The organism is Leclercia sp. W17, from assembly GCF_003336325.1.
Classification (GTDB): domain Bacteria; phylum Pseudomonadota; class Gammaproteobacteria; order Enterobacterales; family Enterobacteriaceae; genus Enterobacter.
Genome location: NZ_CP031101.1, coordinates 743,873 through 1,205,245 on the forward strand (window position 1 = coordinate 743,873; position 461,373 = coordinate 1,205,245).

A 461,373-nucleotide genomic window follows, 5' to 3' on the forward strand; every position below is an offset into this window, starting at 1 on the left:
AATAATTATCTCAATCTGGTTAGCTACGGTGACGTGGCGATTACTGCTAATAGTGTCAATAACAATAACTCGGTGATCGATGCTAAGGGTGCCTTGAGTATTAACTCAACAGGCAAGATTGGCAACTCCAGAGGGACGTTACGTTCTCAGACTGGAGATATGTCTCTTGTTTCTAATAATAATAACATTGATAACTATTATGGCTATCTTATCTCTGGTGGTAAGATTGCGATCAAAGGGAACAATCTGAACAATGATAACGGCCTGATTGGAAGCAACGGGGATATCAACCTTTCCCTTAAAGGATCCTTTGACAATGGTAAGGGATCTGTCAGCAGTAATTGGGGTGATGTCGTTCTGAATGCGAACAGCATTGATAATAACAACGGTTTCATCTCAGGTAAGAATGTTTCCGTCGATTCTAAATCAACGATTTATAACAATGATGCATTAATTTCTGCTTATAAAGTTCTTACTGTTAATGCTAACGGTAACGTTGAAAACAAAAATGGCAACAACTTTAATCGCGATCATGGTGCATATTTCGACCTGGTTGATAGCATTGGCGGTATGAGCGGTAAAGAAGGACTTAATATTACTGCTCAGAACATTTACAACAACAATAGCAACTTGATCGCTGAGAAAGGTGCTCTGACGTTAAACTCCAGAGGTGTCTTCGATAATACGTCTGCGAAAGTAATTAGCGGGGCTGACAACAGCATCAATGTCGCTGGTGTTTTCTACAATAATTATGCAACCGTATACAGCGAGGGGAATCTTGATATTAAGGCTTCCAAGCTGGAAAATTTAAGTAATGGAAGCATGGAGAAGAATAACGCAACAGGTGTTATTGCTTCAGATAAAAATTTGAACCTTACTATTGATAACAGCTTTACTAACTACGGCTGGATTAGCGGTAAAGGTGATGTCAATCTTAACGTTCTGAAAGGAGCATTTTATAACCGCAATACACTTTCTGCTGACAAAGCTATGACAATCAATACTCTGAGTGGTGTTGAGAACTATAAAGACATTGTTGCAGGAACGACGCTGACCGTGAACACCGAGAAGCATATTACAAATAGTAATAATAGTAATATGCTTGGTAAAGATATCGTGATGAATGCAGTGAATAATATCGTTAACCACGGGAACATCGTAAGCGATTATTCTTTAATCGCAAAAACAGCAGGGGATATCTATAACTATCTCAATATGCTGAGCTACGGTGTCGCTAAAGTCACTGCGAAAAATGTCGTTAACAGCGATAAAAATGCGGTTTTAGGCGGTTTTTATGGTTTAGAACTGGAGTCAGAAAAGACAACTAACACTGGTACCCTTGTAGGGATGTAAACCATAAACAAGGCAGCAGCATTGTTTGATGCTGCTGCCTTCTATTTTTACCGAGTGAATCAATGGAATTGAGATTTAAAATCTTTTGTGCAATCGCCTTGCTGTTCTTTCAAGTGCCAGTAAAGGCTAGTGTTGATGCATTGATAATCCAACAAAAAAATGCAGACAACAATACCTATCATGAGCAAAAGATCGATAAGAAGGATGTTTACTCTAACGCGAAACTAAAAGCATTTGAGCTGGATGATCTGCCAGTCGAAAAGAACTGTTTTGTTATAAAAGAACTGATTCTGGATAATAATTTTCTGAGAAAAAAATTAGAAAACAATATCAAGAAGAGTGTTGTCGGGCGTTGTGTAGGCCCTACTGGAATTAATAAAATAGCCACGGCTTTGCAGGATTATTATATTGATGCTGGTTATATTACTACCCGTGTAGATATTCCATCGCAAAATATTTCTTCTGGTGAGCTGAAGCTTGCTGTCGATGCAGGCCGGATCGACAAAATTATTATTGAGGGGAATGATATTTTACCCTGGATACTGCCCTTTAAGAAAGGCGATATCCTGAATATTCGCAATATAGAGCAGGGGCTGGAAAATCTTCAGCAGGTGCCTGGCGTTAACGTTAAAATCGATATCGAACCGGGGTCGAGGAATGGCTATAGTAATGTTTTGATTAACACTCATCGCTTTAAAAAATGGAGCGTAAAAGCAATTTACGATAACTGGGGTGATGAAGCAACAGGGCGCTATCGTGCCTCGGTTATTGGTTATCTTTTCAATGCATTAAAATCCAGCGATCTTTTTTATCTGGCGGGTACCAAAAGCACCACCGGCCAGTATGAAAATATAAGCACGTACTATTCATTACCAGTAAATTACTGGAATTATTATTTTTACTACAGCAAGAGTAAATCTAAACAAAATATCCCGCTCGCATGGACAGCGATGGACTATGTGGGCGACAGCGAGTACTGGAGTGCAAAAGCAGCACGAACACTTTATCGCGACAGTAGTCGAAAGCTGACGGGCAGCGCAGAATTTATACGCAGAAACTATAATTATACGATTGCGGGAGAAGAGCTGGCGTTACAGAAACGTAATATGGGTAACGTGAAGTTCGGCATCAACTATAAACAGCAGCTTGCAGATGGGAATTTGAGCGCAACGTTGTCATGGCAGCGTTTTCTGACATGGTTCGGCGGTGAAAAAACACCCGATATGGTTTATGGCAACGTGAGTTCAGCTAGCCAGCTGTTTAACCTTGAAGGGAACTACACGAAGCAATTTAGCAATAGCATTTATAGTATAAATTTTTTCTCTCAGTATACGCCGGATGAGCTGACGTTGCAGGATCAGCTAACGATTGGCGATCGCTGGAGCGTGCGTGGTTTTGAAAATAGTGTGGGGCTAACCGGAAACAACGGTTTCTTCGTACAAAATACGTTGTATCGCCCCTTAGGGTTTCTGCCTGCGAACTATTACATTGGCGTGGATTTGGGACAAATTAAAGAGGATATCTATTACGGTGATGAATTCATCGTCGGTGGTGCGATAGGTCTTCAGGGGAACTTTAAAAGCCTTGAGTATGACGTTTCCGTTTCGGCACCCTTCAAATACCCGGGCGATCTGAATGTCGATAAAGCAAATATTAATTTCAATTTTTCTTACCAGATATAGTTAAGGATTAGCGGTATCATGCGTATCGGTACGGATATAGTAGAAGTTACGCGTATTAGCCGGGCGATTGGTCACGGTGACAGTGGCTTTCTTGCGCGCGTTTATACGGAACAAGAAATAATTAAAATTAATATGGCTGACCCCGATTATGAGCGGGCTTCTGGATTTTGGGCGGCGAAAGAGGCTGCAGTAAAGGCGCTCGGATATGGTTTTCGCGATGGCATTAAATTTCATGATATTGAAATTATTCATGATGAATATGGCTGTCCGCATTTTAAATTTACGGGAAGAATGAAAGAGATGCTCGATGAGAAAGGTCTCACTCAATCGTCCCTCAGCATCTCACATTGTCGGACCCATGCCATAGCGGCAGTGGTTCTTTATTAACTTAATGGTTCTCCCTGACTATGTACAAGTTTAATGATCTTAATGAAAAAGCGGTTCTTGTAACTGGAGCCAGTGGCGATATCGGTCTTGCGATCTGTGCCAAATTCCTTGACCAGAACTGCTGTGTCTATGCGTTATATAATTCAAATCCGGTACAGTTGATGGAGTTGAAAGAGACGCATCCGGCAGGACATAACATGCATGTTTTACAATGCGATTTGGCCGACCCGCAAAGCGTTACTGCGTTATGCCATCACCTCTCTGAAGTTGCCGGTAAGATCGATGTACTGGTCAATAACGCCGGTATTGTCAAAGATGCCCTCTTTGCTTCGATGAGTTTTGAAGACTTTAGCCAGGTTGTGGAAACGAATCTGTTCAGTATTTTCCGCCTGACCAAAGAGGCGATGAGTCTGCTCCGCTCCTCTGAAAGCCCGGCGATTGTAAATGTGTCGTCGATTGCGGCCATTGTCCCAAGCGTCGGCCAGATTAATTACAGCGCCTCAAAAGCGGCCATCCTTGGTTTCACCCGAACGCTGGCTGCGGAAGTGGCTCATTTCGGTGTGCGCGTAAATGCTGTAGCTCCAGGGATGATTGAATCCAAAATGGTTAAAAAAGTTTCGCGCACCGTAGTGCGTGGCGTCACCCAATCCATTCCATTACGCCGTCTGGGCAAATGCGAAGAGGTTGCCAATACCATTGTCTGGTTAAGCTCATCTGCTTCAAGTTATATCGTTGGCCAGACCATCGTCATCGATGGCGGCTTGGTTATGCGGTGATTTATGTCTAAATACAGTATTCCTTCAAAGATATTTCTTGAAATGGGGGGCTGGCGCCAGCCCCTGATGATGGTCGACAGAATTGATGACTTCAAATATGGCGAAAATGGTTATGTAAAGGTAGTTAAACACGTAACGTATAACGACCCATATTTGTTAGGGCATTTTCCGGACGATCCGATTATGCCTGGTGTGATTATTTCTGAAATTTTTGGGCAGGCTAGTGAGTATCTCTCGTTCTTTACGGATATCTGCGATATCTACGCCGAGCGTTATAACGAAGAGCTGAGATCGCTGCGGGATATCCATGCGCGTATTACCAGTAATGAAATGCTGGAAATTATCCGCACCCGCCGTGCTCAGGTTCGGGGTGTTCTCGCAGCACAAAATCTGAAGTTTAAAGAGATCGCTTATCCTGGCGACTCGATTGAAGTTACCAGTAAATTGGCTTTTTCTGACAGTAACGGCTTTAAGCACTACGCCGTTACGGCCAACGTCGGCAAAAAGCTGATAAGCCACGGAACCATTATTAATTTCCGTGAAATATATTAATCCTATAAGGGGCTTGGGTAATGCTGCCAACTTACTGATTTAGTGTATGATGGTGATTTTAAGGTGCTTGCGTGGCTTCCATTTCCATCAGATGTCCTTCCTGCTCCGCTACTGAAGGCGTGGTGCGTAACGGCAAAAGCACTGCCGGACATCAGCGCTATCTCTGCTCTCATTGCCGTAAAACATGGCAACTACAGTTCACTTACACCGCCTCTCAGCCCGGTACGCACCAGAAAATCATTGATATGGCCATGAATGGCGTCGGATGTCGCGCCAGTGCACGCATTATGGGCATTGGCCTCAACACGGTTTTACGTCACTTAAAAAACTCAGGCCGCAGTCGGTAACCTCGCGCATACAACCGGGCAGTGATGTGATTGTCTGCGCTGAAATGGACGAACAGTGGGGCTACGTCGGTGCTAAATCACGTCAGCGCTGGCTGTTTTACGCGTATGACAGGATACGGAGGACGGTTGTGGCGCACGTCTTCGGTGAACGCACTCTGGCCACACTGGAGCGTCTTCTGAGCCTGCTGTCGGCTTTTGAGGTCGTGGTATGGATGACGGATGGCTGGCCGCTGTACGAATCACGCCTGAAGGGAAAGCTGCACGTTATCAGCAAGCGTTACACTCAGCGCATTGAGCGACATAACCTGAATCTGAGACAACATCTGGCAAGGCTGGGACGGAAGTCACTGTCGTTCTCAAAATCGGTGGAGCTGCATGACAAGGTCATCGGGCATTATCTGAACATAAAACACTATCAGTAAGTTGGAGTCATTACCTGAAAAAACATCAATATGGGAAGAGCAGGCCCTCTTCATTTCAGAATGATGCCAGGGGGATATACTGATAATTCGCCGACTTATTGCGAGCATCTTAAACTTCAGCGTTAACAACTTTAATTACAAATACCGGCCCGCTCATTAGCAATCGCCTCATTGGTAATGCTGCCAACTTACTGATTTAGTGTATGATGGTGATTTTAAGGTGCTTGCGTGGCTTCCATTTCCATCAGATGTCCTTCCTGCTCCGCTACTGAAGGCGTGGTGCGTAACGGCAAAAGCACTGCCGGACATCAGCGCTATCTCTGCTCTCATTGCCGTAAAACATGGCAACTACAGTTCACTTACACCGCCTCTCAGCCCGGTACGCACCAGAAAATCATTGATATGGCCATGAATGGCGTCGGATGTCGCGCCAGTGCACGCATTATGGGCGTTGGCCTCAACACGGTTTTACGTCACTTAAAAAACTCAGGCCGCAGTCGGTAACCTCGCGCATACAACCGGGCAGTGATGTGATTGTCTGCGCTGAAATGGACGAACAGTGGGGCTACGTCGGTGCTAAATCAATTCGGCTCAGCGTCCGGCTGCTGACGCGCAGTTGTCTCTACGCATCACAGCGCTGGCACTTGAGCGCCGCCGCTTTGGTTACCGGCGCATCTGGCAGCTACTGCGTCGGGAGGGCCTTCACGTCAACCACAAGCGGGTATACCGCATCTATCATCTCAACGGCCTGAGTGTAAAACGCAGGCGACGCCGCAAGGGGCTGGCGACTGAGCGGCTTCCGCTTCTTCGCCCGGATGCGCCGAACCTGACATGGTCAATGGATTTTGTCATGGATGCACTTGCCAGCGGCCGCAGGATTAAGTGCCTGACCTGCGTGGATGATTTCACGAAGGAGTGTCTGACGATCACCACGGCATTCGGGATTACAGGCGTTCAGGTGACACGCATTCTGGACAGTATTGCGCTGTTTCGTGGCTATCCTGCAACGATAAGAACCGATCAGGGCCCGGAATTTACCTGCCGCGCGCTCGATCAATGGGCCTTTGAACATGGTGTTGAGTTGCGCTTAATCCAGCCGGGCAAGCCAACGCAAAACGGATTTATTGAGAGTTTCAACGGTCGCTTTCGGGATGAATGCCTGAATGAGCACTGGTTCAGCGATATTCTACATGCCCGGGAAATCATTAATAACTGGCGGCAGGATTATAACGAGTGTCGACCACATTCATCGCTGAATTATCTGACGCCGGCTGAATTTGCAGCGGGCTGGCGAAACGGGAAATATGAAGAAAAACCAACCGACATTACTAACTGAAGGTTGTATCTAATCCTGGGGGCAGGTCAATCTCAATCGACACACTCTGGTTATCTAGCGTGCTTAGCAATAAGCAACGTGTTGATGGCAACTACGCATGGCAACAGCGCATTATCAAACTGGCTCGGCGCATTATTGATATCGAAATTCGAGCACGAAAATCAGCTAAAGCAAAGGGTAAAGAAGCAGAAGTTGAACAAGCGGTGCCTTCAACCGATGACGAAATCACTGAAGAGGAAACAGATACCCCCGCCAACTAGCCAACTGGGCTCCCCTCAACTAGCCCCTCTCTAAGGGGCTCTTCAAAATTTGGTGTTGTGGATTTTGTAACACAGTTTTGGGACAAAAACGTGTCAGCGCCTTTACTAAATTAGAAAGTCCTGAATAACTACAGGTATTGCAAAGTCACGTAATTAAAAGTCCAGTATTGCTTAAGGTTTAGTCTATGAATAAACATTAAATAATGTCTACTTCCACCAGAACCCCAAAGTGATCCGATACAACCGGATAAAAATCGTTATTAAAAATCACCTGATGCTGCTTTACCACCATCGGTTGATTACTAAGAACCAAATCAATGCGTAGCGCTTGGCTATTTTGTTCCCAACCGTCAATATTTTTAATTACAGTAGTTCCGGAGTCTTTTATTTCTGCTATTTCATAACAATCTATCAAACCGCACTGTAATACATAATCATAACCTTCATTGCGTATATGGCTTGGGTTGTTGAAATCGCCTAATAGAAAGCTCAACTCTGTTGATAATGTTGCCTTTATTCTGTTGAACTGGTCCTCAAATGAGCTCTCTGAGTCACTCCACCAGCCGCAATGACAATTATAAAGATTGAAATCACCTCGTTGAGAAGTGACCTTAATACGCACTGCTCGCCTATGTTTCCAAAAGTTCACATCATAGTTATCACTTAGGTCAATGACCTCATGCTCGACAATCGGCAGTCGCGTCAAGAATGCCAGTCCCTCTTGATATACGTCATAACTTTGATGAACGAAATCCCATGTAAGTTGGTAGTGATAGCCGTATTCCATGAGTTTTTTCTGTAATAAATATCCATAGTTATCAGCGAGCACGGTGTGATTAGTTAATATATTGGCATCAACAGCCGGGCTATTTTGATGTTGATTCACTTCCTGTAATGCAACGACATCGCACCCTTGCTCGATAATGGCTTGCGCTACCACATCCAACTTTTCTAGTTGTTTCTCTTCTTGCCAACTATGGGTATTTAGCGTCATTAACTTCATTTATTATTCACTTATTCATTGTAGCGAGTTAAACGCAGCTCAAGGCTGCGTTTCTCGAGGTTATTTTATCTAGGGTAGAGAATGAATTACTCAGGTTGTGCTGAAAACTTCTCAACTAATCTAGATTTAATGACATCCACTCCTGGACCATAAATAACTTGTACTCCCTGTTCTTTAATTACAGCACCAAGTGCTCCTGTCGGCTTCCATAATGCATATTCAGCAACCAACTGCGGGTCATTAACTGTAATGCGCAAGCGAGTCATACAAGCATCAATCTCAGCAATATTGGCACGGCCACCTAAATTCTGAATAATAATGTCCATCTTCTCATCTTCTGACATGGATTCTGAACTTTCATCGAGGTAGTTACCCATACGGCCCGGTGTTGGCAATTTAAATTTGACAATGAGCACACGGAATAATCCATAGTTAACACCAAAGAAAACAATAGAAACCAATGCGAAGCGAACCAAATCACCACCGATTCCCGCTGAAACCATCATAGGTATACGAGTGAGTAACTCAATCAAACCAAAGGCATGTATACGTAGGTCCATCACATCGACCAACGCAAATGCAATCCCTGTTAATACCGCATGCGCAACATACAAAACAGGAGCAATAAACATAAACATGAATTCAATAGGCTCTGTCACACCGGTTAATAACACAGCAAGACACGCAGATAAAAACATTGGCTTGTATTGTGCGCGCTTATCACTATCAACACAGTGATACATCGCAAGTCCAATACCAATCAATGAAGACGCTGCGATAATAACTTGGCCCGCTTTAAAACGTGCTGGATGCACCGTATCTAATAGATGTTGGTAAGTTGTCGGATCGCTTAATTTAAGATTATTTAAATCGCTAACCCAAGCTAGCCATAGTGGATCTTGACCATAAACACTTGCCCCCGCATTCACCCCTGTTAAAAGCTCATAAGTACCACCCAACTCGGTGTAATTCATTGGAATAGTTAAAGTGTGGTGTAAACCAAATGGCAGTAATAAGCGCTCTAACGTACCATACAAGAAAGGAGCAGTGATCGGCGCAGTGTCTTTAGAGGTTGCAATCCATTGACCAAAATCATTAAGCGCACCTTGAATTAAAGGCCATACGATTGATAAAGCAAACGCAATAATCATCGAATAGAAAATAACAACAAAAGGTACAAAACGCTTACCGTTGAAAAATGCTAATGCCTGAGGTAAGCGAGCGAAGTCATGATAACGGTTAAATAAGTTGGCACCTAAATAGCCAGACATAATACCGATAAACACACCCATATTTAGAGCAGGAGCACCCAAAATATTAGTGAAGAATTGAGAGACAGGTAGCTCAGAACCAAATAGGCTCATCACAACCGCCTCGGGATCACTGAGCATAGCGTTATCCACGCCTAATATAACCCCAGTGATACGGTTAATTAAGATGAAGGCGATCAGCGCGGCAAATGCTCCTCCTGCACGTTCTTTAGCCCATGATCCACCAATAGCGACAGCAAATAATAGGTGAAGATTAACTATGATCCCCCAGCCTATGTTTTCCATAATAGCGCCTAGTGTTTCAATGGCACCAATACCACCGGCATACATTGCGACAACTTTACCGAGTGATATCATGATACCAGCGGCTGGCATCACCGCGATAACAACGATAAGGGATTTCCCAAATCGTTGCCAAAAATCAAAAGATAGTAACTGACTCATAAATGATTCCTTGGTTTAAATGCAGGGTAGCCTTATCAAGGCCCTGCGATAAATATAATTTAGTGCTTTCTTGCAAATATATACGCAGCATAAGGTGGGGCAATTTGCGTCGCTATAAAATCTGAGCGAACGTGTTCATTGTTGATATTCTGATTATCAAGCATTAACTCGCCTAATTGCATGCGGTCGATATCAACGATGCTCTCTTGTGGACTTAAATTGGTAATAATGGTCCATGTCATATCTTGTGCAACACGTTGATAAGCATAGATATTAGGGTCGTTAGGTAGCAGCAATTGATAGCGGCCAACCACTAAACTTACATTTGACTTACGCAGAGCAATCAGCTGCTTATAGAAACTCAAAATCGAATTTGGATCATTCTGTTGTTGCTCAACATTGATATCTGCGTACTGTTGATTGACGGAGAACCAAGGTTGCACCTCAGAAAAACCGGCAAAATCCTGCGCATTCCATTGCATTGGCAAGCGACTGTGGTCGCGAGATACTTGATTTAACAAGGCTAAGATGTCTGCATCGCTTTGACCTTGTTGAGATAGCTTTTGAATTAAATTTCTAGCAGACACATCATTAAATTCATCAAGAGAAGTAAACTGATGATTTACCATACCAATCTCTTGGCCCTGATAAATAAACGGAGTTCCTTTCATCAAGAAATAACAACTCGCTAACGCGGTAGCACTGGCATACCTAGAGGTAGGGTCGGCAAAAGTATCAATGCTACGAGCTTGATCGTGGTTTTCTAAATAAAGCGCATTCCAGCCTTTACCTTCTAATGCATCTTGCCAACGCGATAAAATGCGTTTGAACTCCACTAGATCTAAAGGCACGTTGCTTTGTTCTTCCGACCATAGCTTCATGTGTTCAAACTGAAAAATCATGTTGAAAACACCGCCTTGATCGTGTTCGGTCGCTTCGGCAACCCAAAGTAATGCATTGTCGGCAGTCACCCCATTAGCCTCACCAACTGTCACTATGTTAAAGGGATCAAACGCCTGCTCTTTTAACTCATGCAGATGTTTTTCAATCCCTGCCACATTCATATGATAATCAAACGAAGAGACATACTTTTCACCCTTTGGATTGGGTAAAGAAGGTAAACCTGGTTGTTTCTGAATATGGCTAATTGCATCCACACGGAAGCCATCAATACCACGCTCCAACCACCAATAAATCATTTTAAATAGTGTTTGTTTAACTTCAGGATTTTCCCAATTCAGATCAGGTTGTTTTTTTGAAAATAGGTGCAAGTAGTACTGTGCAGTTTTTTTATCATATTCCCATGCACTGCCATGAAAAATACTTTCCCAGTTGTTTGGGTCGCAAGTCGGTTTTTCAGCGGTAGGCTCACAACCATCACGCCAAATATACCAATCGCGCTTAGGGCTATTTTTGTTATCTCGAGATTCAATGAACCATGGGTGCTCGTCGCTAGTGTGGTTGATCACTAAATCCATAATAATGCGAATGCCACGTTTATGAGCAGCACTGATTAGTTCATCCACATCCTCAAGGGTTCCAAAGTCAGGATGAATCGCTTGATAGTCACTAATATCGTACCCGTTATCATCATTAGGTGATGCATAGAATGGGCAAATCCATATTAAATCAATGCCCAAATCAGCAAGATAATCGAGCTTAGCAATGATGCCATTGATGTCACCAATACCGTCCTGGTTTGTATCATAAAAACTACGGGGATAAATTTGGTAGGCGGTTGCTTTCTTCCACCACGCGAGTGGTTTTGAGTGCATATTAGGAGCGAGTGTCATCGGTTATACTATATGCGTTATCGTTAACACATATAGTTAAGTAGAACCGATTTGGACTCAACACAATTTCAGAGGAATTGTGAGCTTTCTCTCATCTTTATGTCGAATGTGCCTTCAACAGAACTGAAATCGCGCTTGAGCAATTTTTTGACAGCTTGGTAGCCCACTTGATAGTAGTTAAAAGCGACAGTCGTCAGGCTCGGGACTAACAAATCGCTGTAGTCATAGTCACCCATGCCTACAATCCATACGTTATGACCGATCTTGAGTTGCTGTTCTTTGGCGCGACGATATAAACGAATGGCAATATTATCGGTGGCACAAAAGTAGACATGATTAGGCTGTAATTGAACGGCCTGATAGCCAGCTTTGTCCTCCGAGTTGGCTAGGGCTTGTAGTGATAAATTCAACTCAGGGACGGTGTCGGTAATAGTGGCTTGCATCAACTTAGTGCGGCTAGAAAGCATACGCTCATCATAAATATAATGTACGGCAGCCAGCGGTGCCTGCTGCTGTTTTAACTGAGTGATGGTGTGGGAGACGAGGGCTTTAATCGCTGCATGATCGGGGTAATATAAACAGCAATGGTGGGGGGTATTTTTGCCAATAAATACCACATTGTCTAAGGTTCGATAAAAAGTCTCTTCGACACTGTGCTTTGACGCAATAATAATCGTGCCCAATGCATTTAAGCCGTTAAACTCTCTCACAGCTTGGCATTCTGACTCATGGTTAAACCCTGTGGCATGAAACAGCATTCGTACTTGTGATTCATTGGCAGCAGCCAGCGCCCCTTTAATCACTAAACTGGTCGTATATGACTCAATACGAGGCGCGATGAAACCAATAATATTGGATTGGCTACGAATGGAGCGAGCAAATATATTAGGCGTGTAATGACTCTCTTTGACGATGGCATCAATTTTAAGGCGGTTCTCTTCCGAGACATAACCGCCATTAAAGTAACGCGACACAGTCATTGTTGAAATTCCAAGCTGCCTTGAAATCTCAGCCATGGTCATTTTTTTACTCATTACCTATTTCCTTCAATAATGCACTATTGCCATATCTCCAAGTGACTTCAAGATACAGAATTCAGAGTTGAGTCACTTGGGCATAGTATCCAATATATTGGCTAACAACACAGTAAATAAAACTGGGTGGACGTATGAGTGTTTAATTTTCACTCACAAGATTTAGACCTGAACTCAAGACCAGGGAGCGAGCATACCTTGGGAAGGTGCGAACAAGTTCCTGATATGAGATCATCATATTCATCCGGAGCGCATCCCAGAGGGACATCATGAGCCATCAACTCACCTTCGCCGATAGTGAATTCAGCACTAAGCGCCGTCAGACCCGAAAAGAGATTTTCCTCTCCCGCATGGAGCAGATTCTGCCATGGCAGAATATGACCGCTGTCATCGAGCCGTTTTATCCCAAGGCGGGCAATGGCCGACGGCCCTATCCGCTGGAGACCATGCTGCGTATTCACTGCATGCAGCATTGGTACAACCTGAGCGACGGTGCCATGGAAGATGCCCTGTACGAAATCGCCTCCATGCGCCTGTTTGCCCGATTATCCCTGGATAGCGCCCTGCCGGATCGCACCACCATCATGAATTTCCGCCACCTGCTCGAGCAGCATCAACTGGCCCGTCAATTGTTCAAGACCATCAATCGCTGGCTGGCCGAAGCAGGCGTCATGATGACCCAAGGCACTTTGGTGGATGCCACCATCATTGAGGCACCCAGCTCTACCAAGAACAAAGAGCAGCAACGCGATCCGGAGATGCATCAGACCAAGAAAGGCAATCAGTGGCACTTTGGCATGAAGGCCCACATTGGTGTCGATGCCAAGAGTGGCCTGACCCACAGCCTAGTCACCACCGCGGCCAACGAGCATGACCTCAATCAGCTGGGTAATCTGCTTCATGGAGAGGAGCAATTTGTCTCAGCCGATGCCGGCTACCAAGGAGCGCCACAGCGCGAGGAGCTGGCCGAGGTGGATGTGGACTGGCTGATCGCCGAGCGTCCCGGCAGGGTAAAAACCTTGAAGCAGCATCCGCGCAAGAACAAAACGGCCATCAACATCGAATACATGAAAGCCAGCATCCGTGCCAGGGTGGAGCACCCGTTTCGCATCATCAAGCGGCAGTTCGGCTTCGTGAAAGCCAGATACAAGGGGCTGCTGAAAAACGATAACCAACTGGCGATGTTATTCACCCTGGCCAACCTGTTTCGGGTGGACCAAATGATACGTCAGTGGGAGAGATCTCAGTAAAAACCGGAAATAACGCCAGAAATGGTGGAAAAAATAGCCTAAATAGGCTGATTCGATGTGTTTGCGGGAAAAAAATCGGCCCAGATCCGCGAAATTTTAATCAGCGAGTCAGCTTGGGAAGAAATGACCTGCTTATTCGCACCTTCCCTAGTGGTGTGGTTGCATATGGTAGATGTGACATTTGCATACATCCCGTTACATTTAATCAATGTGTTTTAATAGCATAGACAAAAAAAGCCCTTTGTAGTGGTATAGTGAACTTAGCTACTTCGTCTATTCTGACAACAGAATGGCTGGCGGGATCCCAACTTGATGTTTTTTAACGGTAACAAAAGTAACAGCGTCACACGCCGTCATATCAACGATTTCTCTGTTACCGCCCATGCTGAGCAATCGTAACAAAGTAACAAAGGGGGCAGAGCCCCCAGTGTATTACACGGTGTATTGTGGTTCGTCACTCTGTGCTGGCTCTGTCGTCTCTGGTCCATCCCCCAGAAGCCTCCCCGAAATGACATAGACCTTACGAGTACCCCCGCCGGGTATTCGTCTTGTTATCGCTGCTGTACCAGGAAGAAAATCATTTTCATGCAGCACCTTAGCAACATTTCGGTGGTCTAGTCCTCGGCACAACTCATCCCTGAAAGCGGCAGGGTAAACCCAGAAATCACGCTCGGTTTTTACTCCCATACAGGACAATTTGTTACCTGTCCAAAACGCGAGTCACCCCATGTCAGCAATTGGGCCTTAACGGACTCAATGGCCTGGTTTGATTCATGGGAGCCTTCCCCACGTCCGGCCAGCCAACTATCGAAGCAAGCCTTAACGCCACGGGAAGATTCACCCTCCGGCCATCCGGTGATCTCCCGGGCCAACTCACCAGCAGCAGCCACGAGAGCAAAGCGGTTAGCGGCACGTTTGATCTGACCATCTGCCCCCTCTGGCACATGAGCAAGAAATTCAGCCATCAGACACTTGAGCCTGGCGGTGAATCCAGCCTTATCCGCCGTAAGCAGCCCCAGAAATGCACGGGCAGCCGTACCATAGAAGCTCTTACTGTCACGGTTCAGAGCCTCGGCGAAGCTGGCACCGTCATTGTAACCATGGAGTTCCTCAAACAGCCCCAACCCCTTACCAGCATCTGCCGGAATATCGATAAAACGCACTTCCTGCCCGGCTTTAACCTTCTTACCATGCTGTTCCATCAGGTTCGACAGAGATACCTCACCCGCTGACATGAAGATTAAACGCCACGTTTTAATCGCTGCTGCACCTCCCGTCCGGTTTGCCCGCGCCTTACTCGACCCATTAGCAACCATGTAGACCGTCATAGCCGCCTCAGCCGGGTTTTCATCCGCCATCTGCCCTAACTCATCAATCACCAGCGTCGCATCGTTATGAGCAAAGCAAACACCTTCCAGCCCGTTCGAAGTGGCACGCCACGTTACGAGCTTATCCGGGGCCCCCCAGACAGACTTACAAACCCGAAGACCTGTTGACTTCCCCCGGCTGCTCTCACTACGGATATGAAACCCACCCGATTCAAGTGAACTGTCCAGTTCCAGCAGCGGCCCGGCAAGCCCTGCAGCAACCATCAGAACTAACCGACTGTTGCCGACACACTTAGCTGCAACGCCTTGCTGCCAGTCCTCCAGGCTACCTGACTGCTGATAGCCTGGGGGGGTCCCAGCAAGCGATTGATAAATTACCGTCTCGCTGGATGCACCTATCGCCTCATCAGGAAGCACGTAAACATCACCGAACCAGCCCGTTTGCGATACGCTCCTGGCCCGGTCTACTGGCTGGACAGTATTGATGTAACTCAAAAGGGACCTGGTCTCTGCGGGGTCATATTGCAGCCCACGCGAGATCAACGGCTCAAGTACGACTGAAAGATCTTTAACTAACGCAGCCCTCGGTAATGCAAACTGGTGCGTATGGTTATCCATATCTGCAAACTGAAGGACTAATCCCCAGTCTTCACTCGCCTTATCACGTGACAACGCGACAGGGTAAATAGCAGTACTAACCTTTGTGCTACCGGACTCCCGCTTCTGACACAGCCAGCCATTCAAGAAGAAGAAGCTGGATGGAATTCCCATTCTGGCATGAGCGATAACGGGCCCCAGTTGCCTCTTCAGCTCGTCCATACCCTCCAGTAGCATCAGATCGTTGGCATCAGTGGGTTTACTCGCCTCGTCCTGAAATTCAGGAATGAAAACGGATACCCCCTCAAATGCTTTTGCGACCTTTTCAGCAGCCTCTACCCCTGCGTTTTTCTCCTTATATTTATCGTTATCGGCAACAATGACGATTGGAGCCTTTGTATGTAAGCGAACAGACTCGACAACCGGGTAAATATTCCCGCAGTCGATCGCCATGACGGATGTATATCCCGTGGCATCAAAGCAGGACGCCGTTGTTGCATATCCCTCAGCAATTAAAATGGTGCTGTCATCACCCTGAATAACATGGCAGGCACCTTTCTTTCCGCAATCCTTAAAGAAATATTTGGTTCCATCAGGAAAAATACGCTGAGCATTAACAAACGCTCCTCCGTAATAATGAATAGGAATGATTAACTCATTGCCATCCATTAAAAGGCCATTACCCGACACTTGCTTCTTTAACAAATAAGGATGCTGTGGTGATGCTTGCGGTAGTAATTTAAGATGATTAGCTAGTTCAATACGGTTTTCAATAAATAGACTATCTTTTTCCTGTATCCGTTTTTCCTTTAGCATTTTCAGCTCATTAATCTTTCCCTGCTGTTCTTCTGGTATTAATGAATGCAGGCTATGACTATTCCATATTGCCTCACCCAACCCCTCATGAAAGCTATTAATGTATATCCTGTGAATCTTACCTTCTTCATCACCATATATATTGAAATAACCGCTGGTCTCGTTTGGTTTATCAGATGCATCCTTAAATCTGGGGTGGTCGGTATCGACTGCCTTTAATTCAGCATCCTCTGCGGCAATACCATGATCTATTCCTAACTGTAATGCTCCGATTAGTGCATTTTCGTTATGCTCTTCAATATTCATATTGACTCCCCGCATGACTTTCGCAAGGGGGATTTGACGTTCCCCCTTGCGGGTGAAGTCAATGCGATATTGTATAGTTAATTGCAGGTCAGTTCGAAATGCTCAAAGCTTCCGTAAGGGCTCATCACAAGGCGCATGGTACAGTACCCACTTCTAGAGAAAAACTGATAGTTGTCATGTTCTTCACTGTAAATCACATGCCCGTCCTCAACATGGATGATATCCTTGAGTAATACATAAACGTATTCGCACTTTTCCTCGATGGAAGTGATCTTATTAAATGCACCAACTTTCTCTAAGAAATTCATTTTGTTACTTAGCATATTGATCCCCTCATTGTGGCAGCAGGAAGGCCCCGCAACTCGAACGAAATCTTATTGAAGTTTTCTATGTGATGTCTATCGAAGAGAGGTGGCATATAGCCGTAACGGTAAAATGCCATCAGAAAAAACTTGACATACATAATTTCATTTAGAGTGCTTCAATACATCCTTAATCCATTGAATACTCTGTATTCTAAGATCTCGCCCAGATTTGTTTTTATTTGTTGTTTCCTTCAACTCCCATTGTGAATACTTCCAGTACTTTTTAAGTAGTTCATTGTTGTGACTTAAAAAATCACAATGCCTTTCATAACCAAAGAGTCCACCTTCCATCAGTGCCACTTCGATATATCTATCGATTTTCTTTTTATCTGCATTTTTAAATTCAAAAATATTTTCCAACTCGTCAGAAAGCATTCCATTAAAGACTTTGTCTGGATGAGTTATTTGAAGACTACTGTACATCCGTTCGGAAAACCTCATTCTGAATAATATATACCGTCCTATCTCTGCATCTTTTTTATGTTTTATCTCATCACCATCGCTCTTTCTTAAATGAAATGCTTTTTGTATGTTACTCCCTTTCTTATTAACAGTCTCTTTGAGTCGCGAAGATAAATACTTTTTCATGTCCTTATTTAACTCCCACTCATCATTATCTAAAAACATGGCGATTATAGAGAGGACCTCAAGAGCAGACTCTAAGGGTACGTACTTACCAGTCCTAGATTCACATTTTTTCAGCAAAGGTGATATATAACTGAAGAAAATTGGCTCTGCATCGAATGGAGGTTCAACCGGTACTGAACTAAATTCTTCATCCATCACCGCAAATTTTTTATAATTAATCTGTTTTAAGGCGGTCTCGAATCTCTCTTCAAAATATTTCCGTTTATCTTCATCAGCATCGGGCGGTAGATAAACATCGTTTTCATCACTCATAGAACCCCCTTAAAAAATAGAGATAATAGCCTGCCATAATATTTATTCAGCGGTAGGAAGGAACCTTAGCATCGAACCTACAAAAAGTCTCTGATTTGCTCATAGTAATATCGCTCGATATACCATCAGCCATTTCGAAAAAAGATACAGAATTTCTGGTACTGATACAAGGAAGGACTTCCCCTGAGGGGCTGGTGCTGAATATTCAGCCTTCCAGCTAAACTATTAAAGTAAGATCTCTATGAGGACTTTAGGAAAATAGGCTAAGAATTGGCACTAACAGGAAAAGCTATGAATTTACTCAATCTGATCATTGATCGTCCGAAACACTTCGGCAAAGACCATAGCTGTGCGGTTGACATTGAACTGGACAGCCTTCCTGCTATGGTTACCCGTGCTATGACCCGGCACATCCCTGATTTAATCTACCGGAACCAGCTATCCCATTACCAGGCAGATTTCATCATGCGTGAACTGATCCGTATCCTCGACGGGCAACCCGTTAAGGCTACCGTCACCGACCACTCCCAGCGTAAAACGCAGGTTTATCACTTCTGATTCTCCGGGCAGGGATGCCCGGATTGTCACGAACGGTTAAGTGCTCCGCTGAAGGTTCAGCCTCGGGATTTGCTCGATGGCGCGACGTTGGGCTACCACACTCTTCTCCCCGTAGCCGTGACTGGCTTTCGCTCTGTCGGGTGAGTTTTCGTTATGCCCGAGGATGCTGTCCTGAATTTCCTCACGTACATCCAGATCGCGGAACAGGGTAACGAGAGAGTGGCGGAAGCTGTGGGTAGGCTTGATGCCTTCCCGCGTCAGGCCGTTCTCACGAATGTAATTGCCCCACCAGCGGCCATAGTTGTAGGAGTATTTCCGGTTCACTTCCGACTTATCGACAAAGAGCTGATAGGGACTGGACCGCACGAAATCAAGGAAGCCCAGCTCAATCAGGTGGCTGTGTATCGGGAACTGCCGTGTGTTGCCCATCTTGATCGACTGACCTTCACCCATCGCCAGCCTGAAGCAGGGAGTACCGTCTACTTCCACTATGTCACCTTTACGGAGCTGAGCGATTTCTTCAACGCGAGCACCTGAGTAGTACAGGATTATTGGTATCCAGTAAGCCATAGCACCGTGTGGTGTTTCCTCACCGTGGAAGACGGGCAGGGAGAAGATTCGGCGGATTTCATCGCGGCTGAAAGACCGCACGATTGCAGGGCCAGCGACGGTCTTACGTTTCTTCAGTTTGCCGAGCGGGTTATCGGTGAGCTTGCCGTCCTCTACCGCGACCCGAAAGACTGACGACAGTTCTTTAAGGATATTCTCGACGCGGGTAGGGCTGATTTTTTCCCCTTCGGCGTCTACCTGTTTGTGCAGCGGCAGTACTCGTACCGCTTTCGACGGCCGGGATGGCAACTTTTCGATCAGATTGCGGAAGTCGGCGATGTCGGCAACGGTGATGTCCTCAGCGGCCTTCTTACCGATAAATTCGATGAAGCGATTTGCCGATGTCGTATAGGCGATAATCCGGCTTTCTGCCCGTAGTGGCTCATGGCGTTGAACGTGTTCTTTATAGCGTTCGAAAAGGTCTGCGAAGGTGAGGCTTTTGTGGCTCTCAACAGGTAGTGCATCCAGCCCTTTGCTTTTGGCGTAGAGCCGAGGGCGAATATTCAGGAGATAAGCATTCGTCAGGTCACTGCGTCGTTCAGCCAGTCTCCATGCCAGACGGATTTGCCAGACTGGGGTGAGAACGATGGGTGTATATTCGAGGGCTTCATCCAGCTCTACAACCATCAGTTTACAGATTGATACGTCACGCTCTTCCTGCCATGTCGGTGACTTGTAGCGGGGCTTACGTACGCGGTCTTCCAGCCAATCGTGGATTATCTGGTTTTCCGGCGAGTGGAACAGGCCCGTTTTACCATCTAGCTGATCTTCAACGATGTAACGCTCACGGATAAGTTCATCGTTTTGCATGGTCTTTGAAACCCATACACTGGCAATCAGCTCGATATTCGCGTCAGTCAGCGACTGGTCGGCTTCAAGTTGTTTTTCAGCCAGTTTGAGCGTCATATCTATCTGGATGATTTTTGCGGGCGCACGCTCTCTGGCCTCCTTCACGTCTTTTGTCTCAAGGGTTAGCTTGATTTCACGTTTATTGAGGATGCCTTGCAGATGTTTGGGGACGGCCTTACGGACAAGGTAAACGCCGAAACGGTTCTTTGTTGGCTGTATCATAATGCCCATTTTGTACCACCTTTCTGTACCACCGGGAAGCGGGGCCGGAGGAAATTAAAGAGAGGTAACTACTGGTAAACCAACAAGTTGTTGACTCATAATGCAAAAACCCCCGCCGAAGCGAGGGTTCTAAATGAGTGGTGCCCGGACTCGGAATCGAACCAAGGACACGGGGATTTTCAATCCCCTGCTCTACCGACTGAGCTATCCGGGCAACGGGGCGCATTAAACCCGATCTGCCTTCTGCCGTCAACGAAATTTGTTGATTTCGCTACTGACCGCACACTCTGTCGCCACTTTGCTGCAATATCAGGCAAAAAAAGCTGTCCACAGGGCAGAGAGCGGCATAGCGAGCACCAGCGCAGGCAGCATATTCACTACTGCAAACATTTTGATACCGCAGATCCGCAGCCCTGTCGCCAGCAGCAGCAGGCCGCCGACGGCCGTAAAGTCAGCCATCATCGCCGGGGTGGTCAGTGGGAGTATCAGCGTGGCGCAGGTTGCAAGTGCAAGCTGGATAAGCAGCATCGGCAAGCAAATCGCGGAAACCGCGATACCCAGGGTGGTTGCAAAAATCGTTGCAGTAAAGAAATCCAGGAAGGATTTAGCGATAAGAATGCTGGGGTCGCCGGTCATCCCTTCGTGCATTGCGCCAAAAATCCCCGTGCCGCTGGCGCAAAACAGAATAATGATGGCGACATAGTTCTGGATATAGGCATCGTGACCACCGCCTTTCTGTTTACCCCGTGCGAGCAGATTTTTCGCTTTGCCGACGGCGTCGTTAATTCCTTTTTCCAGATAACAAAACTCGCCGATCAGCGCCCCAAGCAGCGTTGCCAGCACCATTACCGGCAGGTTGGCGCACTTGATGACCAGCAGAATGCCAATCCCCATAGAGGCAAGGCCGAAGATTGAGGGCATGGAGGAGCGAATACGCTCCGGTAATCGCTGGCTAAGCACGGCGCCAAGTACGCCGCCCAACAGCACGGCTCCGGCATTAATGAACGGTCCTGTAACCACTATGAACTCCTGTTATTTAATCATTGATATTGCATTATTATTACTCTTTTCAGTGAGTAATCGCCAAGTTTAATCCCGTTTTCTGCATAATGATTCCTCCTTGCGCCCCCTGGCGAAAGGTGACATTATTGCGCGAATTTTCTCCTCTCAGATACGGGGCCGCCCATGAACAGACTCTCTCTCGCTGCGCGAATGGCTGGCCGTATCGACACAATCTATTCTACGCTCACCATGCGGTGAGGGTAACGCAGGCTCACTGCAGGACAACAGTAAAACCAGACGCGTTCTGTTTTTACTGATGTCTGGCGGTCGGAGCTGAACTCCGGTCAGACACATTCGTTGGGCAGGGGGACTCCCTGTCCGGGGCTTTTTCTCGCCTTGCACGGGTATTTGCGCTTATGAAATCAATGAAAATTGCCGTCAGCCGTGAGCTGGCCTCCGCCTTATCCACGCACCGGGAAGTGGTGACGCTGGATAACACCGATTTTACGGATGTGGCGGCAGTCGTCATTACCGTCGCTGAAAGCCGCAGCGGCATTCTCGCATTGCTGAAACGCACCGGTTTTCATTTACCTGTTTATCTCTTCTCACCAGAGCCGGTAGAAGCGCCTGCGGGTGTCGATGCGGTAATCGACGGCAAGGCACAGGAGTGGTTAGAGCTGGAAGCGGCGGCCTGTCGTTACGAAGAGAACCTGCTGCCGCCGTTTTTCGACACCCTCAGACAGTATGTGGCGATGGACAACAGCACCTTTGCCTGTCCTGGACACCAGCACGGCGCATTCTTTAAGAAGCATCCCGCTGGCCGTCAGTTTTTCGATTTCTTTGGCGAGAACGTCTTTCGTGCCGATATGTGCAACGCCGACGTGAAGCTCGGCGATCTGCTGATCCACGAAGGGTCTGCCAAACATGCGCAAAAGTTCGCGGCGAAAGTCTTCAACGCTGACAAGACTTATTTCGTTCTTAATGGTACTTCTGCCGCCAACAAGGTTGTAACCAACGCGCTGCTGACTCGTGGCGATCTGGTGCTGTTTGACCGCAACAACCATAAGTCCAACCATCATGGTGCGCTGATCCAGGCGGGCGCCACGCCGGTTTACCTTGAAGCGGCGCGTAACCCGTTTGGTTTTATTGGCGGCATTGATGACCGTTGTTTTGACGAGACGTACCTGCGGGAGCTGATCCGCGAAGTAGCGCCGGAAAAAGCCCATGAGGCGCGCCCGTTCCGCCTGGCGGTGATCCAGCTCGGCACCTATGACGGCACTATCTATAATGCCCGTCAGGTGATCGACAAGATTGGCCAACTGTGCGACTACATCCTCTTCGACTCGGCGTGGGTAGGCTACGAACAGTTTATCCCAATGATGGCGGACAGCTCCCCGCTGCTGCTGGATCTCAACGAGAACGATCCGGGGATCTTTGTCACTCAGTCGGTACATAAACAGCAGGCCGGGTTCTCCCAGACCTCTCAGATCCACAAAAAGGATAACCATATCCGCGGTCAGGCGCGTTTCTGCCCGCATAAGCGCCTGAATAATGCCTTTATGCTGCACGCCTCCACCAGCCCGTTCTATCCGCTGTTTGCGGCCCTTGACGTTAACGCCAAAATCCACGAAGGGGAGAGCGGACGGCGGCTGTGGGCCGAATGCGTTGAGATGGGCATCGAAGCGCGCAAGGCGATTATCGCCAACTGCAAGATGATTAAGCCGTTTATCCCGCCGGTGGTGGCCGGGCGTCCGTGGCAGGATCATCCTACCCATGCGATTGCCAGCGAGCTGCGTTTCTTCAGCTTTGAACCGGGGGCGAAATGGCACGGCTTTGAGGGGTATGCCGAAGAGCAGTACTTTGTCGACCCGTGCAAGCTGCTGCTGACCACGCCGGGCATCGATGCGGAAAGTGGGGAGTACACCGACTTTGGCATCCCGGCGACCATTCTGGCGCACTACCTGCGCGAGAAAGGCATTGTTCCGGAGAAGTGCGATCTCAACTCCATTCTCTTCCTGCTCACCCCGGCGGAGAGCGCCGAGAAGATGGCGCAACTGGTGGCGATGCTGGGCCAGTTTGAACAGCATATTGAAGATGACACCCCACTGGCAGATGTCCTGCCAACCATCTGGAACAAATATCCGGTGCGCTACCGCGACTACACGTTGCGTCAGCTTTGCCAGGAGATGCACGATCTGTATGTCAGCTTTGACGTGAAGGATCTGCAAAAGGCGATGTTCCGCAAAGAGAGCCTGCCTACCGTGGCGATGAACCCGCAGGATGCTAACCAGGCCTTTATTCGCGGTGACGTCGAGCTGGTGCGCATCAGCGAAGCCGAAGGGCGTATCGCGGCGGAAGGGGCATTGCCATACCCGCCAGGGGTGCTGTGCGTGGTGCCGGGCGAACTGTGGGGCGGGGCGGTGCAACGTTACTTCCTGGCGCTGGAAGAGGGCGTCAATCTGTTACCCGGTTTTTCTCCGGAACTGCAGGGTGTATACAGCGAAAAGGATGCGGACGGGATTAAGCGTTTGTACGGATATGTTCTGAAGTAAAAAAAATCCCCCTCCGCAGGGAGGGGGAGTTCACAGATTAATGTGCGACGGTCTGTACGCCTGTTGGGGTACGAACATGTTTGTACTTGAACAGCACCATGAATGCGAAGGCCAGTACCAGCGAGTAGCCTGCAAAGATCAGCCACACCGGCTGCCAGTCGGTAATACCGTTGGTGGTATACATTTCTACAACCTTACCGCTCACCACGCCGCCGAGAATACAGCCGAAGCCGTTGGTCATCATCAGGAACATACCCTGGGCGCTGGCGCGGATTTCCGGACGTACCTCTTTCTCGACAAACACGGAGCCGGAGATGTTGAAGAAGTCGAACGCACAGCCGTAGACAATCATCGACAGCACCAGCAGAACGGTACCGAAGGCTGACGGGTCGCCGTAGGCGAACAGACCGAAGCGCAGCATCCACGCGAAGATACTGATCATCATGACGTTCTTGATACCGTAGCGGCTCAGGAAGAACGGGATGGTCAGAATGAACAGCGTTTCGGAGATCTGCGAAATGGACATCATCACCGACGCGTGTTCAACGATAAAGCTCCCGGAGAACATCGGATCGTTATCGAAGCTGTGCAGGAAGGTGTTGCCGAACATGTTGGTGATCTGCAGCTCCGCACCCAGCAGCATGGAGAAGATGAAGAAGATCGCCATGCGTTTGTTTTTAAACAGCGCGAACGCATCCAGGCCAAGCATGGAGCTCCAGCTCTGGTTTTTCTGCTGGTTAGAGACCGGAATGTGCGGCAGGGTCAGGGTGAACAGCACCAGCACGATGGAGAGCGCCGCGCCGATATAGAGCTGCATATGGCTCAGCTCAAAGCCGGAGAAGCTCACCGCCCACATCGCCATAATAAAGCCGATGGTGCCCCAGATACGGATCGGCGGGAAGTCGGTCACGATGTCCAGGCCCGCCGTTTTCAGGCGATAGTAGGAGATGGTGTTCACAAGCCCAAGCGTTGGCATATAGGCCAGCGAGTTAAGCAGGATCACCACAAACATCGCCCCCGGCGTGGTTACGCCCGCGGCCATAAACAGCGTGGCCGCGCCCACCAGGTGGCAGAGGGCGTAAAGCCATTTCGCACTGATCCATTTGTCCGCCACGATCCCGAGCAGGGTCGGCATAAATACCGCGGCAATGCCCAGCGAGCTATAGACCGCGCCGATGGAAGCACCATCGAATTTCAGGGTGACAAACATGTAGGAGCCGAGCGTGGTTAGCCAGCTCCCCCACAGACAGAACTGCAGAAACGACAAGATTTTAAGCTGCAGCTTAAGGTTCATGTTACTTTCCTCACAAGAGAGCGGGCTGTATGTTGGTTTAGAAACATTTGGGTTTTGGATTTGATGCAATTCTATCAGCGAGTGGCGTGATGTTTTGTTACCTCCCGCAAAAAAATGCAATCAACATTAATTTGCAGTTTGGATTGTGATGCAAATAACAATTTCTTATGGGGAAGGCGGGCGGGGAGCGACGGAATCTTTACCCTCCCCACGACGGAGAGGGTAAAAAAGTCACACTACTTTCTACGATAGCTCTTCTGAGCCGTATTGACCTTGTAGAGGTAGCGGCGGGACTCTGCGGAAGGGTGACGGCTGGTGAGGGTCTGGTAAACATCCCCCGGTGACATATTGTTGATGATGTTTGCCGCCTGGATTTTATCGTTGGAGAAGACCCGCAGCACGCTGCCTGCGCCGCCGTTGTAGGCGGTGATCACCGCATAGCGGCGTGAGGTCGGGTTATCAATGCCGCTCAGGTAAACGTTATTCAGCATCGCCAGATAGGCGGTGCCGGTGTCGATATTGCTGGCAGGATCAAACAGGTAACTGCGGCTTGGCATACCCGATCTTCCCTGCGAGCGGAACACATCTTTCCCGGCGCTGTGCTGCACAACCTGCATCAGGCCCAGGGCGTCGGAACGGCTCACCGCGTACGGGTTAAACGACGATTCAGTCTGCATAATTGCCAGGATCAGCGACTCATCGACACCATATTTACGCGATGCCTGACGGACCATCCCGACATATTTGTGCGCACGTTTATCGAGGTGGTTCGGCACCAGGTTAATGGTCACGCTGTAGATAACACGCAGGCCATTGCTGCGGCTTTTCAGGCGCGTCTGCAACAGGTAGTTAGCAAAATTATTAGCACGGCCTTCCCAGCGAATGGACTGGCCGGTTTGATCCACCACCTGGCCATAGAGGAACGGCTCTTTGGAGATGGTGATGTCGTCGGCATCGGAGTAAAGGTCGATAGAGCCCGGATCGTCACCCATCAGCAGGGTTTTCACGATCGCCTCGCGCAAACGCGCCGCAGGATCGGTTCCGGCGATGGTCTCAACGGTAATAGTACCTTCGTCAAAGTTGATGTGGCTGCGGGTCTGGTAAGCGTCGGTATACTTAACGTAGTCCTTTGGTCCTGCGATCAGAACCTCGTTAAATCCCCAGATATTTTCGATGTTATGGGCGAATTGCCCCATCAGAATGTCAAAACCGTTGGTGTCCTTTACCCAGGCTTCGTTATAGCTATCGCCTTTCTTACTGGAGGAACACGAAACAAGTAACGGTGCAACAAGAGCAAGCGCTAAAAATTTTTTCATCATTCCAGGAGTGCGTGTTGTGTTTGTTCTGGGGCTCTTTTCGCCGGGGGCGCTACGCTTACCCGGCCTACAAACCGTAGACCAGGTAAGGCTGCACGATATTATTTTTCTGGTGGCGTATAGCCTTCGATGTGAACGTCTTTGCCTTCAAACAGGAAATTGACCATCTCCTCTTCAAGCTGCTTGCGGTGTTCAACGTTCATCATGTTGAGCTTGCGCTCGTTAATCAGCATGGTTTGCTTGTGTTGCCACTGCGCCCACGCCTCTTTTGAAATTTCGTTATAGATGCGCTTACCCAGATCGCCCGGATAGAGCTGGAAGTCCTGGCCTTCTGCTTCACGCTGCAGGAAGGTGCAAAAAATTGTTCTGGCCATACTGATTCCTCTTTGTCGCCCGGAGCTAAACCGTTGCTCCGACACGTAATTGCTGTAACAGGCGCTCTACGGGAGCCGCGAGCCCCACTGACGGCGGTTGCGCTAAGTTATACCAGAGAGCGGTGCCTTCATCCATGCACGCCGTGAATGAGGACACGGGAAGCCACATTGGAACAATATCCAGATGGAAGTGGCTGAAGGTATGGCGAAACGCGTTGAGCTGCACAAGAGTATCGGCAGGGATGCCGCGTTGCGCCAGCCAGTCGCGAAGACGCTCCTCATCCTCAAACTGCGGGAAGCAGAACAGACCGCCCCATAAACCGCTTGGCGGACGCTGGGCGAGCCAGACGGTCTCCTCGTGCTGCATCAGCAGGAAATAGCCGGTACGCTCTGGTAAGGTCTGCTTCGGCTTTTTACCGGGATATTGCGCCCACGACTGGTTAGCATAGGCGACGCACAGATTATTCAGCGGGCAGAGCTCGCATTTGGGCTTCGAGCGGGTACAGACCATCGCGCCCAGATCCATCATCGCCTGGTTAAAGCGTTCAACGCCGTGAGCGGGAGTGACCGCTTCACTGATCTCCCACAGGCGCTTCTCCACCTCTTTTTTGCCCGGCCAGCCACCGACGGCGTAGCAGCGCGCCAGCACGCGCTTCACGTTGCCGTCGAGAATCGGGAAGTGTTTACCCAGCGAGAGAGAAAGGATGGCCCCGGCGGTGGAGCGCCCCACGCCCGGCAGGGCGGCCACTTCATCGAAGGTTTCCGGGAAGGTGCCGCCGTGCAGCGACACCACCTGCTGGGCGGCTTTATGCAGATTGCGGGCGCGGGCGTAGTAGCCGAGCCCGGTCCACAGATGCAGCACTTCATCCAGCGGGGCGTTAGCCAGATCGGTCACCGTCGGAAAACGCGCCATAAAGCGTTCAAAGTAAGGGATAACCGTCGCGACCTGCGTTTGTTGCAACATCACCTCTGAGAGCCATACTTTGTACGGTGTTTTTTCAATTTGCCAGGGGAGGGTTTTACGCCCGTATTTGTCGTACCAGTCCAGCACCTGGGCTGAAAATTGAGAGGCTTGCATGGTCTTCGCTTTGCGGTATCAGGGAGGCAGATTGCAGCACAGAGGCATGCGGCTGTAAACCGGATCTTTCCCAAGCTTGCATCCGGTCATTAACTTTGGATAATGCCCGTTTCCCGAACATTCTCACAAGCAGACTACTCTTTTATGAAAAACGACGTCATATCACCGGAATTTGATGAAAACGGCCGCCCGCTGCGCCGTATTCGCAGCTTTGTCCGCCGCCAGGGGCGCCTGACCAAAGGGCAGCAGCACGCGCTGGATAACTACTGGCCGGTGATGGGCGTTGAGTTCACCGAACAGCCGCTCGACTTTGTGGCGCTGTTTGGCCGCGACGCACCGGTCACACTGGAGATCGGTTTCGGCATGGGCGCTTCGCTGGTGACTATGGCAAAAGCGCGCCCGGAGCAGAACTTCCTCGGCATTGAAGTCCACTCCCCAGGTGTCGGTGCCTGTCTGGCGACCGCCCACGAAGAGGGTGTCGAGAACCTGCGCGTGATGTGTCACGACGCGGTAGAAGTGCTGCACAAGATGATTCCTGACAATTCTCTGAGCATGGTTCAGCTCTTTTTCCCTGACCCGTGGCACAAAGCACGTCATAATAAACGCCGTATCGTTCAGGCGCCGTTTGCTGAACTTCTCAGAAGCAAACTGAAGCTGGGTGGTGTTTTCCATATGGCAACCGACTGGGAACAGTATGCGGAACATATGCTGGAAGTGATGTCGGCGCTGGACGGGTATAAAAACCAGTCTGCGAGCAATGACTATGTACCGCGTCCTGAATCGCGTCCGGTAACCAAATTTGAACAGCGTGGCCATCGTCTTGGTCACGGCGTATGGGACTTAATGTTCGAGAGGGTGAAATAATGGCAAAGAACCGTAGCCGTCGTCTGCGTAAGAAAATGCACATCGAAGAGTTCCAGGAGGTGGGTTTTTCGGTTGCATGGCGTTTCCCGGAAGGCACCAGCGTAGAAAAAATTGATGAAGATGTCGATGCTTTCATCAATGAAGTCATCGAGCCGAACAAGCTGGCGTTTGACGGCAGCGGCTACCTGGCCTGGGAAGGTTTGATCTGCAAACAAGAGATCGGCAAGTGTACCGAAGAAGATCAGGCCATTGTGCGTAAGTGGCTGGAAGACCACAAATTCGAAGAGGTGCGCATCAGCGAACTTTTCGACATTTGGTGGGACTAATAGAGCATCAGGGGCCAGCAATTGCTGGCCCATTTTGTATGAGGGAGAATATATGATGCGCAAAACGCTGCTCGCCGCGGCCTTAATGACCACGGCACTCACCGCTCACGCAGAGTACAAATGTGAAGTCACGCCACGTGACGACGTGATCCTGAGCCCGCAAACCGTGCAGGTAAAAGGTGAGAACGGCAATCTGGTGATCACCCCGGATGGCAACGTCATGTTTAACGGCAAGCAGTACACGCTGAGCGCAGCCCAACGTGAACAGGCAAAAGACTATCAGGCCGATCTGCGCAGCGCGCTGCCGTGGATTGATGAAGGCGCTCTGACCCGCGTCGAAAAAGGCCGTGTCGCGCTGGATAGGATCATCGCTAAAGAGGCAGGGGAGAGCAGCAATATGCGCTCGCGCCTGACAAAGCTGGACGCGCAGTTAAAAGAGCAGATGAACCGCATTATTGAGCATCGCACCGATGGCCTGACGTTCCACTATAAAGCGATCGATCAGGTGCGCGCCGACGGCCAGCAGCTGGTGAACCAGGCGATGGGCGGCATCCTGCAGGACAGCATTAACGAGATGGGCGCCAAAGCGGTACTGAAAGGCGGCGGTAACCCGCTGCAGGGCGTGCTGGGTAGCCTGGGCGGTCTGCAAACCGCCATCCAGAACGAGTGGAAAAACCAGGAAGCGGATTTCAAGGCATTCGGCAAAGACGTGTGTCAGCGCGTTGTCTCGCTGGAAGAGAGCCGCAAGGCGCTGGTGGGCGGGCTGAAGTAACGCTATTGAACCAGCAAAGGGGGACGCCCTTTGCTGGTCTGCATCACATTAAGCCCAGCAGTTCAGGAAGAAACAACGAAATTGCGGGGATGTAGGTAATCAGCATCAGCGCGGTTATCAGGGCTAAGTAGAACGGCAGTAGAGGTTTAATCAACTGCTGGATCTTAACCCCGGAAATAGAGCAGCCGACAAATAATGCGCTGCCCACCGGCGGCGTCAGCAGGCCGATACAGAGATTGGCCACCATCATAATGCCGAAATGCACCGGATCCATCCCCAGCTCCTGAGCAATAGGCAGGAAAATAGGGGTAAAGATCAACACCGCGGGGGTCATATCCATAAAGATCCCGACGATCAGCAGCACGATATTAATCAGCAGCAGAATAACCAACGGATTATCAGAGATCCCCATCAGCGTATCGCTGATCAAATAGGGAATGTCTGCGTTGGTCATTGCCCAGGACATCCCCACGGAAAAGCCGATCAGCAGCAAGACGATGGAGGTCATGACCACCGACTCCAGAATCAGCCTGGGTAACTCCCGCCACTTCACCTCCCGGTAAATCAGCACCGACAGAATAAAGGTGTAAACCACGGCGATGGCCGATGCCTCCGTGGCAGTAAAGATACCGCCCAGAATGCCGCCCATAACGATGATGACCAGCAGCAGGCTTGGCATCGCGTCAAAAAAGGCCTTGATCGCCTGGGCGCGGGTGGGGAGCTCAGTGAGTGGATAAGCGCGGCGTTTAGCAATGACGGCGCAGACGATCATAATCGCCAGCCCCATCAGAAGACCCGGCAGGTAGCCCGCCATAAACAGTGAGGCTATCGAGACGCCGCCCGCGGTAAGGGAGAAGACGATCAGCACGTTGGAAGGGGGAATGAGCAGGCCCGTGATGCAGGATGTAACGTTTACCGCCGTGGTGAAGGTGGGGTCGTAACCCTGCTTTGTCTGGATGGGGTGAAGCGTTCCGCCAACGGCGGCCGCGGCGGCTACTGCGGAACCAGATATGGAGCCAAACATCATATTCGCCATCACGTTCACGTGACCGAGCGAGCCGGGAACCCGGCCAACCATCACCTGGGCCAGATTAATCAACCGTATGGCGATCCCGCCGCTGTTCATTAGCGTGCCCGCAAAGATAAAAAACGGGATCGCCAGCAGCGAAAAATTATCCAGGCCGTTCGCCAGACGTTGGGACACCGTGACGACGGCGATCTCCCAAGGGAACATCAGCAGCATGGAAGCCACCGTAGCGATACCAATCGAAAAAGAGATCGGGACGCCAATGAAAACCAACACAAAAAAGCTGCCAAACAGCGTGAGCGCTACTGCGTTTTCCATTATAACGCCTCCACGTTTGCGGTTTTCAGCGCCAGCAGGCTCTGGCACATAAAATTCAGGGCATAAAACATGATCACCAGGCCGCTCAGCGGAAGGATAAGGTAGACGTAACCCATGGGGATCTGCATGACCGCAGAAACCTGGGCCGTCTCAAGGGTTTTACCGATAAGCCGGATGCCTCCCGTCACGATGACCAGCCCGGCAAAAACAAAGATCATCAGGTTGACCAGCAGGCTCAACAGCGCCTGCTTAGGCCGACTCAGGGAGAGGGCGAGAAGGTCGATAGAGAGGTGTCGCTGAGCTCCCACGCTGTAAGCCGCACCGAGCAACCCCACACAGATCATTAAGAAGCGTGCCAGCTCATCGGTCAGGGTGCTGGGTTGGTTAAGGACGTAGCGACTCACAACCTGCCACACCACACAGATAACCAGCGCGATCATCACCAGCACGCAAAAAGCGGCAATGACGCGGTCTACCGCAGCCTTAAGGCGGTTAAATATCATGGTGAATATCCCGTTGAAAAAGGGCCTGATCCGGCCCTTAGAAAAATTATTGCGGTACCGCGTTTTCAAACTTTGCTAACAGGGCAGCTTGTTTGGGATCTTTTTTGAAATCATCAAACAGCGGCTGAACCGCGGCGCGGAAGGGGGCTTTATCAACTTTGATAATCTCACCACCCATCGCTTTCGCCTGGGCGCGGGTTTGCGCATCAATCTCATCCCACAGTTTTTGCTGATAAACCTGCGAGTTGCTGGCGGCGGTTGCCAGGATCTGCTGCTGCGCCGGGGTCAGAGCGTCCCAGGTTTTGGTGGCGATAACCAGAAAGTCCGGTATTGAGGCGTGTTCATCCTCAGAAAAGACCTTCGCGATTTCAATGTGGCGAGTTTGCACCCATGACGGCACATTATTTTCTGCCCCATCAACCACCCCTTGCTGCATGGCGGTATAGACTTCGCCGAAGGAGACGGGCGTTGGCGAGCCACCCATAAGTTCAATCATTTTTATCGTGGTGGGGCTTGGCTGAACGCGAATTTTAAGCCCTTTCAGATCGTCTGGTTTAGTAATGGGCTTTTTAGCATAAAAGCTACGGGTGCCAGCAACGTAAGCAGATAACGCAAAAAAGCCTCTCTCTTTGGTCGACGCCATAATTTCTTTGCCGATGTCGCCAAATACGACGGTATTAAAGTGGGCCTGATCGCGAAATAAGAAAGGTAAATTATAGATGGCATAAATATTATCAAAGGATTCCAAATCACTGGCTGAGCCTTTTGTCATATCCAGCGCGCCATTTTGTAAAAGCTCCATGGTTTCGCGGGCATTGCCCATTTGGCTGCTGGGATAGATCCGTATGGTCATGGTGCCATCAGAGAGCGTTTTAACATCTTTCGCCATGGCTTCGAACGCCCGGTGGACAACGTGGCTACGTTCGAGGTTATGCGCCAGTTTCAGGGGGACTTTGTCCGCTGCGCTGGCAGCAGTAGCGAATAACGTAATTGAAAGTGCCGATAATAATAAACGTAAATACGAACGAGTTTTCATTATTAAGCTCCATGCTAAAAGGTCGTTATCACTAATTCCATTACGCGTTACTTTTATTTGTATGACAGATTAACAAAGTTGTCGTACATGTGTCGCAATAGTAATCGTAATTTCCGCGTGGAGTAGGGGTTTATTATTAAAATGTGCGCTGGATTAGATAAATAGATGGAGGGGGATTTATGGTTCAGACAATAATATATGGTTTACTTTAATTGTTATTAAAAAGCCGTAATGTTTATTCGGTTTTAACGATATAAAAATGCGCCCGGAGGCGCATCAGGCATTATTCTGCGAGGAACAGCTCAAGAAGGGAGTTCAGGAACAATTTCCCCTGCTGGGTGATTTGCCAGTACTGATCGCATTCGGTCAGGTAACCTTTGGCGATGGCTTCATTCAGTTGAGGGCGAATTACCGCTTCAGGCAACCCGGTATACAACGTAAACTCCGCGCGCGGTGCGGCTTCCAGCAGGCGGAAGCGGTTCATAAAGAACTCAAACGGCTTATCGTCAGCTTCAACATCATGGCTGCGCTCAAGATAGCGTCCTTCCATATAGCCACGCGGATGGCGCGTTTTAGCCGTGCGCAGAATCCGTCCGTCCGGGAAGGTCACTTTGCCGTGGGCGCCACAGCCAATGCCCAGGTAGTCGCCAAAACGCCAGTAGTTCAGGTTGTGCTGACACTGGTAGCCAGGCTTCGCGTAGGCCGAGGTTTCGTACTGCTGATACCCGGCGGCGGTCAAAAGCCTGTGGCCCTGCTCGAAAATATCCCACAGCGCGTCATCATCAGGCAGCACCGGCGGGCGTGAACCAAACAGCGTGTTTGGCTCAATGGTCAGCTGATACCAGGAGAGGTGCGGCGGGTTCAGCTCAATGGCCTGGCGCAGATCGTCCAGCGCTTCCTCCAGGGACTGATCCGGCAGGCCGTGCATCAGGTCGAGGTTAAAGCTGCGCAACCCCAGCCCGGTTGCCAGGTGAGCGGCGCGCTTTGCCTCTTCCGGGCCATGAATGCGTCCCAGAAGCTTTAATTTCGGCTCGCTGAAGCTCTGTACCCCAATGGAGATACGGTTCACCCCGGCGCGCTGATACTCCACAAAACGGTCGGCCTCGACGGTTCCCGGGTTGGCCTCCATGGTAATCTCTGCATCCGCTGCCAGATTAAGAAGCGCACGCACGCCATCCAGCAGCGTCTGCATCGCCGGGCCTGAGAGCAGGCTCGGCGTACCGCCACCGATAAAAATGGTCTTTACTTCACGTCCCTGCGCGTAAGGTACGTCGGCGTCCAGATCGGCAAGCAGATGCTGAACGTAATCGTCATGGGGCACTTCGCCTTTTAGCGCATGCGAGTTGAAATCGCAGTACGGGCATTTCTGCACGCACCACGGGATGTGAATATAAAGACTCAATGGTGGCAAATTAGCCATTACGTAATGCTTCCAGTAACAGTTTCAGGGCGCGTCCACGATGGGAAATCGCGCTTTTTTCTTCGCGGGTCAGTTCCGCAGCGGTTTTGCCCTCGCTCGGGACAAAGAAAATCGGATCGTAGCCAAAGCCGCCATTGCCTGCCGCCTCGCGGGCGATCACGCCCGGCCAGCTGCCGTGGCAGACCAGCGGCGTTGGGTCTTCAGCGTGACGCATATAGACCAGCACGCAGTGGAACTGCGCTTTGCGCTGCTCATCCGGTACATCCTTGAGCGTTTCCAGCAGCTTTTCGAGGTTCTGCTGGTCGCTGGCGTCGACGCCGGAGTAGCGGGCGGAGTAAATTCCTGGCGCGCCGCCAAGGGCATCTACCGCCAGGCCAGAGTCATCGGCAATGGCCGGTAAGCCGGTGACCTGTGCAGCATGGCGCGCCTTCAGAATGGCGTTTTCAATAAAGGTCAGGCCGGTCTCTTCCGCAGAGTCCACCCCCAGCTCGGTCTGAGCGACCACATCCAGACCGAAATCATTTAACAGCGAGGCCAGCTCGCGCACTTTACCGGCGTTACCGGTAGCGAGAACAACTTTTTGCATCTGTTAATCCTGTTGTATCAGTGCCGCGACTTCCGTCGGGATTTGTTGCGGATTAAGAATTTTGACCTGCTTGTGACGGCCCAGTTCACCTTTCTCGATCAGCACCTGGCTTTTCGCAACGCGAAACTGCTTCGCCAGATACTTCACCAGATGGGCATTGGCCTGGCCATCCACAGGAGGGGCGGTGATGGCGACTTTTACTTCGTCGCCATGCAGCCCGATAATCGTGTCGCGGCTGGCTTTCGGCTGAATATACAGCCGTAAAACCAGCCCATCGGCGCAGGTGCTGACAGCACTCATAACGCCATCCACAGCCCCGGCAGCAACATATTGCCTGTGGACTGCAGCAGTTCAGCGATACCCATGTTGATTACGTACAGCAGCAGCACGAGGATCATTGGGGAGAAGTCGATTCCACCCATGGCTGGCAGCAGATTACGAATCGGGCGCAGCAGCGGGTCGGCAAGCTGAATCAGGGCATACTCTACCGGGCTACGGCCCTGGCTTACCCAGCTCATGATCGCCATCAGCAGCAGAACCCAGAAAATCAGCAGGCCGATCGTTTTTATCAGGATCAACACCGCCGCGATCCAGATGATCGGCTGGAAGGTGATGACCATAAACAGCACGATCGCTTTCACCACGCACAGGATCAGCGCAATCAGCAGGGAGGCGCTGTCAATCGGGCCCATCGGCGGGATCACCCGGCGCAGCGGTCCGACAATCGGTTGGGTCACTTTCACGACAAACTGTGAGAAGGGGTTGTAAAAATCACAACGGGCCCACTGCATCCAGACGCGTAACAAAAGCACCATCGTATACAGTTCAATGACCGTTGAGAGCAGGAAGGTCAACGTCTTCATGGCGTTCCTCAGGTTTCCTTATTATTGGGTGTAATCGCGCGCGCCGAAAATTGCTGTCCCGATGCGCACCATGGTGCTGCCAGCCGCAATCGCGGCGGCCATATCGTCCGTCATGCCCAGTGAAAGCGTGTCGACCGTTGGGTAGCGCGTTTTAAGCGCCTCAAATGCTACAGCCATTTGCCGGGCTACGGCAAACTGCCTGTCGTAATCTGTTTCAGGGGCCGGAATCGCCATTAACCCGCGCAGGCGAAGGCCGGGCAGAGCGGCAACCTGTTCCGCCAGATGCTCCAGTTCCTCAAGAGCAATACCTGACTTACTGTTTTCATCGCTAATATTGATTTGAATCAGCACGTTAAGCGGCGGCATCTCGGCCGGGCGCTGCTCGCTCAGACGGGTGGCGATGCGCAGACGATCGACGGTATGACACCAGTCGAAATGCTCCGCCACCAGCCGGCTTTTGTTCGACTGTAGCGGTCCGATAAAGTGCCACTGCAGATCCGCGGTGCCCTTTTCCCGGAAATGGCGGATTTTTTCCACCCCTTCCTGCACGTAGTTTTCACCGAACATGCGCTGGCCTGCATCAATCGCTTCTGCGATGGCGCTCGCAGGCTTGGTTTTACTGACTGCAAGCAACGTAACTTCTTCTGAAGCACGGCCGCAACCTGTTGCCGCGGCTGAGATTTTGTCCCTGACCTGTGCCAGGTTATGCGCAATGTCGTTCATTTTCCGGGGATCATTAAATGGATATGGAAGAAATTGTGGCCCTTAGTGTAAAGCATAACGTCTCGGATCTACACCTGTGCAGTAACGCGCCACCTCGCTGGCGGCGGCGTGGGAAAATGGAATTTGCCCCCTTTCCGGGGCCGGAGGTCGCGATGCTGCTAAAAAGCTGGCTTAGCGACGAGCAGCAGGGGGCATGGTGCGCCCAAGGTCAGGTGGATTTTGCCGTTACGCTTGCGAGCAAGCAGCGGCTGCGGGCCAGCGCCTTTGCACATATGCAGGGGTGTTCCCTGGCGCTCCGCCTGCTTCCAGACGAGTGCCCGCAGTTGCATACACTGGGAGCGCCGCGGGCGATACCTGAACTGCTGGCAAATGATAACGGCCTGATACTGGTGACCGGGGCGACAGGCAGCGGTAAATCCACCACGCTTGCGGCGATGGTCGATTTTCTCAATCACCATAGCGACGGGCATATCCTGACGCTCGAAGATCCGGTGGAATTTATCCATCAGAGCAAGCGTTGCCTGATTCAGCAGCGGGAGATTGGCCTGCATTGCCTCTCCTTTTCCGACGCGCTGCGGGCAGCCTTACGTGAAGATCCCGATGTAATCCTGCTGGGCGAACTGCGTGACAGCGAGACGATTCGCCTTGCGCTTACCGCTGCAGAGACCGGGCATCTGGTGCTGGCGACGCTTCATACCCGGGGCGCCGCCCAGGCGGTGGAGAGGCTGGTGGAGAGGCTGGTGGATGCCTTTCCCGCACAGGAAAAAGAGCCGGTACGTAAACAGCTGGCAGGCAGCCTGCGGGCCGTGCTGGCGCAAAAACTCGAAAGGGATAACCAGCAGGGGCGTGTCGCGCTGTTCGAGCTGCTGGTTAATACCCCAGCGGCGGCCAATTTGATCCGTGAAGGCAAAACCTATCAACTGCCCGGCGTGATCCAGACCGGGCAGCAGGCTGGCATGCAAAACTTCGAGCAGAGCCTGGCTGAGCGCAGGGCGCAGGGGCGATTGTCATGAGCCTGCGCCAGCAGAGAATGCCTCTCATGGCCTTGTTTCCTGCGGTATGAGCGCTAAAATCGAGTTTCTGATTGCACTGATTGAAAGCGGCTATGTCATCACAACCGAACCAAAGTCTTATCGACGGCATTCGCTGTCTGCAATATCTGGTTTCCAGCGGCCGTGCTATCGGTTGCCGTGAACTCGCACGACTGATGGGGATCAACACCACCCGGGTGAACCGTTTGCTGATGACCATGGCCTCTATTGGCCTGACCATGCAGGACGAGCACCGCCGCTACCTGCCAGGCCCCGGCATTCATGCCCTGGCGGCGCAGTCCATCCGTGGCTCGGAGCTTTTCTCCCGCGCCTTGCCCCGGCTGGAGCGCCATGCGCCACGCGATATCGTGGTGGCTTTGGGGGTGCTGTGGGAGGATCAGGTCATTTATATCTGGCACGCCGTTCCCGGCAGCCAGGCCAGCCAGGCGCTGGCCGGATTCCATATGCTCCCCGCCTGGCAATCGGTGATTGGCATGTCGCTGCTGGCGAGCGAACCGGATGACGCGCTGATCCCCCGCTTTACGCCCGAGCAGTGGCAAAACCTCGCCCCGCATGTGGCCCAGCAGCGTGAGCAGGGACGTGTGATCTGGCATCACGACGACGGTGAAGTGTCGATGGCGGTACCCGTAGGGGCGCACCATGCCGCGCTGGCGTTTGCCGGTATGTGGAATATTGACGATGAGACCGTCCGCTCACGTCTTGATGAGCTGACCGCGCTCAACGCCACGCTGCTGGCGGACCAGGAATGAATTGCCCGGATTGCCGGGCAAAGGGAAGGGGATCAGTAACCCTGCTCGAAGTAACTTTCGAGAATAATCACCGCAGAAGCGGAATCGACGCTGCCTTTGTTGAGCGCGCGAAAACCGCCATGCTCGAACAGACCGGCGCGGGCTTCAACCGTGCTTAACCGCTCGTCATGCAGCTTAATCGCCACGCCAAAACGGCCATGAATTTTATTGGCAAAATTGCGCGCCCGGGCAGTTAGTGGCTGTTCTGTGCCATCCATATTCAGCGGTAAACCGACGATGACCTCGTCCGGCTGCCACTCTTTCAGCAGTCGTTCGATCAGGTTCCAGTCCGGGGTGCCGTTTTGCGCTTTCAGCGCCGTCAGCGGGCGGGCGGTGCCGGTGATGCGCTGGCCGATCGCCACGCCGATACTTTTGGTGCCGAAATCAAAGGCGAGAAGCGTGCCGCTCATCAGGCGTGCCCCGCGACGCCAGGCATGGTCTGGATATCAATGCCAATCAGTTTTGCCGCATCCCGCCAGCGATCGGCGATGGGGGTTTTAAACAGAATGTTCAGATCTGCCGGGGCCGTGAGCCAGGCATTATCCAGGATCTCCTGCTCAAGCTGGCCTTTTTCCCATGAGGCGTAACCGAGCGCCACAAGCACATCCGCCGGCTGGCTGGTGGTGCCCAGCGTCTCCAGCACGTCACGGGAGGTGGTCACAACGGTATTGTCAGAGATGCGGATGCTGGAGGAGAAACCGGGCGGCGTATGCAAAATAAAGCCGCGATCTTCTGCCAGCGGGCCACCCAGCATCACCGGTTTGTCGAGACGAATTTCAGGGATACGTTCGTCCTGGGAAATTTTCAGTTTTTCCAGAATGCCTTCAACAGTCAGATTTTCCAGCGGTTTATTGATGATAATCCCCATCGCACCCTCTTCGCTGTACTCGCAGATATACACGACGGAACGGCGGAAAATCGGATCCTGGAGAGCAGGCATGGCAATCAGAAAGTGATGCTGTAAATTCATTGTCAGAGGTTCAGTTTCCTGGTTTAAAAAGCGACAGCATCCAGTATGCGGACAAAACCCGACACTGTCACTATACACTTCACCCTTCACGCTGCCGGGGCAACGGCTGTGCCTTGATGCAGCATGAAGGGTTGTGTGTATAAATATTGGGACTGTTACTGCTTCAGCCGTTTTTCGATCGCATCCATCAGCATGCCGGTGATAGACACCGGGAACTCAGCTTCGATTTCACGAATACAGGTCGGGCTGGTCACGTTCACTTCTGTCAGGCGATCGCCAATGATGTCGAGGCCAACGAAGATCAGCCCTTTGGCTTTTAACAGCGGGCCCACGCGGCGGGCAATTTCCCAGTCGCTTTCGGTCAGCGGACGCGGCTCGCCACGGCCACCGGCCGCCAGGTTACCACGGGTTTCGCCACCCTGCGGAATACGCGCCAGGCAGTAAGGCACCGGTTCGCCATCCACTACCAGCACGCGCTTGTCGCCGTCGACAATCGCCGGAATATAGTTCTGCGCCATGCAGTAGCGGGTACCGTGCTCGGTCAGCGTTTCGGCGATCACCCCCAGGTTTGGGTCACCCTCTTTAACGCGGAAGATTGAGGCGCCGCCCATGCCGTCCAGCGGTTTCAGGATGATATCGCCATGTTTCTGCCAGAAGGCTTTCAGCTGCGCTTTGTTGCGCGTCACCAGCGTCTCTGGCGTCAGGTCGGAGAACCAGGCGGTGTAGAGCTTCTCGTTACAGTCGCGCAGGCTCTGCGGCTTGTTGACGATCAGGGTGCCTTTCTCTTCTGCGCGCTCCAGGATATAGGTGCAGTAGATGTACTCCGTGTCGAACGGCGGGTCTTTACGCATCAGGATCACGTCGAGTTCGGCAAGCGGCAGATCCTGCTCGGAACCAAACTCGTACCATTTATCGTAATTCTGCTCGACGTTGACGATGCGGGTGCGTGCACGCGCCTCGCCGTTAATCAGATACAGATCGCTCATCTCCATATAGTGGAGCTGATAGCCGCGACGTTGCGCTTCCAGCAGCATAGCGAAGCTGGAATCTTTCTTGATATTGATGCTTGCGATGGGGTCCATCACGATGCCGAGCTTGATCATTGTCTTCTCCGTTAATGCTTCAACCTAAATCGCCAAAACGCACCTGCAGGGCAGTGATGGCGGTTAGCGCGGTGGTCTCAGTACGCAGAACGCGGGGTCCCAACAGAATATCAGTAAACTGGTAGCGTGCGGTCATGGCGATCTCATCCGCCGACAGGCCGCCTTCCGGACCGATCAACAAACGCACGCGCTCAACCGGCAGCGGCAGGGTGTTGATGCTGGCGCTGGCGCGGGGATGAAGGTTGAGCTTCAGACCCTGCTCCTCTTCCGCGCACCAGGCTTCAAGATCCATGGCCGGACGGATCTCCGGGACGCGGTTGCGGCCACACTGCTCACAGGCGGCAATGGCGATTTTTTGCCACTGCTGGAGCTTCTTATTCAGACGTTCAGCATCCAGTTTAACCCCGCAGCGCTCAGAAAAAAGTGGCGTAATGAGGCTTACACCCAGTTCGATCGATTTCTGGATGGTGAATTCCATTTTTTCGCCGCGCGACATCACCTGGCCTAAATGGATATGCAGCGGTGATTCACGATCGTCGATGTCGCCACGCAGGACGCTGACCTGCACGCTTTTTTTATCGGCGCGGATAATTTCGGCGTCAAAAACCTGATTTGAACCATCAAACAGTTGAATCGCCTGGCCTGCACCCATGCGCAGCACGCGGCCAACGTGGTTGGCGGCCTCTTCAGAGAGGGCGATTTCGCTGTCAGCGGCAATCGGTTCTGGGTGATAAATACGGGGAACACGCATAGTTAAGAAATCCATCAAGAGCTGAGTCCCCCTCATCCCACAGGGGAGAGGGGGACGCTAAGAAACAGTTGCCGCTAGTGTAGGTTAGCTCTTTTGCGCCTGGCAAGCGCGCTGGACGTAAGGGTTGTGATTCCCCTGTACTTTGGCGATGCGCTCGTCTCGTATGCACTCCCAGGCCGTGACCGGATAGAGTTTATCCCAGGCGTTGAAGAGCTGGGTCTGCTGGCGGGAGAGGTTGAGGTGATACCTGTCGCGCATGTAGAAGTAGATGCGGGCGATGCTGCCGCGGGCGCGGGCAGGCGGCTCGGCAAGTTTCTCCTTGAAATCGACCTTCATGGCGCACTGGCCATACTGGCCTTCGCCGCCGTTCCACTGGCTATACATAAAGTTGCCGCGATCGCCATTTACCTCGCCCACGGCGGGTTGCAGGTTATGCATATCGCTCTCTATCTGGCGATAGATTGGGTCTTTGGCGCAGTTTTTACGCCCGCCATCCTGCCAGCACTGACGCTGGTGGCCGAACTGCCAGGCCGGGACCACATGTTCCCATTCGATACGGCTGGCGCGGTTCTCATTTTTACGCACTTTGTAGCCGCAGGACTGTAGATCCACGACCCCTTTTTTGCCCTGCCAGTTAATTTTGCAGCCACAGTAAAAATCGCCCGGTACGTCAGCATTGACCTTTACGCCTGCGGCTTTTGCCTGAGAGAAACTGTGGATACCTTCGGCCAGCGCATGGCCTGAGAACGCCGTCGTCAGAAACGCGACCGCGAGAGAGAAATTACGGGACATCGTGAACTCCGTGTCAAAACGAGCCCGCAACGTAACGAAAGTTGTTCCTGTATGCAATCAGGTAGATCAGGAATGTTCCTGATTGTTCTGCCGCTTACTCAGCGATAAGGGATTCACCGCACTTTACGCAGCGGTAGGTCGCTTCTCCGCGCACCACCCGGTTATGGCGACGCACCGTAAGCTGGTGCTGCTGACAGGGGCAGCGATAGGGGAACGTATTGCGCCGAACGGAATCAAGCTCGAACTGGTGGGTTCGGCGAGCCGGTACGCCCAGCACGGCTTCCATCATCCATTTCCACTCTTTGCCGTGCGGCGCCACGCGGCCAAAGTGCTTCCATACCAGCAGATGCGCCAGTTCATGCGGCACCACCTCGTCAATAAACGCCTGCTGGTTTTCCAGCATTAACACGGGGTTAAGGCGGATCTCGTACGCGTCCAGCCAGGCGGTGCCTGCTGCGGTGCCGCGCTGCTGCCACACCAGCTTAGGTTCAGGGTAGTTCCGGTCGAGTTTCAGGTTGGCCTGGGCCAGTTTATCGCGCAGGCTGCGCATAGCGGCTTGCTGAAGCGCAATAGGGAGACGGGGTGTTTTCATAGGAGCAGAGCATAGAGCCTGCGGCGAGGCGGTGCAAGCGGCTTCCTCCGCAGGGGAGGAAGCCGGATGGATCAATCGTGGGAGCCAATTTCGCGCAGGGGGCGACCTTTCATCAGGTTGCGTTCGATATGTTCCAGCGAAACATGTTTCGTTTCAGGAACCAGCCACAGCGTCAGCACGATAAACAGCAGGTTCAGACCGCCGTACACCCAGAAGGTGTTGGCATTACCCAGCGTATCGAGCATGGTCAGGAAGGTTGCGCCGACAATCATGTTGGCGATCCAGTTGGTGGCGGTGGAGCAAGTAATACCGAAGTCGCGGCCTTTCAGGGGCTGGATCTCAGAACAGAGTACCCAGATCAGCGGGCCCGCGCTCATCGCAAAACCGACGATAAACATCAGCAGCATCCCGACGGCTACGTACTGCATCGCGGTGGAGTCAATACCCACATGCAGCATCGTACCCAGCACGCCCATACCCGCCGCCATGACCAGGAAGCCCAGCGTCAGCGTCGGTTTACGACCCCAGCGATCCACCAGACCGATGGCGATAAAGGTCGCCAGCACGTTGGTCAGGCCGACAATAACGGTGCCCCACATCTGCTGAGTGGTGTTGCTGTAACCTGCCAACTCAAAGATTTTTGGTGCGTAATACATAATGACGTTCATCCCGGTGAACTGCTGCATGATCTGCAGCAGCACGCCAAGGAACACCGCCCGACGGAAGTTGCTGTTCTCTTTAAACAAAGCCCAGCCGCTCTGTTTTACCTGCAGGCTTTCGCGGATCTCTTCCAGCTCACGCTTCGCTTCCGCGCTGGTATCGCGCAGGCGCAGCAGGACGCGCTCCGCATCGTTAAAGCGCCGTTTGGCCGCAAACCAGCGTGGGCTGTCAGGCAGGAAGAAGACACCAATCAGCAGCAGCACCGCCGGGATAATGATCACACCCAGCATCCAGCGCCATGCGCCACTGTAGCTGAAGGCGGTGTCAGAAAGATAGGCGCCGAGAATACCGATAGTAATCATCAGCTGATACATGGAGATCATGCTGCCGCGGATTTTCTCCGGTGCAATCTCAGACAGATACAGCGGCGCGGTATAAGAGGCCACACCCACCGCCAGGCCCAGCAGCACACGTGAAGCAATCAGCACTTCCACGTTAGGCGCCGCGGCAGAGAAGAGCGAACCGGCGACAAACAGAATCGCGCCAATCATCAGGCTCTTTTTACGCCCGAGTTTGAAGGAGAGCCAGCCGCTGCCGACTGCACCGACTGCCGCACCAAACATCATCGAGCTGACCACCCACTCCTGGGTATGGGAATCGATCTGGAATTCGTCAGTAATGAACGGCAGGGCGCCGGCAATCACGCCGATATCGAGGCCGAAAAGTAAACCTGCCAGTGCTGCGAGGAAGCAGACGAAGAATGTCATCGTCTTGTTGGACGTCCGTCCCTGTTTTTTATTATCAGGCATGAAGCCTCCAGTTGGTTTTTTGTTTTATGAATGTAAAGTTTTGAGTGGGATGCTGTAAAAGTATGTGAGAGGGGCGGGACAGACAAAGAGAGTATTCCGAAAGGGCTGCGTTTTTATCGCGATGTAAGCGATTTCAGGCGGGGCATTCAGGGGCATAAAAAACAAAAAGCCAGCACGAGGCTGGCTTTTTCAGTAAGCGGTCAGTCGATTATTTCAGACCGGCAGCTTCACGCAGCAGGGCGGCTTTGTCGGTTTTTTCCCACGGGAAATGTTCGCGACCAAAGTGACCGTAAGCAGCGGTTTCTTTGTAGATTGGGTGCAGCAGATCCAGCATCTGAATCAGACCGTATGGACGCAGGTCGAAGAACTCGCGCACCAGCAAGGTCAGCTGCTCAGATGGCACTTTTTCGGTACCAAAGGTTTCAACCATGATGGAGGTCGGTTCCGCCACGCCGATGGCGTAGGAGACCTGGATCTCACAGCGGTCAGCCAGACCAGCAGCCACGATGTTCTTGGCAACATAACGTGCTGCGTAGGCTGCGGAACGGTCAACTTTAGACGGATCCTTACCGGAGAATGCGCCGCCACCGTGACGCGCCATGCCGCCGTAGGTATCAACGATGATCTTACGTCCGGTCAGGCCGCAGTCGCCCATTGGTCCACCGATAACAAAGCGGCCCGTTGGGTTGATGAAGTATTTTGTTGAGGCATTCAGCCACTCGGTCGGCAGAACCGGCTTGATGATCTCTTCCATCACCGCTTCCTGCAGGGATTTCTGCTCGATATCTTCAGCGTGCTGAGTAGAGAGAACCACCGCGTCGATACCGACAATTTTACCGTCGTCGTACTGGAAGGTGACCTGGCTTTTCGCATCCGGACGCAGCCACGGCAGGGTGCCGTTTTTACGCACTTCAGCCTGACGCTGCACCAGACGGTGCGCATAGGTGATTGGCGCTGGCATCAGCACGTCGGTTTCGTTGGTAGCGTAGCCAAACATCAGGCCCTGGTCGCCCGCACCCTGTTCCAGCGGATCGGCACGGTCAACGCCCTGGTTGATGTCAGGGGACTGTTTGCCAATGGCGCTCAGGACGGCGCAAGAGTTGGCATCAAAGCCCATATCAGAATGTACATAGCCGATTTCACGTACGGTGTTACGGGTGATCTCTTCGATATCAACCCATGCACTGGTCGTGATTTCACCGCCCACCATCACCATGCCGGTTTTGACATAGGTTTCACACGCTACACGCGCCTTTGGATCCTGCTCGAGGATCGCATCCAGCACGGCATCGGAGATTTGGTCAGCAATTTTATCAGGATGTCCTTCTGATACAGACTCGGACGTAAACAGGTGTTTTGCCATGTTTTATTTTACCTAAGGAGAATTTGTATAGCTCAAACTGTCGTGTGGGATAGCCGTGGCAGGTTTTTCCACCAGGACTTGCAGATGGTGACACTGGCAGTCTGAGTGTTAATCGGTATGGATGGATTAACATCTGGATGGCTATTTTAGGTCACTTCTTCGCCCGATTTCCAGCTTTTTTTGAATGTATCCACACGCCCCTGAAAACCCTGCTGGAAATTTTTGCTGACGGTGCGTCATTGCCCGCATTTATATTTTGCATTTTCCGCGTCTTGTCGGTATAAAACGCGGCGCGCGGCTCATACAAAAAAGCACACGACGTTTCTTCGTGTCGCCACTTCCAGCCGGGTAAAGCAGTGAACTTTTAGCTTTAACTTGTCGCGAGTTTAATCAGGCTTGCATGGAGGTGATACGAGATAATGAACCGTCGTTTTCCGCTAATTCAGTTCTGCCTTTCAGGCCGGAACATGTTCCCCGCCATTCGCATTTCTAATCTGCAAACCTGCCGATGTTATACCCATCTCGGCGCTTCTCAGGATTCCCGGGCAGGCACTACGCTTTGTGAAGACTGAACAAGGGCGCTCTTGTTAATACAAGAGTTTTCTCGTGGTTTCGCCGGACCTTGTCATACAGAGTTCGGATACGTGTTTTACAATGATATGAATAAGAAACCGGTCGCACGGCCCGGCTTTCAGCATTCTGTGCTGGAAAACCGGTCGGATAATGGGTTGTTATCGCAGATTGACGCTGCGATAGTAGTCAACTGTTTTACACTTAATAGTAAGAGTTGAGGTTCGCTATGTCTGACGACATGTCTTCGTTTTCGCCTTCGTCAGCGGGCGAACAGGGTGTACTACGTTCTATGCAGGAGGTTGCGATGAGCTCCCAGGAAGCCAGCAAGATGCTGCGCACATACAATATTGCGTGGTGGGGTAACAACTACTACGACGTCAACGAGCTGGGCCACATCAGCGTTTGCCCGGATCCTGACGTACCGGAAGCGCGCGTCGATCTCGCCAAACTGGTAAAAGCACGCGAAGCGCAGGGCCAGCGTCTGCCCGCTCTGTTCTGCTTCCCGCAGATCCTGCAACACCGTCTGCGCTCCATTAACGCCGCCTTTAAGCGCGCGCGTGAATCCTACGGCTATAACGGCGACTACTTCCTGGTCTATCCGATCAAGGTAAACCAGCATCGTCGCGTTATTGAATCCCTGATCCACTCCGGCGAGCCGCTGGGTCTGGAAGCCGGTTCCAAAGCGGAGCTGATGGCGGTGCTGGCCCATGCCGGCATGACCCGCTCGGTGATCGTCTGTAACGGTTATAAAGACCGTGAATACATTCGTCTGGCGCTGATCGGTGAGAAGATGGGCCACAAGGTCTATCTGGTCATCGAGAAGATGTCTGAGATTAACATTGTGCTGGAAGAGGCCGAGCGTCTGAACGTGGTGCCGCGCCTGGGTGTGCGTGCGCGTCTGGCCTCCCAGGGCTCCGGCAAGTGGCAGTCCTCCGGCGGTGAAAAATCCAAGTTCGGCCTCGCGGCGAACCAGGTTCTGCAGCTGGTGGAGATCATGCGCGAGCGTGGTCGTCTGGACAGCATTCAGCTGCTGCACTTCCACCTCGGCTCCCAGATGGCCAACATCCGCGATATCGCCACGGGCGTACGCGAGTCGGCCCGTTTCTACGTCGAGCTGCATAAGCTGGGCGTAAATATCCAGTGCTTCGACGTGGGCGGCGGCCTGGGCGTGGACTACGAGGGTACTCGCTCCAAGTCTGACTGCTCCGTGAACTACGGTCTGAACGAATACGCGAACAACATCATCTGGGCAATCGGCGATGCCTGCGAAGAGCACGGCCTGCCGCACCCGACGGTGATCACCGAGTCCGGGCGTGCGGTGACCGCGCACCATACGGTGCTGGTCTCCAACATTATCGGCGTTGAGCGCAACGAATACACCGAAGCCACACCGCCTGCTGACGACGCGCCACGCGCGCTGCAGAGCATGTGGGAAACCTGGCAGGAGATGCACGAGCCGGGCACCCGCCGTTCCCTGCGCGAGTGGCTGCACGATAGCCAGATGGATCTGCATGATATTCATATCGGCTATTCATCCGGTACATACAGCCTGCAGGAGCGCGCCTGGGCAGAGCAGCTCTATCTGAACATGTGCCACGAAGTGCAGAAACAGCTCGACCCGAGCAACCGTGCGCACCGTCCGATCATCGACGAGCTGCAGGAGCGTATGGCGGACAAAATGTACGTCAACTTCTCGCTGTTCCAGTCGATGCCGGATGCGTGGGGTATCGATCAGCTGTTCCCGGTCCTGCCGCTGGAAGGGCTGAACCAGGTGCCTGAGCGCCGCGCGGTGCTGCTGGATATCACCTGTGACTCCGACGGCGCGATCGATCACTACATTGACGGTGACGGTATCGCCACCACCATGCCAATGCCGGAGTACGATCCGGAGAACCCACCTATGCTGGGCTTCTTTATGGTCGGGGCCTATCAGGAGATCCTGGGCAACATGCACAACCTGTTCGGGGACACCGAAGCGGTTGACGTGTTTGTCTTCCCTGATGGCAATGTGGAAGTGGAGCTCTCTGACGAGGGCGACACCGTGGCGGACATGCTGCAGTACGTGCAGCTCGATCCGAACAAACTGCTAACTCAGTTCCGCGATCAGGTGAAAAAGACCGATCTGGACGATACGCTGCAGAAACAGTTCCTGGAAGAGTTTGAAGCCGGTCTGTACGGTTACACATATCTGGAAGACGAGTAATGACGGTGCCCGGCGACGTTTGCGTCGCCGGGCTTTTCCTGCCCCAGCCAGTCGATGGCGATCACAAAATCCTGCCGCTCAAATGTGAGTTAGATCACCTGAAATTTCCCCTGGTCGTGATCGGCCTCACTTTTTCTACCGCTGATTGCGCTAACCGCTCTTTTCCTTTTGCCTGACGGATTTACTTCCCGCCCCTGTGCCACCATGCTTTCACTATCGCTTAGTCGTGAGCCAGGCTTGCTATCAACGCCGCGATGCGTGGCGGATTGAGCAGTGTGGCAAAGGAGGAGGGATGTTGTGAGCCCTGCTGAAGCAGCCACGTTTCAAGCTCGCGATTCTGATGCGTAAAGTGCGCCAGCGCCGCGGTGAATTCCGCCCTGACATCCGCTTGCTCGCCATATTTGCGCAGCCACAGTTTCAGCGTCAGCGCCCGGGTGAACGCGCTGTAGATATGGCTATATTTTACCGCCCGGGTTACCCCGGAAAGGAGGATATGCCGGGCTTCGTCGGTGAGCATGCTATCAGGCAGGAGATTAGATGCCCGGCTGTACATATAATCGGCCAGGAAGCGGCTACGCTGGTCCTCAAGCTCGATAAGCTGACGCTGCTGGTGGCCCAGCTCCGGATCGTCGCTCGGCATCAGCGGTTGAAAAGACTGGGTCCAGCTGGCGCCGCGGGTATCAAGATGAAGCAGATGCAGGGTCTGGTCTAAATCTTCCGGGGGGCGGCTGTGTGATTGCAGCACCCGCCCCAGTAGGGTAGGCGTTTTACAGCTCCATTCGTGGCTGGCGACGAGAATATCGCTGATGGCGTTAAGGGTTGGCAAGGTGAGAGGAGCGCGGGCGCGTTGCTGTAGCCAGGGAGCGATCAGTTGACGAGGGGCGACCTCTGGCTCGTGGATCAGCCGGGAGAGGCCGGACAAATTAAGCTCGTTAACGGAATCTTCCAGCGTCAGGTCTGGCAGCCACTCCCAGTCGACGCGGACGGTGATGGCCTCTGGCGTACTGTCGAGCTGATTAAGCCAGCTAAGGCGCTGCTGGATCTCGTCAAGCAGATAACAGGGCAGCAGCGTCCAGCCATATTCCAGCCCCCAGAGATCCAGCTCCAGCCATTTCTGGTTATGGCGAATGTTGAGCAGATTGGGATTACCGGCAAAGCCGGGACGGTAATCGAGTTCGGTTGCTTTAACCGAGGCGCGAACGTCGCCGGGCAGGGCCTCCAGCGCTTCCCGCAGCATATGCCGGGGCCAGGTTTTGTCCTGGTAATCGCGTAAAATAAGCTGGCGTCCCAGTTGCCGGATGCCCTTATATAACGCCTTTAATGCGCTAATCCAGTTTTCGGTGCTGACGTCGGGCGTGGATAACGACAGGCGCAGACCGCGAACGGTGGGCAACGCGGCGAGAATGTGCGGAATGACGTTCTGAAAAAAAGCGTGAATAAAGTGGGATTCGTTATTTTCAGAAAGAAAAAACTCCGGGAATTTTGCTTTTAATTCCTGGCTATTAGGGGTGGCTTCTCCCTGTAACCAAAGCTGCAAATTATGACGTTGAACATAGTCGCCCACTTTGCGTAAATAAATAAGGGCATTTTCCTGGGCGATGGTGAGATTAATTAAATCGGCGCCTTTACAATGCGGTGAAGGCGGAGCCAGACGCGCTAATAATGACTGCTGGTGAATAATAATGCCCTGAAAACCATAGCCTGTGGCCAGTCGTACCGCTTTTTCAATAAAAGCCCAGCGCCATATTTCAGGTGAATTAAATTCCATTAACAGGTAAGGCGTCGTTGTATTCATTAAACGCATTCCGCAGCGATAAAAAACGCATGCTAGATGCGATCCCCGCAAAGATCAAACGCCGCTGCTGGCGTAAGAAAAAAAGTGTGAGCCTGCTCGAATGCGCTAAAAACGTGTGTCATCTGCAGGCCAGATTGTTATGCCCTGACAGGAGGAGTTCCCATGGCGAAAGGTATGAAGGTCCAATTACATTTTGAACACTATATCGATGAGGATACCGGCGCTAAAGTTACCCGCTTCACGCCTGTTGATGTTATTTGTCATCGTAATTACTTTTACCAGAAATGTTTTATTGATGGTGGCAGGAAATTAATTTTTGCCGGTGAGTTCGATGTTAACCGCAACTATTATTTGCTGGATCTGGCGACGGGTATAGCAACGCAATTAACGGAAGGCGCGGGCGATAATACCTTTGGCGGTTTTTTATCACCGGATGAAACTTCGCTCTATTATGTCAAAAGCGAACGCAATTTAATGCGGGTAAATCTGTCGACGCTGCAGGAAGAGATCGTTTATCAAGTGCCGGAAGAGTGGGTGGGATATGGCACCTGGGTGGCGAACAGCGCCTGCAATAAGCTTGTCGGCGTGGAGATCCATCGCGACAGCTGGCGACCAATTAGCGACTGGACCGTCTTCCAGACCTTCTGGGCCGAGCAGCCGCGCTGTCGGGTTATCCGCATCGATCTGCATACAGGGGAGAGAACCACGCTGCTGGAGGAGAATCAGTGGCTGGGGCATCCGATTTATCGACCCTTTGATGACAACACCGTGGCCTTCTGCCACGAGGGGCCTTTGGACCGGGTTGACGCCCGTATGTGGCTGATGGACGAAGATGGCAGCAATATTCGTAAAGCCAGACAGCCCGCCCCCGGGGAGAGCTATACCCATGAATTCTGGGTGCCGGATGGCTCGGCGCTGATGTACGTCACCTATGTGAAAAACAGCCCTGTGCGCTATTTATGCCGTATTGACGGCCAGAGCGGCCAGGACGAACGCCTGATGGCGATGCCCCCCTGTTCCCACGTCATGAGTAACGAAGATGGCTCCCTCGCCGTAGGCGACGGTTCCGGCGTGCCCATTGATATCGCCGATAATTCCGGCTATGGCGATACCAGCGATCCCTACCTGTGGTTATTTGATTTGCGGAAAAAGCAAGCCTACAAAATCGCCCGTCACAGCTCCTCCTGGAAGGTGCTGGACGGCGATCGCCAGGTGACGCATCCGCACCCCTCGTTTACGCCCGACGAAAAAGCGGTGCTGTTCAGCACGGATAAAGACGGTAAACCGGCGCTCTATCTGGCCGAGATCCCGCCTGAGGTTTTGCAAAACATTAAGGCTTAATAAGGAGCAAACGATGAAGAAACGTAACGCTTGCCTGAGCGCCTCATTATTGCTTGCCTGCTCCTGCCTCGCGGCGGCGCAGGCGGCGGAAATCCGTATCTCCTGGTGGGGAGGTAACAGCCGCCATCAGGCGACCTTAAACGCCATTAAGCTGTTTGAGCAGAAATACCCGGATATCAAGGTGAAGGCCGAATACGCCGGGTGGGAGGGATACCTCTCGCGCCTGACCGTACAGATTGCGGGCGGCAACGAGCCGGACGTCATTCAGACCAACTGGAACTGGCTGCCTATTTTTTCCCGGGACGGCAACGGCTTTTATGATCTCTACAGCCAGAAAGCGGTGCTCGACCTCGGGCAATATGATCCGCAGTCCCTGAGTACCACCACGGTCAATGGCAAGCTGAACGGCATTCCGGTGGCGGTGACAGCACGCAGCTTCTACTACAACAAGAAATTATGGCAGGAGATGGGCGTCAGCTATCCGCAGAGCTGGCCGGAGCTGATGGCGGCTGGGAAAGCGTTTCAGGCAAAAGACAAAGAGAAATATCCGCTGGTACTCGACTATATGGAGTCGTTGACGCTGGTACAGTCCTGGATGGTGCAGAAATACGCGATTCCGGCGATTAATGAGAAAACGGGCAAGTTTAACTATACCCCGCAGCAGTGGGTGGAGTTCTTCCAGCTGTATAAAGATCTTGTCGACAGCCACGTCTTCCCTTCCATGCGGGTACTCTCCTCTTACGGCAAAAGTAATACCTGGGAGATGAAGCCCTGGATCCAGGGAAAATGGGGCGGCATCTATATGTGGAACACCAATGCCGTGATGTATGAAAACAACCTGACCGCGCCCTATAACAAGCTGGAGCTCGGGCCATTCTTTATGCTGCCGGGGGCGAAAGATGCCGGATTATTCTTCAAGCCGACAATGATGTTCAGCGTGGGGAAATCGACGAAGCACCCACAGGAGGCGGCGAAGCTGATCGATTTTTTAATGAACGATCCGCAGGGCGTCAAAGCGATGGGGCTGGAGCGCGGCACGCCGCTGAGTAAAAAGGCCGCGCAGCAGCTGGAAGCTGAGGGGGTGATTCAAAAGGACAATATTACCGTGGCTGGGATCAACGCCTCTCTGGCACTGCCCCATAACATCCCCACCTCGCCCTATTTCGATAACCCGCAGTTTGTCGAGCTTTGGCACAATACCATTGAAAATATCGACCAGGGCACCCTTACGGTAGAGCAGGCGGCGAAAAGCTTCTCCCGTAATGCCGAACGCATCCTGGGCAGAGCAATGCGCTAACCCGACGATACCGGTTCACAGATGATGGGGAAGGATATGATTACCTTTAGCGCAACGCTAACCTGCCGTTATGAAACGCTTTTTTCGCCTTTTACCCCGCAGGACTTTGAGCAGGGACTGGCGTGGCTGGCGCAAAGCGGCTTCGACGCCGCCGAACTGTGCATCAATGATTATGAAGGCATGGAGGTCTCATGGCTGAAAAAGCGGCTGGATGACTACCGGCTGGGGTGTACCACTATTGCCACGGGCCAGGCCCGCAAGCGCGATGGCCTCTCTTTACTTTCCAGCGACAGGGCGGTGGTTTTGCGTACTCAACGGCGCCTGGCGGAACATATTGACGCCGCCGCGCAGCTGTCGAGCCATGTCACCATAGGCTCATTGCGCGCAACGGACAGGATGCTGAGTAAAACCGAGTATATGCATGCGCTGGCGGAGGCGATGGCGCCGTGCGTGGAGCAGGCGAAGCGGTGCGGCGTGACGCTGGTCCTTGAAGCCCTTAATCGCTATGAAATCGCGCATCTGCACAGCGCGGCGGATATGATGGCGTTTATGAGCTTCTGCGACGCACCGGAAAATGTCGGCGTGTTATGGGATATTTTCCATGCCAATATTGAGGATCGCGATTTCACCGACGCGATAGCCTTGCTGGGCCCCCGGCTGCGGCATGTGCATTTTGCCGACTCTAACCGGGCGTTTCCGGGGTATGGCCATTTGCCGATTGATGACATCTATCTGGCGCTAAAAGCGGCCAACTATCAGGGTGCGGTTTCGCTGGAGTGTCTGTGCCAGCCGTCAACGGCAACGCTGATTAAAGAGGCCGGTCCGCTGATCGATCGGTTGCGTCGCTTATAAGGGGTGAAGCGGGGGATCATTTTTCCTGACTTGAACCTGCGCAGATTAACGGCGATAATTCTTTTTATTGCCTTTTTCCAATCTAACCCTTCCTCGTCGGGCTAACGACGCGGGAGGGTTTTTTTATAGCGACGAATATGAGGTTTTTGCCATGAGCACCTTAGGTCACCAGTACGACAACTCGTTAGTTTCCAATGCCTTTGGTTTTCTACGCCTTCCGATGAACTTCCAGCCTTACGACAGCGATGCGGACTGGGTGATCACCGGCGTACCATTTGATATGGCGACATCCGGTCGTGCCGGTGGCCGTCATGGCCCGGCGGCCATTCGTCAGGTTTCCACCAACCTCGCCTGGGAGCATAACCGCTTCCCGTGGAACTTCGACATGCGCGAGCGCCTGAACGTCGTGGACTGCGGTGACCTGGTATATGCCTTCGGCGACGCGCGTGAAATGAGTGAAAAACTGCAGGCGCACGCAGAAAAACTGCTGGCTGCCGGCAAGCGCATGCTCTCCTTCGGTGGTGACCACTTCGTGACGCTGCCATTGCTGCGCGCCCACGCGAAGCACTTCGGTAAGATGGCGCTGGTGCATTTCGATGCGCATACCGACACCTACGCGAACGGCTGTGAATTTGACCACGGCACCATGTTCTTCACCGCGCCGAAGGAAGGTCTGATCGATCCGAACCACTCCGTGCAGATCGGCATCCGTACCGAATTCGACAAAGACAACGGTTTCACCGTGCTGGATGCCTGCCAGGTGAACGATCGCGGCGTGGATGACATCATCGCCCAGGTTAAGCAGATCGTCGGTGATATGCCGGTCTACCTGACCTTCGACATCGACTGCCTGGATCCAGCCTTTGCCCCAGGTACCGGTACCCCGGTAATTGGCGGCCTGACCTCAGACCGCGCCATCAAACTGGTGCGCGGCCTGAAGGATCTGAACATCGTCGGTATGGACGTCGTTGAAGTGGCCCCTGCCTATGACCAGTCCGAGATCACTGCGCTGGCCGCAGCGACCCTGGCGCTGGAGATGCTCTACATCCAGGCAGCGAAAAAAGGCGAGTAAGCCTTAGGCGCTGATTGCTGCTGCGCGACGCATGCGCAGCAGCAACATTCCCCCGGCCAGCAGGGTGATAACCTGCGACACCACCAGCACCGAAAAACCGGAACTGACCGACCCGGCCGATTTCATCACCATCCCCATCAGCAGCGGAATAAACGCCGCGCAGATATTGCCAATCCCATTAATGATCCCGTAGGCGCTGCCCACCGCTTCTCGCGCGGCGTGATGCTGGATCACGGCAGGAATGGCGGCCCCCTGAAGCCCCCAGAAGATATTGGCGGAAAGCATAAACAGCGCCAGCCATACCGGCTGATGGCTGAGCATCAGGGCGACCACTGACAACGCGGTCAACGCGCCGCCCACAACAAAGAGTACCGGAGCCTGGTCCGGGCGCATTTTATCGAGCAGTACACCACCCAGGAACTTTGAACCCAGGCTCAGCAGGAAGGGGATCGCCGCAAGCCAGCCCGTCGCGTGAAGGGAGAAATGGTGTTCATCCCGCAGCCACGCGGGCAGCCAGGCACTGCTTCCCCAGAGATAGCTCAGAGTGGCGATTTCAACCAGTAAAATCCAGCCCAGCAGCGGCGTTTGCCAGGCGAGGGTAAAGGTTTCGACAAATCCCGGTTTTTTCATCTTCACCGCACCACGCGGTGCGGGCAGGTAGCGCCAGATTAACCCGCCACCCAGCAGCAGATTGATTGCCGCCAGCGCATAGAACGAACCCGCCCAGCCCAGATGCGCCATCAGCCAGGTGACGAGCGGAAAGCCCACCGCCAGCCCGAGCGAGACGCCCAGCGCAGTGACGGCGTTGGGTTTGCCTATCTCTTCCGCGCTGAAGTTATCGCTGATAAAGCGCGTTTTCAGGGAAAAGAGCGGGCCTTCGGCAATGCCCAGCACCAGGCGGGCGATAAGCATCCCCATTAGCGAGCCCAGCAATGGCGAAACAGCGCAGACCAGGGCCCAGATCGCAATGCTGCTTAACAACCCCTGCCGATAATGAAGTTTGCTTTCAATAACAGGAGTTAATAATAAAGCGGAAAATCCATAACCCAGCAGAAAGCAGGTCATTAACATTCCCTGTAACATTCTGTTTTCATTTAACCGAAAATGCTCGGCAAATTCTGGGTTTAAAATCATCACCGAGATATTCACCCGGTCGACGTAGGAAATAATAATGAGTAATAACAATGCAATTGTGCCTTGCCATCTTGCCGTCATAATGCCTGCCTTATACATGCGTGTAATTTTATTTTTATTTGCGTGATTGTCACGGAACTAAAATGGTTCACCTGTGAAACTCATTGTTTATACACAATAAAATTTAAGACTGTTTCACAGGTGAAACACTGAGCTTTTCAGTTGTTTTATTTTTAGGTAACAAAAGTAAAAGAAGTCAATATTTCTTTATTTAAATTTAACCTCATCGGTAAATCGTATTCATTCACGCCGTAATAATGAAAATTTCATATCGCTGCATTTTTTCGTGATCCTTTGCACACTTAGTTAATTAATTACCTGTCGGTTAACAAATTCGTCACATTGGCGCTTGACGAAACATTCATCGCTTTTATATTGACCGTATTAAATAAGAAACAGAGTTTCATATATGAAACAAAAGCCTGGAGGATCGCGATGAGCTGGATAGGCGTATGTGACGCAGAACAAGTACAGGAAGATTTCCCTTTTAGCGGCAACGTCGAAGGCCAAGAGATCGGCGTTTATTTGATTGACGGTGAATATTACGCGCTGGAAGACGTATGCCCGCACGCGTATGCCTTGCTGAGCCAGGGCTTCGTGGAAGATGGCAAAGTGGAGTGCCCGCTGCATGAGGCGGTGTTTGACGTCAAAACCGGCCAGTCTCTGCATGGCCCCGGTGGTCGCAACCTCAACCGCTACCCGGTTCGGGTCTTTGAAAATCAAATCCAGATTACCTTCGTCGAGGAGACCGTGGCATGAGCGACACCCTGAATTTCAACCCGGCCCTGCCTGAAAGCCGCCAGTTTACCCCGCCTGCAGAGGGCGGTAACGGTGCCATTCATAAGCCGGGCGAATATCAGAATCTGATCTGGCAGACCCGCAGCCGCGAGCCGGAAAGCTGGGAAGTGAAGCTGATTGCGACGCTGGAAGATCTCTTCGAACAGGGCATTGAAACCTTACCGGAGCTGGTGAAGGGGCTGAACGCGGTGCGGATGCACGATCAGCAGGGCGAGCCGTGGAGCGACGCCAGCTTCCAGGCATTCTTACAGGTTAACGGCTACTGAGGACAACGCGATGACGACTACCGTACAAAATTATCTCGATAAGGGTCTGCGCGGCCTCTGGTATCCGGTTTTGGCGAGCTGGGAAGTGCAGTCTGCGCCCGTGGGCATTACCCGTCTGGGGGAGCAGATTGTGGTCTGGCGCAACAAAGATGGTCAGGTCCAGGCGCTGGAGGACCGCTGTCCGCACCGTGGCGCGCGCCTGTCGATGGGCTGGAATCTCGGGGACCGCATCGCCTGCTGGTATCACGGCGTGGAAGTGGCAGGCAATGGCGAAGTGAAAGATGTGCCTGCGGTGGACAAATGTCCGCTGGTCGGCCAGCAGTGCGTACGCAGCTATAACGTGCAGGAGGCGCACGGCGCCATCTTCCTGTGGTTTGGCGTCACCGCCGATCAGCAGCCGGACGAGCTGACCTTCCCGGATGAACTCGCCGACACGGAAAATTTCAGCAACTTCCTCTGCACCGCCGGGTGGAAATGCAATTACCAGTACGCGCTGGAAAACGTGATGGACCCGATGCACGGCACCTATCTGCACTCCTCCTCGCACTCGATGGCGGAAGGGGACCGCAAGGCCGACATGGTGCTCCAGCCGACCAAAACCGGCTTCATCTTTGAGAAAAAAGGGCAGAGCGGCGTCAACTTCGACTGGGTGGAGCTGGGCAACAGCGGCACCTGCTGGATGCGCCTCTCCATTCCTTACAGGAAGCGTTTCGGACCGGGCGGCCACTTCTTTATCGTCGGTATGGTAGTGCCGGAAGATAACGACAACTGCCGCGTCTTCTTCTGGCGCATCCGCCGCGTGCAGGGCTGGCAGCGCGATATGTGGCGCTTTATGTACCGCAACCGTCTGGAAAAACTGCACTGGGAAGTGCTGGAGCAGGATCGTGTGGTGCTGGAAAGCATGGCGCCAAATGCCCGCGACCATGAATACCTCTACCAGCATGACGTCGGCCTCTCCCGCTTGCGCCGCATGATGCAAAAAGCTGCGAAAGAGCAGCTGGCGATGCGCGACGCGCAGCAGGGAGCCGCCTGATGAACGGGCTGTTGAGCGGAAAACGCATCGTTGTAACCGGTGCCGCGCGCGGCCTGGGCTACCACTTCGCCAGCGCCTGCGCGGAGCAGGGGGCGGCGGTGGTGATGTGCGACATCCTGAAAGGCGAGCTGGCTGAAAGCGCCCACGGGCTGAGCGAACAGGGTTATGCGATCGAATCGCACGTTATCGATCTGGCCGATCCCCATTCCATCGAACAGGTGTTCAGCGCCATTGGCGAGCAGGGGCAGATTGACGGCCTGGTGAATAACGCGGCGATGGCGACCGGCGTCGGCGGCAAAAACATGCTCGATTACGATCCGGATCTTTGGGATCGGGTGATGAGTGTCAACGTCAAAGGCACCTGGCTGGTCACCCGCGCCGCCGTGCCGCTGCTGTGCGAAGGGGCAGGCATTGTGAACGTAGCCTCCGATACCGCCCTGTGGGGTGCGCCGCGCCTGATGGCCTACGTTGCCAGTAAGGGGGCCGTGATTGCCATGACCCGCTCAATGGCGCGGGAGCTGGGTGAAAAGCGTATTCGTATTAACGCCATCGCGCCGGGGTTAACCCGCGTTGAGGCGACGGAATATGTGCCCGCCGAACGGCATCAGCTCTATGAAAATGGCCGGGCGTTAACGGGGGCGCAGCAGCCGGAAGATGTCACCGGCAGCGTGGTCTGGCTGTTAAGCGATCTGTCGCGGTTCATCACCGGACAGCTTATCCCGGTCAACGGCGGTTTTGTCTTTAACTAAGGGTTGGCGATTATGGCAAACGATCAGGAAGTTAAGTATCTGGTGCCGGGGCTGGAGCGCGGTTTACAGCTGCTGTTGGCCTTCGGCGAGCAGCATCGCGATCTGACCTTTGCCGAGCTGCACCGGCTGGTGGATATGCCGAAGGCCACCGCCTACCGCGTGGTACAGACGCTTGAGTATATGGGGTTTCTGGAGCGCAACACACGCACCAATACCTTCTCGCTGGGCATGAACGTGCTGCGTCTGGGCTTTGAGTACATCGCCTCGCTGGATGTGGCGCAGGTGGGCCAGCCGGTTATCGAACAGCTGCGCGACGTCAGCCAGTGCAGTAGCCATCTGGCGATCCGCGACGGGCGCGACATCATCTACATCGCCCGCGTCAGCGCCGCCGGGTCACGTATCAATCAGGTCAGTATCGGCACCCGTCTGCCGGTGCACTGCACTTCGCTCGGCCGCATGCTGTTGACCGATATTTCCCGCGCCGATTTTGAACAGCTGTTCCCGCACGAGCGCCTGCCGGGCAACACGCCGGGGCAGCTTCATGACCGCGAAGCCCTGTGGCAGATGGTGCAGCAGGACAAAGCCCGTGGGTATGTGATCGGCGAATCCTTCTTCCGCCACGGCATCTCCTCCATCGTCTACCCGGTGTATGACCGAAGCGGACGCGTGGCAGCGGTGGTCAGCATTCTGGTGCCAGCGGAAGAGATCCCGCAAACCGACCGCGAACGTCTGCAAAACGACGTTCGTCTGGCGGCGGATAAAATTTCTGGCTTCTTAGGGTATTTGTCACAGGCCAGTTAAATCAGTGAGTTAACGTCAGGCGCTTCACTGCGTCGGGCATGTTTTACGCCCAATTTGGGCCAGATGAGGCAACGAACGATGAGTGTAACCGGAATTGAAAAGCTGGAATTTGGCGTTGAGAACCTGACGCACTGCGCCAAATTTATGCGTGATTTTGGCCTGACGGGCGATGCCAGCGGCCAGCGTTTTACCACCCTGAGCGGCGCGCGCGTGGAGCTTAACCCGATCGACAGCCCCGATCTGCCCCCGGCGTTTGAAACGGGTAACACCCTGCGCCGCATGACCTGGGGGGTGGCGACCCAGAACGATCTGGACGCGCTGCGCCCGAAGCTTGCCGGGCAGCCCGGCTTCCGCGAGGTGGGTGATGCCCTGGAGTGTCTTGATCCGAACGGCATGACGCTGCGCGTGCAGGTCAGCCAGCAGACCGACGTGGAGCTGAACGTGGAGCCGATTAACCAGTGGGGCGATGCCCGCCGGATTGACACCCCCAGCCCGGTTTACGACCGCGCCCAGCCCATCAACGTTGGCCACGTGGTCTTCTTTGTGGAGGAGCTGGCGGCGGTGGAGAAATTCTACCGTGAAGTGCTCGGTTTCCAGGTCTCTGACCGCTACATCAACCGCGCCGTGTTCCTGCGCTGCGGCGTGCGTGGGGGGCATCACAACCTGTTCCTGCTGCAATTGCCGAACCGTAAGCGCGGCCTGAACCACGTGGCCTTTACCGTGCGCGATATCCACGAGGTGATCGGCGGCGGTATCGCGATGAATAAAAATGAATGGAGCACCTTTATTGGGCCGGGTCGCCATCCGGTCTCGTCGGCCTACTTCTGGTACGTCAACAGCCCGACCGGCGGCGCGTTTGAGTACTACACCAACGACGACTACCTGACCGAAAACTGGCAGCCGCGCGAGCTGGAGCATTCGCTGGTCTCCTTTACCGAATGGGCGGTGGAAGGCGGCATCGACCACGACACGCGCCGCCAGCAGAAAAAACCGGAGGCGGTATGACGTCGCGCATTGTCATTATCGGCGGCGGCCAGGCGGGCGGCTGGGCGGCTAAAACCCTGCGCGACGAGGGCTTCGACGGTGAGATTTGCGTGGTGGCGGAAGAGGAGTGGGATTTCTATGAGCGCCCACCGCTGTCAAAAGCGTCTCTGCTGGAGCCGGACGCGGCGCTCCCACGGCTGTTTACCGACGAGGCACAGCAGGCGCTGAACCTGACCTGGTATCGTCCGTTGCGGGCTGAATCCATTGACCGTGAAGCGAAAGCGGTTGTTTTAAGCAACGGCGAGCATCTTAGTTACAACATGCTTTTACTGGCCACCGGAGGGCGGGCGCGCCTGCCGGGTGAGGCGTGGGCGGCGCACCCGCAGGTCTACACCCTGCGCCACTGGCAGGACGCGCAGCTCCTGAAGAGCCGTCTGGCGGAAAGTAAAACCTTGGCGATTATCGGCGGGGGCTGGATCGGCCTGGAGATTGCTGCCTCCGCGCGCAAAAGCGGCGTGGCAGTCACCTTGTTCGAGCAGCAGCCTGCGCTCTGCATGCGCTCGGTGAGCGGCGAGGTGTCGCAGCGCTTAGCAACAATTCATCGCGAGCAGAGTGTGGCGATCCGTACCGGCTGCGGCGCGCTGGAGCTGGAAGACGATAACGGTCTGCCGGTCATCCACTGCGACGGCCAGCGTGAAACCTTTGATGCGGTGGTGGTGGGGATCGGCGTCGATCTCAATCTGGAACTGGCGCGCAACGCCGGGCTTAAAACCGAACGCGGGATCGTGGTGGATGCCCAGGGACGCACCGCAGATCCGTTCATCTTTGCCGCCGGGGATGTGGCCCAGCATCATCACTACGGCCTGTGCATCCAGTCCTGGGCCTTTGCCCAGAATCAGGCGGTGGCGACGGCGAAAGCGATGCTCAACCCCGATGCGCCAGGTTACGACGACGCGCCGTGGCTGTGGTCAGATCAATACCAGCACAATATCCAGATCCTCGGCATTCCGCAGCCGGACAGCAGCACGATAGTGCGGGACGATTCGCTGTTCTTCTCGCTCGATGCGAACGGGCGGCTGACGCAGCTGGTGGCGTTTAACGATGCGCGCACCGTCAAGCTGGCGAAGCGCTGGATGGCGGCGGGAAGGGATCTGTCAGACGTACCGCTCAGCGACCCGACCTTTTCACTGATGTCATTGCGATAGCTAACCCGCACCCGTAGGGGGAGACATGACCACATTAGAGACCAACACCGCGCCTGTTGAGGCGAGCGGTGAGGGAACCCGCACGCCTGAAAAAGCGGTGCGCTGGGCCATCCCGCTGGCGCTGCTGGCCTGCGTGCTGCTGGCGTTTTTCGACAAAATCAGCATTGCAGCGCTCTTTTCTGACGGCCATTTCCAGCAGGCGATGGGCATCGATTTCGACACCACGCGCCTCGGCATTCTGATGAGCGCCTTCCTGCTGAGCTACGGCTTTTCATCGGTCTTTTTAAGCGGGCTGGGGGACAAGATCGCCCCGCTGCGCCTGCTCACCGGGATGATGGTGATCTGGTGCGTGCTGATGGTGGCGATGGGCTTTACCCATAACTACACGCTGATGATTGTCCTGCGCATCCTGCTGGGGGTGGCAGAAGGGCCGCTCTTCCCGCTGGCCTTCGCCATTGTGCGCCACAACTTCCCGCAGCATCTGCAGGCGCGCGCCACCATGCTGTGGCTGCTGGGCACTCCGGTAGGGGCGGCGATTGGCTTCCCGCTCTCCCTCTGGCTGCTGAATACCTTCGGCTGGCAGAGCACCTTCTTCGTGATGGCGATGCTGACCGTGCCGGTGCTTATCTTCGTGCGCATCGGTCTGCGGGGGATCCGTCTGGATGCGAAACCGGCCACCACTCAGGCATCGCAGGATGAGCGCCGCGCGGCCCGGCGCGAGCTGTTCGTCAGTCCGCACTTCTGGATCATCTGCATCTTTAACATCGCCTTCCTGACCTACCTGTGGGGTATCAACGGCTGGCTGCCGGGCTACCTCATCAAGGGCAAAGGCATCCACCTTGAGCACGCGGGCTGGCTGTCGTCGATGCCGTTTATCGCCATGCTGGCAGGGGAAGTGATTGGCGCATGGCTCTCGGACCGGGTCGATAAGCGCGCCGCGGCCTGCTTTATCTCCATGGCGGGGGCAGCGGTGGGGCTGGCAGCGGTCATGCACCTCGACACCCCGCTGACCATCATCGCGGCGATGAGCTTCAGCACCTTTATGTGGGGCACCGGGGCCCCCAACATTTTCGCCCTGCTGGCAAAGGCCACCCATCCACGGGTGAGCGCCACGGCGGGCGGCATCTTCAACGGGCTGGGAAACTTTGCGGGCGCGCTGTCGCCGGCGGTGATGGGGGCGCTTATCGCCTTCACCCACAGCATGGATTCCGGGCTGATTTTTCTGGCGGTGATGGCGGCGGTGGGCTGCGTCCTGTTACTGCCGCTGCTGAGACGTTACTGAGGAGAGTGTCATGACTGATTCAACCGTAACCAACAAATCTGGCATCAAACCTGACCACCTGACGATGGAGGAGTGGGTCGAGTCGCGCATCGCGCGCTTCGAAGGGCGTAAATATGACTGGAACGCACTGAAGTTCCAGGCCGATTTTGACCCGAAATATCGCCGGGCGCAGATGCGCTACATCGGCACCGGTGCCACCGGCGTGGCGAACGACACCAACACCGTGCAGGCGGATCACTTTACCTTCTCCACCATGGTACTGCCGTCGAAATGCGAAGGGCCGCTGCACCTGCATGACGATGTGGAAGAGGTCTTCTTCATGCTGAAAGGGCAGATCACGCTGATGATCCAGGATGGCGACAACTACACCGAAACCGTGCTGCGCGAGCGTGACCTGATTTCCGTCCCGCCGGGCATCTATCGCGGCCTGTTTAACCACGGGGAAGAAGAGGCGCTGATGTGCGTCATGCTGGGCACCAACAAGCCGGAAATCCCGACCTACCCGGCCGATCATCCGCTCTCAAAAGTGAAGCGGAACTAAGGGGTGCACGATGACGGAATTTCGTGAACAGGGATGCGGCATTCCGCTGATGTTGCTGCACGGCATCAGCTCCGGCGCCGCCTCCTGGCATAAGCAGATGGCGCTGGACGGTTTTCGGGTGCTGGCGTGGGACATGCCCGGCTATGGCGAAAGCCCGATGCTGGCAGCTGAACGGGCAAACGCCGGAGATTACGCCGACGCGCTGGCGGCGATGCTCGATCGGGCGGGCGTCTGGCAGGCGGTGCTGGTAGGGCACTCTCTGGGGGCGCTGGTCGCCAGTGCTTTTGCGGCGAAGTTCCCGGAACGCGTTATCCATCTGGTGCTGGCGGATGCCGCGCAGGGCTACGGCCAGGCCGCGCCGGAGCAGCGTGAGCAGGTCTGGCGCAACCGTGAGCAGCAGATGGCGCTGGGCGGCGAAATCCTCGCCCAGACCCGTGCCGCGAAGCTGCTGCGTCCCGGCGCGCGGGCGGAGGATGTCAGTTGCGTCGCGGCGGGAATGCGCAAACTGCGCCCGGAGGGCTACCTCGCTGCCGCATGGATGCTGGCGCACGACGATATTCACGGCTGGCTGAAACGCTACACAGGCCAATTTGAAGTCTGGTGTGGTGAGCATGATGCGATAACGGAACCTGAACGGGTAGCGGGGCTGGCGCTGCGCTACTCCATGCCGTTTATCGCCATTCCGCAGGCCGGTCACGCCAGCTATCTCGACAACGACGCGTTTTTTAACCAACAGCTTTTACGCATTAACGAAGAGGTGCGCGATGAATGCACAAATTGATGGGCGCATAGCGGTCGTCACCGGCGGTTCTTCTGGCATTGGCTTTGAAACGCTGCGCCTGCTGCTGGGCGAGGGGGCTAAAGTGGCCTTCTGTGGCCGCGACCCGGACCGGCTCGCCAGCGCCCATGCGGCGCTGCAAAACGAATACCCCGACGGGGAGATTTTTTCTTACCGCTGCGACGTGCTGAAAGCCGACGAGGTGCAAGCCTTTGCGGATGCCGTTCATGCGCGCTTTGGTGCGGCGGATATGCTGATCAACAACGCCGGGCAGGGCTACGTGGCGCACTTCAATGACACGCCGCGTGAGGCGTGGCTGCACGAAGCCGAGCTGAAACTGTTCGGGGTGATCAACCCGGTGCAGGCGTTTCAGCCGCTGCTGGAGCAATCCGACATCGCCTCCATCACCTGCGTCAACTCGCTGCTGGCGCTGCAGCCGGAAGAGCACATGATCGCCACCTCTGCTGCCCGCGCCGCGCTGCTGAATATGACCCTGACGCTCTCGAAAGAGCTGGTGGGGAAAGGTATTCGGGTGAATTCCATCTTGCTCGGCATGGTGGAGTCCGGCCAGTGGCAGCGCCGCTTTGAAAACCGTACAGACAAAAGCCAGAGCTGGCCGGAGTGGACGGCGGAGATCGCGCGCAAACGCGGCATCCCGATGGCCCGCCTCGGCAAGCCGCAGGAGCCCGCGCAGGCGCTTCTGTTCCTCGCCTCGCCGCTGGCCTCGTTTACCACCGGCGCCGCGCTGGACGTTTCCGGCGGCTTCTGCCGCCATCTGTAAGGACGCATCATGAAAAAGATCATGTTAATTGGTTTTGGCGCGATGGCGCAGGCGGTGATTGAGCGCCTGCCTGCCGGTGTCGCTATCGGCTGGATCGTGGCGCGCGAGTCTCACCACGCGGTGATTCGCCAGCAGTTTGGTGATGCGGTGGTGGCGCTGACCTCGCCGCTGGAGTGCGCTGAAGCGCCCGATCTGGTGCTGGAGTGCGCCAGCCAGCAGGCGGTGGCGCAGTACGGCGAGGATATTCTGCGTCGCGGCTGGCATCTGGCGGTGATCTCCACCGGCGCCCTGGCGGACAGCGCGCTGGAGCAGCGCCTGCTTGCTGCGGGCGGCAAACTGACGCTGCTCTCCGGCGCGGTGGCTGGTATCGACGGGCTGGCGGCGGCGAAAGAGGGTGGGCTTGAGCGCGTGACCTATCAGTCGCGTAAAAGCCCGGCCAGCTGGCGCGGCAGCTACGCCGAACAGCTTATCGATCTTAATTCGGTGTCAGTGGCGCAGGTCTTTTTCGAAGGCAGCGCCCGGGAGGCGGCACGACTGTTCCCGGCCAACGCCAACGTGGCGGCGACCGTGGCGCTCGGCGGTGTCGGGATGGATGAAACCCGCGTACAGCTGATGGTCGATCCGGCCACGAAACGCAATACCCACACGCTGCACGTCGAAGGCGTGTTTGGCGAGTTCCATCTTGAGCTGAGCGGGCTGCCGCTTGCCTCTAACCCGAAAACCTCCACCCTGGCGGCACTGAGCGCGGTCCGCGCCTGCCGCGAGCTGGCCCTGAGCTGAGGAGTGACGATGGATAACCTGAAGATTTTTATCGGCGGCCAGTGGCGACACGGTAGCGGCAACCCGATGCAGAGTCACTTCCCGGCTGATGGAACGATCAACGCGGTTTTAAACGCGGCAAGCCTCGACGATCTGCATGACGCAATCGAGGCTGGCGAGCGGGCGTGGCGCGATCCCGCGTGGCGCAACAGCCTGCCGCATATGCGCGCGAAGATCCTCCACAGAGTGGCGGATCAGATTGAATCCCGCGTCGACGAGCTGGCGCAGATGCAGAGCCGCGATAACGGCAAGCCGCTGGCGGAAGCACGCGGGCTGGTGATGAGCGCGGCGGGAACGGCACGCTACTTCGCCGCCGCCTGTGAGTTGCTGGAAGGGGAGCTTCCGACGCCGCGCCAGCCGGATTTACTGACCCTGAGTCGCTATGAGCCGCTTGGCGTGGTGGCGGCCATCACGCCGTGGAACTCGCCGATTGCCAGCGAGATGCAGAAAGTCGCTCCGGCCATTGCCGCCGGAAACGCGGTGATCCTCAAGCCCGCCGAAGCGACGCCGCTGATGGCGCTGGAGCTGGCGCGCATCTTTGAGCAGGCCGGGCTGCCCGCCGGGCTGCTGAGCGTACTGCCGGGCAAAGGTTCGGTCATTGGCGATGCGCTGGCGCGCCATCCTAAGGTGCGGAAGATTTCCTTTACCGGCGGCACCACCACGGGCCGTCATCTGGCGCACGTGGCGGCGGAAAAGCTGATCCCGGCCTCTCTTGAGCTGGGCGGTAAATCCCCGACCATCGTGCTCGAGGATGCGGATATCGAGCAGGCCGCGCGCGGGATCTGCTACGGCATTTTTAGCTCGGCGGGACAGGCCTGTATCGCCGGGTCGCGGCTGTTTATCCACGAAAGCCTTTACGCGCCGCTGATGGCGCGGCTGCTGGAGTTAACCCGCGGCCTGCGCGTGGGGCATCCGTTTACCGACGGCACCCACGTCGGGCCGCTGATCAACGATAAGCATCGCCAGAGCGTGATCGAGTACGTCGAGCTGGCGAAGCGCGAAGGGGGCCGCGTGCTGTGCGGCGGGGAGATCCCAGCCGATCCCAATCTTGCAAACGGCAGCTTCTTCCAGCCAACGATTATCGAAGGGCTGAGTAACAATGCCCGCGCCTGTCAGGAGGAGATCTTCGGCCCGGTGCTGGTGGCGATGCCATTTAACGATGAAGCGGCGTTGATCCAGCAGGCGAACGACTCGGTATATGGTCTGGCTGCCGGGATCTGGACGCGGGATACCGGACGCGCGCTGCGCTTAAGCGAGCAGCTTGAGGCGGGCACGGTGTGGATCAACACCTACAAGGTCTTTGCGATTTCGACCCCGTTCGGGGGCTTTAAAGAGAGCGGTCTGGGCCGCGAAAAGGGCATTCAGGGGCTGAAAGCCTGGATGCAACAAAAGAGCATTTATCTGGCGACGGGTAACAGCGTCAACCACTGGTGCGACTAAGAAAGGGTGAGCAATGAGCGAAATGATAACCGTCGGCGACGCCATCGCCAGAACGCTGGAGCAGTATCAGGTTGAGGCCATCTACGGCGTCATCTCCATTCACAACCTGCCCATCGCCGATGCGGTAGGGCAGCGCGGCAATATCCGCTTCGTACCCGCGCGTGGCGAAGCCGGTTCCGTCACCATGGCCGACGCCCACGGGCGTTTCTCTGGCCTCGGCGTGGCGCTGACCAGTACCGGGGCAGGGGCAGGTAACGCGGTAGGCGCGCTGGTGGAGGCGATGAATGCCTGCACGCCGCTGCTGCATTTAACCGGACAGGTGGAAAAAGCCTGGCTGGATGCCGACACCGGGTTTATCCACGAAACCCGCGACCAGTTGACCTTCCTGAAGGCCAGTTCGAAACGGGCGTATCGCATCAGCAATGCCAACCAGGCGATAGCGATTCTCCATAAAGCGATTCAGGAGGCACAGACGCCGCCGTGCGGGCCGGTCTCTGTGGAAATCCCGATTGATATTCAGGGGGCGAAAATTCCGCTGTCGCTGGTGACGGCGCCGGTAAAACCGGTGTCAGCTTCAGCGCCAGATGCCAGCATGGTTGATGCGCTTTGGGCGCAGCTGAAGCAGGCGAAACAGCCGCTGCTGTGGCTGGGTGGCGGGGCGCTGGAAAGCGCTGACGCCGTGAAAAAACTGGCGGATGCGGGTATCACCGTGATCTCCAGCACCCACGCGCGCGGCGTGCTGCCGGACAGCCATTGCGCCAGCCTGCGGGCTTTCCATAACTCGCCGTCAGTGGAGGCACTGATCGCCCGGTGTGATTTTACGCTGGTGGCGGGCTCACGCCTGCGCAGCAACGAAACCCGTTCCTGGACGCTGGAGCTGCCTTACCCGCGGGTGCAGATCGATATCGACCCGGCGGCGGCAAGCCGTAACTATTTGATGGATAAAACGCTGGTAGCCGATTGTTCAACGCTGCTTAACGCGCTGGCTGCAAAAGCGCAGGGGCGTGAATGGGGTAACGCGCAGTGGGACATGCAGGTCCAGCAGGCGGTGGAACAAGCCGAGCAGGGTCTGCGCGAGCAGTGTGGTGCCTATGCGAAGCTCAACGATGCCATCGAGAAAGCGCTGCCGCAGGATGGCCTGCTGGTGCGTGATATCACCGTTTCCGGCAGCCTGTGGGGCAGCCGCCTGTTCCGCGCCAACGGTCCGCTGATGAACATTCACTCTCTGGCCGGGGCGATTGGCATGGGGCTGCCGATGGCGATTGGTACTGCGATTGCCAATCCGCAGCGCAAGGTCGTAGGGCTGGTGGGCGACGGCGGCCTGAGCCTGAATTTAGGCGAGCTGGCGACGCTGGCGCAGGAGAAAGCCAACGTGACGCTGCTGATCATGAACGACGGCGGTTACGGCGTGATGCGCGGCATTCAGGATAAATATTTTGGCGGACGTCAGTATTATAACGAGCTACATACGCCGGACTTTACCCTGCTGGCCCAGGCGATTGGCCTTCAGGCATGGAGCGTTGAGCGAGCTGAAGATTTTGATGCGGTGATGACGGAAGCGCTGGCGATGCCGGGGCCGTCGGTGGTGGAGGTGCGAATGGGGCAGATTGGCGCCTTGAAGTTTGCCGGGCCGCCGCAGAAAACGCTGTACTAGCTGTGTGCCTGGTGGCGCTGCGCTTACCGGGCCTACGTTTACTGCGATTATGTTCTGAGTAGGCCGGGTAAGGCGAAGCCGCCACCCGGCTTTTCAACGGAGGCGCAGGTGCCTCCGCGGTACATTATTTAATCCCGTCTGCCGCCATGCGATCGCGGATGTGCTGCGCACGCGCTGCGGAGGCAGGGTGGTCGTCAAACATGGAGCTTTGACGGCCCGCTTCCTGTTGAGCCAGTTTTTCGAAGCTGGTGGCTAAACCTGACGGGTTAATCCCACGCTTGCGCAACAGATCATAAGAGTAGTCATCGGCCTCAGATTCCTGACGCTGAGAGAACTGGGAGTTAACCAGTTTTTCACCGAGATCGCCGAGCTGCGACTGGGAGAGGCTACCTACAATGCCACCCGCAGAGGCCGCCGCCACGCGAACGGCGTTCGTGCCGAGGGCAACCTGCATCCCTTTCTTCACATGGCCGAGGGCAACGTGACCCATTTCATGCCCGATAACCGCTTCGACTTCATTGTCGTTCATCATATCCATTAATCCGCTGTAGACGCGGATGCAGCCGTTAGCCATCGCAAAGGCGTTAACGTCTTTCGCCATGTAAACCTTGTAGTTCACCGGCTGGCCGTTAATGTTGTCGCCAAGTGCTGAAGCAATCTTATTCAGACGCTGAGCGTAAGTGCTGTCTGCCGGTGCGATGGTGGCTTTACCGTCCATCTCTTTACAGGCCTCATCGCTTAATGTTTTCACCTGGGCATCGGTGAGGGAGTAGGCCTGAAACGCCTCTGCTCCGGAGCTCAGCAGGCCACCAGAATTCATATTCTGACACCCGCTAAGAAGAAGGGTCGTTCCCAGAGCCAGCACTACTGCACGCATTTTCATTATGTTGCTTCCGTACTCGTTAAACTTGATAAATTCTGAAAGTTTTGCCGCCCCGGAGGAGGGTGCAGCTCCAATTATAAAGAATATAAACGAAGGCGGGCGAGAAGATTGCGCAACGTGCGAGCCTGTTCCAGAGATTTCTTAAGCGGCAAAAGAATGGTCCATGTACATGCTTTGTCGCTTGGGTTACATTGTTGGCACTTTTTTCTGGCGTAGCCCAAAACGCGCTGTCGTCAAGCCGAAACGGGCATGGCCTTCAACATCCGATCTGGAGTCAAAATGTCCTCACGTAAAGAGCTTGCCAATGCTATTCGTGCGCTGAGCATGGATGCTGTACAAAAAGCTAAGTCCGGTCACCCGGGTGCCCCTATGGGTATGGCTGACATTGCCGAAGTCCTGTGGCGTGATTTCCTGAACCACAACCCGCAGAACCCTGCATGGGCTGACCGCGACCGTTTCGTTCTCTCTAACGGCCACGGCTCAATGCTGATCTACAGCCTGCTGCACCTCACCGGCTATGACCTGCCAATCGAAGAGCTGAAAAACTTCCGTCAGCTGCACTCTAAAACCCCGGGTCACCCGGAAGTGGGTTACACCGCAGGTGTTGAAACCACGACCGGTCCGCTGGGTCAGGGTATTGCTAACGCCGTGGGTATGGCGATTGCCGAGAAGACGCTGGCGGCGCAGTTCAACCGTCCGGGTCATGACATCGTCGACCACTTCACCTATGCATTCCTGGGTGACGGCTGCATGATGGAAGGCATTTCTCACGAAGTGTGCTCCCTGGCAGGCACCCTGAAACTGGGCAAACTGGTTGCGTTCTATGACGACAACGGCATCTCCATCGACGGCCACATTGAAGGCTGGTTCACTGACGACACCGCAGCACGTTTCGAAGCCTACGGCTGGCACGTGGTGCGTGGCGTTGACGGTCACGATGCTGAAGCGATTAAACGTGCAGTAGAAGAAGCGCGCGCAGTGACCGACAAACCGTCCCTGCTGATGTGCAAAACCATCATCGGTTTCGGTTCTCCGAACAAAGCCGGTACGCACGACTCCCACGGTGCACCGCTGGGCGACGCAGAGATCGCCCTGACCCGTGAAGCACTGGGCTGGAAACACGCTGCGTTTGAAATCCCGTCTGAAATCTACGCGCAGTGGGATGCCAAAGAAGCCGGTCAGGCGAAAGAAGCGGCATGGAATGAGAAATTCGCCGCTTACGCTAAAGCCTTCCCACAGGAAGCGGCAGAGTTCACCCGTCGTATGAAAGGTGACATGCCAGCAGACTTCGATGCCAAAGCGAACGAGTTCATCGCTAAGCTGCAGGCTAACCCGGCTAAAATCGCCAGCCGTAAAGCCTCCCAGAATGCGATCGAAGCCTTCGGCCCGCTGCTGCCAGAGTTCCTCGGCGGCTCCGCTGACCTGGCGCCATCAAACCTGACTATCTGGTCTGGTTCTAAAGCGATCAACGAAGATACTGCCGGTAACTACATCCATTACGGTGTTCGTGAGTTCGGTATGACCGCGATTGCCAACGGTATCTCCCTGCACGGTGGTTTCCTGCCGTACACCTCCACCTTCCTGATGTTCGTGGAATATGCCCGTAACGCGGTGCGTATGGCTGCGCTGATGAAACAGCGTCAGGTGATGGTCTACACCCACGACTCTATCGGTCTGGGCGAAGATGGCCCGACCCACCAGCCGGTTGAGCAGGTTGCTTCTCTGCGTGTGACCCCGAACATGTCCACATGGCGTCCATGTGACCAGGTTGAATCTGCGGTAGCGTGGAAATATGGCGTTGAGCGTCAGGACGGCCCGACCGCGCTGATCCTCTCCCGTCAGAACCTGGCTCAGCAGGATCGTACCGAAGAGCAGCTGGCGAACATCGCTCGCGGTGGTTACGTGCTGAAAGACTGCGACGGTCAGCCGCAGGTGATCTTCATCGCAACCGGTTCTGAAGTTGAACTGGCTGTTGCCGCCTGGGATCAGCTGGCAGGCGAAGGCGTGAAAGCGCGCGTGGTCTCCATGCCATCTACCGATGCCTTCGACAAGCAGGACGCGGCTTACCGTGAATCCGTGCTGCCGAAAGCCGTTTCTGCCCGTGTGGCAATCGAAGCGGGTATCGCTGACTACTGGTTCAAATACGTGGGCCTGAACGGCGCTATCGTTGGCATGACCACCTTCGGTGAGTCTGCGCCAGCTGAGCAGCTGTTCGAAGAGTTCGGCTTCACCGTTGAGAACGTGGTCGCGAAAGCGAAAGAACTGCTGTAATCACGGTTGTGCCCGGCGGCGCGTAGCTTGCCGGGCCTACAAAATATTCAGGCCGGGCAGGCGTCAGCGTCACCCGGCTTTTTTGTGCATGTTATTCCTCAAAGATGTAATACCTCTGTAAATTATTCCACTTAAAATGTGATGTGTGTCATATAGCTGGCTTATTACTCTGGACAGTCATTTCCTTTATTCCGTGTTTCGCTTATTCTGGCTGAAGCGTTTCAGTCGATTAAACGTTCGACAAATGACCAATCAGTTGGAGTTTGTGACAGGCAAGGATTCCCCTCAGCGCGTTGCTGCATTACTCTGTCAGCCACCTCGTGTCAGGGAAAGCTTTGCAGGAGACTTATGACCGTACGCGTAGCGATTAATGGTTTCGGTCGCATCGGACGTAACGTGGTTCGTGCTTTATATGAATCCGGACGCCGGGCGGAAATTACCGTGGTGGCCATCAATGAACTGGCGGATGCCGCAGGCATGGCGCATTTATTGAAATATGACACCAGCCATGGACGCTTTGCCTGGGACGTTCGTCAGGAGAGAGAGCAACTGCTTGTCGGTGATGACGTGATCCGTGTGCTTCATGAGCGGACGATCGAAGCATTACCCTGGCGTGAACTGGGTATAGATGTGGTTCTCGATTGTACCGGCGTCTACGGCAACCGCGAGCACGGCGAAGCCCATCTGGCGGCTGGCGCAAAAAAAGTGCTCTTTTCACATCCTGGCAGTAACGATCTCGATGCCACGGTGGTTTACGGCGTCAACCATCACGAGTTGCACGCAGAACACCGAATTGTCTCCAATGCCTCCTGTACCACCAACTGTATTATTCCGGTCATCAAACTGCTGGACGACGCCTACGGCATTGAGTCGGGTACGGTTACCACTATCCACTCAGCCATGCACGATCAGCAGGTCATTGACGCTTACCACCCGGACCTGCGACGCACTCGCGCGGCGAGTCAGTCGATTATTCCGGTGGACACCAAACTGGCGGCCGGTATTAGCCGAATTTTCCCGCAGTTTGAAGATCGTTTTGAATCTATCGCCGTCCGCGTACCTACCATCAACGTGACGGCGATCGACCTCAGTGTTACCGTAAAAAAACCGGTAAAAGCCTGTGAGGTCAACCTGTTGCTGCAAAAGGCGGCACAGCAAGCATTTCATGGTATAGTTGACTATACGGAATTACCGTTGGTCTCAGTAGATTTTAACCACGATCCGCATAGCGCTATTGTTGATGGCACCCAAACGCGAGTGAGTGGGGCGCACCTGATCAAAACGCTGGTCTGGTGTGATAATGAATGGGGCTTTGCTAACAGGATGCTCGACACCACGTTAGCCATGGCCGCACAAGGTTTCAGGTAAGACGCGTATTGCGTCTGCAAAACTTTAAGAATCAACGAGAGGATTCACCATGTCTGTAATTAAGATGACCGATCTGGATCTGGCAGGTAAACGCGTTTTCATCCGTGCGGATCTCAACGTACCGGTTAAAGATGGGAAAGTAACCAGCGACGCGCGTATCCGTGCCTCTCTGCCAACCATCGAACTGGCACTGAAGCAGGGTGCAAAAGTGATGGTAACCTCCCACCTGGGTCGTCCGACCGAAGGCGAGTACAACGAAGAATTCTCTCTGCTGCCGGTTGTTAATTACCTGAAAGACAAACTGTCCAGCCCGGTACGTCTGGTTAAAGACTACCTGGACGGCGTGGAAGTTGCTGAAGGTGAGCTGGTTGTTCTGGAAAACGTTCGCTTCAACAAAGGCGAGAAGAAAGACGACGAAACCCTGTCCAAAAAATACGCTGCACTGTGCGACGTATTCGTGATGGACGCATTCGGTACCGCTCACCGTGCCCAGGCTTCTACCCACGGTATCGGTAAATTCGCCGACGTCGCTTGTGCAGGTCCTCTGCTGGCCGCTGAGCTGGATGCGCTGGGTAAAGCACTGAAAGAACCTGCTCGTCCGATGGTTGCTATCGTTGGTGGTTCTAAAGTTTCCACCAAACTGACCGTTCTGGACTCTCTGTCCAAAATCGCTGACCAGCTGATCGTTGGCGGTGGTATCGCTAACACCTTCGTTGCTGCCCAGGGCCACAACGTGGGTAAATCCCTCTACGAAGCAGACCTGGTTGACGAAGCGAAACGCCTGCTGAGCACCTGCGATATCCCGGTTCCAACTGACGTTCGCGTCGCGACCGAGTTCTCTGAAACCGCAACCGCAGAGCTGAAATCTGTTTCTGACATCAAAAATGAAGAGCAGATTCTGGACCTGGGCGACGCCTCTGCAGAGAAACTGGCTGAAATCCTGAAGAATGCAAAAACCATTCTGTGGAACGGTCCGGTTGGCGTGTTCGAATTCCCGAACTTCCGTAAAGGTACTGAAATCGTAGCTAACGCGATTGCAGACAGCGAAGCATTCTCCATTGCTGGCGGCGGTGACACCCTGGCAGCCATCGATCTGTTCGGTATTTCCGACAAGATCTCCTACATCTCCACTGGCGGCGGCGCATTCCTCGAATTCGTGGAAGGCAAAGTTCTGCCAGCAGTAGCCATGCTCGAAGAGCGCGCTAAGAAGTAAGCCATTTTAGGGCAGGGAAACCTGCCCAATTTTCAGCGCGCTTTTAAGAGCTCGCCCCTTTCCAAGGCCGAAGATACAGGACTCGCAACATGTCTAAAATTTTTGATTTCGTAAAACCTGGCGTGATCACTGGTGATGACGTTCAGAAAGTGTTCCAGGTAGCTAAAGAAAACAACTTTGCTCTGCCAGCAGTTAACTGCGTCGGTACCGACTCTATCAACGCCGTACTGGAAGCAGCAGCAAAAGTTAAAGCACCGGTAATCGTTCAGTTCTCTAACGGCGGTGCTGCGTTTATCGCAGGTAAAGGCGTGAAAACTGACGTTCCTCAGGGCGCGGCAATCCTGGGCGCAATCTCTGGCGCACATCACGTTCACCAGATGGCTGAACACTACGGCGTTCCAGTAATCCTGCACACTGACCACTGCGCGAAGAAACTGCTGCCGTGGATCGACGGTCTGCTGGACGCGGGCGAAAAACACTTCGCAGCGACCGGTAAGCCACTGTTCTCTTCTCACATGATCGACCTGTCTGAAGAGTCTCTGGAAGAGAACATCGAGATCTGCTCCAAATACCTGGCGCGCATGGCCAAAATGGACATGACCCTGGAAATCGAACTGGGTTGCACCGGTGGCGAAGAAGACGGCGTGGACAACAGCCACATGGACGCTTCTGCTCTGTACACTCAGCCAGAAGACGTTGATTACGCTTACACCGAGCTGAGTAAAATCAGCCCACGTTTCACTATCGCGGCTTCCTTCGGTAACGTACACGGTGTGTACAAGCCAGGTAACGTGGTTCTGACCCCAACCATCCTGCGTGATTCTCAGGAATACGTTTCCAAGAAACACAACCTGCCGCACAACAGCCTGAACTTCGTCTTCCACGGCGGTTCTGGTTCTTCTGCTCAGGAAATCAAAGATTCCGTTAGCTACGGTGTTATCAAAATGAACATCGATACTGACACCCAATGGGCAACCTGGGACGGTATTCTGCAGTACTACAAAACTAACGAAGCTTACCTGCAGGGCCAGCTGGGCAACCCGAAAGGCGAAGACCAGCCGAACAAGAAATACTACGATCCACGCGTATGGCTGCGTGCAGCCCAGACCTCTATGGTGACGCGTCTGGAGCAGGCTTTCAAAGAGCTGAACGCGGTTGACGTTCTGTAATTTAAGCTGCTGACAGCATCAAAAGCCCGCGTTAATCGCGGGCTTTTTTTATGTCTTTTCAACTGGCTATAGCGGCTGTTTTATGTGATCTGCTTGGCATATTGTTGGCTTTTTGTTTACCCTTTACACACTTGCTCCTCTCCGCATGGGGCGGATTTGTGTTTTATGTGCATAAGGAAAGATAAATGGAAGATCTCGGTGTTGTAGATAGCATCAATAACGCGGGCTCCTGGCTGGTGCGTAATCAGGCGTTGCTGTTGAGTTACGCGGTAAACATTGTGGCGGCCATCGTCATTATCATCATCGGTATGATTGTTGCGCGCATCATTTCTAATGCGGTCAACCGCGTGATGCGGGCGCGCCATATTGATGCCACGGTAGCAGACTTTCTCTCTGCGCTGGTGCGCTACGGCATCATCGCTTTTACCCTGATCGCGGCGCTTGGGCGTGTAGGGGTACAGACCGCGTCGGTAATCGCCGTACTCGGTGCCGCCGGTCTGGCTATTGGCCTGGCATTACAGGGCTCGCTGTCGAACCTGGCCGCCGGGGTGCTGCTGGTCACCTTCCGTCCGTTCCGCTCGGGCGAATATGTGGATCTGGGCGGCGTGGCCGGAACCGTGCTGCAGGTGCAGATCTTCTCGACCACCTTACGCACCGTTGACGGGCGTATCGTGGTGATCCCGAACGGTAAGATTATCGCTAATAACATCATCAACTTCTCACGTGAACCTGAGCGTCGTAATGAGTTCATTATTGGCGTAGCGTACGACTCGGATATCGACAAAGTGAAGCAGTTGCTCACCAATATTATCGAGTCTGATGAACGCATTCTGAAGGATCGCGACATGACCGTGCGTCTGAACGAACTGGGCGCTTCATCGATCAACTTTGTGGTGCGCGTCTGGAGCAAAAGTAGCGATCTGCAAAGCGTTTACTGGGACGTACTGGAGCGCATCAAACGCGACTTCGATGCCAACGGCATTAGCTTCCCGTATCCGCAGATGGATGTGAACTTCAAGCGGGTGAAAGAACCATCGGAATAAGGTTTTACCTTAACCCGGTGCGCGCAATGCGTACCGGGTTTTATTAGCTTCCCTTATTGCCAATTAATATTATCCATTTCCTCTTATTATTCTCCCGCAGTATAGTCAGCCCCTAAGACACATTTTTGAGATTAGTTTCCATGTTATCTTTTTACATTCAGGGGCTTATGATTGGCGCGGCGATGATCCTGCCTCTCGGCCCGCAAAATGCCTTCGTCATGAATCAGGGCATTCGACGTCAATATCACATCATGATCGCGCTGCTCTGCGCACTAAGCGATATGCTGCTGATTTGTGCCGGGATTTTTGGCGGTAGCGCGCTGCTGATGCAGTCTCCCTGGCTGCTGGCACTGGTCACCTGGGGCGGCGTCGCCTTTCTGCTCTGGTATGGCTTTGGCGCCCTGAAAACGGCGTTGGGCAGCAATATTGAGCTGGCCAGCGCTGAAGTCATGAAGCAGGGGCGCTGGAAAATTATCGTCACCATGCTGGCGGTGACCTGGCTTAACCCGCACGTTTATCTCGATACGTTTGTGGTGCTGGGCAGCCTGGGAGGGCAGCTGGATGCTGAGCCGAGGCGCTGGTTCGCGCTGGGTACCGTGAGCGCCTCCTTCCTCTGGTTCTTTGGTCTGGTGCTGCTCGCTGCATGGCTGGCACCCCGCCTGCGCACCGCCAAAGCCCAGCGCATTATTAACGGCCTGGTCGGCGTGGTGATGTGGTTTATTGCCTTCCAGCTGGCGAAAGAGGGGATTCATCACATTCGTGAACTATTCAACTAAGCGTTGTCTTATGGACATTCGGCCAGCAGTCGCTAAGCTTGCTGGCATGCGCCCTGTTACCTGGGCACTCTTCGCAACATGGAGGAATTAAAGTGAAGTTGAATGTAATCGCCCTGGCGGCATTAATGGGTTTTGGCGCAGTATCCGCTCAGGCCAGTGAGCTGCCTGACAGCCCGCATATTGTCACTTCCGGAACCGCAAGCGTGGATGCAGTGCCGGATATCGCTACCCTTGCCATTGAAGTTAACGTGGCGGCCAAAGATGCGGCCACCGCCAAGAAACAGGCAGACGATCGCGTTGCGCAATATCTCTCTTTCCTTGAGCAGAATGGCATAGCGAAGAAAGATATCAATTCCGCTAACCTGCGCACCCAGCCAGATTACGACTATCAGAATGGCAAAAGCATCCTGAAAGGTTATCGCGCGGTACGTACCGTCGAAGTGACCTTGCGTCAGCTGGATAAACTTAACTCTCTGCTCGATGGCGCGCTGAAAGCGGGTCTGAATGAGATCCGTTCCGTGTCCCTGGGCGTTGCGCAACCAGAGAAGTATAAAGACGAAGCGCGTAAAGCGGCGATTGATGACGCCCTGCATCAGGCGCAGCAGCTGGCTTCTGGCTTTAACAGCAAACTGGGGCCGGTATACAGCGTGCGTTACCACGTCTCTAACTACCAACCGAGCCCGATGGTGCGCATGATGAAAGCGGAAGCGGCGCCGGTCTCCGCGCAGGATACCTACGAGCAGCCAACGATTCAGTTCGACGATCAGGTTGACGTGGTGTTCCAGCTGGAGCCTGCACAGGGTCAGCAGCAGAGCCAGCAGACTCCACAGGTGCAGCAGCAAGCGCAGCAGCCGGATACGGCGACAAAAGCACCGTAATGGTTGTTTAGCAGCAATAAAAAGCCGGGTGAGCGTTAACGCGACCCGGCTTTTTTATTAGTCCTGGCGCAGGACCTTATGGCCGTGGGCCAGCAGCGCATCGGTGACGTTGCGCATCATCCGGCTTTCCGGCGCGAAGCGGTGCCAGTAGAGCATACGGCGCTGGTGCAGGCCTGGCGTCAGGTCGATCAGTTCGCCGCTCTGTAGCTCTTTCTCGATCTGCAGATGCGGGATCATGCAGCAGGTTGTGCCCTGACGCGCCAGCTGCACGAAGGCCTCTGATGAGTTAACGATATGGCAGGGTACGCTGCCGGGCGGCAGGTCGAAGTTCTGCTGTAAAAACGCCTGATGCATATCATCGAGATGGTCAAACGCCACGGCGGGCGCTTTCAGCAGCGCCGCGCGGGTGACGCCATTCGGGAAGTAACGTTCAGCAAAGGCTTTGGAGGCGACGAAGAGATAATCCAGCGCCCCCAGCTGATCCACCAGGCAGCTTGGCAGCGCCTGAGGCTGGATACTGACCGCGCCCACCACTTCACCGCGACGCAGACGCTCCTGAGTCCGGGTTTCGTCTTCCACCTGCAAATTCAGCCGGATAGGCGAATCGGCCAGCACCGGGGCGAGGGCAGGCAGCAGCCAGGTTGCCAGGCTGTCGGCGTTGACCGCGAGAGAGAGCAGCAGCGGCGTGGAGCCGGTCTGTTCGTCACCCAGCCACTCATCTTCCAGCAGCTCAACCTGACGCAGCAGCGCCAGCAGTTTTTGCCCCTGTTCGGTGGGACGCGGCGGCACGGTACGAACCAGCAGCGGCTGCCCGAACATATTCTCAAGCTGTTTGATCCGTTGCGAAACGGCGGACTGGGTAATGCACAGCTTCTGTGCTGCGCGTTCGAATCCGCGTTCACGAATAACGGCATCAAGGGCCTGTAATGTTCTGTAGTCCGGACGTTTCATTGCTCTGGCTGACTCCCAAATGATTCAATACTTCGCACTATGACATAAATTTATGTTTGATACAGACGAAATTGGTGACCTTGCAGATCACATGGCGCAGGTGAATGCTCTATAATGCGCGTCACGCAAAATCACCACGGGCAAGAGATCATGACGCAGGATGAACTGAAAAAAGCAGTAGGATGGGCCGCTCTCCAGTATGTACAGCCGGGTACCATTGTCGGCGTGGGCACAGGATCAACGGCAGCACACTTTATTGATGCGCTCGGCACGATGAAAGGGCAGATCGAGGGCGCGGTTTCCAGCTCCGATGCATCCACGGAGAAGCTGAAAAGCCTGGGCATTACCGTTTTCGATCTGAATGAAGTCGACCGCCTGGGTATCTACGTTGATGGCGCGGATGAAATCAACGGCCATATGCAGATGATCAAGGGCGGCGGCGCGGCGCTGACGCGCGAAAAAATCATCGCCTCTGTTGCGGACAAGTTCATCTGTATCGCCGATGCTTCGAAGCAGGTGGATATCCTTGGCAAATTCCCGCTGCCGGTTGAAGTGATCCCGATGGCGCGCAGCGCGGTTGCCCGTGAGCTGGTCAAGCTGGGCGGACGCCCGGAATACCGTCAGGGCGTGGTGACGGACAACGGTAACGTGATTCTGGATGTTCACGGTCTGGAGATCCTCGACGCCGTGGCGCTGGAAAACGCTATCAATGGCCTGCCAGGCGTAGTAACTGTAGGGTTATTCGCCAACCGTGGCGCGGATGTCGCGCTGATTGGCACCGCCGAAGGCGTGAAAACCATCATGAAATGATCTGACGGGGGGAGCTTCCCCCCGCTAATTATTTTTGCAAAAGCGATATTTGGTGACTTGTGTCACATTTATAACCCTCCCCTGACGATCCTGCCGCTTTCCTCCTGCTCCACAGAATAATTCACTGCCAATTGCGGCTGTATGACATTTCTTCAGAGTGCCGACGCAAACGTTCATATTGCTGCAATAGTTTTTTTTGATATGTTGGCGGGAGTGGATTTCAATCCAGCACAACAACAGTTCAGACAATCAGACAGGGTCGGGGAAATGGCAAAGGTATCACTGGAGAAAGACAAAATTAAATTTCTGCTGGTCGAAGGGGTGCATCAGAAAGCACTGGATAGCCTTCGTGCGGCGGGTTACACCAACATCGAATTTCACAAAGGTGCACTGGATACCGAACAGCTGAAAGAGTCGATCCGTGATGCCCACTTCATCGGCCTGCGATCCCGTACCCACCTGACAGAAGAGGTTATTGCCGCGGCAGAAAAACTGGTGGCGATTGGCTGCTTCTGCATCGGCACCAACCAGGTCGATCTCGATGCTGCCGCGAAGCGCGGTATCCCGGTATTCAACGCGCCATTCTCCAACACCCGTTCCGTGGCGGAGCTGGTCATCGGCGAACTTCTGCTGCTGCTGCGCGGCATTCCTGAAGCCAACGCCAAAGCGCACCGCGGGATCTGGAATAAACTCGCCTCCGGCTCTTTCGAAGCGCGCGGTAAAAAGCTGGGGATTATCGGTTACGGCCACATCGGCACGCAGCTGGGCATTCTCGCCGAATCGCTCGGGATGCACGTCTTCTTCTACGACATTGAAAGCAAACTGCCGCTGGGTAACGCCACCCAGGTTCAGCATCTCTCCGATCTGCTCAACATGAGCGACGTGGTGAGCCTGCACGTGCCGGAAAACGCCTCCACCAAAAACATGATGGGTGCGGAAGAGCTGGCGCTGATGAAGCCGGGCTCGCTGCTGATCAACGCCGCGCGTGGTACGGTGGTGGATATTCCTGCCCTGTGTGACGCCCTGAAAAGCAAACATCTGGCGGGGGCGGCCATTGACGTCTTCCCGACCGAGCCGGCGACCAACAGCGATCCATTCAGCTCGCCGCTGTGCGAGTTTGATAACGTGATCCTGACTCCGCACATTGGCGGCTCCACGCAGGAAGCGCAGGAAAATATCGGTCTTGAAGTGGCCGGTAAGCTGAGCAAATACTCCGACAACGGTTCCACCCTCTCTGCGGTCAACTTCCCGGAAGTCTCTCTGCCGCTGCACGGCGGACGCCGTCTGCTGCACATCCACGAAAACCGTCCGGGCGTGCTGACGGCCATTAACCAGATCTTCGCCGAGCAGGGGGTCAACATTGCCGCACAGTATCTGCAAACTAACGCGCAGATGGGTTATGTGGTTATCGATATCGAAGCGGATGAAGACGTTGCAGAGAAAGCGCTGCAGGGGATGAAAGCCATTCCGGGCACGATTCGCGCGCGTCTGCTTTACTGATTTAGTGCGGTCTGCTGCCCGGCGGCGCTTTGCTTGCCGGGCCTACGGATTGTGTAGGCCGGGTAAGGCGACGCCGCCACCCGGCTTTTTTCACCACTGCCAAATCCTGGAAGGCGTCACCACCGCAGGCAGCGGGATATCCCACTTCTCCACCGGTAACTTTTCAACCCCTTGGCAATCATGCGCATAGCCCACGGGATGTAAACCGTACTGCTGCCAGTTCTGCAACGTGCGATCGTAAAAGCCACCACCCATACCCAGACGCTGGCCGCTCTCATCAAACGCCACCAGCGGCGTCACCAGCACGTCCAACTGATCCAGCGGCAATACGTCGCGCACGTCCAGTTTCGGCTCGGTGATTTTCAGACGATTCACCACCAGTTCGCTGTGAGGGTGATAGTGCAGAAACAGGAGATGACCCGGGCTAAAAGGGTGGAGTACAGGCAGATAGACTTTTTTCCCGGTGCGCCAGAGTTCATCGATCAGCGGCTGGGTATCCAGTTCGCCGTCAAAGGAGAGAAACAGGGCCACCGTGTGCGCCATGACCATAGGCGGATACGCCATCATGCGGGCCGCGGCTTGCTGCGCGAAATGGGCTTGCTGTTCAGGCGTTAGGGCTCTGCGTTGCTGACGAATAAACTGACGAATGTGTTGACGTGTGGCAGGAACTTCAGGAAGTTGCGTCATGGTAGTCGCTGGGTAGAAAGGTGAGGGAATCTCCGAGATGCCGCCGCAGGCTGTAACCCTTGAACCCTTGGTTCAAGGTGAATGTGTCGTCATGATTTTAAGGCTTCTCGGACGAACCGAGCATGCTCACCAACCATGGAGCGCCACATTCTTGTGGTATGAAATATCGGCTCAGGGGACTGGCCCGCATGCGAACATCTCAGAGAAATTTTTCCTTCAGGGTCACTCTACCATAGTAGACCATGAAGTGTTATTCAAAGTTTTGCCCCGGTCTGTCAGTAATGCGACCCTGATCAAGCAATGCCTGTTCAATGGTCTGCTGGAGCATTTTAATGCGTTGTTCCATGCTCGCCGCGTATTCGCGGGTCTTCGCTTTTTCCTGAGTCAATTCATAACTGATGTTCAACGCGGCGATGAAAACCAGCTGCTCAGTATTTGTGACTCTAGTGCGTTCTTTTAAATCTTGCAACCGCTGATTCAAATCATCCGCAGCCTGATTCAAAGCATCCCTTTGTTCAGGCGGACAATTCACTCGCAGCGAACGGCCAAAAATTTGGATATCGACGGGTTGTGCAGACATGCCACCTTCCTGCTGTTTGACTGCGCTGCCTTCACACCCGATTCCGGGGGCTGCGAAGGGGCGACACTATAGCTACCCTGGTGCGCAGATACAAGCCCTATTCTGGTTCACCAGGGTCCAAAGTGGTAGCATACCATGAATATTCCTCCCAATGATGACGAATGCGCATGTCTATACAGAACGAAATGCCTGGCTACAACGACGTTAGCCAGTTACTGAACCAGCAGGGCGTGGGTTTAACACCTGCTGAAATGCACGGTCTGATCAGCGGGATGCTGTGTGGTGGAAACAACGACAGCTCATGGCTGCCGCTGGTTCACGACCTGACGAACGAAGGTCTGGCGTTTGGTCACGATCTGGCCCAGGCGTTGCGCAGTATGCATGGCGCAATCAGCGATGCGCTGGAAGATGACGGCTTCCTTTTTCAGCTTTATCTGCCTGATGGCGACGACGTTAGCGTGTTCGATCGCGCCGATGCGCTGGCCGGGTGGGTTAACCATTACCTGTTGGGGTTGGGCGTAACGCAGCCTAAACTTGAAAAGGTGACGGGCGAAGCCGGAGAAGCGATCGACGATCTGCGCAACATTGCACAGCTGGGCTACGACGAGGAAGAGGACCAGGAAGAGCTGGAAATGTCCCTCGAAGAGATCATTGAGTATGTGCGCGTCGCGTCATTGCTCTGCCACGATACCTTTACGCGGACTCAGCCCACTGCGCCGGAAGTGCGCAAACCAACCTTACACTAATAACAACTACTGGAGGGTGTCATGACTCAGCAAGAGTACCTTCGTCGCCGTCAGGCGCTGCTGGCTACGATGCAGCCGGGAAGCGCCGCGCTGATATTTGCCGCACCGGAGGCCACGCGCAGTAACGATAGCGAATATCCGTATCGCCAGAGCAGTGATTTCTGGTACTTCACCGGCTTCAACGAGCCGGAGTCGGTACTGGTGCTGATTAAAAGTGATGACACCCACAACCACAGCGTGCTGTTTAACCGCGTCCGGGATCTCACCGCCGAGATCTGGTTTGGCCGTCGGCTGGGACAGCAGGCCGCGCCGGAAAAGCTGGGCGTGGATCGCGCCCTGGCGTTCAGCGAAATCAACGATCAGCTTTACCAGCTGCTTAATGGCCTGGATGTGGTTTACCACGCCCAGGGCGAATATGCGTATGCCGACGAGATTCTCTTTGCCGCGCTGGATAAGCTGCGTAAAGGCTCCCGGCAAAATCTGAAAGCGCCCGCAACGATCACCGACTGGCGTCCCGTTGTGCATGAACTGCGCCTGTTTAAATCGGCTGAAGAGCTGGAGGTGATGCGTCGTGCGGGTGAGATCAGCGCGCTGGCCCATACAAGGGCGATGGAAAAGTGCCGTCCGGGGATGTTCGAATATCAGCTCGAAGGGGAAATTCATCATGAGTTTACCCGCCACGGCGCGCGCTATCCGGCCTACAACACCATTGTGGGCGGTGGTGAAAATGGCTGCATTCTTCACTACACCGAAAACGAGTCCGAACTGCGGGATGGCGATCTGGTGCTGATTGATGCCGGATGTGAATTTAAAGGCTATGCCGGGGATATCACCCGCACCTTCCCGGTGAACGGTAAATTTACCCCAGCCCAACGCGCGATTTACGACATCGTTCTGCACTCGCTGGACACTGCGCTGATGCTGTTCCGCCCCGGCACCTCCATTCAGGAAGTGACCGGCGAAGTGGTGCGCATTATGATTAGTGGACTGGTGGAGCTGGGTATTCTTAACGGCGACGTCGACCAGCTGATCACTGAGAACGCGCACCGTCCCTTCTTTATGCATGGCCTGAGCCACTGGCTGGGGCTGGACGTGCATGATGTGGGTGCCTATGGCCCGGAGCGTTCGCGCGTGCTGGAGCCTGGCATGGTGCTGACCGTTGAGCCGGGACTCTATATCGCACCGGATGCCGATGTGCCTGTGGAGTATCGCGGTATCGGCATTCGTATCGAAGACGACATCGTTATCACCGAAACCGGCAACGAAAACCTCACCGCATCGGTGGTGAAAAATGCCGACGAGATCGAGGCGCTGATGGCGGCGGCGCGCGCATGAGTATCATCATCGTTGGCGGAGGCATGACGGGAGCGACGCTGGCGCTGACCCTCTCTTCCCTGACCCAGGGTAAGCTGCCGATCCATCTGGTCGAAGCGGTTGCGCCGCAGTCGACGGGCCATCCGGGATTTGACGGACGCGCTATCGCCCTGGCGCAGGGCACCTGCCAGCAGCTCGCGCGCAGCGGCATCTGGCAGGCGATTGCCGATTGCGCCACGGCCATCGAAACCGTTCATGTCAGCGACCGGGGTCATGCCGGGTTTGTCACCCTTGAGGCGCAGGATTACCGCATTGATGCGCTGGGGCAGGTGGTTGAACTGCACGACGTGGGCCTGCGCCTGTTCCGTCTGCTAAAGGATGCCCCAGGCGTGACGCTGCATTGCCCGGCGCGCGTGGAGCATTTTACCCGCAGCGAAGCGGCGGTGAGCGTCACGCTGGATGACGGCACGACCCTTGACGGACAACTGCTGGTGGCAGCCGACGGCTCCCGTTCGGCGCTCGGCCAGCAGTGTGGGATCCAGTGGCAACAGCAGCCCTATCATCAGCTGGCGGTGATTGCCAACGTCGCCACCGCCGAGCCGCACCGTGGTCGCGCTTTTGAACGTTTTACCCAACATGGCCCGCTGGCCATGCTGCCGATGTCGCAGGGGCGCAGCTCGCTGGTCTGGTGCCATTCGCTGGAGAGTGCGGACGACGTGCAGAGCTGGTCTGATGAACGCTTCTGCACCGAACTGCAAAAAGCCTTTGGCTGGCGGCTGGGGCGGATCACCCATGCGGGCAAGCGTTCGGTCTATCCCCTGGCCTTAACCACGGCGTCGCAGTCTGTCTCCCATCGCGTCGCGCTGGTGGGCAATGCGGCACAGACGTTACACCCCATCGCCGGACAGGGCTTTAACCTCGGGCTGCGCGATGTCATGAGCCTTGCCGAAACCCTGGCCCAGGCATTTGCGCAACAGCAGGATTGCGGGGCATATACGGTGTTATGCCACTACCAGAAGCGTCGCCAGGCAGATAAAGCGGCGACGATCGGCGTAACCGACGGGCTGGTGCATCTGTTTGCCAATCGCTGGGCGCCGCTGGTAGCGGGACGTAACGCCGGATTAATGGCGATGGAACTATTTATTCCGGCACGTGATGTGCTGGCACAGAGGACGCTTGGTTGGGTCGCTCGCTAAGGAGTAAACAAAGTGCAGAATGTTGATGTCGCCATTGTCGGTGGCGGAATGGTAGGACTGGCGCTGGCCTGCGGTCTGCAGGGGAGCGGTCTGCGCGTGGCGGTGCTGGAACAGAAACAGCCGCAGCCTGTCGCTCCCGATGCGCCGCCTGAGCTACGCGTTTCGGCGATCAACGCCGCCAGTGAAAAGCTGCTGACCCGCGTTGGCGTCTGGTCAGAGTTTATCGCCCAGCGCGCCAGCTGCTATCATGGCATGGAAGTGTGGGATAAAGACAGCTTCGGGCATATCGCCTTTGATGATGAGAGCATGGGCTACAGCCATCTCGGCCATATCATCGAAAACGCGGTGATCCATCATGCCTTGTGGCAGAAAGCGCAGCAGTGCAGCGACGTTACGCTGATCGCCCCCGCGCAGCTGCAGCAGGTGGCCTGGGGTGAAAACGATGCCTTTATTACCCTGCAAAGCGGCGACATGCTGACCGCGCGTCTGGTGGTCGGGGCCGATGGTGCCAACTCCTGGTTGCGCAACAAAGCCGACATACCCCTGACGTACTGGGACTACCGCCATCATGCCCTGGTCGCCACCATCAGGACGGCGGAACCGCACCAGGCGGTGGCCCGGCAGATCTTCCATAACGACGGCATTCTGGCCTTCCTGCCCCTCAGCGATCCGCATCTCTGTTCCATCGTCTGGTCGCTTTCCCCTGAGAAGGCGCAGCAGATGCAGGAGGCATCAGCCGAAGAATTTAATCAGGCCCTGTGCGTGGCCTTTGATAACCGGCTGGGGCTCTGCACCGTCGAAAGCGAGCGTCAGGTATTCCCGTTAACCGGCCGCTATGCGCGCCAGTTCGCGGCGCATCGCCTGGCGCTGGTGGGCGACGCGGCGCACACCATTCATCCGCTGGCCGGGCAGGGGGTAAACCTGGGCTTTATGGATGCCGCCGAGCTGGTGAATGAACTGCGCCGCCTCCATCGTGAAGGCAAAGATATCGGTCAGCATCTTTACCTGCGCCGGTACGAGCGTAGCCGTAAGCACAGCGCGGCAATGATGCTGGCGGGGATGCAGGGCTTCCGCGAACTCTTTGCTGGTGCCAATCCGGCGAAAAAACTGCTGCGCGATCTCGGCCTGAAACTGGCTGACACCCTCCCGGGCGTTAAACCACAACTTCTGCGTCAGGCGATGGGTCTTAACGACCTGCCGGACTGGCTACGCTAATTTAGAACTCCATCACACTTTATTCTCCCGGCCTGCAGGCCGGGGGATCTCCCTCGTTTGAAATAATCTAATTTCACCGCCTTTTTCGCATTAGATTAACTAATCTGACTATTTTTATGTTACGGAAATTTCGCGCATTTTTCCGCAGTAAATATCACTCCGTGCTAAATCCTCTCTTATTGCCTTTGCGTTTGTGCGGAATGATTCGCATTTTTGCAGTGAATAATTCTGTACGCTTTGCTGGCTTTTTTGACCATAAGCTAATGTGATGACCCATTTTGCCTTATGGTTAACCACCGTTTTCGGTGGTAAGTTCAGGTAAAAGAGAACGTTTGCGTCGGTGTCCGGGAGCGATGCCGATGCCGGGTTTCGTGGTGAATTTTTCGCCATGAAACGCAAGACAGCCCAGCTCATTCAACGAGGATAAGATGGCTCAACAGACGCCTTTGTATGAACAACACACCTTATGCGGTGCACGTATGGTCGATTTCCATGGCTGGATGATGCCGCTGCATTATGGTTCGCAGATTGATGAGCATCATGCGGTGCGCACCGATGCCGGTATGTTCGACGTCTCGCATATGACCATTGTCGATCTGCACGGCAGCCGCACCCGGGAGTTTCTGCGTTATCTGCTGGCAAACGACGTCGCCAAACTGAAGACGCCGGGTAAAGCGCTCTATAGCGGCATGCTGAATGCCTCCGGCGGCGTCATTGACGACCTGATTGTCTATTACCTCTCTGAAGATTTCTTCCGCCTCGTTGTAAACTCCGCCACCCGCGAAAAAGACCTCTCCTGGATCACCCAACACGCTGAACCTTACGGCATCGACATCACCGTGCGTGACGACCTGTCGCTGATCGCGGTGCAGGGACCAAATGCCCAGGCGAAAGCCGACTCCCTGTTTAACGACGAACAGCGCAAAGCCACCGAAGGCATGAAGCCGTTCTTCGGCGTGCAGGTGGGCGATCTCTTTGTGGCGACCACCGGCTACACCGGTGAAGCGGGCTATGAAATTGCGATGCCGAACGAAAAAGCGGCTGACTTCTGGCGTGCGCTGGTGGAAGCGGGCGTTAAGCCGGCAGGTCTGGGCGCGCGCGATACGCTGCGTCTGGAAGCCGGCATGAATTTGTATGGCCAGGAGATGGACGAAGGGATCTCTCCGCTGGCGGCTAACATGGGCTGGACCATTGCCTGGGAACCGGCCGATCGCGATTTTATCGGTCGTGAAGTGCTGGAACAGCAGCGTGAGAAGGGCACCGAACAGCTGGTTGGCCTGGTAATGACCGAGAAAGGCGTGCTGCGCGGCGAGCTGCCGGTACGTTTCACCGATGCCAATGGCAACCACTGCGAAGGCATTATCACCAGCGGCACCTTCTCCCCGACGCTGGGTTACAGTATTGCGTTGGCGCGTGTGCCGGCGGGCATTGGCGAGACGGCCGTGGTGCAGATCCGCAACCGCGAAATGCCGGTCCGCGTGACCAAACCGATTTTTGTTCGCGCCGGTAAACCGGTCGCCTAATTATTTTTATCAGGAGAAATTCAATGAGCAATGTGCCAGCAGAACTGAAATACAGCAAAGAACACGAGTGGCTGCGCAAAGAAGCCGACGGCACCTATACCGTTGGGATCACCGAACATGCTCAGGAGCTGTTAGGTGACATGGTCTTTGTGGATCTGCCGGAAGTGGGCGCGACCGTGACCGCCGGCGACGACTGTGCCGTAGCGGAATCTGTTAAAGCCGCTTCTGATATCTATGCGCCAGTGGGCGGTGAAATCGTGGCGGTTAACGACGCCCTGAGCGACTCCCCGGAGCTGGTCAACAGCGAGCCTTACGGCGAAGGCTGGATCTTTAAAATCAAAGCCAGCGACGAAGCGGAAGTTGCCGCCCTGCTGGATGCCACCGCGTACGAAGCCTTACTGGAAGACGAATAATGTTGTGCCGGATGGCGCTGCGCTTATCCGGCCTCCAGAACAACGTAGGCCCGGTAAGCGTTAGCGCCACCGGGCAACAGAGTTACAGACAACTACGATTCACTGCACGTTTCAGGAACCATCGCTCATGACACAGACTTTAAGCCAGCTTGAAAACCGTGGCGCCTTCATCGAACGTCACATTGGGCCGGATGCTCAGCAACAGCAGGAGATGCTGAAGACGGTTGGCGCGGATTCGCTCAACGCCTTGATCGGCCAGATCGTGCCAAAGGATATTCAGCTCGACACGCCGCCGCAGGTGGGGGAATCGACCACTGAATATGCCGCCCTGGCGGAACTGAAAGGCATTGCCAGCCTGAACAAGCGCTTTAAGTCTTACATTGGCATGGGCTACACCAACGTGCAGTTACCGCCGGTGATCCTGCGCAACATGCTGGAAAACCCGGGTTGGTACACCGCCTACACCCCTTATCAGCCGGAAGTCTCTCAGGGACGTCTGGAAGCGCTGCTCAACTTCCAGCAGGTGACGCTGGATCTGACCGGTCTGGACATCGCCTCTGCTTCCCTGCTGGATGAAGCCACTGCCGCCGCAGAAGCGATGGCGATGGCAAAACGCGTCAGCAAACTGAAAGGCGCAAACCGTTTCTTCGTTGCGGCCGACGTTCACCCGCAAACCCTCGACGTGGTACGTACCCGTGCTGAGACCTTTGGCTTTGAAGTGATTGTTGACGATGCTGAGAAAGTGCTGGATCACCAGGATGTGTTCGGCGTGCTGCTGCAGCAGGTTGGCACCACCGGTGAAGTGCACGATTACGCCAAACTGATTGCCGAGCTGAAAGGGCGCAAAATTGTCGTCAGCGTGGCGGCCGATTTTATGGCGCTGGTGCTATTAACCGCCCCGGGCAAACAGGGCGCAGACATCGTCTTCGGCTCTGCGCAGCGCTTCGGCGTACCGATGGGCTACGGCGGCCCGCACGCGGCCTTCTTCGCCGCCAAAGATGAATTCAAACGCTCCATGCCAGGCCGCATTATTGGCGTATCGAAAGATGCCGCCGGTAACACCGCCCTGCGCATGGCGATGCAGACTCGCGAGCAGCACATCCGCCGTGAGAAAGCGAACTCCAACATCTGTACCTCTCAGGTACTGCTGGCCAACATCGCCAGCCTGTATGCGGTCTTCCACGGCCCGGTTGGCCTGAAGCGTATCGCCAGCCGCATTCATCGCCTGGCCGATATCCTGGCCTGCGGCCTGCAGCAGAAAGGTCAAAAACTGCGCCACGCTCACTTCTTCGACACCCTGTGTGTTGAAGTGGCTGACAAAGCTGCCGTGCTGGCACGCGCTGAGGCAGCAGAGATTAACCTGCGCAGCGATATCCTGAATGCGGTCAGCATCACCCTGGATGAGACCACCACCCGTGACGATCTGCAGGTGCTGTTTAACGTCCTGCTGGGTGAAGACCACGGTCTGGATGTGGACACGCTCGATAAAGAGGTGGCGCACGACAGCCGCTCCATTCAGGCGAGCATGCTGCGCGATGACGCGATCCTGACGCATCCGGTCTTTAACCGCTATCACAGCGAAACCGAGATGATGCGCTATATGCACTCTCTGGAGCGCAAAGATCTGGCCCTGAATCAGGCGATGATCCCGCTGGGCTCCTGCACCATGAAGCTGAACGCCGCCGCCGAGATGATCCCAATCACCTGGCCGGAATTCGCTGAACTGCACCCATTCTGCCCGGCCGATCAGGCGGAAGGGTATCATCAGATGATCAATCAGCTCTCCGACTGGCTGGTGAAACTGACCGGCTACGACGCCCTCTGCATGCAGCCAAACTCCGGCGCACAGGGTGAATACGCGGGCCTGCTGGCGATTCGCCATTACCACGAGAGCCGTAACGAAGGGCATCGTGATATCTGCCTGATCCCAAGCTCCGCCCACGGCACCAACCCGGCCTCCGCCCAGATGGCAGGGATGGAAGTGGTGGTGGTGGCCTGCGATAAAAACGGCAACATCGACCTGGCTGACCTGCGTGCGAAAGCGGAACAGACCGGCGATAAGCTCTCCTGCATCATGGTCACCTATCCGTCCACTCACGGCGTGTATGAAGAGACCATCCGCGAAGTGTGCGAAATTGTGCACCAGTATGGCGGCCAGGTTTACCTCGATGGCGCCAACATGAACGCCCAGGTAGGCATCACCACGCCAGGCTTTATCGGCGCGGAGGTGTCGCACCTGAACCTGCACAAAACCTTCTGCATTCCGCACGGCGGTGGCGGCCCGGGTATGGGCCCAATCGGTGTGAAAGCGCACCTGGCGCCGTTCGTTCCGGGCCACAGCGTGGTGCAGATCGAAGGTATGCTGACCCGTCAGGGCGCGGTCTCTGCGGCACCGTTCGGCAGCGCCTCTATTCTGCCAATCAGCTGGATGTATATCCGCATGATGGGCGCGGAAGGGCTGAAGCAGGCCAGCCAGGTGGCGATCCTGAATGCCAACTACATCGCGACGCGTCTGAAAGATGCCTATCCGGTGCTCTACACCGGTCGTGATGGCCGCGTGGCGCACGAGTGCATCCTCGATATTCGTCCTCTGAAAGAAGAGACCGGTATCAGCGAGCTGGATATCGCCAAGCGTCTGATCGACTACGGCTTCCACGCCCCGACCATGTCGTTCCCGGTTGCGGGTACGCTGATGGTTGAACCAACTGAGTCCGAAAGCAAAGTTGAGCTGGACCGCTTTATCGATGCGATGCTGGCGATCCGCAGTGAAATCGACCGCGTGAAGGCCGGTGAGTGGACCCTGGAAGATAACCCGCTGGTTAACGCGCCACACACCCAGAACGAGCTGGTGGCGGAGTGGAACCACTGTTACACCCGCGAACTGGCGGTCTTCCCGGCAGGCGTAGCCAACAAGTACTGGCCGACCGTGAAGCGTCTTGATGACGTTTACGGCGACCGTAACCTGTTCTGCTCCTGTGTGCCGATGAGCGAATACCAGTAATCTTTCTGTCATACTGTAGGCCGGGTAAGCGTCAGCGCCACCCGGCTTTTTTTTATCCGGAGGTTGTAGATGGCAATCGCATTAGTCACCGGCGCCAGCCGTGGGATTGGCAAAGCGACGGCGCTTGAACTGGCGCGTGTGGGTTATAACGTGGCGGTGAATTATCACCACAACATCAGCGCCGCCACCGACGTGATCAATCAGATTATAGAAGAGGGCGGCAGAGCCTTTGCCCTGCGCGCGGATATCAGCGACGAAGCGCAGGTCATGGCGATGTTTGACAGCCTCGATCGCGAAGGGGAGCCCCTCGCCGCGCTGGTCAACAACGCCGGGATTCTCTTCGAGCAGAGCACCATTGAGAACCTCTCCGCCGAGCGGATTAACCGCGTGCTGGCCACCAACGTGACCGGGTATTTCCTCTGCTGCCGCGAAGCGGTGAAACGCATGTCGCTGAAACATGGCGGTAAAGGCGGAGCGATCGTGAATGTCTCTTCAGCAGCCTCACGACTCGGCGCACCAGGGGAGTATGTGGATTACGCGGCATCGAAAGGGGCGGTGGACTCCCTGACGACCGGGCTGTCGCTGGAAGTGGCGGCCCAGGGCATCCGGGTGAACTGCGTGCGTCCGGGGCTGATTTACACCGACATTCATGCCTCCGGCGGTGAACCGGGGCGGGTGGATCGGGTGAAGTCGATGCTGCCGATGCAGCGCGGCGGCCAGCCGGAAGAGGTGGCGCAGGCGATTGTCTGGCTGCTGAGCGAGAAAGCCTCGTACGTGACGGGCAGTTTTATTGAGTTAGCGGGCGGGAGGTAACGCCCGGTGGCGCTACGCTTACCGGGCCTACGATCGCTGTAGGCCGGTGCAAGCGCAGCGCCGCCCGGCAATGCCGGATTAAAGCGTCTCGCCGTTGCTGGCGATCACTTTTTTGTACCACTCAAAGCTCTTCTTGCGTGACCGGGACATGTCGCCGGTGCCGTCGTCGTGCTTGTTCACATAGATAAAGCCGTAACGTTTGCTGTACTGACCGGTGGTGAACGACACGCAGTCGATGCAGCCCCACGGGGTGTAGCCCATCAGATCCACACCATCGTAAGTGACCGCTTTCATCATCTCTTCCACGTGCGCGCGCAGGTAGTCGATGCGGTAGTCATCATTGATGCTGCCGTCCTCTTCCACTTTGTCGTACGCGCCAAAGCCGTTTTCCACGATAAACAGCGGTTTCTGATAGCGCTCATAGAGTTCGCACAGGGAGTAACGCAGGCCCACCGGGTCAATCTGCCAGCCCCAGTCGGACGCTTTCACGTGCGGGTTCGGCACGCTGCCTTCAAAGCCGGAGATCGCATCGCCGGTGCCGCCTTCCGCTTTCACCGCGTTGGTCATGTAGTAGCTGAAGCCCAGATAATCACAGGTGCCTTCGCGCAGGATCTGCTCGTCGCCCGCTTCCATATTGATGGTGAAACCACGGCGCTCCCACTCATTCAGCACGTAGGACGGGTAGTAACCCCGCAGCTGCACGTCGGTAAAGACATAGCGTTCACGCATCGATTCCTGGGCAAACATCACATCTTCTGGTTTGCAGGAGAACGGATAGAGCGCCACCATCGCCAGCATACAGCCGACTTTCATCTCCGGGTTGATGCGTCGGGCAGCTTTCACCGCCAGGGCGCTGGCCACGAACTGGTGATGCAGCACCTGGTACATGGTCTCTTCCGGGTTTTGATGATCGGTATAGACCACGCCGGAGCAGCAGTAGCCGAACAGCGGCGCGCGCCAGTTACGCTGGTTGTTGATTTCGTTGAAGGTCATCCAGTATTTGACCTTGCTCTTGTAGCGCTCAAAGACCACTTCAGCGAAGTTGACGAAGAAATCGACCACCTTACGGTTGGTCCAGCCGCCGTACTCCTGCACCAGGTGCAGCGGCATTTCGAAGTGGGAGAGGGTGATGACCGGCTCGATGTTGTATTTCAGCAGCTCATCGAACATATCATCGTAGAACTTCAGCCCCTCTTCGTTGGGCTGGGTTTCGTCACCTTTCGGAAAGATACGGGTCCAGGCGATGGAGGTGCGGAAGCATTTGAAGCCCATCTCGGCAAACAGCTTGATGTCTTCTTTATAGTGGCCGTGGAAGTCGATGGCCTCGTGGTTAGGGTAGTATTTGCCCTCAACCACCTCCTGGGTGATTTCACGCGGTACGCCGTGCGCGCCGCCGGTCAGCACGTCACAAATACTCGGGCCTTTGCCGCCTTTGTTCCAGCCGCCTTCAACCTGATGCGCCGCAACCGCGCCGCCCCATAAAAAGTCTTTTGGTAAGGTGAGTTTTTTCATCTTTGCTAATCTCATTTATTGCTATTGTTTTTGAGTCTAACAAAGGGGAATAAAATGTCACGATATAACAATTCGTGAGAGTTGTAATATGTCACACCGAAAAAACAGGGTGTTTTATTCCGTTAATTTATTCGCCAGTTTGCGCCCCAGCGATTCAAGAATATAAATCACCGGAATCTGCGTGGTAATATCGTAGACGCCACCAATGCGGGTTTGCGGCACGTGCCAGGAGAGATTGAAGTCCGCCAGCTTCGCCAGTCGCGAATGTTCGTGGCTGGTAATGGAGAGTACCTTGCAGTGATGCAGGCTGAACTGGCTGGCGAAGCGCAGGATCTCTTCGGTTTCGCCCGAGACTGAGAGCACAATCGCCAGCGCGTTTTTCGCCATATCGTTGGTGACCGGGAAATAAGGGTCGTCGATATGGTTGCTGAATTTTCCAATATTGGAAAAGAACCGTGCGCCATATTTTGCCAGCGAACCTGAGGTGCCAGCGCCGACAAATATAATACGTTCCGAGGATAATATAATATCCACGGCGTTATTTAATAGCGCGTCAAATTCGTCGTTGTTTACGCTTTTGAAAAAACTGATAATCTCACTGGCACCAAAATTAGCCTGCTGCGGTTCGTTTTGCTCAAGATATAATTTAAACCGCACGCGGAACTCCGAATAGCCATCGCAGTTTAACTTGCGGCAAAAGCGCAGCACGGTGGTGGTGGAGACCCCCGCCGCATCCGCCAGTTCGCGAATGGTCATGTACATTACCCGATCGCGGTTTTTAATGACGGTGTTGTAGACCATCATCTCCAGGTTGTTGAGGCTGGCAATGGCGGAATGGGAGAACATGCTCACTGGGGCTAAACTCACTCATCAGACTTCATCTTCAGGGAATAATAACATGCAGCCAAACGACATTACTTTTTTTCAGCGCTTTCAGGATGACATTCTGGCCGGACGTAAGACCATTACTCTCCGCGATGAAAGCGAATCACATTTCAAAGCGGGCGATGTGCTGCGGGTGGGGCGTTATGAAGATGACGGCTACTTCTGCACCATTGAGGTTACAGGCACGTCGACGGTCACGCTCGATACGCTGAGTGAAAAACATGCTCAACAGGAGAACATGTCCCTGGACGAACTGAAGCGGGTAATTACAGACATTTACCCGGACCAGCATCAGTTTTATGTCATTGAATTTAAATGCCTTTGAGTTTTTGTGTGAACGGTCGTTAGCCGAAATAACTTCTCAACCTTATGATTGTAATAAATAAATTTTAAACTGATATTTATTTTAGCGAACAGGTGTTCACTGGAATCATTCTCAGTTAGCATAGACAGCGAGACATTATTCACTTTTGTTTTCCCGGAGTTATCTATGGTTAGCAAACCATTAACCACACAGGGATATTCGCTGGCTGAGGAGATAGCCAACAGCATTAGCCACGGTATTGGCCTGGTGTTTGGCATCGTTGGGCTGGTGTTGCTGCTGGTGCAGGCCATCGACACTAACGCCAGCACGCTGGCGATCACCAGTTACAGCCTCTACGGCGGGAGTATGATCCTGCTGTTTTTGGCCTCCACCTTGTACCACGCCATTCCCCATCAGCGGGCCAAGATCTGGCTGAAGAAATTTGACCACTGCGCCATCTATCTGCTGATTGCCGGAACCTATACGCCGTTTTTGCTGGTGGGGCTGGATTCACCCCTGGCGCGCGGGTTGATGATTGTTATCTGGAGCCTGGCGCTGCTGGGGATCCTGTTTAAGCTGACCATCGCGCACCGCTTTAAGGTGCTGTCACTGGTGACCTATCTGACCATGGGCTGGCTGTCGCTGATTGTGATCTATCAGCTGGCGGTAAAACTGGCGGCGGGCGGCGTGACATTGCTGGCGGTGGGCGGAATTGTCTATTCGCTGGGGGTCATTTTTTACGTCTGCAAGCGCATCCCCTATAACCACGCTATCTGGCACGGGTTTGTACTGGGCGGCAGCGTGTGCCATTTCCTGGCGATTTATCTGTACGTCGGGCAGGTCTAATAAAAATTGCCGGGTGGCGGCTTCGCCTTACCCGGCCTACGGGTTTTGTAGGCCCGGTAAGCGCAGCGCCACCGGGCAACAGCTATTACTCTTCCAGCGAATACGGCAGCGGCTCGATGCTTAACGTATTCACATCCTCACGCACACGGAACACGCTGTCTGGCTCCATATCATTATTCATCACGGCCTGAACCAGCAGGCGGCCATCGTCAAGCTGAACGGCAGCCAACACGGTGCCGGTACGACGCCAGTTGTCACCCATTTTTAGCTCCAGATCTTCACCAGCTTCAGGTACGCGGCTGGCTTTACCCGCCAGATACCACAGCGCGCGTTTGTTGGCGCCGCGGAACTTCGCACGTGCCACCATCTCCTGACCGGTATAGCAGCCTTTTTTAAAGCTTATACCACCCAGCGCCTGCAGGTTGGTCGCCTGCGGAATAAACTGCCCGCTGTTGGCCGCCTCGATAACCGGGATGCCCGCTTCAATGTCCAGCGACAGCCACTGCTGGCTGTTATTTAACTGCGCTTCGCCACGCAGGGCCTGGGTCACGCGCTCGGCGGTAGCGACATCGGTTACCAGTAAGAAACGCTCTGCCGGATGTTCAAACCACAGCAGCGAAGTAGCCTCGTCGTTAGTGACCTGTTTTTCTGCATCAGGCAGTTCACTGAACAGGTTTTTCAGCGCGGCGCGCGCCTGGAAGCCCGCCACACCCAGCAGCACCTGCTCGTCATCGGCCGCGATGGTCACTTTCGAGAATACTGCATACTTTTTCAGCTCGGTGAGCTGGGCGTCGCGCAGGCTACGACGTTCGATCAGGGCAAAACCATCCTGACGACGGAAGAGGCGCAGGTTGCTCCACATCTTGCCTTTCGGATCGCAGTGCGCGGCCAGCAGATGCTGGTGTTCGGTCAGCTGACTGACATCCGCGGTCACCTGGCCCTGCAGGTACTTTTCGCTGTCCACGCCGACGAGGGTTGCCAGCGCCCAGTCATCAAGGGTCATAAGCGTCAGCGGCAGACGCGCAGAGGCGACAGGCTGGCGCGGAGAAAAGGGTGTAAATGCCATATTGATGTCCTGAATTGCTTAACGCTTTGATAATGCCTAATGGTAAAAGAGACTGTAGCCATTGCAAGCGGTTTCAACAGGCTATTCGTGCCCTTAGCCTAATCTGCGTAACGCTACGCAAAACAGCTGAACACGCTTATTTATTGTGTTTTTTTGTGGAAGCCTGCTCCTGGAACGTAATATTCCAGTAATGAAACAGCAAAAACACGTTACACTAAGAGCCGTTTCTTCCCGGTTGAGCACGTTTCTCTGCCGATACGAACGGAACACTGCCTGAACTCAACGTTATGCAGGAATCAGACATGGACATTAATAACAAAGCCCGCATTCACTGGGCATGCCGTCGCGGCATGCGCGAACTCGATATCTCCATCATGCCGTTCTTCGAATATGAATATGACAGCCTGAGCGATGAGGATAAGCATCTCTTCGTCCGCCTGCTGGAGAACGACGATCCCGATTTATTTAACTGGTTGATGAATCACGGCAAACCTGCCGACGCCGAGCTGCAACGGATGGTGCTTTTAATTCAGACACGGAATCAGGAACGTGGTCCTGTGGCAATCTGATCTACGCGTCTCATGGCGCGCCCAGTGGATGTCGCTTCTGCTCCACGGCCTGGTCGCGGCTGTTATTCTTTTGATGCCGTGGCCGCTGAGCTACACCCCATTATGGCTGATGCTACTGTCGCTGGTGGTGTTTGATAGCGTACGCAGTCAGCGGCGCATTAACGCCCGTCAGGGTGAAATCAAACTGTTTATGGATTCCCGTCTGCACTGGCAAGACAGCGAGTGGGAAATTGTCGGCACGCCGTGGATGCTGAAATCCGGCATGATGCTCCGCTTACGCAAAGGCGCGGGTCAGCGCTGCCATCATTTATGGCTGGCGGCAGACAGTATGGATGAAGCGGAGTGGCGGGATCTGCGTCGGATGATGTCGCACCAGCCGACGCAGGGGCGGTAGTGGTTTAGCTGAACTGCTCCGCCATTTCGCCAAGGATTTGCTCGCACCAGCTCTGCAGGCGCTCTTCACTGAGGTCATACTGGTTGGTTTCATCCAGGGCCAGCCCGACAAACAGTTCTCCGTCGGCGATAATCGGTTTCTTGCTGGTAAACTCATAGCCTTCTGTCGGCCAGTAACCAATGAACGTCACCCCTTTCGGTGCCAGCTTGTCATGCAGCATCCCCAGCGCGTCGAGGAACCACTCGCCGTAGCCCAGCTGATCGCCCATACCGTAAAGCGCGATAATTTTGCCTTCAAGCGCCAGGGAGTCGAGCTGATCCCAGATGGCTTCCCAGTCTTCCTGCAGTTCACCGAAATCCCAGGTCGGGATGCCGAGGATCAGCACGTCGTACTGCTCCATCATCGAGGGGGCATCATCTTTGAGATTGTGCAGGGTGACCAGTTCCGGGCCGATAATGTCGCGAATTTTCTCTGCGGCCATCTCGGTGTAGCAGGTGCTGGAACCATAAAACAGACCAATATTCATCGCTAAAATGTCTCAATACTTGCTATGACTTTGCGAGTAGTGTACCAGAAACAAGACCCATTCAGGCATAATGCCCCATTGCAGAACGAAAGAGGCGGACGTGGAAAAGGATCTCTCACTCATCGAACAGTTTCTCGATGCGCTCTGGCTGGAGAAGAATCTTGCCGAGAACACCCTCAGCGCCTACCGACGCGATCTGGCGATGCTGGTGGCATGGTTACACCATCATGATCTCTCTCTGACCACGGCCCAAAGCGACAATCTGCAGGCGCTGCTTGCCGAGCGGATGGAAGGGGGATATAAAGCCACCAGTTCCGCGCGGCTGCTGAGCGCCATGCGGCGTCTGTTTCAGCACCTTTACCGCGAGAAGATACGCCCTGATGATCCCAGTGCGGCACTGGCGTCGCCAAAATTGCCCCAGCGTCTGCCAAAAGATCTCAGCGAAGCACAAGTTGAGAGATTATTACAGTCGCCAGTGGTTGACCAACCGCTGGAGTTACGCGATAAAGCGATGCTCGAAGTGCTTTATGCCACAGGGTTGCGCGTGTCTGAACTGGTCGGGCTGACGATGAGCGATATCAGTCTGCGCCAGGGCGTGGTACGGGTGATCGGCAAAGGCAATAAAGAGCGTCTGGTGCCGCTGGGCGAAGAGGCGGTTTACTGGCTGGAGAACTATCTTCAGCATGGCCGCCCATGGTTGCTGAACGGTGTCTCCATTGACGTGCTGTTTCCCAGCCAGCGCGCGCAGCAAATGACACGTCAAACCTTCTGGCATCGCATCAAACATTACGCCACACTGGCGGGTATCGACAGTGAAAAACTTTCGCCGCACGTTCTGCGTCACGCGTTTGCGACCCATCTTCTGAACCACGGCGCCGATCTGCGCGTGGTCCAGATGCTGCTTGGGCACAGTGACCTGTCAACGACGCAAATCTACACGCATGTCGCGACGGAACGCCTGCGGCAGCTACACCAACAGCATCACCCACGTGCGTGATGACTTGTAACAGGAACCAATATGAAAAAGTCTTTAGTGCTGTTCTCTCTGCTGGCAGCGTCATTATCCGGTCTGGCGCATGCTGACGATGCGGCCATTAAACAGTCTCTGGCGAAGCTCGGTGTCACCAGTAGCGAAATTCAGCCTGCGCCCGTTGCGGGCATGAAAACGGTACTGACCAACAGCGGCGTGCTGTATGTGACCGAAGACGGTAAGCACTTTATCCAGGGGCCGCTGTACGACGTGAGCGGCGCGCAGCCGGTTAACGTTACCAACCAGATGCTGATGAAAAACCTGAACGCGCTGGAAAAAGAGATGATCGTCTACAAAGCGGCGCAGGAAAAACATGTCATTACCGTCTTTACCGACATCACCTGCGGCTACTGCCACAAGCTGCATGAAGAGATGAAAGACTACAACGCGCTGGGGATCACCGTGCGCTATCTCGCCTTCCCGCGTGCGGGCGTGCAGAGCCAGCCTGAGCAGGACATGAAGGCCATCTGGTGTGCGAAAGATCGCAACAAAGCCTTTGATGATGCCATGAGCGGTAAAGGCGTTCAGCCTGCCTCCTGCGACATCGACATTGCCAATCACTACGCGCTGGGCGTGCAGTTTGGTGTGACCGGTACGCCTGCGATCGTGCTGAGCAACGGCTACGTGGTGCCGGGCTACCAGGGGCCGAAAGAGATGAAAACCTTCCTTGATGCGCACCAGAAACAGTTTGGTGGTAAATAATTCGCGTGAAATCTTCGACACAACTTCGTCGTCGTGAGGTGGACGAGAGCGCCGCGTTACCCGCGACGCTCCCTCCGCTGTTGCGTCGGCTCTATGCCAGCCGTGGTGTGCGAAATGCAGATGACCTTGAACGCAGCGTCAAGGGCATGCTCTCCTGGCAGCAGCTTAGCGGCGTCGAACGCGCCACCGAGCTGCTGTACAACGCCCTGCGGGAGGGGACGCGCATCATTGTGGTGGGGGATTTTGACGCCGATGGCGCCACCAGTACCGCGCTGAGCGTGCTCAGCCTGCGGGCGATGGGGTGCGACAACGTCTCATATCTGGTGCCGAACCGCTTCGAGGATGGCTATGGCCTGAGTCCGGAAGTGGTGGATCAGGCTCACGCCCGCGGCGCGCAGATGATCCTGACGGTGGACAACGGGATCTCCTCCCATGCCGGGGTTGAGCGCGCGCATGAATTTGGCATCCCGGTGTTGGTCACCGATCACCACCTGCCTGGCGATACCTTACCGGCGGCAGAAGCGATCGTTAACCCCAACCTGCGCGACTGCGACTTCCCGTCGAAATCGCTGGCGGGAGTGGGGGTGGCCTTCTATCTGATGCTGGCGCTGCGTACACGGCTGCGTGATGAAGGGTGGTTTGACGCTAAAGGTATTGCGCCGACTAATCTGGCGGAATTCCTCGATCTGGTGGCGCTGGGCACCGTGGCGGACGTGGTGCCGCTGGATGCCAATAACCGTATTCTCACCTGGCAGGGCTTAAACCGTATTCGGGCGGGAAAATGCCGTCCGGGTATCAAGGCGCTGCTGGAGATCTCCAACCGGGACCCGCTGCGGCTGGCGGCCAGCGATCTCGGTTTTGCCCTCGGCCCACGTCTCAACGCTGCCGGACGTCTGGACGATATGTCGGTGGGGGTGGCGCTGCTGTTGTGCGACAACATCGGCGAGGCGCGCGTGCTGGCCAACGAGCTGGACGCGCTGAACCAGACCCGCAAAGAGATCGAGCAGGGGATGCAGGCCGAAGCCCTGATCCTCTGCGAAAAGCTGGAGCGCAGCGGCGACTCGCTGCCCGGCGGGCTGGCGATGTATCACCCCGAGTGGCATCAGGGGGTGGTGGGTATCCTCGCCTCGCGCATTAAAGAGCGTTTTCATCGCCCGGTGATCGCCTTTGCCCCTGCAGGCGACGGCACCCTGAAAGGATCGGGCCGCTCGATACAGGGGCTGCACATGCGCGACGCGCTGGAGCGCCTGCATACGCTGCATCCGGGGTTGATGATCAAATTTGGCGGCCACGCCATGGCGGCAGGACTGTCGCTGGAAGAGGCGAAATTTGACCAGTTTCAGCGCCTGTTCAGCGAGCTGGTGACCGACTGGCTGGATCCGGCTCTGCTCCAGGGCGAAGTGGTCACCGATGGCCCGCTGGCGCCGGCGGATATGACCATGGAGGTGGCGCAGATGCTGCGTGACGCCGGTCCGTGGGGACAGATGTTCCCGGAGCCGCTGTTTGACGGGCGTTTCCGCCTGCTGCAGCAGCGTCTGGTGGGTGAACGGCATCTGAAAGTGATGGTGGAACCGGTTGGCGGCGGCCCGCTGCTGGACGGTATCGCCTTTAACGTGGATACCACAATCTGGCCTGATAACGGCGTACGCGAAGTCGAACTGGCCTATAAACTGGATATTAACGAGTTTCGCGGCAACCGCAGCCTGCAAATCATCATCGACCATATCTGGCCACTTTAGCATCACTATTCCGCTATAAAAAAGGGCGTGAATCCGGTACAATTCCGCCCTTACACCGCATTTTTACTCGTCCATAAAAGAAAACAGACCATGTTTGAAATTAATCCGGTAAAAAACCGCATTCAGGACCTCACCGAGCGCTCCGACGTTCTTAGGGGGTATCTTTGACTACGATGCCAAGAAAGAGCGTCTTGAAGAAGTAAACGCCGAGCTGGAACAGCCGGACGTCTGGAACGAACCTGAACGCGCACAGGCGCTGGGTAAAGAGCGTTCCTCTCTCGAAGCGATCGTAGATACGCTGGATCAAATGGCGCAGGGTCTGGATGATGTTTCCGGGCTGCTGGAGCTGGCCGTTGAGGCCGACGACGAAGAGACCTTCAACGAAGCTGTCGCAGAGCTCGATGGGCTGGAAGAGAAGCTGGCACAGCTGGAATTCCGTCGTATGTTCTCCGGCGAGTACGACAGCGCCGACTGCTACCTTGATATCCAGGCCGGTTCCGGCGGTACAGAAGCGCAGGACTGGGCCAGCATGCTGACTCGTATGTATCTGCGTTGGGCTGAAGCCCGCGGCTTCAAGACTGAGATTATCGAAGAGTCTGAAGGCGAAGTGGCAGGCCTGAAATCTGTCACTATCAAGATTATTGGCGATTACGCTTACGGCTGGCTGCGTACCGAAACCGGCGTACACCGTCTGGTGCGTAAGAGCCCGTTCGACTCCGGCGGTCGCCGTCATACCTCGTTCAGCTCCGCGTTTGTCTATCCGGAAGTGGACGAAGATATCGACATCGAAATCAACCCGGCAGATCTGCGTATCGACGTCTACCGCGCATCCGGTGCGGGTGGTCAGCACGTTAACCGTACGGAATCTGCGGTGCGTATTACCCACATCCCTACCGGTCTGGTGACACAGTGCCAGAACGACCGTTCCCAGCATAAAAACAAAGACCAGGCCATGAAGCAGATGAAAGCGAAGCTTTATGAGCTGGAGATGCAAAAGAAAAATGCTGAGAAACAGGCGATGGAAGATAACAAGTCTGATATCGGCTGGGGCAGCCAGATCCGTTCTTACGTCCTTGATGACTCCCGCATCAAAGACCTGCGTACCGGTGTCGAAACCCGTAACACGCAGGCGGTGCTGGATGGCAGCCTGGACCAATTTATCGAAGCAAGTTTGAAAGCAGGGTTATGAGGAACCAACATGTCTGAACAACAAGCACAGGGCGCTGACGCGGTAGCCGATCTTAATAATGAACTGAAAACCCGCCGCGAGAAGCTGGCTGCGCTGCGCGAGCAGGGCGTGCCGTTCCCGAACGATTTTCGTCGCGATCGTACCTCAGACCAACTGCATGCTGACTTCGACGCTAAAGAGAACGAAGAGCTGGAAGCGCTGAACATCGAAGTGGCCGTTGCTGGCCGTATGATGACCCGTCGTATCATGGGTAAAGCCTCCTTTATTACGCTGCAGGACGTTGGCGGTCGCATTCAGCTGTATGTTTCTCGCGACGATCTGCCTGAAGGCATCTACAACGAGCAGTTCAAAAAGTGGGACCTGGGCGATATCCTGGGCGCCAAAGGCAAGCTGTTCAAAACCAAGACCGGCGAGCTCTCTATCCACTGCACCGAGCTGCGTCTGCTGACCAAAGCCCTGCGCCCGCTGCCGGACAAGTTCCACGGCCTGCAGGATCAGGAAGCGCGCTATCGCCAGCGCTACCTGGATCTCATCTCTAACGATGAATCCCGCAATACCTTCAAAATTCGCTCTAAGATCATGGCCGGTATCCGCCAGTTCATGGTTAACCGCGACTTTATGGAAGTGGAAACCCCAATGATGCAGGTGATCCCGGGCGGTGCCTCCGCGCGTCCATTCATCACCCATCACAACGCCCTGGACCTGGACATGTACCTGCGTATCGCGCCGGAACTGTACCTGAAGCGTCTTGTGGTGGGTGGTTTCGATCGCGTATTTGAGATCAACCGTAACTTCCGTAACGAAGGCATCTCCGTGCGTCATAACCCAGAGTTCACCATGATGGAACTCTATATGGCCTACGCGGATTACAAAGATCTGATCGAGCTGACCGAATCCCTGTTCCGCACCCTGGCGCAGGACGTTCTGGGCACCACCGAAGTGCCGTACGGCGAAGAGGTGTTCGACTTCGGTAAGCCGTTCGCTAAGCTGACCATGCGTGAAGCGATCAAGAAATACCGTCCGGAAACCGAGATGGCGGATCTGGATAACTTCGACTCCGCAAAAGCGATCGCTGAGAGCATCGGTATCAAGGTTGAGAAGAGCTGGGGTCTGGGCCGTATCGTGACCGAGATCTTCGAAGAAGTGGCCGAAGCGCACCTGATTCAGCCAACCTTCATCACCGAATACCCGGCTGAAGTTTCTCCGCTGGCACGTCGTAACGATGTGAATCCGGAAATCACTGACCGCTTTGAGTTCTTCATCGGTGGCCGTGAAATCGGCAACGGCTTTAGCGAGCTGAACGATGCAGAAGATCAGGCGCAGCGTTTCCAGGATCAGGTTGATGCGAAAGCGGCGGGTGACGACGAAGCGATGTTCTTCGACGAAGATTACGTAACCGCGCTGGAACACGGCCTGCCGCCAACAGCGGGTCTGGGTATTGGTATCGACCGTATGGTAATGCTGTTCACTAACAGCCACACCATCCGCGACGTGATCCTCTTCCCGGCGATGCGTCCGGTAAAATAAGTCATTGTTGATAAAAAGCCCCGGCGTATAACGCGTCGGGGCTTTTTTATTGCCTGGCGTTTGCCGCGAAGCGAAGCAGGGCGTCTCTCGCTGCCTGGGCTTCCATCACCATCCACGGGCTGAACGCCCAGGGAGTGGCCTCCAGCGCGCCGAGCATTGCCTCCAGCGTTACCCACTGATAATCCATCACTTCGTCGCGGTTGATGATCACGGTGTTAACGGCGAGCGCCGCGAAGACAGGGCAGATCTCATTTTCGACAATCCCGGAAGGATCGGTTTCGCAGTAGCGGAATGCCGGTGCGACCGGGCAGATCCCGGCGATCTCTGCGCCCACTTCATAGCGGCAGCGGCGGATCATGGCCTGCTCCAGAGATTCCCCCTGTTGCGGATGTCCGCAAACGGAGTTGGTCCAGACGCCGGGCCAGGCTTTCTTGCTCATGGCGCGACGCGTAACCAGCGTCTCCCCCCTGGCATTGAATAACCAACATGAAAAGGCCAGATGAAGAGGAGTGTGCGAGGTGTGTGCGGCGTACTTTTCCTGTGTGCCAATAACCGTTCCGTGGTCGTTAACTAAAATGACGTGTTCGTGCGTTCCCATTGTCACTCCCGTGCTGAAATTACCGGGCGATACTGACCTGTTAGCATTCCAGTAAGTTCAGCACGGCCTGGCTGGGCGATTATATCGTAATCGCTGCTAAACGGGTTGTCGCTCAGGGTGCTATTGGCATCCTGATTGAGACTGTTATGATAGCGCTGCCATTCACGTTGACCGAGGTACTGTTTTGTTTGCAGGAAGCCCGACGAAAAACCCTGTTTCTGCTCTGTTTTGCCTGACCCTGGCCCTGTTGCTGGCGGGATGTGCGGGCAGTAAATCATCGGATTCTGGTCCTGTGTATACCGTTAAACGCGGTGATACGCTGTACCGTATATCACGTGCAACCGGCACCAGCGTGAAGGATCTGGCGCGCCTGAACAATATTTCCCCGCCTTACACCATCGAAGTGGGGCAAAAGCTGAAGATTAACGGCAGCAGCACGGCCAGAAAATCCTCCTCAAAAAGCAGCGGTAAAACCGCCGCGGTCACCCCTTCTTACACCGTACCTAAATCCTCCTGGCCGCCTGTCGGGCAGCGCTGCTGGGTCTGGCCGGCCAGCGGCAAAGTGGTGATTCCGTACTCCACTGCGGAAGGGGGAAACAAAGGCATTGATATCGCCGGCACCCGCGGCGCGCCGGTGTATGCCTCCGATGCAGGCAAGGTGGTCTATGTCGGCAATCAGCTGCGGGGTTATGGCAACCTGATCATGATTAAGCACGGCGAGGACTACATCACCGCCTATGCCCATAACGACACGATGCTGGTGAATAATGGGCAAAACGTGAAGTCAGGGCAGAAGATCGCCACCATGGGCAGCACCGGATCCAATACCGTGGCGCTGCATTTCCAGATCCGCTACCGGGCGACGGCTATCGATCCGATCCGCTATTTACCGGCACCAGGTGGTAAACCGAAGTGCTAAGTGATTATTTAATCGCCACTTAGCGAGCCGGTCTCTTGTCAGCAGAGGCGTAAGGTCTATAATGCTTTACGCACCTCAACGCGGGCGTAGTTCAATGGTAGAACGAGAGCTTCCCAAGCTCTATACGAGGGTTCGATTCCCTTCGCCCGCTCCAGAATCTCCCCAGGTGGAACCGTTCGAAAAAACTCCGGTTCTTTCAGCATGTTACGCAGTAGTGCTTACTAACATGCTGAGGCGTTCTACCATAGTTCACTACTTTGAGACTTGTCACGAATGGTTACTCGGTGAGATGAGAGTGTAGCCAATCGTCGGCGGTGGTTTCAAGTTCTTACCGCGATAGCCCAACAATGAACGCAAAGCCTACACCAGGCAGCGACGGATCGCACTTCTCATAACCTTACAGTGAAGCGCATTTTTTGCCGATGCTCCCCCATGCCACACGTCGTGATGACGTTGCAGGGAATAAACAGGTTTATGGTGGTGATGCTCCGGTAGCTACAGATCCGGCTCTGCCAGCGGTTCGGCCTCGCTCCTTCGGGTACATGGTCATCCTGATAAACTTCACTGTCTGACATAACCCTGATGAAGTCGCCTAACGGCTCCGCACGTTGTCTTACCACCAACGGGCATTATGGCTTCTATTCTCTAAAATCTGTGAGTTGGGCATTTTCTGCACCCTGGTTAACCTAAGATTAATCTGAATAAATCAAGGGTGAGTATGGTTACCGGGAACAGACAGATTCAAGAGGAATCACCTGAAGAAGAGTTGGATCGCTTGCTGGACGAGCTTGCACTCACACAGGAACAACGGGAGTTTATCGAATCTATGCGGCAAGAGGACGGGGATAAAACCAACGGGGAGTAATACCCTAAAGAAAAAGGGGCATTGCGCCCCCGTCAAGAAATTGGTTAGGCTTCTTGAGCACATTCGCTTTGATACTGTCGCCAGTACATTTGCGCAAAGTCCATAAACTTCGAGAAATCAGCCTTACTTAGTTCTTTGTTGGCTCGGATAATGTTGCATACAGCAATGTGCTCTTTCGCTGCTTCGTCCTTGTCGGCAATGTCTTTAAAACGTAGCGCTATTGCACTTTTCACCTCAAGGATCGCATCTAACCGTTTCTCAGATAGCCGTGGGTGTTTTTCCTGCAACTCTTCTTGATAGAGTTCAATGTCTTGCTTGATTGAATAAGAATTGTATGTCGCCATTTTATCTCCTCGTTCGTTATGGTTATTTCAAAGCCCGTAGCCACATCATAAGCAAATGAAGCTGGCTTCCTGTCATGGCAGGGATTCGGACGGTTTTACCGTTGCTTACGTTGCACATCGCGAGCGCTAACGTCATAATGCTGCTGTTCGGCATTTCCTTCTCTCCGTTGGGAATGTTGAGTACGGCGGGGGCGGGCTTCTTGGTGGTTGGCTGCCCCTGCCACTTGTTGATCAACTGCTCTTCTAAGGTTTGTTGGTAACAGGTGAAGCTGTATCGTCGTCCCTGCAAATTTCACCACTTGCGTATAAACGCACACCGTAGCACCACACCAGATAAAGCTGGTGATTAGATCTTCTTCCTTTTTCACTCTTCCGAATCCTCTGTATTGAAGGTTTTCGTATAGGGACATTTCCCCTTAGTTATGTAGGTGAACACGTAGATGCTGTTCTGATACGTGCATAGCGTTTTCCCGTTCTCCGTCTGTTCCTCCTCTGGGTTGGTCATCGTAATTTGTCCGGCATTCGCCAGGGCTGGCAATAGCGCCAGCGGCAGCGGTACCAGCACGTAAAGTAAGCGCTTCATGTTGATCACCATTCTAAAGAAAACTCCTCTGTTAAATCGTCCTGCACGTCCTGACCATACCCGATGTAATACATCGTTGACCGTGGATCTGTCTGTCCCAGGAAATGGGCGATAGTTTCAATTGCTACCCCTGCATCGAACATCACGCGCCCACGGCTTTTACGTGGAGTATGACAGCCCACGTTAGAGAATCCCGCTCTCCTTCCCATCTTCCCAAATTCAGCAAACACGGTGTTACGGGTGACGGCCTGGCCTTTGCTACGGAGATCGCCCTTGCTAAAGATGAAATCAGTTTTCACTGGCATAGTGGCTTGTTCTGCCTTGCGTTGTGCCACCACTGACAGCATGGACGCTGTAACTTTTGGCCTCACCACGTTCCCCGTTTTCTCCTGCTTCACCTTGAGGTGAGATTGCCCCTCTACGTCTTCATACTTGAGCTTGAGCACGTCAGAGATACGTAACCCGCTTTCATACATGAACACCCACAAGCAATAGAACAGGTTGGTGGTGGTGTTGCGCTGTAGCTCTGCTGCCACTGCCCTAATTTCGTCAGCACTCTTTAGCGCCTGGCTAATGCCTTTCATCTTTACCCCTCCTCATGTTCGTTTCGTTGAAATCATCATTGATCAGAAATTGATCATTTTCAATAGATTGCACGATACGTTTATTTCAGAAGAGCACAAAATGATCAAAATGTGTGCGCCATTGCGAGAGCAAATGAACGACCTGTTCGAAGGCCACCCAATTCTTCACAGTGTCCCGCTCGAATATCTGTAACTAATTGAAAAAAAACAATAAATGTAATTTCATTAATGGTTCATGAAACGGTGATTCTGTCAAGAGATTTATTTTCGATGGCGGGGTGTTACCCCTGTTTGCACGGTGAGGTGATGGAAAAGTGTTCTGATCTAATTAAATCAATGGGTTGTAGAATACACTTTACGAAAGTGTATCGAATCGTGAGGGATTCGCACTGTAAGTGAGAGCTATTCTCATCTGTGGTGATGTGAATTGAGTTTTTGAGAATGGTTCTCAATAATGGGGGTTTTGGCATGAAAAAAGAATTGTTACATTATAACAAAAAGTCATTAAGCACATTGCACCTATCATGAAAGTGCTCTTAGTGGACAATGATTGCTGTGAGCCGCACGGTGCAAGGCTTTACAAAAATTGAGGTAATGTACATCGATAGTTAGAAAGTGATTTACAGAGCGTGAGAGGTGGATTATTTAGATTGGCTTAATCCTGGATTAAGTAGGGCTTTACTGTCCATTTTGATTGGAATTACTGCGGGTTGTTGCATGGACGATTCGGAGTGAGCAGGGCGACGGTCTACCGTTGGGTGAAGGGCTGAAAGTAACGTTTTGGTACTTTTAAAGTAACGAAACGGCACACTATAAGATTAAATAAGACTACTAATTAATAAGACTATCTTTTAATACTTTTGCTGTTGTCCCTGCTCGGTACTCTCCGGGCAAGTGACCTGTTTCGCCTTTGGTTGGCTCCTCGGTCAGCCCCGTACCGCTCATGGAACAAGCGCAAGCGTACTCTTTACCTTCTGGACTCGTGCAAACTTCGTTTCTGACGAGAGTCAGGCACGAACGATTATTTGCCATCGGCAAGAGATCGCTTTCGCCGTGGGCGAATACCATTGCGCTGTGCGCGGAATTACCATCTGACCAACCAACTACCGTTGATTGTCCATCTGATAAGCTGACTAACTTCAACCATCCATTCATGAACTAACGTTCACCCATGCAAGGTTTCAGTAAGTCAGTGGCTAAGGCTTCACTGTTCGCTGATGGCTCCAGTTCATCCAGCCTCAATCCAATACCAACACCTACTATCCTGATAACTACCGTTATCCCTCTGTAGTTGTGCTATTGGTTTCGGGAGTAAGTGCCAGAGGTGCGCCATACGTCACCAGAACGCACAGGAAGCCCGTAGAGCGATTTTAATAGGGTGGTTGGTGGATTGGTAGCCTGAATGCGTTAGAACGCCGCAGAGAGCGTTACAGACTGTTTTGTGTGTTTATTATGGCTGTCGTCTCTGGTGGCAAGTTCTATCATAAATTTCGATTGACAGCAACCACAGATTTTTGGTGAAAAGCATGTAATGCGCTTGACTTTTTCGAAGTTATTGAAAAATAGCTTGACAACAAGTGTGCTTTTAGTGTATTATTAAAAGTATGGTGATAATCATTATCATCTACCTCATCTAACAACATTCCATACGCATGAATTGCAGCCTCCACCAGGTTTTTTGGTGCGGGGGCTTTTTTGCGTCTGGAGAAAACCAAACAGGAGCAAACAACATGCGTTACTTCAATGTTGACCAAATCTACGCGGATTTGATCACAGGACGAACAACACGAACACTTGTTTACAGTTCACTTGTCCGAGCACGTAAGCGAGAACAGCCAGATAGAGTGGAAATGTTCGAAGAAGCGATCCGACGCTTTGATGAATGGCGAGCAACGCCAAACTTCACCCCAGTGACCAGCTAACCCAGAAGGAGAACAAGAATGATCGAGAAGAAAACCAAACTACCACCGTCCACTGACCTGCCCCCACGATTAGATACAACACTCAGTTAGTAACGTCGGAATCTTCATTCTCAGAATGACCCTTTCTCCAGCCCGCTGCAAATTCAGACGGTGTCTGATAATTCAGCGTGGAGTGCGGGCGGCATTCGTTATAATCCTGCCGCCAGTCATTAATAATTTTCCTGGCATGAACGATATCGCTGAACCAGTGCTCATTCAAACATTCATCGCGAAATCGTCCGTTAAAGCTCTCAATAAATCCGTTCTGCGTTGGCTTGCCCGGCTGGATTAAGCGCAACTCAACACCATGCTCAAAGGCCCATTGATCCAGTGCACGGCAAGTGAACTCCGGCCCCTGGTCAGTTCTTATCGTCGCCGGATAGCCTCGAAACAGTGCAATGCTGTCCAGAATACGCGTGACCTGAACGCCTGAAATCCCAAAGGCAACAGTGACCGTCAGGCATTCCTTTGTGAAATCATCGACGCAGGTAAGACACTTGATCCTGCGACCGGTGGAAAGTGCGTCCATGACGAAATCCATCGACCAGGTCAGATTGGGCGCCGCCGGACGGAGCAGCGGCAGACGTTCTGTTGCCAGCCCTTTACGACGTCTTCTGCGTTTTACGCCCAGGCCACTGAGGTGATAAAGCCGGTACACGCGCTTATGATTAACATGAAGCCCTTCACGGCGCAGCAACTGCCAAATACGACGGTAGCCAAAACGCCTGCGCTCCAGTGCCAGCTCAGTGATGCGCCCTGATAAATGCGCATCAGCAGCCGGACGGTGAGCCTCATAGCGGCAGGTCGACAGGGATAAACCTGTAAGCCTGCAGGCACGACGTTGCGACAGACCGGTCGCATCACACATCAACATCACGGCTTCCCGCTTCTGGTCTGTCGTCAGTACTTTCGCCCAAGAGCCACCTGAAGCGCCTCTTTATCCAGCATGGCTTCGGCAAGCAGCTTCTTGAGTCTGGCGTTCTCTTCCTCAAGCGACTTCAGGCGCTTAACTTCAGGCACCTCCATACCGCCATACTTCTTACGCCAGGTGTAAAACGTGGCATCGGAAATGGCATGCTTGCGGCAGAGTTCACGGGCGGGTACCCCAGCTTCGGCTTCGCGGAGAATACTGATGATCTGTTCGTCGGAAAAACGCTTCTTCATGGGGATGTCCTCATGTGGCTTATGAAGACATTACTAACATCGGGGTGTACTAATCAACGGGGAGCAGGTCACTGGCGTTAATGGTACTCGTATTTCTCAGGCTATCCAGTATCTTGATAAAATCTTTGATAGTCGTCAACCTATTACATTAGTGACAGAGCACAAAGTGTATGAGAATGTCATTCTCTCTGGCATCAGTTACGATTATAAATCTGAATTTGCTATGCAATTCGATCTTGAATTTGAACAAGTCAGGCTTGTTAGCACTGCTACAGTTAATGTAATTGCAACTAAGACGCAGGGGAATAAATCTATTGGTGGTACGGTAAAACAGAAGGTAGTAAACAATGCACCTAAGAAAAGCGAAGGTGATACGGTTACTACGGAATTTAAGAAATAAACAAGGGCATTTTGCCCTTTTACAAGGAAGATGATTCGAGCTATACCAAGGAAACTACGTTCTCAAATGGGATGGATTTAAAAAGATAACCCTGTAACCCCCAAATGCCTACTTCACGCAAGATTTCCATACTTTTTCTATCCTCAATGCCTTCAATAATAATTTTATCGCAGTATTTTTTAATTAATACAATTAATTCGTAGAAGGTTGGTTTTTTCACCTGCTCATTAAAGAAAATGCGATCTATTTTTACTACTTCAAAGTAACCTTCTATCAAACTAACTACATTCGAATTACCTGCCCCAAGGTCATCGAGCCACAGCCCATTCACACCCTGGCTCAGCGACTTTAACAAGGGGTTTTTTAATCCTTTATCTAAACCTAGGAAATTCTCAGAAAGCTCAAGTTTGATGAATGGCATCGATTCGAAAGTTTGTCTAAGTATGTAGTCATGACGTATCAGAAAAGCCATTTGCTGATCAATGTTCAGTGTACAAAATAGATTCTTTCGTTCGAACCACATTTGCATACTGGCAATGTTTCCGCATTGTTCGTATAGGAAAACCCGTTTCCTATCTAAATCCCAAGATGAAATTACGAACTCAGGATGAAGGGGGCGTCCATCTGGGGAAATGAAGCGAGTGAGAAGCTCAACGCCCAACAACTTTTCGTCAATGCTTACTATAGGTTCAGCAATGAATGTAGTATCCATAACAAACACCTTAAATTTCTACATAGGTTCATTCATAATGTGGTCTTTGTAACAAAAAATCAATAATGGTTTCTGTTATTTAGGTGTGTAACCTAGTGAATTTGGTGGGTTTTTTTTGGGGTTTTAGTGTTATGGCTTTGATGCTTTTTTGTTACTGTTTTAATCTTGCTTTGTTCGTAAAGCAAGAATTAGCGTGTATTATTCATAAACAATAGCTTATTAATCTAATCAATTTGTTTATAAATAAGGGGCTTACGCCCCTTTTTCCGTTTCAGGGAAGATGATCTCTGGATAATCCACCATTTCCACATAGTCGGACAATTCTTTCATGGAACACCCCGCGCTGTATGTCTTGAATGCTTCTGTGGCTGCGGCTTGGGAAGAGTGCCCCGTGATGTAGCCTATACGCTGTTCGGGTACTCCGGCACGGTCAAGACACGTGATAAAATGCCCCCTCAAACTGTGAAAGCATTGGCGATCTGTAGCCATAGGCACTACGCGACGCCGTAAGCGGGTGAATGCCTGGGAATAGAACGGCCCCTTTTTCCCGTCTTTGCGTTCAATCTTGTTAGCCTGTGGTAACAGGTAATCTCCAGTGTTCAAACTCAGATAATAATCCACCATACCGATCAGAAAAGCGTGGATCGGTATGTGCCTAACCCCTGCTTTCGTTTTCGATTTGCTAATGAAGAAAGTCTGTATCCCTTCCACTATAACAACATCTGATTTTTTCAAGCTGGCGATTTCGTCCAGCCTTGCACCAGAGAACAAACCGATCAGAATGACGGCTCGTAGTTCTTCGTCTGCTTCGTTGAGCAGGGTAGATAGTTGATGCCATTCAAACGGCTGGTAGCTCTCAATAGTGCGCCGTGCTTCGAGGTTCATGCCGTGAAACGGATTAAGCGGCGCTATAGCGTCGTAGCGACGTTTGGCAAACTCATAGAGGCTTCCCAGTGACGTTAACCAGTTTTGCAGCGTCTGCCCTGCTACGTCGCGTTTCTGCTGTTCTTCGATGAAATCCGTAACCAGCCGCCGTCCTATCTGATCCAAACTGATATCAACTTTCCCGATACTCTGGAGAAAAACCTCCACGGCTCGCGCCGATTTGCTCAGTGTGGACAGTGAACGCCGATCCCGGTAAGCAGTGGCGTATTCGTCACGTAATAGGCACAGGTGAGGAATAGAACTGGCTCGCTCCTCAATCAGGGGTTTGTTTTTATTCTTGCGGATCTGTGAGTGCAGGGAAGTGATCGCAAGCTGGATGCGCCTGTCCTCTGTATCTGGCTTGAATTGTTCTTTCAGGTTGTTCCACTCTACCAGCATGTGATTGCGGAAGTGTCGAGCCTTGTAAATGTCTCTTGTACCAGTGCTTTTCCGGTAGAGGCGCTTCCCGCCGAACATGTGGCGCATGTAAGCAGGAACGTAGATTTGAAACTGCCAAACACCGTCCGGTGAAAGATAAAGATACTCCTGGCCCTTGATTGTCATGAGATTGATCCTCTAAAATCTCGCAATCAAGTATCAATAATAGTTACTATGTTGATTCTATGACCGTCGCGTTATGGAAAAATGAAACAGAGTTTCGATTCCCTTCGCCCGCTCCAGCTTTTATCTCTGCAATAGCGCGACACAGCATCCGTCCCCGTCGTGCAAAATTTAAAAATAAACAACGTAAATTTTACCCGCCGTTTATTCATTGCTATATCTGAAGAGAGAAGTAGAGGCCAACCTGCGCAAATCGCAGAGCTATTCTGGCTGCTATCCAACGTTATCAGGTCATAATATGCATCTTATTTCACCCGTTCGTCCCGAAGAGGCCATGCAGCGTCTGCTTGCGGCGCTTGAGCCGATCGCGGATAAACTCCAGGTCATCCCCCGCAAGCGAATGACCTGGACATACAAAGGACGTCCCCAGCTCTACTTTTTTATCGAGGGAGAGTTATCCATCCTGCGTGCCTCTGATGGGCTGTTGATTGTCACGGTTTACGAAGCGCATCTTTTTGGTATTGCGGAGATGATCCAGCCGACAAAAGGCCATATTCTGCGCACTGAAGCTGAGTCGACACTGTTACGAATTGATGCAGGGCGGGCGGCTGAACTTATTTCCCGGCAAGGGTTATGGGAGGAGGTGGCAGCGGTGCTCTCCTACCATACTGCTTATCTATTTTATCGTGACGCGCTAGTGGTACAACAACGAACCTATTCAGTGATACGTAACCACCTGCTGGAGATGATCACGCTGCCGGAACAGACTCGCATGCGTATATCGATCCTCGATTATATTCAGGACAGAACGCTGCTTTCCCGCAGCAGTGTGTTAAATGTCATTTCTGCCCTGAAACGAGGGGGATATATCAACTTTAAACGTGGCGGTTATCTTCAGGAACTAAAGAGTTTGCCAGAGAGTTTTTAACTGAAAATTTAATTTTAAACAGAATGATAATTAACCTGACAGCTTTTTTTCTATATCGTTTGCCTACTGAAATTAATAAAGAAATTTATCTACAGTAAGTGTGAACGGGATTGTTATGAAAAAGACTATTGTTGCGTTAATTATCGCAAATGCTTTTACCGCTACCGCAGCTTTTGCTGCAGGTGATGCCGGAACCTGGTACAGCGGTGGAAAATTGGGTTGGTCGCACTATTTCGATACCAACACGGGTAGCAAAGCGCTGGATAATAACAGTGGCTCAAACCATTTTGACTTAGATCAGGATAATGTGAGTGGCGGTATTTATACCGGTTACCAGATTAACTCCTGGCTTGCTGTGGAAGGTGGTTACGACTATTTAGGGAATATGCAGTTAAACGGGCATCACGCCGGCGCCAGGATGAAAAGTCAGGGGATTCAGATGTCCCTGAAAGCCAGCTATGCCGTCACGCCGAAATGGGACCTGTATGGCCGGGCCGGGGCAATGGGGTACCGGGCTGAATCAGATGTAAGCGGTCATAATCGCTTTGAAACCGGAGTCCGCCCGCTGGCTGCTGTAGGAACCGAGTATGCCTTTAACAAAAACTGGGCGGGCCGCCTTGAGTATCAGTGGGTAAGCAACGTTGGCAACGCCAATCAGATTGGGGTAAGCAGTGATGTCAGTTCGGTTACGGCCGGGCTGAGCTACCGTTTTGGTCAGCATGAGGGCGCACCTGTTGTCGTCACTCCCGCGGCTACCGTTGAACCGGCCCCCGCGCCACAGCGTTTTAACCTGAAATCCGATGTGATGTTTGATTATGACTCTGCAACCCTTACCAGCGAAGGCCACGCAGCGATTCGCCAGCTCTATAATAGCCCGGGTTTACAGCCTGCCAACGACAAGTCGACAGTGGTTATCGGCTACAGCGATCGAATCGGTACGCCTGATTACAATCTGCAACTCTCTGAACGTCGCGCGCAGGCCGTTGCTGATGAACTGGTTGCGCTGGGCATTCCGGCGCAAAACATCACCACAGCAGGCCGTGGTGCGAGCGAGTCCGTGACGGGAGCGCAATGTAATGGTCAGAGTGGTAACGCACTGATTGGTTGTCTGTCCCCGGATCGTCGGGTGGTGGTAGAGATCAGCAATAAATAAAATTCTGAAACGCCTTAAACCCGGCATTAACCTGCCGGGTTTTTTTATCGAAGATTAGCCGGTAATAACCGGTTTGAGCACAATATGTATCTGCTGTAACCCCATTTCATTCTTATCTTTAAGGTATTGCTGATTCATCATGGCTAATGCTTCTAATCGGGAAAGAGAAGCGTAGACGGGCTGTACATCGCTATCCATTTCAAATATCTCTTTGGGTTTTACATCCTGTAAATATTGCTTTTTAAGCGTGTCGGTAAGCGTATCTATATCCTGTTTATTGGAATGGTACAGCGAGGCGATATGGGATGTCTGCGCCGGTGGGGCTTTGCTGCCGGGCAGAACTAATGGAATATGCAGTCTGTTGATCTGTTCAACTTTGTCCGGTTCCGGGCTGCTACAGCCGGTGATAAAAACCATACTAAATACCAGTATGAGCGGGGATATCTTTCTCATTATCTGACCTGTATTACTGAAAAACAGCGTTAATTATCCAGCGTGGGTAGCCAGATTGCAGATTAATGTTGTTTATTTTTAAACGAGCAGGTTGAATAGAGATGTCGCGCTATGCTTAATCCCAACCATAATAATTCAGAGGCAATGTCATGGATAATGAACTGCTGGAGGCGGGATACCGGGCCTATACCGGTGAGAAAATTGACGTCTACTTCAATACCGGCATCTGCCAACACGCGGGAAATTGCGTGCGCGGAAGCGCTAAGCTCTTCAACCTGAAACGTAAACCGTGGATCATCCCTGACGAAGTGGATGTCGATACGGTCGTGCGTGTGATCGATACCTGCCCCAGCGGCGCACTTAAATACCGCCACAAATAAGCGAGAAACCATGGACATTCAGGAAGGCCATAACAAGTTTTACGTGAACGATGCCGAAGGCAATCAGGTTGCGGAGATCGTCTTTGTCCCCACCGGCGAACATCTCAGCATTATTGAGCATACCGATGTCGATCCTAGCCTGAAAGGGCAGGGCGTGGGCAAACAGCTGGTGGCAAGGGTGGTGGAAAAGATGCGTGCCGAAAACCGTAAAATTATTCCCCTCTGCCCGTTTGCGAAACACGAATTTGATAACACCCGCGAGTATGACGATATCCGCGCCTGATGCGGCACAGCACGCTGTCGTAAAACAGCGTGCTCTCTTTTAGTCAGGCAATAAACATCACCGACACGCATAACACCCCGACGATCAGCGTCAGCACATTGCCGATGGAGCGGTAAGGCTTCAGGGCAGGGATCAGGAAGGTCGACAGGGTCGGCATGATAAACAGGATCATGGCGATAAGCGGCCCGCTGATGGCGTAGATCATCGAGATGGCATTGGGGTTAATGCAACACACCGCAAAGGTGAACAGGGAGACCCCCATCACCGATACCGCCCGATTAAAGGCCCGGCTTTTCTTTACGCCAACCTGGTTTAATCCTGATTTCACCATCGCTGTAGCCCCCTCAATCACGCCAAAATAGGTGCCGAGAAACGACTTCGACATCGCGATGATGGCGACAACAATCCCGGAGATCCCAAGCCATGAAGGGGAGGAGGGCATCATCGAGAGCGCCGAGAGGATGGTGACCCCTTCCTCTTTCGCGGCGACGATGTAAGAGGGTGGGATCGACATCAGGCAACTGAAGACGAAGAACAGCACGCTCAGACAGATAACCAGGTAGGCCACCTTCATGATGCGGGTACATTTGCCCATCGCGGCCTCGCCATATTTTTCCTGCCGATCGACGGCAAAGGTTGAAATAATCGGGGTATGGCTGAAGGCGAACACCATCACCGGAATGGAGATCCACACCTGGTGCAGAGTATGCTTATCAACGCTCATCTGGCTGGTGAGCAGCGCGGGCTGCCAGCTTTGGGTGAGATAGAGCGACACCAGCAGGAAGTAAGCGATCAGCGGGAAGACCAGAAAACCCATCACCCGAATAGTGGCATGCCGCCCCATCAGGAAGATCAGATTTAACGCCAGCACTACGCCCAGGCTGACCAGCACCCGCACGGTGGTGTCCACCGTCATATGCTTCGCCAGCTGTTCGGTGAGCGAGTTAGTGATTGCCACGGCATAGATCTGCACCACCACAAAAAAGGCGACAAAGTAGAGCGTGGTGATCAGATTGCCGATCTTTTTCCCGTAGTAGTAGGTCACCGCGCCGGTGATCCCTTCGCTACCTTTGGTTTTTGCAGAGAGGATGAACTGGCATAACGCTTTGTGGGGCCAGTAGGTGAATGGATATGCCACAAGGGCGGTGATGAACAGGACGACAGCGCCCGCAGATCCCAGTTGGATGGGCAGAAACAGGGTTCCTGCGCCCACGGCCGTGCCGTACAGGGCAAAGCTCCAGAGGGTCTCTTCTTTAGACCAGATTTTCGACATGAGAGAAACGTATCAACTATAAAACCAACAAAAAGGAGACTATTTTACCATAATCAACAGTTGGCCTGGCGGTTGGAACGGTTTTAAGCGGGCCGGAAAGCATTTCCGGCCGGGGGAGTTAAGAGGTGGCAGCCTGCCGCTGCTGGCGTCGCTTAATCATGCGATCGCGCAGGGTATTGTACGCCCAGTTATAAACCATGGTGTACTGCAGGAAGAAAATAAAGAAGCCAATCTCTAAGGTGAAGGCCTGAAGCAGGCTCACGCCCAGCACCAGCGACACAATCCCGACGCCGATAAAGATGAACCCCACCTCAAAGCCCAGTGCGTGCAGTGCGCGGACTTTCGCGGTGCGGGGCACCTTATGTCGCGGCCACAGCCTGTCGAACAGGTAATTGAAGATGGTGTTCCAGATCATCGCCGTGGTGGCGAGGAGAACAGTTAATCCGCCCATCTCCAGTATCGGGCGCTGCATCAGCCACGCGGTGGTCGGGGCCAGGATCGCCGTGGCTATACCCTCAAAGCAGACGGCATGGAAAATGCGTTCCGGCAGTTTTCTGCGCTGAACATCGTTGTGCTGCATAACTTATTACCTCAAAAACAAGCCTGGATGGGTAAATCATGCAGCTATTTTTATCGTTAAAACTGATATATAAAAGTGAGGTTCCATCGATAAAGTAGATACTTCATGCGCTACTCACCCGAAGCGTTAACCGCGTTTGTCGAGACGGTTGCCGCGGGCTCGTTCTCCGCTGCCGCCCGCCGCCTGCGGAAAAGCCAGTCCACTATCAGCACCGCCATTGCCCACCTGGAAGATGACCTGGGTTTTGCCCTGTTCGACCGCAGCGCCCGCCAGCCGGTACTCACCGCCCAGGGCAAGCAGGTGCTGGGCTATGTGCAGTCGATTCTGGCGGCCAGCGCGCGGCTGGATGAACTGGCGGTATCCCTCAGCGAAGAGACCGAAGCGCGGCTCACCTTTGTCCTCTCCGATACCCTGCATCCGGACGTGCTGGAGGAGATGCTGTTTCGTTTTGATGAGCGTTTTCCCCACACCGAATTTGAGTGTCTGATTGGTGAAGAGGAAGATGTCATCGATCTGCTGCAAAAGGAGCGGGCGCAGATTGGCCTCACCGAGGCGCGGGAGAGCTATCCCACCGACATTGCCGCCGTTCGCCTGCCGATGCAGAGCCATATGGCAATTTATACGTCAGCCAGCCATCCGCTAGCCGCGCAGGCGCGAACGGAGCACGATGAACTGCACAGCTGGCGGGAGCTGCGCCTGAATACCTATCTGGAGCGCGAACCGGTGCTGGCGCAGGGGCCAGTCTGGTCGGCGCCCAACTACCTGATGCTGCTCAGCATGGCGGTTCAGGGCTTCGGCTGGTGCGCGCTGCCCTGTGCGCTGGTGGAGGAGTTTGCCCCGGCGAAAGCGCTGGTACAGCTCAATGTGCCGGGCTGGCCGCGCTCGGTGGCGATCGATCTGGTCTGGAATAAACGCTCCCCGCCGGGGACGGCAGGCAACTGGCTGCGCCATTATTTACAGCAAAAAGCGGATCCGCGGTGATCTCTGCCCCCCGTCAGTGGCGACATTAAAACGAACTACACTTAGCGGAGTGCAATGACTGATTGAGAAGAGACCATGACTGCTAAAGAGACAATCACGCCCCGGACGCTGATGCTCTCCGCCAGAGACTGGGTGCCGAATAATCCCCATTTGCCGGTGCTGCTCTATAAAGGGGTGATAACGGATGGCGATCGCGCAAGCCAGTTTGAACAACAATTTGCCGATAACGGTTGGCCACCTCAGTGGCGCGATGGGGTTTTTGATTATCACCATTACCACTCTAATGGGCATGAAGTCTTAGGTATTGCCCGGGGCGCGGCGCGCCTCATCGTTGGCGGACCAGGGGGCGAAGAGATCGAAGTAGAAGCGGGAGACGCACTGTTATTGCCTGCCGGAACCGGGCACTGCCGGATATCTGCAACCGACGATTTTCTGGTGGTGGGAGCCTATCCGCCAGGTACGGATGTCGATCTCTGCAAGCAGGCGGCAACGCCAGCAATGCTGGCGCGGATCGTTGCGTTGCCGTTTCCTGAGCAGGATCCAGTAAATGGAAACTCGCCCGCCTTAACCCAGTACTGGAGATCTTGACCCGCTTTGCCCTGCGCTCGCGCAGGGTAAGTTTCCCGGTATTGGCAGAACATTCATTTCTCTCGGCCCTCCAGAATCCTTTGTGATAAAACTCACTTTTTTTAAACAATTACATCATTAGTTGATAACAATCCTCTACTATGAGCGGTGTCATTTTGCGCAGAGGTAGAAATGAAAGACGTCGTGATAGTCGGTGCATTGCGTACCGCAATCGGCTGTTTCCAGGGAGCGCTCTCACGCCACTCGGCGGTTGAGTTAGGCAGCGTGGTGGTTCGCGCGCTGGTGGAGCGAAGCGGCATTGAGGCACACGAGATCGACGAAGTGATCCTCGGTCAGGTGCTGACCGCAGGCGCCGGGCAAAACCCTGCCCGTCAGGCCGCGCTGAAGGGCGGATTACCCAATACCGTCTCTGCCATTACCATTAACGACGTGTGTGGCTCCGGTTTGAAGGCGCTGCATCTGGCGACCCAGGCGATACAGTGCGGCGAAGCCGAAGTGGTGATCGCTGGCGGCCAGGAGAACATGAGTCGTGCCCCGCATGTGCTCACCGACAGCCGTACCGGCGCCCAGCTGGGTAACAGTCAGCTTATCGACAGCCTGGTGCATGACGGGCTGTGGGATGCCTTCAACGATTACCATATGGGCGTCACGGCGGAGAACCTGGCGCGTGAATATGGCATCTCCCGTAAGCTGCAGGACGCCTATGCCCTCAGTTCCCAGCATAAGGCCCGGGCGGCCATCGACGCGGGTCGTTTTCGCGACGAGATCGTACCGGTTGTCGCCCGGAAGCAGGGTGGGGAGAGCCTGCTGGTGGATACTGATGAACAGCCGCGCACCGATGCCAGCGCAGAGGGGCTGGCGCAGCTGAACCCTGCCTTTGAACTCACCGGTTCGGTCACCGCCGGGAATGCCTCCTCAATTAACGACGGGGCCGCCGCGGTGATGATGATGAGCGAGAGCAAAGCCGAAGCGCTGAATCTGCCGGTACTGGCGCGCATCAAAGCTTTTGCCAGCGTGGGTGTCGATCCCGCCTTAATGGGCATCGCCCCGGTCCATGCCACGCGCCGCTGTCTTGAGCGGGCAGGGTGGCAACTGGCGGATGTTGATCTGATCGAAGTGAACGAAGCCTTTGCTGCCCAGGCGCTGTCGGTGGGCAAAATGCTGGAGTGGGACGAACGCCGGGTGAATGTCAACGGCGGAGCGATCGCCCTGGGCCACCCCATTGGCGCATCGGGTTGCCGTATTCTGGTCTCACTGGTGCATGAGATGGTGAAACGCGATGCGCGTAAAGGGCTGGCTACGCTCTGCATCGGCGGCGGGCAGGGCGTGGCATTAGCTATAGAAAGATAATTCGCGTTGATATATATCAACCCAAATAAGCCTCCGACCCCGGAGGCTTATTTGTTTGTGAGCACCGTCATATTTTACCCTCCTGTAAGTAAAATCTTAAGCACCCGCAAAATATTTAACGTATTCGCTGAATCTGTAATAACGATTTACTGTGATCGTGATCCGTTAAATTCCGCTTAAAAGGCCTGTTTTGTTGATATTGCTCACGGCTGGGTTTGCCAAAAAAAATGAAACAAATAATTACGATCGCGATCACTAAAATTACGTTTATTAAAAAATAAAATGGAATTCCATAAAAACGAAACATCATTTTAAACGAGGGTTTTTCCATGTTTAAGAAATCTCTGGTCCTTGCTTCACTTATTGGCGCTTCTTTCGCAGCTCAGGCTGTCACCGTGGATCTGCGTCACGAATATATCGATAGCGGCTCGAACGCAGACCGTGTTTCGGTTTCGCACCGTTTCGAAAATGGCTTTGGTTTCTCTGTAGAAGCAAAATGGAAATCTGGCGGCGATAAAGCTGACCAGCCATTTGCGGACGTGGTGGGTAACGGCCACGAAGATCAGATTAGCTGGCGCTGGAAAGCGAACCAGAACATTGCGTTAACACCAGGCTTTACGCTCGAAAGTAAAGACAGCTTCACTATTTATAAACCTTATCTGCACGCGCAATATAGCTTCGATAATGGCTTCTATGTGGCAGCCCGTTATCGCTATGACTACACCCGTTATCCGTCAAACGCGAATAAAGACGACGATAAAGTTAACCGTGGCGATGCCTGGGTTGGTTGGGTAATGGGCGACTGGCGTACCGAGCTGAACTACGTATACGCGAAAAGTACAGAAGGGAATATTCGTAACAACAATAAAGATTACTCCCAGGAATATAACGTCAAGCTGGCGTACAAAATTGATAAGAACTGGGCTCCGTATGGCGAAGTGGGTAACGTCGGTGTGAAAGATACCGATGAGCGTCAGACCCGTCTTCGTGTCGGCGTAGCTTATTCATTCTGATAACAAGCAGTACCTCCGGGATAAACCGGCTCTCAGGAGCCGGTTTTTTTGCGCCTGTACTTTATTATTTTTTGCCGTCTCTACCGAATCAGCCAATAAAAAAAGCCCTCCATAAAGGAGGGCAAGGCCAGTTACAGGAACACAAACACAAACATTATTCTCGCAACAGTTCTGGTTGCTCAGGAAGCTTCGCAATATAGAGAGCAGGTTTGCCATCTTTATCGGAACTAAACAGCACCGCTTTATCATCCGGGGTAAAGGATGGATGCGGATGGGTCACCTGGCGGCTGTTTGCCACGGTTGCCCAGGAAGTATCGTGACGCGCGATGCGGAAATAAGCCTTTTTCGCCACGTCGAATGCGTAGAGATACGGGTCGTTGTCGATGGTGTAACCGCTGGTATCTTTCACATCGACCGGCGTACCGGAACCATCACCTACCAGCAGCGTGCCGTCAAAGTTACTCATCAGGTGTGAACAGGCTGGCATCTTCATTACCGCGCGGTTCTCACCGGTATCCGGGTTGAAGCTATATACGGTACGCCCTTGCTCACCCTTCAGGTAAGAGACATAGACCAGTGCTGAGCCGTTCGGTACCCAGAACTCATGGGTGCAGCTTTCGCCTTCGGCGTGCTCTTTCACCTTGCGTACATTGCTGCCGTCTTCGTTGACCATCCACATACGGGCATCCACTAAATCGTGCGGGCCTTCATGACAGAACGCGACGGTGTTGTCGTCAAACGGACGGTAAATCGGGTGACCCAGCCAGCTCTTCTCTTCGTGGATGACGCTGCTTTCACCGGTCTGCAGATCGACCCGCAGCAGGCGGCAGTGCGGGCCTTTATGGAAGAAGTCGTGGAAGATTTTCCAGTCGTTCAGCGGCGTCCAGTCGCTCTTCGCAATTTCGATGCCCACCAGTTTGGTGCAGTCGCTGTTGGCTACCCAGGTGCCATAGCCGACCCAGTCGTCGCTGACGCGATAGACTTCACGTTCTTCGAGAGTGGTCAGGTTGACTTCCCGCAGGGTGCGATCATTCTTAACGTAATAGAGGGATTTATCATCCGGTGAGAGGAAGCCGCCAAAGGTGTTATCGCCAGCGCCTTCGGTTAACTGCACCGCTTCGGCCTTTTTCAGATCCAGCAGATAGTAGTTCCAGTGGCCATCGAATTCACCCGCAAACAGCAGGTGGCTGCCATCGTTGAAAAAGCACTTTTGATAGAAGTAGTTACGGTGACAGGTAACTTCAGGGGGGGTCAGGCGGGTCACTTCCACGCCTGTATCCGGATCGCGGCTGACCTCATAGTTCAGTTTGACCCGCATACCTTTTGCCATGATGCGCTCCTTGAATTCGACGGCAGGATCGCGCCTGCGGTCCGTTCTGTAAAATATGAGTTTAAAAACTGGGTGTTAAAATATCAAAACAATGTTTCACTATGTGTGACTGGTGGCGCACTTCTGAAGGAAAACCCTGCGGATTCATCAATATCTTTAAATTCGTTCAGTTTTTTCTGATGGCTGCACCCATTTTTTATTTTTTCATAACCTTTTGTTTATTATGAAAAATAAGAAGGGGTATTTAAAAAAAAGGTGAAGGAAAGCCTTGTCAACTCCCTGACAATCGTGATCGAAACTACAGTTTTGAGATTAACTTGCAGAAAAAGTGAAACATCGTTTTGAATGTAATTGAAAACCTATTTCACAGCAGATAATATGTGCTTATCATGAAAACGGAACACCGTTTTGTTAATTATCCAGGCCGTCGGGGCCGATAAATTCTGGAGGTTAATGTGGAAGTCAGACAAAGCATCCACAGCGCGCATGCAAAAACGCTGGATACCCAGGGTCTGCGTGATGAGTTTTTAGTCGAGAAAGTGTTTGTCGCAGATGAATACACCATGGTGTACAGCCACATTGACCGCATCATCGTTGGCGGCATTATGCCGGTTGCCAAAACGGTTTCTGTGGGTGGGGAAGTGGGCAAGCAGCTCGGCGTCAGCTTCTTCCTGGAGCGTCGTGAGCTGGGCGTGATCAACATTGGCGGCCCGGGCACCATCACCGTTGACGGCCAGTGCTATGAGATCGGCCATCGCGATGCGCTGTACGTCGGGAAAGGCGCGCAGGAAGTGGTCTTTGCCAGCGTCGATAGCAACAAACCGGCGAAGTTCTACTATAACTGCGCCCCGGCACACACCACCTACCCAACCAAAAAAGTGACCCCGGCAGACGTTGCTCCGGTCACCCTGGGCGACAACCTCACCAGCAACCGCCGCACCATCAACAAATACTTCGTTCCTGATGTGCTGGAAACCTGCCAGCTCAGCATGGGTCTGACCGAGCTTGAGCCGGGCAACCTGTGGAACACCATGCCGTGCCATACCCACGAGCGCCGCATGGAAGTCTACTTCTACTTCAATATGGAAGAGGACGCCTGCGTATTCCACATGATGGGTCAGCCGCAGGAGACGCGCCATATCGTTATGCATAACGAGCAGGCGGTTATCTCTCCAAGCTGGTCTATTCACTCCGGCGTAGGCACACGTGCCTATACCTTCATCTGGGGCATGGTGGGTGAGAACCAGGTCTTCGATGATATGGACCACGTAGCCGTTAAGGATCTGCGCTAGTCGCGGACAGTTAAGCACAAACTTGCCTGTTCGTTCAGGCGCTGAAAGACTAAGGATAAAAAAATGATTCTGGATGCATTTTCTTTGCAAGGTAAAGTTGCAGTCGTGACCGGTTGTGACACTGGCCTCGGTCAGGGCATGGCGTTGGGTCTGGCGGAAGCGGGCTGCGACATCGTGGGTATCAACATCGTTGAACCGCAGGAGACCATCGAGCGTGTAACCGCGCTGGGCCGTCGTTTCCTGAGCCTGACCGCTGACCTGCGTAAGATCGACGCTATCCCTGAGCTGCTGGATCGTGCGGTTGCGGAATTCGGTAAAATCGACATTCTGGTGAACAACGCCGGTCTGATCCGTCGTGAAGATGCGATCAACTTCAGCGAGCAGGACTGGGACGACGTCATGAACCTGAACATTAAGAGCGTGTTCTTCATGTCTCAGGCGGCGGCGAAGCACTTCATCGCCCAGGGCAACGGCGGCAAAATCATCAACATCGCCTCCATGCTCTCCTTCCAGGGTGGCATCCGTGTGCCTTCTTATACCGCTTCCAAGAGCGGCGTCATGGGCGTAACCCGTCTGCTGGCGAACGAATGGGCGCAGCACAACATCAACGTGAACGCCATTGCGCCGGGTTACATGGCTACCAACAACACCCAGCAGCTGCGTGCTGACGAAGAGCGTAGCGCAGCTATCCTTGAGCGTATCCCTGCGGGTCGTTGGGGTCTGCCAAGCGATCTGATGGGGCCGGTGGTGTTCCTGGCCTCCAGCGCATCTGACTATATCAACGGCTACACCGTAGCGGTAGACGGCGGCTGGCTGGCGCGTTAATTCCTGCTCAGGTCAAAAAACCTCTGCCCCAGGGCAGAGGTTTTTTTTGACCTGGATAAGCCATTGTCCATATTCAAAAAAGAGAAAAATCCATAAGCATTTTACGAAAATTGCATGGATCACACATTTACCCTCCATAAATCATATGATTAACAATAATTGAGTAATTTTTACCCTTCTTTTAAAGTGTAATGTCCATCACAGATCGAACCCTGCCAGCTGATATATCCATATTTTCACGTTTTACGACCTGACACTTTTTCAGGGTTTCTCGTAATTTCGATTAACGTCTTACGCTGTTCAGGCAGGAAAATATGACATCTATAAATGACTCTACCTTTATGCCCCGCGCCCTTCGCGATACCCGAAGGATGAATATGTTTGTTTCTGTTTCCGCGGCGGTGGCCGGTTTACTGTTTGGGCTGGATATCGGCGTCATTGCCGGTGCGTTACCCTTTATCACCGATCACTTTACGCTCAGCAATCGCCTGCAGGAGTGGGTGGTAAGCAGTATGATGCTGGGCGCAGCGGTGGGAGCCTTGTTCAATGGCTGGCTCTCGTTCCGGCTGGGGCGGAAATATAGCCTGATGGTCGGCGCCATTCTTTTTGTCGCCGGCTCGATAGGGTCCGCTTTCGCCACCAACGTGGAGGTGCTGTTGCTCTCGCGCGTCCTGCTGGGCGTGGCCGTGGGAATTGCCTCCTATACCGCCCCCCTTTATCTGTCAGAGATGGCGAGCGAGGATGTGCGCGGCAAAATGATCAGCATGTACCAGCTGATGGTGACCCTCGGAATTGTGCTGGCCTTTCTTTCTGATACGTATTTCAGCTACAGCGGCAACTGGCGCGCCATGCTGGGTGTACTGGCATTACCGGCAATAGTGCTGATTGTGCTGGTGATTTTTTTGCCCAACAGCCCACGTTGGCTGGCGCAAAAAGGGCGCCACGTCGAAGCGGAAGAGGTATTGCGGATGCTGCGCGACACCTCTGAGAAAGCGCGTGAAGAGCTGAACGAGATCCGCGAAAGCCTCAAGCTGAAACAGGGCGGCTGGTCGTTGTTCAAAGTCAACCGCAACGTGCGTCGCGCGGTATTCCTCGGCATGCTGTTGCAGGCGATGCAGCAGTTTACCGGCATGAACATCATCATGTATTACGCGCCACGTATTTTTAAAATGGCGGGCTTCACCACCACCGAGCAGCAGATGATCGCCACACTGGTGGTGGGGCTGACCTTTATGTTTGCCACCTTTATTGCGGTATTTACCGTCGATAAAGCGGGCCGTAAGCCTGCGCTCAAAATTGGTTTCAGCGTGATGGCGCTGGGGACGTTGATCCTGGGCTACTGCCTGATGCAGTTTGATAACGGTACGGCGTCCAGCAGCTTATCCTGGTTGTCCGTGGGTATGACGATGATGTGCATTGCCGGTTACGCGATGAGTGCCGCGCCGGTGGTGTGGATCCTCTGCTCTGAAATTCAGCCGTTAAAATGTCGCGACTTTGGGATCACCTGTTCCACCACCACTAACTGGGTGTCGAACATGATCATTGGCGCCACCTTCCTGACCCTGCTGGATGCGATCGGCGCGGCGGGAACCTTCTGGCTTTATACGGTGCTGAACGTGGTCTTTATTGGGATCACCTTCTGGCTGATCCCGGAAACGAAAGGTGTCACCCTGGAGCACATCGAGCGCAAGCTGATGACAGGGGAGAAGTTACGGAATATTGGGGTATAACAGATTGCCCGGCGGCGCTTGGCTTGCCGGGCCTACGGTTTTCTCTCTCTCCCTGCGGGAGAGGGTTAGGGGAATATGCGACAGAAGTGATAGTTCCGTTCACCTTACGTTCCTTGCTTCTCTGATACACCTGAACCAGTGAACGTGCCAGGGGGGCTCGCCGCCTCCCCCCTGGCAACCCCGGCTCCCGGCAAAGAAAATCGCCGCTTCGCGGTGACCTTCAGCTTATTCCTCCAGGCTTTCGGGTCGGGCACCAGCCTGCATCCCTGCAGGCTATGCCCTCTCGGCGCGTCCCTGCGCCTCGCCCCGGCCTTCCGGAAACGCTTCGGCGATTTTCAGCCGGACCAGGGAGCCGCTTTAAGCCTTTTACATCATGTGGTTAGTGTATTGCTTTAAAAGCAAGAAAATTAGCGGAATCCCTCAGCTCTGTGTGAGAGAGAGCGAGGGCACCATATCGCACCAGTTTGTAGGCCGGGTAAGGCGTAGCCGCCACCCGGCTTTTTTACACCCGGGCGAGATAGAGCGCCGGCATCCCCTCTTCGTCGGAGGTGTACAGCACCCACTGATTATCCGGTGAAAACGACGGATGCGGATGGGTCACCTGGCGGTCGCCGTCCAGCACTTTCCAGCTGGTGTTGTGCTGGCAGATGGCGGTTTGCGTGCCTTTGGCAATATCGAACACCCAGATAAAGGGATCGTTCAGGCTGATATCGCCGGTATTGTGTGGCGCACCGTCGCCGACGATCAGCGACCCGTCGTGGTTACTCATCAGATGGGAGCAGGGCGGGATCGCCATCAGCTGGCGGTTTTCCAGGGTGGCGGGATCGGCGCTGAACAGATAGCGCTTAGGATCGTTCTCCTTGTGCGCCACGTAATAGAGCGCGGAGCCGTCCGGCACCCAGAATTCGTGGGTAAAGCTCTCCCCCTCAGCATGCTGGCGCACCTTGCGCAGATTGCTGCCATCTTCGTTAATCAGCCACATACGGGCGTCGATCGCATCGCGTGGCCCTTCGTGACAAAACGCCACGGTATTGTCGTCAAAAGGACGGTAGATCGGGTGTCCGAGCCAGCGTTTTTCCTGCAAAATCACCTGCCGTTCTCCAGTTTGCAGATCGATATTAATCAGGCGACATTCCGGGTTAGTAAAGTAAAATGCGCGGAATTTGCTCCAGTCGGTGAGCGGCTGCCAGTCGCTTTTTTTAATCTCGATACCTACCAGCTTCGTGCAGTCCGAGTTCGCCACCCAGGTACCGTAGGCCACCCACTCGTTATCGACCTCATAGACCACATACTCTTCCAGACTCTCGAGGTCGACGCGCCGCAGTTCGCGGCTGTTTTTCACATACCACAGCGAGCGATCGTCCGTGGAGAGGAAGCCGCCAAAAGTGTTATCTCCGGCGCCGTCGGTAAGCTGGGTTGCCTGTTGCTGCGCAATGTCCAGCAGATAGTAGTTCCAGTGGCCCTCGAAGGCACCACCAAAGATGAGCTTGCTGCCATCGCGGGTAAAGCATTTCTGATAGAAGTAGTTACGGTGACAGATGATGTGCGGGGGCGTCAGGCGGATCACCTCGCGTCCGGTTTCACTGTCCTGACGAGGCCGAAAACTCAGGGGAATGATTTTTCCTTTCATAATATGTTCCTTCAGATAAAAAAATACCCCACCGCAGTCGCGGCAGGGTATTGATAACGTATGGGAATTAGCGCATTGCGCGTTTCAGGATACGTTCAGCCTGACGCTGGAAGTCAGCAGCCGTCTCTTCAACGGTTTTCTGGCCATAGTCGATGTACTGCAGCGAAGTACCGAACTGGGCCACGATCTGCGGGTCATCGAAGTATGGCGACACAGAGAGTTTTGCTGGCAGAGATTGCGCCAGACGCAAACCCGCAACCGCCGGATCGTCCTCTTTGATAGCGCCGTTTTCGGTCAGGTATTTCACCGCCACTTTGCTCAGCGGTACGCCACGCTCCAGGCCCAGCGTCTCAACGCCTTCTTTGCTGTTCAGCAGGAAGTTGATCACTTTCGCGGCCGCTTCCGGGTTCTTGGTCGATTTACCGATAGAGAGCATCTGTGCTGGTTTGAAGAACAGACCCGCATCGGTTGCACCCGGCAGCATTGGGTAGCTGCCCAGCTCCAGCTTCGCTGGTGGCTTCAGGTTGTCGGAATATTTTTTGATGGTGGAGTTCCACATATAGGTGCCGCCCCATTCACCTTCGATCCACGGCTTCATCTCATACATGTTGCTCTTACCGAACGACGCATAGTACTTGGTGTCCGGCATCACGTGGCTGTCGATCAGCTTTTTATAGGTCTGGAAGAATTCAACCCACTGCTCTTTGGTGTAGGAGAATTTTTTCGCCTTCTCGTCCACCGCCGGGATGTTGTACTTCTGGATCATATAGGAGTTCAGCAGCGCTAAGGTATCCTGGTGTTCGAGAATAACCGGGTAGTACTGTTTACCCAGCTTGCTCTCGAAGGCTTTACCCGCCGCCATCAGCTCATCCCAGGTTTTTGGGTATTCGACGCCCGCTTTTTTCCAGGTTTCATCGTTGAAGTAGAAGACGCGCGCGGTCACGGAGATCGGAATACCGTTCAGCTTGCCGTTGACCGTGGTCGACTGCAGCTCTTTTGGATCGAACTGGGACAGATCGATCACATCCTTCATTTTGTTCAGATCGTAGAAGCCGTCGCCGGTTTTAGAGAAGATCGGCAGCCAGTTCCAGTTGGTCTGCATCACGTCCGGCTCGGTGCCGCCCGCAATCTGTGTGGTCAGACGCGACAGGTGACCATCCCAGCCGGTGTATTCCGACTTCACGTTAATGTCCGGGTTCTGTTTGTGGAACTCTTCCAGGGCTTTCAGTGTGACCTGGTGACGGCCATTGCCGCCCCACCAGGACATACGCAGATCGGTGCTGTCCGCAGCAAAAGTGGGTAGGGCACTCATTCCAAAGGTAGCGGAGATAACGGCGCTTAAAAGCACTTTTTTCATTTTTATAACTCCATTAAAGAGAGATGTTCTGTTCAGTTTTTGCGTCAAAAATATGACACTTATTCATATCAAACTTAAAGTAAACCTTACGGTGAAGGCCCTTGTTGATCATGGGTTTAGCTTCATCGGAAGGAATTCGGGCTGTCAGTTCGTACTCGCCAACTTTCAGGTATACAAAGAATTCATGGCCCATATTTTCGGCGCGGACCATCTCACCGGTGCAGCAACCTTCAGCGAACGGCTCATCGGAGATAGAGACAAAATCAGGGCGAATGCCGTAGAAAATCTCCTTATCCGCGTGTCCGGCCACTTTCTCTTTCAGCTCCGGGCTTAACGGCATGGTCTGGTTGCCGATGGTCAGGGAGAGTTGACCATCCTGCTGCACCAGCTTGCTGGCGCGGATGTTCATCTCCGGTGAGCCGATAAAGCCCGCGACGAACATGTTTTTCGGTTTGTGATACAGGTTGTCTGGGGTATCTACCTGCATGATGTGGCCGAGCTTCATCACGCAGATGCGGTCGCCCATGGTCATCGCTTCGGTCTGGTCGTGCGTCACGTAGACGGTGGTCGCCGGTTTGCCGGAGGCCTTCAGCTGCTTGTGCAGATCCGAAATACGGATACGCATCGAGGCACGCAGTTTGGCGTCGAGGTTGGAGAGCGGTTCGTCGAACAGGAACACGTCTGGCTTTTTCACAATCGCGCGGCCGACGGCCACACGCTGCGCCTGACCACCTGAAAGCTGGCGCGGCAGGCGGTCGAGCAGCTCTTCCAGCTCAAGGATTTTTGCCGCTTCGTTAACCTGGGTCTCAATCTGCGCTTTAGGCAGCTTGCTCAGCTTCAGGCCGAAGGCCAGGTTTTCCCGCACGGTCATGTGTGGGTAGAGCGCATAGTTCTGGAACACCATCGCAATCCCGCGCTCTTTTGGCGCGAGGTTGTTAACGATCTTGTCCCCGATACGCACTTCACCGCCGCTGATGGTCTCCAGACCGGCCAGCATACGCAGGGTAGTGGACTTCGCGCAGCCGGAAGGGCCGACGATGACCATGAACTCACCTTCAGCGATTTTCAGGTCGATAGCATGTACCGCTTTGAAGCCGTTGGAGTAGACCTTTTCCAGTTTGTTGAAAATAACTTCAGCCATGATATTTCCCTCTTAACCTTTAATTCCGCTGCTGGTTACGCCCTGTACGAAGTAGCGCTGTGCCAGGAAGAAGACAATGATGGATGGCAGGATGGAGATGCTCGCCATTGCCAGAATTTCGTTCCACGGCGCCCCTTCGGTGACGTCGATGGACATTTTCAGAGCCAGTGCAATCGGGTATTTATCCACGCTGTAGACATAAATCAGCGGCCCGATAAAGTCGTTCATTGACCACATGAACTGGAACAGCGCCACGGAGATGATGGCTGGCTTCAGGATCGGTACCACCACGTACCACAGCACCTGAATAGAGTTACAGCCGTCAATCTGCGCTGCCTCTTCCATGTCACGCGGTACGCCGCGCAGGAACTGGATCAGCATGAAGACGAAGAACCCTTGCGTGGCGAAGGCCAGCGGCAGGTAGAGCGGCATATAGCTGTTCAGCATGCCCATTTCACGGAACATCAGGTACTGCGGGATCAGCAGTACGGTGCTTGGCAGCAACATGGTGGTAATCAGCGTCGCGAACCAGAACTTCTTCCACGGGATCTCGAAGCGGGCAAAGCCGTACGCCACGATGGTGGAGGAGATAATGGTCAGGATCACTTTCGGGATCACATACTTAAAGGTATTCAGCATGTAATGGCCGAAGTTGTACTCAGTACCGGTTTTCCAGCCGTTTACAAAGCCGTCCCAGGTGGCGTGTGCGGGCCACAGGCTGAGGGTGGTGAAGATCTCGTGGTTCGGTTTGAACGACGCCGAGAACATCCACACCAGCGGATAGAGCATCAGCAGGCCAACAAACAGCAGGATCACATAGCGAATGGTGGCGCTAATTTTTTCACGACGCTGAGTACGCGCCACTTCACGCTCTGCGATGCTTCTCGCCGTGGAGAGTTGTTGAATATCAGCCATTTTTGCCTCCTTTATCGGCGGAGTAGAAGACCCAGTATTTCGAAGACTTAAAGGCGATAGCGGCAAAGACAGCGACCACCAGGAACAGGATCCAGGCCAGCGCAGCGCCGTAACCCATGTCAAAGTACTTAAATGCGGTATCGTAGATGTAGAGTGAGAACAGGTAGGTGGAGTAGGTTGGTCCACCGCCGGTAATAACATACGGACCGGTAAATTCCTGGAACGCCTGGGTGGTCTGCATGATGAAGTTGAAGAAGATAACCGGCGTGATCAGCGGCACGGTCACTTTCATGAACATCTGCCATTTGGAGGCACCGTCAATCATCGCCGCTTCGTACTGCGACTGCGGTACGTTCTGCAGGGCAGCCAGGAAGATCACCATTGCAGAGCCGAACTGCCAGACGCGCAGCAGGGTCACGGACATCAGCGCCAGAGACGGCTCGCCCAGCCAGTTCACCGGGTCAAAACCAAAGACGCCAATGAAGCTGTTAAGCAGGCCGTCGATCGCGAACAGCGCACGCCACAGAACGGCAATCGCAACGGAGCTGCCGAGAATAGACGGAATATAATAAGCGGTACGGAAGAAGCCGATGCCGCGCAGTTTAAAGTTCAGAACAAACGCAATACCCAGCGCAAAGGCCAGCTTCAACGGGATAGTTAAAAATACGTAGGCAAAGGTCACGCCCATGGATTTCCAGAAGAGGGTATCTTCCGTAAACATGTAGCGATAGTTTTCTACGCCGTTAAATACGGGCGGGCTCATCAAATCGTACTCAGTAAAACTGAGGAAGAAAGATGAAACAAAGGGGAAAGCGGTGAAGAGTATCAACCCAATTATGTAGGGTGATATCCAGGCCAGCCCCAGCATCTTGTTTTCATTCATACATACCTACCTGGTAATTAATGGTTTAAAACGGAATCTGCCCGGCTCTGCCCGCTTAACAGCAAGCGAACAGCGGAATGCGTCTGGTGCGAAATTTCACTGCGGTATCTCCTTCTACCTGTTTATGAGTGCCGGTAATGCCGGGCGCATCCTGCCCGGCTAAGCAATTTTTTAAATCTTATGAACCACCGTTTTCAATTTGTAAAACGACGTTTTAATTTATTTTATTGTGATTTAAATCCACGTCATTCGATAAATAGTGGAAATGTGATCAAGGTCGAAACAGCGTTTCAATAAGGTGAGATGGGTGGCATTTTTATCGGTATGCGCGAAAAAATGAGGGAAGAGGGCCAGCTAAACGGGGACTTTGCTCACATATTCTGGGAATTATTGATAGCAGATACAAACTACTAATATTTGTAGCAAAACTGTAACATGAGAAGTAAGGTAGCGAGGATATAATTAACTTGTTGAATGATTCTTCGCGGAAATAAAGTGAATTGCACTTAAGGAGAAAAAGGCGATGCCCGCGCATCGCCCTATTTTTTTATTTGAGGAAATCTTCACGAACCGGGGTGAAGGTATCCAGCAGTGTACCCGGTTTCAGGCAAACGCAGCCGTGCATAATATGCGGCTCCTTATAAAGCGTATCCCCGGCGGTAACCACATGCTTTTCTTCGCCGATGGTAAATTCAAACTCACCGGACAAAACATAGGTCAGCTGCTCGTGGGGATGATTATGCATTGGGCCAACGGCGCCTTGCTCAAAATTGACCTCTACCGCCATCATTTTGCCGTCGTGCGCCAGAATACGGCGCGTCACGCCATTACCCAGATCTTCAAGCTGCGTCTCTTTATGGAAAATAAACATGCTCATGTCCTGTTATATAGTGAAACATCGTTTCATTTAATTTATCCCAGAGCCAGCTAAAAGGAAATGTTGAACCAGAGAACTGGAAACTCGATCACAAGTTTGCTTCACTGGATGAAACCGGAAAGGAGAGCAAGATGAAAACGATTGGCCTGTTGGGAGGAATGAGCTGGGAGTCCACCATTCCCTATTATCGTCTGATCAACGAAGGGGTAAAACAGCGCCTCGGGGGATTACACTCGGCCAGCCTGCTGCTGCACAGCGTCGATTTTCATGAAATCGAAGCCTGCCAGTCCAGCGGTGACTGGGAAAAGGCGGGAGAGATCCTGGCGGAGGCAGCACTGGGCTTGCAGGGTGCCGGGGCGCAGGCCATTTTGCTCTGCACCAACACCATGCACAAAGTCGCTGAGCAGATTGAAACCCGCTGTTCCCTGCCGTTCCTGCATATCGCCGATGCCACCGGGCGGGCGATTACCGCGGCGGGCATGAACCGCGTGGCGCTGCTGGGTACACGCTATACCATGGAGCAGGATTTTTACCGCGGACGGCTGACGGCGCAGTACGGTATCGAGAGCCTGATCCCGGACGAGGCGGACCGGGCCCGGATCAATCAGATTATCTTTGAAGAGCTGTGTCTCGGCACCTTTAGCGAGACGTCACGCCACTACTACCTCAGCGTGATCCGCAAGCTCGCCGATCGCGGGGCGCAGGGGGTGATCTTTGGCTGCACCGAGATTGGCCTGCTGATCCCGGCGGATGAAAGCCCGATCCCGGTGTTTGATACCGCTGCGATCCACGCCGCCGATGCGGTGGAATTTATCCTTTCGTAACGGGCGAGGCTAAAAGCTGTTCCAGCGGGTCGGTGATCGCCGCCAGCTCCTGTTGCAGATGCGCGCTGAAAGCGTCCACCAGCGCCGAGGCCGGGCGGTGCAGCGGGCGGATCAGGCTCACCGTAAACGGCACCGAAATACTGAAGCGGCGAATAACAATCCCGCTGTCGGCGTAATCCAGCGCCGTCAGCGGATTGACCACCGAAATCCCCACCCCCGCGCGCACCATCGCACAGATGGAGGCCGCGCTGTGCGTCTCCACCACCATACGTCGCTTCACCTGATGTTCGGCAAAAAGCTGGTCCAGCAGCTGGCGATAACTGTCAGTGCGCGACAGGCTGATGTAGTTCTCGCCCTGAAAATCACCCGGCGTCAGCACCGCTTTTGCGGCGAGGGGATGGCCGGCGGGCAGGACGCACACCTCATCTAATGACAGCAGCTCGTGACGCGCGGTGCCCGCGGGGGTCGCCAGGGTTTCGGTCAGGCCGAGATCGTGACGCTGGGCCGAGAGCCACTCCTCCAGCAGGGGCGACTCCTGGGGCACGATGGTCAGGTTCACGTCCGGGTAGCGGGCAAGAAACGGCTGTAGCAGGGCGGGTAAAAATGACTGGGAGAAGACCGGCAGGCAGACGACGGAGAGCTCGCCCTGGCGAAACTCGCGCAGGCTGTCGGCGGCGCTGACGATACGGTCCAGCCCGTACCAGGATCGCTGCACCTCTTCGAAGAGCCGCAGCCCCTGCACCGTAGGGTGTAGCCGCCCGCGGGTGCGCTCGAACAGCGTCAGGCCGATCACCTTCTCGAAGCGCGCCAGCTCGCGGCTCACCGTCGGCTGTGAGGTGTGCAGCAGGCGTGCGGCTTCGGTCAGGTTCCCCGCGGTCATCACCGCGTGGAAAATCTCAATATGGCGTAAATTCACAGCGGGCATGGCAGCAACCTGGTTGAACATAATCCATATCATTTTTGCATAGAGTGGCGATAAAACGATATTTTTTATTCTCTTCGCGCTGTGGCGTAATCAGTAAAAATCGATTTTCCGGAGAGCACCATGCCACGCCCGCTGAACAACACCGATACCGATCTCAATGCCGACAACCTGCTGCGCCTGCCCGCCGAGTTTGGCTGCCCTGTATGGGTGTACGACGCGCAGATCATCCGCGACAAAATTGCCGCCCTGCATCAGTTTGACGTGGTGCGCTTTGCCCAGAAAGCCTGCTCTAACATCCATATTCTGCGCCTGATGCGCGAGCAGAGCGTCAAGGTCGACTCCGTGTCGCTGGGTGAAATCGAGCGTGCGCTGGCGGCGGGCTACGATCCGCAGATCGACAGCGATGCGATTGTCTTTACCGCTGACCTGATTGACAGCGCCACCCTGGCGCGGGTGCATGAGCTGCAGATCCCGGTCAATGCCGGTTCGGTGGATATGCTGGAGCAGCTCGGTCAGGTGTCGCCGGGCCATCGCGTCTGGCTGCGGGTTAACCCGGGCTTTGGTCACGGCCACAGCCAGAAGACCAACACCGGCGGCGAAAACAGCAAACATGGCATCTGGTACAGCGATCTGCCTGCGGCACTGACCGTACTGCAACGCTATAACCTGAAGCTGGTGGGCATTCATATGCATATCGGCTCCGGCGTGGATTACGGCCATCTCGAGCAGGTGTGCGGCGCCATGGTGCGCCAGGTGATTGAGTTTGGTCAGGATCTGGAGGCGATCTCCGCGGGCGGCGGGCTGTCGATCCCCTATCGCGAAGGGGAAGAGGCGATCGATACCGATCACTACTACGGCCTCTGGAATGGCGCGCGCGACAAAATCGCCGCCCACCTGGGCCACCCTGTGAAGCTGGAGATCGAGCCGGGGCGTTTCCTCGTCGCCGAATCGGGCGTTCTGGTGTCTCAGGTGCGCAGCGTGAAGGCGATGGGCAGCCGCCATTTCGTGCTGATCGATGCGGGCTTCAACGATCTGATGCGCCCGGCCATGTACGGCAGCTACCACCACATTTCAGCGCTGGCTGCCGATGGCCGCGACTTATCTCAGGCCGATCTCGTGGAGACGGTGGTGGCCGGGCCGCTGTGCGAATCCGGGGATGTGTTTACCCAGCTGGAGGGCGGAAAAGTGGAAACCCGCGCGCTGCCGCCGGTCGTGCCGGGGGATTATCTGGTGCTGCACGATACCGGCGCATACGGCGCGTCTATGTCATCTAACTACAACAGCCGCCCGCTGCTGCCGGAAGTGCTGTTCGATAAGGGCGCGGCGCGCCTGATCCGCCGCCGCCAGACCATTCAGGAACTGCTCGCCCTCGAACTGTTCTGATCCCACCAGGGTCCCGTCGCCACCGAATCGCGTAACACCAGCGTGCCGGTGAAGGGCGGGATCGCTTCGATCGGCTCGTTTTTGACCAGCCGGATGGCCTGATCGATCGCGGTGGTGATCATATTGTCGATGGGCAGGTAGACGGTAGAAAGCCCCGGCTCCAGCCACTTCGCACACGGTGCGTCATCGAAGCCGAACAACGACACATCCTCTGGAATGCGCAGCCCGGCCTGGTGCAGCGCCTTCGACGAGCCCAGCGCCATATCGTCGTTACAGGCAAACAGGGCGCTGAACCCCACCTTCTCGTTCAGCAGCTCCTGACACAGCTCGTATCCGCGCGTCATCCCCGAATCGCCATACTTCACCCGGCTCTCATCCCAGGGAATACCGTGCTTCTCCAGCGCCTTGCGATAGCCCGTCAGCCGCGCCTTGCCGGTAGGGGTGTGGATCGGCACGGTTATGCAGGCGATCTCCCGGTGCCCCTGGCTTATCAGGTACTCCACCGCGTTGAAGGCCGCCTCCTGCTGTTCGAAGAAGACGCAGCGCTCCCGCGCCTGGCTGACGTCACGGTTGATCACGATAAGCGGCATCTTCACGCTGTTGATGAGCTTCATGATCGCTTTTTCGCTCATGTAGCGGGTGTAGAGCACGATGGCATCGCACTGACGATCGGCCAGCATCTGCACCGCTTCCTCTTCCCGCTCCGGGGTGTCGTGACCGTCGGTGACAATCAGCTGCTTGCCGTGCGTTTCGGTCTGCCTGGAGGCCTGTTGCAGCAGGCGACCAAAGTAAAAACCGTCAAAGGTTGAGACCACCAGACCAATGCTGTTGCTGGTCCGGTTCGCCAGCGATCGCGCCAGGAAATTGGGGCGATAGCCCAGCTCTTCCATCGCGTTAAACACCTGCTGACGGGTGCTCTCTTTTACCTGACCTGTGCCGTTCAGTACGCGCGACACGGTGGCTTTCGACACGCCCGCACGCAGTGAGACATCCAGCATTGTTGCCATTCGATATTCCTGCTAACACGTTATGCACGGAAGTTTATCACAGACGTTCAGAGGCATAAGCCGGGCGGGAGGGTGAAACCCCCATCAGGATCACGCTTTCTGGCAACAGATGAAGGAGTAACGACAAGTGGCATACCAAAGTGTTGTTAAATCATACTCCGGGATACCTCTTACCGCGTTGGGAGCTTAATCACAGAACAAATCTTCACCAGAAGCTATTTTTGGTATGCCAATAGAAGCCGGCTGAACACCTAAATCCCAATAAAGGCCCTTTTACTGAGGTACTACCCTATGGCATTACAGGAAAAACTGATCAACTCTCTGGGCAGTTTCGCCACAAAGTTCAACAGTTATCGCTATATCATGGCGATAAAGTCCGCCTTCATCACCTTAATGCCGGTCATCATTGTTGGCGCATTTTCGGTGCTGATCTCCAATATGGTGCTGGATCCGAAAAACGGCTTAGCCAGCTTTGAGTCGCTTTCGTTTCTCGCCGCGCTGAAACCGATTACCAGCGCCCTGAACTACGCCACGCTCAACTTCCTCAATATCGGGGCCGTGTTCCTGATCGGCATTGAGCTGGGGCGCATCAACGGCATTAAGTCGTTGTTCCCGGGGCTGCTGGCGGTGATCTGCTTTATCTGCGTCACCCCGACCACCGTTGAGATGATGGTCGATGGCGAAATGCACATGGTAAAAGATGTGCTCCTGCGCCAGTTCTCGGATACCCGCAGCCTCTTCCTCGGCATGTTTATCGCCATCCTTTCGGTGGAGATCTACTGCTGGCTGGAGGGGCGTCCGGGATTGAAAATCAGGATGCCGGACACCGTGCCGCCAAACGTCTCGGCCTCGTTCTCGGCCCTGATCCCGGCGATCATCACCACCACCACCATCGCCACCTTCGGCTTTGTCTTCCATCAGCTCACCGGCATGTACCTCTACGATGCGGTATACCAGGTGGTGCAGCAGCCGCTTGAGCGGGTAGTGCAAAGCCTGCCGGGGATCCTGCTGCTGATGTTCGTGGCCCAGCTCTTCTGGGTGATAGGGATCCACGGCAACCAGATGATCAAGCCGATCCGTGAGCCGCTGCTGCTGGGGGCGATCACCGTCAACATGAGCGCCTTTGAGCAGGGCAAAGAGATCCCGAACATCATCACCATGCCGTTCTGGGATGTCTATATGAGCATCGGCGGCTCGGGTCTGACCATCGGCCTGCTCATCGCGGTGATGATCGGCACCAAACGCAAAGAGATGAAGGAGATCGCCAAGCTCTCCATCGGCCCGGGGATCTTTAACATCAACGAGCCGGTGATCTTCGGTATGCCAATCATGCTCAACCCGATTCTGGCGATCCCGTTCATCATCACCCCGCTGGTGACCGGCACTATCGGCTACTTTGCCACTGTTACTGGCTTTGCCGGCAAAGCGGTGGTGATGGTGCCCTGGACCACGCCGCCGCTGATCAACGCCTGGCTCTCTACCGCCGGGTCGATGGGCGCGGTCGTAACCCAGCTGGTCTGCATTATCACCGCCGTACTGATCTATCTGCCGTTTGTGAAGATTGCCTCACGCCGGGCAGAGCAGGCCGCGATGCAGGCCGCGAACCAAGAGGCGACGAATAACGCATGAGTATTAAACAGATGACTATCCCCGAGGGGTTTATCCTTGGGGCCGCGGCCTCCGCCTGGCAAACCGAGGGCTGGAGCGGCAAAAAAGCCGGGCAGGATTCCTGGATCGATCTCTGGTACAAAAACGATCGTCAGGTGTGGCACAACGGCTACGGCCCGGCGGTGGCGACTGACTTTATCAACCGCTTCCGTGAAGATGTGGCGCTGATGAAGCAGGCGGGGCTGACCCACTACCGCACCTCCATCAACTGGTCGCGTTTTCTTACCGACTACGAAAATGCCACGGTGGACGAGGAGTACGCCGCTTATTACGACGCTCTGTTCGCTGAGATGCATCGTCAGGGCATTGAGCCGATGATCTGCCTTGAACACTACGAGCTGCCGGGTACGCTGCTGGAAACCTACGGCGGTTGGGCGTCGAAGCATGTGGTCGAGCTGTTCACCCGCTATGCTGAACAGGTCTTTGCCCGCTATCACCATGTGGTGAAGCGCTGGTTTACCTTCAACGAGCCGATAGTGGTGCAGACCCGGGTATACCTCGACGCCCTGCGCTGGCCTTATGAACAGAACACCCATACCTGGATGCAGTGGAACCACCACAAAGTGCTGGCGACGGCGAAGGTGGTGAAGCTGTTCCGCGAGAAGGGCTACAGCGGCAGCGTGGGCTGCATTCTCAATCCGGAAGTCACTTATCCCCGCTCCCGGGCTGCCCACGACATCAAGGCCGCGGAGATCTACGATCTGTTCTACAACCGGGTGTTCCTCGATCCGCTGGTACATGGGCGTTATCCCCAGGAACTCTTCACCCTGCTGGAAAAACACCAGGTGCGGTGGGAGTACAACGACGACGAACTGGCGCTTATTGCGGAGAACACCGTCGATGAGCTGGGGATCAACCTCTATTACCCGCACCGGGTGAAGGCGCCGTCCCGGGCCTGGCATCCCGAGACGCCGTTCCATCCGGCATACTACTACGAGCCGTTTGACCTGCCGGGGCGAAGGATGAACCCCTCCCGCGGCTGGGAGATCGCCCCGCGCATCATCTACGACATGGCGATGCGCATCAAAAACGACTACCGCAATATCGACTGGTTCGTAGCCGAAAGCGGGATGGGGGTGGAAAACGAAGGCCAGTACCGTAACCGCGATGGCATCATCGAGGACAACTACCGCATCAACTTTATCAGCGAACACCTCTATTACACGCTGCTGGCGCGGGAGGAGGGGGCCAACTGCCACGGCTACATGCTGTGGGCCTTCACCGATAATGTCTCGCCGATGAACGCCTTTAAGAACCGCTACGGCCTGATTGAGATCGATCTGGCGGACAACCGCGCCCGACGCCCCAAAAAATCGGCCAGCTGGTTCCGGCAACTGCGCGATAAGCGCGTGCTGACCCTGACCATTGATGATGAATGGAAGTAGGCGAAGAGTGCGACGCTTCTGGTAACATAGGGCACAAACTGGCCGGGAAGTTGCCCGGCCCGCGCATTAACTCTCAGTACAGGTGATAACGTGGATAAGGCTGTCGTCCCGGCGGAAAAAAAGCAGTACCAGGAGATTGGCGAGGATTTACGCGCCCAGATCGTCCAGGGGCACTATCCCGTGGGCTCACGTCTGCCGCCGGAGCGCAACATTGCGGAAACCTACGGCGTCAGCCGTACCATCGTGCGTGAGGCGCTGCTGATGCTGGAGTTACAGGGCACCGTGGATATTCGCCAGGGTTCCGGCGTCTACGTGATGCGCATTCCTGAAGAGCATGAGAACGAGGAAGAGCGCTTCTTTCACAGCGACGTTGGCCCGTTCGAGATTTTGCAGGCGCGCCAGCTGCTTGAAAGTAACATTGCCGCCTTTGCTGCGAAGATGGCGACCCGGGCGGACATCGATAACCTGCGCCGCATCATCGAGCAAGAGCAGCGGGCGATCGCCGCCAACGATAACAGCCAGGACAACAATAAAATGTTCCATCTGGTGCTGGCGGGGGCAACGCAGAATCAGATGCTGCTGGGCACCGTCGAAAGTATCTGGCATCACATGGACAGCAGCCCGCTCTGGCAGCAGTTCAACGCCCATATCGCCAGCCGGGCGTATCGCCTGAAGTGGCTGGGCGACAGACAAACCATCCTCGCCGCCCTGCGTCGTCGCGACGTGATGGGTGCCTGGCAGGCGATGTGGCAGCATCTGGAAAATGTCAAAAAGAGTCTGCTGGAGCTCTCCGACGAGGACGCCCCGGACTTTGACGGCTACCTGTTTGAGTCGGTCCCCCTTTTCCAGGGGAAACTGATGTGATTATTCAACCGCTGTACGCCGCCCCGCATCACGCGGAGCAGGTGATTGACTGGCTGTGGCAGGCCTTTGGTGACGGCCTGTCGCGTGACTTTTTTGCCAGCGTCGTGACCTATAGCCAGACCCCCGGCGCGCTGCCGCTCACCTTTATTGCTACCGAAGGGAAACGCCTGCTCGGCACGGTGGGGTTATGGCGCTGCGATCTGATTACCCGCCAGGATCTCCATCCCTGGCTGGCGGCGCTGTATGTGGACGACGCGGCGCGCGGACAGGGGCTGGCGGGGAAATTACAGCGGCACGTTCAGCGCTACGCCGCAGAGAGCGGCTTTAGCGAACTGCATCTCTGGTCTGCCTGCCGCGATTTTTATGAGCGCTACGGCTGGCATTACATCGGTGACGGTCTGGAGTACCCGGACAAAACCGTGCACCTCTACCGCTATTCGCTGGCGGACTCTGCCGGCGGCACAACGGAGTGACGGCGCACCAGCGTTGGGCTGAATAGGTGGGTGATCTCCGGCGGCTGGCGTTTATCCGCCAGTGACAGCGCCAGCTCCGCCGCCTGGGTCGCCATAGTGACGATAGGATAGCGCACCGTGGTCAGGCGCGGGCGCACATAGCGGGAGATGAGAATGTCATCGAAGCCAATCAGCGAAATATCCCCCGGCACGTCAATGCCGTTATCGTTCAGCACCCCCATCGCCCCGGCGGCCATCGAGTCGTTGTAACAGGCGATCGCCGTAAAGTTACGCCCCCGTCCCAGCAGCTCGGTCATCGCCTGCTCGCCGCCGCGCTCGTCGGGTTCTCCATAAGTGACCAGGCGATCGTTGCAGGGCAGGTCATTCTCACGCAGCGCATCGTAGTAGCCCTGCAGCCGATCTTCGGCGTCGGAGATGGGGTGGTTGGAGCAGAGATAGCCGATACGGGTATGCCCCTGCTGGATCAGGTGGCGGGTGGCAAGCCAGGCGCCGTAGCGATCGTCCAGCGCCACGCAGCGCTGCTCATAGCCGGGAATTATGCGGTTCACAATTACCATGCCGGGGATCTGCTTCATCAGATGCACCAGCTCCTCATCCGGCAGCTTTTTGGCATGTACCACCAGCGCCGCGCAGCGATGGCGGATCAGCTGCTCAATCGCCTGACGCTCTTTCTGCTCGTTGTGGTAGCCATTGCCGATCAGCAGAAAATTACCGGTCTGGTAGGCGACCTGCTCGACGGCTTTGACCATCGCGCCGAAAAAGGGATCGGAGACATCGCCCACCACCAGCCCGACGGTATCGGTAGACTGCTGAGCCAGCGCCCGGGCGTTGGCGTTGGGGTGATAGTTCAGAGATTCCATGGCGGTCAGCACCGCCTGGCGGGAGGTTTCACTGGCTTTCGGGGAGTTGTTGATCACACGTGAAACCGTGGCGACGGAAACACCCGCCAGTCGGGCCACATCCTTTATTGTCGCCATTCTCTACCTTCTTGTTAGGGTAAGCGTTTACACACTCAATAGTGTTGCGGAAAAGTGAGGTGTGTTCAAGCGCAGGGCGGTGAGGTAATTCACAAAGGTGAGAAACGCTGGCGGAAACGGTGTAATCGTTACACAGCGAAGCGTGACAGAAGAGGGTGAATTTGAATCTTTGGTTACACTTTGCCTCAGGCTGTTGCGATTGTCTGCTGGCAGGGGTTTGGGCCGCGTTGCTACATTTGAGATCCCAGAGGTATTGATAGGTGAAGTTGACCCCAGGTTAACCGACACGCTTTACACCAGCCTGCGTTCTTACGCAGGTTTTTTTTTGCTTGTTGTTCAACATGTAACAGCCAGGGAGAAAATTCACACCTGGTTGCACTTCGGCTCATTCCCTTGCTTTTTTGCGCTGGTGAAGTCGAGGGCCCGGAGCCACAATCAAGATCCCAGAGGTATTGATTGGTGAGAATTCTTAGTACGTACTGCGTACTCATCTCTTGCACCAACCTGCGCAGATGCGCAGGTTTTTTTTTGTCCCTATCCGGTTGTCGCTCCCACCGCACTTCTCGTGTAATCTGCCACAATTTACCGTAACCCGGCTAATTGAAAAGCAAAGGGAGTTGAAATGCTATTTGGGTTTTTCCGCACACTGTTTCGTATCCTCTTTCGCGTCCGTCTGACTGGCGACACCCAGGCTCTGCACGCTGAACGCGTTATTATTACCCCCAACCATGTCTCTTTTATTGACGGCATTCTGCTGGCGCTGTTTTTACCCGTGCGCCCGGTCTTTGCAGTCTACACCTCCATCAGCCAGCAGTGGTACATGCGCTGGCTGTCGAGCGTGATTGAGTTCGTTCCGCTCGATCCCACCAAACCGATGATGATCAAACATCTGGTGCGTCTGATCGGGCAGGGACGCCCGGTGGTGATCTTCCCGGAAGGGCGCATCTCCATCACCGGCTCGCTGATGAAAATTTATGACGGCGCGGGCTTTGTGGCGGCGAAATCGGGCGCGACGGTAGTGCCGGTGCGCATTGAAGGCGCAGAACTCACCTTTTTCAGTCGCCTGAAAGGGCTGGTGAAGCAGCGCCTGTTCCCGCGGATTACCCTGCATCTGCTGCCGCCAACCACCTTGCCGATGCCCGATGCACCCCGTGCCCGCGACCGACGTAAGATCGCCGGGGAGATGCTGCATCAGATCATGATGGAAGCCCGGATGGCGGTGCGTCCGCGTGAAACGCTGTATGAGTCGCTGCTGACGGCGATGTACCGTTATGGCGCGAAGAAAAACTGTATCGATGATATCAATTTTGCGCCTGATACTTATCGCAAGCTGCTGACCAAGACGCTGTTTGTCGGCCGTATCCTTGAGAAATACAGCCAGCAAGGGGAGAAGATTGGCCTGATGCTACCGAACGCCGGGATCAGCGCGGCGGTGATCTTTGGCGCCGTCTCCCGCGGTCGTGTCCCGGCCATGCTCAACTACACCGCAGGGGTGAAAGGGCTCAGCAGCGCTTTCACCGCCGCGCAGATCAAGACCGTCTTCACCTCACGCACGTTTCTTGATAAAGGCAAACTCTGGCATTTGCCGGAGCAGCTCACCCAGGTGCGCTGGGTCTTCCTTGAAGATCTGAAAGCGGAAGTCACCGCGGGCGATAAGCTGTGGATTTTTGCTCACCTGCTGATGCCGCATCTGGCGCAGGTGAAACAGCAGCCGGAAGATGCCGCGGTGATCCTCTTTACCTCCGGCTCGGAGGGGAACCCGAAAGGGGTGGTCCATAGCCATAAAAGCCTGCTGGCCAACGTCGAGCAGATCAAAACCATCGCCGACTTCACCGCCCGGGATCGCTTTATGTCGGCGCTGCCGCTGTTCCACTCCTTTGGCCTGACGGTGGGGCTGTTCACGCCGCTGCTGACCGGTGCCGAGGTGTTTCTCTATCCGAGCCCGCTGCACTATCGCATCGTGCCGGAGCTGACCTATGACCGTAACTGCACGGTGATCTTTGGCACCTCGACCTTCCTCGGCAACTACGCCCGTTTTGCCAATCCGTATGATTTCCATCGCGTGCGCTACGTGGTGGCCGGGGCGGAAAAATTGCAGGAGAGCACCCGCCAGCTGTGGCAGGACAAATTTGGTCTGCGCATTCTGGAGGGCTACGGCGTCACCGAGTGCGCGCCGGTGGTCTCTATTAACGTGCCGATGGCGGCCAAACCGGGAACGGTAGGACGCATTCTGCCGGGAATGGACGCCCGTCTGCTCGCTGTGCCGGGCATTGAAGAGGGCGGACGTCTGCAGCTGAAAGGGCCGAACATCATGAACGGCTATCTGCGGGTGGAAAATCCGGGCGTGCTGGAAGCGCCGACGGCGGAAAACGCCAACGGCGAGGTGGAGACCGGCTGGTACGACACCGGCGATATCGTGCGCTTCGATGATCAGGGCTACGTGCAGATCCAGGGGCGGGCGAAGCGCTTCGCCAAAATCGCCGGTGAAATGGTCTCGCTGGAGATGGTGGAACAGCTGGCGCTGGCGGTATCCCCTGACAAAATGCACGCCACTGCGGTGAAGGCCGACGCCAGTAAAGGTGAAGCCCTGGTGCTCTTTACTACCGACAGCGAGCTGAAACGCGATCTCCTTCTGCAACATGCGCGCGCACATGGCATCCCTGAGCTGGCCGTGCCGCGTGATATTCGTTATCTCAAGCAACTTCCGGTGCTGGGCAGCGGTAAGCCGGATTTTGTCACCCTGAAAGGCATGGTTGAACAGGCGGAGACGCATGATGAGTGAGTCAGTACCCACTAACACATCCATCTGGTCGAAAGGGATGATGGCGGTTATCGCCGCCCAGTTTCTCTCTGCCTTTGGTGATAACGCGCTGCTGTTTGCCACTCTGGCGCTGCTTAAATCCCAGTTTTACCCGGACTGGAGCCAGCCGATCCTGCAGATGGTGTTTGTAGGCGCTTACATCATTTTTGCCCCTTTTGTCGGCCAGGTGGCGGACAGCTTCGCCAAAGGGCGCGTGATGATGTTTGCCAACAGCCTGAAACTGCTGGGAGCGGCGAGTATCTGCTTTGGCGTCAATCCATTTGTGGGCTATACGCTGGTGGGCGTCGGGGCGGCAGCCTACTCCCCGGCCAAATATGGTATTCTCGGTGAACTCACCACCGGCGATAAGCTGGTGAAAGCCAACGGGCTGATGGAGGCCTCCACCATTGCGGCGATCCTGCTGGGCTCGGTAGCCGGCGGCGTGCTGGCAGACTGGCACGTGCTGGCGGCGCTGGGAGTTTGTGCCGTGGTGTATGGCGGGGCGGTGATCGCCAACCTGTTTATCCCGAAACTGCCGGCGGCGCGTCCGGGGCAGTCCTGGCGCTTTACGCCGATGACCGCCAGCTTCTTTAACGCCTGTCGCGTGCTGTGGCGTAACGGCGAAACCCGTTTCTCGCTGATGGGCACCAGCATGTTCTGGGGTGCAGGGGTGACGCTGCGCTTCCTGCTGGTGCTCTGGGTGCCGACGGCGCTGGGCATTACCGATAACGCCACGCCGACCTATCTCAATGCCATGGTGGCGGTGGGGATCGTGCTGGGCGCGGGGGCCGCGGCGAAGCTGGTGACATTGCAAACCGTTGCCCGCTGCATGCCTGCCGGGGTCCTGATCGGCCTGGTGGTGCTGATCTTCGCCCTGCAACATGCGCTGTTGCCTTCCTATGCGCTGCTCTTCCTGATGGGGATCTGCGGGGGCTTCTTTGTGGTGCCGCTGAACGCGCTGCTCCAGGAACGCGGGAAGCATACCGTCGGCGCGGGAAATGCCATCGCGGTGCAAAATCTCGGCGAAAACGCCGCCATGCTGCTGATGCTCGGTCTTTACTCGCTTGCGGTGAAGGTGGGCGTGCCTGTGGTGGGCATTGGCGTCGGGTTTGGCGGATTGTTTGCGGTGGCGATAGCGGCGCTGTGGGTGTGGCAGCGTCGGCGATGATGTGGCGGCGGCTACGAATTCCGCCTTTGACCTTGTAGGCCCGGCAAGCGAAGCGCCGCCAGAGCGACTTGTTGGGTGGCGGCTTCGCCTTACCCGACCAGTGAAACTAAAAAGGCAACTGTCGTTGCCTTTTTGCGTTTATTACGGCGCCGGATAGGTATATACCTGATGCACCGCCTCAATCTCCGCTAACACCTCTTCGCTCAACTCCAGATGGAAGCTTTCGATATTCGTTTTCAACTGCTCCATGGTGGTCGCGCCCAGCAGGGTGCTGGCGACAAACGGCTGACGGCGCACAAAGGCCAGCGCCATCTGCGCCGGATCGAGCCCGTGACGTCTGGCGATATCGACATAGGCCGCCACCGCTTTTTGCGTCTGCTCGCCGCTGTACCGGGTAAAGCGGCTGAACAGGGTATTACGCGCTCCCGCCGGTTTTGCGCCGTTAAGATACTTACCGGTCAGCGTACCAAAGCCCAGGCAGGAGTACGCCAGCAGCTCAACGCCTTCATACTGGCTCACCTCCGCCAGACCCACTTCGTAGCTGCGGTTCAGCAGGCTGTACGGGTTCTGAATGGTCACGATACGCGGCAGGTCGTGCTTGTCTGCCAGGTGCAGATAACGCATCACGCCGAACGCCGTTTCGTTAGAGACGCCGATGTAGCGGATTTTGCCCGCGCGCTGGCACTCGGTTAACGCTTCCAGGGTTTCCAGCAGCGTGACGACTGGGGCACTGTCGCTCCAGCTGTAGCCCAGTTTGCCAAAGCAGTTTGTTGCGCGCTGCGGCCAGTGAACCTGATAGAGATCGAGATAATCGGTCTGCAGACGCGTCAGGCTGGCGTCCAGCGCGGCGCGGATGTTTTTACGATCGAGGACCTGATTCGGGCGAATGCCGCTGTCGTTATTGCGGGAGGGGCCGCTGACCTTGGAGGCGACAATCAGCTTTTCGCGATTACCGCGCTTTGCCAGCCAGTTACCGACGTAGGTTTCAGTTAATCCCTGCGTTTCCGGACGCGGCGGCACCGGGTACATTTCCGCGACATCAATCAGGTTAATGCCCTGGCTGACGGCGTAATCGAGTTGTGCATGGGCATCGGCTTCGCTATTTTGTTCACCAAATGTCATTGTGCCCAACCCCAGTTGGCTTATCTCAAGAGCGCTATGGGGGATACGGTGATAATGCATAGCCGGCTTCCTTATTTGACATGTTATCTGCGTCAGGAAATTCCCGACAAAGGACTATAAACATGACAGAGGGGAAGGGAAAAATCAAAAGGCCAGCAAGCCGCTGACCTTTACTATTATCTTTCTATAATCTGTGAAACTTCGTCGCGGTTAATCTGCATATTGTTACCCTGCTGATCGCGGTAGCTGACCAGCCCGGTATCATCGTCGACTTCGGGTTTGCCGTCGGTCAGAATCATACGACCATCTTTGGTCGCCATGACGTAGTCGCTGCTACAACCAGAAACGGCAAACGCTAAACCAACTGCCGAGATTATCACTGCCCATTTCTTCATTCTTGTTACCTCCGCCTGGCTCGTGTTAGTTATCAGTGTAGTAATAACTCTGCCGTTGTTTTTCTGAAAGTGGTCAATTCTGAAAAAACAGGGAAATGTGTGATAAAAAGCAACATTCTGGCTAAAAAGTCAGGTATTCAGAAGAAAGTGACGTGCCAGCAACGCGCCCGTGAAGTTTTTTTTCAAATAAAAGCCCCGGGGCAGGGTGAGGATCGGTTCGCCGCGTGCGCCAATGGCTTCGGTGAGCGCTTTACTGTTTGCGGCTTTTGGCCGTAGCTGGAGCACCTCGCCGTGGCGGGCAGTGATGCGCTCAACCTGACCCAGGACGATCATGTCCATCAACTCCTCCCAGTCCAGACGCAGCTGACGATCCTCTTCTTCGTTCGGGCTCCAGATCAGCGGGGCTCCCACGCGACGGGCGGCCAGCGGGATCGCGCGATCCCCTTCAACCGGGATCCACAGCACGCGTTTCAGCTTATGCCGCACGTGACTGCTCTCCCACGTGATCCCCGTATTGCCAGTTAACGGCGCCACGCAGACAAACGTTGTCTCCAGGGGCCGGCCTGCACTGTCGATAGGGATGGTCTTGAGCTCTACCCCTAAGGCGGCAAAATCCTGTTCAGGCTTACTGCCCGCGCTGGCACCCAGCCACAGCTCCAGCAGAACGCCTGTCCAGCCTTTATCGCGCTTAAGATCGGGCGGAATGGGCAGGCCTGCCAGGGCAGCGAGTTCACCGAGCGAATAGCCCGCCAGACGCTGCGCTTGTTGCAGTAACACCGCTTCTGTAGCAGGAGGCGAAGAGAGAGGAGCGAGGGGAAGCATGATAATTGCCTTTTGGTTAAAAAATGAACAGCAGTTTTCCACCGCACTGAGAGAGTTTATCTTTTTCTTTTTGCATGTGCCAGGTTAATGATTTATATGTATTTTTATGGCCATTTTCCCCTGCGCTGCCGGTCGGTTATCCAGGTTGTCCAAATCTGGTCACTGACAATAAACAGGATCTTACACCCAGTTATCCACAGAAAAATGGGATAACTGGGAATAACCCCCACTACTGTTTCCATTTACAGCCTTGACGCGCGACGAAAATCGAAAATTCAGACAAAATGTGCCTAACTTATTGGCACAATCTGTGGATAAAACCGACGTTGCTCGATCTTTCATCAGCACAACGATCTTTCAGGTGACCTGCATCACACAATGCTGTGCATTTCACAGATAATCTCATTTAAACTAATGAAAAATAGAGAGTTGTAAAAAACGCTAATCTCTGCAATATTCAGAGTGATCTGGGTTGTCCATCGGTAATTCCATACTTCTTCACAACTCTATCCACAGAAAAAGTGTATAAAATTGCCCTTCCGGGCGGTCATCTGTTTATAACTCCGATGATAATTGTGAGTTATTCAAATGTTATTCGGCTCCAGGCCCGAAAGAGAGTGGTTTACCGCCTCACTGGAGTGTGAAACAATCATTTATATATAAGGTTTAGTTTGGGGTAGTCCGGTGATTGATGACGATGGCTACCGCCCGAATGTAGGTATCGTAATTTGTAATCGCCAGGGGCAGGTCATGTGGGCCCGGCGATATGGTCAGCACTCCTGGCAATTTCCCCAAGGCGGGATTAACCCTGGAGAGTCCGCAGAGCAAGCGATGTATCGGGAGCTGTTCGAAGAAGTTGGCTTAAGCCGCAAGGATGTTCGCATTCTGGCTTCGACCCGCAACTGGTTGCGTTACAAGTTACCGAAGCGTTTGGTGCGTTGGGACACAAAGCCGGTATGTATCGGCCAGAAACAGAAATGGTTTCTTCTGCAATTGGTGAGCAGCGATGCGGATATCAATATGCAAACCAGCAGCACGCCTGAGTTTGATGGCTGGCGCTGGGTCAGCTACTGGTATCCCGTTCGGCAGGTCGTGTCGTTTAAGCGCGATGTTTACCGTAGGGTGATGAAAGAGTTCGCAAGTGCCGTAATGATGCTTCAGGAGGTTCCTCCTAAGCCCCAGAGCGCACCTGCCTGGCGACGTAAAAGAGGTTAAGCTACGCACATTATGCTCACCCGCCTGCGCGAAATAGTCGAGAAGGTGGCCAGTGCCCCACGGCTCAACGAGGCGCTGGATATTCTGGTCACTGATATCTGCCTTGCGATGGAAACCGAGGTCTGTTCGGTCTATCTGGCCGACCACGACCGCAGGTGTTACTACCTTATGGCCACGCGCGGATTGAAAAAACCGCGTGGTCGTACCGTTGCGCTGGCGTTTGATGAAGGCGTAGTGGGTCTGGTCGGGCGTCTGGCCGAACCCATCAACCTTGCCGATGCGCAAAAACACCCCAGCTTCAAATATATCCCCTCCGTAAAAGAGGAGCGTTTTCGCGCCTTCCTGGGCGTACCGATCATCCAGCGTCGTCAGCTGCTGGGCGTGCTGGTTGTGCAGCAGCGCGAACTGCGTCAGTACGACGAAAGCGAGGAGTCATTCCTCGTTACGCTGGCCACGCAAATGGCGGCTATTCTCTCCCAGTCCCAGCTCGCGGCGCTGTTTGGTCAGTACCGGCAGACACGTATTCGCGCCTTGCCGGCCTCACCCGGCGTCGCGATCGCCGAAGGCTGGATGGACGCCACGCTGCCGCTCATGGAGCAGGTTTACGAAGCCTCTACGCTGGACACCGCCCTTGAGCGCGAACGTCTGACCGGCGCGCTGGAGGAGGCTGCCAACGAATTTCGCCGCTACAGCAAGCGCTATGCCGCAGGTGCGCAAAAAGAGACGGCAGCGATCTTCGATCTTTATTCACACCTGTTGTCTGATGCCCGGCTCCGTCGGGAGCTGTTTGATGAGGTCGACAGGGGCTCGGTGGCGGAGTGGGCCGTCAAAAAGGTCGTCGAAAAATTCGCCGAACAGTTTGCCGCCCTGACCGATGGCTATCTGAAAGAGCGTGCCGGGGATCTGCGTACCTTAGGTCAGCGTCTGCTGTTCCATCTCGATGATACCATTCAGGCTGCCAATACCTGGCCGCCGCGCTTTGTGCTGGTGGCGGATGAGCTTTCCGCCACCACGCTCGCAGAGTTGCCGCAGGACAGACTGGCCGGGATCGTGGTTCGCGACGGCGCCGCCAACTCCCATGCCGCCATTATGGTGCGGGCGCTCGGGATCCCGACCGTAATGGGGGCCGATATTCAGCCCTCTGCGCTGCACCGCCGAACGCTGGTGGTGGACGGTTATCGCGGCGAGCTGCTGGTCGATCCTGAACCGGTACTGTTGCAGGAATATCAGCGCCTTATCAGCGAAGAGAACGAGCTGAGCCGTCTGGCGGAAGACGACGTCAACCAACCTGCGGCGCTGAAAAGCGGTGAGCGCATCAAGGTAATGCTCAATGCCGGGTTAAGCCCGGAACATGAAGAGAAGCTCGGTAGCCGTATTGATGGTATCGGTCTCTACCGCACCGAGATCCCGTTCATGCTGCAAAGCGGCTTCCCCTCCGAAGAAGAGCAGGTGGCGCAGTATCAGGGCATGCTGCAGATGTTCAACGACAAGCCGGTGACGCTACGTACACTGGACATTGGCGCGGATAAGCAACTGCCGTACATGCCCATCAGCGAAGAGAACCCTTGCCTGGGCTGGCGCGGGATCCGCATTACTCTCGATCAGCCGGAGATCTTCCTGATCCAGGTGCGCGCCATGCTGCGCGCCAATGCGGCGACCGGCAACCTCAGCATTTTGCTGCCAATGGTCACCAGCATTGACGAAATCGACGAAGCCCGCCGCCTGATCGAGCGTGCCGGACGCGAAGTCGAAGAGATGATCGGCTACGAAATACCGAAGCCGCGCATTGGCGTGATGCTGGAAGTCCCGTCGATGGTCTTTATGCTCCCGCAGCTGGCCACGCGAGTCGACTTTGTTTCGGTGGGTACCAACGACCTGACCCAGTACATGCTGGCGGTGGATCGCAATAACACCCGGGTGGCGAGTATTTACGACAGCCTGCATCCGGCGATGCTGCGCGCGCTGGCGATGATTGCCCGCGAGGCGGACGCCAACGGTATTGATCTGCGTTTATGCGGTGAGATGGCGGGCGACTCAATGTGTGTAGCGATCCTGATTGGTCTCGGCTTCCGCCACTTGTCCATGAACGGACGTTCCGTTGCCCGCGTGAAGTATCTGCTGCGCCATATCGACTTTGAAGAGGCTCAGCAGCTGGCGAAACGCAGCCTTGAAGCCCAGCTGGCAACGGAGGTGCGGCATCAGGTGGCGGCCTTTATGGAGCGTCGCGGCATGGGCGGGCTGATCCGCGGCGGACGTTAGGCACCAGGTATCCCTCAGCGTCTGCGCCGGGGGATACAAACCCCTATACACATCTTTTACATCTCTGGCGCAACCTCCACGCTCGCTTGTGCTATGATTCGCAACTTTGGAGCGCAGGGTACTCCTCTGCGCGCTTCTCTACCGCTGTCCACTTTCAGCGGAATAACAACATCTTGTGGTGACAGATGAACAGTGGCTATCTGCATTTTCCGGAGTTTGATCCGGTCATTTTCTCAGTAGGACCCGTCGCGCTGCACTGGTACGGATTGATGTATCTGGTCGGTTTCGTCTTTGCCATGTGGCTGGCTGGCCGTCGCGCCAAACGCCCGGGCAGCGGCTGGGCCAAAGACGAAGTGGAAAACCTGCTGTATGCCGGTTTCCTCGGCGTTTTCCTCGGTGGACGTATCGGCTATGTGCTTTTTTACAACTTCCCGGTCTTCCTGAACGATCCGCTCTACCTGTTCCGCGTCTGGGACGGCGGCATGTCCTTCCACGGTGGCCTGATTGGCGTCATTCTGGTGATGGTCATTTTCGCGAAGCGCACCAAACGCAGCTTCTTCCAGGTCTCTGACTTTATTGCGCCCCTGATCCCGTTCGGTCTGGGCGCAGGCCGTCTCGGTAACTTTATCAACGGCGAGCTGTGGGGCCGTGTCGACCCGAGCGTACCGTTTACTATGCTGTTCCCGCAGTCCCGTGCCGAAGATATGGCTCTGCTGCCGTCGCACCCGGAATGGCAGTCGATTTTCGACACCTACGGCGTCCTGCCGCGCCATATGTCGCAGCTGTATGAAATGGCGCTGGAAGGGGTGGTGCTGTTTATCATTCTGAACCTGTTCATCCGTAAACCGCGCCCGACGGGCTCCGTCTCTGGCCTGTTCCTGATTGGTTATGGCGCGTTCCGCATTATCGTGGAATTCTTCCGCCAGCCGGATGCGCAATTTACCGGGACATGGGTCCAGTACATCAGCATGGGGCAGATCCTCTCCATTCCGATGATCGTCGCGGGTATCGCAATGATGGTCTGGGCGTACCGTCGTCCACAGCAACAGGTCTCCTGAGGAATCATGAAACAGTATCTTGAACTGATGCAAAAAGTGCTCGATGAGGGCACGCCAAAAAACGATCGTACCGGTACCGGCACCCTCTCCATTTTTGGGCACCAGATGCGCTTCAACCTGCAGGAAGGCTTTCCGCTGGTCACAACCAAGCGCTGCCACTTACGCTCAATCATTCACGAGCTACTCTGGTTCCTGCAGGGCGACACCAACATCGCTTATCTGCGCGAGAACAATGTCTCTATCTGGGACGAATGGGCGGATGAAAACGGCGATCTGGGCCCGGTATACGGCAAGCAATGGCGTGCCTGGCCTACGCCGGATGGTCGCCACATTGACCAGATCACCACCGTGATGAACCAGCTGAAAAACGATCCCGATTCACGCCGTATCATTGTGTCGGCTTGGAACGTGGGCGAACTGGACAAGATGGCCCTGGCTCCGTGCCATGCGTTTTTCCAGTTCTACGTGGCGGATGGCAAACTCTCCTGTCAGCTCTATCAGCGCTCCTGCGATGTCTTCCTCGGCCTGCCGTTCAACATCGCCAGCTATGCGCTGCTGGTGCATATGATGGCCCAGCAGTGCGACCTGGAAGTGGGTGATTTTGTCTGGACCGGGGGGGATACCCACCTGTACAGCAACCATATGGAGCAGACTCATCTGCAGCTGACCCGCGAGCCGCGCGCGCTGCCGAAGCTGATTATCAAACGTAAGCCGGACTCCATTTTCGACTATCGCTTTGAAGATTTCGAAATCGAAGGCTACGACCCGCACCCGGGGATCAAAGCGCCTGTAGCGGTCTGATGCTGCAATCCTGACACAACCGGCGCACTCTGCGCCGGTTTTTTTATGCCTGTCGTTGTCTTTTGCGAGCCTGCTTCCGCGAGGATTGTAACGGGCTGCAATCCCCCATAAAGCGCGGAAAGCGCCTCGTAATTCGCCTAATGTCGCCTCGACCTGTTTCTTTCCCCCCGGCACACTGCCGCCATGAAAAAGGAAAAGGGGTTTACCCTCATGGAAATGCTGATCGCCCTCTCGCTCATCATGACGCTGAGCGCTGCGGGGCTGTATGGCTGGCGATCCTGGCAGCAGCAACAGCAGCTATGGCAGACGGCGCGCCAGGTGCGCGATTTTCTGGTGGTGCTACGCAATGATGCCTGGCGAAATAACCGCGACCATATCGTCACACTCAAACAGGACGGCACGCGGTGGTGCCTGTTAAAGACGGGGATTCCTGCGTGTGAGGCGGACAACGCCTTTGTGCTAATCCCGCAGTGGGCGGATATCAGCCTTTCCGAGTTAACGCCGGGGTTGGGATTTTACGGTTTGCGGGATACCGCCTGGGCCGGAAGGGTGCGTCTGCAAAGCCAGGCCGGTGAGTGGCTTATTCTCATCTCCTCATGGGGACGTATTCGGATGTGCAACGGCAAGGGAGCGTTCGCATGCCGGTAAAGCAGCGGGGATTTTCCCTCACGGAAGTGCTGATCGCGATGGCGATAAGCAGCGTGCTGCTGTTAAGCGCAGCGCGGTTTTTGCCCGCGCTCCAGCAGTCAGTCACGCGGCTCACGAAACAGCAGGAGCTTGAAGAAGAGCTTTGGCTACGCATAACCACTATCGGTAAACATCTGCAGCGGGCGGGGTATTGCGCGGGCGAGTGCACTGGCGAGGCGTTAAAAGTGGGGCAGGGTGGTGAATGTGTCATTGTGCAGTGGGACGAAAACAGCAGCGGCCGCTGGGAAACCTCCCCGCCTGCCGCGGCGGAACAGACCGGGTTTCGCCTGAACGGCGGTGCGCTGGAAACAGTGCGCGGCGCGACACAGTGTGAAGGTAAGGGGTGGGAGAGAATAACCGATCCCGACCGGATCACGGTCCTGCGTTTTCAGGTGCAGCGCATTGCCCGCGCAGGCTTTGCCCCGGAGCTGAGTCTGATGCTGGCGGCCGCCGTCAACGGAGAGCATGACGACGGCGTTGAGGTGCGCCACATCGTTACCGGGTTTAATTTATGAGCCGCGAGCGGGGAATGTCATCGCTGGCGCTGGTGCTCCTGCTGTTAATTCTGGGTAGCCTGATGCTGGCCGGACTTAACCAGCAGCTTGACGCGCTGCTGCGTATCGTCAGTGCAGAACGGCAGGCGATACAGCATCAGGCTGCCGCCCAGTCGGCGCTGGAGTGGGGAAGAACGCTCGACTGGCAAACGCAGGTGGACTACGCGTGCCAGCAGCATCCTCTGCAGCCCTGGCGAGTCTGTTTGCGTCTGACCGGGGGCCGCGCACTGCTTATCGCCAGCAGCGACAGCATCACGTTGTGGCGTCTGGGCGAGGTAAAGGCAGACGGCGTACATTTTTTGCCCCACGGCTGGAGCGATTTTTGTCCCCTGAAGGAGAGGATGTTATGTCAGCCACAATAGCCAGACAGAAAGGGTTCAGCATCGTGGAGGTCCTGCTGGCAATGATGCTGATGGTCATGGTCGTCACCGCGCTGGCGGGTTACCATCGTGTTTTAGCCAGTCGGTTTGTCACGCTTGAGCAGTATCGCCAGCTCTGGCGTCATGCTCAGACGCTGTCCCAGTTGAGCGCTGGGGATGCGCCTGGCGGCTGGCAGGTAAACAGGATGCAGACAACACAGGCTGGATGTGTCAGCATCTCGGTCAAACTTATTTCTCCTCTGGGTCGGCAGGGTCAAATGACACGCCTGCACTGCCCGGTTAGCCAGTAGTTGGAGCAGCAATGTTAAGGGTCTACCACTCAAACAGTCTTGATGTGCTGGAAGCACTGATGGAATTTATTGTCGAGCAGCAGCGGCTCGACGATCCCTTTGAACCAGAGATGATCATGGTTCAGAGCACCGGTATGGCGCAGTGGTTACAGATGTCCCTTTCACAGAAGTTTGGTATCGCCGCCAATATTGATTTCCCGCTGCCGGCCAGCTTTATCTGGGATATGTTCGTCCGCGTACTGCCGGAGATCCCAAAACAGAGCGCATTCAGCAAACAGAGCATGAGCTGGAAGCTGATGTCACTGCTGCCTGAGATGCTGACCCATGATGAGTTTGTCATGCTGCGCCACTACCTGAACGACGATACCGATAAACGGAAGCTGTTCCAGCTGGCGTCACGTACGGCGGATCTCTATGACCAGTATTTGGTCTACCGGCCGGAGTGGTTAACGCGCTGGGAGGCGGGCGAGCTTGTCGACGGTCTTGACCAGGCGCAAATCTGGCAGGCGCCGCTGTGGAAAGCGTTGGTCGCCCATACTGAGGCGCTGGGACAGCCGCAGTGGCACCGCGCAAATTTATATGAGCGTTTTATCGCGACCCTGGAGTCCGCCTCTGAGACGCCTGCCGGTTTGCCGTCCCGGATCTTTATCTGCGGAATATCCGCACTGCCGCCGGTCTACCTGAAAGCGCTGAATGCCCTGGGCAGGCATATCGACATTCATATTCTCTTCACCAACCCCTGCCGCCATTACTGGGGAGATATTCAGGATGCCCGCTGGCTGGCCCGCATGGTGACGCGCCAGCGTCGTCGCCTGTTTGACGACGGCACGGTACCGCTGTTTAAAGACAGCGAGACGGCCTCTGAACTCTTTGACGAACAGGGGATCCAGCACTTGCCGAACCCGCTGCTCGCCTCCTGGGGCAAGCTGGGGCGCGACTATATCTATATGCTCTCGGAGCTGACCGCCTCCGGGGAAGGGGATGTCGACGCCTTTGCGGATATCACCCCGGATAGCCTGCTGCATAACATACAGCGGGACATTCTGGAGCTGGATAACCGCGCGGTGACAGGCATCACCGCTACGGAGTTTGCCCGCAGTGACAGCAAACGCCGGCTCGATCCTGACGATCGCAGCGTGACCGTTCACCTGTGCCATAGCCCACAGCGCGAAGTGGAGGTGTTGCACGACAAACTGCTGGCGATGCTGGAGGAGGATCCGCAGCTGACGCCGCGCGATATCGTGGTAATGGTGGCGGATATCGACAGCTACAGCCCCTATATCCAGGCCGTTTTTGGGAGTGCGACGGGCGACCGCTACCTGCCGTTTGCCATATCAGACCGTCGCGCGCGTCAATCGCACCCGGCCCTGCAGGCGTTTGTCAGCCTGCTCTCCCTGCCGGACAGCCGCTTCGTCCCGGAAGATGTGCTGGCCCTGCTGGATGTCCCGGTCCTGGCGGCTCGTTTTGATATCGACGAGGAGGCGCTGCGCTACCTGCGCCAGTGGGTTAACGAGTCGGGCGTGCGCTGGGGCATGGACGATGACAACGTGCAGGAGTTTGAGCTGCCCGTCACCGGCCAGCACACCTGGCAGTTTGGCCTGACGCGTATGCTGCTCGGGTACGCCATGGAGAGTAGCCAGGGGGAATGGAATGCCGTGCTGCCTTATGATGAGTCCAGCGGCTTAATTGCCGAGTTGGTCGGGCATCTGGCGTCACTGCTGATGCAGCTTAACCGCTGGCGTCGGGAGCTGATGAAAGCCCGCCCGCTCGATGAGTGGATGCCGGTATGTCGCGAGATGCTCAATGATTTCTTCCTGCCGGATCAGGAAACCGAAGCGGCGATGGCGTTAATCGAGCAGCAGTGGCAGGCGATCATCGATGAAGGGATCTCCTCGCACTATGGTGAAGTGATCCCCCTGTCGTTGTTGCGGGATGAATTAACCCTGCGTCTCGACCAGGAGCGTATCAGCCAGCGCTTTCTCGCCGGGCCGGTAAACATCTGCACCCTGATGCCGATGCGATCCATTCCGTTTAAGGTCGTCTGCCTGCTGGGCATGAACGACGGCATTTACCCGCGCGCGCTGGCGCCGCTGGGCTTTGATTTAATGAGTCAGAATGCGCAGCGCGGCGACCGCAGTCGTCGCGATGATGACCGCTATCTGTTCCTTGAGGCGTTGATCTCCGCGCAACAGCAGCTCTATATCAGCTATATCGGCCGCTCTATCCAGGACAACAGCGAACGGTTCCCCTCCGTGTTGGTGCAGGAACTGGTGGACTACATTGGGCAAAGCCACTACCTGCCGGGCGATGAGGCACTCAACTGTGATGAGAGCGAAAAGCGCGTAAAAGCGCATATTACCTGTTGTCACAGCCGTATGCCGTTTGATGCGGAGAACTACAAGGCTAACGAGCAGCAGAGCTATGCCCGGGAATGGCTGCCCGCCGCGAAACGGGAGGGCGTAGCCCATGGCGACTTTATCCAGACGCTGAAACCGTTAGCGCTTGATACCGTTCCCTTTGAGCAGCTTCAGCGTTTCTGGGCGCACCCGGTGCGGGCGTTTTTCCAGATGCGGTTGCAGGTTAACTTCCGCTCCGAAGAGAGCGAGATCCCGGATGCCGAGCCGTTTACGCTGGATGGCTTAAGCCGCTATCAGCTTAATCAGCAATTGCTGAATGCGCTGGTGGAGCAGGAAGATGCGCAGAAGCTGTTCCGTCAATATCGCGCGGCAGGTCAACTGCCCTATGGCGCCTTCGGCGAGATCGTCTGGGAGGCTCAGTGTCAGGAGATGCAGGCCCTGGCTGGTCGGGTGATTGAGTGCCGTCAGCCGGGTACGAGCATGGAGATCGATCTCAACTGCAACGGTGTGAATCTGACGGGGTGGCTACAGCACGTGCAGCCCGACGGGCTGCTGCGCTGGCGACCGTCGATGCTCAGCGTTTCGCAAGGTTTGCAACTTTGGCTGGAACACCTTGTCTACTGTGCGAGCGGTGGCGAAGGTGAGAGCCGGTTATTTGTCCGCAAAGAGGGTGAATGGCGCTTCCCGGCGTTGTCTGCTGAACAGGCCATGAACTATCTGTCGCAGCTGGTTGAGGGTTACCAGCAGGGGATGAACACGCCGTTGCTGCTGCTGCCAGAAAGTGGGGGGGCATGGATTAAAACCTGTTATGACGCCACAAATGATGCCATGTTAACGGATGAGGCGACCCTGCAAAAAGCGCGCAGCAAATTTTTGCAGGCCTACGAAGGCAACATGATCGTCCGCGGGGAAGGTGACGACGTCTGGTATCAACGCCTGTGGCGAACCCTTGAACCTGAGTACTTCGAGGCCATCACCGACGAGGCCCGACGCTACCTGTTACCGCTGTATAAATTTAATCAGTCCTGACGCCTGTATAAAAATTGCACGGATTTGGGCATTCATTTATGATGCGCAACTTGTCATGGACTGATGTACCAAAACAAAGAGATGCTGGCGTGTCCGGCACGAAGCTTGTTAATGATGATGTCCGTGATGAAGAGGTAGTGAATGCCAGGCAGCACCTTGTTGAAAACGTTAGTTTTGTTCGTCGCTCTTTGGGCCCCCCTCAGTCAGGCAAATACCGGTTGGCAACCCGTTCAGGAAACGATCCGCAAAAGTGATAAAGATACCCGTGAATATCAGGCGATCCGCCTTGATAACGGGATGGTCGTGCTGCTGGTTTCCGATCCTCAGGCTGTAAAGTCACTGTCGGCGCTGGTGGTGCCGGTGGGCTCGCTGGAAGATCCTGAATCCCATCCAGGGCTCGCGCACTATCTTGAACATATGACCCTGATGGGCTCAAAGAACTATCCGCAGCCTGACAGTCTGGCCGAATTCTTGAAAATGCACGGTGGCAGCCATAACGCCAGCACCGCGCCGTACCGTACGGCTTTTTATCTTGAAGTGGAAAACGATGCGCTGGAAGGTGCCGTCGATCGTCTGGCGGATGCCATTGCTGCCCCGCTGCTGGATAAAAAATATGCCGATCGTGAGCGCAACGCCGTGAATGCGGAGCTGACGCTGGCGCGTACCCGGGACGGGATGCGGATGGCGCAGGTCAGCGCCGAAACCATCAACCCCGCGCACCCTGGATCGCGCTTCTCCGGCGGAAATCTTGAGACGCTGAGCGACAAGCCGGGCAGCCCGGTGCTTGATGCGCTGCACGCGTTTCGCGACAAATACTACTCCGCTAACCTGATGAAGGCCGTGGTCTACAGCAATAAGCCGCTGCCGGAACTGGCGCAACTGGCTGCCCAGACCTATGGCCGGGTGCCGAATAAAAATATCACTCGCCCGGAAATCACCGTGCCGGTGGTCACCGACGCGCAGAAAGGCCTGATCATTCACTACGTTCCCGCGATGCCTCGCAAGGTGCTGCGCGTGGAGTTCCGTATTGATAACAATACGCCGCAGTTTCGCAGTAAAACCGACGAGCTGGTTAACTACCTGATTGGCAACCGTAGCCCGGACACCCTCTCCGACTGGCTGCAAAAGCAGGGGCTGGTGGAAGGTATTCGCGCCGACTCCGATCCCGTCGTTAATGGCAACAGCGGCGTGCTGGCGATCTCCGCCACCTTAACCGATAAAGGTCTGGCCCATCGCGATGACGTTGTCGCCGCGATTTTCAGCTACCTTTCGCTGCTGCGTGAAAAAGGGGTGGATAAACGCTACTTTGACGAGCTGGCGCACGTGCTGGATCTCGACTTCCGTTATCCTTCCATTACCCGCGATATGGACTATGTCGAGTGGCTGGCTGACACCATGATCCGCGTGCCGGTTGAGCACACGCTTGATGCGGTCAATATCGCCGATCAATACGATGCCGACGCCGTCAAAGCCCGACTGGCGATGATGACGCCGCAGAACGCCCGTATCTGGTATATCAGCCCGAACGAGCCGCATAACAAGACCGCTTACTTTGTGAACGCCGAATATCAGGTGGACAAAATCAGCGAGCAAACTTTTGCCGACTGGCAGAAGCGAGCCGCCGGGATCGCCCTTAAGCTGCCGGAGGTGAACCCTTACATCCCGGACGACTTTACCCTCATCAAACCGACTAAAGATTATCCACAGCCGCAGCTGATTGTGGATGAGCCTGACCTGCGCGTGGTCTATACCCCGAGCCGCTACTTCGCCAGCGAGCCAAAAGCCAACGTCAGCATGGTGCTGCGTAACCCTGCGGCGATGAATACCGCTAAAAACCAGGTGATGTTTGCGCTGAATGACTATCTGGCCGGTATCGCGCTGGATCAGCTCAGCAACCAGGCCGCGGTAGGCGGGATCGGTTTCTCGACCAACGCCAATAATGGCCTGATGCTCAACGCCAACGGTTACACTCAGCGTCTGCCGCAGCTCTTTAAAGCGCTGCTGGAAGGCTATTTCAGCTACACCACCACCGAGGAGCAGCTGGAGCAGGCTAAGTCCTGGTACGCGCAGATGATGGATTCCGCAGAAAAGGGCAAAGCCTTCGATCAGGCTATTATGCCGGTGCAGATGCTCTCGCAGGTTCCCTACTTCCAGCGTGAGGAGCGCCGGGAACTGCTGCCGTCTATTACGCTGGACGAGGTAATGGCCTACCGTGCCGCGCTGAAAACCAATGCCCGACCGGAGTTTCTGGTGGTGGGCAACATGAGCGAAGATCAGGCGAAAACCCTGGCGCAGGATGTGCGTACTCAGCTGGGTGCGAAGGGGACCGAATGGTGTCGTAACCAGGACGTGCTGGTCGAAAAACAGCAGAACGTGATTTTCGAAAAAGCGGGCAGCAGTACGGATTCCGCACTGGCAGCGGTCTTTGTCCCGACCGGCTATGACGAATACGCCAGTTCAGCATACAGCGCCGTACTCGGACAGATCGTGCAGCCCTGGTTCTACACCCAGTTACGTACCGAAGAGCAGCTGGGCTATGCCGTCTTTGCCTTTTCGATGAACGTTGGTCGCCAGTGGGGGATGGGCTTCCTGCTGCAAAGCAGTGATAAACAGCCAGATTATCTCTGGCAGCGTTTCCAGGCCTTCTTCCCGCAGGCAGAAGCGAAGCTGCGTGCGATGAAGCCGGAAGAGTTTGCCCAGATTCAGCAGGCGGTCATTGCCCAGATTATGCAGCCGCCGCAGACGCTGGCTGAAGAAGCGTCAAAAGTCAGCAAAGATTTTGATCGGGGTAATATGCGCTTCGATTCGCATGATAAAGTAGTGGCCGAGATAAAACAGCTCACGCCACAGAAAGTGGCCGACTTCTTCCACCAGGCCGTGGTCGCCCCGCAGGGGATGGCTATCCTGTCACAGGTTTCCGGTAGCCAGAGTAAGAAAGCCGATGTCACCCCGCCGGCAGGCTGGACGGTATGGAAGAGCGTGAGCGCATTGCAGCAATCTTTGCCCAGGAGTAAGAACGAATGACCGATACCGCTGAGTCCCTTAACCCCTTACGTTTACCGTTACAGGGGGAGCGACTGATAGAGGCCTCAGCGGGAACCGGAAAAACCTTCACCATCGCTGCACTCTATCTGCGACTGCTGCTGGGTCTGGGCGGCAGCGCGGCGTTTAGCCGCCCGCTCAACGTGGAAGAGCTACTGGTGGTAACCTTCACCGAAGCCGCGACGGAAGAGCTGCGCGGACGTATCCGCGCCAACATTCATGAGCTGCGCATCGCCTGCCTGCGACAGAGTACAGATAACCCGCTGTATGCCAGCCTGCTGGATGAGATTGACGATAAACAGCAGGCGGCACAGTGGCTGCTGCTGGCGGAACGGCAGATGGATGAGGCTGCCGTGTTTACTATCCACGGCTTCTGCCAGCGCATGCTCAGCCTGAATGCGTTTGAATCAGGCATGCTTTTTGAGCAGCAACTCATCGAAGATGAATCCCAGCTGCGCTACCAGGCGTGCGCCGACTTCTGGCGTCGCCATTGCTACCCTCTGCCACGTGATATCGCCGAAGCGGTACATAATCTCTGGAAAGGCCCGGACGAGCTACTGCGGACCATCGATCGTTATCTGCGGGGGGAAGCCCCGGTCATCAAATCTGCTCCGCCTGCGGACGAAACGCTGGCTTCACGCCATGAGAAGATTGTCGGCCTGATCGCCGCCATGAAACAGCAGTGGTCTGACAGCGTGGCGGAAATCGAGGCGGTGATTGAGCGCTCCGGCATCGACCGGCGTAAATTCAACCGCGGCAACCAGGCAAAATATATCGAACGCGTTACGGCCTGGGCTCAGGAAGAGAAGCACAGCTATCAGCTGCCTGACGCGCTGGAAAAATTTTCCCAGTCGTTCCTTGCCGAGCGCACGAAAGCGGGGGGCGAGGTGCCGGAACACCCGCTCTTTTCCGCCATCGATAACCTGCTGGCAGAGCCGTTAACCCTTAACGATCTGATGATCACCCGTGCGCTGTCAGAGATCCGCGAAGCGGTGGCGCGGGAAAAGCGCCGTCGCGGTGAGCTGGGCTTCGACGATATGCTCAGCCGTCTCGATGATGCCCTCAACAGCGACAATGGCGAGGCGCTGGCTGCCGCCATCCGGACCCGTTTTCCGGTGGCGATGATCGATGAATTTCAGGATACCGATCCCCAGCAGTACCGGATTTTCCGCCGCATCTGGCGCCAGCAGCCGGATACCGCTCTGCTGCTGATTGGCGACCCGAAACAGGCGATCTACGCCTTCCGTGGGGCGGATATTTTCACCTACATGAAAGCGCGTGGCGAAGTGGCCGCGCACTATACGCTGGATACCAACTGGCGCTCGGCCCCCGGCATGGTAGAGAGCGTGAACACGCTCTTTTCACAGATGAACGACGCTTTCATGTTCCGTGAGATCCCCTTCTTACCGGTCAAATCTGCCCCGAGAAACGCCACGCTGCGTTTCGAGTATAAAGGCAATTTCCAGCCCGCGATGAGCATCTGGCTGATGGAGGGCGAGGGGTGTGGCGTCGGAGATTACCAGACCTTTATGGCCCAGCACTGTGCGGCGCAAATCCGCGACTGGCTGAGCGCTGGCGTACGCGGCGAAGCCATTTTGCACCGGGGTGACGATGCCCAACCGGTGAAGGCGTCAGACATTACGGTGCTGGTGCGCAGCCGTCAGGAGGCGGCGTTGATCCGTGATGCATTGACCCTGCTTGGCATTCCTTCGGTCTATCTCTCCAACCGCGACAGCGTGTTTGAAACGCTGGAAGCCCAGGAGATGCTCTGGCTGTTGCAGGCGGTGCTGGCGCCGGAGCGTGAAAGCACCCTGCGCAGCGCCCTGGCAAGCGCCATGCTCGGCCTTAACGCCCAGGATATCGATACGCTGAATAACAATGAGACACTCTGGGATGAGGCGGTAGAAGAGTTTACCCGCTACCGTGAGCGCTGGCAGAAGCGGGGCGTAATGGCGATGCTGCGCGACCTCATGACCCAGCGCAACATCGCCGAAAATATGCTGGCAACTGCCGGAGGGGAACGCCGCCTGACCGACATTCTGCACATCAGCGAACTGTTGCAGGAGGCGGGGGCCCAGCTTGAGAGTGAATATGCCCTCGTGCGCTGGCTGGCGCAGCACATCGCCGAGCCGAACAGCAACGCCTCAAGCCAGCAAATGCGTCTCGAAAGTGACAAGCATCTGGTTAAAATCGTCACCATTCACAAATCGAAAGGGCTGGAGTATCCGCTGGTCTGGCTGCCCTTTATCGCCAACTACCGGGTTCAGGATCAGGCCTTTTATCACGATCGTAAGACCTTCGAAGCGGTGCTCGACCTCAGCAAGGCCGACGACAGCGTGGAGCTGGCCGAGGCGGAACGGCTGGCGGAAGATTTACGCCTGCTCTATGTGGCACTGACCCGTTCGGTGTGGCACTGCAGCTTAGGCGTGGCGCCGCTGTTCCGTCGGCGTGGCGAAAAATCGGGTGACAGCGACTTCCACCTGAGCGCGCTTGGACGCCTGATCCAGCGCGGCGAGCCGAAAGATGCTGCCGGTCTGCGCCAGTGTCTGGAGGCGTTGTGCAACGACCACATTGCATTGCAGGTTGCCGGTGTGGCAGACGCCGCCCGCTGGCATATGCCAGATCCGGTGTTGCCGGATCTGCAGGCGCGGCAGGTGGCCCGCATGCTGTATGACGACTGGCGGGTCACTAGCTATTCCGGGCTTCAGCAGCACGGGCACAGTATCGCCCAGGATCTGATGCCGCGCCTCGATGTTGATGCCGCAGGCACCGGCGAAGTGCCGCAGGAGCCAGAGCTGACGCCGCACCAGTTTCCGCGCGGCGCCTCGCCGGGCACCTTTTTACACAGCCTGTTTGAAGCACTCGATTTTACGCAGCCCGTCTCCCCGGAGTGGGTGCTGGAGATGCTGCAAAAAGGGGGGTACGATGCCCGCTGGGAGCCGGTGTTAACCCGCTGGATCGCGCAGGTGCTGGAGACTCCGCTCAATGAGGAGGGGATCTCACTGAGCCAGCTGACAGCCGCTGATAAGCAGGTTGAGATGGAGTTTTATCTGCCCATCGCCGGGCCGCTCACCGCCGGGGCGCTGGATGCGTTGATTCGCGAGTACGATCCGCTCTCCCGGGGCTGCCCGCCGCTCGATTTTCGTCAGGTGCGCGGCATGCTGAAAGGCTTTATCGACCTGGTCTTCCGCCATAATGGCCGCTATTACCTGCTGGACTATAAATCCAACTGGCTGGGTGAAAACAGCGAGGCCTATACCCCGCAGGCTATGGCCCGGGCGATGCAGTCGCACCGCTACGATCTGCAGTACCAGCTCTACACCCTGGCGCTGCACCGATATTTACGTCACCGTATTGCCGACTATGACTATCAACACCATTTCGGTGGGGTGATCTACCTGTTTTTACGTGGCGTGGATGGCAGCTCGCCGGGCGCCGGTTGCTTTGCCACCCGTCCGGATGAAGCGTTAATCGAACAAATGGATAGCCTGTTTTCCGCCAGCAACGAGGAGCTAACACAATGACGATGCAGGAACACTTGCTGGAAGCCGTAGAGGAGCGCGTGCTGCGTCGTCTGGATGTACAGTTTGCGATGATGGTAGCAGGGAACGACGAACCGGCGGTGATGCTGGCGGCGGCGATATTAAGCCGTGATGCGGGAGAAGGGCACGTTTGCCTGCCGTTGTCCCGACTGCGTGCCGAGGCGAAAAGCGCCGCGCTGCAGGCCTGTTTTGCGCTGTTTGACGAAGAGCCGGACTGGACCGCTACGCTGCTGCGCTCCCGCGCGGTGAGTGCAGGGGATGAACCGACGCCGCTGGTGCTCACCGGCGAGCGGCTCTACCTCAACCGGATGTGGCGCTATGAGCGGGCGGTGGCCCGCTTCTTTAGCGAAGCCAATCAGCCGTTGCCCCATGACAGCGCCGACGTTCAGCGCACGCTGAATGCGCTGTTTACCTCTGATGAAGCCGTCAACTGGCAAAAGGTGGCTGCGGCAGTCGCGTTAACGCGGCGTATTTCCGTGATTTCCGGCGGACCGGGGACCGGCAAAACGACCACCGTTGCCCGCCTGCTGGCGGCGCTGATCCAGATGGCGGGAGAGGAGAAATGCCGGATCCGGCTGGCGGCCCCCACCGGTAAAGCGGCCGCTCGTCTGACCGAATCGCTGGGCGGCGCGCTGCAAAAACTGCCCCTGACCGAGGCCCAGCGCGCGCGATTCCCGACGGAAGCGAGCACGCTGCACCGTTTGCTTGGCGCGCAGCCGGGCAGCCAGCGCCTGCGTTACCATGCAGGTAATCCGCTGCACCTGGATGTGCTGGTGGTGGATGAGGCGTCGATGATTGACCTGACGATGATGTCGCGTCTGATTGACGCCCTGCCGCCCCATGCCCGGGTTATTTTCCTCGGCGATCGCGACCAGCTGGCCTCCGTCGAAGCGGGCGCGGTACTGGGTGACATCTGTACCTGGGCCAGCGCCGGCTTTACGGTCCGGCGCGCGCAGGAGCTTGCCAGCATGACGGGATGTGAGATGCAGGGCAACGTCAGCCCGGTCGCGGGTGCGCTACGCGACAGCCTGTGCCTGCTGCAAAAAAGCTACCGTTTTGGCAGCGATTCTGGCATCGGGCAACTGGCGGCCGCGGTCAACCGGGGCGATCGCCACGCTATCCGCTCGGTATTTGATGGCAAATTCAGTGATATTGAGAAAAAGCAGCTTCAGAGCGGGGAAGAGTATCTGGCGATGCTGGAAGATGCCCTGCAGGGGTATCAACATTTTCTCGACAGCGTGCAGCAGCAGGCCTCCGAAGCGGAGATCCTGGCGGCATTTGGCCGCTACCAGCTGCTTTGCGCCTTACGGGATGGCCCCTTCGGCGTCGCCGGGCTTAACGAAAGGCTCGAGCAGGTCCTGGCGCAAAAACGCCGTATTGGCCGTCAGCCCCATTCGCGCTGGTATGAAGGCAGGCCGGTGATGATTTCACGCAACGACAGCGCGCTGGGCCTGTTTAACGGCGATATCGGGATTGCGCTGGATCGTGGTCAGGGTCTGCGGGTCTGGTTCCAGATGCCGGACGGCAGCGTGAAGTCCGTGCAGCCCAGCCGCCTGCCGGAGCATGAAACCGCCTGGGCCATGACGGTGCATAAATCCCAGGGCTCTGAGTTCGATCACGCGGCGCTGATTTTACCTAACCAGATGTCGCCCGTCGTGACCCGCGAGCTGGTCTATACCGCCATTACCCGCGCCCGTCGGCGTTTGTCGTTGTATGCGGATGAAGGGGTGCTGACCCAGGCTGTCACCATCCGTACGGAGCGGCGCAGCGGGCTGAGCGCGATCTTTGAAGCCTTATAAGCGAGTGAAAAGCCGGGCAGCGCTTGCCCGGCCTGTGGGTGATGACCGTTATCCCAGGTCCGCCATCAGCACTTTTGAACGGCGCTGGTAGTTGTACATCTCTTTCTTGGTTTCCGGCAGGGAATCAATGTCCACCGGCGTGAAACCCCGCTCCTGGAACCAGTGAATGCTGCGGGTCGTCAGCACAAACAGCTTGCTCAGCCCCATCTGCCGCGCCTGGAGGGCGATCCGCTCCAGCAACACTTCGCCGCGCGATGAGCTGCGGTAATCCGGATGCACCGCCACGCAGGCCATTTCACCGATCTTCTCTTCCGGGAAGGGGTAGAGCGCCGCACAGGCGATGGTGAGGTTATCGCGCTGAATAATGGTGAACTTGTCGATTTCCATCTCCAGCTGTTCGCGGGAGCGGCGCACCAGGATCCCCTGCTGCTCCAGCGGGCGGATGAGTTCCAGAATGCCGCCGATGTCGTTGATGGTGGCGCGACGGATCTGCTCGGCGCTCTCCATCACAATCTGCGTCCCTATACCGTCGCGGGAGAAGAGCTCCTGCAGCAGGGTGCCATCTTCCTGATAGCTGATCAGGTGGCTGCGACGCACGCCGCTGCGGCAGGCTTTGATTGCGCCCCGCAGAAAACGCACGGTACCGGAGTAGTAGTCCCCCTGCGCCTCAAGGGCATCGACGCGCGCCTGAGCCTCGTTAGGGAACAGCTCAGAGACAATATTCCCGAGCTCGTTCATCACCCCCTGCGAGGAGCAGAAGCCGATCATTTTTTCTGCTTTCAGCTTGATCGCCAGCTGGGTGGCAATCTCTTCGGAGGTGAGATTGAAGCTTTCGCCCGTGACAGAGACGGCAACCGGGCCGGTCAGCACAATCGCGCCGCCGTCGAGCTGACGGTGGATCGCCTCTTCATCAATACGACGAATACGTCCGCTGTGGCAGTAATCCACGCCATCATCCACGCCGAGCGGCTGGGCGATAATAAAATTACCGCTGACCACGTTAATATGCGCCCCCTGCAGCGGGGTGTTGTTAAGGCTCATCGACAGACGCGCGGTGATGTCCAGCTGCAGCAGACCGGCGGCCTGCTTAACCAGCTCCAGCGTTTTAGCGTCGGTGACGCGGGTATGTTTGTGGTAGATCGGCTCGTGATGATGCGCGGCCAGATTCGCCTCGATCTGCGGGCGAGCGCCATACACGACGACCAGGCGAATACCCAGGCTATGCAGCAGGCCGATGTCATTGACAATGCTGGAGAAATTCTCATGCTCAATGGCTTCGCCACCCAGCATGACGACAAACGTCTTTCCCCGGTGGGCGTTGATATAGGGAACAGAATGGCGGAATCCCTGGACCAGTTCGATTCTACGTTCCTTCACCACGGCACAACCCCTCAATGAATGTTTATTCGTAATTTTTGTATTTTTATTCGAATATCGCGCTGTGCGCAAGCCAAACTTTTCTGCGAAGCAAAGAAAAGATTCAGTTAAGTTATCGTTAACGCATGATTGTTTACCCTTTTAGGGATGACAGGTTATGCATCATTCGTTAAAGTTTTCGGTCAATTTGGACGTTATGAAAAGTTATTCGATATCTTTGCTCGGGAGAAGCATGTCGGGATCCAGTAAAGCATTAAGTCGCCGTCGCCTGTTACAAGGGGCTGGGGCAATGTGGTTGCTTAGCGTTAGTCAGGTCGGGTTTGCCGCCGTCAGTCAGGTTGTTGCGGTGCGCGTCTGGCCGTCTTCGACCTATACGCGCGTGACGGTCGAGTCAAACCGGGTGCTGAACTATAAGCAATTCGCGTTGAGCAACCCGGAGCGGGTGGTGGTGGATATCGAAGGCGTAAATCTTAACTCGGTGCTGAAAGGAATGAGTGCCCAGATCCGCGGCGACGATCCCTTCATCAAGTCCGCGCGGGTAGGGCAGTTTGATCCAAAAACCGTGCGCATGGTGTTTGAGCTCAAGCAGAACGTCAAACCGCAGCTGTTTGCTCTCGCGCCGGTGGCCGGTTTCAAAGAACGTCTGGTTATGGACCTCTATCCTGCCAACGCGACCGATATTCAGGATCCGCTGCTGGCCCTGCTGGAGGATTACAACAAAGGCGATCTGGAAAAACAGGTACCGCCTGCGCAAAGCGGCCCGCAGCCCGGCAAAGCGGGACGCGATCGCCCGATTGTGATCATGCTCGATCCGGGGCACGGCGGCGAGGACTCCGGCGCGGTAGGCAAATACCGGACCCGGGAAAAAGATGTGGTGCTGCAAATCGCCCGTCGCCTGAAGGCGATGATCGACAGAGAAGGCAACATGCGCGCCTACATGACGCGCAACGAAGATGTCTTTATTCCGCTGAAGGTGCGGGTAGCGAAAGCGCAAAAGCAGCGTGCGGATCTCTTCATCTCTATCCATGCGGACGCCTTTACCAGCCGTCAGCCCAGCGGGTCATCAGTGTTTGCCCTCTCCACCAAAGGGGCGACCAGTACCGCAGCACGCTATCTTGCCGATACCCAGAATGCCTCCGACCTTATCGGTGGGGTAGGGCGGAGCGGCGATCGCTACGTCGACCACACCATGTTCGATATGGTCCAGTCGCTGACCATCACCGACAGCCTGAAGTTTGGTAAAGCGGTGCTGGGCAGGCTTGGGCATGTGAACAAACTACATAAGAACAGCGTCGAGCAGGCCGGATTTGCGGTGTTAAAAGCGCCGGACATTCCGTCGATTCTGGTGGAAACCGCGTTTATCAGTAACGTGGAAGAGGAGCGCAAACTTAAAACGGCTAAGTTCCAGCAGGAAGTGGCGGAGTCGATACTGGCGGGGATTAAGGCCTATTTCTCTGACGGGGCGACGCTGGCGAGACGCGGATAAGATCAACACTGCCCGGCGGCGCTGCGCTTGCGCGGGCCTACGGGTGGGCTGACGACAAAAACAAAAAAACACCCGGAAGGGTGTTTATTGTTTTTAGAAGTGTTGGTTGCGGGGGCCGGATTTGAACCGACGACCTTCGGGTTATGAGCCCGACGAGCTACCAGGCTGCTCCACCCCGCGTCCGTCTTTATACTTCGCATTTCAAACCACATGTGCGTTGGCTTTCCTCGTTCACCTCAGTCACTTACTGGAGTAAGCTCCTAAGGATTCACTGCGTCGCCGCCTTCCTGTGATTCGAACTGCTTTGTATAAACTTACTTCTTTAAATTTGATTGGTTGCGGGGGCCGGATTTGAACCGACGACCTTCGGGTTATGAGCCCGACGAGCTACCAGGCTGCTCCACCCCGCGTCCGTCTTTCTGCTTTGCAGAAGATACTTCATCAAATTTTAATTGGTTGCGGGGGCCGGATTTGAACCGACGACCTTCGGGTTATGAGCCCGACGAGCTACCAGGCTGCTCCACCCCGCGTCCGTGGATGCGCACTATACTCTGCTGACTTTTTGATGCAACCCTTTTTCGTAAAAATCACCAAATTAGACGTTGATTTGTCCGCTCTGTCGTCGATTTGAATATTTTTTGCGCAAAATTTACCTAAGGGAAGGCAATCGCATTTCAATACCTTTGCCGGTTTGTTATCTTCGTTGCGCAGAATGGGGCAACTTGAAGATGGGATATATGAAAGGACGTTGGGCGAAGTATCTGATGACAGGCGCACTGGTAGCAATCCTCGCCGCCTGTTCCTCCAAACCGACCGATCGCGGTCAGCAATATAAAGACGGGAAACTGACCCAGCCTTTCTCTTTAGTAAACCAGCCGGACGCCGTGGGCGCGCCCATTAATGGCGGGGATTTCGCCGAGCAGGTGAGCCAGATCCGTACCGCATCGCCGCGGCTGTATAGCTCGCAGAACGCCGTTTATAACGCCGTGCAGGATTGGTTACGCGCCGGGGGCGATACCCGCACCATGCGCCAGTTCGGCATTGATGCCTGGCAGATGGAGGGCACCGATAACTACGGTAACGTCCAGTTTACCGGCTACTACACCCCGGTGGTACAGGCCCGCCATACCGCGCAGGGTGAGTTCAAATACCCTATCTACCGCATGCCGCCAAAACGTGGCCGCCTGCCGTCCCGCGCCGAAATCTACTCGGGCGCGCTGAGCGACAACTATGTTCTCGCTTACAGCAACTCGCTGATGGATAACTTCATCATGGATGTGCAGGGCAGCGGCTATATCGATTTTGGCGACGGCAGCCCGCTTAACTTCTTCAGCTATGCGGGTAAAAACGGCCATGCCTACCGCAGTATCGGTAAAGTGCTGATCGATCGCGGGGAGGTGAAACGCGAAGATATGTCGATGCAGGCGATCCGCGAGTGGGGCGAGAAGCACAGCGAATATGAAGTGCGTGAGCTGCTTGAGCAGAACCCGTCGTTTGTCTTCTTCAAACCGCAAAACTTTGCCCCGGTGAAAGGTGCCAGCGCGGTGCCGCTGATTGGCCGCGCGTCGGTCGCCTCTGACAAGACAGTGATCCCGCCGGGCACCACGCTGCTAGCCGAAGTCCCGCTGTTGAATAACGAAGGCAAATTCAGCGGCCAGTACGAGCTGCGCCTGATGGTGGCGCTGGACGTGGGTGGCGCGATTAAAGGCCAGCACTTTGATATCTATCAGGGCATTGGCGCCGATGCCGGCCACCGCGCGGGCTGGTATAACCATTACGGCCGCGTGTGGGTGCTGAAAACCGCCGCAAGTACGGGCAACGTCTTTAGCGGCTGAGTGTGGTAATATTGACGCTATGTTTTCCGGGGTGAGGGGTAACTCTCACCCTTTTTACATCTGAGGTCTTATGTCTGTGGTAATGAGCGAAGCCTGGCGCCAGCGTTTTGGTGGCACCGCACGTTTATATGGTGAAAAAGCCCTGCAACTGTTTGCCGATGCGCACATCTGCGTGGTCGGCATTGGCGGCGTCGGCTCATGGGCAGCGGAAGCGCTGGCACGAACCGGGATCGGCGCCATTACGCTTATCGACATGGACGATGTCTGCGTCACCAACACTAACCGGCAGATCCACGCCCTGCGCGACAGCGTCGGGCTGGCAAAATCCGAGGTGATGGCGGATCGCATTCGCCAGATCAACCCGGAGTGTCGCGTCACGGTGATTGATGATTTCGTGACCGCCGATAACGTTGCCCAGTATATGGGGGCTGGTTACAGCTACGTGATCGACGCCATCGACAGCGTGCGCCCGAAAGCGGCGCTGATCGCTTGGTGTCGTCGCAATAAAGTGCCGCTGGTGACCACCGGCGGTGCGGGCGGGCAGATGGACCCGACGCAGATCCAGGTGACCGACCTGGCGAAAACCATTCAGGATCCACTCGCGGCCAAGCTGCGCGAGCGTCTGAAAAGCGATTATGGCGTGGTGAAAAACAGCAAAGGCAAGCTGGGCATCGACTGCGTCTTTTCAACGGAAGCGCTGGTCTATCCGCAGGCAGACGGTTCAGTCTGCGCCATGAAAAGCACTGCGGAAGGGCCAAAACGGATGGACTGTGCCTCCGGATTTGGCGCGGCCACGATGGTGACCGCGAGCTTTGGTTTTATCGCCGTCTCTCATGCCCTGAAAAAGATGATGGCGAAGGCGGAACGTCAGGCCTGACGTGCCGCTTCCAGTACCGCGTCACTGAGCGCAGTCAGTCCCTGGCTGCGCGAGGCGCTAAGCTGGCCGCGTAGCCCCAGCGCATCAAACAGCGCCAGCGGATTCTCCTCCAGGATCTGCGCGGCGCTTTTCCCCTCAATGGCGGTCAGCAGCACGGCCAGCAAGCCGCGAACAATCCGCCCTTCGCTGTCGCCATAAAAGTGCAGCTTATCCCCAATTTGTGTAACCCCAAGCCAGACGCGGTTCTCGCAGCCGGGGATCTCTTTTGCCTGCGCTTTGAGTTCATCAGACAGCGCAGGGAGCTGCTTGCCCAGCAGGATCAACTGGCGATATTTGTCTTCCCACTGGGTCAGCGGGGCAAAGGTCTGTTTTAACGTCTCTTCAGTGATGACGGTGCCGAACGGATGTCCGGCCAGGGTTGGGCTTGTCATTAATCCACCAGTAAAGCAAGAGCGCGATCGACGGCGGCAACCAGCGCGTCGACATCGCTTTGGGTGTTATAGGGAGCAAACGAGGCGCGCAGCGTGCCGTTGACGCCGAGCGCCGCCAGCAGCGGCTGGGCGCAGTGCTGACCGGCGCGCAGGGCAATGCCATACTCCGCCAGCAGCGTCACCATGTCGCTGTGATGTACCCCGGCAAAATCGAATGCCAGCAGGCTCGAATCCTGTACCCGGAAGGAGCGAAAACCGGGGCGTTGTTTCAGCGCCTCTTCCGCCAGCGTTGCCAGCCCGCGACTCCAGCTCTCTGCCTGTTGCAGATCGATATCCGCCAGCCACTCCAGCGCCGCGCTCAGGCCAATGACGCCTGCGACATTTGGCGTCCCGGCTTCCAGACGATAAGGCACCTGCTGAGTTTTAAAACCGTCGAAAGTCACCTCGGTGATCATCTTGCCGCCGCCGAGCCACGGGGACATCTCCTCCAGCAGCGCCGCTTTGCCGTACAGTGCGCCAATCCCGGTAGGGCCGTACAGCTTATGTGCGGAGAAGGCATAGAAATCGATATCCAGCGCCTGCACGTCCGCCGGGAAGTGGACCACGCCCTGGGCGCCATCCACCATCACTACCATCCCGCTGGCATGGGCGAGCTGAATAGCGCGGGCCAGATCCGGGCAGCCGCCGGTGACGTTGGACATCTGCCCCAGCGCGAGAATGCGGCTGCGCGGGGTGATCAACTCAGGCAGGCGAGCCACATCCGCCAGGCAGTCTGTGCCAATCGGGAGCTTAACCACCTTCGCGCCGGTCTGTTCGGCTACCATCAGCCACGGCACGAGGTTAGCGTGGTGCTCCGCCTCGCTGACGATAATCTCATCACCCGGCTGCAGGCGCGGGCGGGCATAACATTGCGCCACCATGTTGATGGCTTCGGTGGTGCCCCGCGTCCAGACAATATTTTTGCCGCTTTCAGCGTTAAGCAGGCGGGCAACCTGATCGCGCGCCGCTTCATAGCGCGCGGTTAAGCGCTGGGCTTCGGCAAACTGGCTGCGATGCACATTGCCGGCGCTCAGGCTGTAAAACTGGTTGGTGGCCTCAATCACTGCCTGAGGCTTAAGGGCTGTCGCAGCGCTATCAAGATAGACACCGGCATCGGCCAGGGCCGGAAACTGCGCGCGAAAATGGGCAGGGCTGAATGCGTTCATGGAATTCCTCTTCGTGATGATGAGATCGTCGCGCAAATTCCGCAGCAGGGCAAGAAGGTTGATCTCTATCGGAATTGTCTGTTTATCCTGGCGCAGCAGACGAAGCAGGTTATGCTGAAATAGAGTCAGGAGAATGTCTTAGCCTGTTAATAAACACGCTTGAAATAGCATTAATTGCTGAAGGAGAAGAAAATGAAAAAGACTATCGCAATCGCCTCTGCCTGTATGCTTACCTTTGCCCTGAGCGCCTGTTCTGGCAACAACTATGTTATGCACACTAACGATGGCCGCTCCATCGTCTCAGAGGGTAAGCCGCAGACTGATAATGATACCGGCATGATCTCGTATAAGGATGCCAACGGGAATAAACAGCAGATCAACCGCAGTGATGTGAAAGAGATGGTTGAACTGGACCACTAACGGAATTGCAGACAAAAAAAAAGCACCGCAATTGGGCGGTGCTACATTAATCACTATGGACAGACAGGGTAAATGTACAGGAAGTGAAAAGGTGGTAGTTTTCCTACCGTGGTCTGAATCGCAGACCAATTGCAAACACAACAACACAACATCACAACCGTAAGCCAAAAGCCCATCAGAACACGCATTCCAAAAAAAGCTTTTCGTTCCGGCTCAGGAAGTGCCGCCACTATAGGTATTTGCTGGTAGTTCCTCAACGGACAATTTATAATGGCTCAGATAAAAAAAACTAATAGGTTAAACGTTGTTTCCTGTTTGTTAAAAGCCGTTAACATCTAAGCCAGATAACCATGTCCAAGCGATTACCACCACTTAATGCATTACGTGTATTTGATGCTGCTGCGCGCCATCTGAGCTTCACGCGCGCGGCCGATGAGCTTTTTGTGACTCAGGCCGCAGTCAGTCATCAAATCAAGTCTCTTGAGGATTTTCTGGGCCTCAAGCTGTTCCGCCGCCGCAACCGTTCCCTGCTTCTGACGGAAGAGGGGCAGAGCTATTTTCAGGATATCAAAGAGATATTTTCCCAGCTCACCGAGGCCACCCGTAAGCTGCAGGCGCGCAGTGCCAAAGGGGCACTGACGGTCAGTTTATTGCCAAGTTTTGCCATTCAATGGCTGGTGCCGAGACTCTCAAGCTTTAACTCAGCTTATCCGGGAATCGACGTTCGAATCCAGGCGGTCGACCGTCAGGAAGAGAAGCTGGCAGACGATGTCGACGTAGCGATTTTTTATGGCCGGGGCAACTGGCCAGGGCTGCGTGTTGAAAAATTGTACGCGGAATATTTGCTGCCGGTCTGCTCGCCACTACTCTTAACGGGCGAAAAAGCGTTAAAAACGCCGGACAATCTGGCGCAACACACGCTTTTGCATGATGCTTCTCGCCGCGACTGGCAAACTTATACCCGCCAGCTCGGTCTTAACCATATCAATGTGCAGCAGGGACCCATCTTTAGCCACAGTGCGATGGTGTTACAGGCTGCCATCCACGGACAGGGCGTGGCGTTGGCTAACAACGTGATGGCGCAGTCCGAAATTGAGGCTGGCCGCCTGGTCTGCCCCTTTAATGATGTTTTGGTCAGTAAGAACGCATTTTATCTGGTTTGTCATGACAGTCAGGCAGAACTGGGTAAAATAGCCGCGTTTCGCCAGTGGATCCTGGCAAAGGCGGCCAACGAGCAAGAAAAATTCCGCTTTCGGTACGAGTAACTTTTTCTTTTGCGTGCAGGGCGCGCATAACTTCAGGACAGAAACATGACCAGCCGTTTTATGCTGATTTTTGCCGCGGTGAGTGGCTTCATTTTTGTTGCGCTGGGCGCCTTTGGCGCACATGTATTACGCAAATCCCTGGGTGTAGTGGAGATGGGCTGGATCCATACCGGTCTGGAATATCAGGCGTTTCATACCCTGGCAATCTTCGGACTGGCCGTGGCGATGCAGCGCCGCATCAGCATCTGGTTTTACTGGAGCAGCGTATTTATGGCGCTGGGTACCGTGTTGTTCAGCGGTAGCCTCTATTGCCTTGCGCTGTCGCATTTACGCCTGTGGGCGTTTGTTACCCCGGTGGGCGGCGTCAGCTTCCTGGTCGGGTGGGTTTTAATGTTAATCGGTTCGTTCCGTCTGAAACGCAAGGGCGTTGTTCATGAATAAAGTTGTCTTATATTGTCGCCCGGGCTTTGAAAAAGAGTGTGCCGCGGAAATTACTGATAAAGCCGCGAAGCGTGAAGTCTTTGGTTTTGCTCGCGTGAAAGAGAATGCGGGCTACGTTGTTTTCGAATGCTATCAGCCAGAAGATGCCGATAAACTGGTTCGCGAGCTGCCGTTCAGCTCGCTGATTTTTGCCCGTCAGATGTTTGTGGCCGGCGAGCTGCTGCAGGATCTGCCGCCAGAGGATCGTATTACCCCTATTGCCGGTATGCTGCAGGGTGTCGTGGAGAAGGGCGGTGAGCTGCGCGTTGAGGTGGCCGATACTAACGAAAGCAAAGAGCTGATGAAGTTCTGCCGCAAATTCACCGTGCCGCTGCGCGCCGCACTGCGTGACAGCGGCGTGCTGACCAACTACGAGACGCCAAAGCGTCCGGTGGTGCATGTCTTCTTTATCGCTCCGGGCTGTTGTTATGCCGGGTATTCCTATACCACCAACAATTCGCCATTTTACATGGGGATCCCGCGTCTTAAGTTCCCGTCCGACGCGCCGAGCCGTTCCACCCTCAAGCTGGAAGAGGCGTTCCATATCTTTATCCCGGCTGACGAGTGGGATGAGCGTCTGGCAAACGGGATGTATGCGGTGGATCTGGGGGCCTGTCCGGGGGGCTGGACCTATCAGCTGGTGAAACGCAACATGTGGGTCTACTCCATTGATAATGGCCCGATTGCGCAAAGCCTGATGGACACAGGCCAGGTGACCTGGCTGCGCGAGGATGGTTTCCGCTACCGTCCGAACCGCAATAACATCTCGTGGCTGGTGTGCGATATGGTAGAAAAACCGGCCAAGGTGGCCGCGCTGATGGCAACCTGGCTGGTCAACGGCTGGTGTCGCGAGGCGATTTTCAACCTCAAGCTGCCGATGAAAAAGCGCTACGAAGAGGTTTCCCAGAACCTGGCATACATCCAGACCCAGCTTGATGAGCATGGCATCAATGCGGAGATCCAGGCGCGTCAGCTGTACCACGACCGCGAAGAGGTTACCGTGCATGTGCGCCGCTGGTGGGCTGCCGTGGGTGGTCGTCGCGACGAGCGGTAATCTGTACAACGCCCGGTAAGCGCAGCGCCACCGGGCATGACGTCACACTCGCTCTAACCTGAGCTGCTGCAAATTCCCGTCTAGCTGTAAATCGGTTTGCAACCGCGCGACGTCCCGCCAGATAAAGGCCATCTCTTTGTGCGCCTCCAGCTTTTTGCGCCACTTCTCCGGCACCTCATCCAGACGGGCGTAAATCCCTTCCAGATCCTGAAAATCAGCCAGCAGTTGGGCGGCACTTTTCGGGCCAATGCCCGCCACGCCCGGCACCCTTGAGCTGCTGATCCCCGCCAGTCCCCAGTAATCCGGCAGCTGCTGGGGGGATACGCCAAACTCACTGGCGATAAAGGGCGCATCGAGCCAGCGTTTCTGGAAATAGTCGCGAATGCGAATGGTGGGGGAAAGCAGCTGACAATAGCCTTTGTCCGTCGAGACAATGGTAGCCTGATGGCCTGCACTGGCCACTTTGACCGCCAGAGTAGCCGCGAGATCGTCGGCTTCGTTGCCCTGGGCGCCCCAGCAGGGGACTCCGCGCTGCTCAAAGGCGGCGCGGATGGCGGGCATTTCGGCGTGCAGATCGTCCGGCATCGGCGCGCGGCCGGCTTTGTAATCCGGCAGGCGCTGGTGACGCCAGCCGCAGTTGCGGGCTTCATCATCAAAAACGGCAACCGCATGGCTGGGCTGGCTGTGACGAATAAGCTGCTCCATAGCATGCAGGCAGGTATCCTTGCAGGGAGTGCCCTGTACCGCATGAATGCGGCGGATAAGATTCAGCGCGTCGACAATAAGCAAATGAACAGCCACAGATAATCCCTCTTATATCCAGTGGATTAAGGGTAACACCGTCGGCGGCATGAAACTACGAGAGGCGGGAAGAACGGGAAGGAGCCTCGCAAAACAAGGCTCCTTTTCAGGCTTAGTCGCAGGTAACAATCTTCATCGCCAGACCACCGCGGGAGGTTTCGCGGTATTTGGCGTTCATATCTTTCCCGGTTTCATACATGGTTTCGATCACTTTATCGAGGCAGACACGCGGCTCGCTGGTGCGACGCAGCGCCATACGTGCGGCGTTCACCGCCTTCACGGAGGCAATCGCGTTACGCTCGATACAGGGCACCTGCACCTGGCCGGCCACCGGATCGCAGGTCAGACCGAGGTTATGTTCCATGCCAATTTCTGCCGCAATGCAGACCTGCGCCGGACTGCCGCCCAGCAGCTCTGCCAGACCCGCTGCCGCCATGGAGCAAGCCACGCCCACTTCGCCCTGACAGCCCACTTCGGCGCCAGAGATCGAGGCGTTCATCTTATACAGCGAGCCAATGGCGCTGGTTACCAGCAGATAGCGGGCTAGTGAGTTGGCGTTTACTTCGCGGATAAACTTGTCGTAATAAGCTAGCACCGCAGGAACGATACCGCAGGCACCGTTCGTTGGGGCTGTTACTACGCGGCCACCCGCGGCGTTCTCTTCGTTCACCGCCAGCGCGAACATGTTGATCCAGTCCACCACCGCCATCGGATCGCTGGTGGTTTTATCGCTGCTCACCAGCATCCGACGCAGGGCCGCTGCACGGCGCGGAACACGCAGTTTACCCGGCAGCACGCCCTCGGTAGTGATGCCGCGCTCAATACCGCCGCGCATCACTTCCCAGACGTTAGCAAAGTGCTGTTCCAGTTCTTCTTTACTGTGTAGCGCCAGCTCGTTTTGCATCATCAGGCCGGAGAGGGAGAGGCCACTCTCCTGGCAATGACGCTGAAGGTCGGCAGCCGTTTTATACGGATACGGCACCGCGACAGGCGCGCTCTCTGGCTGCCCAAAATGGTCTTCGTCGACGATAAAACCGCCGCCGATAGAGTAATAGGTTTGGCTGTAAATCGCCTTGTCGCCTGCCAGCGCGGTGATGCGCATACCATTTTCGTGCAGCGACAGGTTGTCGGCGTGGAAATTCATGCAGCGATCAACCGGGAATTCAACTTCATGCTCACCGTTGGCCAGCAGCAGTCGGCCATGGGTGTTAACGTCCTGGATAAAGCCCGGGATGGCGTCAATATCAACACTATCCGGCAGGTTGCCCGCCAGGCCCATAATGATGGCGATATCGGTATGGTGACCTTTGCCGGTCAGCGACAGGGAGCCATAGACATCTACAACCACGCGGGTGGTGTCGTGCAGTATTCCGCGCGCAATAAGATCGTCCGTGAACTGTTTACCTGCTTTCATTGGCCCGACGGTGTGCGAGCTGGAAGGACCAATACCAATTTTAAAAATATCGAAAACGCTAATCATGATGCGTCCGTTGCTTTACGTCAGAGGAGTAGATTGCGCCATCCGAAGATGGCGCGGGAGGAATTACGCGAACAGCGAATAGAAGATAGCGGAGATAGCAATCAGACCCATAACCACAACGAAGACGTTGCTGATCTGGCCGCTGTATTTACGCATCGCTGGCACTTTCTGAATGGCGTACATCGGCATCAGGAACAGGATCATCGCAATGACCGGGCCGCCCAGGGTTTCGATCATGCCGAGGATGCTCGGGTTCAGGGTCGCAACCGCCCAGGTGGTCAGCAGCATGAACAGCGCAGTGATTTTGTTCAGCTTGTTGATTTCAATGCTCTTACCTTTACCGCGCAGAGATTTAATCACCATGCCGTTAAAGCCTTCACGCGCGCCCAGGTAGTGGCCGAGGAAAGATTTAGTGATAGCGATAATCGCGATGATTGGCGCCATCCAGGCAATCACTGGGGCATTAAAGTGGTTCGCCAGGTAAGAGAGAATCGAGATGTTCTGCTCTTTCGCTGCCGCCAGATCTGCCGGGGAGAGGCTCAGTACGCAGCTGAAGACGAAGAACATAACGGTCAGCACCATCATCACGTGAGCGCGAGCCAGGATGCTGGAGCACTTCTTCTCGGCGCCCTGGCCGTACTCTTCACGCTTCGCCACGGCGAAGGAGGAGATGATCGGCGAGTGGTTAAAGGAGAAGACCATTACCGGGATTGCCAGCCACAGGGTCATCCACAGGCCATTACCGGTGGCGGACGCGCTGCTCAGGGAGAGGGTTTCCAGCGCTGCGCCGTTCCACTGAGGGATCAGGTAGCAGGCCAGCACCATCAGGGCGATAACGAACGGGAACACCAGTACGCTCATCGCTTTTACAATCATCTGCTCACCGAAGCGCACGATAGTCATCATACCGACAATCAGAATCAGCGACAGAATGGCGCGCGGTGGCGGCGTCATGCCCAGCTGGTGGGTCATAAAGCTCTCAACGGTGTTGGTGATAGCCACGCTATAAACCAGCAGGATTGGGTAGATGGCAAAGAAGTAGAGCAGGGTAATCAGCTTACCTGCGCCAATACCGAAGTGTTCTTCAACCACTTCAGTGATGTCTTCGCCCGGATTTTTACCGGAGAGCACAAAACGGGTCAGGCCGCGGTGTGCGAAGTAGGTCATCGGGAACGCAATGATTGCCATGATGATCAGCGGAATTAAGCCGCCAACACCCGCGTTAATAGGCAGGAAGAGAACACCAGCGCCGATTGCTGTGCCGTACAGGCCAAGCATCCACATGGTATCGGTTTTACGCCATCCGCTTCGGGTTTCAATCGAAGCAACGGTGCTGGTTTGAGTGGTTTCCATCTGTGTCTCCAGGAGTAGCTAATGTCAGGTTTCTGGTCAAATTCGATGCAAAAAGGACAAATCGTAATATGAAATTCGCTCAGTGACGGTTTTTATATAATTTTTCTCCGTAACTATCGGCGGGCGGAAAGATACATTTTCATAATGGATCTATCAGTGATCCCGATCTCAAATGCAATAATCTACTTTTGAGGTGGATATCTTTAGACCATTTATCTGCTAAGAAAACATCACAGCGAATTTCTGGGCGCGAAGGCTATCATTAACGATATGTAGCGTGATAGAGAACCCAGCAATATAGGTGTCATACGCTGTATAAGTCGCGTTTTAGAGGATTTTTTCGTGATTTAAAGCATTTGTACCTAATAAATCACGCTTAGAAAATTTACGTAATCGTTTGCGTCCCCTACGGTAAACGCAAAAAGATAAGTTATGGTGATATCTGGCGCCACGCCATGTGGCTGAAGGCAATAAAAAAGCCGGGCGGCTGAGGGCCATTCCCGGCGGGAGAGAGTGAGAAGGCGCCCGACACGCAGCCGGGCAGGGGCGTTATGCGCAAATCTCGTAGCAGGGGATATAGGCGCTGCCCGGAAGTTTCATACGGTGCTGGGCGACAAAGCCCTGCAGCAGATCGTCCATGCGGCGCATCATTTCGCGGTCGCCATGGATTTTATAGGGACCAAACTCCTCAATGGCCTGGATACCCACCTCTTTCACGTTACCGGCCACGATGCCCGAGAAGGCGCGACGCAGGTCGGCGGCCAGTGTTTCAACCGGCTGATCGGGGTAGAGCTTCAGGTTAGCCATATTTTCATGTGACGGCTCAAACGGGATCTGTAGATCCGGCGAAATACGGATCGACCAGTTAAAGCTGTAGGCATCTCCGGTATCACGGCGGTTCTCTTTCACCAGCGGCATGGCCTTTTTCATCAGGCGTGCCACTTCTGCGGCATCGTCAATAATAATGCGATAGTGACGACGCACCGTTTCGCCCAGCGTATGCACAATGAACTCATCCAGTACGCGGAAGTAGTCGGCGCTCTCTTTCGGGCCGGTAAGGATCAGCGGCAGCACCTGATCCTGGTTAGCCGGATGCATCAGAATGCCCAGCAGATAGAGCAACTCTTCTGCCGTACCCACGCCGCCCGGGAAGATGATAATCCCGTGGGCGATGCGGACAAACGCCTCCAGACGTTTTTCAATGTCCGGCATGATGATCAGTTCGTTAACCAGCGGATTCGGTGGTTCAGCGGCGATGATCGACGGCTCGGTCATACCGATGAAGCGCCCCTCTTTGTAGCGCTGCTGCGCATGACCCACTGCCGCACCTTTCATCGGCGCTTCCATCGCACCCGGGCCACAGCCTGTGCAGATGTTCAGCTCGCGCAGACCCAACTGGGTACCCACACGACGGGCATAGAGATATTCGGTTTCGTTAATGGAGTGACCACCCCAGCACACCACCATACTTGGGGCTTCGCCCACGTGCAGGGCACGGGCGTTACGCAGTATAGAGAAGACCAGGTTGGTGATATGAACGGAGCTTTCCAGGTTCAGATGCTGGAAACGACCGGCGTTACTGATCTGGCCGTTCACGAACAGGATGTCGCGCAGAACCGCAAACAGGTTAGCCTGCAGCGCACGAATGATGCGCCCGTCAACAAAGGCCTCTTCCGGCGGGTTAATCAGTTCCAGCTTTACGCCACGTTCGCGGCGCAGGACGTTGATATCAAAGCTTTCAAAGCGGGACAGCAGCTCTTTGCTGTTGTCGGTGAGGCTACCGGAGTTCAGAACGGCAAGTGAACAGTTGCGAAACAATTGATAAAGATCGCTGCTGGCCGTGCTCTTGAGCATGTCCACTTCCAGCTGCGACAACATATCCATTGAGCCAAGCGGGCTAATATGTGTAATCAAGTGAGCTCCTTACGGGACGTTTATCGTCTTTCCCCGTTGATTACAATAGCCCTGGCTTATGACCTTTCACAACCTAAAGCGCGGAACATACCGCGCAGATTGCGAATTTATTTATTTTACTGACGCACTAACCGACCAATGGCGGGAACAAAATCGGTATTGCTGCGCCACGGGTTGATATCCAGTCCGCCGCGTCGGGTATAGCGGGCATAGACGCTGAGCGACTCCGGCTGGCAGAAACGAAGAATGTCGTTGAAGATGCGCTCCACGCACTGTTCGTGGAACTCGTTATGGTTACGGAAGGAGACCAGGTAGCGCAGCAGCTTCTCACGATCGATTTTTGCCCCGCGATACTGGATCTGTACCGAACCCCAGTCAGGCTGATGGGTAATCAGGCAGTTGGATTTGAGCAGGTGACTGACCAGCGTCTCTTCCACCACTTTGCCGCTGGCACTCTTTTCCAGCCACGCGGTGTCAAACTGATAGTTGTCGATCTCAATGTCTTGATCGTCGATGCAGGTGCCGTGGAAGTGGGCGATGGGCTGGCCTTCAAGCTCATCAATCCGGTAGAGCGCCACCGTGACCTTACCCTGGGCACAGGCGCTTAAATCCCTCTCCAGAGTGCGCTGTACCGCTTCCCAGCTCTCAAAGCGGGTCTGGTTAAAGCTGTTGAGGTAGAGCTTAAAGCTTTTGGACTCCACCAGATTGACGCTGGTGTAATCCAGCTCAACATGACCCACGGCCACCTGCGGCAAACCGCGGGCGTTAAGCCAGGAGAGCTCATAGAGCGTCCAGATATCGCCGCCGTGGAAGGGCAGGGCATCGGCCTTCAGGCCCAGCGGATCGCGATTAAGGCTGCGCGGCACACCCTGTAGCAGGCTGGCATCGTAGATATCGCGGTAGGCTGTGCTTTTGCCCAGCGTCAGGCCCGATAAGGCATCATGATTTTCGTAAGACATGTTTCATTGTCACTTTAAAGGTAAACTATGGGCTGAGTGTATCCTGGCTTATATGAAGAGAGAAACCGGTGGATAAAGAGACTGCTGCTGCGTTAACCGCATTTACTACGCGTTACTGTGACGCCTGGCATGAACAGAAAGCGTCATGGCCGCAAAGCGAAGAGCTGTACGGCGTGCCTTCACCCTGCATTATTACCTCTTCCGGGGATACCGTGACCTGGCAGCCGCAGCCCTTTACCGCTGAGCAGAGTGTAAATGCCATTGAACGTGCCATGGACATTGTGGTACAACCTCCGGTTCACGCGTTCTATACCACACAGTTCGCCGGGGATATGTGCGCTCGCTTTGATAATGAAGCGATGACGTTGCTGCAAACCTGGAGCGAAGAAGACCTGCTGCGCGTGCAGGAGAACCTGATAGGGCACCTCATTACCCAGAAGCGCCTGAAGCTATCGCCAACGTTGTTTATCGCCACGCTCGACAGTGAGATGGACGTTATCTCTGTCTGCAACCTCACGGGCAACGTGGTAAAAGAGACACTGGGTACGCAGAAACGTCAGACCCTCTCCGCTTCCCTTGCGGATTTTCTTAATCACCTTCATCCCGTCGTGTAATCCTGCATACTACTGCGCGTGTGAGAGATCTCTTACAGAGTTTGTGAGAGATCGCCCTTATTACTTGAATGTTTAAAACATCAGGTCATTTAAAAAATACTTTATTATCATCTTGTTGCGCTTTCATAACGCTTGGTACAGATACGCAAACTCTTTAATGTGGCTTACGCAGTGCCTTGTAAGACGAAGCGGAATCATGGATTCTATCTCCGTCGACAGGAAGCCGACACAAGAAACGAACATCAGGATGATGACGTTTCTTAACAAGGACACGTCAGGAAGACGCTACAAGGAAGGCTTCAGGATGAAGCAAGAGGATCACGCAGGACGCGTTGAAGGACACCTCCAGGAAGGAGAATGAGAGCCGGTACAGATGTCCGGTGGGTCAGGAAGACCAGGACGCTTCAGGAAGAAGCAGTCACATCAGGACGATGTGCGCAGGATGCATCGGTCAAGGGAAGACCAGACCTTAGGGTCAGAGGAAAAGTTGTCACGGATGAGCAGGGAGCACTAAAAGTAGCTGGATTGCTGCGAAACGAACCGGGAGCACTGTTTTTACAGTGCTCCCTTTTTTTATTTCTGCGTGGTCTTTGCTATGCTGCGCGCCGTTCACATTTTCAGTTGAGGTTTTCATGACCCATCACGACAACGTGCGCGCGCAACTGCACGCCATTGAAGCTTTACTGCGCGATCATCAGCTGTGGCAGGAGACGGCGCCGCAGCCAGACGCGTTTGAGAGCACGCAACCTTTCTGTATGGATACCCTGGAGCCGTTTGAGTGGCTGCAATGGGTCCTCATTCCCCGCATGCATGCCCTGCTCGATAGCGGCCATCCGCTACCCCAGAGCTTTGCCGTAGCGCCCTATTATGAAATGGCGCTGGACGCTGCCCATCCGTCACGCGACGCGGTGCTGGCCGCGCTGCTGGCGCTGGATACGCTCTTCGGCGACGAAGCATGATCGAGATCCTCTATCAGGATGAGTGGCTGGTCGCCGTTAATAAGCCCTCCGGCTGGCTGGTACACCGTAGCTGGCTGGACCGGGATGAAAAAGTGGTAGTGATGCAGACGGTACGCGACCAGATCGGACAGCATGTCTTCACTGCCCACCGTCTGGACAGACCCACTTCCGGCGTTCTGCTGATGGGACTCTCCAGCGAGGCCGGTCGACGTCTGGCGCAACAGTTTGAGCAGCATCAGATCCAGAAACGCTACCATGCGATTGTCCGGGGCTGGCTGACAGAGTGCGCCACGCTCGATTATCCCCTGACGGAAGAGCTGGATAAAATTGCCGATAAGTATGCCCGCGACGACAAAGGCCCGCAGCCCGCGGTAACCGACTATCGCGGCATGGCGACCACTGAAATGCCGGTTGCCACCAGTAAGTTTCCCACCACGCGCTATAGTCTGATTGAACTGGAGCCGAAAACCGGGCGTAAGCACCAGCTGCGACGTCACCTTGCGCATCTCCGCCATCCGATCATCGGCGACAGCAAGCATGGCGACTTGCGGCAAAACCGCAGCGCCGCAGAGCATTTCGGCTGTCATCGTCTGATGTTACACGCCAGCCAGCTGCAACTTATCCATCCGTTTACCGGCGAGCCGCTGACGATCCGGGCCGGGCTGGACGAGGTGTGGATGCAGGCGTTGTCACAGTTTGGATGGCGCGGACAACTCCCCGAAAATGAAAGGGTTGAGTTTGACGTAACCAACGTTCAGGATGATCGGAACGAGCGTTCAATCAGGGAGTAAAACATGGCGGTAATCGGAATTTTTGTCGGCACGATGTACGGTAACTCGCTGCTGGTGGCAGAAGAGGCCGAAGCGATTCTGGCGGGTATGGGCCATAAAGCCACGGTCTATGAAGATCCCGATCTGGCCGACTGGGAAAAATACCAGGGCCAGTATGCGCTGGTGGTCACCTCGACAACCGGGCAGGGCGATCTCCCGTACAGCATTGTTCCGTTGTACCAGGGAATTAAAGATAAGCTGGGTTATCAGCCGGAAATGCGTTACGGCATTATTGCGCTCGGTGACAGCACTTACGCGAATTTCTGCGGTGGCGGCAAGCTGTTCGACGCTCTGTTACAGGAGCAAAGCGCGCAGCGCGTGGGTGAGATGCTGATGATTGACGCCTCTGAACACCCTGAACCGGAAGGCGAATCCAATCCCTGGGTTGAACAGTGGGGCACATTGCTAAAATAAGTTCATGCCCTCCCTGAGCGGAGGGCCAGAACCCTTTGCCAGTTAACAAAGCGACCATGCAGCCAGTATAAGTTAACTGAATCGAGTAAGCTTTGGGCAATCGCCCGTAAATCCTCACCTGAAGCACGGTTATTAGCAGGCATTTTCACTGCGTCAAGCGACCTGTTTCACAATCCCGTTATTCCCTGACTTTGGCCTCCCCCTTACGGGCAGGCAGTTTTCATTTCCGTGAAGTCTCTTCCATTGTCCTGGGCTTTTGCCACAAACAACCGCACAGAGCCTTGCCAATGTTGTGTTGTTGCACGGTGAGAGGGGCCTGGTTCCTTTCTTATACTTTTTCCGCCAGTTAATAAAAATGCAGTCAGTAAGGCGAAACGACCTACATGTTCGAACTGCAAAAACACATACACGTCATTCTGATTACCCTACGGTTGAGCTGTTCAGAATGAACGTAGCGAAAACGCTATGATTCAGGAGTGCAAGAATGAGTTCATTAAGCCAAGCGGCGAGCAGCGCTGAAAAGCGCACTAACGCCCGCTACTGGATAGTGGTGATGCTGTTTATCGTCACATCCTTCAACTATGGCGACCGCGCCACCCTGTCGATTGCTGGTTCAGAAATGGCAAAAGATATCGGGCTGGATCCGGTCGGTATGGGGTATGTTTTCTCCGCATTTTCATGGGCCTATGTTATCGGCCAAATTCCAGGCGGTTGGCTGCTCGATCGCTTCGGTTCAAAACGCGTCTATTTCTGGTCCATTTTCATCTGGTCCATGTTTACCCTGCTGCAGGGCTTTGTGGATATCTTTAACGGCTTTGGCATCATTGTCGCGCTCTTTACCCTGCGCTTCCTCGTCGGGCTGGCAGAAGCCCCATCCTTCCCGGGCAACAGCCGGATCGTGGCTGCCTGGTTCCCGGCGCAGGAGAGGGGAACGGCGGTCTCCATTTTCAACTCCGCACAATACTTTGCCACCGTTATCTTCGCCCCTATCATGGGCTGGCTGACGCACGAGGTGGGCTGGTCGCACGTGTTCTTCTTTATGGGCGGTCTGGGTATTGTGATCAGCTTTATCTGGCTGAAAGTGATCCACGAACCGAACCAGCATCCTGGCGTAAACCAGAAAGAGCTGGACTACATCGCCGCAGGCGGCGCGCTGATCAACATGGATCAGGCGAGCAGCAAAGCGAAAGTCCCATTCAGCCAGAAACTGGGCCAAATCAAACAACTGGTGGGTTCCCGCATGATGCTCGGGATCTATCTCGGCCAGTACTGCATCAACGCCTTAACCTACTTCTTTATTACCTGGTTCCCGGTCTATCTGGTGCAGGCGCGCGGCATGTCGATTCTGAAAGCCGGGTTTGTCGCCTCCGTTCCGGCAATCTGCGGCTTTGTCGGCGGCGTACTGGGCGGGGTAATTTCCGACTGGCTGATGCGTCGTACTGGCTCTTTGAATATCGCCCGTAAAACGCCAATCGTGCTGGGTATGCTGCTCTCCATGACGATGGTGATGTGTAACTACGTGAACGCCGAGTGGATGATTATCGGCTTTATGGCGATGGCCTTCTTCGGTAAAGGTATCGGTGCGCTGGGCTGGGCGGTGATGGCAGATACCGCGCCGAAAGAGATCAGCGGCCTGAGCGGCGGTCTGTTCAATATGTTCGGCAACATCTCCGGCATTGTGACTCCGATTGCTATTGGCTACATCGTCGGTACCACCGGCTCGTTTAACGGGGCGCTGATCTACGTCGGTATCCATGCCCTGGTGGCGGTGCTGAGCTACCTGGTGCTGGTGGGTGATATCAAACGTATTGAGCTGAAACCTGTTACGGAGCGTTAATGATGAGTATGCAATCCAGCCCTGTCGTCACTGAAATGAAGGTTATCCCGGTTGCCGGCCAGGACAGTATGCTGCTGAACATCGGCGGCGCACATAACGCCTGGTTTACCCGCAATATCGTGGTACTGACCGATAACGCCGGGAATACCGGCGTAGGTGAAGCGCCAGGCGGCGAGGTGATCTACCAGACCCTGGTGGATGCCATTCCGCAGGTGGTGGGTCAGGAGGTGGCGCGCCTGAACAAAGTGGTGCAGCGCGTACATAAAGGCAACCAGTCTGCCGATTTCGATACCTTCGGCAAAGGCGCATGGACCTTTGAACTGCGGGTGAATGCGGTGGCGGCGCTGGAAGCGGCGCTGCTGGACCTGCTCTGCAAAGCGCTGAACGTGCCGGTGTGCGAACTGCTCGGCCCTGGAAAACAGCGCGATGCGGTCACCGTGCTGGGCTATCTCTTCTACCTGGGCGATCGCACCAAAACCGATCTCCCTTACCTGGAACGTTCGCCGGGCAGCCACGACTGGTATCACCTGCGCCATCAGGAGGCGCTCTCCAGTGAGGCGGTGGTGCGTCTGGCGGAAGCGGCGCAGGATCGCTATGGCTTTAAGGATTTCAAACTGAAAGGCGGCGTTCTGCCGGGCGAGCAAGAAATTGAGAGCGCCCGCGCCCTGAAAAAACGCTTCCCCGATGCCCGTATTACCGTGGATCCCAACGGCGCCTGGCTGCTGGATGAGGCCATCTCCTTGTGCAAAGGACTGGGCGATGTCCTGACCTACGCCGAAGATCCGTGCGGCGCCGAGCAGGGCTTCTCTGGCCGTGAGGTGATGGCGGAGTTCCGCCGCGCCACGGGCCTGCCGGTGGCGACCAACATGATCGCCACCAACTGGCGCGAGATGGGGCACGCCGTCATGCTCAACGCGGTCGATATTCCGCTGGCGGACCCGCACTTCTGGACCCTTTCCGGCGCGGTACGGGTGGCGCAGCTGTGCGATGACTGGGGCCTGACCTGGGGTTGCCACTCCAACAACCACTTTGATATTTCGCTGGCGATGTTTACCCATGTCGGCGCTGCCGCACCGGGCACGCCGACCGCTATCGACACCCACTGGATCTGGCAGGAAGGCGAAGCGCGCCTGACCAAAAATCCACTCGAAATTAAACACGGCAAGATTGCCGTACCTGATGCACCGGGGCTTGGCGTGGAACTTGACTGGGATCAGATCCACAAAGCGCATGAGGCGTATAAGAAACTGCCAGGCGGCGCGCGTAATGACGCAGGCCCAATGCAGTACCTTATCCCCGGCTGGACCTTTGACCGTAAACGCCCGGCGTTCGGTCGCCACTGATTAAAGGATGGAATTATGAGCACGTTTACTACTCCTGTTGTGACCTCCATGCAGGTTATCCCGGTTGCCGGCCATGACAGCATGCTGATGAACCTGAGCGGCGCCCATGCCCCGTTCTTCACCCGTAATATTGTGATCATCAAAGATAACTCCGGTCACACCGGGGTAGGTGAAATCCCGGGTGGCGAGAAGATCCGTAAAACACTGGAAGAGGCGATCCCGCTGGTGGTGGGGCAAACCCTCGGCGCCTATAAAAACGTTCTTAACGCCGTACGTAACGAATTTGCCGACCGTGACGCGGGTGGCCGCGGTTTACAGACCTTCGACCTGCGCACCACTATTCACGTCGTGACCGGCATTGAAGCGGCGATGCTCGATCTGCTGGGTCAGCATCTGGGCGTTAACGTCGCCTCCCTGCTGGGTGATGGGCAGCAGCGCACCGAAGTGGAGATGCTGGGCTACCTGTTCTTCGTCGGCAACCGCAAGCTGACCCCGCTGCCGTACCAGAGCCAGCCGGATGAGCAGTGCGACTGGTATCGCCTGCGCCATGAAGAGGCGATGACCCCTGATGCGGTGGTCCGTCTGGCGGAAGCGGCCTACGAGAAGTACGGTTTTAACGATTTCAAACTGAAGGGCGGCGTGCTGGCGGGTGAAGAAGAAGCCGAATCGATCATTGCGCTGGCGAAACGCTTCCCACAGGCGCGCGTCACCCTCGATCCAAACGGAGCCTGGTCGCTGGATGAGGCGATCCGCATCGGTAAACGTCTGAAGGGTGTGCTGGCCTATGCGGAAGATCCGTGCGGTGCTGAGCAGGGCTTCTCCGGACGTGAAGTGATGGCCGAGTTCCGCCGTGCCACCGGTCTGCCAACCGCCACCAATATGATCGCCACCGACTGGCGTCAGATGGGTCATACCCTGTCGTTGCAGTCGGTGGATATCCCGCTGGCGGACCCGCACTTCTGGACCATGCAGGGCTCGGTGCGCGTGGCGCAGATGTGTCACGAGTTCGGCCTGACCTGGGGCTCGCACTCCAATAACCACTTTGATATCTCGCTGGCGATGTTTACCCACGTGGCCGCTGCCGCGCCGGGCAACATCACCGCCATCGACACCCACTGGATCTGGCAGGAGGGCAACCAGCGCCTGACCAAACAGCCGTACGAAATCAAGGGCGGTATGGTGCAGGTGCCAACCACGCCGGGTCTGGGCGTGGAACTGGATATGGATCAAGTGATGAAGGCGCACGAGCTCTATCTGCAGCACGGTCTGGGCGCACGCGACGACGCGATGGCGATGCAGTACCTGATCCCGGAGTGGACCTTCAACAACAAACGCCCTTGCATGGTGCGTTAAGTCCGGTGCCGGTTCCTGCGGGAGTCGGCATTTTCTCTTGCGTGACGGGTGTATGCTTATGGTAGTCAACATGCGTAAGGACGGCTTATGAAAATAGTGATCGCACCGGACTCTTACAAAGAGAGCCTGAGTGCCCTGGCAGTGGCAACGGCGATAGAGCAAGGATTTTGCGAGATTTTCCCCACGGCGGAGTACGTGAAACTGCCGGTTGCCGATGGTGGGGAGGGCACCGTGGAAGCGATGGTCGCCGCCACCCAGGGTGAAATTATTCAGGTACGCGTAACGGGGCCGCTCGGCGAGCATGTTGACGGTTTTTATGGCCGCTCCGGCGATGGAAAAAGCGCATTCATCGAGATGGCGGCGGCCAGCGGTCTGGAGCTGGTTCCCCCGGCCCAGCGCAATCCGCTGAAAACCACCTCCTGGGGAACCGGGGAGCTGATCCGCCATGCCCTGGATGCAGGCGTAAAACATATCATCATTGGGATTGGCGGCAGCGCCACCAACGATGGCGGTGCAGGAATGGTGCAGGCGCTGGGTGCGAAGCTGCTGGACGAACAGGGTCACGCCATCGGTCCCGGCGGCGGTGAACTGGAAAGGCTGGCTCGTATCGATATCAGTGGTCTGGATAAACGGCTGACGTCGTGCCGCATTGAGGTGGCATGCGACGTCACTAACCCGCTGACCGGCGACAACGGCGCTACCGCCGTGTTTGGTCCACAGAAGGGGGCGACCTCAGAGATGATCGTGCGCCTCGATCGCGCGCTGACGCAGTATGCCCGAATCATCGCCCGCGACCTGGACGTTGACGTGCTCGGGCTGGCGGGTGGCGGCGCGGCGGGCGGTATGGGCGCGGCGTTGTACGCGTTCTGCGGCGCGCAGCTGCGTCAGGGTATTGAAATCGTCACCGATGCGCTCAATCTCGACGGCCTGGTGGCCGATGCCGATTTGGTGATCACCGGCGAAGGGCGGATCGACAGCCAGACCGTTCATGGCAAAGTGCCGGTAGGGGTGGCGAAGATTGCCAAACGCTACAATAAACCGGTCATTGGCCTGGCGGGCAGCCTGACGGCGGATGTCGGCGTGGTGCACGACCATGGTATCGACGCGGTATTCAGCGTGATTTATACCGTCTGCACGCTGGAAGAGGCGCTGGAAGATGCCGAAGAAAACGTGCGGATGGCGGCCCGCAATATCGCCGCCGTATTAAAAGTGGGAAGGGGGCTGTAACCCCTTCTGGTCCCCCTCTTCCTGTCGGGAGAGGGGCCTTACGACCCCAGCACCTTCATCGCTTCCCGCGTGACGTTATCCATCTCATCCAGCAACTCCAGGAACTCCGGCTCCAGCTCGCTTTCCGGCGTGCCGGAACGTAACTGCTGCTCCAGCAGCTGACAGAGATTCTTAAGACGCGGCACCCCGCTGTACCCGCAGCTGCCGTGCAGCTTGTGGATCGCCCCGACCAGATCTTCCGGGTTTTCTCCCACCAGCTGCTCTTCCACTTTATTGCGGATCTCTGGCAGGAATGCGACCAGCATCTGCAGCATCTCCCGCGCGAGGTCGTTTTTGCCCGCCGCCTGACGCAGCGCCAGCTGCCAGTCGAGGGTGACACTGCCGTTAACTACGATCTCCGGGACCACCGGCGGGACCTCCGGTGCGGGGAGCCAGTGACCTGTGGTAGGGCCGGGTTTGTAGCGCAGCAGCAGGCTGTGCAGTTTCTCTTCTTCAATCGGCTTCGCCAGATAGTCGTTCATCCCGGCGCTCAGCAGCTTCTCCTTTTGCCCCGCCATCGCATGCGCCGTCACGGCAATCACCGGGGTTTGCTGCTGATGGGGAAGCTGGCGAATCAGTTCACAAGCGCGGATGCCGTCCATACCGGGCATCTGGATATCCATCATGATCAGGTCAAACGGCTTCTCCTTTGCTCGCTCCACGGCCTGCAAACCGCTCTCGCACAGTTCGACATGTTGAACCTGATCCTCCAGCAGCGCCCCGATCAGCTTCAGGTTGGCGGGGTTGTCATCCACCGCCATCACGGTCATCGGCAGTTTGCTCTCATCGCTGATAATCGGTGCGATGTGATGGTTCAGACGGCAATATTCCGTCAGCGTTGGCAACAGGCGCGTGGCCGTCAGCGGTTTCAGCAGGCAGGCGGCCGCCCCGTCATGTTTTAGCTCCTCGGCGTTGATCTGGGCATGGCAGGGCAGGGCCAGCAGCAGGTAATCGGTCATCGAGGCCGCTTTCGCCAGCCGCTCCTCCTGCATGGTCAGATCGCCGGTAAAGGTCACCGGGATCCCCAGCAGCAGGATGTCGTAATGGTCAACCGGCAGCGTGGAGAAGTTCGGACTGTAGACCACCTCCAGCGGTGTCGTGCTTAACACATCGAGGGTGCTTTGCGCGGCGGCGGTATTGGGCTCCACGTACGCCAGCCGTTTACCCTGCAGACAATCCATGGCCAGACGATCGGTAAGCACGTTCGGGTTCAGGTCGAGGTTGATATGGAACCAGAAGGTCGAGCCCCGGTTAGGCTGGCTGTGGAAGGAGATATCGCCCCCCATCTCATTAACCAGTTTTTGCGTGATGACCAGCCCCAGCCCGGTACCGCCGTGGCGGCGGGAGATGCTGGCGTCGGCCTGGCGGAAGGCCTGGAACAGCCGGGACTGATCGCGCTCAGGAATACCGATCCCCGTGTCGCGGATCTGCACCTCAATCTGCACTTTGGTATTGCTGATGGAGCGTTTTTCGACCAGCACGTCGATGTTCCCGCTCTCGGTGAACTTAATGGCGTTACCCACCAGGTTGGTGATCACCTGTTGCAGGCGCAGCGGATCGCCAATGACGTTGTCCGGCACATCATTTTTAATGTTCAGCGTAAGCTCCAGCCCCTTGTCATGGGAGGAGTGCGCCAGCAGGGTGACCACCTCATCCAGGGTGTTGCGCAGCGGGAACGGAATGCTCTCGAGGATCAGTTTGCCCGCCTCGAGCTTGGAGAAGTCCAGCACGTCATTGATGATCGCCAGCAGGTTATTGGCGGAGCGTTCAATGGTATGCAGGTGGTCGCGCTGGGTCGGGTTGAGCTCGGTTTTCAGGGTCAGGCGGGTAAAGCCAATCACCCCATTGAGCGGGGTGCGCAGCTCGTGGGACATATTCGCCAGGAACTCCGACTTGATGCGTGCCGCCTCCTGGGCGCGTTTTTTAGCCAGATCCAGCTCAACGTTCTGGATCTCCATCTGCTCCAGCGTTTCGCGCAGGTCGGAAGTGGCCTGATCGACGTTATGCTGCATCTCCTCATGGTATGCCGCCAGCGACATGGCCATCGAGTTGATGCCGTTTTTCAGCATATCCAGCTCGCCGAGCATAAAGCCTTCGACGCGGCTGTCGAGCTGGCCCCGGCGGATCCGGTCGACGGTATTCACCATGTTGCGGATGGGGCTGGTTACATCCCGCATCAGACGCCAGCCGAAGATCAGCGCAATGCCAATACAAAACAGCATCATCACCGTGGAGATAAAGATCTCCCGATACTGTTGCAGCCGCACGGACTTGAGATCCAGCTCCAGCGCCACATATCCCAGCAAGTTGTTATTGGGCTTAGCGTCCGACGCGGGAGATTCATCCGGTGAATAGCTTTCCGAAATAATGGGGGTGCGCAGGATCATTTTTTCACCCTGGCGGATCACGCTCAGCCGCTTTGGAAACGCCGTACCATCCGGCAGCTTCAGGGTGTCCGGATCAAGCTGAATATTGGAGGTCACGAACAGGTGATTATTTTGGTCATACACTGAAATCGCCCGCACAATGTCCGAATGCCGACGGTGCAGAATGCTGATGAGCTGGCCGATGGGCTCGCGATTTTGCAGGTTCATGCCGTACTCGCTGGAGACCGCGAGCGGCTCAATAATGCTGGCACCGGCGTCCTCGAGCTGACGTTGCAGGTCGTTATAACGGTGCACCACGAAGAAGGTACTCAGCAGTAAACCAATGAGTACGGTAGGGGCGAGGATCAAAATCATCATGCGCGCACGCAGGCTGTAGTTGGTCATGGAGTTCCGTTATGGGACAATTAGAGTCAATATGTTCATTTGAGAAAATTCCCGGCGATGGCGCAATTCTACTCTGCAAAGCGACGCGTGACGACGCGTCAGATCATAACTGTTGAAGTGACAGACCTCGATCCGTTCGGACAGGGGGTGGCGCGCCACGAGGGCAAGACCGTATTTATTCCCGGCCTGCTGCCCCAGGAGCGTGCGGAAATCACCCTGACGGAAGAGAAACGTCAGTACGCTCGCGGGCAGGTAAAGCGCCGTCTTAATGATAGCCCGGAACGCGAAACGCCCCGCTGCCCGCACTTTGGCGTCTGCGGCGGCTGCCAACAGCAGCATGCCAGCGTCGCGCTGCAGGAGCGCAGCAAAAGCAACGCCCTGGCGCGTTTGCTGAAGCACGACGTCGATGAGGTGATCGCAGATAAACCCTGGGGCTACCGCCGCCGGGCGCGTCTGAGCCTCAATTATCAGCCGAAAACCGCTCGTCTGGAGATGGGCTTTCGCAAGGCCAACTCCAGCGATATCGTTGATGTCAGAGAGTGCCCCATTCTGGTGCCCCGTCTTGAGGCATTGCTGCCAGAAGTGCGCAAATGCCTCTCTGACCTGCAGGGCGTACGTCATCTTGGGCACGTTGAACTGGTGCTGGCGAACAGCGGCCCGCTGATGGTGCTGCGCCATACTGCACCGCTTTCGGCCAAAGATCGCGAAAAACTGGAACGCTTTTCGCATTCCCATGAGCTTGACCTTTATCTCGCCCCGCAAAGCGAGATACTTGAGCAACTGAGCGGGGAAACGCCCTGGTATGATTCAGACGGGCTACGCTTAACGTTCAGCCCGCGCGACTTCATCCAGGTGAATGACGGCGTTAACCAGCAGATGGTCGCGACTGCGCTGGCGTGGCTGGATATTCAGCCGGAGGATCGGGTGCTCGACCTGTTTTGCGGGATGGGCAACTTTACCCTGCCGCTGGCAAAACGGGCACGAAGCGTGGTCGGCGTTGAAGGGGTGGCGGCGCTGGTGGAAAAGGGGCGCGATAACGCTGTACACAATGCGCTGCAAAACGTGACATTTTTTCACGAGAATCTGGAAGAGGATGTTACACAGCAGCCATGGGCGGCGCACGGTTTCGATAAAATTCTGCTTGATCCGGCACGCGCAGGCGCGCCAGGCGTGATGCAGCATATTATTAAACTGGCCCCCAAACGTGTGGTCTATGTTTCCTGTAATCCGGCGACGCTTGCCCGCGATAGCGAGGCGTTATTAGCGGCGGGTTACCAGATTCAGCGTCTGGCAATGCTTGATATGTTCCCGCACACTGGGCATCTGGAATCAATGGCGTTGTTTGAACACAATTGATGAGTTTCGGCTTGTCGAATTCGACAGGCAGGGGTCCCTAAAGGAGAGGACAATGGTTGCGGTAAGAAGTGCACATCTCAATAAAGCTGGTGAGTTTGACCCACAAAAATGGATCGCAAGTCTGGGGATCGCCAGCCAGCAGTCGTGTGAACGCTTAACCGAAACATGGGCCTACTGTCTGCGCACCACACAGGGGCATCCCGATGCCGAGCTGCTGCTGTGGCGCGGCGTAGAGATGGTTGAGATCCTCTCCATGCTGAGTATGGATATCGACACCCTCCGTGCGGCTATGCTCTTCCCGCTGGCCGACGCCGAGGTGGTCACAGAAGAGGTGTTGCGCGAAAGCGTCGGGAAATCGATCGTGGCGCTGATCCACGGCGTGCGCGATATGGCCGCCATCCGTCAGCTGAAAGCCACCCACACCGATTCGGTCTCGTCTGAACAGGTGGATAACGTTCGTCGTATGCTGCTGGCGATGGTGGATGATTTCCGCTGCGTGGTGATTAAGCTTGCCGAGCGCGTCGCCCACCTGCGGGAAGTCAAAGACGCGCCGGAAGACGAACGCGTGCTGGCGGCGAAAGAGTGCACCAACATCTATGCCCCGCTGGCGAACCGTCTGGGCATCGGCCAGCTGAAATGGGAGCTGGAGGATTACTGCTTCCGCTACCTGCACCCGGCGGAATACAAACGCATTGCTAAGCTGCTGCACGAGCGCCGTATCGATCGGGAACACTACATCGATGAGTTTGTCGGCGGCTTACGTAAGTCGATGAAAGAAGAGGGCGTGAAGGCCGAAGTCTATGGCCGTCCGAAGCATATCTACAGCATCTGGCGCAAAATGCAGAAAAAACATCTCGCCTTTGACGAGCTGTTTGATGTGCGCGCCGTGCGTATCGTCGCCGAGCGGCTGCAGGACTGCTACGCCGCTCTGGGGATTGTCCACACCCATTACCGCCATCTGCCGGATGAGTTTGACGACTATGTCGCCAATCCGAAACCGAACGGCTACCAGTCGATCCATACCGTGGTGCTGGGGCCGGGCGGCAAAACCGTCGAAATCCAGATCCGTACCAAGCAGATGCATGAAGAGTCCGAGCTGGGCGTCGCCGCGCACTGGAAGTATAAAGAGGGACCCACAAGCGGGGCGCGCTCCGGTCATGAAGATCGTATCGCCTGGCTGCGTAAGCTGATTGCGTGGCAGGAGGAGATGGCCGACTCCGGTGAAATGCTCGACGAATTGCGCAGCCAGGTCTTTGACGACCGGGTCTACGTCTTTACGCCGAAAGGCGACGTGGTTGACCTGCCGGCAGGCTCAACGCCGCTCGACTTCGCCTACCATATCCATAGCGATGTGGGGCATCGCTGCATCGGCGCTAAAATCGGCGGGCGTATCGTGCCGTTCACCTACCAGCTGCAGATGGGCGACCAGATTGAGATCATTACCCAGAAACAGCCGAACCCGAGCCGCGACTGGCTGAACCCGAACCTCGGCTATGTCACCACCAGCCGCGGGCGCTCAAAAATTCATGCCTGGTTCCGCAAGCAGGATCGCGACAAGAATATTCTTGCCGGACGCCAGATCCTTGATGATGAGCTGGAGCATTTAGGCATCCACCTGAAAGAGGCAGAAAAATTCCTCCTGCCGCGCTACAACTTTAACGAGCTGGATGAGCTGCTGGCCGCCATTGGCGGTGGGGATATTCGCCTTAACCAGATGGTGAATTTCCTGCAGGCACAATTCAACAAACCGAGCGCGGAAGAGCAAGATGCGGCGGCGCTGAAGCAGCTTCAGCAGAAAAGCTACGCTCCCTCGCACCGTGGCAAAGAAAAAGACAAAGGCAGAGTGGTGGTGGAGGGCGTCGGCAACCTGATGCACCATATTGCCCGCTGCTGCCAGCCAATCCCGGGGGACGAGATTGTCGGCTTTATCACCCAGGGGCGCGGGATCTCCATTCACCGTGCGGACTGCGATCAGCTGGATGATTTACAGTCCCACGCGCCGGAACGCATCGTGGATGCGGTGTGGGGCGAGAGCTATTCTGCCGGTTATTCACTGGTAGTGCGGGTCTCAGCCAACGATCGCAGCGGCCTGCTGCGCGATATCACCACCATTCTGGCGAACGAGAAGGTGAACGTGCTGGGCGTCGCCAGCCGCAGCGATACGCGCCAGCAGCTCGCCACCATTGATATGACCATCGAAATCTATAACCTGCAGGTGCTGGGCCGCGTGCTCGGCAAGCTGAACCAGGTGCCGGATGTGATCGACGCCCGCCGTCTGCACGGCGGCTAATCGCACCTTCTTTTGTAGGCCGGGTAAGGCGTAAGCCGCCACCCGGCATTTTTTTATCAGGACAAAACTATGACCCAAATCGACCGCCTGCTCGGCATTATGCAACGTCTGCGCGACCCGGAAAACGGCTGTCCGTGGGACAAAGAGCAGACTTTCGCCACCATCGCCCCCTACACTCTGGAAGAGACCTACGAGGTGCTGGACGCTATCTCCCGGGAAGATTTTGACGATCTGCGTGGCGAGCTGGGTGACCTGCTGTTCCAGGTGGTGTTCTATGCGCAGATGGCCCAGGAAGAGGGGCGCTTCGATTTCAACGATATCTGCGCCGCCATCAGCGACAAGCTGGAGCGCCGCCACCCGCACATCTTTGGTGATGCTACCGCCGAAAACAGTACCGAGGTTCTGGCCCGCTGGGAGCAGATTAAAAGCGCGGAACGGGCTGAAAAATCGCAACATTCCGCGCTGGACGATATTCCGTTAAGCCTGCCGGCGCTGATGCGCGCGCACAAGATCCAGAAACGTTGTTCGACGGTGGGGTTTGACTGGACATCCTTAGGCCCGGTGCTCGACAAGGTGCATGAAGAGATTGACGAGGTGATGCACGAAGCGCAGCAGGCGGTAGTGGATCAGGAGAAGCTTGAAGAGGAGATGGGCGATCTGCTGTTTGCCACCGTCAATCTTTCCCGTCATCTGGGCGTCAAAGCTGAAGTGGCGCTGCAGAAAGCGAACCTCAAATTCGAGCGCCGCTTCCGGGAAGTGGAGCGCATTATCGCGGCTCGCGGCCTGGAAATGACCGGCGTGGACCTCGATGCGATGGAAGAAGTCTGGCAGGAAGTAAAACGCCAGGAATCTGATCTCTAACGGGTTTTTGCGATCAAGCGCAATTTGTGTGATTTTTTAAATGACAAGCGCTTGATTTGCGTCAAAAACATTTACTCAAAAGGGGCTATTTTCTCACTCCCAATATGAGTCAAAGCCTGAGACAGGAGACGGAGAATGAAAGTTTGTGGCGCTCGCCGTGTTCGGGTATACTACTTTCCCGTCCTGGTTATTCCATCGTTTCACCCTAACTTCTCAGGTTCAGCATGACAACGAACTATATTTTTGTGACCGGCGGGGTTGTATCCTCTCTGGGTAAAGGCATTGCCGCAGCCTCCCTCGCAGCCATTCTTGAAGCCCGTGGCCTCAATGTGACCATGATGAAGCTGGATCCGTACATCAACGTCGATCCAGGTACCATGAGCCCGATCCAACACGGGGAAGTGTTCGTTACTGAAGACGGCGCTGAAACCGACCTGGACCTGGGTCACTACGAGCGCTTCATTCGCACCAAAATGACCCGCCGTAACAACTTCACGACTGGCCGTATCTACTCCGACGTTCTGCGTAAAGAGCGTCGCGGTGACTACCTGGGCGCAACCGTTCAGGTTATCCCACACATCACCAACGCCATTAAAGAGCGCATCATTGCCGGTGGTGAAGGCCACGACGTCGTGCTGGTAGAAATCGGCGGTACCGTAGGCGATATCGAATCCCTGCCGTTCCTCGAAGCGATCCGTCAGCTGGCGGTGGACATTGGTCGCGAACACGCGCTGTTCATGCACCTGACTCTGGTGCCGTACATGGCTGCCGCAGGTGAAGTGAAAACCAAACCGACCCAGCACTCCGTTAAAGAGCTGCTCTCCATCGGTATTCAGCCAGATATTCTGGTCTGCCGCTCCGATCGTGCGGTTCCGGCCAACGAACGTGCAAAAATTGCATTGTTCTGTAACGTGCCAGAAAAAGCCGTTATTTCAATGAAAGATGTCGATTCCATTTATAAAATTCCGGGCCTGTTGAAATCACAGGGCCTGGACGATTATATTTGTAAACGATTCAGCTTGAACTGTCCGGAAGCTAACCTGTCTGAATGGGAACAGGTTATTTACGAAGAAGCGAACCCGGCAGGCGAAGTGACTATCGGTATGGTCGGCAAGTACATCGAACTGCCGGACGCCTATAAGTCCGTTATCGAAGCGCTGAAACACGGTGGCCTGAAAAACCGCGTAACCGTCAACATCAAGCTGATCGATTCGCAGGATGTTGAAACCCGCGGTGTAGAAATTCTGAAAGATCTGGATGCTATTCTGATCCCTGGCGGCTTCGGCTACCGTGGCGTTGAAGGCAAGATCGCTACCGCACGCTATGCGCGTGAAAACAATATTCCTTACCTCGGCATTTGCCTGGGTATGCAGGTTGCACTGATTGAATTTGCCCGTAATGTGGTGGGCATGGAAAACGCGAACTCTACGGAATTTGTGCCAGACTGTAAGTACCCTGTTGTGGCGCTGATTACCGAATGGCGCGACGAAGAAGGTAACGTCGAAGTCCGTACCGAGAAAAGCGATCTGGGTGGCACGATGCGTCTGGGTTCTCAGGCTTGCCAGCTCTCTGATGACAGCCTGGTACGCCAGATGTACGGTGCGCCAGTCATCACTGAACGCCATCGTCACCGTTATGAAGTGAACAACCTGCTGTTGAAACAAATTGAAGCTGCGGGTCTGCGTATTGCGGGCCGCTCCGGGGATGATCAGTTGGTCGAGATCATCGAAGTGCCGAACCACCCGTGGTTCGTTGCCTGCCAGTTCCACCCGGAATTTACTTCTACGCCGCGTGATGGACATCCGCTGTTTGCTGGCTTTGTAAAAGCCGCGACGGAGTTCCAGAAGCGTCAGGCGAAGTAAGAAAAGTTAGAACGGCAGCGCGTACCAAGGGTACGCGCTGTTTGTCTGGAGTTTTAGTTTAACTTGTACTGAGGAAAATCTAATGTCCAAAATCGTTAAAGTCATCGGTCGTGAAATCATCGACTCCCGTGGTAACCCGACTGTTGAAGCCGAAGTACACCTGGAAGGTGGTTTCGTAGGTATGGCTGCTGCGCCGTCAGGTGCTTCTACTGGTTCCCGCGAAGCGCTGGAACTGCGCGATGGCGACAAATCCCGCTTCCTGGGCAAAGGCGTAACCAAAGCGGTTGGCGCAGTAAACGGTCCTATTGCTCAGGCAATCCTTGGCAAAGATGCCAAAGATCAGGCTGGCATTGACAAGATCATGATCGATCTGGACGGTACTGAAAACAAATCTAACTTCGGTGCGAACGCAATCCTGGCTGTTTCCCTGGCAAACGCCAAAGCAGCAGCAGCTTCTAAAGGTCAGCCACTGTTCGAACACATTGCTGAACTGAACGGCACTCCAGGCAAATACTCCATGCCAGTTCCGATGATGAACATCATCAACGGCGGTGAGCACGCTGACAACAACGTCGACATCCAGGAATTCATGATTCAGCCGGTTGGCGCGAAAACTGTTAAAGAAGCCATCCGTATGGGTTCTGAAGTTTTCCATCACCTGGCAAAAGTTCTGAAAGCCAAAGGCATGAACACCGCTGTTGGTGACGAAGGTGGTTATGCACCTAACCTGGGTTCTAACGCCGAAGCACTGGCCGTAATCGCTGAAGCAGTTAAAGCAGCAGGCTACGAGCTGGGCACCGACATCACCCTGGCGATGGACTGCGCAGCATCTGAATTCTACAAAGACGGTAAATACGTTCTGGCTGGCGAAGGCAACAAAGCGTTCACTTCCGAAGAGTTCACTCACTTCCTGGAAGAGCTGACCAAACAGTACCCAATCGTCTCCATCGAAGATGGTCTGGACGAGTCTGACTGGGATGGTTTCGCATACCAGACTAAAGTACTGGGCGACAAAATCCAGCTGGTTGGTGACGACCTGTTCGTAACCAACACCAAAATCCTGAAAGAAGGTATCGAGAAAGGCATCGCTAACTCCATCCTGATCAAATTCAACCAGATCGGTTCTCTGACCGAAACTCTGGCTGCGATCAAAATGGCGAAAGACGCTGGTTACACTGCCGTTATCTCTCACCGTTCAGGCGAAACTGAAGACGCGACCATCGCTGACCTGGCTGTTGGTACCGCTGCTGGCCAGATCAAAACTGGTTCTATGAGCCGTTCTGACCGTGTTGCTAAATACAACCAGTTGATTCGTATCGAAGAAGCGCTGGGCGAAAAAGCACCTTACAACGGTCGTAAAGAGATCAAAGGTCAGTAATTCACGCTGAACCTTCATCTTTAGAAAAACCCGCTTCGGCGGGTTTTTTTTTATCATCACACCGTCGGTACGCTATGACGTGTGCATACCGCCTGTTCAATAATTTCGGCAGCCCGCGCTGCCCCTCCGGCGTTAATCAGCTGAGTCTGGAGGGCGGTGATGCGCTGCGTGTACTGCTTATTTTCCAGCAGGTCGAGAAGATGCTGGCTGAGCGTGCGGCTCGGCGAAAAACGGCAGGCCTTAAGGCCAATGCCGCTGAAGACCACTCGGGCGGCGACGCCTGGCTGATCAAACGCCAGAGGCACGGCGAGGATCGGCGTGGCGGTGGCGATGGCATCCATAACCGTATTCAGCCCAGCGTGGGTGATGACGGCGCTGGCATCGCGCAATACCGCCAGCTGATCGGTAAATCCTACGGTTTTCGCCCCGGCACGTGCCAGCCGGGCGGTTTGACTTGCATTCAGTCTGTCACAGTGGGCAATAAGCAAGGGCACACCAGCCTGTCGGCAGGCGCGGGCAATTGTGCGGAACAGCCCGTAGCGGTAGCCCTGGAGCGTACCTAATGACGCAAAAACAAACGGCTTCTTATTGCCGGAAGAGACCGTTGGCGGATCGTAGCGTAGCGGACCTACCGCATGGAAGCAGGCGGGCAAGGTGCGTGGAAAATCAAAGCCTGGGATGGTCTGGCTGATTTGCGCCAACGGCGACAGGCATTGATCCAGCCTGTTGCGCGAGGACAGACCAAACGCCCGGGCATGACGGGCAATCACTCGCCCCTGTCTCGACATCAGCCAGTCATACACATCCGCACTGGAAGCGTATAATTTCCGGCTGCGATTGCTGGTGCCATAGCGAAAAGGCATCACCGGCAAGGGAATAGTGTTATCCCGGTTTACCGGCAGGGCGCAGCAGATGGAGATAAAGGGCAGGTTGAGCGCTTGTGCAACCAGCCCTCCAGCCGGCTCCATCTGATCAACAATCACGGCGTCAATATTGTGCTGTCGGAAGGCGAGAGGCAGTTCGCGGCACAGCATATCGGTAACGCTTGCCATATCTGATATCAGGCGGAAAAAACCTGGCTCATTCATCGCAGACGGCGTCGGGTGACCCACGGCGATGAAGCGCGCCTGCGGTTCCCTGAGCAGCGTGCGAGCCTCTTCCTGCTGAAAAAAAGTGACCCGATGGCCGCGCACGATAAGGTGTTTTGCCAGTGCTTCCATAGCGCGCATATGGCTGTATAACGGTAGCGTTATTACCGCAAAATGGCTCATTCTGCTTGTCCAGTATTCTGATGGCTACTCAGTCAAGGGGGGTTAACGTCGACAGCCGGGTGGGCGATATCTTAAAAGCGTAGCGTAAGTTTTAATGTTTTTAACATTGCCTTCTGACAACGGCTTTCTACCCTAAGGGTGTTAGCCTGGCTATCCTTAAACTGACAGGAATAAAATCGTGGCCGGGGTTGTTTTGCCTGATTATGTGCGATCTGCAATAATGCCCCCCCGTAAATCTGACCAGAGATAACTATGCAGTACCCGATTAACGAGATGTTCCAGACCCTGCAAGGCGAGGGTTACTTCACCGGCGTTCCCGCTATTTTTATTCGTCTGCAGGGATGCCCGGTTGGCTGTGCCTGGTGCGACACCAAACATACCTGGGATAAGCTCGCGGATCGGGAAGTGTCGCTGTTTAGCATCCTGGCCAAAACCAAAGAGAGCGACAAATGGGGCGCAGCCAATCCGGAAGATCTGCTGGCGATCATTGGCCGCCAGGGCTGGACCGCGCGCCACGTGGTGATCACCGGCGGCGAACCCTGCATTCATGACTTAATGCCGCTCACCATGCTGCTGGAGAAGAACGGCTTTAGCTGCCAGATTGAGACCAGCGGCACCCATGAAGTGCGCTGCTCCCACACCACCTGGGTGACGGTATCGCCAAAAGTAAATATGCGTGGCGGCTACGACATCCTCTCCCAGGCGCTGGAGCGTGCCGATGAGATCAAACACCCGGTCGGGCGCACGCGCGATATCGAAGCGCTGGACGAGCTGCTGGCAACGCTGACGGACGAAAAACAGCGCGTTATTGCGCTGCAGCCCATCAGCCAGAAAGAGGATGCCACCCGTCTGTGTATTGAGACCTGTATTGCGCGTAACTGGCGTCTGTCGATGCAGACGCACAAATACCTGAACATCGCCTGATAGCCCTGCGGCCTCTGTTACTAAGGGGCCCGCAATTTGGGTAATAACGCCCAGGCCACCACCGCCGAACCGAGACAAATCGCACTGTTAAACAGCAGCGCATACTGGGCGGCGCTGGCCATGCCCAGCGGTAGCAGCAGGGCATACAGTGAAGCCGTTACGGCGATCCCCATTGCTCCGCCCAGCGAACTGCCCATCTTATAGATCCCTGATGCCACCCCAACTTTGCTCTCTGGCGCGTTCATCACCGCCGTGTCTGTGGATGGCGTGGCATAACAGCCCAGCCCGAGGCCAAAGAGGACGTTGCTGAAAAAGACGGTCACGATATAGATCTCTTTGCTCAGGAAAGTGCAGGAGATAAAGGTGATGCCGATTGCGGTCAACACCGGGCCGGTCATCATCGGCAGGCGGGCGCCATAGCGTTGAAGCAGCTTTTCTCCCACGCGAATCATGGCGAGCACCGTCACCAGATACCCCAGCGTCATCATTCCGGTTTGCAAAGGCGTCAGATGATGGCCCTGCTGTAACCAGATGCTGGTGATCATCATGGTGCCAATACAGCCGTTGAGCATGAAGTTCGAGAGCACCGCCGCGCTGTAGGCCCGGTTTTTAAACAGCGCAAAATCAATCAGCGCCGCATCGCCTTTGCGCAGGCCGGTAACGATAAAGCCCAGTGCCGCGAGGATCGTTGCCCCCAGCACCGTCAGTGACAGGCCGCTGCCCCAGCCCCAGCTATGCCCTTTGCTGATAAACAGGTTGAGCAGCACCAGCATACAGACAAAACTCACCAACCCGCCAATATCCAGCTTGTGCTGACCAGCACTGGCGCTTCGGCTTTCCGGCGTACCACGGATCAACAGCAGTGCAGCCAGGGCCATCGCGATGGAAAAAACAAAAATCCAGCGCCAGCCCAGGCTGGTGGCAATCGCGCCGCCAACAAACGAGCTCAGGCCGCTGCCGCCCCATGAGCCAATGACCCAGAAGCTGATCGCCCGCTGGCGCGCTTTACCGTCGTACCAGGTTTTAATCAACGCCAGTGTCGCGGGCATAATGCACGCTGCCGACAGCCCTTGGATCGCCCGTCCCAGCAGGAAAAGCACCGGTTCCCGGGCCAGAAACAGCAGACCGCTGCCGATGATACTCAGCACCAGGCCGATAACCGTCAGGCGCACGCGGCCAAACTTATCGGCAAAGCCACCGCTGGCGACCACAAAGCAGCCGCTGAATAACGCGCTGAGACTGACTGCCAGCGTGAGCGTCTCCAGGGATATGTCGAGGCTATTTTTCATGGCCGGCACGACGTTAATCACCGACTGGGCAAATAACCAGAATGTCAGAACGCTCAGCACAATACCCGCCAGCAGTCGATCGTTACCTGCGAAAGCCGGGGTGCCTGTCAGGGGAACGGTACTCATTGTGCAGCCCTCCTGGGGATATGGGATCAACGCAGATAGTGTTCAGTCAGGGCGCTCCAGAGTGCGGCGCCGGTGATCAGGATCTTGTCGTTAAAGTCATAGCCCGGGTTATGCACCATGCAGCGATCCGCTTCATCGCCCGCGCCGATGGTGAAGTAACAGCCGTCAGGGTTCTTTTCAAGCATAAAGGCGAAGTCTTCACTGCCCATGAATGAACCGATAGCGGCCACAGCATCCTGTCCGAACAGATCCTGGGCGACGGTACGCACCATCTCGTTGGCCGCAGGATTATTGATGAGCACCGGGCTGCCGTTGATATGGCGGATGGTGGCCGTGGCGTTGAAGCTCTCTGCCTGCGCAACGGCGATATCGTGGATGCGCTGCAGGACGGTTTGACGCACCTTTTCGTTCAGGGTGCGCACGGTCAGTTTCATCAGAACTTTGTCATTGATGATGTTGGGCGCATGACCGGCCTGAATACTGCCGACCGTCACCACGGCGGGTTCAAACGGAGTGATATTACGCGACACAATCGACTGCAGGGCGAGGGTAATATGGCAGGCCACCAGCGTAGCATCGACGGTATGTTCCGGCAGGGCACCGTGCCCACCCACGCCATTAACTTCAATGTGTATAGTGTCCGAGGAGGCCATCATGGCGCCATCGCGCAGGCCAATTTTGCCCAGTTTCTGCCCCGGCATATTATGCAGGGCAAAAATATGGTCGCAGGGGAAGGTCTCAAACAGGCCATCTTCGACCATCACCCGTCCGCCATACAGTAGCTCTTCCGCTGGCTGGAAAATCAGGTGCAGCGTGCCGTTAAAGTTGCGGGTACGCGCCAGGTACTCGGCGGCATAGAGCAGGGTGGTGGTGTGGCCGTCGTGACCACAGCCGTGGAATTTGCCTTCAACGGTGCTGCTCCACGCTTTGCCGCTCTCCTCCTGCATCGGCAACGCATCCATATCAGCGCGAAGACCAAGACGTTTGCTGCCGTTGCCCACTTTCAGGGTGCCGACCACCCCGGTTTTTGCCATTCCGCGATGTACCTCATATCCCCATTGCTGAAGCAGTTCCGCAACGCGCTGGCTGGTTTGCTGCTCCTCAAAACCGATCTCAGGATGCTGATGAAAATGTCGCCGCAGCTCAATAAACTGCGCTTCGTTGCCCTGCAGTGCTTCAACAATCGGATGTGTCATTTTTGTTATCCTTTTTTTATCAAACAATGCTAATTTCGAGTTTATGCCGATCGCAGCGACGGAAAATGCACTTTTTTGTTGTGAAGCGACGCATTATTTCTGATTGTTTTTCATACAATTCAGTTATGACAAAAAACAGCGCGTCATAATTTGTCTTCCCTGGAGGAACACATGGAGCAACGGGGTAGCGAGTTTTGGGTGAAGGTGCAGGATATTCGTCAGCTTCAGCAGGAAGAGGACGACGCGCTGACGCTACTGTGGCTGCTGGAAGGGAGCGCCGACCTGCACACCGACCAGCGGCAGATGACCCTGACGGCGGATAGCCTGACGATCGTTAATCGTAATCAACGCTGGCAGCTCACCAGCGAGAGCGGCAATACGACAATGTGCGTCATGCTTTCCGGGCGCTGGATCCAGCAACTCTGTAGCGACTTTTTTACCCATGATTACGCCATCCCGCCCGAAGCCGGGAGCGGCTGGCCTCCTGGTGATGAGCTACGCCATCTTTTGCGCCAACTGCTGGTCTGCACCCTGATTAACGATCAGCATCGCTACCGGCTGGAGGCGACCCGCTGGCTGAGCGAGATCCTGCTCCTGCTGACCAGCCGGTTTCAGCAACCCGCCCGCCTGCTTCTGCGGGAACATCATCCGGGCGTAAGCAAACGCATCGCCCGGGTGGTGGAACGCATCAACGCCAGCTACACCCGACGCATTACGCTTGCTGAAATCGCCGGAAGCGAATTTGTTTCAGAAGCCTGGCTCTCCCGTCTTTTTCGCAAAGAGATGGGCGTCAGTTTTATGCAGTACATTACCACCCTGCGCCTTGAGAAGGCGGCCGACGCGCTTCGCCTGACCAACCGCCCGTTGCATCAGATTGCGCTGGAGCAGGGGTTCGCCAGTACGCGGATGATGAGCGATCTGTTCCGGCGTCATCACCAGATGGCCCCGGGAGCGTATCGCAAACAACGTCGTCATCACGCCGGGATGCCCCGTCTACGTCCAGGCAATGGGGAGCAGCGTTATCCGGTGGCGGTGGACAAGCTCTTCAGCCTGCTAAATGAAGCCGAAACGCGCGGTCGGGAGCCGTTGCCATTAACTCCGCATCCGGTGCAGGAGAGGGTGCTCGATCTGCATCTTCTCAAGCCCGCTGCGCCGCTGCGTCATACCCGAATGGTGGTGACGGTGCGTGAGCTGGACGACCTGCTGCGCGAGGATGTGCGCCGGGAGCTGGAAAAGCTGGGGGAGGCGATGCCCCTTTTCGGGATTGATATCGCGGAGCCGTTTCTCAGTAGCCGCCTGTTTGCCAGCGGCTGGGACGATCCGCTGATGGCAGGTTATGCCTGCTGGTACAACCTTCATCAGGTCTTCAGCTGGCTTGCGCAAAAACAGTGGACGGTGCTGCTGCATACCGGCCTGACAACTCGCACCGACCTGCTGGCGCGTTTCTTACAGCAGTCGGTCAATCACTTTTCGCCTGAGATTACCGATCGCTGGCAATTTGTGATGCACTGGTCAACGCAGGCGAGCGAGGAGACAAGAGCGCAAGTCTGGCAGGCTCAGCGGGCGACGCTGCGGGAATATCTGCCGCAGGCGACGTTCGGCGTGTGGCACCGTTTTGCGCCCGGGCACACGGGGCATAACGATGAGGCTCTGCTGGACTCGACTCTCCTCACCCAGGCCGATTTTTTGGCCTGTCCGGCCGATGCCAATGAGCTTCTCGATCTGGCGCAGCTGGATCCGGCTCATCTCTCTTCCTCTGAAAACTATCCGGTGCAGAAGGTCCGGCAGATCCTGACCTCGCTTCGTCAGCGAAAGCTCTCGCTTCCGGTATGGCTGCTGTCGTGGAATACCCTCACCGGCAACACGCGCGCCACCAACGGCTGGTTTTTTCGTGGGGCACTGCTGATGCAAAACCTGCTCGGACTGTCGGAACAGGTGTGGCTGGCCGGGTTCTGGCTCAACTCGGGCTTACAGGGGGAAGCGCGGGCCAACAATACCATCGATACCTCGAGCCTGGCGCTGCAGTACAACCACGGCCTGCCGCGCCCGATCTATTGGGTAGTCTGGCTGTGGCGACGCCTGCGCGGTGAGGTGTTGGTCAACGAAAAGAATCTTCTGCTATTGCGCCACCACAAAGGATACCAACTGCTGCTGCGCAATACGGTGGTGTTTAACCCGTTACTCTCCAGCGAAGAGGCTTTCATTCAGCGTTTTCGCCAGCAGTACCACGTTCAGCTGAAGGGGCTAAGCGGCAGGTGGCGGATTAAGTGTCATCTGTTTGATCAGCACAACGGCGCGCTGTACCCCTTGATTGAAGGTGTACGCAGTGAAAGGGGGCCTGACGAAGAGATGTGGCGCTGGATGGAGCATAAAGCGCGTCCAACGTTGTCAATGCGTGATGAACGGCTTCATGACGGCTGGCAGATTACGGCGTCGCTGGAAAGCAACGCGCTGATGCTCTTTGAGCTCGCGCCGTTGCTCTCTCATGAGACGTAATTATTCGCCGCGGTAGACGCAGCCCGCGGTGCAGGTCTCTTTGATCATTACCGCACTCAGCAGCGGCACCAGCGGTTTGATCTCATTCCAGATCCATTTTGCCAGCACTTCGCTGGTCGGGTTTTCAAGTCCCGGAATATCGTTCAGATAGTAATGATCGAGGCGATCGTAGGTCGGTTTGAAGGCGGCCTTCAGCTCGGCAAAGTCCATGATCCAACCGGTATGCGGATCGACTTCACCCGTGATCTCCAGACGCACCATAAAGGAGTGTCCGTGCAGACGACCACATTTATGCCCTTCCGGGACGTGAGGCAGATGGTGGGCGGCTTCGAAGATGAAATCTTTAAACAGTGTGGTGGACATCGTGGACTCTCAAAAATGCGGAAAAAACCGCCGTAGAGTACCGGAAAGTACATTTTTTATCATTAACTAAAACGGGCATTATGGTCAGGGGCACCAGACAGCGTAATTAGCGCTGTTTTTTATTTTATTTTTCAAGTGGATAGTTAATCACTTTTATTGTTAAGAACAATAGCTAAAAGAGGTTAGTCCATTTGGTTATTTATTATTTCCATCCTGTCTTTAATTGTTATGATCCGCGCCGTTAACCTTACACTCTGTTCTGTCTTTCAGATAAAAATTCAGCTTTGCTACTGGAACATAACGACGCATGACAACACAGGCCCCACCTTCAAATTTGCTTCCCCTGAACCCGGAGCAACTGGCACGCCTGCAGGCGGCCACCACTGACTTTTCACCCACCCAGCTGGCCTGGGTATCCGGTTATTTCTGGGGAATGCTCAATCAACAGCCGGGGGCTGTGGCGAGTGCGCCGGCTACGGCTGTTGAGATCCCGGCAATCACGCTTATCTCCGCCTCGCAAACCGGCAACGCCCGTCGCGTGGCGGAAGCCCTGCGCGACGATCTGATTGCAGCCAAACTGAACGTGAACCTGGTGAACGCCGGGGACTATAAATTTAAGCAAATCGCGTCAGAGAAGCTGGTTATCGTTGTGACCTCAACCCAGGGCGAAGGTGAGCCGCCTGAAGAAGCGGTTGCGCTGCATAAGTTCCTGTTCTCGAAAAAGGCGCCAAAACTGGCGGGCACCGCCTTTGCGGTCTTCGGCCTGGGCGACTCTTCCTATGAATTCTTCTGCCAGTCGGGCAAAGATTTCGACAGCAAACTGGCCGAGCTGGGGGCAGAACGCCTGCTGGACCGCGTCGATACCGACGTTGAATACCAGGCTGCGGCGGCCGAATGGCGCGCGCGCATTGTCGAGGTGCTGAAAGCCCGCGTACCGACCGAGACGCCAGCCCAGGCGGCAGCCACCGCCGCTGGCGCAGTCAACGACATTCACACCAGCCCCTACACCAAAGAAGCGCCGCTGACGGCGAGCCTCTCGGTTAACCAGAAAATTACCGGTCGCGATTCAGAAAAAGATGTACGCCATATCGAAATCGATCTCGGCGACTCCGGCCTGCGCTACCAGCCGGGCGATGCTCTTGGCGTCTGGTACCAGAACGATCCGGCGCTGGTGAAAGAGCTGGTTGAGCTGCTTTGGCTGAAGGGTGACGAGCCGGTCACCGTGGAAGGCAAAACGCTGCCGCTCTCTGAAGCGCTGCAGTGGCATTTCGAGCTGACCGTTAACACCGCGAACATTGTGGAAAACTACGCCACCCTGACCCGCAGCGAATCCCTGCTGCCGCTGGTGGGCGACAAAGCCAAACTGCAACACTACGCCGCCACCACGCCAATCGTCGATATGGTGCGTTTCGCGCCAGCCCAGCTCGAAGCCGAGGCGTTAATCGGCCTGCTGCGTCCGCTGACGCCGCGCCTCTACTCTATCGCCTCTGCCCAGGCTGAGGTGGAGAACGAAGTCCACGTCACCGTGGGCGTGGTGCGTTACGACATCGAAGGCCGCGCCCGTGCCGGCGGCGCGTCGAGTTTCCTTGCGGATCGCGTGGAAGAAGAGGGCGAGGTGCGGGTCTTTATCGAGCACAACGACAACTTCCGTCTGCCTGCCAACCCGGAAACCCCGGTGATCATGATTGGCCCGGGCACCGGTATTGCACCGTTCCGCGCCTTTATGCAGCAGCGCGCCGCCGACGAAGCGCCGGGTAAAAACTGGTTGTTCTTCGGCAACCCGCACTTCACTGAAGATTTCCTCTATCAGGTGGAGTGGCAGCGCTACGTTAAAGAGGGCGTACTGAGCCGGATCGATCTGGCCTGGTCCCGCGATCAGAAAGAAAAAATCTACGTACAAGACAAACTGCGCGAACAGGGCGCAGAGCTGTGGCGCTGGATCAATGACGGTGCCCACATTTATGTCTGCGGCGACGCCAATCGCATGGCGAAAGACGTTGAGCAGGCTTTACTGGAAGTGATTGCCCAATTCGGCGGTATGGATGCCGAAGCGGCGGATGAATATTTAAGTGAGCTGCGCGTCGAGCGCCGTTATCAGCGAGATGTCTACTAATGAGCGAAAAACATCCTGGCCCACTGGTGGTCGAAGGCAAACTGTCTGATGCCGAGCGCATGAAGGTTGAGAGTAACTACCTGCGCGGCACCATTGCCGAAGATTTAAATGACGGTCTGACCGGCGGTTTCAAAGGCGACAACTTCCTGCTGATCCGTTTCCACGGCATGTACCAGCAGGACGACCGCGATATCCGCGCCGAGCGTGCTGAACAGAAGCTGGAGCCGCGTCATGCGATGCTGCTGCGCTGCCGCCTGCCGGGTGGCATCATCACCACCAAACAGTGGCAGGCGATCGACAAGTTTGCCGGTGAAAATACAATTTACGGCAGCATCCGTCTGACCAACCGTCAGACCTTCCAGTTCCACGGCATTCTGAAGAAGAACGTGAAGCCGGTACACCAGATGCTGCACTCCGTCGGACTGGACGCGCTGGCGACCGCCAACGACATGAACCGTAACGTGCTCTGCACCTCTAACCCGTACGAGTCCGAGCTGCATGCCGAAGCGTACGAGTGGGCGAAGAAGATCTCCGAGCATCTGCTGCCGCGTACCCGCGCTTATGCCGAGATCTGGCTCGATCAGGAGAAAGTGGCGACCACCGACGAAGAGCCAATCCTGGGCCAGACCTATCTGCCGCGTAAGTTCAAAACCACGGTGGTGATCCCGCCGCAGAACGATATCGATCTGCACGCCAACGACATGAACTTCGTGGCAATCGCCGAGAACGGCAAGCTGGTGGGCTTTAACCTGCTGGTGGGCGGCGGTCTCTCTATTGAACACGGTAACAAAAAGACTTACGCCCGTACCGCGAGCGAGTTTGGCTATCTGCCGCTGGAGCACACCCTGGCGGTGGCGGAAGCGGTAGTGACCACCCAGCGCGACTGGGGCAACCGTACCGATCGTAAAAACGCCAAGACCAAATATACCCTTGAGCGCGTAGGCGTGGAGACGTTTAAAGCCGAAGTGGAACGCCGCGCGGGCATCAAGTTTGAGCCGATCCGCCCGTACGAATTCACCGGGCGTGGGGATCGTATTGGCTGGGTAAAAGGTATCGACGATAAATGGCACCTGACGCTGTTTATTGAAAATGGCCGTATCCTGGATTATCCGGGCCGTCCGCTGAAAACCGGCCTGCTGGAGATCGCGAAGATCCACCAGGGCGAGTTCCGTATCACCGCCAACCAGAACCTGATCATTGCCGGCGTGCCGGAAAGCCAGAAGGCGAAGATCGAGAAGCTGGCGCGGGATCATGCCCTGATGGAGGCGGTTAAACCGCAGCGCGAAAACTCCATGGCCTGCGTGTCGTTCCCGACCTGTCCGCTGGCGATGGCTGAGGCCGAACGTTTCCTGCCGTCGTTTACCGACAAGGTCGAAGCGATTCTGGAGAAACATGGCATCCCGAACGAACATATCGTGATGCGCGTGACCGGCTGCCCGAATGGCTGTGGCCGCGCGATGCTGGCCGAGCTGGGGCTGGTGGGCAAAGCGCCGGGGCGCTACAACCTGCATCTGGGCGGTAACCGTATCGGCACCCGTATTCCGCGCATGTTCCGGGAAAACATCACCGAGCCGGAAATCCTTGATTCCATTGACCTGCTTATCGGGCGCTGGGCGAAAGAGCGCGAAGCGGGTGAAGGCTTCGGCGACTTTACGGTGCGTGCGGGCATCATTCGTCCGGTGCTCGATCCCGCAAGGGATTTCTGGGAATAACATCCCACGGGTTTTACCGATTTTCCAGGCCGGGCAGACGCAGTGCCGCCCGGCAAAACAGGCAAACGAGGTTCTTATGTCCGTACTCGATCTAAACGCCCTTAACGATCTGCCAAAAGTCGAACGCATACTGGCGCTGGCCGAAACCAACGCGGAGCTGGAGAAGCTGGACGCCGAAGGGCGTGTCGCCTGGGCGCTGGAAAATCTGCCGGGCGAATATGTGCTCTCGTCGAGCTTCGGTATTCAGGCGGCGGTTAGCCTGCATCTGGTGAATAAGATTCGCCCGGATATCCCGGTGATCCTCACCGATACCGGCTACCTGTTCCCGGAAACCTATCAGTTTATCGATGAGCTGACGGACAAGCTTAAGCTGAACCTGAAGGTCTACCGTGCAGAGCAGAGCGCGGCCTGGCAGGAAGCACGCTACGGCAAGCTGTGGGAGCAGGGCGTCGAGGGCATTGAGAAATATAATGCCATCAACAAAGTCGAGCCGATGAACCGGGCGCTGTCTGAACTCAACGCCAAAACCTGGTTTGCCGGCCTGCGCCGGGATCAGTCCGGCAGCCGGGCGTCTTTACCGGTGCTGGCGATCCAGCGCGGGGTGTTCAAGGTGCTGCCGATTATCGACTGGGACAACCGGACCGTATACCAGTACCTGCAACAGCATGGCCTGAAATACCATCCGCTGTGGGATCAAGGCTATCTGTCGGTGGGGGATACCCATACCACCCGTAAATGGGAGCCGGGTATGGCAGAAGAAGAGACCCGTTTCTTTGGCCTCAAGCGCGAGTGCGGGCTGCACGAAGGGTAATGTTTTTTGCCCGGTGGCGGCTACGCCTTACCGGGCCTACGAATAAGCATCCTGTAGGCCCGGTAAGCGCAGCGCCCCCGGGCAGCTGCCTCAGGCTTTCTCCGCTTTCGCCAGCTCCTTCACCAGCGGCAGCATCACCCGTACCACATCCCGGCTGCGGTGTTCAATCCGCTTCGGCAATGCCTCGTCGATATACTGCAGATTATCCAGCCTGACGTCGTGCCAGCTTATTCCCTCTGGAAATGCTTTAGATTTTGCCTGTTGCTGATAACCATCCTTCTTGCCCAGGGACCAGTTGGTCGCTTCAACGTAGAGCACCGGGATCCCGGCTTTATCGAACACCTCGCCATCATTGCAGCAGCCGGTGCCTTTCGGATACGCGGCATTGCCGCCCGGGTTGGTGGCAGCATAGATGCCGTGGGCGCGGGCAATCGCCAGCGCGCGGTCACGGGTTAACTTGCGTACCGGACCTGGGGTGGTTTTGCCGCTGTTGAAATAGAGCTTATCCCCCACAATCAAATTATCGAGGTTGATCACCAGCAGGGTGTTTTTCTTCTCGGCCGCGCTCATGCGTTTAAGGACATTCTCGGCGCCCAGCCGTCCCTCTTCCTCGCCGCTGGTGGCGATAAAGCGGATGCTGTACTGGGTGGGAATATCTTTTAACTGATCGGCCAGCTCCAGCATCACCCCGACCCCGGCGGCATTATCATCAATGCCCTGTAACGTGAGGCCGCCGAGATTGTTGTCGGCATCGCTGTCGCTCATCGGGGCATAAGTGTCGAGGTGCGCCAGAATAATAATCTGCTGAGCGGCTTTGCCTTCATGGGCCGCAATCACTGTGCTGCCGGTGACGTTGTGCCAGTTCTTGTTCAGATTGCGTGAGGTATAGATGTAGCGGCTCTGAAATGTGCGGATATCGCTCTGGTAGCCCATCCCGGCGAACTGCTGGCGCACGTAGTCAGCGGAGAGCATTTCGGCGGGGGTGCCGGTCATCCGACCCGGAAAAAAGGTGGCAATATGACGTGCCTGCGTCGCGGCCATCTCACCCAGGGGCGAGGTCTTAGCCTGAACCGTTCCGATTAAGCAAACGCCGAGCGCCAGGGCAGCGTATCGGTGGCGCATTGCGGAAAACATAGTGAGTCCTTAAAAAAATAACGCAAAATTTTAACGCGCTTAGTATGAAACTGTGACCGCGCTTACACAATTTGATTTGCTCTTAAATGCCCGGAATGTCGCGCGTTAAGCACTTTTTGATATGAGCTTTTTCAGCGCGTTATTCCATTGAGTAACTACTCATTCCAATTCGTAATTTCATTCGCTCGTAGCCGCCCCCTATAGTCCCCCTATTCCTTGTTGTTAGCGAGTTGTAGCATTGTGGATTACCTTCCTTTATTCGCTGCTGTAAAAGACCGCCCGGTGCTGGTTGTCGGCAGCGGCGAAATCGCTGAACGCAAAATTGCCTTTTTACATCGGGCAGGCGCGCGCGTGCAGGTTGTTGCCGAAGCGGACTTTGCTGAAGCGCAAATCGACAATGTGGTGCTGGTGATTGCCGCCACCGAAAACCGGGCACTCAACCAGCGCATCTCCGATGCCGCTCACGCCCGTCACCGTCTGGTGAACGTGGTGGATGACCAGCCGCTCTGCTCCTTTATTTTTCCGTCGATTGTTGACCGCTCGCCGCTGCTGGTGGCGATCTCCTCCGGCGGCACCGCGCCGGTGCTGGCGCGCGTCCTGCGGGAAAAAATCGAGGCGCTGCTGCCCACCAGCCTTGGCCGGATGGCAGAAAAAGCCAGCTTCTGGCGCAACCATCTGAAAACCCGCCTGACCAGCGTGGCGGAACGCCGACGCTTCTGGGAGCGCGTGTTTCGTGACCGCTTTGCCAGCCTGATGCAGGCCGGTAATGAGACGGCGGCGCAGAAGATCCTCGAAGACGAACTGGACAACCCGGGCAGCACCAGCGGGGAGATCATCCTCGTTGGCGCGGGGCCGGGTGATGCCGGATTGTTGACGCTTCGCGGCCTTCAGGTACTCCAGGATGCGGATGTGGTGTTCTATGACCATCTGGTGACCGACGGGGTGCGCGAGCTGATTCGTCGCGACGCCGAGCAAATCTGCGTCGGCAAACGCGCGGGCGGCCACGCCGCACCGCAGCATGAAACCAATCAGATGCTGATCGCCGCCGCGAAAGAAGGCAAAACCGTGGTGCGTCTCAAAGGTGGCGATCCGTTCATCTTTGGCCGCGGCGGTGAAGAGCTGCAGGCCGCCGCCGAAGCGGGCGTGCCCTTCCAGGTGGTGCCGGGGATCACCGCAGCCTCCGCGGTAACGGCCTACGCCGGTATTCCACTGACGCACCGGGATTATGCCCAGAGCGTCACCTTTGTCACCGGCCACTATAAAGCCGACAGCACCCCGTTTGACTGGACCCATCTGGCCCAGAGCCGTCAGACGCTGGCGATCTATATGGGCACCATGAAAGCGGCGGAGATCAGTGAACAACTTATTCGTCACGGGCGCGATGCAGATACGCCTGTGGCAGTGATATCCCGCGGCACGCGCGTCGATCAACACGTGGTGACCGGCACATTACAACACCTTGCAACCCTGGCGAAAGATGCCCCGATGCCCGCCCTGATTGTGGTGGGGGAAGTGGTGCAGCTGCACAGCACGCTCGCCTGGTTCCAACATACAACCGACACAGAAGGCTTTGGTTCTTCTGTTATCAATTTGGCTTAAGGAACGGTTATGGATCAAAAACGACTGACGCACCTGCGGCAACTGGAAGCGGAGAGTATTCATATTATCCGCGAAGTGGCTGCTGAGTTTGCAAATCCGGTAATGATGTACTCCATCGGCAAAGACTCCAGCGTAATGCTGCACCTGGCGCGTAAAGCGTTTTATCCGGGCACGCTGCCGTTCCCACTGCTGCACGTGGATACCGGCTGGAAATTCCGCGAGATGTATGAGTTCCGTGACCGTACCGCCAAAGCCTACGGCTGTGAACTGCTGGTGCATAAAAACCCGGAAGGGGTGGCGATGGGCATTAACCCGTTTGTCCACGGCAGCGCCAAGCACACCGACATCATGAAGACCGAAGGGCTGAAGCAGGCGCTGAACAAATACGGCTTTGATGCCGCTTTCGGCGGCGCCCGCCGGGATGAAGAGAAATCCCGCGCCAAGGAGCGTATCTACTCCTTCCGCGACCGCTTCCATCGCTGGGACCCAAAAAACCAGCGTCCGGAGCTGTGGCACAACTACAACGGCCAGATCAACAAGGGCGAAAGCATCCGCGTCTTCCCGCTCTCCAACTGGACCGAGCTGGATATCTGGCAGTACATCTATCTGGAAAACATCGAGATCGTTCCGCTGTATCTGGCGGCTGAACGTCCGGTGCTGGAGCGCGACGGCATGCTGATGATGATCGACGACGATCGCATCGACCTGCAGCCTGGCGAAGTGATCAAAAAGCGGATGGTGCGTTTCCGTACTCTCGGCTGCTGGCCGCTGACCGGCGCGGTGGAATCCGACGCGCAAACGCTGCCGGAGATCATCGAAGAGATGCTGGTGTCCACCACCAGCGAGCGACAGGGGCGCGTGATTGACCGCGACCAGGCAGGCTCGATGGAGCTGAAGAAACGTCAGGGTTATTTCTAAGGAGCCGCCATGAATACCACTATTGCTCAACAGATCGCCAATGAAGGCGGCGTCGAAGCCTACCTGCACGCCCAGCAGCACAAAAGCCTGCTGCGTTTTCTGACCTGCGGCAGCGTGGACGACGGAAAAAGCACCCTGATTGGCCGTCTGCTGCACGATACCCGTCAGATCTATGAAGATCAGCTCTCCTCCCTGCACAACGACAGCAAGCGTCACGGTACCCAGGGTGAAAAACTCGATCTGGCGCTGCTGGTGGATGGCCTGCAGGCGGAGCGCGAGCAGGGCATCACCATCGACGTGGCCTATCGCTATTTCTCTACCGAGAAGCGCAAATTTATTATCGCCGATACCCCAGGGCATGAGCAGTACACCCGCAATATGGCGACCGGGGCCTCAACCTGCGACCTGGCGATCCTGCTGATCGACGCCCGTAAAGGGGTCCTGGATCAGACCCGTCGTCACAGCTTTATCTCCACGCTGCTGGGGATCAAGCATCTGGTGGTGGCAGTTAACAAGATGGATCTGGTCAACTTCAGCGAAGAGAAGTTTAACGAGATCCGCGAGAGCTATCTCACCTTTGCCGAGCAGCTGCCGGGCAACCTCGATATCCGCTTTGTGCCGCTTTCGGCGCTGGAAGGGGATAACGTCGCTTCCCAGAGCGTGAGCATGCCGTGGTACAGCGGCCCGACGCTGCTGGAAGTGCTGGAGACCGTTGAGATCCAGCGCGACGTGGATACGCAGCCGATGCGCTTCCCGGTACAGTACGTTAACCGCCCGAACCTCGATTTCCGCGGTTTCTCCGGCACGATTGCCTCCGGCAGCGTGCGCGTAGACCAGCGCGTGAAGGTACTGCCGTCAGGCGTGGAATCGGCCATTGCCCGTATCGTGACCTTCGATGGCGATCTGCAGGAAGCGGGTGCCGGCGAAGCGGTCACCCTGGTGCTGAAAGATGAGATCGATATCAGCCGCGGCGATCTGCTGGTGGATGCGCAGGAGTCGCTGCCTGCGGTACAAAGCGCCGCGGTGGATGTGGTGTGGATGGCCGAGCAGCCGCTGAGCCCGGGCCAAAGCTACGACATCAAGATTGCCGGGAAGAAAACCCGCGCCCGCGTCGATGGCATTCAGTATCAGGTCGACATTAACAACCTGGCGCAGCACAGCGTGACTGAACTGCCGCTGAACGGCATCGGTCTGGTGGATTTCACCTTCGACGAGCCGCTGGTGCTGGACGAGTATCAGCAGAACCCGGTAACCGGCGGGCTGATTATTATCGACCGTCTGACCAACGTCACCGTTGGCGCAGGGATGGTGCGCGAACCTAAAGCGCAGGCGAGCGCGGTGCCGTCGGAATTCAGCACCTTTGAGCTGGAGCTCAACGCGCTGGTGCGCAAACACTTCCCGCACTGGGGCGCGCGCGATCTGCTGGGAGGCAAGTAATGGCGCAGCATGATGAGAACGTCGTCTGGCATCCTCATCCGGTCACGGTGGCCGAACGCGAACAGCTCCACGGTCACCGTGGGGTTGTGCTGTGGTTTACCGGGCTCTCGGGGTCCGGTAAGTCCACCGTTGCGGGTGCGCTGGAAGAGGCGCTGCACAAAGCGGGCGTCAGCACCTATCTGCTGGATGGCGACAACGTGCGCCACGGGCTGTGCAGCGATCTGGGCTTTAGCGATGCGGATCGCAAAGAGAACATCCGTCGGGTGGGCGAAGTGGCCAGCCTGATGGCCGATGCCGGGCTGGTGGTGTTAACCGCCTTTATCTCACCGCACCGCGCCGAGCGGCAGATGGTGCGTGAGCGGGTAGGAAACAGCCGCTTCATTGAGGTATTTGTCGATACCCCGCTGGAAATATGCGAGCAACGCGATCCGAAGGGACTGTACAAAAAGGCGCGCGCTGGCGAGCTGAAGAATTTTACCGGCATTGATGCGGTTTACGAAGCGCCGGAAAACCCCGATATCCACCTGGAAGGCCAACAATTGGTAACAAATTTGGTGGGTCAATTATTAGACCTGCTCCGGCAGGGCGATATTATCAGATCCTGAGATGGTATTGATGGGGATGCTTAATCTCCATCAATATGTCACGGTCACAGGATCAGCTATGCGGAACAGTGAAAACTATATCATCACCGGGTCGGACACAGTATCGGCACATGACGAGACGACCTGGTCTTTTCCTGGGGCGATTGTCGGCTTTGCGTCATGGCTGATGGCACTGGGGATCCCTTTCCTGTTTTACGGCAGCAATACGCTGTTTTTCTTCCTTTATACCTGGCCTTTCTTTCTGGCGCTGATGCCCGTTGCCGTAGTGGTAGGGATCGCGCTGCACTCTCTGCTTAACGGTAAACTGCTCTACAGCGCCCTGATAACGGTTATGACGGTCGTCGCCATGGTCGGACTGTTATTTTTGTGGCTCATGGGATAAGTTCAGCCATAATTCAAACCGTAACCAACTATGTGACATTGTTGGCTTGCGCGAATCTGCAAAAAAAATGTGGTACATTTGCCCGCAATGTTGCGGCATCTCTGTAGCCCCGATGTAGAGTCATGGGGAAAGTTATGGGATGATGATGCCGTTTTTCAGGGGGCAGGATGGGTAAACTTACGCTGCTGTTGCTGGCTCTGCTGGTCTGGCTTCAGTATTCGCTGTGGTTCGGTAAGAACGGCCTTCACGATTACAGTCGCGTCAGCGATGACGTGACGGCGCAGCAGGCAACAAACAGCAAATTAAAAGCGCGAAACGATCAGCTGTTTGCGGAAATTGACGATCTCAATGGCGGACAGGAAGCCATTGAAGAGCGCGCGCGCAACGAACTCAGCATGACTAAGCCGGGCGAAACCTTCTATCGTCTGGTGCCGGATGCGTCTAAACGCAACCAGGGCTCAGTACAAAACACTCGATAATCAGGCCCAGGATTACGCCATGGCAGTAACTTTTTCCAACGTATGCGCCGTTGTGCCAGCCGCCGGGTTTGGCCGGCGCATGCAGACTGAATGTCCTAAACAATACCTTTCAATTGGTGATAAAACGATCCTTGAGCACACCGTGGCGGCGCTGCTGGCGAACCCACGCGTGACGCGGGTCGTTATCGCTATCAGCCCGGGCGACGCCCGCTTTGCCGCGCTGCCGCTTGCCCACCACCCGCAGGTGACCGTGGTGGACGGTGGCGCAGAGCGCGCCGATTCGGTGCTGGCGGGACTGAAAGCCGCCGGTGACGCACAGTGGGTACTGGTGCACGATGCGGCGCGGCCGTGCCTGCATCAGGATGACCTGGCGCGGCTGCTGGCCATCAGCGAAACCAGCCGCGTTGGCGGCATTCTCGCCACGCCGGTCCGCGATACCATGAAGCGCGGCGAGCCCGGCCTGCCGGCCATCGCCCATACGGTGGAGCGCGTTGACCTCTGGCATGCGCTCACGCCGCAATTTTTCCCCCGCGAGCTGTTGCACCACTGCTTAACCCGTGCGCTGAACGAAGGCGCAACCATCACCGACGAAGCCTCGGCGCTGGAGTATTGCGGTTTTCACCCGGAACTGATTGAAGGGCGCGCAGATAATATAAAGGTGACGCGCCCCGAAGATTTACAGCTGGCAGAATTTTATCTTACCCGTTCGACCCATCAGGAGAAGGCATAATGCGAATTGGACATGGTTTTGACGTACACGCCTTTGGCGGCGAGGGCCCAATTATCATTGGCGGCGTACGCATCCCTTATGAAAAAGGACTGCTCGCGCATTCTGATGGCGATGTTGCACTGCACGCGTTAACCGATGCGCTGCTCGGTGCCGCGGCGCTGGGTGATATCGGCAAGCTGTTCCCGGATACCGATCCGGCTTTCAAAGGGGCCGACAGCCGCGAGCTGCTGCGCGAGGCCTGGCGCCGTATTCAGGCCAAAGGCTATACCCTCGGCAACGTGGATGTGACCATTATTGCCCAGGCGCCGAAAATGCTGCCGCATATTCCCCAGATGCGCGTCTTTATCGCCGAAGATCTTGGCTGCCATATGGATGACGTCAACGTCAAAGCGACCACCACCGAGAAACTCGGCTTTACCGGCCGTGGTGAAGGCATCGCCTGCGAAGCCGTGGCGCTGCTGGTGAAGGCGGTAAAATGACGGACTTCGACAACCTGACCTACCTGCACGGTAAACCGCAGGGCACGGGGCTGCTGAAAGCCAACCCGGAAGATTTTAGGGTCGTCGAGGATCTGGGTTTCGAGCCGGATGGCGAGGGCGAGCATATTCTGGTGCGGATCCTGAAAAACGGCTGCAACACCCGTTTTGTGGCCGATGCGCTGGCAAAGTTCCTGAAAATTCACGCCCGTGAAGTGAGCTTCGCCGGGCAGAAAGACAAACACGCCGTGACGGAACAGTGGCTCTGCGCGCGGGTGCCGGGTAATGGGATGCCTGACTTAAGCCAGTTCCAGCTCGAAGGCTGTCAGGTACTGGAATACGCCCGCCATAAGCGCAAGTTGCGCCTCGGCGCGTTAAAGGGCAATGCTTTTACCCTGGTGCTGCGCGAGGTGAGCCACCGCGACGAGGTGGAGCAACGTCTTAACGCCATCCAGGCGCAAGGGGTGCCGAACTACTTTGGCGCGCAGCGTTTTGGCATCGGCGGCAGTAACCTGCAGGGGGCGCTGCGCTGGGCGCAGAGCAATGCTCCGGTGCGCGATCGCAATAAACGCAGTTTTTGGTTGTCGGCAGCCCGCAGTGCGTTGTTTAATCAAATCGTCAGCGAGCGACTGAAAAAAACAGACGCGAATCAAGTTGTTGTCGGCGATGCGCTACAATTAGCGGGACGCGGCAGCTGGTTTGTCGCCACTGACGAAGAGCTGCGCGATGTGCAGGCGCGCGTCGAGGCAAAAACGCTGATGATCACTGCGGCCCTGCCGGGTACCGGCGACTGGGGTCCGCAGGGTGATGCGCTGCGCTTTGAACAGTCTGCCATCGCCGATGAAACAGAGTTATGCTCACTGCTGGTGCGGGAAAAAGTCGAAGCGGCACGCCGGGCGATGCTGCTCTATCCGCAACAGTTGAGCTGGAACTGGTGGGATGACGTAACCGTCGAGCTACGTTTCTGGCTGCCGGCAGGCAGCTTTGCCACCAGTGTTGTCAGGGAACTTATCAACACTTCGGGTGACTATGCGAATATTGCTGAGTAACGATGACGGGATCCATGCGCCAGGCATTCAGACGCTGGCGAAAGCGCTACGTGAGTTCGCCGAGGTGCAGGTCGTGGCTCCCGATCGTAACCGCAGCGGTGCCTCTAACTCGTTAACCCTCGAGTCGTCTCTTCGCACCTTTACCTTCGATAACGGTGATATCGCCGTGCAGATGGGCACCCCGACCGACTGTGTCTTTCTGGGGGTTAATGCGCTGATGCGTCCCCGCCCGGACGTGGTGGTCTCCGGCATTAATGCCGGACCCAACCTGGGCGATGACGTGATCTACTCCGGTACGGTGGCGGCCGCCATGGAAGGACGCCATCTCGGCTTTCCTGCCCTGGCGGTCTCGCTTAACGGCCATCAGCATTACGATACCGCCGCCGCGGTCACCTGCGCCATCCTGCGGGCGCTGAGCCGTGAGCCGCTGCGTACTGGCCGCATCCTTAATATCAACGTGCCCGATCTGCCGCTGGATCAAATCAAAGGTATCCGCGTGACGCGCTGTGGCAGCCGACACCCGGCGGATAAAGTGATCCCGCAGGAAGATCCGCGCGGCAACACGCTGTACTGGATTGGGCCGCCGGGCGAAAAACATGATGCCGGGCCGGATACCGATTTCGCCGCCGTAGATGAAGGCTACGTCTCCGTCACCCCGCTGCACGTCGATTTGACCGCGCATAACGCGCAGGATGTGGTTTCAGGCTGGCTGGATCGCGCCGGGGTGAGCTCGCAATGGTAAGCAATCGTGTACAAACTCTTCTGAATCAATTACGCAGTCAGGGCATTGCTGACGAGCGGGTGTTGGACGCCATCTCGCGGGTACCGCGGGAAAAGTTCGTGGATGAGGCGTTTGAGCACAAGGCGTGGGAAAACGTCGCGTTGCCGATAGGGCAGGGGCAAACCATCTCCCAGCCCTATATGGTGGCGCGCATGACCGAGCTGCTGGAGCTGACCCCGGACTCGCGGGTGCTGGAGATTGGCACCGGTTCTGGTTACCAGACCGCCATTCTGGCGCACCTGGTGCATCATGTCTGCTCGGTTGAGCGCATTAAAGGGCTGCAATGGCAGGCGCGCCGCCGCCTGAAGCAGCTCGATTTACATAATGTTTCTACCCGTCACGGGGATGGCTGGCAGGGCTGGAAGGCTCGCGGCCCGTTTGATGCCATTATCGTGACGGCTGCACCGCCTGAGATCCCGGCTGCGCTGATGGCGCAACTGGATGACGGCGGGATCCTCGTTTTACCGGTGGGCGATGAACACCAGCTGTTGAAGCGTGTTCGTCGACGGGGCAACGAGTTTATTATCGATACCGTAGAAGCCGTACGTTTCGTGCCTCTGGTAAAAGGAGAGCTGGCCTGAGACTCGGATTTTTCCAGGGTTATTCAGGCAAATTCAGCGTATGGTGTGGCGCAAAACGTCGTGACATTACGGTAATTTTAAGTCACTGGTAATTAAAAATAATCCTGGGGGATAAATGAGCGCGGGAAGCCCAAAATTCACCATCAGCCGTGTTGCGGCATTGTCACTGGTTTCAATCTGGTTGGCAGGTTGTTCAACATCGAATAATGCCCCTGCGCCTGTAAGTTCGGTCGGCGGTGATAGCGGTTCTGGTAATTCATCCGGTGGCATGCTGATCACCCCTCCGCCTAAGATGGGCACCTCAACGGCGCAACAAACTCCGCAAATCCAGCCTGTTCAGCGTCCGGTTACCCAGCCAGTACAGATTCAGCCAGTGGAACAACCTGTCCAGACGGAAAATGGCCGCATTGTGTATAACCGCAAGTATGGGAACATTCCGAAAGGCAGCTATACCGGCGGCAGCACTTACACCGTGAAACGCGGCGATACCCTCTTCTATATTGCCTGGATCACCGGGAACGATTTCCGTGATTTAGCAGAGCGAAACAACGTTCCGGCCCCGTATAGCCTGAATGTCGGCCAGACGCTGCAGGTAGGCAATGCGACCGGCGCGCCGTTAACGCCAGGCAATACCGTTTCTGCGGCTGACGTCACGGCGCAAAATAACAGTGTGACGCCTGCGCAAAAATCAAGCACAGTGGTTGCGTCGCAACCGACAATTACGTATTCTGAAGATTCAGGTGAACAGAGTGTTAACAAGATGTTGCCGAACAATAAGGGGACTGCGACTGTTGTTACAGCACCCGTTACGGCTCCTGTGGTTAGCTCTACCGCACCCGTTGCCAGTAGTCAGACGTCCAGCTCGCCAATCTCTTCGTGGCGCTGGCCGACTGAAGGCAAGGTTATCGAGAACTTTTCTTCCTCCGAGGGGGGAAATAAAGGGGTCGATATCGCAGGGAGTAAGGGACAGGCTATTATCGCGACCGCTGATGGACGCGTGGTATACGCCGGTAACGCTCTGCGCGGTTACGGTAATCTTATTATCATCAAACACAACGATGATTACCTGAGTGCCTACGCCCATAACGATACGATGCTGGTCCGGGAACAACAAGAAGTTAAGGCGGGGCAGAAAATAGCTACCATGGGTAGCACCGGAACCAGTTCTACACGCTTGCATTTTGAAATTCGTTACAAGGGGAAATCCGTAAACCCGCTGCAGTATTTACCGCAGCGATAATTTGGCGGGACATATCTTTTGGTATGTTGCGCCCAGGGATCACGGGTAGGAGCCACCTTTATGAGTCAGAATACGCTGAAAGTTCATGATTTAAATGAAGACGCGGAATTTGATGAGAACGGAGTAGAGGCTTTTGACGAAAAAGCCTTAGTAGAAGAGGAACCCAGTGATAACGATTTAGCTGAAGAAGAGCTGTTATCGCAGGGCGCCACTCAACGTGTGCTGGACGCGACTCAGCTTTACCTTGGAGAGATTGGATACTCTCCACTGTTAACAGCAGAAGAGGAAGTTTACTTCGCGCGTCGGGCATTACGTGGTGATGTAGCCTCACGCCGTCGTATGATTGAAAGTAACCTGCGTCTGGTCGTCAAGATTGCCCGTCGTTACAGCAATCGTGGTCTGGCTCTGCTGGATCTGATTGAAGAGGGCAACCTGGGCCTGATCCGCGCGGTAGAGAAATTTGACCCTGAACGTGGGTTCCGTTTCTCAACTTATGCGACCTGGTGGATCCGACAGACCATCGAACGGGCAATCATGAACCAGACCCGTACGATCCGTCTGCCTATTCACATCGTGAAAGAGCTGAACGTCTATCTGCGTACCGCACGCGAGTTGTCCCATAAGCTGGACCACGAGCCAAGCGCGGAAGAGATTGCCGAGCAGCTTGATAAGCCGGTTGATGATGTAAGCCGTATGCTGCGTCTCAACGAGCGTATTACCTCTGTCGACACCCCGCTGGGTGGCGATTCCGAGAAAGCGCTGCTGGACATCCTGGCCGATGAAAAAGACAACGGCCCGGAAGACACCACGCAGGACGATGATATGAAACAGAGCATCGTCAAATGGCTGTTCGAACTGAACGCCAAACAGCGTGAAGTGCTGGCACGTCGTTTCGGTCTGCTGGGGTATGAAGCTGCGACACTGGAAGATGTCGGTCGTGAAATCGGCCTGACCCGTGAACGTGTTCGTCAGATTCAGGTAGAAGGTCTGCGTCGCCTGCGTGAAATCTTGCAGGGGCAAGGGCTGAATATCGAAGCGCTGTTCCGCGAGTAAGCACCTTTTCGTCAAAAAAGGCCAGTCGAAAGACTGGCCTTTTTCTTTTGCTTAAGGCGCTGCGGTTTCATGTAGCAGACGCCAGGTGAGGTTGTCTCCCTCCTGGTTCAGGATGGCGCTGGACCAGCGCACGTTCACCGGCTGATCCGGGCGGGTTTGTGTTTCACGGTAGTGAAGCACTGCGCCGTTATCCCATGTCTGCAACGTCGTTAATTCATCAATCACGATCTTCAGCCCCGGACGGCTTCCGCGCTGGCTTTCCAAAAAACTGGCAAGGGCCTGATAGTCGAGTGGGGCACCGCCCGGCGGGATCATTAGAAAATCGGGGCTGAAACGGGCGAGCAGGGCGTTGGTATCGCCTTCGCCTTTGCCTAACCAGTTTTCAAGCGCAATGTGGAGGTCGATAATGTCGTGTTCGAAAGGCGTCATGAATTCTCCTGTCTCAGTTGGGTGAGGACCTGCGTATTGTTAATACGAAAAACGTACAGAACAGGCAGCAAGGTCATGCCTGCGGCAAAAATAAACGCCCCGTGCCATGCGGCGAGCGGCGGCAGCCAGACCTGCGCCAGGCTCAGCGCCTGCGCCAGCAGCAAGGCACCGGCAAAAAAGCTCAACTGACGATTGAGATTCCACAGGGCGCTGGCGTCTGGCATATCTTCCCGGCGCGTCGTCAGAAAAGCGCTGCTCTGAGCCGTGCTGCTGCACAGGCTTCCCCCGGCCCCCATCAGCACAAACGCCACGGTGGGTAACAGCGCCGCGCCGTCCGGGCTGACGTCCAGTAAAAGCAGAATACCCAGCGCCTGGAGCAGGCAACCTGTAACAATAAGGGGGCGAGGGCCGATGCGGTTAAAGTAGCGGCCCGTCGCTGTGATAGCGATAAACGATACCACAGACCACGGCAGCATGAGCATTCCCGTTGCTGCCGGGCTCAGGTTCGCCTCGTGCTGAAGATAAAACATCCCCGTGACGTTCACCCCAATAAACATACCGGGCACACAGACATAGACAAGCATGGAAAATCGCAAAAGCGGGTCCGCGAGCAACGACAGGTTTAGCAACCTGGCCGCTTTCATCGCGGGCATTTCGTGTCTAAGCCACAGACAGGCCAGAACAAAGGTCGTGAGGGCAGCCGGGAGCGTGACGAAAAATATCCATCGCCAGCTTAGCGTCTGCACCAGCAGGCCCCCGACAGCAGGGGAGCAGGCGGGAGCAAGCAACGCAACCAGCATGACCGCAGAGGAGAGCCGGGCACGTTCGTGAGGCTTAAACTGTTGCCAGGTCAGCGCCTGTCCGACGGGGATCAATAAGCCACCTCCCACCCCTTGCAGCACGCGCCATGCGATCAGGTTTTCAAGCGTTGCAGACAAGCCTGCCGCCGCAGAGGCTGCGCTGAACAGAAAAAGCGAGAGCAGGATGACGCGCTTTGGCCCGATCCGGCGCGTAAGCACGGTGCTGAATGGGATCACCAGCGTCAGACCGGCAATGTATCCGTTACTGACCCAGGCAAGCGCTGAAGGGGTGGCGTTAAAATCGTGAGCCATCGCCGGAAAGGCGACGCTTGCAATGAACATGTTGATCAAATCCAGAAAAAAGCCCAGCAGGTAGACTGTGGCGACTTTGCTGCGATACGTCATGGTGGATCCTCCGGTGAGGTGGCGTATCGTATCGGGCCGAAAAGCACGGATAAACCTGACAAAGCGGGATATACTGTCAAAATTATTTTGACAGTATAAAGGGTGATGATGATTAACTTACAGCGTACGCAGATGTTTGTTGCGGTGGCCGATACCGGGAGTTTCACGGCGGCAGCGGATGCGATGGGTCTGACAAAAGCGGTGGTCAGCTTCAATATTCGCCAGCTCGAAGCTGAACTGGGCGTCACCCTGCTGCTGCGATCCACCCGACGACTGACGTTAACCGAGGCGGGCGTGCTGTTTCATCAACGCAGCGTTGCGCTTCTGAAGGACGCAGAGCAGTTGCAGGATGATGTCCGCGCCAACCATGCGGGGCTCACGGGGGAACTGCGGATCACGACCACGCCCGAGTATGGTTCGCAGGCCGTGGTGCCGCTGCTGGCCAGGTTTAGCCAGCAGCATCCGGATCTTCGCGTGCGTCATGCTTCGTCGTCACTGCACGCCGACCTTATCTCGGAGCGCTTTGACGTGGCCATCCGGCTGGGAACGCTTGCCGATTCTCGCTACCACGCCGCGCTGATTTCGCACTTCTCCATTCTCCCGGTCGCGGCACCCGAATGGCTCGTTAATCATCCGATCAAATCGCTGGTGCAACTGGCGCAGGCCGACTGGATTATTCACGAGCGTGTTGCCTCGCCGCTGCGTTGGCAGGTGAAAGATGCCAGCGGCGCGCCTGAAATGCTGGAGATAAAAAAAGCGCCGCGTTTGTTTGCCGACAGCGCTCAGGCGCTGATGGCCTTTGCCATTGCGGGAGGTGGGGTGGCGTTACTGCCGGAATGGCTGGTGCGCGATGCGCTTGATGCGGGAAGACTGGTCCCGGTTTTACCTGGATATACCTTTGCGCAGCAGGGCATCTATGCGGTGTATCCTGATGCCCGGCATGTGCCAGCGAAAGTGCGCATCTTTATTGATTTTATGCGCACCAGCGTGAATTAGCCGTGCATCATCTTTTTGATAAGCGCAGAGAATTGCTCCCGCTCGGCCTTGTTGAGACGTCCTAAAAACGCCTCATCCACCGCGTTGCCAACCGGTTTACAGCCTGCAAGCAGAGCTTCACCTTCTGGCGTCAGGAAGACAAACCGGCGGCGCTTATCTGCCGGATCGTGCTCGCGTTTCACCAGCCCGCGCGCCTCCATGCGGCTCAGCATTTCAGCCAGCGTTGCTTTGGTGCTTACCGCGGCTTCCGTTAACGCCACCTGCTCAATGCCCGGATGTTCAGCGATCGATCGCATTACCGCGTATTGCGGCTTGGTCAGCTCGGGTAAGGCCTGCTGCCAGCGCGCAGTATGCTGCTGAAAAAGCTGACGTAACAGGTGGAACGCTTCTTGTTTTAGTTCCATGAACTCTCCGGCATAAAAATGATCTCTTTATGATAGCCCCGATCAGCGGTGAATTTAATGCGGTCAGTTTTACCATTTCGTGTGATCGTATACGAACGATCTTGTCAGCGCCCAGATCCGGGCGTACGGTAAGCAACAAGTTCGTATACGAACAAATGGAATGAGGTGTTGCATGAGATTGATTGTTGGGATAACAGGGGCGACCGGTGCGCCGCTTGGCGTGGCATTGCTGCAGGCGCTGCGCGACATGCCGCAAGTAGAAACCCATCTGGTGATGTCGAAATGGGCGAAAACAACGATTGAACTGGAAACGCCGTATACCGCTCAGGACGTTGCCGGGCTGGCGGATGTGGTTCACAGCCCGGCGGATCAGGGGGCAACCATCTCATCCGGCTCCTTTCGCACCGACGGCATGATCGTCATCCCCTGCAGCATGAAAACGCTGGCGGGCATCCGCGCGGGCTACGCCGAAGGGCTGGTGGGGCGTGCCGCGGACGTGGTGTTAAAAGAGGGACGCAAGCTGGTGTTGGTCCCGCGGGAAACGCCGCTCAGCACTATCCATCTTGAAAATATGCTGGCGCTTTCCCGCATGGGCGTGGCGATGGTGCCGCCGATGCCCGCTTATTACAACCACCCGCAAACCGCCGATGACATTACTCAACACATTGTGACCCGGGTGCTCGATCAGTTTGGTCTGGCGCATAACAAAGCCCGTCGCTGGGAGGGGTTACAGGCGGCCAGACATTTTTCCCAGGAGAATAAACATGGCATTTGATGATTTGAGAAGCTTCCTGCAGGCGCTCGATGAGCAAGGGCAACTGCTAAAAATCACGGAACAGATCGATGCGGAGCCGGATCTGGCCGCGGCAGCCAACGCCACCGGGCGCATTGGCGATGGAGCACCTGCGCTCTGGTTTGACAACATCCGCGGCTTTACCGACGCCCGCGTGACGATGAACACCATCGGATCCTGGCAAAACCACGCCATCTCGCTGGGGCTGCCGCCGAATACGCCAGTGAAAAAGCAGATCGACGAGTTTATTCGCCGCTGGGATAACTTCCCGGTTGCGCCGGAGCGTCGCGCCAACCCGGCCTGGGCAGAGAACACAGTGGATGGCGACGCGATCAACCTGTTCGATATTCTGCCGCTGTTCCGCCTGAACGATGGTGACGGCGGGTTCTATCTCGATAAAGCCTGTGTGGTCTCCCGCGATCCGCTCGATCCGGATCACTTCGGCAAGCAGAACGACGGCATCTACCGCATGGAGGTGAAGGGCAAACGCAAGCTGGGTCTGCAGCCGGTGCCGATGCATGACATCGCCCTGCACCTGCATAAAGCGGAAGAGCGCGGGCAGGATCTGCCGATTGCGATCACCCTGGGCAATGACCCGATCATCACCCTGATGGGGGCGACGCCGCTCAAGTACGATCAATCAGAATATGAGATGGCGGGAGCGCTGCGCGAAAGCCCGTATCCGATCGCCACCGCGCCGCTCACCGGTTTTGACGTGCCCTGGGGTTCGGAAGTGATCCTCGAAGGGGTGATTGAAGGCCGCAAACGCGAAATCGAAGGGCCGTTCGGGGAGTTTACCGGACACTACTCCGGTGGCCGTAACATGACCGTGGTGCGCATCGATAAAGTCTCTTACCGCACAAAACCGATTTTTGAGTCGCTCTATCTCGGGATGCCGTGGACCGAAATCGACTACCTGATGGGCCCGGCAACCTGCGTGCCGCTCTACCAGCAGCTGAAAGCTGAATTCCCGGAAGTGCAGGCGGTGAACGCAATGTACACCCACGGCCTGCTGGCAATTATCTCCACCAAAAAACGTTACGGCGGCTTTGCCCGTGCCGTGGGGCTGCGGGCAATGACCACGCCGCATGGCCTGGGCTACGTGAAGATGGTGATCATGGTGGATGAGGATGTCGATCCGTTTAACCTGCCGCAGGTGATGTGGGCCCTGTCGTCGAAAGTGAACCCGGCAGGGGATCTGGTGCAGTTGCCGAATATGTCGGTGCTGGAGTTGGATCCGGGGTCAAGCCCGGCGGGGATCACCGACAAATTGATTATCGACGCCACCACACCGGTTGCGCCGGATATGCGTGGTCACTACAGCCAGCCGGTACAGGATCTGCCTGAAACCAAAGCCTGGGCTGAAAAACTGACCGCGATGCTGGCCGCACGTAAATAAGGAGGGGAAAATGATTTGTCCACGTTGTGCCGATGAACATATTGAGGTGATGGCGACGTCGCCGGTTAAAGATGTCTGGACGGTGTATCAGTGCCAGCACTGTCTCTATACCTGGCGTGATACCGAGCCGCTGCGCCGCACCAGCCGCGAACACTATCCCGAAGCCTTTCGCATGACGCAGAAAGATATCGACGATGCCCCGCAGGTGCCGACCATTCCGCCATTACTGGCGGAAGATAAGCGCGGATAAAAAAGCCGGGTGGCGGCTACGCCTTACCCGGCCTGGGATCCAGTGTCTTTTGTAGGCCCGGTAAGCGTAGCGCCACCGGGCGTAAAGCCCGCGCGAAATCCCCGTAGGCCCGGTAAGCGCAGCGCCACCGGGCGATACAGACCGCAGAGCGCTACACCAGATTTTTCAACCGATAAATCCACTCCAGCGCCTGACGTGGCGTCAGAGAATCCGGGTCGAGGTTCTCCAGGGCTTCCAGCGCCGGGGAGGTCTCTTCGGCAGGGACCAGCAGCGACATCTGGGTGCCATCTACCTGGGTGGCTGCCGCGTTTGGCGCCAGGCTTTCCAGCTCGCGCAGCTTCTGACGCGCGCGCTTGATCACCTCCTTCGGCACCCCGGCCAGCGCCGCCACGGCCAGACCGTAGCTTTTGCTCGCCGCGCCATCCTGCACGCTGTGCATAAAGGCGATGGTATCGCCGTGCTCCAGCGCATCCAGATGCACGTTCGCCACGCCCTCCATCTTCTCCGGCAATTGGGTCAGCTCGAAATAGTGAGTAGCAAACAGGGTCAGGGCTTTGATCTTATTGGCCAGGCTTTCGGCACAGGCCCACGCCAGCGAGAGCCCGTCATAGGTTGAGGTGCCACGGCCAATCTCATCCATCAGCACCAGGCTGTACTCCGTGGCGTTGTGCAGAATATTCGCCGTTTCGGTCATCTCGACCATAAAGGTGGAACGACCGCTCGCCAGATCGTCCGCCGCGCCCACGCGGGTAAAGATACGGTCGATAGGGCCGATCTCCACCTTTTGCGCCGGAACGTAGCTGCCGATGTAGGCCAGCAGCGCAATCAGTGCCGTCTGGCGCATATAGGTACTTTTACCGCCCATGTTTGGCCCGGTAATAATCAGCATCCGGCGCTGCGGCGACAGGTTCAGCGGGTTGGCGATAAACGGTTCGTTCAGCACCTGTTCCACCACCGGGTGGCGCCCTTCGGTAATGCGCACGCCTGGCTTATCGGTGAAGGTTGGGCAGCAGTAGTTCAGCGTCTCGGCACGTTCCGCCAGGTTGACCAGTACATCCAGCTCGGCCAGCGCCGCGGCGCTCTGCTGCAGATCCGCAAGGTGCGGCATCAGGATGTCGAACAGGGCATCATACAGCTGTTTTTCCAGCGCCAGGGCTTTGCCTTTGGAGGTGAGCACTTTGTCTTCGTACTCTTTCAGCTCCGGAATAATGTAACGCTCGGCGTTTTTCAGCGTCTGGCGGCGCACGTAGTGAATAGGGGCCAGATGGCTCTGTCCACGGCTGATCTGAATAAAGTAGCCGTGTACCGCGTTGTAACCGACCTTCAGGGTGTCCAGTCCAAGGCGCTCACGCTCGCGGATCTCCAGCTTATCCAGATAATCCGTCGCGCCATCGGCCAGGGATCGCCACTCGTCCAGCTCTTCGTTGTAGCCTGGAGCGATGACGCCGCCGTCACGCACCAGCACCGGCGGGGCTTCAATGATGGCTTTTTCCAGCAGTTCGCGCAGTTCGCTAAATTCGCCCATCGCCTCGCGCAGCTTTTGCACCGGGGCGCAGTCAACCTCCGCCAGCTGGCTGCGCAGTTCCGGCAGTTGCTGGAAGGCATGGCGCATGCGGGCTAAATCGCGCGGGCGTGCGGTGCGCAGCGCCAGTCGTGCCAGAATACGTTCCAGATCGCCGACCTGACGCAATACCGGCTGAATGTCGCTGTACCGATCCTGCAGGGCACCAATGGTCTGCTGGCGCGCGGTGAGCGTGGCAATATCGCGTACCGGCATATGCAGCCAGCGTTTCAGCATACGGCTGCCCATCGGGGTGACGGTACTGTCGAGCACCGAGGCGAGGGTATTCTCCACACCGCCGGCCAGGTTCTGGGTGATCTCCAGATTGCGGCGGGTGGCGGCATCCATAATGATGCTGTCCTGCTGACGTTCAATCGTAATGGAGCGGATATGTGGCAGGGCGGTGCGCTGGGTATCTTTTACGTACTGCAGCAGACAGCCCGCGGCGCACAGGCCGCGCGGCGCGTTTTCTACGCCAAAGCCGGTCAAATCGCGGGTGCCAAACTGCAGATTGAGCTGCTGGCGCGCCGTATCGATTTCAAATTCCCACAGCGGACGGCGACGTAGACCGCGACGCCCCTCAAGCAGCCCCATCTCGGCGAAATCTTCGGCATACAGCAGCTCCGCAGGATTAGTGCGTTGCAGTTCGGCCGCCATGGTTTCGCGGTCGGCCGGTTCGCTCAGGCGAAAACGCCCGGAGCTGATATCCAGCGTGGCGTAACCGAAACCTTTGCTCTCCTGCCAGATGGCGGCGAGCAGGTTATCCTGGCGCTCCTGTAACAGCGCTTCATCGCTGATGGTGCCAGGCGTGACGATGCGTACCACTTTGCGCTCAACCGGGCCTTTCGAGGTGGCCGGATCGCCAATCTGTTCGCAGATGGCGACCGATTCACCCTGGTTAACCAGCTTCGCCAGGTAGTTCTCTACCGCATGATGTGGAATACCGGCCATCGGGATGGGTTCACCTGCCGAGGCGCCACGTTTGGTCAGGGAGATGTCGAGCAGCTGCGAGGCGCGTTTCGCATCGTCATAAAACAGCTCGTAAAAGTCGCCCATCCGGTAAAAGAGCAGGATCTCCGGATGCTGAGCTTTCAGCTTCAGGTACTGCTGCATCATGGGGGTGTGGGCGTCGAAATTGTCAGTAGTGGTCATGGAGTGATGATGTCCATTTCTTTGAAAACAGTGCTGTTCAGGCGACGTTAGGGTCGTGTATTGCCGCTATTGTCGCATGAAAAAATGGCCCGGCGCAGCAAAATGTCACCGCCTTAGTCCGGCTCTTCGCCGACCAGCTCAATCACCAGTTTTCCCTGTTCCACCAGCACTCGCACCCGGGAATGGGTTTTAAAACCGGCCTCTTCCAGCCTGTCGCCTTTTAAACTCAGCGCGGCGTGTACGCTGTAGCGTGTTGGGATCTTGGTCTTGCGATCCTCGTGGCGCTTTCTGAAATAACCCACGGTGAGCTGACGGCTGGGTCTGGAAATGCTGATATCTGACATAGAAACTCCTTTTTCTCGGGCAAGGATCAGGCGATATAAACACCTGTATAAAATGCCAGTAAAATGAACCTGAGACAAACGCAGAACTGCGAAGCGTCTTCAGAAAACGAAATGTAAAATATGAAATCGGGCTGAATATCCAGCCTGAAAAGGGTAATATAAATACAACTTATTATTAGGTATCAGACTATGGCAGGAAAACGGATCGCGCGTGAAAAAGAGACCATCCGCAAGATGATCGCGCTCTATGAAAAGCAGTGCCCGCAGGCATCTAAAGAGGCGGGGCATTACGCAGCGCTGAATGCGTATGCCGACAAGCGGCTGGATAAATGCGTGTTTGGTGAAGAAAAACCGGCCTGCAAGCAGTGCCCGGTCCACTGCTACCAGCCCGCTAAGCGTGAAGAGATGAAGCAGGTCATGCGTTGGGCGGGGCCGCGCATGCTCTGGCGTCACCCGATTCTGACGATTCGCCATCTGATTGACGATCGCCGCCCGGTGCCAGAGCTGCCGGAAAAGTACCGCCCGAAAAAGTAACCTCTCAGGTGCGCGGCCTGCGCATCGGGCGGCAGATTGCCATTTTAACTGCGAGATGAGATAGCTCATAGTTGACCATTATTAAATTAACCGAATGCATTTTTCTTGCTATGTATCAGGCTTGAAGAAAGTTAATGTATATTATTTACAGTACTTTCTGAAAACTGAAATTAATAATTCCTAAATGAATAAGTGAGGTAAATTTAGCGATAAATTGCTATAGCTTTATCTTTCAGTTGCCCACAAAATTCAATCCAGGATTTTGGACCGATACTTACACGGCTAACGCCAGATTTACTGTAAGCCTGAAGGTCCGGTTTACTGCTTAAATCCATTATATTTACTGGTAAATCGACTGCCGAACAAACTTGTTTTATTAAATAATGGTCTGTGGTACTAGGAATAAAGAAACCATTTGCGCCAGCCTCACGATATGCACGTCCTCTGTGGATGACGGCTTCTAGTAAATTGGTATGTTTGTTCTGATCACCTTCTTGCAAGAAAATATCTGTTCTGGCATTAATGAAAACATTAACCCCCATTTTATCTGCTGTTTTTCTCAGGGCTGTTATTCTTTCAGATTGCTCTTCTATTCCGAATATACTACCCTCAGAGATATTTTGATCCTCAAAATTAACGCCTGCAACTCCGACATCAATCAACGCAGAGAAGTTTTTACAAACCGCTTTTAATTCCTGAGCGTATCCGCTTTCGAAGTCGACAGTGACTGGAAGGTTTACCGCTTTAACAATATTCTTTACAACTACAAGTAACTCATCAAAAGGCATGGATTGCCCGTCAGTGTATCCCTGTGCCTCCGCAACAGACCAGCTGCTGGTCGCAATCGCCTCTGCGCCATTAGTGGCAAGAATTTTGGCTGTACCGGCGTCCCAGATATTGTAGAGAAAAAGAGGGCGATCCTTTTTGTGCAATAGATGAAATGATTCGATGTGCTTATTCATAGTGCCTCTCACTTATTGGATATTCTGCGTTCATGTTCGATTAACCATTTCTTACGCCACAGTCCACCACCATATCCTGTTAATGTTCCGTCTGCGCAAATTACTCTATGGCATGGGATTAAAATGGAGATTTGATTTGCTCCATTAGCTCGGGCAACTGCCCGACAAGCCGTGGTATTGCCTATCTCTTTAGCAATATCTGAATAACTTCTTAATTCGCCCATAGGAATTTTTCTCAGCGCATCCCAGACTCCTCTTGTAAATCTTGTGCCAAATTCTGCTAAGGGTGTATTAAAATGGAAAATTCTACCCTCGAAATATAAGTTAAGCTCTTCCTCAACGAGATCGATGGGGGCTTCGCGGCCCATAACAATTTCGGCGTTGGTGATTTTTTTAAGTTTTTCCATTTCGCCTGGCAGCGCTTTTCTGTCGAGAAATTCCAGTAAATAAAGAGAGTATTTATCCGCAATGGCGATCATTGTTCCGATAGGGGTCTCTATCCAGTCTGCTTTAAGGTAAAATCTATTATGAGCATTTTTGGGAGAAACACCGATATGCCGCGATATTGCATTACGAAATCCGCTTCCTGAATCATAATTGGCTGTTAATTGTGCATCGATTACTTTTGATCCGTCAGTCAAAGACTCCACACTTCTCCCAATCTTTCTCTGCCGGGCAATTTCTAAAAAAGTAATGCCAAACTGACGTCTGAATGCCCGCCTGACTGTCGACGGATCGAATCCCATTTCTGCAATGGCACCTTCGGACCACTTTTTATCAGTGTTGCTTTCCAGCTCATCCAGTAGCTTGTCGATCATAGGCTCACGAGTCAGGCCGATAGCCATCGGCCTACAGCGTTTGCAAGGTCTGAACCCGGCTTCCAGCGCTGAACCTATAGATGAATAAAAGGTTGAATTTTCTTTTTTGGGTTTTCTGGCAGGACAGGTCAGCTTGCAGAAGATACCTGTGCTTTTGACTCCCACATATGCAAAGCCTTCATAGGAAGGATCCCGTTCAATCAATGCCTTATAAAGAACGTCATCTGAAGGAATATCGAATAGCATCATGATGCCTCGTTTGGGTGGTGTTCCAATAATGTTAATGGAATGCTGGGGAGGGGAGCGACTAAAAACGGGCATCTATTTGTTCAAAGAGTAAAACAGAGTTTTTGTTTAAATATGAGTTTTTGGATAGTTTATTCACATAAAATTTAAATTTTAAACGGATATAAATACCAAAAAAATCGTATTTGATTTTTTTAAAAGCATGCAATTCTGTGATAATAATCACCAGATATATTTTTATCTTATTGAATTACGAAGTTTTTTCAGGTTTGTATTTTGTTGTAATCATAGTGTGAATACAATCGAGACTGCATCAAGAATCTGGTTTTCATTAAACCGAGTAGCACTCCCTGTTTTCCTTCGATTTATTCGGGCATCTGGCGAATGGATGTCTTATGTAGAAGATGAGCAGGTGATGCGCCGGTCAGGGCCGCGCATGCTGTGGCGTCAGCCGATTAGCCTCGCGGCCTGCGCATCGGGCGGCAGATAACGACCATAGCAATTGCACTGCACAGCGGAAACACCGCCAACACCAGCCACGGAACGATCGCCCCGGCGGACGGCGTCAGCGCCCCATCGAGCAGATCGCCGAGCAATAAATTCCCCGCCAGCACCGCGCATCCCCCAGCGGTAGCCAGTGCGCCATAGTGCGCGCCTAAAGTCGATTCGCTGGCAAACCACGGCACCACATCTTTGCCCGCCGGCACCAGCAGCATCTGGCCGGTGGTCAGCAGGGTGACAAAACAGGCCGCAGGCAGCAGGCGCAGCAACCCCGCGCCCGGCGTTGAAGAGGCAAAGAGCGCGACGCTCAGAAACGCGGCGGCGATAAGCAAAAAGCCCACCGGCAGGATCCGCACCGCGCCCACCCGACGGGCAAAACGCGCAAGTGGGAGCTGAAAGAGGATCACCAGCCCCGAGGCCAGCATAAACAGCGGGCCAAGATCTTTCTCGCTGCCGCCAGCACGCTGGATCTCCACCGGGAGCGCCAGATAGAGCTGGTTATAGCTCAACAGCCAGCTGCTCCAGGCGATGATAAACGCCACGAACCGCGGCTGGCGAAAGGTGGTCCACCAGGGGGTGATATGTAGCGGCTGATTTTTTGCTGAGCCTGAAGGTAAACAGAAGAACAGCACAATCAGCGCGACCACGAAGACCACGGCCCCGGCCAGCGCCACCTGACGAAAGCCCAGGCCGGTGAGCAGGGCGCCTGCGACCGGGCCCAGGACTGCCCCCAGTTCGCCGCACACTGCGAAGAGGGCGAACCACTCGGCGCGGCTGCGTTTGCCCTGCGCCTCGCTGCGGGTTCCGGCTTTGGCCAGTAACGCTTCGATGGAAGGGGAAAACAGCGCCCCGCCGATCCCGGTGAGGCATGCCCCGGCAATAATGACGGGCAGGCTGTAACCAAAGGCCAGCAGCAGATAGCCCACCACCCGCACAACGCAGCCGCAAAGAATAATGATGCGCGCGCCGTAGCGGTCGGAGAGGGCGCCACCAACGATAAACATCCCCTGCTGGGAGAAGGTCCGCAGCCCGAGCACCAGCCCGATAACGCCGCCGGAGAGCAGCATATCGTCGCGTAAAAAAATCGCCAGGAAAGGGACGACGGCGTAAAAACCGATATTGAAAACAAACTGGCTGCCCAGTAAGACGGGCGGCCAGAGTTGCGTCGCGGGGCGAATGGATAGCACCTGTTACCTCGCCTCAGACGAGGAAGTGAATATGTTTTTTGCCATGATCGGGGGAGAGCTCAATGCGGGTTTTCACCCGGAATATCTCCCACAGTAGCTCTTCGGTCAGGATCGCCTGCGGCGTACCGCTGGCGACAACGCGCCCTTTCTGCATCACGATCAACGCATCACAGAACATGGAGGCGTGGTTAAGATCGTGAATGGCGACAATGCTGGTGACCGGCAGCTGGCTGATCAACTGCATCAATTGCATCTGATGGTGAATATCCAGATGGTTAGTGGGTTCATCCAGCAGGATCTCGGTTGGCATTTGCGCCAGCGCCCGGGCGATGTGCACCCGCTGGCGCTCGCCGCCGGAGAGACTCAGCCAGCCCTGCTCGCTGTGATGTAGCATATCCACCGTCTTCAGCGCCTGGTTTACCGTTTCGTCATCCTGCGCCGTCCAGCCGGAGAAAGGGGAGTGGTGCGGAATACGCCCCAGCTTTACCACGTCCCGCACGCGCATGTTGGCATCGGTCATGCCGTGCTGTTCCACAAAGGCTACCCGCCGGGCGAGCTGCTTTTTCGGGATACCACTGATGCTTTTGCCATCCAGCGCGACGGTGCCGCTATGGGGGCGACGTAAACCGGCCAGGATCCGCAGCAGCGAGGATTTGCCGGAGCCGTTTGGCCCCAGCAGGCCGACGGTCTGCCCCTGAGATACTGCCAGCGAGACATTGTCGACGATGACCTTTTTACCCACCTTCCAAGTGATATTTTCAGCAGTGATGCTCATCACTTATTCCTTGAACGGTAGATAATCACAGCAAAGAACGGGACGCCCACCAGCGCAGTCACCACGCCGACCGGCAGGCTTTGCGGGGCGATCAGCAGGCGCGAGGCGATATCCGCCAGCACCATCAGGATGGCACCCGCCAGCGCGCTGGCGATAAGCAGCGTGCGGTGCAGCGGACCAAAGAAGAAGCGCATCATGTGTGGTACCACCAGGCCGACAAAGCCGATGGAGCCCGCCATACTGACGATGGTGGCGGTCATCAGTGCGGTAACGATAAACAGGATCAGGCGCACCCAAGGGACAGCGATCCCCAGCGATGCGGCGGCATCGTCGCCAAAGGTGAAGGCGTCGAGCGCCCGGGCGTACCAGAGACAGACAGCCAGACCGACCAGCACCGCGACCAGCACCATCTGGAACTCGGGCCATCTCACGCCGCTAAAGCTGCCCAGCAGCCAGAACATCACGTCGCGTGCCTGCTGGGCGCTCGCCGAGGTGCTGACGGTCCAGGCGGTGATGGCGTTAAACAGCTGCGAGGCGGCCACCCCGGCAAGGATGGTGCGTTCGCTGCCGCCGCGGGCACCGTTCGTCAGCAGGGCCACAAACGCGAAGGCGGTAAACGCGCCAGCGAAGGCCCCGGCGGAAAGTGTCACGGTACCGCTGCCAATGCCCAGCACGACCACGGAGACCGCACCGGTTGACGCCCCGGCGGACACCCCCAGCACGTAAGGTTCGGCGAGGGCGTTTTTCAGCAGGCTTTGCAGCACCGCGCCGCAGATAGCCAGACCCGTACCGCAGCAGGCCGCCACCAGCGCCCGGCTCAGACGAAAGTCCCAGATCACGCTCTCATAGATGCGATTGAGCGGCACCTCGGTTAAGCCCATTTTATTGGTAATGGCGTAGAACACGCTCTGCAGGGGGATCGACAACTCCCCCACGCTGACGCCAAAAGCGATAACCAGCAGCAGCGCGACCACCGCCAGGAAACCCGAAGCTGGCAACAGCCAGTTCAGGCGGGTCTGTTGTACCACTGCGGTCATTAATTCAGTTCCATTTTTCTGAGCTGTTCACCAATCTGCTCCGCGCCGTAGAGGGTGCGGATGGTCGGGTTCATCGCCTGGCCGTCCATCACCACGATGTGGCCTTTTTTCACCGCGTCGAGCTGGCTGACGGCGGGATCGCTTTTCAGGAATTTGATTTTTTCCTCGGCGTTATCCAGCGCCCAGCGGTTACGGTCGAGGCTGGAGACCACGATCACGTCCGGGTTGGCAGCGATAATGCTCTCCCAGCCGACGGTCGGCCATTCCGTTTCAGAGGTGATGGCGTTGTGGCCGCCCAGCACGTTAGCGATAAAGCCGGAGGCGCTGTTTTTACCGCCGACGTAGGCATCAGAAGAGGGGGAGGAGCTGGAGAACCAGAAGACAAATGAGAGGTCTTTTTTGTTTTTGCTGAACTCAGCCCGCAGGTCAGCCTCACGCTTTTTGAAATCGGCAATCAACGCCTGGCCGCGATCTTCGACGTTAAAGATTTTGGCGAAATCTTCGATCTCTTTATACAGGAAGGTCATATCCCACAGCTTCTGGCGGCTGCCGTACATATCGCCGATATCTTTTTTGGTGGCGCACATGCCCGGCGACATGTAGCTGTTCACGCCGACGGTAGCCAGATCTTCGCGTTTGGCGACTTTACTCTCTGGCCCCAGCAGCAGCGGCAGCTGGGCCGGAACGAAGTCCGGATTTTGCGCAAGGATAGACTCCAGCGTCGGGATCTCGACGGTCAGCAATTTCACTTTTTCATTCTTTTCAGCGAGTTCAGGCAACACTTTGGTCGGCCAGAAGGCGCTGGCGGCGACCTTATCCTGCAGGCCCAGCAGTAGGAGAATTTCTACGGTGTTCTGGCCCAGTGCGACCACGCGCTCCGGCGCTTTGGTGAAGGTCTCTTTATAGCCGCAGTTCTCGATCGTCAGAGGGTAGGTGGTTGCAAAAGCAGAACCGGCTGTCGCGATCAGCAAGCCTAATGCACTGATGATCTTTTTCATGAAACGCTATCCTTCATTAATTTATTGATGACAGCCCGGGAGCATGGCTGAGAATGAATATCATTTATTGTGGCGGGGTTTTATACAATGATATATTCATGGTGTCAATGAACTATAGTAACGCCATGAAACTATTGATTTTGATCGGGAGAGTAGGCCGGGCAAGCAGCGCGCCGCCCGGCAGAAAGGCAGGTTAATCTAAATCTGCACCGTTGCTGGCAATCACTTTCTTGTACCACCAGAACGATTTTTTGCGTTTGCGTTCAAGGGTGCCGTTGCCCGCATCATCACGATCGACATAGATAAAGCCGTAGCGCTTGCTCATCTCGCCGGTGGAGGCGGCCACCAGATCGATACAGCCCCAGCTGGTGTAGCCGATCAGCGGAATGCCATCTTCTATGGCATCGCCCATCGCGCGGATATGCTCCCGCAGGTAGCTGATGCGGTAGTCGTCGTTAATCTCACCGTTGGCATCAATCTCATCCTTCGCGCCTAAGCCGTTCTCTACCAGGAAGAGCGGCTTCTGGTAGCGGTCGTACATCATGTTCATGGTGATGCGCAGGCCCAGCGGGTCAATGCCCCAGCCCCACTCGCTGACTTCAATATGTGGGTTACGCAGGGATTTCACGATATTGGCCGCGCTGGTGTTGTTGGCATTCATATCCGCCGAGGCGCAGCGCGAGGCGTAATAGCTGAACGACACAAAATCGACGGTGTTCTTCAGCAGCGCGTCATCGCCCGGATCTTTGACAATCACCACCCCCTTTTCGCGGAACACGCGAGCAGAGTAGGCCGGGTAGCGTCCGCGGGCCTGCACGTCTATAAAGAACAGGTTCTCACGATCTTTTTCTAATGCCGTCCACACATCTTCTGGCTTGCAGGAGTAGGGGTAGAAGTTACCGCCCGCCAGCATGCAGCCCACCTGGTTTTGCGGGTTCACCTCGTGGGCAATTTTGGTTGCCAGCGCGCTGGCAACCAACTCATGGTGGGCGGCCTGATACTTCACCTGATCCTCATTTTCACCTTCCTCAAACACCAGCCCGGCACCGGAGAAGGGGCTGTGCAGCATGATGTTGATCTCGTTGAAGGTGAGCCAGTATTTCACCAGCCCGTTAAATTCTTCGAAGCAGGTGCGGGCGTAGCGGGCAAAGAAATCGACCATCTTGCGGTTGCGCCAGGAGCCGTACTCGGTCACCAGATGCATCGGCACGTCAAAGTGGCAGAGGGTCACCAGTGGTTCGATATTGTACTTTTTGCACTCCTCGAACACCGCCCGGTAAAAGGCAATCCCTTCTTTATTAGGCAGTGGTTCGTCGCCGTTCGGGTAGAGACGGCTCCAGGCAATGGAGGTCCGGAATACCGTGAAGCCCATCTCGGCCATTAAGGCGATATCTTCTTTATAGCGATGGTAAAAATCGATCGCGTCGTGGCTGGGATAGAACTCGTCGTCACGCAGCGAAAAGCGTTTTTCCTTGCCGACTTTCACCGCCAGGCGATTTGCGCCGTGGGGGATCATATCGACGGTGGTCAGGCCCTTGCCGCCCTCGCGGTATGCGCCTTCGCTCTGGTTAGCGGCCAGTGCGCCGCCCCATAAAAATCCTTGTGGAAAAACTGACATTCTTACCTCGCTATAAATTTATGCTTGTGCTTCTTTGGCCTGAACCGGTGCGGATTGCAGCGCGCGCGCTTTTTCTGCTTCGTCTTCTACCGGGATATCTTCAAAGCCCAGAATCAGGGTCAGCACGAAAGAGAGCACCACGGCCAGGGCCATTACCCCAAATACCCAGACGATGGACATCGGGTTAGCAGGGTCGAAGAACTGGACGCTGGTAAACAGGCCCGGCGCCGCCATCGAGTGGCTGGCAAGCCCTGCAATTCCGGCCACGGCGCCGCAGATAAAGCCGCTGATCAGGCTGGCAATGAGCGGTCGTTTCAGGCGCACCGCCACGCCGTAAAGCGCCGGTTCAGAGATGCCAGCCATGATGGCAGAAGCTGCGGCGGCCAGCGCCGTCTGGCGCAGTTCCGGGTTTTTGGTTTTCCAGGCGACCGCCAGCGACGAACCGCCGAGGGAGAGGTTGGCGCCGATTTCTGACGGCATCACCATCCCCTCTTTGCCCGTTTCGGCAATGGTCTGAATGATGGTAGGCGTAAAGACGCGGTGCATCCCGGTCATCACCAGCAGCGGCCACAGCGCGCCCATGATGGCGACGGAGAGCCAGCCCAGATAGCCGTGAATGGTGTAAACCAGCGCGGAGATGCCGCTACCGATCCAGATCCCCAGCGGCCCAATCAGGACGATGGCGAGCGGGGCGGCAATCAGCACGATCAGCATTGGCTTGAGGAAGTTTTTCGTCACCGCCGGGGTGATTTTGTCTACCCAGCGTTCGATATAGGACAGGCACCAGGTCATCACCAGGGCCGGGATCACCGTATAGGTATATTTCACCGCCGTCACCGGCACAAACGCGAACTCAACGTGCTCGCCCTGCGCCGCTTTCGCCATCAGCTCAATAAAGCTCGGGTGGACCAGCACGCCCGCAATGGCGATCGCCAGCGACATGTTGGTCTTGAATTTCACGGCCGCAGAGGCAGCCACCATCAGCGGCAGGAAGAAGAACGCGCCGTCGCCGATTACGGTCAGGATCGTCAGCGTCGGATCGCCTTTGGTCAGCACGCCGGTCATCTCGAGGATCATCGCCAGCAGCTTGACCATTGAACCGCCGATGATCGCCGGGATCAGCGGTGACATGGTGCCGATCAGGGCATCAAGGATGCCCGCGCCAATGCGTTTCAGGGTCAGCTTTTGCGGCCCCTGGGGCGCGGCAGGCTGCATGTCGGCGGGCAGCAGGTTGACCACCTCGCGGTACGCCTGGGAAACGGTATTGCCGATGATCACCTGGCACTGGTTGTCGTTGCGCACGACGCCCAGCACGCCGCTGATGCTTTTCAGCGTCGCGCTGTCGATCAGGCTCTCGTCTTTTGCCACGAAGCGCAGGCGGGTCATGCAGTGGGTGACCGCGACGATATTCTCTTTGCCGCCGAGCGCGCTGACAACGGCATTCGCCAGCGCAGCATAATTTTTGGCCATCGGGTTGTATCCTGTTTTATCAGTAAGGTACGTCTTCATCGGGGTGAGCGATGAAACTTATATAGGAAACCGGTTCCACAAAATCATGAAGAGTTTCCTGGAATCTAACAAGATCACGTTTTAGCCATTTTTTAAATTCGTGATGGCGATCACCTGGCGTGTTAAAAAGCGTGTGACAGACGCTGCGACAATTTTCACGCGGTGCAGTACACTGCCGCTCACGGGATTAAGACGGAACAGATGCATGACCACGATGCTGGAAGTGGCGAAGCGGGCAGGGGTCTCGAAGGCGACGGTTTCCCGGGTGCTTTCGGGCAATGGCTACGTGAGCCAGGAGACAAAAGACAAGGTTTTTCAGGCGATTGAAGAGAGCGGGTATCGGCCAAATTTACTGGCGCGTAACCTGGCGACCAAAAGCACGCAAACCCTTGGGCTGGTGGTGACCAACACCCTCTACCACGGGGTCTATTTCAGCGAGCTGCTGTTCCATGCCGCCAGAATGACCGAAGAGAAGGGACGTCAGCTGATCCTCGCCGACGGTAAGCACAGCGCCGATGAGGAGCGCGAGGCGATTCAGTACCTGCTGGATATGCGCTGCGATGCGATCATCATCTACCCGCGTTTTCTCAGCGTTGATGAGATGGACGAGATCATCCAGAAACACGCCCAGCCGGTGATAGTGCTCAACCGACGCCTGCGTAAAAACAGCAGCCACTGCGTCTGGTCAGATCATAAAGCCTCCAGCCAGGCGGCGGTATCGACCCTTATCGAGCAGGGCCACCGCGATATCGCATTTATCACCGGATCGCTCGATTCCCCCACCGGGATCGAACGCCTTTCAGGCTACAAAGAGGCCCTTGCAGCGCACCGCATTCCGCTGCGCGAGTCGCTGATTGTCGAGGGTAAATGGCATCCGGCCAGCGGGGCTGCAGGGGTGGCGACGCTGCTGGCGCGCGGCGAGCATTTTACCGCGCTGGTGGCCAGTAACGACGATATGGCGATCGGCGCCATTAAGCAGCTTCACGATAGCGGGGTCGCCGTGCCGGAGGCGGTGTCGGTGGTGGGTTTTGATGACATTGCGATGGCGCCCTACGTGGTGCCGGCCCTCTCCAGTGTGCGCGTCCCGGTGACAGAGATGGTAAAAGAGACCATCAGCCGCCTGATCTTTATGCTCGATGGTGGGGACTTCACCTTCCGGCAGACTTTCGCCGGAGAGTTGATGCTGCGTGATTCCGTCATCCCCGGCCCGCACCGCTGATCACAATATGGCCGCCGGGGGCAGCCAGGCGCGGGTAAAATCGAGCCAGCCGCCCGCGGTCAGCACCATATCCTGCACGTTTTCCAGGGCGTTGATCCGGTAGCGGTAGTGGAACAGCGGCGTGCAGCGGCCCTCCGCCAGCAGGCGCTGGAAAAAGGGCGTCAGGTGCGCGTTAAAACGCGCTTCGCTGTCGCTGTACTGCATCAGCTGCCGTTTCTCTTGCTGCCAGCGCTCCTCCCCCAGCGCCGTAGCCCAGGCCGGTTCATAGATAAACCACTCCGCCAGCGTAAACCCGGTCATCCCGGTTGCCAGATGATCCCCCAGCAGCAGATCGGCACCCGCCAGCGTATCGGGGGCATACCAGCCATCGCGATCTTTCCAGTCGGTGTGTAGCTCGCAGCCGCGCTGTTGCAGCTGAATCCGCCACATCCCGGCCAGTTCACGCAGTTCCGGCGTGTTGTAGCACACCAGCGTCAGGCGCGTTGGCAGCGTGATGTCGGGCCGGGCGGGCAGGTCGGGAACCTGTAATCCGGAAAGAATTTCGGTGTGCGTCTGCAGATCTTCACGCCGGGCAAAGCACTCTTCATTCAGAATGCGCAAGCTCTGGCGCAGATACGCAGCAAGCGCGGCGGGCAGCGTCGCATTCACCATCAGCCAGGCGAAACCGCCGCTGGTGGAGGTGACCGCTTCCTGCCGGGCGTTACCTTTTCCCACCGTTATCCATGCCGCTTTATCGGTCGCCATGCCGGTCCGCCAGAACTCAATAGCATGCAGCAACGGATGAGCACCAAAGTACCACGGCTGGCGTTCAAGGCGCAGAAAATGGGAGTGGTGGCGGGCAATAGTGAAAGGCCCGGCGCCCACGTCTGGCTGACGGGGATGCGGCAGCCGACAGACCGGATGGGCGAGACGATGCGCCAGCAGAGCGTCCGGCGCATGCAGATAAACCGCCAGACACCACGGGGCGGCAAGGGTCACCGCGTCGATATGCAGTAACCCGCTGTTGCGGGCCGGATCGCTTAGTAGCTGCTGCACCGCGCTCAAAATATCGTCATCGCTTACCGGCTGGCCGTTGTGCCAGTGCGCGCCGCTGCGCAGGTAAAAATGCCAGCGCAGGCCGTCGTCAGAACAGGCCCAGTGGTGCGCCAGATCGGCCACCGGCTGCGCCTTGCCCGGTTCATAACGGGTTAAACCGGCGTGTACCGCGCAGATAATATGTTGTTCGGCGCGCCGTCGATGCAGCGCCGGATCCAGGGACGTGAGCGGACGATACCAGGGAATGCGCAGCGTCGGCTGGTGCTTGAGCCATTTACCGCCGAGAAAGGGGGTGATAATGTGGTGCAGGCTGGCCGGATCGCCGTCTGCCAGCTGTAGCGCGCTCTGATAATCGCCTTTCTCCAGACAGGCATGCATCAATGGGGCGCTGAGTTCGCTGGTGGTCACCAGGCAGTGCAGCGTAGCGCGATGCCCGCGCCCAGGCTGAGCGCGCCAGCTTAACCAGCCGCTTTCAGCAAGCTGGCGGAGCAGCGTGCGCGCGTGGCGTTCGCTGCAGAGCGCCACCTCGGCGACTTCGGTGATGGTGGTGAGCTGCGGCGTTGAGCCGTAATGGGCTGAGAGGCGTTGATACTGGCGGATTTTCTGAAGCTGGCGCATGGCGACATCCCTGACGAAGGCATTGCGAAGAGTGTAGGGCTTTTTGCGCGATTATAACTGTTTTGCCGGGTGGCGCTTCGCTTACCCGGCTTACGTATCGGGTGCGGTTTGATTTGCCGGGCAATCAGCGTTTACTGACCGGCATCATCAGTTCGCGTAGCCGCTCAATACGCGCTTCCGGGCTGAGATAGAGCCAGCGAAATAAAATACGTTCATGCTTCCTGACCTGTCTGAACCAGGCGGCAAGCCAGTTTATTTCTTGGGTGAAGTTTGCCATTTGTCGTCTCCGGTGAAGGAACACCGCAACAGAGTAGGCCGGAAAACAGGATTAAAACAGGACGCGGTTTTACAGCTGTTCCGCATTAAAAAAGCCCCGGGCACCGGGGCTGCGAAAGGCAAAATCTGACAAGCATATAACGAGTAGAGCAAGAGTTTGAGGGTTAAACAGGTAATGCTTTCAGCAGGGCGAAGGCCTCCTTCATCCGATCTTCGCTGACCACAAAGGCGCGCAGATTGCCCTCGTTGTCGGCCCCTTTCGCCACCATCCCCTGGGCTTCGATGGCGATCTGCCAGTTCAAATCCTGGCGCTGGGTTTCGCCTGCCAGGTGCAACGGCAGTTCCGGCGTTTTGACCTTCACCAGCATCGCAGGCAGTTTCAGTGGCGTACTGGCCCCGAGCAGATTCTTCGCCAGATACATGGCGCTTAACTGGATCGGCTGCAGGAACGGCAGTACCTGACCATTAATTTCGGCGCAGTCACCCAGAGCATAAATATCGGGCCGGGTGGTTTGCAGATAGCTGTCGACCTTCACGCCGCGAGCTGTTTCTGCACCGGCCCGCTGTGCCAGCCCGATCTCCGGGCGCAGGCCGGTGGCGGCAATCACCACATCGACTTCAATGCAGCGATCCCGGTCCAGCAGGGCGCAGATCCCGGTATCGGTTTGCGTCAGGCTTTGCAGCTGGGATTTCAGCAGCAAATGCACGCCCATATCGGTCAGCCGGTGTTGTAAGCGACTGCTCACTTCGGCGGGCATCAGCGCTGAGAGAATGCTGGCGGAATGGTCAACCAGAGTCACCTCTTTCCCGGCCCGGCAAAAATCCATCGCCAGTTCGCTGCCGATAAGTCCCGCGCCAACAATCATCACCCGTCGGGCGTCACGCAACGTGCTTTCGCAGGCGCGGTACTCCGTCTGGCTGTTGAGGGTCAGCATCAGCTCGCGGCCTGCAACCGGCGGCACAAAGGCTGAGGCTCCGGTTGCCAGCACCAGTTTGTCATAGGACCACTGCTTGTCTTTCCCTTTGACCACGTGGGCGGCGGCGTCGATGTCGGTGACCCAGGTGTAAGGAAACAGGCGCAGGTTAAACTGTTCGGCAAACTCTCCCGCCGTCTGGCGGGTGAGGTCGTCGGCCTGCTGACTCTGGCTGATAACGTGGCTCAGGTCTGGCTTGTTGTACTCATCCATACTGTCCGCTGCAATAAGCGTCAGCGGGACGTTCGCATCCTGTTTACGGATGTTTTTCACCAGCTGGCGGGCGGCGAAGCCCGAGCCGATGATGACGATACCGTGGCTCATTTTGCCTCCGATGCCAGTTCTTCAAATACATCTTTACCAAGGGAACATTCCGGGCAGAGGAAGTTGTCCGGCACGTCGCTCCACGGGGTACCTGGTGCGACGTCCTGCAGCGGCTCGCCAAGGGTCGGATCGTAGATCCACTGGCAGACGCTGCACTGCATGCAGGGGCCGAGGTCGGCGGTGGACTCTGCGCTGTTGGCGCTCTCCGACGCTTCTTCAGGGGCTTTCACGCTGGCTTCAGGCAGCGGAGCGAGCGCCCACTGACGGGCAATATCGCGGCCATGCTGACGGCATACTTCCAGCGCATCGAGATCCGGGCGCCATTTCGCCTTCAGGCTCATCGACATTTCAAAGCCCGCATCCTGCAAACGGGTGGAGAGACGGTCTACCGCGCCGCCGCTCCAGCCGTGAGAGCCGAAGGCGCTGGCTCGTTTGTTACGGAAGCGCAGGCCGGTCATCTCTTCCACCAGGCCGGCAATTTTCGGCATCATCACGTTGTTCATGGTGGAGGTGCCCACCAGCACGCCTTTTGAGCGGAAGACGTTCGTGAGAATTTCATTTTTATCGCTGCGGGCGACGTTAAAGATCTTCACCGCCACGTTCGGGTCAACTTCATTGATGCCCTGGGCGATGGCGTCGGCCATCATGCGGGTGTTGTTGGACATGGTGTCGTAGAAAATGGTGATGCGGTCTTCCTGATAGTCCGCCGCCCATTTCAGGTACAGCTCGACGATCTGGGTGGGGTTATCACGCCATACCACCCCGTGGGAGGTGGCAATCATATCCACCGGCAGGTTAAAGCCGAGGATCTCGGTAATTTTTGGCGTCACCAGACGGCTGAACGGAGTGAGGATATTGGCGTAGTAGCGCTGGCACTGCTCAAACAGTTCGGCCTGATCCACTTCGTCATTGAACAGACGTTCGTCGCAGTAGTGCTGGCCGAAGGCGTCATTACTGAACAGCACGGCGTCGCCGGTCATGTAGGTCATCATGCTGTCCGGCCAGTGCAGCATCGGGGTTTCCACGAAGATCAGCTGTTTACCGTTGCCGATATCCAGTGAGTCACCGGTTTTCACCACGTTGAAGTTCCACTCCGGATGGTGGTGATGGCCGGTGATGGAGTCGATGGCGTTGGCGGTGCAGTAGATCGGGGTGTCCGGGATGCAGGACATCAGCTCGGTCAGCGCCCCGGCGTGGTCCTCTTCCGCATGGTTGATGATGATGTAGTCGATATCGGCCAGGTCGATTTCACTGCGCAGGTTCTGCACGAACTCGCGGCTGAACTTATGATCGACGGTATCGATCAGGACGTTTTTCTCTTCCCGGATGAGATAGCTGTTATAGCTGCTACCGCGCAGCGTTTTGTACTCCGTTCCGTGAAAATCACGTACTTCCCAGTCACGTTGACCAACCCAATGAATATTGTTTTTAACCAGAATAGACATAGCAACCTCAACTTAATACAGCGCAATTAAATGAAAGATGTCATGTCTATTGCAGGGTGCGTGCCAACTTTTTAAGTTATTAATTCATAACGGTTTTAAAAATAACGGCACTTTCATGGTAGTCAATTTGACTGTGTCTGGTATAGTCAATGTGACACTGCATATTGTCAAAATGACAACGAGGCGAGAATGAGTTTTTCTGTAGAGGTGCTGGCGAAAATCGCCATTGAATTGCAGAGCGGCATCGGCCATCAGGATCGTTTTCAGCGGCTGATCTCCACCCTGCGTCACGTGCTGGAGTGCGATGCGTCGGCGCTGCTGCGCTACGAAGGGCGGCAGTTTATCCCGCTGGCTATCGACGGACTGGCGCAGGATGTGCTGGGGCGGCGCTTTACCCTGGAGGGCCATCCGCGGCTGGAGACCATCGCCCGCGCCGGGGATGTGGTGCGCTTCCCGGCCGACAGCGACCTGCCCGATCCCTACGACGGGTTGATCCCCGGCCAGGAGAGCCTGAAGGTACACGCCTGTATCGGCCTGCCGCTGTTTGCCGGGCAGAACCTGATTGGCGCGTTGACCCTCGACGGCATGTCGCCGGACCAGTTCGACACCTTCAGCGACGAAGAGCTGAGGCTGATTGCCGCCCTGGCCGCCGGGGCGCTGAATAATGCCCTGCTGATTGAGCAGCTCGAGAGCCAGAACACCCTCTCCACCCGCCCGACGGGATTTGAGCAGGTACAAAGCACCGAGATGATTGGCCTCTCGCCGGGCATGGTGAGTCTGAAAAAAGAGATTGAGATTGTTGCCGCCTCCGACCTGAATGTACTGATCGAAGGGGAGACCGGCACCGGTAAAGAGCTGGTGGCAAAAGCCATTCATCAGGCCTCTCCCCGGGCGGTGAATCCGCTGGTCTATCTCAACTGTGCCGCGCTGCCGGAAAGCGTGGCGGAGAGCGAGCTCTTTGGTCACGTCAAAGGGGCGTTTACCGGGGCCATCAGCAACCGCAGCGGCAAGTTTGAGATGGCCGATAACGGCACGCTGTTCCTGGATGAGATTGGGGAACTGTCGCTGGCATTGCAGGCCAAGCTGCTGCGCGTGTTGCAGTATGGCGATATCCAGCGGGTGGGTGACGACCGCAGCCTGCGTGTCGACGTGCGGGTGCTGGCCGCCACTAACCGCGATCTGCGCGAAGAGGTGTTAGCCGGGAATTTCCGCGCCGATCTGTATCATCGCCTGAGTGTGTTTCCGCTTTCGGTGCCGCCGCTGCGCGAGCGTGGCGAAGATGTGGTGCTGCTGGCAGGCTATTTCTGTGAACAGTGCCGGTTGCGGATGGGGTTATCCCGGGTGGTGCTAAGCCCCGGCGCCCGGGCGCATCTGCTGAGCTACGCCTGGCCGGGCAACGTGCGCGAGCTGGAACATGCCATTCACCGGGCGGTAGTACTGGCCCGGGCGGCGCGGGCAGGGGATGAAGTGGTGATCCACGCGCAGCACTTTGCCCTGCATGATGAGAGCACACCGGTGGTGACGCCGGAGACGCCGCGCGTTGAGAATCAGAACTTGCGTGAGGCGACGGAGGCGTTTCAGCGCCAGATGATTGTCCGGGCGCTGGAGCAGAACAGCCGCAACTGGGCGGCGAGCGCGAGGGCGCTGGAGACCGACGTCGCCAACCTGCACCGGCTGGCGAAACGTCTGGGTCTTAAGGGTTAGAGAATGCCTGCCTGGTAGAAATCCTGGAGGTTGATGGCGCCGCAGAGGCGGCCATGGCTATCCACCACCGGCGCGGCGGTGATTTTGCGCTTCATCAAGAGCTCTTTGGCTTCAATGGCGCGGCTGTCGGCATTCAGCGTCAGGCCACCGGCGGTCATGGCGTTGCTGACGGCAATCTCCAGTTTGCCGCCGCTCACCAGCCAACGGCGCAGGTCGCCGTCGGTGAAGACCCCTTTGACCTGCTGGTCATCATCGCAGACCGCCACCAGCCCCAGCCCGGTACGGCTCAGCTCCAGCATCGCGTCCATCACGCTGGTATTCAGTTTCACCTGCGGGATGGCCTCGTCGGTGCGCATCAGGTGGTGCACCTTATTCAGCAGGCGCGCGCCCAGGGCGCCTGCCGGGTGAGAGCGGGCAAAATCTTCTTCATTAAAGCCGCGGGCCTGCATCACCGCCATCGCCAGCGCATCGCCCATCATCAGGGTGTTGACGGTGCTGGAGGTCGGTGCAAGGTGCATCGGGCAGGCTTCGCGCTCCACTGAAATATCCAGCGTGGCGTTGGCCGCCAGCGCCAGCGGCGAGCGGGACTTGCCGGTCATCGCCAGCAGCGCGACCGATTTTTCCTGCAAACGCGGGAGGATCAAATCCAGCTCTTTTGCCGAGCCGGAGTAGGAGATAAAGAGCAGCACATCGCGGCTCTCAATCATCCCCAGATCGCCGTGCAGCGCCTCAGCAGGATGGACAAAAAAGGCCGGGGTGCCGGTGCTGGCAAGGGTCGCGGCAATCTTCTTGCCAATGTGCCCGGATTTACCGATGCCCGAGACGATCACCTTCCCGTCGCAGTGAATAATGGTATTGGCTGCGCGAACAAAATCCTCCCCCAGACGGTCCGGCAGGCGGCTGGCCTCCTGCAGTTCCAGCATCAGGGTCTGGCGACCCGCGTTTAACAGAAAATCACTCATCACGCTCTCCGGTTACAATCACGTCGATTCCTTTCTCTTCCAGCGCTTTCTTAAACGCCGGATCGATGCCTGCGTCGGTAATCAGCTTATCGACGCTCTCCAGGCTACAGACAATATTCGGGCTTTTACGGCCAAACTTTGACGAGTCCGCCATCAGGATCACCTCCCGGGCGGCGTTGCACATCGCTTTACTGACGCTGAACACTTCGTTGAAGGTGGTGACGCCCGCGTTGAGGTCGATGCCGTCGGTGCCCATAAACAGGCGGTCGAAGCTGAAATGGTCGAAGGCGTTCTCCGCCAGTTGGCCGTGAAACGAGGCCGATTTTTTGCGGAAGGTGCCGCCGGGCATCAGGATGGTTTGTTCGTTGTCGAATTCGGACAGGGCGTTGACGATATGCAGGCTGTTGGTCATCACCGTGATGTTATTAAAGCGGCTCAGCATCGGCACCATCTGCAGAACCGTGCTGCCCGCATCGAGGATAATGGAGTCGCCGTCATGGATAAATTTTACCGCGGCGTCAGCGATTAACGCCTTCTGATGGGTGTTGATGAGCGTCTTGTGATCGATAGGCGGGTCGGCCTCGTCTTTATTCAGCACCACGCCGCCATAGGTGCGGATCACCGCCCCGGCGTTTTCCAGGATCACCAGATCCTTGCGGATTGTGGTGCCGGTGGTATCAAAGTAGTGGGCCAGATCTTCAACCGAACATTTTCCCTGTTTTTGCAAATGGTCGAGTATGGCCGCCTGCCGCTGGCGGGGTTTCATAGGCGTTGAGTTCCTTAGGTTGCGAAATGATAATTTCGCAAGCTTATAACGTTCACAACGAAATTATCCATGTTTCAATTTAAGCGCTAATGATAGTGCATCCTGACAGAGCGAATCATTGGGAAAGATCACATCGGGCTCTAATTCCTGCAACGCGGTGCCGTTAATCGCTGCAATTTTCACCGGCCGGGCAAAGACCGTCAGCCCACGCATCATCAAGGAGTCACAGACCCGGTGGTTATCATCCAGCGCAATGGCGACAATCACCCGCGGCTTAAAGCGACCGCCGGAGCGGCCCACGCCCACGCGACCTTTCTGGCAAAGGGCGTCAAAGGCGCGGTTAAAACGATGGATTTGCCAGCCACCGAGTGCCAGCTGGCACAGCCAGGCGATAACGGCGACGGTAATCAGGGTGGTGACCATGTTTAACTCCTGTGCTATTGCCGGGCAGCGCTACGCTTGCCCGGCCTGGGGTTCGAGGTTTGTAGGCCCGGTAAGCGCAGCGCCACCGGGCGTTTAGGCTCGATCAGAACATCACCTGTCCACCGGTGACATTAATCGACTGCCCGGTGCAGTAAGAGGCTTTCGGGCTGGCATAAAACAGCAGCATATTCAGTACGTCCTGATAGTCGCAGCCGCGCTTCAGCGGCACTTTATCGATGTAGTATTGCTCCACCTGATCCTCGTTAATGCCAAGTTTGGTGGCGTACTGCGGCAGCAGGGACTGGAACATCGGCGATTTCAGCAGATTGCCGAGCATCAGGGAATGCACGGTAATGCCGTATTCCGCCAGATCCAGCGCCAGGGACTGCGTCAGCCCCACGCCGCCAAACTTGGCCGCGCTGTAGCCGGAGTTGTGCTTGCTGCCCACCTTGCCGGATTTGGAGTTGATCTGAATGATGCGCCCGGCAATGCCGTCGCGGATCATCAGGCGCGAGAACTCCCGGGCGCAGAGGAAATAGCCCACCAGGTTCACCTGCAATGAACGGTCGAAATCCCCCAGCTCCACGTCGCTGATAAACGCCGCTTTGGCGATCCCGGCGCTATAAACCAGCAGATCGGTGCGGCCAAAAATCTCGTCCACGCCGCGGGCGAGAGCCAGCACGCTCTGCTCGCTGGTGGCGTCGGCGCCAAATCCCCAGGCCATCCCGTTACCGAATTCGGTGTTGATGGCATCCGCCACGCGGGCGGCCTTTTCACTCTGGATATCGACTACCGCCACGCGGTAACCCTCTGCGGCAAGCCCACGGCAGAGGAACTCCCCTAAGGTTTGTCCTCCACCAATGACAACGGCAACCTGACTCATATTTCTCTCCTTAATTACGCAACAAATTTTAATGTGCAGCCTGGGGTAACAGCCTGTGGAACCGGGCCCGCCACGTGAACCGTGCCGGGGTACTCCGCCTGGGGCTGACCGTCGAAACGCAGGGTGATGTGGCCCAGCTCGCGCAGGTTTTGTTCGGCCACGTCGCCCACAGCGGTGACGGCATAGCGCGTTTCGCCCAGCTCCAGCTGGTTTCCGACCTTCAGCTCGCCATTGAGCTCGCCGTGGCAGTGGATAAAACAGAACTCTTCGATATCCGCCGGGGCCCCTTCACGAAAGGTGATCAGCATCTGGTCGCTCAGCGCATCCGGGGCGCTCTGGCCGATGCGGGTAATGGTGGTCTGGTAAATCACGGTCATCAGGAATTCCTCTTATTGATAAATAAAGCCGGAGACGAACCAGGCGATCAGCACCGTTGGCGCACCGGTCAGGAAGCGGCTTACCAGCACCGAAGGGACGCCGACGCGCACGGTCTCCTGGCGCGCTTCAGCCAGCGACAGCCCCACCGGAATAAAGTCACAGGCGGCCTGGGCATTAATGGCGAACAGCGCGGGCAGGGCGAGGTGCGGGGGAATATTGCCCAGCCCAATCTGCACGCCAATCAACACGCCAATGACCTGAGCGATGACCGCGCCAGGGCCGAGAAACGGCGACAGCAGCGGGAAGGAGCAGATCAGCGCCAGGGTCACCAGTCCGAGCGGATGGCTGGCCAGCGGAGCCAGGCCGTGGGCGATCCAGTCCCCCAGACCGGAGGCCATGATGATGCCGATCAGCGCCGAGACGAAGGCCATGAACGGCAGGATGGTTTTCAGCACCGTATCGATGGTGTCGCGCCCGGACTGGAACAGGACGGCAACCGCAGAGCCCATTCCCATACCGACTTTTGCCAGCAGACCGTCGCTCTGCTCGGTGATCTTCTTGCTGGTGTCATATTCGCGCGGCGCGTGCTTTTTCACCGGCGCAGCCCCGTCAACCAGCGTGATGTTCTCTTCTTTTACGCCTGAGACGTAAATGTCTTCCACGATATGCTGCGCTAGCGGGCCGGATTTCCCCGTCGAATGAATATTGACGGTGGGAATGCGCCGTTTTGGGTAAATGCCGCAGCGCAGGGTGCCGCCGCAGTCGATCACCGCCACGCCGATCTCCGCTTCCGGCGGCTCGCCCTCTTTAAAGCCGTCCACCGCTTCCCAGCCGGTGAGTTCGCGCAGCTTGTCGACGATAGCCGGCCGGGTGCCCGCGGTGATGTAGACGATTTTTTTGCCTTCGGTGGCGTCGAACTCCAGCGGGCCGCCCCAGCCACCCGTGCCTTTTTCAATGCGGATCCGGCTCATGCTGTAGCTCCCTTAAGCTGGACGTTCTGTTCAAGCTGAATGCCCATTTTCTTTTCGAAAATGGCGGTAGTGAGATCGGTCACCCAGCCGCGGAAGAAGTTAGTCACCAGGCCGACCAGCAGGTAGCTCACCGCCAGCGGGCCGAGCGGCAGGCCGAGCGTGGTCAGGCCGCTGGCGATCCCCAGATAGACAAACAGCTCGCCGGGATTGATGTGCGGAAACAGACCGTTCATGGAGTGGCAGCTGTAGGACGCCGCCGCGTAGTAGCTCGGCTTGTAGCGCTCGGGCATAAAGCGCCCGAGGCTCAGGGTCATGGGGTTACAAAACACAAAAGTGCCGATGCAGGGCAGCAGCAGATAGCGGGAGATGGGATTACCCGCGCAGCGCTGGGCCAGCTTTTCAATCCGCTGCTGGCCAATAAAGTTGATCAGCGCATTCATGATCACCAGCAGGCTGATCAGCAGCGGCAGAATGCCGGTGACCATGCTGGTGAAGACCTCGCCACCTTTCTGAAACAGCCCGATAAACCACTCGGCGCCGTGGGTGATGGTTTCTATCATTATTTTCTCCTGTAGGGTAAGTTCGCTCTGGCGGAGTAATAATAATCACTTTGAAAGGTTTTAAAGTGTTAAATAGATCTCACAATGAAAGAAAAAATGATTATTTTGAAAGGTGATGAGAAGGGTGACGGCGGCGTGGTGGAGAAGAGACCGAATTTACCTTTAGGCAGCGTAAAGATTTTGCCGGGTGCGTGTGCGCCCCTTCCTTGAGGTGTCCCGGATGCTTTACCATACTTGCCACTTATCGAATTCGTTGAATGGATGTGTCATGTTCAAGCGTCGTTACGCAGCGCTACTCCCTGCGCTTATTCTGCTCTCCGCCTGCAGTAGTAAACCGAAGACCGAAGAGGTCCAGCAAACGGCAGGTGCCCCTTCCGGCGGCTTCCTGCTGGAGCCTCAGCATAATGTGATGCAGATGGGGGGCGACTTTGCCAATAACCCTGCGGCGGAACAGTTCATCGACAAAATGGTGAGCAAGCACGGCTTTAACAAAGCCCAGTTGCAGGAGATCCTCTCCCAGGCGAAACGTCTGGATTATGTATTGCGACTGATGGATCGTCAGGCGCCGACCACCCAGCCGCCAGCCGGGCCGAACGGTGCATGGCTGCGCTATCGCAAACAGTTTATTACCCCGGACAACGTGCAGAATGGCGTGGCGTTCTGGAATCAGTATCAGGATGCGCTGACCCGTGCCCAGCAGGTTTACGGCGTGCCGCCGGAGATCATCGTCGGGATTATCGGCGTGGAGACCCGCTGGGGCCGGGTGATGGGCAAGACCCGCATTCTCGATGCGCTGGCGACCCTCTCCTTTAACTACCCGCGCCGGGCGGAGTACTTCTCCTCCGAGCTGGAAACCTTCTTGCTGATGGCCCGCGACGAGCAGGACGACCCGCTGGATCTGAAAGGTTCCTTTGCCGGGGCGATGGGCTACGGCCAGTTTATGCCCTCCTCCTATAAGCAGTATGCGGTCGATTTCAACGGGGACGGGCACATCAACCTGTGGGATCCTGAGGATGCCATTGGCAGCGTCGCCAACTACTTTAAAGAGCATGGCTGGACGCCAGGCCAGCCGGTCGCGGTTATGGCTAACGGCCAGGCACCGGGGCTGGAGAACGGCTTTAAAACCCGCTATAGCGCGGCACAGCTGACCTCTGCCGGACTCACGCCGCAGCAGCCGCTGCACGGCAATCAGCAGGTGAGCCTGCTGCGTCTGGATATTGGCACCGGTTATCAGTACTGGTACGGCCTGCCGAACTTCTACACCATCACCCGCTACAACCACAGCACGCACTATGCGATGGCGGTCTGGCAGCTGGGGCTGGCGGTGGCCCAGGCACGGGCGGCCTCGCCGTTCAGTTAACGTCTGAAAACGTGGGTGGCTTATGCCACTCACGTTTTACTCCTGGCCGGACGGCTACGTTTATTTTTTCTGAATCCCCCTCGTAAAACCTCCCCCTCATCCTCATATCTATCGGCTAAAGTGCTATCTTGTGCTGCACGTTTTTATGGAGACAAAACGAGATGACTGACCATGAATTAATGCAGCTCAGTGAGAGGGTAGGGCAGGCGCTAAAACAGCGCGGTGCCACGGTCACCACGGCTGAGTCCTGTACCGGTGGCTGGGTGGCGAAAGCTATCACCGATATCGCGGGCAGTTCCGCCTGGTTTGAACGCGGTTTTGTCACCTACAGTAATGAAGCGAAAGCGCAGATGATCGGCGTACGTGAACCCACGCTTATTGAGCATGGCGCGGTCAGTGAATCGGTGGTCATTGAGATGGCGATTGGCGCCCTGCGTGCCGCCCGGGCGGACTATGCTATCTCTATTAGCGGTATCGCCGGGCCGGATGGTGGCAGCGAAGAAAAGCCTGTTGGAACAGTATGGTTTGGCTTTGCGACGGCGCAAGGCGAGGGGATTACTCGCCGGGAATGCTTCAGCGGCGACCGTGAAAGCGTGCGTCGTCAGGCCACCGTTTATGCGTTAAAAACGCTCTGGCAACAATTTCTACAAAACACTTGATACTGTATGAGCATACAGTATAATTGCTGCAACAGAACAGAAATCCAAGGTGAAGCGCAGTTGTTTCACCCGGCATGAGAGGAAAAAATGGCTATCGACGAAAACAAACAGAAAGCGTTGGCGGCAGCACTGGGCCAGATCGAAAAGCAATTCGGTAAAGGTTCCATCATGCGCCTGGGTGAAGATCGTTCCATGGATGTAGAAACTATCTCCACCGGTTCGCTTTCTCTGGATATTGCACTGGGTGCTGGCGGCCTGCCTATGGGTCGTATCGTAGAGATCTACGGGCCAGAATCCTCCGGTAAAACCACCCTGACCTTACAGGTTGTGGCTGCTGCACAGCGCGAGGGCAAAACCTGTGCCTTTATCGATGCTGAGCACGCGCTGGATCCGGTTTACGCACGTAAACTGGGTGTTGATATCGACAACCTGCTCTGCTCCCAGCCGGATACCGGTGAGCAGGCGCTGGAAATCTGTGACGCACTGGCGCGCTCTGGCGCAGTTGACGTAATCATCGTTGACTCCGTAGCAGCGCTGACGCCAAAAGCAGAAATCGAAGGCGAAATCGGTGACTCTCACATGGGCCTCGCGGCACGTATGATGAGCCAGGCGATGCGTAAGCTGGCCGGTAACCTGAAGCAGTCCAACACGCTGCTGATCTTCATCAACCAGATCCGTATGAAGATTGGTGTGATGTTCGGTAACCCGGAAACCACCACCGGTGGTAACGCGCTGAAATTCTACGCTTCCGTGCGTCTGGATATCCGCCGTATCGGTGCCGTTAAAGACGGTGAAAACGTGGTGGGTAGCGAAACCCGCGTGAAGGTTGTGAAGAACAAGATTGCTGCACCGTTCAAACAGGCTGAATTCCAGATCCTCTACGGCGAAGGCATCAACTTCTACGGCGAACTGGTTGACCTGGGCGTGAAAGAGAAGCTGATTGAGAAAGCGGGCGCCTGGTACAGCTACAACGGCGACAAGATCGGTCAAGGTAAAGCGAATGCTATCTCCTGGCTGAAAGAGAACCCGGCGGCAGCGAAAGAGATTGAGAAGAAGGTACGCGATCTGCTTCTCAATAATCAGGATGCTAAGCCTGACTTCACTGCGGATGACGCAGACGTAGAAGAAACCAACGAAGATTTCTAATCACTTGATGTAATAAAAGGGCTGCGATTGCGGCCCTTTTTTGCATTTGTTTTTCAGCAGGTGCTTTATGAGTGAATCATCCCCCCGACGCCCCGCCTGGAACCGTCTGCTTGATCGCGCGGTACGCATACTGAGCGTGCGCGACCATAGCGAACAGGAGCTGCGCCGCAAACTCATGGCGCCGGTCATGAGCAAAAACGGCCCGGAAGAAATTGACGCGACCGCGGAAGATTATGACCGCGTTATTGCCTGGTGTTATGAGCATAACTATCTGGACGATAGCCGCTTCGTCTCTCGCTTTATCGCCAGCCGCGGGCGTAAAGGTTATGGTCCGGTGCGTATCCGCCAGGAGCTTAATCAGAAAGGTATCCCACGGGAAATCACAGAACGCGCGATGCGTGAATGCGAGATTGACTGGTGCGCGCTGGCACGGGAACAGGCGGTGCGAAAATACGGCGAACCGCTGCCGCGTGAATTTTCAGAAAAAGTCAAAATCCAGCGCTTTTTGCTCTACCGCGGTTTCCTGATGGAGGATATACAGGATATCTGGCGTAATTTTACCGATTGAACGCATGCGGGATTTTACTTCCCTCCAAAGAAAACTTATCTTATTCCCACTTTTTACAGTAGCTGGTCCATCCAACAACGGTTGCGTAGTGACCCGCTGTGACATTTCGTTAGCTTGATTTCAGGATAATTATGAGCAAGAGCACCGCTGAGATCCGACAGGCGTTTCTCGATTTTTTCCATAGTAAGGGACATCAGGTTGTTGCCAGCAGCTCCCTGGTACCGAACAACGATCCAACTTTACTCTTTACCAACGCCGGGATGAACCAGTTCAAGGATGTCTTCCTTGGTCTCGACAAGCGTAATTATTCCCGCGCGACCACCTCGCAGCGTTGCGTACGTGCGGGTGGTAAACATAACGATCTGGAAAACGTCGGTTATACCGCACGTCACCACACCTTCTTCGAGATGCTGGGTAACTTCAGCTTCGGCGACTATTTCAAACATGACGCTATCCAATACGCATGGGAACTGCTGACCGGTGAAAACTGGTTCAACCTGCCGAAAGAGCGCCTGTGGGTTACCGTCTACGAAACCGACGATGAAGCCTATGAAATCTGGGAAAAAGAAGTCGGTATCCCGCGCGAACGCATTATTCGCATCGGCGATAACAAAGGCGCCCCGTACGCGTCTGACAACTTCTGGCAGATGGGCGACACCGGTCCGTGCGGTCCTTGCACCGAAATCTTCTACGATCACGGCGACCACATCTGGGGCGGCCCTCCGGGTAGCGCAGAAGAAGACGGCGACCGTTACATCGAGATCTGGAACATCGTCTTCATGCAGTTCAACCGTCAGGTCGACGGTACTATGGAGCCACTGCCGAAGCCATCCGTGGATACCGGTATGGGTCTGGAGCGTATTGCCGCGGTACTGCAGCACGTTAATTCCAACTACGACATCGATCTGTTCAGCACTCTGATTAAGTCCGTTGCCGACGTGACTGGCGCGACCGACCTGAGCAACAAATCCCTGCGCGTTATTGCCGACCACATCCGCTCCTGTGCGTTCCTGATTGCTGACGGCGTGATCCCATCGAATGAAAACCGCGGCTACGTGCTGCGCCGTATCATTCGCCGCGCAATCCGCCACGGCAACATGCTGGGCGCGAAAGAGACCTTCTTCTATAAGCTGGTGGGGCCACTGATTGGCGTGATGGGCGCCGCGGGCGAAGAGCTGAAACGTCAGCAGGCGCAGGTTGAGCAGGTTCTGAAGACCGAAGAAGAGCAGTTTGCCCGTACGCTGGAACGTGGCCTGACCCTGCTGGACGACGAGCTGTCGAAGCTGAAAGGCGACACCCTGGATGGCGAAACCGCCTTCCGTCTGTACGACACCTATGGTTTCCCGGTTGACCTGACGGCTGATGTTTGCCGCGAGCGCAACATCAAAGTTGACGAAGCGGGCTTCGAAGCGGCAATGGAAGAGCAGCGCCGTCGTGCGCGTGAATCCAGCGGGTTCGGCGCCGATTACAACGCCATGATCCGCGTTGATGGCAGCAGCGAATTTGAAGGTTACGAGCATCTGGAAACCAACGGCAAAGTGACTGCCCTGTTTGTTGACGGCAAAGCCGTAGAGAGCATCAGCGCGGGCCAGACTGCCGTTGTGGTTCTGGACAAAACGCCGTTCTACGCAGAATCAGGCGGCCAGGTTGGAGATAAAGGCGAACTGAAAGGCAATGGTTTCAGCTTTGCCGTCAGCGACACGCAGAAGTACGGTCAGGCAATCGGCCACCAGGGGACGCTGGCATCCGGCGAACTGAAAGTGGGCGAGGGCGTTCAGGCTATCGTTGACGAAGCGCGCCGCGCACGTATTCGTCTGAACCACTCTGCGACGCACCTGATGCACGCGGCACTGCGCCAGGTTCTGGGCACGCACGTTGCGCAGAAAGGCTCCCTGGTGAATGACAAAGTGCTGCGTTTCGACTTCTCCCATTTCGAAGCGATGAAACCGGCAGAAATCCGCGCGGTGGAAGATCTGGTTAACGCCCAGATCCGTCGTAACCTGCCGATCGAAACCAACATCATGGATCTCGAGGCGGCGAAGAACAAAGGTGCAATGGCCCTGTTCGGCGAGAAGTATGACGACCGTGTGCGTGTGCTGAGCATGGGTGATTTCTCCACCGAGCTGTGTGGTGGTACGCACGCCAGCCGTACGGGCGACATCGGTCTGTTCCGCATCGTGTCCGAATCCGGTACCGCGGCAGGCGTTCGTCGTATCGAAGCGGTCACTGGTGAAGGCGCGATTGCCAGCCTGCATGCGGAGAGCGATCAGCTGCACGACATCGCCCAGCTGCTGAAGGGCGACAGTCAGAACCTGGGCGAGAAAGTGCGCAGCGTGATGGAACGTACCCGCCAACTGGAAAAAGAACTCCAGCAGCTGAAAGAGCAGGCTGCGGTTGCGGAGAGCGCAAACCTCTCCAGCAAAGCGGTTGAAATTAAAGGCGTTAAACTGCTGGTCAGCGAGCTGACGGGCGTTGAGCCGAAAATGCTTCGTACCATGGTCGACGATCTGAAGAACCAGCTCGGTTCAACGGTTATCGTTCTGGCTACGGTAGCGGAAGGTAAGGTTTCTCTGATTGCGGGCGTATCTAAGGACGTGATCGACCGTGTGAAAGCAGGGGAGCTGATTGGTATGGTCGCTCAGCAAGTGGGCGGTAAAGGCGGTGGTCGTCCTGACATGGCGCAAGCCGGTGGTACGGACGCAGCGGCCCTCCCGGCAGCGCTGGCCAGCGTAGAAAGCTGGGTAAGTTCGAAACTGTAATAATTACAAAGCGTAATCAGACGCCATAACGACACGGTTATGGCGTACTGCGCTCTACGCTATCGATAATGATAAAGTCAGGTTGAGTTTGTGTATATCGGCTAAACTTACGTTTAACAGATTGTGATGCCGTGACTACCTACACATTACGTGTTTGTCATCGCTTACTTTTTGGCGTTATATGATGGATAATGCCGGGATACAAGAGACCCGACTCTTTTAATCTTTCAAGGAGCAAAGAATGCTGATTCTGACTCGTCGAGTTGGTGAGACCCTCATGATTGGGGATGAGGTCACCGTGACAGTTTTAGGGGTAAAGGGTAACCAGGTACGTATTGGTGTGAACGCCCCTAAAGAAGTCTCTGTTCATCGTGAAGAGATCTACCAGCGTATCCAGGCTGAAAAATCCCAGCAGTCAAGTTACTGATATTATCGCGTCTCGCTCTCTGGCGAGACGCACCCCTCCTGACATTCTCCTTCCTTAAAGTTACCGTTCTGTTTCGTTCGCTCTGTTTTTGACCACTCTTATCTCTTTTGCTTCGCCAAAATCCACCGTTCTTCATGCAGAAGAGTGCAGAAAGAGGGGCAAAATACGTTTATAAAACACTCTCTTTGCGGGTTTTACGTCCGAATTGCCTGTGAATTGTGCAAACGATAAAAGCTTGTGGAAAATTGTTTGACTTATAAGTCCCAGAAAGTAATATATGCGCCACGCAGCGACGAGAAGCTCTTAGCGAGTTACTCGAAGCACTCGAAAGAGGCGTTGTGTGGTGAGGTGGCCGAGAGGCTGAAGGCGCTCCCCTGCTAAGGGAGTATGCGGTCAAAAGCTGCATCCGGGGTTCGAATCCCCGCCTCACCGCCATTTTGCATCCGTAGCTCAGCTGGATAGAGTACTCGGCTACGAACCGAGCGGTCGGAGGTTCGAATCCTCCCGGATGCACCATCTATTACTTCATATTGCTTTAGAAGTGATATGAATATCGAGCAGTACAGTAGTAAATCCCGATGCATCCGTAGCTCAGCTGGATAGAGTACTCGGCTACGAACCGAGCGGTCGGAGGTTCGAATCCTCCCGGATGCACCATCTTTTACTTTGTTTTGCTTATGAAGCAATACCGAGTATCAGCAGTAACAGTAGTAAATCCCGATGCATCCGTAGCTCAGCTGGATAGAGTACTCGGCTACGAACCGAGCGGTCGGAGGTTCGAATCCTCCCGGATGCACCATTTACTACATCTCAAAGCAGTATCCCGATGCATCCGTAGCTCAGCTGGATAGAGTACTCGGCTACGAACCGAGCGGTCGGAGGTTCGAATCCTCCCGGATGCACCATCTCTTCTTGTCACCCCCTCTGATGTTTAGTTCTTAATCACTCTCATTGTTATCATTTCGCAACCAGCGACAAAAACCGCCATTTACGATAAAGTAATGCTTTGTTAATCGTTTAGCGAGAGCACGATGTACGCACAGTATGACGGTTTGATCTTCGATATGGATGGCACCATCCTCGACACCGAGCCTACGCATCGTAAAGCCTGGACTGAGGTCCTGGGGCGTTACGGTATGCGTTTCGACTTACAGGCGATGATAGCCCTCAACGGATCTCCTACCTGGCGTATTGCGCAGGCCGTGATTGAACTGAATCAGGCCGATCTCGACCCACACCTGCTCGCGCGTGAAAAAACCGATGCGGTAAAAGCCATGCTGCTGGACACCGTGCGTCCTTTGCCATTAATTGAGGTGGTAAAAGAGTGGCACGGACGTCGCCCGATGTCGGTCGGGACGGGCAGTGAAAGCGCGATCGCCGAAGCGCTGCTCAACCATCTTAACCTGCGCCACTATTTCTCTGCCGTGGTCGCGGCCGATCACGTTAAAAACCATAAACCTGCACCTGACACCTTTCTGCTTTGCGCAGAGCTGATGGGAGTCCCTCCCGCGAAGTGTGTCGTGTTTGAAGATGCCGATTTCGGTATTCAGGCGGCGCGAGACGCCGGTATGGCCGCGGTGGATGTTCGCTTACTGTGAGTGACGCACTGTCACTCGCCTCATTATTCGCCAGCAGTTTTTTAAGCGCTACGATCCTTCCCGGAAATTCCGAGGTGGTGCTGGTGGCGATGCTCTTGTCCAGCGTCAGTCAGCCGTGGTTGCTCGTGTTAATAGCAACAATGGGTAATAGCCTTGGAGGGCTGACTAACGTTATTCTTGGGCGATTCTTTCCGCTACGCAAAACGTCGCGCTGGCAGGAAAAGGCAGTCGGCTGGCTAAAACGCTATGGCGCTGCCACGCTTTTATTAAGCTGGATGCCGGTAATCGGTGATTTACTGTGCCTGCTGGCGGGATGGATGCGCATCCCCTGGGGGCCTGTGCTCTTTTTTTTATGCCTTGGCAAGGCGTTGCGCTACATTCTTGTAGCGGTTGCAACTTTGCAGGGCATGACGTGGTGGCACTAATTGGACTGTTTGTGACCAGAAACCATTACAATTATGCTAAATAAAATGATTTTGACAGGCGGGAGGTCGAATTGATCCCGGACGTATCACAGGCACTGGCCTGGCTGGAAAACCACCCTCAGGCTCTGAAGGGTATTCAGCGCGGTCTTGAGCGCGAAACGCTGCGCGTTAACGCAGATGGCAGTCTCGCAACGACGGGCCATCCACAGGCGTTGGGTTCGGCGCTGACCCATAAATGGATCACCACTGATTTCGCCGAAGCACTGCTTGAGTTTATTACGCCGGTCGACGGCGAAATTGACCACATGCTGAAAATCATGCGTGACATTCATCGCTACAGCGCTCGTAATCTGGGTGATGAGCGGATGTGGCCGCTGAGTATGCCTTGCTATATCGCGCAGGGGCAGGATATTGAACTGGCGCAGTACGGCACGTCCAATATCGGTCGACTGAAAACGCTCTATCGCGAAGGATTAAAAAATCGCTATGGTGCGCTGATGCAGACGATTTCTGGCGTGCACTATAATTTCTCCTTGCCGATGGCATTCTGGCAGGCGAAGTGCGGCGAAACGGATAAAGAGGCGATCTCCGCAGGCTATTTCCGCCTGATTCGTAACTACTATCGCTTCGGCTGGGTCATCCCGTATCTGTTTGGTGCTTCTCCGGCGATTTGCTCCTCTTTCCTGCAGGGCAAACCGACCACGCTGCCGTTTGAGAAAACCGAATGCGGCATGTACTACCTGCCGTACGCGACCTCCCTGCGTCTCAGCGACCTGGGTTATACCAATAAATCGCAAAGCAATCTCGGAATTACGTTTAACGATCTGCATGAGTATGTGGCAGGATTGAAGCGGGCGATCAAAACCCCGTCGGAAGCCTACGAAGAGATCGGTCTTGAGAAAGACGGTAAGCGCCTGCAAATCAACAGTAACGTTTTACAGATTGAAAACGAACTGTATGCGCCTATACGTCCGAAACGCGTCACGCGCAGCGGAGAAACTCCGTCGGATGCGTTACAGCGCGGTGGGATTGAGTACATCGAAGTACGCTCCCTGGATATCAACCCGTTCTCGCCAATTGGTGTGGACGAGCAGCAGGTACGCTTCCTCGATCTGTTTATGGTCTGGTGCGTGCTGGCCGATGCGCCGGAAATGAGTTCTGACGAACTGCTTTGCACCCGCACTAACTGGAATCGAGTGATCCTCGAAGGGCGCAAACCAGGCCTGACGCTGGGCATCGGTTGCCAGACGGCACAGTTCCCGCTGCAGCAGGTGGGGAAAGATCTGTTCCGCGATCTCAAACGTGTCGCCCACACACTGGATAGCGTCTATGGTGGTGATGAGTATCAGCAGGTGTGCGATCAGCTGGTCGAAAGTTTTGATAATCCGGAGCTGACATTCTCGGCACGCATTCTGCGTTCTATGATTGATCGGGGTATTGGTGGCACCGGTCGTGCGCTAGCGGCGGAGTATCGCGATATGCTGCTGCAGGAGCCGCTGGAAGTGCTTACCGAAGCCGAGTTTGCTGCTGAACGCGAAGCATCAATGGTGCGTCAGGCTGAGATTGAGGCGGCGGATACAGAGTCGTTTGCTGAGTTTCTGGCGAAACAAGGCTGACAGAAAAGAAAAAGGCCACATCGCTGTGGCCAAAATAACATCTCTGAAGAACAGGGATGATGATAACAAATGCGCGTCTTTCATATACTCAGACTCGCGTTGAATTGAAGAGTTCATTATTTTTAAAAAAAAATCACTATCGGAGGTGACGTATGCCGTTATTAGATAGCTTTACTGTCGACCATACCCGTATGGAAGCACCTGCTGTACGCGTTGCGAAGACCATGCATACCCCGCACGGCGATACGATCACGGTATTCGACCTGCGTTTCTGCGTACCGAATAAAGAAGTGATGCCGGAAAAAGGCATTCACACTCTGGAGCACCTGTTTGCCGGTTTCATGCGCGATCACCTGAACGGTAACGGCGTTGAGATCATCGATATTTCGCCTATGGGTTGTCGTACCGGGTTCTACATGAGCCTGATTGGGGTGCCGGAAGAGACCCGCGTTGCTGAGGCCTGGAAAGCGGCGATGGCTGACGTGCTGAAGGTGAAAGAGCAGAACCAGATCCCGGAACTCAACGTTTACCAGTGCGGCACATATCAGATGCACTCTCTGGAAGAAGCACAGGATATCGCCCGCCACATTCTTGAGCGTGACGTTCGCGTTAACAGCAACGACGAACTGGCGCTGCCAAAAGAGAAGCTGCAGGAACTGCACATCTAGTTCATTACCCGGCTCTCAACAAAGCGTGAGCTGGGTAATTTTACTCCCTTCTGCCTTGTTTATTTATAAATTCCTAAAAAATTATCTCTCGTTGTGCATCCCTCTCTTTGTGACTATTATTGCAGCCAACGCATGATGGTTAATTATATATTATATCTATGGATGATGTATTAATACGCATTCATTGTAATTATGGGTGCGTTGATATTTCATGGAATAGATAAAAATCAGAGGGATTTATGAAAGTTTATTTGACAGGTGCCGCCATCCTTTTTTCTACTCTTTTTTTGTCTGCATGCGGATCTGGAAGCGTTACGACGCCTATTGCGAAAGCACCTGCTGAACGTAAGCAGGAAGTGCAATGCTATCAGGAGTTTTCCGCGTTACAGAAGCTCGACCCCGTAGCCTATGAATCCGGTAATGCTGCCAACTTACTGATTTAGTGTATGATGGTGATTTTAAGGTGCTTGCGTGGCTTCCATTTCCATCAGATGTCCTTCCTGCTCCGCTACTGAAGGCGTGGTGCGTAACGGCAAAAGCACTGCCGGACATCAGCGCTATCTCTGCTCTCATTGCCGTAAAACATGGCAACTACAGTTCACTTACACCGCCTCTCAGCCCGGTACGCACCAGAAAATCATTGATATGGCCATGAATGGCGTCGGATGTCGCGCCAGTGCACGCATTATGGGCATTGGCCTCAACACGGTTTTACGTCACTTAAAAAACTCAGGCCGCAGTCGGTAACCTCGCGCATACAACCGGGCAGTGATGTGATTGTCTGCGCTGAAATGGACGAACAGTGGGGCTACGTCGGTGCTAAATCACGTCAGCGCTGGCTGTTTTACGCGTATGACAGGATACGGAGGACGGTTGTGGCGCACGTCTTCGGTGAACGCACTCTGGCCACACTGGAGCGTCTTCTGAGCCTGCTGTCGGCTTTTGAGGTCGTGGTATGGATGACGGATGGCTGGCCGCTGTACGAATCACGCCTGAAGGGAAAGCTGCACGTTATCAGCAAGCGTTACACTCAGCGCATTGAGCGACATAACCTGAATCTGAGACAACATCTGGCAAGGCTGGGACGGAAGTCACTGTCGTTCTCAAAATCGGTGGAGCTGCATGACAAGGTCATCGGGCATTATCTGAACATAAAACACTATCAGTAAGTTGGAGTCATTACCTATGAATCCTACCGTAAGCAATTCGATAATATTAATAAAAACTATAAAATTTACGAATCGAATAAATCCCTGGTGGATGGTAATGCTTCGGAGGTTATGCTCACCGAAATTAATAAAAAATTATCGCTGGTATGCGTAAGGATTCGTAATACGGTCTATACCAACATGATGAACCGTGCTAATGAAATGAATAAGTTATGAATAAATTCTTTAGCGCAGCACTGTACTGCGGATTGTTATTATCAGGCGGAAAGGCGCTTGCAGTTGGCACGGATTTATTAAAGCGTCTGGATGATGAAAAAATTATCGGCCAGGAGAAAACTAACCCCTTTATTGCCTCTGAAACCGCTACAACTCCCCAGAAGGCGGCAGTGGATCTTCCCCAATCGCAGGCGAGTAAGCCTGCTGATCCGGTACCCCGTGCCAGTGCCGTTAAAAGTGACAAGGCTGCCGGGATAGACCCGGCAAAAATTACGCGTCTGAACGACGCGCTTCGCCAGGCCAACTCCACCATTACCGCGTTAAATAAGCAGCTAAGTGTTTTAGAAAGAGAGAAAGCTTCTCTGGAACAGGCGGTTGCCCATGAAAAGGATCGCGTTGCGGAAAAGGAGCAGGCGCTCGCCCGGCTTAAACCGCAACCGGATGGCAGTGCGCAAAAACTTGCTGTCGAAAGCCTCATTGCGGCATTGCCAAAGTCTGCTGACATCGAGAAACAAAAAAACGCGGAACTGGCGGAACAACTGCGTAAAGCCAACGCGCAGCATGCGGCGCTGACCAAACAGCTGGCCGACCTGCAGGCGCAGAAGAATGCGCTGGATACCCAACTGGCCTCTCTTAAAGCTCACTCTGAAAAAAGCACTGTCCTGACGGGGGAGATCGATGCCCTGAAAGCTCAGCTGTCCACACAGAACCAGCAAAAAACCGCGCTGGAAAAGCGGCTGGCCGAGCTTGAGAAAGAGTTCAACAGTGAAAAGGCGAAATTCGCCATTACGCAAAGCCAACTCGAAGATACCAAAAAAGTCCTCGCCTCTCAGGAGTCACTGCTGGCAACGCAAAAAAGCAGCACCGGAAGTGAGAAAGAGAAGCTCACTAAAGAGCTGACCGATCTGCAGGCGCAAAAAAAGGCGCTGGAAACCCAACTTACCGCGCTGAAGGCCGCCGATGAAAAGAGCGCCGCGCTGACCAAACAGCTGGCCGACCTGCAGGCGCAGAAGAATGCGCTGGATGCCCAGCTGGCCTCTCTTAAAACTCACTCTGAAAAGAGCACTGTTCTGACGGGTGAAATCGATACCCTGAAAACTCAGCTGTCCACACAGAACCAGCAAAAAACCGCGCTGGAAAAGCGGCTGGCCGAGCTTGAGAAAGAGTTCAACAGTGAGAAGGCGAAATCCGCCATCGCGCAGAGCCAGCTTGAAGATACCAAAAAAGTCCTGGCTTCTCAGGAATCACTGTTGGCAATGCAAAAAAGCAATGCCGGGAGCGAGAAAGAGAAGCTCACTAAAGAGCTGACCGATCTGCAAACGCAGAAGAAAGCGCTGGAAACTCAACTGGCGACGCTGAAACAGGCCATTGATAAAAATGCGACGCTCACAAAAGAGCTGACCGATCTGCAGGCGCAAAAAAAGGCGCTGGAAACCCAGCTTACCGCGCTGAAAAGCGCCGATGAAAAGAGCGCCGCGCTGGCCAAAGAGTTGAGCGATCTGAAGACGCAGAAAAAGGCGCTGGAAACGGAGCTGATTGCGTTAAAAGAGACGCGTGAGAAAAATGCCGTCCTGACCAAACAGCTGGCAGAACTGCAGGCGCAGCGGCAGGTGCTGGATGCGCAGCTGGCTACCCTTAAAGCGAGCGGTGATAAAAGCACCGGTGTGGTCAAAGAGCTCGACACGTTAAAAGCGCAGCTATCGGCACTGAACCTGCAAAAAGCGACGCTGGAAACCCGTCTGGCCGAGCAGGAAAAGCAGTTCAGCAGTGAAAAAACGAAGTCCGATATTGTGCTGAAGCAGCTTGAAGATGCTAAAAAAGTTATCGCTTCTCAGGAATCCCTGCTCTCTTTACATAAAAGCAATACGGACATTGAGAAAGAGAAGAGCAGCGCGCAGCTGGCGACCGCAGGTAAAGAGGCCGCGGAACTGAAAAAGCAGCTGGCAGAGCTACAGAGGCAAAACGCCTCGCTTGAGGAGAAATATAAAACGCAAAATAGCTCTCTTACAGCGCTGACGGCCGAAAACCAGAAGTTAAAAGAGACTCAGGCTAAGGCTGGAAAAGACGTTGCACCTGTGCAGCAGGTGAAGATTGATAAGACGGCGTCAAAAGATACGAAGACCAGCTACGCAATCGGTGCATGGTATGGCGATGCGGCAGAGCGTGAGAAAGCCAAGCTGGACGGTCTGAGTAAAAAACTCGATCTTAACGCCTTTATGCAGGGCTTTAACGATAAGGTGACTAACAAGCTACAGCTGGCAGAAGCCACGCTTTCGAAAGAGCTGACGGCACTGGATCAGTTACAGAAAAAACAGTTTGTCGCAACGCAAAGTGAAAATGAAAAGCAGAGTAAAGCTATCATGACAAAAGCGGCGAATGAGAAGGGGGCTAAGCGACTACCTGATGGCGCTGTCTACAGGGTGATTAAAAAAGGTGAAGCTCCCCTGATCAACGACAAAAATGAAATCATGACCGAAATCGATGAAGTGCTCGGTACCGGTAAAGTCATGTCCAAGAATGAAATTCGTGCCAGTCGGGTGAAAGATTTACCGCCGCTGTTCCAGACGGTAGTGAAAAAGCTGGGCCTGGGCGGAGAGGCAAAAATCCATATCCCGGCGAAGCAGGCGTATGGTGAGTCGGGTGTCCCCGGTTTTGTACCGCCAGGTACAGTCTCGATCATCACGATTAAAATTATTGGGATTAAGTAGCCGTAATCGCGGCCATAAAAAAACGGATCTGCATGCAGATCCGTTTTTCTTTTCAGGCAAACACGTTAGTGGGCGCCGCCCCCTCCGCCACCCGCCCCAAACGGCGGTTTGGCGAACCAGATCAGCCCCAGTAACACAATGAACACACCTGCCGACAGCCAGAAGATCTCGTTGGCCGAGATGATCAGCCCCTGGGCGGTGATCTGCTGAGCTATCCACCCGGATGCCTGCTGCTCGGTCATGCCCATACCCTGTAGCTGGCTGTACATCTCCTGCGCCTGCGGATTGAACACGTTCACTGACTCGGTCAGCTGCGCATGGTGCAACGACTCCCGGTTGGTCCACATGGTTGTCGTCATCGAGGTGCCGATAGAGCCCGCCAGCGTACGCATAAAGTTCGACAGGCTGGATGCCGCCGCCATCCGTTCCGGCGGCAGACCGGAGAGGGTGATGGTGGTCAGTGGCATAAAGAAGCAGGCCACCGCAAAGCCCTGAATAAACTGCGGCCACGCGGAGGCGCCAAAGTCCATGCCCGGCTCAAAGGTATAGGCACGCCAGTAGAAGCACACCGCATACATAATGAAGCTGAAGGTCACCAGGCGTCGCATATCCAGCTTATGGGCGAAGCGGCCGATGATTGGTGACAGCAGGACCGGGATCACCCCAACCGGCGCCGACGCCAGTCCTGCCCAGGTGGCGGTATATCCGTACACCTCCTGCAACAGCTGCGGCAGCAGAACAATGGCGCCGAAGTAAAGCATGTAGGCAAGGCTGATACACAAACAACCTATGGTGAAGTTGCGTGATTTAAATAGCGACAAATCGACTATCGGGTTGTCGTCCGTCAGCTCCCACACAATCAGGAAGCTGAGCGCCACCACCGCCACAACAGTCAGAACGATGATCTCCTGGGAGGCGAACCAGTCCAGCTCTTTCCCGCGGTCGAGCATGATCTGCAGGCTACCGATGCCCAGCACCAGTAGCGCCAGCCCCACGCCATCAATCCGCCGCTGTTCAGTACGGGTTTCGCGGCCACGCAGCGACTGCAGGGTCAGCAGTACCACCAGGGCGCCAATCGGCACGTTGATAAAGAAGATCCAGCCCCAGTGATAGTTATCGCTGATATAACCGCCCAGAATCGGGCCGCAGATTGGGGCGACAATCACCGTCATTGACCACAGCGCCAGCGCAATGGAACGCTTGGCAGGCGGATAGTTGTTCAGGAGCAGACTTTGCGACAGCGGGATCAGCGGCCCGGCGACAATCCCCTGGATCACGCGGAAGAAGATGAGCATGGTCAGGCTGCTGGAGACACCACACGCCCAGGAGGCCAGCACGAAAGCGATCGTTGACCAGAGGAACAGTTTCACTTCCCCGACGCGCTTCGCCAGCCAGCCGGTAATCGGGATGGAGATCGCATTCGCCACCCCGAATGAGGTGATCACCCATGTCCCCTGGCTCAGGGATGAGCCAAGGTTCCCGGCAATGGTCGGGATCGCCACGTTCGCGATGGTGGAGTCCAGCACCTGCATGAATGTCGCCAGCGAAAGCGCAATGGTCATGATGACCAGCTGCGCCCCTTCCAACGGTTTTTGCGGTTTTTGCTGCTGCATAACGCTCACCTTCGGATTAACCGGCGTTTGCCTTCACGATCTCATCGATCAGTTTATTCACCGGCTCAAGGCTGATCTCGCGGGCATTACTTTCGTAGGCCGGGTTCGAACGTGCCTGGTTTGCCAGCATCTGGCCGTCACGGTTGGAAGTGTCCACCGTCACCAGCGTGGAGAGACCAATACGCAGCGGATGGTCCGCCAGCTGTTTCTCATCCAGCTCGATACGCACCGGCAGACGCTGAACCACTTTGATCCAGTTCCCGGTGGCGTTTTGCGCAGGCAGCAGCGAGAAGGCGCTACCGGTCCCCATATCCAGCCCCACCACTTTACCGGTGTACTTCACGTCGTCGCCGTAGATGTCGCTGACGACCGTGGCGGTCTGGCCGATACGCATATGCGCCAGCTGGGTCTCTTTGAAGTTGGCGTCAATCCACAGGTTGGTTGCCGGCACCACCGCCATCAGCGGGGTGGAGGAGGTGATCTGCGCGCCAGGCTGCACGGAACGACGGGAAACGTAGCCGGTCATCGGGCTGACGATTTTGGTACGCTGCAGTGCCAGCCAGGCATTACGGACTTCGGTCGCCGCCTGTTTTACCGCCGGTTGTTGATCGAGCGTGGTATTCAGCACGATTGCCTGATTGGCGTTATATTGCTGAAGGGCCACATCCAGCTGGGCCTGCGCACTGGCGACCGCGTCACGGGCGTGTTGCAGCTCTTCGCGGCCAATCAGGTTGGCCGAACCCAGCGGGACGCGACGATTGAGGTCGCTCTGGGCCTGGGCGAGGGCGGTTTTCTGCACGTCAATATTGGCCTGCAGCTGTTTGCTGTTGATCATCAGCTGGCGGGTCTGACGTACGCTTGACGCCAGCTCAGTCTGCGCTTTTTCAAACGCCTGCTGGGCATCGGTCGGATCGAGCGTTACCAGCACATCACCTTTTTGCACAAAGTCGGTATTGTCAGCCCAGACTTTCGTCACGCTGCCCGACACCTGCGCCATAATCTGAACCTGGTTCCCTGCCACATACGCGTCATCCGTCTCTTCACTATGACGCAGTACTAAAAACCAATAGATCCCATATGCCACGGCAATGATAATAAAGAGCAAGGTCAGCAGCAGAAGGGCGCGCTTGCGTTTGCCTTTCTTGTTGACCGGTTGCTGCGGGGTTGTGTTCTCCGCATTTGCGCTCATGTTGTTCTCCACGATCTTATTATTTCACATCGGCTGAGCCGACCTGTTATCAGAAAGGCCAGCACGATGAGATGCTGGCCTGACGGTTTTCTTATTAATCTGGATTTTGGAGCGTGTCGTCGCGTTAGCGCAGCGCCTCAAGAACAGCGCCATCTTCATCCATCTGGTCCAGACGGGTGAGCAGCTTACGGGTGATATGCTCGAGCTGATCTTTCTCTGCGTTACTTAAAGACGACCAGAGTTGATGCAGGCAGTTGTGCTGAGGTGGGAGCACCTCGCGCAGGAATTCGTGACCTTTCTCGGTCAGTTGCAGGTGCAGACAACGGCGGTCGTTGTCACTTTCGCGGCGCTCAATCCAGCCACGTTTTTCAAGCTCATCGGCAATACGGGTCGCATTGGTACGGGACGAACCCAGCGCGCAACTCAGCTCCGAAGGCTGAATGCTGTGATTTTCCTGAGACTCCAGCGTAATCAACGCCATAAATAACGTCTCGTTAATCCCTTGAGCTTTAAGCATTTTATTGCGATTTTCCAGCAGCTTACCCTGCATGTGCATGCAGAGACGCGTTAACAGGATCTCCTGATAAGGGAAATCTGCATAGCGACTGGCGCGAAATTTAAGCATTTGTTCAATGGGCGTAAACGAACTATCCATTTGGGCATAACCTCATTAATTACAGCCGATATAGTAACGACAGTGACAAATAATGTAAATGAATTATTTGTGCGGATAAAATCCGCAAGACGAATTTCACTGTCATCAAGAGCCGGGTTGATCCGTGACCCGGTAAGCACAGAAAAGAGGGGGTGACGCTGGCAAAACGGGGATGGGTCATCAGGCGTAAGCTATTCATGCGGTATTCTAATATATTACCCACATAAAAATTTTCGGTATAAATGATTGCGTACCTTAACAGACTGAGGGGCTCCTTAACACCCTGAGAGCCCCAAACTTATGTAAACCTTATTGAATAGCCTCCTGACGGTGATAACCACGCCACCAGACCAGCAGGTTAAGCAGCGCCATCACCGACCCGACCGCACACACGCCCGTCCAGCCGGCATGCTGCCACGCCGAGGCCGAAATGAGCGACCCGGCCGCACCGCCGATAAAGTAGCTGGTCATATATCCGGCCGTCAGGCGGTTACGGGCATCCGGCTTAACGCGGTAAATCACGGTCTGGTTGGTGATATGCACCCCCTGCACGGTCAGGTCGAGCACCAGGATGCCGACAATCAGCGCCAGCACCGAGACATGTCCATACCAGATTGCCGCCCAGGAGAGCAGCAGCATCACCAGGCCGATGGTGGTGGTGAGGTGCGATTTGCCCTTGTCCGCCAGGCCACCCGCAGGACGTGCGCCCAGCGCACCGGCAGCCCCCGCCAGGCCAAACAGGCCGATCACCCCTTCGGAATAGTTAAACGGCGGGGCGGCCAGCAGGAAGGCCATTGAGGTCCAGAGAATACTGAAGTTGGCGAAGGTGAAACAGCCAAGCAACGCCCGGGTACGCAGCAGTTTGTCCTTTGTGAACAGGCTAAAGACGGAGCCCAGCAGCTGCGGATAGTTGAGATGGGTTTCTGACTTCACCTTCGGCAGGCCGCGCCACAGCGCCAGCGCCATCACCACCATCAGCACCGAGGCGACCCAGTAGACGGTGCGCCAGCCGCCGATACCCGCCAGTAAGCCTGCTACGGTTCGCGCCAGTAAAATCCCCAGCAGCAGGCCGCTCATAATGGTGCCCACCACCTTGCCGCGCTTATCCGGCGAGGCGAGAGTAGCGGCGAGGGGCACCAGAATCTGCGCCACCACCGAAAAGAGACCGGTCAGGGCGGTACCGAGGATCATCATGCTCAGCGACTGGCTGGAGGCGGTGATCAACATCCCGCCCGCGGCCAGCAGCGTCATGGAGACAATCAACGCCCGGCGTTCGAACATATCTCCCAGCGGCACGAGGAACAGCAGACCCACAGCGTACCCCAGTTGGGCGGCGGTAACGATAAAACCGGCCGAGCTTGCCGAGAGCGAGAAGTTGCGGGCGATGGTGTCCAGCAGGGGTTGTGCATAGTAATTGCTGGCGACCGCCAGACCGGTTGCCACTGACATCAGCAGAATAAGTGCGGGGCTAAGCCCTTGAGGTGTTTTTGTCATTTGGTTTCAAAATCATTAATTAAGTGATTATTTTTTCGTAAACCATAATAACGGATGAAGCGCGGAGGCGGGGAGTTGTTGAGTGATGGATCGTGCGGTCTGCTCCCCTCTCCGGGAGAGAGGAGCAGAATAGCGTTACTTCTGTGCCGCCAGGGCTTCATTTACCCATGCATCAAACTGCTGCTGGTGGGCTTTGATCCAGCCATCGATATGGCCCTGTACATCGGCCTCCGATGACTTGCCGGCATGCATCATCGCGTTCTGCGCGTTGATGTCCGCCAGCGGCAGCTCCATGACCGAGAAGAGCTTCGCCGCTGCCGGGTTTTTCTCAGCCCAGGCTTTGTTGGCCACAATGTGCATGGTATTCACCGGGAAACCGTAGTTCATGCCGTTAGGCAGTTTGGTGTCGATATCCTTCTGCTCGCCCGGCAGGGAGGAGAACGGCACCTGCAGCCAGACCACATCTTTACCCGGCTTCAGCACGTCGCTTACCCAGTATGGCGTCCAGGTGTAATAGATGACCGGCTTACCCTCTTTAAAGCGGGCGATAGTGTCCGCCATCATCGCAGAGTAGTTGCCGTGACTCACCTCCACGGTTTTCGCCAGGTCGAAGGCTTTGTTCTGATGGTTAATCACCGCCTCACAGCCCCAGCCCGGCGAGCAGCCCATCATGTCGGCTTTGCCGTCCCCGTTGGTATCGAACAGCTTCGCAATTTTCGGATCTTTCAGCTGTTCAATATTGGTAATGTGGTACTGGTCGGCGGTTTTCTTGTCGATCAGGTAACCCTGAGCCGCACCGGAGACAAAGGTCCCTTCACGGTAGAACTTTTTGTCGCCGCCCGCGGCGGTGTACATGTCGTCATGCAGCGGCTGCCAGTTGACGGCGGTAAAGGTGGCATCACCCGAGGCAATGGAGGTATAGCCGACGTTGTAATCCACTTCGCTGGGTTTATTGACCGTATAGCCCAGCTTCTCCAGCGCGCGGCTGACCAGCCCGGTCTGGAATGACTCTTCGGAGATGGTGCTCTGGACCGGTTGCACGGTAATACCGGTGCCCGGCAGGTCGGCAGCGAATGCGCTGGTGGAGGCAAGGGTGGCAAACGCTGTGGCAAAAAGTACGCTATGTCGCATCGTTGTTCCTTATTTAGACGTTGTGAATGGGCGGGTAAGCAACCCGACAGGGCCGGTGTTATACCAGCGACGGTTGCCGCGACTGCGTGCATCACGACCGACAGCCTGGGTCAGGCGGTCAAGGATAATGGCGAGGATCACGATCCCGACGCCACCGACGGTGGCCAGCCCCATATCGAGACGACCAATCCCGCGCAGCACCATCTGGCCCAGACCGCCCACGGCGATCATCGAGGCGATCACCACCATCGACAGGGCCAGCATCAGGGTCTGGTTCACCCCCGCCATAATGGTGGGCATCGCCAGCGGTAGCTGGACTTTAAACAGCATCTGACGCGGGCTGGCGCCAAACGAGCGCGAGGCTTCGATAAGATCGGCCGGCACCTGGTTGATGCCGAGTATCGTCAGGCGCACAATCGGCGGCAGGGCGAAGATAATGGTCACCACCACGCCCGGCACGTTACCGATGCCGAACAGCATCACGATAGGCACCAGGTAGACAAACGCCGGGGTGGTCTGCATCGCATCCAGCAGCGGGCGAATAATTTTCGCCGCCCTCGGGCTGCGCGCCAGCCAGATCCCCATCGGCAGGCCGATCACCACGCAGAAGAGCAGGGCGGTCAGTACCAGCGCCAGGGTGATCATCGCCTGGGACCACGCGCCAATGGCGCCGATGGCGATCAGCGAGATCAGCGTGGCGATCCCCATTCCCGCGCTGCCAAACTGCCAGGCAATCAGCGAGAAGAGCACGATGGCGACCGGAGCGGGCATCCCCAGCATCAGCTGCTGGAAGCCGTTGAGGATGTAGTCCACCGGGACGCGGATCCCCTGGAACACAGGGCGGAAGTGGGTCACCACCCAGTCGATTCCCTCCGTCACCCAGCGGTCGAGCGGGATCAGGGTCTTATGGAACGGATCCATAATATTGAAGTGTTCTGGTTCCGGCGCCGGAGCGCTGGTCAGCCAGTCAGCGCCACCGCCGTCGGTGGGTGCTGGCGTAGAAGAACCCCACGCGTCAGCAGATTGCGCCGCGCTGTCCGCCGCCTCTGTAGTACCCCACGGGTTAGATTGATCAGCCATTGTTTGCCCCCTCGCGATCTAAAGCCTGCAGCAGCATGCGTTTTGAAATGATGCCGACGTACTGTTGTTCCTCTCCAACCACCGGCACCGCACAGGGCGCCTGGCCAACGTGGGAGAGCAACTCGCTGAGCGGCGTTTCTGCGTCTACGGCAAGTGGCGCGTCGATTAACGCCGCATCGATCCCCTGACCTTCGCCAAGGGCGGTTTTCAGGGAGTCGATAGAGACCACGCCGACAAATTTATTGCCGCGTTCAACCAGATAACCATATTCCCGGTCCTCATCCTGCAGCAGCTTCAGCGCCGAGCGCGGGCCAAACCCTGGCGTTTTACGGATAATGCCGTTTGGCGTGCGGCGGGCAATATCTTTGGCGCTAAATACCTGGCTAATATCCACGCCACGGAAGAAGGTGCGGACATAATCATTTGCCGGATTATTCAGAATTTCGTCCGGAGTACCCACCTGAACCACTTCGCCGTTTTGCATAATGGCAATCCGGTCGCCAATTCGCATGGCTTCATCGAGGTCATGGGAAATAAAGACAATGGTGCGCTGATGTCGGGATTGCAGTTTTACCAGCTCGTCCTGCATCTCGGTGCGAATTAATGGATCGAGGGCCGAGAAGGCTTCGTCCATTAATAATATATCGGGGTTGATCGCTAATGCGCGGGCTAATCCCACGCGCTGGCGCATCCCGCCGGAAAGTTCATCCGGATATGCGTGGGCGTAATTTTCCAGCCCCACCTGACGCAGCGCATCCAGCGCTTTTTCCTGGCGCTCATTGGCCGGTACGCCGGCTAATTCCATGCCGAAAGCAGTGTTATTTAACACCGTCATATGCGGCATCAGGGCGAACGACTGAAACACCATCGCGATCTTTTTTCTGCGCACCTCGCGGAGCTCGGCGTCCGATATTTTGGCGATATCGACGCCGTCAATCAGCACCTGTCCGCGGGTGGGTTCAATCAGGCGATTGAGAAGGCGAACCATAGTGGATTTACCCGAACCGGATAATCCCATGATGACAAATATCTCGCCTTCTTCAATGGCCAGACTGGCGTCTTTAACGCCAAGCGATAGCCCGGTTTTTTCCAGAATTTGTTCTTTTGAGAGACCTTTTTCAATATATTTGAAAGCCCTCTGCGGGTGCTCGCCAAATACTTTGTAGAGGTTTTTAACTTCTAATTTAATTGCCATGCAATAAAGAATGTCCCGTTATTTATTTAAATCGATAGCGTTACCAGTGAAATAATAAGCAGGCCATACCCTAACATACTCAGAATCTGAGACAACCCTTGCGGCGCTTGTGGCATGAATTTTGCCGTGGTTTGCACGCAGGCAATATCGCTCAATTTCCCATGAGATAAGGGCTGAGCGGGAAATGAATTTTTTTGAGATTTTTACCGTGCGGATGGGAAATTTCGCCTGAATCGATGTGATTCAGGCGAATATGACCGGAGAATTACAGCGTAGATCACGAAGAGATATTTGTCAGACATTAAGTGATATATTTCGCATTGAAAACCGATTTATTTCACTTAAAAATCCCAGTCCTGGTCTTCTGTCTCCACCGTTTTTCCCATGACATAGGACGATCCCGACCCAGAGAAAAAATCATGGTTTTCGTCACCATTCGGCGAGAGCGCGGCGAGGATCGCCGGGTTTACCTCCGCCATTTCCGGCGGGAAGAGCGCCTCGTAGCCGAGGTTCATCAGCGCTTTGTTGGCGTTGTAACAGAGGAACGCTTTCACATCCTCCTCCCAGCCCGTTCCGGCATAGAGCTCGTCGGTATAGTTCAGCTCGTTATCATACAGATCCATCAGCAGATCCAGCGCAAAACCTTTCAACGCCTCGCGTTCGGCCTCGCTAACTTTCTCCAGCCCTTTCTGATATTTATAGCCAATATAATATCCATGTACGGCCTCATCCCGGATGATCAGCCGAATCAGATCCGCAGTATTGGTGAGCTTGCCCCGGCTCGACCAGTACATCGGCAGCCAGAAGCCGGAGTAGAAGAGGAACGACTCCAGAAAGACGCTGGCAATCTTCTTCTTCAGCGGTTCGTCGGCGCGGTACTGCTCCAGTACCCGCTGGGCTTTACGCTGCAACGTGACGCTCTCTTCGCTCCAGCGGTACGCGGCATCCACATCTTTGGTCTGACAAAGCGTCGAGAAAATGGAGCTGTAGGAGCGGGCATGCACCGCCTCCATAAAGCTGATATTCGACATCACCGCCTCTTCGTGCGGGGTCAGCGCATCGTCAATCAGCGCCGGTGCGCCCACCGTATTCTGCACCGTGTCGAGCAGCGTCAGGCCGGTAAAGACGCGGATAGTGAGCTGCTGCTCTTCGTGGCTTAAGGTCTGCCACGCCGGAACGTCGTTCGACAGCGGCACCTTTTCAGGTAGCCAGAAGTTGCTGGTCAGGCGGTTCCATACCTCCAGATCTTTGTCATCTTCAATCTTGTTCCAGTTAATGGCGTGAACCCGGGACAGTTTCATGCTCTCTCCTTACAGCGCGCAGGACACGCAGCCTTCTGTTTCGGTGCCTTCCAGCGCAAGCTGGCGCAGGCGAATGTAGTACAGGGTCTTGATCCCTTTCTTCCACGCATAGATCTGCGCTTTGTTGATGTCGCGGGTGGTGGCGGTGTCCGGGAAGAAGAGCGTCAGCGACAGCCCCTGATCGACATGTTTTGTCGCCTCGGCGTAGGTATCGATAATTTTTTCCGGGCCGATTTCATAGGCATCCTGATAGAGGTCCAGATTCTCATTCGTCATAAACGGGGCAGGGTAGTAGACGCGCCCGGTTTTCCCCTCTTTGCGGATCTCGATTTTCGACACAATCGGGTGAATGCTTGAGGTGGCATGGTTGATGTATGAGATCGACCCGGTAGGCGGTACCGCCTGCAGATTCTGGTTGTAGATGCCGTAGCGCATCACGTCGTCGCGCAGCTGTTGCCACATCGCCCGCGTTGGCAGGCGGACCCCGGCGCGGGTAAACAGCGCCCGCACTTTTTCCGTTTTTGGCTGCCAGTCGCCGCTGAGGTACAGGTTAAAGTACTCTCCGCTGGCGTAACGCGACTGCTCAAAACCGGCGAATCGCTGCCCTTTTTCACGGGCCAGCATCATTGAGGTGTTCAGCGCGTGCCAGGTGATGGTGTAGAAGTAGAGGTTGGTGAAATCCAGCCCCTCCGGACTCCCGTAGGCAATGCCCTCCCGCGCCAGATAGCCGTGCAGATTCATCTGCCCCAGCCCAATGGCGTGCGAGGCGGCATTTCCGGCCTCTACCGACGGTACGCTGCGGATGTGGCTCATCTCCGACACTGCCGACAGGCCGCGTACCGCGGTCTCAACGGTGCGGCCAAAGTCCGGCGAGTCCATGGTGTGGGCAATATTCAGCGAGCCCAGATTGCAGGAGATATCGTGCCCGATACGGGCGTAGTCCAGATTCTCGTCATAGGTTGAAGGGCTGTTAACCTGCAAAATCTCCGAGCAGAGGTTGCTCATATTGATGCGCCCGGCAATGGGGCTGGCGCGGTTGACCGTGTCCTCGTACATGATGTAGGGATAACCGGACTCAAACTGGATCTCGGCCAGCCGCTGGAAGAACTCTCGGGCGTTGAGGGTTTTTTTGCGGATCCGCGTATCTGCCACCATCTCGTCATACAACTCGCTCACCGCCACATCGCCAAACGGCTTACCGTAGATGCGCTCCACGTCGTAAGGGGAGAAGAGCGCCATATCGGCATTCTCTTTTGCCAGCCGGAAGGTGATATCCGGAATCACCACCCCCAGGGAGAGGGTTTTGATGCGAATTTTTTCGTCGGCGTTCTCGCGTTTGGTATCAAGAAAACGCATGATGTCCGGGTGATGGGCATGAAGATAGACCGCCCCGGCCCCCTGGCGCGCGCCGAGCTGGTTGGCGTAGGAGAAGGCATCCTCCAGCATCTTCATCACCGGGATCACCCCGGAGGACTGGTTCTCGATGCGCTTGATGGGCGCCCCCGCTTCCCGCAGGTTCGAGAGTAAAAAGGCCACGCCGCCGCCGCGTTTGGAAAGTTGTAGTGCCGAATTGACCGCCCGGCCAATCGACTCCATGTTGTCTTCAATACGCAGCAGGAAACAGGAGACCAGCTCCCCGCGCTGCGCCTTGCCGCCGTTGAGGAAGGTAGGCGTGGCGGGCTGAAAACGCCCGGAAAGGATCTCGTCCGTCAGCTGGCGGGCCAGCGTTTCATCTCCCTGGGCCAGGGTCAGGGCGACCATCACCACCCGATCCTCAAAGCTCTCCAGATAGCGCTTTCCGTCGAAAGTTTTCAACGTATAGCTGGTGTAAAACTTCCAGGCGCCGAGGAAGGTCTGGAAACGAAAACCGCTGGCATGGGCATGGGCAAAGAGCGCCAGCACAAAGCTGCTCTCATAGCGCGCCAGCACCCGTGGGTCGTAGTAACCTTCCCTGAGCAGGTAGTCCAGACGCGCCTGCGGGCTGGCAAAGGTCACGCTGTTGGGGCGGACATGGACGTTAAAAAAGGCGTCCACCGCCTCATGATCTTTGCTGAACTGGATCTTCCCGTCACCATCGTACAGGTTCAGCATGGCGTTCAGGGCATGGAAATCCTGCGATCCCTGCATCACGCGTTCTGCGGTTGTCGTTGCCAAAATTCGTTTACTCCTTTACGCACGTTGTCGACGTCCTGCTGTGTCCCCATCAGCTCAAAGCGATAGAGGTACGGCACGCCGCACTTATGTGAGATGACATCCCCGGCGCGGCAGAAGGCATCGCCGAAATTACGGTTGCCGGCGGCGATCACCCCGCGGATAAGTCCCCGGTTATGGGGATCGTTAAGAAAGCGGATCGCCTGGCGCGGTACTGCCCCGGCGGTTCCACCGCCGCCGTAGCTAGGCACCACCAGGATAAAAGGCTCGTCCACCTGGATGCGCTCCCGCTCGTTCAGCGGGATCCGCACGGCGGGCAGTCCGAGGCGCACGATAAAGCGGTGCGTGTTCTCCGAGCTGCTGGAGAAGTAGACGAGCAGGCTCATGCCCGGGCGGCCTGCGCAGCCTGCGGCAGCCGGTTAATCAGATCCGGACGGAACCCCGACCAGCTAATCTCCCCGGCGACCACCACCGGCAACTGGCGGAACCCCTGGGCTTTAAGCCTCTCTGCCGCGTCGGCAACCTGATCCACATTCACCAGTTCGAAGCTCACGCCCCGGCTCTCCATGGCGCGTTTGGTGGCATGGCACTGCACACAGTTGTCACGAGTGTAAATAATAATGCGCATGATTCGTATTTCCATTTAAAATGGGAGTCCAACGCGATTGAACGCGTCACCAGGAGTCTGTCTTGCTAAAAGGAATACTAGATGTAGTCATCTAAACTTTCAACCACACAAGATATGGGAAATTCAAGCGTATTTGCTGCCGGTAACAACTGCTACGGGAAGGGGGGCTATGGCTTATAAAAATGAAAAACCCCAACACCGCAGGGCATTGGGGGTAGAAGAGCACAGTTTGGAGTCGGGCGTTACTTACGCAGGGCTAGCAGCGCACCGATGAAGATCCCGACGGCGGCGACGGTACCTACCGCACACATGGGTCTTTCGCGAATAAAGGTGTTCGCACAGTTTATGGCATCGCAGGCAGACTGTTTGCTGGTGGAGCATCCATTAAGACGCGCACGGGTTTCGCGCAGTAGCGACCGCGCCTTACGTCTCGCATCTTCCGCTTCGCCCTTCGCATCCGATCCCCAGGATTTCAAAACGCTTTCCAGCGTATCCGCTAATTTCCTGACATCGTTATGGATATCCTGAGCATCGTCCTCAACATCGTTTCGGTTTGATCGGCTAAACATACAATTCTCCCTTGAATTTGCGGTAATAAACAGTTTAGACCACCTTTTTAATATCTGAAGCCGGTCACGGCTTATCAGGCCGTTTATGGATTTTTCTGAAAGCACTGCTAATGCTGAATACGGTAAGGTTGCCCGGCAGGAAATGATAACGAGGAAAGAATATGTATTTACGACCCGATGAGGTTGCGCGCGAACTTGAAAAAGCGGGATTTACGGTGGATGTGGTAACACAAAAAGCATACGGTTATCGTCGTGGCGATAATTATGTTTATGTGAACCGGGAAGCCCGCATGGGGCGCACTGCGCTGATCATTCATCCGACGTTGAAAGAGAGAAGTCTTTCCTTCGCGGAGCCTGCTTCAGAGATGAAAACCAGCGACCATTACCAGCAGTTCCCGCTCTATTTAGGGGGCAATAATCAGGAACATTATGGTATTCCGCATGGTTTCAGTTCCCGCATGGCGCTGGAACGCTTTCTGAAAGGCCTGTTTGGCGACTCGCAATAACGACGCGACTGGCTTTCGCCAGTCGCCGTGTTTCAGGCCTTGACCTGCTGGTACTGGCTCACTTTAAACAGACGTCGGCAGTAGTCGAGGAAATAGCCGTAGACGGCGCCCATCATCATCGACACCACGATATTCGAACTTACAGCAGCGGCGATCTGGTGCCAGTCTGCGCCCACCGTTAATAAAATGGCGACATATACCGGCGACTGGAAGGTGACATAGGCCACCACGTCCGCCAGATTTTTCATCCAGCCGGTAGATGAATAGCGGCGGGCAAAACGCATCACCGCATCGCGGTAGAAACCGTACGGCCATGCAATAAGGATGTTCACCGGCACGGCGACCAGACGTGAAGAAAGTGACTGCTCAAAGGTCATTCCGGAGAGGAATATTTCAATCAGCATGTTCACCACCGAACAGTAGACCACCATTGCAAATGTGTCCGCTACAGCGTGGCGCAGGCGAGACTGCCGTGAGAACATGTTCTGACTCCTGAAGATGATACGATAACGAGGCTAAAGCGGGTTGGGGTAGTGCTTTAGTTTGCTTTGTTTTTCGTGTATAGCGTATCTCTCTGCATTGAAACTCTCAATTAGCGATAAATTTTTATTTACTGGCGTTTTGTCCGTAAAATTCTCTAAACGAACCGGTTTTGCCAGTGTTGCGTTATTTTCTTTGTTACGCTCTGTTTTTATATTTTAAAACAACGTCTTAATGTAACGTTTTTCCGCGTCTGGCATGACCTGTGTTCAGGTAAGGAAAAACGCCCATGTCGCAAGGCGGTTATGTTGTTAAAATGATGTTGTGCAGCGTAAAGCTCTGAGATTGACGATTTTGTTTTATGCGATGCAGATGAATGAATATTCGTTTTGCGCTGCAGCGGCTCAATCAATGATGCCGGTAATAGCACAGTGGTAATAAATAATGATTAAACAGCGGTCCTGAATAAATCATTCAAAGTGAAAATAACCGTCATTATATATTCTTAATTCCCTGTTGTTTGACCTGAATTATATTTTCGTGCGGTATCGTCTGGATGTTTATAAACAAATGAATTACCATGAGCCGGTATTGATTATTCAGACGACTTTGAAAAGGTTTTCATATTACATGACTTCAATGTTACATAATCTTAATAATATCCGTTCACTTCGCGCGATGGCGCGTGAATTCTCTCTGGACGTGCTGGAAGATATGCTCGAAAAGCTGCGCATTGTCACGGAAGAAAAACGTAATGAGCAGGCTGAGATCGAACAGCAACGTGCCGAGCAGCAGCAAAAAATTAGCGCTCTGCTGGAGATGATGAAAGCTGACGGTATTTCGGCAGAAGACCTGCTGGGTTCCGAGCTGCTGAGCGCCAGCGCGCAGCCGAAAAAGCGCAAGCCGCGTGCTGCAAAATATCGCTATACCGATCTCGATGGCACTGAAAAAACCTGGACCGGCCAGGGCCGTACGCCGAAGCCTATCTCCCTTGCGCTGGCAGAGGGTAAATCACTGGATGATTTCCTGATTTAATGCGCGCAGACCGGGCGGATTCACGCCGCCCGGCAGCACCGGCGCTTAGCAGACGCCGAAATCGCCATCTTCTTTATACAGCGCCACATCCGCTGCTTTCAGGGTGTATTTATCTCCCTGTTCGTTACCTGCCTGCACCGCCACAATCTGATCTTCATGCACTTCGATGACTTTAAGTTTTGGTCCGCCCATGCGCGGCTGTACGAGATCGCCGACAGAAAACATAGTTACCTCCTTATGATGGATGAATTCCGAGCTTAGCCCAGGCGCAGGCCGCGGTACAGCGCTGCGGGCGGATTACCCCTTAATCGCCAGCCTAAACCTGTGTAAAGAGGGTAAAAGAGGGTAAAACTTCACGCCAACGCTGTCAGCCGTGCGTAGACTCGCTACCCTTAAAGTTAAAATCTCTTTTTTAACAATGACCTGACTGCTTGTATGGAGAATCTATGGGTTTCTGGCGTATCGTAATTACCATCCTGCTTCCCCCGCTTGGCGTGCTGCTGGGCAAAGGGTTTGGCTGGGCCTTTATCCTTAACGTCATCCTGACGCTGCTGGGCTACATCCCCGGCCTTATCCATGCGTTTTGGGTGCAAAGCCGCAGCTAATCCCGCCACAGTAAATCGCTGTAGATCCCGGTCAGCACCCCCTGGGGCGCAAACTGCTGTTTGATCCAACGGGTGACCAGACCGGTTGCCGCATGCTGCGTGGCAAGCAGCATGCGCGAGTCCTGGCGCGGGTTATTAATGCGCCGCGTTACCAGCAGCCCCGCCTCGACTGCCTCTCTCGCCATATGTTCCGGTAAAAAACCGATCCCTTCGCCCAGAATCTGACACTGGCATTTAGTATTAAAATCCGGCACCAGGATCGCCTCCTGGCCATGCAGCAGCCAGCCCACTTTCTTGTTAATGGTATGGGCCGTGTCTTCGACCATAATGTTGGGATACAGGCGCAACTGGCTCTCGGCCAGCGGCTCCGGAGCCAGGGCCAGCGGGTGGTCCGGGGCGATGGCAAACACCCAGCGGATCGCGCCAATCTCGGTGTAATCGATCCCCCCGCCGTCCAGCAGGGTATCCGGCGCGCCAATAGCGATGTTCGCCTGATTATTGATGATCGAATCCCAGACGCCGTTATACACCTCGGTGGTGACGGTGATCTGACAGGTGGGGAACTGTTTCTTTAATACCTGCAACAGGCGGGCGGTGTGGCGCGGCGTATAGAGCAGCTGGTTGATGCAGATCCGCACCCGGGTCTCAATGCCCTGGGAGATGGTATCTATCCCGCGCTTGATGGCGTGGAAGTCATTCAGCAGGTCTACCGCCTTACGGTAAAAGTAAAAGCCCGATTCGGTGAGTTCAATGCTGCGGGTGTTACGCACAAACAGCACCACGTCGAGGCCGGTCTCCATCCGCTTGATGGTGTAACTGATGGCCGAGGTGGTGACCCCCAGCTCGGTAGCCGCTTTGCTGAAGCTGCTGAAGCGGGCCGCGGTAGTAAACGCCAGCAGGTTCTCTTCGGTAAAGATGGAATTCATATTATGGCTCCCGGCACCCATCAGTTTTGAACATATTTTAACAACGCGGTTACAACTCATTTGAAGCCGGTCACAGTTCTGCTAATTTGCTGCGAGTCGCGCAGCGCAAGGCCTGCGTAAACATAAGCAGAATGCAGCTTAAGGGCCTAAAAAGCGGTAAAACATAAGGAAAAGGTTGCACAGACGCACGTTTTGACCGGACTGTTAAATTTAACTCAACAATGAATTCGCTGTCGATGAATCATTTTTAAGCGGATTCTTTTCTGACCAGGCCATTGCTATGCTCACTCCATCAGAAAGGAAAACCCGGAGTGTGGATATGTCCAGCAATGAACTCGTTACTGAATTTCTGTTAGCCGCCGAGCAGGGGAATGTCGAGGCATTAAACGCCTGTCTGGAAAAAGGGGTGGATATAAATGCCACCAACCGGCAGAAAAGAACCGCCATTATTATCGCCAGCCTGAATAAACACTATTCCTGCGTGGAGCGGCTGATTGCCGCTGGCGCAAATATCGACCAGCAGGATCAGACCTGTTTCAACCCGTTCCTGATTAGCTGCCTGACCAACGATCTCACCCTGCTGCGCCTTGTCCTGCCGGCCAACCCGGATCTCGACAGGCTGACCCGCTTTGGCGGGGTGGGGATCACCCCGGCCAGCGAGAAAGGGCATCTGGAGGTGGTGCAGGAACTGCTGGCCCGCACCGACATCAACGTTAACCACACCAACTTTGTCGGCTGGACCCCGCTGCTCGAAGCCATTGTGTTAAATGACGGCGGCCCTCGCCAGCAGGCGATCGTGAAGCTACTGCTCGACCACGGCGCCAACCCGCATATGACCGATAAATACGGCAAATCCCCCCTCGAACTGGCGCGGGAAAAAGGCTTCAGCAAAATTGCCGACCTGCTGATCGCCGCCGGCGCGTAATACTCCCGGCCAGCCGTTTCGCGCTGGCCTGAAATAAAAATAGCTCTTCCCGTCATGCCCTTGGGCGTGATGTGGCCCCCTTTTGCCCGCATTCAGGAGGACGTAATGCCCACCAAAATCGTGATAAAAAAGAACACTTATTTTGATTCTGTTTCGCTGATGTCGGTTTCCACCAAAGCCAACAAATTGCCCGGCGTGGAGCAGGCCTTTGTTGCTATGGCCACCGAAATGAATAAAGGCGTATTAAAAAATCTCGGCCTGCTGACACCGGAATTAGAAGACGCCAAAAACGGCGATCTGATGATCGTGATTAAAGGCGAGGCCGCCAACGACGACACCCTGGCCGCCATCGAAGCCCTGTTTACCCGCAAGGAGAGCGCAGGCTCACACGAATCGCGCTACGCCACGCTCGCCAGTGCCAAAACCCACCGCCCGGACGCCAACCTGGCGGTGATCTCGGTCAACGGCACCTTTGCCGCCCGCGAGGCGCGCCAGGCGCTGGAGAACAACCTCAACGTAATGCTCTTCTCCGATAACGTCTCCCTTGACGACGAGCTGGCGCTCAAGCAGCTGGCCCATGAAAAAGGGCTGCTGATGATGGGGCCGGACTGCGGCACCGCCATCATTAACGGGGCCGGGCTCTGCTTTGCCAACGCGGTCCGTCGCGGGTCGATTGGCATCGTCGGCGCCTCCGGCACCGGCAGCCAGGAGCTGAGCGCGCGCATCCACGAATTCGGGGGTGGCATCTCCCAGCTGATCGGCACCGGCGGTCGCGATTTGAGTGAAAAAATCGGCGGGCTGATGATGCTCGACGCCATCGCCATGCTGGAAGCGGACGACGCCACCCAGGTCATCGCCCTGATCTCCAAACCGCCTGCGCCTGCGGTGGCGGAGAAAGTGCTGGCCCGCGCCCGCGCCTGCCGCAAACCGGTCGTAGTCTGTTTCCTCGGCCGCAATGAACCCCCAGCCGATGAAGCGGGATTAGCTTTTGCCCGCGGTACCAAAGAGGCGGCACTGAAGGCGGTACTGCTCACCGGCATTAAAAAAGAGTCGCTCGATCTGCACCCGCTTAACTGGCCGCTGATTGAAGAGGTGCGTGCCCACCTGACCCCGCAGCAGAAGTACATTCGCGGCCTGTTCTGCGGCGGCACCCTGTGCGACGAAGCGATGTTCGCTGCGCTGGAGAAATATGACGACGTCTACAGCAACATCCAGCCGGACCCGGCTAAACGCCTGAAGGACATTAACGTCAGCCAGGCCCATACCTTCCTCGACTTTGGCGATGACGATTTCACCAACGGCAAACCGCACCCGATGATCGACCCGACCAACCGCATCAGCCGCCTGTTGCAGGAGGCACGCGATCCGGAAGTGGGCGTGATCGTGATGGACTTCGTTCTCGGCTTTGGCGCACACGAGGATCCTGTGGGGGTAATGATCGAGGCGATCAAGGAGGCGCAGGCGATCGCGAAAGCCGATAACCGACCGTTGGTCATCCTCGGCTACGTGCTTGGCACCGACCAGGATCCCCAGTCCCTGGCGCAGCAGTGCCAGCTGCTCACCGATGCGGGCGTCATCTGGGCCAGCAGCAGTACCAATACCGGATTACTGGCACGTGAATTTGTCTGCAAAGGGGAGAAAGCATAATGACGACTTTATTTAACCAGCCGCTGAATGTGATTAACGTCGGCATTGCCCTGTTCAGCGACGATCTCAAGAAGCAGCACGTTCCGGTCACTCATCTCGACTGGACCCCGCCGGGGCAGGGCAATATGCAGGTGGTTGAGGCGCTGGATCAACTGGCTGAAAAATCGCTGGCAGAGAAGATCGCCGCGGCTAACAAGGTTGCCCTTGAGCGCATTATTCAGTCCCACCCGGTGCTGGTGGGTTATGACCAGGCGATCAACGTCGTGCCAGGCATGACCCGCACCACCATCCTGCACGCCGGTCCGCCGGTGGCATGGGAAAACATGTGCGGGGCGATGAAAGGGGCGGTCACCGGTGCGCTGGTATTTGAAGGCTTAGCCAGAGATCTGGAAGAGGCGGCGCAACTGGCGGCCTCAGGCGAGATCACCTTCTCGCCCTGCCACGAGCACGACTGCGTGGGCTCGATGGCGGGTGTTACCTCTGCGTCGATGTTTATGCATATCGTCGAGAACAAAACCTACGGCAACCGCGCCTTCACCAACCTCAGCGAGCAGATGGCGAAGATCCTGCGCATGGGGGCCAACGACCAGAGCGTGATCGACCGTCTGAACTGGATGCGCGACGTGCTCGGCCCGATGCTGCGCGACGCCATGAAGATCATCGGCGAAATCGATCTGCGCCTGATGCTGGCCCAGGCGCTGCACATGGGTGATGAGTGCCACAACCGTAATAATGCAGGCACCACGCTGCTGATTCAGGCCTTAACCCCGGGGCTGATCCAGGCGGGCTATCCGGTGGAGCAGCAGCGCGAGGTGTTTGAGTTCGTCGCCAGCAGCGACTACTTCTCCGGCCCAACCTGGATGGCAATGTGTAAAGCCGCGCTGGATGCCGCCCATGGCATCGAGTACAGCACCGTGGTCACCACCATGGCGCGCAACGGCTACGAGTTCGGCCTGCGCGTTTCCGGCCTGCCGGGGCAGTGGTTCACCGGCCCGGCGCAGCAGGTGATTGGCCCGATGTTCGCGGGTTATAAGCCGGAAGACTCCGGGCTGGATATCGGGGACAGCGCCATCACCGAAACCTACGGCATCGGTGGCTTTGCCATGGCGACGGCCCCGCCGATTGTCGCCCTGGTGGGCGGCACGGTGGAAGAAGCCATCGACTTCTCCCGCCAGATGCGCGAGATCACGCTGGGCGAAAACCCGAACGTCACCATTCCGCTGCTCTCGTTTATGGGCGTTCCTACCGCCATCGACATCACCCGCGTGGCGGGCAGCGGTATTCTGCCGGTGATCAACACCGCCATCGCCCATAAAGATGCGGGCATCGGCATGATTGGTGCCGGGATCGTTCATCCGCCGTTTAGCTGTTTTGAAAAGGCGCTGTTAGCCTTCCGCGATCGCTATTTCCTTTAAGGTAAGCATCCATGAAAAGCATGAAACTGGAGTGGAAAAGAGGTGACTGGGCGGCGTACTTCGGGTTGATGACCAACAACCTGACGAACCTGCTGACCATGATGGGGCTGCTCATTTTTGTCGTCGGCATCCCGAAAGAGATTGTTTATGGACGTATTGCGCCAGCCTTCGGGCTGGCGGTACTGGTGGCGAGCGTCTGCTACGCGTGGTTTGGCCTGCAGATGGCGCGCCAGACCGGGCGTAACGATGTGACTGCGCTGCCGTCGGGGCCGAGCGCGCCCTCGATCTTCACCGTCACCTTTCTGGTGCTGATGCCGGTCTACCAGCAGACCGGTGACGCGGATTTCGCCATCCAGATTGGTCTGGTGTGGTGCTTCGTGGAGGCGATGATCCTCGCGGGCGGCTCTTTCCTTGGCGAAACCATCCGCAAGATGATCCCGCGTACCGTGCTGCTCTCGTGCCTCTCCGGTCTGGGTCTGCTGCTGTTAGCGATGAACCCGATGTTGCAGGCGTTCGAAGCGCCGACGGTCTCCTTTATCGTCCTGCTACTGATCTTCATCAACTGGTTTGGCAAAAAGCCGATCTTCGCCCGCATCCCCACCGGTCTCCTGCTGCTGATCGCCGGTACGGCCCTGGCGTGGATCTCCGGCCTGCAAAGCCCGGAAGCGATCAAGGCGTCGATGTCCTCCTTCGGCTTTAACCCGCCGGAAGTGCATATCGACAGCTTTATGCAGGGTCTGCCACACGCCCTGCCATATCTGGCCTCTGCCGTGCCACTGGGGCTGGCGAACTACATCTTTGACCTGGAGAACATCGAAAGCGCCCACGCGGCGGGGGACGAATACCCGACCCGCAAGGTGATGCTGGCCAACGGTCTCTCGTCCATGCTCGGCTGCCTGATGGGGAACCCGTTCCCGGTGACGGTCTACGTCGGCCACGCGGGCTGGAAAGCGATGGGGGCCAGCATCGGCTACACGCTGGCCTCCGGCGTCACCATGTTCATCGTGCCGCTGTTCGGGCTGGGAGCCTTTATGCTCGCCATCATCCCAATGACCGCCATCGTGCCGATTCTGGTCTTTATCGGCGTGGTCACCGCCAACCAGGTGGTGAGGGAGACGCCCAAAGTGGAGGTGCCCGTCATCTTTATCTGTCTGTTCCCGTGGATCGCCAACTGGGCGCTGACCATGATGAACAGCGTGATGGGGGCGGCGGGCACCAGTGCGGCGAAAATCGGCACCGACGTGCTGCACAGCAAAGGCATTTACTACGAAGGATTGATGCACCTGGGTAACGGTGCACCGCTCGCCAGCATGCTGTGGGGCTGTATCGCCATCTTCGCCATCATCAACAAGCCGCTACGCGGTGCCGTTGCCGCCGCGGTCGGTGCGCTGCTGGCGCTGTTCGGGGTCATCCACGCCCCGGTGGTGGGCTTCGCCGAGGGCAGCTCGCTGACCTTTGTGCTGGCTTACCTGATGATGAGCGGCATGTTTGTGCTGAAGCATGTTCTGGATAGCCGCGAAGCGGCAAGCGCGACGTCGGGCACCGTTATAAAGGACAACGTATGAAAGAGCTTATGGTCGTTGCCATTGGTGGCAACAGCATTATCAAAGATAACGCCAGCCAGTCGATTGAGCACCAGGCGCAGGCGGTGAAAGCGGTGGCCGAGTCGGTGCTGGAGATGCTGGCTTCCGACTACGACATCGTACTCACCCACGGCAACGGCCCCCAGGTGGGGCTGGATCTGCGCCGTGCCGAAATCGCCCACGAGCGGGAAGGGTTGCCGCTGACCCCGCTGGCAAACTGCGTGGCCGATACCCAGGGCGGCATTGGCTACCTGATCCAGCAGGCGTTGAATAACCGCCTTGCCGCCCGCGGGGAGCAGAAAGCGGTCACGGTGGTCACCCAGGTGGAGGTGGATAAAAACGATCCTGGCTTTACCCATCCTGCCAAGCCCATCGGGGCGTTTTTCAGCGAGACGCAGCGCGATGAGCTGCAACGCGCCCATCCCGACTGGCATTTCGTCGAGGATTCAGGCCGCGGATACCGCCGGGTGGTGGCCTCGCCCCAGCCGGTGCGCATCGTGGAGGCGGACGCCATCAAGGCCCTGACTCAACAAGGCTTTGTGGTGATTGGCGCGGGCGGTGGCGGCATTCCGGTGGTGCGTACCGAACAGGGCGACTACCAGAGCGTGGACGCGGTGATCGACAAAGATCTCTCTACCGCGCTGCTGGCGCGTGAGATCCGCGCCGACGTGCTGGTGATCACCACCGGGGTGGAGAGAGTGTGCATTAACTTCGGCAAGCCAGACCAGCAGGCGCTGGACACTGTCAACGTGGCGCAGATGACGCGCTATATGGAAGAGGGGCACTTCCCGGCGGGCAGTATGCTGCCGAAAATTGTGGCCTCGCTGGAATTTCTGCACCACGGCGGCAAGCGGGTGATCATCACCTCGCCGGACTGCCTGCCCGCAGCCCTGCGTGGTGAAACCGGGACCCATATTGTGGCTTAACCCTGGCGGGCTTCCCGCCCGCTGTGTGTGAATACGTAAGTAAAAGGACAAGACAATGAGTGAGAATAAAAGCCGCCGGGAGTTTCTCAGCCAGAGCGGCAAAATCGCCACCGCTGCAACCGCCTGCGCCCTGTTTGGCACTGCTGGCTCCGTCGCGTATGCTGCTGACACCGCAAAAGCGACCTGCGAGACGGGCAAACCGATGAACATCACCGCGACACATTACTATCTGGACAACGTGCTGCTGGAGGCCGGGTTTAACTTTGACGGCGACGTGGCCGTCAGCACCCGCACCGAGCTGAAAACGCTGGAGATCAAGGGCGGCAAGATTGCTGCCCTGCGCGACAACAACAGCCACGCCGACGCCACGCTGCCGCACTACGATGCGGGTGGCAAACTGCTGTTACCGGCGATGCGCGACATGCACATCCATCTGGATAAGACCTTCTACGGCGGCCCGTGGCGCTCGCTCAACCGCCCGGCGGGCACCACCATTCAGGATATGATCCGTCTGGAGCAAAAGCTGCTCCCGGAGCTGCAACCTTATACCCAGGAGCGGGCGGAAAAACTGATCGATCTGATCCAGTCGAAGGGCTCCACCATCGCCCGCAGCCACTGTAATATCGAGCCGACCTCCGGGCTAAAAAACCTGGAAAATTTACAGGCGGTACTGGCCCGGCGTAAACCCGGGTTTGACTGTGAGATTGTCGCCTTCCCGCAGCACGGCCTGTTGCTCTCAAACGCTGAAAAGCTGATGCGCGAGGCGATGCAGGCCGGAGCGCATTACGTCGGCGGGCTGGATCCCACCAGCGTGGACGGCGCGATGGAGAAATCCCTCGACCTGATGTTCCAGATTGCGCTCGATTACGACAAAGGGGTGGATATCCACCTGCACGAAACCAGCCCGGCGGGGGTTGCGGCGGTGAACTACATGGTGCAGACCGTAGAGAAGACTCCGGAGCTTAAGGGCAAGCTGACCATCAGCCACGCCTTTGCGCTGGCGACGATGAACGAGCAGCAGGTGGATGAGATCGCCACCCGCATGGCGGCGCAGCAGGTGACTATCGCCTCCACGGTGCCGATTGGCACGCTCCACATGCCGCTCAAGCAGTTGCGTGACAAAGGCGTGTTTGTCATGACCGGCACCGACAGCGTGATCGACCACTGGTCGCCGTATGGCCTGGGGGACATGCTGGAAAAAGCGAATCTCTACGCCCAGCTCTACATCCGCCCGAACGAGCAGACGCTCTCCCGCGCGCTGGGTATCGCCACTGGCGACGTGCTGCCGCTGAACGATAAAGGCGAACGCGTATGGCCGAAGGCGCAGGATGCCGCCAGCTTTGTGCTGGTGGACGCCTCCTGCTCCGCCGAAGCGGTAGCACGTATTTCCCCGCGTACCGCGACCTTCCATAACGGGAATCTGGTGTGGGGCACGGTGGGGTGATGTTGTGCCGGGTGGCGGCTACGCCTTACCCGGCCTACGAGGTAAAAGCAAAACGGTAGCGCCAGTTACCGTTTTTAGTGTTTGCGTACTCACCCTATGGGCTGAGGGCTCCCCGGTAATTTTATTGCCTTTAAAGCAATGAAATAATCACAATAAATTAAATAACTTACAGCGACTCCCTGGTCCGGCTGAAAATCGCCGAAGCGTTTCCGGAAGGCCGGGGCGAGGCGCAGGGACGCGCCGAGAGGGCATAGCCTGCATGGATGCAGGCTGGTGCCCGACCCGAAAGCCTGGAGGAATAAGCTGAGGGAACCGCGAAGCGGCGATTTTCTTGCCGGGAGCCCGGGTCGCCAGGGTGGTGGCGATTGAGCCACCCTGGCACGTTCACCGGTTCAGGCCTGTCAGAGAAGCAAGGAACTTGAGGTGAACGGAACCCCCTCCTTAGCCGCATGCTCCCCCTAACCCTCTCCCTTAAGGGAGAAGGGATGGTCCGTGCGAATATTTTGGTGGGGATTCCTCAGCCTTGTGGAAGAGGATTGGGGTGAGGGCATCAGGCCGCACGTTCTGTAGGCCGGGTAAGGCGAAGCCGCCACCCGGCGTTACAGGTGATACCCCGACAGCCGCAACTCCCGGTCAATCCACTCGACAAACTGCTGGATCTTCCAGCTGCGCTCGTTCATGTGCGGCATCACCAGATGATGGGCGTTAATGGCAATACCCATACTGTCCGGCAGGACCTGCACCAGCGAGCCATCGTTCAGGTGATCGGTGGCCATCATTTTGCTTTCAAGAATAAATCCCAGCCCCATGCGCGCCGCCTCAAAGCTCATATAAGAGCGATCGAAGCTCAGGCTGAAGTTGAGCCAGGGCCGGTCGATATTGTGCCAGGCAAACCACTTCTCCCAGTTCACCAGGGTGCTGGTGGATGAAATCAGCGCCTGCTGTAAGAGATCCTGCGGTGACTGGACCGGGTGCTCACGCAGGTAATCGGGCGAGGCCAGCACCACCAGCGCATCATTCTTAATGGTCATCACCCGATAGGCGTCCCAGTCCGGGATGCCGTGGCGAATATCAATGTCGATGTTATCCCGGGCGAACTGCAGGTTCTCATAAGAGCAGGTGAGGTTGAGGATGATATCGGGATATTCGGCGCGGAACTTGCCCAGGCGGCGCAGCAGCCAGGATAAACCGAAGGTCGGGGAGGAGTGTACGCGCAGCACCGCGTTCTCCTTCTCTTTGATCACCTGCTCGGTGGCGCGCCCGATGGCGCTCATGGCCGCCGAAACCTCCCGCAGGTACTTCTCTCCGGTAGGCGTAAGGGTGACCCCCTTGCCGCTGCGGATAAACAGCTTTTTGCCCATCCAGGACTCCAGGGAGGCGATCTGATGGCTCACCGCTGAGGGGGTGACGTTAAGCTGCTCGGCCGCCAGGTGAATGCTCAGGGAGTTGGCGACCGCGATAAAAGACTGAATGTTCCGCAGCGAAGGGATGGGGAGCGTCTGGCGATCCTGCGCGGGCATAACCGGTCCTCCTTGAGGATGTTGCGGTAAAAAAACATAACATCCTGGCCCTGCACCGGCAATATTATTGCGGCTGAATGGATTAAACAGGATCCCCGCCACATTTTTTAAAAAACCTATATCCCCATAAACGAAGCCGTTATTTTTATGACGCGCTTCGCGAATCAAATTTATCTCAGCAATAAATGAGTTTTATTGAATGGTGTTTCAAACGTAAGCCGATATATTGAATTCGAACGCGAAATTAAAACGACTCACGTTGTTCGAATAATGAGGTAAAACATGTCTCGTATAGAACAAGCTGTCCCCTACATAGCCACAAAAAAAACCAATTACCGCTTCGTGGTGCTGGCGTTAATATTTATTGTGTATGCCATTAATTATGCAGACAGAACTAATATCGGCGCCGTGCTTCCCTTTATCATCGATGAATTTCATATCAATAATTTCGAGGCCGGCGCCATCGCCAGCATGTTTTTTTTAGGCTATGCCCTGAGCCAGATCCCGGCGGGCTTTTTTATTGCTAAAAAAGGCATTCGCGGCATGGTGGCCTTGTCGATATTTGGCTTCTCTGCCTTCACCTGGCTGATGGGTACCGCCACCTCGGTGCTGGGGCTGAAGTTTATCCGCCTCGGGCTCGGCCTGACGGAAGGTCCCTGCCCGGTGGGGCTGGCCTCCACCATCAATAACTGGTTCCCGCCGAAGGAGAAAGCCACCGCCACCGGCGTCTATATCGCCGCCACCATGTTCGCCCCCATTCTGGTGCCGCCGCTGGCGGTGTGGATCGCCATGACCTGGGGGTGGCGCTGGGTCTTTTTCTCCTTCGCCATTCCCGGGCTGGTGATTGCCGTGCTCTGGTATCTGCTGGTGCGTACCCGTCCCGCAGAGAGCCCGATGGTCTCTAAAGCCGAGCTGGAGACCATCGTCGGGGGGCAAAACGCAGCGGAAACCCGGCGGGAAAACATCGTGATTGAACCGCGCTTCAACCGCCTCGACCGGCTGATCCGCGTGCGCGATCTGGCCCCGATAGAGACGGTGAAAGGGCTCTTCACCTCGAAGAATATTCTCGGCGATTGTGTGGCCTACTTCATGATGGTAAGCGTGCTTTACGGCCTGCTGACCTGGATCCCGCTCTACCTGGTCAAAGAGAAAGGCTTTACCTTCATGAGTATGGGGCTGGTCGCCAGCATGCCCTGCATCGGCGGCTTTATCGGGGCGATTTTCGGCGGCTACGTGTCAGACAAGCTGCTGGGGCGCCGACGTAAGCCGACCATGATGTTTACCGCCATCAGCACCGTATTGATGATGGTCATCATGCTCAATATTCCGCAAAGCACCGTGGCGGTGTGCGTGGGGCTCTTCTTTGTTGGCCTGTGTCTGAATATCGGCTGGCCCGCTTTTACCGCCTACGGCATGGCGGTAGCGGACAGTAAAACCTATCCCATCGCCGCGTCCATTATTAACAGCGGCGGTAATCTCGGTGGATTTGTTTCGCCAATGCTGGCGGGTTATCTGCTGGATAAAACAGGAAGTTTTAATTCCGTCTTTATTTATTTCGGTATTTGCGCAGCTATTGGCTTATTAATGATCACCCTGCTGGAAGAGCCGAAATAATAAATTAAACACCTCTCAATATTATGGAGTAAATATATGCTACTGAAAGATAAAGTCGCCGTTATTACCGGCGCGGCTTCCGTACGCGGTTTGGGGTTCGCCACGGCAAAACTCTATGCCGAACAGGGCGCGAAAGTGGTCATTATTGATTTAGATGCAGAGGCCAGTAAGCAGGCGGCGGCAAGCCTGGGCGAGGGGCATCTGGGGCTGGCGGCGAACGTCAGCAACGAGCTGCAGGTGAATGCCGCCATCGAGCAGGTGCTGGGCAAATACGGGCGCATCGATATTCTGGTGAATAACGCTGGCATCACCCAGCCGATCAAGCTGATGGATATTAAGCGGGAAAACTATGACGCGGTGCTGGACGTCAGCCTGCGCGGCACGCTCTTGATGTCCCAGGCCGTTATTCCCACCATGCGCGGCCAGCAGTCCGGCAGCATCGTCTGCATCTCCTCGGTGTCGGCCCAGCGCGGCGGCGGCATCTTCGGCGGGCCGCACTACAGTGCCGCCAAAGCGGGCGTGCTGGGGCTGGCGAAGGCGATGGCCCGCGAGCTGGGGCCGGATAACGTGCGGGTAAACTGCATCACTCCGGGGCTGATCCAGACCGATATCACCGCCGGCAAACTTTCGGACGAGATGAAAACCGCCATTCTGGCAGGCATTCCGCTTAACCGCCTCGGCGATGCGCAGGATATCGCCCGCGCCGCGCTGTTCCTCGGCAGCGATCTCTCCTCTTACTCCACCGGCATCACCCTCGACGTCAACGGCGGCATGCTGATCCACTAAGGAGACAGGATTATGACTGATACCACAATTCAACAGGTCGCCGCCGCAGCATGGCGCATCCGCCGCTACGCCCTGCGGATGGGTGAAGTTCAGGGGCAGGGCTATATCGGCCAGGCGCTGGGCTACGCGGACGTGCTGGCCACCGCCTTTGCCCACGGCATGACCTTCAGAGCCGATGAGCCGGAGTGGGAAGGGCGCGACCGCTTTCTGCTCTCCCACGGCCACTACGCCATCGCCTGCTACGCGGCGCTGATCGAGGCGGGCATTATTCCCGAAGAGGAGCTGGAGACCTACGGCTCCGACGACAGCCGCCTGCCGATGTCCGGCATGGCCACCTATACGCCAGGCATGGAGATCTCCGGCGGCTCGCTGGGACAGGGCCTGAGCATCGGCGTGGGCATGGCCCTGGGGCTGAAGCACAAGGGGAGTGATGCCTGGGTGGTGAACTCCATGTCCGACGGCGAGCTGGATGAGGGCTCCACCTGGGAAGCGGCGATGTCCGCCGCCCACCACGGCCTGTCGAACCTGATCGTGCTGGTGGATATCAACCGCCAGCAGGCCGACGGCAACTCCCAAAAAATCCTCGGCTTTGAGCCGCTGGAAGATAAGTGGACCTCGTTTGGCTGGTACGTGCAGCGGGTCAACGGCAACGACGTGCCGGCGCTGGTGGCGGCGTTCGATAACGCGAAGCGCTATCCGGAGAATCAGCCCCGCGTCATTCTCTGCGACACCCTGATGGGCAAGGGAGTGCCTTTCCTTGAGCAGCGCGACAAGAACCATTTTATCCGCGTGGATGCTGACGAGTGGCAAAAAGCGCTCGCGGTGCTGGACGCGAACAAACCGGAAGGAGTGCAGTGATGAGCCAGACCACCGAGAAAAAACCGCGTTTAACCACCTCGGCGATGATCGCCTCTATTGCCGAAGAGGGGCAGGAGACCCGCGCCGCGCCTTTCGGCCACGCGCTGGTGAAGCTGGCGGAGCAGCGCCCGGAGATCGTCGGCATGACGGCGGATCTGTCGAAATACACCGACCTGCATATCTTTGCCCAGGCACACCCCGAGCGCTTCTTCCAGATGGGGATGGCGGAGCAGCTGCTGATGGGCGCCGCGGGCGGGATGGCGAAAGAGGGCTTCATTCCCTTCGCCACTACCTACGCGGTGTTTGCCACCCGCCGCGCCTATGACTTTATTCATCAGGTGATCGCCGAAGAGCATCTGAACGTGAAGATCTGCGCCGCGCTGCCGGGGCTGACCACCGGTTACGGCCCCAGCCATCAGGCGACGGAAGATCTCGCCATCATGCGCGGCATTCCGGGGATGACGATTATCGATCCCTGTGACGCGATAGACACCGAGCAGGCGGTACCGGCCATGGCAGAGCACGATGGCCCGGTCTATATGCGCCTGCTGCGCGGCAAGGTGCCGGTAGTGCTGGACCAGTACAACTACCAGTTCAAAATCGGCAAAGCCGCGCTGCTGGAGGAGGGGAGCGATGTGCTGATTATCGCCTCCGGCCTGATGACCATGCGGGCGCTGGAGGCGGCGAAGCAGCTGCGTAAGGACAACATCAGCGTGGCGGTGCTCCACTCGCCCACCATCAAGCCGCTGGACGAGGAGACCATTCTGGCGCAGGCGGCGAAGCCGGGCAGACTGGTGGTGGTGGCGGAAAACCACAGCAGCGTGGGTGGCCTCTGCGAGGCGGTGGCGTCACTGCTGATGCGCAACCGGGTGCATGTCGATTTTGATACCGTCGCGCTGCCGGACGCCTTCCTCGACGCCGGGGCGCTGCCAACCCTGCACGACCGCTACGGGATCTCCACCGCGGCGATGGTGGAAAAAATCCGCCGCAGGCTCTGATCCTGACCGGGGCGAGTCCGACTCGCCCCGTTTACCATCAATACCCTACCTGATACACCCGTCCGCTCTGCACCCCTTCCACGCTGCGGCGATAGGCCTGGGCGACCGTTGCGGCGGGCACGCTTTCGAACCCCGGGAAGAAACCGTCGTAGGCTTCGGCCGATTCGGTGAGTACCGTCGGGCTAATCAGGTTGATGCGGATCCCGCGCGGCAGTTCGCAGGCGGCGGCGCGGACAAAGCCTTCCAGCGCGGCGTTTACCGTGGTGGCATTCACCCCCTGGGCGATAGGCTCGTGGGCGACGATGCCGCTAATTAACGTAATTGACCCGCCTTCATTCAGGTAGTGCTGCCCGGTGAGCGCCAGCCGCACCTGGCCCAGCAATTTGTCCTGCAATCCCTGGTTAAACTCGCTGTCGGTCATGGTCGACAGAGGGCCAAAGTGCAGCCCGCCGCTGGCAGAGACAATCGCATCCACCGGACCGATCTTCTCGAACAGCGCCTGCACGCTGGCCTGGGAGGTGATATCCACCTGATGATCGCCTTTCGTACGACCCACGCGAATGACCTCATGACGACGACTTAGCTCTTCTGTAACGGCCTGACCGACCGTACCGCTGGCACCAATAATGACGATTTTCATAGCCGACTCCTCTGTGTTGTGAGCCTTGATTGTTTAACAAACCAGAGGGCGGATAAACTGGGCTAAAGTTAGATCATTATTAACCAGAGGTTTGCAATATGGATAAGCTTCGCGGCATGGAGACCTTTATCGCGGTGGTGGAGAGCGGCAGCTTTACCGGTGCCGCCGCCCGGCTGGAGATGTCGGCGGTGATGGTCGGGAAGTACATCGCCTGGCTGGAGGCGCAGCTTGGCACCCGGCTGCTGGAGCGTAATACCCGCCGCCAGAGCCTGACCGACGCCGGGCGAGTCTGGTTTGAGGAGGCAAAGCGGGTTATCGAGCAGGTCGCCATCGCTGAACGTTCGGTGGAGCGTCTGCGTACCGCGCCCGCGGGCACGCTGCGGGTGACCGCGCCCACCTCGTTCGGCGGGTGCGTGATTGCCCCGCTGACCGCCACCTTTTTGCAGCGTTTCCCTGAGGTGCGCGTCGAGCTGGATCTCACTAACCGGATGGTCGATCTGGTGGAGGAGGGGGTAGATCTGGCGATCCGCATTGGCGACATCCACACCGAGGATCTGGTGGCGAAATACCTTTGCCCGTACCGGATGGTGATCTGCGCCGCGCCGGACTACTTAGCCCGCCACGGCACGCCGCAAACGCCGGACGATCTGGTGGAGCATCTTTGTCTCTCCCACACCGTCTGGACCGCGCGCAACGAGTGGCGACTGCCGGGCATGGAGGGGGAGGTGCGCTGGAAGCGCGATGCGATCCTGCGCTGTAACGACGGGTATGGCCTGCGGATGGCGGCGATTGCCGGCGGGGGATTACTGTTGCAACCGGAGGTGCTGGTGGCGGATGAGCTGGCGAATGGACGGCTGATACGTGTTTTAGAAGGTTACACACCACAACCCCGACCGGTGCACCTGTTATGGCGTCAGGATCTACGTCCGTTGCCGAAGTTAACCCAATTTATTGCGCATATTATGCAGGCACAGTGCGGTTTGTAACGCCCGGCGGCGCTGCGCTTGCCGGGCCTACAAAACCTTCAGACCGTAGGCCGGGTGAGGCATCGCCGCCACCCGGCATCAGGCCGCACCAATTAAAAACGGTAACCTACGCCCACATTCCAGCCGTCGATCCCATAATCGTCGCCCAGGTCGGCAGTGGTGCCTTCGTAACCGACGTGGATCGCCAGTTCAGGCGTTGGGTTGAACTGTACGCCCGCGCCGTAAGCGAAAGAGGTGGATTTCTCATTGATGCCGTCGCGCTGGGTATAGTTGTCGCCGCCGTTCACCCAGGTGGTGTGGCCGTCTGCTTTCACGCGTGCCACGCCGCCCAGCGCATACAGGGAAACGAAATCATTCAGGCGATATGCCGGGCCTGCCATCAGGGAGTAATATTTCACTTCGACGTGGTTTTTAATGGAGTCGGAAGCGAGATAATAATGCTCGTCCTGATCGCCGCTCATATAGGTAAATGAACCCATCAGGCTGACCGGGGAATCCCACTCGTAGCGATACTGAACGTTCACGCCGCGGATATTTTTGAAGTCTTCAACGTTACTCTGCGCATAACCCACAGAAACAGTCTGATTATCCGCCAGAGCAGCGCCGCTTGCCAGACTCGCCGCAACGCATACCGCCAGAGAGAGTTTTTTCATTTTCCGTAATCCTTGTTGTCATTTTTTATGTGTAATGCCATATATCCCCATCCGTCAGGCTGGAGATATTCCACTGCAAATTAAGGCGATAAAATTGTTGGTTTTTTTGGCAGGCGATGAAATAGGGAATAATCTTAAAGCCCGGAATAGTCCTGGAATTTGCCTCCCCTATATTGGTAGGGCATCATATTTAAAGCTGATGCTTATTTTCTCTGCGGGTATTTCAACGGTGATATCGCAACCTGTCCAGGGCGCTTTAGCCTGCATCATATTATTCTGAATATAATAGTCCCGCAGGTTAACTAACAGGAGCCGAAGATGATAACTGGCGAGCTTATCCGGCACGAACCAGTCCAGGTTATCCTGCTGATCAACATAATCATATTCATATTCACAGGACTCGCCATCTTGGGCTAATTTTGCGCGAGCAATGATTTTCTTCGCCTCAGCAGGACCGGCATCAACCAGTAATTGACCAATTTTATTATGCAGATCGTCTAAGTCGCTCATTTATTTGTCCTGAAGTTTTATTTAGTGCGAGATTATTATCTGTTAATCAGTATACTTAAAATCAATCTTGATTCTGAGCGTTTCAACATCGACCGTTATTTCGCAGGCATGCCAGAACGAAGGCTGTTTTGAGGAGATGTTATTAACAAAAAATGTCCTCAGCTCAACCAGAAGGTCCAGCAAATCAGCATTGGCCTGTGCGCCTGCAGTAAACCAGTTTGTCTCACCTGAGGTGCTGTCCACATAATCAAACTCACATTTGCAGTGATCATTTTCGGGCGACAGCTCAGCACGCACGATGACGGTTGCGGCGTTATCGGGCGCAGCGGCAACTAAGACCGAGCCAATATCATTATAAATAGCCTGGGATTCGCGCATATTTTCATCCTGGGGTGACAAATCGTATTAATTAGGGCAAAGGCCGGTCGGCGCTTTAAGTGGGCCACACGCATCGTAACCGTACACCTTGTAGCCTTTACTTTTCATACAGCCTGAAATTTTTTCGTTCCTGGCAACGATCTCCTGAAGCGTTTGCTCCGGGCGGGCGCTGCCACCGTTCCAGCTACCATCATCAAGATTGGCATTTTTAGGTACGCCACAGCTATAGAGATCGGCTTTACGCTGTTCATTATCGGTGTAACCGCCTGCACCCGGCTTCTGAAACGTTTGCGCATAGCGCACGTATTGATAGTCGGTTGAATCCATATTGCCAACAACACAGCCGCTGAGCATGAAACAGAACAGGATGGGGAATATTTTCATTTGCGACTCCCTGTGATTGATAGCCATTACCTTGTCAAAATGAGCAGACATTTTCTGCGTCGGTGCTGATGCGATGCTGCCCTCAACTATGTATAGAGGCTATCGTCATAGGGTGCTTCAACCAGAATATTTTGAATTTCATTTCGTGCTTCTGACTCCCAGGCTGGGTTCATATTTGCCATTATTTCAATAAATTTTGGAAAAGCGATGCGCCTTCCATCTCTGCCTTCAACCCTGTGATCTAACTCATACTGGTATGCAATCTTATAGGCAAATTCGGAGATTATCCAATAAAGCAGCGTGTTTAAAGAGTGAGTGACTTTTCGGGAGAACTCATACCCTCTTTCTGAGTAAATATAGTTATATGAACTATTTTCGAATGAAATATAGGGAGTGCCATCGACATAGGGAGCAGAACACAGATTAACTGAATGTTTTGGAAAGCCTGCTCGTAAAATAATTTCATTAACTTGTTTTTGTATTTCATCAATGTTGACTAACATATTATTGAACCTCACTGCACACTATTTTAACGTTAACTGGATATTGCTACCATCAGGAACGTCTCTTATTTGCAATGCAATATTGGCTCTTGCTTTCATTGCTATTGTCGATTTTTCTAAATAAAGATTATCTGGCTCATATTCGCCACCCACTACAAACGGAATTTTTGGAACCAGGCGATAGCCCGCTGGTATTGAACCATACTTCTTCTGCCATGCGTTTGCCAGTGGGTAGCCCGTTAATACCTCATAGTCTTCAAGAATATGTTTACACCATTCATTGATATCTGGAGCAAGGTAATCAAAAGCGCCTGTCTCTGGATCGAACGTGTATATGCCATCTTCTTTTAGACAAAATTGACCGCCGCAACCGGATAAGACTTTTTTCAAAAAATTAGACATTTTAGTCCTCATATTTAAAGTCAATATTAATACTGAGTGTTTCAACGTTTACCGTTACCTCACAGCCCTGCCAGAACGGCTTTTCGAGTGATTGAACGTTATCAACGAAGAAATTCCTCAGTTCGACCAAAAGATCTAAAAGTCTTGCACTGGCATCCGCTGTTTCAGTAACCCAATGCTGGTTTCCCTGTTTATCGACATAGTCATAAGTAAACTCACCGCAGTCGCTTTCAGGTTCTAACTTTGCGTTCAGAATGATTTCTACCGCATCCTCAGGCGCGATCGAAAGCAATACCGCACCAATGTCATTATAAATATCCTGGGATTCGCGCATCATTCCTCCTGACAGATAAATTAGCTCATATGAGCTCGATAGCGATGCTTAAAATAGAACATCAATACTAAATCGGTTCAAGTGATACCATCGATAACACGCCCCTCGAACAACGCATTTTGCCAGGAGGGCAATGGGTTCACGTCTGATAGCATGCTCCCGGTGCCAGGAGAGGGAGCGTTGATGCCTAATCATCGTAGCGGAAGTCTATATTGAGTTTCATTTTTTCAATATCCAGCGTAACTTCACATCCATGCCATGCAGGGCGGCCATTGGTCAGATTGTTTTCGATATAGTAGTTGCGAAGCTCTACCAGATAACGAAGGATATCTGTATTCACCCTACCACCAGCCGTCAACCATTGAATTTCATCAGTAGCATCAAGATAATCATATTCATACTTACAATGATCGTTTTCCGGTGATAACTCTGCACGCATAATGATCTTTTTAGCTTGGTCGGGAGCAATACTGTATAAAACAGTACCGATATCTTTATAAATCTCTTGATCATTCCTCATTCTTTCTCTCCCGATTCCTTTGCCTTCGCCAACCAAAGTGGGTTTTCCAAGCAATTTTGTAATGTATGCTCTGTCCATTCCCGCTTCAATTCCATGGATGAAATTACCAGTAAACGGTGAATATTCATCTTCATTGCCAAAGTAAAAATGAATATGACTTAAGCAGTTTTTCCGAAACCCCATCTCGATACCCGAGTGGTAAAATTTATAGTACTTTGTTTTTCCATCCGGATCATTATATTCGCCAGCATCAGCTGATATAACCGGGGATTCATCGATAGCATGACACAGGTTGATAACTCCAATAGAATCTTCCCTTTCACCAAGAAAATTTATAAAACTAGCCCATTCCACTGTTATTTTATAACCCCATCTGGCGTGTACTTCCCAACTAAAAACCTTTCACTTTAAAAAGATAAAATAAGATCCAGCCAAAACCTAAAATCCCTCCTCCTACACCACCCAACTTAACTGCATGAAAAATATTACTCCACATAATATCGAAAGTCCCATATTGAAACCATGATATAGTTATTAATGCTAGTTCAATTATCACCGCAGCTAAGATCATGCCAATAAAACTAAAAATTAGCATTGAAATACATACAATATATTTTCCTATTACCACTCGAGAAGAATGTTTCATTTCTTGAGTTCCTCAGTTACCTTATCTGTCGCTTTGCCACCGAGTTCAGATCCTATTGAACCACCTATATCTCCCGCACTCCCCGGAACATTACTCGGCTTCATCCCTTCTCGAATGATATCGTTACGATTAACTTCGGCGTATTTTATCCCTGTCGGATCGTACTTCGGATCCCAGCCATTTGTCACCCATCGCCCTACAGCATTAGTGACTTTCTCGGTTCCCCAAGTAATGCCCTTCCCAATACCATACCCAGCAGCAGAACCAACTCCATTTGAAATAGCACCTGAAAGTGGATCCTTATCATCAATCCAATTGCCATAAGCTCCTCCTGCTGCATTCCAGCCAACAGTACCCAAAATTCCATTCCCCATACTGATAACATTCACCCAACCCGCAATAGCTGAGTTTGCCGGGTCTATAGTGCCATCAGCCAGATAACTGATACCAGCATTCGCACTTGCTCCAAGTCCCCACATAGCCTGAGCACCGCCAGGTAACAGTGCAACACCACCTGTAGCAAGCGCCAACCCTACCGCATCCCGCTCCTTCATTGCTTTCTGACATGCGGCCCCACCAGGATTATCGGAACAGGTCGCCATATCGACGCCATGCTGGCGTATCCATGCGGCCTGAGCATCTTCGCTACCGCCCAGTAAATTATTCTCAACCGTCGTCTTACCCGCCTGCGCCCCCGCCACAGCAGACGCAGAGCTGTCGCCCACCAGGCCGCCGGAAAGCCCCGCCGCCAGCGTCGCCAGCGCAGAAACCGTCTGCTTCTGCGTTTCATCCAGCTCATCGGCAGATTTCCCTTACATCTCTTTGGAGATCATCCCCACCAGCTCGCCCGTGGCGGCCCCGGCGGCACCCGCCAGTGCGTCCTGCCCCAATCGTTTTCACTCATCAAAACACTTCCGTTTCTGTACAGTACGAGATCATTCAGAGATCCCATGCCGCCATAGAAATTTAGAAAAATGTGTTTTGTGTAATCAGGATCAGGCTCATATTGGTCAGCCAGCTTAAAAATACTGACTGACCATTTGGCATAACCACCTAATTCTAATAAAGTAGCCATGCGGTTCATTTTTTCTACGATGAGAGTTGTTTCATTGATTGCCATTTCACTGTCTTAATCTTCATAATTTCATCTCAGTCGACGCGTTTGTCAGGCAATGCCCAGGGAATCAGGACGATGCCATGACCTTGGCGTTTTTGGAGCACTGCTTCTACAGGTTCTCCAAAAATCATCTTTTATGGTGCCAGGGATTTTCAGGTAAAATAATTACCTTAGTTGCCATCGATCCAGACATCTTTCACCCAGGCGGCTAAATCAGGCCACTGCTCTTCACTATCACCATCGCCAGTCCAGTATCGGACACGACCTTGTTGATCTAAACAATAATAACTACCGTTATCTTCACATATCGGTAACCACGATTCAGGTACTCCAACTTCTTTTGCATCATTTATAGCCGTTAATAACTCGCCATAGAATTTTTTGTCTTCTGTGATAGACAACAATTCGATTGTTCCATAATAGATATTGCCAGCTTCCTTAAGAAGCTTCTTATAGTCAGGTGAAAAAGAAAAGCCTGTCTCTTCTTCATATTTAGAAATAAGAGCTTCATCCGGCAAAGGAATATTAGTTCTCTCGTTCCCGGATACAACCTTTAACTCTTCAATAACATTATTCAGGCTGTTAGTCATACCATCACCTATTTGAAATCGTTAGCTCGCTGCTTCCAGTAATCAGAGCGCCATCTGTTGAGTTGTGCACGATTTATACCAGAAGTTATGCTGTTATCGTTGTGGAAAGTTTGCGTCACTATCCGCAATAGGCCCATCCTGTCTTTGCAGCATAGGGTGCAGAAGCAGAGCTATCGTCCACCAACCCACCGGATAAGCCTGCCGCCAGCGCAGCGTTGACCACCGCGTGGGCGGCGGCTTTGCCCTCGATACGGGCAATATCCGCCACCCGATTACCAGTCTCGCCGATCAACTGCGCCTGCGGGAGCCATTCCTGCTCTTTCTCCTTGTCGCGCCTGACTGACAACGACTGGTCAACGCAAACCAAAGGTATCGGGCAGATCTTTGATAAAGTCGGACTCATCCCCCCGATACGCTTTCGCAATCTCTGTAAAGGAATCGATAACTCTCGCTTTCTCAGCGTCCGTTAGTCGCTGAAGCTCGGCGGCAATACGTTCCATCATTTCCACAGCGGCATCTGGATTGAGCGAATGGTCGTCAGTGAATTCAAGAAAAATGGTCATATCAGCGATAATTTTAATCAAATGATGCGAGTGAGTCATAGACCCTTTCCCCTTATTACTAACGTAAACCCAACATCCCGCCGGCAGGGGCGAGAGACTGTTTATTAACTCTCATACTTGAAGTCGATATTTATTTTCAGTGTTTCAATGTTTACCGTTACTTCACACCCATGCCAGAATGGCTTTTCTTGTGATTTAAAGTTATCAACAAAGAAATTTCTTAGTTCGACTAAAAGATCTAAAAGTCTTGCACTGGCATCTGCGGTTTCAGTGATCCAGTGCTGGTTACCCTGTTTATCTATATAGTTATAAGTAAACTCACCACAGTCACTTTCCGGATCTAACGTGGCACACAGAATGATTTTTTCCGCAGTATCAGGTGCGATCGAGAGCAGTACTGAACCAATGTCATTATAAATATCCTGGGATTCGCGCATCATTCCTCCTGACAGATAAATTTGCTCAAAGAGGGCAATATTTGTGCCCGTAATCGCTATACACCGATTCGGGCTAAAATTTGATTAAAATCGTTACAAATCATTGTGTTTTAATTTTTAATTAACGTTGCGTGACACAGATGATTATGCTCCGTGTACTGAATATGTACTGAGTGGTTCCCGTAATCATACTTTGACCATCCATTAATCCATCCAAGGAGCATGTCGACTTTGCCTTCGCCAGGCAAAGTGGGTTTTCCAAGCAATTTTGTAATGTATGCTCTGTCCATTCCCGCTTCAATTCCAGGGATGAAATTACCTGTAAACGGTGAATATTCATCTTCATTGCCAAAGTAAAAATGAATATGACTTAAGCAGTCTTTCCGAAACCCCATCTCGATACCCGAGTGGTAAAATTTATAGTACTTTGTTTTTCCATCCGGATCATTATATTCGCCAGCATCAGCTGATATAACCGGGGATTCACCGATAGCATGACACAGGTTGATAACTCCAATAGAATCTTCCCTTTCACCAAGAACATCTATAAAACTAGCCCATTCCACTGTCATTTTATAACCCCATCTGGCGTGTACTTCTCAACTATAATATATCTTGTTTGTTAAAGAACAAATTTATAGCCAAAATTCCGCTAACAAAGTGCCAGGCAATTTAAAGTCAATTCCGCGTATCAGAAAGTGTTTCAACAAAGTCATTATAGGCTTCATGAAGATGATAAAAATAAGCATCGGGCTCATTCTTAACAACCTCGTATCGTGCTAACAATTTAGTGAATAGCCCTTCGGGAACGGGATAAGGTGCGGCTTCGTTTTTATCACAATAAAAATAAAAAAACGCCTTTTCAAGTTCCGGGATAGAAAGTCTTTCCGCCTGGCTATAAAGATACTGATACGCGAAACTCCATTCACTGGACAGTAGTAAGAAATCAAGTGCGGCTGATTTTAGTTCATCATTGGCCTGGGACTGCTGCAAAAATCCCTGGCAATACTTTAGCGCCGTGGGTTGATCTTCCACGAGCAGCATGCCCAGATATTCCAGAGCATCCTCATTCGGATCGTTAAATGAATTGGATTCGACATAGCCGTTTAACAGATAACGCTCTAATCCCGCCTGTAGTTCGCTAACAGTTCTGTTTGTCATTTAAAGTTTCTTGTCTTCATTGTGGTTAATCGTTTCTCTACTGACGGCCCATCATTGATAGATTAGATTCAGTTAAACTGGAGCTATCTTAATACCGCCTACCCTGGCTTTTACCGGTGATAAAAAAACCAGATGATCAAACCCGCAGGGAGCCCCAGCCAGGTTAACTCAAGACATATCCACACGTCCTTGAAAGAGAAAGGAAAACCCTCCTTCACGTTCCATGCTAATCCTGCGCCGACTAAACGGCCAGGGAGCGTCAGGATGAACACGGCCAGACCTATTGCGCAGCACAGGTAAACAAGGTGAATAAACGATTTAGTGCTGTTTTTCATTTGACTAAATGTCTGAAAAACCTGATAGCCCGATGCTAATGATCGGGCCTTCCTTACCTGAAAACCTGAAACGGGACATTCTGGAGTGCCGACACAGATTTTAGGATGTTTACTTTTTATACTCGACAAACTTTTCTTCTAAATAATTCATCCAGTTCTCCATTAAATGATTCATATTTTCCATCTGAGAATGCGTTGATGGATCATATCCATCAGAAGCAGGCATATATTTAACAAAACCCTCTATTTCAGTGGGGTAGTCAAAATCTGCATAAATAATTTCAACTTCAGATAATGGATCTGCAAAACTATCACGATTTTTCCAAAGCCAGCTTAGAACAATAAACAACCATTTTTGCCTAATCGTCGAGTCATTTTCTTGCTCAAACCCTGTACACAATTCCTCTAAAAAGAGAGACACCTGATTTGAACTGTCAGGCATAAGGAATGATAATTCAAGTTCAGAATCAGCATAACTTCCCGTTAAGACTATTTGTTCCGCCATTTTTATGGGCACGTCTGATGCAATGAGATTATTTTCATAACCCCACTTCACCTCACACCATGAAAGATGAGTATTTTCAACAATAAAATCATAGGGTACCGGATATAACGTCATGTCACTTATCCTTCGGTGGCCGTTGATTAGGAAGACCTGTTATCTTACCATTTTCAATAAATCTTTGGTGTGTTACGTTCCCTTGCTTATCATAGATATACTCATATATACCTTTCTTATCATTAAAGGAACCTTCAGCCTGAAGAAGTTTTCTTTCTACACCATCACCCCCTTTGAGCGTGAAAACTTTTCCCTCCATCAATTGCTCCCGGCTCAGATAACTTGCCCCTCGATGAGTGGGATCGGGTTTTAAACCACTACCAATTCTGTCTGCTTTAAGAATTTTATTAACAACCGAAGATTTTAATGCTGTTTCCACCATACTCGTGGTTTTCACAACAATCTTCTGCGTGAGAACGACGCCGTTTTTCACCACCCCTGCACCACCAGCAAGCAGTCCAGCTATATCGGTAACCAGCTTGCCACCTTCGACCCCCGCATTAAACGAACCACTTGCGCCAGCTTTCTTATACTCTGCTTCCATATGGTCAATACGATCTATATAAGACTGCTTTATCGCATCTGAAACGTTACCTAACACATCGCCACTATTAAACAGTGATTTCAGCGCTTCGTAAGTTTGCTGCGGATTTGCCCCGACCTTTACGATACCGTCAACGGCATCATACAGTCCTGCCGGCACGCCTGCGATCATCCCTGCTGCAAAGCTGCCATCCTGTCCAAGGTCAATCGCAGTCCATTTAGCCTGTGCGCCTGCCTTACAAGCTAAAGTCTGACATTCGGCAATTTCTTTATCTCTCTGAGCCTGTTGTTTCTGGCTCAAATAGTTATTCTCAACCGTCGTCTTACCCGCCTGCGCCCCCGCCACAGCAGACGCAGAGCTGTCGCCCACCAGGCCGCCGGAAAGCCCCGCCGCCAGCGTCGCCAGCGCAGAAACCGTCTGCTTCTGCGTTTCATCCAGCTCATCGGCAGATTTCCCGTACATCTCTTTGGAGATCATCCCCACCAGCTCGCCCGTGGCGGCCCCGGCGGCCCCCGCCAGCGCGTTTTGCCCCTGGGCGGCGGCCAGCGCAGCGTTGACCACCGCGTGGGCGGCAACTTTGCCCTCGTCGCTCAACCCGCTGCGGTGCCCAATGACATCAGCCAGGTACGGTGCGGCACCGCCCGCGAGGGCCGCGCTGAGATCGCTCCCCGCCAGCCCCTGAACCGCCGCCGTTGCCGCCTGAATCGCCCGCTGATACTCCCCGCCGGTGCCAAAGCCGGAAGCATTCATCGCATCGTTGTACGCCGTCTGGTAGATCTGGCCGTTAATGTCTTCCAGCGTCGCGGTCTTGCCCGGGTTGGCTTTCTCCCACGCCGCTTTCGCCTCCTGCAGATCCTGCGCGTTGACGTTTTTCAGCTTCTCCTTCGCCGCGTTGGTGGCGCGGATGCTCCCCTCGGTGCGGGCAATATCCGCGACCTGATTGCCAATCTCGCCGATCAGCTGCGCCTGCTGGAGCCGCTCCTGCTCTTTCTCTTTGTCGAAGATAGGGGAGAGGGTCTGGTTGGCGTGCTCCACGTCGCGGCTGAGCTGATTGACATCCTGGACCTGACGATCCTGGTCGCGAACAATCAGGGTGCCGTCCGATACCGCGGCGTGCGTGGTGCTGCTGTCATGCCCGTCGCGGTTGGCCCCCACCAGCAGGCCGTTCGCCATGTTGCCAGCAAACTGGCTGCCGATGCTGCCCCCGGTGCTCATGCCCACGCTCTGGTGTTCCACCTCGAAGTCGGCGCGGTTTTCGATATCGCTGAAGCCAATGGTGCCGGTATCGAGACGGTTTTTATCAGCGGTAGCCGTAGAGCCAATCACCGCCCCGTTGAGCTGGGTATGTTCGCCCACGGTGACGTCGTAGCCGCCTTTGCCGGCGAAGATCCCGGTCTGCTCCACGACAGAGTCGTAGTTGCTGTGCATCTTGTCGCGGCTGAGGTTGACGCTGGCCGAACCGGTCATGGAGCCGATGCTGAAGCTGCCCCCCGCGCTGGCGTTCTGCTGTTTCGAGTCGTAGCGATCGCTGTCCTGCTCGGAGGTGAGGGTCAGGTTGCGGCCAATGTTCGCTCTCACCGTTTCGCCGTTCACCTGCGCCCCGGTCAGGGTGGCGTCACGTCCGGTCAGGATATTCACCTGGCGGCCCGCGTCCACGGTGGTCTCGCTGTGAGTGGTGCCGTTACCGCTCTCGTTACCCTTGCCGCGGTTGACGCTGGCGGAGATGTTGATGCCCGCGCCGCCGGAGCCGTACCCGATGCCCACCCCGACGCTGCCGCCCTTGCTCTCGTTTTTGCCGTCCAGCAGCTGGGTGTTTTGCGCCGAGCGCAGGTAGAGATCGCGGTTGGCGGCGAGGGTCAGATCGTTGCCCGCTTTCAGCTGGCTGCCTTCCACGGTCAGATCCCCGTCCGTGCCGCGTGCGCCGCTGCCGGTGGCGACAACGCTCAGATCGCGCCCGGCGTTAAGGGTGCTGCCCTGGGCGGTGTTCTGCTCGCTGTACTGGGTCGATTTCGATGACTGGCTGCCGTAAGAGAGGCTGATGCCCACCGTATTGGTGTTAGAGGCATCGGCCCCCAGCGCCTGGTCCATTCGCGCGGCCTGGGCAGCCTGCACGCCGGAGAGCGCGGCCTTCACCCCCTGCAACGCCTGCAAACGGCCGCTGCCGGAGGATTTCGCCTGCTGCGAGGCCTCGACGGCGCTGTTCAGCGCGCTGCCGACGGTGCCGGAGAGCGCCAGGGTCAGCCCGGAGGTTTTCTGCTCCACCTCGTGGGTCTGCTGGCTGCGGTTGTTCACCGCCGTGATGTCGACGTTTTTACCCGTGAGCGTCATGTCCTGACCCGCCACCAGATCCGAGCCGCTTACCGTCAGGCGATCCCCCGCCCGCAGGGTCAGGTCGCCGTTGACGCTGCCGACGGTGCTGCCTGCCTGAGTCGCGTCCGCGCCGGTGTCGGTGGTTTTGATGCTCTGTGTACCGATGCTAAAGCCGATCCCGCCCGAGCTCAGCAGCCCCGATTTCTTCTCCTGCTTCAAGTGCAGCTCATTGTTGCGCTCGGCCTGGGTCTCCACGCTCAGGTTGTTGCCCGCCAGCAGAGAGACGTCCCCGGTGCCCGCCACGTTGCTGCCGCGCACGGTGAGATCGTTTCCGGCGGTGAGGTTTACCGTGTCGCCGTTCAGCTCGCTGCTCTGCACCGTCTGACGGGCGATCTGGTCGCGGGTGGTGGTGGTGGTTTTCGACAGCCAGCCGTTACCGCCCACCACTTTATGCCGTTCGTCCAGATCCTGGCTGTTTTCACCCGCCGTCAGGGTCAGGTTATTCCCGGCGCTGACGTTCAGCGCCTGCCCGGCGGAGAGGGCAGCGGCGCGGGCGTTGAGGTCATTCCCGGCGGCCAGGGTCACGTCGCCTTTGCCGGTCACCTCGCTGCCGATGCTGTTGGTCTGCCCCTGTTTCAGGCTGTTGTCACCATCCCACACCAGGCTATCGCGGCTGGCGGTCTGGAGATCGTTGAGTTTCATATCCCGCCCGGCCACCAGTTGCGCTTTGCCGTTCTCGCCGCTGGCGATCACCTGCGCCCCGGTCAGGGTGATATCCCGCCCGGACTGCAAGGCCAGTTTGCCGTCGTCGCCCTGCACGTAGATGCCGGAGACGCTGTCGATGGTGGTGCGGGCGAAGCGGTTCTCGCCGTTCACACTGTCGGCACTGAGGGTGGTGCTGGTGAGGTTAATGTCGCGTCCGGCGCTGGCCAGCAGGCTGCTGTCGCCCACGATGGCACCGCCGATATTGTTGATATCGGTGCGCGCGTTGAGGTTGACGTCCGCCCCCTGGATGGTGCCGGTCTGGTTGGTGATGTTGTCGGCGTCCAGTTGCAGGACTTTGCGCCCGGCAAGGGTGCCGCGGTTAAACAGGTCGCCGTTAAGCTTGATGGAGACGTTGTTCCCGGCAATCAGCGCGCCGGAGCCGTCGATATCGCCCGGTTTCACTTTGGCGTAGACCTGCGGCACCAGCACGTTCTCGGTGGAGCCGTCCGGCATCTTCACCCGGGTGTTGACCAGCCAGACGATATCCCCGGTCAGCAGCGCCATCTGCTCTGGCGTCAGCGCCACGCCAATCTTCAGGTCGTACTGCTTGCCGAAGGTGATACCGCGATCCATCAGCGCCTTGTACTGCTCTTCGTCGTTGTTGTAGCCATCCAGGTAGCGCTGGCCGGTGATGCCAATCACCTGCTCGCGGATCAGGCGCTGCTCGTAGTAGCCATCCCCCAGCCGTTTCAGCGTGTTGTCGCCGTCGGTGGTAAAGGCGTCCTGCATATAGTCGCTGCCGAGCCACTGGCGCTCGTTAGTGAAGCGCGGATCGGTCTCCACCAGGTACGGCACCTCCGCCGACGGGTTCACCTTGAACAGGCTGTTGTCCGGCAGGGTGGTGTTGGGGCCGATAATGCGGATCGCACCGTCGGCCGGGGTCACTTCAAACTGCTGTCCGGCAGGCGGGGTCACCGGCTCGCCAGGCGAAACGGTCTGCTGCGGGGCGGGTTTTACCCCGGAGGCATGGCCAATGGTCACGTCCGTTCCCTGAGCTACCCGCGGAGTGATGCTGAGATTGCTGCCCTCGACGCTGCCGTTGCTGATCAGCTGGCCTGGCTTCAGGGAGATGTCCTGAATGGTGGTGGGCGGGGTGTATGCCGTGCGATCCCGGCCCTGTTCATCGTCGCCTTTGTGGCGAATACGGTAGTAGTGGGTGACGGTGCCCTCATCGGTGGTGTAACGCTTGCCGGGCACGTCCTCGTTCTTCACGCTGCCCATCTGGTCGATTGCCAGGGTGCCGCCTGCAATCACCTGGCTCTTGTCGTTAAACAGCTTGTCGCCGGTCATCAGCAGGTTGCCCCCGGCGAGGATCTTCGCCGGGTCGCTCTCTTTGATGCGCGTTTCGTCAATGGTGCGGGTGTAGTCGTACTGGTTGAAGTTGTCGTTATTTGCGCCGCTGTCTTCTGGCGTATTCAGGTTACGCAGCCCGTCGGAGGAGTTGTCATCCACCCAGACGCCTTTTTCTGTCGAACTCCAGCGGTTGGTTGACCCCGTGTGCTGATAGTCGGTGAGCTCTTCCTGCGACACCCGCACCACTTCGGTGGAGAAGTGGTCGTTGATGTTATTGATCTGCCCGGCGGCAATCGCCATATCCCCGGCGGATTCAATGGTCGAGCTGTGGTTATTGAGGGTCCCGGCGCGGCCGGTGACGGCGCCGTTGTCATCCAGCGCGCCGCCGATGCTCATGCTGCCCGCGCTGTAGATCAGACCGTGGTCGGCGTTATTCAGGGTCTGCACGCCGAGGTTGACGCGCTCGCGACCGGCCAGCGTCGCCGCGGTGCCGTTTTCAGCGAGGTTGTTAAAGGTGATCGTATTGACGCCCACCGCGTCGCCATAAATCCGCCCGGTGCCGATGTTGGTCAGGGTGTTGGCGTTGATGCGGGTGGCGATCCCGTCGATCAGGCCGGTGTTGCGTACCGTGCCGCGGGCCGTCAGGGTGGTGCTGCCCGCGTTGATTTCACCGCTGGCGAGGTTATTAAGATTCGCGCTCTGCACGTCCAGCACGCTGCCCGCCATTAGCTGGCCGCTGTTGGTGAGATCGCCGTCGGTGGTGAACGTCAGGTTGCCGTTGGCGAGGGTGGTGCCGCTGTTATTCACGCCGCTGTTGCTGTGAAGCGTCATATCCCCCAGCGACAGCAGCTGGCCGCTGGCATCCAGAGACTGAGCCTCCACGCGCAGCGCTTTACCCGCTTTCAGGGTGCCGCCCGCGTTCAGCAGGTTCAGGGCGCTACCGCTGAGATCCAGGGTATCGCCCGAGGCCAGCACCCCCGCGCCGTTGTTCAGCACGCCGCTGTTATTGATGCTCAGGGTGTTATTCGCCAGGATACTGCCGCGCTGGTTATCCAGACTCCCGGTGTTCAGCGCCAGGCTCTGGCCCTCCAGCCCCTGGTTCTCACCGAGCGTATTGGTGTTAACAAAGTCCAGGGCAGTGAGGGTCACGCTTTTGCCGCTGCGGATCAGCCCGGAGACGTTATCCACCATACCCTGGGCGCTGTCGAGCAGCAGGTCGCCCACCGACTGGATCTCTCCGCCGCCGTTTTGCAGGTTACCGGTATGCAGGGCGGTATCGGCCTCGCCAATAATGCGTCCATTGTTGCGGTTATCCAGGCTGGTGGCGGCGATCTCCGCCGCGCCGCTGGCCGCCAGGGTGCCAGCCTGGTTATTCACGTTGTCCGCCGAGAGGTTCAGTGCCCCCAGGCTGTTCAGGGTGCCCGCGCTATTATCCAGCGTGCCGGATGTGACAGCCACGCCGTCACCCTGCAGCACGCCTTTTTTATTGATGAGCTGCGAGGTGCCCAGCGACAGGCTCCCTGTCGCAGCCAGCTGCCCGGACGTATTGTTCAGCGTGCCGCCGTTGAAATTCAGGCTGTCGCCGGAGAAGGTAGTCCCCTGGCTGTTATCCAGCAGGCCGCCGCTGAGGGTCATAGCCCCGACCGATTTCAGCGCGCCGCCGTTATTGGTGAGGGTGTCGAACCCGGCGGTTAACGTCCGGTTCGCGCCAATCTGCCCGTCGGTGTTGTCGATAGCCCCCGCGCTCAGGCTAAAATCGCCCTCGCTCGCCAGGAAGCCGCGCTGGTTATTCAGCGCGCCGCTCTCGAGGCTAAGGGAGCCCTGAGAGAGCAGGGCGCCGTCGCGGTTATCCAGGGCGCCGCCGTTGAGGGCCAGTGTCGCGCCGTCGGCGACAATCACCCCCTGCTGGTTGTCGAGGCTTCCGGCGCTTATGCGCTGGGTTTTCGCCGCCTCAATGCGGCCTTTGGCGTTGTTCACCGCCTGCTGGCTGGCAATCTCGCCGTCACCCGCGCTAGCGGAGATCAACCCTTGCTGATTGTTTACGCTTCCGGCCTCCAGCCGGGTGTTGCCCGCTACCGCCACGATCTGCCCGGCGGTGTTGTCGAGGGTCCCGGCCTTAAGCTGTACGCCGTTCGCCGCGCCAATCTGCCCCTGCTGGTTATTGAGGGTGCCCGGCAGGTCTACCGCCAGGGTGCTGCCGCCGCGCTGCACGATGTTGCCTTTCTGGTTGCTGAGGTCGTGGGCGCTGACGCTGATGGTCTCCGCCCCCAGCGTGCCGCCGTTGTTATTAAGCATTTTGCCGGTACGCACAGTCAGTTCGCTGGCGTTAACCTTCGCGCTGGCGGTGCTCACGCCTTCCGCGCCGCCGTCCAGCAGCACGCGTTTGCCCTGGGTCTGGCTGCCGCTGACGTCCACCCCCTGACCGCGGGCGCTGAGATTGCCGCCCGCCAGGGTTTGCCCGTGGGCGCTCAGCTGGCCGCGGGTGCTAATGTCCAGATCGCCCGCGTCAGCGAGCGTGCCGTCGCTTTTCACCCCGGCGGCCAGCACGCTCTGCTGAGTGCCGGTGAAGCTGGCCGTGCTCACCCGGACGTTATTCGCGGCGGTCATCACGCCGCTGTTATTCACTTCCCCTGCGGTTTGCAGGCTGGCACTGTCGCCAGCGCGCAGGGTACCGCTGTTCTCAATCCGTCCGTCAGCGGAGATCGTCACGCTGCCCGCCTGGGCACCAAGGGCCCCGGCGTTACGTACCCCGACGCCGCTCTCGGTGCCGACCATGCGGATTTTGCCTGCGTACATGCCGCCGAGGCTGGCCACGTCCACCGCCAGCTGCGGGCGTGTGGCAGGATCGTCGCTGCCTTTTTCGATCGTCTCGTGGGCGGCATCCACCTTGTTGCGCCCGGTGGTGACCTTCAGATCGTTGGCCCATAGCCCGGCATTAACCTTCACCGAGCGGGCAATGATGTCGGTGTAATCCGCGCCGGAGGTGTCCATCCCCGCGCCTTCGACCACCACTTCGCCGCGCTCGACGTTAAACCCGGTCAGCGCGCCGTCTTTCATCTGCGGCTGGCCGGTGGTGAGGGTGGCGCGGTTGGCGTTGATAAAGCCGCAGCCGCTACAGGTAATGCCTGACGGGTTGGCGATCACCACCTGGGCTTTTTTACCGGCCACTTCGATCATGCCGTTCAGCTTGCTCGGGTCGCGGGAGCTCACCTCGTTGAGGATCACTTTGGCTTCGCCTTTCGCCAGCCACGGGTTGCCCGCCACCATGCCGCCGATGTTGGTCTGCACGTTTTTGTGCGAGTTGTTGAGGATTGCCCCTTTCTGGTCCACGTCGAACTGGGTGTAGTTGTTACGCGATACCCCCGCAGCAGATGGCGTCTGGATATTGACCTGCGGCGTGACGTTGGCGCTGTTGATGACCGTTGGCTGCTGGTTTTTTGGCGCACCGGCGTCGGCCACGATAGTGGCCTGCGCCGTCTGCACGGCCCCCATCGCCAGCCACAGGCTAAAGCTTAAGGCGCTCACCTTGCCGATAAGCTGGCTGTGGGTATGGCCAATGCCGGAAGAACGGGACGAACCGGCGCGGCCGGAGCGGGCGATATCCGCCACCACCATCAGCATGCCGCGCGCTTTGTTAAAGACAATTCGGTACAGGTTCTTATTCATGGTTCATTCCTTTAAACGCTTCCGGCAGGCTCACGGCGAGCGGGTGATTCTGTTGCCACTCTCTGGCGTGTTGACGGCTGACGCGGCTGCCGTGGAACAGCATCACGCACTTGCCACGCGCCGCGCCGCGGTGATACAGCGCGCGGCAGACGTGGTCGGGGAAGATATCGCGACGCATCAGGTTGTACATCGCAGCGGTATGGCCGAAGGGGGCGATCCAGTCGCAGAACCAGATCCGATCCCCGCAGTCCCAGTCCGCCTCTCGCATCTCAATAGCGGGGCGGGTGAGGTAACGGGCTTCCGCCTCCTCGTTCAGCCAGGCCCAGCTGAGGAAAAAGACCGGACGGTCGTTTTCGCTCACCAGCACGTACTGGCGGCGCTTGATGATCGGCAGCAGCAGGGTGGGCAGGGCGTGCAGGGGGGCATCCCGGTGCATCGGGGAGTGCATCCACAGCCAGACGGTGGCGCCCAGCACTTCGGCCTCGCTCTCCTCACCGCCGAGGATCAGCGGCGCTTTGATATCCAGATCTCCGACGCGCATCACCAGCTCCAGTTGAGGTTAAAGCCGAGCGTCAGATCGCTGGTTTCAAAGCCGTCCGGCTTCGAGAACGGCGTCCCGGCGAACAGGTCGTAGCCGGTGTTAAAGGCGTTGCCGCGCAGGCCCGCCACGCCGCCTGCGAGGTGTTTACCCACCTGGAGATCCGAACTGTAACCGCCCACTTCGCCGTAGTCGGCGCCCAGATAGAGCTCCTGGTTCGGCAGAGGCGTGCGCCAGGCCACATCGTTACGCACGTACCAGCCGTGGCTGGCGCTGAGGGTGCGCTCACCGTCAAAACCGCGCACCGTCCAGCGGTTGCCGATGGCGAACTGATCCTGCGGCGTCAGCGGCGTGTTGCTGATCTGGCGCAGGTATTGCACGTTGTAGCGGAAGTTTTGCGTGCCGATGGCAAATGGCAGGTCGAACTGGGCGCTCAGCAGGGTAATTTTGCTGAGCGCAGTGGCATCGCCCCAGTACTCTTCCGGCGCAGGTTGGGCACCAAACCAGCGGGTGCCGCGCTGATAGCTGATGCCCGCATCCAGCGTCGCCTGGCCGATGTAGTGGCGATGATCCAGCCCGATGCGCCAGCCCGCGGTCTGACGGCGCTGAACGCCCACTTCCGTGTCGTCGATATAGTTGCGGGTCTCCCGCGCCAGCACGTCGTAAGAGACGGTGGTTTTTTGCGAGCCGCTGCGGTGCAGCACCCGGCTGAGCTGAATGTCGAGGTTTTTGCTTTTACCGCTGTAGCGATAATCCTCGTTCAGCCCGGCGACGGTCTGGTGGTAGTCGTAGTCGCTGCCGGTGACGCCCAGCATCCAGTAGCCGAAGGGCACCGAGTAGTGGGCGGTGACGTTTTTACTCCCTTTGCCGCCCTTGTCGTTCAGATCGTGGCTGGCAGAGACATAGAGCAGATCGCTCAGCGAGAAGGGGTTATCCAGCGACAGCGTCACGCCGCCCTGGTAGCGCCCGGTGGTTTCGGTCCCGGCATCGTCCAGCGACAGGCCGATTCGCCACATTTTGCTCTGCTTGCGGGTGATGACCACGTCGCTCTCGCCCGGGTTTTCCCCCGGCAGCAGCTCCATACTGGCCTCAACCGTTGGCAGGCGCTGTAAGTTTTCCAGCCCCTGTTCAATATCGCGCAGATCCAGTAGGTTGCCCTCGTGCGCCGGAAAGGCGCTGTAGAGCTGGATATAGTCGTCGCTCTCTTTGGTCAGCTTCACGTGGCGGATAGTGCCCGGCACGATGGCAAGTTTCAGGGTGCCGCTCTTCAGATCCTGCGACGGGGCTAGCACGCGGGTGGTGATCCAGCCGTGGTCGACGATGCGGTTCTGCAGGGTGCTCATCAGCAGGTTAATGCCCTTGCCGCCCAGACAGCGCCCCTGCGCCTGGTCCGCGATACGCTGCAACGGCAGCCAGTGGGGCAGGGCCTCCTCGCCGCTCAGCTCGACGCGGTTAATCGGAAAACAGGGCGTTTCAGTCGGGAAAGCAATGTTGCCAGAGCCGGACGACGGTTCTGAAAGGCGCACATCCGGGACCGGCGGGGTTAATTGCTCCTCTAATGCTCTCTGGCGCTGCTGCTGAATAATAAATTGATTATCGGGTGGTGCCGCGTGGGCAGAGAACATTAAAGGCAGACCAGAGGCTGTCGCCATTATCAGGGCGATATTATGTCGGGCTTTCATCGGCGAATCCGTGCTGTGTAAGCAATAAAGAAGGCAATGTGAATTTGTGTAAAATTGTTTAAGTATTGCGAGGGGAAGGAAAGGGGGATTAATCCTAAAGCCCGGAATTATCCGAGTTTTTGGCTCCTTAAATCTGGTAGGTTAAGGCTTAGAGAATATATTCCGCAGGGTTCTCGTGGATATTCGGGAATATCCACGAGAAACTTAAGTGAAATTTATCGTTATTTCTGAATGCGGTCGACACGGACCACCGGTGGATTTGATTTTTTATCCAGACTACCGTTAATGCTGATCATATTATCGGGCTGGACGGTACGGCCATCAAATACCGCCTGGGGGATCACCATATCAATAGTGCCGGTTTTATCGCGGAATTTAAATTTATCGCCGCCGGAACCTTCAATGAGATTACCGCGCAGGGAGATCGTAGCCCCATCGTGCATCTCTATGGCCTGCTCCACGGTCATGATGCGGGCATCTTCCGCCCCACGATAACCATCATCCAGCGCGTGCGGTGGAGGAGGGGCAGTATCTTTCTTCAGTCCACCATTATCATCGGCATACGCGGCCGGAATTATAAGACAACACAATAAGGGTGCGACGGATAATTTCATACGACCTCCTTGGTTTAGCCTGCTTGACAGATTAAGCCTGGTTGCTATTTTTTAATTTGCAAACAAGAACAGTCTTAATCAAATTTATCTATAAAAATCATCTGGCTGCATAATATTAATTAACGAGACGGTGCGGTGATATATGGCTAAAGCCAAAGGAAATCCCCCTGAATTGCCCGGTGTCAAACAGAGTCATGCTGCCCTGCAGTTTGAATACGATGCGCACCGCTTCGGTTTTGTTCTGTTAATACTCATTATCGTCGCTGCGCTGTTGGGGCTTTTTTCTGGCGGCTATTTTAGCGAAGCGACAAAAACTAACGCTCCGGGCAACCTGCAGGTGGAGTATGAACGTTTTGGACGCTTGCAAACGCCGATTGAGTTGAAAATTAGCGTGCCAGAACAGAGTACTACGCAGCTGACGCTGCGCATTGGCGGCGAATATATGGAACGGATGCAAACCGATAATATCTGGCCGCAGCCCGATGAAATGTACAGCGAGGGCGGAGAGCTCGTGTTGGTTTATCAGGAACCGCGCAAAGATTTAACCGTCTGGCTCTATACCACCCCACAACGCCCCGGCAAAACCGACCTCTCTGTCACGGTAAATAATCAACCGGGCCTCTCTTTCTGGCAATTTATCTATCCCTAAGGCACCAACATGGAAATGATACTCAGGGCGGTGGCGATTTATCTGATTTTGCTGGTGGTATTTAAAATCGCCGGCAGGCGGGCGCTGCTGCAAATGACCAGCTTCGATCTGATCCTGTTATTAATTATTAGTGAGGCTACGCAACAGGCGCTGCTGGGGGATGATTTTTCCGTAACCGGCGCCATGCTCACCATTATTACGCTGGTGGTGGTGGATATGCTGTTTGGCATGGTGAAAAAATATATATCCGGTGCGGAATCGGCCATCGATGGCTCCCCGGTTATTCTGGTGGTGCACGGTGAACTGCAAAACGAAAAATTAAAGAAAGTCGATGTCTCCTGCGACGACATTCTGGTCTCTGCCCGGCAAAATCACGGCATAACCACTCTGGAAGAAATTAAATACGCCATACTTGAACGTAATGGTCATATTTCGATTATTCCTGAAGAGAGTGCATCATGAAAGAAAATGAAAATGTCTGGAACCAGGCCAAAACCACCAAAGAACTCACCCGCCAGGTATCAACTGTCCTGATCGATCTGGGCTGGCTGCTCACTACCGCAGAATCCTGCACCGGCGGCAACCTAGCCTCTGCGCTCTGCGCCGAGAAAGATACCGCCTCGTTCTTTGGTACCGGCGTGGTCACCTTTAACAACGAAGCCAAACACAAGGTACTGGGTGTCAACAATGCCACCCTGGAAAAGTACACCGCCGTCAGCAGCCAGACGGTGGGCGAGATGGCGCAGGGCGCACTGGAGCTTGCCGACGCGGATATCAGCATTGCCATCAGCGGTTATGCCGGGCCGGACGGCGGTGAGGATGGCACCCCGGCAGGCACCGTCTGGTTTGGCTGGTCTTTTCGCGGCGAGGTCACTACCGCCGTGCAGCACTTCACCGGCGAGTGCGAAGATGTGATTGAGAAATCGGTTCGCTACGCGCTTTCTGAACTGTTGCGGCAGATCCCGCACTGGAAAAAGCAACTGCATTAAGGAGAGCATGATGAGCGTTGTGGTGATCACCGGAGCGACGGCAGGCGTGGGCAAAGCCACGGCGCTGCGTTTTGCAGAGGCGGGCTATCACGTGGGAATTATCGCCCGGGATGACCCCAGCCTTGAGACGGCGCGGGCCGAAATTGAACGCTTCGGCGTGAAGTGTCACACGGTGAACGCCGATGTGACGGACGCGTCGGCCATCATGGCGGCGGCTAACGCGTTCGAGACGCAGCTCGGCGCAATTGACGTATGGATCAACAACGCCATGTGCGGGGTGCTGGCGCCGTTTCGCGCCATGAGCGATGAGGAGTTTCGCCGGGTCACGGACGTAACCTATCTGGGCTACGTTAACGGCACCCGGGCGGCATTGTCCGTGATGACCCCGCGCGATGCGGGACAGATTATCCAGGTGGGATCTGCGCTGGCTTACCGCTCCATCCCGCTCCAGTCCGCCTACTGCGGCGCGAAAGCGGCGATCCGCGGCTTCACCGACGCGGTACGCACTGAGCTTATCCACGAGCGTATCAATATCCAGCTGTCGATGGTGCAGATGCCGGGCCTTAACACGCCGCAGTTTAGCTGGGCGCGCAATAAGTTTGCTTTCGCCATGCGCCCCATCGGGCCGGTCTACGAGCCGGAGGTGGCCGCCGAGGCGATTTTCAACGTGACCCGCCGCCCTGTGCGGGAGCTGTGGGTCGGGCGCAGCACCATGCAGGCGATTATCGGCCAGTTTCTCTTCCCCGGCCTGCTGGATCGCATGATGGTGAAAAAGGGGTGGGAAGGGCAGATGACCAACGAACTCAACGTCCCCGAGCGGCAGGATTATCTTTCCGGGCCGGTCAGGGGGATGCATCAGGTCCACGGGCGCTTTTCCGACGAGTCGAGAACCCGGGCGACGGCCATCACCTCCGGCGTGCCGGGGAAAGTACTGCTGGGTAGCGCTGCGCTGGCGGGATTGCTGCTGGTGGGGAAACTGATCGCCCGGCGGAAATAGGTTAAGCAGTATCGTTTTGTAGGCCGGGTAAGGCAAAGCCGCCACCCGGCTTTTTATTGCGCACCGCCCGGCGGCACAATGCTTGCCGGGCCTGGGGGCGATTTGTAGGCCGGGTAAGCGTTAGCGCCACCCGGCAATGCTGCGACGCTTAGTGGTAGCCCTCGGTGTCAGTCACCTTGCCGCGAAACACGTAGTAGCTCCAGGCGGTATAGACCAGAATCAACGGGATGATCAGCAGCGTGCCCACCAGCATAAAGAGCTGGCTGGACGGCGGCGCGGCGGCGTCCCAGATGGTGATGCGTGGCGGGATAATGTTGGGCCACAGGCTGATGCCGAGCCCGCTAAAACCAAGGAAGATCAGCCCGAGGGTCAGCAGGAAGGGCCGGGTATGGCTGTGCGGATCGCGGGTGAGTCGCCAGATCCACAGACCGAAGATCCCCACCAGCAGCGGCACCGGCAGGAAGTAGAAGAAGTTCGGCAACGTGAACCAGCGGTCGGCCACATATTGCCAGCCGAGCGGGGTCCAGACGCTTACCACCGCCACTACCGCCAGCAGCGCCAGCAGCACCTTGCGGGTCAAATCCCGCATATGGCGCTGTAATGCCCCTTCGCTTTTCATAATCAGCCAGGTGGTGCCCAGCAGGGTATAGGCCACCATCAGCCCCAGTCCGCAGAAGAGGTTGAAGGGGGTCAGCCAGTCCAGCGACGAACCGGCGAAGCGGCGGCCTTCAACGTCAAAGCCGTTAATCATCGCCCCGACGACAATCCCCTGGCTGAAGGTCGCCAGCAGCGAGCCCCCGGCGAAGGAGTAGTCCCAGAAGGCGCGGTGCGACGGCGTGGCTTTAAAACGAAACTCGAACGCCACCCCGCGGAAGATGAGTCCGATCAGCATCGCGGTGAGCGGGATGGTAAGGGCGTCAATAACCACTGCATAGGCCAGCGGAAAGGCGCCAAACAGCCCGGCTCCCCCCAGCACCAGCCAGGTTTCGTTTCCGTCCCATACCGGGGCGACGCTGTTTACCATCACGTCGCGCGCCTGCGGGTCGCGCTCAAAGTAGAAGAGCATGCCGATACCTAAATCGAAGCCATCCATGATGATGTACATCAGGGTGGCGAAAACGATGATGGCAAACCAGATAACTGAGATATCGACGCCCATTACAGTTTCTCCTCTTCCGGAACCGGTTCTGCCGCCGAGAGCGGGCGTGCGGGTCTGCCGTCGGTCTTCATCGAGAGATTGTCGGTAGGCTGCGGTCCCTTCTTAATTAACCGCACCAGGTAGACTAACCCCACGCCAAATACCGAGCAGTAAACAACGATAAACGCCAGCAGGCTGATGCTCATTTGCAGGGTGCTGTGCAGCGACACCGCATCAATGGTGCGCAGATAGCCATATACGACCCACGGCTGGCGGCCCACCTCGGTCGTGACCCAGCCGGCGAGGATCGCGACTACACCCGCTGGCCCCATACTCAGGGCAAAGCGGTGGAACGGGCGGGAGTGATAGAGCCGACGGCGATGGCGCAACCAAAGGCTGATAACCCCCATCAGGATCATCAGCAGCCCCAGGCCCACCATCACGCGGAACGACCAGAAGACGATGAGCGAGTTAGGGCGCTCATCTTTCGGGAAATCTTTCAGCGCCGGGACCTGCTTATCCAGGCTGTGGGTGAGGATCAGGCTGCCAAGCGCCGGGATCTCCAGCCCATACTTGGTGCGCTCCTCTTCCATATCGGGCACACCAAACAGCAGCAGCGGCGTCGCTTCGCCAGGGGGATTTTCCCAGTGCCCTTCGATGGCGGCAATTTTTGCCGGCTGGTGTTCGAGGGTGTTCAGGCCGTGCATATCCCCGACAAAGGCCTGAATCGGTGCCACCAGCAGCGCCATCCACAGCGCCATTGAGAACATTTTGCGCACCGCCGGGCTGTCGTTACCGCGCAGCAGATGCCAGGCGCCGGAGGCACCAACAAACAGGGCGCTGCTCAGGAAGGCGGCGATGGACATGTGGATCAGACGATAGGGGAAAGAGGGGTTAAAGATGATGGCGAACCAGTCCTCGGGGATGACCTGGCCGTTCTCGATGCTAAAGCCCTGCGGCGTGTGCATCCAGCTGTTGGAGGCGAGGATCCAGAAGGTGGACATCAGCGTCCCCAGCGCCACCATACAGGTGGCAAAGAAGTGCAGGCCAGGCCCAACCTTGTTCCAGCCAAAAAGCATGACCCCAAGGAAACCCGCTTCGAGGAAGAAGGCGGTGAGCACTTCATAGGTGAGCAGGGGGCCGGTGATGCTGCCGGCAAACTGCGAAAAGCCACTCCAGTTGGTGCCAAACTGGTAAGCCATCACCAGCCCGGAGACCACGCCCATGCCGAAGTTAACGGCGAAGATTTTTAACCAGAAATGATAGAGCGAGCGCCAGACATCATTTTTCGTTCTCAGCCACATCCCCTCCAGTACCACCAGATAGCTGGCAAGGCCGATGGTTAACGCCGGGAAGATAATATGAAATGAGACAGTGAAGGCAAACTGAAGCCTGGCGAGATAAAACGCATCGAGTTCGAACATCGTACTCTTCCCCTGTCAGCGAAAAGCCCCGTATAGAACGGGGCATCGTGGTACGGCTGTTGTTGCGGGCGGGGTTACGGTTTATTTTTACCGGCACCCAGCTCAGCGCCAGTGAGCGGATCGGCTGTTGGATCCGACTCGGTGCGGCTCGCCATCGCTTTGAGTAGTGCGGCCTGCTCTTTCGTGAGCGTAACCTCGGCGCTGCCATCGCCGCCATCAACGGCGGGTTGCGGATCGGCAACGTACTCAAAGTTTTCATCGCTGTTCCAGCTGCCGCGAAGATCATCACCTGCAGACATATTGTAGTAGGTAGTTGCGTATTGTTCGATTGGCGGTAGTTTCCCTGGTGGGAAATTATTGCGAATCGACTGCAACGCCTTCTCAAACGAAAGCTGGTGTGCGGCTTCACGGGTCATCAGGAACGCAAGGGCATCTTTTACTCCCGGATCGTCAGTGACGTTGATCAGGCGTTCATAGATGATCTTGGCACGCGCTTCCGCCGCGATGTTGGAGCGCAAATCGGCGGTGGCTTCCCCGATGGTGTCGATATACGCCGCAGTCCATGGCACGCCTGCGGAGTTGGTCAGCGGTGGCCCACCGCCGTACAGCAGGGAGGTGATATGGCTGTCGTTACCGTTTTGCGTCAGGGAGCGGTAGAGTTCCGCTTCGCTTTCGGTGCCTTCTGCCAGCTCGCCTTTGGCGCCTTTGTTCAGCATGCCTACCAGCGTACCGATGATCTCAAGGTGGCTGAGCTCTTCGGTCGCGATATCCATCAGCATCTCTCTGCGGCCTGCATCATCATCGCCCAGCCCCTGGGTGAAGTAACGGCAGGCGGCCGCCAGCTCGCCCTGAGGGCCGCCAAACTGTTCAAGCAGCAGGTTTGCCAGGCCGGGATTCGGCTCGGCAACGCGGACGGTATACTGCAATTGTTTTACGTGTCGAAACATACGCTCACTCCCTGGTTATTTTTTCGCTTCGACACCGTCGGCATCTGAACGCAGCAGGAACTGCTCAGTCGTGTCAGGAATATGCTGGATCAGCCAGTCGGCCATGCGCTGCTCTTCCGCGAGGATCGATTCAATCGCAGGAATCGAGGCCACGTCTCCAGCTTTTCGCGCTGCGGCCAGCAGGGAGGTATAGCAGGCGATTTCGAACTGCTCGAAAACGTAGCCGCTAATAGAGCCTTTTACGATTTCATCCGAGGTCATAATGCCGCCGACAGACTGGCCGAACGCCATCATTTTGCTCATGGAGTCTTTCAACATTGAGCGGGAAATATCGTTACGGTCGAGGATCTCTTCCAGTACATTTATTTGCTGTTTGGTTTCAGTAAGATGCTGCTCAATACGGGCGCGGACATCAGGATAATTATCGATACGGCTCGCCATTGATTCGAGCATGGATTCCGCTTGCTTTTCCATGGCGTGAGCATCGCGTAGCCAGTCATGGTAGTGTTCTACGTGATTCATATTTTCGTCCTCGGGTTCGGTTATTTCAGGCTTACTTTTCTGCTTTCTGATTAATATTACCGACTGCCAAATCGGTCAGTTTAAGATCGGTGGATTTCTCTTCTTCCAGCGTCTCGGCTAATAATTTGACTGCCTGGGTATACCCTAATTGCTCCGCCAAAGTAGCGAGCGTGCCGTAGCTGGCAATTTCATAGTGTTCGACTTTTTGCGCCGCAGCGATTAATGCTGCATCGCGGACTTCATTTTTTTCTGTGCTTTCAAGGACTTCATTGGCTTCTTCAATTAACCCTTCCATCGCCACGCATTTCATTCTTTTCAATTTAATATTTGGCGTTTTCTCAATGAGCTGATCGATACGCTCAATCTGGCCATGGGTTTCTTCCAGGTGCGCTTTAAACGCAGCGCTCAGATCAGGGCTGGCGGCTTCGCGGGATAATTTAGCCAGCGCACGAGTAAGCTGTTTTTCTGCACTATAGGTATCGGATAACAAATGAATAAATACATCCTCTATACTTTTCATATTCATACTTTTTCTCCAGTGCTATAAAAATTCTGCGAGCCCGCGGACCCGCAGAGGTTACCCATTAAAGTGGAGAACAGGCTTTAATAATGAGATGAATTAAGAGTTGTCAGACTTGCGTCCGCCACCATGGCTATGCTGACCGCCCTTTTTACCTGCTTCGGAAGCGCGCTGCGGATCGTTTTTGAAATTACCACCGCTCTGCTGACCGCCTTTTTTCCCTGCTTCAGAGGCTTTTTCACGATCCTGTGCGAAATTACCTGAACCACCACGTTGCTCTGCCATATTATGTTTCCTCATTTACATCGTTTATGTCAGTAAGATACGTTTTTATTCGTATCCGTTGTCGTTCAGGATTAAATTTAGCCCCTATTTCCGAAGAGTCAAATGTGGTTTTGAAAATAAATTATCTTATGTTTTAAGATTTAACTGAATATATCGCTCCGCTTGTTTCACAAATAAGTTTCGCCAAGGTAATGTAAACAAACGACCTTCCGGGCGTTCTGCTTTATCGCTTGTTTTGTGTTTCGCTGAAACGGGCGAGTCCAGGCGTGGCGGGGCTCTTTACGTAAGTTTACACTTAAGGTGGCTCGCTTATAGCGCATATAAAAATATTGTACGTGGGATTAATCTTAATTGATTTTTATATTATTTATGGACGTTGTTTTCGGTTGTTAAATAATATAACAAATTGTTTACGTATATTATGTATGGATTCCAGTTACTCACGGGAATTACTACTTCAAAAAGAGTAAGCGAAGGGCAAATAAAAGAACCTGACAAAGTATGATGGTGGATCGCGTACCCCAGGCAATACTCAACCGGAACGGTGACGCGGTGTCACCCCGGAGGCGAAGGTGAACCCTATGCTTGATTTCATCTCTGGTGTCCTGATCCATACCCCCGTCTGGGTCTATCTGATTCTGCTGTTCCTGATAAGCAGAGGCATCCGGGCGCGTAAGCCCGCCACCGTTGCGCTGGAAAAGCTCGCTATCGTTCCGGCCCTGTTTCTGATCTGGGATATCTACGACCTGCTGGTCTTTCGCACGCTCACGCTCGCTACCGGCTCCCTGTGGCTGGCAGGTCTACTCAGCGGTGCAGCAATGGGCTATATCCTGATCAAAGGGGCGATAGTAAGCCGGGCTGCTGCCCCGCGCAGCATTTACCGTTCGGCGGACTACTCGGCACTGCCCATTATGATGCTGGCCTTCGCGGTGAAATATGTGCTGGGAGCGATCAGCGCCATTGCGCCCGAGACGCTGCAACGCCCCGGTGCAAGCGCCTTCGCCATCATTACCGGGGGGCTGTTCGCCGGGGTGTTTGTCGGCAAGTTTGTACGCTACGTGCAGGTCTATTTGTCGGCACCGGTGCAGCAGGCGGGGTGAGAGGGCTCATCGTTCTGGATTACCCGGATATCCCCATTCCGCTGCAAATCACCCGGACCGCCCGTCAGGCGTGCCGCCGTTATGTCGGAACGCACTGAGAGGAAAATGGCAAACGCAACGGCAGGTAGACTGAGGCGGCATAATAAACCAGCAGCCCACAGGAGCCCGGATGTTCACCCATATGCGTATTGCCAGACCTGTCATAGACCTCGAAAAGGCTTTTCTGATGTACAGCCAGGGGTTAGGACTGAAAAAGATTGCGGACTTTAGCGATCATCAGGGTTTCAGCGGGATCATGTTAGGGCGGGAAGATTTACCCTGGCACATCGAATTTACCGTGTGTCACCACCATCCCGTTCAGCCTCTGCAAACGAACGAGGATCTGATCGTTCTCTATTATCCCGACAAAGCGGAATGGGAAGCGGCCTGCGGGCGAATGCGCAGCGCGGGTTTTACCCAGGTAAGTTCGTTTAACCCCTACTGGGAGGTCAATGGGCGCACATTCGTGGATAACAACGGGTACCGGGTGGTGATTCAGAACCAGGCGTGGGGCTGAACTGACAGCATGCCGCGTGGCAAAATAACACTATCAAAACGGGCTGGCATGGCGGATATGGACAGGCTCCCCGCTGACCGGATGCACAAACCGCAGCTCGCTGGCGTGCAGCATCAGGCGCGGCGTGCGTTCGGTGCCGGGCATCTGCACTCCGCCATACAGGTCGCAGCCTAAAATCGGGTGGCCCAGCTGCTGGCAGTGAATGCGCAGCTGGTGGGTGCGCCCCGTCTCCGGGGTCAGTTCCACCCGCGTGACCGGCACATCTCCCTGATAATATCCGCGCTCCACCACCCGATAGCGGGAGCGGGCAGGCTTGCCGTTGATAGCGCAAATCGACATCCGCGGGAACAGCGCCGGATCTTTAGCAATGGGCGCGTCTATCACCCCTTCATCATCGGCCAGATGCCCGCAGAGCAGGGCGGTGTAAGTCTTGGTTACGCTACGCTGGCTGAACTGCAGGCAGAGGGCGGCATTGATCGCCTTATTGCGGGCAATCACCATCAGCCCGGAGGTGCCAAAATTGAGGCGATGCACCAGCGTGCAGCCCGGAAAGGTCTGAACCAGCCGGTAATGCACCGAATCGAGGTTTTGCGGATTTTTCCCCGACAGGCTGAGCAGCCCGCTGGGTTTATTGATCAGCACCAGATGGTCGTCCTGCCAGAGCGTCTCTATCGCCTCATGGCAGGGCGGGGCAATAAAATTATCGATAATCACTGACATCAGTCTGACCGCAGAAACAGGGGAGACGGATGATAACCTATTACGTATGCGATTTAAGCTGTGATGTGTTATCGAGTCGTCTGATGGCTGGCACCAGGCTGGCGGCTACCGTGGCGAGAACCACGGCACAGGCCGCCACCAGCAGCACGTTGCGGGTGCCATACTGGTTAGCCAGCGGCCCGGCGATAAGCTCGCCGAAGGGGATCGCCACAAACGATCCCACCGCATCGTAGGCATAGACGCGCGCCAGCTTATCCTGCGGGATATGCGTTTGCAGGGACTGGGCCCAGGCCACCCCAAAGAGGCCAAAGGTCACCCCGGCAATAAAGAACGCGGCAATCAGCCAGGGCGTGGAGGGGAGCAGGCTCAGCATAAAGATGGGCAGGGCGCAGCATGACACCAGCATCACGCCGATAAAGAGATCCCGGCGCGGTCGCCAGCGCAGGGCAAGGGAGGAGCCCACGATGAGGCCAATGCTCTGGCACGCCACAATAATCCCCCACTGCGCCCGGCCAAAAGAGGTATCCGCAATCACCGGCCCGAGCACCATCATTACCCCGCTGAAAGCGGCGTTAATAATGGTGAACTGCACGACGATCGACCACACCCAGGCCCGGCTGGCGAACTCCTGCCACCCCGCCTTTAAATCCTGCAGCATGTTGCTTTTAGAAGGCCCGGCTTCGAGGGCGGTCACGCGAATCATCAGGTAGAGGGGGGCGGCGGCGGCGAACCCCAGGGCATCAATGGCAAGCCCCCAGCCCGGTCCGACGGCGCCTGTCAGAACGCCGCCCAGCGACGCGCCGATGACCGTCCCGCTGTACACCCCCAGCTGAATAAAGGCGTTGGCTTCGCGCAGGTTTTTACCGGGGACCGTCTGGGGAACGAGGGCAGAAGAGGCGGGAAGGGTGATGCCCGCGGCGGCACCGTTTACCGCGCCAAGCAGGGTCAGGCTGAGCACCGTGGCGGATCCGTCCAGCACCGACCACGCCACGATAGCCTGCGAGATGGCGGCCACCACCGACGAGGAGACGAGCACCCGGCTGCGGGAGTAGCGGTCCGCTAATACTCCGCCCAGCAGCAGAAACAGCACGTTAAAAATCGAGCGGGAGGCCACGACGATACCTAAATCAGAGGCCGAGCCGCCAATATCCAGCACTGCAAATGCCAGCGCGATGGGGGCGATACCGTTGCCCAGGACGGTGAGAAAACGTGCGGCAAAAAGATGGCGAAAGGGGGAAAAATGATAAGCACGAACGCGTTTATTATCGGTTTTCATGGTGTTAATGGCTACGGGATGAGGGGAAGTACTATAAATGACCTGAAAGGCAAAAACACCTGCTTGCGCCTCCCCTCACCGAAGCCAGCTTAACTCCGCGTTTCTGCAGGCGCCTTCTCATCTGACTTTTGCGTGCTGCTGGAGTAGATGAACCAGAGTGCGATCCCGAGACAGAGGACAGCGCCCAGGCGCGTCATCGAAAAGGGTATGGCGTCGTTCCCCAGCCAGCCAAAATTGTCGATCAGCATGCTCATGGTCAGCTGGCCGAAAATCACCGCCACCGTGGCCACCGCCGTACCGATACGCTGTACGGCCAGCACCATAATGACGATGTACGGTACGCCAAACATCGCCCCCAGCAGCTGCCATTTAGGCACATCCAGCAGGCTGACGGCATGGTGCGGTTCAAAGAAGAAGATCAGCAGGGCGGTGATCAGCGCGCCGACGGAAAAGGTCAGGAACGCGCTTTTGAATACGCCCACCTTGCTGCCCAACTGGCCGTTGATGGCGGCCTGAATGCTCAGCGTCGCACCGCCAATCACCGCCAGAATAATCATAATCAATGTCATCGTCTTACCCCTGTGCAACCAGAACCAGCGCGGCAATGATAAACATCAGCGCGATGATGCGTTTAGTGTCAATTTTGCGGTGCGGCGTGCCCAGCAGGCCGTAGTGATCGATGATCAGGCTTTTAAAGACCTGGCCGGCAAGGATGCCAATCATCGTCATGGCGATACCGATGGCGGGCGTCACCACGGTGAGAATAATGACGTAGACCGGGCCGAGAACGCCGCCCAGCAGCTGCCATGAAGGCTGTGAAAAAAAGGACGGGCTGTTGCGTGGGCTGAAAAAGAGCATCAGCAAAAAGGTCAGGGCGGCACCGACGCCAAACACACTGAACGTGGCCCATAAATCACCTACCTCACCGCCGAGCGGCCCCAGTAGCCCTGCCTCGACGGACAGTCCCATCCCCCCGGCAATAACCAGTAAAATCAATATCAGCTGCATAGTTACTCTTCTCCGTTTTCAAGGCGGGGAAGCGTACGTCTGAACATCCGTGAGAAAAATGCCATAATGTAAGAAACACCTGTGCAGGAAATGCATTAATGCGCGACCCCGCCACCATCAGCCTCCGCTGGCTGCAGACCTTTAAAGAGGTCTATGAATCCCAGAATTTTTCGGTGGTAGCACGCCGGGAGGGGATTTCCGCTTCGCAGGTTTCGCGGGTCATCCATCAGCTTGAGGATGCGCTCGGCCAGCAGCTTTTTTACCGCAACACGCGGGCAATTATTCCCACGGAAAGTGGTCACCTTTTTATCCGCTATGCCCGCCTGATGCTCGGCAACCTTGAGGAGGCGCGCCGGGAGCTGGATGCGCGCAAGCAGGAGCCTTCCGGTCTGCTGCGCATCAACGCCCCCGTCTTTTTCGGTCAGCGGCATATCGCACCGGGGCTTCCCGGCCTGACGGAACGCTATCCCCGGCTCAGCATCGAGCTGACGCTGACCGATGATTATATCGATCCCCACCGGGATGCCGCCGACGTGATCTTTCGCATCGGCGCGCTGACCGACTCCTCATTTCACGCCCGGGTGCTGGGCCAGCAGTTTTATCATCTGGCTGCTTCTCCGGCTTATCTGCGCAAATACGGCACGCCGGAAACGTCGGACGACATAATGCGTCACAAATGCCTGGTCTATCGCGGCTCGTCCGGCCCCAACCGCTGGCTGCTGCGCCGGCCCGGCGAGGAGTGGACTCATTATCCCGTCACGCCGCTGATCTCTTCCAATAACGCGGAAACGCTGCTTATCGCCGCGCTGGGCGGGATGGGGATGGTACTGTTCCCGGACTGGCTGATTGGCGACCGGTTCCAGAGCGGGGAGCTGGTGAAACTGCTGCCGGCCTGGGAGACCTCCATCAATACCGAGCCCTACAACATTGCGGCGATCTACCCCCATACGCGCCACCCGCCGCTGAACGTGCGGGCGGTGATTGATTACTACGTTGAGGCGTTTGGTACGCCGCTGTACTGGCAATCCCAAAGGGGAATGTAATGCGTCACCTCTCTGTCCTGCTCTGTCTGTTATTACTCACCGGTTGCGTCGTCAGCTCGCCACAGAAAGCGCAATTTAATGCGGAGTATCCCAACCGCCAGGATATTCGCAGCCATACGGTGTACCGCTTTATGAATAAACCGCTCAAGCCGGGCGGGGGGAAATACTACGGCGCAAACGATCTGGCCGAGACGTTATATGTCAGAGCCGACAATGCGGCGATGGTGGAGTTACGCTTCAACTATCCTGGCCGATCGCTACAGGTGAAATCGCTGGATGCACAAAACAGAACGCTGCGGGAGGAGACTTTCACGCTGCTGGATGAGTCGGCGGCAAAACCGTCCGATGTCGAAAGCCGGTATTTTTTCCTGAGCAAAGAGGGCCTGCTGTTAACGAAGTTTAAAAATTGCACCCCGGATATGAGCGTCGGTTGCCGCTGGCAGGACCGGACGCTGTTTATTACCCGCAACGGCGATATGGCGGTGCAGTTAGCCAGCGGAACGGCGGGCATGGCGTTTCTGGTGATCCCATTTTATGGCTCGGAGAAGTATCTGGAGATTTTCCCCAGAGCACCGGGCGCTTAGGTAAATGCAAGATGCGCCCTTTCCCGGAGGGAGAGGGCATCAGGCCGCACTGCATTGCCGGATAGCGGCTCCGCCTTACCCGGCCGACAAAACTTGAGGAAAAGGGGGAGCAAACCGCACTCGCCCTAAGACAAACTCATAAATTGTTATTATTGTTTTTAAATCGCTAACCATAAGACTGTAACTACGTTAATTATCTTCCAAGGTAATGCATATGTTTGTGTCATGGTGGTTAATTGTTCCTGTCGTTATCGCGGTTGCCATACTCTTCGTTATGGTTTCCCGTCTCTCTAATGAGGTCGATAAGCTTGAAACGGCGTTAGAAGAGAGCCGGGGAAGGCTGAAGTTCCTTGGGCATCACACAGAGACGTTCAAACAGGCGAATCTGCGTAAGGGTTAACGACCCGGCTTGCCGCGTTACTGCGACTCTAAACAACAAGCCAGCTGTTGGAAATACACTGTGCGCTAAATCTGTCCACACATAATGTTATTAGTCACGCTCATGTTATTGCATATCGCTTAGCGCCAGCATCAGTGACAGCGGGGATGAACAAGTCCCCTTTACAGAAATGCCTGGTGTACAGTGAAACAGAGTGACTTCGCAAAACCGGCAAGTTATTACTCAACATTTTCAGCAATCCATTCAATAAGATGTTCTGCAAAACCTTCAGCGGCCGGTGAGTTAAAAAATTTTGAAGACTGGTATAAACAAACCTGGCGAACCACGTCCGGCGCAACAATACGGCGCATAACCAAACCGAAAGGTTTAGCCAGTAGCTTAACGTAAGCAGGGGACAGGGTTACGGCCAGGCCAGAAGAGGCTATACCCAGAGCGGTAGAAATATTATCTACCACATCGACAGGACTTATCCTTTCGGCACTGGGTAAAGCTCTTCCCATTTTAGCGACATTCTGTTCATGATCTCGTCCTGCCGTGACCAGCGGATACATTTTCAGGTTTTCCCAGCTTACCTCCTCAAACTGCGCCAGCGCGTGATCCGGCGTGCACCACAATACCCACGGACTTTCAAATAACACGGTGGAAATAATCTCTTCGCCACAGAACGCATTAGGACCTACCGACATATCGGCATCACCGTCAATAACGATATCGATAAGGCGTTCCACCGGGCAATCAATAATCCGAACAGCTACCTCTGGCTGAAGCACTCTGTATTCTTTGATGATTTTTGGCAGCATCGCGCTGGCAATAATCATCGGTGCCGCAATACGAACCACACCTGTCGCCCGGGCATTAATCGCTGTGGCAATGGTTTCAGCTTGCCTGGCACGTTTAAGTACCGCCCCCGCAGAATTGAGAAACTCCTTGCCAGTGACAGACAACGAAACGCGACGGGTACTGCGATCAAAAAGGCGGAAACCCAGCACGGACTCAAGTTCTTGTACAAGCTGGCTGACCGCAGAGGGTGTCAGCCCCAGACGCTCACCGGCATCCGTGAAACTATGGGTTTCAGCGACCGTAAGAAAGGTTTCCAGCTGACGCAGGGTAAAGCGTAAAAACGGCATGGTGGCAGTTCCGATTAACGATGTTTTCTAACAAATAAACCAGATTAATTAAATTGTACACAACAAGTCATTAACATATTAATGGTTTCAAATAAATATAAAACCTCTACCCACACCCTACAGCAGAGGAGCTACCCTGCAATGACTTTGGAAAAATCTGGTTCTTTTGTGAGCCCCGCCCGCGGCGAAACAGAGTTCAGTTCTGTGGGCTCTATGCAAACGGATAATGAACTTATTAAAAAAGTGTCCGGCAGACTAGTCTGGTTTCTGTTTCTGCTTTACGTGTTTGCTTTCCTCGATCGCATTAATATTGGTTTTGCGGGCCTTACCATGTCGCAGGATCTTGGATTGACTGCGACAATGTTTGGCCTCGCAACAACCTTCTTTTATATCGCTTATATTGCCTTCAGTATTCCCAGCAATATTGCCCTCGGACGCTTCGGCGCCCGACGCTGGCTGTCGATTATTATGATCGTCTGGGGAGTTGCTTCTACGGCGACGCTTTTTGCCCACGACGCGCAAAGTCTGTATATATTGCGCACGCTTGTGGGGATCGCTGAAGCGGGCTTTATTCCGGGAATATTGCTTTATCTGACATTCTGGTTCCCTCAGGCCTGCCGCGGACGAACCAACGCTTTATTTATGATAGCCACACCCGTTACCACAGCCCTGGGGTCAGTGGTGTCCGGTTACATCCTTGAAATGAATGGTTTTTTAGGCCTGAAAGGGTGGCAATGGTTGTTTCTCCTTGAAGGCCTCCCTTCGGTCGTCCTGGGCATCGCCGTCCTGTTTTATCTCGATGATAACCCGATGAAAGCAAACTGGCTGACCCGTGAGGAAAAAGCACGACTGACAGCAATGCTGGCTGCTGAACAAAGCCAGGCGGACGTACCGAAAGAGCGAAAGGGAAGTCTGATAAGCGAACTTTGTCAGCCGGTCATAATAAAATTTGCCCTGGCCTATTTGTGCCTTGTTAATACGCTTAGCCTGATTGGGATATGGATCCCTCAGATTGTAAAAAGCTTTAATGCTGCCAGCAGCAACATCACTATTGGTTTACTCGCTGCTATTCCTCAGATATGCACCATCATCGGCATGATTTGGTGGAGCGCACGCTCCGATCGCCGTCGTGAACGAAAATGGCATATTGCGATCCCCATGCTGTTCGCAGCGGTCGGCTGGTTGCTAACGGCCTACGCTGAAAACCCCATTATTCGTCTTGCTGGCATCGCAATGGCCTCTACCGGTGGTTTCTGCGCCATGGCGATATTCTGGACCGCGCCAGATAAAGTCCTTTCAAGTCGTAGTAAACCTGTGGGTATAGCCCTGATAAATGCGGTTGGCAATATCGGATCGGCCCTGAGCGCTTTTGTCGTGGGTTATCTGAGAGATGCGACCAACAGCTTTTCCTCTGGCCTGCTTTACGCGGTGGTCGTTCTGTTATTAGGGACGCTGTTTATCGCTGCCATTCCAATGAAGCCCGCTGCAGACAAAAACCCTGCCTGTTCATCTTAAAAGGAGAGTCATCATGACCATAACATTAACCCATTCTTATCCTGATTCCCGTAATGACATTCCCGCTGGCTACAGTCCGGAAGAGTGGGCGGCAAGGGTCGATCTTGCAGCCTGTTATCGTATCTTTGCTCACCTTGGCTGGAACGAGCTGATTTACAACCACATCACCTTACGCTTGCCGGGGCCTGAGAAACATTTTCTTATTAACCCCTTTGGTCTGATGTATTCAGAGGTGACGGCTTCGTCGTTGGTGAAAATTGATAATAAAGGCAACATCATCGGACACAGCGACTGGCCCATCAATCCAGCCGGCTTTACCATTCATGGCGCCATACATGACAGTATCCCGGAAGCTCACTGCGTTATGCACACCCATACCACCGCAGGCATGGCAGTGGCATGTTCCGCAGGAGGTCTTTCAATGAGCAACTTTTACTCGGCACAGCTTTATGAAAAAGTGGCATATCATGATTTTGAAGGCATTACGGTACATGCTGACGAAGGGCCCCGCTTGCTCAGAAGTATTGGCGACCGTCCCTGTATTATCCTGCGAAACCACGGTCTGCTGGCCTGGGGACACAATTTACCTCAGGCTTTCGCGAATTTATGGCTCCTGAATCGGGCATGTGAAATCCAGGTCGCCTCAATGTCGATGGGGCCGGTACTGGAGATACCTGAAGATATCCAACGCAAATGCACCCAGGATTCGCTACAGTTCGATCCTCGATTTGGCGCAGGACAAGATGTTTTCAAAGCGCTTACGCGACTGATCGAGCAGACAGATCCATCCTGGCGAACATAGCCGAACCGTAATTTACAGCGGCTCGCCGAACCTCTGCTGGAGAGCCGTTTTAAGCCGGGTAAGGCGCAGCCGCCACCCGGCGCTCTTGCTATCGCTCCCTTAGCGCCTCTTTCGCCCGGTTAAACGGCTTGATCATATAATCCATCACCGATTTCTCGCCGGTCTTGATATCCACCGTGGCAATCATCCCCGGCACAATCGAGAAGTGCCTGCCCGCTTTGTTCACCAGGTAATCCTGGCTGGTGCGGATAAACACCCGGTAGTAAAACACTTCCGGTTTGGCTTCATCCTGAATGGTGTCCGGGGAGATGGTCTCCACCACGCCATCCAGCCCGCCGTAGATGGCGTAATCGTAGGCGGTGATCTTCACCAGCGCCTTCTGGCCGGGGTGGATAAAGGCGATATCGCGCGGCGACAGGCGGGTTTCAATCAGCAGGTGATCGTCCACCGGCACAATCTCCATCACTTCGCCGTTCGGGGGAATAACGCCGCCGATGGTGGTCACCTTGATGTTCTTCACAATGCCGCGCACCGGCGAGGTCATCGTCAGGCGGGTCACCGAGTCTTCACGTCCTTTCAGCACCGCCGTGAGCATATCCACTTCGGCGTTCGATTTAGAGAGCGCCTCCCGGGCCTGAACATAGTACTGCGAGCGCAGGTCGGTGAGCTTCAGCTCAAGATCGCTCTTCTGGCGTTGCAGGCGCAGCGCCTCGACGTGGCTGGCGGCGCCGGTTTTCACCAGCCGCTGGGTGATCGCAAGCTCCTTATTCACCAGATCCAGCGCCTGGCGCAGCTCGCGCCGGGAGTCTTCCAGCTGCTCGCGGCGGGAGTTGTAGAGCCGGGTTTCGGCGGCGATCAGGTCGGTCCATTTCGCCAGCTCCGGCGGAAAGGTGAGGGGCAGATCGTTCACCTCTGCACGCAGACGGGCGCTGGAGGCCAGCGACGCGCGGTAGCGGGCGGCACTTTCACCGACGTTGGATTCAGAACGGGTCGGGTCGAGGCGCGCCAGCACCTGGCCGGCCTGCACCTGATCCCCTTCGTGAACTTTCAGCTCGGCGAGGATCCCGCCGTCGAGAGACTGCAACACCTGCTCCCGGGAGCTGGGGATCACTTTCCCGGTGCCGGTGGAGACCTCATCGAGAATGCTGAACCACGCCCACACCCCGGCAGCGACAAACAGCAGCAGGCTGAATAACACAATGCTTCTCGCCCCGGTATAGCCGCTCTCGGAGCCGAGGGCGTTATCCAGGTCATCCATCGCCGCAACGTCACGCTGATTGATTTTCATTTTTCCACTCCCGGCCATTTGCCTGCTGCGGTTGCTGCATCCGGCTGTTGCTCAGCGCCTGCGCTTTCGGCGCGTCCATCACCAGCATGCCCTCTTTCAGCACCACCACGCGCTCCACCAGCTCCAGCATCGGTACGCGGTGGGTGGCGACAATCAGCGTGCGGTGGCCGAGCCACTGGCCCAGACGCTGGATAAATTCGCGCTCGGTGTGCTCATCCAGCGAGGCGGTGGGTTCATCCAGCAGGACGACGTTGGGATCGCGCAGGAACATACGCGCCAGCAAAATTGACTGGCGCTGGCCGCCGGAGAGCCCGACGCCGTTTTCCATAATCGGGTGATCCAGCCCCTTCGCCAGCTTCTGCACAAAGCTGGCCGCGCCGCACATCTCCAGCACGGCAAAGATCTCCTCGTCGGTAGCCCGCGGCATCCCGAGGGTGATGTTCTCCCGCAGGGTGCCGTAAAACAGCCGCGCGTTCTGGCTCATCAGGCCGACGTTGCGGCGCACATCCGCCATGTCGAGATGGGGCAGGCTGAGGTTGTCGAGCCGCAGCTCGCCGCCCACCAGATCCATGCTGCCCACCATCGCCTGCAGCAGGGTCGATTTGCCCGCGCCGTTACGCCCCAGCACCGCCACATGCTCGCCGGGTTTAATCTCCAGCCGGTTGATGCGCAGCGCCGGGTTCTGCGCATCGCCCCCGTAGGCGAACTGCGCCTGCTCGAAGAGGTAGTGTCCACGCAGCACATCCTGGCGGATAGGCGTCTCTTCACGCTGGTTCTCGGTCGGGAGTTGCATAATGTTGTCCAGCCCCTCTTTGGCCGCCTTCACCTGCTGCCAGCGGGCCAGCACGCCGCACAGGGTCGCCATCGGGGCGATCATCCGCGAGGCCAGCATCGAGGCGGCCACCACCGCACCGGTGGTCATTTCGCCTTCGATCACCATCGGCGCACCCACCACAATCACCGCGGTGTAGACCAGGCTCTGAATGGTCATCCCCCAGCTGATCAGGCCCTGGGTCAGCTCCCGGGTCTTAAGGCCCGACTCGGCGGTGATCTGAATGTAGCTGTTCCACTGTTGCAGGAAGCGGTTCTCCGCCTGCATCAGCTTGATGTCCTCCAGCCCCTGCACGCTCTCCACCAGCACGGCGTTACGCAGGGTCGCCTCGTGGGCCGACTGCTTCGCCAGCGCCGCCAGCTTTTTCTGCAGCAGCAGGCCCGGTAGCACCATCACCACCGCCGCGACCGGGGCGATCCAGGCGAGTGACGGGGCGATGATCGCCAGCACCACCACAAACAGGAAGAAGAAGGGCAGGTCGACGATGGTAGAGATGGTGGAGGAGGTGACCATCTCGCGGATCTGCTCCAGCTCGCGCAGCTGGGAGATAAAGCTGCCGGTGGAGCGGGGCACCGCGCTGTTGCGCAGGCGCAGGGCGTGGCCAAACACTCGGTCCGAGACGCGCATGTCGGCCCGTTTGCCGAGCAGATCCATAATGTGAGACCGGGCGATACGCAGGATAAAGCCGAACAGGGTGGCAATCAGTACCCCGATGGTCAGCACATAAAGGGTGGGGTAGGACTGGGCGGGGATCACCCGGTCATAGACCTGCATTGAAAAGAGAATGCCCGCCAGCGACAGCAGGTTGATGAACAGCGCCGCCAGCATCACGTAGGTATAAGGCCGCAGGTCGCGCATCACCAGCCGATAGAGCCAGTCCGGGCGGTATTTGGAGATATAGGCATCCACGCGGCTGTCTTTCAGCGCCGCCAGCGGGCGTAGGGCCACCACCTGGCGAATGGCCGGGAGCATCTTCGCCAGCGAGATGCGGTTGGTCTGCGCCTTGCCGTCAAAGAAGCAGACATCCAGCAGATCCTCGCCGTCAAAGTGCTCAATCACCCCAATCTTGCCGTCGTTAAGCTCCACCACCACCGGCAGGCGCCAGCTGTTGATGGACTCCTGGCCGTTGGTGAGTAGCTGAAAGGAGAGGCCCGCTTCGCGGGCAAGCCCGGTCAGCGCCGGAATTTTGCTTTTACCCTGTAGCCAGGGTGCGCCCGCCACCAGCGCGCCGGGGGAGCAGGCCACCCGGTAGCGGGTGGCGACGTAGCCAAACGCCTGCGCCCAGTGCTCCAGCGCCTCTTGCGTCAGTGTCTCCTCATAAAGGATATCGTCTCGGATCATGGTTGGATCTCCACTGACTGAATGGTGTGGTTTTCAAGGCCGAAGGCATTGCGCATCCGCCCGGTGTTATAGAGGCAGTTGATTTGCAACTGGCGAAGCTGCCCGGCGGTTTGCCACTGGGTAAAGCGGGTCTGAAAGACCTCCTGCTCGGCGTTCAGCACGTCCAGCAGGGGACGGGAGCCCAGATCCAGATACTGCTGCTGATAGAGTTCGCGGGTACGCTGGCTGAGCGTCTCCTGGCGGGACTGGATCTGCAGGGTGCTCATCAGGCTCATTACCTGGCTTTTGGACTCCAGCAGCTTTTGCCGCACGTCCAGCCGGGTGCGCTGAATATTGGACTGCGCCGCTTCCACCGCGTGGCTGGCGGCGTTGCGCCGGGCGCTCAGCCCGCCGCCCTGGTAGATGGGCATCTCGACGTTCACCGAGACGTTGTACTGGGTTTTGTCCAGCGTATCGTGGCCGGGGTAGCGGTTGTTCATGTAGTGACGCACCTGCGGCTCCAGCGAGACGGTAGGGGTCATCTGCGCATTGGCGTAATCGAGGTTCGCCTGCGCCACGTTAGCCTGCGCCCAGGAAGCCAGCACCGCGGGCACCAGCCGGTCATCCGGCTCGTTGATGTCGCAGCTGCGGGCGAGTTTTTCCGGGAAGGCGTTGCTGACCGCGTTCAGATTGCTCCAGCCGAGGTTGCTCATCAGCGTGGCGCGGGCGCTGTCGAGGTTGGCCTGATACTGCATCAGCTGCGAACGCGCCCCTTCGATACGGGCGTCGGTCTGCACCACGTCCGAGAGCGAGGTGGCCCCTTCGTCGTTACGCTGGCGCGTCAGCTTGCCAATGGCGCCGAGCGCCTCAAGCTGCTCTTCGGCGGTCTCCACCATCTGCTGCCACATCTGCACCTGCACCAGCGCGATGGCGGTATCCCGGGCGATAGTGTCGATGCTCAACAGCACGTTGGCCTGCTGTTGCACCACGCCCGCGTCTTCGGCGCGCACCTGGCTTGCCACCTTGCCAAAGTCATAGAGCATCTGGGAGAGGGAGACCACCACCGAGGGGGTAAAGCCGGTATCGCTGGAGTTGTTGCTGTAGCCGTTGTCTATCCCGGCGCTGATTTGCGGATAGTATTTCGATTTAGCGACATCGACCTGCTGGATCTGTTCGTAAAGTTTGCCCACCGCTTCGCGAATGGTGGGATGCCAGTTGACGGCGCGGGTCACCGCATCGCCGAGGGTTAAGGTACCGGGGGCGGCCTGACGGGTGGGCAGGGCGACCCGTCCATCCAGAGCGGGCAGCGCCTGATTTTCATTTAATTGTCCAAAACTGATTACCGCAGGCGAATCGGCGGCAAGGACCTGTGCAGACAACAGGCAGCACCCAAGCCACCAGCAAGGTACTTTGTTCATGGCATTATCCCTAAAAAAACTGAACAACTTTATAATGTTAAGCCCGGGCGACGAGCGCCCGGGTCTTGTTATTAGCGCTAACCGGTGATGATGTGATTCTGGTTAACCAGCTCCTCATAAGTTGTCTGAACGTTATCCAGTGTTACCAGTGTAGTATTCGTGTAAATATTTGCCGCTCCGTCTCGGTCGACGGAGATCACGGTATTGCCATTGCTATTTGTGACGTGCAAATAGTTACCGAGCGTCGCGCTACTTCCGTTCCAGCCCACCAGCAGATCGCTGATATCGATCTTGTCTCCCTGCGCCAGTGAGAAGTTGGTCCAGTGGTCGTTACCGCCGTTGCCTGCCGTCCCGTTCCCCGCCGTGTTGTTCAGCACTTCGTAAATCAGCGTGTCGCCATAGGCGCTACCGGTGAAGGTATCGTTATGCTCCGTGCTGACGAACTTCGGTGCCATGTTGATGGTGAGGGTGGCGGTGTCGGTCGTGCCGTTATCGCCGGTCAGTTTGTAGGTAAAGGTCTCCTTCGTGGTCATTGAGGCCAGCGAGACGCCGCTGTTCAGGGTGTAGGTGTAGTGACCATCCACTCCGATGTTCAGCACGCCGTAATGCCCCTGAATGTTGGCGGTGGCGTTGGCCGTGGTGTACGGATCAAGGATAGTGGTGGTGCCGTTATAGCCGGTAATGCTCAGACGGCTGTCCACCGAGTGCAGCTGATCCAGCACGCCGCCGGAATCCGTGCCGTCGAAGATATTGCCTGTGACGGTGTGGCCCGCAGTGGTGAGCTCATTGTTCAGGTAGACGGTGGTACCGGTGACATAAGGCGTGATGGAGATCTGGCCTAACCCCAGCGGCCCCATGGAGCCGGTATAGCTCAGGGTGTAGGTTCCGGCGTCCAGATCCAGACCGGTGACGTTAATGGTCGCCACGCCACCCAGCAGCAGGCCGCCATTGAATGAACCGCTTCGGGTAACCCCTCCCCCGGTAATGGTCCAGTTTACGTTCAGTCCGCCCAGCGAAAGCAGGGAGGCGACGTTAAAGTGGAGCACGATGTCATGCAGGGCGGTGTTGGCGTCCACCACAAACGTGCCGCTGCCCCGGCCAGTGGTGGATGCCAGCAGGGCGGCGTTCCACGTCGCGTTACCCACCGTGTCATCGCGGTAGGCGGCCACCTGCGGGGTAGTATCCACCACCAGCTCGCGGCTGACGTCGTTCACCGCATCCAGCGCCACCGGTGTCGGGGTGATGTTCAGCGAGGCGGTGTCCTTATCGCCATTCGGTGCCGTCACGGTGTAGATGAAGCTGTCCGGGGTGCTGATTTGGTCGGCGCCCACTCCGGCGCGCAGGGTGTAGGTATATTTGCCCTGGGCGTCGATCAGCAGCGTGCCGTACTCTCCCTCGATGCGGGTGGTGCCGGTGGCGTTCACGTTAACGCCGTTCACCTGGGTGACGAGCGTGCCCGCAGGCGCGATGTCACTTTGCAGCACGTCGCCGGTGGTGCTGGCGGTAGTGCTGGTGACGGCATAAACGTGGTCCTCAAGCACGTTCAGACGGTAGCCGGTCAGGGCGGTGATCCCCGAGACGGTGTTCATCAGGAAGATGTAATCCCCTGCCGGCAGGGTCAGGGTCAGCGGTGCCGAGGTGCCGCCCAGCAGCGGCGCGCGCAGCCAGCCTGCCTCGGTGCGTACCCGCTCGTAGCTCTGGGTTGCCGGGTTGAACTTATAGATATAGAGGTCAAACACCGAGGCCAGGGCCACCCCGCCGACGCTACTCTGGATGGTCATGGTGCGGGTGGTGCCCTCCGCCACGCTGTACTTCATGGTCTCGCTACGATCGTCCAGCAGGTTGAGGTTCAGCACGTTGCCGAGGTTAACCCCCACCACGGTAAAGCCGCCCTGGCTTGACGGGCCGTAGTCGATGGCCTGTACCTGCGTGCCGAAGGTCAGGGAGGCGGTGTCGTCCACCGCCGTCACGCTGTTGCGCACCGTGTTCTCACCCAGGGTGATCACCAGGCGGGCGTCGTCCGTGGCCCCTTTTCCGGCGATGTTATAGGTGAAGGTGTCGGTCCGGCCCAGCACCGAGGCGCTGGTATTGGTCAGGGTGTAGGTGTAGCTCCCGTCGGTGTGCAGGGTCAGGGTGCCGTACAGCCCGTTGATGGTGGTGCCCGCCGCACCCGCCGCCACGTTGACGGTGACGCCGTTGGCGTTGGTCACGCTGGTCACCACCGTGCCGTTTGGCGCGCTGTCGCTGCCGCTCACCGGATCGATATCGGTGATGACGTTACCGTTTTGCACCAGCGTGCCGGACAGGGTACCTGCCGTGGTCTGGGTGACGTCCACGTCCAGGCTGGTGTACGACCCGGTCGCCAGCAGGTTGGTGTTGTAGCTCAGCACGCGATACTGCCCGCCCGGCAGACCGGCCAGGTTCAGGGTCACGCCGCTGGCACCCAGGGTCAGCAGGTTGGCGAACTGCGGCAGGCCAGTATCCACTTCGGTGGTCCAGGAGCTGCCGTTCCAGCGCTGCACAATGATCTCCAGGGTGTTGAGCAGGGAGAGCACGATGCCCGTGGCGCTGGCGTTGATCTCCATATCTGCGCTACCGCCGGTCGGTACGGTGAAAGTCACCTGGGCGGAGTTCTCTCCCAGCAGTGACAGCACGTTGCCGACGCCGCCCACCAGCTGCACGCCGTAGTCGCTGTACTGGGCGGTGCTGGTGGTGGCGTTGGTGGTCAGGGCCAGCCCCACCACGTTGTCACTCGCGGACAGCGGCAGGTTTGGCGCAATCACCGTGCCGGTGGCGGAGGTGTTGCCCGCCGCATCGGTGGCGGAAAGCGTGATCCGCTCCCCTTCGGACTGCCTGTCGAGGAAGGTGTAGCTCCAGTTGCCCTGGGCATTAGCGGTGGTGGTCACCACGCTGTTATCGCTCAGCAGCAGGGTGATGGTGCTCCCCGCTTCGGCGGTTCCGCTCAGAACGCTGCCGTCGGCGTTAAAGGTCCCCTGCGGCGTGCCCGGGGCGACGGTATCCACGACAATCGAGCTCAGCGGCGTTACCGCGCTGGTGCCAGCCGCATTGCCTGCGGTGGCGGTAAAGGCGTGAGGGCCATTACCCAGCGGCACGGTTGGGGTGTATGTCCAGACCCCGGCGCTGTTGGTGGTCACCGTGGCTAACAACACATTGTTGTCATAAAGGGTAATGGTGGAGAGCGGCTGCGCGGTCCCGGTCAGCGTTGGGGTGGTATCGTCGGTGCTCTGTCCGTTGATCAGATTACCAATGATGCTGCCCACGTTGTCGTTGACGCTGGTGATGGCCGGCGGATTCGGGATCACCGAGTACGGCACCCGCAGATCCACCGTCTGCCCCACGTTACCGGCCCGGTCGGTGGCGAAGAGGTGCAGCAGCTCGGCATTCACCTGCGGCGTGGAGAGCGCGATGCTGAAGCGCCCGGACGCGTCGGCGACGCCGGTGCCCAGCACGGTCACGTTGTCGGTGCCGAGAATGGTGACGGTGCTGCCCGCCTCGGCGGTGCCGTTAATCCGGCCCCCGCTCTCCAGTACAGTCAAGCCGCCCGGTGCCCCCGGAGCGATGGTGTCGACGGTGATGGCGGTGACCGGCGACGCTGCGCTGAGGTTGCCCGCCGCATCGGTGGCGGTGGCGGTTAAGTTATGCACCCCGTTGGTGAGGGCGGTGGTGGTCTGCGCCAGCGTCCACTGGCCCTGGGCGTTGGCCGTTACCTCGCCTACCAGCGTGGTGCCGTCGTAGATGCGCACTATTGCGCCCGCTTCGGCGGTGCCGTTGAGGGTTGGACGGTTGTCGTTGGTCGGATTGCCGTTGATCACCGGGCCCTGGATCGAGCCGACGTCATCCACCACCGAGGTGATGACAGGCGCAGCCGGGGCGGTGGCATCGACATTCACGGTAAAGCCCGCGGTCGGCAGGCTGACGTTGCCCACCGCGTCGGTGGCGGTCACCGTCAGGGTGTGCAGGCCATCCGCCAGCGGGGTAGTCGGAGTAAAGCTCCAGGCGCTGTTGGCATCGGCCACCACGCTGCCGAGCATCAGGGTGCCGTCGTAGATGCTCACCGTCGCGCCCGCTTCCGCGGTGCCGCTGAGGGTTGGTCTCGCGTCGTTGGTCAGCTGGCCGCTGGTAAGGGTCGTCACCGTGCCGACATCATCCACCACTGAGACCAGCACCGGCACCGCTGGCGGCAGGGTATCTACCGTCAGGCTGAAGGTGTTGGACGGATCGCTGACGTTACCCGCCGCATCCGTTGCCACCGCCGTGAAGTTGTGCGTGTCGTTGGTGAGCGGCGTGGTCAGGGCAATCGACCAGTTGCCGCTGGCATCCGCGGTGGCGGTGCCCAGCAGGATATCGCCTTCAAACACCTGCACCCGGGCGTTCGCTTCGCTGGTCCCGGTGAGCACCGGCAGGGTGTCATCGGTGCGCTGCCCGCTGGGGAGTGCCCCGGTTATGCTGCCGACATCATCCTGGGCCAGGGCGATCACCGGTGCGAGCGGTTTGACGGTATCGACAATCACCGTAAAGCCCGCCGAGGCTTCGCTGAGGTTGCCTGCCGCGTCGGTGGCGCTGGCGGTGAAGGTGTGGCTGCCGTTACCGAGCGCCGTGGCCGGGGTAAAGCTCCACTCCCCGGCGGCGCTGGCCTGTACGGTGCCAAGGGCCACGCCGTTGTCATAGATCGTCACCGTGGCGCTGGCGGCCGCCTGGCCGGACAGGGTTGGGGTCGGATCGTCAGTCACCTGGCCCGAAACGGTGAGCGGCGTCTGGATGCTGCCCACGTTATCGGCGGCGGCCACGATGGTCGGTGCTGCCGGGGCGGTGGTGTCTACCGTCAGGGTAAAGGCTGCGCTTGCAGGACCGGTGTTCCCCGCCGGATCGGTGGCGGTGAAGGTGACGCTGCGCAGCCCCTCGGCGAGGTCGGTGTCAGGGGTAAAGGTCCAGTTCCCCGCGGCGTTAACCACCGCGGTGCCGACCGCTTCTCCATCCACAAGGATACTGACAATCGAGCCCGCTTCACCGGTGCCGTTAAAGGTTGGGCGGGTATCGTTGGTGATGCCGCCGTTGTTTACCGTGCCGGTAAGGGTCCCGACGTCATCCACCACGTTTGCCAGTACCGGTGCCAGCGGCGCGACGGTGTCGACGTTCAGGGAGAAGGCCGGAGAGGTACCCGAGACGTTGCCTGCGGCATCGGTGGCGCTGACGCGCAGCTCGTGCGGCCCCTGAGCCAAATCGGTGTCCGGGGTAAAGCGCCAGTTGCCGCTGTCGTCCACCAGCGCGGTGCCGATCTGCTGGCCGTTATCCAGAATGCGCACGGTGCTGCCCGCCACGCCGGTCCCGGTCAGTTCCGGACGCGCGTCGTTGGTGATCTGGCCGCTGACCAGCACGCCGGTATTGCCCGCCACATCATCGTTAACGCTCACCAGGACTGGCGTCGCCGGTGGTGTCATGTCGACAGTCAGAGTGTAAGCCCCGGACGCTATGCTGACGTTGCCCGCCACGTCGGTGGCGATGGCGGTAAAGCTGTGTTGGCCCTCCGCCAGCACCACCGTCGGAGTGAAGCTCCAGATCCCGCTGCCGTTGGCAACCACGGTGCCGAGCAGGCGGGTGCCTTCATCGAGGGCGACGCTGCTGCCCGCTTCCGCGGTGCCCGTCAGGGTTGGGGTGTTGTCGTTGGTGCTGCCGCCGCTGACCACGTTGCCGGTCACCGGCCCGACGTCATCGTTCGCTCCGGTAATAACCGGTGGTGCTACCACAGTATCCACCACCAGCGAGAACGGTGCCGACGGCTGGCTCTGGTTGCCCGCCGGATCGGTGGCGGTGAGGAGCAGGGTATAGGTGCCATCCGCCAGCGGCTCGGTGGGCGTGAAGCTCCAGGCTCCGGTTGCGCTCACCGGTACGGTGCCGAGCACGGTATCACCGGCATAAATGGTGATCACATCCCCCGGAGTCGCCGTGCCGTTCAGGGTTGGCTGGTTGTCGTTGGTCGGGGTACCGCTAACTACTGAACCGGTGACAGTGCCGACGTTATCCACCAGCGTGCCCAGAGCAGGTGCCGCAGGCGGGGTGAGGTCGATATTCACCGTCGCTTCCGGCGACTGGCCGCTGGTCTGGCCGTCGACGGTAGCGGTGACGCTGAAGCTGTGGCTGCCTTCACTCAAGGCGGTGGCAACCGGCAACGACCAGGCCCCGGTGGTGGCGTCGGCGGTGACGGTGCCCAGCGGCGTGGTGCTGCCGTCGAGATAAACGGTCACCACGCTGCCCGGGATCGCCGTGCCGGTAAGGGTTGGCGTGGCGTCGTTGGAGCTGAGGCCCTTGACGTTGATGCTGCCGCCGGTGCCGTTGTCATCCACGATGGCCTCGATAACCGGCACGTCCGGCAGCGCTGGCGTGGCCGGAACATCATACGATCCCGGCAGGCTGGTGTTGCCCGCCACGTCGCTGGCGGTCAGGCTCAGGGTGACCGCGTCGCTTTGCGGCGGGGTCAGGGCGACGGAGAACTGCCCCTGGGCGTTGGTGACCCCGGTGCCCAGCACCACGTTGCCCGGGCCGGTCACCGTGATGATGGAACCCGCTTCGGCGGTACCGGTCAGCGGCGTACCGCCGGAGACAATCCCGGTCACCACCGGCGCACCCGGCGCCTGGGTATCAACGATCAGGTTAACCGGCGTGCTTTCGCTGGTGTTGCCCGCCGCATCCCGCGCCACCACGGTAAAGGTGTGCGGGGCATCGGAGAGCGGGGTGCCGTCGGGGATCGGCAGCGTCCACTGGCCCTGGGCGTCGGTCTGCACCTCGCCCAGCGGTTGTCCGTCAACAGAGACGGTGATGATGCTGAGCGGCTCCCCGGTCCCGCTCAGGGTCGGGGTGCTGCTGTTGGCGTAGAGCTGGCCGCCCGCCAGGGTGCTGTCGGAGACGCCAGCAGCTGCGGGATGGCAGGAGGGAGGGTGTCAATGGTGAAGGCGAAGTCGCTCCCCGCCGCGCTGACGTTCCCGGCAGCATCCACCGCCGCCACGGTCAGGGTGGTTGGGCCATCTCGCAGTTCCGAAGTGGTGATGGTCCAGATGCCGTCAGTGACCTGGCCGCGTCCCACCTCAATGCCGTTGCTGTAGAGAATCACCGTGGTGCCGTTCTCTCCGGTACCGGTGACGGTTGGGGTATTGTCGTTGCTGCTGCCCCCCGCCGCAATGTTGCCGATGACCGGACCGACGTTGTCATCCACGATGCCGATAGTTGGGATCGCTGGCACGACGCTGTCAACGGTGACGGTCATGCTGCCAGATACCGGCGATGCGTTGCCCGCCGGGTCGGTGGCGGTCAGGGTGAAGCTGTGGGTGCCCTCCGTCAGCGGCAGGTCCGGACGCCACGTCCAGTTGCCGTTGATGTCGACCACCACTTCGCCCACCGGATTGTTTCCGTTGAGGGTCTCGTCATAGATGGTGATGATGTCGTCCGGCGTGCCTGTGCCGCTCAGCACTGGACGGGTATCGTTGGTGGCGCCGTTGTTGGCTACCGGGCCGGTGATATCGCTGACGTTATCCGTCACCACCGGCAGCGCTGGCGTCTCTGGCGCTTCGGTATCGATGGTGATGCTTACCGGCTGGGATGGCGCACTTTCGTTGCCCGCGCCGTCGCTGTTGGTCACGGTCAGGCTCAGATCGTAGGTGCCGTTAGGCAGATCCGCAGGCGGCGTCCAGGTCCAGGTCCCGTCCGGCTGCACGGTGGTTTCACCGATAGGGGTGGTACCGTTATAGATGGTGACGAGATCCCCCTCATTCCCGGTCCCGCTCAGGGTTGGGGTGGTATCACGGGTGCTGCCCCCACCGGTAAGCGGGGTCTCGCCGCTGCCGTCCGGGTTGACGGTGATAGCCGGAATCTCCGGCGTGGCAGGCGGCACGTTATCCACCACCAGGTTAAAGGTGTCGGAGGTGGCGGTGTTGCCTGCTGCATCGATCACCGTGGCGGTCAGGGCGTGTGTGCCGTTCCCCAGCGGCGTAGTGAGCTGTACGCTCCATGCCCCCGTCGCGCTGGTGGTGGCGGTGCCCAGCAGGGTGGTGCCGTCATAGAGGTTAATCTGCGCGTTCGCCGGGCCCGTTCCGCGGATCAGCGGCAGATTTTCATCGGTCGGCTGGTCGCTGAGCACGTCGCCGGTGACGCTGCCAGTGTTGTCCACGGCCAGGGTGATGACCGGGGCGGCTGGCGGTACGGTATCGATAGTGATGTTAAAGGCTGCGGACGACTCGCCGGTGTTCCCGGCGGCATCGGTCGCCACCACGGTGATGACGCGCAGTCCTTCGCCGAGCGCCTCCGGCGGTGTGAAGGTCCATTCACCCCCCGCGCCTACCTGGACAGTGCCCACTTCCTCGCCGTCCACCCGAATGCTGAGGGTGGTGCCCGCCTCCCCGGTACCGCTCAGGGTTGGCTGGTTGTCGTTAGTGGCGCCGTTATTGTTGATGGCAACCGGGCTGCCGGAGAGATCGTTGATCGCCTGGGTGATAACCGGCGCGTCCGGTGCGGTGGCATCCACTACGATGCTCCAGCTGTTGGACGGCGCGCTGTTATTGCCCGCGGCGTCCGCCGACTGCGCGGTCAGGACATGGCCGCCATCAGGCAGCGGTGCCGTCAGCTGGATCTCCCAGGTTCCCTCTGCGCTGACCTGGGTGGTGCCAACCAGATCCGTGCCGCTGTAGAGCAGGATGGTGGTGTTGGCAACGCCGGTGCCGCGCACCAGCGGCGTGTTGTCATTGGTGGTCTGCCCGTCGTTGACGGTGCCGGTATACGCACTCACGTTGTCCACCACGTCGGTGATCGCCGGAACGGCAGGCGGCGTGGTGTCCGGGGCGACGATCTGGCCTTCCGCGCCGGTGTTCCCGGCCCGGTCGGTTGCTGTCACCGTCAGCAGTTCCCCGTTCTGTTTTGGCGTGGTGAGGGTGAGGGAGAAGTTGCCGGTCTCGTCAACGACCCCGGTGCCAATCACCGTGTCGCCATCGCGCACGGTGATGGTGCTGCCCGCTTCGCCCTGGCCGGTGAGGGTGTTGCCGTTGTTGAGCACGGTGAAGCTGCCCGGCGCGCCCGGGGCGATAGTGTCAACGGTGATCGACGTGACCGGTGACCTCGCGCTGAGGTTGCCCGCAGTGTCGGTGGCAGTGGCGGTGAAGTTATGCACCCCGTCGTTGAGAGTGGTGGTGGTCTGCGCCAGGGTCCACTGGCCCTCGGCGTTAGCGATCGTCTCGCCCACCAGGGTGTCGCCGTCGTAAATACGCACGATGGCCCCCGCTTCGGCGGTGCCGTTGAGGGTCGGACGGGTATCGTTGGTCGGGTTGCCGTTGAGAACAGGCCCCTGTACCGAACCGATGTCATCCACAACCGAGACGATGGCAGGCGCTGGCGGCGCGATGGTATCCACGTTGATCACAAATCCGCTGGTCGGCGGGCTGACGTTGCCCGCCGCGTCGGTGGCGGTCACCGTCAGGGTGTGCAGACCGTCGCCCAGTGGGCTCTGCGGGGTAAAGATCCAGGCGTTGTCGGCCCCGACGAGCGCGGTGCCCAGCAGGGTGGCGCCGTCGTAAATGTTCACCGTGGCACCCGCCTCTGCGGTGCCGCGCAGCGTCGGGTTCGCATCGTTGGTCAGCTGGGCGTTGTCGAGGATGCCTCCGGCGCCGACATCATCAGTGACCGAAACCAGCACCGGCGCTGCTGGCGGCTGGGTATCGACGGTCAGGGTGAAGGCGGCGGACGGATCGCTGGCGTTGCCCGCGGCATCAATGGCTACCGCCGTGAAGCTGTGCTCAGCATCGCTGAGCGGCTCGGTGAGCGTGGCCGTCCAGTTTCCTTGCGCATCCGCCACGCCTTCACCCACCAGGGTTTCGCCTTCAAAGATCTGCACCCGGGCATTCGGCTCGCTGGTGCCGGTGAGCACCGGGAGAGTGTCGTTGGTGCTGCTTCCGCTGGCGAGCGCACCGGTGCCCGGGGCGACGTCATCCTGGGCCAGGGCGATCACCGGCGCTACCGGTTTAAGGGTATCGACAATCAGGGTGAAGCCCGGCGAGAGCTCGCTGACGTTGCCCGCCGCGTCGGTGGCGCGGGTGGTAAAGGTGTGGCTGCCGTTGTTGAGCGCCTGGTCTGGGGTGTATGTCCAGTCACCCGCTTCGTTAGCCTGCACGGTATCGATCAGAGCGCCGTTGTCATAAATATCCACCGTGGCATTGGCTTCAGCCCTGCCGCTCAGGGTCGGGGTGGTGTCGTCGGTGGTCTGGCCGGAGGTGGTGATCGGGTTCTGGATCGTTCCGACGTTATCGCTGATGGCGGTGAGGGTCGGTGCCGTTGGGGCCTGGGTGTCCACCGTCAGAACAAACGGCTCGCTGGCATCCCCGGTATTTCCGGCGACGTCAGTGGCGGTAAAGCGAATGCTGCGGGTGCCTTCTTCCAGGGGCTGATCGGGCGAGAAGGTCCAGCTGCCTGCGGCGTTAACCACCGCGGTGCCGATCTCCTGATCGTCAACAAGGATACGGATCGTGGCACCCACTTCGCCGCTGCCGGTAAAGGTTGGACGGGTGTCGTTGGTGGTATCGCCGCTTTCCAGCGTGGTGATCTCTGCGCCGACAGCATCCGCCACGGTGATCACCACCGGCGCCAGCGGGGCGGTGGTATCCACGTTCAGCGTAAAGGCTGGCGAGGTGCCCGAGAGGTTGCCTGCGGCATCGGTGGCGCTGACACGCAGATCGTGCGAGCCCTGCGTCAGATCGGTTCCAGGGATAAAGCTCCAGTTGCCGCTTTCGCTAACGAAGGCGGTGCCGATCTCCACGCCGTTATCCAGAATATGCACGGTGCTGCCCGCCACGCCGGTCCCGGTCAGTTCCGGGCGGGTGTCGTTGGTGACCTGGCCGTTGGTCAGCGGGCCGGTGCTGCCCTCCACATTATCATTGATGCTGACAATCACCGGGGTGGCCGGTGGGGTCATGTCCACGAACAGCGTGTAAGTACCAGATACCGGGCTGACGTTACCCGCGCTGTCGGTAGCGACTGCGGTAAAGCTGTGCTGACCTTCCGCCAGCACGCGGGTGGGGGTGAAGCTCCAGGCGCCCGTGGCGCTGGCGGTGACGGTACCCAGCAGCGTAATGCCATCGTAGATCGCCACGCTGCTGCCCGCCTGTGCTGTACCCGAGAGGGTAGGAGTATTGTCGTTGGTGCTGCCGCCGTTAGCTACGTTGCCGCTGACCGGATCGACATTGTCGTTAGCGCCGGTGATAAGCACTTCGCCCGCGCTGGTATCCACCACCAGCGTGAACGGTGCCGAGCGCGGACTTTCGTTGCCCGCCGGATCGGTGGCAGTAAGGGTCAGGCTGTAGGTGTCATCATCCAGCGGCTGGGCAAGGGTAATGCTCCAGGCCCCGGTGTTGCCCACCGTTGCCGTACCGAGCACGGTGTCGCCTGCATAGAGGGTAATGACGTCGCCCGGCGTCGCCGTGCCGTTAAAGGTCGGCAGGTCATCGTTGGTCGGTCTGCCGCTGACGATGGCGCCCGAAACCGGGCCCACGTCGTCCACCACGCTACCGAACGCCGGGACGGACGGCGGGGTGATATCGATATTGACCGTCGCCTCCGGCGACAGGCCACTGGTCTGGCCGTCAACGGTGGCGGTGACGCTGAAGCTATGGCTGCCCTCATCCAGGGCGGTTTCGATCGGGAACGACCAGGCGCCGGTGGTGACGTCGGCGGTGACGGTGCCCAGCGGCGTGGTGCTGCCGTCGAGATAGATTGTCACCTCGCTGCCCGGGATGGCGGTGCCGGTGAGGGTTGGCGTGGTGTCGTTAGAGCTGCCGCCTTTAACGTTGCCGCCGGTGCCGTTGTCATCAACAATCTCGTTGATGACCGGAACGTCCGGCAGCGCTGGCGTAGCCGGAACGTCATACGAGCCCGGCTGGCTGGTGTTGCCCGCCACGTCGCTGGCGGTCAGGCTCAGGGTGACCGCGTCGCTTTGCGGCGGGGTCAGGGCGATGGAGAACAGCCCCTGGGCGTTGGCGACGCCGGTGCCCAGCACCACTTCATCCGGGCCACGTACCGTCACGGTAGCGCCCGCCTCGGCGGTACCGGTCAGCGGCGTACCGCCGGAGACAATCCCGGTCACCACCGGCACGCCCGGTGCCTGGGTATCAACGATCAGGTTAACCGGCGTGCTTTCGCTGGTGTTACCCGCCGCGTCGCGCGCCACCACGGTGATGGTATGGCTGGCATCGCTCAGCGTGGTGCCTTCCGGCAGCGGCAGCGTCCATTGGCCCCCGGCGTCGGTCTGCACCTCGCCCACGGCGTTGCCGTCGATAACCACGGTGATGGTGCTGAGCGGTTCACCGCTGCCGCTCAGGGTTGGGGTGCTGCTGTTGGCGTAGAGCTGGCCGCCCGCCAAGGTGCTGTCAGAGATGTCAAGCAGCTGTGGGTTACCTGGCGGTTGGGTGTCGATGGTGAAGGCAAAATCGTTGCCCGCGCCGCTGACGTTCCCGGCAGCATCCACCGCCGCCACGGTCAGGGTAGTCGGGCCATCTCGCAGTTCCGGAGTGGTGATGCTCCAGCTGCCGTCAGTGACCTGGCTGCGTCCCACCTCCACGCCGTTGCTGTAAAGGATCACGGTGGTGCCGTTTTCGCCGGTGCCGGTGACGGTCGGGGTATTGTCATTGCTGCTGCCGCCCGCCGGGAGGTTATCATCCACGCTGCTGATAACCGGGATCGCCGGTACCTCGCTGTCGACGGTCACGGTGATGGTGTTTGAGATCGCCGAGACGTTACCCGCCTCGTCGGTGGCGGTCACGGTGAAGCTGTGCTGCCCCTGGGCCAGCTCGTCATCAGGTCGCCAGCTCCAGTTGCCGTTGATGTCGACCACCACTTCGCCCACCTTGACGTTGCCCGTGGCGGTCTCGTCGTAGATGCTGATGGTGTCATCCGGGGTGCCCGTGCCGCTCAGTACCGGACGGGTATCGTTGGTGGCGCCGTTGTTGCCAACCGGGCCGGTAATTTCGCTGACGTTATCGGTAATAACCGGGGCGGCGGGCTGATCCGGCGCGTCGGTATCGATGGTAATGCTCACCGGCTGCGACGGGGCGCTCTCGTTGCCCGCGCCATCTTTGTTGGTCACGGTCAGGCTGAGATCGTAGGTGCCGTTAGGCAGTGCTTCTGGCGGGGTCCAGCTCCAGCTCCCGTCTGGCTGGACGGTGGTTTCGCCGATTTTGGTGGTGCCGTCGTAGATGGTGACGATGTCGCCTTCCGTACCGGTACCGCTCAGGGTTGGGGTGGTGTCGCGGGTGCTGCCGCCGGAGGTGAGGATCGCTTCCTCGCCGCCGTCAGGATTGACGGTGATCTCCGGTAGCGCCGGGGTGTCCGGCGCGAGGGTATCCACCACCAGGTTAAAGCTCTCAGAGGTGGCGGTGTTGCCCAGCGCATCGCTGACGGTGGCGGTAATGGTGTGAGTGCCATTCCCCAGCGGGGCGGTCACTTGCAGGCTCCATTCGCCCTGCGCATTGGTGATGGCAGTGCCCAGCAGCGTGGTGCCTTCATAGAGGGCGATCTGCGCGTTCGCCGGGCCGGTGCCGTAGAACACCGGACGGGTTTCGTCGGTGGGCACGTTGTTGTCCACATCTCCCTGCACGCTGCCGGTGTTATCTGCCACCCGGGTAATGACCGGGGCGGCGGGCGCGGTGGTGTCAACGGTCAGCGTAAAGGCGTCGGAGGCGGCGCTGTTATTCCCGGCGGCATCTTTCGCCACCACCGTGATGGCGTGCTCCCCATCTTCAAGCGCTGTCGCCGGGGTGAAGTTCCACTCGCCGCCGCTGCCCACCAGCGCGGTGCCCACCTCCACGCCATCCACCAGAATGGTGATGGTCGACCCGGCTTCACCGGTGCCGTAGAGGGTAGGGCGGTTGTCGTTGGTGGCGCTGTTGTTATTAATCACGCCAGCAGAGTCAGGCAGATCGTTGATCACCTGAACGATGGCAGGCGTACCCGGTGCGGTGGCATCGAGAATAATGCTCCAGGTGTTGGACGGGACGCTGCGGTTGCCTTCGCTGTCCACTGCTTCTGCCCGCAGGACGTAGCCGCCGTCTGCGCCCAGCTCTGTTTGCGCTGACCAGCTGCCGTCCGCATTCACTACGGCAGAACCGACCACAACGTCGCCGCTTAAGATGTAAATGGTGCTCCCTGGTTCCCCGGTGCCGGTGATAACCGGACGGGTGTCGTTGGTGATCTGACCCTCGAGAACCAGGCCAGTGACATCATCCACGTCATCAACCACGCTGCTGATAACCGGCGCCTCCGGCGGGGTGACGTCCGGGGCGGTAACGCTGCTTTCCGGCCCGGTATTGCCCGCGGCATCGGTAGCGGTAACCGCCAGCGCTTCACCGTTGAGCCTTGGGGTGCTGAGAAGAATATTGAAGTTGCCGTCAGCGTCTGCCACCCCTCTGCCAATCACGTCGTCGCCATCGCGGATGGTGACGGTGCTGCCCGCTTCGGCCCTACCGGTAACAGTGGCGCCATTCACAGAGATCTGCAGATCGGTTGGCGCGTCAGGCGGGGTGACATCCCCCACCACCACAGTGGCGGGCTGGCTCTGGTTCCCGGCGGCATCGGAGGCCACCACGTTGAGGGTATCGCCTTCGTTTTGCGCCTCGTCGAGGGGGATCGTGAAGTCGCCGTTGGCATCGGCAGTGCCGCGGCCAATTTCGTCCCCGGCACCGTTGGTGATGATGATTTTACTGCCCGGCTCGGCGGTACCGACGACCTCGGTGCCGCCCGGGATCAGGCTGATGGTCGGCTGATCCGGAGGCGTGCGGTCGATGGTAAAAGCAAACGGTTCGGAGGGGGCGCTGGTATTGCCCGTGAGATCCGTTTCCGTCAGGGTGAGGGAGTGTGGCCCGTCGGCAAGGGGTGTCTCCGGAGTAAAGCTCCAGGTGCCGTCTGCGCCGACAACGGTCTCGCCCACGAGCTGGCCGTTATCATAAATCCGGATGGTGCTGCCCGCTTCACCGCTACCGTTCAGGGAAGGGCGGTTGGCATCGGTGGTCTCCCCGGCGGCAATGACCCCCTGTATCGTGCCGGTGGTGTCATTCACCGTCACGCCGGATGGCGCATTCGGCGCGACGGTATCCACGGTAAAGCTGAAGGCCGGGGAGGCCGGTCCGGTGTTGCCCGCGCCGTCGGTGGCCCGGGGGGTGATCTGATGCGCCCCTTCGCCCAGCGCGCTGGCCGGGGTGAAGGTCCAGCTACCGTCGCTGTTGACCGGCGCGGTGCCGATGGCGTTGCCGTTGTCGTAAATCGTGATGGTGGTGCCGGGTTCACCGCTGCCGTTAAAGGTAGGGCGGGCGTCATCGGTGGTCTGGCCGCTGGTGAGTGACCCCGTTACGTTGCCCACGTCATCGACCACGCTGGCGACAACTGGCGCTGCGGGTGGGGTGGTATCTGCGGCGGTCACCGGAGTGCCCGGGCCGACGTTGCCTGCGCCGTCGGTTGGCGTGACGGTCAGGGTTTCCCCGTTGGTGTAAGGCTTGCCGAGATCGACGGTGAACTCGCCGTTGCCGTTGGCCTGGCCCCGACCGATGACGTTGCCGTTGGCATCGGTAACGGTGAGGGTGCTGTTGGGTTCGGCGCTCCCGCTAAGCTGGGTGCCATCTGCTGAGAATCGGAGGTTGGCGGGTGCGCCCGGCGGGGTAGTGTCGTTCGGGCTGCCCGGCAGGGTGGGGTTCCCGCCATTGTCGCTCCCTCCGCCGTTATCGCTGCCCCCGCCGTTATCAATGCCGCCGTCACCGTCGCCATTACTTCCGCCACCGCCACCGCCGCCACCACCACCAGCGGCCAGCGCAATGCCCCCTGCGACCGCCACTCCGCCCAGTGCCCACGGCCAGATCGCCGCTTCGCCCGCGGAGGCGGTTGTGGTTCCTGCCAGCAGGGCATCAATGGAGGCTATCGACTGGTATTGCTCTGCTGCCATCGGGTCAGCAATCCACCACAGCGCACCGTTGTCCTCTTCCAGCACCAGTTGGCTGATACCGTTATCGCCGCTGACGAAGAAGTTTTTAACGGTAATGGTTTCGCCGTCGGTCAGCTTAACGATCAGGTCGTTCCCGCTGCGGTTGTACTCGAGAATGTCGGCCCGATCAGCGTTGATTTTTACAATGGAGGAATCATTCAGCGTCACCTGAGACCCGTCTGTTACTGATTCAACGTGCGTCAGTTTGGAGATGACAGTGATTTTACTCATGTGTATTACTCCCGGCAGAGTGCAGAGAAATGGCGTGCAGTTTTTACCATTTCTTTTCAGCAGATTAAGCGCCACCCAAAGGGGAATTGTTTATTTCAAACAATGACCCTGGGTAATTATTTAAAAGTGATTAAAAGCTGCCGATATAGCGATGGTGGCAGCGACATTTAGCCTTTGTTACTCAAGAGATAATGCGGTTGGGAATATATTCTGGGTGGTAAAATCCTTGTCTTTAATAATGGTAAGAATTTGTGATTGACTGAATTTGATATAGCCAGAAAGTACCAGAAGTGCAAATTAAGCGTGAGTTAATAGTTGATTAGCTTTATTTAAAATATCGCTTTCTGCGGGGTGAAAATATCGGGATCAGGCGTGGCGCGGCTTGCGGGCGGTGGTTAAACGAGGCGCAAGTACGGGTTTTTGTTTTTAATTTAATAAGATAGGGGTATTTGGTGAAGGGGTGTTTTTTTATATGGGTATTTTAGCGTGGCTGTGTAAATAATTAAGTGGGAGTAAAGGTGATATTCAATATGATATATTTGAAGGGATGTTTAATATTGCCGGATGTGGGTTGAATTAATAAAGAGTTGTGCTATTTAGATGAGCGTATAAGTTAAGGCAACCAGGTTATTTGGTAGAAATGTTATTAGGGTGGGGGAGGTCACATTATTTTCTTTTTGGGGGGGAGGTGAGGGAGTATATGTGGCGAAGCAGAGGTTCCGTTCACCTCACGTTTTCTGCTTCTCTGTTACCCCTGAATCGGTGAACGTGCCAGGGTGGCTCAATCGCCACCACCCTGGCGACCCGGGCTCCCGGCAAGACGGCGATTTTCAGCCGGACCAGGGAGCCGCTTTAATTCTGTTATTATTCTGGAATTATTTCATTGCGTTAACATTTTTGTGCCGGGTTTTGTAGGCCGGGTCAGGCGTAGCCGCCACCCGGCGGGATTAAGTTAACCGGTGATAATATGATTCTGGTTCACCAGCTCCTCGTAGGTGGTCTGCACTTTATCCAGCGTCACCAGCGTGGCCGGGGCAAAGCTGGTGCCTGCACCATCCCGGTCGAGCGTGATTGTCGTGCCGCCATCGCTGTTGCTGGTGACATGGAGATAATCACCCAGCGTGTTGCCATCGCCATTCCAGCCCACCAGCAGCTGGCTGATGTCGATTTTGTCGCCCTGCGCCAGCGAGAAGTTGCTGACGTGGTCTCCGCCATTATCGCTGAGCACGTTGTAAATCAGCGTCTCGCCCGTGGTGCTGGCGCTCAGGGTGCTCACCATCGGCTCCTCGCTCTGGGCAAACGCCGCGGTTGCCACTGATGTCGTCGGTGGGGTCGGGGCCAGCGGGTCGACGTTAATCGTCCAGGTTTCAGAGATCAAGCTGTGATTGCCGCGGCGGTCAACCGCATCGGCGGTCAGGGAGTGGAGCCCATCGGTCAGACTGGCGGGCACCTGGAACGACCAGTTACCCGCTGAATCGACCTCCGTAAAGCCGATCTGCATCTGCTCGCTGTAGACATAAATTTTGGTGCCGATCTCACCGGTGCCGGAGATGAGCGGCGTGCGGTCGTCGCTTAACGATCCGCTCTCGATGGTGCCGATGGTATCCGGTACGTTATCCACCACGTTGGTGATGAGTGGTGTGGCCGGTGGGGTCGTGTCGTCGGCTTCTACCGTACTGGGGGCGCTGGTGTTGCCCGCCTTATCGGTGGCGGTAAGACTCATGATCTCCCCGTTCAGCTTGGCGGTGGGCAGCGTGAAGGAGAAGCTGCCCGATTCGCCGACAGTCAGCTCGCCGAGTTTAGGGGTCCCTTCCATGATGACCACGGTGCTGCCCACTTCCGCCGTGCCGGTGAGCGCCAGGCCATTATCGGAGACATCCAGCTCTGCAGGTGGCGCCGGTGGCGTGGAGTCAAGGGCGGTGGCCTGCGCCGGCTGGCTCGGGTTTTGGGCGGTATCGAAGGCGTAGACCGTCAGCACTTCGCCGTTGAGCTGGTTCGGGGCGATATTGACGGTGAATTTGCCGTCGGCACCCACGGTGCCGGTACCTATCTCCTGGCCCGTGGCATCGCGTACCGAGATGCGGGCATCCACTTCCGCTTCACCGCTCACGCTGTCACCCGTCGCGGCGACGGTGAGGGCTGTCGGTGCCGCTGGCGGGGTGATGTCCGGCACAGGCAGCGAAGAGGCCGGACCTTCGTTACCCGCCCGGTCAGTAGCCACGGCGCTCAGGGTTTCGCCATTGGTCTGCGGGGTGGTCAGGGTCAGCGAAAATGCCCCGTTGACGTCCGCGATGGCCTCACCCAGGCTGTCACCCACGTCGTTGGTGACCGTAACCGTCGAGTTGGGCTCGGCGCTACCGGTGACGATGGTGCCAGTGGCATTGATGGTGAGGCCACTCGGCGCGGCAGGCGGTGTGCGGTCGACGGTAAATTCAAACGGCGTGGAAGAGGGGCTCAGATTGCCCGCAACATCCGTCTCCGTCAGGGTAAAGGTCTGTAGCCCTTCCGTCAGCGGCTCGGCAAGCTGGTAGCTCCAGGAGCCGTTGTCCGGAACGATGATCTCCGCCACCAGCAGATCGTTGTGGTAGAGGGTAATGGTGCTGCCGGGATCGCCCGTGCCGCTCAGCACCGGCTGGTTGTCATCGGTAAACCCCCCGGAGGTGATGAACCCCTGGATGTTGCCCACCTCATCCATCACCTGCAGCACCGGCGCATTCGGAGCGACGGTATCAATGGTGAGATTAAATGCGGGAGAGTCCGGGCTGGTATTGCCTGCCGGGTCGGTAGCGCTGGCGGTGATCTGATGCAAGCCGTTAGCGAGATCGGCGGTTGGGGTAAATGTCCAGCTACCGTCGCTGTTCACTACCGTGCTGCCGATGTTCTTCCCGTTATCATACACCGTGATGGTCGAACCGGCCTCGCCGCTGCCGCTAAAGACCGGGCGCGGATCGTCGGTGGTCTGATCGCTGTTCAGCGCCCCGGTCAGGCTGCCGGCGTTGTCGTCAGCGATAATAATCATGGGCGCATCTGGCGGGGTGGTATCCGCAGCGGTAAGGCTGGTGGGCGGGCTGACGTTGCCGGAGCTGTCGGCGGCTGTGGCCGTCAGGGTCTCGCCGTTGGTGTAGGGCACCCCCAGCTCGACGGTAAATTCGCCATTGCCGTTGGCTTTGGCTTTGCCCACCACGTTACCGTTGGCATCGGTGATGGTTACCATGCTGTTGGCTTCGGCGCTGCCGAGCAGCTGGGTGTTACCGTTGGCGAAATGCAGGTTAGTGGGCGCGTCGGGCGGCGTGGTATCCTGCGCTACCGGACCCGGATCGATGCGATCGTCACCGCCCCCACCGCCGCCGCCCCCACCGCCTGCTGCCAGCGCAATGCCCCCCGCTGCGGCCACGCCACCCAGCACCCACGGCCAGATAGGGGTATCGCCCGATGAGCTGCTGACGTTACCGGCAATCAACGCGTCGGTTGACGGGATCGACTGGTAACGCTCAACCGCCAGCGGATCTTCAATCCACCACAGCGCGCCGTTTTCATTCAGTACCAGCTGATGATCGTTGACGTAGTAGTTCTTTAGCGTCACGGTTTCGCCGTTGGTCATCCTGACCAGCAAATCGTTATTGCTGCGGGAATAACTGGCAATATCGCCCCTGCCTGCATCGAGCTTAACAACGGAATCCTCGCCCAGAATGATCTGGTTACCTTCTGCGACTGTTTGTTGATGCGTCAGTCTGGAGATAACAGTGAATTTACTCATTTGTATGACTCCCAACAGAGTGTAATGAATGCTGTGTGTAAAAATCGTTTTTCTTTCAGCAGATTTTAAGCGTCCCGAAGGAGACACTATTTGTCAGAAATAATGTCCTGCTGTAATAGTTTTTCTGCGACTTTGTTGTTTTTGCGCAGGCGTGATGATTGCCATCCCTGATATTTATATTGCTGGCTTTTTATAAGTGCATTAAAGGATATAGTCAGAAAGAACCAAAAGCGCAAATGACGAAGCGGTGAAATAAAACATAGCCGATCGCTAAACTGCGCTGAAACCCAGTTAACAAGTAAGTAATTGTTGAGCGTGTTACTTAAATTCTTGTTTTATTGTGCTTTTATTATGGTTTATTGTCTTTTATTAGTGCAGGTAATGAAGCGGAGAATGCGAGAGATCACAAATTTCAGCGCTGGAGTAGCTTTTTTATTTATTAAGTGTGAGGGCGCGATAACACTCTGCGCATGCTATTTCCGCAACTGGGTAATAGAAGCGTTGCTGAATTTTTGAATAATACAAAGGCATGATTTTTTCTCTATCGGATAACGCCTTTCAGGAAATGCTCTACGACATTCGCACTATTTTTTACGTGTGTATTATTTTCAGAAAGGCAGTATAGAACAGGCGGGATTTTTTACCGGGGCAATTATTAATAAATATTATTGCCTCAGGTCAAAAATTTACTGACGCCGCATCGCCTGGATCTCAATGGCAATGGCGATGCGATCGTCCACCACCAGCGCAAAGCGATCCATCTTATATGCGGAACGGGAGATGGCGGTGGTAGCATGCAGCGCGATCGCCTCGTCCGGCAGACGATCGAGCGTGGCTTCGAGGATCACCGGGCGGCTAAGATCGCGGACGGTGAGAGTGCCGAACGCGCGGTAATGATCGTCCTTAACCTTCACCACCCGGGTGCTGGTAAAGGTGATCGTCGGGTAGCGGGCGGCGTCAAAGAACATATCGCTTTTCAACTGCCAGGTGAGCAGATTATTGGAGGCCTGAAGCGTAGCGACCGGCACCGACACCCGGATGCGATCGTCAAATTCATTGTCCGGGTTCAGCGTGACCGTCCCCGTCACCCCCTGGAGATGCGCCCAGGAGGGTATGCCGCCGAAGGCGCGCCACGACAGCTTGATGGCGGTCTTCTGGGTGTCGATGGCATAGACAACGGGGGCGGCGTAAAGCGACGGGCAAACGAGCGTGAAGACCAGCAGAAAAATGCGGCGCAGCATTAGGGGCTCTCCCTTTCACAGGTTGCAAGTTAACGCATCAGCGCGCAGGCTTGTTTGGTGTAAGAGGGGTGTTGCCCTGCGTGAGAATAAGCGTAGAAACAGGGAAGCGCATCAGCAAGGGTTAGCAGGATCCTTCCCCGCATCGCGGGTAAAAGAGCGAACCGGCTTGCCAGATACCCGGGGCAATCTGAATATCTTAACGGAGGGGTTATGTCGTTCCTTGAAGAACTGGATGCAAAAGTCAAAGCCCAGAGCGGGCTTATCGTCTCGTGTCAGCCGGTACCGCACAGCCCGCTGGATAAGCCGGAGATTGTCGCGGCCATGGCGCTGGCGGCGGAGCAGGCGGGAGCCGTAGCGCTGCGCATTGAAGGTATTAAAAACCTGCGGGCGGTGCGTGCCGTGGTGAGCGTGCCGATAATTGGCATTGTGAAACGCGATCTGCCCGACTCTCCGGTACGCATTACGCCCTGGCTGGAGGATGTGGATGTTCTGGCAGAAGCAGGGGCCAGCATTATTGCTTTTGACGGTACGCAGCGCCCGCGCCCGGTACCGATTGACGCTCTGCTTGCCCGCATCCGTCACCATCAGCTGACGGCAATGGCAGACTGCTCCTCGCAGGAGGACGGGCTGTATTGCTACCAGCTTGGGGTTGAGCTGATTGGCACCACGCTGTCGGGCTACACCTCAGAGGTGACGCCCACGGCCCCGGATCTGGCGCTGGTATCGAGCCTGAGTCAGGCCGGGTGCCGGGTGGTAGCCGAGGGGCGTTACAATTCGCCGGAACTGGCGGCGCAGGCCATTGAGCATGGGGCATGGGCCGTGACGGTCGGTTCCGCCATCACCCGGCTGGAGCATATCTGTCAGTGGTATCGGGACGCATTACAGAGGGCGTCAGAATGAGCCCAAGCGGCATTATCGCGCGCTGACTGATCTTCACATCACGCGTCATCTTCATGACTTGTCAGGCGTGCCCCGCGCGGACAGTATCCCATCTTCAAGCCGGGCCATTTTCATCTCCCGAGTACAAGTCTTATCGTCGCGAGGCTATTTTTCCCGTCATAGCTACGCTTTACCATCACATTATTGCGACACACACGATAAACGACGGAGAGATTATGAAAGCCATTGCCATTACCCGTTCTGCCCCTGACAACATCGCGTTCCTGCAGGATATCGAATTGCCGCAGCCGCAAGCGACAGGACACGATCTGCTGATTGAAGTGAAAGCCATCTCCGTAAACCCGGTAGATACCAAGGTCCGCGCCGGTTTTACCGGCGATACGCCGCGCGTTCTCGGCTGGGATGCTGTTGGTGTGGTGGCAGCGGTGGGCGAGGCGGTAACACTTTTCGCGCCCGGGGATGAAGTCTGGTATGCCGGTGCGCTGGGACGGCCTGGCAGCAACAGCGAGTTTCAGCTGGTGGACGAGCGCATTGTCGCCCTGAAGCCAAAAACCCTGGATAACGCCTCCGCTGCCGCGATGCCGTTAACCGCCATCACCGCGTGGGAGATGCTGTTCGATCGCCTGGGCATTCAGGAGCAGGGTAATGAAGGCGACACGCTGCTGGTTGTCGGCGCGGCGGGCGGGGTGGGGTCCATCCTGGTGCAGCTGGCGCGCAAGCTGACGAAAATGACTGTGGTAGGTACGGCGTCACGCCCGGAAAGCCAGCAGTGGGTGCGGGAAGCGGGGGCGCATCATGTTATCGATCACAGCAAACCGCTGTCGGAAGAATTAGCCGCCGCGGGCATCAAAGAGGTCACTCATGTCGCCAGCCTGACCCACACCGCAGCGCACTATGAAGAGATTATTAAGGCCCTGGCGCCGCAGGGCAAACTGGCGCTGATTGACGATCCCGAGACGCTGGATGCCCGCCCGCTGAAAGCAAAAAGCATCTCCCTGCACTGGGAGTTTATGTTCACCCGCTCTATGTTTGAGACCGCCGATATGATTGCCCAGCACCAGCTGCTGACCCGCGTGGCAAATCTTATTGATGAGCAGGTGCTTACCACGACGCTGGGTGAGCATTACGGGGCGATTACAGCGGAGAATGTGCAGAAGGCCCATGCGCAGCTCGAGACCGGGCGTGCGGTCGGGAAGATTGTTCTGGAGGGGTTCTGAGATGGCTTCCTCTGACATCATCACACTTATTGCGGTTCTGAAGGCGAAGCCCGGCAAACGTGACGCGCTCAAGACGGCCTTACAGGCGCTGCTGCTGCCGACCCGTCAGGAGCCGGGCAACGTTGAGTATCAGCTGTTTCAGCTGCGCGATACGCCGGACATGTTTTACGTCCGGGAAGCCTGGCGAGGCCAGGAGGCACTAGAGGCTCACATTGCGCTGCCCCATTTCCAGGCCTTTATCCTGCAGATGGATGAGTTGCTGGCGGAGCCGCTGCGGCTGGATTACCTGACGGCGGTAGAGGCTTAAGAATTATGTTGAGGGACGCAGGGAAGGTTGGAGTACTGGAATAGAGGGACAGTAGTAACAAAAAAGCCCGCATTGCGGGCTTTCAGGACTTTGTATCAGGCTCTGGTGACCGTTAACAAAGAATTTTGGTGGAGCTGGCTTGAAGCGACACCAAATACTAACTGTCTGATTCTTTGAGCAATGTAGCGGGAATCAATGTCACAGCAGTATGGCACACCCAACTAGCTACGATCAATAGCCCTAACTGCCCTGAGTTGATTGCTTTTTGGCTGCTCTTAGTTGCTTAGTGAAGAAACGAGCTCTGTCTTTCTGTCTGAAATCAACTTGACCGGCCGCATGCAGCTTGCCTGCTAGCTTTTCTAGATGGATTATTTTTGCTGTGTTGTCTGTTGCATCAGCCAAAATAGCGAATTCTTTTCCGATCGAATCATTGTGTGCCCAACGAACCTTAAGTTCTCCATCCTGAATCACTATCCCTGTAAGCAGCTTTCCTTCTGATGACGTATAAAATCGCTCTTTTTTGTCTTTAGAGGTGAGACCATGAGAACGAATACATTTTTTAGCTTGGGCAGCAAATCCTTTCGGGATTTTCGAGCCGGAGAACGCTACATCGTCAACATATGCCGTAAATACTAAGCTGCTTGATGCTGCAAGATGGCTAAGCTCGTCAAACATGTCTTTATGGGCCCAAAACGCCATAGCCATGCTAATAGGGCTACCTGTGGGCACTTTTCCTGCAAAGGTTGCGAGATTGGTCATGACATAAGCCACATCAGGTGACATCTCGAATTTTTCAACAAATGCTTTGTAGACCTTCGCAGCTCTAGTCGAGGGGAAAAACTTGTGAATGTCGAGCTTCAGAAGTTCAGTTGCTTGCCTGTGAGATTCAGCATTGGTCAGAGTTGAATGCTTTTTCCGACCGGAATGCAGGTAGGAGGGTAACTCAATTCTGCTCAATAATGCACCAATCCGTTTATGCACGACTTTTAGTTGAGCACTCGGCTCTTGGATTGTCCTTCCTGCATCGTTTTTGAATTCTTTGTACGCAGAGTCAAGCATGAGCTTATCTGCTTGTTTCTTTGATAAGCTTATGATTTCTAACAGTTTATTTTTTGATTTGAGCTTATAAAGAGGGGATTGGTTCAAAGGATAAAGTTTGAGAGGACTATGAAGACTAGAGGAACGTTTTGTGCTTATCATCGTTGTTGGTCCTATCTTTTACGGCCTCCATTGGAATAAACCCTTGATGGATGACCAGACGGAAGCAACTCCTTCAGAATGAAAAACCTCCGAGATGATCTCGCGGATGAGTAGACCGAGCAGATACTTGGCTACACCCTTGAAAAAACCTTTGGAACGGTCGTTCGCACAAAACGTTTGCTGAACACTAGTCCGGTACTTCTTACGTGTCTTGCGACTCATAATTACATCTCCTTTTCAGTTCCCGATGACCGACATGGCCACCAGTCTCGCCTGAACTGACAGGAATAAGAGATGTTCAGCAATTAACCCCAGTTTTCGACGTCACAGCGTGACGTCCTCTCGCCACAAATCCAGCGATCCCAGCTGTCCCGGTACGAACCAGAGCGTCGGTGATGCGTAGCATCGTAACGTTGGAACATTGAGCAAGCGTGGCATGCGTCGTGTGGGGGAGAGATCAGAGGCCGAAACCTCCACGATGGCTGACAAGCAGACCATCAAGCTTTTGCGAGAAATTCTCTCCTAGGTACTAGCGGGGACATTTTATGATCATATTCATGTAGTTAGCAATAGATCGGTAAGAGCTTTGTTTCGAAATGTGAGTGATGATGAGAGAGGGAATTAGGACGCGAATTCAACTCCCTAACTGGGAGCTGAATTCGTAGCGACGGCTATTGAGATAGAAGCGAACCAAGGAATCATTGGCACGACTATGAAATCAAAGAATAACAGTAAGTTACCTTTACGTTTCGATTCCGAATGCACCACTACTTTGTAGCATTCATCGGGCTTGTGTCAGTAGTATGAACCTTCGATTTTGTTCAATAGCTGAGTGAATCTGAGATGTTCATAGAATTGATTTCGGTACTCGTTAAACTTGGCCCCTGTATCATCTGTTGTAAGACCCGGATAGAACAGCTTATCCATGCTGGCTGTTGCTGGGAAAAGTTGTCCACGCATTTTTTTAGTTACTGAATCTACACAAATCTTGTTCAGGTCTTTCTTCCGTAAAGATTCAGTATATTGCTGACTGACTGCGGCGTAATTTTTAACGTTGAGATAATTGCTATCAATGGCTATATCCTGTGACCTGCTCCCCGTTGATTAGTACACCCCGATGTTAGTAATGTCTTCATAAGCCACATGAGGACATCCCATGAAGAAGCGTTTTTCCGACGAACAGATCATCAGTATTCTCCGCGAAGCCGAAGCTGGGGTACCCGCCCGTGAACTCTGCCGCAAGCATGCCATTTCCGATGCCACGTTTTACACCTGGCGTAAGAAGTATGGCGGTATGGAGGTGCCTGAAGTTAAGCGCCTGAAGTCGCTTGAGGAAGAGAACGCCAGACTCAAGAAGCTGCTTGCCGAAGCCATGCTGGATAAAGAGGCGCTTCAGGTGGCTCTTGGGCGAAAGTACTGACGACAGACCAGAAGCGGGAAGCCGTGATGTTGATGTGTGATGCGACCGGTCTGTCGCAACGTCGTGCCTGCAGGCTTACAGGTTTATCCCTGTCGACCTGCCGCTATGAGGCTCACCGTCCGGCTGCTGATGCGCATTTATCAGGGCGCATCACTGAGCTGGCACTGGAGCGCAGGCGTTTTGGCTACCGTCGTATTTGGCAGTTGCTGCGCCGTGAAGGGCTTCATGTTAATCATAAGCGCGTGTACCGGCTTTATCACCTCAGTGGCCTGGGCGTAAAACGCAGAAGACGTCGTAAAGGGCTGGCAACAGAACGTCTGCCGCTGCTCCGTCCGGCGGCGCCCAATCTGACCTGGTCGATGGATTTCGTCATGGACGCACTTTCCACCGGTCGCAGGATCAAGTGTCTTACCTGCGTCGATGATTTCACAAAGGAATGCCTGACGGTCACTGTTGCCTTTGGGATTTCAGGCGTTCAGGTCACGCGTATTCTGGACAGCATTGCACTGTTTCGAGGCTATCCGGCGACGATAAGAACTGACCAGGGGCCGGAGTTCACTTGCCGTGCACTGGATCAATGGGCCTTTGAGCATGGTGTTGAGTTGCGCTTAATCCAGCCGGGCAAGCCAACGCAGAACGGATTTATTGAGAGCTTTAACGGACGATTTCGCGATGAATGTTTGAATGAGCACTGGTTCAGCGATATCGTTCATGCCAGGAAAATTATTAATGACTGGCGGCAGGATTATAACGAATGCCGCCCGCACTCCACGCTGAATTATCAGACACCGTCTGAATTTGCAGCGGGCTGGAGAAAGGGTCATTCTGAGAATGAAGATTCCGACGTTACTAACTGAGTGTTGTATCTAATCGTGGGGGCAGGTCAGGGTGGTAAGATAATTCGGTTGGGCGATTAGCGTAGTTTATTAATGTTTTAATAAGAGTTATATACAGCTGTTTATATGACCTTAGATGAATTGCTGGCGGCAGGGCATGTCGTGTCAGTTTGTGGAGGGGGGTTATTTCAACTTCCGATGAAGCAAAAATCTTGGTTATTAGTGCTGAGAATGTCAACGTCTGGTCAATACTTTGGCAACAAGTTTGTGCACCTTTACTAAATTAGTCATCGAACGCTGCTTAAATATGACTGTGATTATATACAGCGCTTGCTGTGAAAAAAAACAGCCTCGAGGCGGGTAGAGTGCAAAATGGGTAAAGGTTTTTGTTACCCTTAGTTACAAATAGAAAAACCCCAGAGTGTGAAATCTGGGGTTCTTTTAAAGTGCACGTGCATTTCACGTGCATGTTTTTGTCTTTTCTCGGTCTGTCTGCTGCCTGGTCAGTGTCCGTAAGTGGCTGTTTTTATTGCCGCTGTCCGGTTGCAGTCCTATCAAAAGTGGTGGAGCTGGCGGGAGTTGAACCCGCGTCCGAAATTTCTACATCCTCGGTACTACATGCTTAGTCAGTCTTTACATTCGCTGGCCAGCTGCGGACGGACACGCCACTGACAAACTAGCCTGATTAGTTTTAACGCTTCAACCCCAGGCAGGGCCTCCACGCGATCTCTTTTGGGTTTGACCTCTCTTTGATCCCCGTCTTAAGAGCGGAAGCTAGGGAGAGAGGGCTCTTAGCAGGTTATTAAGCTGCTAAAGCGTAGTTTTCGTCGTTTGCGACTATTTTTTTGCGGCTTTTTACGAGGCAAACCGCCCCTCGGCATGCACCTTGGGTTTCGCAAATCCCGTCGAATCCAGAATCAGCCCCAATAGTGTTACTGCAAGTATACCAGAATTTGCAGACCGGTTACCACCCCGGAACGCTAACTTATTGAATCGCTCAATAAGTATCCGATAATTAACGGCCTGCGTGCTTCATGATGCGCGCTTTATCGACCTGCCACTCGCGATCTTTCACATCGTTACGCTTGTCGTGCTGCTTCTTACCTTTCGCCACGCCGATTTTCACTTTGCACCAGGCGTTCTTCCAGTACAGCGACAGGGCGAGCACGGTGTAACCTTCGCGGTTGATACGCCCGAAGAGCGAATCCAGCTCACGTTTGTTCAGCAGCAGCTTACGGGTGCGGGTCGGATCGCAAACGTAGTGAGAAGAAGCAACCGTCAGCGGCTGAAAGTTCGCGCCAAACAGAAAGGCTTCGCCATCCTTAAAGATCACGTAGCTGTCACCGATGTTGGCTTTACCCGCGCGCAGCGATTTAACTTCCCAGCCCTGCAGCGCAAGGCCAGCTTCGAATTCTTCTTCGATGAAATACTCGTGGCGGGCACGCTTGTTGAGCGCAATGGTTGCCGAGCCAGGTTTATGTGCTTTTTTCTTCGTCATAAGTGTCGTAAAGCCGTAGGTAATCTGATGTCAAAAAGTCACCTCATTGCGTCCTGTGAGGTCTAACGCGCTATATTAGCATGAGATAAGGCTCAGCGTTTTTTTAACAGGTGATAAATGTTATTATTTGTTTGTTGTTTGATCAGGAAAAATGTTATGCCTCAGATTAGTCGTACTGCGCTTGTCCCTTACAGTGTGGAACAGATGTACCAGTTAGTGAATGACGTACAGTCATATCCGCAGTTTATCCCGGGGTGCACCGGGAGCCGCGTGCTGGAGTCAGGCCCGACGCAAATGACGGCGGCAGTGGATGTCTCCAAGGCCGGGATCAGCAAAACGTTCACTACCCGTAACACGCTGACCAATAACCAGAGTATTCTGATGCATCTGGTGGATGGTCCTTTCAAAAAACTGATGGGTGGATGGAAGTTCGTTCCGCTGAGTGCCGATGCCTGCCGGATCGAATTCCATCTCGACTTCGAGTTTACCAACGCCCTGATTGAGCTGGCGTTTGGCCGCATATTCAAAGAGCTGGCGGCCAATATGGTTCAGGCGTTCACCGTGCGCGCCAAAGAGGTCTACAGTGCAGCCTGAGATCGTGGTGGAAGTGGCTTACGCGTTGCCGGAAAAGCAGTATCTGCAGCGCGTTACGCTGGAAGAGGGGGCGACCGTTGAAGAGGCGATCCATGCTTCTGGCCTGCTGACCTTGCGAAGCGACATCGATCTGGCGAAAAACAAAGTCGGCATTTACAGCCGTCCGGTGAAGCTAACCGATACCCTGAAAGATGGCGATCGGGTCGAGATTTACCGTCCGCTGATTGCCGATCCTAAAGAGCTGCGTCGTCAGCGTGCGGAGAAAGCGGCTAAATAAGCGGGTTTCCCCGGTGGCGCTGCGTTTACCGGGGCTACAGGCAGCGCGAGAAAACAAAAAAGGTGCTCATTGAGCACCTTTTGCATTTCTGAAACCTTACTCGTCGGTGAGCGCTGGTTTGTTGTCGATATTGGTCAGAACGCCGCTGCTGTTGAAAGTCAGCGTCAGGGTCTGCTGCGACACGTTTTCGTGGCCCGGTTGCTGACGGAAGACGTAGAACCAGGTATTCGTGCCGAATGGATCGGACATCATCGGTGTGCCCAAGGCATAAGCGACCTGCTGTTGCGTCATACCGACGCGAATTTTAGACACATCATTAGGTGCGAGATAGTTCCCCTGGTTGATGTCAGGGCGGTAAACCACTTTTTCCAGCGTGGAGCAGCCTGCGGTCATCATCAGAAGAACCGCTGCGGCAGCGGTCAGCGTTTTACAGCGCATAGTGATTTGATTCCTTTTCGGGCCCGGGCAATACGCGACGGCTCATATGTAATATGCCGATGATAATAGACCTTTCACCACATTAAAACCTCTGGCGGCCGGTCTGTCGGCGTTTTTATTGTTCTGTATGACCCTGAGATACCGAAAAAGTTTACGCAGCCAGCAGTTCTTTCGCATTCGCCAGCGTATTGCGGGTGACTTCGCTGCCGCCCAGCAGACGCGCCAGCTCCTGCAGACGGGCGCGCTTGTCCAGCGGCTGCATATGCGTTTCGGTCATCTCGCCATCGGTCTCTTTGCTGACAAAGAAGTGATGGTGGCCACAGCCGGCAACCTGCGGCAGGTGGGTCACACACATTACCTGGGTGGACTCGCCAAGCTGACGCAGCAGTTTACCAACCACCGCCGCGGTCGGGCCGCTGATACCAACGTCCACTTCATCGAAGATCAGCGCCGGGGTTTCCATTTTCTTCGCGGTGATCACCTGAATCGCCAGGGCAATACGCGACAGTTCACCGCCCGAGGCGACCCGGGAGATAGGCTGCAGCGGTTGCCCCGGGTTGGTGGTGACCCGGAATTCAATACGGTCTGCGCCTTCAGCCGTCAGGTGGTTGGCTTCAAACTTAACATCAATCGTAAAGACGCCGTGAGGCATCGACAGCAGATGCATGCTCTCGGTGATGTGCTGGCTCAGCTCCTGAGCGTAGCGCTGACGGACGTTGTGCAGCTGCGTCGCCGTTTCCAGAGCCTGCTTATGATGGACGCTGACGGCCAGAGAGAGGGTCTCCAGCGAGTCGGCCTGATCGTCGAGCTGATTCTGCTCATCAAGCAGGGACTGGTGAAAATTGGGCAACTCTTCAGGTGAAACGTGGTGCTTGCGCGCAAGGGAGATCTGACGCGAAATACGCTGTTCCAGCTCGAACAGGCGGTTAGGATCCAGATCCAGTCGCTCGCAGTAGTGGCGCAGCTCGTCGCTGGCTTCGGAGATCTGAATCGCCGCCTCTTCCAGCATATCGAGCATGCCAGAGACTTTGTTGTCCATACCGGCCAGTTCGGTCACAAGCTGGCGTACGGCATACAGCTGGCTTTGCAGGTTCACATCTTCGTCATCGGCCAGCAAATTCAGCGCCTGCTGGCTGGTGGAGAGCAGCTGGCCGCTGTTGGCCAGGCGCTTGTACTCTTCGTCAATCTGCTCAAACTCGCCCGCCTGCGGGCTGAATTCGTTTAACTCTTTCAGCTGATAGGCCAGCAGTTCGGCGCGGGCCGCACGCTCCTGGCTCTGCTGTTGATGCAGCGCCAGTTCGCGGCAGCTTTGATGCCACTGACGATAGTGAGCAGCCATCAGCTGCATCAGCGCAGACTCACCGGCGTAGCCGTCGAGCAGCGATTTCTGCTGTTCTGGTTTGATAAGCTGCTGATGGGCATGCTGGCCGTGGATCTGGATTAATAGCTGGCCGAGCTCGCGCAGTTGGGAGAGCGGCACCGCGGTACCGTTGATAAAGCCACGGGAGCGGCCATCACTGTTGAGAACACGGCGAAGTAAGCACTCACGTCCTTCTTCAAGCTGGTTTTCTTCAAGCCAGCGCAGTGCGGCGGGAGTGTCTTTGAGGGAAAAACGGGCGCACAGATCGGCGCGGCTGGCACCGGCGCGCACCATGCTGCCATCAGCACGACCACCAAGGCAGAGCCCCAGCGCGTCAATCGCAATAGATTTACCGGCCCCGGTCTCCCCGGTGATAGCCGTCATACCGCTGTTGAAATCAATTTCGAGCTCACGAACGATGGCGAAGTTGCTGATGGTCAGTTGTGCCAGCATAAACGTTTTCCTGTATGAAAAACCATAACTGTGTTTGTGTACAGTATAATCTGGTTTTTTATACAGTAAAGTGCTGGATGCTATTTCAGAACAATTTTTTCGACCAGCCGAGCTTGGAGCTTAATGTGTTGAAATAGCTGTAGTCTTTAGGGTGAATAAGATTCAGGTGATAATCGCAGCGGCGGATCAGCACATCTTCACCTTCCTGAATAGGCAGCGCGATTTGGCTGTCGCAGCTGATCTCCAGATCATTGCGGCGGTGGGAAAAGCGCAAACGGATGGTGCTGCTGCTGTTAATCACCAGCGGGCGGGCTGAAAGGGTATGCGGGAACATCGGTACCAGGGTGATGGCATCCAGCGAAGGCGTCAGGATCGGGCCGCCCGCCGAGAGCGAGTAGGCTGTCGAGCCGGTCGGCGTCGATATGATCAGCCCATCGGAGCGCTGCGAGAAGGCAAAGATTTCGTCGATATAGACTTCAAACTCAATCATATGCGCCACTTTGCCCGGGTGCAGCACCACTTCGTTGATAGCGGTACTGATTCGCTTCTGGCAATCCTGCTGGCAGACCTGCGCCTCCAGTAAAAAGCGTTTTTCTGTGATGTAGTGGCCTTCCAGCACGTCGGCGAGCTGCTGCTGGGCATTATCCGGGTCGAGGTCGGTCAAAAAGCCCAGGTTGCCACGGTTGATACCAATGACTTTAATATCGTAACGGGCGAGGGTACGGGCGGCGCCCAGCATATTGCCGTCGCCACCGACCACCACGGCCAGGTCGGCCTGCTGTCCAATTTCCGCCAGCGTGCCGGTTTTAACGTTTTTTAACTGCAGTTCCTGAGCAATTTGCTGTTCCACAATCACGTCATAATTTTTGGCGCACAGCCAGCGATAGAGCATTTCATGTGTCGTCAACGCGGTAGGGTGACGTGGATGACCGACAATTCCAATACACTTGAAATGGTTGCTCATTTTCTGAAGGTCCTTGTGCGAATGAATGATGACAATGTGGCTTGTTCCCTTGAATCCCGGAAACTGATCCCCATAATAAGCGAAGTTAGCGAGTTGAATGCAGAAAAACGCGGAGAAATTCATGAGTAGTAAAGAACAGAAAACGCCTGAGGGGCAAGCCCCGGAAGAAATTATCACGGAGCAGCACGAAGAGGTTGAGGCTGTAGAGGCTGAGGCTGGTGCTGAGCAGGTGGATCCGCGCGATGAAAAAATTGCGAATCTGGAAGCGCAGTTAGCTGAAGCCCAGAACCGCGAGCGCGATGGCATCCTGCGTATCAAAGCAGAAATGGAAAACCTGCGTCGCCGTACCGAGCTGGACGTTGAAAAAGCGCATAAATTTGCGCTGGAAAAATTTGTCAACGAACTGCTGCCGGTTATCGACAGCCTGGATCGCGCGCTGGAAGTAGCGGATAAAGCGAACCCGGATATGGCACCGATGGTTGAAGGGATTGAGCTGACGCTGAAATCCATGCTCGACGTAGTGAAGAAGTTCGGTGTGGAAGTGGTTGCCGATACCAACGTACCGATGGATCCGAACGTGCATCAGGCCATTGCGATGGTGGAATCTGAGGACGTGGCTGCCGGCAACGTGCTGATGGTGATGCAGAAAGGCTATACCCTGAACGGTCGTACCATTCGCGCGGCGATGGTCTCCGTGGCGAAAGCAAAGGCGTAATGCGCCTCCCGTAGTGCCGGGTGGTGGCGTCGCCTCACCCGGCCTACAACATCTTACTCCGCGACGCTCTCCCTCAGCGGTTTAACCGGCACGACCTTGACCTGCTTAATCATATTGTCCTGCACGTCCAGGATATCAATATCGTACTGACCAATCCGCACCCGCGTGCCCGCTGCAGGGATCTCCTCCAGCGCTTCCAGAATCATACCGTTGATGGTTCGGGCTTCCTCTTCCGGCATCTGCCAGTTAAAGGCTTTATTGAGTTCACGGACGTTCGCGCTACCGTCAATCAGCACCGATCCGTCATTTTGCGGCGTGACCTCTTCGGCAAGGGTAGGGGACATGGAGGTGGTGAAGTCGCCGACAATCTCCTCCAGAATATCTTCTACCGTCACCAGGCCCTGAATGTCGCCATACTCATCGACCACCAGACCCACTTTCTTTTTATTGCGCTGGAATTTAATCAGCTGGGTGCTGAGGGGAGTCCCTTCCGGGATGTAGTAAATCTCATCCGCCGCGCGCAGCATCACCTCTTTGGTGAACTCTTTTTTCTCGGTCATCAGACGATATGCTTCACGCACGCGCAGCATGCTGATGGTGTCGTCCAGCGAATCACGGTATAGCACGATGCGGCCGTGCGGGGAGTGGGTCAGCTGACGGACAATCGCTTTCCAGTCGTCGTTAATGTCGATACCGACGATCTCATTGCGCGGCACCATGATGTCGTCCACGCTCACCTTCTCCAGATCCAGCACCGACAGCAGCATATCCTGATTACGGCGGGAGATTTGCGAGCGTGACTCATGCACGATGGTGCGCAGTTCTTCCTTGCTCAGCGCGCTGCTAACCACCACATCCGCTTTGATACCAATCAGGCGCATCAGGATCCGGGTCACACCATTTAACAGCCAGACCAGCGGCATCATCAGAACGAGCATAGGCGACAGCAGGAAGCTGCTGGGATAGGCGACCTTCTCGGGATAGAGGGCTGCGATGGTCTTCGGTAATACTTCAGCAAAGACCAGCACCACAAAGGTCAGCACCCCGGTGGCGATAGCGACCCCGGCGTTGCCGTAGAGACGCATGCCGACAATGGTGCCCAGCGCGGAGGCGAGAATGTTGACCAGGTTATTGCCGATAAGCACCAGGCTTATCAGGCGATCTGGCTTACGCAGCAGTTTTTCTACACGGCGAGCGGCACGGTTACCCTGTTTGGCGCGATGACGTAACCGGTAACGGTTGAGCGTCATCATGCCGGTCTCCGAGCCGGAGAAATAGGCGGAGATAACCACCATGACGATCAGGGTAACGATCAGCGTGGTAGTGGAGATGTGTTCCAGGGGGAACTCCTTTGTTACTTAGCTGGCAAATTGCTGGATGACGCGGCTACCAAAATAGGCAAGGGTCAGGAGGCCTGCACCCGCCACGTTGAACCAGACCACGCGGCGACCGCGCCAGCCTTCATGATAATGGCCCCATAACAGGACAATATAGACAAACCACGCGATGATGGAGAGCACGGCCTTGTCGATATTCTCCATGCTGAAAAGATTGTGCATATAAAACAGGCCAGTGCTCAGCGTGAGCGTCAGCAATACTACGCCAACCTGGGTGATGTGGAACATCTTACGCTCAATGGTCATCAGCGGCGGCATCTCGTTGCTGAAGACCAGCTTTTTATTTTTGAGCTGGTAGTCAATCCAGGCCAGCTGCAGCGCGTACAGCGCGGCAATAATCAGCGTGGCATAAGAGAACAGCGACAGGCCAATATGCACCATCATGCCCGGGGTGGTCTCAAGGTGAGTAATAAACTCGTTCGGCATGAAGGTGGCAAAGGCCAGATTGATCAGCGCAAAGGCGTAGACAATGGGCAGCAGCAGCCAGCCGCGATTTTTCGACGCCACGATAGTCATCACCGTACAGATCATCAGGCTGACCAGCGAGCCGACGTTAAGCAGGCTCAGGTTCTGCCCGCTACCGTCGCCCGGCAAAATGCGCGCTTCGAGCGCAAAAGCGTGGCTTATCAACGCGATGACCGCCGACAAAATAGCCATTCGCCGCCAGCCACTGTTTTTTTGTAACAGGCCAGGAATGATCAGCGCAAGGCTGACAGAGTACGCGACGAGGGCGATCAAAGCGAAAACAGGCATATAGGTGTCGACAGTTGTCCTGATAAGAAAGAGATGCAGTATAACGTTACGTGAGGCGTGCTCCAACCGTTGCATAACAACAAAGGCGCCTTCATGTTATACTCCGGCAAAATTCTGTGTACGTGTCGCGCCAGCGACCTAACGTTTCTACCCCAGGCGAGAGACAATGTTTGATAATTTAACCGATCGTTTGTCGCGCACGCTGCGCAACATCAGCGGCCGTGGACGCCTTACCGAAGACAATATTAAAGAGACGCTGCGCGAAGTGCGTATGGCGCTGCTCGAAGCAGACGTCGCGCTGCCTGTCGTCCGTGATTTCATCAACCGCGTAAAAGAGAAAGCGGTTGGCCATGAAGTGAATAAGAGCCTGACCCCGGGTCAGGAGTTCGTCAAAATCGTGCGTAACGAACTGGTTGCGGCGATGGGCGAAGAGAACCAGAGCCTGAACCTGGCGGCGCAACCACCCGCAGTAGTGCTGATGGCGGGTCTGCAGGGTGCGGGTAAAACCACCAGCGTTGGTAAGCTGGGTAAATTCCTGCGCGAGAAGCACAAGAAGAAAGTGCTGGTCGTCTCTGCCGACGTTTATCGCCCGGCGGCGATCAAACAGCTGGAAACCCTGGCCGAACAGGTTGGCGTGGAGTTCTTCCCGTCCGATGTCGGACAGAAACCGATCGATATCGTTAACGCGGCGCTGAAAGAGGCGAAGCTGAAGTTCTTTGACGTGCTGCTGGTGGATACCGCCGGTCGTCTGCACGTTGACGAAGCGATGATGGACGAGATTAAACAGGTGCATGCCGCGATCAATCCGGTAGAAACCCTGTTTGTCGTCGATGCCATGACCGGTCAGGATGCGGCCAATACCGCAAAAGCCTTCAACGAAGCGCTGCCGTTAACCGGCGTGGTGCTGACCAAAGTGGACGGCGACGCCCGCGGCGGTGCGGCGCTCTCTATTCGTCATATCACCGGCAAGCCAATCAAGTTCCTCGGCGTCGGCGAAAAGACCGAAGCGCTGGAGCCGTTCCACCCGGACCGTATTGCTTCCCGTATCCTCGGCATGGGCGACGTGCTGTCGCTGATCGAAGATATCGAGAGCAAGGTTGACCGTGCCCAGGCCGAGAAGCTGGCCTCCAAGCTGAAAAAAGGCGACGGCTTCGATCTGACCGACTTCCTGGAGCAGCTGCGTCAGATGAAAAACATGGGCGGTATGGCGAGCCTGATGGGCAAGCTGCCGGGCATGGGGCAAATTCCGGATAACGTAAAAGCGCAGATGGACGATAAGGTCCTGGTGCGTATGGAGGCGATTATCAACTCCATGACGCTGAAAGAGCGCGCGAAGCCGGAAATCATCAAAGGCTCCCGTAAACGCCGTATCGCGGCGGGTTGTGGGATGCAGGTTCAGGACGTTAACCGTCTTCTGAAGCAGTTCGACGACATGCAGCGCATGATGAAGAAGATGAAGAAGGGCGGTATGGCCAAGATGATGCGCGGGATGAAGGGCATGATGCCCCCAGGATTCCCTGGCCGCTAAAAGGCCTGGCTTGTTTGCCATTTCGGCACCGGGGTGTGCTCGCCATCCTCACGTACTGCGTGTACGCTCCGGTGGCTGTGCGCACGCCGGCACCGAACTGACTGCACCGCCGACGGCCTTTTACGGCGGATTAGCAACTGTTGATTGCATTTTCCCCAGAAATCAGTAAAATTTTCGGGCTTTTAATATGACACCGGGCTCCTTCCCTCGATGGGGCCCGGTGTTTTATTCACACAAGAGGATGTTATGGTAACTATTCGTTTAGCACGTCACGGCGCGAAAAAGCGTCCGTTCTACCAGGTTGTTGTCACCGACAGCCGTAATGCACGCAACGGTCGCTTCATCGAGCGCGTTGGTTTCTTCAACCCACTGGCCGCTGGCGCAGAAGAAGAAACCCGTCTGGATCTGGATCGTATCGCTCACTGGGTTGGCCAGGGCGCTACTGTTTCCGATCGCGTTGCTACGCTGATCAAAGCAGCAAACAAAGCAGCTTAATCTGTCACGGTGGTCATGATGAGCAAAAAAGCACCTGTTGAACCGATTGTATTGGGCAAAATGGGTTCTTGCTACGGTATCCGTGGTTGGCTCAGAGTGTTTTCCTCCACCGAAGACGCCGAAAGCATTTTTGACTATCAGCCCTGGTTTATCCAGAAGGCCGGTAAGTGGGAAGAGGTCGAGCTGGAAAGCTGGCGTCACCACAATCAGGACATCATCATCAAGCTGAAAGGCGTTGACGATCGTGATGCCGCGAATGCGCTGACTAATTGTGAAATTGTCGTCGATTCGTCGCAGTTGCCACAGCTGGAAGAGGGTGACTACTACTGGAAAGACCTTATGGGTTGCCAGGTAGTCACGACTGAAGGTTACGGTCTGGGGAAAGTCATCGATATGATGGAAACCGGATCCAATGACGTTCTCGTTATTAAGGCAAACCTGAAAGATGCGTTTGGTATCAAGGAGCGGCTGGTTCCGTTCCTCGATGGGCAGGTTATCAAGAAAGTCGATCTCGCTACTCGTACTATCGAAGTAGATTGGGATCCTGGTTTTTAAATTCTCCTGAAAACGGTAAAAGACGGCGCTATGTGGATTGGCATTATTAGCCTGTTTCCTGAAATGTTCCGCGCGATTACTGATTACGGGGTAACTGGCCGGGCAGTAAAAAATGGCCTGCTGAGCATCGAGAGCTGGAGTCCACGTGACTTCACGCATGACCGGCACCGTACCGTGGACGATCGTCCTTACGGCGGCGGACCGGGGATGCTCATGATGGTTCAACCCTTGCGGGATGCCATCGCAGCAGCAAAAGCCGCGGCAGGTGAAGGCGCAAAGGTGATTTATCTGTCACCTCAGGGACGCAAGCTTGATCAAGCGGGCGTCAGCGAACTGGCAACGAATCAGAAACTGATTCTGGTGTGTGGTCGCTACGAAGGGATAGATGAGCGCGTAATTCAAACCGAGATTGACGAAGAATGGTCTATCGGCGATTACGTTCTCAGCGGTGGTGAGTTACCGGCAATGACGCTGATTGACTCGGTTTCCCGGTTTATTCCGGGGGTTCTGGGCCATGAAGCTTCAGCAACAGAAGACTCTTTTGCTGATGGATTGCTGGACTGTCCACACTATACCCGTCCTGAAGTGTTAGAAGGGATGGAGGTACCGCCAGTATTACTGTCGGGAAACCATGCCGAGATTCGTCGCTGGCGCCTGAAGCAGTCGCTGGGCCGTACCTGGCTTAGAAGACCTGAACTTCTGGAAAACCTGGCTCTGACTGAAGAGCAAGCAAAGTTGCTGGGCGAGTTCAAAACTGAACATGCGCACCAGCAGCAGAAACATGATGGGATGGCCTGAGGCCCCCAAATATCAGTTTACCCAGGATAAGAGATTAAATTATGAGCAACATTATTAAGCAACTTGAACAAGAGCAGATGAAGCAGGACGTACCTTCCTTCCGTCCGGGTGATACCGTGGAAGTGAAAGTATGGGTTGTTGAAGGTTCCAAAAAACGTCTGCAGGCATTTGAGGGCGTGGTTATCGCTATCCGTAACCGCGGTCTGCACTCTGCATTCACTGTTCGTAAAATTTCCAACGGCGAAGGCGTTGAGCGTGTCTTCCAGACTCACTCTCCGGTAGTTGACAGCATTGCTGTTAAACGTCGTGGTGCTGTACGTAAAGCTAAACTGTACTACCTGCGTGAGCGTACTGGTAAGTCTGCTCGTATTAAAGAGCGTCTGAACTAAGATTCGCTTAAGCGACATCCTGTAAAAAGGGCTGGCCGAATGGCCGGCCCTTTTTTTATCTCTCTGTGCCTTGCGCATTAACTTCTTCTTCATAAATCGTTTACAATGCCCCTGCTCTAACGGAGGGTAAGTGACGACTCAACAGCATCAGACAAAATGGCAACGTATCGCGGCAGGTCTCGCGTTATTTGCGATCCTGATGATCGTCTTTGCGCCGCTGGTCTCTGTCTCGTTGCAAAAAGATCCTATGAGCGCGATGCCCGGCATGCACCATGACATGAGCATGATGGCGGAGCACCATGCCCCGCCTGAAAGCATGCCTGTCGACCATGCCGAAGCCTGCGGTTACTGCGTGCTGCTGGCTCACGTGCCGGGTGTGATTCTGGCGCTGGTGATGCTGCTGTGCGCGGTATTACTCAGACAGCGCCTCACGCCGCCGCGCCCCTCTGTTCGCCACTGGCACTTCTTCCCCTGGCTCTGCCCCGATACCCGCGCACCGCCGCGCCTGTCTGCTTATTCCATGTAAAAAAACGTACACCCCGGTGTACCGATAATCTATTGCCTGAAAAAGGGAAAGCATGACTACCTGCACATCGCGCGCAGCCTGGGGCAACCTGCTGCGTCGTCTTCACTTCTATATTGGTCTGTTTGTCGGGCCGTTTATCTTTATCGCCGCGCTCTCGGGTACGCTCTATGTCGCCACGCCGCAGCTAGAAAACGCGCTTTATCATCACGCGCTATTCAGTGAAACCGAGGGAGAACCGCGTCCCCTTGCTGAACAGATTGCGGTCGCAGAAAAGGTCACCGGCGGAGAGCTACCTCTGCATGCGGTACGTCCGGGCCTGGCCGCAGGTGAAACCACCCGTGTAATGTATGCCGACCCGGCGCTGAACGCCTCGGAGAACCGGGCCATCTTTATCGACCCGGTCAGCCTGGCGGTGCGCGGCGACATGACCGTCTATGGCACCAGCGGTATCCTGCCGTTACGCCAGAAGATTGATTATCTGCATCGGTCCTTACTGCTGGGCGATGTGGGGCGTATTTACAGCGAGCTGGCCGCGTCATGGATGTGGATTGCTGCGCTGGGAGGGATCGCGCTGTGGTTCTATACCCGCCCAAAACGGCGCATCAATAACCGCTTCCAGAACCACCGTCGGCTGCACGTCTCCCTCGGCTGGTGTCTGCTGCTGGGGATGCTGTTGTTCTCGGCTACCGGCCTGACCTGGTCCCAGTGGGCGGGCGGCAACGTGGATAAACTGCGTGCGCAGATGAACTGGCTCACGCCGCAGGTGAACACGCAGCTGCACGGTCCGGCGGAGGTCGCCGATCCGCATGCCGATCATCATGGCCACCACATGTCGATGCCCATGCCGCAGATGAAGCCCGACCTGGCATTGTATGACGGCGTAATGAAAGCGGCTAATGCAGCAGGTATTGATGCCACGAAGCTGGAGATCCGCCCGGCGAAAAGCGCTACCACGGCGTGGACGGTAACGGAGATCGATCGCGGCTGGCCGACGCAGGTGGACGCGGTGGCTGTTGACCCGGCGACTCTGACGGTAATCGATCGGACCCGCTTTGCGGATTTCCCGCTGATGGCCAAACTGACCCGCTGGGGTGTGGATTTCCATATGGGGGTGCTGTTTGGCCTGCCAAACCAGCTGGTGCTGATCGCCTTTGGCCTCGCGCTGTGTGTGATGATTGTCTGGGGATACCGGATGTGGTGGATGCGAAGACCCCGCCAGACGGCAACCAATCCGGCACAGACGCTGTGTCAGAGCTGGCTGGCGTTGCCGCTGTGGGGCCGCATACTCTCTTTCGCTATCGCCTTTTTACTGGGGCTGGCGATGCCAGTAATGGGATGCAGCCTGGCGCTGTTCGTCGTCATTGACTGGCTGCGCTGGCGCGCGGCATCAGCGGCGTTGTCTTCTACGCAGAATTTCTAGGACGCTGATGCTTCACCAGATACATATTCCGGTCGGCTTGATCGAGCAACGCTTCAACGGAATGGTGTTGCCAGCTCAGCGCGAAGCCAATGCTGAGCGACATTCTGGTGCTGAGTCCGTTTTGCAGGTCATATGACGGGCTGAACTGCTGCGTCAGTTCAGCACAAAGGCGCAGAACCTCGTACTCCGAGTGGACACCATACAGAATGATGGCAAATTCATCCCCGCCCAGACGATAGGGCTGATGACGCCCGCCGCTGAATTCGACCATGCGGCGGGCCACTTCAATCAGCACATCGTCGCCCGCGGCGTGCCCCCAGGTATCGTTAATCAGCTTGAAATCATCGCAATCCAGGAAGAGCAGGGCGGTGTTAGCCCGCGAGGAGGCGTCACTCATCAGGGCCGAGATGCGGGTACGAAAAGCGGCCCGATTCGCCAGCCCGGTGAGCGGGTCGTGCATGGCAGTGCGCAGCAGCTGGGCATTTTTCGCCTGTAACTTGCGCTGCCACTCCTCCATTTCATCCAGCAGGCTGTTGAAGTCCTGACCGAAACGATGAAATTCATCAATACGCTCCTCTGGCACCCGGCGGGAGAAATTCCGGTTCGTACGGACATCATGCACCACCTCGGTAATGTTTTGCAGGGCGGTGACCACGCCATTGTGCAGGGTGCGGGTGATCGCTAACGCCACCAGGGAGGCAAACAGGATGCAGCCGGTTAACACGGCCAGAGACGTCCAGAGAAAGTGACTAATCAGGCTGTCACGTGCGGTAAGGCGTAACTCACCAATCGGCAGGTTGTTGTGCCAGACGCGCTGTCTGATGGGCTGGGGGAATAACCACTGGCTGACCAGTTGACTCAGGGGATCCGCCTGCACGTCTGGCTCCATTGACCACGCCGCAAAAGGGTTATCGTGGCGGTCCAGCAATATTGCTGACGAGAATTGCCCCTGTTTGCCGAGTGTAGCCAGCGCTTCGTGAGCGGCGGCGGTATCATTAAAGACCAGCGTCGCCTCCAGGCTGCGACTTACCGTGGCGCTGGTTAATTCAAGGTTTCGTTGAGCGTACTGTTTCAGTGTGAATACCGAAGCAATAGACAATAATAACCAGACCAGCGTCATGGTAATGAGAACACTAATTATACTGATGCGCCTGAGGGTTCTTTTGAAAGTTGGACGCGGCGCTGATGTAAATTCCTTATTCATGCTTTGTATTCCATGCAAGCATTAACACATCAGGACTAACCCGGACTCCGCTGCGCGACAGCACATTCATATTGACGGAAAATCTGACCTGTCTATCGTCTATTATCAGGCAAAAAGCGCTGCCTGTAAGACACTGCCAATTTTGCTCCGCAATGAGGAGTAACGGTCTGGCATTAAATGCTGTGCTTAATTCAAGTTGGGCGTGGGGAGGCTCACTGCCAAAATAGAGCGCATGGCATCCTGCACTCAGTGCCTCTTGATCGCTATGGATAATGACGGGGATATAGGGCAGCGTGTCCGGGCCATCGGTACTGAGCGCCTCAACGTAGCGGGAAGAGGCGAAAATGCACAGGGTTGGCTGGCCAGAGAGGGTGGGCCAGCGGGTATAACTGACGATCCCGGAGACAATTGAACGTACCGATTTGTCCGTTCTGGATAATGATCCGCCAATAGCGTGTCCGCAGGATATTAACAGCATCAGCAGCAGCGCTACCCGACATCCGGATATGAGAAAATAGTTACCCACCAGAATCCGCCATACCACTCTGGAAATATTAGCCCTTTAGTTTTGCGGCAATAATACCATTTTTTACCCGGATCGTCATTACGTCGCGCTGATATTCAGGGACTTAAGTAAAATCCTGGCTCCTTAATTTAAAAAGAAACTATCGAGGTTATTAATTCAAACGGCTGGCTTTTGTACCTTCATCCATACCCTGCTGCCAGGCGGTGCGGAGCTGAGTGGCATTTTCAGCGGTATCACAGCTGGCGGGGAATATTCGACCGGCTAATCCCCAGGCGTACACAAAATTTTCCTGGCATATTTTCTTTTGTCCCTCTTTATATCCTTTGAGATAGGCCGGGCGGTCCACCTTAGGGTCATTAAAATTAGCGGCAAGCGTTTCACGGGATTTTACGGCCACGCCGTCTATCGCGTCTTCTTTCCCCGCACCATACCAGTCGGTGCCGGTCCAGTGAGGCTGATGGGTGTAAGGATCAATCTGACAAGCGGTTAATAGCAGACCCAAAAGCGGGATCACGGTCAGGCGCATAAGGCATTCTCCTTTTTCCATTGAGCATAGCCTGGCGTTAAGAATCTATTCTGTAATTTTTACGTTACACCTTAATCAGGTGTTTTTTGCTTTAAAAGGGGTATTGTAAACTATTATTTACGTATTTTGGATTGAAATCTTTACTCGATGTGATATCGTTGGGCTTCCTCAGTGAGGAAACCACTATCGCAAACGAGCTTCCAGGACCGCAATCATGCAAAAAGACGCGCTGAATAACGTACATATTACTGATGAACATGTTTTGATTACTCCGGATCAACTGAAAGCGGAATTCCCGCTGAGCGTTGAGCAGGAGGCGCAAATTGCGCACTCCCGCAAGACCATTTCCGACATCATCGCCGGGCGCGATCCGCGTCTGCTGGTGGTATGTGGTCCGTGCTCTATTCATGATCCTGAAGCTGCCATCGAATATGCCCATCGTTTTAAAGCTCTGGCCGAGGAGGTCAGCGATAGCCTCTACCTGGTCATGCGCGTCTATTTTGAAAAACCTCGTACCACCGTCGGCTGGAAAGGGTTGATTAACGATCCGCACATGGATGGCTCGTTTGATGTGGAAGCCGGTCTGAAGATTGCGCGTAATCTTCTGGTGGAGCTGGTAAACATGGGGCTGCCGCTGGCAACAGAAGCGCTGGATCCGAACAGCCCGCAATACCTTGGCGATCTCTTTAGCTGGTCGGCAATCGGGGCGCGTACGACCGAGTCTCAGACACACCGTGAAATGGCCTCTGGCCTCTCCATGCCGGTCGGTTTCAAAAATGGTACTGACGGCAGCCTGGCGACAGCCATTAACGCCATGCGTGCCGCTGCCATGCCGCACCGTTTTGTCGGCATCAACCAGGCGGGCCAGGTTTGCCTGCTGCAGACCCAGGGTAACCCGGATGGACACGTTATCCTGCGCGGCGGCAAAGCGCCTAACTACAGCCCGGCAGATGTGGCGCAGTGTGAAAAAGAGATGGAACAGGCAGGACTGCGCCCGGCGCTGATGGTAGATTGCAGTCATGGTAATTCCAACAAAGATTACCGTCGTCAGCCTGCGGTGGCGGAATCCGTCGTCGCGCAGATCAAAGATGGCAACCGTTCGATTATTGGCCTGATGATTGAAAGCCACATCCATGAAGGCAATCAGTCATCTGAGCAGCCGCGCAGCACCATGAAATACGGGGTATCTGTTACGGATGCCTGCATCAGCTGGGAAACCACCGATGCGCTGCTGCGTGAGATCCACAAAGATTTGAACGGCCAGCTGGCGACGCGTCTGGCTTAAGAGGTTTGTTATGGTTGCTGAATTGACCGCCCTGCGCGATCAAATTGATGAGGTAGATAAGGCGCTGCTGGATTTGCTGGCGCGCCGCATGGCGCTGGTCGCCGAGGTAGGTGAAGTCAAAAGTAAATATGGCTTGCCGATTTACGTGCCGGAGCGCGAAGCCTCCATGCTGGCCTCCCGGCGCAAAGAGGCGCAGGCGCTGGGCGTCTCGCCGGACCTGATTGAAGATGTGCTGCGCCGGGTGATGCGGGAGTCTTACTCCAGCGAAAACGACAAGGGGTTTAAAACCCTTTGTCCGACGCTGCGCCCGGTGGTCATTGTCGGTGGCGGCGGGCAGATGGGGCGTCTGTTTGAGAAGATGCTGACGCTTTCGGGCTACCAGGTGCGCATCCTTGAAAAAGAGGACTGGGCCCGGGCGCAGGCGATGGTGGCCGATGCGGGCATGGTCATTGTCAGCGTACCGATCCACATCACCGAAGAGATTATTGCCCAACTGCCACCGCTGCCGGATGACTGTATTCTGGTCGATCTGGCCTCGGTAAAAAATGGTCCATTGCAGGCGATGCTTGCCGCGCACCGTGGCCCGGTGCTGGGGCTGCACCCGATGTTCGGCCCGGACAGCGGCAGCCTGGCGAAACAGGTGGTGGTCTATTGCGATGGCCGCCAGCCAGAAGCGTACCAGTGGTTCCTGGAGCAGATTCAGGTATGGGGCGCGCGACTGCACCGGATCAGTGCCGTCGAGCATGACCAGAACATGGCCTTTATCCAGGCGTTGCGCCACTTCGCAACCTTTGCGTATGGCCTGCATCTGGCGGAAGAGAACGTTCAGCTTGAGCAGCTGCTGTCGCTGTCATCGCCTATCTATCGCCTCGAACTGGCGATGGTCGGACGGCTGTTTGCCCAGGATCCGCAGCTCTATGCAGATATTATTATGTCTTCAGGCAATAACCTGGCGCTGATCAAACGTTACTACCAGCGTTTTGGTGAGGCGATTACGCTGCTGGAGCAGGGCAATAAGCAGGCCTTTATCGACAGCTTCCGCAAGGTCGAGCACTGGTTTGGCGATTACGCCCAGCGTTTCCAGAGCGAGAGCCGTATCTTGCTCAGACAGGCGAATGACAGTCGCCAGTAATCTGATGATGTATATACTGAAAGCCAGCACTGCTGGCTTTTTTTATTTTGGGGAACTGTCATGGCTGAACCACGCGTTTTGTTTGACTATACGGGGCACTTACCAGAGTGCCCCACCTGGAGCGCAGCAGAAAGCGCGCTCTACTGGGCGGATATTCTGGAAGGCGAGATCCACCGCTACCATCTGCCGACGGGTGAACACAGCGTTTTATCCTTCCATGAAGATGTGGGGTGCTTCGCGCTGCGTCAGGATGGGGGCTTTATTGTCGCCATGCGCACGGGCATCTGGCTGGCGGATAAGCATGGGCTGCTACAACGAAAAGTTTGTGATAACCCGTCGAACCCGCAGCTGGCACGCTTTAATGATGGGGGAACCGATCATTTCGGCCGCTTCTACGCGGGTACCTTCTGGGCACCAGGGGACTACAACGGCGCCTTGCTGATGCGTATCGATAATGACCTGACGCCGGAGGTGATCCAGTGTGATATCCACGGTCATAACGGGCTGGCCTTTAGCGATGATCGGCGCTGGATGTACACCTCAGACACGCCCAATGCGGTGATCTACCGTACGCCGCTGGATGAGCAGGGCGAACCGGGTAAACGGGAAGTCTTTCGCCGGTTCCAGCCGGGGGAGGGGATCCCGGACGGCGCGGCGGTGGATGTGGAGGGCTGTTACTGGAGCGCGCTGTTTGACGGCTGGCGGATCGCCCGTTTTTCACCACAGGGCGAACAGCTGGAAGAGTACCGGTTGCCGGTGCGCTGCCCGACGATGGTCTGTTTCGGTGGCGATGATATGCAGACGCTGTTTATCACCACCACCCGTGAGAACATGGACGCGCAGGAGGTGGCGGCATATCCTCTGTCCGGCGCCATTTTCACCCTGCCCGTCAGCGTGGCAGGGGTAAAAAAAGGCCCATTTATTGCGCGTTAAGCCGGATCAACCGGGACCACGTTTTCGCTCGGATAGCATCCCAGCACCTTCATGGAACGGGTGATCTCACCCAGTTCACGCAGGGCTTTCTGCAGGGACGCAGACTCCAGGTTGGCCTGGATATCGAGATAGAACATCTCTTCCCACGGGTTGCCGTGAATCGGGCGCGATTCCAGTTTGGTCATAATCAGATTGTGATTGCGCAGTACCAGCAGAGCCTCAACCAGCGCACCAGCCTGCTGGCCCGTCGCCATCAGCAGGGTGGTTTTGGCCGGCACCTGATCGGAGACGTTGATCGCTTTACGCGCCAGCACGATGAAACGAGTGATGTTTTGCGTCTGGTTGGCCAGGTTGCGCTCCAGCACCTGTAAACCATACAGCGCACCGCCCGCTTCGCTGCCGAGCGCGGCAACGGTGGGGGAGTTGGCCTGTGCGACCTTTTCCATCGCGGCTGACGTGCTTTCGGTATATTCAATTTTCCAGCCCGGATAGCGGTTCAGGAACTGGCTGCACTGCTGGAAGGGTTGCGGATGGCTATAGACCGTCTCGATTTTGTCGAGGTCAGTCGTTCCGGAAACCAGTACGCAGTGGTCAATCGGGATTGTCATCTCCCCGACCAGCGACAGGGTGGTGTGCTGGAGCAAATCGTAAACGTCGTTGATTGCACCGGAACTGGTGTTCTCGATTGGCACGACAGCATAATCCGCCTGGCCTGTTTCTACCTGATTGAAAATATCGGCGAACTTCGCGCAGCCGCTTTCAATAAACTCTTCGAAGTGACGGGCAGCATACTGACGTGCAGCGAGGTGGGAATAGGAACCTTTTGGTCCCAGGAAGGCAATACGCGCCGAGTGCGGGTTGGTCTTGTTCAGATGCTGTTGCAGTAATGCCTGCTGGGTGAGGACGGAATCTTCGATAATCAGCTGGAACAGGCGGGTGATGTAGTGCGCATCCAGATGGTGCGTTTTGCCAAGGTTAATCAGGCGTTCCAACAGGTCGCGCTCCCGATCAATATCGCGTACCGGACGGTGTGATGCCAGCTTTGCTTTTCCGACCTCAACGGCCAGCGCACGGCGTTCGGCCAACAGTGAAAGCAATTTTTCATCCAGAGCGCTGATCTTATCTCGCAGATCCAGTAACGGGTTTTCCGGTGTCATAGCGTTGCCTTTGTCATTTATCGTTATCAATAAAAAAGGCCCCCCGGTGTGGGAGGCCTTATTGTTCGTCTTCGCATTCTTTATCACACGACGAAACGCCTCCCAATCAGGGGAAGGTAAAAAAGAATGCGAAGAAAAACGGCTTAACGGTCATGGATGATTCCTTCAGAAGACAGACTTAAAGTACCCGTACTGTTTTCACCCTGTCAATAAAAAACGCGCCCGAAGGCGCGTTGGCGATAGACTCAATGTAAGGGATTACTCATCTTCAACTTCTTCTGCGAAGCTGGCGTCTTTCACCGATGTTGTGGCGCGACGGGCTTCACCTTTGTGTTGCACTTTATTGAGCTGCCGTTCCAGCTTGTTAATCAAATCGTTGATGGCGGTGTACATATCCTCATGTTTCGCGCTGGCGACCAGATGGCCGTTTGGAGTATTGATAGTTGCGTCAGCGATGAAACCCTGTGGCTCCTTAGAGAGAATGATATGTGGGTTAATCAGGTGTGTTTGCCATTTATCCAGTTTGGCGAGACGGTCTGCGACGTGCTGGCGGATTGCCGGAGTAATTTCCATTTGTTTACTGGTAATGTTCATTGTCATAAATTTTACCTCTTGTCTTTCCCGTCTTGGTGAGTCCAGCATACCGTTCCTAATGTCAAAATGTGTGATGTAAATCACATTTTTATGTCACTTTTTGTCAACGGATTCTTTTTGTGAGGCAGGACAGGAACATGTAACATTTACCTTGTCGAAGCGACATATTGCGGCCATAGTTGATAGGATTCGTGCAGGCTAAACCGCTTCAGCTTGATGCGAAAATGGATAAAAAAACGGCAGCCCTGAGGCTGCCGTTTTGCATTCTACTGTACAATCAGGAGCTGCTGCTGTTCGCGGCGATGATCTTCGCCACTTTGTCAGCCTGGGAGGTCATCTGCAGCTGGCGATAGGCGTTTTCCATCAGCTTCAGGCCATCACGCGTTGCCTGGGTATCCGGATAATCACGCAGCATGCCTTCGACACGGTTCACGACGGCAACGTATGCACCACGACGGGTATAGTATTCCGCCACAGAGTATTCGTATTTCGCCAGACGGTCTTTCAGGAACACCAGACGTTTGCTGGCATCCGTTACGTACTGGCTGTTCGGGTAGCCGCGAACCAGTTTAGAGAAGTCATTAAACGCATCGCGGGCGTGCTGCGGGTCGCGGTCGGAGCGATCCACACCAAAGAAGCCCTGCAGCGCACTGTCATCCAGCGCCATATTGGTCAGGCCGCGCATATACATCACGTAGTCAATATTCGGATGGGTCGGATTCAGACGCATGAAGCGATCGATCGTCGCCTGGGCCAGTGGCAGATCGGCATTTTTATAGTAGGCGTAGATCAGATCCAACTGTACCTGCTGGGAGTACGGGCCAAATGGATAGCGATTATCCAGCGCTTCCAGTTGCGTTATCGCCTGTTTCCAGTTACCGTCCTGCAGCTTTTGCTGAGCAGTCGCATAGATTTCATTCGGCGGATTGTCAGGGACCTGTTCATTCGAACCGGAGCAGCCTACCAAAGCCAGGCTCAACGTGGCCGCTGCCACCAGATATTTCATGCGCGTCATGACGTTTTGACTTTCCTCAAATGTTTGTCCGGGAGAATCTCTTTCCTGCTCCCGATTAAGACCAGCTACAATAGCACACTATATTAAACGGCAAAGCCGTAAAACCCAACGTTAAACGAAGAAGCAGTCTATGGCACAACGAGTAGAACTCACCGCGACAGTCTCCGAAAATCAGCTCGGACAACGCTTAGATCAGGCTTTGGCCGAAATGTTCCCTGATTATTCGCGTTCACGCATAAAAGCATGGATCCTTGACCAGCGCGTGCTGGTAAATGGCAAGATCTGGGACAAGCCAAAAGAGAAAGTGTTGGGTGGGGAAGTGGTCGCCATCAATGCTGACATCGAAGAAGAAGTCCGTTTTGAGCCTCAGGATATCCCGCTGAATATCGTCTATGAAGATGACGACATCCTGGTCATTAACAAGCCGCGCGATCTGGTTGTACACCCTGGCGCAGGTAACCCTGACGGCACCGTACTGAACGCCCTGCTGCACTACTATCCTCCTATTGTGGACGTACCGCGTGCGGGGATCGTTCACCGTCTGGATAAAGACACCACCGGCCTGATGGTCGTTGCCAAGACCATTCCGGCGCAGACGCGTCTGGTTGAGTCCCTGCAGCTGCGTGAAATCACCCGTGAATACGAAGCGGTTGCTATTGGGCATATGACCTCCGGCGGTACGGTAGAGCAACCTATCAGTCGCCATCCGACCAAGCGTACCCATATGTCCGTTCACCCGATGGGTAAACCGGCCGTCACGCACTACCGCATCATGGAGCATTTCCGCATCCATACGCGTCTGCGTCTGCGTCTGGAAACGGGCCGTACGCACCAGATCCGTGTGCATATGTCCCATATCACTCATCCGCTGGTGGGCGATCAGCTGTACGGTGGTCGTCCGCGTCCGCCGAAAGGGGCGTCTGAAGAATTTATCGCGATGCTGCGTAAATTCGACCGTCAGGCCCTGCACGCCACCATGCTGCGTCTCTACCATCCGATCACCGGCATTGAGATGGAATGGCATGCGCCAATTCCACAGGATATGGTGGATCTTATCGACGCGATGCGTGCCGATTTTGAAGAACATAAGGATGACGTGGACTGGTTATGACCAAACTGATTGTCCCGGAGTGGCCTGCGCCTGAAGGCGTAGCGGCCTGCAGTTCAACCCGTATCGGCGGCGTGAGTGAGGGGGCCTGGGAATCATTAAACCTGGGCGCTCACTGTGGCGATAGCCTCGATCACGTTGAAGAGAATCGTAAGCGGTTGTTTGCGGCAGGCCAGTTGCCGTCGAAGCCGGTCTGGCTTGAACAGGTACATGGTACCGCTGTGCTTCGTCTCACCGGTGAGCCGTACGCCTCGAAACGTGCCGATGCGTCTTACAGCAATACTCCGGGCACGGTTTGTGCCGTCATGACCGCTGACTGTCTGCCGGTGCTTTTCTGCAACCGTGCAGGCACGGAAGTGGCCGCCGCCCATGCTGGTTGGCGAGGATTGTGCGCCGGCGTACTGGAAGAGACCGTTGCCTGTTTTGCCGACAGCGCGGATAACATCATCGCCTGGCTGGGCCCGGCCATTGGCCCACAGGCTTTTGAAGTGGGGCCGGAGGTGCGCGACGCTTTTATGGCGCACGATGCGCAGGCGCAGAGCGCTTTTCTTCCGGCAGGAGATAAGTACATGGCGGACATTTATCAGCTTGCCCGCCAGCGCCTGACCCGCGTCGGTATCAGCCAGATCTACGGCGGCGATCGCTGCACCTTCACCGAAAACGGTGATTTCTTTTCCTATCGCCGCGACAAGACGACAGGACGTATGGCAAGTTTCATTTGGCTGATATAACCTATAGAATCAAGACGATCCGGCACGCGTCGTTTTCTTTTCGCATAATTCAGGTCATTCACCTTGAATAATTGAGGGATGACCTCATTTAATCTCCAGTAGCAATTTTGACCTGTTATGGGAGGAGTTATGCGTCTGGATCGTCTTACTAATAAATTCCAGCTTGCTCTCGCCGATGCCCAGTCTCTCGCACTGGGGCACGACAATCAGTTTATCGAACCTCTTCATTTAATGAGCGCCTTACTGAATCAGGAAGGGGGATCGGTACGTCCTTTATTGACATCTGCCGGCATTAATGCGGGCCAGTTACGCACAGCCATCGATCAGGCGCTGAGCCGTTTACCCCAGGTAGAGGGCACAGGCGGAGATGTACAGCCGTCTCAGGATCTGGTTCGCGTATTAAACCTGTGCGACAAACTGGCGCAGAAACGCGGCGACAACTTTATTTCGTCAGAACTCTTTGTTCTGGCGGCGCTTGAATCACGTGGCACCTTGACCGACCTGCTGAAAACAGCTGGCGCAACTACCGCCAATGTGACGCAGGCGATTGCACAAATGCGCGGAGGTGAGAGCGTGAACGATCAGGGTGCTGAAGATCAGCGTCAGGCATTGAAGAAATATACGGTCGACCTGACTGAGCGTGCGGAACAAGGCAAGCTTGACCCGGTCATTGGCCGTGACGAAGAGATCCGCCGTACCATTCAGGTCCTGCAACGCCGCACCAAAAATAACCCGGTACTGATTGGTGAGCCTGGTGTTGGTAAAACGGCCATTGTGGAAGGGCTGGCCCAGCGTATCGTCAATGGTGAAGTCCCGGAAGGTCTGAAAGGCCGTCGCGTACTGGCACTGGATATGGGCGCGCTGGTGGCGGGGGCAAAATACCGCGGCGAATTTGAAGAACGCTTAAAAGGCGTGCTCAACGATCTGGCAAAACAGGAAGGCAACGTCATTCTGTTTATCGACGAACTGCACACGATGGTGGGGGCAGGTAAAGCCGATGGTGCCATGGATGCCGGGAACATGCTCAAACCGGCCCTTGCTCGCGGCGAGCTGCACTGCGTGGGCGCCACCACCCTTGATGAGTATCGTCAGTACATTGAAAAAGATGCTGCCTTGGAACGTCGATTCCAGAAAGTGTTTGTGGCTGAACCGTCAGTGGAAGATACCATCGCGATCCTGCGTGGCCTGAAAGAGCGTTATGAGCTGCACCACCATGTGCAGATTACGGACCCGGCTATCGTGGCGGCTGCAACCTTGTCGCATCGCTATATTGCCGACCGACAGCTGCCTGACAAAGCGATCGACCTTATCGATGAAGCGGCCTCCAGTATTCGTATGCAGATTGACTCCAAGCCAGAAGAGCTGGACCGACTCGATCGCCGGATTATTCAGCTCAAGCTCGAGCAGCAGGCGCTGAAAAAAGAGTCTGATGAAGCGAGTAAAAAGCGTCTGGATATGCTTAATGAAGAGCTCCAGGATAAAGAACGGCAATATTCTGGCTTAGAAGAGGAGTGGAAAGCAGAAAAAGCATCCCTTTCCGGCACCCAGACGATTAAAGCCGAGCTGGAACAGGCGAAGATCGCCATCGAGCAGGCGCGTCGCGTGGGCGATCTGGCGCAAATGTCTGAGCTGCAGTACGGCAAAATTCCGGAACTGGAAAAACAGCTGGCGGCGGCAACCCAGGCTGAAGGCAAAACTATGCGTCTGTTACGTAATAAAGTGACGGATGCAGAAATTGCCGAGGTACTGGCGCGCTGGACCGGTATCCCGGTAGCCAGAATGATGGAGAGCGAGCGCGACAAATTATTGCGCATGGAGGAAGATCTTCATCATCGCGTCATCGGTCAGGATGAAGCGGTTGAGGCGGTATCGAATGCGATCCGTCGTAGCCGTGCCGGTTTGTCCGATCCTAACCGTCCGATTGGCTCCTTCCTGTTCCTGGGGCCGACCGGTGTCGGTAAAACGGAACTGTGTAAGGCGCTGGCAAACTTCATGTTCGACAGTGACGATGCGATGGTACGTATCGACATGTCCGAGTTTATGGAGAAACACTCCGTTTCACGTCTGGTGGGTGCACCTCCGGGATATGTTGGTTATGAAGAGGGTGGCTATCTGACAGAAGCGGTTCGCCGTCGTCCGTACTCCGTCATCCTGCTGGATGAAGTGGAAAAGGCGCACCCGGATGTGTTCAACATTCTGCTGCAGGTTCTGGATGACGGACGCCTGACCGATGGGCAGGGGAGAACGGTCGATTTCCGTAATACGGTGGTCATCATGACTTCGAACCTGGGTTCCGATCTGATTCAGGAGCGTTTTGGTGAACTGGATTACAGCCATATGAAGGATCTGGTGATGGGCGTGGTCAGCCACAGCTTCCGTCCTGAGTTCATCAACCGTATCGATGAAGTCGTGGTCTTCCATCCACTGGGTGAAAAACATATTGCTTCTATTGCCCGTATTCAGCTGCAGCGTTTGTATAAACGTCTGGAAGAGCGTGGATATGAACTGCAGATTGCGGATGACGCGCTGCAACTGCTGAGCGCAAATGGGTACGATCCGGTGTACGGTGCACGTCCTCTCAAACGTGCCATCCAGCAGCAGATCGAAAACCCGCTGGCGCAGCAAATTCTTTCCGGGAAGCTGCTCCCGGGCAAAACCATCCAGCTGGTGAAGCAAGACGACCAGATTGTGGCAGTGCAGTAAGTCACAAAACGATGAAAACGAGCCCTCAGGGGCTCGTTTTTGTTTAAAAACCAGGCAAGAATGGGCTTTCTGAAGCGGGGTTGCCTGGAAAATGAACGGTTGATAAATAATTTTCACTTTATACTTGCCAGCCCAGAATAAGCGCCTATAATGCGCCACCACTGACACGGAACAACGGCAAACACGCCGCCGGGTCAGCGGGGTTCGGTAAGAACCTCACGGAGAAAAGCGAAAATAATCGCTTGACTCTGAGGTGGGGAAGCGTAATATGCACACCCCGCGCCGCAGCGAAAAAGCGAAGCGGCACTGCTCTTTAACAATTTATCAGACAATCTGTGTGGGCACTCAAAGTGACATGGATTCTTAATGTCCTCGGACAATAAATGAATACCAAGTCTCTGAGTGAACACGTAATTCATTACGAAGTTTAATTCACGAGCATCAAACTTAAATTGAAGAGTTTGATCATGGCTCAGATTGAACGCTGGCGGCAGGCCTAACACATGCAAGTCGAACGGTAGCACAGAGAGCTTGCTCTCGGGTGACGAGTGGCGGACGGGTGAGTAATGTCTGGGAAACTGCCTGATGGAGGGGGATAACTACTGGAAACGGTAGCTAATACCGCATAACGTCGCAAGACCAAAGAGGGGGACCTTCGGGCCTCTTGCCATCGGATGTGCCCAGATGGGATTAGCTAGTAGGTGGGGTAATGGCTCACCTAGGCGACGATCCCTAGCTGGTCTGAGAGGATGACCAGCCACACTGGAACTGAGACACGGTCCAGACTCCTACGGGAGGCAGCAGTGGGGAATATTGCACAATGGGCGCAAGCCTGATGCAGCCATGCCGCGTGTATGAAGAAGGCCTTCGGGTTGTAAAGTACTTTCAGCGAGGAGGAAGGCATTGTGGTTAATAACCACAGTGATTGACGTTACTCGCAGAAGAAGCACCGGCTAACTCCGTGCCAGCAGCCGCGGTAATACGGAGGGTGCAAGCGTTAATCGGAATTACTGGGCGTAAAGCGCACGCAGGCGGTCTGTTAAGTCAGATGTGAAATCCCCGGGCTCAACCTGGGAACTGCATTTGAAACTGGCAGGCTTGAGTCTTGTAGAGGGGGGTAGAATTCCAGGTGTAGCGGTGAAATGCGTAGAGATCTGGAGGAATACCGGTGGCGAAGGCGGCCCCCTGGACAAAGACTGACGCTCAGGTGCGAAAGCGTGGGGAGCAAACAGGATTAGATACCCTGGTAGTCCACGCCGTAAACGATGTCGACTTGGAGGTTGTGCCCTTGAGGCGTGGCTTCCGGAGCTAACGCGTTAAGTCGACCGCCTGGGGAGTACGGCCGCAAGGTTAAAACTCAAATGAATTGACGGGGGCCCGCACAAGCGGTGGAGCATGTGGTTTAATTCGATGCAACGCGAAGAACCTTACCTACTCTTGACATCCAGAGAACTTGCCAGAGATGGCTTGGTGCCTTCGGGAACTCTGAGACAGGTGCTGCATGGCTGTCGTCAGCTCGTGTTGTGAAATGTTGGGTTAAGTCCCGCAACGAGCGCAACCCTTATCCTTTGTTGCCAGCGGTCCGGCCGGGAACTCAAAGGAGACTGCCAGTGATAAACTGGAGGAAGGTGGGGATGACGTCAAGTCATCATGGCCCTTACGAGTAGGGCTACACACGTGCTACAATGGCGCATACAAAGAGAAGCGACCTCGCGAGAGCAAGCGGACCTCATAAAGTGCGTCGTAGTCCGGATTGGAGTCTGCAACTCGACTCCATGAAGTCGGAATCGCTAGTAATCGTAGATCAGAATGCTACGGTGAATACGTTCCCGGGCCTTGTACACACCGCCCGTCACACCATGGGAGTGGGTTGCAAAAGAAGTAGGTAGCTTAACCTTCGGGAGGGCGCTTACCACTTTGTGATTCATGACTGGGGTGAAGTCGTAACAAGGTAACCGTAGGGGAACCTGCGGTTGGATCACCTCCTTACCTTAAAGAACCTGCCTTTGTAGTGCTCACACAGATTGTCTGATAGAAAGTGAAAAGCAAGACGGCTGCGAAGTCGTGACACCTCGTGTCCCCTTCGTCTAGCGGTTAGGACTCCGCCCTTTCACGGCGGCAACAGGGGTTCGAATCCCCTAGGGGACGCCACTTGCTGGGTGTGAGTGAAAGGCACAACCAATCAGTATCTCAAAACTGACTTGCGAGTCATGTTTGCGATATTTGCTCTTTAAAAATCTGGATCAAGCTGAAAATTGAAACGACACACGTTAAGTGTGTTCGAGTCTCTCAAATTTTCACAACGCGAAGTGAAACAGCTTCGGGTTGTGAGGTTAAGCGACTAAGCGTACACGGTGGATGCCCTGGCAGTCAGAGGCGATGAAGGACGTGCTAATCTGCGAAAAGCGCCGGCGAGGTGATATGAACCCTTGACCCGGCGATGTCCGAATGGGGAAACCCAGTGTGATTCGTCACACTATCGTTAGCTGAATACATAGGCTAACGAGGCGAACCGGGGAACTGAAACATCTAAGTACCCCGAGGAAAAGAAATCAACCGAGATTCCCCCAGTAGCGGCGAGCGAACGGGGAGCAGCCCGGAGTCTGAATCAGCTTGTGTGTTAGTGGAAGCGTCTGGAAAGTCGCAGGGTACAGGGTGATACTCCCGTACACGAAAGCACACTTGCTGTGAACTCGAAGAGTAGGGCGGGACACGTGGTATCCTGTCTGAATATGGGGGGACCATCCTCCAAGGCTAAATACTCCTGACTGACCGATAGTGAACCAGTACCGTGAGGGAAAGGCGAAAAGAACCCCGGCGAGGGGAGTGAAAAAGAACCTGAAACCGTGTACGTACAAGCAGTGGGAGCACCTTCGGGTGTGACTGCGTACCTTTTGTATAATGGGTCAGCGACTTATATTCTGTAGCAAGGTTAACCGTATAGGGGAGCCGAAGGGAAACCGAGTCTTAACTGGGCGTTAAGTTGCAGGGTATAGACCCGAAACCCGGTGATCTAGCCATGGGCAGGTTGAAGGTTGGGTAACACTAACTGGAGGACCGAACCGACTAATGTTGAAAAATTAGCGGATGACCTGTGGCTGGGGGTGAAAGGCCAATCAAACCGGGAGATAGCTGGTTCTCCCCGAAAGCTATTTAGGTAGCGCCTCGTGAATTCATCTCCGGGGTAGAGCACTGTTTCGGCTAGGGGGCCATCCCGGCTTACCAACCCGATGCAAACTGCGAATACCGGAGAATGTTATCACGGGAGACACACGGCGGGTGCTAACGTCCGTCGTGAAGAGGGAAACAACCCAGACCGCCAGCTAAGGTCCCAAAGTCATGGTTAAGTGGGAAACGATGTGGGAAGGCACAGACAGCCAGGATGTTGGCTTAGAAGCAGCCATCATTTAAAGAAAGCGTAATAGCTCACTGGTCGAGTCGGCCTGCGCGGAAGATGTAACGGGGCTAAACCATGCACCGAAGCTGCGGCAGCGACACTATGTGTTGTTGGGTAGGGGAGCGTTCTGTAAGCCTGCGAAGGTGTGCCGTGAGGCATGCTGGAGGTATCAGAAGTGCGAATGCTGACATAAGTAACGATAAAGCGGGTGAAAAGCCCGCTCGCCGGAAGACCAAGGGTTCCTGTCCAACGTTAATCGGGGCAGGGTGAGTCGACCCCTAAGGCGAGGCCGAAAGGCGTAGTCGATGGGAAACAGGTTAATATTCCTGTACTCGGTGTTACTGCGAAGGGGGACGGAGAAGGCTATGTTGGCCGGGCGACGGTTGTCCCGGTTTAAGCATGTAGGCGGAGGTTCCAGGTAAATCCGGTACCTTTTAACGCTGAGGTGTGATGACGAGGCACTACGGTGCTGAAGCAACAAATGCCCTGCTTCCAGGAAAAGCCTCTAAGCATCAGGTAACATCAAATCGTACCCCAAACCGACACAGGTGGTCAGGTAGAGAATACCAAGGCGCTTGAGAGAACTCGGGTGAAGGAACTAGGCAAAATGGTGCCGTAACTTCGGGAGAAGGCACGCTGATATGTAGGTGAAGCCCCTGCGGGTGGAGCTGAAATCAGTCGAAGATACCAGCTGGCTGCAACTGTTTATTAAAAACACAGCACTGTGCAAACACGAAAGTGGACGTATACGGTGTGACGCCTGCCCGGTGCCGGAAGGTTAATTGATGGGGTTAGCGGCAACGCGAAGCTCTTGATCGAAGCCCCGGTAAACGGCGGCCGTAACTATAACGGTCCTAAGGTAGCGAAATTCCTTGTCGGGTAAGTTCCGACCTGCACGAATGGCGTAATGATGGCCAGGCTGTCTCCACCCGAGACTCAGTGAAATTGAAATCGCTGTGAAGATGCAGTGTACCCGCGGCAAGACGGAAAGACCCCGTGAACCTTTACTATAGCTTGACACTGAACACTGGTCCTTGATGTGTAGGATAGGTGGGAGGCTTTGAAGTGTGGACGCCAGTCTGCATGGAGCCGTCCTTGAAATACCACCCTTTAATGGCTGGTGTTCTAACGTGGACCCGTAATCCGGGTTGCGGACAGTGTCTGGTGGGTAGTTTGACTGGGGCGGTCTCCTCCTAAAGAGTAACGGAGGAGCACGAAGGTCAGCTAATCCTGGTCGGACATCAGGAGGTTAGTGCAATGGCATAAGCTGGCTTGACTGCGAGAGTGACGGCTCGAGCAGGTGCGAAAGCAGGTCATAGTGATCCGGTGGTTCTGAATGGAAGGGCCATCGCTCAACGGATAAAAGGTACTCCGGGGATAACAGGCTGATACCGCCCAAGAGTTCATATCGACGGCGGTGTTTGGCACCTCGATGTCGGCTCATCACATCCTGGGGCTGAAGTAGGTCCCAAGGGTATGGCTGTTCGCCATTTAAAGTGGTACGCGAGCTGGGTTTAGAACGTCGTGAGACAGTTCGGTCCCTATCTGCCGTGGGCGCTGGAGAATTGAGGGGGGCTGCTCCTAGTACGAGAGGACCGGAGTGGACGCATCACTGGTGTTCGGGTTGTCATGCCAATGGCACTGCCCGGTAGCTAAATGCGGAAGAGATAAGTGCTGAAAGCATCTAAGCACGAAACTTGCCCCGAGATGAGTTCTCCCTGACCCTTTAAGGGTCCTGAAGGAACGTTGAAGACGACGACGTTGATAGGCCGGGTGTGTAAGCGCAGCGATGCGTTGAGCTAACCGGTACTAATGAACCGTGAGGCTTAACCTTACAACGCCGAAGCTGTTTCGGTGGATTTGAGAGATTTTCAGCTGATACAGATTACAGAATTTGCCTGGCGGCTGTAGCGCGGTGGTCCCACCTGACCCCATGCCGAACTCAGAAGTGAAACGCCGTAGCGCCGATGGTAGTGTGGGGTCTCCCCATGCGAGAGTAGGGAACTGCCAGGCATCAATTAAAGAAACCCCGTACCGCAAGGTACGGGGTTTTTTGCTTTTCCACCCTGGCGGGCACAATCAACAATCTCTGGCTAAAATAACAAGATACGCATCGTCAACGAGGTTATTTTGCCTAATCCCCCTTTTAACTACCAACAAGATTTCGCCAACATAAATTTTCGCGACCATCCTGAGCTTTATCAGGTAGGGCGGGGAGAGCAAGGCGTTCTGCTGGTTGAACCTTACAAAAGCGAAATTCTGCCCTACTGGCGATACAAAAATGCTGAGGTTGCGACAAAATCTGCGCAGGAAATATACGCACTCTTTGAGCAATACCGTCAGCAAGACGATTTTGTGGGCATGGATATGGCCAGAAAATTTATCCAGATGGGATATACCCGCGCCAGACGCTACGCCAACCACAAAGGCGGAAAAAAGTACGATGATGAACGTAACGTGCGCCCGCTGGATCACGATCCCGTCAAAGCCGAAGCCGCAAAAGTTTTCAAAGGATGGTGGGATAAAATTCGCGCCGATGAGGATTATTTACAACGAAAACAAGCGCATCAAAAAAAGTGGGGGTAACAATGTTACCCATGGCAGGATTCGTTTTGTGATCCAGATAACAAAACCAAATGAAACATAATAGAAACAATTATTTTACCTAACGTTAAATTTTAAATCTGGTTTTACTGGAGTGGGTGCTTTGGCCCGCATTGTAAGACAGGGGATTTAAAATGACAGAAACCGTAGCAAGTACAGATACGGATAGTAAAAAACTGGCAGAGGACGATACTCGCCGCAGGATTTGGGCAATCGTCGGTGCATCTTCAGGCAATCTGGTTGAATGGTTCGACTTTTACGTTTACTCGTTTTGCTCGCTCTATTTTGCCCATATCTTCTTCCCATCCGGCAATACCACGACCCAGCTTCTGCAAACTGCAGGCGTTTTCGCCGCAGGCTTTTTGATGCGTCCAATCGGCGGCTGGCTCTTTGGGCGTATTGCCGATCGAAAGGGGCGAAAAACGTCCATGCTGATCTCCGTCTGCATGATGTGTTTCGGCTCCCTGGTTATCGCCTGTCTGCCGGGCTATGACACTATCGGCACTTGGGCTCCAGCCTTACTGCTGTTGGCACGTTTGTTCCAGGGACTTTCCGTTGGGGGGGAATATGGCACAAGCGCGACATATATGAGTGAAGTTGCCGTGGAAGGGCGTAAAGGCTTTTATGCCTCATTTCAGTACGTCACCCTGATAGGGGGACAGCTCCTGGCTATTCTGGCCGTCGTGATCCTGCAACAGGTTCTGAGTGATGAAGATCTCCGTGCCTGGGGATGGCGTATTCCTTTTGCGCTTGGCGCCATCCTTGCCATTGTGGCGCTGTGGCTGCGCCGTCAGCTGGACGAAACGTCGCGTAAAGAGGTAAGGACGTTAAAAGAGGCAGGTTCATTTAAAGGCTTATGGCGTAACCGGAAAGCCTTTTTAATGGTGCTCGGCTTTACGGCTGGCGGTTCGCTCACCTTCTATACCTTCACCACCTATATGCAGAAGTATCTGGTTAACACCACGGGTATGCACGCTAACGTGGCGAGCATGGTCATGACGGTGGCGCTCTTTGTCTTTATGCTCATCCAGCCCATTATCGGTGCACTGTCGGATAGAATCGGTCGTCGTAGCTCGATGCTGATTTTCGGTGGGTTGTCGGCAATATGTACTGTGCCCATTCTCACTGCACTCCAGCATGTCACATCCCCTTATGCCGCTTTTGCACTGGTGATGGTCGCGTTGGTCATTGCCAGTTTTTACACCTCGATCAGCGGCATTCTTAAGGCAGAGATGTTCCCGGCTCAGGTGCGTGCACTGGGCGTTGGGTTGTCTTATGCGGTGGCTAACGCGCTGTTTGGCGGCTCAGCGGAATATGTTGCCCTGTCATTAAAATCGGTGGGGAGTGAGACAATCTTTTTCTGGTACGTCACGCTGATGGGAGCGCTGGCATTTATTGTCTCTTTAATGCTGCATCGCAAAGGGAAAGGCGTGCGTCTTTAATGATCCGCCATCTGCCAGACGGCATAGCCGGTAGTCGCACCGGCTATGTCCCAGGCAAAATCTTTCCAGCTCCAGCCGCTCCCTGCCGGGCGGCTGTCCCAGAGCTCTTTCGATGCCCCCAGACTAACCGAAAACATCAGGCCGTATGCAGCGCTGCGGTCGCGGCTGTAGCCCTGGCGCTGGGCATATTCATTACCCGCAGCCGAGAGCATCGCCGAGGCTAAAAAGTGTTGCGCCTTATCCTGACCAGACCAGCTATCCTGAGCCATATGGCTGCATCCACCCAAAACCAGACAGCCCATTAACAGCAAATAACGCACAACGACCTCCATAAAAAAGCCCCGTCAATGACAGGGCTGAAGATTACAGGATGCGGCTAATCAACCGGTCGATTCGGATGCGACGTAAACGGCGAATGAGCTTACGCACTTTCACCGGATAATCAGCGATACTTTGCAGATCGCGATAATGGTTAACCACAGTGGTGTGCGTGCGGATCAGATCCAGTTCACGGTCGCGCGGAGCAGCCAGCTCATGGCGGGGATCGTGGATCAAAATCGCATTTTCAAGATCCAATCGCCACGCCCGTGGATTGAGGTTATTGCCCGTCAGCAGCATCCATTCATCATCAACCCACATGCCTTTCAGGTGATAGCTGTTATCTTCATCTTTCCACAGACGCACAACCAGCTGATCGGTATTCACATAGTACTGCAGGCGGCTCAGGAAGCGGCGCAGGTTGATCTCATAGAGATAAGGCAGGGCGCCGATGATCTTAAACGGCTGATCTTCAGGAATGAAGAAATCGTTCGCGGTTTTATCGCCAACGATAATTTCCACCTTTTTACCGTCGCGCAACAGCTGAATGATGTTACGCACCAGCACCGCCGGCAGGTTGAAGTACGGTGTACAGATGGTCAGCTTATGCTCTGTACACGGCATCAGATGGAAGATGGTCTTGTTGAGCAGGCTGGATTTACCCAGCCCGACCAGTGGGGTCACTGCAAGCTGTTCATTATCGGCGTCGCCCTGGAAATGGAACATGGCATCGCGCAGTTCCTGACGGAAAAGGCGGATGTCATTTTTGATCTCCGGGCTTTTTGGTCGCTGTGGATCGTCAAGGCGATTTACGCCGCGGCCATGCACCAGATGTTGGTCCACCCACTCAAACATGACGTCAGCCATGCGGGCATTACGCACCAGGTGATAACGATCGTAACGGTACTTATCCAGCTGATGCAGATAGACGTCGTTCAGACTCGCGCCGCTATAGAGCACGCTGTCATCAATGATAAAGCCTTTGAAATGGAGGACGCCCAGAGCTTCGCGAGTGTTAACCGGAACACCATAAACGGGGACATCTACGCCGGGGTTTTCCTGCGCCATGCGGCAATACCAGTCGGCATTGGTGTTGGACGCAGCCGCGCCAATACGACCGCGCTGGGCGCGATGCCAGTCGACCAGGATACGGACATCCAGCTCAGGGCGCTGGCGTTTGGCTTCGTACACGGCGCGTAAAATGGCGCTGCCGCCCTCATCCTGTTCAAGATAAAGCGCGATAATGCAGATACGATGCGTTGCGCTGGCAATTTTTTCCAGTAGCGTCTCCCGAAAATCGGCGGGAGCATAAAAAAACTCTACATCATCAACTGACTGAGAAAGCTTCGGTAGTTGAGCAAGGTGTTGTTGATGTTTATTACGCTTAAATTTGGACAACATCACAGTGCGTTTCTTCTCTGTTCATTGAAGGATTATATGGACTATGCAGCCAACAGAAGCGGGCAATCATACCACCAGTGCCGTTTAAAGTGGTCAACATTTCCAGTACCTTACTCTTGTTTACCTGATGGCATCAGCTGCAGAGTCAATCCGACGATCCCATCTTCAAGCTGGATATCAACGGTAAAGCCTAGCTTTCGCGCCAGGGCGACCATGCCACGGTTGTTAGGCATAGTAATGCCATTGAGGCGGATCAGTCCGTGATCGCGCGTATAACTGATTAGCTTTTCGAGTAATCGTCTTCCCAGCCCCAGACCTTTCAGATCGGAGCGGACAAGCACCGCAAACTCCGCATCGACGTTATCAGGATCGGAGATGGCACGTGTGACGCCAAGGATTTCATCGCCCTCTTCAGTGCGTCGGACGGCAACAAAAGCCATTTCCCGATCGTAGTCGATCTGCGTCATATTGGCTAAATCTTCGTGGGTAAATTCGTTGATTTCGCTAAAGTAGCGGTAGTACAAATCTTCTTTTGTGACCTGAGCGATAAAGCGCTGAAGCTGGGGTTCATCTTCAGGAAGGATAGGGCGGAACAGCGAGAGTTCGCCATTTTTCATCTCTACCCACTCTTCAAGCTGATGGGGGTAAGGGCGGATAGCAAGCCGGCTTTCGCGATCGCCGGTATAGGCCGCCACATCCATCGTCACATCCAGCGCCGTCAGTTCGCTGCCGGATACCAGTAAAGGATGAATATCCAGACGCTGGATTTCCGGGCTATCAACAATCAGGTTCGATACCTGCACCAGGAACTGGCTCAGGGCGGCGATATCCAGCGGTCTTAAGGCACTGCGTCCGCGGATCTTTTTGCTCTTGATCGCCTGGATCACCAGATAACGCGCCAGGTTCATGTTCAGAGGCGGCAGGGCCACCACCGCCTGCTCTTCAGGGCGCCACTCTACGCCCCCTTCGCCCAGCATAATCAGCGGACCGAAGACCGGATCGTGTTCCACTACCACCCGTAGCTCCTGCGCGCCGGCACGATTAGCCATGCTCTGCACCAGCAGGCCGTGGATCCGCGCCTGGGGCCAGGCCATTTTAACGCGATCGATAATAGCATCCGCCGCCTGCTGGACTTCCGCCGCGGTACGCAGATACAACATCACCCCCTGAACTTCAGATTTATGCGGGATATCTGGCGAACGCAGTTTTAGTGCCACCGGATAACCGATCTGCTCGGCGATATGTACCGCTTCCGCGCTGTCGCTGGCGATCCAGGTGGGCAGCGTATGCAGACCATAGGCGGTCAGGATCGGCTGTACCTCGTGCGTATCCAGCGAACGCGCGCCGTCATCAATGGCACGCTGCAACAGGTCGTGAGCATGACCCGTATTGGCGGTCAGGTTTCCCGGCAGGGCAGGCGTCTCCCGCAGCTGTTTCTGATTGCGCCGATACTCCACCATATGCATAAAAGCGGTGATGGTGCCTTCCGGGGTACGGTAAGTGGGGAGGCCAGCCTCGCTGAAGAGACGTCGCGCCTCCTGAGATGAAAATTCACCGCACCAGTTAGTCAGAAGCGACACATACTTTCCGCGCGGATGCTTCTTCACAATATCAATCAGCGCACGAGCGCTTTCGCTGCCCGGGGCTACGGCACTAGGGGAGTGAATGACCATCAGGGCATCAAAGTCCTGGCTGTCCAGCAGGATATTGAGTGCGCTGAGATAGTGCTCGCTGCTGGCATCGTCGCGTAAGTCGAGCGGATTACCCGGCTCCACGCCGGGCGGCAGCGCCTCCCGCAGACGCTGTATTGTCTCTTCGCTGAGGGTGGCCAGCTTACCGTTACGCAGCCAGAGTTCGTCCAGCGCCAGCGCGGCAGGGGCGGCGCCGTTACTGATGATCATCAGCCGTTCCCCCCGTAGCGGGCGCATATGGCTGAGCGTTTCGACAGCGGAAAAGAGTTCGTGGGTGTCCTGAACACGCAGCAAGCCGGCACGCTGGATAGCGGCATCCCATGCCGGATCCATGCCTGAATGTGAATGCAAAAGACGCTGGGCGGCCGGGCTACGCCCGCTTTTGATCACCAGAATTGGTTTGTTGCGTGAAGCGCTACGGGCTGCCGAGACGAAGCGACGCGCGTCGCTGAGATGCTCAAGATAGAGCAGGATGGCGCTGGTTTTGCTATCGCGCGCCAGAAAATCCAGCAGCTCGTCAACGTCAATGTCCAGACCGTCGCCCAGCGCGATGAAATAGGAAAAGCCCATTTCGCGCTGCTGGGCCCAGTCGAGGATCGTGTTGGATACCGCCGCCGACTGGGAGATAAAGGCCAGCTTGCCTTTACGTATCGGAACGGGAGAAAAGCTGGCATTCAGCCCCTGCCACGGTGCCAGAAGACCCAGGCTGTTTGGCCCCAGCAGTCGCATCTGGTAGCGCGTCGCACAGGCCAGCAGCTCCGCCTGCTGTTCAGGGGGCGAAGAGAGAATAATGCAGGTTTTGCAGCCCTTCTTCCCCAGCGCGTCGAGCAGGGCGATGTTACGTCGGGCGTGGGTACAGAGCACCGCGAGATCGGGAATGAAGGGCAGGCTCTCCACCTCTGGCCAGGCCAGAACGCCCAGCACCGCTTTATACGCAGGGGTGACCGGCAGTATCGGGCCATTAAAGCCGCCAGCAAGCAGGTTACGCATCATCAGATAACCAGCGCGTTCGGGCTTCATCGACGCGCCAATCACGGCAATGGATTTAGGGCGGAGTAAGGCTTCTAGCCCGCGCTGGCTCATACAGATCTCCTGAAAAGGCGAGTGACCTGATGATTTTAAACGCTTTCCGGCTCCGCCGCTGTGATGCTTCCCTTATGAATGGTTTTTCCGGCCAGATAACGTTCGCGAAAACGCGTGAAATGGTCGCCCAGGGCGCCTGCCGCCTGAACATCCCCCGCCAGATCCAGCAGGGCAATGGCCACTTCGGCAGTACAATACTGGCCTTCTGCGTGGGCTTCACGCAGCCGGTAAGCCGAGACGCGCGACAAATCGACGGAGATCACCGGCAGCGTATCCAGATAGGGGCTTTTGCGAAACATTTTACGCGCTTCAGTCCAGGTGCCATCCAGCATGATAAACAGCGGCGGTTTACCGGCGGGGGGCGCGGTAATCACCTGACGCGTTTCACCGGCGTAGGAGGCCGGAAACACTACCATCGGTTGATAGTCGGGGCTGGCGACCAGATCGAGCAGCGCCTGAGGTGGCTCAGTGCGTGACCACTGGAAGGCCGCGGTATCCGGTAGAATATCGGCGATCAGCCGTCCGGTATTGCTGGGCTTCATCGGTTCGGTATCGAACATCACCAGACAGAAACGGCTTTGAGCATGGCTGGGCGCCAGCGTCGCGCAGAGACACTGCCTGAGCGGCAGCAGGCAGCGCTGACAGCGACGAATGCGGTTACCACGGGCAAGAAAAGGGCGAGTCGCACGCGCCAGGCGTTCGGCGCGCAGTTGCAGTACGGCGTTATCAGTCATGGGAAGGAGCGCAGAAAAAACGCCATTCTCGCAGAGGCGAGGGCGGGGCACAAGTTACGTGCCCCGGAATGTCAGAGGGATTCGTTCAGCCAGCTATCAAAAGGTGCTTTCGGAACGGCACCATTGAGCATATCGACGACTTCACCATTTTTGAAAATCATAATGGTCGGGATACTACGAATGCGGAAGCGGGAGCTCAGTTCGCGCTCAGCTTCGGTGTTCACTTTCACAAAACGCATTTTACCGCTACGCTCTTCGGCGACATCTTCAAAGATCGGCGCAAAGTTACGGCACGGGCCGCACCACGGTGCCCAGAAGTCGACAACAACCGGCAGATCATCCTTCAGCAGTTTATCCAGAGTTTCGCCGGTAGCATTAATCACGTCACCATCGAACAATTCATGACCGCAGCGTCCGCATTTTGCTCCGTCATCAATGCGATCTTCCGGAATGCGGTTAAGAGCCTGGCAGTTGGCACATACGGTATTCATAACTAACCTCAGGTAGAGCAGGGGGACAAATCGGCAACATGCCGGTTATGTTTCCAATATGTTACATATTATCAACGACCCTGTTTGAAACAACAATGCGTTTTGTTCAATGAGAACAATAGTCACAGGCTTTTATACGAAGTAATGGCTATGCGCCGGGACATCGGGTAATCTGCGCGCTTCGCGCAGCGCTGGTGGAGAAAAGCATGAACGACGAACTGAAAAACAAAAGCGGCAAGGTCAAAGTGATGTATGTCCGCAGTGACGATGACTCTGATAAACGCACCCAAAATCCGCGTACCGGAAAAGGTGGCGGGCGTCCAGGGCCATCTCGTGCAGACGGTGGCCGTCGCCCCGCCCGCGATGAGAGAAGCAGCCGCGGTGATGACCGCAAACGTGACGACCGTAAGCGTGATGATTTCAAACGCGACGATTTTAGCCGCGACGCCTCACCGTGGCGTACCGTCTCCCGCGCGCCGGGAGACGAGTCCACTGCGCCCGTCGATCACGGCAGTATGGCCGGTAAAACGGTTATCGATCCGGAAGTGATCCGCCGTCAGCGTGCGGAAGAGACGCGCGTCTATGGCGAAAACGCCTGTCAGGCCCTGTTCCAGAGCCGTCCTGATTGCATCGTGCGCGCCTGGTTCATCCAGAGCGTCACGCCACGATTCAAAGAAGCGCTGCGCTGGATGGCGGCCAACCGCAAAGCCTACCATGTGGTAGACGATGCTGAGATCACCAAAGCGTCTGGCACCGAACACCATGGTGGCGTCTGTTTCCTGATTAAGAAACGTAACGGTACCACCGTTAAGCAGTGGGTCAGCCAGGCTGGCGAAGATGACTGCGTCCTGGCCCTGGAAGACGTGGGTAACCCGCACAACCTCGGCGCCATGATGCGCAGCTGCGCCCACTTCGGCGTGAAAGGGGTTCTATTGCAGGATGCGGCACTGCTGGAATCCGGCGCAGCAATCCGTACGGCGGAAGGCGGCGCGGAGCACGTTCAGCCAATCACCGGCGACAGCGTGCTGGAAGCGATTGAGCAGTTCCGTCAGGCGGGCTATGCCATCGTGACCACCTCCAGCCACAAAGGCACCACGCCGCTGTTTAAAGCGACACTGCCACGTAAGATGGTGCTGGTGTTGGGTCAGGAGCGCGATGGTCTCTCCGATGCGGCACTCTCCAGCGCCGATCTGAGCGTCTCTATCGATGGCACCGGCAATGTAGAAAGCCTCAACGTATCCGTTGCGACTGGCGTTCTGCTGGCGGAATGGTGGCGTCAGAACAAAGCATAATCCCGCTTTGTTCGTCGTTCGTAGGCCCGGCAAGCGTAGCGCCGCCGGGCAATGTGCCGGGTGGCGGCTTCGCCTTACCCGGCCTACAACAACTTACTCACTTTCAGCCGGTAACTCCGGCATCCAGTCAATCGGCGTTTCGCCCTGTTTCTCCAGCCACTCATTCGCCAGCACAAAATGATTGCAGCCAAAAAAGCCGCGATGGGCTGACAGCGGTGACGGGTGCGGCGCTTTCAGCACATGATGGCGCTGAGTATCAATGATCGACCCTTTCTTCTGCGCATGCGATCCCCAGAGCAAAAAGACCACCCCTTCCCGGTGCTGGTTAATCAGGCTGATGACCTTGTCGGTAAATGTCTCCCACCCGAGGCTGGCATGAGAATGGGCCTGCCCGGCACGAACCGTCAGTACGGTGTTGAGCAACAGAACACCCTGACGCGCCCAGCTTTCCAGGTAACCATGTGAAGGGCGGGTAAACCCCGGCACCGAGGCTTCCAGCTCCTTATACATATTCAGCAGGGAAGGGGGAATGGCAACGCCCGGACGTACAGAAAACGCCAGGCCGTGCGCCTGACCCGGTCCGTGGTAGGGATCCTGTCCCAGGATCACCACTTTGACATCTGCCAGCTCGGTAAAACGAAAGGCGTTGAACACATCTTTCTGGGGCGGATAAATGGTGATGCCGTCCTGACGTTCCGCGGCAACGGTATTCAGAGTATTAACGAAGTAAGGCTGTTTTTTTTCATCGGCCAGTACGTCGTGCCAGGTCAAAGGTGCTGTCATCTCGCTCTCCTGCGAATTTTCACTGTCTTTAGCTTAACTGCATATGACGAGGGAACAAAACTGGCGAGCCAAAAATGTCATTACATTGAAAAATATTGAAAATTTACACAGAATTTTGAAGGTGGTGTGAGGGTAAAATTGATATAAAACAATAATCTTCAGTTATCACCCTTTTGCTGGTGTGGTTTTTGTTGATTTAAGTCAAGGAATGACGAGTGTTTGACTGATATATATACACTCAAGCAACAATGGTTTTACCAATTGCCCGAACGAACGGGCGACACCCAATATTGTAGTGTAAGGGAGACATCACATGATTACTGGTATCCAGATTACTAAAGCTGCAAACGACGACCTGCTGAACTCTTTCTGGCTGCTGGACAACGAGAAAGGCGAAGCGCGCTGCGTATGCGCAAAAGCAGGCTTTGCTGAAGATGAAGTTGTTCAGGTTAACGCGCTGGGCGAGTTCGAATACCGCGAAATCCCAATGGAAATCAAACCTGAAGTCCGTGTTGAAGGCGGTCAGCATCTGAACGTTAACGTGCTGCGTCGTGAAACGCTGGAAGATGCCGTTAAGCATCCGGAAAAATATCCGCAGCTGACCATCCGTGTTTCTGGCTACGCGGTACGCTTTAACTCACTGACTGCCGAACAGCAGCGCGACGTTATCGCCCGTACCTTTACTGCCAGCCTGTAATCGTTACCCGCGTACAGATAAAAAAAGCCGGGTTTTAACCCGGCTTTTTTATTACTCTTCTTTCTGTGTCACCGGCGCGCTGCCGCTAGGCTTACGACGCTTGCCCACGTTTTTGGTATCACGGTGGCGTTGCTTCACGCGCGGTTTCTCTTTCTCTTTCGCCTTTTTCTCGGCACGTTTAGCGAGCACTTTCTTGGACGGTTTGCCCGTCATTTTTTCGCTCGGCGCACGGGTGCTCGGACGCAGTTCGTCGATCACGCGGGCCTTCAGCGGCTCTTCAACGTAGCGACCAATTTTTTGCAGCAGCAGATGGTCATGCGCTTCGACCAGCGAAATGGCTGTCCCTTTACGCCCGGCACGACCGGTACGGCCAATGCGGTGCAGATAGGTATCCGCAGTGCGCGGCAGATCGAAGTTAAACACGTGGCTGACATCAGGAATATCAATACCGCGCGCAGCAACGTCGGTCGCCACCAGCACGTTCACGCGGCCATCGGTCAGACGTTTGATCGCTTCGTTACGTTTAATCTGCACCATCTCGCCTTCGAGATAGCAGTTATTGATACCCGCTTCACGCAGCCAGGTCGCCAGCTCGTGCACACGCTCACGTTTCCGTACAAAGACGATAGAGCGGGTGGCTTCAGGCTGTTTCAGCAGGTGGATCAGCAGCGCGGTTTTATGCTGAATATCATCGGCGCGGTAGTACCACTGATGGATCTTCTTGCGTTCACGCGTGGACGGATTGGCAGACACCTCGACCGGATCTTCCAGCAGACGCTCGGCAAAATCTTTAATCGCATCGCCTTCCAGCGTCGCGGAGAAGAGCATGGTCTGCTTACGCCAGCGGGTCTCACCGGCAATGTGTTCGATATCCTGCGCAAAGCCCATATCCAGCATACGGTCAGCTTCGTCAAGAATTAAGGTTTCAACCGCACGGCAGTCGAAGTTCTCTTCTTTGATGTATTGCAGCAGACGCCCGGTCGTCGCAACGACGATATCCTGGTTCTCACTGAATACTTCGGCGTGGTTCATATAGGCCACACCGCCGGTAATGGTTGCGATATCCAGGTGGGTATTCTTCGCCAGCTCACGCGCATGATCGGCAACCTGCATCGCCAGTTCACGGGTCGGGGTGAGGATCAGAATACGCGGCGGACCTGATTTCTTACGCGGAAAATCCAGCAGATGCTGCAACGCAGGCAGCAAATAGGCTGCCGTTTTACCCGTGCCGGTTGGCGCAGAACCGAGCACGTCACGGCCCTCCAGTGCAGGCGGAATTGCCGCTTCCTGAATAGCGGTCGGGCGTGTGAAGCCTTTTTCCTGGAGCGCGTCCAGAAGGCTTTCATCGAGTTCAAGTTCGGAAAAAGTCGTTACAGTCATGTTCTACCTCTGTGTGGGGCGCTGATTATAGACGTTACGGCTGCAATCTTCATCTGTTTGTGTGGATATCCCTTTTCCGTCGTTACGCTTTCACCTATGCTACTCCCGTTTCACTTTGAAGGTTGCTCTGACATGTCTCAACTCAAAGCGCAGCTGCGCCGCGATGGTTTTACTTTTAAGCAGTTCTTTGTCGCCCACGATCGCTGTGCAATGAAAGTCGGCACTGATGGCATTTTACTGGGGGCATGGGCACCGGTAGCAGGCGTTAAACGTATCCTCGACATTGGCAGCGGCAGCGGATTATTAGCCCTGATGCTGGCGCAGCGTACCGAACACTCCGTCACGCTTGACGCGGTTGAACTGGATCCCCAGGCGGCTGAGCAGGCAGCGGAAAACGTAGCGGAATCCCCCTGGGCTTCGCGCGTATCTCTCCATTGTGCGGATGTTCTTGCCTGGGCGCCAGAGCAAACGGCTCGCTATGACCTGATTGTCAGCAATCCTCCCTATTTTGAACCGGGCGTAGCCTGTGCTACACCCCAGCGAGAGCAGGCCCGGTATACCGACACGCTCGATCATGGCGCGCTGTTAGCCTGCGCCGCCGGGTTGATCTCCGAAGAGGGATTTTTCTGCGTGGTGTTACCGGAGAGCGCAGGCAGTGCATTTATTGCCAGCGCGCTGGAGATGGGCTGGTTTTTACGCCTGCGCACCGATATTGCGGAAACCGACGGCAGGCTGCCGCACCGGGTGCTGCTGGCGCTGTCGCCGAAAGAGGGAGAGTGCTTCAGCGACAGGCTGGTGATACGTGGGCCAGATCAGCGTTATTCCGATGACTACACGGCGCTGACCCACCCCTTCTATTTATTTATGTGAGCCAGCGGTGAAAGCACCGACGGGCCGGAATGCTCAAGCTGCTCCGGGTAGTCGAGCGTGTAGTGCAAACCGCGGCTCTCTTTGCGCATCATAGCGCAGCGCACAATCAGCTCCGCCACCTGAACCAGATTACGCAGTTCCAGTAAATTATTGGATACGCGGAAATGGGCGTAATACTCATCAATTTCCTGCTGCAGCATGGTAATACGGCGCAGGGCGCGTTCCAGACGTTTGGTGGTGCGCACAATGCCGACGTAATCCCACATAAAGAGGCGCAGCTCGTGCCAGTTATGCTGGATCACAACCAGTTCATCCGGGTTCTCCACGCGGCTTTCGTCCCAGTCCGGCAGGTTTTCCGCCTGGCGGGCGTAAGGCATGCGCTTCGTGATATCTTCCGCCGCTGACCAGCCATACACAAGGCACTCCAGAAGCGAGTTTGATGCCATTCGGTTCGCGCCATGCAGGCCGGTGTAGCTCACCTCGCCAATGGCGTACAAACCGTCAACGTCGGTCCGGCCATGATCGTCGACCATCACACCGCCGCAGGTATAGTGCGCCGCGGGCACCACCGGCATTGGCTCTTTGGTGATGTCGATGCCGAGCCCCAACAGTTTTTCATAGATGGTCGGGAAGTGCTGGCGAATAAAGGCTTCGGGTTTGTGGCTGATATCCAGATACATGCAGTCCACGCCCAGGCGTTTCATCTCATGATCGATTGCGCGGGCCACAACATCACGCGGCGCCAGCTCGCCCCGCTCGTCAAAGTCCTGCATAAAGCGAGTGCCATCCGGGCGTTTTAAATGCGCGCCTTCACCGCGTAGCGCTTCTGTCAGCAGGAAGTTGCGTGCCTGCGGGTGGAATAGCGCAGTGGGGTGGAACTGGTTAAATTCCAGATTGGCCACGCGACAGCCCGCGCGCCAGGCCATGGCAATACCGTCACCTGAGGAAATATCCGGGTTGGTGGTGTACTGATAAACCTTAGAGGCACCGCCGGTTGCCAGTACAACCGATTTTGCCCGACAGGTTTCCACCTTCTCTTTATTACGGTTCCAGACCCAGGCTCCCACAACGCGCCGCGTGCCCGGCAGACCAATTTTATCGGAGATGATCAAATCCACCGCGTTGCTGCGTTCCAGCACCCGGATGTTGGGATGGCTTAACGCCTGGCTGACCAGGGTCGTTTCGACTGCTTTACCGGTGGCATCTGCGGCATGCAGGATCCGGCGATGGCTGTGTCCGCCTTCACGCGTCAGGTGGTAACTCTCTTCTCCGTTGGCCTGCACTTGGGTATCAAACAGCACGCCCTGATCGATCAGCCATTGCACGCAGTGGCGGGCATTACTGGCGACAAATTCAGCCGCGTGTCGGTCCACGATGCCGCCACCGGCAATCAGGGTATCTTCGACATGGGAGTCGATACTGTCAGTTTCATCAAACACCGCGGCAATTCCGCCCTGGGCATAGAAGGTAGAACCTTCGCTAACAGGACCTTTGCTGAGGACAATCACTTTCTGGTGTGGGGCGAGTCGCAGCGCCAGTGAAAGGCCGGCGGCGCCGCTGCCGATAATCAGTACGTCACAGGAGAGTTCAGAAATTGCGTTCATGATGTGTGTTTAATTTACTAAACAGTGTTTGGCCAGCATAGCACCTGAATGCGATGAATCGCACGTTTTTTTTAAGAGTAGTTGCAATGGCTAAACAGAGGCTAGACAGAGATAAGGAACAAAAAGGGCGAAATTATTTTGCGTAGCAGATTGTTAGCTACAGATTTTGTGGTGAAATAAAGCCCGTCTTGCGTTACCCTGCAAACGGTAAAAAACCATTTCTTAGCAGAAACTGGGTACGTATCGGTATCAGACTTATAATGATAGAAAATGAACAGTCTGCGACGTGATTAACAAAAACAAAGGCGTGACGGAACTAATTGAAATAAAGACCCTCAAAGCAACTGCTTGCTCACAGTGCAGTGTTTGGAGTGGCGTTTCGATAACGCGTGGAATTTAGGTTTGGGGAGACTTTACCTCGGATGAGCGAGCAGTTAACGGACCAGATTCTGGTTGAACGGGTCCAGAAGGGAGATCAGAAAGCCTTTAACCTACTGGTGGTGCGCTACCAGCATAAGGTGGCGAGTCTGGTGTCCCGCTATGTACCGTCAGGGGATGTTCCTGATGTGGTACAAGAGTCTTTCATTAAGGCCTATCGTGCGCTGGAATCTTTCCGGGGAGATAGTGCTTTTTATACCTGGCTGTATCGTATTGCCGTCAATACGGCTAAGAACTACCTCGTCGCTCAGGGCCGACGTCCGCCTTCAAGCGATGTCGATGCTATCGACGCTGAAAATTATGAAAGCGGCGGTGCGTTGAAAGAAATTTCGAACCCTGAGAACTTAATGTTGTCAGAAGAACTGAGACAAATAGTTTTTCGCACCATCGAGTCGCTCCCGGAAGATTTACGCATGGCAATTACGTTGCGGGAGTTAGATGGCCTGAGCTATGAAGAGATAGCCGCTATCATGGATTGCCCGGTCGGTACGGTTCGCTCACGGATCTTTCGTGCGCGAGAAGCTATTGATAATAAAGTTCAACCGCTAATCAGGCGTTGACGATAGCGGGATACTGGAAAAGGTATTAGGCATGCAGAAAGAACAACTTTCCGCTTTGATGGATGGTGAAACGCTGGACAGTGAGATGCTCAACGAGCTCTCTCGCTCTCCTGAGATGCAAAAAACCTGGGAGAGTTATCATCTCATTCGCGATACTCTGCGCGGCGATACCAGCGATGTCCTCCATTTTGATATCTCAGCTCGCGTAATGGCGGCCATAGAGAACGAACCTGTTTCTCAGGCCACCCCGCTCATCCCCGAAGCTCAACCTGCACCGCACCTGTGGCAGAAGATGCCTTTCTGGAACAAAGTGCGCCCCTGGGCGAGTCAACTGACTCAAATGGGTGTGGCTGCTTGCGTATCGCTTGCAGTTATTGTGGGCGTCCAGCACTATAACACTCAATCTGAAGTGAGCCAGCAACCAGAAGCGCCAGTGTTTAATACACTGCCGATGATGGGCAAAGCCAGCCCGGTAAGTCTGGGTATTCCTTCTGATGCCTCGGCCGGTGCCGGTCAGCAGCAGCAGGTACAAGAGCAGCGCCGTCGTATCAATGCGATGTTGCAGGATTATGAATTGCAGCGTCGTCTGCATTCTGAACAGCTTCAGTTTGAACAGGCGCAAACGCAGCAGGCTGCTGTGCAAGTGCCAGGAAACCAAACTTTAGGAACGCAATCGCAGTAATGAAGCAACTTTGGTGCGCCATGTCTCTGATGGCGGGTAGCCTGTTGTTCACTGTCAACGCCTCGGCTGATGTATCGTCCGGGGCGTTGTTGCAGCAAATGAACCAGGCCAGCCAGTCACTCAACTACGAGCTGTCTTTTATCAGTATCAATAAGCAAGGTGTAGAGTCGTTACGCTATCGCCATGCCCGTCTTGATAAACAGCCTCTTGCCCAGCTTTTGCAGATGGATGGTCCGCGCCGCGAAGTTGTGCAGCGTGGCAATGAAATCAGCTATTTCGAGCCGGGTCTCGAACCTTTTACGCTGAATGGCGACTACATTGTTGATTCGCTGCCTTCGCTCATCTATACCGATTTTAAACGGTTGTCCCCTTACTACGACTTCATCTCCGTAGGACGTACCCGTATCGCCGATCGGCTCTGCGAGGTGCTGCGGGTGGTCGCCAGAGACGGAACACGTTACAGCTATATCGTCTGGATGGATGCAGAGACCAAGCTGCCAATGCGGGTCGATCTGCTGGATAGGGATGGTGAGACGCTGGAGCAGTTCCGGGTGATCTCCTTTACCATCGACGATCAGGTCGGTAACAGCATGCAGAATCTGGCAAAAGCGAACCTGCCGCCGCTGCTCTCCGTCCCGGCGGGGGATAACGTTAACTTTAACTGGGCGCCTAACTGGATCCCGCAGGGCTTCAGTGAAGTCTCCAGCAGTCGACGCCAGTTGCCCACCATCGATACCCCGGTTGAATCCCGTCTTTACTCCGACGGCTTGTTCAGCTTCTCGGTGAACATTAACCGGGCAACACCGGTCAGTGCCGATCAGATGTTGCGTACCGGGCGTCGCACCGTCAGCACCACGATACGGGATAACGCAGAGATCACTGTTGTCGGTGAACTGCCGCCGCAAACCGCTAAACGTATCGCCGACAGCATTAAATTCAGGGCTGCACAATGATCAAAGAGTGGGCAACGGTCGTTTCATGGCATAAGGGCGTCGCGCTGGTCAGCTGCGATGTCAAAGCATCCTGCAACAGCTGCGCCTCCCGCGCCGGTTGCGGCAGCCGGGTGCTGAACAAACTTGGACCGCAGACCTCACACACGATCAGCGTGCCCAGCGCAGAGCCGCTGGTGGAGGGGCAAAAAGTTGAGTTAGGGATCGCTGAAGGTAGCCTGCTTGGCTCGGCCATGCTGGTCTATCTCTCCCCGCTGGTGGGGCTGTTTGCCCTTGGCGGTCTGTTCCAGGTGCTGTTTGGGACCGATCTCGCCGCGATGTGCGGCGCAGCGCTGGGCGGCGTGGGCGGCTTTTTACTGGCGCGCGGCTTTTCCTCCCGTCTTGCGGAGCGTGAAGCGTGGCAGCCCGTTATTCTCAGCGTCGGATTGCCACCCGATCAGCTGCGTGTCGACACGCTCTCTTCAGAAGCCCGGTGATGTTACCGGGCTTTGTTTTATTTACATCTCATAAAAGAAAACGCCAGATCTTCGCGCTAAGCTTGCTGGAAGAGCATTTCCTGGTGACGGAGATGTAGTGTAGAATGCTGCGTTTTCGCACTGAAAAACGTCAGGCTAAGAACAGCGGCCTCCAGGAATTCGTAAGGCATAATTATTTAACTATATGAAGAACATACGTAACTTTTCGATCATTGCTCACATTGACCACGGTAAGTCGACGCTGTCTGACCGTATTATCCAGATTTGCGGTGGCCTGTCTGATCGTGAAATGGCAGCCCAGGTACTGGACTCCATGGACCTGGAACGCGAACGCGGTATTACCATTAAAGCGCAGAGCGTTACGCTCGACTATAAAGCGTCTGACGGTGAAACCTACCAACTTAACTTTATCGACACCCCAGGCCACGTTGACTTCTCTTATGAAGTTTCCCGTTCGCTGGCGGCCTGTGAAGGCGCGCTGCTGGTAGTGGATGCGGGGCAGGGCGTAGAAGCCCAGACCCTGGCTAACTGCTATACCGCGATGGAAATGGATCTCGAAGTGGTGCCGGTTCTGAACAAAATCGACCTGCCAGCCGCCGATCCTGAGCGCGTGGCGGAAGAGATCGAAGATATCGTCGGCATTGACGCGACCGACGCCGTGCGCTGCTCGGCAAAAACCGGCGTGGGTGTCACCGACGTGCTGGAACGTCTGGTGCGTGACATCCCGGCGCCAGAAGGCGATCCGGAGGGGCCACTGCAGGCGCTGATCATCGACTCCTGGTTCGATAACTATCTCGGCGTTGTCTCGCTGGTGCGTATTAAAAACGGTACCATGCGTAAAGGCGACAAGATCAAAGTGATGAGCACCGGACAGGTCTATAACGCTGACCGTCTGGGTATCTTCACGCCAAAACAGGTCGACCGTACCGAGCTGAAGTGCGGCGAAGTAGGCTGGCTGGTTTGTGCGATCAAAGACATCCTCGGCGCGCCGGTGGGCGATACCCTGACGGGCGCCCGTAACCCGGCAGAAAAAGCGCTGCCAGGCTTTAAAAAGGTAAAACCGCAGGTTTATGCGGGTCTGTTCCCGGTAAGCTCTGACGATTATGAGAACTTCCGTGACGCGCTCGGCAAGCTGAGCCTGAACGATGCTTCCCTGTTCTATGAGCCAGAAAGCTCGACGGCGCTGGGCTTCGGCTTCCGCTGCGGCTTCCTCGGCCTGCTGCACATGGAGATCATTCAGGAGCGTCTGGAGCGTGAATACGATCTGGATCTGATCACCACCGCACCAACGGTAGTGTACGAAGTCGAGACCACCTCGAAAGAGGTCATTTACGTTGACAGCCCATCCAAGCTGCCGCCGCTGAATAATATTCATGAGCTGCGCGAGCCGATCGCCGAGTGTCACATGCTGCTGCCGCAGGAGTTCCTCGGTAACGTCATCACGCTGTGTATCGAAAAACGTGGTGTACAGACCAACATGGTTTACCATGGTAACCAGGTGGCGCTGACCTATGAAATCCCGATGGCGGAAGTGGTGCTCGACTTCTTCGATCGTCTGAAGTCAACTTCACGCGGTTATGCGTCGCTGGATTACAACTTCAAACGCTTCCAGGCCTCCAACATGGTGCGTGTGGACGTGCTGATCAACGGCGAGCGCGTCGATGCGCTGGCGCTGATCACCCATAACGACAACGCCCCGTATCGCGGTCGCGAACTGGTCGAGAAGATGAAAGATCTCATCCCACGCCAGCAGTTCGACATTGCGATTCAGGCGGCCATTGGCAACCATATTATCGCCCGTTCTACGGTTAAACAGCTGCGTAAAAACGTTCTGGCAAAATGCTATGGCGGTGACGTCAGCCGTAAGAAGAAGCTGCTCCAGAAGCAGAAAGAAGGTAAGAAGCGTATGAAGCAGGTCGGTAACGTTGAGCTGCCGCAGGAAGCGTTCCTCGCCATTCTGCACGTTGGTAAAGACGGAAAATAACCCTTAAGGAGTTGGCATGGCGAACATGTTTGCCCTGATCCTGGTGATTGCCACACTGGTGACGGGGCTGTTGTGGTGTCTGGATAAGTTTATCTTTGCTCCGAAACGTCGCGAACGTCAGGCCGTCGCGCAGGCTGCCACGGGCGACCAGTTGGATCCGAATACCCTGAAGAAAGTCAGCCCTAAGCCGGGCTGGCTGGAAACGGGCGCTTCGGTCTTTCCGGTGCTGGCCATTGTGCTGGTGGTACGTTCGTTTATCTATGAACCTTTCCAGATCCCATCCGGTTCGATGATGCCAACGCTGCTGATCGGTGATTTTATTCTGGTCGAGAAGTTTGCTTATGGCATTAAAGATCCGATCTACCAGAAAACGCTGATCGAAACCGGCCATCCAAAACGCGGCGATATCGTGGTGTTCAAATATCCGGACGATCCGCGTCTGGATTACATCAAACGTACCGTTGGCGTACCGGGTGATAAGGTAACCTATAATCCGGTTTCCAAAGAGGTGACGGTTCAGCCTGGCTGCAGTTCCGGCACCGCTTGCGGTAGCGCATTACCGGTGACCTATTCCGGCGTTGAGCCAAGCGACTTTGTGCAGACCTTTGCCCGTCGCAACGGCGGCGAAGCGACCAGCGGTTTCTTCCAGCTGCCGAAAGGCGAGACCAAAGAGAACGGTATTCGTCTGAACGAGCGTAAAGAGACCCTGGGCGATGTGACGCACCGTATCCTGACCGTCTCCATCGCGCAGGATCAGCTGGGTATGTACTATCAGCAGAAGGGGCAGCAGCTGGCGACCTGGATCGTGCCACCGGGACACTACTTCATGATGGGTGATAACCGCGATAACAGCGCGGACAGCCGTTACTGGGGCTTTGTGCCGGAAGCGAACCTGGTGGGTAAAGCCACCACCATCTGGATGAGCTTCGAGAAACAGGAAGGCGAATGGCCAACCGGCGTACGGTTAAATCGTATTGGCGGCATCCATTAATTCCTGATAAATGAGCACGTAGCCTCTTTAACCAGAGGCTACGTGAATTATTTCACTGATAAATCTCTTCTGACTAACGACAACCCCTGTCGTTGCGTATAGAATATTCCCCCGAAGTTTAAGGTTGGCGCTGATTCAGCGCCACGGCACACGAAACCGCGTTGGCTTTCTCAGGACGGTTTCGTGTGCTGCATTTTTGACGCATTTATTCTATTGGTATCGCATGAACCCCATCGTAATTAATCGGCTTCAACGGAAGCTGGGCTACACTTTTCAGCATCAGGAGTTGTTGCAACAGGCATTAACCCATCGCAGTGCCAGCAGCAAACACAATGAGCGACTCGAATTTCTGGGCGACTCCATTTTAAGTTTTGTTATTGCGAATGCGCTTTATCACCGTTTCCCGCGTGTGGATGAAGGCGATATGAGCCGCATGCGCGCAACGCTGGTACGTGGCAATACGCTTGCCGAAATTGCCCGTGAATTTGAACTGGGTGAATGCCTGCGACTCGGGCCTGGCGAACTGAAAAGCGGCGGCTTCCGTCGTGAATCTATTCTCGCGGATACGGTCGAAGCGTTAATCGGTGGTGTTTTCCTCGACAGCGATATCCAGACGGTGGAGCAGCTGATCCTGAACTGGTATCAGACGCGTCTGGATGAGATCAGCCCGGGTGATAAACAGAAAGATCCAAAAACCCGTTTGCAGGAGTATTTGCAGGGTCGCCATCTGCCGCTGCCATCTTATCTGGTGGTGCAGGTTCGTGGCGAAGCACACGATCAGGAGTTTACCATCCATTGCCAGGTCAGTGGCCTGAGTGAACCGGTGGTTGGCACAGGTTCAAGCCGTCGTAAGGCGGAACAGGCTGCCGCCGAACAGGCGCTGAAAATGCTGGAGCTGGAATGAGCGAAGAAAAAAGTTATTGTGGATTTATTGCCATCGTTGGACGTCCGAACGTAGGCAAATCAACCCTGCTGAATAATCTGCTGGGGCAAAAGATCTCTATTACCTCCCGCAAGGCGCAGACCACGCGTCACCGCATTGTCGGTATCCATACCGAAGGGGCGTATCAGGCGATTTATGTCGATACCCCCGGTCTGCATATGGAAGAGAAGCGTGCCATTAACCGTCTGATGAACAAGGCGGCGAGCAGCTCTATCGGCGACGTTGAGCTGGTCATTTTCGTTGTTGAAGGCACCCGCTGGACCCCGGACGACGAGATGGTGCTGAACAAACTGCGTGACGGTAAAACGCCGGTTATCCTTGCGGTCAACAAGGTGGATAACGTACAGGAAAAAGCCGACCTGCTGCCGCATCTGCAGTGGCTGGGTAGCCAGATGAACTTCCTCGATATCGTCCCGCTCTCTGCCGAGACCGGTCTGAACGTCGACACCATCGCGGGCATCGTGCGTAAGCACCTGCCGGAAGCGATTCATCACTTCCCGGAAGAGTATATCACTGACCGTTCTCAGCGTTTTATGGCCTCTGAAATCATCCGTGAGAAGCTGATGCGTTTCCTCGGCGCGGAACTGCCGTACTCTGTCACCGTTGAAATCGAACGTTTCCAGACTAACGAGCGCGGCGGATACGACATCAACGGGCTGATCCTCGTTGAGCGCGAAGGGCAGAAGAAGATGGTGATTGGCAACAAAGGCGCCAAAATTAAAACCATCGGTATTGAAGCCCGTAAGGATATGCAGGAGATGTTTGAAGCGCCGGTTCACCTGGAGCTGTGGGTGAAAGTGAAATCTGGCTGGGCCGATGACGAGCGCGCACTGCGCAGTCTTGGTTACGGCGACGACGTATAAGCCACTAAAACGTGGAAGGCTGGCAGCGCGCTTTTGTACTGCATAGTCGTCCCTGGAGCGAAACCAGCCTGATGCTGGACGTCTTCACGGAAGAGTCAGGCCGCGTGCGCCTTGTTGCCAAAGGCGCACGTTCCAAACGTTCTAACCTGAAAGGCGCTCTGCAGCCCTTCACACCGCTGCTGGTGCGCTTTGGCGGACGCGGGGAAGTGAAAACCCTGCGCAGTGCTGAAGCCGTCTCTCTGGCGCTCCCTCTCTCTGGTATTACGCTCTACAGCGGTCTGTATGTGAACGAGCTTATTACGCGCGTGCTTGAACATGAGACCCGCTTCTCTGAACTCTTTTTCGATTATCTGCACTGTCTTCAGGCCCTGGCGGGTACCACCGGTTCGCCGGAACCGACGCTGCGCCGCTTTGAGCTGGCGTTGCTTGGGCACCTGGGGTATGGGGTCGATTTTCTGCACTGCGCGGGCAGCGGCGAGCCGGTAGAGGACACCATGACCTACCGCTATCGTGAGGAGAAGGGCTTTATCGCCAGCGTGGTTATCGACAACAGTACCTTTACCGGGCGGGATCTGCGGGCGCTGGCGGAACGCGAATTTCCGGATGCCAGCACTCTGCGGGCGGCAAAACGCTTTACCCGTATTGCGCTCAAGCCGTATCTTGGTGGCAAGCCCTTAAAGAGCCGCGAATTATTCAGGCAGTTTATGCCAAAGCGTAAATGAACAACGAGAAACCGAGGATTGTCATGGCTGAATTACTGTTAGGCGTCAACATTGACCATATTGCCACGCTGCGCAATGCGCGCGGAACCGCCTATCCTGACCCGGTCCAGGCGGCCTTTATCGCCGAGCAGGCGGGTGCCGACGGTATTACCGTACATCTGCGCGAGGACCGTCGCCATATTACCGACCGCGATGTGCGTATCCTGCGCCAGACCCTGGACACCCGCATGAATCTGGAGATGGCCGTCACCGAAGAGATGCTGGCAATTGCCGTTGAGACCAAACCGCACTTCTGCTGCCTGGTGCCGGAGAAGCGCCAGGAAGTGACCACCGAAGGCGGGCTGGATGTGGCCGGTCAGCTGGATAAGATGCGTGATGCCTGCAAACGTCTGGCCGATGCCGGGATTCTAGTATCCCTGTTTATCGATGCCGATGAAGCGCAGATCAAAGCCGCCGCCGACGTTGGCGCGCCGTTCATTGAGATCCACACCGGCTGCTACGCCGATGCCGAAGACGAAGCGACCCAGGCGAAAGAGCTCGATCGCATCGCCAAAGCGGCAACATACGCGGCGGGTCTGGGCCTGAAGGTCAATGCCGGTCACGGTCTGACCTACCATAACGTCAAGGCCATTGCGGCGATCCCGGAGATGCACGAGCTGAACATCGGCCATGCGATTATCGGGCGCGCGGTGATGAGCGGCCTGAAAGAGGCGGTGTCAGAGATGAAGCGTCTGATGCTGGAAGCCCGCAAGTAATGGCTATCCTCGGCTTAGGCACGGATATCGTTGAGATCGCCCGCATCGAAGCGGTGATTGCCCGCAGCGGCGATCGCCTTGCCCGTCGGGTGCTCAGCGATAACGAGTGGGCCATCTGGGAAGCGCACCAGCAACCGGTGCGTTTTCTTGCCAAACGTTTTGCGGTGAAGGAGGCGGCGGCAAAAGCCTTCGGCACCGGGATCCGCAACGGTCTGGCGTTCAATCAGTTCGAAGTCTTTAACGATGAGCTGGGCAAACCGCGCCTCAGGCTGTGGGGCGAGGCGCTAAGGCTGGCGGAAAAGCTGGGTGTGGCGCACATGCACGTGACGCTGGCGGATGAGCGCCATTACGCTTGCGCCACGGTGATTATCGAAAGTTAAATCTTATCGGCGTGGTGCATCAGAACGAACTTGTCCCACAGCTGCTCTTCCGATTCAGGATGTGCCGGATCTTTCAGGATAGTATTGGGGATCGGGCACACCTTCTGGCAGGTTGGCGTCTCATAATGACCCACGCACTCGGTGCAGCGGTCGCTGTTAATCTCGTAAATGCTCTCTCCCATTGAAATTGCCTGGTTAGGGCATTCGGGTTCGCACATATCGCAATTGATGCATTTTTTGGTGATTAACAGCGCCATCAGGAAATTCTCAGAAACAACACAAACAGGGCGGGCATTATACGCTCATTGTCTGTTCAAACCAGTTTTTTTACCAATGCCTCGCTATGGCGAATACGTTCCGGGGCATGCTCCAGATCCTGCTGAACCAGCGCCATAAACAGCAGATCGGTCAGCATCATCTGCGCGCTGGTGGACGAGATCGCCGCGCTGCGGGTGGCCTGCTCTTCGGCAATGGTATACAGACAGCGTGTGGCCCGCTGCTGCAGGGCATTGGGGGTAAAGCCGGTGATCGCCAGAATTTTGCCCCCCACGCGCAGCACTTCATCGGCGGCCAGATTAATCTCGCGGCGTTCGCCGGAATAGGAGAGGGCCAACAGCAGATCGTCAGGCTCCATCGCCTGTACGGTAGCCAGCAGGGCATGCATGTCCTGTTCGACAATGGCAATCACGCCGATTTTATTCAGCTTCCAGCCGAAGTTACGCGCCACCAGCCCCGAGGCGCCGATGCCGGTTAGGATCACCCGTCTTGCCGCCCGCAGCATGGCCACGCTCTCCAGCAGCTTCTCTTCGCTATTGACGTCCAGCGTGGCGTGCATCGCAGCGATGTTCTCTTTGATCAGCTTTTCACCCACCAGGCGCATCGGATCGTCGCCGCGGATCTGGTTATGAACCGGCATGGATTGCGGATTCGGGTTGCTGGCCAGCGCCTCGCTGAGCGCCAGTTTCAGGGCGGGAAAACCTTTGAAACCAATCTTTTGCGCGAATTTCACCACGCTTGACTGGCTCACGCCCGCCTCGCTGGCAAGCTGCTGAGAGCTTAAATGGCGGGCACGATCGGGCTGCGAGAGTAAAAAATCCGCCAGCTTTTTATCGCTCTGGGCAAAACCCGCGTATCGCTGGCGGATGCGAATTAGACAGTTCATAGGGACTCCTGGCGAAATGTGATGACTGCAGCAATTGCGAATTCTGCTCGCCTGAATGAATTTTATATTCCATGATAATGCGCTTATTATGAATTAAAAATTCTTGAGGCACAAAAAATGAATCTCGGCTCACTGGTATCAGAATCACGCAACCCACAAACCCTCGACCTGGATGCACTCTCCACGCTTGACCTTGTTCATCGCTTCAACCAACAGGATACGCTGGTCGCGCAGGCAGTGAAAGAAACATTGCCCGAGGTAGCTAAAGCGGTGGATGCCGCGGCAGACGCGCTGAAAGCGGGGGGACGCATTATCTATATGGGGGCAGGCACCAGCGGACGGCTGGGGGTGCTGGATGCTTCAGAGTGCCCACCCACCTTCGGCGTACCACATGGCCTGGTCATCGGCCTCATCGCCGGTGGGCCGGGGGCACTGCTGAAAGCGGTGGAAGGGGCAGAGGACAGCAAGCAGCTCGGTGAAGACGATCTCAAAGCACTTAATCTGACCGCGCAGGATCTGGTGGTCGGGCTGGCGGCCTCCGGGCGCACGCCGTACGTGATTGGCGGGCTGGAGTATGCGAACCAGACCGGCTGCACTACCGTGGCCATCTCCTGCAATCCAGGCTCACCCATTGCCCAGGTGGCGACGATCGCCATCTCGCCGGTTGTCGGCCCGGAAGCGCTGACCGGCTCCACCCGCCTGAAATCCGGCACGGCGCAAAAGCTGGTGCTGAATATGATCTCCACCGGGGCAATGGTGAAGTTCGGTAAGGTCTACCAGAACCTGATGGTGGACATGAAAGCGACCAACGTGAAGCTCATTGATCGGGCGTGCCGCATGGTGGTCGAAGCCACCGGCGCCTCCCGCGAAGAGGCGGAAAAGGTACTGCAGCAGACCGGGTATGACGTCAAACCGGCCATTCTGATGATTTTAAGCGGGCTGGATGCCGCTGCGGCGCGCGCCAGGCTTGACGCGCATCAGGGATTCTTACGTGCGGCATTAGAAAACTAAAGAGGCGTACATGGAAAAAACAGTAGCGCTCGCCAGCGGTATTCTTGCGGGGATCGGCGGGGAAAAAAATATACGGCGTCTGGAAAACTGTATGACGCGGGTGAGGGTGGAAGTTCAGGATGACGACAAGCTCGATCCGGCCACCCTGAAAAAACTGCCTGGCGTCAGCGGGTACGTAAAGCAGGGGGAGCAGCACCAGCTCATCGTCGGGCCTGGTAAGGCCGCGCAGGTGGTGGATGCCATGCGCTCCCTGATGGGCGGGGCGGTGATTGATGATGCCGAGCGCACCAAAGCGCAGGCAAAAGCCAAATATAAAGCCCCGATGAGCGATGCGCTACGCATGCTGGCAAATGTCTTTATTCCGCTCATTCCAGCCTTTATTGCTTCAGGGCTCATCACCGGCATTATCAATATCCTGAAACGCCCGGATATTGTCGGGGATTTTGCGACCCAATATCCAAACCTGCTCGGGATCCTCGGCATTTTCGGCAGCGCGGTCTTTGCCATCATGCACATTCTGGTGGGGGTGAATACTGCCAAAGTGTTTGGCGGCTCGCAGGCGTTAGGCGGAGTGATGGCTGGCATTCTCTCCAGCCCCCAGCTGGCGCAAATCACCCTGTTCGGCGAAGCGCTGCAGCCGGGGCGCGGCGGGGTGATCGCCGTGCTGCTGGTGGTGGTGCTGATGTGCTGGCTTGAGAAAAAGCTGCGTAATATCCTGCCAGGCTCCCTGGAGCTGATCCTCAACCCGCTGCTGACCACGCTTATCACCGGCAGTATCGCCATCATCGCCCTGCAGCCGCTGGGAGGCTGGATCTCGGAGTCCATCGCCCACGGTGCCTCCTGGGCTATCGATCGCGGTGGATTCCTGGTGGGGGCGGTGCTGTCGGGCACCTTCCTGCCGCTGGTACTGACCGGTTTACATCAGGGGCTGGTGCCGATCCACGTTGAGCTGGTGCAGGCGCACGGCTACAACGCCCTGCTGCCTATTCTGGCAATGGCCGGGGTCGGACAGATCGGCGCGGCCATCGCAGTGCTGATGAAAACCCGCAATGCACGCCTGAAAAAGGTGATCAAAGGGGCGCTGCCGGTCGGGCTGCTGGGCATCGGCGAGCCGCTGATTTTTGGTGTCACCCTCCCGCTCGGCAAGCCGTTTATCGGGGCCTGTCTGGGCGGCGCGGTCGGCGGGGCGCTGATCGGTTACTGGAAAGTGGCGACCGTCATCACCTTTGGTATTTCCGGATTACCGCTGGCATTAACCATCGTGACCGGAAAAGTCATGCTCTATCTGTTAGGCTATTTGGTAGCGGTGATCGCCGGGTTCCTGTTTACCTGGCTGTTAGGGTTTAACGATCCAGAGGAGTAAGGTTTGGCAAATAACGAGCGTCGCGTAGTCTTTTTTGATCTGGACGGAACGCTGCATCAGCAGGATATGTTCGGCACCTTTATGCGCTATTTACTGCGCCGACAGCCCCTGAATGCCCTGCTCGTATTGCCTCTGCTGCCGATCATTGGCGGCGCGTTGCTGGTTAAAGGCCGCGCCGCCCGCTGGCCGATGAGCCTGCTGCTGTGGGGGTGCACCTTCGGCCACAGCGAAGCCCGGCTTAAACAGCTGGAGAAAGAGTTTGTCAGCTGGTTTCGCGAGCATGTCACCGCCTTTCCGGTGGTGCAGGATCGGCTGACAAACTACCTGGACGCCAACGATGCCGACATCTGGCTCATCACCGGCTCGCCGCAGCCGCTGGTGGAACAGGTCTATTTTGATACCCCCTGGCTGCCGCGCGTTAACCTGATCGCCACCCAGATTGGCCGCGCCTACGGCGGCTGGGTGCTGACCATGCGCTGTCTTGGGCATGAGAAGGTGGCACAGCTGGAGAAGAAAATTGGCACCCCGCTGCGGCTCTACAGCGGCTACAGCGACAGCAAACAGGATAACCCGCTGCTCTACTTCTGCCAGCACCGCTGGCGCGTCACGCCGCTGGGCGAACTTCAGCAACTGGAATGATTTTGTGATTATGCATAGCGGGTGTGTATAATGCGCCCGCTTTTCAGACTGGAGTATGCTGCGTTGTCCGACCCTGAACTTAATCATGAATACTGGATGCGCCATGCGCTCCAGCTTGCCCAACGTGCCTGGGATGAAGGCGAAGTCCCGGTCGGTGCCGTGCTGGTACACAATAATCAGGTGATCGGCGAAGGCTGGAATCGCCCGATTGGTCGCCACGACCCCACCGCCCATGCCGAAATTATGGCCCTGCGCCAGGGCGGGCTGGTGCTGCAAAACTACCGCCTGCTGGACACCACCCTGTATGTCACTCTTGAACCTTGCGTCATGTGCTCCGGCGCCATGATCCACAGCCGGATCGGTACGGTGGTGTATGGTGCGCGGGATGAAAAAACCGGTGCGGCAGGTTCGCTGCTGGATGTGCTCAGTCACCCCGGCATGAACCATCAGGTCAAGGTTATTGGAGAGGTGCTGGCACCAGCGTGTTCGGCGATGCTAAGTGACTTCTTTCGAATGCGGCGTCAGCAGAAAAAGCAGCAAAAGGCAGAATCGAAGTTATCGGGTGAGTAAGCTCATCCGGTGCCACCACCGGATAGGCCTGGGCCAGCTGCTGGGCTGCCTGCGCCTCTTTCTCTTTCTCCATCAGATACCCCACCAGGCTTATCTGGTATTTGCGGATATTTTCCACGTAGGCGTACGCCTCGTGGCCGCGCGCGTAGCCATAGGTCAACTTGCTGTAATAAGGCTTCTGGCTCAGCAGCGGCAGACGCTGTTTTACATCTGACCAGCTGTCGGGGTTGCCTTTGGTTTTCGCGGTCAGGGCGCGGGCATCGATCATATGGGCATAGCCCATGTTATAGGCCGCCAGCGCAAACCAGATCCGCTCCTCTTCCGGGACGCTCTCCGGCACTCTGTCCATCATCGCCTGCAGGTAGCGCGCGCCGCCGCTGATACTCTGCTCAGCATCGGTACGATCGGTCAGGCCCAGGCTCTGGGCGGTGTTTTTGGTCAGCATCATCAGGCCGCGTACCCCCGTTGGCGAGGTGGCCAGCGCGTCCCAGTGAGACTCCTGGTACGAGATGGCGGCCAGCAGTCGCCAGTCAATCTCCTGGGCATACTTCACAAACAGCGGCTTCAGCGTCGGCAGGACATTATCCACCGCCCGCAGGAAGCTGCGGGTATCGACATAGTCGAAGCCATCCCCGTGACCGAGGTACTTCTCCTCCAGACGCGCCAGCGTGCCGTCTTCATTCATTCTGTTAAAGAAATCGAGCATGGCGGCGGAGAGCGTCTGGTCGGCGTCGAGAGGGCTGAACCAGGTGACAGGCTGCTCGTCAGTGACGTCCAGCGCCACGGCCAGCTCCGGGTGAACGCGCTGAAACAGGCTAATGGCAACCGAGTCGGCGATGGTGTAGGGCAGTTTCCCGTCCGTCACCTGTTCCAGCAGCGCCGTGGTGCCGAGCTTCTTATCAACCTTCCAGCTAAGTTCAGGGTACTTTTTTTCTTTCAGCGCCCGAAGGTCGTCAATGACGACATGGCCCGGGGCAACGGTGAGCTGCTCAGCGGTGAGTCCGGCAAGCGTGCGTGGTCGCAGGCTGCCTACGCGATAGACCAGCTGCTGTGAGACAGAGTAGTAGGTTGGGCCTGGCTGATAGTTTTTGCTGCGCTCGCTGTTATAGACCAGGCCAGCAGCCAGCATGTCAGCCTTGTCATTGTCCAGGTCGTCAAACAGCTGGCTGATGTTCTGGCGTACCGTAATCTTGAGCTTTACGCCCAGATAGTCAGCAAAATGCTGTGCCAGTTCGTAATCCAGCCCAATGACTTTATCGTTGATCGCACTGTAGGTGAGGGGAGAGGCCACGGTACTGACGTGCAGCTCCCCCCGCGCCTGAATGGCGGCGATGCGATTTTCGGCTTTACCGAACCAGGGGATTGAAGGCCACAGGGCCGCTGCCAGCAGCAGGGTCACGATGCCGATGAACAGATAATTAATCTTTAATTTTTTCAATAAGTTGATTCTATGAGCTGTGTATTATTTTGGTTTGTAGTCGTCACAGTAAAAACAAGTATTACCAAAGATTTCGCGGCATTTTGCGTAAAGTTACGCCACTTGGCAACTTATTAGCGGGAAAGGCAACACCAATGGTTAAATGACGACGACGATTTTATTACGACGCAAACGGTTTCGTCGGCGCGCAGGATCCACTATAATGGCGCCCGTTTTCCCCCCTTGCGCACACTGTAAGCGCCTCCGGCGCTTCGAAGACGAGAGACTTATGATGGAAATTCTGCGTGGTTCGCCTGCACTGTCTGCCTTCCGTATCAATAAATTGCTGGCACGTTTTCAGGCGGCCGACCTTCCGGTAAGCAATATTTACGCTGAGTATGTCCATTTTGCTGACCTGAATGCGCCCTTATCGGCAGACGAGCGGGGCCGACTGGAACGCCTGCTGAAGTACGGGCCAAGCCTGAGCAGCCATACCCCGAACGGTAAACTTCTGCTGGTCACGCCTCGCCCTGGTACCATCTCCCCCTGGTCTTCTAAAGCAACCGACATCGCCCATAACTGTGGTCTGAGCCAGATTAACCGTCTGGAGCGGGGCGTAGCCTATTACGTTGAAGCCGCAAGCCTGACTCACGAACAGTGGTCAGTCGTGGCAACAGAACTGCACGACCGCATGATGGAGAGCGTGTTCGCCTCTCTCGACGACGCGCAGCAGCTTTTCTCTCACCATCAGCCTGCGCCCGTGCAGAGCGTGGACCTGCTGGGTGAAGGCCGTCAGGCGCTGATTGACGCCAACCTGCGTTTAGGCCTGGCGCTGGCCGAAGATGAAATCGACTACCTGCAGGACGCGTTCATTAAGCTGAACCGCAACCCGAACGACATCGAACTCTATATGTTCGCGCAGGCCAACTCAGAGCACTGCCGCCACAAGATTTTCAACGCCGACTGGATTATCGACGGTGAGCAACAGCCAAAGTCGCTGTTCAAAATGATCAAAAACACCTTCGAGCAAACCCCAGATCATGTGCTGTCGGCCTATAAAGACAACGCCGCAGTCATGGAAGGTTCCGAGGTGGGCCGCTTCTTCGCCGATCGCGAAGCGGGGCGCTATGATTTCCATCAGGAGCCAGCGCATATCCTGATGAAGGTCGAAACCCACAACCACCCAACGGCGATCTCACCGTGGCCAGGTGCCGCCACCGGCTCCGGCGGTGAAATCCGTGACGAAGGCGCAACCGGTCGTGGCGCTAAGCCAAAAGCGGGTCTGGTCGGTTTCTCCGTCTCCAACCTGCGTATCCCGGGCTTTGAACAGCCGTGGGAAGAAGATTTTGGCAAACCAGAGCGTATTGTTACCGCGCTGGATATCATGACCGACGGCCCGCTGGGCGGCGCGGCGTTTAACAACGAATTTGGTCGTCCGGCTTTGAACGGTTACTTCCGTACCTACGAAGAGAAAGTGGACAGCCACAACGGCGAAGAGCTGCGCGGCTACCATAAGCCGATCATGCTGGCAGGCGGGATCGGCAACATTCGCGCCGATCACGTGCAGAAGGGCGAGATCGTCGTAGGTGCCAAACTGATCGTGCTGGGCGGCCCGGCGATGAATATCGGTCTGGGCGGCGGGGCAGCCTCCTCTATGGCATCCGGCCAGTCTGATGCGGATCTCGATTTCGCCTCCGTACAGCGCGACAACCCGGAGATGGAGCGCCGTTGCCAGGAGGTGATCGACCGCTGCTGGCAGCTGGGCGACGCCAACCCGATCCTCTTTATTCACGACGTGGGCGCGGGCGGTCTCTCCAACGCCATGCCGGAGCTGGTGAGCGACGGCAACCGCGGAGGCCGCTTCAACCTGCGCGACATCCTGAGTGATGAACCTGGCATGAGCCCGCTGGAGATCTGGTGTAACGAATCCCAGGAGCGCTACGTGCTGGCCGTTGCCCCGGATCAGCTGCCGCTGTTTGACGAGCTCTGCCGTCGCGAGCGCGCCCCGTATGCGGTGATCGGTGAGGCCACCGAAGAGATGCACCTCTCCTTAAGCGATACCCATTTCGACAACCAGCCGATCGATCTGCCGCTGGACGTGTTGCTGGGTAAAACGCCGAAGATGACCCGCGACGTTGAATCCCGCAAAGCCAGCGGTAAAGCCCTCGACCTGCAGGGTGTGACGGTTGCCGAGGCGGTAAACCGCGTTCTGCATCTGCCGGCAGTGGCGGAGAAAACCTTCCTTGTCACCATCGGTGACCGTACCGTGACCGGCATGGTCGCCCGCGATCAGATGGTGGGCCCGTGGCAGGTGCCGGTGGCGAACTGCGCGGTCACTACCGCCAGCCTCGACAGCTACTATGGCGAAGCGATGGCGCTGGGCGAACGTTCCCCGGTGGCGCTGCTGGACTTTGCCGCTTCTGCCCGCCTGGCGGTGGGTGAAGCGCTGACTAACATTGCCGCCACCCAGATTGGCGACATCAAACGTATCAAGCTCTCCGCCAACTGGATGGCCGCAGCAGGTCACCCGGGTGAAGACGCCGGGCTGTACGAAGCGGTGAAAGCGGTGAGTGAAGAGCTCTGCCCGGCGCTGGGCCTGACCATTCCGGTGGGTAAAGACTCCATGTCGATGAAAACCCGCTGGCAGGAAGGCAACGAACAGCGCGAGATGACTTCGCCGCTGTCGCTGGTGATCACCGCCTTTGCCCGCGTGGAAGATGTGCGTCACACCATTACCCCGCAGCTCTCTACCGAAGACAACGCCCTGCTGCTGATTGACCTGGGTAAAGGTCACAACGCACTGGGGGCCACCGCACTGGCGCAGGTTTATCGCCAGTTGGGCGACAAAGCGGCAGACGTGCGCGATGTGGCGCAGCTAAAAGGCTTCTACGACGCCATTCAGGCGCTGGTGGCGCAGCGTAAACTGCTGGCCTACCACGACCGTTCCGACGGCGGCCTGCTGGTCACCCTGGCGGAAATGGCCTTCACCGGCCACTGCGGCGTGGAAGTGAATATTGCCTCTCTGGGTAACGATAATCTGGCTGCGCTGTTCAACGAAGAGCTGGGCGCCGTGATTCAGGTGCGTGCGGCCGATCGCGAGGCAGTGGAAGCGCTGCTGGCACAGTACGGTCTCGGCGACTGCGTACATTATCTGGGTAAAGCGGTGAGCGGCGATCGTTTTGTTATCGACGCGAATGGCCAGACGGTCTTTGCCGAAAGCCGCTCCACGCTGCGTATGTGGTGGGCGGAAACCACCTGGCAGATGCAGCGTCTGCGCGATAACCCGGCGTGCGCCGATCAGGAGCACGAGGCGAAAGCCAACGACAACGATCCGGGCCTGAACGTGAAGCTGTCGTTCGACATCAATGAAGATATTGCCGCGCCGTACATTGCGAAGGGTGCGCGTCCAAAAGTGGCTGTCCTGCGTGAGCAGGGCGTCAACTCCCACGTTGAGATGGCGGCCGCCTTCCACCGTGCAGGCTTCGATGCCATCGACGTTCACATGAGCGACCTGCTGGCAGGGCGTACCGGTCTGGCTGATTTCCAGGCGCTGGTGGCTTGCGGCGGCTTCTCCTACGGTGACGTGCTGGGCGCGGGCGAGGGCTGGGCAAAATCCATCCTCTTCAACGAACGCGTCCGCGATGAGTTCGAAACCTTCTTCCATCGTCCACAGACCCTGGCGTTGGGCGTCTGTAACGGCTGCCAGATGATGTCGAACCTGCGTGAGCTGATTCCGGGCAGCGAAGCCTGGCCGCGCTTTGTGCGTAACCAGTCCGATCGCTTCGAAGCGCGTTTCAGCTTGGTGGAAGTGACCCAGAGCCCGTCTCTGCTGCTGCAGGGAATGGTAGGATCGCAGATGCCAATCGCTGTCTCCCACGGTGAAGGGCAGGTTGAACTGCGTGATGCCGCGCATCTGGCGGAGCTGGAGAGCAAAGGTCTGGTGGCGCTGCGCTTTGTCGATAACTTCGGCAAGGTAACGCAAAACTACCCGGCAAACCCGAACGGCTCTGCCAACGGGATCACCGCGGTGACCAGCGAAAGCGGTCGTGTCACGGTGATGATGCCGCACCCTGAGCGCGTGTTCCGCACCGTCAGCAACTCCTGGCACCCGGAAAACTGGGGCGAGGACAGCCCGTGGATGCGTATCTTCCGCAACGCGCGTAAGCAGTTAGGTTAAGAGATCGTTGTTGTGCCCGGTGGCGCTTCGCTTACCGGGCCTCCAAAGGCCGGATAAATTTTGTAGGCCGGGCAAACGCAGTGCCGCCCGGCAATTCCCCAGTGTCGCAAATGTGCGACAACTCACATTCTGCGGTGTCTCCAAAAGGAGACACTTAAGTTTTTGATTTTTATAGGGGTAGCAAGAATCCTCTCAGGGTGTTGCCGATTAGCGACAGATAGCCTGAAAATCATCACGGGCTGAATGAATCGCTGAAACCCTATAAGTTCATACTTTTCAACATATTAATATTTTTATTTGCATTTTGGCACATCTGTTGCATAATAGTAACCAGTGGCTCATTCACCTTCTTATGTCAGCCCCTTCGGGACGTGCTACATAAACTTCGAATGACGCACAAAAAGGTGCCTGCCGTCCAACTACTGATCATAGCGTTGCTTTATCAGACCCAGGGCGAAACGTCGAGTTAGGCACCGCCTCATTCCACAACAAAGCCGGGTTTTTAACCCGGCTTTGTTGTATCTGAACGCATGTCCGGCTAGCATCCCCTTACCCCCTCGCGACAGAGAGTAATGCGTTGAAACGCTGGCCAGTTTTCCCTCGCTCCTTACGACAGTTAGTCATGATGGCCTTCCTGCTGATCCTGCTGCCTTTGCTGGTGCTGGCTTGGCAGGCGTGGCAGAGCCTGAACGCGCTTAGCGCACAGGCGGCGCTCACCAACAGAACCACCCTGATTGATGCCCGCCGCAGCGAGGCGATGACCAATGCTGCCCTGGAGATGGAGCGCAGCTACCGGCAGTATTGCGTGCTCGATGACAGAACGCTGGCGCGGGTCTACCAGGATCAGCGTAAGCGCTACAGCGATATGCTCGACGCCCATGCCGGTGTACTGCCCGACGATAAGCTCTATCAGACGTTGCGCCAGGATCTTAACGCGCTGTCCCAGCTGCAGTGCATTAACAGCGGGCCTGATGCCCAGGCCGCTATGCGGCTGGAGGCCTTTGCGAATGCCAATACCGAGATGGTTCAGGCGACCCGGTCGGTGATCTTCTCCCGCGGGCAACAGCTCCAGCAGGAGATTGCCGAGCGCGGCCAGTTCTTTGGCTGGCAGGCGCTGGTGCTTTTTCTGCTCAGCCTGCTGTTAGTGCTGCTCTTCACCCGGATGATCATCGGCCCGGTTAAGGGCATTGAGCGGATGATCAACCGGCTGGGGGAGGGGCGCTCGCTGGGCAATACCGTAGCCTTTACCGGCCCGCGCGAACTGCGTTCGGTCGGGCAACGTATCATCTGGCTGTCGGAGCGGCTGTCGTGGCTCGAATCCCAACGCCACCAGTTTTTACGCCATATTTCCCACGAACTGAAAACGCCCCTCGCCAGCATGCGTGAGGGTACCGAACTGCTGGCCGATGAGGTTGCCGGGCCGCTGACCCCGGAGCAGAGAGAGATTGTCGAGATCCTCGATGCCAGCAGCCGCAACCTGCAAAAGCTGATTGAACAGCTGCTCGACTACAACCGTAAACTGGCCGACGGGATACCGGAACTGGAGCGCGTAGAGCTCGCGCCGCTGGTGGATATGGTGCTGTCTGCTCACAGCCTGCCTGCACGGGCTAAAATGATGCATACTGAACTGGCGCTGGCGACACCCGCCTGTTTAGCCGAGCCGATGCTGCTGATGAGCGTGCTGGATAATCTTTATTCCAATGCGGTGCACTATGGTATTGAATCCGGTACCATTTATGTTCGCAGTTTTACGCGCGGCTCGCGAGTCTGTATCGATGTCGCCAACACCGGAAGCCCGATCCCCGACGATGAAAAAGCGATGATCTTTGAACCCTTTTATCAGGGGAGTCATCAACGAAAAGGGGCGGTGAAGGGAAGCGGCCTGGGGCTGAGTATCGCCCGCGACTGTATTCGTCGTATGCATGGAGAGCTTAACCTTGTCACTGACGACCATACCGATGTGTGCTTTCGCATCGAACTGCCGCTTGAGTCGGAAAAACCACTAAAATGAATCTAAATCTGGTGAGTATGTCACACATCTTTTCCCGCGCCATTAACGCGGTATTTTCCGGTCACTCTCTCTTTCTGAGCCTTCCCTGCCTGCTGCTGGCCGGGTGCGTTACCAGTACGCCGACCAGTGCCATCAGCGACAAGCAGGGTGAAAAATTGCCTGAGCATCAGCTGGCGGACTTCCTGTCTACCGACTGCAATAATATCTGGCAGCTGCACGGTCAGGAGACCGACAGCAACCCGCTTTACTGGCTGCGCGGCATGGACTGCGCAGATCGCCTCTCACCCGCCGCCGCGCGTGCAGAGGCGAGGGGATGGGACGATGATACCTGGCAGGAGAGTTTTAAACGCGGGATCCTGCTGGCCAATGCAAAAATTAACCCGGTAGAGCGGCGCCAGTTGACCACCCGTCTGGATGCGCTGAGCCCGCAGATCCCGGCCCAGGTACGCCCGCTGTATCAGTTGTGGCGACACGGTCAGGTGCTGCAACTGCAGCTGGCGGAGGAGCGTTTCCGCTACGGTAAGCTGCAGCAGACCACCGACGGTGAACTGGATACCCTGCGCCAGCAGCAGCAATACCTGCGGGCGCAGTTGGACACCACAACCCGCAAGCTGGAAAACCTGACCGATATTGAACGGCAGCTCTCCACCCGTAAGCCGGTCAGTAACTATCTGCCGGACGCGCCGAAGAGTGCCGCGTCGCCCGCCGGCACCGAGGGTGATGCGACAGAGCCGAAAAGCGATGCCCCGAAACAGGAGGAGGTAAAGCCATGACAAGCCGAAAACCTGCGCATCTTTTGCTGGTGGATGACGATCCCGGTTTGCTGAAGCTGCTGGGGATGCGTCTGGTGAGCGAGGGTTACAGCGTCGTGACCGCCGAAAGTGGTCAGGAGGGGCTGAAAGTGTTGGGCCGCGAGAAGATCGATCTGGTGATAAGCGATCTGCGGATGGACGAAATGGACGGCATGCAGCTCTTCACCGAGATCCAGAAGCTCCAGCCCGGCATGCCGGTGATTATTCTTACCGCCCACGGCTCCATCCCGGATGCGGTGGCCGCCACCCAGCAGGGGGTCTTTAGCTTCCTCACCAAGCCGGTGGACAAAGACGCGCTCTACAAAGCGATTGATGATGCGCTTGAGCACGCCGCCCCTTCGGGCGACGACACCTGGCGGGAGGCGATCGTCACCCGCAGCCCAATTATGCTGCGTCTGCTGGAGCAGGCGCGGATGGTAGCGCAGTCCGATGTCAGCGTGCTGATTAACGGCCAGAGCGGCACCGGGAAAGAGATCCTCGCCCAGGCCATTCACAACGCCAGCCCGCGCGGCAACAACGCTTTTATCGCCATCAACTGCGGGGCGCTGCCCGAACAGCTGCTGGAGTCCGAGCTCTTTGGACATGCGCGCGGCGCCTTTACCGGCGCGGTCAGCAGCCGGGAAGGGCTCTTCCAGGCCGCGGAAGGCGGCACGCTATTCCTCGATGAAATTGGCGATATGCCTGCGCCTTTGCAGGTCAAACTGCTGCGCGTGTTGCAGGAGCGCAAAGTGAGACCGCTCGGCAGCAACCGCGATATCGACATCAACGTGCGCATCATCTCCGCCACCCACCGGGATCTGCCCAAGGCGATGGCCCGCAACGAGTTCCGTGAAGATCTCTTCTACCGTCTCAACGTCGTTAACCTGAAGATCCCGGCGCTGGCGGAGCGGGCAGAAGATATTCCGCTGCTCGCCACCCAGCTGCTGCGCCAGGCCGCCGAGCGGCACAAGCCGTTTGTCCGTGCATTTTCCACCGATGCCATGAAGCGGCTGATGACCGCCAGCTGGCCCGGTAACGTGCGTCAGCTGGTGAACGTGATTGAGCAGTGTGTGGCGCTCACCTCCTCGCCGGTGATCAGCGATGCGCTGGTGGAGCAGGCGCTGGAGGGCGAAAACACCGCCCTGCCGACCTTCGTTGAAGCCCGCAACCAGTTTGAACTTAACTATCTGCGTAAGTTATTGCAGATCACCAAAGGCAACGTCACCCATGCGGCGCGCATGGCGGGGCGTAACCGCACCGAGTTTTATAAGCTGCTCTCGCGCCATGAGCTGGAAGCAAACGATTTTAAAGAGTGATGCGCTAAATTCCGCCTGAATATGATACTGTGAGCAACCGATTACGAGGCAGCTGACAGGCATAAGTTTAAGGACCACCATGAAAAAGATTGATGCGATTATTAAACCTTTCAAACTGGATGATGTGCGCGAAGCGCTGGCAGAAGTCGGCATTACCGGCATGACGGTGACAGAGGTGAAAGGCTTTGGTCGTCAGAAGGGCCACACCGAACTCTACCGTGGCGCAGAATACATGGTCGATTTCCTGCCAAAGGTGAAGATTGAAATCGTGGTGTCGGATGACATCGTGGATACCTGCGTCGATACCATTATCCGCACCGCGCAGACCGGCAAAATTGGTGATGGCAAAATCTTCGTCTTTGACGTGGCGCGCGTGATCCGTATCCGTACCGGCGAAGAAGACGACGCAGCGATTTAATTACCCGTTGTTTGACATCCCGTAGGCCCGTGCAAGCGGAGCGCCGCCGGGCAAAAAAAAGCCCCTCTACTGAGGGGCTTTTTGCATTACAACACCTTATGCGGGCCGAAGCACTCGTAGTGAATGTTCTCTTTATTCACACCCAGCTCAACGAGCTGCGCCGCGGCATACTGCATAAACGCCACCGGGCCACACACGTAGAACTGCATCTCCGGGGCGTGGAACTGCTCTTTATGCTCGCTTAACGCCATCAGGCCTTCGCTGTCGAAGCGGGCAGCGGCACGGTCGTCATCCGACGGCAGGCGATACCAGGTATGGGCAGTGAAGTGCGGCAGGCCGGCAGCCAAGCTTTTCACTTCATCAGAAAACGCATGCACTTCGCCATTCTCTGCAGCGTGGAACCAGTTCACCTGTGCCTTATGCTGCGCCTTCGCCAGGGTATCCAGCATCGCCAGCATCGGAGTCTGGCCGACACCGGCGGAGATCAGCGTCACCGGGGTATTGCTCTCAACGGCCATAAAGAAATCGCCTGCAGGCGCGGCCAGATGCACCACATCACCCACGCGGGCTTCGTTATGCAGCCATGTTGAAACCTGGCCGCCTTCCTCGCGTTTTACCGCAATGCGATAGCTTTTGCCGTTTGGCTTACGGGTCAGGGAGTACTGGCGGATCTCCTGATGCGGGAAGCCTTCAGGCTTCAGCCACACGCCCAAGTACTGGCCCGGCTGGTAATCGGCAACCGGCTGGCCGTCGACGGGTTCAAATTCAAAGCTGGTGATAAGCTGGCTGCGCGGGGTTTTTTCCACGATACGGAAGGCGCGGGTACCTTCCCAGCCGCCGGTCTTACTGGCGTTTTCGCTGTAGATCTGCGCTTCACGGTTGATAAAGACGTTCGCCAGCACGCCGTAGGCTTTGCCCCAGGCGTCCAGCACTTCCTGGCCCGGGCTGAACATTTCGTCCAGGGTCGCCAGCAGGTGGGTGCCAACAATGTTGTACTGCTCAGGTTTGATCTGGAAGCTGGTATGTTTCTGAGCGATTTTTTCCACTGCTGGCAGCAGGGCCGGCAGGTTCTCGATGTTACTGGCGTAGGCGGCAATGGCGTTGAATAACGCTTCGCGCTGATCGCCGTTACGCTGGTTGCTCATGTTAAAAATCTCTTTGAGCTCCGGGTTGTGCGCGAACATACGATCGTAAAAATGGGCGGTAAGTTTAGGACCCGTTTCGACCAGCAGGGGAATCGTGGCTTTTACGGTAGCGATGGTTTGGGCATCTAACATAGCAGCTTCCTTCAAATGTTACTTTAATAGTGTATTTTGAATGCATCTTATAAAAAATAACCCTGCTTTGTAAATGGTTCTTTGCAACATGAATTAACTGCATCACAAACCTGAAAAGAATTCCCTTTTGCAGGGCGAGGACGCTATTCCTCAAACCCTTGCGTGGCGGGTAGGTAAACGTTTGCGTAAAATCCTTTGTCAAGACCTGTTATCACTCTGCTAATCAGTTATACTGTTGCCCGTCGTCCATCAGGACTGCCTTTTCAGGCCAAAATTTACTTGTTAGCTGAGTCAGGAGATGCGGATGTTAAAGCGTGAAATGAACATTGCCGATTATGATGCCGAACTGTGGCAGGCTATGGAGCAGGAAAAAGTACGTCAGGAAGAGCACATCGAACTGATCGCCTCCGAAAACTACACCAGCCCGCGCGTGATGCAGGCGCAGGGCTCTCAGCTGACCAACAAATACGCTGAAGGTTACCCGGGCAAGCGCTACTACGGCGGTTGCGAATATGTCGATGTGGTTGAACAGCTGGCAATCGATCGCGCAAAAGAACTGTTTGGCGCTGATTACGCTAACGTGCAGCCGCACTCTGGCTCTCAGGCTAACTTCGCGGTCTATACCGCACTGCTGCAGCCGGGCGATACCGTTCTGGGTATGAACCTGGCGCAGGGCGGCCACCTGACTCACGGCTCCCCGGTTAACTTCTCCGGCAAACTGTACAACATCATCCCTTACGGTATCGATGAGTCCGGTAAAATTGACTACGCCGACATGGAGAAGCAGGCCAAAGAGCACAAACCGAAGATGATCATCGGTGGCTTCTCTGCCTACTCCGGTGTCGTTGACTGGGCAAAAATGCGTGAAATCGCAGACAGCATCGGCGCATACCTGTTCGTCGATATGGCACACGTTGCCGGTCTGATCGCCGCAGGCGTCTACCCGAACCCGGTTCCACACGCTCACGTTGTCACCACCACCACCCACAAAACCCTGGCCGGTCCACGCGGTGGCTTGATCCTGGCGAAAGGTGGCGACGAAGAGCTGTACAAAAAGCTGAACTCTGCCGTCTTCCCAAGCGCACAGGGCGGCCCGCTGATGCACGTGATCGCGGCGAAAGCCGTGGCGCTGAAAGAGGCGATGGAGCCAGAGTTCAAGGTTTACCAGCAGCAGGTTGCTAAGAACGCCAAAGCGATGGTGGAAGTCTTCCTGAACCGCGGTTACAAAGTGGTTTCCGGCGGGACTGAAAACCACCTGTTCCTGCTGGATCTGGTTGATAAAAACCTGACCGGTAAAGAAGCTGACGCTGCCCTGGGCCGTGCCAACATCACCGTGAACAAAAACAGCGTACCAAACGATCCGAAGAGCCCGTTTGTGACCTCCGGTATCCGTATCGGTTCTCCGGCTGTCACTCGCCGTGGCTTTAAAGAAGCGGAAGTGAAAGAGCTGGCGGGCTGGATGTGCGACGTGCTGGACAACATCAACGACGAAGCGGTTATCGAACGCGTGAAAGCGAAAGTGCTGGAAATCTGCGCTCGCTTCCCGGTTTACGCATAAGTCTACCTCGCAGAACAAAAAGGCCGCGCAAGCGGCCTTTTTTTATGGCTAACGCCGGTCGATGGAGATAGCGCCCGGCCCTGCCACCGCCAGCAGCAGGAATCCGCCAGCGATGCTGATGTTCTTGAAGAAGTTAATCATGTTCGGCATCACCGCATCGCCACTCATATCCCAGTAGTGGTGCCCAATCAACGCCGTTCCCAGCGTATAAAAGACAAACAGCACCGCCAGTGGACGGGTAAAAAAGCCGAGCACGATAAGAATGGCGGCGGGCACTTCCATGATCACCGCCACAATGGCCGCCAGCATTGGCATTGGAGCGCCCAGCTTCACCATATACTGCACCGTGCCGTCAAAACCGAACATTTTAGGCACGCCGAAAATAATGAACAGAAGGATAAGGGCGAGACGGGCAATCAACAGGATCAGCGCCCGGGACTGACCAAAATCGAAATACCGTAGTGTGTTCATGGCAGGCTCGTTTGGGGTGGGATTTATCTTAAAGCTAATACACAAATTGCCGCCCCGCCATTCCGCTTTTCGCCATAAATCAGCCATCAGGATGATTTAAATTCCCCCCATTTCAGCATGTTCTCCGCTAGCCTTCCGCCAGCGCGTCCTCAACGAACAGAAAGCCAATGCCGATAATCTGCTGCTGCCGGGTTAAGCCGCCAAAGGCGATTTCCGTTTGCCGGTTACGCACCGCATCGCCATGATCGAAGGGGGTAAATCCAATCTGGCGATTGATGGTCTGCAGCCAGCGTTCGCCAAAGGCGCAGCTGCGGCCATAGAACCAGATTTGGTTGATATTAAGGATGTTGAGCAGGTTGTAGAGCGTCAGCCCGATGGCGTTGGCGGCCTCGTCAGCCCAGCGCTGAATTGGCGCGTTCCCCTGACGCCAGGCCTCAATCAGCTGCAGGCTGGTGAGGCTATCCGGGTCAAGCCCGAGGGTGCCGGGCTGGGATTTCAGCCATAAACGCGCCTGTTTTTTAAGGGCCGACAGGGAGGCGACCGTCTCCAGGCAGCCGTAACGTCCGCAGGCGCAGGCCACGCCGTCGCGATCGAAAATGGTGTGGCCGACCTGCCCGCTGCCGTTAAGCGTCCCGCGATAGACCTGGCCGTTAATCACGAACGAGGAGCCGATACCGTAATCGACATTAATCACGCAAAAATCGTCGCGGTTGGCCGGGTTTTGCCACTTCTCCGCCAGCGCCAGCATCACGCAGTCGTTATCCACCTTCACCGTAATGCCCAGTTTTTCTTCCAGCAGATACTTAATCTCAACCGGTTTTTTCCACGGCGCCTGGGGCATCATCTGCGACACCCCAGTGGCCGTATCGACCTGGCCGTGGATCCCCAGCGCCAGATTGATGCGCTGCCCCGGCCACTGTTTGCGCTGCTGCTGCCACAGGTTCTCAATGGCCTGCAACAACGCTTCGGGCGTCTGTGCGTTCACGTCAGTCCAGCGAAACTCGCCTAACGGCGACATGCGGGCGTCGATCAGCTGGCTCTCAATGCTGGTGGGGCTGACATTCATGCAGAGTATTAATGGCCCCTCATCGGGGATCTGATAATGGCCGCTGTTCATTCCCCGGGTGCTGAGGTTTTCACTGGAATGCCCCAGCTTTTTGTCCGCCACCAGCTCATCCAGGATCTTGCTTACTGCCGGAATAGAGAGCCCGGTGTGTTGGGCCAGCTGGGATTTGCTCAGGCGCTTGTAGCGCCAGACCAGGGACATGATCGTGCGACGGTTATGCTGTCTTACCCTGTGATTGTTCAGACCGGATAGCTGCATTCACTAAACTCCGTTAATTATATTGCGTGAGCATTACGCAATCAGCGCGCTGAATTCCTCTCTACACTGCCATCTTATCGCTTTTTACTGTTATTTGTTTACTGGAGAGTGAATATGTCTGGAGCAGTGAAGGTCTGGCGGGAGACCGTAGCATTACCGACGTGGACCACCGGCGCAGAAGATACCAACCCGATGTTCCTGGAAAAGCGCGTCTATCAGGGCTCCTCTGGCGCGGTCTATCCCTACGGCGTGACCGATACCCTGACCGGCGTTCGCGAAACCCGCGATTACCAGGCCGTCTGGATGGAAAACGACTTCATCCGCATTATGCTGCTGCCGGAGCTGGGGGGACGTATTCATCGCGCGTATGACAAAGTCCAGCAGCGTGATTTCGTCTACTACAACGAAGTGGTGAAACCGGCGCTGGTGGGGCTGCTGGGGCCGTGGATCTCTGGCGGCATCGAATTTAACTGGCCGCAGCACCATCGCCCAACCACCTTTATGCCTGTCGACGTCACCATTCAGGAGCAGGCTAACGGGGCGCAAACCGTCTGGCTGGGCGAGGCCGAGCCGATGCGCGGCCTGCAGGTGATGACCGGGTTTACCCTTTACCCTGACCGGGCATTGATTGAGATCACCGGTAAAGTCTTCAACGGCAACGCCACGCCGCGCCACTTCCTGTGGTGGGCAAATCCGGCGGTGAAGGGCGGGGACGATCACCAGAGCGTCTTCCCGCCGGACGTCACGGCGGTATTTGACCATGGCAAGCGCGCCGTCTCTGCCTTCCCGATTGCCACCGGCACCTACTATAAAGTCGATTACTCGGCGGGCGTGGATATCTCCCGCTACAAAAACGTGCCGGTGCCAACCTCCTACATGGCGGAAAAATCGGACTACGATTTCGTCGGGGCATACCATCACGGCGAGCGCGGCGGCTTGCTGCACGTGGCCGACCACCACGTGTCGCCGGGGAAAAAGCAGTGGACCTGGGGTCATGACGATTTTGGCCGTGCCTGGGATCGCAATCTGACCGATGAAAACGGCCCCTATATCGAGCTGATGACCGGGGTGTTTACCGATAACCAGCCCGATTTCACCTGGCTTGCACCCTATGAAGAGAAAATCTTCGTGCAGAACTTCCTGCCCTATAGCGAACTGGGACAGGTGCAGAACGCCAACACGCAGCTGGCGCTTAAGCTGGAACGGTGTGAGCAGCAGCTTCACCTCGGCCTCTACGCCATCGCACCGCTGCATGATGTGCGGCTCGAGCTGACCGCCGACGAAAAACCGGTCTGGGAGACGCAGCTGACCCTGATGCCGGGCGAAAGCTGGCAGCAGGCGCTGCCGGATACCTGGCCGCAGCGCTTAACGCTGAGGGTGAAAGAGGCCTCGGGCCGCACGCTGCTCCACTATCTGGAGCATATCCCGCAGGAGACGCCGCTGCCGGATCCGGCCACCGCGCCCGCCATGCCGGAAGAGATCAGCAACAGCGACGAGCTCTATTTTATCGGGCAGCATCTGGAGCAGTACAACCATGCCAGCCGCTATGCGGAAGATTACTATCGCCGGGCGCTGGCGCTGGATGCTAACGACTATCGTAATAACGTCGCGCTGGGCACGCTGGCGCTCAACCGTGCCGACTGGACGCTGGCGCAACGCTGCGCCGAAGCCGCGCTGGTTCGCGCCCATCGTCTGAATAAAAACCCCCGCGACGGCGAAGCCAGCCAGCTGCTGGCGACGGCCTTGGAGCGGCAGGGGCAGGACGACGCCGCATGGGATCACTACTACAAAGCCTCGTGGAGCGGAAACTGCCGTGATGCGGCTTTCTTATCCCTGGCGCGGCTGGCGATGAAGCGCGGCAACGCGGTTGATGCGCTGGAAAAAGTTGATATCAGCCTTAGCGTCAACGCCAGCAACAACCTGGCGATGGGGCTGAAAGCCCTCGCGCTGGCAGAGGTTAAGGGCGAAGGCGCAGCGCTGGACTACATTCAGCGCTGCCTGCAAACCCATCCTCTGAGCTACGCCCTGCACTATGCCCGCTGGGCAATCAGCCGGGACGATGCTGCCCGTGATCAACTGCTGCAGGTAACCGGTTGTCGCGGGGCCAATGCCTGCCTGCTGGCGGGCTGGTTAATCTCGATGGGCATGCGTGACGCCGCCCGGGAGATGCTGGATCTGCTCGATAGCCAGGAGACGTTGCCTCAGCTGTGGCGGGCCGCCTTAAGCGACGATCCTGCTACCCGTGCCCGCTATATTGCCGCGGCGCGGCGCTGCGAGGCCAACCGGGTGCGTTTCCCGAATGCTCTTGATGAAGTGCAGATGCTGCAAACCCTGCATGACGACCCGTATGCCTGCTATCTGCTGGGCTGCTTCTGGTACAGCAAACGCCGCTATGACGATGCGGTGAAATGCTGGCAGACCACGCTGGCACAAGAGCCGGAGTTTGCCCCTGCCCACCGCCTGCTGGGTATCTACGCCTGGAATAAACAGCACAACCTGGCGCTGGCGGAGCAGTATCTGCAGCGCGCCGTGACCCTGGAGCCGGACAACCCGCGTTTCCTGTTTGAGCTTGATTATCTCAATAAGCTCACCGGGCAGCCGGTGGCGAAACGCCTCGCCATGCTCACCGAGCGGGAGCGCGTGGCGCTGAAGCGCGATGACCTCACCGCAGAACTCCTGAGTCTGTGGAACGGTTCCGGGCGCTACGATGCTGCGGCGCAGGTACTTCAGGAGCGGCAGTTCCATCCGTGGGAAGGGGGTGATGTAGCCCCCTGAAACTCCAGACAGTAGCTGTATCTCCAGATAAGAGATAGGCTTGAATATATGTCTAACACTAACGCCAATTTTGAGATGACCGGGATCCTGTTAGGGCAAGAAGTCCGTAAACGTAAAACTCCTCAGGAGAAGATCGCCATTATCCAGCAGACGATGGAGCCGGGCATGAATGTCTCCCATGTCGCCCGCCTGCATGGCATCCAGCCCAGCCTGCTGTTTAAGTGGAAGAAGCAATATCAGGAAGGCAGCCTCACCGCCGTTGCGGCCGGGGAAGAAGTTGTTCCAGCTTCTGAGCTTACTGCTGCTCTGAAGCAGGTCCGGGAGCTTCAGCGCCTGCTGGGCAAGAAGACGATGGAAGTTGAGATCCTGAAAGAAGCCGTGGAGTACGCTCAGTCGCGAAAATGGATAGCGCACGCGCCCTTGTTGCCAAAGGACGGGGAATAGCCCTGGTCAGCCGCACCATGGGCGTGTCGCGTGCGCAGCTGTCACTGCGAATTAACCGTTCTGCCGACTGGCAGGACAGGCGCTGTAACCGGCGTGATGACGAAGCAGACGCTGAAATACTGTCAGAGATCCTCGATATCATCAGCGATATGCCCAGTTACGGCTATCGCCGTGTGTGGGGCATCCTGCGTACGCAACGTCGTACAGAGGGACTGCCCCCGTGAACGCCAAACGGCTTTACCGGCTTATGAGCGAGCATAATCTGCTGTTACTGCATGACAAACCAGAGCGGTCGAAGCGTGAACATAAGGGCAAAATCGCGGTGGCAGAAAGCGATATGCGCTGGTGTTCAGATGGCTTCGAGTTCGGCTGCGACAACGGTGAGAAGCTGCGGGTCACGTTCGCGCTGGACTGCTGCGACAGAGAAGCCATAGACTGGGCAGCGAGCACAGGAGGCTACGACAGTTCGACGGTGCAGGATGTGATGCTGAGGTCGGTGGAAAAGCGCTTCGGCGACGGGCTGCCGACCACACCGGTTCAATGGCTGACGGATAACGGTTCAGCATATACCGCGCATGAAACGCGGAGGTTCGCCAGAGAGCTGAATCTGGAGCCGTGTACAACAGCGGTGAGCAGCCCGCAGAGCAATGGCATGGCCGAACGGTTCGTGAAGACGATGAAGGAAGACTATATCGCGTTCATGCCAAAACCAGATGTGAGAACAGCCCTGCGAAACCTTGCAGCAGCGTTCACACATTACAATGAAAACCACCCGCACAGCGCGCTGGGATATCACTCCCCGAGGGAATATCGGCGGCAGCGGACATCGTTAACTTAAGATACAAAAGCTGTCCGGAGATGGCGGGTCAAGATCACATCCGTGGGAAGGGGGTGAAGGCAAAGTGACCGGGCAGTATCTGCTGAACCAGCAGCATCGTGCCCTGCAGCACATAAGCCGCGGGGAATTCCAGGAGGCGATGGCTCTGCTGCAGGCGGCATTGCACTATCCGCACAATCTGGGGGAGGGGCGTCTGCCGGGGCAAACCGATAACGATATCTGGTATCTGCTGGGGTACTGCCATGCGCAAAGTGGCGCACATGCCGACGCGCAACGCTGTTTTGCCCGGGCGGCACAGGGCGGCTCCACTCTCGATGCCGGACGCTACTACAACGATCAGCCGGCGGACTATCTGTTCTGGCAGGGAATGGCGCTGCGCCAGTTGGGCGATCCCGCCGCGGCGGAGCGCCACTTCCAGGGATTCCTGGCGTGGGTGCAGGCCCATCGCGACGACCTGCCCGAAGCGGATTTCTTTGCAGTTTCGCTCCCGGATCTGGTGGTACTGGATACGCCAGCGGGTCATCAGCACCAGCAGCATTGCCTGTTCATTGAGGCGCTGGGCTATGCAGGGCTGGGCGATCTCGCGGCCTGCAAACGCCTGTTGGGGAACTTACTGGCGCTGAACCCGGCCCACGACAAAGCGCATCTGATTCAGCATGCGCAGGCCACGGGCATTTTCCATTAACTGACCTCGCAGGTGGGGAAACCCACCTGTTAACCCTCTGTACCCTGCGTTTCCCTTAAAGAGGAATCAACATGAATAATAGCGCGCAGACACAACTGAAAATGGGCTACGTCTGGACTATCTGTCTGGTCGCCGCCTGCGGCGGCCTCCTGTTTGGCTACGACTGGGTGGTGATTGGCGGGGCCAAACCCTTCTATGAAGCCTGGTTCTCCATTACCGACCCGTCGC

At 55.8% G+C, this 461,373-nt stretch carries 412 protein-coding genes, 11 tRNA genes, 3 rRNA genes, 2 other RNA genes, 7 pseudogenes and 1 other annotated feature (2 of these 436 only partly in view); of the genes and pseudogenes, 243 read left to right on the plus strand and 192 right to left on the minus strand.

The annotated features are described in order from the left end of the window. The 9 genes and pseudogenes from DVA44_RS03710 to DVA44_RS03750 all read left to right on the plus strand — a co-directional run. Nucleotides 1–1,353, plus strand: partial view of a filamentous hemagglutinin N-terminal domain-containing protein gene (locus DVA44_RS03710; protein WP_114385760.1) — the 3' portion only. It extends 2,526 nt beyond the left edge of the window; the window shows 1,353 of its 3,879 coding nt (coding positions 2,527–3,879); its start codon lies off the left edge, out of view; the stop codon is at nt 1,351–1,353. 62 nt (nt 1,354–1,415) lie between these two features. Further along, nucleotides 1,416–3,035 (plus strand): ShlB/FhaC/HecB family hemolysin secretion/activation protein, encoded by a 1,620-nt coding sequence (locus DVA44_RS03715; protein ID WP_114385761.1) that lies wholly within the window; start codon nt 1,416–1,418, stop codon nt 3,033–3,035. An 18-nt stretch (nt 3,036–3,053) separates the two neighbouring features. Continuing rightward, on the plus strand, nt 3,054–3,422 hold the full coding sequence (gene acpS / locus DVA44_RS03720; protein ID WP_114385762.1) for a holo-ACP synthase: 369 nt from the start codon (nt 3,054–3,056) through the stop codon (nt 3,420–3,422). A gap of 14 nt (nt 3,423–3,436) precedes the next feature. Then, complete coding sequence (locus DVA44_RS03725; protein WP_139157077.1) at nt 3,437–4,198, plus strand: SDR family NAD(P)-dependent oxidoreductase; 762 nt, start codon at nt 3,437–3,439, stop codon at nt 4,196–4,198. 3 nt (nt 4,199–4,201) lie between these two features. Beyond that, nucleotides 4,202–4,750: a 3-hydroxyacyl-ACP dehydratase FabZ family protein gene (locus DVA44_RS03730; protein ID WP_103822842.1), complete on the plus strand. Its 549-nt coding sequence runs from the start codon at nt 4,202–4,204 to the stop codon at nt 4,748–4,750. Between the two features lie 71 nt (nt 4,751–4,821). Then, a protein-coding gene (locus tag DVA44_RS03735; RefSeq protein WP_225321516.1) for an IS1 family transposase occupies nt 4,822–5,519 on the plus strand; the annotation gives its coding sequence in 2 pieces (ribosomal slippage) (nt 4,822–5,071 and nt 5,071–5,519; 699 coding nt in all). A gap of 228 nt (nt 5,520–5,747) precedes the next feature. Further along, nucleotides 5,748–6,103: pseudogene (locus DVA44_RS03740) on the plus strand (IS1 family transposase); the annotation flags it as partial. A 5-nt stretch (nt 6,104–6,108) separates the two neighbouring features. After that, nucleotides 6,109–6,855: pseudogene (locus DVA44_RS03745) on the plus strand (IS3 family transposase); the annotation flags it as partial. A gap of 29 nt (nt 6,856–6,884) precedes the next feature. After that, nucleotides 6,885–7,115 (plus strand): annotated as a pseudogene (locus DVA44_RS03750) (hypothetical protein); the annotation flags it as partial. 196 nt (nt 7,116–7,311) lie between these two features. Here the strand turns inward: DVA44_RS03750 and DVA44_RS03755 are convergent. From DVA44_RS03755 to DVA44_RS03770, 4 genes are all read right to left on the minus strand, one after another. After that, nucleotides 7,312–8,118, minus strand: coding sequence for an endonuclease/exonuclease/phosphatase family protein (locus tag DVA44_RS03755; protein WP_045332110.1), 807 nt, complete (start codon nt 8,116–8,118; stop codon nt 7,312–7,314). An 86-nt stretch (nt 8,119–8,204) separates the two neighbouring features. After that, the gene (locus DVA44_RS03760) at nt 8,205–9,833 is read right to left on the minus strand and encodes a PTS transporter subunit IIBC (RefSeq protein ID WP_045332109.1); all 1,629 of its coding nucleotides are present in this window, start codon (nt 9,831–9,833) and stop codon (nt 8,205–8,207) included. 59 nt (nt 9,834–9,892) lie between these two features. Beyond that, the gene (locus DVA44_RS03765; RefSeq protein WP_114385764.1) at nt 9,893–11,626 is read right to left on the minus strand and encodes an alpha-glucosidase; all 1,734 of its coding nucleotides are present in this window, start codon (nt 11,624–11,626) and stop codon (nt 9,893–9,895) included. A gap of 68 nt (nt 11,627–11,694) precedes the next feature. Next, complete coding sequence (locus DVA44_RS03770) at nt 11,695–12,660, minus strand: LacI family DNA-binding transcriptional regulator (protein ID WP_045332106.1); 966 nt, start codon at nt 12,658–12,660, stop codon at nt 11,695–11,697. 269 nt (nt 12,661–12,929) lie between these two features. Between DVA44_RS03770 and DVA44_RS03775 the strand changes: the two genes are divergently transcribed. Both DVA44_RS03775 and DVA44_RS26195 read left to right on the plus strand, forming a co-directional pair. Continuing rightward, entirely contained in the window at nt 12,930–13,910 is a 981-nt protein-coding gene (locus DVA44_RS03775; protein ID WP_000019450.1) for an IS5-like element ISKpn26 family transposase, read from the plus strand. Continuing rightward, nucleotides 13,892–14,137 (plus strand): hypothetical protein, encoded by a 246-nt coding sequence (locus DVA44_RS26195; protein ID WP_326929774.1) that lies wholly within the window; start codon nt 13,892–13,894, stop codon nt 14,135–14,137. Before DVA44_RS03775 ends, DVA44_RS26195 begins: the two co-directional genes overlap by 19 nt. A gap of 450 nt (nt 14,138–14,587) precedes the next feature. Here the strand turns inward: DVA44_RS26195 and DVA44_RS03785 are convergent, their stop codons facing one another. From DVA44_RS03785 to DVA44_RS03795, 3 genes are all read right to left on the minus strand, one after another. After that, nucleotides 14,588–16,957 (minus strand): TOPRIM and DUF927 domain-containing protein, encoded by a 2,370-nt coding sequence (locus DVA44_RS03785; protein ID WP_168194448.1) that lies wholly within the window; start codon nt 16,955–16,957, stop codon nt 14,588–14,590. Between the two features lie 77 nt (nt 16,958–17,034). Beyond that, nucleotides 17,035–17,280: a hypothetical protein gene (locus DVA44_RS03790; protein ID WP_114385767.1), complete on the minus strand. Its 246-nt coding sequence runs from the start codon at nt 17,278–17,280 to the stop codon at nt 17,035–17,037. Between the two features lie 144 nt (nt 17,281–17,424). After that, the gene (locus DVA44_RS03795; RefSeq protein ID WP_114385768.1) at nt 17,425–18,222 is read right to left on the minus strand and encodes a hypothetical protein; all 798 of its coding nucleotides are present in this window, start codon (nt 18,220–18,222) and stop codon (nt 17,425–17,427) included. Between the two features lie 291 nt (nt 18,223–18,513). Between DVA44_RS03795 and DVA44_RS03800 the strand changes: the two genes are divergently transcribed. Further along, a complete protein-coding gene (locus DVA44_RS03800) occupies nt 18,514–18,780 on the plus strand; it encodes a hypothetical protein (RefSeq protein WP_114385769.1) in 267 nt (88 codons plus the stop codon). Nucleotides 18,781–18,816: 36 nt separating this feature from the next. Here DVA44_RS03800 and DVA44_RS03805 read toward each other — a convergent pair whose 3' ends face one another. The 3 genes from DVA44_RS03805 to DVA44_RS03815 form a co-directional block, all read right to left on the minus strand. Further along, on the minus strand, nt 18,817–20,469 hold the full coding sequence (locus DVA44_RS03805; protein WP_114385770.1) for a site-specific integrase: 1,653 nt from the start codon (nt 20,467–20,469) through the stop codon (nt 18,817–18,819). Nucleotides 20,470–20,598: 129 nt separating this feature from the next. After that, a tRNA-Phe gene (locus DVA44_RS03810) sits at nt 20,599–20,674 on the minus strand. A 95-nt stretch (nt 20,675–20,769) separates the two neighbouring features. After that, on the minus strand, nt 20,770–21,480 hold the full coding sequence (locus DVA44_RS03815) for a DUF554 domain-containing protein (protein WP_114316811.1): 711 nt from the start codon (nt 21,478–21,480) through the stop codon (nt 20,770–20,772). Between the two features lie 398 nt (nt 21,481–21,878). On the opposite strand from DVA44_RS03815, the gene DVA44_RS03820 reads away from it, so the two are divergent. Continuing rightward, entirely contained in the window at nt 21,879–24,014 is a 2,136-nt protein-coding gene (locus tag DVA44_RS03820; RefSeq protein ID WP_103822830.1) for an ornithine decarboxylase, read from the plus strand. A gap of 37 nt (nt 24,015–24,051) precedes the next feature. Here DVA44_RS03820 and DVA44_RS03825 read toward each other — a convergent pair whose 3' ends face one another. The 4 genes from DVA44_RS03825 to mutY all read right to left on the minus strand — a co-directional run bounded on the left by DVA44_RS03825 (nt 24,052) and on the right by mutY (nt 28,076). Then, entirely contained in the window at nt 24,052–25,308 is a 1,257-nt protein-coding gene (locus DVA44_RS03825; protein WP_114316813.1) for a nucleoside permease, read from the minus strand. A gap of 236 nt (nt 25,309–25,544) precedes the next feature. Further along, complete coding sequence (gene mltC / locus DVA44_RS03830; protein ID WP_114385771.1) at nt 25,545–26,624, minus strand: membrane-bound lytic murein transglycosylase MltC; 1,080 nt, start codon at nt 26,622–26,624, stop codon at nt 25,545–25,547. 101 nt (nt 26,625–26,725) lie between these two features. After that, a complete protein-coding gene (locus DVA44_RS03835) occupies nt 26,726–26,998 on the minus strand; it encodes an oxidative damage protection protein (protein WP_103176936.1) in 273 nt (90 codons plus the stop codon). A 25-nt stretch (nt 26,999–27,023) separates the two neighbouring features. Then, on the minus strand, nt 27,024–28,076 hold the full coding sequence (gene mutY, locus DVA44_RS03840; protein WP_114316814.1) for an A/G-specific adenine glycosylase: 1,053 nt from the start codon (nt 28,074–28,076) through the stop codon (nt 27,024–27,026). A gap of 144 nt (nt 28,077–28,220) precedes the next feature. Here mutY and trmB point away from each other — a divergent pair, with 144 nt between their 5' ends. The 3 genes from trmB to DVA44_RS03855 are packed head-to-tail and all read left to right on the plus strand — an operon-like array spanning nt 28,221 to nt 30,038. Further along, on the plus strand, nt 28,221–28,940 hold the full coding sequence (gene trmB / locus DVA44_RS03845; protein ID WP_114316815.1) for a tRNA (guanosine(46)-N7)-methyltransferase TrmB: 720 nt from the start codon (nt 28,221–28,223) through the stop codon (nt 28,938–28,940). Continuing rightward, nucleotides 28,940–29,266 carry a YggL family protein gene (locus DVA44_RS03850; protein WP_103822825.1) on the plus strand — a complete coding sequence of 109 codons (327 nt, stop codon included), beginning with the start codon at nt 28,940–28,942 and terminating at the stop codon, nt 29,264–29,266. Before trmB ends, DVA44_RS03850 begins: the two co-directional genes overlap by 1 nt. A 52-nt stretch (nt 29,267–29,318) precedes the next feature. Continuing rightward, on the plus strand, nt 29,319–30,038 hold the full coding sequence (locus DVA44_RS03855; RefSeq protein ID WP_103822824.1) for a DUF2884 domain-containing protein: 720 nt from the start codon (nt 29,319–29,321) through the stop codon (nt 30,036–30,038). Between the two features lie 43 nt (nt 30,039–30,081). On the opposite strand, the gene DVA44_RS03860 is transcribed toward DVA44_RS03855, so the two are convergent. From DVA44_RS03860 to DVA44_RS03895, 8 genes are all read right to left on the minus strand, one after another. Continuing rightward, nucleotides 30,082–31,383 carry a TRAP transporter large permease gene (locus tag DVA44_RS03860; RefSeq protein WP_114316816.1) on the minus strand — a complete coding sequence of 434 codons (1,302 nt, stop codon included), beginning with the start codon at nt 31,381–31,383 and terminating at the stop codon, nt 30,082–30,084. Beyond that, complete coding sequence (locus DVA44_RS03865; RefSeq protein ID WP_139157078.1) at nt 31,383–31,886, minus strand: TRAP transporter small permease; 504 nt, start codon at nt 31,884–31,886, stop codon at nt 31,383–31,385. Before DVA44_RS03865 ends, DVA44_RS03860 begins: the two co-directional genes overlap by 1 nt. A gap of 46 nt (nt 31,887–31,932) precedes the next feature. Beyond that, nucleotides 31,933–32,922, minus strand: a complete 990-nt coding sequence (locus DVA44_RS03870; RefSeq protein WP_114385772.1) for a TRAP transporter substrate-binding protein — start codon at nt 32,920–32,922, stop codon at nt 31,933–31,935. Between the two features lie 283 nt (nt 32,923–33,205). Further along, complete coding sequence (gene hemW / locus DVA44_RS03875) at nt 33,206–34,342, minus strand: radical SAM family heme chaperone HemW (RefSeq protein ID WP_114385773.1); 1,137 nt, start codon at nt 34,340–34,342, stop codon at nt 33,206–33,208. Further along, nucleotides 34,335–34,928 carry an XTP/dITP diphosphatase gene (locus tag DVA44_RS03880; RefSeq protein WP_103176930.1) on the minus strand — a complete coding sequence of 198 codons (594 nt, stop codon included), beginning with the start codon at nt 34,926–34,928 and terminating at the stop codon, nt 34,335–34,337. The genes hemW and DVA44_RS03880 overlap by 8 nt, the downstream gene beginning before the upstream one ends. A gap of 3 nt (nt 34,929–34,931) precedes the next feature. After that, nucleotides 34,932–35,228 carry a DUF167 family protein YggU gene (yggU, locus tag DVA44_RS03885; protein WP_103822821.1) on the minus strand — a complete coding sequence of 99 codons (297 nt, stop codon included), beginning with the start codon at nt 35,226–35,228 and terminating at the stop codon, nt 34,932–34,934. After that, nucleotides 35,225–35,791, minus strand: coding sequence for a YggT family protein (locus DVA44_RS03890; protein ID WP_114385774.1), 567 nt, complete (start codon nt 35,789–35,791; stop codon nt 35,225–35,227). The genes yggU and DVA44_RS03890 overlap by 4 nt, the downstream gene beginning before the upstream one ends. Before the next feature lie 21 nt (nt 35,792–35,812). Next, nucleotides 35,813–36,514 carry a YggS family pyridoxal phosphate-dependent enzyme gene (locus DVA44_RS03895; protein ID WP_114316819.1) on the minus strand — a complete coding sequence of 234 codons (702 nt, stop codon included), beginning with the start codon at nt 36,512–36,514 and terminating at the stop codon, nt 35,813–35,815. A gap of 17 nt (nt 36,515–36,531) precedes the next feature. On the opposite strand from DVA44_RS03895, the gene DVA44_RS03900 reads away from it, so the two are divergent. After that, a complete protein-coding gene (locus tag DVA44_RS03900; RefSeq protein WP_114385775.1) occupies nt 36,532–37,527 on the plus strand; it encodes a type IV pilus twitching motility protein PilT in 996 nt (331 codons plus the stop codon). Nucleotides 37,528–37,619: 92 nt separating this feature from the next. Beyond that, nucleotides 37,620–38,315: an IclR family transcriptional regulator gene (locus tag DVA44_RS03905; RefSeq protein WP_114316821.1), complete on the plus strand. Its 696-nt coding sequence runs from the start codon at nt 37,620–37,622 to the stop codon at nt 38,313–38,315. Nucleotides 38,316–38,347: 32 nt separating this feature from the next. Here the strand turns inward: DVA44_RS03905 and ruvX are convergent, their stop codons facing one another. The 8 genes from ruvX to metK form a co-directional block, all read right to left on the minus strand. Further along, complete coding sequence (gene ruvX, locus DVA44_RS03910; protein WP_103822816.1) at nt 38,348–38,764, minus strand: Holliday junction resolvase RuvX; 417 nt, start codon at nt 38,762–38,764, stop codon at nt 38,348–38,350. Next, nucleotides 38,764–39,324 (minus strand): YqgE/AlgH family protein, encoded by a 561-nt coding sequence (locus DVA44_RS03915; protein ID WP_114316822.1) that lies wholly within the window; start codon nt 39,322–39,324, stop codon nt 38,764–38,766. Before DVA44_RS03915 ends, ruvX begins: the two co-directional genes overlap by 1 nt. A 155-nt stretch (nt 39,325–39,479) precedes the next feature. Beyond that, nucleotides 39,480–40,427 carry a glutathione synthase gene (gene gshB, locus DVA44_RS03920; RefSeq protein WP_114316823.1) on the minus strand — a complete coding sequence of 316 codons (948 nt, stop codon included), beginning with the start codon at nt 40,425–40,427 and terminating at the stop codon, nt 39,480–39,482. A 19-nt stretch (nt 40,428–40,446) separates the two neighbouring features. Continuing rightward, a complete protein-coding gene (rsmE, locus tag DVA44_RS03925; protein WP_114316824.1) occupies nt 40,447–41,178 on the minus strand; it encodes a 16S rRNA (uracil(1498)-N(3))-methyltransferase in 732 nt (243 codons plus the stop codon). 84 nt (nt 41,179–41,262) lie between these two features. Continuing rightward, nucleotides 41,263–41,970, minus strand: coding sequence for a deoxyribonuclease I (gene endA, locus DVA44_RS03930; RefSeq protein WP_103176920.1), 708 nt, complete (start codon nt 41,968–41,970; stop codon nt 41,263–41,265). Nucleotides 41,971–42,064: 94 nt separating this feature from the next. After that, the gene (locus tag DVA44_RS03935; RefSeq protein WP_114316825.1) at nt 42,065–42,562 is read right to left on the minus strand and encodes a SprT family zinc-dependent metalloprotease; all 498 of its coding nucleotides are present in this window, start codon (nt 42,560–42,562) and stop codon (nt 42,065–42,067) included. Between the two features lie 71 nt (nt 42,563–42,633). Beyond that, the gene (locus tag DVA44_RS03940; protein WP_103176918.1) at nt 42,634–44,031 is read right to left on the minus strand and encodes a sugar porter family MFS transporter; all 1,398 of its coding nucleotides are present in this window, start codon (nt 44,029–44,031) and stop codon (nt 42,634–42,636) included. Nucleotides 44,032–44,239: 208 nt separating this feature from the next. Then, on the minus strand, nt 44,240–45,394 hold the full coding sequence (metK, locus tag DVA44_RS03945) for a methionine adenosyltransferase (protein ID WP_103822810.1): 1,155 nt from the start codon (nt 45,392–45,394) through the stop codon (nt 44,240–44,242). A 659-nt stretch (nt 45,395–46,053) separates the two neighbouring features. Here metK and yqgB point away from each other — a divergent pair. The 3 genes from yqgB to DVA44_RS25635 are packed head-to-tail and all read left to right on the plus strand — an operon-like array spanning nt 46,054 to nt 48,346. Next, nucleotides 46,054–46,185 carry an acid stress response protein YqgB gene (gene yqgB / locus DVA44_RS03955; protein ID WP_139156299.1) on the plus strand — a complete coding sequence of 44 codons (132 nt, stop codon included), beginning with the start codon at nt 46,054–46,056 and terminating at the stop codon, nt 46,183–46,185. An 8-nt stretch (nt 46,186–46,193) separates the two neighbouring features. After that, nucleotides 46,194–48,170 (plus strand): biosynthetic arginine decarboxylase, encoded by a 1,977-nt coding sequence (gene speA, locus DVA44_RS03960; protein ID WP_103822809.1) that lies wholly within the window; start codon nt 46,194–46,196, stop codon nt 48,168–48,170. Then, nucleotides 48,170–48,346 (plus strand): hypothetical protein, encoded by a 177-nt coding sequence (locus DVA44_RS25635; RefSeq protein WP_168194449.1) that lies wholly within the window; start codon nt 48,170–48,172, stop codon nt 48,344–48,346. Before speA ends, DVA44_RS25635 begins: the two co-directional genes overlap by 1 nt. A 44-nt stretch (nt 48,347–48,390) precedes the next feature. Here DVA44_RS25635 and DVA44_RS03965 read toward each other — a convergent pair whose 3' ends face one another. Continuing rightward, nucleotides 48,391–49,965, minus strand: coding sequence for a hypothetical protein (locus tag DVA44_RS03965; protein ID WP_114385776.1), 1,575 nt, complete (start codon nt 49,963–49,965; stop codon nt 48,391–48,393). A 162-nt stretch (nt 49,966–50,127) separates the two neighbouring features. On the opposite strand from DVA44_RS03965, the gene DVA44_RS03970 reads away from it, so the two are divergent. The 4 genes from DVA44_RS03970 (at nt 50,128) to speB (ending at nt 54,527) form a co-directional block, all read left to right on the plus strand. Next, a complete protein-coding gene (locus tag DVA44_RS03970) occupies nt 50,128–51,306 on the plus strand; it encodes an oligogalacturonate lyase family protein (protein WP_114385777.1) in 1,179 nt (392 codons plus the stop codon). A 13-nt stretch (nt 51,307–51,319) separates the two neighbouring features. Further along, nucleotides 51,320–52,603: an ABC transporter substrate-binding protein gene (locus DVA44_RS03975; protein WP_103176912.1), complete on the plus strand. Its 1,284-nt coding sequence runs from the start codon at nt 51,320–51,322 to the stop codon at nt 52,601–52,603. A 36-nt stretch (nt 52,604–52,639) separates the two neighbouring features. Next, nucleotides 52,640–53,455 carry a sugar phosphate isomerase/epimerase gene (locus DVA44_RS03980; RefSeq protein WP_168194450.1) on the plus strand — a complete coding sequence of 272 codons (816 nt, stop codon included), beginning with the start codon at nt 52,640–52,642 and terminating at the stop codon, nt 53,453–53,455. 151 nt (nt 53,456–53,606) lie between these two features. Beyond that, nucleotides 53,607–54,527 (plus strand): agmatinase, encoded by a 921-nt coding sequence (gene speB / locus DVA44_RS03985; RefSeq protein ID WP_058608614.1) that lies wholly within the window; start codon nt 53,607–53,609, stop codon nt 54,525–54,527. Nucleotides 54,528–54,530: 3 nt separating this feature from the next. Here the strand turns inward: speB and DVA44_RS03990 are convergent, their stop codons facing one another. Then, nucleotides 54,531–55,742 carry an MFS transporter gene (locus tag DVA44_RS03990; protein WP_114385779.1) on the minus strand — a complete coding sequence of 404 codons (1,212 nt, stop codon included), beginning with the start codon at nt 55,740–55,742 and terminating at the stop codon, nt 54,531–54,533. 414 nt (nt 55,743–56,156) lie between these two features. Between DVA44_RS03990 and DVA44_RS03995 the strand changes: the two genes are divergently transcribed. The 14 genes from DVA44_RS03995 (at nt 56,157) to DVA44_RS04060 (ending at nt 68,852) form a co-directional block, all read left to right on the plus strand. Next, nucleotides 56,157–56,480 carry a non-heme iron oxygenase ferredoxin subunit gene (locus DVA44_RS03995; protein WP_114385780.1) on the plus strand — a complete coding sequence of 108 codons (324 nt, stop codon included), beginning with the start codon at nt 56,157–56,159 and terminating at the stop codon, nt 56,478–56,480. Next, nucleotides 56,477–56,785: a recombinase-like helix-turn-helix domain-containing protein gene (locus DVA44_RS04000; protein WP_103822804.1), complete on the plus strand. Its 309-nt coding sequence runs from the start codon at nt 56,477–56,479 to the stop codon at nt 56,783–56,785. The genes DVA44_RS03995 and DVA44_RS04000 overlap by 4 nt, the downstream gene beginning before the upstream one ends. Before the next feature lie 10 nt (nt 56,786–56,795). Next, nucleotides 56,796–57,818 (plus strand): aromatic ring-hydroxylating dioxygenase subunit alpha, encoded by a 1,023-nt coding sequence (locus DVA44_RS04005; RefSeq protein WP_114316832.1) that lies wholly within the window; start codon nt 56,796–56,798, stop codon nt 57,816–57,818. After that, nucleotides 57,818–58,567 (plus strand): SDR family oxidoreductase, encoded by a 750-nt coding sequence (locus DVA44_RS04010; RefSeq protein WP_114385781.1) that lies wholly within the window; start codon nt 57,818–57,820, stop codon nt 58,565–58,567. The genes DVA44_RS04005 and DVA44_RS04010 overlap by 1 nt, the downstream gene beginning before the upstream one ends. Before the next feature lie 12 nt (nt 58,568–58,579). Then, nucleotides 58,580–59,368 carry an IclR family transcriptional regulator gene (locus DVA44_RS04015; RefSeq protein ID WP_114316834.1) on the plus strand — a complete coding sequence of 263 codons (789 nt, stop codon included), beginning with the start codon at nt 58,580–58,582 and terminating at the stop codon, nt 59,366–59,368. A gap of 78 nt (nt 59,369–59,446) precedes the next feature. Further along, nucleotides 59,447–60,373 carry a VOC family protein gene (locus tag DVA44_RS04020; RefSeq protein WP_114385782.1) on the plus strand — a complete coding sequence of 309 codons (927 nt, stop codon included), beginning with the start codon at nt 59,447–59,449 and terminating at the stop codon, nt 60,371–60,373. Then, nucleotides 60,370–61,557 carry an NAD(P)/FAD-dependent oxidoreductase gene (locus DVA44_RS04025; RefSeq protein ID WP_114385783.1) on the plus strand — a complete coding sequence of 396 codons (1,188 nt, stop codon included), beginning with the start codon at nt 60,370–60,372 and terminating at the stop codon, nt 61,555–61,557. The genes DVA44_RS04020 and DVA44_RS04025 overlap by 4 nt, the downstream gene beginning before the upstream one ends. 25 nt (nt 61,558–61,582) lie before the next feature. Continuing rightward, the gene (locus tag DVA44_RS04030; RefSeq protein ID WP_114316837.1) at nt 61,583–62,839 is read left to right on the plus strand and encodes an MFS transporter; all 1,257 of its coding nucleotides are present in this window, start codon (nt 61,583–61,585) and stop codon (nt 62,837–62,839) included. 10 nt (nt 62,840–62,849) lie between these two features. Further along, complete coding sequence (locus DVA44_RS04035; RefSeq protein ID WP_103822797.1) at nt 62,850–63,380, plus strand: cupin domain-containing protein; 531 nt, start codon at nt 62,850–62,852, stop codon at nt 63,378–63,380. Between the two features lie 10 nt (nt 63,381–63,390). Further along, nucleotides 63,391–64,161 carry an alpha/beta fold hydrolase gene (locus tag DVA44_RS04040; RefSeq protein ID WP_114385784.1) on the plus strand — a complete coding sequence of 257 codons (771 nt, stop codon included), beginning with the start codon at nt 63,391–63,393 and terminating at the stop codon, nt 64,159–64,161. Then, complete coding sequence (locus DVA44_RS04045) at nt 64,145–64,939, plus strand: SDR family oxidoreductase (RefSeq protein ID WP_114385785.1); 795 nt, start codon at nt 64,145–64,147, stop codon at nt 64,937–64,939. The genes DVA44_RS04040 and DVA44_RS04045 overlap by 17 nt, the downstream gene beginning before the upstream one ends. Before the next feature lie 9 nt (nt 64,940–64,948). Continuing rightward, entirely contained in the window at nt 64,949–65,719 is a 771-nt protein-coding gene (locus DVA44_RS04050; RefSeq protein ID WP_114385786.1) for an aspartate dehydrogenase, read from the plus strand. A gap of 9 nt (nt 65,720–65,728) precedes the next feature. Further along, complete coding sequence (locus tag DVA44_RS04055; RefSeq protein ID WP_114385787.1) at nt 65,729–67,198, plus strand: aldehyde dehydrogenase; 1,470 nt, start codon at nt 65,729–65,731, stop codon at nt 67,196–67,198. Nucleotides 67,199–67,211: 13 nt separating this feature from the next. Next, nucleotides 67,212–68,852: a thiamine pyrophosphate-binding protein gene (locus DVA44_RS04060; protein ID WP_114385788.1), complete on the plus strand. Its 1,641-nt coding sequence runs from the start codon at nt 67,212–67,214 to the stop codon at nt 68,850–68,852. A gap of 124 nt (nt 68,853–68,976) precedes the next feature. On the opposite strand, the gene DVA44_RS04065 is transcribed toward DVA44_RS04060, so the two are convergent. Continuing rightward, complete coding sequence (locus tag DVA44_RS04065; RefSeq protein ID WP_103176898.1) at nt 68,977–69,735, minus strand: M48 family metallopeptidase; 759 nt, start codon at nt 69,733–69,735, stop codon at nt 68,977–68,979. A 279-nt stretch (nt 69,736–70,014) separates the two neighbouring features. Between DVA44_RS04065 and tkt the strand changes: the two genes are divergently transcribed. The 7 genes from tkt (at nt 70,015) to DVA44_RS04105 (ending at nt 78,453) form a co-directional block, all read left to right on the plus strand. Continuing rightward, nucleotides 70,015–72,006, plus strand: coding sequence for a transketolase (tkt, locus tag DVA44_RS04070; protein ID WP_103176897.1), 1,992 nt, complete (start codon nt 70,015–70,017; stop codon nt 72,004–72,006). A 348-nt stretch (nt 72,007–72,354) separates the two neighbouring features. Then, complete coding sequence (epd, locus tag DVA44_RS04080; protein WP_114385789.1) at nt 72,355–73,374, plus strand: erythrose-4-phosphate dehydrogenase; 1,020 nt, start codon at nt 72,355–72,357, stop codon at nt 73,372–73,374. Between the two features lie 49 nt (nt 73,375–73,423). Continuing rightward, entirely contained in the window at nt 73,424–74,587 is a 1,164-nt protein-coding gene (pgk, locus tag DVA44_RS04085; protein WP_103822789.1) for a phosphoglycerate kinase, read from the plus strand. 89 nt (nt 74,588–74,676) lie between these two features. Continuing rightward, the gene (gene fbaA, locus DVA44_RS04090; protein ID WP_039029814.1) at nt 74,677–75,756 is read left to right on the plus strand and encodes a class II fructose-bisphosphate aldolase; all 1,080 of its coding nucleotides are present in this window, start codon (nt 74,677–74,679) and stop codon (nt 75,754–75,756) included. A gap of 185 nt (nt 75,757–75,941) precedes the next feature. Beyond that, entirely contained in the window at nt 75,942–76,799 is an 858-nt protein-coding gene (locus DVA44_RS04095) for a small-conductance mechanosensitive channel MscS (protein ID WP_114385790.1), read from the plus strand. Nucleotides 76,800–76,939: 140 nt separating this feature from the next. Beyond that, nucleotides 76,940–77,575: an arginine exporter ArgO gene (gene argO / locus DVA44_RS04100; protein ID WP_114385791.1), complete on the plus strand. Its 636-nt coding sequence runs from the start codon at nt 76,940–76,942 to the stop codon at nt 77,573–77,575. Between the two features lie 92 nt (nt 77,576–77,667). Continuing rightward, complete coding sequence (locus tag DVA44_RS04105; RefSeq protein ID WP_114385792.1) at nt 77,668–78,453, plus strand: oxidative stress defense protein; 786 nt, start codon at nt 77,668–77,670, stop codon at nt 78,451–78,453. Between the two features lie 57 nt (nt 78,454–78,510). On the opposite strand, the gene argP is transcribed toward DVA44_RS04105, so the two are convergent. Beyond that, complete coding sequence (gene argP, locus DVA44_RS04110; RefSeq protein WP_103822785.1) at nt 78,511–79,404, minus strand: DNA-binding transcriptional regulator ArgP; 894 nt, start codon at nt 79,402–79,404, stop codon at nt 78,511–78,513. Nucleotides 79,405–79,554: 150 nt separating this feature from the next. Here argP and rpiA point away from each other — a divergent pair, with 150 nt between their 5' ends. After that, nucleotides 79,555–80,214 carry a ribose-5-phosphate isomerase RpiA gene (gene rpiA / locus DVA44_RS04115; RefSeq protein ID WP_114388369.1) on the plus strand — a complete coding sequence of 220 codons (660 nt, stop codon included), beginning with the start codon at nt 79,555–79,557 and terminating at the stop codon, nt 80,212–80,214. 267 nt (nt 80,215–80,481) lie between these two features. Next, nucleotides 80,482–81,714 carry a phosphoglycerate dehydrogenase gene (gene serA / locus DVA44_RS04125; protein ID WP_114385793.1) on the plus strand — a complete coding sequence of 411 codons (1,233 nt, stop codon included), beginning with the start codon at nt 80,482–80,484 and terminating at the stop codon, nt 81,712–81,714. A 90-nt stretch (nt 81,715–81,804) separates the two neighbouring features. Here serA and DVA44_RS04135 read toward each other — a convergent pair whose 3' ends face one another. The 3 genes from DVA44_RS04135 to zapA form a co-directional block, all read right to left on the minus strand. Further along, the gene (locus tag DVA44_RS04135; protein ID WP_114385794.1) at nt 81,805–82,401 is read right to left on the minus strand and encodes a 5-formyltetrahydrofolate cyclo-ligase; all 597 of its coding nucleotides are present in this window, start codon (nt 82,399–82,401) and stop codon (nt 81,805–81,807) included. Nucleotides 82,402–82,426: 25 nt separating this feature from the next. Beyond that, nucleotides 82,427–82,610: non-coding RNA, 6S RNA (gene ssrS / locus DVA44_RS04140), on the minus strand. 41 nt (nt 82,611–82,651) lie between these two features. Continuing rightward, entirely contained in the window at nt 82,652–82,981 is a 330-nt protein-coding gene (gene zapA / locus DVA44_RS04145; protein WP_039029820.1) for a cell division protein ZapA, read from the minus strand. A 167-nt stretch (nt 82,982–83,148) separates the two neighbouring features. On the opposite strand from zapA, the gene DVA44_RS04155 reads away from it, so the two are divergent. The 8 genes from DVA44_RS04155 (at nt 83,149) to DVA44_RS04195 (ending at nt 93,202) form a co-directional block, all read left to right on the plus strand. Continuing rightward, the gene (locus DVA44_RS04155) at nt 83,149–83,727 is read left to right on the plus strand and encodes a YecA family protein (RefSeq protein WP_139156297.1); all 579 of its coding nucleotides are present in this window, start codon (nt 83,149–83,151) and stop codon (nt 83,725–83,727) included. A gap of 21 nt (nt 83,728–83,748) precedes the next feature. Beyond that, nucleotides 83,749–85,062: a Xaa-Pro aminopeptidase gene (pepP, locus tag DVA44_RS04160; protein ID WP_114385795.1), complete on the plus strand. Its 1,314-nt coding sequence runs from the start codon at nt 83,749–83,751 to the stop codon at nt 85,060–85,062. Then, nucleotides 85,059–86,237, plus strand: coding sequence for a 2-octaprenyl-6-methoxyphenyl hydroxylase (gene ubiH, locus DVA44_RS04165; protein WP_114385796.1), 1,179 nt, complete (start codon nt 85,059–85,061; stop codon nt 86,235–86,237). Before pepP ends, ubiH begins: the two co-directional genes overlap by 4 nt. A 12-nt stretch (nt 86,238–86,249) precedes the next feature. Continuing rightward, on the plus strand, nt 86,250–87,452 hold the full coding sequence (gene ubiI / locus DVA44_RS04170) for an FAD-dependent 2-octaprenylphenol hydroxylase (protein WP_114385797.1): 1,203 nt from the start codon (nt 86,250–86,252) through the stop codon (nt 87,450–87,452). Nucleotides 87,453–87,880: 428 nt separating this feature from the next. Then, nucleotides 87,881–88,975 carry a glycine cleavage system aminomethyltransferase GcvT gene (gene gcvT / locus DVA44_RS04180; RefSeq protein WP_114385799.1) on the plus strand — a complete coding sequence of 365 codons (1,095 nt, stop codon included), beginning with the start codon at nt 87,881–87,883 and terminating at the stop codon, nt 88,973–88,975. A gap of 23 nt (nt 88,976–88,998) precedes the next feature. Beyond that, nucleotides 88,999–89,388: a glycine cleavage system protein GcvH gene (gene gcvH / locus DVA44_RS04185; protein ID WP_039029826.1), complete on the plus strand. Its 390-nt coding sequence runs from the start codon at nt 88,999–89,001 to the stop codon at nt 89,386–89,388. A gap of 127 nt (nt 89,389–89,515) precedes the next feature. Then, nucleotides 89,516–92,389, plus strand: coding sequence for an aminomethyl-transferring glycine dehydrogenase (gene gcvP, locus DVA44_RS04190; protein ID WP_114385800.1), 2,874 nt, complete (start codon nt 89,516–89,518; stop codon nt 92,387–92,389). 69 nt (nt 92,390–92,458) lie between these two features. After that, nucleotides 92,459–93,202, plus strand: coding sequence for an SDR family oxidoreductase (locus tag DVA44_RS04195; RefSeq protein ID WP_114385801.1), 744 nt, complete (start codon nt 92,459–92,461; stop codon nt 93,200–93,202). 78 nt (nt 93,203–93,280) lie between these two features. Here DVA44_RS04195 and DVA44_RS04200 read toward each other — a convergent pair whose 3' ends face one another. Both DVA44_RS04200 and DVA44_RS04205 read right to left on the minus strand, forming a co-directional pair. Further along, nucleotides 93,281–94,714, minus strand: coding sequence for a 6-phospho-beta-glucosidase (locus DVA44_RS04200; RefSeq protein WP_114385802.1), 1,434 nt, complete (start codon nt 94,712–94,714; stop codon nt 93,281–93,283). 114 nt (nt 94,715–94,828) lie between these two features. Further along, complete coding sequence (locus tag DVA44_RS04205) at nt 94,829–95,560, minus strand: MurR/RpiR family transcriptional regulator (RefSeq protein ID WP_114385803.1); 732 nt, start codon at nt 95,558–95,560, stop codon at nt 94,829–94,831. 52 nt (nt 95,561–95,612) lie between these two features. Between DVA44_RS04205 and yqfB the strand changes: the two genes are divergently transcribed. Then, nucleotides 95,613–95,924 carry a N(4)-acetylcytidine aminohydrolase gene (yqfB, locus tag DVA44_RS04210; RefSeq protein WP_114316856.1) on the plus strand — a complete coding sequence of 104 codons (312 nt, stop codon included), beginning with the start codon at nt 95,613–95,615 and terminating at the stop codon, nt 95,922–95,924. A gap of 165 nt (nt 95,925–96,089) precedes the next feature. Then, a complete protein-coding gene (locus DVA44_RS04215) occupies nt 96,090–96,749 on the plus strand; it encodes a hemolysin III family protein (RefSeq protein WP_114316857.1) in 660 nt (219 codons plus the stop codon). Between the two features lie 85 nt (nt 96,750–96,834). Here DVA44_RS04215 and ygfZ read toward each other — a convergent pair whose 3' ends face one another. Further along, nucleotides 96,835–97,815 carry a tRNA-modifying protein YgfZ gene (gene ygfZ / locus DVA44_RS04225; protein ID WP_114385804.1) on the minus strand — a complete coding sequence of 327 codons (981 nt, stop codon included), beginning with the start codon at nt 97,813–97,815 and terminating at the stop codon, nt 96,835–96,837. Between the two features lie 302 nt (nt 97,816–98,117). Here ygfZ and sdhE point away from each other — a divergent pair, with 302 nt between their 5' ends. Together sdhE and DVA44_RS04235 are read left to right on the plus strand one after the other, a co-directional pair. Next, complete coding sequence (gene sdhE, locus DVA44_RS04230; RefSeq protein WP_103176875.1) at nt 98,118–98,384, plus strand: FAD assembly factor SdhE; 267 nt, start codon at nt 98,118–98,120, stop codon at nt 98,382–98,384. Then, complete coding sequence (locus tag DVA44_RS04235) at nt 98,365–98,778, plus strand: protein YgfX (RefSeq protein ID WP_103822769.1); 414 nt, start codon at nt 98,365–98,367, stop codon at nt 98,776–98,778. Before sdhE ends, DVA44_RS04235 begins: the two co-directional genes overlap by 20 nt. Before the next feature lie 4 nt (nt 98,779–98,782). Here the strand turns inward: DVA44_RS04235 and fldB are convergent, their stop codons facing one another. Next, on the minus strand, nt 98,783–99,304 hold the full coding sequence (gene fldB, locus DVA44_RS04240) for a flavodoxin FldB (protein ID WP_103176873.1): 522 nt from the start codon (nt 99,302–99,304) through the stop codon (nt 98,783–98,785). A gap of 70 nt (nt 99,305–99,374) precedes the next feature. Here fldB and xerD point away from each other — a divergent pair, with 70 nt between their 5' ends. The 5 genes from xerD to lysS all read left to right on the plus strand — a co-directional run bounded on the left by xerD (nt 99,375) and on the right by lysS (nt 105,491). Beyond that, entirely contained in the window at nt 99,375–100,301 is a 927-nt protein-coding gene (xerD, locus tag DVA44_RS04245) for a site-specific tyrosine recombinase XerD (RefSeq protein ID WP_255584722.1), read from the plus strand. A gap of 21 nt (nt 100,302–100,322) precedes the next feature. Beyond that, a complete protein-coding gene (dsbC, locus tag DVA44_RS04250) occupies nt 100,323–101,036 on the plus strand; it encodes a bifunctional protein-disulfide isomerase/oxidoreductase DsbC (RefSeq protein ID WP_114316859.1) in 714 nt (237 codons plus the stop codon). A gap of 5 nt (nt 101,037–101,041) precedes the next feature. After that, nucleotides 101,042–102,775 (plus strand): single-stranded-DNA-specific exonuclease RecJ, encoded by a 1,734-nt coding sequence (gene recJ / locus DVA44_RS04255; RefSeq protein WP_114385805.1) that lies wholly within the window; start codon nt 101,042–101,044, stop codon nt 102,773–102,775. 90 nt (nt 102,776–102,865) lie between these two features. After that, a protein-coding gene (gene prfB, locus DVA44_RS04260) for a peptide chain release factor 2 (protein WP_103176869.1) occupies nt 102,866–103,964 on the plus strand; the annotation gives its coding sequence in 2 pieces (ribosomal slippage) (nt 102,866–102,940 and nt 102,942–103,964; 1,098 coding nt in all). Nucleotides 103,965–103,973: 9 nt separating this feature from the next. Next, the gene (gene lysS / locus DVA44_RS04265; RefSeq protein ID WP_103822764.1) at nt 103,974–105,491 is read left to right on the plus strand and encodes a lysine--tRNA ligase; all 1,518 of its coding nucleotides are present in this window, start codon (nt 103,974–103,976) and stop codon (nt 105,489–105,491) included. A gap of 46 nt (nt 105,492–105,537) precedes the next feature. Here lysS and idi read toward each other — a convergent pair whose 3' ends face one another. After that, entirely contained in the window at nt 105,538–106,089 is a 552-nt protein-coding gene (idi, locus tag DVA44_RS04270; protein ID WP_114385806.1) for an isopentenyl-diphosphate Delta-isomerase, read from the minus strand. A 184-nt stretch (nt 106,090–106,273) separates the two neighbouring features. On the opposite strand from idi, the gene actS reads away from it, so the two are divergent. Together actS and DVA44_RS04280 are read left to right on the plus strand one after the other, a co-directional pair. Further along, a complete protein-coding gene (actS, locus tag DVA44_RS04275) occupies nt 106,274–107,008 on the plus strand; it encodes an amidase activator ActS (RefSeq protein WP_103822762.1) in 735 nt (244 codons plus the stop codon). A gap of 80 nt (nt 107,009–107,088) precedes the next feature. Beyond that, nucleotides 107,089–107,162: transfer RNA gene (locus DVA44_RS04280), tRNA-Gly, on the plus strand. A 755-nt stretch (nt 107,163–107,917) separates the two neighbouring features. On the opposite strand, the gene DVA44_RS04285 is transcribed toward DVA44_RS04280, so the two are convergent. The 4 genes from DVA44_RS04285 to DVA44_RS04300 all read right to left on the minus strand — a co-directional run bounded on the left by DVA44_RS04285 (nt 107,918) and on the right by DVA44_RS04300 (nt 109,384). Beyond that, nucleotides 107,918–108,217 carry a hypothetical protein gene (locus DVA44_RS04285; protein WP_062773082.1) on the minus strand — a complete coding sequence of 100 codons (300 nt, stop codon included), beginning with the start codon at nt 108,215–108,217 and terminating at the stop codon, nt 107,918–107,920. A gap of 95 nt (nt 108,218–108,312) precedes the next feature. Beyond that, on the minus strand, nt 108,313–108,585 hold the full coding sequence (locus tag DVA44_RS04290; protein ID WP_168194451.1) for a hypothetical protein: 273 nt from the start codon (nt 108,583–108,585) through the stop codon (nt 108,313–108,315). Continuing rightward, nucleotides 108,582–108,800, minus strand: a complete 219-nt coding sequence (locus tag DVA44_RS04295) for a hypothetical protein (RefSeq protein WP_233623685.1) — start codon at nt 108,798–108,800, stop codon at nt 108,582–108,584. Before DVA44_RS04295 ends, DVA44_RS04290 begins: the two co-directional genes overlap by 4 nt. Before the next feature lie 5 nt (nt 108,801–108,805). After that, nucleotides 108,806–109,384: a tyrosine-type recombinase/integrase gene (locus DVA44_RS04300; RefSeq protein ID WP_114385808.1), complete on the minus strand. Its 579-nt coding sequence runs from the start codon at nt 109,382–109,384 to the stop codon at nt 108,806–108,808. A gap of 1,730 nt (nt 109,385–111,114) precedes the next feature. Between DVA44_RS04300 and DVA44_RS04315 the strand changes: the two genes are divergently transcribed. Further along, a complete protein-coding gene (locus DVA44_RS04315) occupies nt 111,115–111,306 on the plus strand; it encodes a hypothetical protein (RefSeq protein WP_045330367.1) in 192 nt (63 codons plus the stop codon). An 82-nt stretch (nt 111,307–111,388) separates the two neighbouring features. Here DVA44_RS04315 and DVA44_RS04320 read toward each other — a convergent pair. Next, a protein-coding gene (locus tag DVA44_RS04320) for an IS3-like element ISSen4 family transposase (RefSeq protein WP_087451024.1) occupies nt 111,389–112,509 on the minus strand; the annotation gives its coding sequence in 2 pieces (ribosomal slippage) (nt 111,389–112,251 and nt 112,251–112,509; 1,122 coding nt in all). Between the two features lie 121 nt (nt 112,510–112,630). Here DVA44_RS04320 and DVA44_RS04325 point away from each other — a divergent pair. Further along, nucleotides 112,631–112,909 carry a phage baseplate protein gene (locus DVA44_RS04325; RefSeq protein WP_371413860.1) on the plus strand — a complete coding sequence of 93 codons (279 nt, stop codon included), beginning with the start codon at nt 112,631–112,633 and terminating at the stop codon, nt 112,907–112,909. A 40-nt stretch (nt 112,910–112,949) separates the two neighbouring features. On the opposite strand, the gene DVA44_RS04330 is transcribed toward DVA44_RS04325, so the two are convergent. Both DVA44_RS04330 and DVA44_RS04335 read right to left on the minus strand, forming a co-directional pair. Further along, the gene (locus tag DVA44_RS04330; protein WP_063215959.1) at nt 112,950–113,621 is read right to left on the minus strand and encodes an EAL domain-containing protein; all 672 of its coding nucleotides are present in this window, start codon (nt 113,619–113,621) and stop codon (nt 112,950–112,952) included. Between the two features lie 252 nt (nt 113,622–113,873). Continuing rightward, entirely contained in the window at nt 113,874–115,109 is a 1,236-nt protein-coding gene (locus DVA44_RS04335; RefSeq protein ID WP_003033850.1) for a tyrosine-type recombinase/integrase, read from the minus strand. Nucleotides 115,110–115,404: 295 nt separating this feature from the next. Here DVA44_RS04335 and DVA44_RS04340 point away from each other — a divergent pair, with 295 nt between their 5' ends. Together DVA44_RS04340 and ompA are read left to right on the plus strand one after the other, a co-directional pair. Beyond that, nucleotides 115,405–116,034 carry a helix-turn-helix domain-containing protein gene (locus DVA44_RS04340; protein WP_114385810.1) on the plus strand — a complete coding sequence of 210 codons (630 nt, stop codon included), beginning with the start codon at nt 115,405–115,407 and terminating at the stop codon, nt 116,032–116,034. A 115-nt stretch (nt 116,035–116,149) separates the two neighbouring features. Continuing rightward, nucleotides 116,150–117,187 carry a porin OmpA gene (gene ompA / locus DVA44_RS04345; RefSeq protein ID WP_114385811.1) on the plus strand — a complete coding sequence of 346 codons (1,038 nt, stop codon included), beginning with the start codon at nt 116,150–116,152 and terminating at the stop codon, nt 117,185–117,187. 54 nt (nt 117,188–117,241) lie between these two features. Here ompA and DVA44_RS04350 read toward each other — a convergent pair whose 3' ends face one another. Further along, nucleotides 117,242–117,604 (minus strand): hypothetical protein, encoded by a 363-nt coding sequence (locus DVA44_RS04350; protein WP_246842251.1) that lies wholly within the window; start codon nt 117,602–117,604, stop codon nt 117,242–117,244. Nucleotides 117,605–117,789: 185 nt separating this feature from the next. Here DVA44_RS04350 and yjdI point away from each other — a divergent pair, with 185 nt between their 5' ends. Beyond that, on the plus strand, nt 117,790–118,020 hold the full coding sequence (gene yjdI, locus DVA44_RS04355; protein ID WP_040074154.1) for a 4Fe-4S mono-cluster protein YjdI: 231 nt from the start codon (nt 117,790–117,792) through the stop codon (nt 118,018–118,020). A 10-nt stretch (nt 118,021–118,030) separates the two neighbouring features. Beyond that, nucleotides 118,031–118,303: a GNAT family N-acetyltransferase gene (locus DVA44_RS04360; RefSeq protein WP_103176863.1), complete on the plus strand. Its 273-nt coding sequence runs from the start codon at nt 118,031–118,033 to the stop codon at nt 118,301–118,303. Between the two features lie 43 nt (nt 118,304–118,346). Here DVA44_RS04360 and DVA44_RS04365 read toward each other — a convergent pair whose 3' ends face one another. Both DVA44_RS04365 and DVA44_RS04370 read right to left on the minus strand, forming a co-directional pair. Next, nucleotides 118,347–119,576 carry an amino acid permease gene (locus DVA44_RS04365; RefSeq protein ID WP_114385812.1) on the minus strand — a complete coding sequence of 410 codons (1,230 nt, stop codon included), beginning with the start codon at nt 119,574–119,576 and terminating at the stop codon, nt 118,347–118,349. Between the two features lie 118 nt (nt 119,577–119,694). Next, the gene (locus tag DVA44_RS04370; RefSeq protein WP_114385813.1) at nt 119,695–120,156 is read right to left on the minus strand and encodes a multidrug/biocide efflux PACE transporter; all 462 of its coding nucleotides are present in this window, start codon (nt 120,154–120,156) and stop codon (nt 119,695–119,697) included. A 105-nt stretch (nt 120,157–120,261) separates the two neighbouring features. On the opposite strand from DVA44_RS04370, the gene DVA44_RS04375 reads away from it, so the two are divergent. The 4 genes from DVA44_RS04375 (at nt 120,262) to DVA44_RS04395 (ending at nt 124,088) form a co-directional block, all read left to right on the plus strand. Then, complete coding sequence (locus DVA44_RS04375; RefSeq protein ID WP_114316868.1) at nt 120,262–121,137, plus strand: LysR family transcriptional regulator; 876 nt, start codon at nt 120,262–120,264, stop codon at nt 121,135–121,137. Nucleotides 121,138–121,212: 75 nt separating this feature from the next. Continuing rightward, nucleotides 121,213–121,725 (plus strand): cupin domain-containing protein, encoded by a 513-nt coding sequence (locus DVA44_RS04380; RefSeq protein WP_114385814.1) that lies wholly within the window; start codon nt 121,213–121,215, stop codon nt 121,723–121,725. Nucleotides 121,726–121,896: 171 nt separating this feature from the next. Further along, the gene (locus DVA44_RS04385; RefSeq protein ID WP_114385815.1) at nt 121,897–123,075 is read left to right on the plus strand and encodes an acetyl-CoA C-acetyltransferase; all 1,179 of its coding nucleotides are present in this window, start codon (nt 121,897–121,899) and stop codon (nt 123,073–123,075) included. Nucleotides 123,076–123,404: 329 nt separating this feature from the next. Next, nucleotides 123,405–124,088 (plus strand): porin, encoded by a 684-nt coding sequence (locus DVA44_RS04395; RefSeq protein WP_103822756.1) that lies wholly within the window; start codon nt 123,405–123,407, stop codon nt 124,086–124,088. Nucleotides 124,089–124,242: 154 nt separating this feature from the next. On the opposite strand, the gene DVA44_RS04400 is transcribed toward DVA44_RS04395, so the two are convergent. Beyond that, nucleotides 124,243–125,418, minus strand: a complete 1,176-nt coding sequence (locus DVA44_RS04400; protein ID WP_114385817.1) for an oligogalacturonate lyase family protein — start codon at nt 125,416–125,418, stop codon at nt 124,243–124,245. 455 nt (nt 125,419–125,873) lie between these two features. Between DVA44_RS04400 and kduI the strand changes: the two genes are divergently transcribed. The 3 genes from kduI to DVA44_RS04415 all read left to right on the plus strand — a co-directional run bounded on the left by kduI (nt 125,874) and on the right by DVA44_RS04415 (nt 129,265). Next, entirely contained in the window at nt 125,874–126,710 is an 837-nt protein-coding gene (gene kduI / locus DVA44_RS04405; protein ID WP_114385818.1) for a 5-dehydro-4-deoxy-D-glucuronate isomerase, read from the plus strand. Between the two features lie 63 nt (nt 126,711–126,773). Further along, nucleotides 126,774–127,535, plus strand: coding sequence for a 2-dehydro-3-deoxy-D-gluconate 5-dehydrogenase KduD (gene kduD, locus DVA44_RS04410; RefSeq protein ID WP_103176854.1), 762 nt, complete (start codon nt 126,774–126,776; stop codon nt 127,533–127,535). A gap of 314 nt (nt 127,536–127,849) precedes the next feature. Continuing rightward, nucleotides 127,850–129,265, plus strand: coding sequence for a sugar porter family MFS transporter (locus DVA44_RS04415; protein ID WP_103822753.1), 1,416 nt, complete (start codon nt 127,850–127,852; stop codon nt 129,263–129,265). 502 nt (nt 129,266–129,767) lie between these two features. Here the strand turns inward: DVA44_RS04415 and DVA44_RS04425 are convergent. The 6 genes from DVA44_RS04425 to DVA44_RS04450 all read right to left on the minus strand — a co-directional run bounded on the left by DVA44_RS04425 (nt 129,768) and on the right by DVA44_RS04450 (nt 136,062). Next, nucleotides 129,768–130,895: an oligogalacturonate lyase family protein gene (locus tag DVA44_RS04425; RefSeq protein WP_114385820.1), complete on the minus strand. Its 1,128-nt coding sequence runs from the start codon at nt 130,893–130,895 to the stop codon at nt 129,768–129,770. A 67-nt stretch (nt 130,896–130,962) separates the two neighbouring features. After that, nucleotides 130,963–132,252, minus strand: coding sequence for an ABC transporter substrate-binding protein (locus DVA44_RS04430; protein ID WP_103822751.1), 1,290 nt, complete (start codon nt 132,250–132,252; stop codon nt 130,963–130,965). 13 nt (nt 132,253–132,265) lie between these two features. Further along, complete coding sequence (locus DVA44_RS04435; protein ID WP_103822750.1) at nt 132,266–133,393, minus strand: ABC transporter ATP-binding protein; 1,128 nt, start codon at nt 133,391–133,393, stop codon at nt 132,266–132,268. A 12-nt stretch (nt 133,394–133,405) separates the two neighbouring features. Beyond that, nucleotides 133,406–134,308 carry a carbohydrate ABC transporter permease gene (locus tag DVA44_RS04440; protein ID WP_103176849.1) on the minus strand — a complete coding sequence of 301 codons (903 nt, stop codon included), beginning with the start codon at nt 134,306–134,308 and terminating at the stop codon, nt 133,406–133,408. Beyond that, nucleotides 134,301–135,191 carry a carbohydrate ABC transporter permease gene (locus DVA44_RS04445; protein ID WP_103176848.1) on the minus strand — a complete coding sequence of 297 codons (891 nt, stop codon included), beginning with the start codon at nt 135,189–135,191 and terminating at the stop codon, nt 134,301–134,303. Before DVA44_RS04445 ends, DVA44_RS04440 begins: the two co-directional genes overlap by 8 nt. 547 nt (nt 135,192–135,738) lie before the next feature. Then, nucleotides 135,739–136,062: a cupin domain-containing protein gene (locus tag DVA44_RS04450; RefSeq protein ID WP_114385821.1), complete on the minus strand. Its 324-nt coding sequence runs from the start codon at nt 136,060–136,062 to the stop codon at nt 135,739–135,741. A 137-nt stretch (nt 136,063–136,199) separates the two neighbouring features. Here DVA44_RS04450 and DVA44_RS04455 point away from each other — a divergent pair, with 137 nt between their 5' ends. After that, complete coding sequence (locus DVA44_RS04455; RefSeq protein WP_114385822.1) at nt 136,200–136,892, plus strand: aspartate/glutamate racemase; 693 nt, start codon at nt 136,200–136,202, stop codon at nt 136,890–136,892. On the opposite strand, the gene DVA44_RS04460 is transcribed toward DVA44_RS04455, so the two are convergent. Beyond that, on the minus strand, nt 136,879–137,817 hold the full coding sequence (locus DVA44_RS04460) for a LysR family transcriptional regulator (protein WP_114388370.1): 939 nt from the start codon (nt 137,815–137,817) through the stop codon (nt 136,879–136,881). The genes DVA44_RS04455 and DVA44_RS04460 overlap by 14 nt on opposite strands. Nucleotides 137,818–137,937: 120 nt before the next feature. Here DVA44_RS04460 and lysA point away from each other — a divergent pair, with 120 nt between their 5' ends. Further along, the gene (gene lysA, locus DVA44_RS04465) at nt 137,938–139,200 is read left to right on the plus strand and encodes a diaminopimelate decarboxylase (RefSeq protein ID WP_114385823.1); all 1,263 of its coding nucleotides are present in this window, start codon (nt 137,938–137,940) and stop codon (nt 139,198–139,200) included. Here lysA and DVA44_RS04470 read toward each other — a convergent pair. Next, entirely contained in the window at nt 139,170–140,207 is a 1,038-nt protein-coding gene (locus tag DVA44_RS04470) for a LacI family DNA-binding transcriptional regulator (protein ID WP_114385824.1), read from the minus strand. The two genes, lysA and DVA44_RS04470, sit on opposite strands and share 31 nt — an antisense overlap. Before the next feature lie 291 nt (nt 140,208–140,498). Between DVA44_RS04470 and DVA44_RS04475 the strand changes: the two genes are divergently transcribed. The 4 genes from DVA44_RS04475 (at nt 140,499) to DVA44_RS04490 (ending at nt 144,597) form a co-directional block, all read left to right on the plus strand. Further along, nucleotides 140,499–141,836 (plus strand): PTS sugar transporter subunit IIC, encoded by a 1,338-nt coding sequence (locus DVA44_RS04475; RefSeq protein WP_114385825.1) that lies wholly within the window; start codon nt 140,499–140,501, stop codon nt 141,834–141,836. Next, nucleotides 141,833–143,260 (plus strand): glycoside hydrolase family 1 protein, encoded by a 1,428-nt coding sequence (locus DVA44_RS04480; protein ID WP_114316874.1) that lies wholly within the window; start codon nt 141,833–141,835, stop codon nt 143,258–143,260. The genes DVA44_RS04475 and DVA44_RS04480 overlap by 4 nt, the downstream gene beginning before the upstream one ends. Nucleotides 143,261–143,350: 90 nt before the next feature. Next, entirely contained in the window at nt 143,351–144,124 is a 774-nt protein-coding gene (locus DVA44_RS04485; RefSeq protein ID WP_114316875.1) for an FCD domain-containing protein, read from the plus strand. Next, the gene (locus DVA44_RS04490; RefSeq protein WP_103822742.1) at nt 144,121–144,597 is read left to right on the plus strand and encodes a GNAT family N-acetyltransferase; all 477 of its coding nucleotides are present in this window, start codon (nt 144,121–144,123) and stop codon (nt 144,595–144,597) included. The genes DVA44_RS04485 and DVA44_RS04490 overlap by 4 nt, the downstream gene beginning before the upstream one ends. Here the strand turns inward: DVA44_RS04490 and galR are convergent. Beyond that, entirely contained in the window at nt 144,558–145,574 is a 1,017-nt protein-coding gene (gene galR, locus DVA44_RS04495; RefSeq protein ID WP_103180972.1) for an HTH-type transcriptional regulator GalR, read from the minus strand. The two genes, DVA44_RS04490 and galR, sit on opposite strands and share 40 nt — an antisense overlap. 622 nt (nt 145,575–146,196) lie before the next feature. Here galR and aas point away from each other — a divergent pair. Both aas and lplT read left to right on the plus strand, forming a co-directional pair. Next, nucleotides 146,197–148,356, plus strand: a complete 2,160-nt coding sequence (gene aas / locus DVA44_RS04505; RefSeq protein ID WP_114385827.1) for a bifunctional acyl-ACP--phospholipid O-acyltransferase/long-chain-fatty-acid--ACP ligase — start codon at nt 146,197–146,199, stop codon at nt 148,354–148,356. Further along, the gene (gene lplT, locus DVA44_RS04510; RefSeq protein WP_114388371.1) at nt 148,349–149,542 is read left to right on the plus strand and encodes a lysophospholipid transporter LplT; all 1,194 of its coding nucleotides are present in this window, start codon (nt 148,349–148,351) and stop codon (nt 149,540–149,542) included. The genes aas and lplT overlap by 8 nt, the downstream gene beginning before the upstream one ends. Before the next feature lie 141 nt (nt 149,543–149,683). Here the strand turns inward: lplT and DVA44_RS04515 are convergent, their stop codons facing one another. The 3 genes from DVA44_RS04515 to mutH all read right to left on the minus strand — a co-directional run bounded on the left by DVA44_RS04515 (nt 149,684) and on the right by mutH (nt 151,881). Beyond that, nucleotides 149,684–150,724 carry an NADP(H)-dependent aldo-keto reductase gene (locus DVA44_RS04515; RefSeq protein ID WP_103180970.1) on the minus strand — a complete coding sequence of 347 codons (1,041 nt, stop codon included), beginning with the start codon at nt 150,722–150,724 and terminating at the stop codon, nt 149,684–149,686. Between the two features lie 116 nt (nt 150,725–150,840). Further along, the gene (locus DVA44_RS04520; protein WP_039029896.1) at nt 150,841–151,059 is read right to left on the minus strand and encodes a YgdI/YgdR family lipoprotein; all 219 of its coding nucleotides are present in this window, start codon (nt 151,057–151,059) and stop codon (nt 150,841–150,843) included. Between the two features lie 129 nt (nt 151,060–151,188). Continuing rightward, nucleotides 151,189–151,881 carry a DNA mismatch repair endonuclease MutH gene (gene mutH, locus DVA44_RS04525; RefSeq protein WP_103822739.1) on the minus strand — a complete coding sequence of 231 codons (693 nt, stop codon included), beginning with the start codon at nt 151,879–151,881 and terminating at the stop codon, nt 151,189–151,191. A 684-nt stretch (nt 151,882–152,565) separates the two neighbouring features. Between mutH and rppH the strand changes: the two genes are divergently transcribed. From rppH to recD, 12 genes are all read left to right on the plus strand, one after another. After that, complete coding sequence (gene rppH / locus DVA44_RS04530) at nt 152,566–153,096, plus strand: RNA pyrophosphohydrolase (RefSeq protein WP_103180968.1); 531 nt, start codon at nt 152,566–152,568, stop codon at nt 153,094–153,096. 12 nt (nt 153,097–153,108) lie between these two features. Continuing rightward, complete coding sequence (ptsP, locus tag DVA44_RS04535) at nt 153,109–155,355, plus strand: phosphoenolpyruvate--protein phosphotransferase (RefSeq protein WP_114385828.1); 2,247 nt, start codon at nt 153,109–153,111, stop codon at nt 155,353–155,355. A 185-nt stretch (nt 155,356–155,540) separates the two neighbouring features. Further along, complete coding sequence (lgt, locus tag DVA44_RS04540) at nt 155,541–156,413, plus strand: prolipoprotein diacylglyceryl transferase (protein ID WP_114385829.1); 873 nt, start codon at nt 155,541–155,543, stop codon at nt 156,411–156,413. 6 nt (nt 156,414–156,419) lie between these two features. Continuing rightward, a complete protein-coding gene (gene thyA / locus DVA44_RS04545) occupies nt 156,420–157,214 on the plus strand; it encodes a thymidylate synthase (RefSeq protein WP_103180965.1) in 795 nt (264 codons plus the stop codon). A 183-nt stretch (nt 157,215–157,397) separates the two neighbouring features. After that, the gene (locus tag DVA44_RS04550) at nt 157,398–157,862 is read left to right on the plus strand and encodes a prepilin peptidase-dependent protein (RefSeq protein WP_114385830.1); all 465 of its coding nucleotides are present in this window, start codon (nt 157,398–157,400) and stop codon (nt 157,860–157,862) included. Then, nucleotides 157,853–158,416 carry a prepilin peptidase-dependent protein gene (locus tag DVA44_RS04555; RefSeq protein WP_114385831.1) on the plus strand — a complete coding sequence of 188 codons (564 nt, stop codon included), beginning with the start codon at nt 157,853–157,855 and terminating at the stop codon, nt 158,414–158,416. The genes DVA44_RS04550 and DVA44_RS04555 overlap by 10 nt, the downstream gene beginning before the upstream one ends. Further along, the gene (locus tag DVA44_RS04560; RefSeq protein WP_114385832.1) at nt 158,413–158,817 is read left to right on the plus strand and encodes a DUF2509 family protein; all 405 of its coding nucleotides are present in this window, start codon (nt 158,413–158,415) and stop codon (nt 158,815–158,817) included. The genes DVA44_RS04555 and DVA44_RS04560 overlap by 4 nt, the downstream gene beginning before the upstream one ends. Next, a complete protein-coding gene (locus tag DVA44_RS04565) occupies nt 158,802–159,125 on the plus strand; it encodes a prepilin-type N-terminal cleavage/methylation domain-containing protein (protein WP_114385833.1) in 324 nt (107 codons plus the stop codon). Before DVA44_RS04560 ends, DVA44_RS04565 begins: the two co-directional genes overlap by 16 nt. Nucleotides 159,126–159,136: 11 nt before the next feature. Then, entirely contained in the window at nt 159,137–162,511 is a 3,375-nt protein-coding gene (gene recC / locus DVA44_RS04570) for an exodeoxyribonuclease V subunit gamma (RefSeq protein WP_114385834.1), read from the plus strand. Nucleotides 162,512–162,652: 141 nt separating this feature from the next. Then, nucleotides 162,653–165,535, plus strand: a complete 2,883-nt coding sequence (gene ptrA / locus DVA44_RS04575; RefSeq protein ID WP_114385835.1) for a pitrilysin — start codon at nt 162,653–162,655, stop codon at nt 165,533–165,535. Beyond that, nucleotides 165,532–169,077, plus strand: a complete 3,546-nt coding sequence (gene recB, locus DVA44_RS04580) for an exodeoxyribonuclease V subunit beta (protein ID WP_114385836.1) — start codon at nt 165,532–165,534, stop codon at nt 169,075–169,077. Before ptrA ends, recB begins: the two co-directional genes overlap by 4 nt. Then, nucleotides 169,074–170,894 carry an exodeoxyribonuclease V subunit alpha gene (gene recD, locus DVA44_RS04585; RefSeq protein WP_114385837.1) on the plus strand — a complete coding sequence of 607 codons (1,821 nt, stop codon included), beginning with the start codon at nt 169,074–169,076 and terminating at the stop codon, nt 170,892–170,894. Before recB ends, recD begins: the two co-directional genes overlap by 4 nt. Nucleotides 170,895–170,942: 48 nt before the next feature. On the opposite strand, the gene argA is transcribed toward recD, so the two are convergent. Next, the gene (gene argA / locus DVA44_RS04590) at nt 170,943–172,274 is read right to left on the minus strand and encodes an amino-acid N-acetyltransferase (protein ID WP_114385838.1); all 1,332 of its coding nucleotides are present in this window, start codon (nt 172,272–172,274) and stop codon (nt 170,943–170,945) included. 229 nt (nt 172,275–172,503) lie between these two features. Here argA and amiC point away from each other — a divergent pair, with 229 nt between their 5' ends. Beyond that, nucleotides 172,504–173,757 (plus strand): N-acetylmuramoyl-L-alanine amidase AmiC, encoded by a 1,254-nt coding sequence (amiC, locus tag DVA44_RS04595; RefSeq protein WP_103180955.1) that lies wholly within the window; start codon nt 172,504–172,506, stop codon nt 173,755–173,757. 103 nt (nt 173,758–173,860) lie between these two features. Here amiC and DVA44_RS04600 read toward each other — a convergent pair. From DVA44_RS04600 to DVA44_RS04610, 3 genes are all read right to left on the minus strand, one after another. Continuing rightward, nucleotides 173,861–173,937: transfer RNA gene (locus DVA44_RS04600), tRNA-Met, on the minus strand. Between the two features lie 153 nt (nt 173,938–174,090). After that, nucleotides 174,091–174,167, minus strand: a tRNA-Met gene (locus tag DVA44_RS04605). A gap of 43 nt (nt 174,168–174,210) precedes the next feature. Next, nucleotides 174,211–174,287: transfer RNA gene (locus tag DVA44_RS04610), tRNA-Met, on the minus strand. A gap of 207 nt (nt 174,288–174,494) precedes the next feature. Here DVA44_RS04610 and mltA point away from each other — a divergent pair. Then, the gene (gene mltA / locus DVA44_RS04615) at nt 174,495–175,592 is read left to right on the plus strand and encodes a murein transglycosylase A (RefSeq protein WP_103822729.1); all 1,098 of its coding nucleotides are present in this window, start codon (nt 174,495–174,497) and stop codon (nt 175,590–175,592) included. A 70-nt stretch (nt 175,593–175,662) separates the two neighbouring features. Beyond that, nucleotides 175,663–176,469, plus strand: a complete 807-nt coding sequence (gene tcdA, locus DVA44_RS04620) for a tRNA cyclic N6-threonylcarbamoyladenosine(37) synthase TcdA (protein ID WP_114385839.1) — start codon at nt 175,663–175,665, stop codon at nt 176,467–176,469. On the opposite strand, the gene csdE is transcribed toward tcdA, so the two are convergent. Both csdE and csdA read right to left on the minus strand, forming a co-directional pair. Then, complete coding sequence (gene csdE, locus DVA44_RS04625) at nt 176,460–176,900, minus strand: cysteine desulfurase sulfur acceptor subunit CsdE (RefSeq protein ID WP_114316888.1); 441 nt, start codon at nt 176,898–176,900, stop codon at nt 176,460–176,462. The genes tcdA and csdE overlap by 10 nt on opposite strands. Continuing rightward, nucleotides 176,900–178,105: a cysteine desulfurase CsdA gene (gene csdA, locus DVA44_RS04630; RefSeq protein ID WP_103822726.1), complete on the minus strand. Its 1,206-nt coding sequence runs from the start codon at nt 178,103–178,105 to the stop codon at nt 176,900–176,902. Before csdA ends, csdE begins: the two co-directional genes overlap by 1 nt. Before the next feature lie 192 nt (nt 178,106–178,297). Here csdA and DVA44_RS04635 point away from each other — a divergent pair, with 192 nt between their 5' ends. The 4 genes from DVA44_RS04635 to rlmM all read left to right on the plus strand — a co-directional run bounded on the left by DVA44_RS04635 (nt 178,298) and on the right by rlmM (nt 181,324). Next, on the plus strand, nt 178,298–178,525 hold the full coding sequence (locus DVA44_RS04635) for a YgdI/YgdR family lipoprotein (RefSeq protein ID WP_032613722.1): 228 nt from the start codon (nt 178,298–178,300) through the stop codon (nt 178,523–178,525). 350 nt (nt 178,526–178,875) lie between these two features. Continuing rightward, nucleotides 178,876–179,790 (plus strand): glycine cleavage system transcriptional regulator GcvA, encoded by a 915-nt coding sequence (gene gcvA / locus DVA44_RS04640; RefSeq protein WP_103180950.1) that lies wholly within the window; start codon nt 178,876–178,878, stop codon nt 179,788–179,790. A 45-nt stretch (nt 179,791–179,835) separates the two neighbouring features. Then, nucleotides 179,836–180,231: a DUF423 domain-containing protein gene (locus DVA44_RS04645; protein ID WP_039029918.1), complete on the plus strand. Its 396-nt coding sequence runs from the start codon at nt 179,836–179,838 to the stop codon at nt 180,229–180,231. Further along, nucleotides 180,224–181,324 (plus strand): 23S rRNA (cytidine(2498)-2'-O)-methyltransferase RlmM, encoded by a 1,101-nt coding sequence (gene rlmM / locus DVA44_RS04650; protein WP_114385840.1) that lies wholly within the window; start codon nt 180,224–180,226, stop codon nt 181,322–181,324. The genes DVA44_RS04645 and rlmM overlap by 8 nt, the downstream gene beginning before the upstream one ends. A 42-nt stretch (nt 181,325–181,366) precedes the next feature. Here the strand turns inward: rlmM and xni are convergent, their stop codons facing one another. The 5 genes from xni to queF form a co-directional block, all read right to left on the minus strand. Beyond that, nucleotides 181,367–182,125 (minus strand): flap endonuclease Xni, encoded by a 759-nt coding sequence (gene xni, locus DVA44_RS04655; protein WP_114385841.1) that lies wholly within the window; start codon nt 182,123–182,125, stop codon nt 181,367–181,369. Between the two features lie 112 nt (nt 182,126–182,237). Then, entirely contained in the window at nt 182,238–183,605 is a 1,368-nt protein-coding gene (locus DVA44_RS04660; protein ID WP_103822724.1) for an L-serine ammonia-lyase, read from the minus strand. Nucleotides 183,606–183,668: 63 nt separating this feature from the next. Further along, nucleotides 183,669–184,958 carry an HAAAP family serine/threonine permease gene (locus DVA44_RS04665; RefSeq protein WP_103822723.1) on the minus strand — a complete coding sequence of 430 codons (1,290 nt, stop codon included), beginning with the start codon at nt 184,956–184,958 and terminating at the stop codon, nt 183,669–183,671. A gap of 549 nt (nt 184,959–185,507) precedes the next feature. Beyond that, nucleotides 185,508–186,872, minus strand: coding sequence for a nucleotide 5'-monophosphate nucleosidase PpnN (ppnN, locus tag DVA44_RS04670; protein ID WP_114385842.1), 1,365 nt, complete (start codon nt 186,870–186,872; stop codon nt 185,508–185,510). A 116-nt stretch (nt 186,873–186,988) separates the two neighbouring features. After that, the gene (queF, locus tag DVA44_RS04675; protein WP_114385843.1) at nt 186,989–187,831 is read right to left on the minus strand and encodes an NADPH-dependent 7-cyano-7-deazaguanine reductase QueF; all 843 of its coding nucleotides are present in this window, start codon (nt 187,829–187,831) and stop codon (nt 186,989–186,991) included. Nucleotides 187,832–187,899: 68 nt separating this feature from the next. Between queF and syd the strand changes: the two genes are divergently transcribed. The 8 genes from syd to DVA44_RS04715 all read left to right on the plus strand — a co-directional run bounded on the left by syd (nt 187,900) and on the right by DVA44_RS04715 (nt 196,408). Further along, nucleotides 187,900–188,445, plus strand: coding sequence for a SecY-interacting protein (gene syd / locus DVA44_RS04680; RefSeq protein ID WP_114385844.1), 546 nt, complete (start codon nt 187,900–187,902; stop codon nt 188,443–188,445). A 632-nt stretch (nt 188,446–189,077) separates the two neighbouring features. After that, nucleotides 189,078–189,404, plus strand: coding sequence for a YqcC family protein (locus DVA44_RS04685; protein ID WP_103822719.1), 327 nt, complete (start codon nt 189,078–189,080; stop codon nt 189,402–189,404). After that, nucleotides 189,401–190,195 carry a tRNA pseudouridine(65) synthase TruC gene (gene truC, locus DVA44_RS04690; protein WP_114316896.1) on the plus strand — a complete coding sequence of 265 codons (795 nt, stop codon included), beginning with the start codon at nt 189,401–189,403 and terminating at the stop codon, nt 190,193–190,195. The genes DVA44_RS04685 and truC overlap by 4 nt, the downstream gene beginning before the upstream one ends. Nucleotides 190,196–190,198: 3 nt before the next feature. Continuing rightward, nucleotides 190,199–190,648, plus strand: a complete 450-nt coding sequence (locus tag DVA44_RS04695) for a flavodoxin (RefSeq protein ID WP_114385845.1) — start codon at nt 190,199–190,201, stop codon at nt 190,646–190,648. A 484-nt stretch (nt 190,649–191,132) separates the two neighbouring features. Continuing rightward, nucleotides 191,133–192,485, plus strand: a complete 1,353-nt coding sequence (gudP, locus tag DVA44_RS04700; RefSeq protein WP_103822716.1) for a galactarate/glucarate/glycerate transporter GudP — start codon at nt 191,133–191,135, stop codon at nt 192,483–192,485. 2 nt (nt 192,486–192,487) lie between these two features. Continuing rightward, nucleotides 192,488–193,828 (plus strand): enolase C-terminal domain-like protein, encoded by a 1,341-nt coding sequence (locus DVA44_RS04705; RefSeq protein WP_114388372.1) that lies wholly within the window; start codon nt 192,488–192,490, stop codon nt 193,826–193,828. A gap of 12 nt (nt 193,829–193,840) precedes the next feature. Then, complete coding sequence (gudD, locus tag DVA44_RS04710) at nt 193,841–195,181, plus strand: glucarate dehydratase (RefSeq protein WP_168194507.1); 1,341 nt, start codon at nt 193,841–193,843, stop codon at nt 195,179–195,181. An 87-nt stretch (nt 195,182–195,268) separates the two neighbouring features. Further along, nucleotides 195,269–196,408: a glycerate kinase gene (locus DVA44_RS04715; protein WP_114385846.1), complete on the plus strand. Its 1,140-nt coding sequence runs from the start codon at nt 195,269–195,271 to the stop codon at nt 196,406–196,408. A 38-nt stretch (nt 196,409–196,446) separates the two neighbouring features. Here DVA44_RS04715 and barA read toward each other — a convergent pair whose 3' ends face one another. Next, nucleotides 196,447–199,218, minus strand: coding sequence for a two-component sensor histidine kinase BarA (gene barA, locus DVA44_RS04720; protein WP_114385847.1), 2,772 nt, complete (start codon nt 199,216–199,218; stop codon nt 196,447–196,449). Between the two features lie 57 nt (nt 199,219–199,275). On the opposite strand from barA, the gene rlmD reads away from it, so the two are divergent. The 5 genes from rlmD (at nt 199,276) to eno (ending at nt 206,965) form a co-directional block, all read left to right on the plus strand. Beyond that, entirely contained in the window at nt 199,276–200,574 is a 1,299-nt protein-coding gene (gene rlmD, locus DVA44_RS04725) for a 23S rRNA (uracil(1939)-C(5))-methyltransferase RlmD (protein ID WP_114385848.1), read from the plus strand. Between the two features lie 52 nt (nt 200,575–200,626). After that, nucleotides 200,627–202,864: a GTP diphosphokinase gene (gene relA, locus DVA44_RS04730; protein ID WP_103822711.1), complete on the plus strand. Its 2,238-nt coding sequence runs from the start codon at nt 200,627–200,629 to the stop codon at nt 202,862–202,864. Nucleotides 202,865–202,933: 69 nt separating this feature from the next. After that, nucleotides 202,934–203,725 carry a nucleoside triphosphate pyrophosphohydrolase gene (gene mazG, locus DVA44_RS04735; RefSeq protein ID WP_103822710.1) on the plus strand — a complete coding sequence of 264 codons (792 nt, stop codon included), beginning with the start codon at nt 202,934–202,936 and terminating at the stop codon, nt 203,723–203,725. Nucleotides 203,726–203,949: 224 nt separating this feature from the next. After that, nucleotides 203,950–205,587 (plus strand): glutamine hydrolyzing CTP synthase, encoded by a 1,638-nt coding sequence (gene pyrG / locus DVA44_RS04740; RefSeq protein WP_103180932.1) that lies wholly within the window; start codon nt 203,950–203,952, stop codon nt 205,585–205,587. Between the two features lie 82 nt (nt 205,588–205,669). After that, nucleotides 205,670–206,965 carry a phosphopyruvate hydratase gene (eno, locus tag DVA44_RS04745; RefSeq protein ID WP_103822709.1) on the plus strand — a complete coding sequence of 432 codons (1,296 nt, stop codon included), beginning with the start codon at nt 205,670–205,672 and terminating at the stop codon, nt 206,963–206,965. A 56-nt stretch (nt 206,966–207,021) separates the two neighbouring features. Here eno and DVA44_RS04750 read toward each other — a convergent pair whose 3' ends face one another. Next, a complete protein-coding gene (locus DVA44_RS04750; RefSeq protein WP_114385849.1) occupies nt 207,022–208,236 on the minus strand; it encodes a glycosyltransferase in 1,215 nt (404 codons plus the stop codon). Nucleotides 208,237–208,488: 252 nt separating this feature from the next. Between DVA44_RS04750 and queE the strand changes: the two genes are divergently transcribed. After that, nucleotides 208,489–209,160 carry a 7-carboxy-7-deazaguanine synthase QueE gene (gene queE, locus DVA44_RS04755; RefSeq protein WP_103822707.1) on the plus strand — a complete coding sequence of 224 codons (672 nt, stop codon included), beginning with the start codon at nt 208,489–208,491 and terminating at the stop codon, nt 209,158–209,160. A 20-nt stretch (nt 209,161–209,180) separates the two neighbouring features. Here the strand turns inward: queE and DVA44_RS04760 are convergent, their stop codons facing one another. Beyond that, nucleotides 209,181–210,575 carry an MFS transporter gene (locus tag DVA44_RS04760; RefSeq protein WP_114385850.1) on the minus strand — a complete coding sequence of 465 codons (1,395 nt, stop codon included), beginning with the start codon at nt 210,573–210,575 and terminating at the stop codon, nt 209,181–209,183. A gap of 26 nt (nt 210,576–210,601) precedes the next feature. Continuing rightward, on the minus strand, nt 210,602–211,771 hold the full coding sequence (locus DVA44_RS04765; protein WP_114385851.1) for a M20 aminoacylase family protein: 1,170 nt from the start codon (nt 211,769–211,771) through the stop codon (nt 210,602–210,604). Between the two features lie 171 nt (nt 211,772–211,942). Between DVA44_RS04765 and DVA44_RS04770 the strand changes: the two genes are divergently transcribed. Next, complete coding sequence (locus DVA44_RS04770; RefSeq protein ID WP_114385852.1) at nt 211,943–214,267, plus strand: helix-turn-helix domain-containing protein; 2,325 nt, start codon at nt 211,943–211,945, stop codon at nt 214,265–214,267. On the opposite strand, the gene queD is transcribed toward DVA44_RS04770, so the two are convergent. Further along, nucleotides 214,268–214,630, minus strand: a complete 363-nt coding sequence (queD, locus tag DVA44_RS04775; protein ID WP_103822703.1) for a 6-carboxytetrahydropterin synthase QueD — start codon at nt 214,628–214,630, stop codon at nt 214,268–214,270. A 307-nt stretch (nt 214,631–214,937) separates the two neighbouring features. On the opposite strand from queD, the gene cysJ reads away from it, so the two are divergent. The 3 genes from cysJ (at nt 214,938) to cysH (ending at nt 219,266) form a co-directional block, all read left to right on the plus strand. Further along, nucleotides 214,938–216,743 carry an NADPH-dependent assimilatory sulfite reductase flavoprotein subunit gene (gene cysJ / locus DVA44_RS04785; protein WP_114385853.1) on the plus strand — a complete coding sequence of 602 codons (1,806 nt, stop codon included), beginning with the start codon at nt 214,938–214,940 and terminating at the stop codon, nt 216,741–216,743. Continuing rightward, a complete protein-coding gene (cysI, locus tag DVA44_RS04790; RefSeq protein WP_103180923.1) occupies nt 216,743–218,455 on the plus strand; it encodes an assimilatory sulfite reductase (NADPH) hemoprotein subunit in 1,713 nt (570 codons plus the stop codon). Before cysJ ends, cysI begins: the two co-directional genes overlap by 1 nt. A gap of 76 nt (nt 218,456–218,531) precedes the next feature. Next, complete coding sequence (gene cysH / locus DVA44_RS04800) at nt 218,532–219,266, plus strand: phosphoadenosine phosphosulfate reductase (protein ID WP_114316907.1); 735 nt, start codon at nt 218,532–218,534, stop codon at nt 219,264–219,266. 90 nt (nt 219,267–219,356) lie between these two features. Here cysH and DVA44_RS04805 read toward each other — a convergent pair whose 3' ends face one another. Then, nucleotides 219,357–220,400: an aminopeptidase gene (locus tag DVA44_RS04805; protein WP_114316908.1), complete on the minus strand. Its 1,044-nt coding sequence runs from the start codon at nt 220,398–220,400 to the stop codon at nt 219,357–219,359. Between the two features lie 240 nt (nt 220,401–220,640). On the opposite strand from DVA44_RS04805, the gene cysG reads away from it, so the two are divergent. The 11 genes from cysG to DVA44_RS04860 all read left to right on the plus strand — a co-directional run bounded on the left by cysG (nt 220,641) and on the right by DVA44_RS04860 (nt 229,437). Then, nucleotides 220,641–221,999, plus strand: a complete 1,359-nt coding sequence (gene cysG / locus DVA44_RS04810; protein WP_114385854.1) for a siroheme synthase CysG — start codon at nt 220,641–220,643, stop codon at nt 221,997–221,999. A gap of 9 nt (nt 222,000–222,008) precedes the next feature. Beyond that, nucleotides 222,009–222,917: a sulfate adenylyltransferase subunit CysD gene (gene cysD / locus DVA44_RS04815; protein WP_015963247.1), complete on the plus strand. Its 909-nt coding sequence runs from the start codon at nt 222,009–222,011 to the stop codon at nt 222,915–222,917. Nucleotides 222,918–222,926: 9 nt separating this feature from the next. Then, entirely contained in the window at nt 222,927–224,354 is a 1,428-nt protein-coding gene (gene cysN, locus DVA44_RS04820) for a sulfate adenylyltransferase subunit CysN (protein ID WP_114316910.1), read from the plus strand. After that, the gene (gene cysC / locus DVA44_RS04825) at nt 224,354–224,959 is read left to right on the plus strand and encodes an adenylyl-sulfate kinase (protein ID WP_103822697.1); all 606 of its coding nucleotides are present in this window, start codon (nt 224,354–224,356) and stop codon (nt 224,957–224,959) included. The genes cysN and cysC overlap by 1 nt, the downstream gene beginning before the upstream one ends. 58 nt (nt 224,960–225,017) lie before the next feature. Beyond that, on the plus strand, nt 225,018–225,341 hold the full coding sequence (locus tag DVA44_RS04830; RefSeq protein ID WP_103822696.1) for a DUF3561 family protein: 324 nt from the start codon (nt 225,018–225,020) through the stop codon (nt 225,339–225,341). Nucleotides 225,342–225,508: 167 nt separating this feature from the next. Next, nucleotides 225,509–225,820, plus strand: coding sequence for a cell division protein FtsB (gene ftsB, locus DVA44_RS04835; RefSeq protein WP_032613637.1), 312 nt, complete (start codon nt 225,509–225,511; stop codon nt 225,818–225,820). 19 nt (nt 225,821–225,839) lie between these two features. Continuing rightward, the gene (gene ispD / locus DVA44_RS04840) at nt 225,840–226,550 is read left to right on the plus strand and encodes a 2-C-methyl-D-erythritol 4-phosphate cytidylyltransferase (protein WP_114385855.1); all 711 of its coding nucleotides are present in this window, start codon (nt 225,840–225,842) and stop codon (nt 226,548–226,550) included. Further along, entirely contained in the window at nt 226,550–227,029 is a 480-nt protein-coding gene (ispF, locus tag DVA44_RS04845) for a 2-C-methyl-D-erythritol 2,4-cyclodiphosphate synthase (RefSeq protein ID WP_048959481.1), read from the plus strand. The genes ispD and ispF overlap by 1 nt, the downstream gene beginning before the upstream one ends. After that, entirely contained in the window at nt 227,026–228,075 is a 1,050-nt protein-coding gene (gene truD / locus DVA44_RS04850) for a tRNA pseudouridine(13) synthase TruD (protein WP_114385856.1), read from the plus strand. Before ispF ends, truD begins: the two co-directional genes overlap by 4 nt. Continuing rightward, nucleotides 228,056–228,817: a 5'/3'-nucleotidase SurE gene (surE, locus tag DVA44_RS04855; protein WP_103180914.1), complete on the plus strand. Its 762-nt coding sequence runs from the start codon at nt 228,056–228,058 to the stop codon at nt 228,815–228,817. Before truD ends, surE begins: the two co-directional genes overlap by 20 nt. Next, complete coding sequence (locus DVA44_RS04860) at nt 228,811–229,437, plus strand: protein-L-isoaspartate(D-aspartate) O-methyltransferase (RefSeq protein WP_103822693.1); 627 nt, start codon at nt 228,811–228,813, stop codon at nt 229,435–229,437. Before surE ends, DVA44_RS04860 begins: the two co-directional genes overlap by 7 nt. A 66-nt stretch (nt 229,438–229,503) precedes the next feature. On the opposite strand, the gene DVA44_RS25910 is transcribed toward DVA44_RS04860, so the two are convergent. After that, nucleotides 229,504–229,707 (minus strand): hypothetical protein, encoded by a 204-nt coding sequence (locus DVA44_RS25910; RefSeq protein ID WP_231604148.1) that lies wholly within the window; start codon nt 229,705–229,707, stop codon nt 229,504–229,506. Between DVA44_RS25910 and nlpD the strand changes: the two genes are divergently transcribed. Together nlpD and rpoS are read left to right on the plus strand one after the other, a co-directional pair. Then, a complete protein-coding gene (nlpD, locus tag DVA44_RS04865) occupies nt 229,613–230,677 on the plus strand; it encodes a murein hydrolase activator NlpD (RefSeq protein ID WP_246843623.1) in 1,065 nt (354 codons plus the stop codon). The two genes, DVA44_RS25910 and nlpD, sit on opposite strands and share 95 nt — an antisense overlap. Before the next feature lie 60 nt (nt 230,678–230,737). Continuing rightward, on the plus strand, nt 230,738–231,730 hold the full coding sequence (rpoS, locus tag DVA44_RS04870; RefSeq protein ID WP_103180911.1) for an RNA polymerase sigma factor RpoS: 993 nt from the start codon (nt 230,738–230,740) through the stop codon (nt 231,728–231,730). A gap of 51 nt (nt 231,731–231,781) precedes the next feature. Here the strand turns inward: rpoS and DVA44_RS04875 are convergent, their stop codons facing one another. Both DVA44_RS04875 and DVA44_RS04880 read right to left on the minus strand, forming a co-directional pair. Further along, nucleotides 231,782–232,159, minus strand: a complete 378-nt coding sequence (locus tag DVA44_RS04875) for a DUF4440 domain-containing protein (protein WP_114385858.1) — start codon at nt 232,157–232,159, stop codon at nt 231,782–231,784. Then, entirely contained in the window at nt 232,156–233,364 is a 1,209-nt protein-coding gene (locus DVA44_RS04880) for an MFS transporter (protein WP_114385859.1), read from the minus strand. Before DVA44_RS04880 ends, DVA44_RS04875 begins: the two co-directional genes overlap by 4 nt. A gap of 108 nt (nt 233,365–233,472) precedes the next feature. On the opposite strand from DVA44_RS04880, the gene DVA44_RS04885 reads away from it, so the two are divergent. Then, a complete protein-coding gene (locus tag DVA44_RS04885; protein ID WP_114385860.1) occupies nt 233,473–234,360 on the plus strand; it encodes a LysR family transcriptional regulator in 888 nt (295 codons plus the stop codon). Here DVA44_RS04885 and DVA44_RS04890 read toward each other — a convergent pair. After that, complete coding sequence (locus tag DVA44_RS04890; protein ID WP_114385861.1) at nt 234,357–234,764, minus strand: MarR family winged helix-turn-helix transcriptional regulator; 408 nt, start codon at nt 234,762–234,764, stop codon at nt 234,357–234,359. The two genes, DVA44_RS04885 and DVA44_RS04890, sit on opposite strands and share 4 nt — an antisense overlap. A gap of 172 nt (nt 234,765–234,936) precedes the next feature. On the opposite strand from DVA44_RS04890, the gene DVA44_RS04895 reads away from it, so the two are divergent. Genes DVA44_RS04895 through DVA44_RS04905 form a run of 3 tightly spaced genes read left to right on the plus strand, consistent with a single transcriptional unit; the run spans nt 234,937 to nt 237,206 of the window. Then, on the plus strand, nt 234,937–235,539 hold the full coding sequence (locus DVA44_RS04895) for a non-oxidative hydroxyarylic acid decarboxylases subunit B (protein WP_114385862.1): 603 nt from the start codon (nt 234,937–234,939) through the stop codon (nt 235,537–235,539). Beyond that, the gene (locus DVA44_RS04900; protein ID WP_114385863.1) at nt 235,529–236,956 is read left to right on the plus strand and encodes a non-oxidative hydroxyarylic acid decarboxylases subunit C; all 1,428 of its coding nucleotides are present in this window, start codon (nt 235,529–235,531) and stop codon (nt 236,954–236,956) included. Before DVA44_RS04895 ends, DVA44_RS04900 begins: the two co-directional genes overlap by 11 nt. A gap of 10 nt (nt 236,957–236,966) precedes the next feature. Next, complete coding sequence (locus tag DVA44_RS04905) at nt 236,967–237,206, plus strand: non-oxidative hydroxyarylic acid decarboxylases subunit D (RefSeq protein WP_114316919.1); 240 nt, start codon at nt 236,967–236,969, stop codon at nt 237,204–237,206. A 151-nt stretch (nt 237,207–237,357) separates the two neighbouring features. Here the strand turns inward: DVA44_RS04905 and mutS are convergent, their stop codons facing one another. Continuing rightward, the gene (mutS, locus tag DVA44_RS04910; protein ID WP_114316920.1) at nt 237,358–239,919 is read right to left on the minus strand and encodes a DNA mismatch repair protein MutS; all 2,562 of its coding nucleotides are present in this window, start codon (nt 239,917–239,919) and stop codon (nt 237,358–237,360) included. Nucleotides 239,920–240,032: 113 nt separating this feature from the next. Continuing rightward, nucleotides 240,033–240,263 (minus strand): SymE family type I addiction module toxin, encoded by a 231-nt coding sequence (locus DVA44_RS04915; RefSeq protein WP_114385864.1) that lies wholly within the window; start codon nt 240,261–240,263, stop codon nt 240,033–240,035. 189 nt (nt 240,264–240,452) lie between these two features. Here DVA44_RS04915 and DVA44_RS04920 point away from each other — a divergent pair, with 189 nt between their 5' ends. Continuing rightward, on the plus strand, nt 240,453–240,797 hold the full coding sequence (locus tag DVA44_RS04920) for a nitrous oxide-stimulated promoter family protein (protein ID WP_103822686.1): 345 nt from the start codon (nt 240,453–240,455) through the stop codon (nt 240,795–240,797). 203 nt (nt 240,798–241,000) lie between these two features. Here DVA44_RS04920 and DVA44_RS04925 read toward each other — a convergent pair whose 3' ends face one another. From DVA44_RS04925 to ascF, 8 genes are all read right to left on the minus strand, one after another. Continuing rightward, nucleotides 241,001–241,759 carry an isocitrate lyase/phosphoenolpyruvate mutase family protein gene (locus DVA44_RS04925; protein WP_139157082.1) on the minus strand — a complete coding sequence of 253 codons (759 nt, stop codon included), beginning with the start codon at nt 241,757–241,759 and terminating at the stop codon, nt 241,001–241,003. An 8-nt stretch (nt 241,760–241,767) separates the two neighbouring features. Beyond that, nucleotides 241,768–242,826, minus strand: coding sequence for a bifunctional transcriptional activator/DNA repair enzyme AdaA (locus tag DVA44_RS04930; protein ID WP_246843601.1), 1,059 nt, complete (start codon nt 242,824–242,826; stop codon nt 241,768–241,770). Nucleotides 242,827–243,278: 452 nt separating this feature from the next. Further along, a complete protein-coding gene (locus tag DVA44_RS04935) occupies nt 243,279–244,511 on the minus strand; it encodes an MFS transporter (RefSeq protein WP_114385867.1) in 1,233 nt (410 codons plus the stop codon). Nucleotides 244,512–244,524: 13 nt separating this feature from the next. Further along, on the minus strand, nt 244,525–245,286 hold the full coding sequence (locus tag DVA44_RS04940) for an ABC transporter ATP-binding protein (protein WP_103180900.1): 762 nt from the start codon (nt 245,284–245,286) through the stop codon (nt 244,525–244,527). Next, nucleotides 245,286–246,323 carry an iron ABC transporter permease gene (locus DVA44_RS04945; RefSeq protein ID WP_114385868.1) on the minus strand — a complete coding sequence of 346 codons (1,038 nt, stop codon included), beginning with the start codon at nt 246,321–246,323 and terminating at the stop codon, nt 245,286–245,288. The genes DVA44_RS04940 and DVA44_RS04945 overlap by 1 nt, the downstream gene beginning before the upstream one ends. Beyond that, on the minus strand, nt 246,323–247,321 hold the full coding sequence (locus DVA44_RS04950) for an ABC transporter substrate-binding protein (protein WP_103180898.1): 999 nt from the start codon (nt 247,319–247,321) through the stop codon (nt 246,323–246,325). The genes DVA44_RS04945 and DVA44_RS04950 overlap by 1 nt, the downstream gene beginning before the upstream one ends. Before the next feature lie 193 nt (nt 247,322–247,514). Beyond that, nucleotides 247,515–248,939, minus strand: a complete 1,425-nt coding sequence (locus DVA44_RS04955) for a 6-phospho-beta-glucosidase (RefSeq protein WP_114385869.1) — start codon at nt 248,937–248,939, stop codon at nt 247,515–247,517. Nucleotides 248,940–248,957: 18 nt separating this feature from the next. Beyond that, nucleotides 248,958–250,409 carry a PTS cellobiose/arbutin/salicin transporter subunit IIBC gene (gene ascF / locus DVA44_RS04960; RefSeq protein WP_114316924.1) on the minus strand — a complete coding sequence of 484 codons (1,452 nt, stop codon included), beginning with the start codon at nt 250,407–250,409 and terminating at the stop codon, nt 248,958–248,960. 244 nt (nt 250,410–250,653) lie between these two features. Here ascF and DVA44_RS04965 point away from each other — a divergent pair, with 244 nt between their 5' ends. Further along, a complete protein-coding gene (locus tag DVA44_RS04965; RefSeq protein WP_114385870.1) occupies nt 250,654–251,667 on the plus strand; it encodes a LacI family DNA-binding transcriptional regulator in 1,014 nt (337 codons plus the stop codon). On the opposite strand, the gene DVA44_RS04970 is transcribed toward DVA44_RS04965, so the two are convergent. The 4 genes from DVA44_RS04970 to norV all read right to left on the minus strand — a co-directional run bounded on the left by DVA44_RS04970 (nt 251,668) and on the right by norV (nt 256,339). After that, the gene (locus DVA44_RS04970) at nt 251,668–253,320 is read right to left on the minus strand and encodes an SgrR family transcriptional regulator (RefSeq protein WP_114385871.1); all 1,653 of its coding nucleotides are present in this window, start codon (nt 253,318–253,320) and stop codon (nt 251,668–251,670) included. Between the two features lie 124 nt (nt 253,321–253,444). Continuing rightward, nucleotides 253,445–253,597 carry a hypothetical protein gene (locus DVA44_RS25640; protein WP_168194452.1) on the minus strand — a complete coding sequence of 51 codons (153 nt, stop codon included), beginning with the start codon at nt 253,595–253,597 and terminating at the stop codon, nt 253,445–253,447. A 163-nt stretch (nt 253,598–253,760) separates the two neighbouring features. Then, complete coding sequence (gene norW / locus DVA44_RS04975; protein ID WP_114385872.1) at nt 253,761–254,894, minus strand: NADH:flavorubredoxin reductase NorW; 1,134 nt, start codon at nt 254,892–254,894, stop codon at nt 253,761–253,763. Next, nucleotides 254,891–256,339: an anaerobic nitric oxide reductase flavorubredoxin gene (gene norV / locus DVA44_RS04980; RefSeq protein ID WP_114385873.1), complete on the minus strand. Its 1,449-nt coding sequence runs from the start codon at nt 256,337–256,339 to the stop codon at nt 254,891–254,893. Before norV ends, norW begins: the two co-directional genes overlap by 4 nt. Nucleotides 256,340–256,528: 189 nt before the next feature. On the opposite strand from norV, the gene norR reads away from it, so the two are divergent. Next, the gene (gene norR / locus DVA44_RS04985; protein WP_103822673.1) at nt 256,529–258,043 is read left to right on the plus strand and encodes a nitric oxide reductase transcriptional regulator NorR; all 1,515 of its coding nucleotides are present in this window, start codon (nt 256,529–256,531) and stop codon (nt 258,041–258,043) included. Here the strand turns inward: norR and gutQ are convergent. From gutQ to srlA, 7 genes are all read right to left on the minus strand, one after another. Then, complete coding sequence (gene gutQ / locus DVA44_RS04990) at nt 258,040–259,005, minus strand: arabinose-5-phosphate isomerase GutQ (protein WP_114385874.1); 966 nt, start codon at nt 259,003–259,005, stop codon at nt 258,040–258,042. The genes norR and gutQ overlap by 4 nt on opposite strands. Continuing rightward, nucleotides 258,998–259,771 carry a DNA-binding transcriptional repressor gene (locus tag DVA44_RS04995; protein ID WP_103180889.1) on the minus strand — a complete coding sequence of 258 codons (774 nt, stop codon included), beginning with the start codon at nt 259,769–259,771 and terminating at the stop codon, nt 258,998–259,000. Before DVA44_RS04995 ends, gutQ begins: the two co-directional genes overlap by 8 nt. A gap of 63 nt (nt 259,772–259,834) precedes the next feature. Then, on the minus strand, nt 259,835–260,194 hold the full coding sequence (gene gutM, locus DVA44_RS05000; protein WP_103180888.1) for a transcriptional regulator GutM: 360 nt from the start codon (nt 260,192–260,194) through the stop codon (nt 259,835–259,837). A 103-nt stretch (nt 260,195–260,297) separates the two neighbouring features. After that, entirely contained in the window at nt 260,298–261,077 is a 780-nt protein-coding gene (srlD, locus tag DVA44_RS05005) for a sorbitol-6-phosphate dehydrogenase (RefSeq protein ID WP_103180887.1), read from the minus strand. 14 nt (nt 261,078–261,091) lie between these two features. Next, complete coding sequence (gene srlB / locus DVA44_RS05010; RefSeq protein WP_114385875.1) at nt 261,092–261,454, minus strand: PTS glucitol/sorbitol transporter subunit IIA; 363 nt, start codon at nt 261,452–261,454, stop codon at nt 261,092–261,094. Nucleotides 261,455–261,466: 12 nt separating this feature from the next. Continuing rightward, nucleotides 261,467–262,426 (minus strand): PTS glucitol/sorbitol transporter subunit IIB, encoded by a 960-nt coding sequence (locus DVA44_RS05015; RefSeq protein WP_103822670.1) that lies wholly within the window; start codon nt 262,424–262,426, stop codon nt 261,467–261,469. Next, nucleotides 262,423–262,986: a PTS glucitol/sorbitol transporter subunit IIC gene (gene srlA / locus DVA44_RS05020; RefSeq protein ID WP_103822669.1), complete on the minus strand. Its 564-nt coding sequence runs from the start codon at nt 262,984–262,986 to the stop codon at nt 262,423–262,425. Before srlA ends, DVA44_RS05015 begins: the two co-directional genes overlap by 4 nt. 84 nt (nt 262,987–263,070) lie before the next feature. Between srlA and DVA44_RS26145 the strand changes: the two genes are divergently transcribed. The 18 genes from DVA44_RS26145 to DVA44_RS05110 all read left to right on the plus strand — a co-directional run bounded on the left by DVA44_RS26145 (nt 263,071) and on the right by DVA44_RS05110 (nt 278,305). Further along, nucleotides 263,071–263,196, plus strand: coding sequence for a hypothetical protein (locus DVA44_RS26145; RefSeq protein WP_256369319.1), 126 nt, complete (start codon nt 263,071–263,073; stop codon nt 263,194–263,196). 58 nt (nt 263,197–263,254) lie between these two features. After that, a complete protein-coding gene (mltB, locus tag DVA44_RS05025) occupies nt 263,255–264,346 on the plus strand; it encodes a lytic murein transglycosylase B (protein WP_168194453.1) in 1,092 nt (363 codons plus the stop codon). Nucleotides 264,347–264,507: 161 nt separating this feature from the next. Then, nucleotides 264,508–265,005, plus strand: coding sequence for a nicotinamide-nucleotide amidase (gene pncC / locus DVA44_RS05030; protein WP_114385877.1), 498 nt, complete (start codon nt 264,508–264,510; stop codon nt 265,003–265,005). A gap of 87 nt (nt 265,006–265,092) precedes the next feature. After that, on the plus strand, nt 265,093–266,151 hold the full coding sequence (recA, locus tag DVA44_RS05035) for a recombinase RecA (protein ID WP_103180881.1): 1,059 nt from the start codon (nt 265,093–265,095) through the stop codon (nt 266,149–266,151). Between the two features lie 67 nt (nt 266,152–266,218). Further along, nucleotides 266,219–266,719, plus strand: coding sequence for a recombination regulator RecX (recX, locus tag DVA44_RS05040; protein WP_114385878.1), 501 nt, complete (start codon nt 266,219–266,221; stop codon nt 266,717–266,719). Between the two features lie 131 nt (nt 266,720–266,850). Continuing rightward, nucleotides 266,851–269,478, plus strand: a complete 2,628-nt coding sequence (alaS, locus tag DVA44_RS05045; RefSeq protein WP_114385879.1) for an alanine--tRNA ligase — start codon at nt 266,851–266,853, stop codon at nt 269,476–269,478. Between the two features lie 241 nt (nt 269,479–269,719). Further along, on the plus strand, nt 269,720–269,905 hold the full coding sequence (csrA, locus tag DVA44_RS05050) for a carbon storage regulator CsrA (protein ID WP_000906486.1): 186 nt from the start codon (nt 269,720–269,722) through the stop codon (nt 269,903–269,905). 342 nt (nt 269,906–270,247) lie between these two features. Further along, a tRNA-Ser gene (locus DVA44_RS05055) sits at nt 270,248–270,340 on the plus strand. Between the two features lie 4 nt (nt 270,341–270,344). Then, nucleotides 270,345–270,421, plus strand: a tRNA-Arg gene (locus tag DVA44_RS05060). Nucleotides 270,422–270,485: 64 nt separating this feature from the next. Continuing rightward, nucleotides 270,486–270,562 (plus strand) — tRNA-Arg (locus DVA44_RS05065). 65 nt (nt 270,563–270,627) lie between these two features. After that, nucleotides 270,628–270,704 (plus strand) — tRNA-Arg (locus DVA44_RS05070). A 29-nt stretch (nt 270,705–270,733) separates the two neighbouring features. Beyond that, nucleotides 270,734–270,810: transfer RNA gene (locus DVA44_RS05075), tRNA-Arg, on the plus strand. A 126-nt stretch (nt 270,811–270,936) separates the two neighbouring features. Next, entirely contained in the window at nt 270,937–271,503 is a 567-nt protein-coding gene (yqaB, locus tag DVA44_RS05080) for a fructose-1-phosphate/6-phosphogluconate phosphatase (RefSeq protein ID WP_103822664.1), read from the plus strand. Next, the gene (locus tag DVA44_RS05085; protein ID WP_103822663.1) at nt 271,500–271,928 is read left to right on the plus strand and encodes a YqaA family protein; all 429 of its coding nucleotides are present in this window, start codon (nt 271,500–271,502) and stop codon (nt 271,926–271,928) included. The genes yqaB and DVA44_RS05085 overlap by 4 nt, the downstream gene beginning before the upstream one ends. A 71-nt stretch (nt 271,929–271,999) precedes the next feature. Further along, a complete protein-coding gene (gene gshA, locus DVA44_RS05090; RefSeq protein ID WP_103822662.1) occupies nt 272,000–273,544 on the plus strand; it encodes a glutamate--cysteine ligase in 1,545 nt (514 codons plus the stop codon). 152 nt (nt 273,545–273,696) lie between these two features. Continuing rightward, nucleotides 273,697–274,212 carry an S-ribosylhomocysteine lyase gene (gene luxS / locus DVA44_RS05095; protein ID WP_103822661.1) on the plus strand — a complete coding sequence of 172 codons (516 nt, stop codon included), beginning with the start codon at nt 273,697–273,699 and terminating at the stop codon, nt 274,210–274,212. A gap of 471 nt (nt 274,213–274,683) precedes the next feature. Beyond that, nucleotides 274,684–275,381 (plus strand): IS1 family transposase gene (locus DVA44_RS05100; protein WP_225321516.1). Its coding sequence is split into 2 segments (ribosomal slippage): nt 274,684–274,933 and nt 274,933–275,381, totalling 699 coding nucleotides; the frame shifts between segments, so codons are not numbered across the junction. A 212-nt stretch (nt 275,382–275,593) separates the two neighbouring features. Next, entirely contained in the window at nt 275,594–278,305 is a 2,712-nt protein-coding gene (locus tag DVA44_RS05110) for an FKBP-type peptidyl-prolyl cis-trans isomerase N-terminal domain-containing protein (RefSeq protein WP_114385881.1), read from the plus strand. A 65-nt stretch (nt 278,306–278,370) separates the two neighbouring features. On the opposite strand, the gene emrB is transcribed toward DVA44_RS05110, so the two are convergent. The 12 genes from emrB to DVA44_RS05175 all read right to left on the minus strand — a co-directional run bounded on the left by emrB (nt 278,371) and on the right by DVA44_RS05175 (nt 291,311). Next, nucleotides 278,371–279,918, minus strand: a complete 1,548-nt coding sequence (gene emrB, locus DVA44_RS05115) for a multidrug efflux MFS transporter permease subunit EmrB (RefSeq protein ID WP_114316941.1) — start codon at nt 279,916–279,918, stop codon at nt 278,371–278,373. A gap of 16 nt (nt 279,919–279,934) precedes the next feature. Then, a complete protein-coding gene (emrA, locus tag DVA44_RS05120; RefSeq protein ID WP_103180870.1) occupies nt 279,935–281,107 on the minus strand; it encodes a multidrug efflux MFS transporter periplasmic adaptor subunit EmrA in 1,173 nt (390 codons plus the stop codon). Between the two features lie 124 nt (nt 281,108–281,231). Then, nucleotides 281,232–281,762, minus strand: a complete 531-nt coding sequence (gene mprA, locus DVA44_RS05125; RefSeq protein ID WP_039029994.1) for a transcriptional repressor MprA — start codon at nt 281,760–281,762, stop codon at nt 281,232–281,234. Between the two features lie 309 nt (nt 281,763–282,071). Then, nucleotides 282,072–283,256 (minus strand): MFS transporter, encoded by a 1,185-nt coding sequence (locus DVA44_RS05135; RefSeq protein WP_114385882.1) that lies wholly within the window; start codon nt 283,254–283,256, stop codon nt 282,072–282,074. A 135-nt stretch (nt 283,257–283,391) separates the two neighbouring features. Then, nucleotides 283,392–284,387: a glycine betaine/L-proline ABC transporter substrate-binding protein ProX gene (proX, locus tag DVA44_RS05140; protein WP_114385883.1), complete on the minus strand. Its 996-nt coding sequence runs from the start codon at nt 284,385–284,387 to the stop codon at nt 283,392–283,394. Nucleotides 284,388–284,396: 9 nt separating this feature from the next. Continuing rightward, nucleotides 284,397–285,467: a glycine betaine/L-proline ABC transporter permease ProW gene (gene proW / locus DVA44_RS05145; protein ID WP_114385884.1), complete on the minus strand. Its 1,071-nt coding sequence runs from the start codon at nt 285,465–285,467 to the stop codon at nt 284,397–284,399. After that, nucleotides 285,460–286,662, minus strand: coding sequence for a glycine betaine/L-proline ABC transporter ATP-binding protein ProV (proV, locus tag DVA44_RS05150; RefSeq protein WP_114385885.1), 1,203 nt, complete (start codon nt 286,660–286,662; stop codon nt 285,460–285,462). The genes proW and proV overlap by 8 nt, the downstream gene beginning before the upstream one ends. Nucleotides 286,663–287,003: 341 nt before the next feature. Beyond that, on the minus strand, nt 287,004–287,963 hold the full coding sequence (gene nrdF / locus DVA44_RS05155) for a class 1b ribonucleoside-diphosphate reductase subunit beta (protein ID WP_114385886.1): 960 nt from the start codon (nt 287,961–287,963) through the stop codon (nt 287,004–287,006). Between the two features lie 9 nt (nt 287,964–287,972). Beyond that, complete coding sequence (nrdE, locus tag DVA44_RS05160) at nt 287,973–290,117, minus strand: class 1b ribonucleoside-diphosphate reductase subunit alpha (protein ID WP_114385887.1); 2,145 nt, start codon at nt 290,115–290,117, stop codon at nt 287,973–287,975. Further along, entirely contained in the window at nt 290,090–290,500 is a 411-nt protein-coding gene (gene nrdI / locus DVA44_RS05165) for a class Ib ribonucleoside-diphosphate reductase assembly flavoprotein NrdI (RefSeq protein ID WP_114385888.1), read from the minus strand. The genes nrdE and nrdI overlap by 28 nt, the downstream gene beginning before the upstream one ends. Beyond that, nucleotides 290,497–290,742, minus strand: a complete 246-nt coding sequence (nrdH, locus tag DVA44_RS05170) for a glutaredoxin-like protein NrdH (protein ID WP_305773798.1) — start codon at nt 290,740–290,742, stop codon at nt 290,497–290,499. The genes nrdI and nrdH overlap by 4 nt, the downstream gene beginning before the upstream one ends. A gap of 242 nt (nt 290,743–290,984) precedes the next feature. Continuing rightward, nucleotides 290,985–291,311: a DUF883 family protein gene (locus DVA44_RS05175; RefSeq protein ID WP_103822647.1), complete on the minus strand. Its 327-nt coding sequence runs from the start codon at nt 291,309–291,311 to the stop codon at nt 290,985–290,987. A gap of 161 nt (nt 291,312–291,472) precedes the next feature. Here DVA44_RS05175 and DVA44_RS05180 point away from each other — a divergent pair, with 161 nt between their 5' ends. After that, nucleotides 291,473–291,817, plus strand: a complete 345-nt coding sequence (locus DVA44_RS05180; RefSeq protein WP_039030004.1) for a DUF2002 family protein — start codon at nt 291,473–291,475, stop codon at nt 291,815–291,817. A 32-nt stretch (nt 291,818–291,849) separates the two neighbouring features. Here DVA44_RS05180 and alaE read toward each other — a convergent pair whose 3' ends face one another. Then, nucleotides 291,850–292,299: an L-alanine exporter AlaE gene (gene alaE, locus DVA44_RS05185; RefSeq protein ID WP_103822646.1), complete on the minus strand. Its 450-nt coding sequence runs from the start codon at nt 292,297–292,299 to the stop codon at nt 291,850–291,852. Nucleotides 292,300–292,927: 628 nt separating this feature from the next. On the opposite strand from alaE, the gene stpA reads away from it, so the two are divergent. After that, on the plus strand, nt 292,928–293,332 hold the full coding sequence (gene stpA, locus DVA44_RS05190; protein ID WP_103822955.1) for a DNA-binding protein StpA: 405 nt from the start codon (nt 292,928–292,930) through the stop codon (nt 293,330–293,332). A gap of 45 nt (nt 293,333–293,377) precedes the next feature. On the opposite strand, the gene DVA44_RS05195 is transcribed toward stpA, so the two are convergent. Further along, nucleotides 293,378–293,557 carry a hypothetical protein gene (locus DVA44_RS05195; protein ID WP_103822645.1) on the minus strand — a complete coding sequence of 60 codons (180 nt, stop codon included), beginning with the start codon at nt 293,555–293,557 and terminating at the stop codon, nt 293,378–293,380. 221 nt (nt 293,558–293,778) lie between these two features. On the opposite strand from DVA44_RS05195, the gene DVA44_RS05200 reads away from it, so the two are divergent. After that, on the plus strand, nt 293,779–293,937 hold the full coding sequence (locus DVA44_RS05200) for a YqaE/Pmp3 family membrane protein (RefSeq protein ID WP_103822644.1): 159 nt from the start codon (nt 293,779–293,781) through the stop codon (nt 293,935–293,937). On the opposite strand, the gene DVA44_RS05205 is transcribed toward DVA44_RS05200, so the two are convergent. Next, nucleotides 293,934–294,863 (minus strand): LysR substrate-binding domain-containing protein, encoded by a 930-nt coding sequence (locus DVA44_RS05205; protein ID WP_103822643.1) that lies wholly within the window; start codon nt 294,861–294,863, stop codon nt 293,934–293,936. The two genes, DVA44_RS05200 and DVA44_RS05205, sit on opposite strands and share 4 nt — an antisense overlap. Nucleotides 294,864–295,182: 319 nt before the next feature. Here DVA44_RS05205 and DVA44_RS05210 point away from each other — a divergent pair, with 319 nt between their 5' ends. The 6 genes from DVA44_RS05210 to DVA44_RS05235 all read left to right on the plus strand — a co-directional run bounded on the left by DVA44_RS05210 (nt 295,183) and on the right by DVA44_RS05235 (nt 302,803). Next, entirely contained in the window at nt 295,183–295,788 is a 606-nt protein-coding gene (locus DVA44_RS05210) for an ankyrin repeat domain-containing protein (protein ID WP_114385889.1), read from the plus strand. Between the two features lie 105 nt (nt 295,789–295,893). After that, nucleotides 295,894–297,435: an acyl-CoA synthetase FdrA gene (fdrA, locus tag DVA44_RS05215; RefSeq protein ID WP_114385890.1), complete on the plus strand. Its 1,542-nt coding sequence runs from the start codon at nt 295,894–295,896 to the stop codon at nt 297,433–297,435. Continuing rightward, on the plus strand, nt 297,435–298,850 hold the full coding sequence (locus tag DVA44_RS05220) for a DUF1116 domain-containing protein (RefSeq protein WP_210405526.1): 1,416 nt from the start codon (nt 297,435–297,437) through the stop codon (nt 298,848–298,850). Before fdrA ends, DVA44_RS05220 begins: the two co-directional genes overlap by 1 nt. Before the next feature lie 11 nt (nt 298,851–298,861). Continuing rightward, on the plus strand, nt 298,862–300,415 hold the full coding sequence (locus DVA44_RS05225) for a xanthine permease (RefSeq protein ID WP_114385892.1): 1,554 nt from the start codon (nt 298,862–298,864) through the stop codon (nt 300,413–300,415). Next, nucleotides 300,412–301,359 (plus strand): carbamate kinase family protein, encoded by a 948-nt coding sequence (locus tag DVA44_RS05230; protein ID WP_103822638.1) that lies wholly within the window; start codon nt 300,412–300,414, stop codon nt 301,357–301,359. Before DVA44_RS05225 ends, DVA44_RS05230 begins: the two co-directional genes overlap by 4 nt. A gap of 55 nt (nt 301,360–301,414) precedes the next feature. Beyond that, the gene (locus DVA44_RS05235; protein WP_114385893.1) at nt 301,415–302,803 is read left to right on the plus strand and encodes an amidohydrolase family protein; all 1,389 of its coding nucleotides are present in this window, start codon (nt 301,415–301,417) and stop codon (nt 302,801–302,803) included. Between the two features lie 599 nt (nt 302,804–303,402). Here the strand turns inward: DVA44_RS05235 and DVA44_RS05240 are convergent. Beyond that, nucleotides 303,403–304,323, minus strand: a complete 921-nt coding sequence (locus DVA44_RS05240) for a LysR substrate-binding domain-containing protein (protein ID WP_103180848.1) — start codon at nt 304,321–304,323, stop codon at nt 303,403–303,405. 282 nt (nt 304,324–304,605) lie between these two features. Here DVA44_RS05240 and DVA44_RS05245 point away from each other — a divergent pair, with 282 nt between their 5' ends. From DVA44_RS05245 to DVA44_RS05260, 4 genes are read left to right on the plus strand one after another with little or no spacing between them, the layout of a single operon-like run. Continuing rightward, complete coding sequence (locus DVA44_RS05245; protein WP_103822635.1) at nt 304,606–305,937, plus strand: MFS transporter; 1,332 nt, start codon at nt 304,606–304,608, stop codon at nt 305,935–305,937. A gap of 36 nt (nt 305,938–305,973) precedes the next feature. Beyond that, complete coding sequence (locus DVA44_RS05250) at nt 305,974–306,723, plus strand: SDR family NAD(P)-dependent oxidoreductase (protein ID WP_103822634.1); 750 nt, start codon at nt 305,974–305,976, stop codon at nt 306,721–306,723. A 12-nt stretch (nt 306,724–306,735) separates the two neighbouring features. Beyond that, the gene (locus tag DVA44_RS05255; protein WP_114385894.1) at nt 306,736–307,581 is read left to right on the plus strand and encodes a transketolase; all 846 of its coding nucleotides are present in this window, start codon (nt 306,736–306,738) and stop codon (nt 307,579–307,581) included. Continuing rightward, complete coding sequence (locus DVA44_RS05260; protein WP_114385895.1) at nt 307,581–308,579, plus strand: transketolase family protein; 999 nt, start codon at nt 307,581–307,583, stop codon at nt 308,577–308,579. Before DVA44_RS05255 ends, DVA44_RS05260 begins: the two co-directional genes overlap by 1 nt. A 37-nt stretch (nt 308,580–308,616) precedes the next feature. Here DVA44_RS05260 and DVA44_RS05265 read toward each other — a convergent pair whose 3' ends face one another. Next, nucleotides 308,617–309,219 (minus strand): short chain dehydrogenase, encoded by a 603-nt coding sequence (locus tag DVA44_RS05265; RefSeq protein ID WP_114385896.1) that lies wholly within the window; start codon nt 309,217–309,219, stop codon nt 308,617–308,619. A gap of 98 nt (nt 309,220–309,317) precedes the next feature. On the opposite strand from DVA44_RS05265, the gene DVA44_RS05270 reads away from it, so the two are divergent. Further along, nucleotides 309,318–310,205, plus strand: a complete 888-nt coding sequence (locus DVA44_RS05270) for a LysR family transcriptional regulator (RefSeq protein ID WP_114385897.1) — start codon at nt 309,318–309,320, stop codon at nt 310,203–310,205. Nucleotides 310,206–310,297: 92 nt separating this feature from the next. Here the strand turns inward: DVA44_RS05270 and DVA44_RS05275 are convergent, their stop codons facing one another. From DVA44_RS05275 to DVA44_RS05385, 21 genes and pseudogenes are all read right to left on the minus strand, one after another. Next, nucleotides 310,298–310,858 carry an Ail/Lom family outer membrane beta-barrel protein gene (locus tag DVA44_RS05275; RefSeq protein ID WP_114385898.1) on the minus strand — a complete coding sequence of 187 codons (561 nt, stop codon included), beginning with the start codon at nt 310,856–310,858 and terminating at the stop codon, nt 310,298–310,300. A gap of 168 nt (nt 310,859–311,026) precedes the next feature. Continuing rightward, nucleotides 311,027–311,368 (minus strand): hypothetical protein, encoded by a 342-nt coding sequence (locus tag DVA44_RS05280; RefSeq protein WP_103822628.1) that lies wholly within the window; start codon nt 311,366–311,368, stop codon nt 311,027–311,029. A 42-nt stretch (nt 311,369–311,410) separates the two neighbouring features. After that, a complete protein-coding gene (locus DVA44_RS05285) occupies nt 311,411–311,746 on the minus strand; it encodes a hypothetical protein (RefSeq protein ID WP_103822627.1) in 336 nt (111 codons plus the stop codon). Nucleotides 311,747–311,773: 27 nt separating this feature from the next. Next, a complete protein-coding gene (locus tag DVA44_RS05290; RefSeq protein WP_231736549.1) occupies nt 311,774–312,181 on the minus strand; it encodes a hypothetical protein in 408 nt (135 codons plus the stop codon). Between the two features lie 35 nt (nt 312,182–312,216). After that, complete coding sequence (locus DVA44_RS05295; protein ID WP_168194454.1) at nt 312,217–312,633, minus strand: Imm63 family immunity protein; 417 nt, start codon at nt 312,631–312,633, stop codon at nt 312,217–312,219. A gap of 21 nt (nt 312,634–312,654) precedes the next feature. Then, the gene (locus tag DVA44_RS05300; protein WP_114385900.1) at nt 312,655–313,035 is read right to left on the minus strand and encodes a hypothetical protein; all 381 of its coding nucleotides are present in this window, start codon (nt 313,033–313,035) and stop codon (nt 312,655–312,657) included. A 1-nt stretch (nt 313,036) separates the two neighbouring features. After that, nucleotides 313,037–313,369: a hypothetical protein gene (locus DVA44_RS05305; protein WP_103822623.1), complete on the minus strand. Its 333-nt coding sequence runs from the start codon at nt 313,367–313,369 to the stop codon at nt 313,037–313,039. Between the two features lie 187 nt (nt 313,370–313,556). Beyond that, a complete protein-coding gene (locus DVA44_RS05310; RefSeq protein ID WP_114388373.1) occupies nt 313,557–313,889 on the minus strand; it encodes a hypothetical protein in 333 nt (110 codons plus the stop codon). 391 nt (nt 313,890–314,280) lie between these two features. Next, nucleotides 314,281–314,535: a hypothetical protein gene (locus DVA44_RS05315; RefSeq protein ID WP_103822614.1), complete on the minus strand. Its 255-nt coding sequence runs from the start codon at nt 314,533–314,535 to the stop codon at nt 314,281–314,283. Beyond that, a pseudogene (locus DVA44_RS05320) lies at nt 314,532–315,422 on the minus strand (VENN motif pre-toxin domain-containing protein); the annotation flags it as partial. The pseudogene DVA44_RS05320 and the gene DVA44_RS05315, both read right to left, overlap by 4 nt. Next, entirely contained in the window at nt 315,365–315,655 is a 291-nt protein-coding gene (locus DVA44_RS25645; RefSeq protein ID WP_168194455.1) for a hypothetical protein, read from the minus strand. The pseudogene DVA44_RS05320 and the gene DVA44_RS25645, both read right to left, overlap by 58 nt. A gap of 167 nt (nt 315,656–315,822) precedes the next feature. Continuing rightward, complete coding sequence (locus tag DVA44_RS05325) at nt 315,823–316,242, minus strand: SMI1/KNR4 family protein (protein ID WP_103822619.1); 420 nt, start codon at nt 316,240–316,242, stop codon at nt 315,823–315,825. Between the two features lie 353 nt (nt 316,243–316,595). Further along, on the minus strand, nt 316,596–316,844 hold the full coding sequence (locus tag DVA44_RS05340) for a hypothetical protein (protein ID WP_114385902.1): 249 nt from the start codon (nt 316,842–316,844) through the stop codon (nt 316,596–316,598). Nucleotides 316,845–316,909: 65 nt separating this feature from the next. Then, the gene (locus tag DVA44_RS05345) at nt 316,910–317,242 is read right to left on the minus strand and encodes an immunity protein YezG family protein (protein ID WP_103822616.1); all 333 of its coding nucleotides are present in this window, start codon (nt 317,240–317,242) and stop codon (nt 316,910–316,912) included. A 110-nt stretch (nt 317,243–317,352) separates the two neighbouring features. After that, nucleotides 317,353–317,814, minus strand: coding sequence for a hypothetical protein (locus DVA44_RS05350; RefSeq protein WP_114385903.1), 462 nt, complete (start codon nt 317,812–317,814; stop codon nt 317,353–317,355). A gap of 106 nt (nt 317,815–317,920) precedes the next feature. After that, nucleotides 317,921–318,403: a hypothetical protein gene (locus DVA44_RS05355; protein WP_114385904.1), complete on the minus strand. Its 483-nt coding sequence runs from the start codon at nt 318,401–318,403 to the stop codon at nt 317,921–317,923. A 444-nt stretch (nt 318,404–318,847) separates the two neighbouring features. Continuing rightward, nucleotides 318,848–319,357, minus strand: a complete 510-nt coding sequence (locus tag DVA44_RS05365) for a DUF2247 family protein (protein WP_114385905.1) — start codon at nt 319,355–319,357, stop codon at nt 318,848–318,850. A gap of 1 nt (nt 319,358) precedes the next feature. Next, nucleotides 319,359–327,875 carry a hemagglutinin repeat-containing protein gene (locus tag DVA44_RS05370; protein ID WP_114385906.1) on the minus strand — a complete coding sequence of 2,839 codons (8,517 nt, stop codon included), beginning with the start codon at nt 327,873–327,875 and terminating at the stop codon, nt 319,359–319,361. After that, nucleotides 327,868–328,416, minus strand: a complete 549-nt coding sequence (locus tag DVA44_RS05375; RefSeq protein ID WP_114385907.1) for a toxin-activating lysine-acyltransferase — start codon at nt 328,414–328,416, stop codon at nt 327,868–327,870. Before DVA44_RS05375 ends, DVA44_RS05370 begins: the two co-directional genes overlap by 8 nt. Next, nucleotides 328,416–330,065: a ShlB/FhaC/HecB family hemolysin secretion/activation protein gene (locus DVA44_RS05380; RefSeq protein WP_371413861.1), complete on the minus strand. Its 1,650-nt coding sequence runs from the start codon at nt 330,063–330,065 to the stop codon at nt 328,416–328,418. Before DVA44_RS05380 ends, DVA44_RS05375 begins: the two co-directional genes overlap by 1 nt. A 251-nt stretch (nt 330,066–330,316) precedes the next feature. Then, entirely contained in the window at nt 330,317–330,709 is a 393-nt protein-coding gene (locus DVA44_RS05385; protein ID WP_114385909.1) for a YdeI family stress tolerance OB fold protein, read from the minus strand. Nucleotides 330,710–330,851: 142 nt separating this feature from the next. On the opposite strand from DVA44_RS05385, the gene DVA44_RS05390 reads away from it, so the two are divergent. The 4 genes from DVA44_RS05390 to DVA44_RS05405 are packed head-to-tail and all read left to right on the plus strand — an operon-like array spanning nt 330,852 to nt 333,344. Then, on the plus strand, nt 330,852–331,358 hold the full coding sequence (locus tag DVA44_RS05390; protein ID WP_114385910.1) for a hypothetical protein: 507 nt from the start codon (nt 330,852–330,854) through the stop codon (nt 331,356–331,358). A 9-nt stretch (nt 331,359–331,367) separates the two neighbouring features. Continuing rightward, nucleotides 331,368–331,820, plus strand: a complete 453-nt coding sequence (locus DVA44_RS05395) for a DUF421 domain-containing protein (protein WP_103180823.1) — start codon at nt 331,368–331,370, stop codon at nt 331,818–331,820. Next, nucleotides 331,817–332,347, plus strand: coding sequence for a 2-oxo-tetronate isomerase (locus DVA44_RS05400; RefSeq protein WP_114316964.1), 531 nt, complete (start codon nt 331,817–331,819; stop codon nt 332,345–332,347). Before DVA44_RS05395 ends, DVA44_RS05400 begins: the two co-directional genes overlap by 4 nt. 10 nt (nt 332,348–332,357) lie before the next feature. Further along, nucleotides 332,358–333,344 carry an SDR family oxidoreductase gene (locus DVA44_RS05405; protein ID WP_114385911.1) on the plus strand — a complete coding sequence of 329 codons (987 nt, stop codon included), beginning with the start codon at nt 332,358–332,360 and terminating at the stop codon, nt 333,342–333,344. Between the two features lie 148 nt (nt 333,345–333,492). On the opposite strand, the gene cydB is transcribed toward DVA44_RS05405, so the two are convergent. The 6 genes from cydB to DVA44_RS05435 all read right to left on the minus strand — a co-directional run bounded on the left by cydB (nt 333,493) and on the right by DVA44_RS05435 (nt 338,180). Further along, nucleotides 333,493–334,503, minus strand: coding sequence for a cytochrome d ubiquinol oxidase subunit II (gene cydB / locus DVA44_RS05410; protein WP_103180820.1), 1,011 nt, complete (start codon nt 334,501–334,503; stop codon nt 333,493–333,495). Then, nucleotides 334,503–335,906, minus strand: a complete 1,404-nt coding sequence (locus tag DVA44_RS05415) for a cytochrome ubiquinol oxidase subunit I (RefSeq protein WP_103822604.1) — start codon at nt 335,904–335,906, stop codon at nt 334,503–334,505. Before DVA44_RS05415 ends, cydB begins: the two co-directional genes overlap by 1 nt. Nucleotides 335,907–335,980: 74 nt before the next feature. Further along, on the minus strand, nt 335,981–336,853 hold the full coding sequence (locus DVA44_RS05420) for a manganese catalase family protein (RefSeq protein WP_103822603.1): 873 nt from the start codon (nt 336,851–336,853) through the stop codon (nt 335,981–335,983). 15 nt (nt 336,854–336,868) lie between these two features. Beyond that, complete coding sequence (locus DVA44_RS05425; RefSeq protein ID WP_103822602.1) at nt 336,869–337,375, minus strand: ferritin-like domain-containing protein; 507 nt, start codon at nt 337,373–337,375, stop codon at nt 336,869–336,871. Nucleotides 337,376–337,406: 31 nt separating this feature from the next. Further along, nucleotides 337,407–337,901, minus strand: a complete 495-nt coding sequence (locus tag DVA44_RS05430; RefSeq protein WP_103180816.1) for a ferritin-like domain-containing protein — start codon at nt 337,899–337,901, stop codon at nt 337,407–337,409. A 93-nt stretch (nt 337,902–337,994) separates the two neighbouring features. Continuing rightward, nucleotides 337,995–338,180: a general stress protein gene (locus DVA44_RS05435; protein WP_103180815.1), complete on the minus strand. Its 186-nt coding sequence runs from the start codon at nt 338,178–338,180 to the stop codon at nt 337,995–337,997. Nucleotides 338,181–338,761: 581 nt separating this feature from the next. Here DVA44_RS05435 and DVA44_RS05440 point away from each other — a divergent pair. Beyond that, entirely contained in the window at nt 338,762–339,280 is a 519-nt protein-coding gene (locus DVA44_RS05440; RefSeq protein ID WP_114385912.1) for a hypothetical protein, read from the plus strand. A gap of 169 nt (nt 339,281–339,449) precedes the next feature. After that, the gene (locus DVA44_RS05445; protein ID WP_114385913.1) at nt 339,450–339,836 is read left to right on the plus strand and encodes a VOC family protein; all 387 of its coding nucleotides are present in this window, start codon (nt 339,450–339,452) and stop codon (nt 339,834–339,836) included. A 33-nt stretch (nt 339,837–339,869) separates the two neighbouring features. Here DVA44_RS05445 and DVA44_RS05450 read toward each other — a convergent pair whose 3' ends face one another. The 4 genes from DVA44_RS05450 to DVA44_RS05465 form a co-directional block, all read right to left on the minus strand. Then, on the minus strand, nt 339,870–340,556 hold the full coding sequence (locus DVA44_RS05450; RefSeq protein WP_114385914.1) for an RluA family pseudouridine synthase: 687 nt from the start codon (nt 340,554–340,556) through the stop codon (nt 339,870–339,872). 40 nt (nt 340,557–340,596) lie between these two features. Then, nucleotides 340,597–341,832 carry an MFS transporter gene (locus DVA44_RS05455; RefSeq protein WP_114385915.1) on the minus strand — a complete coding sequence of 412 codons (1,236 nt, stop codon included), beginning with the start codon at nt 341,830–341,832 and terminating at the stop codon, nt 340,597–340,599. A gap of 89 nt (nt 341,833–341,921) precedes the next feature. Further along, nucleotides 341,922–342,401 carry a DMT family transporter gene (locus DVA44_RS05460; RefSeq protein WP_114385916.1) on the minus strand — a complete coding sequence of 160 codons (480 nt, stop codon included), beginning with the start codon at nt 342,399–342,401 and terminating at the stop codon, nt 341,922–341,924. 4 nt (nt 342,402–342,405) lie between these two features. After that, nucleotides 342,406–342,840 (minus strand): DMT family transporter, encoded by a 435-nt coding sequence (locus DVA44_RS05465; RefSeq protein WP_114385917.1) that lies wholly within the window; start codon nt 342,838–342,840, stop codon nt 342,406–342,408. A 98-nt stretch (nt 342,841–342,938) separates the two neighbouring features. Between DVA44_RS05465 and DVA44_RS05470 the strand changes: the two genes are divergently transcribed. From DVA44_RS05470 to DVA44_RS05480, 3 genes are all read left to right on the plus strand, one after another. Then, nucleotides 342,939–343,883, plus strand: coding sequence for a LysR family transcriptional regulator (locus DVA44_RS05470; protein ID WP_114385918.1), 945 nt, complete (start codon nt 342,939–342,941; stop codon nt 343,881–343,883). Beyond that, the gene (locus tag DVA44_RS05475; protein WP_114316970.1) at nt 343,883–344,467 is read left to right on the plus strand and encodes a hypothetical protein; all 585 of its coding nucleotides are present in this window, start codon (nt 343,883–343,885) and stop codon (nt 344,465–344,467) included. The genes DVA44_RS05470 and DVA44_RS05475 overlap by 1 nt, the downstream gene beginning before the upstream one ends. Nucleotides 344,468–344,681: 214 nt before the next feature. Beyond that, nucleotides 344,682–344,867 carry a hypothetical protein gene (locus tag DVA44_RS05480; RefSeq protein ID WP_114316971.1) on the plus strand — a complete coding sequence of 62 codons (186 nt, stop codon included), beginning with the start codon at nt 344,682–344,684 and terminating at the stop codon, nt 344,865–344,867. 218 nt (nt 344,868–345,085) lie between these two features. Here the strand turns inward: DVA44_RS05480 and DVA44_RS05485 are convergent, their stop codons facing one another. After that, complete coding sequence (locus tag DVA44_RS05485) at nt 345,086–345,994, minus strand: LysR family transcriptional regulator (RefSeq protein ID WP_114385919.1); 909 nt, start codon at nt 345,992–345,994, stop codon at nt 345,086–345,088. 213 nt (nt 345,995–346,207) lie between these two features. On the opposite strand from DVA44_RS05485, the gene DVA44_RS05490 reads away from it, so the two are divergent. Next, nucleotides 346,208–347,509, plus strand: coding sequence for an MFS transporter (locus DVA44_RS05490; RefSeq protein WP_114317190.1), 1,302 nt, complete (start codon nt 346,208–346,210; stop codon nt 347,507–347,509). Nucleotides 347,510–347,522: 13 nt separating this feature from the next. Continuing rightward, nucleotides 347,523–348,311 carry a class II aldolase/adducin family protein gene (locus DVA44_RS05495; RefSeq protein ID WP_114316973.1) on the plus strand — a complete coding sequence of 263 codons (789 nt, stop codon included), beginning with the start codon at nt 347,523–347,525 and terminating at the stop codon, nt 348,309–348,311. Nucleotides 348,312–348,399: 88 nt separating this feature from the next. Here the strand turns inward: DVA44_RS05495 and DVA44_RS05500 are convergent, their stop codons facing one another. The 7 genes from DVA44_RS05500 to DVA44_RS05530 form a co-directional block, all read right to left on the minus strand. After that, a complete protein-coding gene (locus tag DVA44_RS05500) occupies nt 348,400–349,569 on the minus strand; it encodes an HlyD family type I secretion periplasmic adaptor subunit (protein ID WP_114388374.1) in 1,170 nt (389 codons plus the stop codon). Between the two features lie 10 nt (nt 349,570–349,579). Beyond that, entirely contained in the window at nt 349,580–351,772 is a 2,193-nt protein-coding gene (locus DVA44_RS05505) for a type I secretion system permease/ATPase (protein WP_114316974.1), read from the minus strand. Then, nucleotides 351,769–353,169, minus strand: coding sequence for a TolC family outer membrane protein (locus DVA44_RS05510; RefSeq protein ID WP_114316975.1), 1,401 nt, complete (start codon nt 353,167–353,169; stop codon nt 351,769–351,771). Before DVA44_RS05510 ends, DVA44_RS05505 begins: the two co-directional genes overlap by 4 nt. A 77-nt stretch (nt 353,170–353,246) precedes the next feature. Then, nucleotides 353,247–360,077 (minus strand): BapA/Bap/LapF family large adhesin, encoded by a 6,831-nt coding sequence (locus DVA44_RS05515; protein WP_114385920.1) that lies wholly within the window; start codon nt 360,075–360,077, stop codon nt 353,247–353,249. Then, nucleotides 360,032–369,415 (minus strand): Ig-like domain-containing protein, encoded by a 9,384-nt coding sequence (locus DVA44_RS25915; RefSeq protein WP_114385921.1) that lies wholly within the window; start codon nt 369,413–369,415, stop codon nt 360,032–360,034. Before DVA44_RS25915 ends, DVA44_RS05515 begins: the two co-directional genes overlap by 46 nt. Nucleotides 369,416–370,367: 952 nt before the next feature. After that, complete coding sequence (locus DVA44_RS05525) at nt 370,368–373,172, minus strand: Ig-like domain-containing protein (protein WP_114385922.1); 2,805 nt, start codon at nt 373,170–373,172, stop codon at nt 370,368–370,370. A 686-nt stretch (nt 373,173–373,858) separates the two neighbouring features. Next, nucleotides 373,859–374,413 carry a YceI family protein gene (locus DVA44_RS05530; RefSeq protein ID WP_114385923.1) on the minus strand — a complete coding sequence of 185 codons (555 nt, stop codon included), beginning with the start codon at nt 374,411–374,413 and terminating at the stop codon, nt 373,859–373,861. A gap of 210 nt (nt 374,414–374,623) precedes the next feature. On the opposite strand from DVA44_RS05530, the gene DVA44_RS05535 reads away from it, so the two are divergent. The 3 genes from DVA44_RS05535 to DVA44_RS05545 all read left to right on the plus strand — a co-directional run bounded on the left by DVA44_RS05535 (nt 374,624) and on the right by DVA44_RS05545 (nt 376,837). After that, complete coding sequence (locus DVA44_RS05535) at nt 374,624–375,313, plus strand: N-acetylmannosamine-6-phosphate 2-epimerase (RefSeq protein ID WP_114316980.1); 690 nt, start codon at nt 374,624–374,626, stop codon at nt 375,311–375,313. Between the two features lie 215 nt (nt 375,314–375,528). Next, nucleotides 375,529–376,530 carry a zinc-binding alcohol dehydrogenase family protein gene (locus tag DVA44_RS05540; RefSeq protein ID WP_114385924.1) on the plus strand — a complete coding sequence of 334 codons (1,002 nt, stop codon included), beginning with the start codon at nt 375,529–375,531 and terminating at the stop codon, nt 376,528–376,530. A 16-nt stretch (nt 376,531–376,546) separates the two neighbouring features. Then, nucleotides 376,547–376,837, plus strand: a complete 291-nt coding sequence (locus DVA44_RS05545; RefSeq protein ID WP_168194508.1) for a putative quinol monooxygenase — start codon at nt 376,547–376,549, stop codon at nt 376,835–376,837. A gap of 240 nt (nt 376,838–377,077) precedes the next feature. Here DVA44_RS05545 and DVA44_RS05550 read toward each other — a convergent pair whose 3' ends face one another. Further along, nucleotides 377,078–378,037 carry a reverse transcriptase family protein gene (locus DVA44_RS05550; RefSeq protein WP_114385926.1) on the minus strand — a complete coding sequence of 320 codons (960 nt, stop codon included), beginning with the start codon at nt 378,035–378,037 and terminating at the stop codon, nt 377,078–377,080. 1,156 nt (nt 378,038–379,193) lie between these two features. Here DVA44_RS05550 and DVA44_RS05560 point away from each other — a divergent pair. Further along, nucleotides 379,194–380,314, plus strand: a protein-coding gene (locus DVA44_RS05560) for an IS3-like element ISSen4 family transposase (protein ID WP_087451024.1) whose coding sequence is annotated in 2 segments (ribosomal slippage) — nt 379,194–379,452 and nt 379,452–380,314 — 1,122 coding nt in all. Because the reading frame shifts where the segments join, the coding sequence is not laid out codon by codon here. 540 nt (nt 380,315–380,854) lie between these two features. On the opposite strand, the gene ssrA is transcribed toward DVA44_RS05560, so the two are convergent. Further along, nucleotides 380,855–381,218, minus strand: a transfer-messenger RNA (tmRNA) gene (ssrA, locus tag DVA44_RS05565). 90 nt (nt 381,219–381,308) lie between these two features. Next, on the minus strand, nt 381,309–381,791 hold the full coding sequence (gene smpB / locus DVA44_RS05570; protein ID WP_103180795.1) for an SsrA-binding protein SmpB: 483 nt from the start codon (nt 381,789–381,791) through the stop codon (nt 381,309–381,311). Nucleotides 381,792–381,947: 156 nt separating this feature from the next. Here smpB and DVA44_RS05575 point away from each other — a divergent pair, with 156 nt between their 5' ends. Both DVA44_RS05575 and DVA44_RS05580 read left to right on the plus strand, forming a co-directional pair. Continuing rightward, nucleotides 381,948–382,385 (plus strand): type II toxin-antitoxin system RatA family toxin, encoded by a 438-nt coding sequence (locus tag DVA44_RS05575; protein WP_197080107.1) that lies wholly within the window; start codon nt 381,948–381,950, stop codon nt 382,383–382,385. Beyond that, nucleotides 382,375–382,662 carry an RnfH family protein gene (locus DVA44_RS05580; RefSeq protein ID WP_168194457.1) on the plus strand — a complete coding sequence of 96 codons (288 nt, stop codon included), beginning with the start codon at nt 382,375–382,377 and terminating at the stop codon, nt 382,660–382,662. The genes DVA44_RS05575 and DVA44_RS05580 overlap by 11 nt, the downstream gene beginning before the upstream one ends. Nucleotides 382,663–382,758: 96 nt before the next feature. On the opposite strand, the gene bamE is transcribed toward DVA44_RS05580, so the two are convergent. The 3 genes from bamE to nadK form a co-directional block, all read right to left on the minus strand. Next, complete coding sequence (bamE, locus tag DVA44_RS05585) at nt 382,759–383,100, minus strand: outer membrane protein assembly factor BamE (protein WP_114317035.1); 342 nt, start codon at nt 383,098–383,100, stop codon at nt 382,759–382,761. Nucleotides 383,101–383,251: 151 nt separating this feature from the next. Beyond that, nucleotides 383,252–384,913 carry a DNA repair protein RecN gene (gene recN / locus DVA44_RS05590; RefSeq protein WP_114385929.1) on the minus strand — a complete coding sequence of 554 codons (1,662 nt, stop codon included), beginning with the start codon at nt 384,911–384,913 and terminating at the stop codon, nt 383,252–383,254. A gap of 85 nt (nt 384,914–384,998) precedes the next feature. Further along, the gene (gene nadK, locus DVA44_RS05595) at nt 384,999–385,877 is read right to left on the minus strand and encodes an NAD(+) kinase (protein ID WP_103180790.1); all 879 of its coding nucleotides are present in this window, start codon (nt 385,875–385,877) and stop codon (nt 384,999–385,001) included. Nucleotides 385,878–385,998: 121 nt separating this feature from the next. Here nadK and grpE point away from each other — a divergent pair, with 121 nt between their 5' ends. Next, nucleotides 385,999–386,592, plus strand: coding sequence for a nucleotide exchange factor GrpE (grpE, locus tag DVA44_RS05600; protein ID WP_139157085.1), 594 nt, complete (start codon nt 385,999–386,001; stop codon nt 386,590–386,592). 53 nt (nt 386,593–386,645) lie between these two features. Here grpE and DVA44_RS05605 read toward each other — a convergent pair whose 3' ends face one another. Beyond that, nucleotides 386,646–387,932 carry an HlyC/CorC family transporter gene (locus tag DVA44_RS05605; protein WP_114385930.1) on the minus strand — a complete coding sequence of 429 codons (1,287 nt, stop codon included), beginning with the start codon at nt 387,930–387,932 and terminating at the stop codon, nt 386,646–386,648. Between the two features lie 18 nt (nt 387,933–387,950). Further along, on the minus strand, nt 387,951–388,742 hold the full coding sequence (locus DVA44_RS05610; RefSeq protein ID WP_103822531.1) for an inner membrane protein YpjD: 792 nt from the start codon (nt 388,740–388,742) through the stop codon (nt 387,951–387,953). Nucleotides 388,743–388,908: 166 nt separating this feature from the next. On the opposite strand from DVA44_RS05610, the gene ffh reads away from it, so the two are divergent. The 7 genes from ffh (at nt 388,909) to DVA44_RS05645 (ending at nt 394,453) form a co-directional block, all read left to right on the plus strand. After that, nucleotides 388,909–390,270 carry a signal recognition particle protein gene (ffh, locus tag DVA44_RS05615; RefSeq protein ID WP_103180786.1) on the plus strand — a complete coding sequence of 454 codons (1,362 nt, stop codon included), beginning with the start codon at nt 388,909–388,911 and terminating at the stop codon, nt 390,268–390,270. A 246-nt stretch (nt 390,271–390,516) separates the two neighbouring features. Next, nucleotides 390,517–390,765 (plus strand): 30S ribosomal protein S16, encoded by a 249-nt coding sequence (gene rpsP, locus DVA44_RS05620; protein WP_003863133.1) that lies wholly within the window; start codon nt 390,517–390,519, stop codon nt 390,763–390,765. A 15-nt stretch (nt 390,766–390,780) separates the two neighbouring features. Next, nucleotides 390,781–391,320: a ribosome maturation factor RimM gene (gene rimM, locus DVA44_RS05625; RefSeq protein WP_301564410.1), complete on the plus strand. Its 540-nt coding sequence runs from the start codon at nt 390,781–390,783 to the stop codon at nt 391,318–391,320. 30 nt (nt 391,321–391,350) lie between these two features. Continuing rightward, nucleotides 391,351–392,118, plus strand: coding sequence for a tRNA (guanosine(37)-N1)-methyltransferase TrmD (trmD, locus tag DVA44_RS05630; RefSeq protein ID WP_103822530.1), 768 nt, complete (start codon nt 391,351–391,353; stop codon nt 392,116–392,118). Nucleotides 392,119–392,159: 41 nt separating this feature from the next. After that, nucleotides 392,160–392,507 (plus strand): 50S ribosomal protein L19, encoded by a 348-nt coding sequence (rplS, locus tag DVA44_RS05635; RefSeq protein WP_002914145.1) that lies wholly within the window; start codon nt 392,160–392,162, stop codon nt 392,505–392,507. Nucleotides 392,508–392,706: 199 nt separating this feature from the next. Next, nucleotides 392,707–393,033: a DUF2946 domain-containing protein gene (locus tag DVA44_RS05640; RefSeq protein ID WP_114388375.1), complete on the plus strand. Its 327-nt coding sequence runs from the start codon at nt 392,707–392,709 to the stop codon at nt 393,031–393,033. A gap of 52 nt (nt 393,034–393,085) precedes the next feature. After that, nucleotides 393,086–394,453 carry a PepSY domain-containing protein gene (locus tag DVA44_RS05645; protein WP_114385931.1) on the plus strand — a complete coding sequence of 456 codons (1,368 nt, stop codon included), beginning with the start codon at nt 393,086–393,088 and terminating at the stop codon, nt 394,451–394,453. Here DVA44_RS05645 and dgcN read toward each other — a convergent pair. From dgcN to DVA44_RS05660, 3 genes are all read right to left on the minus strand, one after another. Next, nucleotides 394,437–395,657 carry a diguanylate cyclase DgcN gene (gene dgcN / locus DVA44_RS05650; RefSeq protein ID WP_114385932.1) on the minus strand — a complete coding sequence of 407 codons (1,221 nt, stop codon included), beginning with the start codon at nt 395,655–395,657 and terminating at the stop codon, nt 394,437–394,439. The genes DVA44_RS05645 and dgcN overlap by 17 nt on opposite strands. Then, nucleotides 395,650–396,135: a YfiR family protein gene (locus tag DVA44_RS05655; RefSeq protein ID WP_114385933.1), complete on the minus strand. Its 486-nt coding sequence runs from the start codon at nt 396,133–396,135 to the stop codon at nt 395,650–395,652. Before DVA44_RS05655 ends, dgcN begins: the two co-directional genes overlap by 8 nt. A gap of 199 nt (nt 396,136–396,334) precedes the next feature. After that, the gene (locus tag DVA44_RS05660; protein ID WP_114385934.1) at nt 396,335–396,709 is read right to left on the minus strand and encodes a DUF2799 domain-containing protein; all 375 of its coding nucleotides are present in this window, start codon (nt 396,707–396,709) and stop codon (nt 396,335–396,337) included. A gap of 214 nt (nt 396,710–396,923) precedes the next feature. On the opposite strand from DVA44_RS05660, the gene aroF reads away from it, so the two are divergent. Genes aroF through DVA44_RS05675 form a run of 3 tightly spaced genes read left to right on the plus strand, consistent with a single transcriptional unit; the run spans nt 396,924 to nt 400,059 of the window. Then, a complete protein-coding gene (gene aroF / locus DVA44_RS05665) occupies nt 396,924–397,994 on the plus strand; it encodes a 3-deoxy-7-phosphoheptulonate synthase AroF (RefSeq protein WP_103180779.1) in 1,071 nt (356 codons plus the stop codon). Nucleotides 397,995–398,004: 10 nt separating this feature from the next. After that, on the plus strand, nt 398,005–399,126 hold the full coding sequence (tyrA, locus tag DVA44_RS05670; protein ID WP_114314190.1) for a bifunctional chorismate mutase/prephenate dehydrogenase: 1,122 nt from the start codon (nt 398,005–398,007) through the stop codon (nt 399,124–399,126). A gap of 60 nt (nt 399,127–399,186) precedes the next feature. Beyond that, on the plus strand, nt 399,187–400,059 hold the full coding sequence (locus tag DVA44_RS05675; protein WP_114385935.1) for an SMP-30/gluconolactonase/LRE family protein: 873 nt from the start codon (nt 399,187–399,189) through the stop codon (nt 400,057–400,059). Here the strand turns inward: DVA44_RS05675 and pheA are convergent. The 4 genes from pheA to bamD form a co-directional block, all read right to left on the minus strand. Further along, nucleotides 400,056–401,216, minus strand: a complete 1,161-nt coding sequence (pheA, locus tag DVA44_RS05680; RefSeq protein ID WP_103180776.1) for a bifunctional chorismate mutase/prephenate dehydratase — start codon at nt 401,214–401,216, stop codon at nt 400,056–400,058. The two genes, DVA44_RS05675 and pheA, sit on opposite strands and share 4 nt — an antisense overlap. 29 nt (nt 401,217–401,245) lie before the next feature. Continuing rightward, nucleotides 401,246–401,371: a sequence feature (Phe leader region), on the minus strand. Then, entirely contained in the window at nt 401,323–401,370 is a 48-nt protein-coding gene (locus DVA44_RS25865) for a hypothetical protein (RefSeq protein ID WP_193767862.1), read from the minus strand. It overlaps the preceding feature by 48 nt. Nucleotides 401,372–401,474: 103 nt before the next feature. Beyond that, on the minus strand, nt 401,475–401,816 hold the full coding sequence (gene raiA, locus DVA44_RS05685) for a ribosome-associated translation inhibitor RaiA (protein ID WP_032613238.1): 342 nt from the start codon (nt 401,814–401,816) through the stop codon (nt 401,475–401,477). Nucleotides 401,817–402,087: 271 nt separating this feature from the next. Next, the gene (bamD, locus tag DVA44_RS05690; protein WP_103180775.1) at nt 402,088–402,825 is read right to left on the minus strand and encodes an outer membrane protein assembly factor BamD; all 738 of its coding nucleotides are present in this window, start codon (nt 402,823–402,825) and stop codon (nt 402,088–402,090) included. A 130-nt stretch (nt 402,826–402,955) separates the two neighbouring features. Here bamD and rluD point away from each other — a divergent pair, with 130 nt between their 5' ends. From rluD to DVA44_RS05740, 9 genes are all read left to right on the plus strand, one after another. After that, a complete protein-coding gene (rluD, locus tag DVA44_RS05700) occupies nt 402,956–403,936 on the plus strand; it encodes a 23S rRNA pseudouridine(1911/1915/1917) synthase RluD (RefSeq protein WP_114385936.1) in 981 nt (326 codons plus the stop codon). Next, nucleotides 403,933–404,664, plus strand: coding sequence for a purine nucleoside phosphorylase YfiH (gene yfiH / locus DVA44_RS05705; RefSeq protein ID WP_114385937.1), 732 nt, complete (start codon nt 403,933–403,935; stop codon nt 404,662–404,664). Before rluD ends, yfiH begins: the two co-directional genes overlap by 4 nt. A 129-nt stretch (nt 404,665–404,793) precedes the next feature. After that, nucleotides 404,794–407,367 carry an ATP-dependent chaperone ClpB gene (gene clpB, locus DVA44_RS05710; protein WP_114385938.1) on the plus strand — a complete coding sequence of 858 codons (2,574 nt, stop codon included), beginning with the start codon at nt 404,794–404,796 and terminating at the stop codon, nt 407,365–407,367. 449 nt (nt 407,368–407,816) lie between these two features. Beyond that, nucleotides 407,817–409,356: ribosomal RNA gene (locus tag DVA44_RS05715) — 16S ribosomal RNA — on the plus strand. 87 nt (nt 409,357–409,443) lie between these two features. Beyond that, a tRNA-Glu gene (locus tag DVA44_RS05720) sits at nt 409,444–409,518 on the plus strand. 180 nt (nt 409,519–409,698) lie between these two features. Continuing rightward, nucleotides 409,699–412,598 (plus strand): 23S ribosomal RNA (locus DVA44_RS05725). A 63-nt stretch (nt 412,599–412,661) separates the two neighbouring features. After that, nucleotides 412,662–412,777 (plus strand): 5S ribosomal RNA (gene rrf / locus DVA44_RS05730). The 16S, 23S and 5S rRNA genes sit together here with 1 tRNA gene alongside, the layout of an rRNA operon. Before the next feature lie 117 nt (nt 412,778–412,894). Further along, complete coding sequence (locus DVA44_RS05735) at nt 412,895–413,350, plus strand: DUF4385 domain-containing protein (RefSeq protein WP_103180771.1); 456 nt, start codon at nt 412,895–412,897, stop codon at nt 413,348–413,350. Nucleotides 413,351–413,502: 152 nt separating this feature from the next. Continuing rightward, nucleotides 413,503–414,810 carry an MFS transporter gene (locus DVA44_RS05740; RefSeq protein WP_114385939.1) on the plus strand — a complete coding sequence of 436 codons (1,308 nt, stop codon included), beginning with the start codon at nt 413,503–413,505 and terminating at the stop codon, nt 414,808–414,810. On the opposite strand, the gene DVA44_RS05745 is transcribed toward DVA44_RS05740, so the two are convergent. The 5 genes from DVA44_RS05745 to trxC all read right to left on the minus strand — a co-directional run bounded on the left by DVA44_RS05745 (nt 414,807) and on the right by trxC (nt 420,528). Then, complete coding sequence (locus DVA44_RS05745; RefSeq protein ID WP_371413862.1) at nt 414,807–415,112, minus strand: YfiM family lipoprotein; 306 nt, start codon at nt 415,110–415,112, stop codon at nt 414,807–414,809. The genes DVA44_RS05740 and DVA44_RS05745 overlap by 4 nt on opposite strands. 61 nt (nt 415,113–415,173) lie before the next feature. Then, the gene (pssA, locus tag DVA44_RS05750; protein WP_114385940.1) at nt 415,174–416,529 is read right to left on the minus strand and encodes a CDP-diacylglycerol--serine O-phosphatidyltransferase; all 1,356 of its coding nucleotides are present in this window, start codon (nt 416,527–416,529) and stop codon (nt 415,174–415,176) included. A 110-nt stretch (nt 416,530–416,639) separates the two neighbouring features. Continuing rightward, nucleotides 416,640–419,303: a protein lysine acetyltransferase gene (gene pat / locus DVA44_RS05755; RefSeq protein WP_114385941.1), complete on the minus strand. Its 2,664-nt coding sequence runs from the start codon at nt 419,301–419,303 to the stop codon at nt 416,640–416,642. Between the two features lie 35 nt (nt 419,304–419,338). After that, complete coding sequence (gene tapT, locus DVA44_RS05760) at nt 419,339–420,037, minus strand: tRNA-uridine aminocarboxypropyltransferase (protein WP_114385942.1); 699 nt, start codon at nt 420,035–420,037, stop codon at nt 419,339–419,341. Between the two features lie 71 nt (nt 420,038–420,108). Then, entirely contained in the window at nt 420,109–420,528 is a 420-nt protein-coding gene (gene trxC / locus DVA44_RS05765) for a thioredoxin TrxC (protein WP_103180766.1), read from the minus strand. A 206-nt stretch (nt 420,529–420,734) separates the two neighbouring features. On the opposite strand from trxC, the gene DVA44_RS05775 reads away from it, so the two are divergent. Further along, complete coding sequence (locus DVA44_RS05775; protein ID WP_103180765.1) at nt 420,735–421,820, plus strand: tRNA/rRNA methyltransferase; 1,086 nt, start codon at nt 420,735–420,737, stop codon at nt 421,818–421,820. A 93-nt stretch (nt 421,821–421,913) separates the two neighbouring features. On the opposite strand, the gene ung is transcribed toward DVA44_RS05775, so the two are convergent. Then, the gene (gene ung, locus DVA44_RS05780) at nt 421,914–422,603 is read right to left on the minus strand and encodes a uracil-DNA glycosylase (RefSeq protein WP_103180764.1); all 690 of its coding nucleotides are present in this window, start codon (nt 422,601–422,603) and stop codon (nt 421,914–421,916) included. A gap of 313 nt (nt 422,604–422,916) precedes the next feature. Here ung and grcA point away from each other — a divergent pair, with 313 nt between their 5' ends. Beyond that, nucleotides 422,917–423,300 carry an autonomous glycyl radical cofactor GrcA gene (grcA, locus tag DVA44_RS05785; RefSeq protein ID WP_103824585.1) on the plus strand — a complete coding sequence of 128 codons (384 nt, stop codon included), beginning with the start codon at nt 422,917–422,919 and terminating at the stop codon, nt 423,298–423,300. A 51-nt stretch (nt 423,301–423,351) separates the two neighbouring features. Here the strand turns inward: grcA and srmB are convergent, their stop codons facing one another. After that, the gene (gene srmB / locus DVA44_RS05790) at nt 423,352–424,680 is read right to left on the minus strand and encodes an ATP-dependent RNA helicase SrmB (RefSeq protein ID WP_103824586.1); all 1,329 of its coding nucleotides are present in this window, start codon (nt 424,678–424,680) and stop codon (nt 423,352–423,354) included. A 132-nt stretch (nt 424,681–424,812) separates the two neighbouring features. Here srmB and DVA44_RS05795 point away from each other — a divergent pair, with 132 nt between their 5' ends. Continuing rightward, nucleotides 424,813–425,550 carry a tRNA1(Val) (adenine(37)-N6)-methyltransferase gene (locus tag DVA44_RS05795; RefSeq protein ID WP_114385943.1) on the plus strand — a complete coding sequence of 246 codons (738 nt, stop codon included), beginning with the start codon at nt 424,813–424,815 and terminating at the stop codon, nt 425,548–425,550. Here DVA44_RS05795 and nadB read toward each other — a convergent pair. After that, entirely contained in the window at nt 425,535–427,154 is a 1,620-nt protein-coding gene (nadB, locus tag DVA44_RS05800) for an L-aspartate oxidase (protein ID WP_114385944.1), read from the minus strand. The genes DVA44_RS05795 and nadB overlap by 16 nt on opposite strands. Before the next feature lie 357 nt (nt 427,155–427,511). Here nadB and rseD point away from each other — a divergent pair, with 357 nt between their 5' ends. The 12 genes from rseD to acpS (DVA44_RS05865) all read left to right on the plus strand — a co-directional run bounded on the left by rseD (nt 427,512) and on the right by acpS (DVA44_RS05865) (nt 436,898). Continuing rightward, nucleotides 427,512–427,580 carry a rpoE leader peptide RseD gene (gene rseD / locus DVA44_RS25925; protein WP_233212310.1) on the plus strand — a complete coding sequence of 23 codons (69 nt, stop codon included), beginning with the start codon at nt 427,512–427,514 and terminating at the stop codon, nt 427,578–427,580. Next, nucleotides 427,577–428,152 carry an RNA polymerase sigma factor RpoE gene (gene rpoE / locus DVA44_RS05810; RefSeq protein ID WP_103824590.1) on the plus strand — a complete coding sequence of 192 codons (576 nt, stop codon included), beginning with the start codon at nt 427,577–427,579 and terminating at the stop codon, nt 428,150–428,152. Before rseD ends, rpoE begins: the two co-directional genes overlap by 4 nt. Before the next feature lie 31 nt (nt 428,153–428,183). Next, nucleotides 428,184–428,834: an anti-sigma-E factor RseA gene (gene rseA, locus DVA44_RS05815; RefSeq protein ID WP_039029767.1), complete on the plus strand. Its 651-nt coding sequence runs from the start codon at nt 428,184–428,186 to the stop codon at nt 428,832–428,834. Further along, nucleotides 428,834–429,787 (plus strand): sigma-E factor regulatory protein RseB, encoded by a 954-nt coding sequence (gene rseB, locus DVA44_RS05820; RefSeq protein WP_103180757.1) that lies wholly within the window; start codon nt 428,834–428,836, stop codon nt 429,785–429,787. Before rseA ends, rseB begins: the two co-directional genes overlap by 1 nt. Continuing rightward, entirely contained in the window at nt 429,784–430,260 is a 477-nt protein-coding gene (gene rseC / locus DVA44_RS05825) for a SoxR-reducing system protein RseC (RefSeq protein WP_114385946.1), read from the plus strand. The genes rseB and rseC overlap by 4 nt, the downstream gene beginning before the upstream one ends. 184 nt (nt 430,261–430,444) lie before the next feature. Continuing rightward, the gene (gene lepA / locus DVA44_RS05830; protein WP_103180755.1) at nt 430,445–432,244 is read left to right on the plus strand and encodes a translation elongation factor 4; all 1,800 of its coding nucleotides are present in this window, start codon (nt 430,445–430,447) and stop codon (nt 432,242–432,244) included. Nucleotides 432,245–432,260: 16 nt separating this feature from the next. Then, nucleotides 432,261–433,235, plus strand: a complete 975-nt coding sequence (gene lepB / locus DVA44_RS05835) for a signal peptidase I (RefSeq protein WP_114385947.1) — start codon at nt 432,261–432,263, stop codon at nt 433,233–433,235. Between the two features lie 223 nt (nt 433,236–433,458). Next, a complete protein-coding gene (gene rnc, locus DVA44_RS05845) occupies nt 433,459–434,139 on the plus strand; it encodes a ribonuclease III (protein WP_103180753.1) in 681 nt (226 codons plus the stop codon). After that, entirely contained in the window at nt 434,136–435,041 is a 906-nt protein-coding gene (era, locus tag DVA44_RS05850; protein ID WP_103180752.1) for a GTPase Era, read from the plus strand. Before rnc ends, era begins: the two co-directional genes overlap by 4 nt. An 11-nt stretch (nt 435,042–435,052) precedes the next feature. Continuing rightward, nucleotides 435,053–435,763 (plus strand): DNA repair protein RecO, encoded by a 711-nt coding sequence (recO, locus tag DVA44_RS05855; protein WP_114314206.1) that lies wholly within the window; start codon nt 435,053–435,055, stop codon nt 435,761–435,763. A 23-nt stretch (nt 435,764–435,786) separates the two neighbouring features. Further along, nucleotides 435,787–436,518 (plus strand): pyridoxine 5'-phosphate synthase, encoded by a 732-nt coding sequence (pdxJ, locus tag DVA44_RS05860; RefSeq protein WP_103181123.1) that lies wholly within the window; start codon nt 435,787–435,789, stop codon nt 436,516–436,518. Continuing rightward, nucleotides 436,518–436,898, plus strand: coding sequence for a holo-ACP synthase (gene acpS, locus DVA44_RS05865; protein WP_114314207.1), 381 nt, complete (start codon nt 436,518–436,520; stop codon nt 436,896–436,898). The genes pdxJ and acpS (DVA44_RS05865) overlap by 1 nt, the downstream gene beginning before the upstream one ends. Here the strand turns inward: acpS (DVA44_RS05865) and DVA44_RS05870 are convergent. Next, nucleotides 436,895–437,155 carry a YfhL family 4Fe-4S dicluster ferredoxin gene (locus DVA44_RS05870; protein ID WP_103824596.1) on the minus strand — a complete coding sequence of 87 codons (261 nt, stop codon included), beginning with the start codon at nt 437,153–437,155 and terminating at the stop codon, nt 436,895–436,897. The genes acpS (DVA44_RS05865) and DVA44_RS05870 overlap by 4 nt on opposite strands. A 56-nt stretch (nt 437,156–437,211) precedes the next feature. Continuing rightward, complete coding sequence (locus tag DVA44_RS05875; protein WP_114314208.1) at nt 437,212–438,060, minus strand: MurR/RpiR family transcriptional regulator; 849 nt, start codon at nt 438,058–438,060, stop codon at nt 437,212–437,214. A 117-nt stretch (nt 438,061–438,177) separates the two neighbouring features. Between DVA44_RS05875 and murQ the strand changes: the two genes are divergently transcribed. Genes murQ through tadA form a run of 4 tightly spaced genes read left to right on the plus strand, consistent with a single transcriptional unit; the run spans nt 438,178 to nt 441,643 of the window. After that, a complete protein-coding gene (murQ, locus tag DVA44_RS05880) occupies nt 438,178–439,071 on the plus strand; it encodes an N-acetylmuramic acid 6-phosphate etherase (RefSeq protein WP_114314209.1) in 894 nt (297 codons plus the stop codon). 10 nt (nt 439,072–439,081) lie between these two features. Further along, on the plus strand, nt 439,082–440,434 hold the full coding sequence (locus DVA44_RS05885; RefSeq protein ID WP_114385948.1) for a PTS transporter subunit EIIC: 1,353 nt from the start codon (nt 439,082–439,084) through the stop codon (nt 440,432–440,434). 3 nt (nt 440,435–440,437) lie between these two features. Further along, nucleotides 440,438–441,073, plus strand: coding sequence for a phosphatidylglycerophosphatase C (gene yfhb / locus DVA44_RS05890; RefSeq protein ID WP_114385949.1), 636 nt, complete (start codon nt 440,438–440,440; stop codon nt 441,071–441,073). A 30-nt stretch (nt 441,074–441,103) separates the two neighbouring features. Further along, nucleotides 441,104–441,643 carry a tRNA adenosine(34) deaminase TadA gene (gene tadA / locus DVA44_RS05895; RefSeq protein WP_114314212.1) on the plus strand — a complete coding sequence of 180 codons (540 nt, stop codon included), beginning with the start codon at nt 441,104–441,106 and terminating at the stop codon, nt 441,641–441,643. Here the strand turns inward: tadA and mltF are convergent. Further along, on the minus strand, nt 441,531–443,081 hold the full coding sequence (gene mltF, locus DVA44_RS05900; protein WP_114385950.1) for a membrane-bound lytic murein transglycosylase MltF: 1,551 nt from the start codon (nt 443,079–443,081) through the stop codon (nt 441,531–441,533). The genes tadA and mltF overlap by 113 nt on opposite strands. Before the next feature lie 268 nt (nt 443,082–443,349). On the opposite strand from mltF, the gene purL reads away from it, so the two are divergent. The 5 genes from purL to glnB all read left to right on the plus strand — a co-directional run bounded on the left by purL (nt 443,350) and on the right by glnB (nt 451,773). Beyond that, a complete protein-coding gene (gene purL, locus DVA44_RS05910; RefSeq protein ID WP_114385951.1) occupies nt 443,350–447,237 on the plus strand; it encodes a phosphoribosylformylglycinamidine synthase in 3,888 nt (1,295 codons plus the stop codon). 577 nt (nt 447,238–447,814) lie between these two features. Beyond that, nucleotides 447,815–449,248 (plus strand): two component system sensor histidine kinase QseE/GlrK, encoded by a 1,434-nt coding sequence (gene qseE / locus DVA44_RS05915; protein ID WP_114385952.1) that lies wholly within the window; start codon nt 447,815–447,817, stop codon nt 449,246–449,248. Next, complete coding sequence (qseG, locus tag DVA44_RS05920) at nt 449,245–450,021, plus strand: two-component system QseEF-associated lipoprotein QseG (RefSeq protein WP_114385953.1); 777 nt, start codon at nt 449,245–449,247, stop codon at nt 450,019–450,021. The genes qseE and qseG overlap by 4 nt, the downstream gene beginning before the upstream one ends. Continuing rightward, the gene (glrR, locus tag DVA44_RS05925) at nt 450,018–451,355 is read left to right on the plus strand and encodes a two-component system response regulator GlrR (protein WP_114314215.1); all 1,338 of its coding nucleotides are present in this window, start codon (nt 450,018–450,020) and stop codon (nt 451,353–451,355) included. The genes qseG and glrR overlap by 4 nt, the downstream gene beginning before the upstream one ends. Nucleotides 451,356–451,434: 79 nt before the next feature. Then, nucleotides 451,435–451,773, plus strand: a complete 339-nt coding sequence (glnB, locus tag DVA44_RS05930) for a nitrogen regulatory protein P-II (RefSeq protein ID WP_003860685.1) — start codon at nt 451,435–451,437, stop codon at nt 451,771–451,773. 86 nt (nt 451,774–451,859) lie between these two features. Here the strand turns inward: glnB and hmpA are convergent, their stop codons facing one another. Next, nucleotides 451,860–453,050 (minus strand): NO-inducible flavohemoprotein, encoded by a 1,191-nt coding sequence (gene hmpA / locus DVA44_RS05935; RefSeq protein ID WP_114385954.1) that lies wholly within the window; start codon nt 453,048–453,050, stop codon nt 451,860–451,862. Nucleotides 453,051–453,354: 304 nt separating this feature from the next. Between hmpA and glyA the strand changes: the two genes are divergently transcribed. Then, complete coding sequence (glyA, locus tag DVA44_RS05945) at nt 453,355–454,608, plus strand: serine hydroxymethyltransferase (RefSeq protein ID WP_103180737.1); 1,254 nt, start codon at nt 453,355–453,357, stop codon at nt 454,606–454,608. Between the two features lie 48 nt (nt 454,609–454,656). Here glyA and DVA44_RS05950 read toward each other — a convergent pair whose 3' ends face one another. After that, entirely contained in the window at nt 454,657–455,079 is a 423-nt protein-coding gene (locus tag DVA44_RS05950; RefSeq protein WP_103180736.1) for a DoxX family protein, read from the minus strand. 127 nt (nt 455,080–455,206) lie between these two features. After that, entirely contained in the window at nt 455,207–456,403 is a 1,197-nt protein-coding gene (locus DVA44_RS05955) for an ROK family protein (protein WP_114385955.1), read from the minus strand. A 114-nt stretch (nt 456,404–456,517) separates the two neighbouring features. Here DVA44_RS05955 and DVA44_RS05960 point away from each other — a divergent pair. The 4 genes and pseudogenes from DVA44_RS05960 to DVA44_RS05975 all read left to right on the plus strand — a co-directional run. Continuing rightward, a pseudogene (locus DVA44_RS05960) lies at nt 456,518–459,166 on the plus strand (DUF5107 domain-containing protein); the annotation flags it as partial. An 87-nt stretch (nt 459,167–459,253) separates the two neighbouring features. Further along, nucleotides 459,254–460,460, plus strand: a pseudogene (locus DVA44_RS05965) (IS3 family transposase). 37 nt (nt 460,461–460,497) lie between these two features. Further along, a pseudogene (locus DVA44_RS05970) lies at nt 460,498–461,145 on the plus strand (DUF5107 domain-containing protein); the annotation flags it as partial. Nucleotides 461,146–461,216: 71 nt separating this feature from the next. After that, nucleotides 461,217–461,373, plus strand: partial view of a sugar porter family MFS transporter gene (locus DVA44_RS05975; protein WP_114314220.1) — the start only. The gene runs 1,286 nt beyond the window's last position; the window shows 157 of its 1,443 coding nt (coding positions 1–157); it begins with the start codon at nt 461,217–461,219; the stop codon falls past the right edge of the window.

What these genes read in the sequence shown, in the direction of transcription:
- DVA44_RS03715 (WP_114385761.1), top strand. Translation starts at nt 1,416, where the DNA reads ATGGAATTGAGATTTAAAATCTTTTGTGCAATCGCCTTGCTGTTCTTT.
- acpS (WP_114385762.1), top strand. Translation starts at nt 3,054, where the DNA reads ATGCGTATCGGTACGGATATAGTAGAAGTTACGCGTATTAGCCGGGCG.
- DVA44_RS03730 (WP_103822842.1), top strand. Translation starts at nt 4,202, where the DNA reads ATGTCTAAATACAGTATTCCTTCAAAGATATTTCTTGAAATGGGGGGC.
- DVA44_RS03755 (WP_045332110.1), bottom strand. Translation starts at nt 8,118, where the DNA reads ATGAAGTTAATGACGCTAAATACCCATAGTTGGCAAGAAGAGAAACAA.
- DVA44_RS03760 (WP_045332109.1), bottom strand. Translation starts at nt 9,833, where the DNA reads ATGAGTCAGTTACTATCTTTTGATTTTTGGCAACGATTTGGGAAATCC.
- DVA44_RS03765 (WP_114385764.1), bottom strand. Translation starts at nt 11,626, where the DNA reads ATGACACTCGCTCCTAATATGCACTCAAAACCACTCGCGTGGTGGAAG.
- DVA44_RS03770 (WP_045332106.1), bottom strand. Translation starts at nt 12,660, where the DNA reads ATGAGTAAAAAAATGACCATGGCTGAGATTTCAAGGCAGCTTGGAATT.
- DVA44_RS03775 (WP_000019450.1), top strand. Translation starts at nt 12,930, where the DNA reads ATGAGCCATCAACTCACCTTCGCCGATAGTGAATTCAGCACTAAGCGC.
- DVA44_RS03785 (WP_168194448.1), bottom strand. Translation starts at nt 16,957, where the DNA reads ATGAATATTGAAGAGCATAACGAAAATGCACTAATCGGAGCATTACAG.
- DVA44_RS03790 (WP_114385767.1), bottom strand. Translation starts at nt 17,280, where the DNA reads ATGCTAAGTAACAAAATGAATTTCTTAGAGAAAGTTGGTGCATTTAAT.
- DVA44_RS03795 (WP_114385768.1), bottom strand. Translation starts at nt 18,222, where the DNA reads ATGAGTGATGAAAACGATGTTTATCTACCGCCCGATGCTGATGAAGAT.
- DVA44_RS03800 (WP_114385769.1), top strand. Translation starts at nt 18,514, where the DNA reads ATGAATTTACTCAATCTGATCATTGATCGTCCGAAACACTTCGGCAAA.
- DVA44_RS03805 (WP_114385770.1), bottom strand. Translation starts at nt 20,469, where the DNA reads ATGGGCATTATGATACAGCCAACAAAGAACCGTTTCGGCGTTTACCTT.
- DVA44_RS03820 (WP_103822830.1), top strand. Translation starts at nt 21,879, where the DNA reads ATGAAATCAATGAAAATTGCCGTCAGCCGTGAGCTGGCCTCCGCCTTA.
- DVA44_RS03825 (WP_114316813.1), bottom strand. Translation starts at nt 25,308, where the DNA reads ATGAACCTTAAGCTGCAGCTTAAAATCTTGTCGTTTCTGCAGTTCTGT.
- mltC (WP_114385771.1), bottom strand. Translation starts at nt 26,624, where the DNA reads ATGAAAAAATTTTTAGCGCTTGCTCTTGTTGCACCGTTACTTGTTTCG.
- DVA44_RS03835 (WP_103176936.1), bottom strand. Translation starts at nt 26,998, where the DNA reads ATGGCCAGAACAATTTTTTGCACCTTCCTGCAGCGTGAAGCAGAAGGC.
- mutY (WP_114316814.1), bottom strand. Translation starts at nt 28,076, where the DNA reads ATGCAAGCCTCTCAATTTTCAGCCCAGGTGCTGGACTGGTACGACAAA.
- trmB (WP_114316815.1), top strand. Translation starts at nt 28,221, where the DNA reads ATGAAAAACGACGTCATATCACCGGAATTTGATGAAAACGGCCGCCCG.
- DVA44_RS03850 (WP_103822825.1), top strand. Translation starts at nt 28,940, where the DNA reads ATGGCAAAGAACCGTAGCCGTCGTCTGCGTAAGAAAATGCACATCGAA.
- DVA44_RS03855 (WP_103822824.1), top strand. Translation starts at nt 29,319, where the DNA reads ATGATGCGCAAAACGCTGCTCGCCGCGGCCTTAATGACCACGGCACTC.
- DVA44_RS03860 (WP_114316816.1), bottom strand. Translation starts at nt 31,383, where the DNA reads ATGGAAAACGCAGTAGCGCTCACGCTGTTTGGCAGCTTTTTTGTGTTG.
- DVA44_RS03865 (WP_139157078.1), bottom strand. Translation starts at nt 31,886, where the DNA reads ATGATATTTAACCGCCTTAAGGCTGCGGTAGACCGCGTCATTGCCGCT.
- DVA44_RS03870 (WP_114385772.1), bottom strand. Translation starts at nt 32,922, where the DNA reads ATGAAAACTCGTTCGTATTTACGTTTATTATTATCGGCACTTTCAATT.
- hemW (WP_114385773.1), bottom strand. Translation starts at nt 34,342, where the DNA reads ATGGCTAATTTGCCACCATTGAGTCTTTATATTCACATCCCGTGGTGC.
- DVA44_RS03880 (WP_103176930.1), bottom strand. Translation starts at nt 34,928, where the DNA reads ATGCAAAAAGTTGTTCTCGCTACCGGTAACGCCGGTAAAGTGCGCGAG.
- yggU (WP_103822821.1), bottom strand. Translation starts at nt 35,228, where the DNA reads ATGAGTGCTGTCAGCACCTGCGCCGATGGGCTGGTTTTACGGCTGTAT.
- DVA44_RS03890 (WP_114385774.1), bottom strand. Translation starts at nt 35,791, where the DNA reads ATGAAGACGTTGACCTTCCTGCTCTCAACGGTCATTGAACTGTATACG.
- DVA44_RS03895 (WP_114316819.1), bottom strand. Translation starts at nt 36,514, where the DNA reads ATGAACGACATTGCGCATAACCTGGCACAGGTCAGGGACAAAATCTCA.
- DVA44_RS03900 (WP_114385775.1), top strand. Translation starts at nt 36,532, where the DNA reads ATGGATATGGAAGAAATTGTGGCCCTTAGTGTAAAGCATAACGTCTCG.
- DVA44_RS03905 (WP_114316821.1), top strand. Translation starts at nt 37,620, where the DNA reads ATGTCATCACAACCGAACCAAAGTCTTATCGACGGCATTCGCTGTCTG.
- ruvX (WP_103822816.1), bottom strand. Translation starts at nt 38,764, where the DNA reads ATGAGCGGCACGCTTCTCGCCTTTGATTTCGGCACCAAAAGTATCGGC.
- DVA44_RS03915 (WP_114316822.1), bottom strand. Translation starts at nt 39,324, where the DNA reads ATGAATTTACAGCATCACTTTCTGATTGCCATGCCTGCTCTCCAGGAT.
- gshB (WP_114316823.1), bottom strand. Translation starts at nt 40,427, where the DNA reads ATGATCAAGCTCGGCATCGTGATGGACCCCATCGCAAGCATCAATATC.
- rsmE (WP_114316824.1), bottom strand. Translation starts at nt 41,178, where the DNA reads ATGCGTGTTCCCCGTATTTATCACCCAGAACCGATTGCCGCTGACAGC.
- endA (WP_103176920.1), bottom strand. Translation starts at nt 41,970, where the DNA reads ATGTCCCGTAATTTCTCTCTCGCGGTCGCGTTTCTGACGACGGCGTTC.
- DVA44_RS03935 (WP_114316825.1), bottom strand. Translation starts at nt 42,562, where the DNA reads ATGAAAACACCCCGTCTCCCTATTGCGCTTCAGCAAGCCGCTATGCGC.
- DVA44_RS03940 (WP_103176918.1), bottom strand. Translation starts at nt 44,031, where the DNA reads ATGCCTGATAATAAAAAACAGGGACGGACGTCCAACAAGACGATGACA.
- metK (WP_103822810.1), bottom strand. Translation starts at nt 45,394, where the DNA reads ATGGCAAAACACCTGTTTACGTCCGAGTCTGTATCAGAAGGACATCCT.
- yqgB (WP_139156299.1), top strand. Translation starts at nt 46,054, where the DNA reads ATGAATAAGAAACCGGTCGCACGGCCCGGCTTTCAGCATTCTGTGCTG.
- speA (WP_103822809.1), top strand. Translation starts at nt 46,194, where the DNA reads ATGTCTGACGACATGTCTTCGTTTTCGCCTTCGTCAGCGGGCGAACAG.
- DVA44_RS25635 (WP_168194449.1), top strand. Translation starts at nt 48,170, where the DNA reads ATGACGGTGCCCGGCGACGTTTGCGTCGCCGGGCTTTTCCTGCCCCAG.
- DVA44_RS03965 (WP_114385776.1), bottom strand. Translation starts at nt 49,965, where the DNA reads ATGAATACAACGACGCCTTACCTGTTAATGGAATTTAATTCACCTGAA.
- DVA44_RS03970 (WP_114385777.1), top strand. Translation starts at nt 50,128, where the DNA reads ATGGCGAAAGGTATGAAGGTCCAATTACATTTTGAACACTATATCGAT.
- DVA44_RS03975 (WP_103176912.1), top strand. Translation starts at nt 51,320, where the DNA reads ATGAAGAAACGTAACGCTTGCCTGAGCGCCTCATTATTGCTTGCCTGC.
- DVA44_RS03980 (WP_168194450.1), top strand. Translation starts at nt 52,640, where the DNA reads ATGATTACCTTTAGCGCAACGCTAACCTGCCGTTATGAAACGCTTTTT.
- speB (WP_058608614.1), top strand. Translation starts at nt 53,607, where the DNA reads ATGAGCACCTTAGGTCACCAGTACGACAACTCGTTAGTTTCCAATGCC.
- DVA44_RS03990 (WP_114385779.1), bottom strand. Translation starts at nt 55,742, where the DNA reads ATGACGGCAAGATGGCAAGGCACAATTGCATTGTTATTACTCATTATT.
- DVA44_RS03995 (WP_114385780.1), top strand. Translation starts at nt 56,157, where the DNA reads ATGAGCTGGATAGGCGTATGTGACGCAGAACAAGTACAGGAAGATTTC.
- DVA44_RS04000 (WP_103822804.1), top strand. Translation starts at nt 56,477, where the DNA reads ATGAGCGACACCCTGAATTTCAACCCGGCCCTGCCTGAAAGCCGCCAG.
- DVA44_RS04005 (WP_114316832.1), top strand. Translation starts at nt 56,796, where the DNA reads ATGACGACTACCGTACAAAATTATCTCGATAAGGGTCTGCGCGGCCTC.
- DVA44_RS04010 (WP_114385781.1), top strand. Translation starts at nt 57,818, where the DNA reads ATGAACGGGCTGTTGAGCGGAAAACGCATCGTTGTAACCGGTGCCGCG.
- DVA44_RS04015 (WP_114316834.1), top strand. Translation starts at nt 58,580, where the DNA reads ATGGCAAACGATCAGGAAGTTAAGTATCTGGTGCCGGGGCTGGAGCGC.
- DVA44_RS04020 (WP_114385782.1), top strand. Translation starts at nt 59,447, where the DNA reads ATGAGTGTAACCGGAATTGAAAAGCTGGAATTTGGCGTTGAGAACCTG.
- DVA44_RS04025 (WP_114385783.1), top strand. Translation starts at nt 60,370, where the DNA reads ATGACGTCGCGCATTGTCATTATCGGCGGCGGCCAGGCGGGCGGCTGG.
- DVA44_RS04030 (WP_114316837.1), top strand. Translation starts at nt 61,583, where the DNA reads ATGACCACATTAGAGACCAACACCGCGCCTGTTGAGGCGAGCGGTGAG.
- DVA44_RS04035 (WP_103822797.1), top strand. Translation starts at nt 62,850, where the DNA reads ATGACTGATTCAACCGTAACCAACAAATCTGGCATCAAACCTGACCAC.
- DVA44_RS04040 (WP_114385784.1), top strand. Translation starts at nt 63,391, where the DNA reads ATGACGGAATTTCGTGAACAGGGATGCGGCATTCCGCTGATGTTGCTG.
- DVA44_RS04045 (WP_114385785.1), top strand. Translation starts at nt 64,145, where the DNA reads ATGAATGCACAAATTGATGGGCGCATAGCGGTCGTCACCGGCGGTTCT.
- DVA44_RS04050 (WP_114385786.1), top strand. Translation starts at nt 64,949, where the DNA reads ATGAAAAAGATCATGTTAATTGGTTTTGGCGCGATGGCGCAGGCGGTG.
- DVA44_RS04055 (WP_114385787.1), top strand. Translation starts at nt 65,729, where the DNA reads ATGGATAACCTGAAGATTTTTATCGGCGGCCAGTGGCGACACGGTAGC.
- DVA44_RS04060 (WP_114385788.1), top strand. Translation starts at nt 67,212, where the DNA reads ATGAGCGAAATGATAACCGTCGGCGACGCCATCGCCAGAACGCTGGAG.
- DVA44_RS04065 (WP_103176898.1), bottom strand. Translation starts at nt 69,735, where the DNA reads ATGAAAATGCGTGCAGTAGTGCTGGCTCTGGGAACGACCCTTCTTCTT.
- tkt (WP_103176897.1), top strand. Translation starts at nt 70,015, where the DNA reads ATGTCCTCACGTAAAGAGCTTGCCAATGCTATTCGTGCGCTGAGCATG.
- epd (WP_114385789.1), top strand. Translation starts at nt 72,355, where the DNA reads ATGACCGTACGCGTAGCGATTAATGGTTTCGGTCGCATCGGACGTAAC.
- pgk (WP_103822789.1), top strand. Translation starts at nt 73,424, where the DNA reads ATGTCTGTAATTAAGATGACCGATCTGGATCTGGCAGGTAAACGCGTT.
- fbaA (WP_039029814.1), top strand. Translation starts at nt 74,677, where the DNA reads ATGTCTAAAATTTTTGATTTCGTAAAACCTGGCGTGATCACTGGTGAT.
- DVA44_RS04095 (WP_114385790.1), top strand. Translation starts at nt 75,942, where the DNA reads ATGGAAGATCTCGGTGTTGTAGATAGCATCAATAACGCGGGCTCCTGG.
- argO (WP_114385791.1), top strand. Translation starts at nt 76,940, where the DNA reads ATGTTATCTTTTTACATTCAGGGGCTTATGATTGGCGCGGCGATGATC.
- argP (WP_103822785.1), bottom strand. Translation starts at nt 79,404, where the DNA reads ATGAAACGTCCGGACTACAGAACATTACAGGCCCTTGATGCCGTTATT.
- rpiA (WP_114388369.1), top strand. Translation starts at nt 79,555, where the DNA reads ATGACGCAGGATGAACTGAAAAAAGCAGTAGGATGGGCCGCTCTCCAG.
- serA (WP_114385793.1), top strand. Translation starts at nt 80,482, where the DNA reads ATGGCAAAGGTATCACTGGAGAAAGACAAAATTAAATTTCTGCTGGTC.
- DVA44_RS04135 (WP_114385794.1), bottom strand. Translation starts at nt 82,401, where the DNA reads ATGACGCAACTTCCTGAAGTTCCTGCCACACGTCAACACATTCGTCAG.
- zapA (WP_039029820.1), bottom strand. Translation starts at nt 82,981, where the DNA reads ATGTCTGCACAACCCGTCGATATCCAAATTTTTGGCCGTTCGCTGCGA.
- DVA44_RS04155 (WP_139156297.1), top strand. Translation starts at nt 83,149, where the DNA reads ATGTCTATACAGAACGAAATGCCTGGCTACAACGACGTTAGCCAGTTA.
- pepP (WP_114385795.1), top strand. Translation starts at nt 83,749, where the DNA reads ATGACTCAGCAAGAGTACCTTCGTCGCCGTCAGGCGCTGCTGGCTACG.
- ubiH (WP_114385796.1), top strand. Translation starts at nt 85,059, where the DNA reads ATGAGTATCATCATCGTTGGCGGAGGCATGACGGGAGCGACGCTGGCG.
- gcvT (WP_114385799.1), top strand. Translation starts at nt 87,881, where the DNA reads ATGGCTCAACAGACGCCTTTGTATGAACAACACACCTTATGCGGTGCA.
- gcvH (WP_039029826.1), top strand. Translation starts at nt 88,999, where the DNA reads ATGAGCAATGTGCCAGCAGAACTGAAATACAGCAAAGAACACGAGTGG.
- gcvP (WP_114385800.1), top strand. Translation starts at nt 89,516, where the DNA reads ATGACACAGACTTTAAGCCAGCTTGAAAACCGTGGCGCCTTCATCGAA.
- DVA44_RS04195 (WP_114385801.1), top strand. Translation starts at nt 92,459, where the DNA reads ATGGCAATCGCATTAGTCACCGGCGCCAGCCGTGGGATTGGCAAAGCG.
- DVA44_RS04200 (WP_114385802.1), bottom strand. Translation starts at nt 94,714, where the DNA reads ATGAAAAAACTCACCTTACCAAAAGACTTTTTATGGGGCGGCGCGGTT.
- DVA44_RS04205 (WP_114385803.1), bottom strand. Translation starts at nt 95,560, where the DNA reads ATGTTCTCCCATTCCGCCATTGCCAGCCTCAACAACCTGGAGATGATG.
- yqfB (WP_114316856.1), top strand. Translation starts at nt 95,613, where the DNA reads ATGCAGCCAAACGACATTACTTTTTTTCAGCGCTTTCAGGATGACATT.
- DVA44_RS04215 (WP_114316857.1), top strand. Translation starts at nt 96,090, where the DNA reads ATGGTTAGCAAACCATTAACCACACAGGGATATTCGCTGGCTGAGGAG.
- ygfZ (WP_114385804.1), bottom strand. Translation starts at nt 97,815, where the DNA reads ATGGCATTTACACCCTTTTCTCCGCGCCAGCCTGTCGCCTCTGCGCGT.
- sdhE (WP_103176875.1), top strand. Translation starts at nt 98,118, where the DNA reads ATGGACATTAATAACAAAGCCCGCATTCACTGGGCATGCCGTCGCGGC.
- fldB (WP_103176873.1), bottom strand. Translation starts at nt 99,304, where the DNA reads ATGAATATTGGTCTGTTTTATGGTTCCAGCACCTGCTACACCGAGATG.
- xerD (WP_255584722.1), top strand. Translation starts at nt 99,375, where the DNA reads ATGCCCCATTGCAGAACGAAAGAGGCGGACGTGGAAAAGGATCTCTCA.
- dsbC (WP_114316859.1), top strand. Translation starts at nt 100,323, where the DNA reads ATGAAAAAGTCTTTAGTGCTGTTCTCTCTGCTGGCAGCGTCATTATCC.
- lysS (WP_103822764.1), top strand. Translation starts at nt 103,974, where the DNA reads ATGTCTGAACAACAAGCACAGGGCGCTGACGCGGTAGCCGATCTTAAT.
- idi (WP_114385806.1), bottom strand. Translation starts at nt 106,089, where the DNA reads ATGGGAACGCACGAACACGTCATTTTAGTTAACGACCACGGAACGGTT.
- DVA44_RS04285 (WP_062773082.1), bottom strand. Translation starts at nt 108,217, where the DNA reads ATGGCGACATACAATTCTTATTCAATCAAGCAAGACATTGAACTCTAT.
- DVA44_RS04295 (WP_233623685.1), bottom strand. Translation starts at nt 108,800, where the DNA reads ATGAAGCGCTTACTTTACGTGCTGGTACCGCTGCCGCTGGCGCTATTG.
- DVA44_RS04300 (WP_114385808.1), bottom strand. Translation starts at nt 109,384, where the DNA reads ATGAAAGGCATTAGCCAGGCGCTAAAGAGTGCTGACGAAATTAGGGCA.
- DVA44_RS04315 (WP_045330367.1), top strand. Translation starts at nt 111,115, where the DNA reads ATGCGTTACTTCAATGTTGACCAAATCTACGCGGATTTGATCACAGGA.
- DVA44_RS04330 (WP_063215959.1), bottom strand. Translation starts at nt 113,621, where the DNA reads ATGGATACTACATTCATTGCTGAACCTATAGTAAGCATTGACGAAAAG.
- DVA44_RS04335 (WP_003033850.1), bottom strand. Translation starts at nt 115,109, where the DNA reads ATGACAATCAAGGGCCAGGAGTATCTTTATCTTTCACCGGACGGTGTT.
- DVA44_RS04340 (WP_114385810.1), top strand. Translation starts at nt 115,405, where the DNA reads ATGCATCTTATTTCACCCGTTCGTCCCGAAGAGGCCATGCAGCGTCTG.
- ompA (WP_114385811.1), top strand. Translation starts at nt 116,150, where the DNA reads ATGAAAAAGACTATTGTTGCGTTAATTATCGCAAATGCTTTTACCGCT.
- DVA44_RS04350 (WP_246842251.1), bottom strand. Translation starts at nt 117,604, where the DNA reads ATGGTTTTTATCACCGGCTGTAGCAGCCCGGAACCGGACAAAGTTGAA.
- yjdI (WP_040074154.1), top strand. Translation starts at nt 117,790, where the DNA reads ATGGATAATGAACTGCTGGAGGCGGGATACCGGGCCTATACCGGTGAG.
- DVA44_RS04360 (WP_103176863.1), top strand. Translation starts at nt 118,031, where the DNA reads ATGGACATTCAGGAAGGCCATAACAAGTTTTACGTGAACGATGCCGAA.
- DVA44_RS04365 (WP_114385812.1), bottom strand. Translation starts at nt 119,576, where the DNA reads ATGTCGAAAATCTGGTCTAAAGAAGAGACCCTCTGGAGCTTTGCCCTG.
- DVA44_RS04370 (WP_114385813.1), bottom strand. Translation starts at nt 120,156, where the DNA reads ATGCAGCACAACGATGTTCAGCGCAGAAAACTGCCGGAACGCATTTTC.
- DVA44_RS04375 (WP_114316868.1), top strand. Translation starts at nt 120,262, where the DNA reads ATGCGCTACTCACCCGAAGCGTTAACCGCGTTTGTCGAGACGGTTGCC.
- DVA44_RS04380 (WP_114385814.1), top strand. Translation starts at nt 121,213, where the DNA reads ATGACTGCTAAAGAGACAATCACGCCCCGGACGCTGATGCTCTCCGCC.
- DVA44_RS04385 (WP_114385815.1), top strand. Translation starts at nt 121,897, where the DNA reads ATGAAAGACGTCGTGATAGTCGGTGCATTGCGTACCGCAATCGGCTGT.
- DVA44_RS04395 (WP_103822756.1), top strand. Translation starts at nt 123,405, where the DNA reads ATGTTTAAGAAATCTCTGGTCCTTGCTTCACTTATTGGCGCTTCTTTC.
- DVA44_RS04400 (WP_114385817.1), bottom strand. Translation starts at nt 125,418, where the DNA reads ATGGCAAAAGGTATGCGGGTCAAACTGAACTATGAGGTCAGCCGCGAT.
- kduD (WP_103176854.1), top strand. Translation starts at nt 126,774, where the DNA reads ATGATTCTGGATGCATTTTCTTTGCAAGGTAAAGTTGCAGTCGTGACC.
- DVA44_RS04415 (WP_103822753.1), top strand. Translation starts at nt 127,850, where the DNA reads ATGACATCTATAAATGACTCTACCTTTATGCCCCGCGCCCTTCGCGAT.
- DVA44_RS04425 (WP_114385820.1), bottom strand. Translation starts at nt 130,895, where the DNA reads ATGAAAGGAAAAATCATTCCCCTGAGTTTTCGGCCTCGTCAGGACAGT.
- DVA44_RS04430 (WP_103822751.1), bottom strand. Translation starts at nt 132,252, where the DNA reads ATGAAAAAAGTGCTTTTAAGCGCCGTTATCTCCGCTACCTTTGGAATG.
- DVA44_RS04435 (WP_103822750.1), bottom strand. Translation starts at nt 133,393, where the DNA reads ATGGCTGAAGTTATTTTCAACAAACTGGAAAAGGTCTACTCCAACGGC.
- DVA44_RS04440 (WP_103176849.1), bottom strand. Translation starts at nt 134,308, where the DNA reads ATGGCTGATATTCAACAACTCTCCACGGCGAGAAGCATCGCAGAGCGT.
- DVA44_RS04445 (WP_103176848.1), bottom strand. Translation starts at nt 135,191, where the DNA reads ATGAATGAAAACAAGATGCTGGGGCTGGCCTGGATATCACCCTACATA.
- DVA44_RS04450 (WP_114385821.1), bottom strand. Translation starts at nt 136,062, where the DNA reads ATGTTTATTTTCCATAAAGAGACGCAGCTTGAAGATCTGGGTAATGGC.
- DVA44_RS04455 (WP_114385822.1), top strand. Translation starts at nt 136,200, where the DNA reads ATGAAAACGATTGGCCTGTTGGGAGGAATGAGCTGGGAGTCCACCATT.
- DVA44_RS04460 (WP_114388370.1), bottom strand. Translation starts at nt 137,817, where the DNA reads ATGCCCGCTGTGAATTTACGCCATATTGAGATTTTCCACGCGGTGATG.
- lysA (WP_114385823.1), top strand. Translation starts at nt 137,938, where the DNA reads ATGCCACGCCCGCTGAACAACACCGATACCGATCTCAATGCCGACAAC.
- DVA44_RS04470 (WP_114385824.1), bottom strand. Translation starts at nt 140,207, where the DNA reads ATGGCAACAATGCTGGATGTCTCACTGCGTGCGGGCGTGTCGAAAGCC.
- DVA44_RS04475 (WP_114385825.1), top strand. Translation starts at nt 140,499, where the DNA reads ATGGCATTACAGGAAAAACTGATCAACTCTCTGGGCAGTTTCGCCACA.
- DVA44_RS04480 (WP_114316874.1), top strand. Translation starts at nt 141,833, where the DNA reads ATGAGTATTAAACAGATGACTATCCCCGAGGGGTTTATCCTTGGGGCC.
- galR (WP_103180972.1), bottom strand. Translation starts at nt 145,574, where the DNA reads ATGGCGACAATAAAGGATGTGGCCCGACTGGCGGGTGTTTCCGTCGCC.
- aas (WP_114385827.1), top strand. Translation starts at nt 146,197, where the DNA reads ATGCTATTTGGGTTTTTCCGCACACTGTTTCGTATCCTCTTTCGCGTC.
- lplT (WP_114388371.1), top strand. Translation starts at nt 148,349, where the DNA reads ATGAGTGAGTCAGTACCCACTAACACATCCATCTGGTCGAAAGGGATG.
- DVA44_RS04515 (WP_103180970.1), bottom strand. Translation starts at nt 150,724, where the DNA reads ATGCATTATCACCGTATCCCCCATAGCGCTCTTGAGATAAGCCAACTG.
- DVA44_RS04520 (WP_039029896.1), bottom strand. Translation starts at nt 151,059, where the DNA reads ATGAAGAAATGGGCAGTGATAATCTCGGCAGTTGGTTTAGCGTTTGCC.
- mutH (WP_103822739.1), bottom strand. Translation starts at nt 151,881, where the DNA reads ATGCTTCCCCTCGCTCCTCTCTCTTCGCCTCCTGCTACAGAAGCGGTG.
- ptsP (WP_114385828.1), top strand. Translation starts at nt 153,109, where the DNA reads ATGCTCACCCGCCTGCGCGAAATAGTCGAGAAGGTGGCCAGTGCCCCA.
- lgt (WP_114385829.1), top strand. Translation starts at nt 155,541, where the DNA reads ATGAACAGTGGCTATCTGCATTTTCCGGAGTTTGATCCGGTCATTTTC.
- thyA (WP_103180965.1), top strand. Translation starts at nt 156,420, where the DNA reads ATGAAACAGTATCTTGAACTGATGCAAAAAGTGCTCGATGAGGGCACG.
- DVA44_RS04550 (WP_114385830.1), top strand. Translation starts at nt 157,398, where the DNA reads ATGAAAAAGGAAAAGGGGTTTACCCTCATGGAAATGCTGATCGCCCTC.
- DVA44_RS04555 (WP_114385831.1), top strand. Translation starts at nt 157,853, where the DNA reads ATGCCGGTAAAGCAGCGGGGATTTTCCCTCACGGAAGTGCTGATCGCG.
- DVA44_RS04560 (WP_114385832.1), top strand. Translation starts at nt 158,413, where the DNA reads ATGAGCCGCGAGCGGGGAATGTCATCGCTGGCGCTGGTGCTCCTGCTG.
- DVA44_RS04565 (WP_114385833.1), top strand. Translation starts at nt 158,802, where the DNA reads ATGTCAGCCACAATAGCCAGACAGAAAGGGTTCAGCATCGTGGAGGTC.
- recC (WP_114385834.1), top strand. Translation starts at nt 159,137, where the DNA reads ATGTTAAGGGTCTACCACTCAAACAGTCTTGATGTGCTGGAAGCACTG.
- ptrA (WP_114385835.1), top strand. Translation starts at nt 162,653, where the DNA reads ATGCCAGGCAGCACCTTGTTGAAAACGTTAGTTTTGTTCGTCGCTCTT.
- recB (WP_114385836.1), top strand. Translation starts at nt 165,532, where the DNA reads ATGACCGATACCGCTGAGTCCCTTAACCCCTTACGTTTACCGTTACAG.
- recD (WP_114385837.1), top strand. Translation starts at nt 169,074, where the DNA reads ATGACGATGCAGGAACACTTGCTGGAAGCCGTAGAGGAGCGCGTGCTG.
- amiC (WP_103180955.1), top strand. Translation starts at nt 172,504, where the DNA reads ATGTCGGGATCCAGTAAAGCATTAAGTCGCCGTCGCCTGTTACAAGGG.
- mltA (WP_103822729.1), top strand. Translation starts at nt 174,495, where the DNA reads ATGAAAGGACGTTGGGCGAAGTATCTGATGACAGGCGCACTGGTAGCA.
- tcdA (WP_114385839.1), top strand. Translation starts at nt 175,663, where the DNA reads ATGTCTGTGGTAATGAGCGAAGCCTGGCGCCAGCGTTTTGGTGGCACC.
- csdE (WP_114316888.1), bottom strand. Translation starts at nt 176,900, where the DNA reads ATGACAAGCCCAACCCTGGCCGGACATCCGTTCGGCACCGTCATCACT.
- csdA (WP_103822726.1), bottom strand. Translation starts at nt 178,105, where the DNA reads ATGAACGCATTCAGCCCTGCCCATTTTCGCGCGCAGTTTCCGGCCCTG.
- DVA44_RS04635 (WP_032613722.1), top strand. Translation starts at nt 178,298, where the DNA reads ATGAAAAAGACTATCGCAATCGCCTCTGCCTGTATGCTTACCTTTGCC.
- gcvA (WP_103180950.1), top strand. Translation starts at nt 178,876, where the DNA reads ATGTCCAAGCGATTACCACCACTTAATGCATTACGTGTATTTGATGCT.
- DVA44_RS04645 (WP_039029918.1), top strand. Translation starts at nt 179,836, where the DNA reads ATGACCAGCCGTTTTATGCTGATTTTTGCCGCGGTGAGTGGCTTCATT.
- rlmM (WP_114385840.1), top strand. Translation starts at nt 180,224, where the DNA reads ATGAATAAAGTTGTCTTATATTGTCGCCCGGGCTTTGAAAAAGAGTGT.
- DVA44_RS04660 (WP_103822724.1), bottom strand. Translation starts at nt 183,605, where the DNA reads ATGATTAGCGTTTTCGATATTTTTAAAATTGGTATTGGTCCTTCCAGC.
- DVA44_RS04665 (WP_103822723.1), bottom strand. Translation starts at nt 184,958, where the DNA reads ATGGAAACCACTCAAACCAGCACCGTTGCTTCGATTGAAACCCGAAGC.
- queF (WP_114385843.1), bottom strand. Translation starts at nt 187,831, where the DNA reads ATGTCTTACGAAAATCATGATGCCTTATCGGGCCTGACGCTGGGCAAA.
- DVA44_RS04685 (WP_103822719.1), top strand. Translation starts at nt 189,078, where the DNA reads ATGACCCATCACGACAACGTGCGCGCGCAACTGCACGCCATTGAAGCT.
- truC (WP_114316896.1), top strand. Translation starts at nt 189,401, where the DNA reads ATGATCGAGATCCTCTATCAGGATGAGTGGCTGGTCGCCGTTAATAAG.
- DVA44_RS04695 (WP_114385845.1), top strand. Translation starts at nt 190,199, where the DNA reads ATGGCGGTAATCGGAATTTTTGTCGGCACGATGTACGGTAACTCGCTG.
- gudP (WP_103822716.1), top strand. Translation starts at nt 191,133, where the DNA reads ATGAGTTCATTAAGCCAAGCGGCGAGCAGCGCTGAAAAGCGCACTAAC.
- DVA44_RS04705 (WP_114388372.1), top strand. Translation starts at nt 192,488, where the DNA reads ATGAGTATGCAATCCAGCCCTGTCGTCACTGAAATGAAGGTTATCCCG.
- DVA44_RS04715 (WP_114385846.1), top strand. Translation starts at nt 195,269, where the DNA reads ATGAAAATAGTGATCGCACCGGACTCTTACAAAGAGAGCCTGAGTGCC.
- barA (WP_114385847.1), bottom strand. Translation starts at nt 199,218, where the DNA reads ATGACCAACTACAGCCTGCGTGCGCGCATGATGATTTTGATCCTCGCC.
- rlmD (WP_114385848.1), top strand. Translation starts at nt 199,276, where the DNA reads ATGGCGCAATTCTACTCTGCAAAGCGACGCGTGACGACGCGTCAGATC.
- relA (WP_103822711.1), top strand. Translation starts at nt 200,627, where the DNA reads ATGGTTGCGGTAAGAAGTGCACATCTCAATAAAGCTGGTGAGTTTGAC.
- mazG (WP_103822710.1), top strand. Translation starts at nt 202,934, where the DNA reads ATGACCCAAATCGACCGCCTGCTCGGCATTATGCAACGTCTGCGCGAC.
- pyrG (WP_103180932.1), top strand. Translation starts at nt 203,950, where the DNA reads ATGACAACGAACTATATTTTTGTGACCGGCGGGGTTGTATCCTCTCTG.
- eno (WP_103822709.1), top strand. Translation starts at nt 205,670, where the DNA reads ATGTCCAAAATCGTTAAAGTCATCGGTCGTGAAATCATCGACTCCCGT.
- DVA44_RS04750 (WP_114385849.1), bottom strand. Translation starts at nt 208,236, where the DNA reads ATGAGCCATTTTGCGGTAATAACGCTACCGTTATACAGCCATATGCGC.
- queE (WP_103822707.1), top strand. Translation starts at nt 208,489, where the DNA reads ATGCAGTACCCGATTAACGAGATGTTCCAGACCCTGCAAGGCGAGGGT.
- DVA44_RS04760 (WP_114385850.1), bottom strand. Translation starts at nt 210,575, where the DNA reads ATGAGTACCGTTCCCCTGACAGGCACCCCGGCTTTCGCAGGTAACGAT.
- DVA44_RS04765 (WP_114385851.1), bottom strand. Translation starts at nt 211,771, where the DNA reads ATGACACATCCGATTGTTGAAGCACTGCAGGGCAACGAAGCGCAGTTT.
- DVA44_RS04770 (WP_114385852.1), top strand. Translation starts at nt 211,943, where the DNA reads ATGGAGCAACGGGGTAGCGAGTTTTGGGTGAAGGTGCAGGATATTCGT.
- queD (WP_103822703.1), bottom strand. Translation starts at nt 214,630, where the DNA reads ATGTCCACCACACTGTTTAAAGATTTCATCTTCGAAGCCGCCCACCAT.
- cysJ (WP_114385853.1), top strand. Translation starts at nt 214,938, where the DNA reads ATGACAACACAGGCCCCACCTTCAAATTTGCTTCCCCTGAACCCGGAG.
- cysI (WP_103180923.1), top strand. Translation starts at nt 216,743, where the DNA reads ATGAGCGAAAAACATCCTGGCCCACTGGTGGTCGAAGGCAAACTGTCT.
- cysH (WP_114316907.1), top strand. Translation starts at nt 218,532, where the DNA reads ATGTCCGTACTCGATCTAAACGCCCTTAACGATCTGCCAAAAGTCGAA.
- DVA44_RS04805 (WP_114316908.1), bottom strand. Translation starts at nt 220,400, where the DNA reads ATGTTTTCCGCAATGCGCCACCGATACGCTGCCCTGGCGCTCGGCGTT.
- cysD (WP_015963247.1), top strand. Translation starts at nt 222,009, where the DNA reads ATGGATCAAAAACGACTGACGCACCTGCGGCAACTGGAAGCGGAGAGT.
- cysN (WP_114316910.1), top strand. Translation starts at nt 222,927, where the DNA reads ATGAATACCACTATTGCTCAACAGATCGCCAATGAAGGCGGCGTCGAA.
- cysC (WP_103822697.1), top strand. Translation starts at nt 224,354, where the DNA reads ATGGCGCAGCATGATGAGAACGTCGTCTGGCATCCTCATCCGGTCACG.
- DVA44_RS04830 (WP_103822696.1), top strand. Translation starts at nt 225,018, where the DNA reads ATGCGGAACAGTGAAAACTATATCATCACCGGGTCGGACACAGTATCG.
- ftsB (WP_032613637.1), top strand. Translation starts at nt 225,509, where the DNA reads ATGGGTAAACTTACGCTGCTGTTGCTGGCTCTGCTGGTCTGGCTTCAG.
- ispD (WP_114385855.1), top strand. Translation starts at nt 225,840, where the DNA reads ATGGCAGTAACTTTTTCCAACGTATGCGCCGTTGTGCCAGCCGCCGGG.
- ispF (WP_048959481.1), top strand. Translation starts at nt 226,550, where the DNA reads ATGCGAATTGGACATGGTTTTGACGTACACGCCTTTGGCGGCGAGGGC.
- truD (WP_114385856.1), top strand. Translation starts at nt 227,026, where the DNA reads ATGACGGACTTCGACAACCTGACCTACCTGCACGGTAAACCGCAGGGC.
- surE (WP_103180914.1), top strand. Translation starts at nt 228,056, where the DNA reads ATGCGAATATTGCTGAGTAACGATGACGGGATCCATGCGCCAGGCATT.
- DVA44_RS04860 (WP_103822693.1), top strand. Translation starts at nt 228,811, where the DNA reads ATGGTAAGCAATCGTGTACAAACTCTTCTGAATCAATTACGCAGTCAG.
- DVA44_RS25910 (WP_231604148.1), bottom strand. Translation starts at nt 229,707, where the DNA reads ATGCCACCGGATGAATTACCAGAACCGCTATCACCGCCGACCGAACTT.
- rpoS (WP_103180911.1), top strand. Translation starts at nt 230,738, where the DNA reads ATGAGTCAGAATACGCTGAAAGTTCATGATTTAAATGAAGACGCGGAA.
- DVA44_RS04875 (WP_114385858.1), bottom strand. Translation starts at nt 232,159, where the DNA reads ATGACGCCTTTCGAACACGACATTATCGACCTCCACATTGCGCTTGAA.
- DVA44_RS04880 (WP_114385859.1), bottom strand. Translation starts at nt 233,364, where the DNA reads ATGACGTATCGCAGCAAAGTCGCCACAGTCTACCTGCTGGGCTTTTTT.
- DVA44_RS04885 (WP_114385860.1), top strand. Translation starts at nt 233,473, where the DNA reads ATGATTAACTTACAGCGTACGCAGATGTTTGTTGCGGTGGCCGATACC.
- DVA44_RS04890 (WP_114385861.1), bottom strand. Translation starts at nt 234,764, where the DNA reads ATGGAACTAAAACAAGAAGCGTTCCACCTGTTACGTCAGCTTTTTCAG.
- DVA44_RS04895 (WP_114385862.1), top strand. Translation starts at nt 234,937, where the DNA reads ATGAGATTGATTGTTGGGATAACAGGGGCGACCGGTGCGCCGCTTGGC.
- DVA44_RS04900 (WP_114385863.1), top strand. Translation starts at nt 235,529, where the DNA reads ATGGCATTTGATGATTTGAGAAGCTTCCTGCAGGCGCTCGATGAGCAA.
- DVA44_RS04905 (WP_114316919.1), top strand. Translation starts at nt 236,967, where the DNA reads ATGATTTGTCCACGTTGTGCCGATGAACATATTGAGGTGATGGCGACG.
- mutS (WP_114316920.1), bottom strand. Translation starts at nt 239,919, where the DNA reads ATGACCACTACTGACAATTTCGACGCCCACACCCCCATGATGCAGCAG.
- DVA44_RS04915 (WP_114385864.1), bottom strand. Translation starts at nt 240,263, where the DNA reads ATGTCAGATATCAGCATTTCCAGACCCAGCCGTCAGCTCACCGTGGGT.
- DVA44_RS04920 (WP_103822686.1), top strand. Translation starts at nt 240,453, where the DNA reads ATGGCAGGAAAACGGATCGCGCGTGAAAAAGAGACCATCCGCAAGATG.
- DVA44_RS04925 (WP_139157082.1), bottom strand. Translation starts at nt 241,759, where the DNA reads ATGAATAAGCACATCGAATCATTTCATCTATTGCACAAAAAGGATCGC.
- DVA44_RS04930 (WP_246843601.1), bottom strand. Translation starts at nt 242,826, where the DNA reads ATGATGCTATTCGATATTCCTTCAGATGACGTTCTTTATAAGGCATTG.
- DVA44_RS04940 (WP_103180900.1), bottom strand. Translation starts at nt 245,286, where the DNA reads ATGAGCATCACTGCTGAAAATATCACTTGGAAGGTGGGTAAAAAGGTC.
- DVA44_RS04945 (WP_114385868.1), bottom strand. Translation starts at nt 246,323, where the DNA reads ATGACCGCAGTGGTACAACAGACCCGCCTGAACTGGCTGTTGCCAGCT.
- DVA44_RS04950 (WP_103180898.1), bottom strand. Translation starts at nt 247,321, where the DNA reads ATGAAAAAGATCATCAGTGCATTAGGCTTGCTGATCGCGACAGCCGGT.
- DVA44_RS04955 (WP_114385869.1), bottom strand. Translation starts at nt 248,939, where the DNA reads ATGTCAGTTTTTCCACAAGGATTTTTATGGGGCGGCGCACTGGCCGCT.
- ascF (WP_114316924.1), bottom strand. Translation starts at nt 250,409, where the DNA reads ATGGCCAAAAATTATGCTGCGCTGGCGAATGCCGTTGTCAGCGCGCTC.
- DVA44_RS04965 (WP_114385870.1), top strand. Translation starts at nt 250,654, where the DNA reads ATGACCACGATGCTGGAAGTGGCGAAGCGGGCAGGGGTCTCGAAGGCG.
- DVA44_RS04970 (WP_114385871.1), bottom strand. Translation starts at nt 253,320, where the DNA reads ATGCGCCAGCTTCAGAAAATCCGCCAGTATCAACGCCTCTCAGCCCAT.
- DVA44_RS25640 (WP_168194452.1), bottom strand. Translation starts at nt 253,597, where the DNA reads ATGGCAAACTTCACCCAAGAAATAAACTGGCTTGCCGCCTGGTTCAGA.
- norW (WP_114385872.1), bottom strand. Translation starts at nt 254,894, where the DNA reads ATGAGCCACGGTATCGTCATCATCGGCTCGGGCTTCGCCGCCCGCCAG.
- norV (WP_114385873.1), bottom strand. Translation starts at nt 256,339, where the DNA reads ATGTCTATTCTGGTTAAAAACAATATTCATTGGGTTGGTCAACGTGAC.
- norR (WP_103822673.1), top strand. Translation starts at nt 256,529, where the DNA reads ATGAGTTTTTCTGTAGAGGTGCTGGCGAAAATCGCCATTGAATTGCAG.
- gutQ (WP_114385874.1), bottom strand. Translation starts at nt 259,005, where the DNA reads ATGAGTGATTTTCTGTTAAACGCGGGTCGCCAGACCCTGATGCTGGAA.
- DVA44_RS04995 (WP_103180889.1), bottom strand. Translation starts at nt 259,771, where the DNA reads ATGAAACCCCGCCAGCGGCAGGCGGCCATACTCGACCATTTGCAAAAA.
- gutM (WP_103180888.1), bottom strand. Translation starts at nt 260,194, where the DNA reads ATGGTCACCACCCTGATTACCGTCGCCGTTATCGCCTGGCTGTGCCAG.
- srlD (WP_103180887.1), bottom strand. Translation starts at nt 261,077, where the DNA reads ATGAGTCAGGTTGCCGTTGTCATTGGTGGAGGACAAACCTTAGGGGAG.
- srlB (WP_114385875.1), bottom strand. Translation starts at nt 261,454, where the DNA reads ATGACCGTGATTTACCAGACCACCATTACCCGCATCGGCCAGAGCGCC.
- DVA44_RS05015 (WP_103822670.1), bottom strand. Translation starts at nt 262,426, where the DNA reads ATGAGCCGGATCCGCATTGAAAAAGGCACGGGTGGCTGGGGCGGCCCG.
- srlA (WP_103822669.1), bottom strand. Translation starts at nt 262,986, where the DNA reads ATGATAGAAACCATCACCCACGGCGCCGAGTGGTTTATCGGGCTGTTT.
- DVA44_RS26145 (WP_256369319.1), top strand. Translation starts at nt 263,071, where the DNA reads ATGAAAGAAAAAATGATTATTTTGAAAGGTGATGAGAAGGGTGACGGC.
- mltB (WP_168194453.1), top strand. Translation starts at nt 263,255, where the DNA reads ATGTTCAAGCGTCGTTACGCAGCGCTACTCCCTGCGCTTATTCTGCTC.
- pncC (WP_114385877.1), top strand. Translation starts at nt 264,508, where the DNA reads ATGACTGACCATGAATTAATGCAGCTCAGTGAGAGGGTAGGGCAGGCG.
- recA (WP_103180881.1), top strand. Translation starts at nt 265,093, where the DNA reads ATGGCTATCGACGAAAACAAACAGAAAGCGTTGGCGGCAGCACTGGGC.
- recX (WP_114385878.1), top strand. Translation starts at nt 266,219, where the DNA reads ATGAGTGAATCATCCCCCCGACGCCCCGCCTGGAACCGTCTGCTTGAT.
- alaS (WP_114385879.1), top strand. Translation starts at nt 266,851, where the DNA reads ATGAGCAAGAGCACCGCTGAGATCCGACAGGCGTTTCTCGATTTTTTC.
- csrA (WP_000906486.1), top strand. Translation starts at nt 269,720, where the DNA reads ATGCTGATTCTGACTCGTCGAGTTGGTGAGACCCTCATGATTGGGGAT.
- yqaB (WP_103822664.1), top strand. Translation starts at nt 270,937, where the DNA reads ATGTACGCACAGTATGACGGTTTGATCTTCGATATGGATGGCACCATC.
- luxS (WP_103822661.1), top strand. Translation starts at nt 273,697, where the DNA reads ATGCCGTTATTAGATAGCTTTACTGTCGACCATACCCGTATGGAAGCA.
- DVA44_RS05110 (WP_114385881.1), top strand. Translation starts at nt 275,594, where the DNA reads ATGAATAAATTCTTTAGCGCAGCACTGTACTGCGGATTGTTATTATCA.
- emrB (WP_114316941.1), bottom strand. Translation starts at nt 279,918, where the DNA reads ATGCAGCAGCAAAAACCGCAAAAACCGTTGGAAGGGGCGCAGCTGGTC.
- emrA (WP_103180870.1), bottom strand. Translation starts at nt 281,107, where the DNA reads ATGAGCGCAAATGCGGAGAACACAACCCCGCAGCAACCGGTCAACAAG.
- mprA (WP_039029994.1), bottom strand. Translation starts at nt 281,762, where the DNA reads ATGGATAGTTCGTTTACGCCCATTGAACAAATGCTTAAATTTCGCGCC.
- DVA44_RS05135 (WP_114385882.1), bottom strand. Translation starts at nt 283,256, where the DNA reads ATGACAAAAACACCTCAAGGGCTTAGCCCCGCACTTATTCTGCTGATG.
- proX (WP_114385883.1), bottom strand. Translation starts at nt 284,387, where the DNA reads ATGCGACATAGCGTACTTTTTGCCACAGCGTTTGCCACCCTTGCCTCC.
- proW (WP_114385884.1), bottom strand. Translation starts at nt 285,467, where the DNA reads ATGGCTGATCAATCTAACCCGTGGGGTACTACAGAGGCGGCGGACAGC.
- proV (WP_114385885.1), bottom strand. Translation starts at nt 286,662, where the DNA reads ATGGCAATTAAATTAGAAGTTAAAAACCTCTACAAAGTATTTGGCGAG.
- nrdF (WP_114385886.1), bottom strand. Translation starts at nt 287,963, where the DNA reads ATGAAACTGTCCCGGGTTCACGCCATTAACTGGAACAAGATTGAAGAT.
- nrdI (WP_114385888.1), bottom strand. Translation starts at nt 290,500, where the DNA reads ATGAGCCTGCTCGTCTACTTCTCCAGCAGCTCGGAGAACACGCACCGC.
- nrdH (WP_305773798.1), bottom strand. Translation starts at nt 290,742, where the DNA reads ATGCGCATTATTATTTACACTCGTGACAACTGTGTGCAGTGCCATGCC.
- DVA44_RS05175 (WP_103822647.1), bottom strand. Translation starts at nt 291,311, where the DNA reads ATGTTTAGCCGATCAAACCGAAACGATGTTGAGGACGATGCTCAGGAT.
- DVA44_RS05180 (WP_039030004.1), top strand. Translation starts at nt 291,473, where the DNA reads ATGTATTTACGACCCGATGAGGTTGCGCGCGAACTTGAAAAAGCGGGA.
- alaE (WP_103822646.1), bottom strand. Translation starts at nt 292,299, where the DNA reads ATGTTCTCACGGCAGTCTCGCCTGCGCCACGCTGTAGCGGACACATTT.
- stpA (WP_103822955.1), top strand. Translation starts at nt 292,928, where the DNA reads ATGACTTCAATGTTACATAATCTTAATAATATCCGTTCACTTCGCGCG.
- DVA44_RS05195 (WP_103822645.1), bottom strand. Translation starts at nt 293,557, where the DNA reads ATGTTTTCTGTCGGCGATCTCGTACAGCCGCGCATGGGCGGACCAAAA.
- DVA44_RS05200 (WP_103822644.1), top strand. Translation starts at nt 293,779, where the DNA reads ATGGGTTTCTGGCGTATCGTAATTACCATCCTGCTTCCCCCGCTTGGC.
- DVA44_RS05205 (WP_103822643.1), bottom strand. Translation starts at nt 294,863, where the DNA reads ATGAATTCCATCTTTACCGAAGAGAACCTGCTGGCGTTTACTACCGCG.
- DVA44_RS05210 (WP_114385889.1), top strand. Translation starts at nt 295,183, where the DNA reads ATGTCCAGCAATGAACTCGTTACTGAATTTCTGTTAGCCGCCGAGCAG.
- fdrA (WP_114385890.1), top strand. Translation starts at nt 295,894, where the DNA reads ATGCCCACCAAAATCGTGATAAAAAAGAACACTTATTTTGATTCTGTT.
- DVA44_RS05220 (WP_210405526.1), top strand. Translation starts at nt 297,435, where the DNA reads ATGACGACTTTATTTAACCAGCCGCTGAATGTGATTAACGTCGGCATT.
- DVA44_RS05225 (WP_114385892.1), top strand. Translation starts at nt 298,862, where the DNA reads ATGAAAAGCATGAAACTGGAGTGGAAAAGAGGTGACTGGGCGGCGTAC.
- DVA44_RS05230 (WP_103822638.1), top strand. Translation starts at nt 300,412, where the DNA reads ATGAAAGAGCTTATGGTCGTTGCCATTGGTGGCAACAGCATTATCAAA.
- DVA44_RS05235 (WP_114385893.1), top strand. Translation starts at nt 301,415, where the DNA reads ATGAGTGAGAATAAAAGCCGCCGGGAGTTTCTCAGCCAGAGCGGCAAA.
- DVA44_RS05240 (WP_103180848.1), bottom strand. Translation starts at nt 304,323, where the DNA reads ATGCCCGCGCAGGATCGCCAGACGCTCCCCATCCCTTCGCTGCGGAAC.
- DVA44_RS05245 (WP_103822635.1), top strand. Translation starts at nt 304,606, where the DNA reads ATGTCTCGTATAGAACAAGCTGTCCCCTACATAGCCACAAAAAAAACC.
- DVA44_RS05250 (WP_103822634.1), top strand. Translation starts at nt 305,974, where the DNA reads ATGCTACTGAAAGATAAAGTCGCCGTTATTACCGGCGCGGCTTCCGTA.
- DVA44_RS05255 (WP_114385894.1), top strand. Translation starts at nt 306,736, where the DNA reads ATGACTGATACCACAATTCAACAGGTCGCCGCCGCAGCATGGCGCATC.
- DVA44_RS05260 (WP_114385895.1), top strand. Translation starts at nt 307,581, where the DNA reads ATGAGCCAGACCACCGAGAAAAAACCGCGTTTAACCACCTCGGCGATG.
- DVA44_RS05265 (WP_114385896.1), bottom strand. Translation starts at nt 309,219, where the DNA reads ATGAAAATCGTCATTATTGGTGCCAGCGGTACGGTCGGTCAGGCCGTT.
- DVA44_RS05270 (WP_114385897.1), top strand. Translation starts at nt 309,318, where the DNA reads ATGGATAAGCTTCGCGGCATGGAGACCTTTATCGCGGTGGTGGAGAGC.
- DVA44_RS05275 (WP_114385898.1), bottom strand. Translation starts at nt 310,858, where the DNA reads ATGAAAAAACTCTCTCTGGCGGTATGCGTTGCGGCGAGTCTGGCAAGC.
- DVA44_RS05280 (WP_103822628.1), bottom strand. Translation starts at nt 311,368, where the DNA reads ATGAGCGACTTAGACGATCTGCATAATAAAATTGGTCAATTACTGGTT.
- DVA44_RS05285 (WP_103822627.1), bottom strand. Translation starts at nt 311,746, where the DNA reads ATGCGCGAATCCCAGGCTATTTATAATGATATTGGCTCGGTCTTAGTT.
- DVA44_RS05290 (WP_231736549.1), bottom strand. Translation starts at nt 312,181, where the DNA reads ATGTCTGCTCATTTTGACAAGGTAATGGCTATCAATCACAGGGAGTCG.
- DVA44_RS05295 (WP_168194454.1), bottom strand. Translation starts at nt 312,633, where the DNA reads ATGTTAGTCAACATTGATGAAATACAAAAACAAGTTAATGAAATTATT.
- DVA44_RS05300 (WP_114385900.1), bottom strand. Translation starts at nt 313,035, where the DNA reads ATGTCTAATTTTTTGAAAAAAGTCTTATCCGGTTGCGGCGGTCAATTT.
- DVA44_RS05305 (WP_103822623.1), bottom strand. Translation starts at nt 313,369, where the DNA reads ATGCGCGAATCCCAGGATATTTATAATGACATTGGTGCGGTATTGCTT.
- DVA44_RS05310 (WP_114388373.1), bottom strand. Translation starts at nt 313,889, where the DNA reads ATGAGGAATGATCAAGAGATTTATAAAGATATCGGTACTGTTTTATAC.
- DVA44_RS05315 (WP_103822614.1), bottom strand. Translation starts at nt 314,535, where the DNA reads ATGAAACATTCTTCTCGAGTGGTAATAGGAAAATATATTGTATGTATT.
- DVA44_RS25645 (WP_168194455.1), bottom strand. Translation starts at nt 315,655, where the DNA reads ATGGCAATCAATGAAACAACTCTCATCGTAGAAAAAATGAACCGCATG.
- DVA44_RS05325 (WP_103822619.1), bottom strand. Translation starts at nt 316,242, where the DNA reads ATGACTAACAGCCTGAATAATGTTATTGAAGAGTTAAAGGTTGTATCC.
- DVA44_RS05340 (WP_114385902.1), bottom strand. Translation starts at nt 316,844, where the DNA reads ATGACTCACTCGCATCATTTGATTAAAATTATCGCTGATATGACCATT.
- DVA44_RS05345 (WP_103822616.1), bottom strand. Translation starts at nt 317,242, where the DNA reads ATGCGCGAATCCCAGGATATTTATAATGACATTGGTTCAGTACTGCTC.
- DVA44_RS05350 (WP_114385903.1), bottom strand. Translation starts at nt 317,814, where the DNA reads ATGACAGTGGAATGGGCTAGTTTTATAGATGTTCTTGGTGAAAGGGAA.
- DVA44_RS05355 (WP_114385904.1), bottom strand. Translation starts at nt 318,403, where the DNA reads ATGACAAACAGAACTGTTAGCGAACTACAGGCGGGATTAGAGCGTTAT.
- DVA44_RS05365 (WP_114385905.1), bottom strand. Translation starts at nt 319,357, where the DNA reads ATGACGTTATATCCGGTACCCTATGATTTTATTGTTGAAAATACTCAT.
- DVA44_RS05370 (WP_114385906.1), bottom strand. Translation starts at nt 327,875, where the DNA reads ATGAATAAGAACCTGTACCGAATTGTCTTTAACAAAGCGCGCGGCATG.
- DVA44_RS05375 (WP_114385907.1), bottom strand. Translation starts at nt 328,416, where the DNA reads ATGCGCGTCGGAGATCTGGATATCAAAGCGCCGCTGATCCTCGGCGGT.
- DVA44_RS05380 (WP_371413861.1), bottom strand. Translation starts at nt 330,065, where the DNA reads ATGGCGACAGCCTCTGGTCTGCCTTTAATGTTCTCTGCCCACGCGGCA.
- DVA44_RS05385 (WP_114385909.1), bottom strand. Translation starts at nt 330,709, where the DNA reads ATGAAATTATCCGTCGCACCCTTATTGTGTTGTCTTATAATTCCGGCC.
- DVA44_RS05390 (WP_114385910.1), top strand. Translation starts at nt 330,852, where the DNA reads ATGGCTAAAGCCAAAGGAAATCCCCCTGAATTGCCCGGTGTCAAACAG.
- DVA44_RS05395 (WP_103180823.1), top strand. Translation starts at nt 331,368, where the DNA reads ATGGAAATGATACTCAGGGCGGTGGCGATTTATCTGATTTTGCTGGTG.
- DVA44_RS05400 (WP_114316964.1), top strand. Translation starts at nt 331,817, where the DNA reads ATGAAAGAAAATGAAAATGTCTGGAACCAGGCCAAAACCACCAAAGAA.
- DVA44_RS05405 (WP_114385911.1), top strand. Translation starts at nt 332,358, where the DNA reads ATGAGCGTTGTGGTGATCACCGGAGCGACGGCAGGCGTGGGCAAAGCC.
- cydB (WP_103180820.1), bottom strand. Translation starts at nt 334,503, where the DNA reads ATGGGCGTCGATATCTCAGTTATCTGGTTTGCCATCATCGTTTTCGCC.
- DVA44_RS05415 (WP_103822604.1), bottom strand. Translation starts at nt 335,906, where the DNA reads ATGTTCGAACTCGATGCGTTTTATCTCGCCAGGCTTCAGTTTGCCTTC.
- DVA44_RS05420 (WP_103822603.1), bottom strand. Translation starts at nt 336,853, where the DNA reads ATGTTTCGACACGTAAAACAATTGCAGTATACCGTCCGCGTTGCCGAG.
- DVA44_RS05425 (WP_103822602.1), bottom strand. Translation starts at nt 337,375, where the DNA reads ATGAATCACGTAGAACACTACCATGACTGGCTACGCGATGCTCACGCC.
- DVA44_RS05430 (WP_103180816.1), bottom strand. Translation starts at nt 337,901, where the DNA reads ATGAATATGAAAAGTATAGAGGATGTATTTATTCATTTGTTATCCGAT.
- DVA44_RS05435 (WP_103180815.1), bottom strand. Translation starts at nt 338,180, where the DNA reads ATGGCAGAGCAACGTGGTGGTTCAGGTAATTTCGCACAGGATCGTGAA.
- DVA44_RS05440 (WP_114385912.1), top strand. Translation starts at nt 338,762, where the DNA reads ATGCTTGATTTCATCTCTGGTGTCCTGATCCATACCCCCGTCTGGGTC.
- DVA44_RS05445 (WP_114385913.1), top strand. Translation starts at nt 339,450, where the DNA reads ATGTTCACCCATATGCGTATTGCCAGACCTGTCATAGACCTCGAAAAG.
- DVA44_RS05450 (WP_114385914.1), bottom strand. Translation starts at nt 340,556, where the DNA reads ATGTCAGTGATTATCGATAATTTTATTGCCCCGCCCTGCCATGAGGCG.
- DVA44_RS05455 (WP_114385915.1), bottom strand. Translation starts at nt 341,832, where the DNA reads ATGAAAACCGATAATAAACGCGTTCGTGCTTATCATTTTTCCCCCTTT.
- DVA44_RS05460 (WP_114385916.1), bottom strand. Translation starts at nt 342,401, where the DNA reads ATGACATTGATTATGATTATTCTGGCGGTGATTGGCGGTGCGACGCTG.
- DVA44_RS05465 (WP_114385917.1), bottom strand. Translation starts at nt 342,840, where the DNA reads ATGCAGCTGATATTGATTTTACTGGTTATTGCCGGGGGGATGGGACTG.
- DVA44_RS05470 (WP_114385918.1), top strand. Translation starts at nt 342,939, where the DNA reads ATGCGCGACCCCGCCACCATCAGCCTCCGCTGGCTGCAGACCTTTAAA.
- DVA44_RS05475 (WP_114316970.1), top strand. Translation starts at nt 343,883, where the DNA reads ATGCGTCACCTCTCTGTCCTGCTCTGTCTGTTATTACTCACCGGTTGC.
- DVA44_RS05480 (WP_114316971.1), top strand. Translation starts at nt 344,682, where the DNA reads ATGTTTGTGTCATGGTGGTTAATTGTTCCTGTCGTTATCGCGGTTGCC.
- DVA44_RS05485 (WP_114385919.1), bottom strand. Translation starts at nt 345,994, where the DNA reads ATGCCGTTTTTACGCTTTACCCTGCGTCAGCTGGAAACCTTTCTTACG.
- DVA44_RS05490 (WP_114317190.1), top strand. Translation starts at nt 346,208, where the DNA reads ATGCAAACGGATAATGAACTTATTAAAAAAGTGTCCGGCAGACTAGTC.
- DVA44_RS05495 (WP_114316973.1), top strand. Translation starts at nt 347,523, where the DNA reads ATGACCATAACATTAACCCATTCTTATCCTGATTCCCGTAATGACATT.
- DVA44_RS05500 (WP_114388374.1), bottom strand. Translation starts at nt 349,569, where the DNA reads ATGGATGACCTGGATAACGCCCTCGGCTCCGAGAGCGGCTATACCGGG.
- DVA44_RS05505 (WP_114316974.1), bottom strand. Translation starts at nt 351,772, where the DNA reads ATGATCCGAGACGATATCCTTTATGAGGAGACACTGACGCAAGAGGCG.
- DVA44_RS05510 (WP_114316975.1), bottom strand. Translation starts at nt 353,169, where the DNA reads ATGAACAAAGTACCTTGCTGGTGGCTTGGGTGCTGCCTGTTGTCTGCA.
- DVA44_RS25915 (WP_114385921.1), bottom strand. Translation starts at nt 369,415, where the DNA reads ATGAGTAAAATCACTGTCATCTCCAAACTGACGCACGTTGAATCAGTA.
- DVA44_RS05525 (WP_114385922.1), bottom strand. Translation starts at nt 373,172, where the DNA reads ATGAGTAAATTCACTGTTATCTCCAGACTGACGCATCAACAAACAGTC.
- DVA44_RS05530 (WP_114385923.1), bottom strand. Translation starts at nt 374,413, where the DNA reads ATGCTGCGCCGCATTTTTCTGCTGGTCTTCACGCTCGTTTGCCCGTCG.
- DVA44_RS05535 (WP_114316980.1), top strand. Translation starts at nt 374,624, where the DNA reads ATGTCGTTCCTTGAAGAACTGGATGCAAAAGTCAAAGCCCAGAGCGGG.
- DVA44_RS05540 (WP_114385924.1), top strand. Translation starts at nt 375,529, where the DNA reads ATGAAAGCCATTGCCATTACCCGTTCTGCCCCTGACAACATCGCGTTC.
- DVA44_RS05550 (WP_114385926.1), bottom strand. Translation starts at nt 378,037, where the DNA reads ATGATAAGCACAAAACGTTCCTCTAGTCTTCATAGTCCTCTCAAACTT.
- smpB (WP_103180795.1), bottom strand. Translation starts at nt 381,791, where the DNA reads ATGACGAAGAAAAAAGCACATAAACCTGGCTCGGCAACCATTGCGCTC.
- DVA44_RS05575 (WP_197080107.1), top strand. Translation starts at nt 381,948, where the DNA reads ATGCCTCAGATTAGTCGTACTGCGCTTGTCCCTTACAGTGTGGAACAG.
- bamE (WP_114317035.1), bottom strand. Translation starts at nt 383,100, where the DNA reads ATGCGCTGTAAAACGCTGACCGCTGCCGCAGCGGTTCTTCTGATGATG.
- recN (WP_114385929.1), bottom strand. Translation starts at nt 384,913, where the DNA reads ATGCTGGCACAACTGACCATCAGCAACTTCGCCATCGTTCGTGAGCTC.
- nadK (WP_103180790.1), bottom strand. Translation starts at nt 385,877, where the DNA reads ATGAGCAACCATTTCAAGTGTATTGGAATTGTCGGTCATCCACGTCAC.
- grpE (WP_139157085.1), top strand. Translation starts at nt 385,999, where the DNA reads ATGAGTAGTAAAGAACAGAAAACGCCTGAGGGGCAAGCCCCGGAAGAA.
- DVA44_RS05610 (WP_103822531.1), bottom strand. Translation starts at nt 388,742, where the DNA reads ATGCCTGTTTTCGCTTTGATCGCCCTCGTCGCGTACTCTGTCAGCCTT.
- ffh (WP_103180786.1), top strand. Translation starts at nt 388,909, where the DNA reads ATGTTTGATAATTTAACCGATCGTTTGTCGCGCACGCTGCGCAACATC.
- rpsP (WP_003863133.1), top strand. Translation starts at nt 390,517, where the DNA reads ATGGTAACTATTCGTTTAGCACGTCACGGCGCGAAAAAGCGTCCGTTC.
- rimM (WP_301564410.1), top strand. Translation starts at nt 390,781, where the DNA reads ATGATGAGCAAAAAAGCACCTGTTGAACCGATTGTATTGGGCAAAATG.
- trmD (WP_103822530.1), top strand. Translation starts at nt 391,351, where the DNA reads ATGTGGATTGGCATTATTAGCCTGTTTCCTGAAATGTTCCGCGCGATT.
- rplS (WP_002914145.1), top strand. Translation starts at nt 392,160, where the DNA reads ATGAGCAACATTATTAAGCAACTTGAACAAGAGCAGATGAAGCAGGAC.
- DVA44_RS05640 (WP_114388375.1), top strand. Translation starts at nt 392,707, where the DNA reads ATGATCGTCTTTGCGCCGCTGGTCTCTGTCTCGTTGCAAAAAGATCCT.
- DVA44_RS05645 (WP_114385931.1), top strand. Translation starts at nt 393,086, where the DNA reads ATGACTACCTGCACATCGCGCGCAGCCTGGGGCAACCTGCTGCGTCGT.
- dgcN (WP_114385932.1), bottom strand. Translation starts at nt 395,657, where the DNA reads ATGAATAAGGAATTTACATCAGCGCCGCGTCCAACTTTCAAAAGAACC.
- DVA44_RS05655 (WP_114385933.1), bottom strand. Translation starts at nt 396,135, where the DNA reads ATGCTGTTAATATCCTGCGGACACGCTATTGGCGGATCATTATCCAGA.
- DVA44_RS05660 (WP_114385934.1), bottom strand. Translation starts at nt 396,709, where the DNA reads ATGCGCCTGACCGTGATCCCGCTTTTGGGTCTGCTATTAACCGCTTGT.
- aroF (WP_103180779.1), top strand. Translation starts at nt 396,924, where the DNA reads ATGCAAAAAGACGCGCTGAATAACGTACATATTACTGATGAACATGTT.
- tyrA (WP_114314190.1), top strand. Translation starts at nt 398,005, where the DNA reads ATGGTTGCTGAATTGACCGCCCTGCGCGATCAAATTGATGAGGTAGAT.
- DVA44_RS05675 (WP_114385935.1), top strand. Translation starts at nt 399,187, where the DNA reads ATGGCTGAACCACGCGTTTTGTTTGACTATACGGGGCACTTACCAGAG.
- pheA (WP_103180776.1), bottom strand. Translation starts at nt 401,216, where the DNA reads ATGACACCGGAAAACCCGTTACTGGATCTGCGAGATAAGATCAGCGCT.
- raiA (WP_032613238.1), bottom strand. Translation starts at nt 401,816, where the DNA reads ATGACAATGAACATTACCAGTAAACAAATGGAAATTACTCCGGCAATC.
- bamD (WP_103180775.1), bottom strand. Translation starts at nt 402,825, where the DNA reads ATGACGCGCATGAAATATCTGGTGGCAGCGGCCACGTTGAGCCTGGCT.
- rluD (WP_114385936.1), top strand. Translation starts at nt 402,956, where the DNA reads ATGGCACAACGAGTAGAACTCACCGCGACAGTCTCCGAAAATCAGCTC.
- yfiH (WP_114385937.1), top strand. Translation starts at nt 403,933, where the DNA reads ATGACCAAACTGATTGTCCCGGAGTGGCCTGCGCCTGAAGGCGTAGCG.
- clpB (WP_114385938.1), top strand. Translation starts at nt 404,794, where the DNA reads ATGCGTCTGGATCGTCTTACTAATAAATTCCAGCTTGCTCTCGCCGAT.
- DVA44_RS05740 (WP_114385939.1), top strand. Translation starts at nt 413,503, where the DNA reads ATGACAGAAACCGTAGCAAGTACAGATACGGATAGTAAAAAACTGGCA.
- DVA44_RS05745 (WP_371413862.1), bottom strand. Translation starts at nt 415,112, where the DNA reads ATGGGCTGTCTGGTTTTGGGTGGATGCAGCCATATGGCTCAGGATAGC.
- pssA (WP_114385940.1), bottom strand. Translation starts at nt 416,529, where the DNA reads ATGTTGTCCAAATTTAAGCGTAATAAACATCAACAACACCTTGCTCAA.
- pat (WP_114385941.1), bottom strand. Translation starts at nt 419,303, where the DNA reads ATGAGCCAGCGCGGGCTAGAAGCCTTACTCCGCCCTAAATCCATTGCC.
- tapT (WP_114385942.1), bottom strand. Translation starts at nt 420,037, where the DNA reads ATGACTGATAACGCCGTACTGCAACTGCGCGCCGAACGCCTGGCGCGT.
- trxC (WP_103180766.1), bottom strand. Translation starts at nt 420,528, where the DNA reads ATGAATACCGTATGTGCCAACTGCCAGGCTCTTAACCGCATTCCGGAA.
- DVA44_RS05775 (WP_103180765.1), top strand. Translation starts at nt 420,735, where the DNA reads ATGAACGACGAACTGAAAAACAAAAGCGGCAAGGTCAAAGTGATGTAT.
- ung (WP_103180764.1), bottom strand. Translation starts at nt 422,603, where the DNA reads ATGACAGCACCTTTGACCTGGCACGACGTACTGGCCGATGAAAAAAAA.
- grcA (WP_103824585.1), top strand. Translation starts at nt 422,917, where the DNA reads ATGATTACTGGTATCCAGATTACTAAAGCTGCAAACGACGACCTGCTG.
- srmB (WP_103824586.1), bottom strand. Translation starts at nt 424,680, where the DNA reads ATGACTGTAACGACTTTTTCCGAACTTGAACTCGATGAAAGCCTTCTG.
- DVA44_RS05795 (WP_114385943.1), top strand. Translation starts at nt 424,813, where the DNA reads ATGTCTCAACTCAAAGCGCAGCTGCGCCGCGATGGTTTTACTTTTAAG.
- nadB (WP_114385944.1), bottom strand. Translation starts at nt 427,154, where the DNA reads ATGAACGCAATTTCTGAACTCTCCTGTGACGTACTGATTATCGGCAGC.
- rpoE (WP_103824590.1), top strand. Translation starts at nt 427,577, where the DNA reads ATGAGCGAGCAGTTAACGGACCAGATTCTGGTTGAACGGGTCCAGAAG.
- rseA (WP_039029767.1), top strand. Translation starts at nt 428,184, where the DNA reads ATGCAGAAAGAACAACTTTCCGCTTTGATGGATGGTGAAACGCTGGAC.
- rseB (WP_103180757.1), top strand. Translation starts at nt 428,834, where the DNA reads ATGAAGCAACTTTGGTGCGCCATGTCTCTGATGGCGGGTAGCCTGTTG.
- rseC (WP_114385946.1), top strand. Translation starts at nt 429,784, where the DNA reads ATGATCAAAGAGTGGGCAACGGTCGTTTCATGGCATAAGGGCGTCGCG.
- lepA (WP_103180755.1), top strand. Translation starts at nt 430,445, where the DNA reads ATGAAGAACATACGTAACTTTTCGATCATTGCTCACATTGACCACGGT.
- lepB (WP_114385947.1), top strand. Translation starts at nt 432,261, where the DNA reads ATGGCGAACATGTTTGCCCTGATCCTGGTGATTGCCACACTGGTGACG.
- rnc (WP_103180753.1), top strand. Translation starts at nt 433,459, where the DNA reads ATGAACCCCATCGTAATTAATCGGCTTCAACGGAAGCTGGGCTACACT.
- era (WP_103180752.1), top strand. Translation starts at nt 434,136, where the DNA reads ATGAGCGAAGAAAAAAGTTATTGTGGATTTATTGCCATCGTTGGACGT.
- pdxJ (WP_103181123.1), top strand. Translation starts at nt 435,787, where the DNA reads ATGGCTGAATTACTGTTAGGCGTCAACATTGACCATATTGCCACGCTG.
- acpS (WP_114314207.1), top strand. Translation starts at nt 436,518, where the DNA reads ATGGCTATCCTCGGCTTAGGCACGGATATCGTTGAGATCGCCCGCATC.
- DVA44_RS05870 (WP_103824596.1), bottom strand. Translation starts at nt 437,155, where the DNA reads ATGGCGCTGTTAATCACCAAAAAATGCATCAATTGCGATATGTGCGAA.
- DVA44_RS05875 (WP_114314208.1), bottom strand. Translation starts at nt 438,060, where the DNA reads ATGAACTGTCTAATTCGCATCCGCCAGCGATACGCGGGTTTTGCCCAG.
- murQ (WP_114314209.1), top strand. Translation starts at nt 438,178, where the DNA reads ATGAATCTCGGCTCACTGGTATCAGAATCACGCAACCCACAAACCCTC.
- DVA44_RS05885 (WP_114385948.1), top strand. Translation starts at nt 439,082, where the DNA reads ATGGAAAAAACAGTAGCGCTCGCCAGCGGTATTCTTGCGGGGATCGGC.
- tadA (WP_114314212.1), top strand. Translation starts at nt 441,104, where the DNA reads ATGCGCCCGCTTTTCAGACTGGAGTATGCTGCGTTGTCCGACCCTGAA.
- purL (WP_114385951.1), top strand. Translation starts at nt 443,350, where the DNA reads ATGATGGAAATTCTGCGTGGTTCGCCTGCACTGTCTGCCTTCCGTATC.
- qseG (WP_114385953.1), top strand. Translation starts at nt 449,245, where the DNA reads ATGAATCTAAATCTGGTGAGTATGTCACACATCTTTTCCCGCGCCATT.
- glrR (WP_114314215.1), top strand. Translation starts at nt 450,018, where the DNA reads ATGACAAGCCGAAAACCTGCGCATCTTTTGCTGGTGGATGACGATCCC.
- glnB (WP_003860685.1), top strand. Translation starts at nt 451,435, where the DNA reads ATGAAAAAGATTGATGCGATTATTAAACCTTTCAAACTGGATGATGTG.
- hmpA (WP_114385954.1), bottom strand. Translation starts at nt 453,050, where the DNA reads ATGTTAGATGCCCAAACCATCGCTACCGTAAAAGCCACGATTCCCCTG.
- glyA (WP_103180737.1), top strand. Translation starts at nt 453,355, where the DNA reads ATGTTAAAGCGTGAAATGAACATTGCCGATTATGATGCCGAACTGTGG.
- DVA44_RS05950 (WP_103180736.1), bottom strand. Translation starts at nt 455,079, where the DNA reads ATGAACACACTACGGTATTTCGATTTTGGTCAGTCCCGGGCGCTGATC.
- DVA44_RS05955 (WP_114385955.1), bottom strand. Translation starts at nt 456,403, where the DNA reads ATGCAGCTATCCGGTCTGAACAATCACAGGGTAAGACAGCATAACCGT.